General features: G+C 53.0%; 330 protein-coding genes, 8 tRNA genes, 1 other RNA gene, 1 pseudogene and 1 riboswitch. Of the genes and pseudogenes, 125 read left to right on the top strand and 215 right to left on the bottom strand.

Annotated features, from left to right (window positions below):
- Positions 1 to 103: 103 nt before the first annotated feature.
- From AOY24_RS01695 to AOY24_RS01550, 30 genes are all read right to left on the bottom strand, one after another.
- Positions 104 to 1249 (bottom strand): glycosyltransferase family 4 protein, encoded by a 1146-nt coding sequence (locus AOY24_RS01695; protein ID WP_054176037.1) that lies wholly within the window; start codon positions 1247 to 1249, stop codon positions 104 to 106.
- The gene (locus AOY24_RS01690; RefSeq protein WP_054176036.1) at positions 1242 to 2360 is read right to left on the bottom strand and encodes a polysaccharide pyruvyl transferase family protein; all 1119 of its coding nucleotides are present in this window, start codon (positions 2358 to 2360) and stop codon (positions 1242 to 1244) included. The genes AOY24_RS01695 and AOY24_RS01690 overlap by 8 nt, the downstream gene beginning before the upstream one ends.
- Entirely contained in the window at positions 2357 to 3886 is a 1530-nt protein-coding gene (locus AOY24_RS01685; RefSeq protein WP_054176035.1) for a hypothetical protein, read from the bottom strand. Before AOY24_RS01685 ends, AOY24_RS01690 begins: the two co-directional genes overlap by 4 nt.
- A gap of 2 nt (positions 3887 to 3888) precedes the next feature.
- Positions 3889 to 4911: a nitroreductase family protein gene (locus AOY24_RS01680; RefSeq protein WP_235507512.1), complete on the bottom strand. Its 1023-nt coding sequence runs from the start codon at positions 4909 to 4911 to the stop codon at positions 3889 to 3891.
- Positions 4912 to 5445 (bottom strand): dTDP-4-dehydrorhamnose 3,5-epimerase, encoded by a 534-nt coding sequence (gene rfbC / locus AOY24_RS01675; protein ID WP_054176033.1) that lies wholly within the window; start codon positions 5443 to 5445, stop codon positions 4912 to 4914.
- Positions 5446 to 5448: 3 nt separating this feature from the next.
- On the bottom strand, positions 5449 to 6327 hold the full coding sequence (gene rfbA, locus AOY24_RS01670) for a glucose-1-phosphate thymidylyltransferase RfbA (RefSeq protein ID WP_054176032.1): 879 nt from the start codon (positions 6325 to 6327) through the stop codon (positions 5449 to 5451).
- 51 nt (positions 6328 to 6378) lie between these two features.
- Complete coding sequence (rfbD, locus tag AOY24_RS01665; RefSeq protein WP_054176031.1) at positions 6379 to 7278, bottom strand: dTDP-4-dehydrorhamnose reductase; 900 nt, start codon at positions 7276 to 7278, stop codon at positions 6379 to 6381.
- A complete protein-coding gene (gene rfbB, locus AOY24_RS01660) occupies positions 7278 to 8363 on the bottom strand; it encodes a dTDP-glucose 4,6-dehydratase (RefSeq protein WP_054176030.1) in 1086 nt (361 codons plus the stop codon). Before rfbB ends, rfbD begins: the two co-directional genes overlap by 1 nt.
- A 381-nt stretch (positions 8364 to 8744) precedes the next feature.
- The gene (galF, locus tag AOY24_RS01655) at positions 8745 to 9638 is read right to left on the bottom strand and encodes a UTP--glucose-1-phosphate uridylyltransferase GalF (protein WP_054176029.1); all 894 of its coding nucleotides are present in this window, start codon (positions 9636 to 9638) and stop codon (positions 8745 to 8747) included.
- Positions 9639 to 9880: 242 nt separating this feature from the next.
- Positions 9881 to 10876: an NAD-dependent epimerase/dehydratase family protein gene (locus AOY24_RS01650; RefSeq protein ID WP_043000198.1), complete on the bottom strand. Its 996-nt coding sequence runs from the start codon at positions 10874 to 10876 to the stop codon at positions 9881 to 9883.
- Positions 10877 to 11028: 152 nt separating this feature from the next.
- Positions 11029 to 12432: a colanic acid biosynthesis protein WcaM gene (wcaM, locus tag AOY24_RS01645; RefSeq protein ID WP_054176028.1), complete on the bottom strand. Its 1404-nt coding sequence runs from the start codon at positions 12430 to 12432 to the stop codon at positions 11029 to 11031.
- 11 nt (positions 12433 to 12443) lie between these two features.
- A complete protein-coding gene (gene wcaL, locus AOY24_RS01640; protein ID WP_043000196.1) occupies positions 12444 to 13664 on the bottom strand; it encodes a colanic acid biosynthesis glycosyltransferase WcaL in 1221 nt (406 codons plus the stop codon).
- The gene (gene wcaK, locus AOY24_RS01635; RefSeq protein WP_054176027.1) at positions 13661 to 14941 is read right to left on the bottom strand and encodes a colanic acid biosynthesis pyruvyl transferase WcaK; all 1281 of its coding nucleotides are present in this window, start codon (positions 14939 to 14941) and stop codon (positions 13661 to 13663) included. Before wcaK ends, wcaL begins: the two co-directional genes overlap by 4 nt.
- Positions 14942 to 14976: 35 nt before the next feature.
- Entirely contained in the window at positions 14977 to 16455 is a 1479-nt protein-coding gene (wzxC, locus tag AOY24_RS01630) for a colanic acid undecaprenyl disphosphate flippase WzxC (RefSeq protein ID WP_043000194.1), read from the bottom strand.
- 9 nt (positions 16456 to 16464) lie between these two features.
- The gene (gene wcaJ, locus AOY24_RS01625) at positions 16465 to 17859 is read right to left on the bottom strand and encodes an undecaprenyl-phosphate glucose phosphotransferase (protein ID WP_043000193.1); all 1395 of its coding nucleotides are present in this window, start codon (positions 17857 to 17859) and stop codon (positions 16465 to 16467) included.
- A gap of 54 nt (positions 17860 to 17913) precedes the next feature.
- Positions 17914 to 19284, bottom strand: coding sequence for a colanic acid biosynthesis phosphomannomutase CpsG (cpsG, locus tag AOY24_RS01620; protein ID WP_043000192.1), 1371 nt, complete (start codon positions 19282 to 19284; stop codon positions 17914 to 17916).
- Between the two features lie 193 nt (positions 19285 to 19477).
- Positions 19478 to 20914, bottom strand: coding sequence for a mannose-1-phosphate guanyltransferase (cpsB, locus tag AOY24_RS01615; protein ID WP_043000191.1), 1437 nt, complete (start codon positions 20912 to 20914; stop codon positions 19478 to 19480).
- A 3-nt stretch (positions 20915 to 20917) separates the two neighbouring features.
- Entirely contained in the window at positions 20918 to 22141 is a 1224-nt protein-coding gene (gene wcaI, locus AOY24_RS01610) for a colanic acid biosynthesis fucosyltransferase WcaI (RefSeq protein ID WP_054176026.1), read from the bottom strand.
- Positions 22138 to 22617, bottom strand: a complete 480-nt coding sequence (locus AOY24_RS01605; RefSeq protein ID WP_043000189.1) for a GDP-mannose mannosyl hydrolase — start codon at positions 22615 to 22617, stop codon at positions 22138 to 22140. The genes wcaI and AOY24_RS01605 overlap by 4 nt, the downstream gene beginning before the upstream one ends.
- A gap of 2 nt (positions 22618 to 22619) precedes the next feature.
- Positions 22620 to 23585, bottom strand: coding sequence for a GDP-L-fucose synthase (locus tag AOY24_RS01600; RefSeq protein WP_054176025.1), 966 nt, complete (start codon positions 23583 to 23585; stop codon positions 22620 to 22622).
- A 2-nt stretch (positions 23586 to 23587) separates the two neighbouring features.
- Entirely contained in the window at positions 23588 to 24709 is a 1122-nt protein-coding gene (gene gmd / locus AOY24_RS01595) for a GDP-mannose 4,6-dehydratase (protein ID WP_043000187.1), read from the bottom strand.
- A gap of 144 nt (positions 24710 to 24853) precedes the next feature.
- The gene (wcaF, locus tag AOY24_RS01590; RefSeq protein ID WP_043000186.1) at positions 24854 to 25399 is read right to left on the bottom strand and encodes a colanic acid biosynthesis acetyltransferase WcaF; all 546 of its coding nucleotides are present in this window, start codon (positions 25397 to 25399) and stop codon (positions 24854 to 24856) included.
- A 16-nt stretch (positions 25400 to 25415) separates the two neighbouring features.
- A complete protein-coding gene (gene wcaE / locus AOY24_RS01585) occupies positions 25416 to 26162 on the bottom strand; it encodes a colanic acid biosynthesis glycosyltransferase WcaE (RefSeq protein ID WP_043000185.1) in 747 nt (248 codons plus the stop codon).
- Positions 26163 to 26175: 13 nt separating this feature from the next.
- Positions 26176 to 27396 carry a colanic acid polymerase WcaD gene (gene wcaD / locus AOY24_RS01580; protein WP_043000184.1) on the bottom strand — a complete coding sequence of 407 codons (1221 nt, stop codon included), beginning with the start codon at positions 27394 to 27396 and terminating at the stop codon, positions 26176 to 26178.
- Complete coding sequence (gene wcaC / locus AOY24_RS01575; protein ID WP_054176024.1) at positions 27371 to 28588, bottom strand: colanic acid biosynthesis glycosyltransferase WcaC; 1218 nt, start codon at positions 28586 to 28588, stop codon at positions 27371 to 27373. Before wcaC ends, wcaD begins: the two co-directional genes overlap by 26 nt.
- Positions 28585 to 29073 carry a colanic acid biosynthesis acetyltransferase WcaB gene (wcaB, locus tag AOY24_RS01570; protein ID WP_043000182.1) on the bottom strand — a complete coding sequence of 163 codons (489 nt, stop codon included), beginning with the start codon at positions 29071 to 29073 and terminating at the stop codon, positions 28585 to 28587. The genes wcaC and wcaB overlap by 4 nt, the downstream gene beginning before the upstream one ends.
- Before the next feature lie 2 nt (positions 29074 to 29075).
- Positions 29076 to 29918: a colanic acid biosynthesis glycosyltransferase WcaA gene (gene wcaA, locus AOY24_RS01565; RefSeq protein ID WP_044258698.1), complete on the bottom strand. Its 843-nt coding sequence runs from the start codon at positions 29916 to 29918 to the stop codon at positions 29076 to 29078.
- 57 nt (positions 29919 to 29975) lie between these two features.
- Positions 29976 to 32138 (bottom strand): tyrosine-protein kinase Wzc, encoded by a 2163-nt coding sequence (gene wzc, locus AOY24_RS01560; RefSeq protein ID WP_054176023.1) that lies wholly within the window; start codon positions 32136 to 32138, stop codon positions 29976 to 29978.
- A complete protein-coding gene (wzb, locus tag AOY24_RS01555) occupies positions 32138 to 32584 on the bottom strand; it encodes a low molecular weight protein-tyrosine-phosphatase Wzb (protein WP_043000179.1) in 447 nt (148 codons plus the stop codon). The genes wzc and wzb overlap by 1 nt, the downstream gene beginning before the upstream one ends.
- 5 nt (positions 32585 to 32589) lie before the next feature.
- The gene (locus AOY24_RS01550) at positions 32590 to 33726 is read right to left on the bottom strand and encodes a polysaccharide export protein (RefSeq protein ID WP_043000178.1); all 1137 of its coding nucleotides are present in this window, start codon (positions 33724 to 33726) and stop codon (positions 32590 to 32592) included.
- Between the two features lie 676 nt (positions 33727 to 34402).
- Between AOY24_RS01550 and AOY24_RS01540 the strand changes: the two genes are divergently transcribed.
- On the top strand, positions 34403 to 35986 hold the full coding sequence (locus AOY24_RS01540; protein ID WP_043000176.1) for a TerC family protein: 1584 nt from the start codon (positions 34403 to 34405) through the stop codon (positions 35984 to 35986).
- A 110-nt stretch (positions 35987 to 36096) separates the two neighbouring features.
- Here the strand turns inward: AOY24_RS01540 and asmA are convergent, their stop codons facing one another.
- From asmA to udk, 3 genes are all read right to left on the bottom strand, one after another.
- Complete coding sequence (asmA, locus tag AOY24_RS01535; protein WP_054176022.1) at positions 36097 to 37950, bottom strand: outer membrane assembly protein AsmA; 1854 nt, start codon at positions 37948 to 37950, stop codon at positions 36097 to 36099.
- A gap of 21 nt (positions 37951 to 37971) precedes the next feature.
- A complete protein-coding gene (dcd, locus tag AOY24_RS01530; protein WP_043000174.1) occupies positions 37972 to 38553 on the bottom strand; it encodes a dCTP deaminase in 582 nt (193 codons plus the stop codon).
- 91 nt (positions 38554 to 38644) lie between these two features.
- Positions 38645 to 39286: a uridine kinase gene (gene udk / locus AOY24_RS01525; protein WP_042318055.1), complete on the bottom strand. Its 642-nt coding sequence runs from the start codon at positions 39284 to 39286 to the stop codon at positions 38645 to 38647.
- A 326-nt stretch (positions 39287 to 39612) separates the two neighbouring features.
- Here udk and AOY24_RS01520 point away from each other — a divergent pair, with 326 nt between their 5' ends.
- On the top strand, positions 39613 to 42942 hold the full coding sequence (locus tag AOY24_RS01520; RefSeq protein WP_054176021.1) for a diguanylate cyclase: 3330 nt from the start codon (positions 39613 to 39615) through the stop codon (positions 42940 to 42942).
- Here AOY24_RS01520 and alkA read toward each other — a convergent pair.
- The gene (gene alkA / locus AOY24_RS01515; protein ID WP_054176020.1) at positions 42910 to 43779 is read right to left on the bottom strand and encodes a DNA-3-methyladenine glycosylase 2; all 870 of its coding nucleotides are present in this window, start codon (positions 43777 to 43779) and stop codon (positions 42910 to 42912) included. The two genes, AOY24_RS01520 and alkA, sit on opposite strands and share 33 nt — an antisense overlap.
- Before the next feature lie 136 nt (positions 43780 to 43915).
- On the opposite strand from alkA, the gene yegD reads away from it, so the two are divergent.
- Positions 43916 to 45268: a molecular chaperone gene (yegD, locus tag AOY24_RS01510; RefSeq protein ID WP_054176046.1), complete on the top strand. Its 1353-nt coding sequence runs from the start codon at positions 43916 to 43918 to the stop codon at positions 45266 to 45268.
- A 98-nt stretch (positions 45269 to 45366) separates the two neighbouring features.
- On the opposite strand, the gene AOY24_RS24725 is transcribed toward yegD, so the two are convergent.
- Complete coding sequence (locus AOY24_RS24725) at positions 45367 to 45426, bottom strand: type I toxin-antitoxin system Ibs family toxin (protein WP_105887528.1); 60 nt, start codon at positions 45424 to 45426, stop codon at positions 45367 to 45369.
- Between the two features lie 278 nt (positions 45427 to 45704).
- Between AOY24_RS24725 and AOY24_RS01505 the strand changes: the two genes are divergently transcribed.
- The 8 genes from AOY24_RS01505 (at position 45705) to yegS (ending at position 59397) form a co-directional block, all read left to right on the top strand.
- Positions 45705 to 46952, top strand: coding sequence for an MdtA/MuxA family multidrug efflux RND transporter periplasmic adaptor subunit (locus AOY24_RS01505; protein ID WP_054176019.1), 1248 nt, complete (start codon positions 45705 to 45707; stop codon positions 46950 to 46952).
- The gene (mdtB, locus tag AOY24_RS01500; protein ID WP_054176018.1) at positions 46952 to 50074 is read left to right on the top strand and encodes a multidrug efflux RND transporter permease subunit MdtB; all 3123 of its coding nucleotides are present in this window, start codon (positions 46952 to 46954) and stop codon (positions 50072 to 50074) included. Before AOY24_RS01505 ends, mdtB begins: the two co-directional genes overlap by 1 nt.
- The gene (mdtC, locus tag AOY24_RS01495; protein WP_054176017.1) at positions 50075 to 53155 is read left to right on the top strand and encodes a multidrug efflux RND transporter permease subunit MdtC; all 3081 of its coding nucleotides are present in this window, start codon (positions 50075 to 50077) and stop codon (positions 53153 to 53155) included.
- Positions 53152 to 54564: an MFS transporter gene (locus AOY24_RS01490; RefSeq protein WP_054176016.1), complete on the top strand. Its 1413-nt coding sequence runs from the start codon at positions 53152 to 53154 to the stop codon at positions 54562 to 54564. The genes mdtC and AOY24_RS01490 overlap by 4 nt, the downstream gene beginning before the upstream one ends.
- Positions 54564 to 55967, top strand: coding sequence for a two-component system sensor histidine kinase BaeS (gene baeS / locus AOY24_RS01485; RefSeq protein ID WP_054176015.1), 1404 nt, complete (start codon positions 54564 to 54566; stop codon positions 55965 to 55967). The genes AOY24_RS01490 and baeS overlap by 1 nt, the downstream gene beginning before the upstream one ends.
- Positions 55964 to 56686: a two-component system response regulator BaeR gene (gene baeR / locus AOY24_RS01480; RefSeq protein ID WP_043000167.1), complete on the top strand. Its 723-nt coding sequence runs from the start codon at positions 55964 to 55966 to the stop codon at positions 56684 to 56686. Before baeS ends, baeR begins: the two co-directional genes overlap by 4 nt.
- Positions 56687 to 56852: 166 nt before the next feature.
- Positions 56853 to 58214, top strand: coding sequence for a tRNA 5-hydroxyuridine modification protein YegQ (gene yegQ, locus AOY24_RS01475; protein ID WP_043000166.1), 1362 nt, complete (start codon positions 56853 to 56855; stop codon positions 58212 to 58214).
- 283 nt (positions 58215 to 58497) lie between these two features.
- The gene (gene yegS, locus AOY24_RS01470; RefSeq protein ID WP_043000165.1) at positions 58498 to 59397 is read left to right on the top strand and encodes a lipid kinase YegS; all 900 of its coding nucleotides are present in this window, start codon (positions 58498 to 58500) and stop codon (positions 59395 to 59397) included.
- Here the strand turns inward: yegS and fbaB are convergent.
- Complete coding sequence (fbaB, locus tag AOY24_RS01465; protein WP_043000164.1) at positions 59394 to 60446, bottom strand: class I fructose-bisphosphate aldolase; 1053 nt, start codon at positions 60444 to 60446, stop codon at positions 59394 to 59396. The genes yegS and fbaB overlap by 4 nt on opposite strands.
- A 250-nt stretch (positions 60447 to 60696) precedes the next feature.
- Here fbaB and AOY24_RS01460 point away from each other — a divergent pair, with 250 nt between their 5' ends.
- The 3 genes from AOY24_RS01460 to AOY24_RS01450 are packed head-to-tail and all read left to right on the top strand — an operon-like array spanning position 60697 to position 63931.
- The gene (locus AOY24_RS01460) at positions 60697 to 61968 is read left to right on the top strand and encodes a nucleoside permease (protein ID WP_054176014.1); all 1272 of its coding nucleotides are present in this window, start codon (positions 60697 to 60699) and stop codon (positions 61966 to 61968) included.
- Positions 61965 to 62969, top strand: a complete 1005-nt coding sequence (locus tag AOY24_RS01455; RefSeq protein WP_043000162.1) for an ADP-ribosylglycohydrolase family protein — start codon at positions 61965 to 61967, stop codon at positions 62967 to 62969. Before AOY24_RS01460 ends, AOY24_RS01455 begins: the two co-directional genes overlap by 4 nt.
- Positions 62966 to 63931, top strand: coding sequence for a PfkB family carbohydrate kinase (locus AOY24_RS01450; RefSeq protein ID WP_043000161.1), 966 nt, complete (start codon positions 62966 to 62968; stop codon positions 63929 to 63931). Before AOY24_RS01455 ends, AOY24_RS01450 begins: the two co-directional genes overlap by 4 nt.
- On the opposite strand, the gene AOY24_RS01445 is transcribed toward AOY24_RS01450, so the two are convergent.
- From AOY24_RS01445 to AOY24_RS01430, 4 genes are all read right to left on the bottom strand, one after another.
- The gene (locus AOY24_RS01445) at positions 63905 to 64651 is read right to left on the bottom strand and encodes a GntR family transcriptional regulator (RefSeq protein ID WP_043000160.1); all 747 of its coding nucleotides are present in this window, start codon (positions 64649 to 64651) and stop codon (positions 63905 to 63907) included. The genes AOY24_RS01450 and AOY24_RS01445 overlap by 27 nt on opposite strands.
- Positions 64652 to 64692: 41 nt before the next feature.
- Positions 64693 to 65493: a bifunctional hydroxymethylpyrimidine kinase/phosphomethylpyrimidine kinase gene (thiD, locus tag AOY24_RS01440; protein ID WP_054176013.1), complete on the bottom strand. Its 801-nt coding sequence runs from the start codon at positions 65491 to 65493 to the stop codon at positions 64693 to 64695.
- Entirely contained in the window at positions 65490 to 66278 is a 789-nt protein-coding gene (gene thiM / locus AOY24_RS01435; protein WP_054176012.1) for a hydroxyethylthiazole kinase, read from the bottom strand. The genes thiD and thiM overlap by 4 nt, the downstream gene beginning before the upstream one ends.
- Before the next feature lie 31 nt (positions 66279 to 66309).
- Positions 66310 to 66407: riboswitch (TPP riboswitch) on the bottom strand.
- Between the two features lie 257 nt (positions 66408 to 66664).
- Positions 66665 to 67099 (bottom strand): hypothetical protein, encoded by a 435-nt coding sequence (locus tag AOY24_RS01430; RefSeq protein WP_054176045.1) that lies wholly within the window; start codon positions 67097 to 67099, stop codon positions 66665 to 66667.
- 738 nt (positions 67100 to 67837) lie between these two features.
- Here AOY24_RS01430 and rcnB point away from each other — a divergent pair.
- Complete coding sequence (gene rcnB / locus AOY24_RS01425) at positions 67838 to 68164, top strand: Ni(II)/Co(II) efflux transporter accessory subunit RcnB (RefSeq protein ID WP_054176011.1); 327 nt, start codon at positions 67838 to 67840, stop codon at positions 68162 to 68164.
- A 212-nt stretch (positions 68165 to 68376) separates the two neighbouring features.
- Here rcnB and apbC read toward each other — a convergent pair whose 3' ends face one another.
- Positions 68377 to 69486, bottom strand: a complete 1110-nt coding sequence (gene apbC / locus AOY24_RS01420) for an iron-sulfur cluster carrier protein ApbC (protein ID WP_054176010.1) — start codon at positions 69484 to 69486, stop codon at positions 68377 to 68379.
- Positions 69487 to 69651: 165 nt separating this feature from the next.
- Here apbC and metG point away from each other — a divergent pair, with 165 nt between their 5' ends.
- Entirely contained in the window at positions 69652 to 71685 is a 2034-nt protein-coding gene (gene metG, locus AOY24_RS01415; protein WP_054176009.1) for a methionine--tRNA ligase, read from the top strand.
- 203 nt (positions 71686 to 71888) lie between these two features.
- A complete protein-coding gene (locus tag AOY24_RS01410; protein WP_043000154.1) occupies positions 71889 to 72347 on the top strand; it encodes a YehR family lipoprotein in 459 nt (152 codons plus the stop codon).
- Between the two features lie 44 nt (positions 72348 to 72391).
- Here the strand turns inward: AOY24_RS01410 and AOY24_RS01405 are convergent, their stop codons facing one another.
- The 3 genes from AOY24_RS01405 to AOY24_RS01395 are packed head-to-tail and all read right to left on the bottom strand — an operon-like array spanning position 72392 to position 75309.
- Positions 72392 to 72862, bottom strand: coding sequence for a DUF1456 family protein (locus AOY24_RS01405; RefSeq protein WP_043001885.1), 471 nt, complete (start codon positions 72860 to 72862; stop codon positions 72392 to 72394).
- 46 nt (positions 72863 to 72908) lie between these two features.
- The gene (gene btsR / locus AOY24_RS01400; protein WP_043000153.1) at positions 72909 to 73628 is read right to left on the bottom strand and encodes a two-component system response regulator BtsR; all 720 of its coding nucleotides are present in this window, start codon (positions 73626 to 73628) and stop codon (positions 72909 to 72911) included.
- On the bottom strand, positions 73621 to 75309 hold the full coding sequence (locus tag AOY24_RS01395; RefSeq protein WP_043000152.1) for a sensor histidine kinase: 1689 nt from the start codon (positions 75307 to 75309) through the stop codon (positions 73621 to 73623). The genes btsR and AOY24_RS01395 overlap by 8 nt, the downstream gene beginning before the upstream one ends.
- A gap of 223 nt (positions 75310 to 75532) precedes the next feature.
- Between AOY24_RS01395 and mlrA the strand changes: the two genes are divergently transcribed.
- Both mlrA and AOY24_RS23345 read left to right on the top strand, forming a co-directional pair.
- Positions 75533 to 76264 (top strand): HTH-type transcriptional regulator MlrA, encoded by a 732-nt coding sequence (mlrA, locus tag AOY24_RS01390; RefSeq protein ID WP_043000151.1) that lies wholly within the window; start codon positions 75533 to 75535, stop codon positions 76262 to 76264.
- Positions 76265 to 76323: 59 nt separating this feature from the next.
- Entirely contained in the window at positions 76324 to 76431 is a 108-nt protein-coding gene (locus tag AOY24_RS23345; protein WP_042318015.1) for a protein YohO, read from the top strand.
- On the opposite strand, the gene AOY24_RS01385 is transcribed toward AOY24_RS23345, so the two are convergent.
- From AOY24_RS01385 to bglX, 5 genes are all read right to left on the bottom strand, one after another.
- Positions 76412 to 77143 (bottom strand): ABC transporter permease, encoded by a 732-nt coding sequence (locus AOY24_RS01385; RefSeq protein ID WP_043000150.1) that lies wholly within the window; start codon positions 77141 to 77143, stop codon positions 76412 to 76414. The genes AOY24_RS23345 and AOY24_RS01385 overlap by 20 nt on opposite strands.
- Positions 77127 to 78074, bottom strand: a complete 948-nt coding sequence (locus tag AOY24_RS01380) for an ABC transporter ATP-binding protein (RefSeq protein ID WP_054176008.1) — start codon at positions 78072 to 78074, stop codon at positions 77127 to 77129. The genes AOY24_RS01385 and AOY24_RS01380 overlap by 17 nt, the downstream gene beginning before the upstream one ends.
- Complete coding sequence (locus tag AOY24_RS01375) at positions 78067 to 79224, bottom strand: ABC transporter permease (protein WP_054176007.1); 1158 nt, start codon at positions 79222 to 79224, stop codon at positions 78067 to 78069. Before AOY24_RS01375 ends, AOY24_RS01380 begins: the two co-directional genes overlap by 8 nt.
- A 24-nt stretch (positions 79225 to 79248) precedes the next feature.
- On the bottom strand, positions 79249 to 80166 hold the full coding sequence (locus tag AOY24_RS01370) for an ABC transporter substrate-binding protein (RefSeq protein ID WP_044266125.1): 918 nt from the start codon (positions 80164 to 80166) through the stop codon (positions 79249 to 79251).
- A 141-nt stretch (positions 80167 to 80307) separates the two neighbouring features.
- A complete protein-coding gene (gene bglX, locus AOY24_RS01365; RefSeq protein WP_043000146.1) occupies positions 80308 to 82605 on the bottom strand; it encodes a beta-glucosidase BglX in 2298 nt (765 codons plus the stop codon).
- Positions 82606 to 82821: 216 nt separating this feature from the next.
- Between bglX and dld the strand changes: the two genes are divergently transcribed.
- Positions 82822 to 84543: a D-lactate dehydrogenase gene (gene dld, locus AOY24_RS01360; RefSeq protein ID WP_044258660.1), complete on the top strand. Its 1722-nt coding sequence runs from the start codon at positions 82822 to 82824 to the stop codon at positions 84541 to 84543.
- A gap of 112 nt (positions 84544 to 84655) precedes the next feature.
- Positions 84656 to 85210 (top strand): GNAT family N-acetyltransferase, encoded by a 555-nt coding sequence (locus AOY24_RS01355; RefSeq protein ID WP_043000144.1) that lies wholly within the window; start codon positions 84656 to 84658, stop codon positions 85208 to 85210.
- On the opposite strand, the gene pbpG is transcribed toward AOY24_RS01355, so the two are convergent.
- Entirely contained in the window at positions 85211 to 86158 is a 948-nt protein-coding gene (pbpG, locus tag AOY24_RS01350) for a D-alanyl-D-alanine endopeptidase (RefSeq protein ID WP_054176006.1), read from the bottom strand.
- A gap of 165 nt (positions 86159 to 86323) precedes the next feature.
- Complete coding sequence (locus tag AOY24_RS01345; protein ID WP_043000142.1) at positions 86324 to 86911, bottom strand: Yip1 family protein; 588 nt, start codon at positions 86909 to 86911, stop codon at positions 86324 to 86326.
- 163 nt (positions 86912 to 87074) lie between these two features.
- Between AOY24_RS01345 and AOY24_RS01340 the strand changes: the two genes are divergently transcribed.
- Positions 87075 to 87644, top strand: coding sequence for a DedA family protein (locus AOY24_RS01340; protein ID WP_043000141.1), 570 nt, complete (start codon positions 87075 to 87077; stop codon positions 87642 to 87644).
- 5 nt (positions 87645 to 87649) lie between these two features.
- On the opposite strand, the gene AOY24_RS01335 is transcribed toward AOY24_RS01340, so the two are convergent.
- The 8 genes from AOY24_RS01335 to AOY24_RS01300 form a co-directional block, all read right to left on the bottom strand.
- Positions 87650 to 88411, bottom strand: coding sequence for an SDR family oxidoreductase (locus AOY24_RS01335; RefSeq protein WP_044326528.1), 762 nt, complete (start codon positions 88409 to 88411; stop codon positions 87650 to 87652).
- A gap of 67 nt (positions 88412 to 88478) precedes the next feature.
- A complete protein-coding gene (gene mdtQ / locus AOY24_RS01330) occupies positions 88479 to 89918 on the bottom strand; it encodes a multidrug resistance outer membrane protein MdtQ (protein ID WP_043000139.1) in 1440 nt (479 codons plus the stop codon).
- 144 nt (positions 89919 to 90062) lie between these two features.
- Positions 90063 to 91001 (bottom strand): tRNA dihydrouridine(16) synthase DusC, encoded by a 939-nt coding sequence (gene dusC, locus AOY24_RS01325; RefSeq protein WP_044266169.1) that lies wholly within the window; start codon positions 90999 to 91001, stop codon positions 90063 to 90065.
- A 93-nt stretch (positions 91002 to 91094) separates the two neighbouring features.
- Positions 91095 to 92288, bottom strand: coding sequence for a 3-hydroxybenzoate 6-monooxygenase (locus AOY24_RS01320; protein WP_043000137.1), 1194 nt, complete (start codon positions 92286 to 92288; stop codon positions 91095 to 91097).
- 14 nt (positions 92289 to 92302) lie between these two features.
- Positions 92303 to 92947, bottom strand: a complete 645-nt coding sequence (maiA, locus tag AOY24_RS01315; RefSeq protein WP_043000136.1) for a maleylacetoacetate isomerase — start codon at positions 92945 to 92947, stop codon at positions 92303 to 92305.
- An 8-nt stretch (positions 92948 to 92955) separates the two neighbouring features.
- Positions 92956 to 93657 carry a fumarylacetoacetate hydrolase family protein gene (locus AOY24_RS01310; protein ID WP_044258653.1) on the bottom strand — a complete coding sequence of 234 codons (702 nt, stop codon included), beginning with the start codon at positions 93655 to 93657 and terminating at the stop codon, positions 92956 to 92958.
- 14 nt (positions 93658 to 93671) lie between these two features.
- Positions 93672 to 94709 carry a gentisate 1,2-dioxygenase gene (gene gtdA / locus AOY24_RS01305; RefSeq protein ID WP_043000134.1) on the bottom strand — a complete coding sequence of 346 codons (1038 nt, stop codon included), beginning with the start codon at positions 94707 to 94709 and terminating at the stop codon, positions 93672 to 93674.
- An 11-nt stretch (positions 94710 to 94720) separates the two neighbouring features.
- A complete protein-coding gene (locus AOY24_RS01300) occupies positions 94721 to 96079 on the bottom strand; it encodes an aromatic acid/H+ symport family MFS transporter (RefSeq protein WP_054176005.1) in 1359 nt (452 codons plus the stop codon).
- Between the two features lie 126 nt (positions 96080 to 96205).
- Between AOY24_RS01300 and AOY24_RS01295 the strand changes: the two genes are divergently transcribed.
- The 6 genes from AOY24_RS01295 to AOY24_RS01270 all read left to right on the top strand — a co-directional run bounded on the left by AOY24_RS01295 (position 96206) and on the right by AOY24_RS01270 (position 100514).
- Positions 96206 to 97114 (top strand): LysR substrate-binding domain-containing protein, encoded by a 909-nt coding sequence (locus AOY24_RS01295; RefSeq protein WP_042317990.1) that lies wholly within the window; start codon positions 96206 to 96208, stop codon positions 97112 to 97114.
- A gap of 131 nt (positions 97115 to 97245) precedes the next feature.
- Positions 97246 to 97644, top strand: a complete 399-nt coding sequence (locus tag AOY24_RS01290; RefSeq protein ID WP_043000132.1) for a CidA/LrgA family protein — start codon at positions 97246 to 97248, stop codon at positions 97642 to 97644.
- Positions 97641 to 98336, top strand: a complete 696-nt coding sequence (locus tag AOY24_RS01285; RefSeq protein WP_043000131.1) for a CidB/LrgB family autolysis modulator — start codon at positions 97641 to 97643, stop codon at positions 98334 to 98336. The genes AOY24_RS01290 and AOY24_RS01285 overlap by 4 nt, the downstream gene beginning before the upstream one ends.
- Before the next feature lie 129 nt (positions 98337 to 98465).
- Positions 98466 to 99350, top strand: a complete 885-nt coding sequence (gene cdd, locus AOY24_RS01280; protein WP_054176004.1) for a cytidine deaminase — start codon at positions 98466 to 98468, stop codon at positions 99348 to 99350.
- Positions 99351 to 99552: 202 nt separating this feature from the next.
- Entirely contained in the window at positions 99553 to 100272 is a 720-nt protein-coding gene (gene sanA, locus AOY24_RS01275; RefSeq protein ID WP_043000129.1) for an outer membrane permeability protein SanA, read from the top strand.
- A gap of 2 nt (positions 100273 to 100274) precedes the next feature.
- Positions 100275 to 100514, top strand: a complete 240-nt coding sequence (locus AOY24_RS01270; RefSeq protein ID WP_043000128.1) for a DUF2542 family protein — start codon at positions 100275 to 100277, stop codon at positions 100512 to 100514.
- A gap of 51 nt (positions 100515 to 100565) precedes the next feature.
- Here the strand turns inward: AOY24_RS01270 and mglC are convergent, their stop codons facing one another.
- From mglC to folE, 6 genes are all read right to left on the bottom strand, one after another.
- On the bottom strand, positions 100566 to 101576 hold the full coding sequence (gene mglC / locus AOY24_RS01265; protein WP_043000126.1) for a galactose/methyl galactoside ABC transporter permease MglC: 1011 nt from the start codon (positions 101574 to 101576) through the stop codon (positions 100566 to 100568).
- A 15-nt stretch (positions 101577 to 101591) separates the two neighbouring features.
- A complete protein-coding gene (mglA, locus tag AOY24_RS01260; RefSeq protein WP_043000125.1) occupies positions 101592 to 103112 on the bottom strand; it encodes a galactose/methyl galactoside ABC transporter ATP-binding protein MglA in 1521 nt (506 codons plus the stop codon).
- A gap of 66 nt (positions 103113 to 103178) precedes the next feature.
- Positions 103179 to 104177 (bottom strand): galactose/glucose ABC transporter substrate-binding protein MglB, encoded by a 999-nt coding sequence (gene mglB / locus AOY24_RS01255; RefSeq protein ID WP_043000124.1) that lies wholly within the window; start codon positions 104175 to 104177, stop codon positions 103179 to 103181.
- Positions 104178 to 104471: 294 nt separating this feature from the next.
- Positions 104472 to 105497, bottom strand: a complete 1026-nt coding sequence (gene galS, locus AOY24_RS01250; RefSeq protein WP_044258641.1) for an HTH-type transcriptional regulator GalS — start codon at positions 105495 to 105497, stop codon at positions 104472 to 104474.
- Positions 105498 to 105639: 142 nt separating this feature from the next.
- Positions 105640 to 106797, bottom strand: a complete 1158-nt coding sequence (gene yeiB, locus AOY24_RS01245) for a DUF418 domain-containing protein YeiB (protein ID WP_043000122.1) — start codon at positions 106795 to 106797, stop codon at positions 105640 to 105642.
- Between the two features lie 14 nt (positions 106798 to 106811).
- Positions 106812 to 107480: a GTP cyclohydrolase I FolE gene (gene folE, locus AOY24_RS01240; RefSeq protein WP_043000121.1), complete on the bottom strand. Its 669-nt coding sequence runs from the start codon at positions 107478 to 107480 to the stop codon at positions 106812 to 106814.
- A gap of 308 nt (positions 107481 to 107788) precedes the next feature.
- Between folE and fghA the strand changes: the two genes are divergently transcribed.
- The gene (gene fghA, locus AOY24_RS01235) at positions 107789 to 108625 is read left to right on the top strand and encodes an S-formylglutathione hydrolase (RefSeq protein ID WP_054176003.1); all 837 of its coding nucleotides are present in this window, start codon (positions 107789 to 107791) and stop codon (positions 108623 to 108625) included.
- A gap of 284 nt (positions 108626 to 108909) precedes the next feature.
- Entirely contained in the window at positions 108910 to 110895 is a 1986-nt protein-coding gene (locus AOY24_RS01230) for a ligand-gated channel protein (RefSeq protein WP_044258635.1), read from the top strand.
- A gap of 64 nt (positions 110896 to 110959) precedes the next feature.
- Here the strand turns inward: AOY24_RS01230 and lysP are convergent, their stop codons facing one another.
- Positions 110960 to 112429 (bottom strand): lysine-specific permease, encoded by a 1470-nt coding sequence (lysP, locus tag AOY24_RS01225; protein WP_044258633.1) that lies wholly within the window; start codon positions 112427 to 112429, stop codon positions 110960 to 110962.
- 185 nt (positions 112430 to 112614) lie between these two features.
- Positions 112615 to 113478: a DNA-binding transcriptional regulator YeiE gene (gene yieE, locus AOY24_RS01220; protein WP_054176002.1), complete on the bottom strand. Its 864-nt coding sequence runs from the start codon at positions 113476 to 113478 to the stop codon at positions 112615 to 112617.
- 99 nt (positions 113479 to 113577) lie between these two features.
- Here yieE and AOY24_RS01215 point away from each other — a divergent pair, with 99 nt between their 5' ends.
- The 3 genes from AOY24_RS01215 (at position 113578) to AOY24_RS01205 (ending at position 116682) form a co-directional block, all read left to right on the top strand.
- Positions 113578 to 114627 carry a YeiH family protein gene (locus AOY24_RS01215; protein WP_043000116.1) on the top strand — a complete coding sequence of 350 codons (1050 nt, stop codon included), beginning with the start codon at positions 113578 to 113580 and terminating at the stop codon, positions 114625 to 114627.
- Positions 114628 to 114730: 103 nt separating this feature from the next.
- Positions 114731 to 115588, top strand: a complete 858-nt coding sequence (nfo, locus tag AOY24_RS01210) for a deoxyribonuclease IV (protein ID WP_043000115.1) — start codon at positions 114731 to 114733, stop codon at positions 115586 to 115588.
- Positions 115589 to 115590: 2 nt separating this feature from the next.
- Positions 115591 to 116682 (top strand): sugar kinase, encoded by a 1092-nt coding sequence (locus AOY24_RS01205; protein WP_054176001.1) that lies wholly within the window; start codon positions 115591 to 115593, stop codon positions 116680 to 116682.
- A gap of 55 nt (positions 116683 to 116737) precedes the next feature.
- On the opposite strand, the gene AOY24_RS01200 is transcribed toward AOY24_RS01205, so the two are convergent.
- The 6 genes from AOY24_RS01200 to fruB form a co-directional block, all read right to left on the bottom strand.
- Positions 116738 to 117988: a NupC/NupG family nucleoside CNT transporter gene (locus tag AOY24_RS01200; RefSeq protein ID WP_054176000.1), complete on the bottom strand. Its 1251-nt coding sequence runs from the start codon at positions 117986 to 117988 to the stop codon at positions 116738 to 116740.
- A gap of 85 nt (positions 117989 to 118073) precedes the next feature.
- Entirely contained in the window at positions 118074 to 119009 is a 936-nt protein-coding gene (locus AOY24_RS01195; RefSeq protein ID WP_044258629.1) for a pseudouridine-5'-phosphate glycosidase, read from the bottom strand.
- Positions 118997 to 119938: a pseudouridine kinase gene (locus AOY24_RS01190; protein ID WP_054176044.1), complete on the bottom strand. Its 942-nt coding sequence runs from the start codon at positions 119936 to 119938 to the stop codon at positions 118997 to 118999. Before AOY24_RS01190 ends, AOY24_RS01195 begins: the two co-directional genes overlap by 13 nt.
- A 283-nt stretch (positions 119939 to 120221) precedes the next feature.
- A complete protein-coding gene (gene fruA / locus AOY24_RS01185; protein ID WP_043000111.1) occupies positions 120222 to 121913 on the bottom strand; it encodes a PTS fructose transporter subunit IIBC in 1692 nt (563 codons plus the stop codon).
- Positions 121914 to 121929: 16 nt separating this feature from the next.
- Positions 121930 to 122868 (bottom strand): 1-phosphofructokinase, encoded by a 939-nt coding sequence (fruK, locus tag AOY24_RS01180; RefSeq protein WP_043000110.1) that lies wholly within the window; start codon positions 122866 to 122868, stop codon positions 121930 to 121932.
- On the bottom strand, positions 122868 to 123998 hold the full coding sequence (fruB, locus tag AOY24_RS01175; RefSeq protein ID WP_044258623.1) for a fused PTS fructose transporter subunit IIA/HPr protein: 1131 nt from the start codon (positions 123996 to 123998) through the stop codon (positions 122868 to 122870). The genes fruK and fruB overlap by 1 nt, the downstream gene beginning before the upstream one ends.
- 369 nt (positions 123999 to 124367) lie before the next feature.
- On the opposite strand from fruB, the gene setB reads away from it, so the two are divergent.
- Positions 124368 to 125549 carry a sugar efflux transporter SetB gene (setB, locus tag AOY24_RS01170; protein WP_044258621.1) on the top strand — a complete coding sequence of 394 codons (1182 nt, stop codon included), beginning with the start codon at positions 124368 to 124370 and terminating at the stop codon, positions 125547 to 125549.
- On the opposite strand, the gene AOY24_RS01165 is transcribed toward setB, so the two are convergent.
- Complete coding sequence (locus AOY24_RS01165) at positions 125546 to 125800, bottom strand: YkgJ family cysteine cluster protein (protein ID WP_043000107.1); 255 nt, start codon at positions 125798 to 125800, stop codon at positions 125546 to 125548. The two genes, setB and AOY24_RS01165, sit on opposite strands and share 4 nt — an antisense overlap.
- 150 nt (positions 125801 to 125950) lie before the next feature.
- Between AOY24_RS01165 and yeiP the strand changes: the two genes are divergently transcribed.
- A complete protein-coding gene (gene yeiP, locus AOY24_RS01160; protein WP_012131588.1) occupies positions 125951 to 126523 on the top strand; it encodes an elongation factor P-like protein YeiP in 573 nt (190 codons plus the stop codon).
- A 59-nt stretch (positions 126524 to 126582) separates the two neighbouring features.
- Here yeiP and uxuA read toward each other — a convergent pair whose 3' ends face one another.
- Positions 126583 to 127773, bottom strand: a complete 1191-nt coding sequence (gene uxuA, locus AOY24_RS01155) for a mannonate dehydratase (protein ID WP_044258619.1) — start codon at positions 127771 to 127773, stop codon at positions 126583 to 126585.
- Between the two features lie 205 nt (positions 127774 to 127978).
- Between uxuA and AOY24_RS01150 the strand changes: the two genes are divergently transcribed.
- The 9 genes from AOY24_RS01150 (at position 127979) to yejF (ending at position 139653) form a co-directional block, all read left to right on the top strand.
- Entirely contained in the window at positions 127979 to 129445 is a 1467-nt protein-coding gene (locus tag AOY24_RS01150; protein ID WP_054175999.1) for a mannitol dehydrogenase family protein, read from the top strand.
- A gap of 116 nt (positions 129446 to 129561) precedes the next feature.
- The gene (locus tag AOY24_RS01145; RefSeq protein WP_054176043.1) at positions 129562 to 130548 is read left to right on the top strand and encodes a GTP-binding protein; all 987 of its coding nucleotides are present in this window, start codon (positions 129562 to 129564) and stop codon (positions 130546 to 130548) included.
- A 38-nt stretch (positions 130549 to 130586) separates the two neighbouring features.
- Entirely contained in the window at positions 130587 to 131300 is a 714-nt protein-coding gene (locus AOY24_RS01140) for a phosphatase PAP2 family protein (RefSeq protein WP_043001882.1), read from the top strand.
- Positions 131301 to 131713: 413 nt separating this feature from the next.
- Complete coding sequence (mepS, locus tag AOY24_RS01135; RefSeq protein ID WP_043000104.1) at positions 131714 to 132283, top strand: bifunctional murein DD-endopeptidase/murein LD-carboxypeptidase; 570 nt, start codon at positions 131714 to 131716, stop codon at positions 132281 to 132283.
- Between the two features lie 185 nt (positions 132284 to 132468).
- Positions 132469 to 134025: a cyclic di-GMP phosphodiesterase gene (locus AOY24_RS01130; protein WP_054175998.1), complete on the top strand. Its 1557-nt coding sequence runs from the start codon at positions 132469 to 132471 to the stop codon at positions 134023 to 134025.
- 102 nt (positions 134026 to 134127) lie between these two features.
- On the top strand, positions 134128 to 135942 hold the full coding sequence (locus AOY24_RS01125) for an extracellular solute-binding protein (RefSeq protein WP_044268668.1): 1815 nt from the start codon (positions 134128 to 134130) through the stop codon (positions 135940 to 135942).
- Positions 135943 to 137037 carry a microcin C ABC transporter permease YejB gene (locus tag AOY24_RS01120; protein ID WP_044258612.1) on the top strand — a complete coding sequence of 365 codons (1095 nt, stop codon included), beginning with the start codon at positions 135943 to 135945 and terminating at the stop codon, positions 137035 to 137037.
- Positions 137037 to 138062, top strand: a complete 1026-nt coding sequence (locus tag AOY24_RS01115; RefSeq protein ID WP_054175997.1) for an ABC transporter permease — start codon at positions 137037 to 137039, stop codon at positions 138060 to 138062. The genes AOY24_RS01120 and AOY24_RS01115 overlap by 1 nt, the downstream gene beginning before the upstream one ends.
- 1 nt (position 138063) lies before the next feature.
- Entirely contained in the window at positions 138064 to 139653 is a 1590-nt protein-coding gene (gene yejF / locus AOY24_RS01110) for a microcin C ABC transporter ATP-binding protein YejF (RefSeq protein ID WP_044258610.1), read from the top strand.
- A 3-nt stretch (positions 139654 to 139656) separates the two neighbouring features.
- On the opposite strand, the gene AOY24_RS01105 is transcribed toward yejF, so the two are convergent.
- The 3 genes from AOY24_RS01105 to rsuA form a co-directional block, all read right to left on the bottom strand.
- Positions 139657 to 140001: a YejG family protein gene (locus AOY24_RS01105; RefSeq protein ID WP_043000099.1), complete on the bottom strand. Its 345-nt coding sequence runs from the start codon at positions 139999 to 140001 to the stop codon at positions 139657 to 139659.
- Between the two features lie 342 nt (positions 140002 to 140343).
- A complete protein-coding gene (locus AOY24_RS01100) occupies positions 140344 to 141534 on the bottom strand; it encodes a Bcr/CflA family multidrug efflux MFS transporter (protein WP_043000098.1) in 1191 nt (396 codons plus the stop codon).
- Positions 141535 to 141549: 15 nt separating this feature from the next.
- Positions 141550 to 142257, bottom strand: a complete 708-nt coding sequence (rsuA, locus tag AOY24_RS01095; RefSeq protein WP_043000097.1) for a 16S rRNA pseudouridine(516) synthase RsuA — start codon at positions 142255 to 142257, stop codon at positions 141550 to 141552.
- A 151-nt stretch (positions 142258 to 142408) separates the two neighbouring features.
- Here rsuA and AOY24_RS01090 point away from each other — a divergent pair, with 151 nt between their 5' ends.
- Both AOY24_RS01090 and rplY read left to right on the top strand, forming a co-directional pair.
- On the top strand, positions 142409 to 144169 hold the full coding sequence (locus AOY24_RS01090; RefSeq protein ID WP_054175996.1) for a DEAD/DEAH box helicase: 1761 nt from the start codon (positions 142409 to 142411) through the stop codon (positions 144167 to 144169).
- A 124-nt stretch (positions 144170 to 144293) separates the two neighbouring features.
- Complete coding sequence (rplY, locus tag AOY24_RS01085; RefSeq protein WP_043000095.1) at positions 144294 to 144578, top strand: 50S ribosomal protein L25; 285 nt, start codon at positions 144294 to 144296, stop codon at positions 144576 to 144578.
- A gap of 51 nt (positions 144579 to 144629) precedes the next feature.
- Here the strand turns inward: rplY and yejK are convergent, their stop codons facing one another.
- Positions 144630 to 145637, bottom strand: coding sequence for a nucleoid-associated protein YejK (gene yejK / locus AOY24_RS01080; RefSeq protein ID WP_044258606.1), 1008 nt, complete (start codon positions 145635 to 145637; stop codon positions 144630 to 144632).
- A 180-nt stretch (positions 145638 to 145817) separates the two neighbouring features.
- Between yejK and AOY24_RS01075 the strand changes: the two genes are divergently transcribed.
- From AOY24_RS01075 to narP, 4 genes are all read left to right on the top strand, one after another.
- A complete protein-coding gene (locus tag AOY24_RS01075; protein ID WP_042317936.1) occupies positions 145818 to 146045 on the top strand; it encodes a YejL family protein in 228 nt (75 codons plus the stop codon).
- Positions 146046 to 146076: 31 nt separating this feature from the next.
- A complete protein-coding gene (yejM, locus tag AOY24_RS01070) occupies positions 146077 to 147837 on the top strand; it encodes an LPS biosynthesis-modulating metalloenzyme YejM (RefSeq protein ID WP_054175995.1) in 1761 nt (586 codons plus the stop codon).
- A gap of 73 nt (positions 147838 to 147910) precedes the next feature.
- Positions 147911 to 147987 (top strand) — tRNA-Pro (locus AOY24_RS01065).
- A 191-nt stretch (positions 147988 to 148178) separates the two neighbouring features.
- A complete protein-coding gene (gene narP, locus AOY24_RS01060; RefSeq protein ID WP_043000091.1) occupies positions 148179 to 148826 on the top strand; it encodes a nitrate/nitrite response regulator protein NarP in 648 nt (215 codons plus the stop codon).
- Positions 148827 to 148888: 62 nt separating this feature from the next.
- Here the strand turns inward: narP and AOY24_RS01055 are convergent, their stop codons facing one another.
- The 15 genes from AOY24_RS01055 to napF form a co-directional block, all read right to left on the bottom strand.
- Positions 148889 to 149941, bottom strand: coding sequence for a cytochrome c-type biogenesis protein CcmH (locus tag AOY24_RS01055; protein WP_054175994.1), 1053 nt, complete (start codon positions 149939 to 149941; stop codon positions 148889 to 148891).
- On the bottom strand, positions 149938 to 150495 hold the full coding sequence (gene dsbE, locus AOY24_RS01050) for a thiol:disulfide interchange protein DsbE (protein WP_043000089.1): 558 nt from the start codon (positions 150493 to 150495) through the stop codon (positions 149938 to 149940). Before dsbE ends, AOY24_RS01055 begins: the two co-directional genes overlap by 4 nt.
- Positions 150492 to 152435 (bottom strand): heme lyase CcmF/NrfE family subunit, encoded by a 1944-nt coding sequence (locus tag AOY24_RS01045; protein ID WP_044258599.1) that lies wholly within the window; start codon positions 152433 to 152435, stop codon positions 150492 to 150494. The genes dsbE and AOY24_RS01045 overlap by 4 nt, the downstream gene beginning before the upstream one ends.
- The gene (ccmE, locus tag AOY24_RS01040) at positions 152432 to 152911 is read right to left on the bottom strand and encodes a cytochrome c maturation protein CcmE (protein WP_043000087.1); all 480 of its coding nucleotides are present in this window, start codon (positions 152909 to 152911) and stop codon (positions 152432 to 152434) included. Before ccmE ends, AOY24_RS01045 begins: the two co-directional genes overlap by 4 nt.
- Positions 152908 to 153120 carry a heme exporter protein CcmD gene (ccmD, locus tag AOY24_RS01035; RefSeq protein WP_043000086.1) on the bottom strand — a complete coding sequence of 71 codons (213 nt, stop codon included), beginning with the start codon at positions 153118 to 153120 and terminating at the stop codon, positions 152908 to 152910. The genes ccmE and ccmD overlap by 4 nt, the downstream gene beginning before the upstream one ends.
- Positions 153117 to 153854 (bottom strand): heme ABC transporter permease, encoded by a 738-nt coding sequence (locus AOY24_RS01030; protein WP_044268653.1) that lies wholly within the window; start codon positions 153852 to 153854, stop codon positions 153117 to 153119. Before AOY24_RS01030 ends, ccmD begins: the two co-directional genes overlap by 4 nt.
- 122 nt (positions 153855 to 153976) lie before the next feature.
- Entirely contained in the window at positions 153977 to 154636 is a 660-nt protein-coding gene (gene ccmB / locus AOY24_RS01025) for a heme exporter protein CcmB (RefSeq protein WP_043000084.1), read from the bottom strand.
- Positions 154633 to 155253, bottom strand: a complete 621-nt coding sequence (gene ccmA / locus AOY24_RS01020) for a cytochrome c biogenesis heme-transporting ATPase CcmA (RefSeq protein ID WP_043000083.1) — start codon at positions 155251 to 155253, stop codon at positions 154633 to 154635. Before ccmA ends, ccmB begins: the two co-directional genes overlap by 4 nt.
- A gap of 23 nt (positions 155254 to 155276) precedes the next feature.
- A complete protein-coding gene (gene napC / locus AOY24_RS01015; RefSeq protein WP_043000082.1) occupies positions 155277 to 155879 on the bottom strand; it encodes a cytochrome c-type protein NapC in 603 nt (200 codons plus the stop codon).
- 9 nt (positions 155880 to 155888) lie between these two features.
- Positions 155889 to 156338 (bottom strand): nitrate reductase cytochrome c-type subunit, encoded by a 450-nt coding sequence (gene napB, locus AOY24_RS01010; protein WP_042317908.1) that lies wholly within the window; start codon positions 156336 to 156338, stop codon positions 155889 to 155891.
- Positions 156335 to 157198, bottom strand: coding sequence for a quinol dehydrogenase ferredoxin subunit NapH (napH, locus tag AOY24_RS01005; protein ID WP_044268651.1), 864 nt, complete (start codon positions 157196 to 157198; stop codon positions 156335 to 156337). Before napH ends, napB begins: the two co-directional genes overlap by 4 nt.
- Positions 157185 to 157880: a ferredoxin-type protein NapG gene (napG, locus tag AOY24_RS01000; RefSeq protein ID WP_043000080.1), complete on the bottom strand. Its 696-nt coding sequence runs from the start codon at positions 157878 to 157880 to the stop codon at positions 157185 to 157187. Before napG ends, napH begins: the two co-directional genes overlap by 14 nt.
- A gap of 6 nt (positions 157881 to 157886) precedes the next feature.
- Entirely contained in the window at positions 157887 to 160373 is a 2487-nt protein-coding gene (gene napA / locus AOY24_RS00995; RefSeq protein WP_044258593.1) for a nitrate reductase catalytic subunit NapA, read from the bottom strand.
- The gene (gene napD, locus AOY24_RS00990) at positions 160370 to 160633 is read right to left on the bottom strand and encodes a chaperone NapD (protein WP_043000078.1); all 264 of its coding nucleotides are present in this window, start codon (positions 160631 to 160633) and stop codon (positions 160370 to 160372) included. Before napD ends, napA begins: the two co-directional genes overlap by 4 nt.
- Positions 160623 to 161114 (bottom strand): ferredoxin-type protein NapF, encoded by a 492-nt coding sequence (gene napF, locus AOY24_RS00985; protein WP_043000077.1) that lies wholly within the window; start codon positions 161112 to 161114, stop codon positions 160623 to 160625. Before napF ends, napD begins: the two co-directional genes overlap by 11 nt.
- 410 nt (positions 161115 to 161524) lie before the next feature.
- On the opposite strand from napF, the gene eco reads away from it, so the two are divergent.
- Positions 161525 to 162022 (top strand): serine protease inhibitor ecotin, encoded by a 498-nt coding sequence (gene eco / locus AOY24_RS00980; RefSeq protein ID WP_043001880.1) that lies wholly within the window; start codon positions 161525 to 161527, stop codon positions 162020 to 162022.
- A gap of 47 nt (positions 162023 to 162069) precedes the next feature.
- On the opposite strand, the gene mqo is transcribed toward eco, so the two are convergent.
- On the bottom strand, positions 162070 to 163725 hold the full coding sequence (gene mqo / locus AOY24_RS00975) for a malate dehydrogenase (quinone) (RefSeq protein ID WP_043000076.1): 1656 nt from the start codon (positions 163723 to 163725) through the stop codon (positions 162070 to 162072).
- Positions 163726 to 164003: 278 nt separating this feature from the next.
- Here mqo and AOY24_RS00970 point away from each other — a divergent pair, with 278 nt between their 5' ends.
- Positions 164004 to 165251, top strand: coding sequence for a SulP family inorganic anion transporter (locus tag AOY24_RS00970; protein ID WP_054175993.1), 1248 nt, complete (start codon positions 164004 to 164006; stop codon positions 165249 to 165251).
- Here AOY24_RS00970 and mgtE read toward each other — a convergent pair.
- The 6 genes from mgtE to AOY24_RS00940 form a co-directional block, all read right to left on the bottom strand.
- Positions 165214 to 166650, bottom strand: coding sequence for a magnesium transporter (gene mgtE, locus AOY24_RS00965; protein WP_043000074.1), 1437 nt, complete (start codon positions 166648 to 166650; stop codon positions 165214 to 165216). The genes AOY24_RS00970 and mgtE overlap by 38 nt on opposite strands.
- 140 nt (positions 166651 to 166790) lie before the next feature.
- Positions 166791 to 168434, bottom strand: coding sequence for a multidrug ABC transporter permease/ATP-binding protein (locus tag AOY24_RS00960; RefSeq protein ID WP_043000073.1), 1644 nt, complete (start codon positions 168432 to 168434; stop codon positions 166791 to 166793).
- A 75-nt stretch (positions 168435 to 168509) separates the two neighbouring features.
- A complete protein-coding gene (alkB, locus tag AOY24_RS00955; protein ID WP_054175992.1) occupies positions 168510 to 169160 on the bottom strand; it encodes a DNA oxidative demethylase AlkB in 651 nt (216 codons plus the stop codon).
- The gene (ada, locus tag AOY24_RS00950; RefSeq protein ID WP_054175991.1) at positions 169160 to 170224 is read right to left on the bottom strand and encodes a bifunctional DNA-binding transcriptional regulator/O6-methylguanine-DNA methyltransferase Ada; all 1065 of its coding nucleotides are present in this window, start codon (positions 170222 to 170224) and stop codon (positions 169160 to 169162) included. The genes alkB and ada overlap by 1 nt, the downstream gene beginning before the upstream one ends.
- Positions 170225 to 170307: 83 nt before the next feature.
- Positions 170308 to 171363, bottom strand: coding sequence for an FAD:protein FMN transferase ApbE (apbE, locus tag AOY24_RS00945; protein ID WP_044328460.1), 1056 nt, complete (start codon positions 171361 to 171363; stop codon positions 170308 to 170310).
- Between the two features lie 115 nt (positions 171364 to 171478).
- The gene (locus AOY24_RS00940; protein WP_054175990.1) at positions 171479 to 172609 is read right to left on the bottom strand and encodes a porin OmpC; all 1131 of its coding nucleotides are present in this window, start codon (positions 172607 to 172609) and stop codon (positions 171479 to 171481) included.
- 740 nt (positions 172610 to 173349) lie between these two features.
- Here AOY24_RS00940 and rcsD point away from each other — a divergent pair.
- Positions 173350 to 176019, top strand: a complete 2670-nt coding sequence (rcsD, locus tag AOY24_RS00935) for a phosphotransferase RcsD (RefSeq protein WP_044258583.1) — start codon at positions 173350 to 173352, stop codon at positions 176017 to 176019.
- A gap of 15 nt (positions 176020 to 176034) precedes the next feature.
- Complete coding sequence (rcsB, locus tag AOY24_RS00930; protein ID WP_001061917.1) at positions 176035 to 176685, top strand: response regulator transcription factor RcsB; 651 nt, start codon at positions 176035 to 176037, stop codon at positions 176683 to 176685.
- A gap of 51 nt (positions 176686 to 176736) precedes the next feature.
- Here the strand turns inward: rcsB and rcsC are convergent, their stop codons facing one another.
- The gene (gene rcsC, locus AOY24_RS00925) at positions 176737 to 179583 is read right to left on the bottom strand and encodes a two-component system sensor histidine kinase RcsC (protein ID WP_044258582.1); all 2847 of its coding nucleotides are present in this window, start codon (positions 179581 to 179583) and stop codon (positions 176737 to 176739) included.
- 174 nt (positions 179584 to 179757) lie between these two features.
- On the opposite strand from rcsC, the gene atoS reads away from it, so the two are divergent.
- From atoS to AOY24_RS00890, 7 genes are all read left to right on the top strand, one after another.
- The gene (atoS, locus tag AOY24_RS00920) at positions 179758 to 181584 is read left to right on the top strand and encodes a two-component system sensor histidine kinase AtoS (protein ID WP_054175989.1); all 1827 of its coding nucleotides are present in this window, start codon (positions 179758 to 179760) and stop codon (positions 181582 to 181584) included.
- Positions 181581 to 182966, top strand: coding sequence for an acetoacetate metabolism transcriptional regulator AtoC (atoC, locus tag AOY24_RS00915; RefSeq protein ID WP_044258579.1), 1386 nt, complete (start codon positions 181581 to 181583; stop codon positions 182964 to 182966). Before atoS ends, atoC begins: the two co-directional genes overlap by 4 nt.
- Positions 182967 to 183163: 197 nt before the next feature.
- Positions 183164 to 183826 carry an acetate CoA-transferase subunit alpha gene (gene atoD / locus AOY24_RS00910; protein ID WP_043000064.1) on the top strand — a complete coding sequence of 221 codons (663 nt, stop codon included), beginning with the start codon at positions 183164 to 183166 and terminating at the stop codon, positions 183824 to 183826.
- On the top strand, positions 183826 to 184476 hold the full coding sequence (locus AOY24_RS00905; RefSeq protein WP_043000063.1) for a 3-oxoacid CoA-transferase subunit B: 651 nt from the start codon (positions 183826 to 183828) through the stop codon (positions 184474 to 184476). The genes atoD and AOY24_RS00905 overlap by 1 nt, the downstream gene beginning before the upstream one ends.
- The gene (locus AOY24_RS00900; RefSeq protein ID WP_043000062.1) at positions 184473 to 185795 is read left to right on the top strand and encodes a TIGR00366 family protein; all 1323 of its coding nucleotides are present in this window, start codon (positions 184473 to 184475) and stop codon (positions 185793 to 185795) included. The genes AOY24_RS00905 and AOY24_RS00900 overlap by 4 nt, the downstream gene beginning before the upstream one ends.
- Positions 185796 to 185825: 30 nt before the next feature.
- Positions 185826 to 187010 (top strand): acetyl-CoA C-acetyltransferase, encoded by a 1185-nt coding sequence (locus AOY24_RS00895; RefSeq protein WP_054175988.1) that lies wholly within the window; start codon positions 185826 to 185828, stop codon positions 187008 to 187010.
- Positions 187011 to 187202: 192 nt separating this feature from the next.
- A complete protein-coding gene (locus AOY24_RS00890) occupies positions 187203 to 187958 on the top strand; it encodes a MurR/RpiR family transcriptional regulator (protein WP_054175987.1) in 756 nt (251 codons plus the stop codon).
- Between the two features lie 94 nt (positions 187959 to 188052).
- Here the strand turns inward: AOY24_RS00890 and AOY24_RS00885 are convergent, their stop codons facing one another.
- From AOY24_RS00885 to gyrA, 5 genes are all read right to left on the bottom strand, one after another.
- Positions 188053 to 189069 carry a Gfo/Idh/MocA family protein gene (locus AOY24_RS00885; RefSeq protein WP_044258571.1) on the bottom strand — a complete coding sequence of 339 codons (1017 nt, stop codon included), beginning with the start codon at positions 189067 to 189069 and terminating at the stop codon, positions 188053 to 188055.
- A gap of 11 nt (positions 189070 to 189080) precedes the next feature.
- A complete protein-coding gene (locus tag AOY24_RS00880) occupies positions 189081 to 190097 on the bottom strand; it encodes a PTS glucitol/sorbitol transporter subunit IIB (RefSeq protein WP_054175986.1) in 1017 nt (338 codons plus the stop codon).
- On the bottom strand, positions 190078 to 190476 hold the full coding sequence (locus tag AOY24_RS00875; RefSeq protein ID WP_054175985.1) for a PTS glucitol/sorbitol transporter subunit IIA: 399 nt from the start codon (positions 190474 to 190476) through the stop codon (positions 190078 to 190080). The genes AOY24_RS00880 and AOY24_RS00875 overlap by 20 nt, the downstream gene beginning before the upstream one ends.
- Positions 190477 to 190485: 9 nt before the next feature.
- Entirely contained in the window at positions 190486 to 191007 is a 522-nt protein-coding gene (locus tag AOY24_RS00870) for a PTS glucitol/sorbitol transporter subunit IIC (RefSeq protein WP_042317872.1), read from the bottom strand.
- 356 nt (positions 191008 to 191363) lie between these two features.
- Entirely contained in the window at positions 191364 to 194000 is a 2637-nt protein-coding gene (gene gyrA / locus AOY24_RS00865) for a DNA topoisomerase (ATP-hydrolyzing) subunit A (protein WP_044266198.1), read from the bottom strand.
- 146 nt (positions 194001 to 194146) lie between these two features.
- On the opposite strand from gyrA, the gene ubiG reads away from it, so the two are divergent.
- From ubiG to yfaE, 4 genes are all read left to right on the top strand, one after another.
- Positions 194147 to 194875, top strand: coding sequence for a bifunctional 2-polyprenyl-6-hydroxyphenol methylase/3-demethylubiquinol 3-O-methyltransferase UbiG (gene ubiG, locus AOY24_RS00860; protein WP_044258562.1), 729 nt, complete (start codon positions 194147 to 194149; stop codon positions 194873 to 194875).
- A 416-nt stretch (positions 194876 to 195291) separates the two neighbouring features.
- A complete protein-coding gene (nrdA, locus tag AOY24_RS00855; protein ID WP_054175984.1) occupies positions 195292 to 197577 on the top strand; it encodes a class 1a ribonucleoside-diphosphate reductase subunit alpha in 2286 nt (761 codons plus the stop codon).
- 114 nt (positions 197578 to 197691) lie between these two features.
- Positions 197692 to 198822, top strand: coding sequence for a class Ia ribonucleoside-diphosphate reductase subunit beta (gene nrdB / locus AOY24_RS00850; protein WP_042317865.1), 1131 nt, complete (start codon positions 197692 to 197694; stop codon positions 198820 to 198822).
- Entirely contained in the window at positions 198822 to 199076 is a 255-nt protein-coding gene (gene yfaE / locus AOY24_RS00845; protein WP_043000054.1) for a ferredoxin-like diferric-tyrosyl radical cofactor maintenance protein YfaE, read from the top strand. The genes nrdB and yfaE overlap by 1 nt, the downstream gene beginning before the upstream one ends.
- Positions 199077 to 199082: 6 nt before the next feature.
- On the opposite strand, the gene inaA is transcribed toward yfaE, so the two are convergent.
- From inaA to glpT, 3 genes are all read right to left on the bottom strand, one after another.
- The gene (gene inaA, locus AOY24_RS00840; RefSeq protein WP_054175983.1) at positions 199083 to 199733 is read right to left on the bottom strand and encodes a lipopolysaccharide kinase InaA; all 651 of its coding nucleotides are present in this window, start codon (positions 199731 to 199733) and stop codon (positions 199083 to 199085) included.
- 215 nt (positions 199734 to 199948) lie between these two features.
- Positions 199949 to 201025 carry a glycerophosphodiester phosphodiesterase gene (glpQ, locus tag AOY24_RS00835; protein ID WP_043000052.1) on the bottom strand — a complete coding sequence of 359 codons (1077 nt, stop codon included), beginning with the start codon at positions 201023 to 201025 and terminating at the stop codon, positions 199949 to 199951.
- 4 nt (positions 201026 to 201029) lie between these two features.
- Positions 201030 to 202388 (bottom strand): glycerol-3-phosphate transporter, encoded by a 1359-nt coding sequence (gene glpT, locus AOY24_RS00830; RefSeq protein WP_044258558.1) that lies wholly within the window; start codon positions 202386 to 202388, stop codon positions 201030 to 201032.
- 273 nt (positions 202389 to 202661) lie between these two features.
- Here glpT and glpA point away from each other — a divergent pair, with 273 nt between their 5' ends.
- The 4 genes from glpA (at position 202662) to AOY24_RS00810 (ending at position 207823) form a co-directional block, all read left to right on the top strand.
- Entirely contained in the window at positions 202662 to 204290 is a 1629-nt protein-coding gene (gene glpA, locus AOY24_RS00825) for an anaerobic glycerol-3-phosphate dehydrogenase subunit A (protein ID WP_043000051.1), read from the top strand.
- On the top strand, positions 204280 to 205539 hold the full coding sequence (gene glpB, locus AOY24_RS00820) for a glycerol-3-phosphate dehydrogenase subunit GlpB (protein WP_044266206.1): 1260 nt from the start codon (positions 204280 to 204282) through the stop codon (positions 205537 to 205539). The genes glpA and glpB overlap by 11 nt, the downstream gene beginning before the upstream one ends.
- Positions 205536 to 206726: an anaerobic glycerol-3-phosphate dehydrogenase subunit GlpC gene (glpC, locus tag AOY24_RS00815; protein WP_043000049.1), complete on the top strand. Its 1191-nt coding sequence runs from the start codon at positions 205536 to 205538 to the stop codon at positions 206724 to 206726. The genes glpB and glpC overlap by 4 nt, the downstream gene beginning before the upstream one ends.
- Positions 206727 to 206908: 182 nt before the next feature.
- Positions 206909 to 207823 (top strand): Rpn family recombination-promoting nuclease/putative transposase, encoded by a 915-nt coding sequence (locus tag AOY24_RS00810; protein WP_054175982.1) that lies wholly within the window; start codon positions 206909 to 206911, stop codon positions 207821 to 207823.
- A gap of 45 nt (positions 207824 to 207868) precedes the next feature.
- Here AOY24_RS00810 and yfaU read toward each other — a convergent pair whose 3' ends face one another.
- From yfaU to AOY24_RS00780, 6 genes are all read right to left on the bottom strand, one after another.
- Positions 207869 to 208672 (bottom strand): 2-keto-3-deoxy-L-rhamnonate aldolase, encoded by an 804-nt coding sequence (gene yfaU / locus AOY24_RS00805; RefSeq protein ID WP_044258552.1) that lies wholly within the window; start codon positions 208670 to 208672, stop codon positions 207869 to 207871.
- A 25-nt stretch (positions 208673 to 208697) separates the two neighbouring features.
- The gene (locus AOY24_RS00800) at positions 208698 to 209987 is read right to left on the bottom strand and encodes an MFS transporter (RefSeq protein WP_043000046.1); all 1290 of its coding nucleotides are present in this window, start codon (positions 209985 to 209987) and stop codon (positions 208698 to 208700) included.
- Positions 209988 to 210043: 56 nt separating this feature from the next.
- Positions 210044 to 211249 (bottom strand): L-rhamnonate dehydratase, encoded by a 1206-nt coding sequence (gene rhmD / locus AOY24_RS00795; RefSeq protein ID WP_043001877.1) that lies wholly within the window; start codon positions 211247 to 211249, stop codon positions 210044 to 210046.
- 14 nt (positions 211250 to 211263) lie between these two features.
- Complete coding sequence (locus AOY24_RS00790) at positions 211264 to 212046, bottom strand: IclR family transcriptional regulator (protein WP_043000045.1); 783 nt, start codon at positions 212044 to 212046, stop codon at positions 211264 to 211266.
- A gap of 212 nt (positions 212047 to 212258) precedes the next feature.
- Entirely contained in the window at positions 212259 to 213455 is a 1197-nt protein-coding gene (locus AOY24_RS00785) for a nicotinamide mononucleotide deamidase-related protein YfaY (RefSeq protein WP_054175981.1), read from the bottom strand.
- A 114-nt stretch (positions 213456 to 213569) separates the two neighbouring features.
- Positions 213570 to 214112 carry a YfaZ family outer membrane protein gene (locus AOY24_RS00780; protein WP_043000043.1) on the bottom strand — a complete coding sequence of 181 codons (543 nt, stop codon included), beginning with the start codon at positions 214110 to 214112 and terminating at the stop codon, positions 213570 to 213572.
- Positions 214113 to 214423: 311 nt separating this feature from the next.
- On the opposite strand from AOY24_RS00780, the gene nudI reads away from it, so the two are divergent.
- Positions 214424 to 214849 carry a nucleoside triphosphatase NudI gene (nudI, locus tag AOY24_RS00775; RefSeq protein WP_043000042.1) on the top strand — a complete coding sequence of 142 codons (426 nt, stop codon included), beginning with the start codon at positions 214424 to 214426 and terminating at the stop codon, positions 214847 to 214849.
- Between the two features lie 48 nt (positions 214850 to 214897).
- Here the strand turns inward: nudI and AOY24_RS00770 are convergent, their stop codons facing one another.
- On the bottom strand, positions 214898 to 215503 hold the full coding sequence (locus tag AOY24_RS00770) for a histidine phosphatase family protein (protein ID WP_043000041.1): 606 nt from the start codon (positions 215501 to 215503) through the stop codon (positions 214898 to 214900).
- Between the two features lie 280 nt (positions 215504 to 215783).
- Here AOY24_RS00770 and arnB point away from each other — a divergent pair, with 280 nt between their 5' ends.
- Genes arnB through arnF form a run of 7 tightly spaced genes read left to right on the top strand, consistent with a single transcriptional unit; the run spans position 215784 to position 223157 of the window.
- Complete coding sequence (gene arnB, locus AOY24_RS00765) at positions 215784 to 216923, top strand: UDP-4-amino-4-deoxy-L-arabinose aminotransferase (protein WP_054175980.1); 1140 nt, start codon at positions 215784 to 215786, stop codon at positions 216921 to 216923.
- 2 nt (positions 216924 to 216925) lie between these two features.
- Entirely contained in the window at positions 216926 to 217906 is a 981-nt protein-coding gene (arnC, locus tag AOY24_RS00760) for an undecaprenyl-phosphate 4-deoxy-4-formamido-L-arabinose transferase (protein WP_044266219.1), read from the top strand.
- On the top strand, positions 217906 to 219888 hold the full coding sequence (gene arnA / locus AOY24_RS00755) for a bifunctional UDP-4-amino-4-deoxy-L-arabinose formyltransferase/UDP-glucuronic acid oxidase ArnA (RefSeq protein ID WP_054175979.1): 1983 nt from the start codon (positions 217906 to 217908) through the stop codon (positions 219886 to 219888). Before arnC ends, arnA begins: the two co-directional genes overlap by 1 nt.
- Positions 219885 to 220787, top strand: coding sequence for a 4-deoxy-4-formamido-L-arabinose-phosphoundecaprenol deformylase (gene arnD, locus AOY24_RS00750; protein ID WP_054175978.1), 903 nt, complete (start codon positions 219885 to 219887; stop codon positions 220785 to 220787). The genes arnA and arnD overlap by 4 nt, the downstream gene beginning before the upstream one ends.
- Positions 220784 to 222439: a lipid IV(A) 4-amino-4-deoxy-L-arabinosyltransferase gene (gene arnT, locus AOY24_RS00745; RefSeq protein WP_054175977.1), complete on the top strand. Its 1656-nt coding sequence runs from the start codon at positions 220784 to 220786 to the stop codon at positions 222437 to 222439. Before arnD ends, arnT begins: the two co-directional genes overlap by 4 nt.
- Positions 222436 to 222771: a 4-amino-4-deoxy-L-arabinose-phosphoundecaprenol flippase subunit ArnE gene (gene arnE, locus AOY24_RS00740; RefSeq protein ID WP_044258530.1), complete on the top strand. Its 336-nt coding sequence runs from the start codon at positions 222436 to 222438 to the stop codon at positions 222769 to 222771. The genes arnT and arnE overlap by 4 nt, the downstream gene beginning before the upstream one ends.
- Positions 222771 to 223157 carry a 4-amino-4-deoxy-L-arabinose-phosphoundecaprenol flippase subunit ArnF gene (gene arnF, locus AOY24_RS00735; protein ID WP_043000034.1) on the top strand — a complete coding sequence of 129 codons (387 nt, stop codon included), beginning with the start codon at positions 222771 to 222773 and terminating at the stop codon, positions 223155 to 223157. The genes arnE and arnF overlap by 1 nt, the downstream gene beginning before the upstream one ends.
- Positions 223158 to 223160: 3 nt before the next feature.
- Here arnF and pmrD read toward each other — a convergent pair whose 3' ends face one another.
- From pmrD to AOY24_RS00690, 9 genes are all read right to left on the bottom strand, one after another.
- Complete coding sequence (pmrD, locus tag AOY24_RS00730; RefSeq protein WP_044258528.1) at positions 223161 to 223424, bottom strand: signal transduction protein PmrD; 264 nt, start codon at positions 223422 to 223424, stop codon at positions 223161 to 223163.
- A gap of 98 nt (positions 223425 to 223522) precedes the next feature.
- On the bottom strand, positions 223523 to 224893 hold the full coding sequence (menE, locus tag AOY24_RS00725; protein ID WP_054175976.1) for an o-succinylbenzoate--CoA ligase: 1371 nt from the start codon (positions 224891 to 224893) through the stop codon (positions 223523 to 223525).
- On the bottom strand, positions 224890 to 225852 hold the full coding sequence (gene menC / locus AOY24_RS00720) for an o-succinylbenzoate synthase (protein ID WP_054175975.1): 963 nt from the start codon (positions 225850 to 225852) through the stop codon (positions 224890 to 224892). Before menC ends, menE begins: the two co-directional genes overlap by 4 nt.
- Positions 225852 to 226709, bottom strand: coding sequence for a 1,4-dihydroxy-2-naphthoyl-CoA synthase (menB, locus tag AOY24_RS00715; RefSeq protein ID WP_054175974.1), 858 nt, complete (start codon positions 226707 to 226709; stop codon positions 225852 to 225854). The genes menC and menB overlap by 1 nt, the downstream gene beginning before the upstream one ends.
- Before the next feature lie 14 nt (positions 226710 to 226723).
- Entirely contained in the window at positions 226724 to 227482 is a 759-nt protein-coding gene (gene menH / locus AOY24_RS00710; RefSeq protein WP_054175973.1) for a 2-succinyl-6-hydroxy-2,4-cyclohexadiene-1-carboxylate synthase, read from the bottom strand.
- A complete protein-coding gene (gene menD, locus AOY24_RS00705) occupies positions 227479 to 229149 on the bottom strand; it encodes a 2-succinyl-5-enolpyruvyl-6-hydroxy-3-cyclohexene-1-carboxylic-acid synthase (RefSeq protein WP_054175972.1) in 1671 nt (556 codons plus the stop codon). The genes menH and menD overlap by 4 nt, the downstream gene beginning before the upstream one ends.
- Positions 229150 to 229233: 84 nt before the next feature.
- Positions 229234 to 230532, bottom strand: a complete 1299-nt coding sequence (gene menF, locus AOY24_RS00700) for an isochorismate synthase MenF (protein WP_044258518.1) — start codon at positions 230530 to 230532, stop codon at positions 229234 to 229236.
- A gap of 97 nt (positions 230533 to 230629) precedes the next feature.
- Positions 230630 to 230935 (bottom strand): stress response protein ElaB, encoded by a 306-nt coding sequence (gene elaB, locus AOY24_RS00695; RefSeq protein ID WP_043000026.1) that lies wholly within the window; start codon positions 230933 to 230935, stop codon positions 230630 to 230632.
- Between the two features lie 47 nt (positions 230936 to 230982).
- On the bottom strand, positions 230983 to 231450 hold the full coding sequence (locus tag AOY24_RS00690; RefSeq protein WP_044266239.1) for a GNAT family N-acetyltransferase: 468 nt from the start codon (positions 231448 to 231450) through the stop codon (positions 230983 to 230985).
- 65 nt (positions 231451 to 231515) lie between these two features.
- Between AOY24_RS00690 and rbn the strand changes: the two genes are divergently transcribed.
- On the top strand, positions 231516 to 232433 hold the full coding sequence (gene rbn / locus AOY24_RS00685; RefSeq protein ID WP_043000024.1) for a ribonuclease BN: 918 nt from the start codon (positions 231516 to 231518) through the stop codon (positions 232431 to 232433).
- 63 nt (positions 232434 to 232496) lie between these two features.
- Positions 232497 to 233501, top strand: a complete 1005-nt coding sequence (locus AOY24_RS00680) for a chemotaxis protein (RefSeq protein ID WP_054175971.1) — start codon at positions 232497 to 232499, stop codon at positions 233499 to 233501.
- Between the two features lie 57 nt (positions 233502 to 233558).
- On the opposite strand, the gene nuoN is transcribed toward AOY24_RS00680, so the two are convergent.
- The 14 genes from nuoN to lrhA form a co-directional block, all read right to left on the bottom strand.
- Entirely contained in the window at positions 233559 to 235016 is a 1458-nt protein-coding gene (gene nuoN, locus AOY24_RS00675) for an NADH-quinone oxidoreductase subunit NuoN (RefSeq protein WP_043000022.1), read from the bottom strand.
- Between the two features lie 6 nt (positions 235017 to 235022).
- Positions 235023 to 236552, bottom strand: coding sequence for an NADH-quinone oxidoreductase subunit M (gene nuoM, locus AOY24_RS00670; RefSeq protein ID WP_043000021.1), 1530 nt, complete (start codon positions 236550 to 236552; stop codon positions 235023 to 235025).
- A gap of 252 nt (positions 236553 to 236804) precedes the next feature.
- Positions 236805 to 238646 carry an NADH-quinone oxidoreductase subunit L gene (gene nuoL / locus AOY24_RS00665; protein ID WP_054175970.1) on the bottom strand — a complete coding sequence of 614 codons (1842 nt, stop codon included), beginning with the start codon at positions 238644 to 238646 and terminating at the stop codon, positions 236805 to 236807.
- Positions 238643 to 238945, bottom strand: coding sequence for an NADH-quinone oxidoreductase subunit NuoK (gene nuoK, locus AOY24_RS00660; RefSeq protein WP_000612644.1), 303 nt, complete (start codon positions 238943 to 238945; stop codon positions 238643 to 238645). Before nuoK ends, nuoL begins: the two co-directional genes overlap by 4 nt.
- The gene (gene nuoJ, locus AOY24_RS00655) at positions 238942 to 239496 is read right to left on the bottom strand and encodes an NADH-quinone oxidoreductase subunit J (RefSeq protein WP_043000019.1); all 555 of its coding nucleotides are present in this window, start codon (positions 239494 to 239496) and stop codon (positions 238942 to 238944) included. The genes nuoK and nuoJ overlap by 4 nt, the downstream gene beginning before the upstream one ends.
- Positions 239497 to 239507: 11 nt before the next feature.
- On the bottom strand, positions 239508 to 240050 hold the full coding sequence (gene nuoI, locus AOY24_RS00650) for an NADH-quinone oxidoreductase subunit NuoI (RefSeq protein WP_054175969.1): 543 nt from the start codon (positions 240048 to 240050) through the stop codon (positions 239508 to 239510).
- Between the two features lie 14 nt (positions 240051 to 240064).
- Positions 240065 to 241042, bottom strand: a complete 978-nt coding sequence (nuoH, locus tag AOY24_RS00645) for an NADH-quinone oxidoreductase subunit NuoH (protein WP_054175968.1) — start codon at positions 241040 to 241042, stop codon at positions 240065 to 240067.
- Positions 241039 to 243765 (bottom strand): NADH-quinone oxidoreductase subunit NuoG, encoded by a 2727-nt coding sequence (nuoG, locus tag AOY24_RS00640; protein WP_054176042.1) that lies wholly within the window; start codon positions 243763 to 243765, stop codon positions 241039 to 241041. The genes nuoH and nuoG overlap by 4 nt, the downstream gene beginning before the upstream one ends.
- Positions 243766 to 243848: 83 nt before the next feature.
- Positions 243849 to 245186 carry an NADH-quinone oxidoreductase subunit NuoF gene (gene nuoF / locus AOY24_RS00635; RefSeq protein WP_042317808.1) on the bottom strand — a complete coding sequence of 446 codons (1338 nt, stop codon included), beginning with the start codon at positions 245184 to 245186 and terminating at the stop codon, positions 243849 to 243851.
- Positions 245183 to 245683: an NADH-quinone oxidoreductase subunit NuoE gene (gene nuoE, locus AOY24_RS00630; protein ID WP_042317807.1), complete on the bottom strand. Its 501-nt coding sequence runs from the start codon at positions 245681 to 245683 to the stop codon at positions 245183 to 245185. The genes nuoF and nuoE overlap by 4 nt, the downstream gene beginning before the upstream one ends.
- A 2-nt stretch (positions 245684 to 245685) precedes the next feature.
- Positions 245686 to 247488 carry an NADH-quinone oxidoreductase subunit C/D gene (gene nuoC / locus AOY24_RS00625; RefSeq protein ID WP_080343264.1) on the bottom strand — a complete coding sequence of 601 codons (1803 nt, stop codon included), beginning with the start codon at positions 247486 to 247488 and terminating at the stop codon, positions 245686 to 245688.
- Positions 247489 to 247577: 89 nt separating this feature from the next.
- Positions 247578 to 248240 carry an NADH-quinone oxidoreductase subunit NuoB gene (gene nuoB / locus AOY24_RS00620; RefSeq protein ID WP_003028075.1) on the bottom strand — a complete coding sequence of 221 codons (663 nt, stop codon included), beginning with the start codon at positions 248238 to 248240 and terminating at the stop codon, positions 247578 to 247580.
- A gap of 15 nt (positions 248241 to 248255) precedes the next feature.
- Positions 248256 to 248699 carry an NADH-quinone oxidoreductase subunit NuoA gene (gene nuoA / locus AOY24_RS00615; protein WP_054175967.1) on the bottom strand — a complete coding sequence of 148 codons (444 nt, stop codon included), beginning with the start codon at positions 248697 to 248699 and terminating at the stop codon, positions 248256 to 248258.
- 629 nt (positions 248700 to 249328) lie between these two features.
- Positions 249329 to 250267, bottom strand: coding sequence for a transcriptional regulator LrhA (lrhA, locus tag AOY24_RS00610; protein ID WP_043000017.1), 939 nt, complete (start codon positions 250265 to 250267; stop codon positions 249329 to 249331).
- 929 nt (positions 250268 to 251196) lie between these two features.
- Here lrhA and alaA point away from each other — a divergent pair.
- Together alaA and yfbR are read left to right on the top strand one after the other, a co-directional pair.
- A complete protein-coding gene (alaA, locus tag AOY24_RS00605; protein WP_043000016.1) occupies positions 251197 to 252414 on the top strand; it encodes an alanine transaminase AlaA in 1218 nt (405 codons plus the stop codon).
- Between the two features lie 129 nt (positions 252415 to 252543).
- Positions 252544 to 253143, top strand: coding sequence for a 5'-deoxynucleotidase (gene yfbR, locus AOY24_RS00600; RefSeq protein WP_042317802.1), 600 nt, complete (start codon positions 252544 to 252546; stop codon positions 253141 to 253143).
- Between the two features lie 47 nt (positions 253144 to 253190).
- Here the strand turns inward: yfbR and AOY24_RS00595 are convergent, their stop codons facing one another.
- The 4 genes from AOY24_RS00595 to yfbV form a co-directional block, all read right to left on the bottom strand.
- A complete protein-coding gene (locus AOY24_RS00595; protein ID WP_043000014.1) occupies positions 253191 to 255023 on the bottom strand; it encodes an SLC13 family permease in 1833 nt (610 codons plus the stop codon).
- A 76-nt stretch (positions 255024 to 255099) separates the two neighbouring features.
- Positions 255100 to 255777 (bottom strand): sugar phosphatase, encoded by a 678-nt coding sequence (locus tag AOY24_RS00590; protein WP_044326791.1) that lies wholly within the window; start codon positions 255775 to 255777, stop codon positions 255100 to 255102.
- Entirely contained in the window at positions 255770 to 256264 is a 495-nt protein-coding gene (locus AOY24_RS00585) for a YfbU family protein (protein WP_042290698.1), read from the bottom strand. The genes AOY24_RS00590 and AOY24_RS00585 overlap by 8 nt, the downstream gene beginning before the upstream one ends.
- 83 nt (positions 256265 to 256347) lie before the next feature.
- Positions 256348 to 256803 (bottom strand): terminus macrodomain insulation protein YfbV, encoded by a 456-nt coding sequence (yfbV, locus tag AOY24_RS00580; RefSeq protein WP_042317796.1) that lies wholly within the window; start codon positions 256801 to 256803, stop codon positions 256348 to 256350.
- 338 nt (positions 256804 to 257141) lie between these two features.
- Here yfbV and ackA point away from each other — a divergent pair, with 338 nt between their 5' ends.
- The 3 genes from ackA to yfcC all read left to right on the top strand — a co-directional run bounded on the left by ackA (position 257142) and on the right by yfcC (position 262265).
- A complete protein-coding gene (gene ackA, locus AOY24_RS00575; protein ID WP_042317795.1) occupies positions 257142 to 258344 on the top strand; it encodes an acetate kinase in 1203 nt (400 codons plus the stop codon).
- A gap of 74 nt (positions 258345 to 258418) precedes the next feature.
- A complete protein-coding gene (gene pta, locus AOY24_RS00570) occupies positions 258419 to 260560 on the top strand; it encodes a phosphate acetyltransferase (RefSeq protein ID WP_043000012.1) in 2142 nt (713 codons plus the stop codon).
- Between the two features lie 184 nt (positions 260561 to 260744).
- The gene (gene yfcC / locus AOY24_RS00565; RefSeq protein ID WP_054175966.1) at positions 260745 to 262265 is read left to right on the top strand and encodes a putative basic amino acid antiporter YfcC; all 1521 of its coding nucleotides are present in this window, start codon (positions 260745 to 260747) and stop codon (positions 262263 to 262265) included.
- Between the two features lie 53 nt (positions 262266 to 262318).
- On the opposite strand, the gene yfcD is transcribed toward yfcC, so the two are convergent.
- From yfcD to yfcF, 3 genes are read right to left on the bottom strand one after another with little or no spacing between them, the layout of a single operon-like run.
- Complete coding sequence (yfcD, locus tag AOY24_RS00560; protein WP_042317782.1) at positions 262319 to 262885, bottom strand: NUDIX hydrolase YfcD; 567 nt, start codon at positions 262883 to 262885, stop codon at positions 262319 to 262321.
- Positions 262886 to 262941: 56 nt separating this feature from the next.
- Positions 262942 to 263493, bottom strand: coding sequence for a phosphodiesterase (gene yfcE / locus AOY24_RS00555; RefSeq protein WP_054175965.1), 552 nt, complete (start codon positions 263491 to 263493; stop codon positions 262942 to 262944).
- A gap of 55 nt (positions 263494 to 263548) precedes the next feature.
- On the bottom strand, positions 263549 to 264193 hold the full coding sequence (yfcF, locus tag AOY24_RS00550) for a glutathione transferase (RefSeq protein ID WP_054176041.1): 645 nt from the start codon (positions 264191 to 264193) through the stop codon (positions 263549 to 263551).
- A 138-nt stretch (positions 264194 to 264331) separates the two neighbouring features.
- Between yfcF and yfcG the strand changes: the two genes are divergently transcribed.
- The 4 genes from yfcG to AOY24_RS00530 all read left to right on the top strand — a co-directional run bounded on the left by yfcG (position 264332) and on the right by AOY24_RS00530 (position 266883).
- A complete protein-coding gene (yfcG, locus tag AOY24_RS00545; protein ID WP_043000008.1) occupies positions 264332 to 264967 on the top strand; it encodes a GSH-dependent disulfide bond oxidoreductase in 636 nt (211 codons plus the stop codon).
- Positions 264968 to 265033: 66 nt separating this feature from the next.
- Complete coding sequence (gene folX, locus AOY24_RS00540; RefSeq protein WP_054175964.1) at positions 265034 to 265396, top strand: dihydroneopterin triphosphate 2'-epimerase; 363 nt, start codon at positions 265034 to 265036, stop codon at positions 265394 to 265396.
- A gap of 20 nt (positions 265397 to 265416) precedes the next feature.
- A complete protein-coding gene (locus tag AOY24_RS00535) occupies positions 265417 to 266310 on the top strand; it encodes a TIGR01777 family oxidoreductase (RefSeq protein ID WP_054175963.1) in 894 nt (297 codons plus the stop codon).
- A 69-nt stretch (positions 266311 to 266379) separates the two neighbouring features.
- A complete protein-coding gene (locus AOY24_RS00530) occupies positions 266380 to 266883 on the top strand; it encodes a GNAT family N-acetyltransferase (protein WP_043000005.1) in 504 nt (167 codons plus the stop codon).
- Positions 266884 to 266912: 29 nt separating this feature from the next.
- On the opposite strand, the gene AOY24_RS00525 is transcribed toward AOY24_RS00530, so the two are convergent.
- From AOY24_RS00525 to pdxB, 16 genes are all read right to left on the bottom strand, one after another.
- On the bottom strand, positions 266913 to 267812 hold the full coding sequence (locus AOY24_RS00525; RefSeq protein WP_369815256.1) for an Rpn family recombination-promoting nuclease/putative transposase: 900 nt from the start codon (positions 267810 to 267812) through the stop codon (positions 266913 to 266915).
- 205 nt (positions 267813 to 268017) lie between these two features.
- Complete coding sequence (gene hisP / locus AOY24_RS00520; RefSeq protein WP_043001873.1) at positions 268018 to 268791, bottom strand: histidine ABC transporter ATP-binding protein HisP; 774 nt, start codon at positions 268789 to 268791, stop codon at positions 268018 to 268020.
- Between the two features lie 13 nt (positions 268792 to 268804).
- The gene (hisM, locus tag AOY24_RS00515; protein WP_043000004.1) at positions 268805 to 269512 is read right to left on the bottom strand and encodes a histidine ABC transporter permease HisM; all 708 of its coding nucleotides are present in this window, start codon (positions 269510 to 269512) and stop codon (positions 268805 to 268807) included.
- The gene (locus AOY24_RS00510) at positions 269509 to 270195 is read right to left on the bottom strand and encodes a histidine ABC transporter permease HisQ (protein ID WP_043000003.1); all 687 of its coding nucleotides are present in this window, start codon (positions 270193 to 270195) and stop codon (positions 269509 to 269511) included. The genes hisM and AOY24_RS00510 overlap by 4 nt, the downstream gene beginning before the upstream one ends.
- A gap of 188 nt (positions 270196 to 270383) precedes the next feature.
- A complete protein-coding gene (gene hisJ / locus AOY24_RS00505; protein WP_044258497.1) occupies positions 270384 to 271166 on the bottom strand; it encodes a histidine ABC transporter substrate-binding protein HisJ in 783 nt (260 codons plus the stop codon).
- Between the two features lie 247 nt (positions 271167 to 271413).
- Positions 271414 to 272196 carry a lysine/arginine/ornithine ABC transporter substrate-binding protein ArgT gene (gene argT, locus AOY24_RS00500; protein ID WP_043000001.1) on the bottom strand — a complete coding sequence of 261 codons (783 nt, stop codon included), beginning with the start codon at positions 272194 to 272196 and terminating at the stop codon, positions 271414 to 271416.
- A gap of 288 nt (positions 272197 to 272484) precedes the next feature.
- On the bottom strand, positions 272485 to 273054 hold the full coding sequence (locus AOY24_RS00495; protein WP_044258495.1) for a UbiX family flavin prenyltransferase: 570 nt from the start codon (positions 273052 to 273054) through the stop codon (positions 272485 to 272487).
- 96 nt (positions 273055 to 273150) lie between these two features.
- Positions 273151 to 274668 (bottom strand): amidophosphoribosyltransferase, encoded by a 1518-nt coding sequence (gene purF, locus AOY24_RS00490; protein ID WP_042999999.1) that lies wholly within the window; start codon positions 274666 to 274668, stop codon positions 273151 to 273153.
- 34 nt (positions 274669 to 274702) lie between these two features.
- A complete protein-coding gene (gene cvpA, locus AOY24_RS00485) occupies positions 274703 to 275191 on the bottom strand; it encodes a colicin V production protein (RefSeq protein ID WP_046483084.1) in 489 nt (162 codons plus the stop codon).
- Positions 275192 to 275438: 247 nt separating this feature from the next.
- Positions 275439 to 276122, bottom strand: coding sequence for a cell division protein DedD (gene dedD, locus AOY24_RS00480; RefSeq protein ID WP_042999997.1), 684 nt, complete (start codon positions 276120 to 276122; stop codon positions 275439 to 275441).
- A complete protein-coding gene (gene folC / locus AOY24_RS00475) occupies positions 276112 to 277380 on the bottom strand; it encodes a bifunctional tetrahydrofolate synthase/dihydrofolate synthase (RefSeq protein ID WP_054175961.1) in 1269 nt (422 codons plus the stop codon). The genes dedD and folC overlap by 11 nt, the downstream gene beginning before the upstream one ends.
- Positions 277381 to 277449: 69 nt before the next feature.
- On the bottom strand, positions 277450 to 278364 hold the full coding sequence (accD, locus tag AOY24_RS00470) for an acetyl-CoA carboxylase, carboxyltransferase subunit beta (RefSeq protein ID WP_042999995.1): 915 nt from the start codon (positions 278362 to 278364) through the stop codon (positions 277450 to 277452).
- A gap of 153 nt (positions 278365 to 278517) precedes the next feature.
- Positions 278518 to 279177, bottom strand: a complete 660-nt coding sequence (locus AOY24_RS00465) for a DedA family protein (RefSeq protein ID WP_042999994.1) — start codon at positions 279175 to 279177, stop codon at positions 278518 to 278520.
- A gap of 24 nt (positions 279178 to 279201) precedes the next feature.
- Positions 279202 to 280014 (bottom strand): tRNA pseudouridine(38-40) synthase TruA, encoded by an 813-nt coding sequence (gene truA / locus AOY24_RS00460; protein ID WP_044258491.1) that lies wholly within the window; start codon positions 280012 to 280014, stop codon positions 279202 to 279204.
- Positions 280014 to 281027, bottom strand: coding sequence for an aspartate-semialdehyde dehydrogenase (locus AOY24_RS00455; protein ID WP_042999992.1), 1014 nt, complete (start codon positions 281025 to 281027; stop codon positions 280014 to 280016). The genes truA and AOY24_RS00455 overlap by 1 nt, the downstream gene beginning before the upstream one ends.
- Positions 281028 to 281093: 66 nt before the next feature.
- Entirely contained in the window at positions 281094 to 282230 is a 1137-nt protein-coding gene (gene pdxB, locus AOY24_RS00450) for a 4-phosphoerythronate dehydrogenase PdxB (RefSeq protein ID WP_044258488.1), read from the bottom strand.
- A gap of 103 nt (positions 282231 to 282333) precedes the next feature.
- On the opposite strand from pdxB, the gene flk reads away from it, so the two are divergent.
- Positions 282334 to 283335, top strand: a complete 1002-nt coding sequence (flk, locus tag AOY24_RS00445; protein ID WP_054176040.1) for a flagella biosynthesis regulator Flk — start codon at positions 282334 to 282336, stop codon at positions 283333 to 283335.
- Here flk and AOY24_RS00440 read toward each other — a convergent pair.
- Positions 283332 to 284510, bottom strand: coding sequence for an MFS transporter (locus AOY24_RS00440; RefSeq protein WP_054175960.1), 1179 nt, complete (start codon positions 284508 to 284510; stop codon positions 283332 to 283334). The genes flk and AOY24_RS00440 overlap by 4 nt on opposite strands.
- Before the next feature lie 652 nt (positions 284511 to 285162).
- Here AOY24_RS00440 and AOY24_RS25300 point away from each other — a divergent pair.
- Together AOY24_RS25300 and AOY24_RS00435 are read left to right on the top strand one after the other, a co-directional pair.
- A pseudogene (locus AOY24_RS25300) lies at positions 285163 to 285255 on the top strand (hypothetical protein); the annotation flags it as partial.
- A 2-nt stretch (positions 285256 to 285257) separates the two neighbouring features.
- Positions 285258 to 285788 (top strand): YbjP/YqhG family protein, encoded by a 531-nt coding sequence (locus AOY24_RS00435; RefSeq protein WP_054175959.1) that lies wholly within the window; start codon positions 285258 to 285260, stop codon positions 285786 to 285788.
- A 40-nt stretch (positions 285789 to 285828) separates the two neighbouring features.
- Here AOY24_RS00435 and fabB read toward each other — a convergent pair whose 3' ends face one another.
- Positions 285829 to 287046, bottom strand: a complete 1218-nt coding sequence (gene fabB / locus AOY24_RS00430) for a beta-ketoacyl-ACP synthase I (RefSeq protein WP_044258478.1) — start codon at positions 287044 to 287046, stop codon at positions 285829 to 285831.
- A gap of 158 nt (positions 287047 to 287204) precedes the next feature.
- Here fabB and mnmC point away from each other — a divergent pair, with 158 nt between their 5' ends.
- On the top strand, positions 287205 to 289205 hold the full coding sequence (mnmC, locus tag AOY24_RS00425) for a bifunctional tRNA (5-methylaminomethyl-2-thiouridine)(34)-methyltransferase MnmD/FAD-dependent 5-carboxymethylaminomethyl-2-thiouridine(34) oxidoreductase MnmC (protein WP_054175958.1): 2001 nt from the start codon (positions 287205 to 287207) through the stop codon (positions 289203 to 289205).
- Between the two features lie 156 nt (positions 289206 to 289361).
- Here mnmC and AOY24_RS00420 read toward each other — a convergent pair whose 3' ends face one another.
- The 25 genes from AOY24_RS00420 to prmB form a co-directional block, all read right to left on the bottom strand.
- Positions 289362 to 291800: a sulfatase-like hydrolase/transferase gene (locus tag AOY24_RS00420; RefSeq protein ID WP_054175957.1), complete on the bottom strand. Its 2439-nt coding sequence runs from the start codon at positions 291798 to 291800 to the stop codon at positions 289362 to 289364.
- Between the two features lie 225 nt (positions 291801 to 292025).
- Complete coding sequence (locus tag AOY24_RS00415) at positions 292026 to 292385, bottom strand: hypothetical protein (protein ID WP_042999985.1); 360 nt, start codon at positions 292383 to 292385, stop codon at positions 292026 to 292028.
- Between the two features lie 40 nt (positions 292386 to 292425).
- Positions 292426 to 292953, bottom strand: coding sequence for an ATP/GTP-binding protein (locus AOY24_RS00410; RefSeq protein WP_042999984.1), 528 nt, complete (start codon positions 292951 to 292953; stop codon positions 292426 to 292428).
- Between the two features lie 341 nt (positions 292954 to 293294).
- Positions 293295 to 293951 carry a lytic transglycosylase domain-containing protein gene (locus tag AOY24_RS00405; RefSeq protein WP_042999983.1) on the bottom strand — a complete coding sequence of 219 codons (657 nt, stop codon included), beginning with the start codon at positions 293949 to 293951 and terminating at the stop codon, positions 293295 to 293297.
- 65 nt (positions 293952 to 294016) lie between these two features.
- Complete coding sequence (locus AOY24_RS00400; RefSeq protein ID WP_054175956.1) at positions 294017 to 295738, bottom strand: VWA domain-containing protein; 1722 nt, start codon at positions 295736 to 295738, stop codon at positions 294017 to 294019.
- A gap of 41 nt (positions 295739 to 295779) precedes the next feature.
- Complete coding sequence (gene tadF / locus AOY24_RS00395; RefSeq protein ID WP_054175955.1) at positions 295780 to 296466, bottom strand: tight adherence pilus pseudopilin TadF; 687 nt, start codon at positions 296464 to 296466, stop codon at positions 295780 to 295782.
- 208 nt (positions 296467 to 296674) lie between these two features.
- The gene (locus AOY24_RS00390) at positions 296675 to 297187 is read right to left on the bottom strand and encodes a TadE/TadG family type IV pilus assembly protein (RefSeq protein WP_054175954.1); all 513 of its coding nucleotides are present in this window, start codon (positions 297185 to 297187) and stop codon (positions 296675 to 296677) included.
- Between the two features lies 1 nt (position 297188).
- Complete coding sequence (locus tag AOY24_RS25585; protein ID WP_054175953.1) at positions 297189 to 297623, bottom strand: prepilin peptidase; 435 nt, start codon at positions 297621 to 297623, stop codon at positions 297189 to 297191.
- Positions 297624 to 297671: 48 nt separating this feature from the next.
- Positions 297672 to 298166: a hypothetical protein gene (locus AOY24_RS00380; protein WP_054175952.1), complete on the bottom strand. Its 495-nt coding sequence runs from the start codon at positions 298164 to 298166 to the stop codon at positions 297672 to 297674.
- An 18-nt stretch (positions 298167 to 298184) separates the two neighbouring features.
- Positions 298185 to 298706: a hypothetical protein gene (locus AOY24_RS00375; RefSeq protein ID WP_150546940.1), complete on the bottom strand. Its 522-nt coding sequence runs from the start codon at positions 298704 to 298706 to the stop codon at positions 298185 to 298187.
- A gap of 89 nt (positions 298707 to 298795) precedes the next feature.
- Positions 298796 to 299158: a hypothetical protein gene (locus AOY24_RS00370; protein WP_042999976.1), complete on the bottom strand. Its 363-nt coding sequence runs from the start codon at positions 299156 to 299158 to the stop codon at positions 298796 to 298798.
- A gap of 134 nt (positions 299159 to 299292) precedes the next feature.
- Positions 299293 to 300573, bottom strand: a complete 1281-nt coding sequence (locus tag AOY24_RS00365) for a M48 family metallopeptidase (protein ID WP_054175950.1) — start codon at positions 300571 to 300573, stop codon at positions 299293 to 299295.
- Positions 300567 to 301424 carry a type II secretion system F family protein gene (locus tag AOY24_RS00360; protein ID WP_054175949.1) on the bottom strand — a complete coding sequence of 286 codons (858 nt, stop codon included), beginning with the start codon at positions 301422 to 301424 and terminating at the stop codon, positions 300567 to 300569. The genes AOY24_RS00365 and AOY24_RS00360 overlap by 7 nt, the downstream gene beginning before the upstream one ends.
- 1 nt (position 301425) lies before the next feature.
- On the bottom strand, positions 301426 to 302328 hold the full coding sequence (locus tag AOY24_RS00355) for a type II secretion system F family protein (protein ID WP_172740605.1): 903 nt from the start codon (positions 302326 to 302328) through the stop codon (positions 301426 to 301428).
- Between the two features lie 8 nt (positions 302329 to 302336).
- Positions 302337 to 303626 carry a CpaF family protein gene (locus AOY24_RS00350; RefSeq protein WP_054175948.1) on the bottom strand — a complete coding sequence of 430 codons (1290 nt, stop codon included), beginning with the start codon at positions 303624 to 303626 and terminating at the stop codon, positions 302337 to 302339.
- A 60-nt stretch (positions 303627 to 303686) separates the two neighbouring features.
- The gene (locus AOY24_RS00345; protein WP_054175947.1) at positions 303687 to 304832 is read right to left on the bottom strand and encodes a hypothetical protein; all 1146 of its coding nucleotides are present in this window, start codon (positions 304830 to 304832) and stop codon (positions 303687 to 303689) included.
- A gap of 15 nt (positions 304833 to 304847) precedes the next feature.
- Positions 304848 to 306263 (bottom strand): type II and III secretion system protein family protein, encoded by a 1416-nt coding sequence (locus tag AOY24_RS00340; RefSeq protein ID WP_044269102.1) that lies wholly within the window; start codon positions 306261 to 306263, stop codon positions 304848 to 304850.
- 47 nt (positions 306264 to 306310) lie between these two features.
- Complete coding sequence (locus tag AOY24_RS00335) at positions 306311 to 307255, bottom strand: hypothetical protein (protein ID WP_054175946.1); 945 nt, start codon at positions 307253 to 307255, stop codon at positions 306311 to 306313.
- Positions 307256 to 307592: 337 nt separating this feature from the next.
- Positions 307593 to 307835 (bottom strand): Flp family type IVb pilin, encoded by a 243-nt coding sequence (locus AOY24_RS00330; protein ID WP_082366160.1) that lies wholly within the window; start codon positions 307833 to 307835, stop codon positions 307593 to 307595.
- Between the two features lie 436 nt (positions 307836 to 308271).
- Positions 308272 to 308556, bottom strand: a complete 285-nt coding sequence (locus tag AOY24_RS00325; protein WP_054175945.1) for a YfcL family protein — start codon at positions 308554 to 308556, stop codon at positions 308272 to 308274.
- 31 nt (positions 308557 to 308587) lie between these two features.
- Positions 308588 to 309136: an elongation factor P hydroxylase gene (locus tag AOY24_RS00320; RefSeq protein WP_054175944.1), complete on the bottom strand. Its 549-nt coding sequence runs from the start codon at positions 309134 to 309136 to the stop codon at positions 308588 to 308590.
- On the bottom strand, positions 309136 to 309945 hold the full coding sequence (locus tag AOY24_RS00315) for a sulfite exporter TauE/SafE family protein (RefSeq protein ID WP_042999967.1): 810 nt from the start codon (positions 309943 to 309945) through the stop codon (positions 309136 to 309138). Before AOY24_RS00315 ends, AOY24_RS00320 begins: the two co-directional genes overlap by 1 nt.
- Positions 309945 to 310769 (bottom strand): penicillin-insensitive murein endopeptidase, encoded by an 825-nt coding sequence (gene mepA, locus AOY24_RS00310; protein ID WP_044258456.1) that lies wholly within the window; start codon positions 310767 to 310769, stop codon positions 309945 to 309947. The genes AOY24_RS00315 and mepA overlap by 1 nt, the downstream gene beginning before the upstream one ends.
- Positions 310770 to 310772: 3 nt before the next feature.
- Positions 310773 to 311858 (bottom strand): chorismate synthase, encoded by a 1086-nt coding sequence (gene aroC / locus AOY24_RS00305; protein WP_054175943.1) that lies wholly within the window; start codon positions 311856 to 311858, stop codon positions 310773 to 310775.
- 26 nt (positions 311859 to 311884) lie between these two features.
- Positions 311885 to 312817 carry a 50S ribosomal protein L3 N(5)-glutamine methyltransferase gene (prmB, locus tag AOY24_RS00300; RefSeq protein ID WP_042999964.1) on the bottom strand — a complete coding sequence of 311 codons (933 nt, stop codon included), beginning with the start codon at positions 312815 to 312817 and terminating at the stop codon, positions 311885 to 311887.
- A 168-nt stretch (positions 312818 to 312985) separates the two neighbouring features.
- On the opposite strand from prmB, the gene smrB reads away from it, so the two are divergent.
- Positions 312986 to 313537, top strand: coding sequence for an endonuclease SmrB (smrB, locus tag AOY24_RS00295; protein ID WP_042999963.1), 552 nt, complete (start codon positions 312986 to 312988; stop codon positions 313535 to 313537).
- 216 nt (positions 313538 to 313753) lie between these two features.
- On the opposite strand, the gene sixA is transcribed toward smrB, so the two are convergent.
- From sixA to AOY24_RS00275, 4 genes are all read right to left on the bottom strand, one after another.
- Positions 313754 to 314239, bottom strand: coding sequence for a phosphohistidine phosphatase SixA (gene sixA / locus AOY24_RS00290; RefSeq protein WP_042999962.1), 486 nt, complete (start codon positions 314237 to 314239; stop codon positions 313754 to 313756).
- 192 nt (positions 314240 to 314431) lie between these two features.
- Positions 314432 to 316591, bottom strand: coding sequence for a fatty acid oxidation complex subunit alpha FadJ (gene fadJ / locus AOY24_RS00285; protein ID WP_054175942.1), 2160 nt, complete (start codon positions 316589 to 316591; stop codon positions 314432 to 314434).
- Positions 316591 to 317901, bottom strand: a complete 1311-nt coding sequence (fadI, locus tag AOY24_RS00280) for an acetyl-CoA C-acyltransferase FadI (RefSeq protein WP_054175941.1) — start codon at positions 317899 to 317901, stop codon at positions 316591 to 316593. The genes fadJ and fadI overlap by 1 nt, the downstream gene beginning before the upstream one ends.
- A gap of 180 nt (positions 317902 to 318081) precedes the next feature.
- Positions 318082 to 318366: a YfcZ/YiiS family protein gene (locus AOY24_RS00275; protein ID WP_042317736.1), complete on the bottom strand. Its 285-nt coding sequence runs from the start codon at positions 318364 to 318366 to the stop codon at positions 318082 to 318084.
- Between the two features lie 373 nt (positions 318367 to 318739).
- Here AOY24_RS00275 and fadL point away from each other — a divergent pair, with 373 nt between their 5' ends.
- Positions 318740 to 320080 carry a long-chain fatty acid transporter FadL gene (fadL, locus tag AOY24_RS00270; protein WP_042999959.1) on the top strand — a complete coding sequence of 447 codons (1341 nt, stop codon included), beginning with the start codon at positions 318740 to 318742 and terminating at the stop codon, positions 320078 to 320080.
- A gap of 61 nt (positions 320081 to 320141) precedes the next feature.
- On the opposite strand, the gene mlaA is transcribed toward fadL, so the two are convergent.
- Positions 320142 to 320897: a phospholipid-binding lipoprotein MlaA gene (gene mlaA / locus AOY24_RS00265; protein WP_054175940.1), complete on the bottom strand. Its 756-nt coding sequence runs from the start codon at positions 320895 to 320897 to the stop codon at positions 320142 to 320144.
- 290 nt (positions 320898 to 321187) lie between these two features.
- On the opposite strand from mlaA, the gene AOY24_RS00260 reads away from it, so the two are divergent.
- Entirely contained in the window at positions 321188 to 322129 is a 942-nt protein-coding gene (locus AOY24_RS00260; RefSeq protein WP_054176038.1) for a formate/nitrite transporter family protein, read from the top strand.
- Between the two features lie 75 nt (positions 322130 to 322204).
- Positions 322205 to 322279: transfer RNA gene (locus AOY24_RS00255), tRNA-Arg, on the top strand.
- Positions 322280 to 322316: 37 nt separating this feature from the next.
- On the opposite strand, the gene preA is transcribed toward AOY24_RS00255, so the two are convergent.
- Together preA and AOY24_RS00245 are read right to left on the bottom strand one after the other, a co-directional pair.
- Positions 322317 to 323552, bottom strand: coding sequence for an NAD-dependent dihydropyrimidine dehydrogenase subunit PreA (gene preA / locus AOY24_RS00250; protein ID WP_042999957.1), 1236 nt, complete (start codon positions 323550 to 323552; stop codon positions 322317 to 322319).
- Positions 323546 to 324787, bottom strand: coding sequence for an NAD(P)-dependent oxidoreductase (locus AOY24_RS00245; protein WP_044258446.1), 1242 nt, complete (start codon positions 324785 to 324787; stop codon positions 323546 to 323548). The genes preA and AOY24_RS00245 overlap by 7 nt, the downstream gene beginning before the upstream one ends.
- A gap of 462 nt (positions 324788 to 325249) precedes the next feature.
- On the opposite strand from AOY24_RS00245, the gene AOY24_RS00240 reads away from it, so the two are divergent.
- Positions 325250 to 326128 (top strand): nucleoside deaminase, encoded by an 879-nt coding sequence (locus tag AOY24_RS00240; protein WP_044258443.1) that lies wholly within the window; start codon positions 325250 to 325252, stop codon positions 326126 to 326128.
- A 116-nt stretch (positions 326129 to 326244) separates the two neighbouring features.
- On the opposite strand, the gene AOY24_RS00235 is transcribed toward AOY24_RS00240, so the two are convergent.
- Positions 326245 to 326856: a DUF1062 domain-containing protein gene (locus tag AOY24_RS00235; protein ID WP_054175939.1), complete on the bottom strand. Its 612-nt coding sequence runs from the start codon at positions 326854 to 326856 to the stop codon at positions 326245 to 326247.
- A gap of 292 nt (positions 326857 to 327148) precedes the next feature.
- Here AOY24_RS00235 and AOY24_RS00230 point away from each other — a divergent pair, with 292 nt between their 5' ends.
- Positions 327149 to 327400 (top strand): zinc ribbon domain-containing protein, encoded by a 252-nt coding sequence (locus AOY24_RS00230; protein WP_042999953.1) that lies wholly within the window; start codon positions 327149 to 327151, stop codon positions 327398 to 327400.
- A 7-nt stretch (positions 327401 to 327407) separates the two neighbouring features.
- Positions 327408 to 327995, top strand: a complete 588-nt coding sequence (locus AOY24_RS00225) for a dienelactone hydrolase family protein (RefSeq protein WP_044258427.1) — start codon at positions 327408 to 327410, stop codon at positions 327993 to 327995.
- Between the two features lie 14 nt (positions 327996 to 328009).
- Here AOY24_RS00225 and AOY24_RS00220 read toward each other — a convergent pair whose 3' ends face one another.
- A complete protein-coding gene (locus tag AOY24_RS00220; RefSeq protein WP_042999951.1) occupies positions 328010 to 328483 on the bottom strand; it encodes an isoprenylcysteine carboxylmethyltransferase family protein in 474 nt (157 codons plus the stop codon).
- A gap of 127 nt (positions 328484 to 328610) precedes the next feature.
- On the opposite strand from AOY24_RS00220, the gene AOY24_RS00215 reads away from it, so the two are divergent.
- Complete coding sequence (locus AOY24_RS00215; RefSeq protein ID WP_052443928.1) at positions 328611 to 328796, top strand: YegP family protein; 186 nt, start codon at positions 328611 to 328613, stop codon at positions 328794 to 328796.
- Between the two features lie 42 nt (positions 328797 to 328838).
- On the opposite strand, the gene AOY24_RS00210 is transcribed toward AOY24_RS00215, so the two are convergent.
- From AOY24_RS00210 to cynR, 4 genes are all read right to left on the bottom strand, one after another.
- A complete protein-coding gene (locus AOY24_RS00210; RefSeq protein ID WP_043001868.1) occupies positions 328839 to 329561 on the bottom strand; it encodes an amino acid ABC transporter ATP-binding protein in 723 nt (240 codons plus the stop codon).
- Positions 329548 to 330312 carry an amino acid ABC transporter permease gene (locus tag AOY24_RS00205; protein ID WP_042999949.1) on the bottom strand — a complete coding sequence of 255 codons (765 nt, stop codon included), beginning with the start codon at positions 330310 to 330312 and terminating at the stop codon, positions 329548 to 329550. Before AOY24_RS00205 ends, AOY24_RS00210 begins: the two co-directional genes overlap by 14 nt.
- Positions 330313 to 330379: 67 nt before the next feature.
- Positions 330380 to 331147, bottom strand: coding sequence for a basic amino acid ABC transporter substrate-binding protein (locus AOY24_RS00200; RefSeq protein WP_042317722.1), 768 nt, complete (start codon positions 331145 to 331147; stop codon positions 330380 to 330382).
- 106 nt (positions 331148 to 331253) lie between these two features.
- Positions 331254 to 332147: a transcriptional regulator CynR gene (gene cynR, locus AOY24_RS00195; protein WP_054175938.1), complete on the bottom strand. Its 894-nt coding sequence runs from the start codon at positions 332145 to 332147 to the stop codon at positions 331254 to 331256.
- Between the two features lie 110 nt (positions 332148 to 332257).
- Here cynR and AOY24_RS00190 point away from each other — a divergent pair, with 110 nt between their 5' ends.
- From AOY24_RS00190 to AOY24_RS00175, 4 genes are all read left to right on the top strand, one after another.
- A complete protein-coding gene (locus tag AOY24_RS00190; protein ID WP_042999948.1) occupies positions 332258 to 332917 on the top strand; it encodes a carbonic anhydrase in 660 nt (219 codons plus the stop codon).
- 32 nt (positions 332918 to 332949) lie between these two features.
- Positions 332950 to 333420: a cyanase gene (gene cynS / locus AOY24_RS00185; RefSeq protein WP_044258425.1), complete on the top strand. Its 471-nt coding sequence runs from the start codon at positions 332950 to 332952 to the stop codon at positions 333418 to 333420.
- 61 nt (positions 333421 to 333481) lie between these two features.
- Complete coding sequence (locus AOY24_RS00180; RefSeq protein ID WP_042999946.1) at positions 333482 to 333940, top strand: nucleoside deaminase; 459 nt, start codon at positions 333482 to 333484, stop codon at positions 333938 to 333940.
- Complete coding sequence (locus AOY24_RS00175; RefSeq protein WP_054175937.1) at positions 333937 to 335118, top strand: cyanate transporter; 1182 nt, start codon at positions 333937 to 333939, stop codon at positions 335116 to 335118. Before AOY24_RS00180 ends, AOY24_RS00175 begins: the two co-directional genes overlap by 4 nt.
- 147 nt (positions 335119 to 335265) lie before the next feature.
- Here the strand turns inward: AOY24_RS00175 and AOY24_RS00170 are convergent, their stop codons facing one another.
- Positions 335266 to 335508: a DUF2545 family protein gene (locus AOY24_RS00170; RefSeq protein ID WP_042999944.1), complete on the bottom strand. Its 243-nt coding sequence runs from the start codon at positions 335506 to 335508 to the stop codon at positions 335266 to 335268.
- A gap of 422 nt (positions 335509 to 335930) precedes the next feature.
- Here AOY24_RS00170 and lpxP point away from each other — a divergent pair, with 422 nt between their 5' ends.
- Together lpxP and ypdK are read left to right on the top strand one after the other, a co-directional pair.
- Positions 335931 to 336851 carry a kdo(2)-lipid IV(A) palmitoleoyltransferase gene (gene lpxP, locus AOY24_RS00165; RefSeq protein WP_044258423.1) on the top strand — a complete coding sequence of 307 codons (921 nt, stop codon included), beginning with the start codon at positions 335931 to 335933 and terminating at the stop codon, positions 336849 to 336851.
- Positions 336852 to 337221: 370 nt separating this feature from the next.
- Complete coding sequence (gene ypdK / locus AOY24_RS24715) at positions 337222 to 337293, top strand: membrane protein YpdK (protein ID WP_010723117.1); 72 nt, start codon at positions 337222 to 337224, stop codon at positions 337291 to 337293.
- Between the two features lie 63 nt (positions 337294 to 337356).
- On the opposite strand, the gene alaC is transcribed toward ypdK, so the two are convergent.
- Positions 337357 to 338595: an alanine transaminase gene (gene alaC, locus AOY24_RS00160; RefSeq protein WP_054175936.1), complete on the bottom strand. Its 1239-nt coding sequence runs from the start codon at positions 338593 to 338595 to the stop codon at positions 337357 to 337359.
- Positions 338596 to 338983: 388 nt separating this feature from the next.
- On the opposite strand from alaC, the gene AOY24_RS00150 reads away from it, so the two are divergent.
- On the top strand, positions 338984 to 340681 hold the full coding sequence (locus AOY24_RS00150) for a sensor histidine kinase (protein WP_152967191.1): 1698 nt from the start codon (positions 338984 to 338986) through the stop codon (positions 340679 to 340681).
- A 14-nt stretch (positions 340682 to 340695) separates the two neighbouring features.
- Positions 340696 to 341430 carry a LytTR family DNA-binding domain-containing protein gene (locus tag AOY24_RS00145; RefSeq protein ID WP_042999940.1) on the top strand — a complete coding sequence of 245 codons (735 nt, stop codon included), beginning with the start codon at positions 340696 to 340698 and terminating at the stop codon, positions 341428 to 341430.
- A gap of 38 nt (positions 341431 to 341468) precedes the next feature.
- Here AOY24_RS00145 and AOY24_RS00140 read toward each other — a convergent pair whose 3' ends face one another.
- Positions 341469 to 341951, bottom strand: a complete 483-nt coding sequence (locus AOY24_RS00140; protein WP_042999939.1) for a cold-shock protein — start codon at positions 341949 to 341951, stop codon at positions 341469 to 341471.
- A 189-nt stretch (positions 341952 to 342140) separates the two neighbouring features.
- On the opposite strand from AOY24_RS00140, the gene AOY24_RS00135 reads away from it, so the two are divergent.
- The gene (locus AOY24_RS00135) at positions 342141 to 342839 is read left to right on the top strand and encodes an RluA family pseudouridine synthase (protein ID WP_054175933.1); all 699 of its coding nucleotides are present in this window, start codon (positions 342141 to 342143) and stop codon (positions 342837 to 342839) included.
- 7 nt (positions 342840 to 342846) lie between these two features.
- On the opposite strand, the gene AOY24_RS00130 is transcribed toward AOY24_RS00135, so the two are convergent.
- Together AOY24_RS00130 and glk are read right to left on the bottom strand one after the other, a co-directional pair.
- Complete coding sequence (locus AOY24_RS00130) at positions 342847 to 343386, bottom strand: DUF2058 domain-containing protein (RefSeq protein WP_042999937.1); 540 nt, start codon at positions 343384 to 343386, stop codon at positions 342847 to 342849.
- Positions 343387 to 343591: 205 nt separating this feature from the next.
- Entirely contained in the window at positions 343592 to 344557 is a 966-nt protein-coding gene (glk, locus tag AOY24_RS00120) for a glucokinase (protein WP_042999936.1), read from the bottom strand.
- A 204-nt stretch (positions 344558 to 344761) separates the two neighbouring features.
- On the opposite strand from glk, the gene AOY24_RS00110 reads away from it, so the two are divergent.
- On the top strand, positions 344762 to 345997 hold the full coding sequence (locus AOY24_RS00110) for an ion channel protein (protein WP_054175931.1): 1236 nt from the start codon (positions 344762 to 344764) through the stop codon (positions 345995 to 345997).
- On the opposite strand, the gene AOY24_RS00105 is transcribed toward AOY24_RS00110, so the two are convergent.
- Positions 345998 to 347653, bottom strand: coding sequence for an alpha-keto acid decarboxylase family protein (locus tag AOY24_RS00105; RefSeq protein WP_044258410.1), 1656 nt, complete (start codon positions 347651 to 347653; stop codon positions 345998 to 346000). It lies immediately after the preceding gene.
- A gap of 181 nt (positions 347654 to 347834) precedes the next feature.
- On the opposite strand from AOY24_RS00105, the gene mgrA reads away from it, so the two are divergent.
- The 5 genes from mgrA (at position 347835) to AOY24_RS00080 (ending at position 353548) form a co-directional block, all read left to right on the top strand.
- The gene (gene mgrA / locus AOY24_RS00100; RefSeq protein WP_042999932.1) at positions 347835 to 348845 is read left to right on the top strand and encodes an L-glyceraldehyde 3-phosphate reductase; all 1011 of its coding nucleotides are present in this window, start codon (positions 347835 to 347837) and stop codon (positions 348843 to 348845) included.
- 114 nt (positions 348846 to 348959) lie between these two features.
- A complete protein-coding gene (gene ypeC / locus AOY24_RS00095) occupies positions 348960 to 349289 on the top strand; it encodes a DUF2502 domain-containing protein YpeC (protein WP_042999931.1) in 330 nt (109 codons plus the stop codon).
- 126 nt (positions 349290 to 349415) lie between these two features.
- On the top strand, positions 349416 to 350975 hold the full coding sequence (locus AOY24_RS00090; RefSeq protein ID WP_044258408.1) for a PTS transporter subunit EIIC: 1560 nt from the start codon (positions 349416 to 349418) through the stop codon (positions 350973 to 350975).
- 16 nt (positions 350976 to 350991) lie between these two features.
- Positions 350992 to 352344, top strand: a complete 1353-nt coding sequence (locus AOY24_RS00085; RefSeq protein ID WP_044258406.1) for an adenylosuccinate lyase family protein — start codon at positions 350992 to 350994, stop codon at positions 352342 to 352344.
- On the top strand, positions 352337 to 353548 hold the full coding sequence (locus tag AOY24_RS00080) for an N-acetylglucosamine-6-phosphate deacetylase (protein WP_054175930.1): 1212 nt from the start codon (positions 352337 to 352339) through the stop codon (positions 353546 to 353548). The genes AOY24_RS00085 and AOY24_RS00080 overlap by 8 nt, the downstream gene beginning before the upstream one ends.
- Here AOY24_RS00080 and AOY24_RS00075 read toward each other — a convergent pair.
- Positions 353541 to 355088 (bottom strand): hypothetical protein, encoded by a 1548-nt coding sequence (locus tag AOY24_RS00075; RefSeq protein ID WP_054175929.1) that lies wholly within the window; start codon positions 355086 to 355088, stop codon positions 353541 to 353543. The two genes, AOY24_RS00080 and AOY24_RS00075, sit on opposite strands and share 8 nt — an antisense overlap.
- Before the next feature lie 88 nt (positions 355089 to 355176).
- On the bottom strand, positions 355177 to 356415 hold the full coding sequence (locus AOY24_RS00070; RefSeq protein ID WP_054175928.1) for an Nramp family divalent metal transporter: 1239 nt from the start codon (positions 356413 to 356415) through the stop codon (positions 355177 to 355179).
- A 341-nt stretch (positions 356416 to 356756) separates the two neighbouring features.
- On the opposite strand from AOY24_RS00070, the gene nupC reads away from it, so the two are divergent.
- The gene (nupC, locus tag AOY24_RS00065) at positions 356757 to 357959 is read left to right on the top strand and encodes a nucleoside permease NupC (RefSeq protein ID WP_042999925.1); all 1203 of its coding nucleotides are present in this window, start codon (positions 356757 to 356759) and stop codon (positions 357957 to 357959) included.
- Between the two features lie 42 nt (positions 357960 to 358001).
- Here nupC and AOY24_RS00060 read toward each other — a convergent pair whose 3' ends face one another.
- The 3 genes from AOY24_RS00060 to AOY24_RS00050 all read right to left on the bottom strand — a co-directional run bounded on the left by AOY24_RS00060 (position 358002) and on the right by AOY24_RS00050 (position 360589).
- The gene (locus AOY24_RS00060) at positions 358002 to 360200 is read right to left on the bottom strand and encodes a sensor domain-containing phosphodiesterase (protein ID WP_054175927.1); all 2199 of its coding nucleotides are present in this window, start codon (positions 360198 to 360200) and stop codon (positions 358002 to 358004) included.
- Positions 360201 to 360397: 197 nt separating this feature from the next.
- Positions 360398 to 360473 (bottom strand) — tRNA-Ala (locus AOY24_RS00055).
- Between the two features lie 40 nt (positions 360474 to 360513).
- A tRNA-Ala gene (locus AOY24_RS00050) sits at positions 360514 to 360589 on the bottom strand.
- 221 nt (positions 360590 to 360810) lie between these two features.
- Here AOY24_RS00050 and AOY24_RS00045 point away from each other — a divergent pair.
- Positions 360811 to 361173 (top strand): YfeC-like transcriptional regulator, encoded by a 363-nt coding sequence (locus AOY24_RS00045; protein WP_042999923.1) that lies wholly within the window; start codon positions 360811 to 360813, stop codon positions 361171 to 361173.
- A 1-nt stretch (position 361174) separates the two neighbouring features.
- Positions 361175 to 361567 carry a YfeC-like transcriptional regulator gene (locus tag AOY24_RS00040; protein WP_042999922.1) on the top strand — a complete coding sequence of 131 codons (393 nt, stop codon included), beginning with the start codon at positions 361175 to 361177 and terminating at the stop codon, positions 361565 to 361567.
- Positions 361568 to 361620: 53 nt separating this feature from the next.
- On the opposite strand, the gene gltX is transcribed toward AOY24_RS00040, so the two are convergent.
- On the bottom strand, positions 361621 to 363036 hold the full coding sequence (gene gltX, locus AOY24_RS00035; RefSeq protein WP_042999921.1) for a glutamate--tRNA ligase: 1416 nt from the start codon (positions 363034 to 363036) through the stop codon (positions 361621 to 361623).
- A gap of 258 nt (positions 363037 to 363294) precedes the next feature.
- Between gltX and AOY24_RS00030 the strand changes: the two genes are divergently transcribed.
- The 7 genes from AOY24_RS00030 to AOY24_RS00005 all read left to right on the top strand — a co-directional run.
- Positions 363295 to 363370, top strand: a tRNA-Val gene (locus tag AOY24_RS00030).
- A gap of 45 nt (positions 363371 to 363415) precedes the next feature.
- A tRNA-Val gene (locus AOY24_RS00025) sits at positions 363416 to 363491 on the top strand.
- 41 nt (positions 363492 to 363532) lie between these two features.
- Positions 363533 to 363608: transfer RNA gene (locus tag AOY24_RS00020), tRNA-Val, on the top strand.
- A 4-nt stretch (positions 363609 to 363612) separates the two neighbouring features.
- Positions 363613 to 363688 (top strand) — tRNA-Lys (locus AOY24_RS00015).
- Positions 363689 to 363710: 22 nt separating this feature from the next.
- Positions 363711 to 363844, top strand: a non-coding RNA gene (locus AOY24_RS23320) — RtT sRNA.
- A gap of 355 nt (positions 363845 to 364199) precedes the next feature.
- The gene (locus tag AOY24_RS00010) at positions 364200 to 366314 is read left to right on the top strand and encodes a type VI secretion system Vgr family protein (protein ID WP_054175926.1); all 2115 of its coding nucleotides are present in this window, start codon (positions 364200 to 364202) and stop codon (positions 366312 to 366314) included.
- A 70-nt stretch (positions 366315 to 366384) separates the two neighbouring features.
- Positions 366385 to 366971, top strand: a 587-nt coding sequence (locus AOY24_RS00005; protein ID WP_235507511.1) for a DUF6531 domain-containing protein, incomplete at its 3' end; no start/stop codon positions are given.

Raw genomic sequence — 366971 nt, 5'->3', positions numbered from 1 at the left:
CCCCTTAAACTATTTTGCACTAAATAAACCTCACCTTAATATAATATATGTTTTTCACAAGAGAATGCTAACAAATTAATATTCACAGCATTAAACAATGAAGTTATATAACATCTTCAATTATATTGAATATTTTTTCAGCAGCATGCCCAGAAGTATATTTCTTTGATTCAAATTCCGCATTGAGTGCTATTCTATTTAAATCTGAAAGGTCAGTTTCAATAACTTTTTTAAGAACTTCCGTCAAAGATTCAACTGAGCCAGATGTAAATAAGAAACCATTAACACCTTCCTTAATTAGCTCTTTACTTGCTCCAGAATCACTTGCAATAACAACCATTCCAGATGCCATTGACTCTATTGTAACTCTCCCAAATGCTTCTGAAAGAGATGGAACTAAACATATATCCTGCTGGAATTTTACTGTATTTGGATCATCAATAAATCCCGTGAACTCAACTCTATCATCTAAACCACAGTCGGTAACTACTCTTTTAAGATAATCTGCATACAGATTATCATCGTCTCCAATTATTCTCAAATGAGCATCATATCCATCATTTATAAGAGTGTGAAATGCTTTTATTGCCAAATGTTGGCCTTTGCCTTCGCATAATGTACCTACAATAACAAATGTGCGTGTATTTTTATTCATTTCTGTAGCTAATTTCGTACTTGAAACATTCACATCATCATAAACCAAACATAACTTATTATTATCTATCCGCTGTTCTATTTTTTCTTTCAGAGCATCAGAAATAACTATAACCTTTGCAGAGAATTTATTAACAAGCCAGTAGTAAAAAAAATCAGTTATAACATGTTTTTGATCTTGATCCTCAACACCAAACTCTCTTATATGAAATATTGTTTTTTTTCTAAGAAAAATCGACATTAACAGTCCCATATAGTTATCGGAAGTATTCACATAGACAAGATCCACATCATCAAATTGATCCTTCACACTAATAAATGAACATAACGTAAGTATTAGTTTTAATGCTGCTTTGGGAAAACTTAAGATGGTTTCTTTAATACTTCTTATACTATATCGACCACTATAAAATTTACGATTAATATAATTAATTTCTCTTTTTCGGAGTTCCCTAGCTAAATTCCCAGATTCAGGAATTAACGCTTTTATTTCTAATTCGTTGTACTGAATTAGCTTAGCTAACAAATCAAGCATCGATGCAGTAGCACCACTTTTTACATTAGAGTCATGAAATACAATAAGGACTTTATTCATGTTGGAAGCCTAGTGCCTTAGTAATGAAATTAATAGAGTTTCGACGATGCACATGTAATATTTTTGATGCCTCTTCGAAATTGCAATGTAAATTTTCATTATTAGAATCTATTGATTCGATGCCTGGTATCATTCTATTTTTTAAGTTTACTAACTCCAAAAGAGAACTACTTCTTAGATCAACTTCGTTGCCAAAGCATAAAGTATAAAAAGGTATTTCATTTATAATTGAAAAAACAGTCCCATGAAAAGATGTCGTTAATATAAATGATGCATTAGCAAAATACATTAGAAAATCCCTAGGATCCGCATCAGTAATTGCATCTTTACTTATTTTATAATTTGTTCTGGAGGCTAGAACTTTTATTTTTAAGTTTAATGACTCAGCGATTTGGTTGGCTATACGACTCATTTCTGAATGAGGATGCATTTCATATACTAACAAATAACGCTCGTCACTATTAAAATTTTTCGATAGTGATTCCCACTCCTGGCGATCAAGGAGTAACGTTGGATCAAGATTAACTACACATTCCCTTCCTGCTTTATCTTCAATGTAGTCCTTTAAATATTTTTCTCGAACGCCAATCAAATTAATACCTTGTATTAATGAGATAAACTCTTCCTCATCCTTGCCATTTAGTGACAGCTTACCCATACTAGCAGCATAGGATACTAATTTATTAGCATTAAGACCTTCTCCTTGCCCATAATAATTTGAGTCAACACCATTCGTATAGCTAGCGTTCCATATTTGGTCACTACCAAGGAAGAGAACATCAAAAGCGTTATTCTTACTAACTGAGAATGGCTTTATGTAGTTGTTTATAAATCTTGAAAATGCACTATATCTTTTATATTTTCGCTTGAAATCCAGAATAAAATGGATCCATTCTTTAATATAGTTAACGGGACTATATTTATTAAATATAGGGTATAAGGTATATCCTTTAGTTAATATCTCATTTTCGTAATCAACAAAAAAAACATCTTTGTTATATTTTTTTATTGTGTATGACAACGCATAAGCTTGCAATAATGCACCATAATTATGTGCTTTGTGAAAAGTCAAAATTCCATAGAGATTCTTTTTATCTTGCAATTTGTTCATTTGGTAACCTTTAAAAAATACTTTCTGCCTAAATTTAGAAAATATGTGCGTTCTACTTTATCTATACCTATAAGTAAAATGAGCGGCACTAATATAATTAGAGTTGAAATAGAGTTAAACAGAACTGATTCAATACTAGTCGATTCATTTAAAAGTTGACGCTGGGTGATAAGGCAGAGAGATATAACAATAACACTAGGGATAATCACTTTCTTTATATATTGCGAAACACTTATTCTAGTTAATATTTTAATGAAATATAATCTAAGTGCTAAACATATAAAGGCAATCAAAATAGAAACGTAATATACAAGTTCAACATTATTATATACTTTCAACAAAAGAAGACATAAAGGCATATTAACTAACATCATGCCACCAACAACTAGCTGGTAATTTTTTATTTTTCCAGTTGCTTGTATGAGTGTAGAGAGTGATGCTGAAAAGCAATTTACAAATAGCTCTACAAACATTAAGTTAATAAATGTCACTGTTATTAAAGGATATTCATTCAACCAAATTTTGAGTAAAAAGCTAACATTGGTCGACAAAACAGAAATAATTATCACAGTTAAATAGACATTAATTTTACTCGTGTAAATTACCAGAGCATTTAGATAACTCGCATCATCGGCAAAATATGATTTTACTATTTGAGGACTGATCGTAAGTTGAATACTATTTGTAATTTGTAGTACCGCAGAATTAATTTGCGATGTAATAGCTCTCGCCGTGTTGAATACTACCCCAAAAAAAATGTTTATTAATACATTCACACCTTGTGAATTCAGTACTGTTGCAGCTCCTCCCCACATGTTCCACATAGCAAATGCTATAATTTCTTTTATTTTAAGAAATTCAAATATTGGACTACAATTAAATACAGGTAACTTTACAATAAAAAAAGTTATAATTGCTATTCTATTTATTAAAACTGCTGCAAGAATAGCGACTGAATAACCAATTATTGCATCATACGGTAAATAACCTACCATATTAATAAAAAAAACCTTTAGCAATGCGTCACTAATAGTAAATATTGCATATAGGTTTGCTTTTTCTAACGAAATCAATGCAGCATAAAATGGTGAGCCTATTACATTAATTAAAAAGGTAATAACCGATATGGTGAAAATGATGAAAACTTCATATGTGGATATTATTTCTTGTACTAACTTATAATTTATAAACCACCATCCGAAGATTTCTATAATTATAACTGCAATTAGAGAAAGAAAAATATGAGCTGACAAACAAGATTGAAAAATCTCAGATACATTTTTTTTACTTTCACCTAATGCTTTTGACAAAAATCTCTGAGTTGTTGACTCTAAGATATTTGTAAGAACACCAGCCAATAGAACAAAACCAGAAATAACACTATAGAGACCAAATTTTTCAATGCCTAATAAATTGATTGCTAATCTAGAAATATATAATGTTATCACCATCAATAAAATCATGCGTAGATACATTATCATGCTATTGATAAATAATCTGCGTATATTTTTTGATCTGTCTTTCATTACTAATTACTCATTCTAAACTTAATTTTCTCCAGAAAGCTAATAGCGTTTTTCCTTGTTGAGAATGGAACCAATTGCTCTTCTTTGATATAGCCAAACGCTAGCAATGACACTATTTGATAATGATTTGGGATATTGATCAATGACCTAAGCATCTTATCTTGAACTGGATTAACACACCAATTCAACACACAGCTTCCCATATTATGAGCATGAAAGGAACTTGTTAGTGATGAAATCCATATTCCCCCTTCTATTAGTCCTAAGTTTCGTTCCTCAACGCCTTCTTGGTATCTTAAATCTGCCGTTAGGATAATAAGACCTGGAACATTATTCCTAAAAGAACGACTTCCATTTTGTAACTTTAATATTTCGCCATTATTGTTTTTATTAAGAGAATAAAATATTTTTATGGCCTGTCGATTACAAGCAGAAGGACAAAACCTCGCCACATCAATCACACTTTCTAATTCAACCTCAGCAGGCATTTTTTCTGAGAAGTCCCGTATACTAACACGAGAACATACAAACTCTTTGTAATCCTCATGTCTGAACTTGTTTGCATCCGGGATTGCTGGAATAGGCTTAATCCCACCTAATATTGGCGATATACATCCAGCCTTGAAAATAATAGATCGATATTTTTCTCTCAAGTCTTCTAACTCAGGTGAACCTTTCTCCGCATGTTTATCAAAGTACAAGGATATAGTATTTAATGCAGATTGAACATGAACATCGTTATAGTCAATTTTATTGTCTTTCATGAAGATATCAATGAGAAGTGAAACATTCTTGATTGATGACTCTTTTTTAAAGTTTCTGTTAGTTAAACTTTTTTCAAGTGAGTGATATAATCTAATTATGAGTCCCAATGATTCATCAAAATCTAAATTACTCTTATGAGTTCTTAAAGAAGATTGGCTATATTTTCTGTAATCATAATAAAACCCTTTCATTACTCTAAATTCTATAAGGTATTTTCTTACTATTTTTTTTATGTCATGAATCATTTTTTTATTACCCACTTACAAGAAATTTTTCCCTGCCAAATCTTTATCTGAAATTATCATTTCATCTCCGTTGACTGGCCATTTAATAGCCAATTCAGGTGAGTCCCATCTAATGGTGTTCTCTGCTGCAGGATTATAAAAATTCGTACATTTATATGTAAAAATTGCTTCATCACTTACTACACAAAAACCATGAGCAAAACCTTCAGGTATCCAGAGTTGTTTGCAATTTTCTCCGGAAAGATACTCTCCAATCCATTGACCATAAGTTGCAGAATTTTGTCTCAAATCTACTGCGACATCGAAAATTTCACCCGATATACAGCGTACTAATTTCCCTTGAGAATATGGTTCATCCTGATAATGCAACCCTCTAATGACATTTTTTCTCGAAAAGGATTGGTTGTCTTGAACGAAATCTATTTTTTTTCCTGTTGCTTTTTCAAATACTTTCATGTTATAGCTTTCAAAGAAATATCCTCTTGAGTCACCATATTTTTGGGGTTCAAATATTAATACACCAGGGATATGTGTTTCATGGACTTTCATAATTCAATAGCCTTTAATCATTTTTAATAAATACTGACCATAAGCATTCTTTTGTAATGGTTCAGATAATTTTTTCACCTGTTCAGCATCGATAAACCCTTTGCGGTAGGCAATTTCCTCCGGGCAAGAGACCTTCAACCCCTGTCGCTCTTCAATCGTAGCAATAAAGTTACTGGCCTCAATCAAACTTTGATGCGTCCCCGTATCCAACCATGCATACCCGCGCCCCATCATGGCGACAGACAGACGCCCTTGTTCCATATAGATACGGTTAATATCCGTGATTTCCAGTTCACCACGCGCCGAAGGCTTGAGATTCTTTGCCATATCAACGACGCTATTGTCGTAAAAATAAAGACCTGTCACGGCATAGTTACTTTTGGGTTCCTGGGGTTTCTCTTCCAGACTAACCGCGGTCCCATTCTTATCAAACTCAACTACACCGTAGCGTTCAGGATCGTTCACATGGTATGCGAATACCGTAGCCCCATTTTCTTTATTAACGGCAGTATCCATTAGTTTTGGTAAATCATGTCCATAAAAGATGTTATCGCCGAGCACTAATGCACAATCATCATTACCGATGAACTCTTCACCAATAATAAAGGCCTGGGCTAACCCATCCGGACTTGGCTGAACTTTATATTGAAGGTTGAGCCCCCACTGGCTTCCGTCACCGAGTAACTGCTCAAAGCGCGGTGTATCCTGCGGGGTGCTGATAATAAGAATATCCCGAATTCCCGCCAGCATAAGTGTCGACAGCGGGTAGTAAATCATCGGCTTATCATAAATGGGCAGTAACTGTTTACTCACTGCCATCGTCACAGGGTACAAACGAGTGCCGGAACCGCCGGCAAGAATAATCCCTTTACGCGTTTTCATATCATTATCTCTTAAATACAAAATGCCCTGTTGCGGGCATTAAAACCAGAATCAGATAGCTGTAGTTGTAAACAACTCATTTAACATACGTTTGACACCATTTTCCCACTGCGGCAAGACAAGGCCAAAATTATGCTGAAATTTTTCAGTATTTAATCGTGAGTTGCCTGGGCGGCGCGCGGGTGTAGGGTAAGCGCTGGTAGGAACAGCCTTAAGATCAGTCAGCGCTAAGTCAATACCTGCATTGCGAGCTTCAGCAAAAACCAGAGAGGCGAAGTCATACCAAGTCGTCGTGCCACCAGCCACTAAGTGATAGAGGCCAGCGACATCAGGTTTGTTCAGCGCGACACGAATAGCATGTGCTGTACAATCAGCAAGCAACTCAGCCCCTGTCGGCGCGCCATACTGATCGTTGATAACGGACATCTCTGTACGATCTTTTGCCAGACGCAGCATGGTCTTCGCAAAATTATTCCCTTTACCCGCATAAACCCAGCTGGTCCTGAATATCAGATGCTTTAGACAATGTTGCTGCAGAGCCTTTTCACCAGCAAGTTTAGTCTCGCCATAGACATTCAATGGTGATGTTTCATCCGTTTCTCTCCAGGCCGTCGTCCCTGTCCCGGGGAAAACGTAATCTGTCGAATAATGAACGACCCATGCCCCTACTTCAGCGGCTGCTTTAGCAATAGCTTCAACGCTGATTGCATTGAGCAATTGAGCAAATTCAATTTCAGATTCAGCTTTGTCCACTGCCGTATGGGCTGCTGCGTTTACGATAACGTCTGGTCGAATGCGACGGACCGTTTCAGCAACCCCCTGAGGATTGCTGAAATCTCCACAGTAATCCGTTGAATGGACATCCAGCGCAATCACATTACCAAGCGGAGCAAGCGAGCGTTGTAATTCCCAACCGACCTGCCCTGTTTTGCCAAACAAAAGAATGTTCATTACTGGCGTTCCCCATAGTTCTGCTCAATCCAGGTTTGGTACGCCCCACTTTTGATATTTTCAACCCATGAGGTGTTTGCCAGATACCATTCAACCGTTTTTCGAATCCCACTTTCGAACGTCTCTTGCGGTTTCCAACCGAGTTCACGGCTGATTTTATCCGCATCGATCGCGTACCGACGGTCATGGCCTGGACGATCGGCAACATAGGCAATTTGTTCTCGGTATGACGCCGTTTTAGGTACGATCTCATCCAACAAGTCACAGATGGTATGCACAACATCGATATTTTTCTTCTCGTTATGGCCACCGATGTTGTAGGTCTCACCAGGGATTCCTTTCGTCACCACGGTATATAACGCACGGGCATGATCTTCAACATAGAGCCAGTCACGAATCTGATCGCCTTTACCATAAATAGGCAACGATTTTCCTTCGAGAGCATTGAGAATAACCAAGGGAATCAACTTTTCAGGGAAGTGGTATGGGCCATAGTTATTCGAACAATTTGTCACCATTGTCGGTAGACCGTATGTACGCAACCAGGCGCGAACAAGATGGTCGCTGGAGGCTTTTGAAGCCGAATAAGGACTACTCGGTGCATAGGCAGTTTGTTCGGTGAAGAGAGGAAGAACACTCCCCTGCATTATTTCATCCGGATGAGGTAAGTCGCCATAGACTTCGTCAGTAGAAATGTGATGAAAACGGAATTTAGCTTTTTTTACATCGTCCAACCCGGACCAATACTGGCGAGCCGCTTCGAGAAGAATATAGGTGCCAACGATATTGGTTTCAATAAATGCAGCAGGGCCGGTAATAGAACGATCCACATGGCTCTCAGCAGCAAGGTGCATGACGGCATCCGGTTGATGAGTTTCAAAAATACGCGCCATTACATTTGAATCACAAATATCAGCATGTTCGAATGAATAACGCTCGCTATACTCTATTTCAGTCAGTGACTCGAGGTTACCTGCGTACGTTAATTTATCGACATTAATTACGCTGTCTTGAGTATTATTTATTATATGACGAACGACAGCAGATCCAATAAAACCAGCGCCACCAGTAACAAGTATTTTCACTTTAATTAATCCGAATATTAGATAACACCAGCATTCAATATGCTGATTTAGGGTTCAACTAATAACAAGGTTTTAGACACGCTACCGCCCCTGGCTTTACAGCTACCAGTGCACTGCGTGCTCTCACAGACGCATTGAGCTCTGCTTTCTCTCGTGCAAAGCCGCTAAACTCAAACCCTAATTGTCTTACCAATTGATGTCAGAAACAAGAAGAAATATTATATAAAACAGTGCTAAATTTTGCAGTTAACTCAATGAAATTATGAGGTATTTATGAAAATAAAAACGGTAGCAACATTTCGGGCATATCTGCATCACCCCGTCCAATGTTGACTACCGTTATTCGTTTTTACGATCTGCTGGACCGTTTAATTTTTAAGCTTACTCGCTAAGCAACTTCTCGATCCCTTTACGGAACTTCGGCCCTTCTTTCAGGTTACGCAGTCCGTACTTCACAAACGCCTGCATGTAGCCCAATTTCTTACCGCAGTCGTAGCTGTCGCCGGTCATTAGCATGGCGTCAACAGATTGTTTTTTCGCCAGTTCTGCAATCGCATCGGTCAACTGGATACGGCCCCAGGCGCCCGGTTCGGTTCTTTCCAGTTCGGCCCAGATATCCGCTGAGAGGACATAACGCCCTACCGCCATGAGATCAGAATCCAGCGTCTGCGGCTGATCGGGTTTCTCAATAAACTCGACGATGCGGCTCACCTTGCCTTCAATATCCAGCGGATCTTTTGTCTGTATGACGGAGTACTCGGAAAGATCACCCGGCATACGTTTCGCCAGAACCTGACTACGGCCAGTTTCTTCAAAACGCGCAACCATTGCAGCCAAATTATAACGCAGCGGATCGGCACTGGCGGTATCAATAACGATATCAGGCAATACCACCACAAAAGGGTTATCACCAATCGCCGGACGCGCGCAAAGAATGGAGTGACCCAGCCCCAGCGGCTGCGCCTGGCGCACGTTCATAATGGTCACGCCCGGAGGACAAATAGACTGCACTTCCGCCAGCAACTGACGCTTCACGCGCTGCTCAAGGAGTGACTCAAGTTCATAGGATGTATCGAAATGGTTCTCAACGGCGTTTTTAGACGCGTGAGTCACCAGGAGGATTTCTTTGATCCCTGCAGCTACGATTTCGTCAACGATATATTGAATCATGGGTTTGTCGACGATCGGCAGCATCTCTTTAGGAATTGCCTTGGTGGCAGGCAACATGTGCATACCGAGTCCTGCTACCGGGATAACTGCTTTTAAATTCGTCATTATCTATCCTACCTTTGAATGGCTGATGAAGTCTGGGTCTTTGCCATGAGCTAGTCAGTTCCAGGCTTCCTTCTCCCTTGGCGTGATTGAATTCACACCGTTGAGATAAAATGTCTTCTCACACTACACTTCATCAACGTGAGGTTTAACTCAGATAACTCGGAAAACCTTCTCTGCTTACAATAGCTTAGTCGCTTTCCGAATTATCGTAGGTAGCAGTGCAATCACTTTAACGTCATGTCTTACTCGGAAACAAACGTAATATCGTCTTTCTTATCATGGACAAACTCGAACTTTAACGTTCTGTCCAGCCCCTGAGAAAGGGTATAAGGCGCTACAAACCCTGAAGAGTGAACTTTAGTCGCATCGAACTGCGTGGTAGCGCAGAATTTTTTGACACGAACAGAACTTACCGCAAATTTCTTCCCAGTGAGTTTACTGAGAACATCAAAACAATACCCCCCAAGCATGCCTAATGGATACGGCAGATGAACTGAAGGGATCTTTTTGCCCAGACTCTGTTCAACTTCCGTAACAAGCTGATTCATGTTCAGATCAGGCTTATCTACATAATTGTAGACTTCATAGCCTGGCTGTACATTCTTAAGTTTATACTTAATGAATTCAACAATGTTGCCAACATAGGCCATAGACTTATAGTTAGTGCCAGACCCCACCATCATGAATTTACCGCCCGCAATCTGCTTAAGCAGATTATAAACATTGCCGCGGTTACGCTCACCGAATATCACCGTTGGTCGAATAATAGTCAGCGAACGCTCATCAGGTGCTTTTGCATGCCATTCACGTAGCACTTCTTCGGCCTGCCACTTACTTTTACCATAGTGGTTGAAGGGGTCGTGTGGATGTGTCTCATCAGGGTTATTTTTGTTCAGACCATATACAGCAACAGAGCTCGTAAAAATGATGTTGTTGACACCATTTTTTTCCATGGCGGCAAGAACATTGCGAGTACCCTGAACATTGACATCATAGTAAAGAGAAGTTGGGCTCACATCATCGCGATGCTCGGCCGCCAGCAGGACTACGGTATCAAAACCAGAAAGCGCCTGATCCAGTGCGTGTTGATCGCGGACATCGCCAATTTGCGTGATTTCCGGATAGAAATGGCTTTGCTGTTTATCCAGATTTTTAATGTTAAAGTCATCAACGGCGGTTTCAAGGAGGCGCGTTCCAACAAACCCGGAGGCTCCGATGAGCAAAACGTTATCGTTCATAAATCACTTAGTCTGGTTATTAAGACAAAAACACAAGATAAAGATGAGAATCTTCCCTGAGTAGTCAGTGCTGCCCAGCCCCAGCTTTAACAGTAATTCCGCAATTATAATCTTTTAGCACATGATATCCAGTAAGATTATGGCGGGTTGCATCACCCCCTCCCCTCCGGTAAGCGGAAGTTGATCGCATCAACGTTCACCACATGATGGTTTATGCGGTCTATATCCACTGAGCTTTGCCCCTTCTCATTCACCGCATGTACGTTTGCCAACGACAGCAGCGTGTCGTCTTTCGCCATAAACTTACCGCGCACGTCTTTGCGCAGATCAAAGTGCATCTTCAGCGCCGGTCCCGTTGCTGACTCTTGCATCACCTTGATATTGCGCAGAAAAAGATGCTGCGGCTGATTATGCAACTCCAGCGTCGCGCGTTTCATCTCGATATTGGTCAGTGCAACGAAGGAGGTGGCATTACCCGACGATATTTGAATGCCGCGCAATTTATATTCAAGCTGCGTGTTATCAAGGGAGATATGGTTGAGTTTGAAATTTTGCGGGATGGAGAGATATTTCCCTTTGACCACGCCATAGCCAATGAGCATCCCGGCACTGTTAACCATATCGACATTATCAATCACAAAATTATCGCAACCGTAAATGGCAACCGTCGCATTGTCGATGCCGGCCTTCTTGCTGAAATCCGGGGTGATGTTCTTCGCCTTCACATTGCGAATCACAAAATGTTTGCCGTTCTCGACATGCACCAGTTGCCGACAATCTGATCCGGTAATGTTGGCGACCACAAAATTTTTAACCGTCTGCTGCTCCGGATAGGTGTTGTCGTAGGTGCTCCCCGCAAGCCCAATGCCAATCCCCCAGTTAATCTTGCCGTTGGTACAGTTGATCCGTTCAATGACGTGGTCAGAAATCAGGATATTGCGATCGTTAATAGCGACATTCCATTCAATGGCGTCGCCCTGTAAGTCGCTGAAACGACAGTGGGTAATACGCGCGCCATCGACCTGATTGTGGAATCCCTGACGCAGAATCGCATAGTTGGCCTGGGTCACGTTGAGATTATCGATGACCAGATTGCGCATCACGCGCGGCTTTTTCCCACCAATATAAATCTGCGTCACCGGCCCGAAACCGCTCATCGCAAGGCCGTTAATCACACAATCGGAACCGCGTACATCCAGCGTAATATTGTGCAGGCTCCCCCCCTTCTCGCCAGTGACCTGACATCCCTCCTGCAACACAAAGCGACCACGCCCATTACCGCTCAGGCGGCCCAGCACATGCAGCGTTTTTCCCGGTGGGATAAAAATGCCGGTATTGATGTTCTCGCACACCAGTCCCGCTGGCACCACCACGGTCTCTGCGTCGCTGAAGGCCTGTCGAAAGGAGGCAATCCAGTCTTTCGCATTGTAATCCTGAATATTGACGGTTTTGCGGGACGCAACAGCGCGGGCAAAAGGTGAATGGAGGACAGGAAGTACGGCAAGCGCGGAGCTTGCCGTCAGGAAGGTACGTCGGGAGAGTGTTTTCTCTGGCATACAACCTCGGTTTACATCGTTTGCAGCAGGCTGGCCAACTGACGATTGATCACCTGCTGATTAAAATCATGTTCAACTTTTTCACGCGCGCGCTGGATGATGGGTTCCAGCGTCTGGTGGTCAAGTTGGCTGAACAACGCGAGCTGTTGCGCCAGCGCATGGGCGTCGTTTTCCGGTACCAGCCAGCCGGATTCCCCGGCATCCACCAGCTCCGGGATCCCACTGTGAACGGTAGAGACCACCGGGATCCCCACCGCCATCGCTTCCATCAACGCAACGGGAATGCCTTCCATGTCGCCATCCGTGCCGGTAATCGACGGCAACAGAAAGACATCCGCGTTATCCAGCATCGTTTTCACTTCATGGCTGGGCTTAAATCCCGGCATCTCAATCACGTCATCAAGCTGATACTGCTCAATCAACGTGCGCAATCGCCGCTCCCAGGGACCCATACCCAGAATGCGATAACGAAACGCCACACCCTGCTCCTTCAACTGGCGGCAGGCCTCTATCGCCACATGCAGTCCTTTTTTCTCAGTCAGTCGCGCAACAGAGATAATCTCCAGCGGCGTACCGGGGGCTTTCACTGGCCGGTGCGTAAAGCGCGTCATATCCACGCCCATCCGTGAAACGGCAATCTTCTCCGGCGGACAGCCCATGCTTTTCAGCCTTCCAGCCCAGAGATCGCTAATCGGCAACATCAGATCGCCACGACGGAACAGTTGCTGGTACTCCGGCGTGTAATGGTTAAGAACTTCCCGACTGGAAATATCAATACCGTGAAAAATCGTCGCAATCTTGCCCTGAATAACGCCCAGCTCACGCAGCTTCGCCGCCGTTACGCCCGCCGGACCAAAGTGGGCGATAAAGACATCCGCACGCAGGGGTTGACTTATCTGCGCACAGATTGAAGAGAGGATCAGGTTACGTGATTCATCGCCGTAGCGAGAGAAGTTGAGGGATTTCCACGTCGTCGCCCGGTGCAGTCCTGACAGCGTTTTCACTGCCCGAGTGCGCAGCTTTGCCAGACGTCCCGGCGGCTCGTCCTGTAGCCAGCGCGTTCTGGCCGCCAGGCCATATTTTTCCCAGGCGGCATGCGTATTTTGCGTGTCACCTTTTTGCAGGGCGACAATCTCAACGTCAAAACCCATGTCGATAAACGCGGTAATCTGGTTGAGGACGAAGGTTTCCGACGACAGCGGAAATTTCAGTAAAAAAAAGCTGACCTTCATTTCCCCTCCCCGATGCGCGTTAACACCGACTCCACCATACGGTATCCCTGTTCACGCTCGCGACGCACCGCCTGGGCAAGACGCTCATTGATCTGCGGCAACTGTCCGAGCGTATCCGCCACCATCGCTTGCAGACTGCCATCCAGCAGATGACGGATATCTATCGCCATCTCCGGCATCCCCAGTTGCTGCATGATGCCCGCCGATTTGTGCTCGTAATTAATCGCAATAGCAGGCGTCGCGAAGTTCATCGAGATAATGGCGGAATGCAGGCGTGTGCCAACCGTCAGATCGCATGCGCCGAGGATCTTGCCCATTTCCAGATCATTGAGTTCATCCATCACCACGTGGTAACGCGTCGGGTCGCTGACGTACTGGCGCAGATTCAGCGCCACCATGCGGTCATCTTTGTTATAGCTGTCAATGCCGGTACAGGTAGACAGTGCGATAACCTGATAGCCCTCATCCAGAATACGGTTGACCACACCAGCGAAGGCCTTCTCATAAGCCTCCTGCGTGGTGCCCAGGCGTTTATCAAACGGCGCCAGTTCTCGCAGAGTAATTGCCACCGTTTTCTGCTGCACCGCTACGCTCAGCCAGTGTTGAACGGCATAGCCCGGCGTAAAATCTTCATCATGATGATCCACCAGCCAGGCGGTATCCACGCCGTGCTCCACTTTTTCGGTGGTGATTTCACTGCGTTTCATCAGCTCCAGGCTGACCGACTCCCGCAGGATCAGTGCATCACAGTGGCCGAAAACATAGTTGGCCAGTTGATTAAATTGCGGGTCCTGGAACGGACCGACGCTGTGACCGACCATGTATAGTGGTTTTTTCGCCATAAAGGTACACAGCGCGTGTTCAAACTGCGGAACACCGTACAAGTCGACGAAGAATGAACCGCCCACCTGAACGATAGCGTCATAACCCGAAAGCAAACGCACGAAATCGGTAAAACCCTGAGCAATCGCGATATTGCGCAGTTTGCCGGTATCGGTAACGCGGGAAAGCAGCACCTGATGCTGATAGCGACGACGGAGGATTTTTTTCACCCGCCCCACTACGCCAGCCGCGCTGTTGTGCTGTTTCATCTGTAAAAAGAGCGGATCGCCCATCACCGGACGGTTCAAAAGCCAGGACGAACTCACCGGGTAGCGGCTCATCACATCCACTTCCGCGTCAGGCTCGAGGCGGTGAATGGCGTCCAGCAGACCACGTAAAATCGCACTGTCGCCACGGTTGCCGCAGGTATGGTTGCCCAGAATCAATAATTTCATTTCACCCTCTTAAAATCGTTGCCATCCGGCAAAACTTATCCTGCACGAAGCAAGGTTTTCATTTTTTCGCTGCGACAAAACTGGCGCTTCATCTCCACCACCAGCGGATGGCGTGAGAGCACGATCATCACCGCGAACGCCAGCGCACCGGCGGCAATCTGCGTCGCCAGCAGCACACCGAGCGACAGATGTCCCTGTAACGCGATACCCAGACCGTAGCTCACCGCCAGCGTCGGCAATGAGAGATAGAACGGCAGCCACAGGCTCAGAATGTACTGGCGGTAGCTGGAACCCAGCACCGGTTTGATCATCACGAAATAGCTCAGAATGGTGTTGATAATTTGCACCAGCAGGAAGCCCAGCGTCACGCCAATTGCGCCCGCCATCTGCCCGCCGACAATAATCGCCGGGATGAACAGGAACGTTTTAAACACATTGAATTTAAAGCTGATGTCTACCCGCGCTTTCGCCATCAACAGCGAACCAATCGGATTACCAACCGAGCGCAGCAACCCCACCACGCACAGCAGTTGCAGCACAGGAATGATGCTGTTCCACTTCTCGCCAAAGACCAGCGGCACAAAATTATTAGCAACCACCATCAGGCCCAGCAAAGCCGGGAAGTTGATAATGCCCACCACGGAAAGCAGTTTGTAGAAGTTCACGCGCAGCTTCTGGGTGTCGTCCTGAATTTTGGCAAATGCCGGAAACAGCACGCGGGTGATGATAGGGTTGAGCTTCATCGGCGGCACCACTGCCACGTTATACGCCAGGTTATAGCCCCCTGCGACGCCGGCCCCGAGAATACGCGCCAGCACCAGCGTGGAAAGGTTGGTGTTGACGTAGTTGATGATGCTGTCCGCCGTCAGCCACGCACCAAAGCGCAAATTCGACGAAACGGACGCCAGCGAAAAGTGCAGACCCGGACGGTAGATCTTGCGGCCAAAATAGCCAAACAACAGCGTGCGCACCGCGCTATTTACCAGGTAACCGAGTATGGCCGTCATCGCCAGCGGCCAGAAATGCGCGCTGACAACGGTAAACGTAAAGCCTGCCAGTACAGCGCTGGTTTCAATCATCCCAATCTTGTTGAACTCCAGCTCTTTCTGCATCAGCGCGCGGAACTGCTGCCCGTGCGGGATCACCACAAACGCCAGCGACAGCGTTTTAATCAGCGGCGCCAGATCCGGGTTATGCAGCACATTGCTAATCACATCGCTAAGCAGGAAGACCGCCACACAGACGATGATTCCCAACCCGACGTTCAGCCAGTACAGCGTGGTCAGCTCAAGATGGCTTATCGCCTTGCGCTGAATAATGGAGTTGGCAATACCGAAGTCAGACAGCGTATCGGCCAGCGCAATGATCACCAGCGACACGGTCAGCAGGCCGAACTGGTGGTTATCGACGATCCGCGCCAGTACCGTCATCTGGATAAGCCCAAGGCTGATAATGATCACCGTGGCAATCGCCGACCACTTCGCGCCGCTGATGGTTTTTTCACGTAAGCTCATGACCGTTCCTCAGTACGCCGCTTTGTTAACAAAGCCCTTAAACACCGTCAGAAAAACGATCTTGATGTCGAACCACACGCTCCACTCGCGGATGTACTCCAGATCGTACTCCACGCGTTTTTCCATTTTCTCCAGCGTGTCAGTTTCACCGCGCCAGCCGTTGATTTGCGCCCAACCGGTGATCCCCGGCTTCACCTTGTGGCGTAGCATGTAGCCTTCAATCAGTTGACGATACTGTTCGTTATGCGCCACCGCATGCGGACGCGGCCCGACGATAGACATGCCACCGGTCAGCACATTAATAAACTGCGGTAGTTCATCCAGCGAGGTACGACGCAGGAAATTCCCCACTCGGGTGACGCGCGGATCGTTCTGCGTCGCCTGTGTGACGACCTTGTCGTTTTCCATCACCTTCATTGAGCGGAATTTCCACACGTTGATCGGTTTACCGTCCATGCCATAACGGGTCTGACGGAAGATGATCGGCCCCGGCGAACTCAGCTTCACCGCCAGCGCAATGCAGCACAACACCGGTGAGATCAGCAGCAGGATCAGCGACGCCAGCACGATATCTTCCGCACGCTTAAGCAGACGGTTGATACCCGACAGCGGCGTGTCATACAGCGGCACCACCGGCACGCCACTCACCTCTTCGATGCGGGAATGCAGAATGTTGAAGGTAAACACGTCCGGAATGAGAATCACCGAACAGGTGGTATCCGCCAGTTCGCGCACCAGTTTTTTCACCCGCGCGCCGTCGCACATCGCCATCGCAATGTAGACGTTATGGATGCGTGACGCTTTCGCGTCTTCAACCAGTTGTTCGAGGTTACCTGCCCAGTCAGAGGTAACGCCGCCCGGTTTCGGATCGTGATAAACGCCAACTACCTCAAAACCTAACCACGGTTCGTTGCGGAAGCTATCGAGCAGCGCCCGTCCGGCAGGCAGATCGCCCGCGACGGCCACCCGACGCGTGTTGTAGCCACGGTTGCGTAGCCATCCTGCACCGATGCGAATAAACGATCGGCAGAAGACCAGTCCGACGCTGGTCAGCAGATACCACGCCAGCCAGACCGCGAGGCGGTTATCGAAATCCTGATTGAATGCCACCAGACCGGCGCTAAAGACGAGGCTCAGCGTCCAGTTTTGCAGCAGGAGAGTCAGTTCAGTGGAAATTTTGACGCCGCGCCATGAGCGATAGAAATCGGTTATGCCACCCAGCATCTGGAAAACAACCAACGTGATCAGCGCCACCAACAGGTGCATATACAGGAAAGGCAGTCCACTGACTTCGCAGACGACCCACAGCCCGCCAAACATGATGGTGATATCTGAAAAGCGTTGCACCATAGAGATTAACGATGCATTGGTTTTGGCCCGTTCGCGCTTTTTTAGATTTGTCATCGTTGTTCCTGTTATTAGCCCCTTACCCGCCAGCGGGTAAGGGAAGATCTGACCTTACTGATTCAGTAACGCCAGCAGAGTGCGCGTTCGCGCTTCCATCAGCGGAATATCGCCGCGTGACTCCACGTTCAGGCGTACCACCGGTTCGGTGTTGGAGGAGCGCAGGTTGAAACGCCAGTCGACGAACGACATGCTGATCCCGTCGGTTCTGTCCACCGCCAGCGCCTCGCTGGCAAAGTGTTGTTCCACCCGAGAAATCGCTGCCGCCGGTTCCTCCAGCTTGCTGTTGATTTCGCCGCTCGCCGGGAATGCCGCCATCCGGTCTCGTACCAGTTCACCCAGTGACTGTCCCTTCAGACACACCAGTTCCGCCACCAGCAACCACGGGATCATTCCGCTGTCGCAGTAAGCAAAATCACGGAAATAGTGGTGGGCGCTCATCTCGCCGCCGTAGATGGCGTCTTCGTGGCGCATCCGCTCTTTAATGAAAGCGTGACCGGTTTTCGACATCACCGGCGTGCCGCCCGCCGCTTTCACCACATCCACCGTGTTCCAGGACAGACGCGGGTCGTGAATGATTTTGGCGCCCGGCTGTTTTTCGAGGAACGCTTCCGCCAGCAGGCCGACAATGTAGTAACCCTCGATGAACTGGCCTTTCTCGTCGAACAGGAAGCAGCGGTCGAAATCACCGTCAAAGGCAATCCCCATATCCGCGCCATGTTCAATCACCGCATTGCGGGTATCGGCGCGACACTCCGGCAACAGCGGATTAGGAATGCCGTTCGGGAAGTTGCCGTCCGGGGTGTTATGCACTTTGATCAATTCTACCGGCACGCCCAGCGCCTGAAAGCGCGCGTCGATGGCGTCCACCACCGGGCCTGCCGCGCCGTTACCGGAGTTGATCACCAGCTTCAGCGGGGTGAGGTTTTTAACATTGATGTAGCCGAACAGATGGTCGATATAGGCATCACGCAGGGAGATTTGCTTATAGCTTCCGCGCTGCGCGGGGTTCACCGGCGGGAAGTCGTTGGCCTCGGCCAGACGCTGCACGTCACGCAGACCGGTATCGCCACTGATGGGACGCGCGCCTTCGCGCACCAGCTTCATGCCGTTGTAGTCCATCGGGTTGTGGCTGGCGGTGACTTCAATCCCGCCGTCCACGCCAAGGTGGAAAGTCGCGAAGTAGATCTCTTCGGTGCCCGACAGGCCGATATCCAGCACGTCAACGCCGGCATCCTGCAACCCTTTTGCCAGCGCCAGCTTCAGCGCCTCACTGGTCAGACGCACGTCGCCGCCCAGCACAATGGTTTTCGGCTTCAAAAATTCGCCGTAAGCGCGACCAATCCGCCACGCAATCTCTTCATTCAGCTCTTCGCCCAGCCTGCCGCGAATATCGTAGGCTTTGAAACAGGTTAATTTTGTCATGTTTTTACCCTTATTCAGGCAACAGTTGTCCCTCTCCGGACTGGAGATATTTTTTGTAAAGTACATAACCATTAGATTTCGCGTTGCAGGAAGGCGGCGACTGCGCGTATCCCCGGGAGCTTAGTCAACGAAGTGACCGGGGTGCGTAAAGGAAGCCAACGCATCTGCGGCGCGAAAGATGATGGTTAGGGCGTCACACCCGGCCGTAGCGATCCTCAAACCGCACCACATCATCCTCTTCGAGGTAAGAACCTGAGCGCACTTCAATCAGATCGAGTGGAATTTTCCCTGGGTTTTCCAGACAGTGGGTGGCTCCCAGCGGAATGTAGACAGACTCGTTTTCACCGAGCAGTTTGATCTCACCGTCAATGGTGACTTTGGCGGTACCCGCCACCACCACCCAGTGTTCGGCGCGGTGGTGGTGCATCTGTACCGACAGCCCTTCCCCTGGTTTCACGGTGATGCGTTTGACCTGATAGCGGTCACCGGCGTCGATGGAGTCATATTTCCCCCACGGACGGTACACTTCGCGGTGAATATGGTGTTCGTGGCGGCCATCGGCTTTGATTTGTTCAACCACTTTTTTGACGTCCTGCACCGCGTTACGGTCGGCAATCAGCACAGCGTCTTTGGTCTGCACCACCACCAGGTCTTTCACGCCGACGGTGGTCACCAGTCCCGATTCGGCATAGACGTAGCTGTTTTCCGTTTTATGGCTGATGACGTCGCCGTGATGGACGTTTCCCTCGGCGGTATGGGCGCTGATTTCCCACAGCGAGGACCAGGAGCCGACATCGCTCCAGCCCGCATCCATCGGCATCACCACCGCATCCGCCGTGCGTTCCATTACTGCGTAATCGACAGATTCTTCCGGACACGCCAGGAACGATGCTTCATCCACGCGGATGAAATCGAGATCCGGATCGACCACGCTCATCGCGTTTTCGCAGGCTTCCAGGATATCGGGACGGTATTTTTTCAGCTCTTCCAGATAGCGTCCGGCACGGAACAGGAACATCCCGCTGTTCCAGTAATAATCACCGCTGGCGACATAGGCCTGCGCTGTTTCCAGACTCGGTTTTTCCACAAACTGCGCAACGTCAAACGCCACGGCATCGTTAACGCCGGGGGTGACATCGCCACGACGGATATAGCCGTAGCCCGTTTCCGGCAGATCCGGAACGATACCAAACGTGACCAGCTTTCCGGCTTCGGCGTACGGCATTGCGTTGCGCACCGCGTCGCGAAAGGCCTCTTCGTTGGCAATCACGTGGTCTGCCGCCAACACCAGCATCAGCGGGTCGCAGTCCGGACTGTGACGTTTTGCCGCCAGTGCCGCTAATGCAATGGCCGGCGCGGTATTACGTCCCGCCGGTTCAAGAATAATGTTCTCCGTCAGTTTATTAAGCTGACGCAATTGCTCCGCGACGATAAAACGATGCTGCTCGTTGCAGATCACCACCGGACTTTCGCACTCCACGCCGTTAAGACGACAAATGGTCGTTTGCAGCATGGTGAGATCGCCTTTCAGGCACAAGAACTGCTTAGGATAAAGTACACGGGAAAGCGGCCATAAGCGGCTACCGGAGCCACCGGCCATCACAACCGGATAGAGTGTTGTCTGACTCATAATTTAATCCCGAATATCATTCATAAATTGACGTAGCACATTCTCTTTATCGAGCGTGCGTTCGGCATATTCACGTGCCACCGTGTTGTTTTTTGGCATGGTGAGCGCCATCGTTATCCCTGCCACCAGCGCATCGACCGATTCCGGCTCAACGCACACCGCAATGCCTGCATAGCGGTCGCAAAGCTGGCCGAGTTCCGTCTCCGGTTCTGCGGTAATCACCGCATTGCCGCCCACCGCCAGAATATTGGTCAGCTTGGAGGGCAGAACGGCATCCGCCGCCCCGCGTTTTTGCACCACCAGGTGGCAATCGCCCATCTTCAATAGCGCAGGTAGCGCCTCGTAAGGCTGCAACGGGAAAAACAGAACGTTGCGCAGACCGCGCTCGCGGGCCATTTTCTCCAGACGCGCTTTGCCGCCGCCCTGCCCGACGATAGCGAAAACCAGCGGCTGCTCACGCAGTTGTTCCGCCGCCGCAATCACGTTTTCCAGCCCTTGCTTCTCGCCGATATTGCCGGAGTAAAGAATGATTTTTTTGTCATCCGGCAAACCAAGCTGTTGGCGGAGTCTGATAACCTCGTCATCGTTAACATTCTGAAAACGGGCGACTTCTGACCAGTTAGGGAAGAAGATCACTTTCTCTGCCGCCACCCCTTTCGCCTGGGCTTTATTCATCATTGAGCGGGAGATGGTGGAGACATTGTCGACGTTATGCAGACCGCTACGCTCGAAAGCGGTCGCCAGCTGTGCCACTTTGCCGGTTTTACCGTTGCCTGCCAGACCGAGCCCCAGCATCGCATCGACTTCATAATCCTGAATGTGCAGCAGCGTGCGGGCGCCTGAGAGTTTCGCCAGCAGCCGCATTCCCGGCGTACAAAACAGCGTGGGCACCACGCCAATAATGCGATCCGGCTTCCAGCGACGCTGCGCCATCAGCGGGAAAAAGCTGCTGAGGGCGAAGCTGCCCAGATGCAGTAATCGTTTCAGTGTTGACGGCTGCTTTGGCACATACAGTGGGCAGCGCCAGACAGTGGCATCCCCCTCTTCCCGGCGATAGCGCCAGGCTGAATAGCGCTCGCCCACTTTCCACTGCGGGTAATACGGCGGCGCGGTGATAACCCGCACGTCATGGCCTTCGCGCGCCATCCACTCCACCATTTCACCGGTGTATTTACCGATGCCGGTTAATTCCGGTGAGTAGTTGATGCCATACACAAGGATCCTCATAATCCCAGCGCCTTAGCCTGACATTCCGGCAAAAAATACGCCCGACTGTTGTCATGGACGTTGTCGCTAGCCAGCAACGCCGCGGGCGTCAGCCAGCAGTAAGCGCCGTGCTGCGCGTCAGGCAGAGGCAAATCATGCGCCTGCACCCGCAGACGGAAACCGAGCACGATGTAATGCGTTGAGAAGTCTTCACCGGAAAAGTTGTCGTCATAGAAATGCTGCCAGACGCCATAAAACTCCCCGGCAGACAGCGGCAAACGTAGCCCCAGTTCGGCTTCGGTCAGGCGTTCGAAGGCCGCACTCAGCGGCTCATCTTTTTGCACCCGGCCACCGGGCACGAACCAGAAGCCCTGCGCCGGTCGGTTCAGTCGTTTACCCAGCAGAAATTCCCCCTGCGCGTTTTCCACGATCAAATCGAGGGAGACAAGCGGCGTGGAACGCACGACGGTGGCAAAATCTTCCTGACGTAAAAACATGTTTACCCCCGGAACCGATGCTGATTCTCAAGGAACCACTGATATGTGCTGGCAAGGCCCGCTTCCAGTGAGATCTCGTGATACCAGCCCAGCTGATGCAAACGGGTCACATCCAGCAGTTTTCGTGGCGTACCGTCCGGCTTCGTCGCGTCAAACACCACGCGGCCCTTGTAGCCCACAACCTGAGCGATGGTCTGCGCCAGTTCGCGAATGGTGCAATCCACGCCCGTACCGACGTTAATGTGCGACAGCATCGGCTGGGTGTTCTCCTGCCAGACTTCGCTGTCCAGTTCCATCACATGGATGCTGGCGGCGGCCATATCATCGACGTGCAGAAACTCACGCATCGGCGTCCCGCTGCCCCACACCACCACGTCCGCCGCATTCTGCATGGTCGCTTCGTGGAAACGACGCAGCAACGCCGGGATCACGTGCGAATTGCTCGGATGGAAGTTGTCATGTGGACCATACAGGTTGGTCGGCATCACGGAACGATAGTCGCGCCCGTACTGGCGGTTGTATGACTCGCACAGTTTGATACCGGCAATCTTGGCAATGGCATACGGCTCGTTGGTTGGTTCCAGCGTGCCCTGCAACAGTTCACTCTCCGCCATCGGCTGTTTTGCCAGTTTGGGATAGATACAGGACGAACCGAGGAACAGCAGCTTATTCACGTTATGCAGATGCGCGGCGTGAATGATGTTGCTTTCCATCATCATATTTTCAAAGATGAAATCGGCCGGATACGTGTTATTGGCAACAATACCACCCACCTTCGCCGCCGCCAGATAAACCTGATCGATACACTCAGTGGCAAAGAAATCCAGCACTGCCTTGCTGTCCAGCAGGTTCAGCTCATCGCGGGTGCGCAGCACCAGCTCCACATCACCACGCTGCGCAAGCTGGCGGGCAATCGCGGAACCCACCATTCCGCGATGACCAGCAATAAAAATACGTTGTTTGCTCATTCTCAGGACTCCAGCGCGATGGCAACCTCGTAGCCATGAGATTTCAGCAGGGAGTGTTTCTTCGCCGCTTCCAGATCTTTAGCGACCATCTCGGAGACCATTTCCTGCAACGTAATTTCCGGTTTCCAGCCCAGCTTCTCATGCGCTTTGCTCGGGTCACCCAGCAGGGTTTCCACTTCTGCCGGACGGAAGTAGCGCGGATCAACGGCCACAATCACATCACCCGGTTTCACGCCTGGCGCGTCATGACCGGTGACAGAAACCACAATCCCTTTCTCTTCCACGCCTTCGCCTTCAAAGCGCAGTTTGATCCCCAGCTGGGCCGCCGCCATTTCGACGAACTGACGCACGGAGTACTGCACGCCGGTCGCGATCACGAAGTCTTCCGGCTGTTCCTGTTGCAGCATCATCCACTGCATTTTGACGTAGTCTTTCGCATGGCCCCAGTCACGCAGGGAATCCATGTTGCCGAGATACAGGCAGGACTCCAGCCCCTGAGCGATGTTAGCAATCGCGCGGGTGATTTTACGGGTGACGAAGGTTTCGCCACGACGCGGCGATTCATGGTTAAACAGGATGCCGTTACAGGCGTAGATACCATAGGATTCACGGTAGTTGACGGTGATCCAGTAGGCGTAAAGTTTGGCGACCGCATACGGCGAGCGCGGGTAGAATGGCGTGGTCTCTTTTTGCGGGATTTCCTGCACCAGACCGTACAGCTCAGAGGTCGATGCCTGATAGAAACGGGTTTTCTTTTCCAGACCGAGGAAGCGGATGGCTTCCAGCAGACGCAGCGTTCCCATCGCATCCACATCGGCGGTGTATTCCGGCGATTCGAAGGAAACCGCAACGTGGCTCATCGCACCCAGGTTGTAGACTTCATCCGGCTGCACTTCCTGCAGAATACGCGTCAGGTTGGAGGAGTCCGTCAGGTCACCGTAGTGCAGATGGAATTTCGGGTTGCTCGCATGCGGATCCTGATAGATGTGATCCACGCGCTCGGTGTTAAATGAAGACGCACGACGCTTAATACCGTGAACTTCATAACCTTTTTCCAGCAGAAGTTCTGCCAGGTAAGAACCATCCTGCCCGGTAACGCCGGTAATGAGAGCGACTTTAGACATTTTATTACCTCTTAATTATTCCCTAAATCGTTCGGGTTATAGCAAGGCGGTGACGCCGCTTATCCAGGAGCTTACAGAAGTAAGTGACCGGATAATCAAGGAAAGCCAACACTGCTACAGCCCGAAACATGACGGGGAAACTGATTACTTTTCAACGCGTTCGCGTATCACAACTGCGGGATTGCCACGGCAAATCATATTTGCCGGTAGCGATTTAAAAACACTGCTGCGCGCACCAACGACAGTGCCATCGCCTATCGTTACGCCTGGCGCCACAAACACATCCGTTGCCAGCCAGCATTTATCGCCAATCACAATCGGGGTGGCGTTAATATCAAAATGCGCGCTGGTATGATCGTGACTGCCGGTACACAAATAGCTTTTCTGCGAAACCACCGCATGGGCGCCAATCGTAATATCGCCGAGCGTATATAAATTGACGTCATCCCCTACCCAGGCATAATCACCAATGGTTAATTTCCACGGATAGGTAATTTTCACCGACGGTCGAATGACTACGTTTTTTCCTATTTTCGCGCCAAACAGACGGAGCAAAAAAGCGCGCCAGCGATATAACACCTGCGGTGACCAGGAAAATAATGTTGCCTGTACGGCCCACCACAATTGCACTTTAATTACATTTCCGCCGCGAAATCCTTTCGGTACGGAGAAACCACGTAAATCCTGCATCATTAATCCTTATATTTCAGGCTTTGTTATATAAGGCTTTCGTTTTACCTGTCGTACGTAAGCGTAATAGCTTCGATAATTCAGCCCAAAAACCCGGCACGCGTAATATCTGACGCTGCACTTTTTTGGCGTCTTCGCATAATTCCAGATTATTCGTCGTTGACACACCGCCCATTGAAAATTCAGAGACCAGACCGTCCAGTTTTTTAAAGTCATAACCTTCTTTATACAATCTGGCGGCCAGCGCATAATCCGATGACACTTTATATTGCAGGTCGTAGTGCCAGACTTTTAGTCCCGCCAGCGGGAAAAAGATCGCCTGATGGCTGGCCGGCAGACTGTGATAGATATACCAACCGGGTTTCGCGCTACGCTTCGTTTTATGACCATCGCCAAAATCGAGCAGCGCATCACCGGTAATCATCACGTCATCTTTTTGTGTCTGTAACTGACGTACAACGTGGGCGACATCCGGATGAAAGATATCGCCGGAGTTAAGGAACAGCGCGAACTTGCCACGCGCCATTTCAATGCCCTTGTTCATCGCATCATAGATGCCGTTATCCGGTTCGCTGACAAAACGTAAGTGGTAGTTACCGCAGAGGTTTTCCAGAAATTCTTGCGTACCGTCATTTGAACCGCCGTCCACCACGATCCACTCAAAGCGGATGTCGGTCGCCTTCGCCAGATGCGCCAGTGACGCATGGGTTTTGACGATGCCGTCCAGATTGCGAAACGCGACGGTGATAATACTGAGCAGCATAGAATTAACCTCATCATACTTTTGTCATATTCAGCGCCTTGCGCAAAATAAACGGACAAACGATTAAAAATGCATATTCCGGGCTAAATATCGAACCGGTAAAAAACAGTGACACCGGTGTAAAAAGATAAAGTTGCACCCGAAAATTCCGATTATCGCCAAATGCATTTAACGTCATTTTTAAGATTTTCCACATGTACCACAGCGTCATTAACACCGCGAACCAGGAAAAATAAATAATCAGCAGATACAAACCATTGTCTATTGTTTTCCCGACATCTGCACCGTTAAAGATTCCGAATGATGCGACATATTCGTAAAGTGAGCCAAATCTGACGACGCCATCAATATGGGTTAAAGAATAACCGACCATCACTAACGGACCGACAATACGATAATAAGAAGACGACCCTTCCGTTCCTAAATCTCCAAGACGTGTGGAGATATAAGGAAATGCAAATATCACCCCTACTAAAAACACGGCTAATGAGATTATCGCCAGCGGCAGTTTTTTCTTTATCGCATCCTTATTCAGATACTGGAACGCCCATTCCAGCAGGTAAAACAGGATAAATGTCATTACCCCTGAAAACGATCCTGATAATATTATCCCTGCCAGAATCATAGCATCGGTTTTAGGCGTTTTGATACCAAACTGTTTGATGCTGAGCCAAATTGAGATTAAGGCCAGAGCAAAAAATGCCGGTTCGAAATAGAGCGCGGTGGTTCGCTTGCCGCCAAATTTAATAAAATTCAACACATAGCTATTGCTGTAAATAAGGTACTTCGAAATGCTTTCCATCAGGCTACTGCCGCCGGTCAGGATAATTTGCGCCATTTCCGCCGCCGCCAGCACCACCACCAACGCCACTACCAGATAGAAAAAGCGCAGGATCTTACGGTAGTTATGCGGCGAGATGGTTTTGAAGCGAATGCTCCAGACCATACCGATAATGATCACGATATAGACAAACAGCATCGTTGAGGTGACGTATTTGCTGGCGTCCAGCGACTGACCGAACAGATAGTTAAACGCCGTCAGCCCTGCACCAATCCCTAATGCAATCATCAGTTTCTTAATGCTGATTCGTTCAACGTACAGCAGCAGTAAAACGGGTAAAAAAGTGACAATAGTGATGGGGAAACTTTCGCCCAGTTGGGCAATTTTGACGTTGACCAGCAGGTAGATCAGCGGCAGCAGCAGATAGCTACAGATTCTGATAGAACGAGACATATTCCTCCAGCATCTGTTGACCACTGTACGCCGCACGACTGCGCTCGCGGAAGGCGCTGAGCGAGGTACCAAAAACCGTCTGCGCGATGTCAGTTTTGTTCATCTGCACCAGTGACAGCACCTCTTCAGCGGAAAACGTTTTTCCGCCCGCCTTGCGCAGCACTTCCTGCGCCGCGTCGCTGTGGGTGGCGATCACCGGCACGCCGATTGATAACGCTTCACATAAAATCAGTGGATAGTTGTCCACGCGGGAGCTGAACACCAGCGCGTCCATCTGGTTGAGCGCGCTCATCAGTTTGCGTTTGTCGGTTTCGAAGCCGTGATTCACCACGTTTGCCCCGTCAAACGGCGAGAATTTGCCAAAGGTATGCAGTTCAACCTTATCGCCCAGCGCTATCATGTCGCGCACCAGACGCTGATTGGTTTTTCCGTCATAGCGCAGGTCATGAGCCACAATCGCAATTTTCGGTTTCCCCGGGGTCTCATTGACCGGAGACAATTCTGCCAGAATCGCTTCGGTCGCCACATCGATCCCATTATTGATAATGCGGCAGCGCCCCGCGCCGTACAGGCTGTTAAACGCATCGGCAACGTGTTGGCTTGGAGAGATAAACTGGCAACCCAGCGCCAGCATCTGGCGGAACAGTTGGCGTTTTCCATCGACCAGGTTATGCGCGCGGTCAACTTTCACCGGCGGATAATTACTCAGCGTCGGGCATTTCTGGCAGCCGGTTTTCCACCCCTCGCAGCCGTCGGTAAAGGCGCAGCGCCCGGTCACACTCCAGTGATCGTGCAGTGTCCAGACCAGCGTGACGTCCGGCTTGTGGTTTTTCACCTTTTCGCAGAACGCTACCACGTCAGCCAGATTCAACCAGTAGCTGTGCAGAACGTGAAAATGCAGCACCAGCGGGCCTGACGTGCGGGTCACGGTACGATAGAGATTGTTCAGATTGCCAAACAGATCGCGATTGAACAGGCGAAACAGGGCGATATTAGCCACTGATGTCAGACGCGGCGTCTGTTTGATGACATGAGGATAGTGGCTATGGCTGACGCTCTTTTTCCCGCCCTTGCCGTAGCCGTAAATAAATTGCGAAGTCAGCCCTTTTTGCAGTGCGCGCTGATGCAGATCTAATGCCACTCCAGCCGCACCACCTTCCGCCAGTCGCACATTAAATTGCACAATATTCATTTAATTACCTTCACCCGGGCCTTCTCGCCCACCACCAGCGCATTGTCCGGGATGCTGTCGAGCACCACGCTGCCTGCGCCAATCGTCACGTTATTTCCGATGCGGATGTCACCCAGCACGATCACGTTGGCACCCAGTTCGACGCCGTTGCCTATCACCGGACAGGCCAGGCTGTCAGCACCACGATTGCCGATAGTGACGCCATGACGAACCGTGAAATCGTCACCGGCCACCACGTTTTTGTTAATCACCACGGCGTAACCATGATGAATGGTGAAGCGCCGTCCGATGGTGGCCGCCGCCTGGATTTCATAGCCGAACAGGCATTCGGTTATCAGCCGATACAGCACCAGCACCGGCGCGGCCCACAGATTGTTCAGCACGTTTTTTTTGCGCCAGACGGAGCAGAAATGAGCAACCCGGTAGGCCAGCACCATGCAGCACGGGCGCAGGCTCCAGCTGTTCGCGCGGATATCTTCCAGCATGCTTAACGTCCTCGCAGCCCGTCAGCCAGACGCTTGCCGTTGCGCAGTGAAAACAGCGTCAGCAACGTGCGCCAGGTCATGCGCTTATTGCGGATCTGGTAGAGCGTAAACAGCTGATATTTCTTACTGGCGCGGTCAAATTTATCTTTATGCTTGCGGTAAAAATGGAAGTAGCCAGAGAATTTCTTCGGTGACGAGGTGATCTGCATTTCGCCATGATTAACGTGCAGGATCTGCGTCGCCTCCTCCACCTTCCACGGTTCGCCATACTCCACCACCATCCGCAGAAAGATGTCGTAATCCTGCGCGGCTTTCAGTTCGGTATCGAACAGGCACTCTTTAAACCGCCACGCCCAGGTAAAGACCTGATTGCCAATGATGTTGCGTTTATAGAACAGGTGGCGCGAGTAAGGGGATTTCGGATACAGCGGCAGGCTCGCCGGCTGCGAGTAAACTTCGCCTTCGCAGACATAATCGTTGGCGTACAAAAAAGCGTGAGTCACCAGTTGATGTTTATGGGCAAGGAACACGCTCAAACGGTTTGGCGTCCACTCATCATCATCATCAATACCGGTGATGTAATGCCCTTGCGCCTGGACGATGGCCTGATTACGCACCGCGCAGGCGCCAGAGTTGATCTCATTATGGGTGTAACGTACGCGCGGGTCGTTTAATCCCTCAACAAACTGCTGTAGCTGTTCATAAGAGGAAGAGCAATCATCAACAATGATCATCTCCCAGTGGGGATAGTCCTGACGCAGCACCGATTTAATTGCCCGAATGGCGAGCTGCTGCCGGTTCCAGGTTGGCATATAAATGGAGATCAGCGGATTTTCTGTATTCATGCTCTTTTCCCAGGAAGTGATGCCGGAGGGCCCAACGTGTAGGCCACTCACGATTTTTTATTTTGTGTCGGACTTGTATTCGTACTCGTAGTACCCGTAATCCTGATACCCGGTGGCGCGCCGGAAGATGGAGTTGAGGATCACCCCTTTCACCTGAATGCCGTTTTGCTCAAAACGGCTCAGGCTGGTTTCCACCTCTTTCAGGGTATTGACGGCATAGCGAGCGACCATCAACGTCGTGCCTGCGTGACGTCCGACAATCGCGGCGTCGGTGACGGCCAGGATTGGCGGCGTATCGATCAGCACCAGGTCATAGTGACTACTCGCCCAACGCAGCAGTTCAGCAAAGCGTTCGCTCATCAGCAGCTCAGACGGGTTTGGCGGTACCTGACCGCGCGGTACAAGGTCAAAATTAGGAATGGACGTCGGTTTCGCGCAGGAGGCGATATCCCCTTTACCGACCAGAATCTCGGACAGACCGTTGACGTTATTGGTGCCGAGCAGTTCGTGGGTATAGCCTTTACGCATATCGCAGTCGATCAGCAGTACACGCTTGTTGGTCTGGCTGATCACCGCCGCAAGGTTGGCGCAGACAAAGGTCTTCCCGATAGACGGGCTAACCCCGGTGAGCATCAGGACATTGTTTTGTGCCTGCATCATGGCGAAGTGGAGGCTGGTGCGCAGGCTGCGCACGGCTTCAATCGCCAGATCGGTCGGATTACCGACTGCCAGCAGTTGACTCTGCTTGTAACGCTTAACACCCTTAATGGTCTTGACGCTATCCCGCGCTTTCTGCCATTCCGACAGCGGAATGCTGGCGTATACGCTGATGCCATTCTCTTCCAGCACCTGCGGGCTTTCGATACCGCGGTTGAGCAGTGAACGCAGCAGCACGCCAACGATAGAGAGCATCAGGCCCAGAATGATGCTGCCGAGAATGATCAGCGCTTTCTTCGGCTTCAGCACGCCAGGCTGGGCAATGGCCGGGTCAACGATCCGCACGTCACCCACGGTGCTGGCCTCGGTGATCTTCAGCTCCTGCTGTTTGTTCAGCAATTGCATATAAACCTGCTGACCCGACTCAACGTCACGCGTCAGGCGCACAATCTCCTGCTGCGTTTTCGGCATCGCCGTCACGCGCCCGTTCAGTTTGGCTTTTTCATCTTCCAGCGCCTGACGTTTTTCCAGCAGCGTGCGGTACGCCGGGTGCGCTTTGGTGAAGAGTTTCGAGATTTCCGCTTCTTTAAAGGTCAGTTCGTTAAGCTGCGCATCAATGTTAACCATTGAGTCCAGCACGGCTTTCGCTTCCAGCGGCAAATCGACGGAGTCTTTATCCTGACGAAACGCATTGAGTTTATTCTCTGCCACGTCCAGATGCTGGCGCACTTCCGGCAGCTGTTTCGCCAGGAAGGCCAGGCTTTTCGCCGCCTCGGCAGATTTGCGCTCAACGTTCTGTTCCAGATAATTTCGGGTAATGCTGTTGAGAATGTCGCGGATCTGATCGCGGTCTTCGCCAGTAAAGCTCAGGCTGAGCACGCCGGTATCTTTGCCGTTTTCGACTACCGTCAGGTTGTTTTGCAGGTTATTGATCATCCCCAGCGTGGAGAATTTGGTGACAGTAAATTCCGTGTCCGGTCGAGCATGAATTTCACTGACTACTATCGTGACGCCGTCTTTGCTCAGCGTCTGCCCGACCTGTCCGCGCGCGCTGAAGCCGCCGTCGCTGGTCAGTTGGTAGTCTTTGTCACTCAGCATCGTCAGGGTGAAGGTCTGCTCGTTCATCCCTTTCGGCAGGGTAAAGGTGGTGACTTTTGCCGATTCATTCTGTCGCCCCATCAGCCGTTCCCAGCCCGCGCCGAACAGCGGGAAGGTGTTTTTGGTGACCGAAATATCCAGATCCAGATCGTCCACCGTTTTGCCTAATACCAGACGCGACTGGATGAGCTGAATTTCCGCTTCCGAAGCCGGCGGCTTGTTGGATAACGCAGAGCCGATATCCTGCACCAGCGAGTTGCCGGTGTTTTGTTCAATCTGTACCAGCGCATCCGCACTGTAGATAGGCGTGGCGAAGAGTGTGTAAATCACCGCGCATAGCGCAAAGACCGCCGTAATGCCCAGCACCCACCAGCGCGCTTCAATAACGGTTCCCACCAGACGACCGATATCGATCTCATCATTGCCCGTTACCGGTGCGGCAGACTGTTTTACTTTTTCTGTCATTATTTTACCTGCTCTGCGTTCAATGCCTGCGCCCACTGACGAGCAGACCGTTCAAGTAAGGCGTACACCGCTTCAAACGCCTCACGGCTTTTACGATACGGGTCGGGAATTTCGCGTTCATCGTCCCAGTGCCCGAAAAGCATGACCTTGCCACGCATCTCGGGCGCCAGTTCGTGCAGAGAGGCGATATGTCTTTTTTCCATCGCCAGGATCAGGTCATAGTCCCGGCACAACCGCCCGGTGACCTGACGCGCGCAGTGTCCTTCCAGAGAAAGATCATGACTTGCCGCCACGCTCACCGCTGAAGCGTCAGCGCCTTTTCCCACCAGCGCGCCCAGACCGGCGGATTCCACCGTTATCTGCGGGTGATATTGTTTAAGCAAACGCTCTGCCGTCGGGGAACGGCAAATGTTCCCCACGCAAACCACTAATATTTTGTTAAACATGACGATTACCAGTTATGAAGGTCGCTGGCCGTATCCGTCATGTAACGGACACCGCTGATGGTCGGCAGCAACTGATTGATCAGACGGTTCCAGCGCGCGACCGGTGCGGTGGTGACATACACCACGTCATACGGCTGCAGACGGAATTCCGTCGCCATGACCAGAGAGGTCGCATCAGACATATCGAGCTGATAGATGTTGGCAATCTTGCCGCCAGGGCCTTTGCCTTTCAGCGGACGGATCACGAAGATGCCGCTGGCGTTGGAGGTGGTCAGATCGATGCCTTCGGCGTTACCCAGCGCTTCGGTCAGCGTCATGCCGCTGAAGTCCATTTTGAGGGTGCTCTGTTTTTTCACTTCACCCATCACGAACACTTTCAGGTCGTCATTGCGCGGCACATAGAGAATATCGCCGGGATAAAGCAGACGGTTCTGGCTGAGATCGCCGTTTTGCATCAGCGCCTGCAGTGAAATGCGTTGTTCTTTGCCTTTGTGCGTCAGCACCACATTGCGCCAGTCAGCCACTTCCGTCAGGCCGCCGGCGGCGTTAATGGCGTCCAGCACGGTCAACGGCACGTTGGTGATCGCCTGCTGCCCGGATTTATTCACCTGCCCGGAGATGTAGGCTTTTTGCGAACGGAAAGCGGCGATATTAACGTCCACCTGCGGGTCAGCAATGTACTTCGCTAAGCGCCCGGTAATATCACTACGGATTTCTGCCAGGGTTTTTCCGACCACGCTGACCTTGCCGATGTACGGGTAAAACATGGTGCCATCGGGCTGAACCCAGTTACCGGTATCGCTGGAGCTACGGTATTGGCCCGCAGGCGTAGTGAGTTCCGGGTGATCCCAGACGGTCACGCTCAGCACATCCCCTGCCCCGACACGGTACTCATAGCTGGCGAGCTCCTGGTCCAGCGACATATTCGGCTGGGCGACATTCGGGCGCGGGCGTAATTGTTCTACCAGTCGTGGCGTGAGTGGATACACGTTCACCATCCGGTCGAGATCAAAGTCAGCGTCTTGCTGTTTAATCACGTCTTTGCCCATCGTAGACATATTGCTGCCCGGAAGTACTGTGCAACCGCTTATCAAGGTTACCGACACCAATAATGGCATCAATTTCATTTTGGATTTCATCATTGATTATTTATCACTTTGGCAGAGTAATTATCCTGTGCAATTTAAATAGCGACTTCGCCGTACACATTTACATTGCAGTTAATTGAAAAGAAATTTAACTGGCATCAGTCCTAAAAAAATTGAATTCATCCGTAAGCTATTGACAGAATAATGCAGACTCGTCATCAGGCGTTCAGGCACGCTACCGCCCCTGGCTTTTTAGCTACCAATACACTGATTAGGTTATTTTTTTATAAGCCTTGTTATTTCACTGTTTGTCGTAACAGAGAAAATGTTAAGGCATTCTGAATGTCAGCCATTAATGAACCGGAACCCCACGTAATATATTTACTCGTCCATCATTAACGCTGGAAGAATTGTTACAGCTAACGTAATTGCAGGCAAGGTAACACGCCTGCTATTCTCTGTTTTTAAGATTAATATTAAGCGATATATTGGCCAGATTTTAGGAATTACTTGATGTTGACAGAATCTATTTCCTCTATTCACCCTGCGATATTTCCTAAATAGCTTTTTGCCATATTTAATTATTCCCGACAGAAACTTTATGGTTATTTTCAGCGCAATCAGCAAGGTGAATACATGAGAAATCCCCTCTCGCCATTGCATTTTCCGTCCGCTTTATCCATGATCGAATTGTGACAATTGTCATATAACGAAAGGTATTACATTTACTATGGAATGGATCGCCGATCCGTCAATCTGGGCCGGACTGGTCACGCTGGTCGTGATCGAATTAGTCCTCGGCATTGATAACTTAGTCTTTATTGCCATCCTCGCAGAGAAACTGCCGCCTGCGCAGCGCGACCGTGCGCGCGTGACCGGGCTTATCCTGGCAATGCTGATGCGTCTGCTGCTGCTGGCATCAATCTCGTGGCTGGTCACGCTGACCAAACCGCTGTTTAGCGTGCACGGTCTGAGCTTTAGCGCCCGCGATTTGATCATGTTGTTTGGGGGCTTCTTCCTGCTGTTTAAAGCCACAATGGAGCTGAACGAACGGCTCGAAGGGAAAGACAGCAACAACCCCACTCAGCGTAAAGGGGCGAAATTCTGGGGTGTGGTGGCGCAAATTGTGGTGCTGGATGCCATCTTCTCGCTCGACTCCGTGATCACCGCCGTCGGTATGGTGGATCACCTGGCGGTGATGATGGCGGCGGTGATTATTGCCATCAGCCTGATGCTACTGGCGAGTAAGTCGCTCACCCGCTTTGTGAACAGCCACCCGACCATTGTCATCCTCTGTCTCAGCTTCCTGCTGATGATCGGCTTCAGTCTGGTGGCGGAAGGCTTCGGCTTCCGGATCCCGAAAGGGTATCTGTACGCCGCCATTGGCTTCTCGGTAATGATCGAAGCGTTGAACCAGTTGGCTATCTTTAACCGTCGTCGTTTCCTGTCGGCCAATCACACCCTGCGCCAACGGACGACCGAGGCGGTAATGCGTCTGTTGAGCGGCCAGAAAGAAGAAGCCGAACTGGATGCGGAAACCGCCTCGCTGCTGGTTGACCATGACGACAGCCAGATTTTCAACCCGCAAGAGCGTCGAATGATTGAGCGCGTACTCAACCTCAATCAGCGCACGGTCAGCAGTATTATGACCTCGCGCCATGACATCGAGCATATCGACCTCACCGCGCCGGAAGAAGAGATTCGCTCGCTGCTGGAAAAAAACCAGCATACGCGCCTGGTGGTGACCGGTGGTCACGATGAGGAAGATCTGCTGGGCGTGGTGCACGTGATTGACCTGCTACAACAGTCGCTGCGCGGTGAACCGTTGAACCTGCGGGTATTGATTCGTCAGCCGCTGGTGTTCCCGGAAACGCTACCTCTGCTTCCGGCGCTGGAACAGTTCCGCAATGCGCGAACGCACTTTGCATTTGTCGTCGATGAATTCGGCTCAGTGGAAGGGATCGTGACGCTCAGTGACGTCACGGAAACTATCGCCGGTAATCTGCCGAACGAGGCGGAAGAGATAGATGCCCGCCATGACATCCAGAAAAACCCGGACGGCTCATGGACCGTCAACGGCCACATGCCGCTGGAAGATCTGGTGCAATATGTCCCGCTGCCGCTTGATGAAAAACGGGAATATCACACTATTGCGGGTCTGCTGATGGAAGAATTGCAGCGCGTGCCGAAGCCGGGAGAAGAAGTCCAGGTGGGCGATTTCCTGCTCAAAACGTTGCAGGTGGAAAGCCATCGCGTACAGAAGGTTCAAATTATGCCTTTACGCAATGAGGATGAGATGGATTACGAGGTTTAATATGAAACAATGCCGGGTGACGAATGTGCCGCCCGGCATATGGCCATTATCCGTTTCCAGGCCGGATTAAGACGCGAAGCGTCGCCATCCGGTACACACGCCCTACCGAATCAGAGTTTATCCAGCAGCTTCTTCACATCTTTGCCGTTGCGGGAATCTTTATTTCGCTCCGCCCAGTCGTTCAGACGACGCTTCGCTTCATCCTGCATATGCTTACGCAGTAACTGATCCACCTGCAGATTGTAATTCAGCGCCTGCCAGTTACCGTAAACTCGCAGCGGAACCGGAGTCGCCTTCAGGAAATCGATCAGCTTGCTTTCGCCCTTCCAGCCATCCAGCACCCGCACGTTAAACTGCGTATCACAGGTTTGCCCGACCAGGTCGAGCGTCCCCTGCCCCGTCAGGGACAACATTGCGGACTCGCCTGCCATGTTATCCAGCGTCAGTTTACCGTGATCCAGCGTCAGGTCCGTGACAAAGCGGGCCAGACGCGTCGCGTTATCAACGCTTTGCATCGACTGTACATCGCCGCCGCTGCGTTCCACGGCCTGCTGAATCAACTGCTGGAAGTTCATGCCCTCCATCCGCGTGTCGCGCATGTCAACATGGGCTTTCCCCTGCCAGCTGTGACGGAATGACTGGGCATCGATATCCGCACCGGAAAAATCTCCCGCCAGTGACATCTTGCCGGTCAGGGCAATCGGATAGTTGAATGCCTTGAGGATCGTACCGATTTCGACGTCGTCCAGACGCGGCTGGAATACCACTTGTGGCGTTTGCGCACGCGTATCCAGCGTCCCCGGCAGCGATATCATCCCGCCATCGAGTTTGCCTTGCAGTTCGGCGATCGTCAGCACATCGGACTGATTCGTCATACGGCTACTGACGTCGGTAAAATTCATCCCACGCCATGTCACGTTATCCGCTTTCAGCGCGATATCGGCACTAAAGCCTTTCAGCCCCTGATAGGCGGGTTCATCCACACGACTTGAAATCACCGGACGCGCCAGCGGCGGCTGACTTCCCCCCTGCGCCACCGCGCCGTTGGCGCTGCTGGCATTTTCGGGCGGCGCTAACAGGTTATCCAGATTCAGGCGGGCAAATTGCAGGTTGACGAGCCATGCCGGTTGTTCCTTCAGCGTCACCTGCACGTTTCCGGTCAGGGCGCTATCGTTCGCCGTCACATTGAGTTGGCTGAAGGTGAGCGTTTTCTTCTCTTCCTGCCACTGCGCCTGCAGTTGTCCCTGCCCCTGGATGCCCTGTTTCGGCAAATCGGCGCCCTGCAACTGCCAGCTTAACTGTTGAATACCCGCGGTGAAGTTATGCGGATAGTCGGAAGCGTCAACGGTACCGTTGAAAGCAAGGGTAAGGTCGCGCTGGTCGCGATTCACCCGGCCTGAAAATTCGAAGGTGCCGCGATGCTGTGCATCCTGCTCCATTTGCAAACGAATATCGCGAACGGTTACCTGTTCATCATCTTCATGCTGAAAGACCAGTACGCTGTCCGCTACACGCAGGCTGGCGACATCAAACGACCAACCGCGATCTTCAGCAACATCTGGCAAGGTGTTGTCTTTCGGGGCCACCGGGGCGTTTTCACGGCGCACCGCTTCCGTTTGCGGCGTTAGCTGAATCACTGCGCCTTTGAGCATCACCTGTTTGACACTGAGCTGATGGCTCAGCAGCGGCCACAGTGCGACATCCAGACGCATATTATCCGCACGAACCAGGGGTTCAGCGGCCCCTTCTGCCGTTAACACCATACGCCCGGAGAGGATGCTGAGTTGCGGCCAGACGTGCCAGCGCAGTGGGCCGTCCAGTTGCAGTTGATAACCGCTTCGCGCAGCCACCTGTTGCACCATATAGGCGCGGAAATCATTCGGATTGACTAACAATACTAACGCGGAGAAGCCGGCCACCAACACGACCAGCAAAATCATCAGCGTCGTCAGAAATCGTCTCATGCTATCCTCAATGGAGTAGACTCAGTCTTTATCAATCCGGCTGGCGACAGCGCCCTGCTGATCGCGATACTTCGCATCTTCACGACGGTTGTAAGGTCGAAGCGCAGGCCCCGATAGCGGCTCGAAACTCAACGCGCCGATCAGCATCCCTGGGCGCAGAGCCAGCGGTAATTTACCGGAATTATAGAATTCCAGCACAATACAGCCAGACCAGCCCGGATCGATACGGTGCGCTGTCACATGAACCATCAGACCCAGGCGCGCCAGTGAAGAGCGACCGTCCAGCCACCCCACCAGGTCCGCTGGCAGGGTCACCGACTCATAGGTCACTGCCAGCGCAAGTTCGCCAGGATGCAGGTAAAATGCATCCCCTTCCGCCAGGACGATCTCATCGCTCATAACGCGATCCAGCGCAGCGCTCACTTCTGCCTTCGGTCCACTTAAATCGATAAAGGCAGCGGTATGTCCACTAAATGTACGAAATTTATTGCCCAGGCGCACATCCACAGTTGCGCCATTAATGCGCTCAACGGGCGGACGCGGGTTGATCGACAAACGGCCTTCATCAAGCCAGGCTTCAATATCTCGGTCACACAGACGCATGGCACTTTCTCCTTTCGTGCATCGGGCGCTTAACGCATTGTGCATTAAGGGCAAACCAGGTTATCACTGAACGGTACACAATTCGCCGGGCTTATTCAAAGAACTGACTGATTTTCGCTTTCAGAATATCAATGGCGATGCGATTTTTCCCACCGCGCGGCACGATAATATCGGCGTATTGTTTAGACGGTTCAATAAATTGCAGGAACATCGGACGCACGGTCTTCTGATACTGCGCCATGACGGAATCCATTGAACGACCGCGTTCGTTAACATCACGCTTGATACGGCGCATCAGGCAGATATCCAGCGGGGTATCGACAAAAATAGAGAAGTTCATCTCTTCGCGTAAACGCGCGTCGGTCAGCAGCAAAATCCCTTCAAGAATGATGACTTTCTTTGGCTCAACACGAACCGTCTCTTTCATGCGGGTGTGTTCGACGTAGCTGTATACCGGTAGTTCGATCGCCGAACCCCGTTTGAGGGCCTGCAGGTGCTGAAACAGGAGGCTGTGATCCATCGCATTCGGATGGTCGTAGTTAGTTTTAACGCGTTCTTCCATCGACAGATGGCTTTGATCTTTGTAATAGCTGTCTTCGGGAATAACGCCGATATGTTCGTCACCGACTTGTTCACGCAACTCGCGATAAAGGGTACTGGCAATAAGACTCTTGCCGGAAGCCGATGCGCCAGCAATACCGATAATGACGCACTGATGGGACTGATCAGTCATAAATTTAGCGACCTGAATAACCTGGTTAGGAAGGACGACGCCGCATGGGCGTCAAACGCGGCAATTATAGGGATTTCGGGCGTGCGATACCAGTCGAGATAGCAGGGAGTGTATTTCGCGCCCAACGTTTCCCTGTCGCAAATTTATTTGTTCAGATTTAGAGCACCCCGCGGAATTAACCCGGTTTCGCAGTAATTAATCGCCATATAATGTCAAATAATGAGCAACCGGGATATAAATTGTAAATTGTTTGTACTAGCATAAACAGAGAATATCACGATGCGTCCGGGCGTTCCGCGACGTTCCGGCCACTCGGATACAGGGTAATGAGTAAACCATCCCAACATGTTTTAGTTACCTTGCCGCATCCTCTGCTGCGCTTCGTCAGTTTAGGGCTGACGGCTTTTATTTTTACCCTTTTCTCACTGGAATTATCCCAGTTTGGCACCCAACTCGCCCCGCTCTGGTTCCCGACGTCGATCATGATGGTGGCCTTTTACCGTCACGCCGGACGGATGTGGCCCGGAATTGCGCTCGCCTGTTCGTTAGGGAGCATCGGCGCATCGCTGGTCTTGTTCCCGCCCAGCGCGCTGAATTTTACCTACACCGCGATCAACATCATTGAAGCCGTCGTCGGCGCCATGCTGTTACGTAAGCTGTTACCCTGGTACAACCCGTTACAGAATCTCAATGACTGGCTACGTCTTGCCTTCGGCAGTGCGGTTATCCCGCCGCTGTTGGGCGGTATTCTGGTGTGGATTATGTCGCCGAATGAAACGCCGTTGAAAGCGTTTCTGATTTGGGTGCTGTCGGAATCCATCGGCGCGCTGGCGCTGGTACCGTTGGGATTATTGTTCAAACCACACTACCTGTTGCGCCACCGCAACCCGCGTCTGCTCCTGGAAACATTGCTGACGCTAGTCGTCACCCTGGTTCTTAGCTGGTTCGCCATGAAGTATGTTCCATGGCCCTTTACGTTAGTGATCGTACTGCTGATGTGGAGCGCCGTGCGGTTGCCACGGATGGAAGCCTTTCTCATCTTCCTCGCTACCGTCATGATGGTATCGCTGATGATGGCGGCCGACCCGTCACTGTTGGTCACCCCCAAAGTGCATGTCATGAACAACCTGCCGTGGCTGCCGTTCTTAATGATTCTCTTACCCGCGAACATCATGACCATGGTGATGTACGCCTTTCGCGCCGAACGTAAGCACATTACGGAAAGCGAAGAACGTTTTCGCAACGCGATGGAGTATTCAGCGATCGGTATGGCGCTGGTCGGTACAGAAGGGCAATGGCTGCAGGCCAACAAAGCGTTATGCCAGTTTCTCGGCTATAACCAGGATGAGTTACGCGCGCTGACCTTTCAGCAGCTCACCTGGCCGGAAGACCTGCATAAAGATCTGGAGCAACTCACCATGCTGGTGAGCGGCGACATTAATAGCTATTCGATGGAGAAACGCTATTACACCCGTACGGGCGAGATTGTCTGGGCGCTGCTGACCGTCTCGCTGGTCCGCCATTCTGACGGCACGCCGCTTTACTTTATTGCCCAAATTGAAGACATCAACGATCTCAAACATACCGAATGGGTTAACAAACGGCTGATGGAACGCATCACGCTGGCAAACGAAGCTGGCGGCATTGGGATCTGGGAATGGGAACTGCAACCCGACGTCATCAGTTGGGATAAGCGTATGTTCGAACTGTATGAGGTTCCCGCTCATGTTAAGCCTACCTGGTCGCTCTGGTACGACTGCGTTATCCCGGAAGACCGCGAGTATGCAGAAAAGGTGGTTCGTGACTCCTTAGCCGCGCGCCTGCCTTTTAAGATGGAATTCCGCATTGCGGTGAAAGACGGCGTCCGCCATATCCGTTCGCTGGCGAATCGGGTGTTAAATAAAGATGGCGAAGTCGAACGACTGCTCGGTATCAATATGGACATGACCGAAGTGAAGCAGTTGAATGAAGCGCTGTTTCAGGAAAAAGAGCGTTTGCACATTACCCTCGACTCCATCGGGGAAGCGGTGGTGTGTATTGACGTTGATCTGAAAGTTACCTTTATGAACCCGGTCGCCGAGAAGATGAGCGGTTGGCAGCAGGAGAATGCCATTGGCGTACCGCTGTTGACGGTACTGCGCATCACCTTTGGCGATAACGGCCCGCTGATGGAGAACATCTACAGTGCTGATATGTCCCGCTCCGCCATCGAACAGGATGTGGTTCTCCATTGTCGCAACGGCGGCAGTTACGACATTCACTACAGCATAACCCCGCTTAGCACCCTGGACGGTGGAAATATCGGTTCAGTGCTGGTGATTCAGGATGTCACCGAGTCACGTAAGATGTTGCGCCAGCTAAGCTACAGCGCCACCCACGACGCCCTCACCCACCTGACCAATCGGGCTAGTTTTGAAAACAAGCTGAAACTGCTGCTGCAAACCGTCCGCAGTGCGCATCAGCGCCACGCGCTGGTCTTTATCGATCTTGATCGTTTTAAAGCGGTAAATGACAGCGCCGGTCACGCGGCGGGCGATGCGCTGCTGCGCGAACTGGCGCAACTGATGCTCAGCATGTTGCGTTCCAGCGACGTGCTGGCGCGTCTGGGCGGTGATGAGTTCGGCCTGCTGTTGCCGGAGTGTAATATTGAAAGCGCGCGCTTTATCGCCACGCGGATCGTTAACGCCGTCAATGATTACCACTTTATGTGGGAAGGCCGCCTGCATCGCATTGGTGCCAGCGCCGGGATCACGCTCATCGACGAGAACAATTGCCAGGCGGTTGAGGTGATGTCGCAGGCAGATATCGCCTGCTATGCCTCTAAAAATGGCGGGCGCGGCCAGGTGACCGTGTATGAACCACAACAAGAGCAGGCGCATCACGAGCGCGCGATGATGTCGCTGGATGAGCAGTGGCGGATGATTAAAGATAACCACTTGCTGATGGTCGCCCGCGGCGTTGCGTCACCACGCATTCCCGAAGCACGTAATTTCTGGCTGATCTCGCTGCGACTGTGGACCAGTGAAGGAGAAGTCATGGAAGAGCAGGCCTTTCGGGCAAGCTTAGCCGATCCGGCGCTCAGCCATGCGCTGGATCGCCGCGTGCTCCATGAATTTTTCCATCATGCAGCGCCGGCGGTTGCCAGCAAAGGACTCAGCGTCGCCCTGCCGCTTTCGGTGGCGGGATTAATCAGCACAACGCTGATTGACGAACTTCTGGCTCAACTGGAGCAGAGCACTCTGCCGGGACGCCTGCTACATCTGATTGTGCCTGCGGAAGCGCTGTTACTGAACCCACAGGAGAGCACCAAAGCAATTCAGACATTACGCCAGGCAGGGTGTCACATCATAGTGAGCCAGATTGGCCGCGATCTGCAGATCTTCAATCTGATGACCAAAAGTTTGGCGGATTACCTGCTGCTCGACAGTGAGTTGAGCGCCAGCATTCACGGCAACATGATGGATGAAATGCTGGTGTCGATCATCCAGGGCCACGCCCAGCGCCTGGGGATGAAAACCATTGCCGGGCCGGTGCAAACGCCGATCGTCATGGATACGCTGTCAGGTATTGGTATCGACCAGATTTATGGCGATATCATCGCCGAAGCGCAACCGCTGGATCTGCTACTCAACACCAGTTATTTCGCGATCAACTGACGGCTGCCATCCCTCGGTATACCAGATGTGCAATAACGCGTAGGAGCGCCAGGGTTTCCAGCGCTCCGCATAGCGACGGATCTGCGCGGGAGTCATCCCCGGGAAACGTTGTTTGATCAGATAGTCGTCAGGCAAAAACACGTCCTTCGCCTGCCAGCCGCGCAGGGCAAAATAGTTTGCCGTCCAGCGACCAATCCCCGGAAATCCCTGTAGCATTTTGATTCCCTGTTCAATATCTTCCGGCGGCTGGGTTACCAGTATTCCATCCCGGGCGGCCTGCGCCAGATGGATAAGCGCGTTGGCGCGCATCAGCGGCATGCCCAACGCTTTCAGTTCCAGCGGATCGGCTGCGGCTAGCTGTTCAGGCGTAGGGAAACAGACGTACTCCGGGCTGTCCGCTAACACGTCGCCATACCATCGCACAACCTTCGACGTCAGCTTTGCCGCCATCGCCACGCTCACCAGTTGGCCCAGAATCGCCCGGACGCCCTGCTCAAAGGCGTCCACCGAACCGGGCAGGCGCAGTCCCGGACGCGCCGCGCCCAGTTCACCTAACGCATGGCTGATCTGCTGTGGTTTACAGCGCAAATCAAACAGTCGCTCCATTTTTTCAAGGCAGATATCCGCGACCGGCAATAGCCCTTCACTCAGCGTTACCTGAAGCGTGTTCGTCGCGGTGTCGGGAACGGCGGTGATGATTCCCTTATGTTGTCCTATCGCCAGGCTTCGCGTGTAGCGTAACGCCTCAACGGTTTCCACCCCGTCGACCGCACGGGCGGCAAGGAAACCCAGAATCCATGACCAGTCATAAGGCGGTTGCCAGTTCAGGGTAAACATCATCCTCTCCTTTTTCTGCAAACCTTCAGCATAATCGCTATTCAGGCGTTGTGCTTTGCTTTCATATTCCAGTTGTCGCGACGACGACATTTCGCTAAAGTCACGCCCCTTCTTCACTGGCATGGGGATTTTCAAGGTGTTTATTGGATTTGATTACGGTACCGCTAACTGTTCTGTCGCCGTCATGCGCGACGGCAAGCCGCAACTGCTGAAAATGGAAAATGGCAGTACGCTGCTGCCTTCCATGCTTTGCGCGCCGACGCGTGAATCGGTGAGCGAATGGCTCTACCGCCATCATGATGTTCCGACACCAGACGATGAAACGCAGGCGCTGTTGCGTCGGGCCATTCGCTTCAATCGCGACGAGGACATTGACGTTCACGCCAGCAGCGTACAGTTTGGCCTGTCATCGCTTGGACACTATATTGATGACCCGGAAGAGGTGTACTTCGTTAAGTCGCCGAAATCCTTCCTCGGCGCCAGCGGATTAAAACCGCAACAGGTCGCGCTGTTCGAAGATTTAGTCTGCGCAATGATGCTGCACATTCGTCAACAGGCACAAAACCAGCTCCCCGAAGCCATCACCCAGGCCGTGATCGGACGTCCCATTAACTTCCAGGGATTAGGCGGCGATGAGGCGAACAGCCAGGCGCAGGGTATTCTGGAACGAGCGGCAAAACGAGCTGGCTTTCAGGATGTCGTTTTCCAGTATGAGCCGGTGGCGGCGGGACTGGATTACGAAGCGACATTACAGGAAGAGAAACGCGTCCTGGTGGTGGATATCGGCGGGGGGACCACCGACTGTTCGTTACTGCTGATGGGGCCACAATGGCATCACCGCGCTGACCGCGAATCCAGCCTGCTGGGTCACAGCGGCTGTCGCGTTGGCGGGAACGATCTGGATATCGCGCTGGCGTTTAAACACCTGATGCCGCTGCTGGGGATGGGGGGCGAAACCGAGAAAGGGATCGCCCTACCGGTGCTGCCGTGGTGGAACGCGGTGGCGATCAACGACGTTCCGGCACAAAGCGATTTCTACAGCAGCGCCACGGGGCGTCTGCTGAACGACCTGGTACGCGATGCCCGCGAACCGGAACAGGTGGCGCTGCTGCTGAAAGTCTGGCGTCAGCGTCTCGGTTATCGGCTGGTCCGCAGCGCCGAAGAGAGCAAAATTACGCTGTCTGCACAAGCCGAAGTTAATGCAGCGCTCCCGTTTATCCGCGACGATCTGGCCGCCGTCATCAGCCAACAGGGGCTGGAGAACGCGCTGGATCAGCCGCTTTCCCGGATACTGGAACAGGTGCAACTGGCGCTGGATAACGCCCAGGAAAAGCCAGACGTCATCTATCTGACCGGTGGCAGCGCACGCTCGCCGCTGATCAAAAAAGCGCTGACCGCCAAACTGCCGGGTATTCCCATTGCCGGTGGCGATGACTTCGGCTCCGTCACCGCCGGTCTGGCGCGTTGGGCTGAGGTGGTATTCCGCTAAACGCCTCGCAAGCTGAACGCAGATGGATTGACATTAAGGTTCATGTGGCTTAGTTTCAGGAGTGAGGGTAAGGGAGGGTTTCCCCTCCCCCTGGTGTCTTAGTAAGCCGGTAAGCTAATGACTAAGAGTATCACCAGTATGATGACTACCTTCATCATAACCCTTTCCTTATTTTGGCCCCTTCCTCGGGAGGGGCTTTCCCGTTTCAGCGTCCTGCTGAAATCCGTGGCTTACCTCCTTTTTGCCGTGCCGCCACTGTAGCGCACAATTTTTCATGCGCCTTTTTCAGCGATGATTGTTGCGTAACGCCTCGCAAAGCGCGCCGCCATTCGGATGAATCCGTACAGGGTTTCATAATTCCTCCATTTTTCTCCCTTGATGGCTGGCTAAACTAGTATCATTCCGCGAAACGTTTCAGGATGAGAAACTCATAACGATGAAAGGCAGTCACAAATCCCGCTGGGTAATCACCATCGTGGTGGTCATCGCCGCCATCGCCGCATACGGATTCTGGCAGAACCGGAGCGAACCGCAGAGCAGCGCGCCCGGCGCAACCGGACAAACGAAACCCACGGCTGGCGCAGGTCGTCGTGGTATGCGCTCAGGTCCACTCGCGCCGGTACAGGCCGCGACCGCCACAGAGCAGGCCGTTCCGCGTTATCTCACCGGTCTGGGCACGATGACCGCCGCTAACACCGTCACCGTACGTAGCCGCGTGGATGGACAACTGCTGGCGCTTCATTTCCAGGAGGGTCAACAGGTTAAAGCCGGTGACCTGCTGGCGGAGATCGATCCCAGCCAGTTTAAAGTGGCACTGGCACAGGCGCAGGGCGTCCTTGCGAAAGACAAAGCCACCCTCGCTAACGCGCGTCGCGATCTGGCTCGTTACCAGCAACTGGTCAAAAGCAACTTAGTCTCCCGCCAGGAGCTGGACGCCCAGCAGGCGCTGGTGAGCGAATCCGAAGGTACGATTAAGGCCGATGAGGCCAGCGTCGCCAGCGCGCAGCTACAACTTGACTGGAGCCGCATCACCGCACCGGTTGATGGTCGGGTTGGTCTGAAACAGGTAGATGTCGGCAATCAGATTTCCAGTGGTGATACCAACGGTATTGTGGTGATCACCCAGACACATCCCATCGACCTGATTTTCACCCTACCGGAAAGCGATATCGCCACCGTCGTGCAGGCGCAAAAAAGCGGACAACCGCTGGTTGTTGAAGCCTGGGATCGCACCAATTCGAAAAAGCTCAGCGCGGGCGTATTGCTGAGTCTGGACAACCAGATCGACGTCACGACCGGGACGATCAAAGTAAAAGCTCGCTTTGATAACCAGGATGACGCGCTGTTCCCGAATCAGTTTGTGAATGCCCGGATGCTGGTCGACACGGAACAAAACGCCGTGGTGATCCCGACAGCCGCTCTACAAATGGGCAACGAAGGACACTTCGTCTGGGTGCTGAACGATGAAAACAAAGTCAGTAAGCATCTGGTCAAAACGGGCATTCAGGGCAGTCAGAAGGTGGTGATCAGCGCCGGGATTTCGGCCGGTGACCGCGTCGTCACCGACGGGATTGACCGCCTGACGGAAGGGGCGAAAGTGGAAGTGGTGGAAGCGCAAGCCGCCGTCACCACCGATACAAAAGCCACCAGCCGTGAATACGGTCAGAAAGGAGCGCGCTCCTGATGCAGGTGTTACCTCCGAGCAGCACAGGCGGCCCGTCGCGTCTGTTTATTATGCGTCCTGTCGCCACCACGCTGCTGATGGTGGCGATTCTCCTCGCCGGGATCATCGGCTATCGTTTTCTGCCCGTCTCCGCGCTGCCGGAGGTGGACTATCCCACCATTCAGGTGGTGACGTTGTATCCTGGCGCCAGCCCGGATGTGATGACCTCTGCGGTCACCGCGCCGCTGGAACGGCAGTTCGGCCAGATGTCCGGGCTGAAACAGATGTCGTCGCAAAGCTCCGGCGGCGCGTCGGTGGTGACGCTCCAGTTCCAGTTGACCCTGCCGCTGGATGTGGCCGAACAGGAAGTTCAGGCGGCCATTAACGCCGCCACCAACCTGCTGCCGAGCGACCTGCCGAACCCGCCGGTCTACAGCAAGGTCAACCCTGCCGATCCGCCGATCATGACGCTGGCGGTGACCTCTACCGCCATGCCGATGACCCAGGTCGAAGACATGGTCGAAACCCGCGTGGCGCAGAAAATCTCCCAGGTCTCCGGCGTCGGGTTAGTGACGCTCTCCGGCGGTCAACGTCCGGCGGTCCGCGTGAAGCTCAATGCACAGGCCATTGCCGCGCTGGGCCTGACCAGTGAAACCGTCCGCACGGCGATTACCGGCGCAAACGTCAACTCCGCCAAAGGTAGCCTTGATGGCCCCACCCGCGCGGTGACGCTCTCGGCGAACGATCAGATGCAGTCTGCCGACGAATACCGTCAGCTCATTATTGCTTACCAGAACGGCGCGCCGGTTCGTCTGGGCGATGTCGCGACCGTAGAACAAGGGGCGGAAAACAGCTGGCTCGGCGCATGGGCAAATAAAGAACAGGCTATTGTGATGAACGTCCAGCGCCAGCCTGGCGCGAACATCATCTCAACGGCGGACAGCATTCATCAGATGTTGCCACAGCTTAAAGAGAGCCTGCCAAAATCGGTAAACGTGACGGTACTGTCTGACCGCACGACTAACATCCGCGCCTCGGTCAGCGACACGCAGTTTGAGCTCATGCTGGCCATCGCGCTGGTCGTGATGATCATCTATCTGTTCCTGCGCAATATTCCCGCCACCATTATTCCGGGCGTCGCCGTCCCGCTGTCGCTGATCGGCACGTTTGCGGTAATGGTGTTTCTCGATTTCTCCATCAACAACCTGACGCTTATGGCGCTGACCATTGCCACCGGCTTTGTGGTGGATGATGCGATTGTGGTGATCGAAAACATTTCGCGCTATATCGAAAAAGGGGAAAAGCCGCTGACAGCCGCGCTGAAAGGAGCCGGAGAAATCGGTTTTACCATCATCTCCTTGACCTTCTCGCTGATTGCGGTCCTGATCCCGCTGCTGTTCATGGGCGATATCGTCGGACGTCTGTTCCGCGAATTTGCCGTGACGCTGGCGGTGGCGATATTAATCTCTGCCGTGGTGTCGTTAACCCTGACGCCGATGATGTGCGCCAGAATGCTGAGCCAGGAGTCACTGCGTAAGCAAAACCGCTTCTCCCGCGCGTCGGAGAAAATGTTTGACCGGGTGATTGCCGGTTACGGACACTGGCTGGCGAAGGTGCTGAACCATCCGTGGCTGACGCTGAGCGTGGCGCTCGGTACTCTGCTGTTAAGCATTATGCTATGGGTGTTTATTCCGAAGGGCTTCTTCCCGATCCAGGATAACGGCATCATTCAGGGCACGTTGCAGGCACCGCAGTCCAGTTCCTTTACCAGTATGGCCCAGCGCCAGCGGCAGGTATCGGACGTGATACTGAAAGATCCGGCGGTTGAGAGCCTGACCGCCTTCGTGGGCGTCGATGGCACCAACCCGTCGCTGAACAGCGCGCGTCTGCAAATCAACCTGAAGCCGCTCGACGAACGTGATGACCGCGTCCAGAAAGTGATCGCCCGTTTGCAGGACGCCGTGGCGAGAGTGCCGGGCGTCGACTTGTATCTGCAACCGACGCAGGATCTGACGATCGATACACAGGTCAGCCGCACGCAGTATCAGTTCACGCTGCAGGCCACCTCGCTGGATGCCCTCAGCACCTGGGTGCCGCAACTGATGGAAAAACTACAGGCGTTGCCGCAGCTTTCTGACGTCAGCAGCGACTGGCAGGATCAGGGGCTGGTGGCGTATGTGAATGTCGATCGCGACAGCGCCAGTCGGCTGGGGATCAGCATGGCGGATGTCGATAACGCACTGTATAACGCTTTCGGTCAGCGCCTGATTTCCACGATCTACACTCAGGCGAATCAGTATCGCGTGGTACTGGAACACAATACGGAAATGACGCCTGGACTGGCGGCGCTGGATTCAATCCGTCTGACCAGCAGCGACGGCGGCATGGTGCCGCTCAGCGCGATCGCTAAGGTTGAACAACGCTTTGCGCCGCTCTCGATTAACCATCTGGATCAATTCCCGGTCACCACTATCTCGTTCAACGTTCCGGACGGTTATTCGCTGGGCGATGCGGTCCAGTCGATTCTGGACAGCGAAAAAACGCTGAATCTGCCAGTGGATATCACCACTCAGTTCCAGGGTAGCACCCTCGCCTTCCAGGCGGCGCTGAGCAGTACCATCTGGCTGATTGTCGCGGCGGTAGTGGCGATGTATATCGTGCTCGGCGTGCTGTACGAAAGCTTTATTCACCCGATCACCATTCTCTCTACGCTGCCCACGGCTGGAGTCGGCGCGCTGCTGGCGCTGATGATTGCCGGTAGTGAACTCGGCGTGATCGCCATTATCGGCATTATTTTGCTGATCGGCATTGTGAAGAAGAATGCCATCATGATGATCGACTTTGCCCTTGCCGCGGAGCGCGAACAGGGGATGGCGCCGCGCGAGGCGATTTTCCAGGCCTGTCTGCTGCGTTTTCGTCCGATCCTGATGACCACACTGGCGGCGCTGCTGGGCGCACTACCGCTGATGCTGAGCACCGGCGTGGGGGCAGAACTGCGCCGTCCGCTGGGGATCGGTATGGTGGGCGGCTTACTGGTCAGCCAGGTGCTGACGCTGTTCACCACCCCGGTTATCTATCTGCTGTTTGACCGCCTGTCACTGTATATGAAAAACCGCTTCTCTCACCGGGAAGAGGAGGCGTAAATGAAGTTTTTCGCTCTCTTCATTTACCGCCCGGTGGCGACGATTTTAATTTCTCTCGCCATCACGCTCTGCGGCGTGCTGGGATTTCGACTGTTGCCTGTCGCCCCGCTGCCGCAGGTTGATTTTCCGGTGATTATGGTCAGCGCCTCGCTGCCCGGAGCCTCGCCGGAGACCATGGCGTCATCCGTCGCAACGCCGCTGGAGCGCTCACTGGGGCGCATTGCCGGCGTCAGTGAGATGACTTCAAGCAGTTCCCTCGGCAGCACGCGCATCATTTTACAATTTAACTTCGATCGCGATATCAACGGCGCGGCGCGAGATGTGCAGGCCGCGATAAATGCGGCGCAAAGTCTGCTGCCAAGTGGTATGCCGAGCCGCCCAACTTACCGCAAAGCCAATCCGTCCGACGCGCCGATCATGATTCTGACGCTAACCTCGGAGACATACTCACAAGGTGAGCTCTACGACTTCGCCTCAACCCAACTGGCGCAGACCATCGCGCAAATCGACGGTGTCGGCGACGTCGACGTAGGCGGCAGCTCGCTGCCCGCCGTGCGCGTCGGGTTGAATCCGCAGGCGCTGTTTAATCAGGGCGTCTCGCTGGATGAGGTACGCACCGCTATCAGCAACGCCAACGTGCGCAAACCGCAAGGGGCGCTGGAAGATTCCACGCACCGCTGGCAGATCCAGACCAATGACGAACTCAAAACGGCGGCGGAATATCAGCCACTGGTGATTCACTACAACAATGGCGGCGCCGTACGGTTGGGTGATGTCGCCACGGTGACGGACTCGGTACAGGATGTCCGCAACGCCGGGATGACCAACGCCAAGCCGGCGATTTTGCTGATGATCCGCAAACTGCCGGAAGCCAACATTATCCAGACGGTCGACAGCATTCGGGCCAGACTCCCGGAGTTGCAATCCACCATCCCGGCATCGATTGATATGCAAATCGCGCAGGATCGCTCGCCAACCATCCGCGCCTCGCTGGAGGAAGTTGAGCAGACGCTGATCATTTCCGTGGCGCTGGTCATTCTGGTGGTCTTTCTGTTCCTGCGATCCGGACGCGCCACGCTGATCCCCGCCGTGGCGGTTCCGGTTTCGTTAATTGGCACCTTTGCCGCGATGTATCTGTGCGGATTCAGTCTCAATAACCTGTCGCTGATGGCGCTGACCATCGCCACCGGCTTTGTGGTCGATGACGCCATCGTGGTGCTGGAAAATATCTCGCGCCACCTGGAAGCCGGAATGAAACCTTTGCAGGCCGCGCTTCAGGGCACGCGTGAAGTGGGCTTTACCGTGCTGTCCATGAGCCTGTCACTGGTCGCCGTGTTCCTGCCGCTGCTGCTGATGGGCGGGCTGCCGGGACGATTACTGCGTGAATTTGCCGTCACGCTGTCGGTGGCGATTGGTATCTCGCTGCTGGTGTCGCTCACGCTCACCCCGATGATGTGCGGCTGGATGCTAAAATCCAGCCAGCCACGGGAGCAGAAGCGGCTGCGCGGATTTGGCCGCATGCTGGTCGCGCTGCAACAGGGCTACGGTAAGTCGCTGAAATGGGTGCTCAACCATACGCGACTGGTCGGCGTGGTGCTGCTCGGCACTATTGCGCTGAATATCTGGCTCTACATTTCGATTCCGAAAACCTTCTTCCCGGAACAGGACACCGGCGTACTGATGGGCGGGATTCAGGCTGACCAGAGCATCTCGTTTCAGGCGATGCGCGGTAAGCTTCAGGACTTTATGAAGATTATTCGCGATGATCCGGCAGTGGATAATGTCACCGGATTTACCGGCGGCTCGCGAGTCAACAGCGGGATGATGTTTATCACCCTTAAGTCCCGCGATGAACGCCGGGAGACCGCGCAGCAGGTGATCGACCGTCTGCGGGTGAAACTGGCAAAAGAGCCCGGTGCCAATCTGTTCCTGATGGCGGTGCAGGATATTCGTGTCGGCGGACGTCAGTCCAATGCCAGCTATCAGTACACCTTGCTGTCAGACGATCTGGCGGCGCTGCGCGAATGGGAACCGAAGATTCGTAAAGCCTTAGCCGCCCTACCCCAACTGGCGGACGTCAACTCTGATCAACAGGATAACGGCGCGGAGATGAATCTTACCTACGATCGTGAAACCATGGCGCGGCTGGGTATTGACGTGCAGGCGGCAAACAGCCTGTTAAACAACGCTTTTGGTCAGCGGCAGATCTCCACCATCTATCAGCCGATGAACCAATATAAAGTGGTGATGGAAGTCGACCCGCGTTACACCCAGGACATCAGCGCGCTGGAGAAAATGTACGTCATTAACAGTGACGGTAAGGCGATTCCGCTCTCCTGGTTTGCCAAATGGCAACCGGCGAACGCGCCATTGTCGGTGAATCATCAGGGGCTGTCGGCAGCGTCCACCGTCTCTTTCAACCTGCCTACGGGCTCCTCGTTGTCAGAAGCCAGTGACGCCATTAATCGGGCGATGACCCAACTGGGCGTGCCGTCTACCGTGCGCGGCAGCTTTGCCGGGACCGCGCAGGTCTTCCAGGAAACCATGAATTCCCAGGTGATCCTGATTATTGCCGCGATCGCCACGGTCTATATTGTGCTTGGCATGCTGTATGAAAGTTATGTCCACCCGCTAACCATCCTCTCCACGCTTCCCTCCGCGGGGGTGGGCGCGCTCTTAGCGCTGGAGATTTTCGATGCCCCGTTCAGCCTCATTGCCCTGATAGGGATCATGCTCTTAATTGGCATCGTGAAGAAAAACGCCATCATGATGGTCGATTTTGCGCTGGAGGCGCAAAGGCATGGCAACCTCACGCCAGAACAGGCGATTTTCCAGGCTTGTCTGCTGCGTTTTCGCCCGATTATGATGACCACGTTGGCCGCGCTGTTTGGCGCACTGCCGCTGGTGCTTTCCGGCGGTGACGGTTCTGAACTGCGTCAGCCGCTGGGGATTACCATTGTCGGCGGTCTGGTGATGAGCCAGTTGTTAACACTCTATACCACTCCGGTGGTGTACCTCTTCTTCGACCGTCTGCGGCTGCGTTTTTCGCGTAAACACCGTAAACCGATAACAGAGACATGACAGAACTTCCCAACAGCACCCGATGGCAACTGTGGATTGTGGCATTCGGCTTCTTTATGCAGTCGCTGGATACCACCATCGTCAATACCGCGCTTCCCTCGATGGCAAAAAGCCTCGGGGAAAGCCCGCTGCATATGCACATGGTCGTGGTTTCGTATGTGCTGACCGTGGCGGTCATGCTGCCTGCCAGCGGGTGGCTGGCAGACAAAATCGGTGTGCGGAATATTTTCTTTACCGCCATTGTGCTGTTTACCCTGGGCTCGCTGTTTTGTGCCGGTTCCGGCACGCTCAATGAACTGGTCATGGCGCGGGTGTTACAGGGCGTTGGCGGTGCCATGATGGTACCGGTCGGCCGGCTGACGGTGATGAAGATTGTCCCGCGCGAACAGTACATGGCGGCGATGACGTTTGTCACGCTGCCAGGTCAGATAGGCCCGTTGCTGGGCCCGGCGCTGGGCGGGATCCTCGTGGAATATGCCTCCTGGCACTGGATTTTCCTGATTAATCTGCCGGTCGGTATTGTCGGCGCGATCGCCACGCTGCTGCTGATGCCCAACTACACCATGCAAACCCGACGCTTTGATCTCTCGGGTTTTCTGCTACTGGCGACGGGGATGGCGGTTCTGACCATCGCGCTGGACGGCAGCAAAGGGATGGGGATGTCGTCGTTCGCGCTCGGTGCACTGGTAGTGTGCGGCGTGGCGGCCATTTTGCTCTACCTGAAACACGCCAAAGCTAACCCGCGAGCGCTGTTCAGTCTCCACCTGTTCCGCACGCCAACCTTCTCGCTGGGGCTGTTCGGCAGCTTTGCCGGACGCATCGGCAGCGGCATGTTGCCTTTCATGACGCCGGTCTTTTTGCAGATTGGTCTCGGCTTTTCCCCGTTTCACGCCGGGCTGATGATGATCCCGATGGTGCTGGGTAGCATGGGCATGAAACGCATTGTTGTACAGGTGGTTAACCGCTTTGGTTACCGTCGGGTGCTGGTCGCCACGACGCTTGGGTTGTCGGTGGTAACCCTGCTGTTTATGTCCACTGCGCTGCTGGGCTGGTATTACGTGCTGCCGCTGGTGCTGTTTGTTCAGGGCATGGTCAACTCGACGCGTTTCTCCTCCATGAACACCCTGACCCTGAAAGATCTGCCGGATGAGTTGGCCAGCAGCGGGAACAGCCTGCTGTCGATGATTATGCAACTCTCAATGAGTATCGGCGTCACCGTTGCCGGTCTGCTGCTAGGGATGTTCGGACAACAACAGTTTACGGTGGATAGCGGAACGTCGCATACCGTCTTTATGTACACCTGGCTGTGCATGGCTTTTATCATCGCGTTGCCCGCCGTGATCTTTGCCCGCGTCCCAAACGATACCCATAAAAATGTCGTCATTGCGCGACGCAAAAGGAGAACCTGATGAAGCTCTGGCGACCCGGCATTACCGGCAAACTGTTTCTGGCGATTTTCGCCACCTGCATCGTGTTGTTGATCAGTATGCATTGGGCGGTACGCATCAGCTTCGAGCGAGGGTTCATTGACTACATCAAAAACGGCAACGAGCAGCGTCTGACCATGCTCAGCGATGCGTTAGGTGAACAGTACCAACAGCACGGCAGCTGGCGCTTTTTGCGCAATAATGACCGCTTTGTGTTTCAGATCCTCCGCTCCTTTGAACATGACAAAGACGATGATAAACAAGGCCCAGGTATGCCGCCGCACGGCTGGCGCACGCAGTTCTGGGTGGTGGACCAGGATGCGCATGTCATGGTTGGCCCGCGCGGTCCGGTTCCCGCAGACGGCACGCGGCGGCCCATTCTGGTTAACGGTCAGGAGGTCGGCGCCGTCATAGCCTCCCCTGTTGAACGTCTGACGCGTAACACCGACATTAATTTCGATAAACAGCAGCGGCGCACCAGTTGGCTGATTGTGGCGCTCTCAACCCTGCTGGCGGCGCTGGCGACCTTTCCACTCGCGCGCGGACTGCTGGCCCCGGTCAAACGGCTGGTCGAAGGCACGCACAAACTGGCTGCGGGGGATTTCACCACCCGTGTTGCCGCCACCAGCGCCGATGAGCTGGGCAAACTGGCGCAGGACTTTAACCAGCTCGCCAGTACCCTGGAAAAGAACCAGCAGATGCGTCGCGATTTTATGGCCGATATCTCGCATGAGCTGCGCACACCGCTGGCAGTCCTGCGCGGTGAACTGGAAGCGATTCAGGACGGCGTGCGAAAATTCACGCCGGAATCGGTGGCCTCGTTACAGGCGGAAGTGGGGACACTGACCAAACTGGTCGACGATCTGCACCAGCTTTCGATGTCTGACGAAGGCGCGCTGGCCTACCAAAAAACTACCGTCGACGTGATCCCACTGCTGGAAGTGGCGGGCGGCGCATTCCGCGAACGTTTTGCCAGCCGGGGTCTGACGCTACAGTTTTCCCTGCCCGATAGCGTTACCGTGTTCGGCGATCGCGATCGCCTGATGCAGTTATTCAACAACCTGTTAGAAAACAGCCTTCGTTACACCGATAGCGGCGGCAGCTTACGTATCAGCGCAGAGCTGCGCGACAAACGCGTGCTGATCACCTTCGCCGACTCCGCGCCGGGCGTCAGTGACGATCAGCTACAAAAACTGTTCGAGCGATTCTACCGCGCCGAAGGATCGCGCAACCGCGCCAGCGGAGGGTCCGGACTGGGACTGGCGATCTGCGTCAACATCGTTGAGGCCCATAATGGCCGCATCCACGCTGCCCATTCGCCTTTTGGCGGGGTAAGCATTACAGTAGAATTACCGCTGGAACGCGATTTACAGAGAGACGTATGACTGAGTTACCCATTGATGAAAACACGCCACGCATTCTGATTGTGGAAGATGAACCCAAGCTGGGACAGTTACTTATCGACTATCTGCGCGCCGCGAGCTATGCCCCGACGCTGATTAGCCATGGCGATCAGGTACTGTCTTATGTGCGCCAGACGCCGCCGGATTTAATCCTGCTGGATCTGATGCTACCGGGTACCGATGGCCTGACCCTGTGTCGCGAAATCCGTCGTTTCTCCGAGGTGCCAATCGTGATGGTCACCGCCAAAATTGAGGAGATCGACCGCTTGCTGGGGCTGGAAATTGGTGCGGATGATTACATCTGCAAACCCTACAGTCCGCGCGAAGTGGTCGCCCGCGTGAAGACCATTCTGCGCCGCTGTAAGCCGCAGCGTGAATTACAGCAACTGGACGCCGAAAGCCCGCTGATCGTCGATGAAAGCCGTTTCCAGGCCTCCTGGCGTAATAAAATGCTCGACCTGACGCCTGCGGAGTTCCGCCTGCTGAAAACGCTGTCTCACGAACCGGGGAAAGTGTTTTCCCGTGAGCAGTTGCTGAATCATCTCTATGATGATTATCGCGTGGTGACCGACCGCACCATCGACAGTCATATCAAAAACCTGCGTCGCAAGCTGGAAGCGCTTGACGAAGAGCAGTCGTTTATCCGTGCAGTGTATGGCGTCGGCTATCGCTGGGAAGCGGATGCCTGCCGGATTGTCTGACACGGTAGCGCAAATAGTGGCCCGATAACGCCGCGTTATCGGGCCCGGCGTTTTCCTTTACCTCATTTGCCCGCAGCGCTACAATGCCCGCCCTTAACGTGAGGACTCTCCTCTAGCCGCTTCATCAGGTGAAGCGGATCTGACCTGTCATCAGAACGAGAACATTATGTTTAAACCGGAACTCCTTTCCCCGGCGGGAACGCTGAAAAATATGCGTTACGCTTTCGCCTATGGCGCAGATGCCGTCTATGCGGGCCAGCCGCGCTACTCGCTGCGCGTGCGCAATAACGAATTCAACCACGAGAATCTGCAGCGCGGCATTAATGAAGCCCATGAGTTGGGGAAAAAATTCTATGTGGTGGTCAACATCGCCCCGCACAATGCGAAGCTGAAAACCTTTATCCGCGATTTGAAGCCGGTGGTGGAAATGGGTCCGGATGCCCTGATCATGTCCGATCCGGGTCTTATCATGCTGGTACGTGAGAATTTCCCGGAAATGCCGATTCACCTCTCGGTCCAGGCCAACGCTGTGAACTGGGCGACGGTAAAATTCTGGCAATCGATGGGGCTGACCCGTGTGATTCTGTCGCGCGAACTGTCGCTGGAAGAGATTGAAGAGATCCGCAACCAGGTACCGGAGATGGAGATTGAGATCTTCGTTCACGGCGCACTGTGCATGGCCTATTCTGGTCGCTGCCTGCTTTCCGGTTACATCAATAAGCGCGACCCGAACCAGGGCACCTGTACCAACGCCTGCCGCTGGGAATATAACGTACAGGAAGGCAAAGAAGATGTGGTCGGTAATATCGTCCACAAATACGAGCCGATTCCGGTACAAAACGTGGAGCCGACGCTGGGTATCGGCGCGCCAACCGATAAAGTGTTTATGATTGAAGAGGCCCAGCGCCCGGGCGAATACATGACCGCGTTCGAAGACGAGCACGGCACTTACATCATGAACTCGAAAGATCTGCGTGCCATCGCCCACGTTGAGCGCCTGACGCAGATGGGCGTGCACTCGCTGAAAATTGAAGGCCGTACCAAATCTTTCTACTACTGCGCGCGTACCGCACAGGTTTATCGTAAAGCGATTGACGACGCCGCTGCCGGTAAGCCGTTTGATCCGCAGTTGTTGGAAACGCTGGAAGGTCTGGCGCACCGTGGTTACACCGAAGGTTTTCTGCGTCGCCACACCCATGACGATTATCAGAACTACGAATACGGTTACTCGGTATCCGAGCGTCAGCAGTTCGTGGGGGAGTTTACCGGTGAGCGCAATGGCGACCTCGCGGCCGTGGCAGTGAAAAATAAATTCTCCGTCGGCGACAGCCTGGAACTGATGACCCCACAGGGCAACGTGAACTTCACGTTAGCGCAGATGGAAAACGCCAAAGGCGAGCCAATGCCAGTGGCGCCGGGGGACGGTTATACCGTATGGATCCCTGTTCCACAGGATCTGATGCTGGATTATGCACTGTTAATGCGCAATTTTTCCGGCGAATCGACGCGAAATCCGCACGCTAAATAGTTAATCAGGGTTATTTTTTCACGCCAGGAGGAATCTTAGAAACCGATCACATACCGCTTCGTTCATTAAGGGTATTATCCGTTTCGCTGAAAAACATAACCCATAAATGCTAGCTGTACCAGGAACCACCTCCTTAGCCTGCGTAATCTCCCTTACGCAGGCTTATTTTTTTGCGGCCTGAATCGTATATTGTGTGCGTATTTTAAGCCTGTTCTGACCTCCCCTTTTCGTTTCTGCTATACACTTTCTTCATAGATTCCAAAAACAAACAGGCAAAAAAGGAATGGATCATTTTCCCTCCAGCGTATTGATTCTGAATGGTAAAAGTGCTGATAACCCCGTACTGCGGGACGCCATTGGGCTGCTCCGTGACGAAGGAGTAGAGATTCACGTTCGCGTTACCTGGGAAAAAGGCGATGCGCAGCGCTATGTCGAAGAGGCTCGTCGTCTGGGCGTTGAAACGGTGATCGCCGGCGGCGGTGACGGCACGATTAACGAAGTATCGACGGCGCTGATCCAGTGTGAGGGGGCCGATATTCCCGCACTGGGCATTCTGCCACTGGGCACCGCCAATGACTTTGCCACCAGCGTCGGGATCCCTGAGGAGTTAGATAAGGCGCTGAAGCTGGCGATTGTCGGTAACGCCATTGAGATTGATATGGCGCAAGTCAACGATAAAACCTGTTTTATCAATATGGCAACCGGTGGTTTTGGTACGCGTATCACCACCGAGACGCCGGAAAAACTGAAAGCGGCGCTGGGCGGCGTCTCATACATCATTCACGGCCTGATGCGCATGGATACGCTAAAACCGGACCGTTGCGAAATCCGTGGTGAGAACTTCCACTGGCAGGGTGATGCGCTGGTGATTGGGATTGGTAATGGGCGTCAGGCTGGCGGCGGTCAGCAGTTGTGTCCGAATGCGTTGATCAACGACGGTTTGCTGCAACTGCGGATTTTCACCGGGGAAGAGATCCTGCCCGCGCTATTTTCCACCCTGAAACCACAGGAGGAAAACCCCAATATCATCGACGGCGCTTCAGCCTGGTTTGATATCCGGGCACCGCATGACATTACCTTTAATCTTGATGGCGAACCGCTGAGCGGACAGGAATTTCATATCGAAATCCTGCCCGCTGCATTGCGGTGTCGACTGCCGCCAGATTGCCCGCTACTGCGTTAAGCAATCGTCACTTTGTTATCGAGATAGACATCCTGCACGGCGTTGATCAATTTCACGCCGTCAGCCATCGATTTTTTGAAAGCTTTACGACCCAGAATCAACCCCATCCCGCCTGCACGTTTGTTGATTACCGCCGTACGTACCGCGTCGCTCAGGTCAGTTTCGCCGCCTGCCGCGCCGCCGGAGTTAATCAACCCGGCACGCCCCATGTAGCAGTTTGCCAGTTGATAGCGCACCAGATCGATCGGGTTCTCTGTGGTCAGTTTGCTATAGACGCGATCGTCGGTGTAGCCATAATTCACGGCTTTGTATCCGCCGTTATTTTCCGCCATTTTCTGTTTGACGATATCCGCACCAATCGTTGCCGCCAGATGGTTCGCCTGCCCGGTTAAGTCGGCGGAGACGTGGTAATCGACGCCCTCTTTTTTGAACGCGGCATTTCGCAGATAGGCCCACAGTACGGTGACCATACCCAGCTCATGCGCCCGTTCAAAGGCGGCGGAAATCTCTTCAATCTGCCGACGTGACTCTTCTGAACCAAAGTAGATGGTTGCGCCTACGGCCACCGCCCCCAGATTGAACGCTTGCTCTACGCTGGCATACAGCGTCTGGTCGTAGGTATTCGGATAGCTGAGGGTTTCGTTATGGTTGAGTTTCACCAGAAACGGAATGCGATGCGCGTAACGACGCGAGACGGAAGCCAGTACGCCATAGGTTGAGGCCACACAGTTACATCCGGCTTCGATCGCCAGTTCAACGATGTTTTTCGGGTCGAAATAGAGCGGGTTGGCGGCAAACGACGCCCCTGCCGAGTGTTCCACTCCCTGATCGACCGGTAAAATGGACAGGTAACCCGTTCCCCCCAGACGCCCGGTGTTATACAACGTCTGCATGTTACGCAGTACCGCAGGCGGACGGTTGTTGTCCACCATCACGCGGTCGACGTAATCATGTCCGGGCAGATAGAGTTGGTCTGAGGGTATGGTCATGCAACGATGCTGTAAGAGGCTGTCGGCGTCTTTGCCAAGCAACTGCGCAATATCAGTCATAGTTATGCTCCCGTAAGTTCCGAATGCGTCGGAATGTGGATTGTCCTGACCCGCGTTTTGCGGGCAGCCATAAGTCTGGTACCGACCGACCATTTTTTCCATCTTTCGGGGATTTTTCAGCGCTATCTGCTGGCACGATTCACTGACGATAAAGTGTTAAGACGGTCAAGGTTTCACCTCAAAGGTATTTAAAAGGTATTATTAAATGGTACTGTCATGGCGTACCTTACCTGTCATGAAGGATTTAAAGATGAAAACTACAGTGAAACTGTCGTTCATGATGTTCGTTGAATGGTTTATCTGGGGAGCCTGGTTTGTTCCGCTCTGGCTCTGGTTGAGTAAAAGTGGTTTTACCGCCGGTGAGATTGGCTGGTCTTATGCCTGTACGGCGATCGCCGCAATTCTGTCGCCGATCCTCGTGGGCTCGCTGACCGACCGTTTCTTCTCGGCGCAAAAAGTGCTGGCAGTACTGATGTTCGCCGGTGCGGTACTGATGTATTTTGCCGCTCAGCAGACGACGTTCGGTGGATTCTTCCCGCTGCTGCTGGCCTATTCGCTCACCTATATGCCAACCATTGCGCTGACCAACAGCATCGCGTTTGCTAACGTGCCGGACGTGGAGCGTGACTTCCCGCGCATCCGCGTAATGGGCACCATCGGCTGGATTGCCTCTGGTCTCGCTTGTGGATTCCTGCCACAGATGCTGGGCTATAATGACATCTCGCCAACCAACATCCCGCTGCTGGTGACGGCGGCCAGCTCCGCGCTGCTGGGTGTGTTTGCCTTCTTTCTGCCGGATACTCCGCCGAAAAGCACCGGCAAGATGGACGTCAAAGTCATGCTGGGCCTGGATGCGCTGATCCTGTTGCGTGATAAAAACTTCCTCGTCTTTTTCTTCTGCTCGTTCCTGTTCGCGATGCCACTGGCGTTCTATTACATCTTCGCCAATGGGTATCTGACCGAAGTGGGGATGAAAAACGCCACCGGCTGGATGACCCTCGGTCAGTTCTCCGAAATCTTCTTTATGCTGGCGCTGCCTTTCTTTACGAAACGCTTTGGTATTAAGAAGGTATTGCTACTTGGTCTTATCACGGCGGCGATCCGCTACGGCTTTTTCATCTACGGCAGCTCAGACGAATATTTCACCTATGCCCTGCTGTTCCTCGGTATTTTGCTGCACGGCGTGAGCTATGACTTCTATTACGTGACGGCATACATCTACGTCGATAAAAAAGCGCCAGTGCATATGCGTACCGCCGCACAGGGGTTGATTACGCTCTGCTGTCAGGGCTTCGGCAGCCTGCTGGGCTACCGTCTCGGCGGCGTGATGATGGAAAAAATGTTTGCTTATCCGGAGCCGGTCAATGGCCTGACCTTCAACTGGGCGGGCATGTGGACATTCGGGGCGGTGATGATCGCCGTGATAGCCCTACTATTCATGATTTTCTTTCGCGAATCGGACAAAGAAATTACCGCTATTGAGGTTCGCGAGACTGCGTTGACACAAGGGGAAGTAAAATGAAAGCAGAACGTATTCTCGGTGCTCTTTACGGGCAGGCGTTAGGGGATGCGATGGGTATGCCGTCAGAACTGTGGCCAAGAACCCGCGTCAAAGCACACTTTGGCTGGATTGACCGCTTTCTGCCGGGCCCAAAAGAAAATAATGCGGCCTGTTATTTTGGCCGCGCAGAATTTACCGACGATACCTCAATGGCGCTCTGTCTGGCGGATGCTCTGCTGGAACGCGACGGCGAGATCGACCCGGACCTGATTGGACGGAACATTCTCGACTGGGCGTTGCGCTTTGACGCCTTCAATAAAAACGTTCTCGGGCCGACGTCGAAAATCGCCCTGAACGCGATTCGCGACGGGAAACCGGTAGCAGAACTGGAGAATAACGGCGTCACCAACGGCGCGGCCATGCGCGTATCGCCATTGGGATGCCTGCTGCCCGCCCGCGATCTGGATGCGTTTATTGAGGATATCGCGCTGGCCTCCAGCCCGACGCACAAATCCGATCTGGCTATCGCCGGTGCGGTGGTGGTGGCATGGGCGATTTCACGGGCGATTGAGGGTGATTCCTGGGCCGCAATTGTTGACTCGCTTCCCGCCATCGCCCTGCACGCCCAGCAAAAGCGCATTACTACGTTCAGCGCATCGCTTTGTGCGCGTCTGGAGATGGCGCTGAAAATTGTGCGTAATGCTGACGGAGCCGAAGCGGCCAGCGAACAGTTGTATCAGGTGATTGGCGCCGGAACCAGCACGATCGAATCGGTGGCCTGCGCCATCGCGATGGTCGAACTGGCGCAAACGGATCCCAATCGCTGCGCCATTTTGTGTGCCAACCTCGGCGGCGATACCGATACCATTGGAGCAATGGCAACGGCCATTTGCGGCGCGTTGCAGGGTATAGGTGCCATCAACCCGGTATGGAAACAAGAGCTGGATACGGTCAATCAGCTCGATTTCAACCGCTATGCGACGGCGCTTGCTCGTCTGCGCCAACGTCGGGAGGCGTCATGAACACTTCACGTTTAGCCGAACTGTTGCCGGGGTTAACGACCCGCCATCCGGTCACGGTTATCGGCGCGGCGGTCATCGATGTCATCGCTGATGCCTATGCCCTGCCCTGGCGCGGGTGTGACATTGAACTGAAACAGCAAGGCGTTAACGTCGGCGGCTGCGCGCTGAACATCGCCGTGGCGCTGAAACGGCTGGGTATTGATGCCGGTAACGCCCTGCCGCTGGGCCAGGGCGTATGGGCCGAGATCATTCGTAACCGGATGGCGAAAGAAGGGTTACACAGCCTCATCGAGACCACACAAGGTGACAACGGCTGGTGCCTTGCGCTGGTCGAACCGGATGGCGAGCGCACGTTTATGTCATTCAGCGGCGTGGAGAACCAGTGGAATACCGACTGGCTGGCCCAGCTCACCATCCCACCTGACAGCCTGATTTATCTTTCGGGCTATCAACTCTCCTCACCCTGCGGCGAGCTGTTGGTGCAGTGGCTGGAAGGGCTGGATCGCGTTATGCCGTTTATCGATTTTGGCCCGCGCATTGGCGATATTCCTGATGCACTGATGTCACGCATTCTGGCTTGTCGCCCTCTGGTGTCGCTCAATCGTCAGGAAGCCGAAATCGCGGCGGAGCGGTTTGGTCTCAGCCAGGATGTGGAAGACTTAGGTGCGCAATGGGTGAAGCAATTTTCTGCGCCGTTAATCGTGCGCCATGACAAAGAAGGCGCCTGGTACTTCAGCGCGCAATCTTCCGGATGCGTACCCGCCTTCCCGACAACGGTCGTTGACACGATTGGCGCCGGTGACAGCCACGCGGGCGGCATGCTGGCCGGGCTGGCGTCGGGCTGGTCGCTGGCGGATGCCGTGCTGCTCGGCAACGCCGTGGCATCGTGGGTGGTTGGACATCGCGGCGGTGACTGTGCGCCGTTTCGCGAGGCGTTACTCCTCGCACACAAAGACGTATAAATCGCTTCGGCAGTAGCTGATGCTGTACTCGATGGGCCGCTGCTGTTGGTCAAGCGCTACCTGTTTGATCACCAGCACCGGCACTTTGCTGTCCATCTGGATATGCGACTGGAATTCAGCATCCGGCATCTTTGCACTCACCCGTGAGCGCGTGCGCTGGGGATGGATATGCTGGCTGCGGAAATAGTCGTACAGCGATATACCAATTTCATCGGCATCATGAATAAGATGCGCGGGCACCCACGACTCCTCGATAGAAACCGCGTCCTCATCAACGTAGCGGATGCGCTTAAGCAGAAACACATCGCTGCCGGCGGCAATCGCCAGCTGTTGCGCCACCTCTTCCGGACACTTAACTACCCGTTTGTTGACCCATAAGGTGTCCGGTTTTTTCCCGCGCAGCACCACCTGTTGAGAAAACCCACGCGCCTCTTTCAGCGAATATTCAAAGATGTTGTTGATCTGCGTGCCGTAGCCGCGAGCACGCGTCACCACGCCTTCTTCTTCCAGCGCCTGCATCGCTTTGCGCACCGTGATGCGAGAAACGCCCGTTAACTGACTGAGATCGCGTTCGCCAGGCAAAATGTTGCCATGCGCAATCACACCACTGCGCACGGCATTTTTCACCGTTTCGGCAAACTTGATATACAGCGGGGTATTATCCACCGCTGAAATACGTTCGTTCAGTTGCGCGATAAGTTGAGTATGCGCTTGTTCCATGAGTCTTTTTCCTGACAGCCAGTCTGCTGCCAGTATATACGCTACCAATACGCGTGGAAATGATGAACCGGCCCGATGCCGTGTCCAACCTCCAGTGTGTCAGCCTGCGCGAGCGCCGCCGACAGCCAGACTTTCGCCTCCTGCACTGTCCCGGCCCAGTCAGCATGCCTTGGACGCAGCGCGGCCAGCGCCGCAGAGAGCGTACATCCGGTGCCGTGCGTATTTTTGGTCATCACCCGCGGTGCGGTAAAGCGCTGCTCACCGGTCGCTGTAAAGAGCCAGTCAGGACTTTGTTCATCGTCCAGATGACCGCCTTTCATCAACACTGCGTCACAGCCCATCGCCAGCAACGCCCGCCCCTGTTCCAGCATCTCTTGTTCTGTTCGTGCGTGCGGGCAATCCAGCAGCGCTGCCGCTTCGGGCAGATTGGGCGTAATGAGTGAAACCTGTGGCAACAGTCGCCTGCGCAATGTCTCAACGGCGGAAGTCGACAATAACGGATCGCCACTTTTCGCCAGCATGACTGTGTCGAGTACGACATTCTGCACCTGATGGCGTTCCAGTCGCTCCGCCACCGCCTCAACGATATCGGTTTCCGCCAGCATACCGATTTTGGTGGTATCGATGCGCACATCGCTGAACACCGAATCGAGCTGCGCGGCGACAAAATCCGGTTCAATGCGATACACCGACTGCACGCCGCGTGTATTCTGCGCCACCAGCGCGGTAATTACCGCACAGCCGTAAGCGCCGAGCGCCGAGAAGGTTTTCAGATCGGCCTGAATACCGGCGCCGCCGCTGGGATCGGTACCGGCAATGGTCAGTGCGTTAATCCGCTTCATGCTGCGACCTCCGCATCCAGGGTGTAGAGCGCATCAAGAAACGCCGGAACAAAACTGCCGGGTCCGTGACAGATTTTGCTGGCGTGCTGTCCTGCCAGTTTCATCCATCCACAGGCGGACGCGATGTTTTCGATCCGGTTTCCGGGTAGCGCGCAGCTGGCGGCGACCACGGCGGAAAGCGCACAGCCAGTGCCCACGACTTTCGTCATCAGCGGATCGCCGCCGGTGACGCTCAGAGTGCACTCGCCGTCGGTGATGTAATCCACTTCGCCGGTGACTACCACAACAGCGCCGGTGTGGCGTGCCAGAATCTGCGCCGCCGGCAGAGCCGTTGCAACCGGGTCGGTAGCATCCACTCCACGCCCGCCAGCGCTTTCACCGGCTAACGCCAGGATCTCAGAGGCGTTACCGCGAATGGCAGCCGGTGTTAAGGCAAGGAGTTCAAGGCAGAAACGGCGACGGTATTCAAGCGCGCCTACGGCAACCGGGTCTAGTGTCCATGGAGTTTTGGCGCTGTTTGCCTGCTCAACCGCCGCCCGCATTGCATGTGCACGCGGTTGTGTCAACGTGCCGACGTTGATGAGCAACGCGCTGGCAAGGGCTGCAAACTGGCGAGCTTCTTCGGGCTCAATCACCATCGCCGGAGAAGCCCCCAGCGCCAGTAGCGTATTGGCGGTAAAACTCTGCACGACGTCATTGGTCATACAATGTGTTAACGGAGAAAGGGTACGAAAATCTTGTAAGGTACGAACCGCATGTTCGCGGCTGTGCAGGTCAGGCTGCATGGTTACGCTCCTGCCCGCGCGAAGAAGGGACACGAGCAGTGTCTGACTTCCCTACGCTGGCATTATCCAGATCAGGTGGTACGGGTATTTCTCAGCCCTTCGTGAAAAGGGGCACCCCGAGTCATTAACGAAATTTTTCTGCGTGACGGTCAGGTCACTCGCGTGATGATACCCTCACTGCCCCGATTTGTAACCCTTTCGCTACTCTGCATTTACCTGTTCAGCCTGAACATCAATAGTGAAAGCCGCCACCCGCACGGCGGCGACATCCTCTTATACCGCGTCAACCATTGGTTGGGCATGAGCAACGGCTTGTTGTGCCTGCGCAATATCAGAAGCATCTGCGGAAAAGGACGTTAGCGGAATAAGCGCTAACAGATAATTTCTCATTTCGCCCACCCCAAAAACTGTCTCTGTTCGTTCAGCACGGCTAACCGTCCGTTGGTGTACACGACAAAATAGTGCAACCCTTGTTGATAGACTGTCGCTTTTTCCTCTTTCTCGATAACTGCAGCATGAGCTCCATCAATATCAAGCCCGGTGCTCACCTTTTTAATTTCCATGCCTTCAAAGTGATATATGGTTTTTTTCTTTGCCGCCTGAGCGTGTTGCTTTACCGCTTCACGTGCATTCACATACGCGTTTTGCTCCGCGTTATTGATAATCATCTGTTGATTAGACTGTTCTACCTGATAGCAGACATCACGACTGACGCCTTTGGCTTCACAGCGCACCAGGCGCTGCTCTTCCGACACACAGCCGGACAGAATACTGACAACCAAAAGCGAAAATACCGCCTTTTTTATAGTTAACTGTTTCATCACTGCCATCACCATCATTAATTAACAAAATAATATCACCCTGCAAAAGCAGCGTGTTTTTATATCACTATTTAGTGCGCAGAATATTTAGGCCGCTTTCATCTGTCAATATAATTTAGGGAAATTAAGATCAAATAACTTAGAGGATGCATGACACCAGGATAAATCCGAAGAAAATAGTTATTCGCCGTCTTCAAATTTGCAATTAATTAACGTAACAAATACAAAAGACTAATGTCATCAAAACGATGATTCTTAATAACTATTCAGCGTGTTTTCCATGATCTTTATCAATATTGACAATTCAGGAATAATCCATAGTTTTATTTCAATCTGTTTATATGTTGACATTAATTAATTGTTATAGCTAGACAATTCTCAACAACATCGTCTTTAATACGTATTTAAAAATGAGCCTCCGGATAGTGAAGTTAATTATTTTTCATTTTTTCCTACACACCCTTATCATCAGTGCGGGTTTTATTGCAGGCGTGATGTACGCTGAACGTCTGCATTTTTGCATATGGGGCTAATCCACTGTTAGCCTGTGTTCCGAAATGCATCGCCCCTCTCCCCGTATTTGGCGATTTTCTTCTATAGTGCATGTCAGACTAATAAATTTTACATTTTTTACGAATTTTTCGGGAATCTAACAAACCCGCGCTTGTCAGTTATCATGAAGGCCGGGAAAGATACACGACTGATTTTGAGGGTCCTAACAGTGGAGAGCGTAGAAGTATGAAGAATAAATTGGTGGTAGGCGCGCTGCTGCTCGCATCCAGCGCGGTCTGGGCCGCACCAGCTACAGCCGTCCCCGCGAAGGGGATTGATCAATATGAACTCAGTGGTTTCATCGCCGACTTTACCCACTTCAAGCCTGGCGATACGGTGCCAGAGATGTATCGCTCTGACGAGTACACCATCAAACAGTGGAATCTGCGTAATTTACCTGCGCCAGATGCCGGGACACACTGGACCTACATGGGCGGTGCCTATGTGCTGATCAATGACGCTGACGGTAAAATTATTAAAGCTTACGACGGCGAGATTTTCTATCATCGTTGAGGTTCGCCCCCCTCGGGCTGAGGGGGAATCCAACGCTTATTTTATCGTTAAGGTCATCAGGATAACCCCGCACAGACGGTCAGATTTAAGAAGAACGCCCACGTTATTCAGTGGCTCTGCATAACTCAGATAGCGTTATTCAAATTAAATATTCACCACACCGATATAAAATCAATGCGGTGAATAGAAAGAATAAAACCGATTAGCCGAAATCAGACGGCGCGAAAGGCAATTTCGCCGGGGATGACTTCACCCTGCCAGAAAAGCTGTGCGGCAACACGTCCCGCCAGTTCGCGATACATTACGGTGAAATCACTGTCCGGACGGCTGACAACGGTTGGCGTCCCGCGATCGAGATCTTCACGCAGACTAATATGCAACGGCATTTGTCCCAACAGTTGCGTGTGATACTGCTCAGCCAGTTTTTGCGCGCCACCGGTACCAAAGATCGGCTCATGATGACCGCAGTTGCTGCAGATATGCATGCTCATGTTTTCGACAATGCCCAGCACCGGCACCTCGACTTTTTCGAACATGACAATGCCTTTTTTAGCGTCAATCAACGCAATATCCTGCGGCGTGGTCACCACAACGGCCCCCGTGACCGGGATGTTTTGTGCCAGCGTCAGCTGGATATCACCAGTACCTGGCGGCATGTCCAGCACGAGGTAATCCAGATCCGGCCACAGCGTCTCTTGTAGCATCTGCATCAGCGCTTTACTGGCCATCGGCCCACGCCACACCATCGCGTTATCATCAGTGACCAGATAACCGATGGAGTTCGTCGCCAGCCCGTGAGACATGATCGGTGCCATATGGGTACCATCCGGCGAGGTTGGGCGCTGGTTTTCCGCCCCCAGCATAGTTGGGATCGACGGACCATAAATGTCGGCGTCCAGAATCCCTACTTTCGCCCCTTCTGCCGCTAATGCCAGCGCCAGGTTTACCGCAGTCGACGATTTACCGACGCCGCCTTTGCCGGAGCTGACGGCGATAATGTTCTTCACGCCGTTCACGCCCGGCTGATTTTTCACGCGCTTCAGGGTGGCGATGTTGTGAGAAAGCTTCCAGTCGATCGCCTTCGCCCCGGTAATTCGCAGCAGATCAGCGCTACATTGCTCTTTTAACACCTCAAAGGCACTGTGCCAGACGAACGGCATGACCAGTTCAACGTGCAGCGTGTCATCCATCCAGGCGACGTGGTGTAACGCTTTAAGTGTCGTCAGGTTATGCTTCAGGGTGGGGTGCTGAAAATTCGCCAGCGTCCCGGCGACCATGGCGCGCAGGGTTTCTGGTGATTTGGCCTGGGATTGTGCGTTCATCCCGACTCCTTTTTGTTGTTCTGAAAAGGTCAATTGTAGTGAGGTAGTGTACTCCAGCGGTAACAATTATTCATTTGTGGTTTGATGCCCTTAATTCTTGGCGTAGTTATTCCCTTTCAGGTAACATCAGAACCCCCTTTCAACAGAGAAGAAGTAACATCTACTATGACTCAAGTCGCGAAGAAAATTCTGGTAACGTGCGCGCTGCCGTACGCCAACGGCTCAATCCACCTCGGCCATATGCTGGAGCACATCCAGGCTGATGTCTGGGTCCGTTACCAACGAATGCGCGGCCACGAGGTCAACTTCATCTGCGCCGACGACGCCCACGGCACGCCGATCATGCTGAAAGCACAGCAGCTTGGCATCACTCCGGAGCAGATGATTGGTGAAATGAGTCAGGAGCACCAGACGGATTTCGCCGGGTTCAACATCAGCTATGACAACTACCACTCCACGCACAGCGACGAGAACCGGGAGTTGTCTGAGCTCATCTATACCCGTCTGAAAGAGAACGGTTTTATTAAGAACCGCACCATTTCTCAGCTCTACGATCCGGAAAAAGGCATGTTCCTGCCGGATCGTTTTGTGAAAGGTACCTGCCCGAAATGTAAATCACCGGATCAATACGGCGACAACTGCGAAGTGTGCGGCGCGACCTATAGCCCGACGGAGCTGATCGAGCCGAAGTCTGTGGTCTCTGGCGCGACGCCGGTGATGCGTGACTCCGAACACTTCTTCTTTGACCTGCCCTCTTTCAGCGAAATGCTACAGGCGTGGACCCGTAGCGGCGCGCTGCAGGAGCAGGTGGCGAACAAAATGCAGGAATGGTTTGAATCCGGCCTGCAGCAGTGGGATATCTCCCGCGATGCCCCTTACTTTGGTTTTGAAATCCCGAATGCGCCGGGCAAATATTTCTATGTCTGGCTGGATGCGCCAATCGGCTACATGGGCTCTTTCAAAAATCTGTGCGATAAGCGCGGCGATACCGTCAGCTTCGACGAATACTGGAAGAAAGATTCTACTGCCGAACTGTATCACTTCATCGGCAAAGATATCGTCTATTTCCATAGCCTGTTCTGGCCTGCCATGCTGGAAGGCAGCAACTTCCGTAAACCGACGAACCTGTTCGTGCATGGTTATGTCACGGTCAACGGCGCGAAGATGTCCAAATCCCGCGGTACGTTTATTAAGGCCAGCACCTGGCTGAACCATTTTGATGCAGACAGCCTGCGTTACTACTACACTGCGAAGCTCTCTTCGCGCATTGATGATATCGACCTGAATCTGGAAGACTTCGTCCAGCGCGTAAACGCCGATATCGTCAACAAGGTGGTTAACCTCGCCTCCCGTAACGCTGGCTTTATCAACAAACGTTTCGATGGTGTACTGGCGGCTGAACTGGCTGACCCTGCGCTGTATAAAACCTTTACCGATGCAGCGGCTGTGATTGGCGAGGCGTGGGAAAGCCGTGAATTCGGCAAAGCGATCCGTGAAATCATGGCGCTGGCGGATGTCGCGAACCGCTATGTTGACGAACAGGCGCCGTGGGTGGTGGCGAAACAGGAAGGTCGCGACGTCGATCTGCAGGCGATCTGCTCGATGGGCATCAACCTGTTCCGCGTGCTGATGACGTACCTGAAGCCGGTGCTGCCGACGCTGAGCGAGCGCGTTGAAGCATTCCTGAACAGCGAACTGCGTTGGGATGCTATTGCGCAACCGCTTCTGGGCCATAAGGTCAATACTTTCAAAGCTCTGTATAACCGTATCGATATGAAGCAGGTGGAAGCGCTGGTGGAAGCCTCTAAAGAAGAGGTGAAAGCTATGGCAGCTCCGGTAACCGGCCCACTGGCGGACTTCCCGATTCAGGAAACCATTACCTTTGACGATTTCGCGAAAGTCGATCTGCGCGTAGCGTTGATTGAAAACGCTGAATTCGTTGATGGCTCCGATAAACTGCTGCGCCTGACGCTGGATTTGGGCGGCGAGAAGCGTAACGTCTTCTCCGGCATTCGCTCTGCTTATCCGGACCCGCAGGTGCTGATTGGTCGTCATACGGTCATGGTGGCAAACCTGGCGCCGCGTAAAATGCGCTTTGGCATCTCAGAAGGGATGGTGATGGCCGCAGGTCCTGGCGGGACAGACATCTTCCTGCTGACCCCGGATGAAGGCGCAAAGCCTGGACACCAGGTTAAATAAGCCTCTCTAAAGCGCCGCTCTCACGGCGCTTTTTCTTTTGCGTCATATTAATCCAGGCAATAACTCGCATGATTTCAGATTTTTCAATGATCATTATCAGACATATTCAGTAGCCATTTTCCCCTCTCCTGCCTCATTTCTGGTATACATACCCTGCAAGGTTTATTTTTGAGCAGCAGACGTTTAATAAAATGGAGTTTTACATGAAAGCATTAAATACGTTTTTTTCGGTCGTTTTTGCGTCAGTTCTCGTTTTCTCTCTGGCAGGATGTGGCGACAAGGAAGAAAGCAAAACATTCAAAGCGGACGTCAATGGCACTGAGATCGTAATGACCTATACCTACAAGGGTGACAAAGTCATTAAGCAGACCTCAGAGAACAAGATCAACTACGCCTCTATCGGGGTAAAAACCAAAGAAGATGCGGCGAAAATCCTCGATCCGATCAGCGAAAAATATCAAAACATTCCTGGCGTGGAAGAAAAGCTGACCTATAAGGATGGCTACGCGGAAGAAACCGTTTCTGTTGACATGGAAAAAGTTGACTTTAAAAAGCTGCAGGGCGTGATGGGTACGCAATTCTCGGGTGACCCAAGCAACGGCATTAGCATGAAACAGAGCCAGAAAATGCTGGAAACCGCTGGCTTTAAGGAAGTGAAATAATCAAACGACGACGACCTGGCATCCAGCCGGGTCGTCGCTTTCTATCAGCCTTTATTGCCGTGCAGACGCGCCGTCAATCCGCGCAGGAAATAACGCATAAACTGATCACCACACTCGCGGTAGTTTTTATGATCCGGAGAACGCATCATGGCGGTGATTTCCGGCATTGAAACGCGAACGTTCTGCTGGGTCATAATCGCCTGAATATCATCCGTTTTCAGTGAAAAAGCGATACGCAGCTTTTTTAGCACCGTATTGTTGTTCACCCGACGCTCAAGCGCCAGTTCAGGCGCTGACTCATCTTTGCCGCGCTTCTCGTAAATCAGGCCGTTCAGGAATCCGGAGAGGATAATATCCGGGCAGCGGACAAACCCCTCTTCATCTTCCCTGGTCATCCAGGTGTCGAAACCCGCAGAGGTGGATTCCATGTCGGCCAGCGCAAGAATGCGCACCATGTCGTTATTATTGGCTTTCAGGGCGTAGCGCAGGCTACGAAGAATATCGTTACTTAGCATAGAGCCTTCAACTGTCGATAATGCAATGGCGCGCAGTGTATCAGTTTTACAAGCCAATCGCCTCTTTCAAACTTTTCAGATAGCGGCGACTGACCGGAACAGTTAACCCATTACGCAGTATCAGTTCCGCCTGACCGTTATCTTCCAGACGAATTTCCTGTAACTGAGCCATGTTAACCAGATATTGTCGATGACAGCGCAGCAATGGCGTGCGGCTTTCCAGCGTTCTGAGCGTCAGTTCAGTAAAGCCTTCTTTGCCGTCGCTGCTGGTGACATAAACACCGCTCATGCGACTGCTGACGAAAGCGACATCATCCATTTGCAGCAGATAGATCCGGCTATGGCCGCTACAGGGGATAAACTTCAGCGACTGTTGGTTTTCCGGCAATACCGATACGTCCTGTTTGCTCCGCTCCTGGCGCAGGCGGCTAAGGGTTTTCTCCAGCCGCGCCTCTTCTATCGGTTTAAGCAGATAATCAAAAGCGTGTTCTTCAAAGGCTTTAATTGCGTATTCGTCAAAAGCGGTCAGAAAAACAATATACGGCCGATGCTCCGGGTCGAGCATACCCACCATTTCCAGCCCGCTGATACGCGGCATTTGAATATCCAGAAACAGCACGTCCGGATGCAGTCGATGCACCGCGCCAATCGCTTCCACGGCGTTGGCGCACTCGCCGACGATCTCGATATCACTTTGTTCCTGTAACAGGATCCGCAGATTTTCCCGCGCTAACGGTTCATCATCCACAATCAGCACTTTAATCATGCGTCTCCTCCAGGGGCAGTCGTAGGGTTATTCGGGTAAAGCAATCCGGTTCGCAGACGACGCTAATACCATAATCATCGCCAAACCGTTCACGCAGGCGTTTATCCACCAGATTCATGCCCAGACCGCTGACGTTCGCGGAGGGCTGATACAACCCGGCGTTATCTTCAATATCCAGCATCAAATACTGCCCTTCCTGACGGGCGGTGATGGACACCTCCCCCGTGCCCAGTAGTTGCGATGTCCCATGCTTAATGGCGTTTTCGACTATGGGTTGCAGGGTGAAGGCTGGCAACTGTTGATGCGCCAGCGCATCCGGCACGTTTAAACTCACCTGCAACCGCGACTGGAATCGCGCTTTCTCAATTTGCAGATAGGCATTCACGTGCTCAATTTCGTCGGCCAGTGTGACGATCTCCGACGGGCGCTTTAAGTTCTTACGGAAAAAGGTAGAGAGATCCTGTACCAGTTGGCTCGCCTGTTCACTGTCGCGGCGCACCACCGCTTTGATGGTGTTGAGCGCATTAAACAGAAAATGCGGATTGACCTGCGCATGCAGCAGCTTAATTTCTGACTGCGTCAACATCGCTTTCTGACGTTCATATTGTCCAGCAAGGATCTGCGCGGAAAGTAACTGCGCAATCCCCTCACCCAGCGTTCGGTTAATGGAACTGAACAACCGGTTTTTCGCTTCATAGAGTTTGATGGTGCCCATCACCCGTTGGTTTTCTCCGCGTAAGGGAATGACCAGCGTAGAACCGAGCTTGCACTGTGGATGCAGTGAGCAGCGATACGGCACTTCGTTGCCGTCAGCGTAAACCACCTCGCCCGTCTCGATGGCCCGCAGCGTGTAACCGGAGGAGATCGGCCTGCCCGGCAGGTGATGGTCGTCGCCAATCCCGGTAAAGGCTAACAGCCGCTCGCGGTCAGTGATTGCCACCGCGCCGATATCGAGTTCTTTGTACAGCACCTGCGCCACCTTCATGCTGTTCACTTCGTTGAATCCCTGGCGCAAGATCCCCTCGGTGGAGGCCGCCACTTTCAGCGCAGTAGCGGAAAACGCAGAGGTATATTTTTCAAACATCGCCCGCTTGTCGAGCAAAATACGCATAAACAGCGCCGCGCCGACGGTGTTGGTGACCATCATGGGAGCAGCGATATTGCTGACCAGTCGGTAAGCATCGTCAAACGGCCGGGCTATCAGCAAAATGATCAGCATCTGTACCATTTCGGCGACAAATGTGATCGCCCCGGCCGTCAGCGGATTAAAGACTTTATCCGTGCGTCCTCGCCGCGTCAGCACGCTGTGCACCAGGCCACCCAGCAACCCTTCCACGATGGTGGAGATCATACAACTGAGCGCCGTCATGCCGCCCATTGAGTAGCGGTGCAGACCCCCGGTCAGCCCCACCAGTCCACCCACGACCGGCCCGCCAAGCAGACCGCCCATCACCGCGCCAATTGCCCGTGTGTTGGCGATAGAGTCGTCAATATGCAGACCGAAATAGGTGCCGAGGATACAGAAAATGGAGAAGGTTACGTAGCACAGCAGTTTGTGCGGCAAACGAACGGTTACCTGCATCAATGGTATGAATAAACGAGTTTTACTCATCAGCCATGCGATAACCAAGAACACGCACATCTGCTGAAGCAGCAGCAACACCAGATTAAACTCGTACATACCTGCAGACCACACATCAACTAAAACCGCGTAACATACATCGACTCGCGGGATCTGTCTTTGAACTGTTGCATAAAATGAGAAATTAGTAAGGGATATCACACAAAAAGTACCGGTGTACTGATAAAACCACCCCTCATCTGAACAAAAAACAGACAAAACTACCTGGTTCGAAAAAGAGCGACTAAAGTTAGACTGGGACCTCGCGAGCAAGGATAAAATAATGGCGCTTTACACCATAGGTGAAGTGGCTTTGCTTTGTGATATTAACCCCGTTACGCTTCGCGCGTGGCAACGGCGTTATGGATTATTGAAACCCCAGCGTACCGACGGGGGGCATCGCCTGTTCAATGATTCGGATATCGACAGGATCCGCGAAATCAAGCACTGGATAGATAACGGGGTGCAGGTCAGCAAAGTCAAAATGCTGTTGAGCAATGAGAACGTAGACCTGCAAAACGGCTGGCGTGAACAACAGGAAATCCTGTTGCACTATCTGCAAAACAACAATCTGCACAACCTGCGGGTCTGGCTGAAAGAGCGTGGTCAGGATTTCCCCGCGCAAACGCTGACCACCCATCTTTTTCTTCCGCTACGTCGACGATTGCAGTGCCAACAGCCGACGCTACTGGCGCTACTGGGGATCCTTGATGGCGTACTGATCAATTACGTCGCCATTTGCCTCGCCTCAGCCAGAAAAAAACAGGGGAAAGATGCGCTGGTGGTGGGCTGGAATATTCACGATACCACGCGTTTGTGGCTGGAAGGCTGGGTCGCCAGTCAGCAGGGATGGCGGGTTGACGTTCTGGCCCATTCGCTGAGCCAGTTTCGCCCGGACCTGTTCGAAGGGCGCACCTTACTGGTGTGGTGCGGTGAAAATCAAACATCGGCGCAGCAACAGCAACTGAATGCCTGGCGTGCGGAAGGGCACGATATTTACCCGCTTGGCATTTAATGATTCATTAACAGCTACGCTTCTCTGTATAATCTCTGGGTTAACATAAGGAGAACATCATGAGCGTAGCGAAAATCGGTGTCATCACCCTCTTTTTACTCATGGCCATTGGCGGTATTGGCGGCGTGATGCTTGCAGGCTATACCTTCATTTTGCGTGCCGGCTAAGGTGCTGCACTAACCGTTCGAACAGGCGGTCTACGATGATCGCCGCCAGCGCAACCAGCAACGCCCCCTGAATGACATACGCCGTATTGAACCCGCTCAGACCAATGATAATCGGTGTACCGAGCGTGCTGGCCCCTACCGTCGACGCGATAGTCGCAGTGCCAATATTGATAATCACCGACGTTCGCACACCTGCCAGAATCACCGGTGCCGCCAGCGGCAGCTCAACCTTGCGTAACTGTTGTCCCGGACTCATCCCCATGCCACTGGCAATGCTGCGCACACTTTCCGGGATCGATCCTATCCCCGCCAGCGTCGCCTGGAGGATGGGTAACACGCCGTACAGAATCAACGCAATAATGGCCGGTTGCTGACCAAACCCCATCACCGGCACAGCAATCGCCAATACCGCGACGGGCGGGAAGGTTTGTCCAACGGCGGCAATGGTCTCCACCAGCGGACGAAACTCTCTTCCCCATGGTCGGGTCACCACAATCCCGGCGCCGACACCAATCACCACCGCAAACAGGCTCGACACGGCCACCAGCCAGAAATGGGCCAGCGCCAGCGCGAGAAAGCTCTCCTGCTGATAGACCGGACGTGGAAGTTCGGGAAACAGGCTGGCGAAAATCGCCTGACTGTGCGGTAAACCTGCCAGCATCAGCAGGAAAAGTGCGATCAGCCAGAGCAGCGGGTCACGCAGTCGTTTCATGCGTCAGCGTCTCCGATAGCAGATCGCGAAAATGCAGCGTCCCGCAAACCATGCCCTGCCGGTTGACCACCGGTAACACATCGCGGCCGTCCGCGACAAACGCTGAAAGCGCATCGCGCAGCGTCATCGCTTCCGTCAGCGCCTCTCCGTCAATGCGCTCATCCCGGCGAACATAGTCCGCCACGGTGCGCAGTGACAGCAGTCGCACCCCCAGTTCACTGCGACCGAAAAACTGTTGCACAAAATCATTCGTCGGGGCCGTCAGCATCGCCAACGGTGTCCCTTGCTGGACTATCTCGCCGCCGTCCATCAGCACCAGATGCTCCGCCAGTCGCAGCGCTTCATCAATGTCGTGCGTCACCAGCACAATGGTTCGCCCCAGCAAACGGTGGATACGGGTCATCTCTTGCTGCAACGCCCCACGCGTGACCGGATCCAGCGCGCCAAACGGTTCATCCATCAGCAGTACCTGCGGATCGGCGGCCAGCGCCCGCGCCACGCCCACGCGCTGCTGCTGCCCACCGGAAAGCTGGTGCGGATAGCGCTCGCGCAATCCCTCTTCCAGCCCGAGCAACGCCATTAATTCTGCCACCCGCTCATCAATTTTTTTGCGCGGCCACTTCAGCAGTTGTGGCACGGTGGCGATGTTCTGCGCCACCGTCCAGTGCGGAAACAGGCCAATCGACTGAATCGCGTAGCCCATCCGTCGGCGCAGTTCCAGCACCGGCAGACTGCGGATTTCTTCACCTGCAAAGCGGATCCTGCCGCTGTCATGCTCCACCAGTCGGTTAATCATTTTCAGGGTCGTGGATTTCCCCGAGCCCGAGGTACCAATCAGTACTGAGAAACTGCCTTCCTGAATGTGCAGGTTCAGGTTGCTAACCGCGTTGTGCTCACCAAAGGCTTTATTTACGTGGCTAAATTCAATCATGGTGGGTTACCTTCAGCAGAGCGATCCCTAAATCAAACAGCGCATCAATCAGTACCGCCAGCGCGATAACCGGGATCACCCCCAGCAGCACCAGATCGACGGCACTGCTGAGCAGTCCCTGAAACACCAGCGCGCCAAAACCGCCAGCGCCAATCAGCGCCGCGATGACGGCCATCCCGACGGTCTGTACCATCACCACCCGCAGGCTACGTAAAAAGACCGGCAACGCCAGCGGCAACTGCACGTGAAGGAAACGCTGAGCGGTGCTCATACCCATCGCGCGTGCGCTTTCCAGAACATCACGGGGAACCTGATTCAGCCCGGCCACCACGCCACGAACCAGTGGCAGAAGCGCATACAGCACCAGCGCGATCAACGCCGGGGTCAAACCGGTTCCCGCCACGCCCACCGTGGCAAGCCAGGGGAACGCTTTTACCAGTCCGGCAAGCGGCGCAATCAACAAGCCAAACAGGGCAACGGAAGGAACGGTCTGGATCACATTAAGGACGGTAAACACCGGTCCCTGGCGGGACGGGAAAAAATAACATCCGATACCGAGGGGAATGCCAATCACCAGCGCGGGCAATACGGTACCTGACAACAGCGTCAAATGTTGAGCCAGTGCATCATCAAAGACATCCTGGCGGTTAGCGTACTCTTTGAGTAACGAGAGATCGTCGAACGTTCCCGTCAACAGGAGTAGGACGGGAACAATCGCTATCTGCGTATGTAACGCCCAGCGCCAGAGAGGTTGCACGGTGATCCGCCGGATGGCATCGCTGCAGGCGAGCAATCCGAGCGCAAGCCCCAGCCACAGACCGCTTCCCACACTGGTTCGCGCCAGCGGCGTCCCGGTTTCAGCCAGATACGTCGCCGCCTTGCCGACGCTCCACAACATCAGGATCACCAGCAGTTGCGCCACCACCAGCGTGCACACGGCCCCCTTTCTTCCCGGCACAAAGCACAAGGTCAACATGGCGCAACCCGCGCCGGTGAGCATCGACACCGAACCTGGCCAGAGCATCCAGAGCTGGCGTCCCTCGCCCGATACCAGGCGATTCGGCGCATAATTCACAAACGGCAGCGCGACAGCAGCGGCTGAAAGAATAACCAGCAGCAACAGTACGCGCTGAATACTGACTTTTGACACGTCACCTAACCTTTTTCAGTCCGTTTACTTCACCCATCCCTTTTGTTTCAGATAGTCCGCCGCCACTTTTTTGGCGTCCAACCCTTCAACGGCAATGCTGGCATTAAGTTGTTGCAACGTTTTTTCATCGAGGCTGGCAAACACCGGTTGCAGCCATTCCGCCATCTGCGGGTATTCCTTCAGTACCGCCTCACGCACCACAGGCGCTGGCGCATAAATGGGCTGAACGCCTTTAGGATCGCTTAAGGTCTGTAGCCCCAGCGCGGCGACCGGACCATCCGTACCGTAGGCCATCGCGGCATTGACGCCGGACGTTTGCTGCGCGGCCGCTTTGATGGTCACGGCGGTGTCACCCCCTGCCAGCGACAGCAACTGATCCTGACTGAGTTTGAAATCGTAGGCTTTTTCGAAAGCGGGCAGCGCGTCTGCACGCTCGATAAATTCAGCGGAGGCGGCCAGTTTGAAAGTACCGCCCTCTTTCAGATAACGCCCGAGATCGGCCAGTGAGGTGAGTTTATTTTTTTCGGCGACATCGCTGCGCACCGCGATAGTCCAGGTATTATTGGCTGGCGCCGGCGTTAACCAGACCAGCTTGTTTTGCTCCGCATCGAGTTTTTTGACTTTCTCAAAGCCAGCTTGTGCGTTTTTCCACGCCGGATCGCTTTCATCTTTGAAAAAGAATGCGCCGTTACCGGTATATTCAGGGTAGATATCCAGTTCGCCTGAGGTGATCGCGCCGCGCACGACCGGCGTGGTGCCCAACTGGACTTTATTGACCGTTTTGACGCCGTGGCTTTCCAGCACCTGCAAAATGATGTTGCCGAGCAGCGCGCCTTCGGTGTCAATTTTCGAACCGACCTTCACCGGCGACGCCGCCTGCAAGGGTAAGCTCACTGCCGCTAACAGCGCCAGCGAACCGGCCCAAATCTTTGAGATTGTCATGAAGCTTTCCTCATCTTTTTGCCGACTTTTTCAGCGACTTGAGGGGAAAGCATAGTCGAAAAGTATTCGGTTAACCCGACATTTCCGTATTTTCACGGGACCAACAAGGGGGAACCCATTGGTCAGTTCCCCCTGTAACCGTTACAGCAATTCAAACGATCCCTGCTTCACGCGGGCAGAATCGACGCCGATAAAGACGTTGAACTTGCCGGGTTCGGCATCGAACTTCATCTGCTGATTCCAGAACTTCAACGCATTGATATCAATCGGGAAACTAACAGTTTGCGTTTCACCAGGTTTCAGGTTCACTTTCTTAAAGCCTTTCAGCTCTTTCACCGGGCGGCTCAGGGAAGCCGTGACGTCCTGCACATACAGCTGGATCACCGTCTCACCTTCACGCTTACCGGTGTTGGTCACCTTCACACTTGCCGTCACGCTGCCGTCGCGTTTCAGGGTTGGCGCAGAGAGCGTCACGTCAGAAACGTCAAACGTGGTGTAACTCAGACCATAACCAAATGGATAGAGCGGACCGTTCGCTTCGTCAAAGTAGCGAGAGGTGTATTTGTTCGGCTTGTCGGCGTTATACGGACGACCGGTGTTGAGGTGGCTGTAATAGGTCGGGATCTGCCCTACCGAACGCGGGAAAGACATGGGCAGTTTGCCCGACGGGTTGTAGTCGCCAAACAGGACGTCGGCGATCGCGTTGCCGCCTTCTGTACCGGCAAACCAGGTTTCCAGAATCGCATCGGCCTGTTGATCTTCTTTCACCAACGCCAGCGGACGACCGTTCATTAGCACCAGCACCAGCGGTTTGCCGGTCGCTTTCAGGGCCGCAATCAGATCGCGCTGGCTCTGTGGCAGCGTGATATCCGTACGGCTTGACGCTTCATGTGCCATGCCCTGCGCCTCACCCACTACGGCGACAACTACGTCAGACTGCTTCGCCGCCTTGACGGCTTCATCAATCATCTCCTGAGGTGAACGTGGATCCACCTTCACCGCCTCTTCGTACTGATTAAGGAAGGTGACAATGTCTTTATCGTTAGTGACGTTGGCCCCATGGGCGTACACCACTTTACCCTTTGTACCGAGAGCATTTTTAATGCCGGTCAGCACCGTGATGGACTGATCGGCAACGCCTGCGGCGGACCAACTGCCCATCACGTCGCGTTTGCTGTCCGCCAGCGGGCCGACAACCGCAATCGTCCCCGATTTTTTCAGCGGCAGCGTGTCGAGGCGGTTTTTCAACAGCACCAGACTTTCACGCGCCACTTCACGCGCCTCTTTCCGGTGCAGACGGCTTTCGGCGTTGGTATCCACCGGATCAGACTCTTTTGCTCCCAGATGGCTGTACGGATCGTTAAACAGCCCCATGTCATATTTCACGTTGAGTACATGCCGCGTCGCGTCATCCAGCTCCGCCATCGTCACTTTGCCGGATTTGATCAGCCCAGGCAGATATTTGCTGTAATACTCGTCGCTCATACTCATGTTAATGCCGGACTTGAGCGCCACGCGGACGGCATCTTCCGGGTCGGAGGCGGTGCCGTGTTTAATCAGCTCTTTGATAGCACCATGGTCAGAAACGGTAATGCCTTTGAAGCCCCACTTGTCGCGCAGAATGTCTTTCAGCAGCCAGGCATCAGAGGTCGCTGGCGTGCCGTTCAATGAGTTCAGCGCCACCATCACCGCGCCGCTGCCTGCATCCAGCCCGGCTTTGTACGGCGGCATGTAGTCGTTAAACAGGCGCTGCGGGCTCATGTCGACGGTGTTGTACTCTTTACCGCCCTCCACGGCGCCGTAGGCGGCGAAGTGCTTAACGCTGGTCATCACCGAATAGCGATCCGCTGGGCTTTTGCCCTGCATCGCTTCCACCATCGTTTTTCCCATGATGGAGGTCAGATACGTATCTTCGCCAAAGCCTTCCGAGGCGCGTCCCCAGCGCGGATCGCGGGAGACATCGACCATCGGCGCCCAGGTCATGTTCAGGCCGTCGTCGGCGGCTTCATACGCCGAGATGCGTCCGACGGTTTTCACCGCGTCGAGGTTAAAAGAGGACGCCAGTCCGAGGCTAATCGGGAAGACGGTACGCTGGCCGTGCAATACGTCGTAGGCAAAAAAGAGAGGGATTTTCAGGCGGCTCAGTTCCATCACCTGATCCTGCATTTTGCGGATATCCTGACGGGTAACGGTGTTAAAAATTGCCCCCACCTGGCCGTCTTTGATCATCTCGCGGATCGCTTCTTTCGGGTTATCCGGACCGACGCTGATTAAACGCAACTGACCAATCTTTTCATCGACAGTCATTTTCGTCAGCAACTGGGTGACAAACGCGTCCCGCGCTTCCGGCGTCAGCGGATGGTTTCCGAACAGCTCCTCCGCCAGCGCGGGTTGCAATGCCAGACTAACTGCGACACCTACAGAACATAGCCATTTCATGTTGATTCTCTCTTCCTCTAAAGCCCGACGTGGCAGCGAAAATATAGCAAAAACCACATTTTGCCATAAGCCTAAACGGCAGCGCGGCAGAAAGCTAAGGTTATTCTCTTAATTTTCAACGCCGCCAATTCAAAGACAGCGTGAATGAGAAAGCGTATTGTCATACAAAGCGCTATGCTTGAACCTGATATTTTGTCCCACCACAAGGAGTGGAAAATGTCTTCCATTACAACAACTGATAATAAAACCTTCCTGAATGAGCTCGCCCGTCTGGTGGGACATTCACACCTGCTTACCGAACCGGCTAAAACCGCCCGCTATCGCAAGGGCTTCCGTTCCGGTCAGGGCGACGCCCTGGCGGTGGTCTTTCCCGGATCGCTGCTGGAACTCTGGCGCGTGCTGAACGCCTGCGTCAACGCCGATAAAATTATCCTGATGCAGGCCGCCAATACCGGCCTGACCGAAGGTTCCACGCCGAACGGCAATGACTATGACCGCGAGATTGTGATTATCAGCACCCTGCGCCTCGACAAACTGCACGTGTTGGGCAAAGGCGAGCAGGTATTGGCGTATCCAGGTACCACGCTGTACTCACTGGAAAAAGCGCTGAAACCCCTGGGGCGTGAACCGCACTCGGTGATTGGCTCATCATGTATCGGCGCGTCGGTCATTGGTGGGATCTGTAATAACTCCGGTGGCTCGCTGGTGCAAAGAGGCCCAGCGTATACCGAAATGTCCCTGTTTGCCCGCATTGATGAAAACGGCAAGCTGCAACTGGTTAACCATTTGGGGATCGATCTGGGACAAACGCCGGAGCAGATCCTGAGTCAATTGGACGATGAGCGGATCAAAGAGGAAAATGTCCGCCACGACGGGCGTCATGCGCATGACCACGACTACGTCACCCGCGTCAGAGACATTGATGCCGACACCCCCGCGCGCTATAACGCTGACCCGGAGCGCCTGTTCGAGTCCTCCGGCTGCGCCGGGAAACTGGCGGTCTTCGCCGTGCGTCTCGACACCTTTGAAGCGGAAAAAAACCAGCAGGTATTTTACATTGGCACCAACCAACCCGAGGTGCTGACAGCGCTCCGTCGCCATATTCTGTCGACGTTCGACAATCTGCCGGTCGCGGGTGAATACATGCACCGCGATATCTACGACATTGCTGAACAATACGGCAAAGACACCTTCCTGATGATTGACAAGCTCGGCACCGACAAAATGCCGTTCTTCTTCACGCTGAAGGGCCGCACCGATGCGATGCTGGAAAAGGTGAAATTCTTCCGTCCGCACTTTACCGACCGCGCGATGCAAAAGTTTGGTCACCTGTTCCCGAGTCATCTGCCGCCGCGCATGAAAAGCTGGCGCGATAAATATGAACATCATCTGCTGTTAAAAATGGCGGGCGATGGCGTCGCTGAAGCGCAAAACTGGCTCACGGAATTTTTTAAAACCGCAGAAGGCGACTTCTTTGCCTGCACGCCGGAAGAAGGCAGCAAGGCCTTCCTGCACCGCTTTGCAGCCGCTGGCGCAGCGATTCGCTACCAGGCGGTTCATGCCGATGAGGTGGAGGATATTCTGGCGCTGGATATCGCCCTGCGCCGCAATGACACCGAATGGTATGAACATTTGCCGGCGGAAATCGACAGCCAACTGGTACATAAACTCTATTACGGTCACTTTATGTGCTATGTCTTCCACCAGGATTACATCGTGAAGAAAGGCGTGGATGCTCACGCGTTGAAAGAGCAAATGCTGGAACTGCTGCAACAGCGCGGTGCGCAATATCCGGCAGAGCATAACGTCGGGCATCTGTATGAAGCACCGCCCGCGCTGACCCGTTTTTATCGCGAAAATGACCCGACCAACAGTATGAATCCCGGAATAGGCAAGACCAGTAAGCAGAAATTCTGGAAAGTCCCCTCTTCTGATTAACTCCAGTAAACTGCTTAATGGCGCAGGCTGGATTTGCACGAAATATCGTGCAAAAGTAAGCAGATGTACCGGAGTCGTGAGGACTCCGGTTTTCTTCGCAAAGGTGAGAACCATGTCTGTTGCCGATACGCTTTCTGATAACGATATTGCGGTGCGCGACGCGCTGCCCGACGACGTAGAGGCGATCTCCTCGTTATATGCGTGGCATGTGTTGAATGGCCGCGCCTCTTTTGAAGAAACGCCTCCGACGATCGATGAGATGCGCCGACGTATGCGTACGGTCGCGCAGTATGGTCTGCCGTGGCTGGTGGCGCTCTATCGCGGCGTGGTTGTCGGTTATTGCTACGCCACACAATATCGCCCGCGCCCGGCCTATCGCTATACCCTGGAAGAGTCGATTTATGTCGATGCCAGCATGACCGGACGCGGCATTGGCAGCCTGCTGATGCAGACGTTAATCACCCGCTGCGAGGAAGGGCCATGGCGGCAGATGGTGGCGGTGATTGGCGACGGGCATAACAATCCCGGGTCGCTGCGGTTGCATAAAAAACACGGTTTCGAGATTGCCGGACAATTGCGTAGCGTCGGGTATAAGAAAGGAGACTGGCGGGATACGTTGATTATGCAGCGCCCACTCAACGAAGGTGACTGGACGCTGCCGGAGTAATTAATCGTTTTGCGCGGTCTGCTCACCCGCATTGCCGCCCGTTGCAGCCATCTGTGCGGCTTTTTGCTTTTTATAGCTCAATGCCGCCGCCGGAACCGGCATCACTTTCCCGGTTTCGATCCACGTGCGTAAACGACTGGCATCGGCAAAATGGGTGTACTTGCCGAATGCATCCATCACCACCAGCGCCACCGGTTTATTGTTGATTACCGTGCGCATCACCAGGCAATGCCCTGCGGCGTTGGTGAAACCAGTTTTAGTGAGCTGAATATTCCAGTTGTCGCGATACACCAGATGGTTGGTATTGCGAAACGGCAGTGTATACGCCGGGTTGGCGAAGGTCGCCATATCTTCACGCGTGGTGCTCAGTTGTCCAATCAGCGGATACTGCTTGCTGGCGATCAGCAGTTTGGTGAGATCGCGCGCGGTCGACACGTTGTGAATCGACAAACCGGTTGGTTCCACAAAACGCGTCTGGGTCATGCCCAGCGCTTTTGCCTTCGCGTTCATCGCCTTAATAAAGGCGTTATAGCCGCCCGGATAATGGTGCGCCAGGCTTGCTGCGGCCCGGTTTTCCGAGGACATCAGCGCCAGCAGTAACATATCTTTACGGCTGATTTCACTGTTTAGCCGCACGCGAGAGTAGATCCCTTTCATCTCTGGCGTCTGGCTGATATCCACTTTCAGTTTTTCGTTCAGCGGCAGCCGTGCATCAAGCACCACCATCGCCGTCATTAATTTGGTTATCGACGCAATCGGACGCACCAGGTCCGGATGGTTCGAATAGATCACCTTATTGGTGTTCAGATCCACGATCATCGCGCTACCGGAGGCAATCTCAGGTTGAGACGCCGCGGCAGCCGCCGCCGTTTTTGCCAGCGCTTGCGGCGCATAAGGCACAGCCAGCATCAGCGCCAGGCTCAGTATGGAAACTCGGAATTTCAGCATGATGAGATTTCAGAAAATGATTCACGCGTGATGACACGCACCGCCGAAGTCAGGATGGCTCAGGCTAGCAGTGGAATCATAGCGAGCTAATGACCTTGCCGCCAGAAGAGAATCGTCAGGAAATGCTGCGTTGCTGGCTTTTACACCAGCAACGCAGCACGATAATCAGAACAAGCGATAGCCGTATCCCCAGAGGATGACGGTCAGCGCCAGCAGCACTTCCAGTACCAGTACGCCGATAGCCAGGGTTGAACTGGAGAAGCTCAGCCCTTCGTCCTTATTGATATTCAGGAATGTCGGAATGCCTACATAGAGCAGATAGCCGGTATAGAACAACGCTACCGTCCCGACAAATGCGCAAAGCCACACCAGCGGATACAGCGCCACCAGACCGCTAAGAAACAGCGGCGTCGCCACATAACCGGCAAACACCATACAGTGCGTCAAAGACGGACGCTGCGGATAACTCCGCGCCATCCACCAGATCACGCGTCCCATGATCGCCACGCCCGCCAGCATCACGGCATAGAACAGAACAGCCAGCACCAGGCCCGTAAACAGAGAAAGCTTCAGGACAGTGCCGTCGCCAAAATTCCAGCCGATTTGCGTCGTACCAATGAAGGCACAAATGACCGGGATGGCCGCCATCAAAAGCACATGGTGGGTGTAGTGATGCGAAACCGTTTCGTTCTCGCTGTTGATCACCTGCATTTCACGATTGGGATGAGAAAACAGCCCCCAGACATGGTTCATACCGCCCCCTTGTTGTCAGCTGTGAACCTAACACTTCAAGTATAATTCAGCTTTGCGATTATTTATTGTACAGATAAAGAAATGCCGCCGCGCCTGATGGCCCTTTTTGAGCATCACGAATTCAGAGGGTGTATGCTTACCATTGTGGAGGTCATACATACGTATGGATATAAACAGTCTTATTGCGCAATACGGTTATGCCGCGCTGGTGGTTGGAAGTCTGGCGGAAGGCGAAACCATTACTCTGCTGGGGGGCGTGGCGGCGCATCAGGGATTACTCAAGTTCCCCCTCGTGGTCGTGGCCGTGGCCTTAGGCGGCATGATAGGCGATCAGTTACTTTATCTGCTGGGACGCCGCTTTGGTGGCAGGATCCTGCGCCGCTTTGCTCGTCATCGTGACAAAATTCGTCAGGCGCAGAAGATGATCCAGCGTCGCCCGTATCTGTTCGTGATCGGCACCCGCTTTATGTACGGGTTTCGCGTGATTGGCCCGCTGTTGATTGGCGCCAGCCATCTGCCGCCAAAGATTTTTTTACCGCTGAATATCCTTGGCGCGCTGGTCTGGGCGCTGATCTTCACCACCCTGGGTTATGCAGGAGGTGAAGTGGTCGCGCCATGGTTGCATCATCTCGATCAGCATCTCAAACATTGGATCTGGCTGATTCTGGCGGTGGTACTGGTGATCGGCGTTCGCTGGTGGTTGAAGCGCCGCAGCCGTAAACAGGTGGGGTAAGCGGGTTATTCCGGCCTGAACTGGGGATTGGCCAGCATAAATCCCCCATCCACAATAAACGATTGCCCGGTGGTATAACCCGCCTCTTCCGAGCACAGCCAGGCGACCAGACTGGCGATTTCTAGCGTCGACCCAGGTCTTCCCAGCGGGATTGACGGCTCGGTTCCCGGCTTAACGTCACTGTCATCCATATCATTCATCGGCGTGGCTATCGCCCCAGGCGCCACAGCGTTAACCAGAATGTTATGGCGGACCAGCTCAAGCGCCATGGCTTTGGTGAGTCCGCCGAGAGCATGTTTCGCCGCCGTGTAGGCGCTGGCCTCAGGTAACGGGGTATGTTCGTGCACCGAGGTAATATTGATAATGCGCCCCCCCTGTCCCTGCTTCACCATCTGGCGGGCCGCCAGCTGTGAGCAGAGAAACGCCCCATCGACATCGACCGTAAATATCTGCCGCCAGTCGTCAAAGGAGGTCTCCAGGAATGCGGATTTGCTCATCGTTCCCGCATTATTGACCAGCACATCGATCCGGCCAAAGCGCGCAATCAGATGTTCCAGCGCCTGTGCACCCTGCGGCAGCTGGCTCAGGTCAAGTTGAAGGGTCTCCGCCCGGACGCCATGACTTTCCACCTCACGGGCGGTATCACGCGCTCCCTGCTCGTCTGAATGCCAGGTGATGCCGATATCAAATCCCGCTTTCGCTAACTGAAGGGCGCACGCCTTGCCAATACCTGAATCGGAAGCCGTCACGATTGCTGCTTTTGCCATATCATCCTCCGGTTGCAACAGAACTGAGCCTTAAGTATAGAAACTCTCTTCGAAGCAACCGAAATAATCAGGAATGATGGTAACCGCCGCCGAGCGCGCTGGTAAGCTGGATGGAGGCATCCAGCCACTGCCCCTGCAAAATCAGTCCGTTACTCTGCTCGCGCAGCGCGGGAATTCTGGCCTTGCTAACGAGAGAGCCTGCGATAATCCCGGCGTTATAGCGCGCCTGCGCCAGGCTGACCACTCGATCGGCGTCATGTTCAATCTGCTGCTGATGCTGATTTTTCTGCATCAGCGTCGCCACCTGACTGGCCGTGCGCGCCACGTCATTTACCGCATCAACGACGGCTTTGTTATAACTGGCGATCGACAAATTGTTCTGCGCCTGAGCGATATCAAGGTTGGCATTCAGTCTGCCACTGTCGAAGATCGGCAGCGTCAGGCCCGCGGTCACGCCCATCTGCTGGGCGGAACGGCGGAACAGATCGCTCAGATGCAGCGCATCCTGTTGCAAAAAGGCCATCAGATTGACGTCGGGGTAGAACGCCGCCTTCGCCGCCTCCACGCTGCTCATTGAGGATTCGATCACCCAGTGCGCCGCCTGTAAATCCGCTCTGCGCGCCAGTAAGGAGTAGCCCAGTTGCGTCGGTAACTGGCTTTCCACTTTTGGCAGGCTCACCGGATGCAGCTTCAGCGCCGCCGACTGCGTGTTGGTCAGCGCGCTCAGACGCGCCTCAATCACCTTCATCTTCCCGGCAACCTCATTCAACTGCTGCTGGGTTTTACTGTCATCGATATCTGTTTCCACGCCTTCTACCGAAGAGGTGATGCCGTTATTGTACAACTGGCGATCGCTAGCAATGATGTTACGCTGTTCCCGTTCAATTTGAGTCAGCAGTTTGCTCAGCGCCGCCTCGGTCTGCCATTCCCAGTAAAGCCGCGTCACGCCGCTGGCTAACAGTTGACGGGTTTGCTCTCGCTCGGCTTCCCGCGCTTTCACCGCCCCGATGCGCGCGGTCACTTCCGCGCGGTTCTTGCCCCATAAATCGAGATCCCAACCGGCCGTCAGGCCAAACGTACCGTTGGTGTACCACGGCCCCGTCGTGCCTGCGGCCGGATCGTTCAGGGCAAACGGCCCCATGATGCCTTCCGCGGACATTTTCTGCCGTTCGGCATTGGCGGAGAAATCGACCTGCGGCCCGTCCTGGGCTTCAACGGCTTTAGCCTGCGCTTCGGCCAGTCTGATTCGCTGTTCCGCCACCTGCATATCCGGAGAACGGGAAAGTGCGTTCTTCACTAACTCGTTCAACTGTGCGTCATGATAATCCTGCCACCACTGGCTTCCGGGCCACCCGTTCTTCAACGCTGGCGGCAGCGCCGAATCTACGTGAGAAGCGGGAAGTTGCTGAGTCAGCGTCTGTTGAGTGTCATGCATGGGAGCACATCCCGCGAGCAGAATAACCAGCGGAAAGCCCGCTTTCAGCGCGTGAAAAGAGTAACGAGTCATTAAAATATTCTGATAAGAAAAGGTGCGCGGAGCTTACCCGTTGTTGTGCGCGCTTTTTTAGTTACGCGTGGCATAACATCTTCAGCAATGAAAAGTCACACCTGGCAAAATATATCCAAGCAGAATATATGCAGCTCAATAATATTAAATTTCTATCGACTGGATCGCGCGGGCAATATCCGGTGAATTATTTAACGCGCGGATAGACTGGAAGACGTCCGTGGCTTCTTCATATTCTTTTCGCAAATAGCCCAGCCATTGTTTAATACGCGCGACATGATATAAACCGGTGTCGCCCTGTTTTTCCAGACGGGTATACTTTTTCAGCAGTTCGACAACCTGCGGCCATGGCATTCGCGGCTCGTTATACTTCACCACCCGGCTGAGGTTGGGAATGTTCAGTGCCCCGCGGCCAATCATCACAGCGTCACAGCCACTGACGGCCAGGCATTCCTGGGCGCTTTGCCAGTCCCAGATTTCACCATTGGCAACCACCGGAATAGACAGTCGCTCGCGAATTTCGCCAATCGCCTGCCAGTTGATATGTTCCGCCTTATAGCCCTGCTCTTTGGTGCGCCCGTGTACTACCAGTTCACTCGCCCCGGCCTGCTGGACGGCATCTGCAATCTCAAACTTTTTGTCGCCGCTGTCCCAGCCCAGACGCACTTTCACCGTCACCGGCAGATGCGCCGGCACCGCTTCACGCATCGCTTTCGCGCCTTGATAGATGAGTTCCGGGTCCTTCAGCAGCGTCGCACCGCCGCCGCTGCCGTTGACCATTTTTGACGGGCACCCGCAGTTAAGATCAACACCGTAAGAACCGAGTTCCACGGCGCGGGCGGCATTTTCCGCCAGCCACTGGGGATACTGCCCTAACAGTTGCACGCGCACTAAGGTGCCGGATGGGGTCCGGCTACCGTTGAGCAGTTCGGGACAGAGTCGATGAAAGACTTTTACTGGCAAGAGTTGATCCACCACGCGCACAAATTCGGTGATGCAAAGATCGTAGTCATTCACTTCCGTCAGAAGTTCGCGCACCAGTGAATCAAGTACGCCTTCCATCGGCGCCAGTAAAACACGCATATCGTTATCCGCAAAAAAAAGAGGCGCTATCATAGCGCCTCTGTGCGATGAGCAAAACCTTTTGCCGGATGACGGCGCAAAGCGCCTGTTTTCTCAGCGTGGCAGAAGACAGTTATCTTCTTTCCAGCCGTACAGCCATTCCATGCCGCGATAAAACTCCGCCTGCGATTTACCTTTCCACAACAGGTTTCGCACCTGACGCTCCACGCCTGCAGCGTGATACACGCGCCCCATTTCGCGCGTCGACCAGACGATGCGCGCCGTGCGTGGAATGCGTACCGACTCATACAGCGCAAAGGCTTTCGCCGCATCGCCATCGCACTGCTCTAGCGCTTTACCCAGCGTCACAGCATCTTCCAGCGCCATACAGGCACCCTGCGCCATGTACTGCGCCACCGGGTGCGCGGCATCGCCCACCAGCGTGATGCGCTCAGTGCCCCATTTCTCTACCGGTTCGCGATCGGCGGTTGACCAGCGACGCCAGGTCGTGGGTTTATCCAGCATCTGCCGCGGGCGCGGATGGATCCCGGCGAAATACGACAGCACCTCTTCCTTACTGCCGTCTTTCACGCCCCACTCCTCCTGCTGGCGGCTGTGGAAGGTGACGACCAGGTTGTACTGCTTGCCACCGCGCAGCGGGTAGTGCACGAGGTGGCAATGCGGCCCGGCCCAGAGCACTGGCGCGTTAATGCGCAGGTCTTCCGGCATGTCCGCACAGTCAATCACCGCACGGTAAACGACGTGTCCGGTCACGCGCGGCGAATCGCCCAGCAAACTCTGACGCACCACCGACTTCACGCCATCACAACCGACCAGAATATCAGCGGTCCAGCTATTCCCCTGCTCGTCGAACACCGTTACGTCGTCCGCCGTCTGGCGAATGTCGACCACATTGGTCGAGGTCCGGTACTCAACGTTTGGATGAGTCAGTACGGATTCCCAGACGGAAGCGTGAATATCGACCCGGTGGATGACCGCATACGGACCGCCGAAGTGGTCGCGAAAGGCCTGCCCGGTCTCGATGTGCACCACTTCTTCCGCGTTCACGGCATCCATCATGGTAATGTGGTCGGTAAACACCGCACGCTGACGCGCGACGTCGCCGACGCCGAGGCTGTCCAGCGCAGAGAAGGCGTTGGGACCGAGCTGAATGCCCGCGCCGATCTCACCAATTTCATGGGCTTTTTCCAGCAGCATCACTTTGATACCCTGACGCGCCAGCGAAAGCGCGGTGGCTGCCCCGCCAATTCCGCCGCCGACGATAATTGCGCTCGTCACTTTAGCCATTGTCATTCTCCTTCTCAGGCTGAGATTTTATCTTGTTGATTTTCCGGGGCAGCGGCGATGAACGCCGGGAGCTGTGTGCAGGCGTCATACACGGCTTTGCAGCGCGGATAGCCGCTCAGATCGCACCCCATTCTTAACGCATTCGCCCATTGCGGGACCAGACAGCAGTCGGCAAGCGTCGGTGCATTACCCACGCAGAAGTTCTGCGACTGACTCTGACGCAGTAGCTGCTCAACGGCGCTTAACCCCTGCTGGATCCAGTGCGCGTACCAGCGTTTTTTCTCTTCTTCACTGACCTTCAGTTCCTCGCTCAGATAGCGCAGCACCCGCAGGTTATTAACCGGATGAATATCGCAAGCGATGGCATAGACAATCTCCAGCACCTGCGTGCGCGCCGGATCGCTGACGGGCAGCAAGCGTGATTGCGGAAAATGCCGGTCCAGCCAGTCGATAATCGCCAGCGACTGGCCCAGCGCTTCGCCATCATCGGTTACCAGCGTTGGTACCAGCCCCACCGGATTCATCCGCCGGTAGGCCAGTTCATTTTGCTGCCCAATACGGATATTGACGCCCACCGTGTGGTAGTCGATGCCCTTTAATGCCAGCGCGATACGCACGCGGTACGACGCCGAACTGTTAAAAAAACTGTACAGCTTCATACATCACCTCAGACAATCTTCACAGCGATAGGCGTCAGTCCGTCCACGCCTCCGGTGATCACATCCCCTTTCACTACGGCACCCACGCCTTCCGGCGTGCCGGTGAAGATCAGGTCGCCCGGTTGCAGTTCGAAGAAGCCGGACAGATAGCTGATCGTTTCATTTACCGACCAGATCAGATGGCGAATGTCGCTGCGCTGATGATCGTCGCCATTCACCTGTAACCAGATGGGCGCAGAGGTGATATCCGCAATTTCATCCGCTTTATGCAGCGGCGCGATGGGCGCAGAGAGATCGAACGCTTTGCCGATTTCCCACGGACGTCCCATCTGACGCATCTCCATCTGGCGATCGCGGCGGGTCATGTCCAGTCCGGTGGCATAGCCCCAGATATACTCGTGGGCGTTTTCTAACGGGATATCGCTGCCCTTTTTGCCGATGGCGACCACCAGCTCAATTTCATAATGATAGTTATCCGTTTGCGCCGGGTATGGCAGCGCTAACGTTTCGCCTGCGGCAACCGGCACGATCGCATCGGCAGGCTTACAGAAAAAGAACGGCGGCTCACGGTCCGGATCAAACCCCATTTCGCGGGCATGGGCGGCGTAGTTACGCCCCACGCAGTACACGCGACGGACGGGGAACTGCGCATCGCTGCCGACAACCGGGACAGTAACGGGGGCCTGTGGTGCAAATACATACTGAGTCATGGTTCTCTCCCAAATTAATAGCGGGCTTCGCGGAACAACCCGAGGGCTTCCTGTACCGGTCGGTCCGAAAAACTGAATAAAACGGTCTCATCGGTGGTTTTGAATGACACGCCGTGCCACGTCGGAACCACAAAAATATCTTTGGCTGAGAAATGGAACGTCTCGTTGCCGACGGTGACATCACCCGCCCCTTCAACCACGTGATAAATGGTGCTGTCAGTGGTACGCGCCACCCGCGAGGTAAAGCCTTTTGGCAACAATTGCAGGAACGTCCCCATCGATGGCATCGGGTAGCCGCCGGTTACCGGGTTGACATAGCGCATTTTGTAGCCATCCCACTCGTCGGCATCGCCCAGACGGGTCAGGTCGTGCAGCGCGTCGCGGCTGCGGTCATAGCGATAGTTGAAAATTGGCGATGAATTGCCTTTCTGATGGCGCAGCGGCAGCATATTGGCGGCATAGCGCGGCAGATAGTCGCCCTCTTTGCGTGAAACCGGCTGCTGATCTTCCGGGTAATCCTCGGCAAAACCACAGCCCAGAATGTTAACCAGCGGCAGATCCAGACCGTCCAGCCAGACGACAGGCTCATCGCCAGGGTTACCGTGATCGTGCCATTGCCACTGCGGGGTCAGAATAAAATCGCCGGTGTGCATCTGGGTGCGTTCACCGTCCACGGCGGTAAATGCCCCTTTCCCTTCGACAATAAAGCGTAACGCCGACTGGTTATGACGATGGCTGGGAGCGACTTCGCCCGGCATGATGAGCTGCAGTCCCGCATAGAGCGTTGACGTAATAGAGGACTGACCGCGCAGCATCGGGTTTTCCAGTACCAGCACGCGACGAATCGCCTCTTTCGCGCCAATCAGGTTGCCGCTTTCCAGCAGCAGCGGACGAATTTCCTGGTAGTTCCAGTATGCTGGCGCACAGGTCGGATTCGGCGTTTGTGGAACCAGATGATGCAGCGATTCCCACAGCGGGGTCAGGTTCTGCCCCGAAATATGCTGGTAAAACTGCTGACGGCTGTTTTTAACATCCTGATTATGGTCTGACATAGGGATTCTCCTTATTCGTTCACGACGCTTGCGTGCGGCATAGCATCAGGGACAGAGGCTGACTGGCGGACAACTACCGTAAGTACGGCTAACATCACCGCGCTAATGGCCGCCGGAACAGCGATAATGAAAAACAAGGTGTCGAAAGAGAAATTCATCGCCATCATCACGCCGCCGGAAAGCGAACCGACAATCGCTCCGCAGCGCCCCACCGCGTTGGACCAGCTCACGCCCGTCGCCCGACTCTGAGTGGGATAGAGCGTGGCGGTTAAGGCATTGAGGCCCACCTGCGATCCGCTGATACCTACCCCGGTACCGAAAATCGCCAGCGCCATCAGCCATAAACCGTTTTCGCTCAGGCCAATCATGACAATGCATACCGCTCCCAGCGCGTAGCTCGTAGCCAGCATCCGGAAGGGATTGTATTTATCCATCAGCGCGCCCAATGCCAGCGCGCCGAGCGTACCGCCAATCTGGAACGCCGCCGTCACCCAGGAAGCCTGCTGCAGGTCAATCCCACGATGGTTCAACAGCGTCGGCATCCAGCTCGACAGCAGATAGATGATTAACAGACTCATGAAGAACACCACCCATAACATCAGGGTAATGGGCAACTGGCGGCCAACAAACAGCTGACGAATGCTGCCTTTGGCTATCGCCGCCGCCTCCTGGAGGTAAAACTGGGTATTGTCGTAACGTTCGCCGGTGATCGCGCTGACCGTTCTGGCGATGGTTGCCTGCGGCAACTGGCGACGGACCTGCCAGCGTGGAGATTCCGGCAGGACCGCGAGCAGGACGAAGAACAGCATCAGCGGTAACACGCCGCCGAGGACCAGGATCCCGTGCCAGCCAATAACCGGCACCAGCTGCGCGCTGACAATTCCGCCCATCGCTGAACCGAGCGTAAAGCCACAGAACATCAGGGTGACCAGCGCACCGCGGCGGCGGGCGGGCAAGTATTCAGAGGTCATGGTGATGGTGTTGGGCATGGCACCGCCGAGGCCCAGACCGGTCAGAAAGCGCAGGATAACCAGCGTTTGCAAATCCGGCGAAAAGGCGGAGATCAGGCTCAGCGCACCAAACAATGCCACGCAGAGCTCAATCACCCGTTTGCGACCGAAACGGTCAGACAGCGGTCCGCAAAGTAAGGCGCCGGCGGTAAGTCCTAACAGACCTGCGCCAAACAGCGGAGCGAGGTCTCCGGCAGTTAACTGCCAGTGGGTACGAATATCGGGTGCAATAAAGCCAATGGCTGCGGTATCAAAACCATCAAGCATGACCACCAGAAAGCAGCAGATGATCACCCGCCACTGTGTCTTGCTGACAGGAGCAGCATCGATCAGGGCTTGTAGTTCACGTCGTTGAGTCATAGTGAATGCCTCGGTGCAGGTAGGGACAGATGTTGTTTTGTTTTTGGTATGTTACGAGTTTGTAGACTGGGCGATAAAATGTACAATGGCATTTCATGCAGAGACATAACCTGGAGGTTATCGCTGATGGCAAACTGGGCGCAAAAACTGAAGCTGCACCATCTGCAAATGCTGGTGGCGCTGGGCGAACAAGGGAATCTCACGCACGTTGCACGAATGATGAATATCACCCAGCCCGCGCTGTCGAAATGGCTGTCACAGCTCGAAGATGAGATGGGGATCACGCTCTTTGAACGTCACAGTAAAGGCCTGCGCCCATCGGAAGGCGGCAAGTTGCTGCTGCAACACGCCCAGCGCTTAATCAATGACATGGAGCGTTCACAGTATGAAATGGCACGCTTTAAAGAAGGCGGGCTGGTAGGGAGCCTGAAGATTGGCTGCTCGCCAGTGGCGACCGACTGTGTGTCGCAGGCGATCCTTAATCTGCTCGTGGAGATGCCGACGCTGCACCTTAACATTGAAGAAAAGGTCATGACGCCGCTGCTGCACGACCTGCTTGCCGGTTCCGTGGATGTCGTGGTCGGCCGCGTCGGTGGGCGAGCGCTGCAGCTTCCGCTCAATTATCAGGTGCTGTATACCGAACCCGTTTGCTTTGTCGCCCGTCCCCACCATCCATTAGCGAAGTTTGACACCCTGAGCTGGGCCGATCTAGCGCACTGGCGCTGGATCGTCTGGCCGACGGGAACGCCTATCCGCCTGAGCATTGATAACGCGCTGGTCGATAACGGAGTGATGTTGCCGGAGAACACCATCGAGTCGGCATCAATGAACGTCAGTACTAACCTGCTGCAAAGCAGCGATATGATCTCTATCCTTTCTTTACGGCTGGCACAGCGCTATGCCAGCCAGGGACAGCTGGTGATCCTCAACCTGCCGAAGATTGAACAAAAAGGCAGCGTGGGCGTGTTCTGGCGCAATAATGAGACGCCGTCCAGCGCGCTGAGTCGTTTTCTGCAACTGCTGGCACAAGTTTAGCATCACGTATTGGGGATATTGCCCAATGTTCCCGCTGTCTATGTTCAGTATGCTAAGAATTCATGATGTGATCGATAGCACGTTTTAAAGTTTAATTGTATGATGAATCCGTCGCTTCGAGGAATTTCAACATGAGCAAGACACTGAATATCATCTGGCAATACTTACGCGCTTTCGTGCTGATTTATGCCTGTCTGTATGCAGGCATTTTTATTGCGTCCCTGCTGCCTGTCGCCATTTCTGGCAGCATCATCGGGATGCTGATCCTGTTTGTGCTGCTGGCGCTGCAAATTATCCCGGCGAAATGGGTGAATCCTGGCTGCTATGTGCTGATTCGCTATATGGCGCTGTTATTTGTGCCGATTGGCGTCGGCGTGATGCAGTACTTCGATCTGCTGCGCGCGCAGTTTGGCCCGGTGGTGGTGTCGTGTGCGATCAGTACGCTGGTGGTGTTTCTGGTCGTGAGCTGGAGTTCACATCTGGTTCACGGTGAACGGAAAGTGGTGGGTCAGGAAGGATCTAAAGAATGATGTCGTCAATCTGGTGGTCTTTACCGCTGACGCTGTCGGTTTTTTTCGGTGCGCGCAAACTGGCGACACGGTTTAAATTTCCCTTACTGAATCCGCTGCTGGTGGCGATGGTGGTGATTATCCCGTTCCTCCTGCTGACCGGCATCTCCTACGACAGCTATTTTAAAGGTAGCGAAGTGCTGAATGACCTGCTGCAACCGGCGGTCGTGGCGCTGGCCTATCCACTGTATGAACAGCTGCATCAGATTCGCGCCCGCTGGAAGTCAATCATTACTATCTGTTTTGTTGGCAGCGTTGTGGCGATGGTGACCGGCACCACAGTGGCGCTGTTGATGGGCGCCACGCCTGAAATCGCCGCCTCCGTCTTACCGAAATCCGTCACTACGCCGATTGCGATGGCCGTGGGCGGCAGCATCGGCGGCATTCCGGCGGTCAGCGCCGTGTGCGTGATTTTCGTCGGTATACTCGGCGCCGTCTTTGGTCATACCCTGTTAAACGCCATGCGCATTAAAACCAAAGCCGCACGCGGACTGGCGATGGGCACCGCGTCCCACGCCCTCGGCACCGCCCGCTGTGCGGAGCTGGATTATCAGGAAGGCGCATTCAGTTCGCTGGCGCTGGTGATTTGCGGGATTATTACCTCGCTGATCGCCCCGTTCCTGTTTCCGGTTATTCTCGCGGTTGTGGGCTAAAATTTGCGATACGTCGCGCATTTTTAATTTATGTTTCATAAGTTGCATACACAATGAGAATTAGATCACACATATAGCCATAACAGGCCCGTACACTACGATCCCAATACATTGTTATGAGGCAACGCCATGCACCCACGTTTTCACACTGCGTTTAGCCAACTTGCGGACAACCTGCAATCCGCGCTGGCGCCCATTCTGGCAGATACGCATTTCCCCGCGTCGCTGACGGCTGAGCAGGTATCAATGCTTAAAAGCGCAACGGGACTGGACGAAGACGCACTGGCATTCGCGCTGCTGCCGCTGGCGGCGGCCTGCGCCTGTACGCCGTTGTCGAACTTTAACGTTGGCGCAATTGCGCGCGGCGTGAGCGGAACGTGGTATTTCGGCGCCAATATGGAATTCCTCGGCGCGACGATGCAACAAACGGTTCACGCTGAACAAAGCGCCATCAGCCACGCCTGGTTGCGCGGCGAGAAAGGTCTCGCCGCAATCACCGTTAACTACACCCCGTGCGGCCACTGCCGCCAGTTTATGAACGAACTGAACAGCGGGCTGGATCTGCGCATTCATCTGCCCGGTCGGGAACCGCATATGCTGCGCGACTATTTGCCGGATGCGTTTGGGCCGAAAGATCTCGACATCAAAACGCTACTGATGGACGAACAGGATCACGGTTTCGCCCCTCAGGGAGATGCGCTGACGCAAGCGGCCATTGCCGCCGCGAGCCGCAGTCATATGCCGTACAGCCAGTCACCGAGCGGTGTAGCGCTGGAGTGCAAAGATGGACGTATCTTTAGCGGAAGCTATGGCGAAAACGCCGCATTTAACCCGACCATCCCACCGCTACAGGGCGCGCTGATTATGTTGAATCTGAACGGCTATGGTTATGCCGATATTCAGCGTGCGGTGCTGGCGGAAAAAGCTGACGCGCCGCTGATCCAGTGGGATGCCACCGCCGCCACGCTGAAATCGCTGGGCTGCAGCAACATCGATCGCGTACTTTTGGGCTAATTGTCTGATGGCGTCCGCGCACAGGCCAGATAAGGCGTTTTTATCGCTATCCGGTCTAACCACCTGATGGCGCAACGTTTATCAGGCCTACGCTTGTTTCACGTATTGCTGAAAATCCCCCCAATCAGACTGCTGTTTCTTGCGCTTCGCCAGCGGGTACAGTAGCCTGATTGAAATTTCATCCAGTGACAGAGTTTTCTTCATGCTAAAGCGCGCCCTCTACAGCCTGTTGGTCCTGATCGGCTTGCTGCTGTTGATCGTGCTGGGCCTTGATCGCTGGATGAGCTGGAAAACTGCCCCCTATATTTACGACGAGCTTCAGGACCTGCCCTACCGCCAGGTTGGCGTGGTGCTCGGCACGGCCAAATATTATCGTACCGGGGTGATCAACCAGTATTATCGCTACCGTATTCAGGGTGCGCTGAACGCCTATAACAGCGGCAAAGTTAACTATCTGCTGCTCAGCGGCGACAACGCCCTGCAAAGCTATAACGAACCGATGACGATGCGCAAAGACCTGATTGCCGCTGGCGTCGATCCTGCCGATATTGTGTTAGATTACGCCGGATTCCGCACGCTCGATTCGATTGTCCGCACCCGTAAAGTCTTTGACACCAATGACTTCATCATCATTACCCAGCGTTTCCACTGCGAACGCGCGCTGTTTATCGCGTTGCATATGGGGATTCAGGCACAGTGCTACGCCGTGCCGTCGCCAAAAGATATGCTGACGGTTCGGGTACGCGAGTTTGGCGCACGTTTTGGCGCGCTGGCCGATCTGTATCTGTTTAAACGTGAACCCCGTTTCCTCGGCCCGTTAGTGCCAATTCCCTCCCTGCATCAGGTTCCCGACGATGCCCAGGGCTATCCGGCCGTAACACCGGAACAATTGCTTGAACTGCAAAAGAGACAAGGAAAATAAGCATGGAAGACAAAACGCTTTTTATCGTGATTGGCGTACTGATGATCGTCGCCTGGACCCTGCGGGAAGGTATTAAAGGGTTACGCTCTGGCGTCGTTGAGAAAACGGTCAAAGGTTCGCAAACGCCGCGCTTAATTCAGCGCGCAGAGGAACCTGGCGCTTACTGGAGCTATATTGGCGTCTACTTTGGCCTTTCGGTCGGCGCGCTGCTTGTCGGCATCTGGTTAGTTTTTATCAAATAAAAAAACCGGCGCAGAGCACGTTTGCACCGGTTTGATTCTGCCCTGAAGGGATTACTTCTTACGCGCGTATTTCAGTGAATCCAGTGCGACCGCAAAGATAATGATGCCGCCCTTGATGATGTACTGCCAGTACGGGTTAACGCCGATGTAGGTCAGACCGTAGTTGATGACGGTAAAGATGATCACACCGGTCACCACGCCGAACACCGTTCCCACCCCACCGCTAAACGACACGCCGCCGACCACGCACGCCGCGATCGCATCCAGTTCGTACATAAAGCCCAGGTTGTTGGTTGCCGAGCCGATACGCCCCGCTTCCAGCAGACCGCCGAAGGCATAGAACACACCGGACAGCGCATAGATCATCAGCAGGTTCAGCGCCACGTTCACGCCTGATACCTTAGCCGCTTCCGGGTTACCGCCGATGGCGAAAATGTTTTTACCGAAGCGGGTTTTATTCCACAGCACCCAGACAAACGCCACGGCGATTAGCGCATAGAACGTGATATACGACAGCCGGAAGCTGCCCAGTGCGATAAAGCCCTGCGCAAAGGTCGAGAAGCCGCTATCAAAGCCCGAAATCGGTGAAGCCCCCACGAAGTCGTAATACAGGGAGTTGATCCCGTAGACGATAATCATCGTGCCGAGCGTCGTAATAAACGGTGTTACGTTCAGGTAAGCAATGATAATCCCGTTCACCAGACCGATGACCGCGCCAATAGCACAGACGATCAGGATAACCAGCGCAATCGGCATGGTCGCCATTTCGGGGAACACTTTATTGGCGTTCTCCATCGACTGTAGCAACGTTGCCGCCACCACCGCCGCCAGACCCACCTGACGACCCGCTGACAGGTCTGTCCCCTGGGTAACAATCAGACCGGCGACGCCCAGTGCAATGATAATACGCACGGAAGACTGGGTCAGAATATTACTTAAGTTAAGCAGACTTAAGAACGTGGGATCCTGGAAAATAATAATGGCCAGCAAGACTAAAAGAACGACGTAAATACCGCCCTCTTTCAGATAAGTAAGAAAACTTTTCTTATTTAACGCACTCATGAGGAGCCCCTGATCTTAAAGGTGCAAAGACGCAAGACGCAGAATTTCGTTTTGCGTTGTCGTTTTTGTATCAACAATTCCAGAAACGAGGCCGTTGCTCATGACCAGAATACGATCCGTTATCCCTAACAATTCCGGCATTTCGGAGGAGATAATAATGATCCCCTTACCTTTTTTCGCCAGTTCCGCAATTAACTGATAAATTTCAAACTTCGCACCGACGTCGATCCCACGGGTGGGTTCGTCGAGCATTAAAATTTCCGGTTGCGTCAGCAGCCAGCGACCAATAACCACTTTCTGCTGGTTACCGCCCGAAAGCGAACCAATTTGCGTCTTGTGACCTGGCGTTTTTACCCGCATAGAGTCAATAACCCATTGGGTATCACTTTTCATTCGTGAGTTATCTAACAGACCCACTTTATTTTTGTAATTCTGAATATTGGAAATTAAGGAGTTAAAACCAATGTCCAGATAAGCATAAATCCCGGTAGAACGACGCTCTTCGGTGACCAGCGCGAAACCGTGGTTAATGGCTTCATTCGCACTGTGGTTATTAATCTTTTTGCCGTGCAGCGTAATGGTGCCCGATGATTTCTCACGGATACCAAACAGCGTTTCAACGATGTCAGTACGCTTAGCGCCGACCAGTCCTGCGATACCGAGGATCTCGCCTTTATGCAAATCAAAGGAAACATCCCGAATAGACGGCTGACGCAGCGAGGTCAGGTTGCGCACTTCAAGAATCACTTCCCCCGGATTGTTGGATTTATCCGGGAATCGCTGGTTCAAGGAACGGCCGACCATCATGGCGATGATCTTGTCCATATCCAGCCCTTCCAGCGGTTGCGTCGCAATCCACTGTCCGTCGCGCAACACGGTAATTTCATCACACAACTGGAAAATTTCTTCCATTTTGTGGGAGATGTAGACAATACCGCAACCGCGTTCTTTCAGCTTGCGAATAATGGTGAACAGATGGTTGACCTCTTTTTCGGTTAACGAAGAGGTCGGTTCATCCATAATCACAATTTTGGCGTTATACGAAAACGCTTTGGCAATTTCAATCATCTGCATTTGCGAGACGGACAATGTTCCGACGCGCGCACGCGGATCGATATCAATATCCAGCTCGTCAAAAATCGCTTTGGTATCGCGGTACATTTTATCCTGATCGACAAACATGCCTTTGGTGGGATAACGCCCCAGCCACATGTTGTCCATAACAGAACGTTGTAATACCAGGTTTAATTCCTGGTGTACCATTGAAATACCATTCTCCAGCGCTTCTTTGGCTGAATGAAAATCGATTTCTTTACCCTGAAATAATATGCTGCCAGAATCTTTTTGATAGATCCCAAAAAGACATTTTAATAGTGTCGACTTTCCTGCGCCATTCTCTCCCATTAATGCATGAATCGAATGTGGGCGGACTTTTAAATTAACATTATCAAGTGCCTTAACGCCGGGAAAAGACTTGTTGATGCCGCTCATTTCCAACAAGAATTCGCCTGACGGCTGAGTAGTTGTGCTGACCATAATTATACCTTGTTGGCCTCGCAGAGTGCGGGATGAAAGGGCGCGATAACATCGCGCCCCACAAACTTACTTCTTAGTGAACTCGGCCAGGTTATCTTTATCAACGCCTACGTAAGGAACGCGGACGATTTTATTTTCGATTTTCCACTCAGTGCCGTCAGCCGCCCCCTTGCCATCGGCAAGGTTTTTCGCCAGGTCAAAGGTCGCTTTTGCCTGGTTGTTCGCATCGTTCAGCACAGTACCGGCCAGTGCGCCGGATTTCACCAGTGCCAGCGCTTCTGGCAGCGCATCGACGCCAAATACCGGTACGCTGGTTTTGTTGTGTGCTTTCAGCGCTTCAACGGCACCCATTGCCATCGCATCGTTGTTGGCGATAACCACTTCAATTTTGTTGGCGTTCGGACCGGAAAGCCACGCATCCATTTTGTCCTTCGCCATTGCGGTGTCCCACATGGCGGTATCTAACTGCAGCTGTTCGGTTTTGATGCCTTTGTCGTTCAGCTCTTTGATAACGTAAGTGGTACGCGCTTCAGCATCCGGATGACCCGGCTCGCCTTTCAGCAGCACGAACTGAATCTGACCGTCTTTGTTCAGATCCCAGCCCTGGTTTGCCGCCCAGTGTTTGGCAATCAGATCGCCCTGGATAATACCGGATTCTTTGGAGTCAGTACCGACGTAGTAAGCCTTGTCATAGCTGTCCAGCGCTTTACGGGAAGGTTCTTTGTTGAAGAAGACCACAGGCACATTCTGACCGCGCGCTTTTTCGATAACGGTGCCCGCAGCCGCCGGGTCAACCAGGTTGATGGCCAGCGCTTTCACGCCTTTTGCCAGCAGCACGTCGATCTGATCGTTTTGTTTGGACTGGTCGTTCTGCGAGTCGTTCATCAGCAGTTGCACATCTGGCGCCGTTTTCGCATCTGCTTCGATAGCCTTACGCACCACGGACATAAAGTTATCGTCATATTTGTAGATTGTCACACCGATGCGAGTATCCGCAGCATGTGCAGCCGCGCCGAATAACATGCTTGCCATAACGGCAGAAAGGGTCAACACCTTCTTATTCATGGTAACTCCGGTTTTATTATGCAGGGTAGTACGTAAGATAAATGCCCGGCGGGACAAAACGTTAATGAAGTGTTATGTAAACGCCGAAGCTCATTTTAAAAAAATCTCTCTTCCTTGCCCGGTAACGCTCCAGAAATAGGCTTTAATTTCGCTTAAAGCGCTTTTACCTCGATAAAAGTGATTACTCACAGTTACATCGTAGTTACAGTGCGACAAGCGGTGCCATCATAGCTATCACAATGTTAAGATACTGTGAATTTACTCACATATTGAAAGCGGTTACATCTGGCGAAATCATAAGTTAGTGATCGCCGCCGCATTCTGTCGTACAGCAACCGAATGACGCCGCACGAGGGTCGGCATAAAGCAGTGGGTCGCGGATAAATCCAGCGTTCCCGCAGCGCCCTGTAATGCGAGTTCTGTCGCCAGTTTTGCCATAGAAGCAATGGGATAGCGCACCGTTGTCAACTGGGGATCGGTGTAACGGGCGATGGGAATATCGTCGAAACCAATGATTGAAAGGTGTAAGGGAATGGAAATGCCGTTGTCCTTTAGCGCCGTCAGCGCGCCCGCGGCCATATTGTCGTTATAGGCAAACACGGCGCTTAGCTGCAGGTTGCGCCCCAGCAGCTCAACCATTGCCGCCTCACCGCCCTGCATATCCGGCGATCCGATGCCAATCCAGCTTTCAGGCGCCACAATGCCCTGCTCCTTAAGCGCACTGCTCCACCCTTCCCGGCGCATGACGTCATCTTCAATGCGGTGGCTGGAAGCCAGATAGCCAATCCGCTGATGACCATTATTCAATAACATACGGGTCGCCATTTTCGCGCCGCTGATATTGTCCAGGCACACGCAGCGGTGGGCGTAGCCAGGGACAATGCGGTTGATCAGCACCATACCGGGGATCTGATCCATAAACTCGCCCAGTTCCCGATCGCTTAACGCTTTTGAGTGAACGATCAGCGCGTTACAGCGCTGGCGGATCAACACCTCAATGGCATGACGCTCTTTTTCGGCTTCATGATAGCTGTTGCCGATCAGCACATATTTTTGATGCTGTTGAGCGACCAAATCCACCGCTTTCACCAGCGCGCCAAAAAACGCATCGGACACGTCCATCACCACCACGCCGATGGTTTCACTGACCTGCGTGGCCAGCGCCTGGGCATTGGCGTTTGGCCGATAGCCCAGCAGCGTCACCGCCTTCATTACCGCCTCGCGCGTATCAGGACTGACCAGCGCGCTGTTATTTAACACGCGGGAAACCGTCGCTACCGATACGCCTGCCTGACGCGCCACATCACGAATGGTGATCATATTCACTACCCTGTCTGGAATTGCAGCCACTCGCTGCATAACTGGCGGCTATTTTGTCAGCGGAGGGAAAAGGACTACGTGAGTGCGGTCACAGCGATGAAAGCGCTTACATCCATTTTGTTAATGATTGTGATCCAGATCGTTATCTGGATGTATGGGACAATGACGTCCCTGACGCTCGCAGGGTTAATTGCCGCCAGAGCCACTCCATCGGGCCCTGAGGCAGGAACCGTAACCAGATCACGGAGAAAAGCAGGTTTGCCAGCCACACCGGGATGACAAACAGCAGCAGTTCCAGTCGGTCAAATTTCATAAATAAGCCGAATTGATAAAACAGCGTGGTGCAAATCACGGTTTGCAGCAGATAATTTGTCAGCGCCATTCGCCCGACACATGCAATCGCATGAGCGATTTTGCTGCGGCTTAACTGCGGCCAGTAACCAAACATCAGCGCGGTATAGCCGAGCGTCTGAAATGGTGCGCTAAGCTCACGCGGAGCCTGTAACAAGAACGCGCACCAGCGATAGCTCCACTCCAGTTGCCACTGTACGACCACGGCAGGCAGGTTAATAAGTAGACCCACGGCGATCAGTAAAAAACCGCTGCGTCGGTAATGCGAAAGACGAAACTGCCCTTTCAGCCAGCCACTGCGCATCAGTGCCGCCCCGAGCAACATCATACCCGCCAGTTGCCAGCCGTACTGCGCGCCCAACGCCAGCAGGCTATTCGATAAGGCATCGACCCGATTACTGATGGCTTCCACGCCGCCATTCACCTTCCAGTATTGTTCATACAGCAACGCAGACGCATCCGGCGTCCAGGCGCGGTTTGTTTCACTGCCGGAGATCGCGCCAAGCAGCAGCAGAACGGCAATGCCGACCAGATAGAGCATCACGCCGGTGTTAAACAGGCTTTTCACCGATGGTGCATCGCGCACCAGTCGCCAGCAGATCAGCCCCACCAGCCCATAGGCCAGCAGAATATCGCCGTCCCAAAACAGCAAGGCATGAATAAAACCAAGGAGCACCAGTAGAGTCAGACGGGACTGGATCCAGCGCTTACCGCGCGGCAGCAGCATTTGCAGGCCCGCGCCAAACAGCAGTGCAAACAAAGTGAGAAATTTTACCTGCGCGAACAGATCCAGAATGGCCCATGTCCAGGCATCTGAAGCCGTGATATTTCCGTACCAGGCGGGATTGAGGTAAGCCGCCTTTGGCAAACCAAAGGCGCTGATATTTAACAGCAGGATGCCAAGGATGGCGACGCCACGGACAAAATCCAGCGTGACATTACGCTCCATAGCTCCTGCCTTTATCAGTTGTGATGACGGACCGCGCGCAAAAATTCCTGACGCGTATTCTGGCTCGATTTAAACAGACCGCCAAGCGAGGTGGTGGTGGTTGCACTGGTGGCATCACGAATACCGCGTGCTTTCACGCAGTAATGCACCGCATCAATCGATACGGCCACGTTATTGGTTCCCAGCAGAGTTTGCAGCGCGGTCAGGATCTGTTGCGTCAGACGCTCCTGTACCTGCGGACGTTGGGCAAAGAACTGGACGATGCGGTTGATCTTCGACAAACCAATCACCGACTCTTTCGGGATATAGGCCACGGTGGCTTTACCATCAATGGTCACAAAATGGTGTTCACACGTGCTGGTGAGAGTGATGTCGCGTACGGTGACCATCTCATCGACTTTCATTTTGTTTTCAATGACGGTGATTTTCGGGAAATTGGCGTAATCCAGGCCTGAGAAAATCTCATCGACATACATTTTGGCGATGCGATGCGGGGTTTCCATCAGGCTGTCATCGCTCAGGTCGAGGTTCAGCAACTGCATGATCTCGGTCATATGGCCTGAGATAAGACGTTTGCGCGTTTCGTTATCCATCTCATGCACGGGCGGGCGCAGCGGCGTTTCCAGCCCTCGCGCTACCAGCGCTTCATGAACCAGGGCCGCTTCTTTACTGAGTGATGACATTTATTCTTCTCCTGCAGGTGTGGCGCCTCTGCCCTGCGTGGGGCAAAGTTTGTAGGCTGTTGACAGCCTGATTATTGTGCGTGAGGCCGCGCACATAATCCAGTATTCACAACGATAATTATTGAAATCGCCGTTGCCTTTCAAACCACGTTTCGTAAAAGAGGACGGGAAGGGTTACATCGACGTGTGCTCGATGATGAAGCAAGTCTGCGCGATGCGGAAGTGAAAGTTACTCACAGTGCCATGAATTATCTGTATTATGGGGAGTTTGCGAACACATTCAGGTTCAACATAACAAGGAGCCACGCATGGAAATGCTCGAAGAGCACCGCTGTTTTGAAGGCTGGCAGCAACGCTGGCGTCACGACTCCACCACGCTGAACTGTGCAATGACGTTCAGCATTTTTCTCCCTCCCCCTCGCGATACGCCCCCTCCGCCGGTTCTGTACTGGCTGTCCGGGTTAACCTGTAATGATGAAAACTTTACCACTAAGGCCGGTGCGCAGCGTATCGCGGCTGAATTAGGCATCGTTTTAGTCATGCCGGATACCAGTCCGCGCGGTGAACAGGTCGCCAACGATGAGGGGTATGATCTTGGTCAGGGGGCCGGTTTTTATCTCAATGCGACGCAGCAACCCTGGGCTGCTCATTTCCGCATGTATGATTACGTGCGGGACGAACTCCCGTCGCTGATTCAGGCGCATTTTAACGTCAGCGATCGCTGCGCGATCAGTGGACACTCCATGGGCGGTCACGGTGCGCTGATCATGGCGTTGAAAAATCCAGGCAAATACACCAGCGTTTCTGCATTCGCCCCCATCGTTAACCCGTGCCGCGTCCCGTGGGGCGAAAAAGCGTTTCTCGCCTATCTCGGCGAGGATCGCGCCGCATGGGCGCAATGGGATAGCTGTGCGTTGATGTACGCCAGCCAGCCGGAAGACGCCATCCCGACGCTGATTGACCAGGGCGACAGCGATCAGTTTCTGGCCGATCAGCTCCAACCCGCGGTTCTGGCTGAAGCCGCACGCCAGACCGCATGGCCGATGACGCTGCGTATTCAGCCTGGTTACGATCATAGCTATTACTTTATTGCCTCATTCATTGAGGATCATCTGCGCTTCCATGCCGCACATTTGATGAAATAACCGCAGGAGGGCAATGCGCCCTCCTTCTTCTTCTCCCTTTCTCCATGATTTCTTCATTTTTTCCTCACATTTACGTTCCGCTATCTTATTGACTTAAAAGGTTTTCCCTTACAAACCAAACAAACGCAAATGATTTCAATTATCATTTGTGTTTACAAATATTCATTCTTTTGTACAATTTCCCCCGCTTCTTTACCGCTAAGAGTTCTTAAAAGACAAACACATACAGTTGTCATGGCCTTTTACATGGCACGCGGTTTTTATTCGTTTAATGGAATGACAAAATGACTATACCTCACGTTAAGGCTATTGCCATCGTCGTCAGCGCGGCATGCCTCCCATCGCTCGTTCATGCTGCCGATCAGGATACCGTTGTGGTTACCGCGACGGGATTTGAGCAGAAGATCCAGAACGCCCCAGCTTCAATTTCGGTTATTTCAAAACAGCAAATTGAAGACAAAGCTTATCGTGACGTTACCGATGCACTGAAAGATGTCCCTGGCGTAGTCGTCACAGGCGGGGGCAGCAGCAGTGATATCAGCATCCGAGGGATGGCGTCGCAATACACGCTGTTCCTGGTGAACGGTAAACGCATCAGCACTCGCGGTACGCGTCCGAACAGCGATAATTCTGGGATCGAGCAGGGCTGGCTGCCGCCGCTGGAGTCCATCGAGCGTATCGAAGTCATCCGTGGCCCGATGTCCTCGCTGTACGGATCCGATGCGATGGGCGGCGTGATTAACGTGATCACCAAAAAAGTCTCTAACACCAAAGGCTGGACCGGTTCTCTGCACGGTGACGCTACTTTCCAGGAAAACAGCGACTCCGGCGATCTGTTCCAGACCAATGCCTATGCTTCTGGTCCGCTGATCGACGGCTTGCTGGGTGCGAAAGTCACCGGACTGCTGTCCCGCCGCGCGGAAGATCAGATCGTCAACGGTTACAATGAGCAGCGCCTGCGTAACGGCGGTCTGACCCTTAACTTTACACCGGATGATAAGAACGACATCGATTTTGATATCGCTCGTGAATTGCAGGATCGCAACAGTACGCCAGGTAAATCGATGGCCGAGGAAACCTGCCGGAAAGGCACCTGTAAGCCAAACACGAAAAGTGAAAACCGCTATGAGCACACCACGTATTCACTGACGCACAGCGGCTATTACGATGATTTCAACAGCACCAGCTATATCCAGCAGGAAGAGACCCACAACCCGGGTCGTGAGATGAAGTCATACAACACGATCTTCAATAACCAGAACCAGATTTTCCTCGGCGCCCATACGATGACGCTGGGCGGTCAGTACCGTTATGAAAAACTGCGCGATAACGGTAACCAACTGGAAGCGGCTGACGGTCTGAATAAACTGACCCGCTGGAGCTGGGCGCTGTTTGCAGAAGACGAATGGGCGATGACCGATAGTTTTACCCTGACCGGTGGGATCCGTATGGATAAGGACGAAAACTACGGCGACAACTGGACACCGCGCGGTTATGGCGTCTGGCATCTGAGCGATCAATGGACCTTAAAAGGTGGCGTCTCCGCAGGCTACCGCGCACCCGATCTGCGTCAATCCTCCGCAAACTGGGGTCAGGTCACCGGTGGCGGTCGTTTGAATGGCATTATTGTCGGCAACCCGGATCTGAAACCGGAAAAGAGCCTGAGCGAAGAGCTGGGACTGCTGTGGGATAACGGCGATAACCTTAATGCCGGCATCACCCTGTTCAATACTGATTTCAAAGACAAGATCACCGAAGTTCGTCGCTGCAACAGCAGCGCCGATCCGGCCTGTACGATTGGCAGCGAAAGCTATGATTTCGTCAGCGATCGCGTGAACGTCGATAAAGCCAACATGCGCGGCGTGGAATCCACATTCGGCTGGAAGATGACCCGCGACCTCAACTGGACGGCTAACTACACCTATACCGAGTCAGAACAGAAGAGCGGCCAGTTTGAAGGCAAGCCATTAAACAAAATGCCAAAGCATATGTTTAACACCACGCTGGACTGGCAGGCAACGGAGACCGTCGGCTTCTGGAGCCGTCTGAACTTCCGCGGTAAAACGTCTGAATACCTGAGCCGCACCTCAATGTCGCAGGGCACACCGTCCTATACGCAGGTTGATGTCGGTCTGCGTTACAACGCGAACAAAAACCTGCTGGTGACAGCCGGGGTGTATAACGCGCTGGATAAACAGATTGATTACGATACCTATGACACCATTCTCGATGGTCGTCGTTATACGGTAGGTCTGACGTACAACTTCTGAGTCCCTCCCAAAAAAAAGCCTCCGCAACGGAGGCTTTTTTATCGCTTTATTCATGCGGTGACGACTATTTCTTCACGCGTTCCGGGAAATGCATTTCATTGTAACGTACGAAGTGAGTCCCGCGGGTCAGCTTATAGCCGAACCAGATAATCAGGAACAGCGGGATACCAATATAGGTTGCCGCCACGCCGCCCCAGTCAATGGTGTCTTTCAGGAACGCTTCATAGTTCTGGCCTAGCGTGATGATAAGACACAGAACAAACGCGAAGATCGGCCCCAGCGGGAAGAAGCCGGAACGATACGGCAGATCCTTCACGTCATGCCCTTGCAGAACATACCCACGACGGAAACGATAGTGGCTGATGGCAATCCCCAGCCAGGCGATAAAGCCCGTCATCCCGGAAGTATTCAGCAGCCACAGGTACACCGTCTGGTTACCGAACATTGAGGTCAGGAAGCACAGACCGGCAATCACCGTCGTGGCATACAGCGCATTACGCGGAACACCGCCGCGAGACAGTTTCGCAAAAATACGCGGCGCTTTACCATCGCAGGCCAGGGTGTAAAGCATACGGGTTGAGGCGTACATCCCGGAGTTACCCGCCGACAGCACCGCCGTCAGGATCACCGCATTCATCACCGCCGCCGCAGAGAGCAGACCGGCATGCTGGAAGACCAGCGTGAACGGGCTGACGCTGATGTCTTTCACATCGTTACGCAGCAGGCTCGGATCGGTGTACGGGATGATCAGGCTGATAATCAGAATCGCGAAGACATAGAACAGCAGGATTCGCCAGAACACCTGACGCACCGCACGCGGAATGTTCTTCTCCGGATCTTCAGATTCACCGGCGGCAATACCGATCAGTTCCGTCCCCTGGAAGGAGAAACCGACAATCATCGCCACGCCAATCATCGCCGCAAAGCCACCGGCAAACGGCGCATCGCCCGTCGTCCAGTTGCTCCAGCCCACCGGCTGAGTGCCTTTGAAGATACCGACGATCATCATAACGCCAACAATGATGAAGATAATCACAGTGGCCACTTTGATCAGTGAGAACCAGTATTCCGCTTCACCAAAACCTCTGACCGAGATGTAGTTCAGCAGGAAGATGACGCCGAGGAACAGCGCACTCCAGATCCAGCCTGGGGTATCAGGGAACCACCAGCTCATCACCAGCTGTGCCGCCACAAGGTCAACAGCGATGGTCACCGCCCAGTTGTACCAGTAGTTCCAGCCCAGCGCGAAGCCGAAGCCTTCTTCAACATAGTTCTGACCGTAGGTCGCAAACGAACCGGACACCGGCATATACGCCGCCAGTTCGCCCAGACTGGTCATCAGGAAGTACACCATCAGGCCAATCAGAATATAGGAAAACAGCGCACCGCCTGGACCCGCTGCGGAAATGGTGGCACCAGATGCCACGAAAAGACCTGTACCGATAGAACCGCCAATCGCGATCATCGTCAGGTGACGCGCCTTCAGTTCGCGACGTAACGCGGGCGCTTCTGTGGTTTTAGTTTCGGAAACCATGTGAAAATGCTATCCATCCAAAAAATGAGGCGCGATTGTAGCAGACGAAACGCTCGTCTTCCGGCACAAATGCGCTGTTATAAGAGACCTTCATGACTGGCCGCGGATTATAAGTAATAGCAGAGAATGGGGAACTTACTGCCCCCAGGACTTATCACCGTCAGGCGATCGGTCCCCGGCAGGCATTATTCGCAATAACTGAGGAAGCGCTGGAGCGCATTAGAGAGGTGTTTCTGGCGATGATGGATCCGCCAGAGCGTACGCACCAGACGCGGAAGCGGCACTGCCACTTCGCTCAGCGTTCCCGCCTGGAGTTGTTCATCAATCACGCGTCGTGACAGACAGCTAATGCCCAGCCCATGACGAACGGCATGCTTGATGGCTTCGGAGTTTCCCAGCTCCATCGCCATTTCAAATTTGGGCAGGTGCGACAGCAGCAGATAATCGACAATTTCGCGCGTCCCGGAACCGCGTTCGCGCAGGATCCAGGGGGCGGCTGCGAGCTGTTCAAGCGTCACCGGTCCCTGCGCCAGCGGTGAAGATGGCGCGGCGAAGACCACCAGTTCATCTTCCAGCCACGGCTCCGAGATGATCTCCGTATTGTGACACGGCCCTTCGATAAGCCCAATGTCGACCCGAAAATCGAGCACCGCTGTAATCACATCCTGACTGTTGCCGACGCTAAGTTCCAGCGGCAGCGCGGGGAAATCTCGCCGATAACGGGCAATCACCCCCGGAAGGATATAGTTGCCGATGGTGCTGCTGGCATACACGCGTATCGCGCCGTTGTCTTCGCGGAACAACTGCTCGATCTCCACCGCCTGCTCCAGCAACGCCAGCGCCCGCGGGTAAAGCAAGCGCCCGTGCTCATTCACCACCAGCCGTTTGCCTACGCGGTCGAAAAGCTGAACGCCCAGTTGACCTTCCAGATCGGTCAGCGCCGCGCTGACTGCCGATTGCGACAGCGCCAGCATCACCGATGCCTGCGTTGTTGAGCCGCTTTTCAAAACTTCGGTGAAGACTTCGAGTTGCCGCAGGGTGATGTGCATGGTCGCTTACCACTTATAAAGATTAATTATAAATATATAATCAATTTTATTTTTAAGCCAGTTCGCCGTAACCTTTTGACCATAAAAGAGGAGAAGGCAATGACAGAACTCACCTTAACGAATCATCGTCGAACAATGTGGCATTTTATTCCGGGGCTTGCCCTGAGTGCAGTGATTACCGGAGTCGCCTTATGGGGCGGGTCCATTCCCGCCGTGGCGGGTGCCGGATTCAGCGCCCTCACCTTAGCGATTTTATTGGGGATGGTGATCGGTAACACCGTCTATCCCCAGATCTGGAAAAGCTGTGACGGCGGCGTCCTGTTTGCCAAGCAACATTTATTGCGCCTGGGGATCATCCTCTACGGCTTTCGCCTCACCTTCGCGCAAATTGCTGACGTAGGTGTCAGCGGCATTCTGATCGACATCCTGACGCTGTCCAGCACCTTTATGCTGGCGTGCTTTCTGGGGCAAAAAGTCTTTGGGCTGGATCGCCAGACCAGTTGGCTGATCGGCGCGGGTAGCAGCATTTGCGGCGCGGCGGCGGTACTGGCGACGGAACCAGTTGTGAAAGCCGAAGCCAGCAAAGTCACGGTTGCCGTCGCAACGGTCGTGATCTTCGGGACGATGGCGATTTTCCTCTACCCGGCGATGTATCCGCTGCTGGCGCACTGGTTTAGTCCGGAAACCTACGGCATCTTCATTGGCTCCACCATGCATGAAGTTGCTCAGGTTGTGGCGGCAGGACACGCAATTAGCCCGGACGCCGAAAACGCAGCGGTGATTGCCAAAATGCTTCGCGTCATGATGCTGGCTCCGTTCCTCATCTTTATGGCCGCTCGCGTTAAGCAACTGTCACCGGCCAACGGTGGGGAAAAAAGCAAAATCACCATTCCGTGGTTTGCGATTCTGTTCATTGTGGTCGCCATTTTCAACTCATTCCACCTGCTACCGCAGGCGGTGGTGAACATGCTGGTCACACTGGATACGGTCCTGCTGGCTATGGCAATGGCGGCACTGGGGCTGACGACGCATGTCAGCGCGCTGAAGAAAGCTGGAGCGAAACCGCTGTTGATGGCACTGGTGCTGTTCATCTGGCTGATTGTCGGCGGTGGCGTGATTAACGTCCTGGTCCAGCACGTTATTGCATAATTCACTACATCCTGACCCTGTTAACCCGCTATGATTGGCAAGATTCAATTTCCGGATACACAAATCCGCCAGGCCACATCTGGTGGGTTAACAGGAGTCTTTAATGAAATACATCGGAGCACACGTCAGCGCAGCTGGCGGGCTGGCAAATGCCGCAATTCGCGCCGCTGAAATCGAGGCAACCGCGTTTGCACTCTTTACTAAAAATCAGCGTCAATGGCGCGCCGCCCCTCTTACCGCGCAAATCATCGATGACTTTAAAGCCGCCTGTGAGCAATACCACTTCACATCCGCTCAAATCCTGCCGCACGATAGCTATCTGATCAACCTGGGCCACCCGGTCGGCGAGGCGCTGGAAAAATCCCGCGCGGCTTTTCTTGATGAAATGCAGCGTTGTGAACAACTCGGCTTATCTCTGCTTAACTTCCATCCAGGCAGCCACCTGATGCAAATTTCGGAAGACGAGTGTCTGGCAAAGATTGCTGAGTCGATCAACATCACACTCGCCCAGACCGAAGGGGTGACTGCGGTGATTGAAAATACTGCCGGTCAGGGCAGCAACCTCGGATTCAAATTCGAGCACCTTGCCGCCATCATCGATGGCGTAGAAGACAAATCACGCGTCGGCGTTTGCATTGACACCTGCCACGCTTTCGCCGCGGGTTACGACTTGCGTTCCGCCGCCGAATGCGAAAAAACCTTTGCCGAATTCGAGCGCATCGTCGGTTTCCAGTATCTGCGCGGTATGCACCTGAACGATGCCAAGAGTGCCTTTGGCAGCCGGGTCGACCGTCACCACAGTCTGGGCGAAGGCAACATTGGTCATGACGCGTTCCGCTGGATCATGCAGGACGCCCGTTTCGACGGCATTCCGCTGGTGCTGGAAACCATCAATCCCGACATCTGGGCAGAAGAGATCGCGTGGCTGAAAGCGCAACAAACTGAAAAGGCGGTTGCGTAATCATGAACGACAGGGAAAAACAGATACTCAAAATTCTGCGCCGCAACCCGCTGATTCAGCAAAACGAAATCGCTGATATTTTGCAGATCAGCCGTTCACGCGTCGCCGCGCACATCATGGACCTGATGCGTAAAGGGGCAATCAAAGGAAAAGGTTACATCCTTACCGAACAGGCCTATTGCGTGGTGGTAGGGGCGATTAACATGGATATTCGTGGGATGGCGGATATCCACTACCCGCAGGCCGCGTCTAACCCAGGCAGTATCCACTGTTCTGCAGGTGGCGTCGGGCGCAACATTGCCCATAACCTCGCCCTGCTGGGTCGCGATGTGCATCTGATTTCCGCTGTCGGCAGTGATTTTTACGGCGAGACGTTGCTGGAACAAACACGCCAGGCAGGCGTCAATATCTCCAGTTGTATTCGCCTGCACGGGCATAACACCTCAACTTATCTCTCCATCGCCAATCAGCAAGAAGAGACGGTGCTGGCAATTAATGATACCCATATCCTGCAACAGCTGACGCCGCAGTTGCTGAACAGCTCGCGGGATTTAATCCGTCACGCCGGAGTGGTGCTGGCGGACTGCAACCTGACGCCGGAAGCCATCGAATGGGTCTTTACGGTTGCTGATGATATTCCGGTATTTATTGATACCGTTTCCGAGTTCAAAGCGACGAAGGTGAAAACCTGGTTTACGCGCATCCATACGCTGAAACCGACACAAAAAGAGCTGGAGATCTTATGGGGTCACCCCATCAACAGCGATGCCGATCGACTCAGCGCGGTGAATGCCCTTCATCAACAGGGCATTCAACAGATTTTTGTCTGTCTGGAAGATGAGTCAGTCTTTTGTAGCGAGAAAGATGGTGAGCGATTCTTGCTCACGCCGCCCGCGCATACGGTGGTCGACAGCTTCGGTGCCGATGACGGTTTTATGGCCGGACTGATCTATTGCTTTCTGGAAGGGAGCGATTTTCGCGAAAGCGCGAATTTCGCAATGGCTTGTGCGGCCCTGTCACGCGCCAGCGTCAGTATCAACAACCCCACCCTTTCCGCTGATAACGCGCTGTATCTGTTAAAAACAAGCCAGTGAAAACGGCTTATCCGGCCCAGGGTCGGTCCCCTGACCGGATAAGCTATCAGCCACGCTACGCCAGTCCAATAAAGAACCCGGCAATGGTCGCACTCATCAGGTTAGAGAGCGTGGCTGCCGCCAGCGCCCGCATACCCAACTGGGCGATTTCCGGCGCGCGCTGAGGCGAAATAGCCGAGAACGCCCCGACCACTACGCCAATGGAACCAAAGTTGGCAAACCCACACAGCGCAAAAGAGATGATGGCGATGGTTTTCACATCCAGGGTGCCGCCATCCTGCAAATAAGGCGACAGGTTGAGGTAAGCGACAAATTCGTTGATTGCCAGCTTCTGCCCAATCAGGCTCCCTGCCAGGGTGGCATCGCTCCAGTCAACGCCCATGATCCACGCCAGCGGGGCTAACACCCAGCCGAAGATCCCTTCAAGCGTCGCATGACCATAGCCGAACCAGCCGCCAATTCCGCCGATAATGCCGTTAAGCAGTGCGATAATCGCGACAAACGCCATGACCACCGTTGCCACGCCTGCGGCAATTTTCAGCCCGGTCATCGCACCGCTTGCCGCGGCTTCGATAATGCTTTTCGGTGGCGTCTCGGTGAAAGAGAGGTTTTCGAAAGTGACTTTTGACTCTTCCGTTGCCGGACTCAGAATACGCGCAAACAGGATCCCGCCAGGAATCGCCATCAGCGAGGCCGCCAGCAGATAATCAATCGGCACGCCCATACCGGCGTAGCCAATCATCATCGAGCCCGCAATCGAGGCCATCCCGCTACAGATCGCGGTAAACAGTTCATTGCGATTCAGGCGGTCAATAAACGGCTTCACAATCGCCGGGATCTCGTTTTGCCCGAGGAAAATCGTCGTGACCGCAACGAACGATTCAATCTTACTGATATTCAGGGCCTTCTGGAAAATCCCGCCCAGGATGCGAATCAGCAGTCCCATCACGCCAATGTAGTACAACAGGCTGATAAGCGCGGTGACAAAAATGATCGCCGGGAGCACGCGGAAGGCGAAGATAAAACCGGTGCCATCAAACAGCACATCCATTTTTGGCCCAACCAGAGAGCCAAAAATAAAGGCACTGCCCGCGTCACTGTAAGACATAACTTTATGCACGCCCAGCGCCGCCTGTTCAACCAGCCATTTGCCCGGCGGGAAATAGAGCATGATCCCGCCAATCGCAATTTGCAGCACCAGCGCTGCGCCCACGGTACGTAAGCTGATGTGTTTTTTATTCACTGACAGTAAGTATGCGATCACCAGCAGTACCGCCATACCCACAACACTTCTCATTATATCCATAATGATTTCCCTTCATGCCAGGAAACCCGGCGCGAGGCCAGGTTTTGGTGGTTTCGGGCGACCGCACGCTGCCCGTTCGTTTCGATCAGGCGAGGCGTTGATATTCCTTCGCTATCTCGCAGGCCAGTACGGCGTTGTTAAACACCAGTTGGATGTTGGACTTCAGGCTGTCGCCTCCGGTTAATTCAGCAACGCGCGCCAGCAGGAACGGCGTGCTCTCTTTACCGATAACGCCCTGCTCTTCCGCTTCCCGGACGGCCTGGTCAATCGCCGCATTGATTTTCTCTTCCGCCATGGCGTAGGTTTCCGGGATTGGATTGGCGACCACCAGACCTCCGTTCAGGCCGGTTTGCCATTTCACTGCCATCGCCCGGGCAATTTCCTTCGCGCTGTCGAGACGAATGCTGACCTCAAACGGACTGGTACGGCAGAAAAATGCCGGTAACGCAGTGGTCTGATATCCAATTAACGGCACACCGAACGTTTCTAAATATTCCGTGGTTAAACCTAAATCGAGAATAGATTTCGCGCCGGCACAAACCACGGTTACATTGGTATGAGCCAGTTCCTGAAGATCGGCGGAAATATCAAACGTATGTTCCGCACCGCGATGAACGCCGCCAATACCCCCGGTAGCAAAAACGTGAATACCCGCAAGGGCGGCAATAATCATGGTTGAAGCAACCGTGGTCGCGCCATTTTTTCCAGCGGCTACCACAAACGGTAAATCACGACGACTGACTTTAGTTACGCTATGTCCTTCGCGACCTAATAATTCAATTTCTTCTTTACTCAGGCCGACTTTCATTACTCCGCCAATAATGGCAATCGTTGCCGGCACAGCACCGTGCTTACGAATAGTTTCTTCGACTTCAATTGCCGTCTGCGCATTTTGTGGAAAAGGCATACCGTGAGAAATAATTGTCGATTCAAGCGCAACAATCGGTTTTTTACTGTTAATAGCGTCCTGGACTTCTGGCGAAATATGCAGTAATTCAGAGGAAATCGTTAATTCAGACATTCTGTGTTCTCCACAAGGGTTTTAACGTTCGCAACAGATAATTCAGGGTTATTGGTATATTCACTGGCCAGCGCCATTGAGGAACAACCCTGTGCAAATCGAATAGAATCAATGAAGGGCATGCCTTCAACCCAGCAGGAAGCGAGTCCCGCCATCATGGCATCTCCCGCTCCGGTAACGTTAACGACATGGGTTTTTATCGGTAGCGACCAGCCTCTCTCACCGTCTTTTTCACTGTAATAGACCCCATCGCCCCCCATGCTGAGTACCAGACGGTGCAGGCCACGCGCATGGAACCAGGCAGCGACTTTCGCAACATCTTCGCGCCCTGAAAGCGCAATGCCGCTGAGAGTTTCCGCCTCAAGACGATTAGGTTTGAGGGTATGAATTTGGGCCAGACGCTCGCGGATCTTGACGCATTTCCACGCCGATACCGGGTCAACAAACACCGGTACATCCCCCACGTTATCCAGTAACCAGGCCAGCGTCTGTTCACTAATATTACAATCCGCCACAATGACACGGGCACCCCGGATAAAATCGAGATGCTGCGCCAGAAACGCCGCCGAAATATGTTCGGTAATGCTCATGTCATTGATTGCCACCAGCATTTCACCGGTATTATCGAGAAGCGATAAATAACTTGAGGTGTTCTCACCGGCAACAATCAGGCAATTATCCACATGCACGCCTGACTGATTCGTCTGCGCCAATAACGATTGGCCATAGAAATCATTGCCAACCGCCGTCATTAACCAGGAATTTTTCCCGAGCAATGCAAGATTGTGAGCGATATTGCGACCAACTCCGCCAGGTGTAAATTTAATTTTCCCCGGATTTGAGTCCGCATAATTCAAGGAAGCATGCGAATATCCTGCAACGTCCATATTGGCGGAACCAATCGTGATGATGTATTCCTTTTCGCGCATAGCACATCTCCTGGTACGAAAATACCATGACTTTGAGATTGTTAAGACTATTCACGGCTCAAACGACTTATTAGAGCACATGTTTATATTCAAACATGTGTTTATAGTAAGCTTGTTTTTATGAAAGTAAACGCACTGGCAAGAGCAAAAACCGCCAGATATGAACAGAATCACAATTTTTTATAGATACAGTTTGCAAGCGAGGAAATATTTGAGAGGAAGGACACAAAACGAAGATAAAAAAAGGGCAGAGAACTCTCTGCCCTGGTGTGAAATGATGACTTTATGCCGCTTTGGCGACGGTATCTTCTTCCGGACGTTTCAGGAAGGCATAGGCCAGACCCGCAACCAGCGTACCGGCGACAATGGCAATCAGGTATCCCAACACCGGGGTAATCGCCCCTGGGATCAGCAGAACAAACAGACCACCATGCGGTGCCATCAGTTTCGCCCCAACCGCCATTGAGATCGCCCCCGTCAGCGCGCCGCCAACGATACAGCACGGCAGAACACGCATCGGGTCGCGCGCGGCGAAAGGAATGGCTCCTTCGGTGATAAAGCACAGACCCAGTACCAGCGCCGCTTTACCCCCTTCCTGCTGCGCCTTGTCGAACTTACGACGCGCAACAATGGTTGCCAGCCCCAGCGCCAGCGGTGGCACCATGCCTGCCGCCATAATGGCCGCCATTGGCGCGTAGGTTTGTGTACTCAGCAAACCGACGCCAAACGCGTATGCCGCCTTGTTAACCGGCCCCCCCATGTCGGTACACATCATCCCACCGAGGATCGCACCCAGCAGCACCGCATTCGCCGTCCCCATGGTTTGCAGCCAGTGCGTTAACCCTTCGAGGATCCCGGCGACCGGTTTACCGATGAGGTAGATCATAGCCAGACCCACCACGAGGCTGGAAATCAGCGGAATAATCAGGATCGGTTTCAGCGCTTCCATACTCTGCGGCAGCTTCAACTTCGTGCTGATGGCCTTCGCCACATAGCCTGCAAGGAAGCCCGCAATGATCCCGCCAATAAAGCCAGAACCCGTGCTGACGGCGAGCATACCGCCGATAAGACCTGGCGTCAGACCCGGACGGTCAGCAATCGAGAAAGCAATGTAGCCCGCCAGAACCGGCACCATCAGCGCAAAGGCTGAACCGCCGCCAATTTGCATCAGCGCGGCCGCCAGTGTCCCTTCGACTTTAAACGCTTCGATACCAAAGGCGAAGGAAAGCGCGATACACAGACCGCCGGCAACCACCATCGGCAGCATGTAGGACACGCCCGTCAGCAGGTGACGATACGCGCCAGCACTCTCTTTTTTCCCTTCATTCGCCGCAGCCTGCGCTTTGCCGGCGGGCTCATATACCACGGCTTGCGCCACAGCGTTATCCAGTTCCTGCGCGGTTTTCTTCAGCGCCAGACCGGTAGAGGTACGGTACATGGGTTTACCAGCAAATTTCGCCAGATCCACTTCAATATCTGCTGCCACAATCACCAGATCCGCCTGGGCCACTTCTTCCGGTGTAATGGCATTGCCAGCGCCCACAGAACCGCGGGTTTCGACTTTCACCCACCAGCCGCGTTTTTTCGCTTCGGTTTCGATCGCTTCCGCCGCCATAAAGGTATGTGCTACGCCGGTTGGGCATGCCGTCACGGCCACGACGCGTTTCGGACCGCTGGTTGTGGCAACAGGCGCTACAGCAACCGGTGCACTATAAGGCTTCGCGTGACCTTTGGCTTCGCTAAGAAATAGCTCAGGATGCGCCACCGCCCGGGCAATATCACCCAGCCAGACTTTTTTGCCGTTCAACGCGTTGTCATTAGGGATGGCATCGGCCAGTACGATCGCCAGTTCAGCGTCATTTGGATTGTCGATGATATCCAGATTTGCTTTATGCGCCGCCGCACCGAGCAGAGTTTTCGCCATGTAAGCGCGAGCCTGCCCGAGGTTAGCGTCAATAATCAGCAGCGTTTTCATTATGCCTCTCCTGCTGTCAGTTAAACGGTTGTAAGTCGACACGCGACATCATTGCGGCCAACTGAGGACGATCGGTAATACCAACATTGCTCTGACTGACTGCCAGCGCAGCAACGGCTGTCGCCAGACGCAGCGTATGTTCGCTGGATTCACGCATCAGCAGACCGTAAATCAGGCCGCCAACCATCGAATCCCCGGCGCCTACGGTGCTGACCACGTCAACCGAAGGCGGTTTGGCGAGCCATTCTCCCGAGGCGTTCACCCACAGCGCGCCTTCTGCTCCCAGGGAGATCACCACATGTGCGATACCCTGTTCACGTAACGCATGCGCCGCCTCAATCACATCTTTCATTTCTGGCAGCTTGCGGCCGGCCCAGATTTCCAGTTCACGGCGGTTCGGTTTCACCAGCCACGGCGCGGCTTTTAGTCCTGCAACCAGGGCTTCACGACTACTATCAAAGATAATGCATGGACACTGACTGCGCAGACGCGTCATCCAGTCGGTGAAGGCTTCCGGACTCACGCCGGATGGCAGACTGCCGCTGACGCACACCATGTCGAACTGACCCAACCAGCTCAGGGAATCATTAACAAAACGCTCCCAGTCGGCAGGCGTGACCTCAAAACCGGAGAAGTTGAAGTCGGTGACTTCACCGTCTTTTTCCGTCAGCTTGACGTTGATGCGGGTACGCCCCTGCACCACCTGAAAACGGTTAGCAATTCCCAGTTCGCTGAACAACTGCTGAAAACCGTCCTGGTTATCTTTGCCGAGGAAACCGCCGACCGTCACGTCGATCCCGAGATCCTTCAGCACTTTGGCGACGTTGATCCCTTTCCCCGCCGCGTGCAGACCGGTCGTTTTTACCAGGTTAACTTCACCGCGCTCAATTTCAGGACAGAACCCCACCAGATCGTAGGCCGGGTTTAGCGTGATGGTCGCAACACGTCTGCTCATTACGCGCCCTCCCCAAGACCGGCAGCGATGGCATCGCCAATCGCTTTCAGCGCCTGTTCAGCATCAGCCCCCTGCGCCGTAAAGCGCAGGCGATGTCCTTTCTTCACGCCCAGCGCCACCACTTTCATCAGACTACGTCCATTTGCCGGTTTGCCGGTTCCATCAAGGTTTGCCACGGTAATTTCACTGTTGAATTGTTTAATCGTATTGACCAGCATGGTCCCTGGACGGGCATGCAGGCCGTGCTCATTGCGGACCACAAACTCGGCGTTCAGCACATCATCAGTCAGAGCGTCATCGCTGGTCAGCAGTGCCAGGACAGTCGCCGCGTCGGCGTTCAGCAGACGGTCAGCTTTCGTCTCCAGCAGCAGATCGCCCAGACGCTTCAGCACGGCGACGGGCTGGTCGTCAGCCATGGCAACGGTCACTAGCAGCGCCGCTTTTTCGCCCTGTACGTCAAAAGCATTTACCGCACGACTTACCGCCACGGCGCTGCGCAGGTTGCCTTCAGCACTGTCGCTGAGCCAGATCCCCTGACCCAGGTTCATCGGCTGTTCGTTAATCACTTTCGCGACAAACGCCGCATCTACGACGCCAGCCTCTTTCAAACGTGCCGCATTCAGCGCCTGCAACGTCACTAAATCGGTCGCGACGACATCCAGCATCAGCGTGTCGTTGTCGAGCTTCAGCTGCTCACTCTGCTTTTCGCCCATCAACAACGCACGCAGTTCTTCAGCCGTGGTCGCTGACTTAAGCTGTTCAGCTACGGAGTCATCGCTCAGCACGTGCGTCAGCTGACGCAGCAGACCAAGGTGCTCATCGGAGCTGGCGGCAATGCCAATCGCCACATATGCCACCTGACCGTCACCCCAGGTTACGCCCTGTGGGAACTGAAAAACCTGAACGCCGGTTTTCAGCACCTGATCGCGGGTGTCGGTTGTGCCATGCGGAATCGCAATCCCGTTGCCGAGAAAAGTGGACGTCTGCTGCTCGCGAGCAAGCATGCCGTCTACGTAGCCGTCCGCAACGTTGCCAGCCTGCACTAACGCAGCGGCAACCTGACGGATGGCTTCCTGTTTATCTCCGGCCTGCTCGCCCGGATGAATGTCCTGAACGGATAACTGAAACATGGTTCTCCTCTCCTGCTGAATTGAAACGATTCAGCTTGCATGAGAAAAAAGACGCTATACGGTTCCCTCAACTGAAACTCGACAGCGCTGAAACGTTTCAAGAAGTCTTGCGCTTTCTGCTTCAGCACGCAAGTAAAGTTGCATTTTTGATCGCAAAATTTAGAAGCAATGCACATTTTTGCCTCACTGGCGGTAGGTTGCTGAAGTCAATACAGCGTCATTTCACTTAAGGTTCAGCAGCGTCAGCTAACAGCATTGTCAGAGTGAAATGCCATTTTGATTTTTCGTGGCGATTTTGATTTAGTCATCTGTTTATTTCTCACTAAGCGGCGTAAACTCCGCGTCTCGTCACACTACTGATATCCAAACATGCACAATACCCCCGCTGCCGCCTCGCCAAAAACGTTTGACCTGACGTCTACGGCTTTCCTTATTGTCGCCTTTCTCACCGGTATCGCCGGTGCGCTACAGACCCCCACGCTAAGCCTTTTTCTGACTGATGAAGTCCATGCGCGCCCAGCAATGGTCGGCTTCTTTTTTACCGGCAGTGCGGTGATCGGCATCCTGGTGAGCCAGTTTCTGGCGGGACGTTCAGATAAAAAAGGCGATCGCAAAAAGCTGATCGTCTTCTGCTGTGCGCTGGGCATGCTGGCGTGCGTGTTATTTGCCTGGAATCGTAACTACTTTATTTTGCTGTTTGTCGGGGTGTTTCTCAGCAGTTTTGGTTCGACCGCCAACCCGCAAATGTTTGCCCTGGCCCGCGAACATGCTGACCGCACAGGCCGTGAAGCGGTGATGTTCAGTTCCATACTGCGCGCCCAGGTTTCCCTCGCGTGGGTGATCGGCCCGCCGCTGGCTTACGCGCTGGCAATGGGCTTCAGCTTTACGGTGATGTACCTCAGTGCCGCGGTGGCGTTTGTGGTTTGCGGTGCAATGGTATGGTTTTTCTTACCGTCCATGCGCAAAGAGACCGCACTGGCGATCGGTACGCTGGAAGCGCCGCGTCGTAACCGTCGCGATACCCTGCTGCTGTTTGCCATTTGTACCTTAATGTGGGGTACCAACAGCCTGTATATCATTAATATGCCGCTGTTTATTATTAATGAGCTGCATCTGCCGGAGAAACTGGCGGGTGTGATGATGGGGACAGCGGCTGGGCTGGAAATCCCGACCATGTTGATTGCTGGCTACTTCGCAAAACGTCTGGGTAAACGTCTGCTAATGTGCATTGCGGTCGCTGCCGGTTTTTGCTTTTACGCAGGAATGCTGGTCGCGCACTCCCCTGTTGTGCTGCTGGGTTTACAATTGCTGAACGCCATCTATATCGGTATTCTCGGCGGCATCGGTATGCTCTATTTTCAGGATCTGATGCCTGGTCAGGCAGGGTCCGCCACCACGCTCTACACCAATACCATCCGCGTCGGCTGGATTATCGCCGGATCGCTGGCGGGCATTGCCGCTGAAATCTGGAACTACCATGCCGTTTTCTGGTTTGCGCTGGTGATGATTGTCGCCACCATGGCCTGCCTGTCGCGCATTAAGGATGTTTAAGGCGCGGTCAGCGCTTCAAGATCAATAAGCCAGGTCATCGCCTCGTCGCGGTTCGTTAAGCACATTTCCTGGGACGGTTTGAGGCTGCGACAGACGTTGGGGCGGAGGCTGGAGCCAAAGATACGGCACAGGTTGTCATCTGAGAGCTGGACGCACCTGACGTTTGCGGGCTTTCCCTGCGGCATGCCGGGGATGGGGCTGGAAATAGAAGGGGCAATACAACACGCCCCACAATCCGGACGGCATTCCATAATCAGACTCTCTTTATTGTGACCACCGGACAGGCGCGCACAGTACCACCTTTTTTGCACCAGCTAAAGGTGAATTCCACTTGCCTGAATGACCCGGCGCGAGTAGTTTGACGCGATAATTTAGCTAATCTCTATAACAGGATCTTTTCGATGCCAAGAGCGAACGAAATCAAAAAAGGTATGGTACTGAATTACAACGGCAAACTGCTGATTGTGAAAGATATCGATATTCAGTCCCCGACAGCCCGTGGCGCGGCAACGCTGTACAAAATGCGGTTCTCCGATGTCCGCACAGGTCTGAAAGTGGAAGAGCGTTTCAAGGGCGATGACATTGTCGATACCGTGACCCTGAGCCGCCGTGGCGTCGACTTCTCCTATATCGATGGCAACGAATACGTGTTCATGGATAAAGAAGACTACACGCCTTATACCTTCACCAAAGATCAGATCGAAGAAGAGCTGCTGTTTATCCCGGAAGGTGGAATGCCGGATATGCAGGTGCTGACCTGGGACGGTCAACTGCTGGCGCTCGAACTGCCGCAGACGGTGGATCTGGAAATCGTGGAAACCGCTCCAGGCATCAAAGGCGCTTCCGCCAGTGCGCGTAACAAACCCGCGACGCTGAGCACCGGTCTGGTTATTCAGGTGCCAGAATACCTGAGCGCCGGTGAGAAAATCCGCATTCATATCGAAGAGCGCCGCTATATGGGCCGTGCGGATTAATTTTTGAATGGATGTAAAAAAGGACAGCCTGAGCTGTCCTTTTTTTGTCGTTTGCTGTTTTACAGCAGGTCGCGGAACTGGGTCATTTTCAGCGCCAGTTCAACACCGCGTACTTCCGCCAGCCCTTTCAGACGGCCAATCGCGGAATAACCCGGGTTGGTTTTCTTATGCAGATCGTCCAGCATTTGATGACCGTGATCGGGGCGCATCGGAATGGGACGCAAATCCCCCGCCTTCTTGCGGCGCTGCTCTTCGGTCAGAATCGCCGTCACCACCGCGACCATATTCACATCACCCTGCAAATGTGCGCCTTCATGGAAGGTTTTCGGGTTCGCTTCGCGGCACGTCGAGCGCAGATGGGTAAAGTGGATACGATCGCCAAAGGTTTCAATCATTTTCACCAGATCGTTATCCGCACGAACGCCGTAAGAGCCTGTGCACATGGTGAAACCGTTGTAGATGCTGTCGACGGTCTCTTTCAGCCACTGCATATCTTCAATGGTGGAGACAATGCGTGGTAACCCGAGAATCGGACGCGGCGGATCGTCAGGATGCACTGCCAGACGCACGCCCACTTCTTCAGCCACCGGGACAATCGCACGCAGGAACACGGCCATATTGTCACGCAGATCGTCTTTGCTGATGCCGTCATACTCGGCCAGACGCGCGCGGAACTGATCGAGCGTATAACCCTCTTCCGCACCAGGCAGACCGGCAATGATATTACGGGTCAGTTTTTCGATATCCGCGTCGCTCATGGCATTGAAATAGGCCAACGCCTGACGCTGTTCTTCTTCGCTATAGTCCGCTTCCGCACCCGCACGCTTGAGGATATGCAACTCAAAAGCGGCGAAGGCTATTTGATCGAAACGCAGCGCTTTCGAACCGTCTGGCAATTCGTACTCAAGGTCGGTACGCGTCCAGTCCAGAATCGGCATAAAGTTATAGCAGACGGTGTCGATGCCGCAGGCTGCCAGATTACGGATGCTCTGCTGATAATTTGCGATCCATGTCTGATACTGACCGGAGCGGGTCTTGATCTCTTCATGAACCGGAATACTTTCGACCACCGACCAGGTTAACCCTTTTTCCGCCAGAATCGCCTGACGTTTTTTAATCTCATCGACCGGCCACACTTCGCCGTTCGGAATGTGGTGCAATGCTGTCACAACACCCGTTGCACCAGCCTGACGCACATCATCAAGCGATACCGGATCGTTAGGCCCGTACCAACGCCAGGTTTGTTCCATTGCTTTACCTCACAAAGTTGTTATACCAAATTAGCTTACCTGAATGACGACTACCATACAGGCTTCTGCGAGGTGATCAATAAAAGGGGCGTGATTGATTGATCCAGCTCACATTACCCGGATAAATCAGGCTTACCAATTTCATTTGTTGTCATATAACTTTACACTGGCGTTGTTAATTTATGGTTAATCAGGTGTGTAATAAATGACTACAATTGCCTCAGCAATATTGCCGGATAGCGTACAAACGCCACGCTATGACCGCCAGCAACTGAAAACCCGCATGGTGCATTTCGGTTTTGGTGCCTTTCATCGTGCGCATCAGGCATTACTGACCGATCGGGTGCTGAACGCCCAGGGCGGAGATTGGGGAATTTGTGAAATCAGCCTGTTCAGCGGCGACACGCTGATGCGTCAACTCCGCGAGCAGGATCATTTATACACCGTGCTGGAAAAAGGCGCAGACGGCAATCAGGCGATTATTGTCGGTGCCGTCAACGAATGTCTGAATGCGAAACTCGATTCGCTCGCCGCTATAATCGAAAAATTCTGCGAACCTCAGGTGGCGATTGTCTCACTGACCATCACCGAAAAAGGGTATTGCATCGATCCGGCTACTGGCGCGCTGGACCTGACAAATCCGCGCATTGTTCACGACCTGCAATCGCCTGATGAACCCCATTCAGCACCGGGTATTCTGGTGGAAGCACTGTCACGTCGGCAGGCACGCGGCCTGGCAGCTTTTTCTGTACTCTCCTGCGATAACATTCCTGATAACGGGCGCGTCGTGAAGAACGCCGTGCTGGGGATGGCGGAAAAACGATCTCCCGCGCTGGCAGACTGGATCCGCGAGCACGTCAGCTTCCCTGCCACGATGGTTGACCGCATTGTTCCGGCCGCGACGGAAGAGTCGCTGGCGGAGATCACTCGCGAACTGGGCGTGACCGATCCTTGCGCCATCAGCTGTGAACCGTTCATTCAATGGGTGGTTGAAGACCACTTTGTCACCGGTCGTCCCGCATGGGAAGCGGCTGGCGTGCAGATGGTCAGCGATGTGCGTCCCTGGGAAGAGATGAAATTACGGATGCTTAATGGCAGCCACTCGTTTCTCGCGTATCTCGGTTATCTTTCCGGATTTCAGCATATTAATGATTGCATGCAGGACAGCGCATTCCGCGAAGCCGCGTACCGACTGATGATGGACGAACAGGCGCCGACGCTCACTATTACTGACGTGGATTTGACCGGTTACGCGCAAAGCCTGATTGAACGCTTTGCGAATCCGGCGCTGAAGCATAAAACCTGGCAAATCGCGATGGACGGCAGTCAGAAACTGCCGCAGCGGATGCTGGCGGGCATTCGTCTCCATCTGGCACGCGAAAGCGCATGGCTACTCTTAGCGCTGGGCGTGGCGGGGTGGATGCGCTATGTCAGCGGCGTCGATGATGCCGGCGCGACCATCGACGTTCGCGATCCGCTGAGCGATAAAATCCGCGCAAGGGTCGCGGCCAGTACTGAGGATCAGCGCGTGTCGGCACTGCTCTCTTTATCGGAAATTTTTGGCAACGACCTCCCGCACAATCCGGTTTTTGTCCAGGCGATTGAAACGGCCTGGCAGCGTATCGCGCAACACGGTGCACATCAGGCGGTGATTGATACGTTAAAAAATTAACAATTTCTGCCATTAAGGCGAACGGAGGGCGTCTTCGTTCGCCCCGCCCTTCTCTTTTTCACTTTTTTTCGCCAGGATTAATGGAAACCGTTACGGTACATTATTCTGGAGCAGGCGTGACCAAAACTAACCTCATCACCGGTTTCCTCGGCAGCGGAAAAACCACTTCTATCCTCCATCTGTTAGCGCACAAAGACCCCGCCGAAAAATGGGCGGTACTGGTCAATGAGTTCGGTGAGGTCGGCATTGACGGCGCTCTGCTTGCTGATAGCGGCGCGTTGCTCAAAGAGATCCCCGGCGGCTGTATGTGCTGCGTGAACGGCCTGCCCATGCAGGTTGGACTGAATACCCTGCTGCGTCAGGGAAAACCCGACCGTCTGCTGATCGAACCAACTGGACTGGGGCATCCGAAACAGATCCTCTCCCTCCTCACAGCACCGGTGTATGAACCCTGGCTCGACCTGCGCGCCACGTTGTGCATTCTTGATCCTCGCGGATTGCTGGATGAAAAAAGCGTTACCAATGAGAACTTCCGCGATCAGTTAGCGGCAGCAGATATCATTGTGGCGAATAAAACCGATCGTGCGACTGCGGAAAGTGAACGTGCGCTGCAAACCTGGTGGCAACAGTTTGGCGGCAACCGTCAGTTAGTGCAGGTCACGCATGGTCAGATTGACAGACAGTTGCTCGATTTACCGCGTCTGAATCTGGCTGAATTGCCCACCAGCGCCGCGCATTCGCACAGCCATCCAGAACCGCGAGGATTGGCGGCGCTGAGCCTGCCAACTCAACAACGCTGGCGTCGCAGCCTGAACAGCGGTCAGGGGCATCAGGCCTGCGGCTGGATTTTTGATGCCGATACGGTCTTTGACACCATCGGACTGCTGGAATGGGCACGACTGGCGCCGGTTGGCCGGGTGAAGGGAGTCATGCGTATTCCGGAAGGCCTCGTGCGCATTAATCGCCAGGGCGAAGATCTGCACATTGAAACGCAGAATGTCGCGCCGCCGGACAGTCGTATTGAACTGATTTCCAGCACCGAGGCAGACTGGAATACGTTGCAGAGCGCATTGTTGAAGCTTCGTTTAGCTGAACACGCGTAAGGTTGCCTGCGATTTATTGAACAGCGAACACGTTAAATATGAAAATCCGGTTACCACTGATACTTCTGCTGAATGTTGCCGGTCTGGCGTTATTCATGAGCTGGTATATGCCCGTGAATCATGGATTCTGGTTCCCGGTTGACGCCGGCATTTTCCACTTCTTTAACCAGAAACTGGTAGAGAGCCAGGCCTTCCTGTGGCTGGTCGCCATCACCAATAATCGGGCGTTTGACGCCTGTTCCCTGCTGGCGATGGGTTGTCTGATGCTGAATTTCTGGCTGAAAGAGACGCCTGCAGGCCGCCGCCGTATTGTCATCATCGGTCTGGTGATGCTGCTTACCGCCGTGGTTCTGAACCAGGCAGGTCAGGCGCTGCTGCCTGTAAAACGCGCCAGTCCTACGCTCAGTTTTGCTAATATTTATCGCGTCAGCGAATTGCTGCATATTTCGACGAAGGATGCCTCCAAAGACAGTTTCCCTGGCGATCACGGGATGATGCTGCTTATTTTCGCCGCATTTATGTTGCGCTATTTCGGAAAAGCCGCAGGGTTTATCGGCCTTATTATCGTTGTGGTTTTTGCGTTCCCGCGCGTCATGATAGGCGCCCACTGGTTCACTGATATCGCCGTCGGCTCATTAACCGTGGTTCTAATTGGCCTGCCATGGTGTCTTTTGACGCCGTTAAGCGATCGCCTTATCGCGCTTTTCGACAATTATCTTCCCGGCAAAAACACACAAATCTTAAACAAATAACCCACAATTATTAACATCATCAGGGTTTATTCTTACGCCCTGATGATGTGTTAAGATAAATTATTCATCTCATCGTCATTATTTTGTCATGACATTACCTTTGAGAATGAATGAGTTGTCTGTTTTTCCGTCATTTTGCGTTTAAATTGACCAATCCCGTTTATTCACTTTCTGTATCACATTTTCTTATTAAAATTCAGATAAAATCACTCGCCAAGCCTGAAACGATCGGGTAACCTCGAACTCGTTTTGCCTCGCTGGGTTATTATTCTCTTCGCGAATAAATTTGTGCGTTCTGCCACAGTTTTGCGCTTAAAGAATTGTCTCATTGTGCGCAGGTAATTAGTCTCGTCACGTTTGGCATTTTTTATAACGATATTTATCGTTAAGGACTTCAAGGGAAAACAAACAAAATGGTCAAATCTCAACCGATCTTGAGATATATCTTGCGCGGGATCCCCGCGATAGCAGTCGCGGTACTGCTTTCTGCATGTAGCACTACCACAAACACCGCAAAGAACACGCATTCTGAGACGCTTGGTGTGAATCAAGAAGCTTCCTCACTGCAAGCTTCTCAGGATGAATTTGAGAGTATGGTACGTAACCTCGATGTTAAATCGCGGATTATGGATCAGTACGCTGACTGGAAAGGCGTGCGCTATCGTCTCGGCGGCAACTCCAAAAAAGGTATTGATTGTTCCAGCTTTGTACAGCGTACATTCCGTGAACAGTTTGGTTTAGAACTCCCACGCTCCACCTACGAGCAACAGGAAACCGGTAAATCCGTTTCGCGCACTAATCTGCGTACTGGCGATCTGGTTCTGTTCCGCGCAGGTTCGACGGGCCGTCATGTTGGTATTTACATTGGCAACAACCAGTTTGTTCATGCCTCTACCAGCAGCGGTGTCATCATCTCCAGCATGAACGAGCCATACTGGAAGAAGCGCTATAACGAAGCGCGTCGGGTTCTGAGCCGCAGTTAATCGTTTGGTTGCTATCCCTTGGCGCCCCTGACGAGACAGACGAAAAGCATCGCTTCGGCGGTGCTTTTTTTTGATTCCCTTTTTCTCCCTGTGGAAAAGCATGACTCGCCGAAGCAATCCAGGCTATAGTCTTGTTATTCCATCACATTTATCATCATCGCAATCTCAGGATAAAGCCAGGCATCATGTTCACTCACGCCTTAACGACTGGTCGAAAAATCGTGCTTACCTGCCTGATTACCGGGGTTGTTGTTGCTATTGTTATCAGTAGCTTACAATTCGTGATGGCGTGGCATAAGCGGGAAGTTAAATACGACACGCTGGTTTCTGACATTCAGCATTACCTGGTTAGCTATTTTGCCGATCTCAAAAGTACTACCGACATTCTTCAACCGTTGACTTTAAAGACCTGTAAACAAGTCAGCGCAGAACTCACTTCCCGTGCCGCCTTTAGCCTGAACGTTCGTGCCTTTTTGCTGGTCAAGGATAAGAAAGCATTTTGCTCATCGGCAACCGGAGGCATGGATACGCTGCTGACTGAACTGGTCCCCAGCCTCGATATTGGTAAAGATATCGATATGGCGATTATCCCGGGAACGCCGATGATGCCCAATAAACCCGCGATGGTGATTTGGTATCGTAATCCCCTGATGATGAATAGCGGCGTTTTCACCTCCCTGAATATCAACCTTACGCCGTATTTGCTCTATACCGCCCGCCAGGAAGACTTTGACGGGATTGCCATCATCATCGGCAACACCGTGTTGTCGACCTTTTCAGACCATCTGCTCACCGTTGATGAACTCGACGGTTCACCGGAGCGCGAAGCAAAAATTGCTGGTGTTCCGGTGACGATCAGGCTATACGCAACCAACTGGACCTGGCCCGACTTATGGTACGCCCTGCTTCTCGGCGGAATGGGTGGGATCATTGCGGGTTTACTCTGCTACTACGTCATGAGCATCCGCTTGCGGCCTGGAAAAGAGATCCTCACCGGGATCAAACGCGATCAGTTCTACGTTGTCTATCAGCCCGTCGTGGATACGCAGTCGCTGAAGGTCACCGGGCTGGAAGTGTTGCTGCGCTGGAGACACCCAACGGCAGGAGAAATCCCACCTGATGCGTTTATTCATTACGCTGAGGCCCAGCACATGATAGTGCCGCTGACCCAGCATCTGTTTAAGCTGGTGGCGCGGGACGCCCCTACGCTGCAAAAAGTCCTCCCGGTCGGCGCGAAGTACGGTATCAATATTGCGCCTGATCACCTGCACAGCAGCAGTTTTAAAGATGACGTTCGGCAGTTAGTCGCCGCGATGCCGCCCAACCACTTCCAGATCGTGCTGGAAATTACTGAACGCGACATGCTCAAGCAACATGAAGCGTCACAGTTATTTGAGTGGCTGCACGCCGCGGGCTTCGAAATTGCGATAGACGACTTCGGTACCGGCCACAGTGCGCTGATTTATCTGGAACGCTACACCCTGGATTATCTGAAAATCGATCGCGGTTTTATTAACGCCATTGGAACAGAAACCGTCACTTCGCCGGTGCTGGATGCAGTGCTGACGCTCGCTAAACGCCTCGATATGATGACGGTAGCTGAAGGGGTGGAAACGCCTGAGCAGGCAAAATGGCTGCATGAACGCGGGGTTCGCTTCCTGCAGGGCTACTGGATTAGCCGCCCGCTGCCGCTCGACGAATTTGTTGATTGGGTTTCACAGCCACACGCGCTGAAATGGTAAAGTCCCAACGCGTGGATTCACAACAGACGCCACCTGCCCTATTATTCAGGCATCAGAGTGACCTGCGCGGGCAGGTAAGCAAGACAAGGAATCCCTTTGCAGATAATCGTTCGCATATTGCTGCTGTTTGTCATGTTGATAAGCGCGAGTGTCCAGGCGCAGGCGATCAAAGAGAGTTATGCCTTCGCGGTACTGGGAGAGCCTAAATACGCGTTCAACTTTGATCATTTTGATTACGCCAATCCCGCCGCCCCCAAAGGCGGTCAGATTACCCTTTCCGCGCTCGGCACCTTCGACAACTTCAACCGCTACGCCCTGCGAGGTAACCCCGGCGCCCGGACCGAACAGCTTTACGACACCCTGTTTACCACCTCTGATGACGAGCCCGGCAGCTATTATCCGCTGATCGCCGAGAGCGCACGCTATGCAGAGGATTATTCGTGGGTGGAAATCACGATCAACCCCCGCGCTCGTTTTCATGATGGCTCGCCCGTCATGGCCAAAGATGTCGCCTTCACCTTCAACAAATTTATGACTGAAGGCGTGCCACAGTTTCGTCTGGTCTACAAAGGCACAACGGTTAAAGCCATTGCCCCTCTCACCGTACGCATGGAGCTCGCGAAGCCGGGTAAAGAGGATATGCTCAGTCTGTTCTCATTACCCGTAATGCCACAAGCGTACTGGAAAGATCATAAGCTCAGCGACCCGTTGTCCAGACCGCCGCTGGGTGGTGGTCCTTATCGCATTAGTCAGTGGAAGATGGGGCAATATATTGTCTATACGCGCGTGAAGGATTACTGGGCGGCCAATCTGCCGGTCAATCGTGGCCGTTGGAACTTCGATGTCATTCGTTATGACTATTATCTCGACGACAACGTAGCCTTTGAGGCCTTTAAGGCCGGCGCGTTTGATTTGCGCCTGGAGAGCGATGCCAAAAACTGGGCGACGCGCTATGTTGGCAAAAACTTTGATAATCAGTACATCATCAAAGATGAGCAGAAAAATGAATCAGCGCAGGATACGCGCTGGCTGGCGTTCAACATTCAGCGCCCCGTTTTCAATGATCGACGCGTCCGTGAAGCCGTTACGCTGGCGTTTGATTTTGAATGGATGAATAAAGCGCTGTTCTACAACGCCTGGAGCCGGGCAAACAGCTATTTCCAGAACACCGAGTATGCGGCCAGAAACTACCCCGATGCGGCTGAACTGGTCCTGCTTGCGCCAATGAAAAAGGATCTGCCGCCGGAAGTCTTCAGCCAGATTTATCAGCCTCCCGTGTCCAAAGGCGACGGTTACGATCGGGAAAACCTGTTAAAAGCGGATAAATTACTGAAAGACGCGGGCTGGGAACTGAAAGGTCAGCAACGGATTAACACGGTCACTGGCAAACCGCTGAATTTTGAACTGCTCATTTCCGCCGCCAGTAACAGCCAGTGGGTCCTGCCCTTCCAGCATAATCTCCAGCGTCTGGGGATTACGATGACTATTCGTCAGGTGGATAACTCACAGCTCACCAATCGCCTGCGCAGCCGGGACTACGACATGATGCCGACCCTGTGGCGGGCGATGCCGTGGCCCAGTTCCGATCTGCAAATCTCATGGGCGTCCGAGTATATCGACTCAAGTTATAATTCTCCTGGTGTGAAAAGTCCGGTGGTCGATAAACTGATCGCTCAAATCATCGCCGCACAGGGTGATAAAAACAAACTGCTGCCGCTTGGACGTGCGCTGGACCGCGTGCTGACCTGGAATTACTACATGTTGCCGATGTGGTACATGGCGGAAGATCGACTGGCCTGGTGGGATAAATTTTCCCGTCCAGGCATTCGTCCAATGTATACCATTGGCCTGGATAACTGGTGGTATGACGTAAACCGGGCAGCGAAGTTACCTGCCGCCAGACGGCAGGGTGAATAAATGGGCGCGTACCTGATTCGTCGTTTGTTGCTGGTTATCCCGACGCTCTGGGCAATCATCACCATCAACTTTTTTATCGTGCAAATTGCCCCCGGCGGCCCGGTCGATCAGGCGATTGCCGCCATCGAATTTGGTCAAACGAGCGCGCTGCCCGGTGCCGGGAGCGAAGGTGTTCGCGCCAGCCATGCCCGAACCGGGGTGGGAAATATCAGCGACAGCAACTATCGCGGGGGACGCGGCCTTGATCCGGAAGTGATTGCCGAAATCACCCAACGCTACGGTTTCGATAAGCCACTGCACGAGCGCTATTTCACCATGCTGTGGAACTATATCCGCTTCGATTTCGGCGACAGCCTGTTTCGTAGCGCCTCGGTACTGACGCTCATCAAAGAGAGTCTGCCGGTGTCGATCACCCTGGGGTTGTGGAGTACGCTCATCATCTATCTGGTGTCGATTCCGTTGGGGATCCGCAAGGCCGTGCATAACGGCAGCCGGTTTGACGTCTGGAGTAGCGCGTTTATTATCATCGGCTACGCTATCCCGGCGTTTCTGTTCGCAATACTGTTGATTGTCTTCTTTGCCGGCGGCAGCTATTACGACCTCTTCCCGCTGCGTGGTCTGGTCTCGGCGAATTTTGACACGCTGCCGTGGTATCAAAAGGTAACCGACTATCTGTGGCACATCACCTTACCCGTCCTGGCGACAGTCATTGGCGGGTTTGCTGCATTAACGATGCTGACCAAAAATTCCTTTCTTGATGAAGTGCGCAAGCAGTATGTCGTCACTGCCCGCGCCAAAGGGGTCAGTGAAGGGAATATCCTGCGGAAGCACGTTTTTCGTAACGCCATGCTGCTGGTGATCGCCGGTTTTCCGGCCACCTTCATCAGCATGTTTTTTACCGGTTCGCTGCTGATCGAAGTGATGTTTTCCCTCAACGGTCTGGGCCTGTTGGGTTATGAGGCAACGGTGTCACGCGACTACCCGGTGATGTTTGGCACGCTGTACATCTTCACCTTGATCGGCCTGCTGCTGAATATTCTCAGTGATATCAGCTATACGCTGGTCGATCCGCGCATTGATTTTGAGGGACGTTAATGGCCCATTTAAGCCCCGTCAATCAGGCCCGCTGGGCGCGTTTTCGCCATCATCGTCGTGGCTTCTGGTCGCTGTGGATTTTTCTCGTCCTGTTTGGTCTGAGTCTGTGTTCTGAATTGATTGCTAACGATAAACCGCTGTTAGTGCGCTACGACGGAAGCTGGTATTTCCCGCTGGTCAAGAACTACAGTGAGAGCGATTTTGGCGGGCCGCTGGCAACAAGGGCGGATTACCAGGACCCGTGGCTGAAGCAACAACTGGAAAGCCGCGGGTGGGTCCTCTGGGCTCCGGTGCGCTTTGGGGCGAACAGCATCAACTTTGCGACTGACAAACCCTTCCCCTCGCCCCCTTCGGCGCAGAACTGGCTGGGTACCGATGCCAACGGCGGCGACGTACTGGGGCGAGTGCTTTACGGCACGCGGATCTCCATTTTTTTCGGCCTGATGCTGACCTTGTGTTCAAGCGTCATGGGTGTACTGGCCGGGGCGCTACAGGGCTACTACGGTGGCAAAGTGGATTTATGGGGCCAACGGTTTATCGAGGTCTGGTCGGGTATGCCGACGCTGTTCCTGATTATTTTGCTCTCCAGCGTCGTGCAGCCTAACTTCTGGTGGCTGCTGGCGATTACGGTGCTGTTTGGCTGGATGAGTCTGGTCGGCGTGGTGCGTGCGGAGTTCTTACGCACGCGAAACTTCGACTATATCCGGGCCGCCCAGGCGCTCGGCGTCAGCGACCGCAGTATTATCTTTCGCCATATGCTGCCCAACGCGATGGTTGCCACCCTGACCTTCTTACCGTTCATTTTATGCAGTTCCATCACCACTCTGACGTCGCTCGATTTTCTTGGCTTTGGTTTACCGTTAGGTTCTCCTTCGCTCGGTGAGTTACTCCTGCAAGGCAAAAATAACCTCCAGGCGCCGTGGCTGGGCATTACCGCCTTCCTGTCCGTGGCCATTTTACTCTCGCTTCTGATCTTTATTGGCGAGGCCGTCCGTGACGCATTCGATCCCAACAAGGCGGTGTAACATGACGCAACCTTTGCTCGATATAGACAATCTGACGCTGGGATTTCGTAAGCAGGAAACGGTTCGTACGGTAGTTAACGCGGTGTCGTTGCGCGTGGAGGCCGGCGAAACGCTGGCGCTGGTCGGTGAATCCGGTTCCGGCAAGAGTGTTACCGCACTGTCGATTCTGCGCCTGTTGCCCACGCCGCCCGCCGTATATCTTAGCGGCGATATCCGTTTTCACGGCGAGTCATTACTCCACGCCAGCGAGCAGACGCTACGCGGCGTGCGCGGCAACAAGATCGCCATGATTTTTCAGGAGCCGATGGTGTCGCTGAACCCGCTCCATAACCTCGAAAAACAGCTCTATGAAGTCCTTTCCCTGCACCGCGGTATGCGCCGGGAGGCGGCACGCGCAGAGATAATAAGCTGCCTCGATCGGGTCGGTATTCGGCAGGCTGCAACCCGGCTGGGTGATTATCCGCACCAGCTTTCCGGCGGCGAGCGTCAGAGGGTGATGATTGCGATGGCGCTGTTAACGCGACCCGAATTACTCATCGCCGACGAGCCGACTACCGCGCTGGATGTCTCGGTACAGGCGCAGATCCTGCAACTGTTGCGCGAACTCCAGCGCGAGCTGAACATGGGGATGCTGTTTATCACCCATAATCTCAGTATTGTCAGGAAGCTCGCCGACAGCATAGCGGTGATGCAAAACGGGCAATGCGTTGAGCAAAACCGGGCCGCTCCCCTTCTCCACGCGCCCACGCATCCCTATACGCAGAAATTGCTCAACAGCGAGCCGACAGGCGACCCCGTACCGCTACCAGCCGGACATTCACCTCTGCTAAAGGTCGAGGATTTGCGCGTCGCCTTCCCCATTCGCAAAGGGATTCTCAAGCGCGTGGTGGCAAACAATGAGGTGGTGAAAGGCATCAGTTTCAGTCTGCAACCGGGTGAAACGCTGGGGCTGGTTGGTGAGTCAGGGTCAGGGAAAAGTACCACCGGGCTGGCGCTCCTGCGGCTTATCACCTCTCAGGGCAGCATAGAATTTGACGGCCAACAGTTACAACATCTTAACCGCCGACAGTTGTTGTCCGTACGTCATCGTATTCAGGTGGTCTTCCAGGATCCCAACTCCTCGCTGAATCCGCGTCTGAGCGTGTTACAAATCATTGAAGAGGGACTGCGCGTTCATCAACCATCGCTCTCAGCCGAACAGCGCGAGCAGCAGGTCATGGCGGTGATGGCGGAAGTGGGACTGGATGCCGACACGCGCCACCGCTATCCGGCGGAGTTTTCCGGCGGTCAGCGCCAGCGGATTGCGATAGCCAGAGCGCTGATCCTGAAGCCGTCATTGATTGTTCTTGATGAACCGACATCATCTCTCGACCGGACCGTGCAGGCGCAAATTCTCGCGCTGTTGAAATCGCTACAGCAAAAGCATCGCCTGGCCTATATCTTCATAAGCCACGATCTGCACGTGGTACGTGCGCTATGCCATCAGGTGATTGTGCTGAAACAGGGAGAGGTTATTGAGCAGGGGCAATGCGAGCGCGTCTTTAGCGCACCGCAACAGGCGTATACGCGTCAACTTCTCACGCTAAGCTGACGCTCAAAATGGATTGTTGTTAGAAAACGGTTCGGCAATGGCCACGCCAAAGTTTTTCAGACGACAGGTCGCGGCAAATTCGTCCTGGCGATTCACAAACAGGCACGGTTCGCCTTCACATTCCAGTACGGAACATGGCACTTCGATATCACTGAGCGCCTGACTGAGTTTATGCATCACCGGCCAGGCGCTATCGCCATCCGGACTCAGCAGTTTAAGCGCCACCAGACTGTTTTCGACGCTTTGGCCATTTTGCGGAATCGGTTCAACTTTCGAACCTGCGAAACCCGCAGACCAACGATAGTTCTGTGGTAAGCGATGAACGATTGAGAGCTGTAATGTTGTCACTTTCTTTCCCCGGAAGCACAATCACTTCACAATTTATTTACATCTATATTAACACATCATTGACAATCCGTCCTTAAACGGATGCATAACGTGGCAATCCTTCTCCCGCGTGGCCAGTATGTTGGGTATGGCCTTTATTAAAATAGAGATTTCCAGTCGGGACAGGAGCGCGGGCTATATGTACCCGTTTCTGCGATCTAACTCAACCTTTTTAACTACAATGATGTGACTTTTTACATAAATTGATTTTACATAAAATAAACATATATCGGGGGAATGATAGGATTGTCGTTGACATACATCAACAAAGGAAGCCGAACGGCTTCCATATTGTGTATTTGATCACCGTTTTTTCGGGCGGCTCGCATAGAGATAGAACAAAATTGAACAGCTTGCACAGAAGGCAATAGACCAAATCATCGGCCAGGCTGAGTTAAACGTTGCCAGAGAGAGTAACGCGCCAACAAGCGCGCCAATGCCAAAGCGGAAAGTGCCCGCCAGCGATGAGGCCGTTCCCGCCATGTGTGGGAACTCATCGAGGATCACCGCCATCGCATTGGAAGAGATCATCGACACGCAACCGACAAAGACTGCCACCCCCAGCACCAGCGCCCAGAAACCGATGCCAAACAGCGCACTCAGCACCATCCACACCGCCATCGCCAGTTGGATCCACAATCCGGTACGGAACATGTTCAGCGCACCGATCCGGCGTACGAAGCGACTGTTAAAAATCGTCATAATGAATAAAAAGACGATGTTTAGCGCGAAGTAGTAGCCAAAATCCTGCGGCGATACGTGGTTGATTTCGATATACACGAACGGCCCGGCGCTGAGAAAAGAGAACATCCCGGCAAAGCTAAAGCCGCTTGCCAGCATATAGCTCAGCACCCGCTTATGGCGAAACAGCGAGGCAAAGTTACCTATTGTCGTGCGTATATGGAACGGCTGGCGCTTTTCAACCGGTAACGTCTCTTTAATGAGCGTTGCGATCATGACAGAGGCCAGAACCGCGGCGATCGCCAGGATCCAGAAGATAGAGTGCCAGCTCAACCACACCAGCACCCAGCCGCCGATGATTGGTGCCATCAGCGGTGCAATCGTGGTCACCAGCATGACGAACGACATCATGCGGGAGAACTCTTCTTTAGGATACATATCGCGCATCAGCGCATTGATCACCACGCTGGCAGCGGCTGCAGCCAGACCGTGGAAGAATCGCATCACAATCAGCTGATCGATGGTCTGCGCCAGCGCACAGGCTACGGCGGCGGCAGCGAACACCAGCGTGCCACCGAGGATCACCGGTTTTCGCCCAAGGCTATCCGCCATCGGCCCATACAGTAGCTGCCCGACTGCGAAGCCCAGAATATAGGTGCTAAGCGTCATCTGCGCGCTGCCCGCCGGCACGCCAAACTGCTCGGAGATCACCGGTAGCGCCGGAAGGTACATATCGATCGACAGCGGCATTAACATCGCCAGCAGACCGAGAATAAAAACAATGGCAAAGGACGAGTGCTGCCGGGTGGTCACAAAAAACTCCTGAATTTAGCTGGATGACATGCCGACGCTGGCAATTTCGGCTTCGGTCAAAGGGCGATACTCACCGGGTTCAAGGTCAGCATCAAGGGTAATGGCGCCTATCCGCTCACGGTGCAGTTCGACCACGTGGTTACCCACGGCGGCAAACATCCGTTTCACCTGATGATAGCGTCCTTCGCTGATGGTCAGACGCACCTGCGTCGGGGTAATAACCTCAAGCACAGCCGGTTTGGTGAGATCTTTTTCATTATGTAACTGCACGCCTTTTGCAAACTGCGCGGCGGTATCTTCGGCGACGGGCGACTCCAGCGTGACCAGATACGTTTTCTCGCAGTGGTGACGCGGAGAGGTGATGCGGTGCGACCACTGCCCGTCGTCGGTCATCAGCACCAGACCGGTGGTGTCGATATCCAGGCGACCCGCAGCGTGTAATTTATGCGCGACCGGCTCATCCAGGAAATACAGGATTGTCGGATGATCCGGGTCATCCGTCGAACACACATAGCCCTGGGGTTTATTAAGCATAAAGTAACGTGGGCCGTTTTGCTGAACCAGCGTGTTGCCGTCATATGCTACGTCGTGTTCTGGCAGCAGTTTGAACGCAGTATTCCGGATGATTTCACCATCCACGGTAACACGGCTACCGCGGATTTCACGCCCGGCAATAGCGCGGCTGACGCCGAGTTGCTGAGCGATAAATTTATCAAGTCGCATGAGTGTGATTTTGCCTGTAAAAATACGGGAGTCGGGCGCGTCGCCCGAAAAGTGGAGCCGTTATCTGCCCAGTATAGCGGGCTAACAACATCCCTCAAGGGAAAACGATTCGTGGCATACTATACCCGAGTTCGTTACGTATTGTGAGACCATGATTTTTACACTTCGCCCCTACCAGCAAGAAGCCGTGGATGCCACGCTCAACCATTTCCGTCGCCATCGCACGCCTGCGGTGATTGTTCTGCCCACTGGCGCCGGTAAAAGCCTGGTGATTGCTGAACTGGCGCGCGTCGCCAGAGGCCGCGTGCTGGTTCTGGCGCATGTGAAAGAGCTGGTGGCGCAAAACCATGCCAAATACTGCGCACTGGGGCTGGAAGCCGATATTTTTGCCGCCGGACTTAAACGTAAAGAGAGCCACGGTAAAGTGGTGTTCGGCAGCGTTCAGTCCGTGGCTCGCAATCTGGACGCCTTCCAGAGCGAGTTTTCGCTGCTGATTGTTGATGAATGCCATCGTATCGGCGATGACGAAGAGAGCCAGTATCAACAGATACTCACCCATCTGAGCAACGCCAATCCCCACATTCGCCTGCTGGGGCTGACCGCCACCCCTTTTCGTCTGGGCAAAGGCTGGATCTATCATTTTCACTACCACGGTATGGTGCGCGGCGACGACAAGGCGCTGTTTCGCGACTGCATTTACGAACTGCCGCTGCGCTACATGATTAAGCACGGCTATCTTACGCCGCCGGAACGCCTCGACATGCCGGTGGTGCAGTACGATTTCAGCCGCCTGCAGGCGCAAAGCAACGGTCTGTTTAGCGAAGCCGATCTGAATCGTGAGCTGAAAAAGCAGCAGCGTATCACACCGCATATCATCAGCCAGATTATTGAATTCGCCCAGACCCGCAAAGGGGTGATGATTTTTGCCGCCACCGTCGAGCATGCCAAAGAGATTGCCGGACTGCTGCCGAAAGCGGATTCCGCGCTGATTACCGGCGACACGCCGGGTCCTGAACGTGATGAGCTGATAGACGCGTTTAAGGCTCAGCGTTTTCGTTATCTGGTCAACGTCTCCGTCTTAACCACGGGCTTCGATGCCCCGCACGTCGATCTCATTGCCATTCTGCGCCCCACCGAGTCAGTCAGTCTGTACCAACAAATTGTGGGTCGCGGCCTGCGTCTCGCACCGGGAAAAACGGACTGTTTGATTCTGGATTACGCCGGTAATCCGCACGATCTCTATTCTCCGGAGGTGGGGAGCCCGAAAGGCAAAAGTGATAACGTGCCGGTCCAGGTCTTCTGCCCGGCCTGCGGTTTCGCAAATACCTTCTGGGGCAAAACCACCGCTGACGGTACGCTGCTCGAACATTTTGGCCGCCGCTGTCAGGGTTGGTTTGAAGATGATGAAGGACATCGCGAGCAGTGCGATTTTCGCTTCCGCTTTAAAAATTGCCCGCAGTGCAACGCCGAAAACGACATTGCCGCTCGCCGCTGTCGGGAATGCGATACGATCCTTGTCGATCCCGACGACATGCTGAAAGCAGCGTTGAAACTGAAAGACGCGCTGGTGCTCCGCTGTAGCGGCATGACGTTGCAGCACGGCCATGACGAGAAAGGCGAATGGCTGAAAATCACCTACTATGACGAAGATGGCGCGGACGTTAGCGAGCGCTTTCGCCTGCAAACCCCTGCCCAACGTACGGCATTTGAACAACTGTTTATCCGCCCGCATACCCGCACGCCAGGTGTGCCGCTACGCTGGATCACCGCGGCGGATATCCTCGCGCAACAACCCTTGTTACGCCATCCCGACTTTGTGGTGGCGCGGATGAAAGGCCTGTACTGGCAGGTGCGGGAAAAGGTATTCGATTACGAGGGGCGTTTCCGTCGGGCACATGAATTACGCGGTTAATCGTACTTTTGATTGATGTAACGGGCGTTTGAGGATAGAATCTCGCCCGCTTTTGCATACGCAAAGCAGATCACTTACCTGTTGCTGGGTCGCCTGTAGCAGGAATTATTAAAGAGAGATTTAAATGTTTACTATCAACGCTGAAGTACGTAAAGAGCAGGGTAAGGGTGCGAGCCGCCGCCTGCGTGCCGCTAACAAGTTCCCGGCAATCATCTACGGTGGCAAAGAAGCCCCGATTGCTATCGAACTGGACCACGATTCCATCATGAACATGCAAGCTAAAGAAGGTTTCTATAGCGACGTTCTGACCATCGTTGTTGACGGTAAAGAAGTAAAAGTTAAAGCTCAGGCTGTACAGCGTCACGCGTTCAAGCCGAAGCTGACTCACATCGACTTCGTTCGCGCGTAATCGCCAACAAGTTGAAGAAAACCCCGCTCCGGCGGGGTTTTTTTATGGCTTTTAATTACCGCCAGACGTACGGCGCTGAAGCTGATCGCGCAGGTTCGGCGGCGTGCCTTTAATGGTCAACGTATCCGTTGCCGGATCCCAGAAAATACGCTCGCCCAGTAGCATCGCGTCAAAGTTAATGGTTAACCCACCGCCGCTGCCGGCATATTTGGTCAGTTGGCGCAGCGTGCTGCGATCGGCCGGGAAGCTCTCTTCCAGCTCATAGCCCTTCTCTGCCGTAAACTCGCTAAAACTCACTTCACTGACGCCAGAAAGTTCTTTTGACAGCGACTCCAGCTCAATTTCTTCACCGGCCTGAAGCTGCTCGTTGCAGTAGCTGTACACCTGCTGGCGCACGTTCTGGCGCTCGGCCTTACCCAGTTGTGCTTCAGCGGTGAAGTCATCGACCGCCTGCAGCAGTCCACGGTTTTGCGCCTTGGCGTTGAGACCTTCGCTGGCCCCGAGGAAATCCATAAAGAAGTCAGCCACTTTTCGCCCTACCCGCCCCTTCAGGAAGGTCAGATAGCGGGTGGATTCCGGATTGGTTTCCCACTCGGTCAGATCGATACGCGCGACGATATCCGCATGGTTGATATCCAGATAGTGCGTCGGGTTGATATCCAGATTCTCATTGACGCGCATGCTGCTTAAGTTGTTCAGCACCGCCACCAGTAAATACTCTACCGCCAGATAGCGATAATGACAGAACAGCACAATGCCGCCGTCAGCAAACGGGTATTTGGCGAGCTCGTCACGTAAACGTCCGGTCGCCGCACGGCTAAAGGCGAGAAAATCTTCCTCACCCTGGCGCTGTAAGCGCAGCGCTTGCGCCAGTTCGCTCTCTTCGCTGAACAGACCATACGCTTTGTTTTTCGCGCTATAGACCCGATGCAGTTCAGCCATCATATCGACAACGGTGTTTGTCGGTTCCAGTAATGAATCGCGCAGGACCAGCTCAAGGTTTTGCTCATCACGCTTGATAAGCTGGTGCAGGGCAATCTGGTTGATATCCAGACTCATGATAAACTCTCCTTAAAGACCGGGCGGTATTCAACCACCACCGGCGAGGCGACGCAACAGAAGATGCAGCGCCGTTTTGCCTGTCGCACGGTAACGCGAATTATTGAGGATAAAAAAGCGGAAAAAAAACTGTTGCTACGGTAATATGTTGCCCTTTCATGAATAAACTGATGTCGATTTATGCCACAAATCTCCCGCTATAGTGACGAACACGTTGAACAACTGCTCACCGAGATGCTCAACGTACTGGAAAAACATAAGGCACCGACTGATCTTTCCCTGATGGTGCTGGGAAACATGGTCACCAACCTTATTAATACCAGCATTGCCCCGGCTCAGCGCCAGGCGATTGCGAACTCTTTTGCCCGCGCATTGCAGTCCTCGGTTAACGACGACAAAGCGCACTAAAAGCCGATTTCGGGGAAACGAACGACACGTTATGGTAACTCATCGTCAGCGCTACCGTGAAAAAGTCTCCCAGATGGTTAGTTGGGGGCACTGGTTTGCACTGTTCAACATTCTGCTGGCTATCGTGCTCGGCAGCCGTTACCTGTTTGTCGCCGACTGGCCGACAACGCTGGCCGGTCGCGTTTACTCTTATCTGAGTATCATCGGCCATTTCAGCTTTCTGGTGTTTGCCACCTATCTGCTGATTCTGTTCCCGCTGACGTTCATTGTGATGTCCCAGAGGCTGATGCGTTTCCTGTCAGCCATTCTGGCGACGGCCGGAATGACGCTTCTGCTGATCGACAGCGAAGTGTTTACCCGTTTCCACCTGCATCTTAATCCCATCGTCTGGGAACTGGTGATTAACCCCGACCAGAATGAAATGGCGCGCGACTGGCAGCTGATGTTTATCAGCGTACCGGTTATCTTGTTGATTGAAATGCTGTTTGCGACCTGGAGCTGGCAAAAACTGCGCAGCCTGACGCGTCGTCGTCACTTCGCCAAGCCGCTGGCCGCCTTCTTCTTTGTGTCATTTATTGCTTCACATGTGGTCTATATCTGGGCGGATGCCAATTTCTATCGTCCGATCACCATGCAGCGCGCCAATCTGCCGCTCTCCTATCCGATGACCGCGCGCCGGTTTCTGGAAAAACATGGCCTGCTGGATGCGCAGGAGTATCAGCGCCGTCTGGTCGAACAGGGGAATCCGGAAGCGGTGTCCGTGCAGTATCCACTGAGCGAATTACGCTATCGCGATATGGGAACCGGGCAAAATGTCCTGCTGATCACGGTCGATGGCCTGAACTATTCGCGCTATGAAAAGCAGATGCCGGCACTTGCCGAATTTGCCGGGCAAAACATTGCCTTCACGCGCCACATGAGTTCCGGCAACACCACCGATAACGGTATTTTTGGCCTGTTTTACGGCGTGTCACCGAGCTATATGGACGGTATTCTGTCCACCCGAACGCCGGCTGCGCTGATTTCGGCTCTGAATCAGCAAGGCTATCAGCTGGGACTGTTCTCTTCCGACGGCTTTACCAGCCCACTCTACCGCCAGGCGTTACTGTCTGATTTCTCGATGCCAAGCGTACAGACGCAGTCTGACGAACAGACCGCCAGCCAGTGGATCAACTGGCTGGGGCGTTACGCGCAGGAAGACAACCGCTGGTTCTCATGGGTTTCGTTTAACGGCACCAACGTTGACGACAGCAACCAGTCTAACTTCGTTCGCCGCTACGCTCGCGCGGCGGGAGATGTTGATAAGCAGATCAACCGTGTGCTCGGCGCACTGCGTGAGTCCGGTAAACTGGATAACACGGTGGTGATAATCACCGCCGGTCGCGGCGTCGCGTTGAGCGATGAAGAGAAGAACTTCGCCTGGTCGCGCGGTCACCTGCAGGTTCCGCTCATTATTCACTGGCCGGGGACTCCCGCGCAGCGGATCAACAGCCTGACCGATCACACAGACGTCATGACCACGTTGATGCAGCGTCTGCTCCACGTCAGCACGCCTGCTAATGAATATTCGCAGGGGCAGGATCTGTTCAATGCCAATCGTCGTCACTACTGGGTAACGGCGGCCGATCTCAGTACGCTGGCAATCACCACGCCGGAAATGACGCTGGTGCTGAACAACAACGGCAAGTACCAGACATACGATTTACGCGGCGAGAAGATTAAAGATCAGAAGCCACAGTTGAGTCTGTTATTACAGGTGCTGACAGACGAGAAGCGTTTTATCGCTAACTGATTTATTATTAATCAGTTAGCTGGATGTCCCCTTGCATTCGGTACGGAAAGCGGTAGTATTAGCTCCCACGAGTCGGCACGTAGCGCAGCCTGGTAGCGCACCGTCATGGGGTGTCGGGGGTCGGAGGTTCAAATCCTCTCGTGCCGACCAAAATACTCCTTAAGAACCAGCCCTGATGGGCTGGTTTTTTTATGCTCCTGAATATCCTTTCATCTTTCAGGTTTTACTTCTTACCCATGCGTAATCTGGGGTAATATTTCTCCCTCTTATCGATGCGGTGAATCTGGACGATTCGCGATCGAATAACAATAATGATTCTAATAAAATCTCGGGAGATAACTATGCCTGAAGCAACGCCTTTTCAGGTGCTGGTGGTAGATGACCACCCTCTTATGCGTCGTGGTATCCGTCAATTACTGGAACTGGATCCGACATTTGAGGTGGTTGCCGAAGCGGGCGATGGTGCAACGGCGATTGATCTGGCAAACCGTCTCGATCTGGATTTAATCCTGCTTGATCTGAATATGAAAGGGCTGAGCGGTCTGGATACGTTGAACGCCCTGCGCCGCGATGGGATCACGGCGCAGATCATCATTCTCACCGTTTCGGATTCGGCCAACGACATCTACGCCCTGATTGACGCCGGCGCAGATGGCTACCTGCTGAAAGACAGCGATCCGGAAGTTCTGCTGGATGCCATTCGCACAGGCGCCAATGGCGGCAAAGTTTTCAGTGAACGCGTCAGTGATTATCTGCGCGAGCGCGAAATGTTTGGTGAAGAGGACGATCCGTTCAGCATGCTGACCGAGCGAGAGCTGGATGTGTTGCACGAGCTGGCACAGGGGCTGTCTAACAAGCAGATTGCCTCGGTCCTCAATATTTCCGAACAAACTGTAAAAGTGCATATTCGCAACCTGCTGCGCAAGCTCAACGTACGCTCACGCGTTGCCGCGACCATCTTGTTTTTACAAACCCGCGGTATGCAATAGCCCAGCAAATGCCCGATGGCGCTACGCTTATCGGGCCTGTGCCTCGCCATCTGGCCGGGTGGTTACTCGCTCTTTGGCGATAAGTGCTGCATCGCCTGCGCGATACTGCGCTCAATCACCGCACGACGCGTATCATTCGCTGGCAGCATCTTCAACATCATCTCCCAGGCGGCAACCGCCTCGCCAAAACGCTCCTGCTCAAAGGCGTTGAAGGCATACATGCTCAGAACCCGCACATTGGCGTGATCGCTACGAACCAGTTCTCGCAGCAGCTCCCCTCCACGACGGTTATCATCAGGATCGGAAGAACGGGTCAGCGCCTCGGCATAGCCCAGCGCAGCATCGCTGTTCTTCGGATCGAGTCGATAGGCGTTGGCATACGCTTCGGTAGCGGTACTGGCATTGCCAAGCACCATTCCGATCCGCCCCAGCATGATCCAGCCTTCTACGTTCGTCGCATCACTTTGCAGACGAGTACGTAGCCCCAGCGCCAGACGCGTCATCTCTTCCTCATCCAGCGGCTGCGCTTTTGGATCCAGCGCGCGTTCCAGCAGTGCCGGACTTTGTGCCGTCGCCAGTTGCCAGATTTCCACCTGCTTATAGCTCCCGGTATGGTAATAACTGACGGCACCCACAATGACGGCAATCACTATCCCCGGCAGATAAACCGCCAGCCCGGCTCGTTTACCCTCCGGTAACGATATCTCATCCGGGAACACCTCCTGTTTCAGGCGTACCCGCCGACGCGAACGGGCAACGATAATCCAGCCACCTGCGCCAATTGCCGCCACGGGAAGCACCCACAGCAGGACAGTCAGTGGTGTCAGCGGCGGATCATAGGTGACGAAGTTACCGTAGCGCGCCACCATATAGTCGACGATCTCTTTCTGACTTTTCCCTTCCTGCATCAGCTCATAGACTTTCTGCCGCAGGTCGGTCGCAATCATCGAATTGGAATCCGCGATGCTGTTGTTCTGGCATTTTGGACAGCGCAGTTGTTCAGTCAACTGGCGGAATTGTTGCTCCTGGGTCTCATCCTTAAACTGCATCACATCAATGGTGGCCAGCGCGTTAGCAGAAAACAGCAGCATCAGCACACTCAGCAAAATTCTCATTGCCCGGCCTCCTTACTGTATTTCTCCCACAGCGGCTTGATTTCACTCTCCCAGACGCGGGCGTTCAAATCCCCGGCATGGCGATAGCGAATAATGCCTTTACCGTCGATCAGGAAGGTTTCCGGCGCGCCATAGACTCCAAGATCCAGGCCCAGCATACCGTCGCCGTCAAACAGGCTCAGCGCGTAAGGATTACCCAACTCTTTCAGCCAGACGATGGCCTTCTGGCGATCGTCTTTATAATTCAGCCCCACTACGCGAATCCCCTGTGCCGACAACTGGTTCAGGTACTGATGCTCAGCGCGGCAGGTCGGACACCACGTTGCCCAGACGTTGAGTAAGACCGGTTTACCCTGAGTCAGCACGTCTGCCTCATAATGCTTACCGGGGTTCTCCAGCGACTCAAGCCGGAAAGTCGGTACCGGTTTACCAATCAGCGCCGACTCCAGATTCGTCGGCGTGTCGCCTTCTGCGTTACGCGCCAGTTGCCACAGCAGCGCTGCGGCAATCACGAGAAAAATCACAAAGGGAATCAAAAGTACGTTGCGCTTCATACCGCCTCCGACGCCGATTTTTGCGGTTGTACGCGTTTGCGATAACGCGGGTCAAACAGGCATAACAGCCCTCCCAGCGCCATCAATATCCCACCCGCCCAGATCCAGCGAATAAACGGTTTGTAATACAGACGAACAGCCCACGCGCCGTTATCCAGCTCTTCACCGAGCGCGGCGTACAGATCGCGGGTGATGCCACCATCAATCGCCGCTTCCGTCATCATCGAACTGGTGCTGTTGTAGAACCGTTTTTCAGCGTGCAACGTTGCTTCTGCCTTGCCATCACGGGTCACGCTGATAATCGCCACACCACCGCGATAGTTTGGTCCGGTGATATCCTTCACTTCACGGAAGGTGAAGCGATATTCATGAATATCGACGCTGTCACCGGCTTTCATGCGAACATCGCGCTCGACGCTGTAGTTCTGGCTGAAGGCGATGCCGACAATTGTCACCGCCAGGCCGACGTGCCCGGCCACCATTCCCCAGTAGCTCAGCGTCATTTTCGCGCCACGTGAAATTCGCTGCGCAAGCTCCGCCATCGCCAGCACAAACACCCAGCAGGCCATTGCCAGCCCGACTACGGTCATGGCGACAATCTTGTTCTCAAACAGCCACGGCAGCAACAGAGAGAGTACCAGGGTGCTGACCAGCGCGATAACCAGCAGTCGTTGCAGTTTACGCGGTCGATCGCGTCCCCAGCGGACCAGCGGGCCAACACCCAACAGCAGGGCAAACGGCGCCATCAGCCAGGTAAACATGGTATTAAAAAACGGTTCGCCAATAGAGATACTGCCCAGACCGAGTTGCTTATGCACCAGCGGCAGCAGCGTGCCGAGCAGCACGACCAGCATGGCGGCAATCAGCAGCACGTTATTACCGAGCAGCAGCGATTCACGCGACCAGAGGGCGTTATTGACCCGGGAGCGAACCTTATGTCCTCGCGTGGCAAACAGCAGCAGCGAGCCGCCGATGACCAGCACCATGAAGGCCAGAATGAACATCCCGCGAGACGGGTCGGAAGCAAACGCATGCACCGACACCAGCACGCCCGAACGCACGAGGAACGTCCCCAACAGACAGAGCGAAAACGCGCAGATGGAGAGCAGTAGCGTCCACGCCTTGAAACTGCCGCGCTGTTCAGTGACCGCCAGCGAGTGCATCAGTGCGGTTCCCACTAACCATGGCATAAACGAGGCATTTTCCACCGGATCCCAGAACCACCAGCCTCCCCAGCCCAGTTCGTAATACGCCCATGCTGAACCCAGCACAATCCCCAGCGTCAGGAAAACCCACGCGGCCAGCGTCCATGGACGGGAAAAACGGGCGAAAGTGCTGTCCAGGCGACCGCTCATCAACGCCGCGATAGCGAACGCGAAGGCGACCGAGAAACCAACATAGCCCATATACAGCAGCGGCGGATGGAAGATAAGCCCAGGATCCTGCAACAACGGGTTGAGATCGCGCCCTTCTATCGGGAAATTCGGCAGCGTGCGGGTGAACGGGTTGGAGGTAAACAGGATGAACAACAGAAAACCGACGCTAACCATCCCCATCACCGCAAGTACGCGGGCGACGATATCCAACGGCATCCGCTGGGAAAACAGCGCGACGGCAAAGGTCCAGCCGCTCATCAGCAACACCCACAACAGCAGCGAGCCTTCATGCGCCCCCCAGGTGGCGGCGACGCGGTACCAGACCGGCAGCTGCGTGTTGGAGTTACTGGCGACGTAAACGACGGTGAAATCATTCACTACAAAGGCGTTGACCAGCACCAGAAAGGCGCCCATCACGAGGATAAACAACAGCCAGGAAAACGGTCTTGCCGACGCCATCATCCGCGCATCGCCTCGCGCCACGCCCCACAGCGGATAGACTGAGAGTAACAACGCAACGCCCAGTGCCAGGCATAACAGCGCATTGCCAATTTCAGGCATCATGATGTTTTATCCTTATAGACGCTCTCCGGACGGCGGTGGTTATCCTGCATCGCTTTTTCAACTTCCGGCGGCGTGTAGTTTTCATCGTGCTTGGCGAGGACTTCTTTCGCCTGAATATGGTTTTTCTCGCCGAGTTCCCCCTGCACCACCACGCCTTGTCCTTCACGGAACAGGTCCGGCAGAATGCCTTCGTAGGTCACATCCACCACGCCTTCGGCATCATAGATGCTGAAATTCACCTTCAGCGAGTTGGGGTCGCGCTTGACGCTGCCGGGCATAACCATACCACCTACTCGCAGCCGCTGGCCCACTTCCGGCATTTGCTGTGTTTCGCGCTTGCCGTAGAGAATCTCGCCTGGCGTGTAGAACAGGTCGATGTTGGCGCGCAGCGCATACAGCACCAGCGTAATCGTCAGCGCTAACCCGACAAGCACGCCGCAGGCAATCCATAAACGGTTCTTACGTCGAATATTCACGCCGCCTCCCGTTGTGTCTGCGCTGCACGCAGGCGGGCTTCACGCGCCCGCTGACGGGAGACATCACGCAAAATTGCGCGATGCTGCGTCACGGTATGAATGACCAGCACTGCCAGCGGGATGACGCTCAGCGCCACAGCCAGCCAGACGTAAAAGGCGTAGCCGCCCATCGCAAAAAAATCACTCCAGGATGCAAATGCAGTGGTCATTGGCGGCCTCTTTTTAAGATCAGTTCACTCACCCACGGGCGACGTTTTTCCATTATCAGAATCAGGTTACGCATCCGCATCAGCGACAGCGTGATAAACAGCAGCAGATAGCCGACAATCGCCAGCCGCAGCGGCGTGCGCATGGCCGGGTCGATGCTTTGTTGCATACGGGTCGAGCCCTGATGCAGCGTGTTCCACCACTCCACCGAATAGTGAATGATCGGCAGGTTCACCACGCCAATCAGCACCAGGATCCCCGCCGCGCGCCCCGCCATCTTACGGTCATCAAAGGCGTGCCACAGAGCAATTGCGCCGACGTAGAGAAACAGCAGCACCAGTTCTGACGTCAGCCGCGCATCCCACACCCACCAGGTACCCCACATCGGTTTACCCCAGGCCGAGCCGGTGACCAGCGCAATAAACGTAAACACCGCGCCAATCGGCGCCATTGCAGCCAGCGCCAGGTTCGCCATCTTCATCTGCCAGACCAGACCGATAAACGCGGCTACCGCCATCGAGGCATAAATCCCCATTGACCAGATCGCCGCCGGAACGTGCAGATAAATAATGCGGTAGCTCTGCCCCTGCTGGTAATCCGCCGGCGCAAAACCGAATCCCCAGATCCAGCCCGTCGCCAGAACCAGGACGCAGGCGACGGCCAGCCACGGCACAAAATAGCCACAAAGCTGATACAGCCGTGGGGGCATAGCCAGTTGATGAAGTGTTTTCCACATAGTTCAGTCACCAGACTCAAACGAATAAAGTTACCGTCATGCCGGATAGCGGCTGATGCCTTATCCGACCTAAAAACCCGGCTCTTGTCGACCTGAAAAGCGCAGCGCCATCAGGCAACTCATTACTGCAAACTAATGCGTAACGCCGCCGCCGTTGCAAAAGGACTTAACGTCGCGCTACCTGCCAGTAACGCGCCCAAAATCGCCATGTATCCATCCACTGGAAGATGCATGGATGCCGCATCCATCGCGGCAGTCGCAAAAATCAACAAGGGAATGGTCAACGGCAGTACCAGTACGCTCAGCAATACACCGCCGCGCTTTAACCCGACCGTTAACCCCACCCCCGGTGCGCCGAGAAAGCTCAGCGTCGGCGTCCCCAGCAGTAGAGTCAGCGCCATAATTTTCCAGCCGTAGAGGTCCATCCCCAGCAGCAATGCCACCAGCGGAGAGAGGATCAACAGCGGCAGACCGGTGACCATCCAGTGGGCCATCACTTTTGCCAGCACCACCATCGGTAATGGGATTGGCAGCAGCATCAGTTGCTCAAGGCTGCCGTCCTGCAGGTCATCGCGAAACAGTCGCTCCAGCGCCAGCAGCGAGGCCAGCAGTGCAGCAACCCAAATAATCCCCGGCGCAATGCGCGCCAGCAGCTGCGGTTCCGGCCCAATGCTCAGCGGGAACAACGTAATAACAATCAGGAAGAACCACAGCGGGTTGGCAATTTCCGCGCTATGGCGAAAGGCAACGCGCAGTTCGAGACGGAAGATACGCCACATCATTGCCCTGCCCTCTCGTGAGTCAGCGCAATCCGGCGAATGCGGTCTGTAGCAACGTTCATTGGCTGGTGGGTGGTGAGGATAACGATCCCACCTTCATCGGTATGCTGCGCCATCCGCTGCGTCAGGCGTTCAACGCCGTTCACATCAATGGCGGTAAAGGGTTCGTCGAGGATCCAGAGCGTGGCGCGGGTCAGCCAGAGACGCGCTAACGCCACACGGCGCTGCTGTCCGGCAGAAAGCTGGTTAACAGGTATATCTTCGTAACCGGCAAGACCGGCCTGCGCCAGCGCCGCGAGACATTTCGCGATATCGCCGTCCTGATGGAAAAAACGCAGGTTCTCCAACGCCGTCAGCCGGGTTTTGATCCCCGGCTGATGGCCAATCCACAACAAATTTTGATGGTAGCTGTCCCGCACACGATGTAGCGGTTGCTCCTGCCAGCACACCTCACCGGCATCAGGACGAGAAAGTCCTGTCAGCAACCGCAACAGGGTGGTTTTCCCTGCGCCGTTGCCGCCGGTAACCTGTATCCACTCCCCGGCGTTGACCTGGAATGACAAATCGCTAAACAGGACTCGTTCATCCCGCTCACAGAGGAGCTTTCTGGCTTCAAGCATACTACCCACTCATTACCATCCCGTCAGAAGCCCGGTTTGACGTCGCGCATATCGGGGAGCTTATGCGCAATCCCCTTATGGCAGTCAATACAGGTTTGCCCGTCTTTCACCGCCTGATCGTGCATTTTTGCGGCGACACTCTTCTGGGCCGTTAAGTCCATGAAGTCAAAGTTGTGACAGTTACGACACTCCTGAGAATTGTTATCTTTCATTCTTCGCCATTCATTCTGTGCCATCGTCAGACGATGCGCTTCGAACTTCTGCGGGGTATCAATCAGTCCCAATGCTTTTGCGTACAGTTCTTTACTGGCCTTGATCTTACGGATCATTTTCGGCACAAACTCGTGTGGTACGTGGCAGTCAGGACAGGTCGCACGCACACCGCTACGGTTGTTGTAGTGTACGGTTTCCATGTATTCCTGATACACGGTATTGCGCATTTCGTGGCAGCTAATGCAGAACTCTTCGGTGTTGGCCTTTTCCATCCCGGTGTTAAATCCACCCCAGAAAATAATCCCGCCGACGAACCCGATTAACAGCAGCGTCCCCAGCGCCAGGCGACTGGGGCGACGCCACCACTGCCAGAGGCGCTTAATCCGGCCTGGTTTACGGTTAGCATTTTCCATAATAACCTCTTATTTCCCGTAACCTTTCGATGGGGTAAAGGTGTTACCCACAATCGGCGGGGCGTCAGTCTGCGGCACGTGACACTGCAGACAGAAGTAACGACGCGGCGCCACTTCGGCCAGCACTTTGCCGTCGCTGTCCATAAAGTGCGTCGGACTAATACGCGGCGCGCCGGTGGTACGATAGCTTTCAACGCCGTGGCATTGCAGGCAGCGGTTGGTGTTAGTGGTCACCTGGTAACCATCGACGCTATGGGGAATCATCGGCGGCTGATTCACGTAATTCAGCGGCATACGCTCTTGCTCTTTGTGCATGCGAATCGCCCCTTCCTGTGTCCCCGACACTTCCGGAGACTGGCTAAGATCCACTCCGTTTGCCGCCCAAACCGCACCGCTCACCACCAGGGCCAGCAGGGCTGTCCATTGACACAGCGCTTTCTTCAGGTCATGGCTTTTCATGATTTCGCTCCCGAACTCCATCGTGTAGTTATTGTAAATACGTCCTCAGAACAGACATCCACGCAGCGACCGCAGGCCATGCAATCGCGGCTGGTGACCTGCACCGGGCTTTGCTCATCCAGCACCGGGGCACGTAATACATGCGGTTCCGGGCAAACATGAAAACAGTCCATACAGCGGTTACATTTCTGTCGGTCTTTCGCCGCAACGGTTAATACGCCCTGGCTACCCAGCACGCCATACAGTGCGCCTAAAGGACAAAGATGCCCGCACCAGCCGTGTTCAACGACCAGCAAATCAAATAAAAACAGAGCGATAATCAGCAGTGCGCCGCTACCGAATCCCATCACCAGGCTACGCCCCAGCAGTGAAACAGGGTTAATCCATTCCCACAGTAGCGTCCCGGTCAGTGCTGAACCCACCAGCACGACAACCAGAAGTACGTACCGTATATGACGTGGAATGGTTGCGGACTGATTCAGGTCAAACCTTCTGCGTAGCCAGGCCGCAAAATCGGTAATCGGGTTCAACGGGCAAACCCAACCGCAAAACAATCGCTTTCCTGCCAGGGCGTAAAGCACGGTAATAATCGCCGCACCTGTTAGCGCCACCGCCACAGGCAGATGACCGCTCGCCAGGCTTTGCAGGGTGATGAGCGGATCGGTCAACGGGATCGACTCCAACAACAGGCTGCTGGAGTAATTCCCGTGCAGGATCCACACGCCAAACCACGGGCCGCTCAGAAACATCCCCAGCACCATAAACTGACAGAGCCGACGGAAAATCAGCCAGCGATGACTCCGCCAGACGCCTTTTTTCGCCTGCGCTTCACGCCCGGCATCACGTTTACGATTTGCCATCGTTCCCCTCCAGCCAGCCGAAGCGGTAATGGTGACCTAACTCCCCTTTCGCCAGCGACAGCGGCAACACTTTTATCGCGGGTTGCTCCAGCACGCAGACTTTTTCACATTTCCCGCACCCCGTGCAGGCGTCGCTGTGAACGGTCGGGATAAATCGCGCATGTTTGCCGGTTCGCATGTTGCGATCCAGTTCCAGCGTGATAGCCTCATCGATTTTTGGGCATTCTCGATAACAGACGTCGCAGCGTAATCCCTGGAAGTTCAGGCAATTTTCCTGATCCAGCAGCACCGCCAGCCCCATCCGCGAATCGTCAATGGAGGCAATCTCCCGGTCCAGCGCCCCGCTGGGGCAGACTTTGGCGCACGGAATGTCTTCACACATCTCGCACGGGATCTCGCGGGCAACAAAATACGGCGTCCCCGCCGACAACCCTGATGCGAGCGTCGCCAGTTTTAAGGTGTCATACGGACATGCCTGAACGCACTGCCCGCAGCGCACGCAGGCGCTGGCAAAGGCGTTCTCGTTCACGGCCCCAGGCGGGCGCAACCGCACGCCTGTAGCCCGTGCGGTTTGCTGCTGTAACCCCAGCGCCACGCCAACGGCAGCCAGTCCGCCCGCTGTGCGAACAACATCGCGCAGAAAGCGGCGGCGGCCATTTTGGGGTTTCGCTGACCTGGACATGGCGTGTTACACCTTCGCCAGTTTCACGGCGCACTTCTTGAAATCCGTCTCTTTAGAGAGCGGATCCGTCGCATCCAGCGTCAGGTTATTCACCAGCTGTGCGGCGTCGAAGAACGCCATGTAGACCAGCCCCTGCGGCGGACGGTTACGTCCACGGGTTTCAACAATGGAAATCACCTCACCACGACGTGAGATCACTTTGACCTTGTCGCCACGGCGCATATCCCGTTTTTTCGCATCCAGCGGATGGATAAACAGAACCCCTTCCGGGAACGCACGGTGCAGTTCCGGCACGCGGCGCGTCATACTGCCGGTATGCCAGTGCTCCAGTACACGCCCCGTGGAAAGCCACAGGTCGTACTCGGCATCCGGCGCTTCTGCGGCCGGTTCAAACGGCAGCGCGAAGATCACCGCTTTACCGTCTGGCTTACCGTAGAACTTGTAGCCTTCACCTGCTTTGACGTATGGATCGTTACCTTCGCTGTAGCGCCACTGCGTCTCTTTTCCGTCAACCACCGGCCAGCGAAGGCCGCGCGCCTTGTGATAGTCATCGAACGGGGCGAGATCGTGACCGTGTCCACGACCAAACCAGGCGTACTCTTCAAACAGCCCTTTTTGCAGATAGAAGCCCAGCTCACGTGATTCGTCGTTAAGCTGATCCTCTTTCAACTCCGTCAACGGGAACTTGCTCACCGCAGGGGTGGCAAACAGCACGTCGTACAGGGTTTTGCCGCGCAGTTCCGGTTTCTGTGCCAGCAGCTCTTCCGGCCAGACCTCTTCCGTTTTAAAACGTCGCGAGAACTGAACCAGTTGCCACAGATCGGATTTCGATTCGCCCGGCGCTTTAATCTGTTGACGCCAGAACTGGGTACGACGCTCGGCGTTACCGTAAGCCCCTTCTTTCTCCACCCACATTGCGGTTGGCAGGATCAGGTCCGCGGCCAGCGCGCTGACGGTCGGGTACGGATCGGAGACAATGATAAAGTTGCGTGGATCGCGCCAGCCCGGCAGACGATCTTCGTTGATGTTCGGACCGGCCTGCATATTGTTGGTACACATCGTCCAGTAGACGTTCAGCTTGCCGTCTTTCAATGCCCGGTCCTGGGCAACTGCGTGGAGACCGATTTTCGCCGGAATGGTTCCAGCCGGGATATTCCAGTGCTTTTCACAGATCTCACGGTGTTTTTCGTTAGTGACCACCATGTCCGCCGGCAGACGGTGGGCAAAGGTTCCCACTTCACGCGCGGTACCACAGGCAGAAGGCTGACCGGTCAGTGAGAACGGTCCACAGCCCGGCTGCGCGATTTTGCCAGTCAGCAGGTGAATGTTGTAGATCAGGTTGTTGGCCCACACGCCGCGCGTATGCTGGTTGAAGCCCATCGTCCAGTAAGAGATGACTTTCTTGTTCGGGTCGGCATACAGCTTCGCCAGTTGCTCCAGCTGATCTTTCGGCACACCGGTCATTTCAGCGGTTTTATCCAGCGTGTACTCAGCCACAAACGCTTTGTAGTCTTCAAAGCTCATCGGCTCAGAAGCATCAGAGCCTGGGTTTTTCGCGGCTTTTTCCAGCGGATGCGTCGGACGCAGGCCGTAACCGATATCCGTTGCCCCTTTGCGGACGTTGACGTGCTTGCTGAAGAAGTCCTGGTTAATCGCGTTGTTTTGAATGATGTAGTTAGCGATGTAGTTGAGGATCACCAGGTCAGACTGCGGCGTAAACACCATCCCGTTGTCCGCCAGCTCGAAGCTACGGTGCTGGAAGGTAGACAGCACGGAGACGTTAACATTCGGATCGGAGAGACGACGGTTGGTAATGCGCGACCAGAGGATCGGGTGCATTTCCGCCATGTTTGAGCCCCACAGGACAAACGCATCGGCATGCTCGATATCGTCGTAGCAGCCCATCGGTTCGTCCATGCCAAAGGTACGCATAAAGCCTACCACCGCTGACGCCATACAGTGACGCGCGTTGGGATCGAGGTTGTTCGAGCGCAAGCCCGCTTTAAACAGTTTGGAGGCGGCGTAACCTTCCCAGATGGTCCACTGGCCGGAACCAAACATGCCGACAGACTCCGGGCCTTTCTCTTTCAGCGCGGTTTTAAACTTCTCTTCCATCACATCGAAAGCCTGATCCCAGCTGATCGGCGTAAATTCACCGTCTTTGCTGTACTTACCGTCTTTCATACGCAGCAATGGCTGCGTTAAACGGTCCTCTCCGTACATAATTTTGGGCAGGAAATAGCCCTTGATGCAGTTCAGACCACGGTTAACCGGGGCTTCCGGATCACCCTGACAGGCGACAATACGCCCCTGCTGAGTGCCGACCAGCACGCCACAGCCTGTACCACAAAAACGGCACGGGGCTTTATCCCACTTAATGGCTTCCTGTTGACCGACAACTGCGCGGGCAACGCCCGGTACGCTTAGCCCGGCAGCCGCCGCAGCGGCCGCAACGGCGTTAGCTTTCATAAAGCTACGACGACTGAGTTTCATGGTGTTTCCTCACCTTGTTCTTCCTGCTGGTGATAAACCAGCGACACCGCCAGCACGCCCGCAACGTTGCGTACCGACTCAATTGTTTGCATCAGCGTTTCGCTGTGTTCTGCTTCAACCACCGCAATCATCTGGCCGCTTTGCTCGTCGCTTACGGCCACTTCGCAGCCCGGCAAAGCATTTAGCTGCGTGCTAATATCCTGTACCTGTTCGCCTTTGGCCTGAACAATCAGGCTGCAGACCTGCCAGTTAATGTGCATGGTTATACTCCGCGGTAATGGCTGACACCGGGCAACTGGCGACACACGCGCCGCATCCGTTACAGTTCTGGTTATCGAGTTGTGGCTGATAAATGCCGGACAACGTTGGGCGAAACAGGATCGCCTGCGGTTCACAGCTATCCTGACAGCGGCGGCACTCTACGGACTGATACGCCAGACACGCTTGCCCAATGGTGAAAATCAGATCCCATGCCCTGGTGTGGCGCGGAGAAAAGAGAGATTCAGGGCAAGCCTGCGCACAGGCGTAGCAGAAGGTGCATTCGCTTTGTTGGAAATTAACGCTCGGATAGCCACCCGGGCCACGCTGCAAAACATCGTGTTCACAAGCCTGAATACAGGCGTCGCAACGGGTGCACTGGGACAGAAACTGAGATGCTTCCATGATCCACGGCGGACGAATCCCACGATTGGCACTACGCCAACTGCCAGTCAGTATGCCTCGACGGGATAGATCAACCATGGCATCGCCCTTCCATAAACGACGCTCCCCCGGCTGGGTGAACGACAATAAAAACCGCGTTACTACTAAGTCATTATTATGATCGGTAAGATAGTAAAGGATGTGTTCCAGGTGCATACCCCAATCGGGGTAAAACCAGTGGTTGGATCAAAAGAGTGTTAATGAAGCTTGTCAGAATGTGCTTCTCCGCACAGATCAAATGGTTATGTAATATTTTATATATCGCAATGATTGCCGGGATAATTAACCAAAACAAACGGCAAAAACAAGAATAAATAACCAACCAATTTACATAACCACAGTAAATAGACTTTAAAAATACGTAAAGGCAGATCAATGATTCTGGTCTATATGTTAATCTGCCGTGAAATCGTTCATAAGATAAAAAAGGAAAACCTGTGAACTCAAAAATAAAGACAATGGTTCCTGCCGTTTTGTTCGCTGCTTTCGCCAGCACCTCTGTGTGGGCGGCCTCCACGGAAGCTAATCCGCAACCGCTGGAAAAAATCGCCCCCTGGCCGCAGGCGGAAAAAGGCATGAAGCGCCAGGTTATTCAGCTACCCCATCAGGAAGATGAATCTACTCTTAAAGTGGAACTGATGATCGGACAGACGCTGGAAGTCGACTGCAATCAGCATCGCCTGGGCGGCGAGCTGGAAAGCAAAACGCTGGAAGGTTGGGGTTATGACTACTACGTCTTTAATAAAGTCACCTCCCCGGTATCGACCATGATGGCCTGTCCGGATGGCAAAAAAGAGCAGAAATTTGTGACCGCCTATCTGGGTAATGACGGTATGCTGCGTTACAACAGCAAGTTGCCGATCGTGGTGTATACCCCGGCAAATGTTGATGTGAAATTCCGCATCTGGAAAGCGGAAGATAATGTGCAGAACGCGGTAACGCGTTAAGTCTCTGATGATGCCGGATGGCGGCACAGCGCCATCCGGCAATACCGTTACAGTGCGATATCTGCCACTTCTTTACGCGCAGGCTGAGCCTGTGGTTTAAGCTGCGCTTTTGGTGCCGCGTCCGTCGTCTGCGGCTGGACATATTGCAGCCCCAGCACTTCACTGGTGTATTGCAGTTCCTGCTGCGTCGCCTCAACGTTGCCGTTCAGTTTTGTACCGTAAGACGGAATAATCGTTTTCAGCTTCGCCTGCCATTGCGGCGTACTCACCTTCTCTTTAAAGACGGTTTCCATCAGATGGAGCATGATCGGTGCCGCAGTGGATGCGCCCGGTGACGCGCCCAGCAGTGCGGCAACGGTCCCCTCTTTGTCGCTCACCACTTCCGTCCCCAGACGCAGCACGCCCCCTTTGTCTTCATCACGTTTGATGATCTGGACACGCTGACCCGCCTGCCACAAACGCCAGTCCGCTTTCTTCGCCTGCGGATAGTACTCTTTCAGCGCGTCGAAGCGGTCATCATCGCTCAGCATCACCTGGCTAATCAGGTATTTCACCAGATCGAAGTTATCCATCCCGACGTTGACCATCGGCATGAAGTTGGAAGGCGTGGTTGAACTCAGCAGATCCCACAGCGAACCGTTTTTCAGGAATTTAGTGGAGAAGGTGGCGAACGGCCCGAACAGCACGACACGTTTACCATCCAGAATACGGGTATCGATATGCGGGACCGACATCGGCGGCGCGCCGACGGAAGCCTGACCGTACACTTTCGCCAGATGCCGGTTCACCACGTCCGGGTTTTCTGCGACCAGGAATTGCCCACCAACCGGGAAGCCTGCGTACTCTTTTGCTTCCGGAATACCGGTTTCCTGCAACAGTTTCAGCGCTGCGCCGCCCGCACCGATAAAGACGAATTTGGCTTTGATGTTATGTTCCGCTTCGCCGTTTTTCAGATCGGCGACGGTCACCGTCCAGGTATTATCGTCGTTACGTTTAAATCCACGGACTTCGGTGCTCAACTCCAGTGCAAAGTTAGGCTTTTTCTGCAACGAAGCAATCAATTGGCGCGTAATTTCGCCGTAGTTCACGTCCGTTCCCATTTCGGTACGCGTAGCGGCGACTTTCTGTTTCGGATCGCGCCCTTCCATCACCAGCGGTGCCCACTCTTTGATTTGCGCGTGGTCTTCGGAGTAGCGCATACCACGGAACAGCGTGCTTTGTTGCAGGGCCGCATAGCGGGCGCGCAGGAAGTTGACGTTCTCTTCACCCCAGACGAAGCTCATGTGCGGAACGGTGGTGATGAAGGTGCGCGGGTCGTGCATCACGCCACTCTTGACCTGATGCGCCCAGAACTGGCGGGAAATCTGGAAAGCTTCGTTAATTTCGACTGCCTTTTCGGTACTGATACTCCCGTCGGCTTTCTTTGGTGTGTAGTTCAACTCCATCAGCGCAGAGTGCCCGGTACCGGCATTGTTCCAGCCGTTTGAACTCTCTTGCGCGACACCGTCCAGGCGCTCCACCATGGTCATCGACCAGTCGGGTTCCAGTTCCTGTAGATAAGTTCCCAGTGTGGCGCTCATGATGCCGCCGCCGATCAACAGTACGTCCGTCTCCTGCTCTTCCGTCGCTTTCGCTTTTGCCGCCATCGAGACAGCATTCAGCCCTACGGCCATCGAGAAGAGCATGGCAGTCACTTTTTTCATATGGTTAATGCCTTACTTTTAGTATCGTTTTTTTGCTTTTTTGCAGGTGAAAATCGAGCGGCACCAACGTTAACACTTCAGTAATAATATTTAAATATTGTTTATAAATTATATTAAGATTTTAAAAACGTTAAAAATACGTTGAATCTTTATAGGGTTATTCACAATATTTTCTGGAAACAGACGCTCCAGAAAGGTACTATGCGGCGCGTTGTTATTCACCGCACGGACGCCTGTCGGTCTGCTGTTATCAGGCCCTTTCCGACCTGAGAGTAAATATGTCTGTAACCCCTTCGTCTCCTGCTCTGGCAGCGGAACACACGGTCAGTGGCGTTCTTCGCGCCCCACGTCTGCTGGTACGCGAAACGCTGGCTGGGGTGATCACCGCGCTGGCGCTGATCCCGGAAGTGATCTCCTTTTCGGTGATTGCCGCCGTTGACCCGAAAGTCAGCCTGATTGCCTCAGTGGTGCTTTGTCTGGCAATGTCTTTCATGGGCGGTCGCCCGGCGATGGTCACGGCAGCAGCCGGTTCCGTTGCGCTGGTGATAGGCCCGATGGTGCACCAGCATGGCGTACAGTACATTCTGCCAGCGGTCGTATTAGCCGGGTTTATCCAGATTCTGTTTGGCGTTACCGGGATGGCGCGCCTGATGCGTTTTATTCCCGCCGCCGTCATGACCGGGTTTGTGAACGCCCTCGGTATTCTGATTTTTTTCGCCCAGGTCCCCCATTTCTGGAGCAAAAGCCCGCTCATCTGGGGGCTGTTTGCCTTAACGCTACTCATTGTGTTGTGGGTGCCGCGCGTTATTAAAAGCATTCCTGCGCCGCTGATTGCCATTGTTTTATTGACGCTGTTTACCGCAACCACCGGTCAATTGCTGCCGACCGTCGGTGATGAAGGCGCAATGAGCGGCGGGCTACCGGGACTGACGCAGCTGTTAGTGCCGCTGAATCTGCAAACGCTGACAATTATCTGGCCCTGCGCGCTGAGTATCGCCTTTGTGGGCCTGATGGAGTCGCTACTGACGGCGAAACTGGTTGATGACCTGACGGTCACGCCGTCGAACAAAAATCGTGAAAGCGCGGGTCTGGGGTTCGCCAACATTCTGGCGGGCTTTTACGGCGGCATTGCTGGCTGCGCGATGATCGGACAGACCATCGTGAATGTGGAGATGGGGAAAGGCCGTAGCCGCGTGTCGACGATCGCCGCCGGGTTGATTTTACTGCTGCTGGTCACCGCGCTGAGCGACGTGATGGCGAAAATCCCGATGTCGGTTCTGGCCGGGATCATGGTGATTGTGGCGGTGAAAACGTTCAGTTGGCACAGTATCCAGCCCGCCACCCTGACGACACTGCCCGTGGTGGAAACGCTGGTGATGGTCATTACCGTTGGCGCAACGGTCTCCACCGGCAACCTGGCGATTGGCGTGGTTGCCGGGGTGGTGGCGATGGGATTACTGCCTCGCGTCGTGAAACGTAAACGACACACTACATCAGAAACAGCGTCGCCAGCCCAAGAAAAATAAAGAATCCGCCGGTATCGGTAATCGCGGTGATCATCACGCTCGAGCCGACCGCCGGGTCGCGCCCGAGCTTCACCATCGTCATCGGGATAATCACCCCCATCAGCGCCGCCATTAACAGGTTCAGCATCATTGCCAGGGTCATCACCCCGCCGAGCGCCATGTCGTCGTACAGCCACCAGGTGATCCCGCCCATAATCCCCCCCCAGACGAGGCCATTGACCAGTGCCACCCCCATCTCGCGCAGAATAAGAAACGTCAGGTTGCCCGGCTGGATGTTTTGTAACGCCAGCGCCCGAACAATCATGGTGATGGTCTGATTACCGGTATTCCCGCCGATCCCGGCGACAATGGGCATCAGCGACGCTAATGCCACCAGTTGTGAAATGGTGTGTTCAAAGCCATCAATCACGCGCGAGGCAATGAACGCAGTACACAGGTTGATAGCCAGCCACGCCCAGCGCGTTTTCACCGCTTTGGGAACGGGCGCAAAAACATCCTCTTCGGCGCTCAATCCGCCCATTCGACGCAGATCGGTGTCCGTCTCTTCGTAGACCACGTCGACGATCTCGTCGATCGTCAAGCGTCCCATCAGTTTACCGGCAGAATCGACTACCGCCGCACTGACCAGGTTGTCACGCTCGAAGGTACGCGCCGCATTTTCCGTTTTATCTTCCGGGGCGAAGGTCAGCGGATCGTCATCCATCACCTCGCTGACTTTACACTGCACGTCATTGAGCAAAATACAGGTCAGGGTTAGCTCACCAACCAGCGTTTTGTCGCGACGGGTGACAAACAGTTTGTCAGTGTTTTCCGGCATCTTGCCCAGACGACGCAGATAACGCTGCACTACTTGCAGCGTCACATCCGGGCGCACGGTGATGACCTCGAATTCCATGATCGCGCCGACGCGATTCTTTTCGTAATGCATGACCTGGCGCACGCGGGCCCGCTCTTCGGGCGGCAGCGTCGCCAGCAACCGGCCTGTGAGGTTACGCGGCAGGTGCTGAACCAGGTAAATCTGTTCGTCGATGTCGAGATATTGCAGCGCCTCAAGCAGTTCCCGGTCGGTCATTTCATCGATCAGGTCATCCCAGACGTTTTCGGACGCCTCAAGCAGGACGTATCCACGCTTATCACTCTGAATCAGCCGCCAAAGGGCGTGACGTTCTTCCGACGGGAGCGCTTCAAGGGTATCCGCCAGGTCAGGTGGTGGAAGATGGTCGACCAGCGCGCCTACCTCAGCAATATCGTCGGCTAACGTTCCGACATCATATTGCTCAGCCAGGGTGAGCTTGCCTAACAGGGTGGAAACAATGGCTTTATCGGTGGTAAGCAGCCAGATCAGCCGCGCACGCTCTTCATCGCGCAGCCTTGCGCTGTTTTGGTGTTTTGCGAACATTAATCATAAATCCATGATACGAGATGCCATTAAGCATGGCGCGAGGTTATGTAAATAACAATAAACGGGGGCGTCAGATGAATAAAAAAACAACCGTTGTCCCGAAACGCCTTGCGCCATCGGGACCACGGTCAGATGAATCAGGCCGTGCGCGCGACGGCATCGCGTGACGCAGCATCACGCTCATCGCCCACCAGCTCAATCAGTTGTCCGTTACGCATTTCCAGCAAACGATCGGCGTGAATAAAATAGTGGTCGTCGTGACTGATGGCGAAAATGGTTTTCCCCATCTCCTGCATCAGCGGCAACAACACCTGGTAAAACTCGCGGCGGAAGTGCGGATCCTGATCGGCCGCCCACTCATCGAGCAGGATAATGTCGCGATCTTCCGCCAGAGCCAGCAGCAGCGCCACGCGCTTTTTCTGCCCCTTCGACAGTTTCAGATTCAGGATCCGGCCATCGCTCAGTTCCAGTTTGTGCGCCATTTTCAGGTGCCCCAGCCACTTCTCAACCAGAGCAGGATCGGCCGGATTGCCTTCTGGTCCCAGTAGCTGGTCAAACAGCCAGACGTCGGTAAACACCGCGGAAAAGAGCTTGCGATAATCTTCCGGCTTTTCGGCGCTGACAGGCTTACCGTCCAGCAGGATCTCCCCGGACTGCGGCTGGTACAGCCCCGTCAGCAGCATCGCCAGCGTCGATTTGCCGCTGCCGTTACCGCCGATTAAGAACAGCAACTCACCGCGATTGATCGTCAGATTCACCGGCCCCACGGAGAACGCGTTGTCCTGATAGTGGAACATGACGTTACGCAGTTCGAGGGTTTTCCATCCCGGGAACGCCTGCGGGCGCGGAAATTCTGCTTTAAACGGTGCCAGCGCGAATGTGTTCAGCTTGTTGAAAGCAACCTGCGCCGTAAGCAGCGTAGGGAGTGCCCCCACCGCCGACAGCAGCGGCGTGCGCAGGAATAAAAGCGTTAACGAGTAGGTCGCCGCAACGTTGGTATCCGCCCAGCCGAGACTGTTTGCCATCCAGAACACCAGGCCAATCGCGCCGAGCATCATAATGTTCGACCAGTTTACGGCGCTGAGGTGGAAGGTATCGGCGCGAATAATGTGGTGGCGATACGCTTTGGCATCCGGAATATAGAGGTTGTTGAAGATATGTTCCGCCCGCTCGCGGTTGAGCGTCAGCTCTTTGCGTCCTTCCAGCACCGTCTGATAATCGTTATACAGCTTATCTTCGGTTTCGCGCAGCGTCGCCATGTGCCGGTAAACCCGCGATACCAGCATAAACCCGCCCCAGATGGTAATGACCATCCAGATAGCGGTCACCAACAGCATTTTGGTCGACAGCATCGCCAGATACGCCGCCGAACCGACGGTCAGAATAATCCCCTGCACCAGTTCAGGCAGACGAACAAAAGCGATGGTGATATTGCGCACGTCGCTGGTCAACCCGGCCAGCAGAGAGGCACTGCCCAGTTGTTCAATACGTTCCACGTGCGTATCGAGAATACGCTTGATGAATTCACTGCGCAGACGGAAGACAAAGTGGTGTCCCAGCGTGGTGAGCGCCAGTTGTGAACCCAGCGTCACCGCCATCAGCAGTAGCAGTAGTCCGAGAAATTCCGGTAAAACCAGCAGAGAGGGATCCGCAGTCTCAATAAGACGCTGATTGATAAAAGCGATAAGGCCAATCCCCAGCGCCGCGCTGACGAGGCTGAGCGCCATCACGCAAATAAATGGCCAGCGATACTGCCGCCAGACAAGAAGAAGTAGTTCCATTCATACAACCCGGACAAGGAATAACAGCCCGCAGTTTAAACATCTCAACGCGTTCAGCAATAATAATTCTTATTTTTATTCTTTTTTACCCGCCTGGCGAAAAGTCAGATTGTAACGACAGTCGGCGGTCGCCGGATGGAACCCAGCCTTCAGCGGCTGAATTCCGTGGTAAAACAAGCGCGATTCGCCGCCCCAGACCACTACATCGCCATGTTCCAGTAGAACGCGCGTCAGGGGATCGCTACGTTTCAGGCCGCCAAACTGAAAGACAGCCGGTAATCCCAGCGAGACAGAAACAATGGGCGCCCGCAGATCCGGCTCGTCTTTATCCTGGTGCAGCGAAAGCTTTGCGCCAGGCGCATAGCGGTTGATCAGGCAGGCGTCCGGCTGATAATCCGCATAGCCTGCCGCCGTTGCCGCCTGCTGACACAACCGCAGGAAGGACGGCGGAAAATCCGGCCAGGCGTGCCCCGTCAGCGGATCGATTGGCGAATAAAGGTAGCCGTGACGGTCGGTCGTCCAGCCCAGCCGTCCACAGTTAGTCATCGCCACCGACATGGTGTAACCGCCGGGGGTGATCATCTGGCGAAACGGCGACCGACGGGCGACCGCCTCAATCTCCTGCACCAGTTGCAACGCTGTGTTGAAGGCAAAGCGGCGAAAAATGACGGCACCAGGCGCCAGCGGTTCCTGCCAGGGCTGCGAATCGGCAAACAAATCAAGCATTATGCCCCCTCATCAGGAGACTCACGTCGCAGGATTTGTGCCTTACGCGACACGCCCCAGCGATAGCCGGAAAGCGAACCGTCGCCTCGCACAACGCGATGACAGGGGATCACGATCGCCAGTTTATTCGCGCCACAGGCGCTGGCGACGGCACGAACCGCGTTCGGCTTACCGATGGCTTTTGCCAGTTGCTGGTAGCTGACGGTCTCACCGTAAGGGATCGCCCGCAGCGCCTGCCAGACCTGTTGTTGAAACGCGGTACCCTGAATATCCAGCGGCAACGACAGCGCGGCATCACGCCCGTCAATACTGGCGATAACGCGGTGAATACGCTGCTGGAAAGCGGGATCGGCGGGTTGAGCCTGAGCGGCCGGGAACAATGTCTGCAGTTCAGCCTTCAGCGCCGCATCGTCATCCCCTAACAAAATGGCGCAAATCCCCCGCTCGCTTTCCGCCACCAGACAGCGTCCGAGTGAGCAATCCGCCAGCGCATAGCGCACCGCCAGCTTGTCACCGCCGCGACGGAACTGCTTCGCCGTCATCCCAAGCGTTGCATCAGCATTACGATAGTAGCTGCTGCTGTCCGGGAATCCGGCATTCAGAATCGCCTGCGTCACGCTTTCGCCGTGGCTCAGGGCGTCGCGCAGTCGGCGGGCGCGATACGCCTGCTGCCACGCTTTTGGCGTCATCCCGGTCGTGGCTTTGAACACGCGATGCAGATGGTACGGACTCATCGCCACCTGTTCAGCCAGCGCATCGAGCGTGATGGGGCTCTCCTGCTCCAGAAGCTGACAGGCAAGCGTAATTTTATCCAGTCGATGCTGCCGGGCGTTGGCTTTATCCGGCTGACAGCGTTTACACGGGCGAAACCCGGCCAGCAACGCGGCCTGCGCGTCAGGAAAGAAGCGGACATTTTTACGCAGCGCATGTTTTGCCGTGCAGGAAGGTCGGCAAAAGATGCCGGTCGTCTGCACCGCAAAGACAAACTGTCCGTCAGCCTCAGAATCACGTTCCAGCACCGATTGCCAGCGCTGGTCGTCATTTACGCGTAGAGAATTTTTCATACTGGACTCCTTCGTTAAGCATAGTGCCTGCTTAGCGGCAGTGTGTCCGAAACCCATCGCACGAAAACCCGCAATCTTGCTTTTTAATTTTGTTCACGAATGAGAAAACTTTCAAACTGCGGAGACATCCAGGTTTTGAATCCCTCCCCCTCTTTGATAATCATGTACACCGCCAGCCCTTCCCGGCGTACGACCTCTTTGGCTTTCTCCGTGCCGAGCACCATCAGTCCGGTATCCCAGCCATCCGCTTCCAGCGCCGTTGGCGCTATCACCGTCACTGACACCAGATTATGCTCAATGGGGCGTCCCGTCTGCGGATCGATAACATGAGTGAGGCGTTTTCCGTTCAGCTCATAATAGTTGCGATAGCTGCCGGAGGTACTAATACCGTGCCCGTTAATATCCACCATCGCCTGAACCGCGTTTTCACGGTCGGTAGGCTTCTGGATCGCCACCCGCCACGGATGCCCTTCAGCGTTCATCCCACGACTGTTCAACGCCCCCCCGACAGAGACCAGATAGCGTGCGATACCTTCGCGCTCCATCAACTGTGCCAGGTGATCGGCGGCATAGCCTTCACCGACAGTGGAGAGATCGACAAACAAATCTGGCAGATCTTTTTGCAGGTACTGCTGTTTAGCCTGGTTGATCACCGACAGGTGCTGCAACCCGCTGTTGGCTTTTGCCGCATCAATTTGCGCCTGCGTCGGGATCTGGACCGGTTGCTTGTCGGGACCAAACCCCCACAAGTTCACCAACGGCCCAACGGTGATGTCCATCGCCCCCTGGGTTTTTTGCCCAATACGTAGCGCTGAGGTAACAATGTCCGCCATTGCCTCGTTGACAGGCCAGGGCGAAAGACTTTTCGACTGGTTGAAGCGCATCAGCGCCGAATCATTTTTATAAGTGGAGAGCAGTTGGTCGTCGGCATCCAGTTGCGTCTGAATTTTCGTTTGTAGCGCCGCTGCTGATTTGGCATCGACTCCGACCACGCTCACGCGCCAGAAGGTGCCCATTGTTTTCCCTTCCAGCACGACCGGAGCCGCGGCAGGCGTTTGCGCCGCGTCCGGTGCGTTATCGCACCCGGTAAAAAAGAGAGTCACAGCCAGTAAGGCCGCACGAGCAACGTTCATTTCCATACGTGATTGTCCTCCTGCAAAAGAGGCGCAAGAGTACACCAAAAACCGGCGGTTGTACGCCGAAAAACCGCACAAAAAAAGGCCCCGCAGGGCCTTTTATCGACATTAAGCAAACTTAGAACTGGTAAACCAGGCCCAGTGCAACAACGTCGTCGGTGCTGATACCGGCATCACGAGTGAAGTTGTTGTCATCCAGCAGGTTGATTTTGTAATCAACGTAGGTGGACATGTTTTTGTTGAAGTAGTAGGTTGCGCCCACATCAACATATTTCAGCAGATCTTCATCGTCGTAGTTACGACCGTTGAGAGTCCCCAGGTTTTTACCTTTGGACTGCAGGTAAGCAACGGACGGACGCAGACCGAAGTCGAACTGGTACTGAGCAACCACTTCGAAGTTCTGCGCTTTGTTTGCCCAACCTTCGCCGCCTACACGCGTTGCGTTATAGGTCTGAGTGTACTGCGCCGCCAGGTACAGGTTGTTAGCGTCGTATTTCAGGCCACCGGTGTAGGTTTCAGCGCGATCGCCGTTACCCAGGTAGATCGCTCTGTTCTGCTCATCAGTACGTTTGGAGCTGCTCACTGCCGCACCCAGACCGAAGCCTTCGCCGATGTCATAGGTTACAGAACCGCCAACGCCGTCACCGTTCTGACGCAGCGCTTCACGACCGTTGTTAGTCACGCCGGTGTAAGCGATGCCATCAGCACCTTCACCAGATGGGCTACCGTTTTTACCCTGATACTGCAGGGCAAAGTTCAGGCCATCAACCAGACCGAAGAAATCAGCGTTACGGTAAGTCGCGAAGCCGTTACCACGCTGCTGCATGAAGTTATCAGAACCGTAGGTATCCCCACCGAATTCTGGCAGGACGTCGGTCCAGGACGTGACGTCATACACAACGCCGTAGTTACGACCGTAGTCGAAAGAACCCGCATCGCCGAATTTCAGACCGGCGAAGGCAACACGAGTCCAGGAGTTGTTTTCGGATTCAGGCGCGTTACCCTGGATCTGATACTCCCACTGGCCGTAACCGGTGATCTGATCGTTAACCTGGGTTTCGCCTTTGAAGCCGATACGCATGTAGGTCTGATCGCCATCAGCGTTTTTATCATCGGAGAAATAATGCAGACCGTCGATTTTACCGAACAGGTCTAATTTGTTGCCGTCTTTGTTGTAAATTTCAGCCGCATTTGCTGCGCCTGCTACCAGCAGTGCTGGTACCAGGAGGGACAGTACTTTAACTTTCATGTTATTAACCCTCTGTTATATGCCTTTATTTGCTTTTTTATGCCACTGCATACTGATTAACCCTCATTAACCAGTCGGCAAGTTCATTCTCCTCAAAATTGCAGAATAATCCAACACGAATATGATACTAAAACTTTTAAGATGTTTCATTTATCCACATAGATGTTTCAAAATGTAAATTCCAAGGAACTTTTTTTTTGCTTCAAAAAGACAAAAAATAAGCACGATCACTCAAGAAATATATAAAATACATATAAAACAATTAATTACACAAATAAGTTTGATAGCACTGAATGACAAAACAAAATCGTCATGCATCTCTAAAATATCTCTCGCTATCATCATTAACTTTATTTATTACCGTCATTCATTTCTGAATGTCTGTTTACCCCTATTTCAACCGGATGCGATGCGTCCGGTTTTTTTTTACCCTTCTTTACACTTATTTTCTCTTTATGTGCTACCGCATAAAAATAATAACAACTATTAACTATTTACCTTCACTCAGTCACTGACTGATATCAGAAACCGATTTCTTGTTATTTCGTGCTATTTCTTCACACTTGACGGGGAATATGTGTACGCCTCTGGTGGGCCTGTACACTTTTACGCCATTTAACTGATGAATTCTTTTTGGCAAAAAATGCAGAACATCAATGAGTAGAGAGTGTGGAAATTCACACCGTACCCTTTATACTGCCCTTTCACCTTCTGCGTTGTTTTACAGGTCATAACCACGAATGAGTCAGTCTGATACAACGGCTACGTCCCGATTTTCCCTCCTGCCGGGAAGCATTACCCGTTTCTTTTTATTGCTGATCATTGTGTTGCTGGTGACGATGGGCGTGATGGTGCAAAGCGCGGTTAACGCCTGGTTGAAAGATAAAAGCTATCAAATCGTCGATATCACCCATGCAATTCATAAGCGTATCGATACCTGGCGTTACGCGACCTGGCAAATCTATGACAACATCGCCGCGACGACGAATCCGTCGAGCAGCGAAGGATTGCAGGAAACTCGCCTGAAACAGGACGTTTACTATCTTGAAAAACCACGGCGAAAAACCGAAGCGCTGATCTTTGGCTCGCATGACAGCTCAACGCTGGAAATGACGCAGCGCATCTCGTCCTACCTCGACACGCTGTGGGGCGCTGAGACGGTGCCGTGGTCCATGTATTATCTCAACGGGCAGGATAACAGCCTGACGCTCATCTCGACGCTGCCGTTAAAAGATCTCTCTTCGGGATTTAAAGAGTCGACCATCGGCAGCATTGTCGATTCCCGTCGGGCAGAAATGCTCCAGCAGGCCAATGCGCTGGACGAACGGGAAAGTTTCTCATCGCTGCGTCGGCTGGCATGGCAAAACGGCCACTATTTTACGCTGCGAACCACGTTTAATCAGCCGGGACACCTGGCGACCGTTGTCGCGTTTGACCTGCCCATCAACGACTTAATTCCTCCCGGCATGCCACTGGACAGCTTCCGCCTTGAGCCTGACACGACTCCAGCCAGCGCACGCAATGCAGATAAAGAATCGCCCGACAGCGTAAGCATCAGCTTTAACAGTTCGAAAATTGAAATCTCGTCGGCGCTGAACTCGACGGGAATGCGCCTGGTCTGGCAGGTGCCGTTTGGCACCCTACTGCTCGATACGCTGCAAAACATCCTGTTACCGCTATTGCTGAATATCGGGCTGCTGGCGCTCGCCCTGTTCGGCTATACCACCTTCCGCAACCAGCCGGGACGCACAACGGAAGTCGCGCCGAATACCGCAGCTAATAATGAGCTACGGATTCTGCGCGCGATTAACGAAGAGATTGTCTCCCTACTGCCGCTGGGTCTGCTGGTGCATGATCAAGAAGCGAACCGCACAGTGATGAGTAACAAAATTGCCGACCATCTGTTGCCGCATCTGAATCTGCAAAACATCACCAGCATGGCGGAACAGCATCAGGGCGTGATCCAGGCGACCGTCAATAACGAGCTGTATGAGATACGCCTGTTCCGCAGCCAGGTTGCTCCACGCACCCAGATCTTTATTATCCGCGACCAGGATCGTGAAGTGCTGGTGAACAAAAAGCTCAAACAGGCTCAGCGGTTATATGAAAAAAATCAGCAGGGCCGCGTCGCCTTTATGCAAAACATCAGCGAGACGTTGAAAGAGCCGGTCAAAACGCTGGCAGCGGAAGTTGCTCAATTGCAAACGTCTGATGCACAGCAACTGGCGAATCATGCCGATGTACTGGTCCGCATGATCGATGAAATTCAACTGGCGAACATGCTGGAAAACGACGCCTGGAAGAGTGAGCCTACCCTCTTCTCGGTTCAGGCGTTAATTGACGAAGTCGTCCCGCAAGTGCTGCCCGCGATGAAGCGTAAAGGCCTGCAACTGCTCATCAACAACCATCTGAAGGCAAACGACGAACGACATGGCGATCGCGATGCACTGCGACGGATTTTACTGCTGTTGATGCAGTACGCGGTAACAACTACCCAGATTGGCAAAATCACGCTCGAGGTTGATCAGGACGAATCGGTGGCCGAGCGCCTGACGTTCCGCATTCTGGATACCGGCGAAGGCGTGACGTTAAGCGAAATTGACAACCTGCATTTCCCGTTCATCAGTGAGACGCAGAAAGACCGTTACGGTAAAGCCAATCCGCTGGCCTTTTGGTTATGCGATCAGCTGGCACGTAAACTTGGCGGACATTTGAGCATAAAAGCGCGAGATGCGCTGGGTACACGCTATACAGTCCATGTTAAAATGACGCCGCTCGACCAGCATAAAGAAGACGAAGAGCGTCTGCTGGATGATGTCAGCGTGATGATCGACGTGACCTCTAACGAGGTGCGCAATATCGTGCTTCGCCAGTTGGAAAACTGGGGAGCGACCTGCATCACCCCGGATGAGAGACTCATAAGTCAAGAATATGATCTCTTTTTAACTGATAATCCGTCTAATCTTACTGCCTCCGGCTTGCTTTTAAGCGATGATGAGTCAGGCGTGCGGAAAATTGGCCCAGGCCAGCTTCGCGTCAACTTTAATATGAGCAACGCTATGCAGGAAGCTGTACTACAACTAATTGAAGAGCAACTGGCACAAGAAGCGATCCCGGAATCCCCTCTGGGAGGTGATGAAAACGCCGAACTTCATGCCAGCGGTTATTACGCACTATTTGTAGACACAGTACCGGATGATGTTAAGAGGTTGTATACTGAGGCTGCAATCAGCGATTTTGCTGCGCTAGCCCAAACGGCTCACCGCCTGAAAGGCGTGTTTGCCATGCTAAATCTGGTACCCGGCAAGCAGTTATGTGAAACGCTGGAACATCTGATTCGTGAGAAAGATGCTCCAGGAATAGAAAAATACATCAGCGACATTGACACCTACGTCAAGAGCTTGCTGTAGCAAGGTAGCCTTTACATGAACAATATGAACGTAATTATTGCCGATGACCATCCGATTGTACTGTTCGGTATTCGCAAATCACTTGAGCAAATCGAGTGGGTGAATGTTGTTGGCGAATTTGAAGACTCCACAGCACTGATCAACAACCTGCCAAAATTAGATGCACACGTGTTGATTACCGATCTCTCTATGCCGGGCGACAAGTACGGCGATGGGATCACCCTGATCAAATACATCAAGCGTCATTTCCCAAGCCTGTCGATCATTGTTCTGACCATGAACAATAACCCGGCAATCCTGAGCGCGGTGCTTGATCTCGATATCGAAGGGATTGTCCTGAAACAGGGCGCGCCAACAGACCTGCCGAAAGCGCTGGCTGCGCTGCAGAAAGGCAAAAAGTTCACCCCGGAAAGCGTCTCTCGCCTGCTGGAAAAAATCAGCGCGGGCGGCTACGGTGACAAACGTCTCTCTCCGAAAGAGAGTGAAGTTCTGCGTCTGTTTGCCGAAGGTTTCCTGGTGACTGAAATCGCCAAGAAGCTGAACCGCAGTATCAAAACCATCAGCAGCCAGAAGAAATCAGCGATGATGAAACTGGGCGTTGAAAACGATATCGCACTGCTGAACTATCTCTCTTCCGTGACCCTGAGTCCGGCAGACAAAGACTGATTCTTGCAGACGTAAAAAAGCCCGGTAAGTTTCAGCGCTTACCGGGCTTTTTTATGCTCGCGTTTTCCTGACCCGCTCCGCATACACCGCCAGCGTCTGCCTGATAACGTCCAGCGTGACCGGCTTCGACAGGCAACTGTCCATCCCCGACTCCAGACAGCGTTGCTTCTCTTCGGCTAAAGCGTTGGCCGTCACCCCAACTACCGGTAAAGTCAGCCCTAACTGACGTATGCGCTGTGTCAGTCGATAGCCATCCATATTCGGCATGTTTACGTCGCTCAGCACGATATCGATATGGTTTTTGCTCAGCACGTTCAGGGCATCCACGCCGTCATTGGCGGTTTTGCACTGATACCCGAGCGATCCCAGCTGATCGGCCAGCAGGCGGCGGTTAATCGGATGATCGTCAACCACCAGGATCATCATGTCATCATTGGTGGCCGCCGCTTTTTCCGGAGCCGGTAACGCGGAGGAGAGCTCCTCATCGTCCAGCTCAATACGGTAGATCCGGGCCAGCAGCGCCGGCAGTTCATGTGGCGACGCCACGCTGTGCACCCATTCCCCCGGCACCCTTTCCAGTGGAATACCAATGTGGCGCCGACAGAAAATCACCGCTGCCCGCCCCTGCCACGGCTGTTCCAGGGCATCGTCGGTGATCAACATGTCATCACTCGCCGGTGTCTGCCCTTCATAACGCATCACCTCAACACCGTTACGCGTCAGGCTGTTTTCGACAAACTGGCACAAAGACGCATTACGCACCGCCAACCAGCAGCGTGTTCTGGTAAGTCCATCAAGCCCTTTTTTCGCCGGATACTGCGCGCCATACAGCGGAATACGCACTGTAAACTGGCTCCCCATCCCTGGTTCAGAATCAACCGAAATGTCACCATCCATCATGCTGATCAGCTTTTCGCAAATCGCCAGTCCCAGCCCCGTTCCCTGGAAATTGCGCTGCACGCCCGTACCGACCTGGAAGAACGGATCGAACAAGCGCACCACTTCTTTCGCCGGGATCCCGACGCCGGTATCCCGCACCCGAATGCTGAGATAATCATCGTCGCGGCTGACATGCAGCACAATGCAGCCGATGTCGGTGAATTTAATCGCGTTGCTCAACAGATTAGAAATCACCTGTTGCAGGCGCATCGGATCGCCATTAAGCGCAACCGGCACATTCGGTTCGATAAAGCAGTACAGCCCGAGCTGCTTGCGCACCACCAGCGGCAGATAGTTCGCGGTAATGTGGCTCATCACCTCACGTGGCGAGAATTCACGCGGCTCAATTTTCAACTGCTCCGATTCGATTTTCGAGAAGTCGAGAATGTCACTGATGATTTTCAGCAGCAGACTGGAAGAGTTATTCATCGCCGTCACCAGGCGATCGACCCCTTTTGGCAATTCTTTGGTTTGCAGCAGATCAAGGTTACCGATAATGCCATACAGCGGCGTGCGCAGCTCGTGGCTGACGGTCGCCAGGAACATCGATTTCGACTGACTCGCCTGTTCAGCCGCCTGCGCCATCTCCTGTAACGACTCCTCCATTTTGACGCGGGCGGAAACATCCACCAGCACGCAAATCGCCACGTTTTCATTGCGATAGCGGGAATGGACGAAGCTAATCTGCAAATTGGTGTTATTGCTGGTCAGCACATCGACAAAGTTCACCTGCTGTCCACAGATGATTTGCGTCAGCCGCTGTCGATCCTCATGGGTGAGCATGTTCAGGTAGGTATGCGCCAGCTCGTTACTTAGGATGTTAATACCGTCAACGGTGCGCAGAATACAGATCCCGACCGGCGCGGACGCGACAATCTTACGGTTAAACTGCTCATGCTCTTCCAGCCGTTGGGCGTCGCTTTCCGCCGGAATAAAGATCCGTCGTTCGTACATCCGCGCGAGGGTAAACAGTGCCGCACCTACCAGCACATTCAGCAGAATGGCATTCAGAATCAGCATCCGGATCCGTTCCAGCACCAGATCGACCGGAACGGAATAGACGATGCTTAACGAAGACGGCGGCAGATTTTTCTTCAGCACCAGCTCACGAAAGCCCGGCGTATAGCCAAACCAGGAGCGTTCCTGCATCCAGCGAGGTTCCGCCTTGATGGTACTTTCCGGCCCGGTCAGCGAAATCAACGCATGCCCATTTTCATCCAGAATGGTCACGCCCATCGGCAGACTGCCCGGCGTAAAGAAGTTTTCCATTCGAATGGATTGTTCAATGCCCAACAGCGCCTGCAGGCGGTTTGCCAGATAAACCGGCGTCAGCGCGTAGAAATAGCCGATCCCTGGACGTGGTCCCTGCGCCACCCAGTAGAGATTGTTTCCGGATTCATCCTGCGGCGCGTTGCGGTACTTCATAATCCGCTCGTGCAGCGTTTTCAGCGCGTTATCGCGCTCGACGGGCATATCGCGCAGGCCGAAATTCGCCATGCAGAGATTATCGCTGCCAATGAGAAATACACGATTCAGATCGTACGCAGCGGAAAAGTTGTCACGCCAGTAGCGCATGAACCACGCCAGCGACTCCAGCGATCCGCGCCAGGCGTTGCCCATTGCCGCGCAGTCGGAATCGGCAAACAGCGGCTGAAAGGTCGGCACCTCGGTTTTATCGTCACGCGACCGCGAAGACAACACGCCGTTCTCCGCAGTCAGGCGATTCTCCGCGATGTACTTGAGCTCTTTCATCACATCCGACGTGCGCTGAATGTAGCGCTGGGCCTGATCGGAACTGAGATTAAACTCCTGGCGGATCTCTGACTCCCGCTGATGCAAGGCGTTCACAATGTAGAACACCGAAGCAAAGGCAATCAGCAGCCAAATCAACAGCGCCAACGCTCTGAACAGATAGCGCGAGATTTTCAGGGTCGTGCGAAAGGATGCAAGGTATTTCAAAAGGGCGAAGCTCCGCCTCAGGCGATAAATGGAGTGTGGTTAAGGTAGCGGTAAATGCGCGTCGTCGCAATGCCCGCGCCTGCGTTTGCGGGAATATGATACACCGCTGAGAAACAGTTGCCGCAACCCCCGATAATTAGCGTTTGTCAGAAAATGGGTCACAGGGATGCCAGCATGCGCTTTTTGAGAGGGTTATACCCGCGACGCTTACGCAATCAGATGATCCTGATGGCGCTTCTGATGGTCATCGTGCCGACGCTGTCGATTGGTTATATCGTAGAAACCGAAGGACGGTCAGCAGTCTTATCTGAAAAAGAGAAAAAATTATCTGCCGTTGTACACCTGCTCGATCAGGCGCTGGGCGATCGCTTTACCCATTTTACGGCGCTGCCGCGGGACGAACGTATTCAGGCGCTGAATACCGAACTCGGCCCCATCACTGAGCGGATCACTCAGGCATTTCCGGGCGTCGGCGCGGGCTACTATAACAAAGCGCTGGATGCGATTGTGACCTACGCCCCTTCCGCGCTGTACCAAAATAACGTTGGCGTGACGATTGCCGCCGATCACCCCGGACGCGAAGTGATGCGCAGCAATGCCCCGGTCGTCTTTTCCGGTCGCCAGGTGCGCGGCGATATTCTTAACTCCATGATCCCCATCACCCGGGATGGCGACGTGCTGGGCTACATCTGGGCGAATGAGTTGACGGAAGATATCCAGCGTCAGGCGTGGAGGATGGACGTGCGCATCATTGCGGTGCTGGCGGCAGGTCTGCTCTGTAGCCTGCTCTTGATCGTGCTGTTTTCCCGACGCCTTGGCGCCAATATCGACATCATCACGGACGGTCTGTCGACGCTGGCGCAAAAAACGCCAGCACAACTTCCCAATCTGCCTGGCGAACTGGGGCAAATTAGCCGCAGCGTTAACGCGTTGGCGCAAACGTTGCGTGAAACGAAAACCCTTAACGATCTGATCATTGAAAACGCCGCCGATGGGGTGATCGCAATCGATAGACAGGGCGATGTCACCACCATGAACCCTGCGGCGGAAATGATTACCGGCTATACGCTCAATGAACTGGTCGGTCGCCCCTATGCCACCCTCTTCTCCGACCCGCATTTTGCCAGCCCGGTTCTCGATACCCTGGCGCACGGGACGGAGCATCTGGCACAGGAAGTTAGCTTTCCGGCGCGCGACCGCACCATTGAACTCAGTGTCACCACCAGCCGTATTCATAACCCCAATGGTGAATTGATCGGTGCGCTGGTGATTTTTTCCGACCTGACTGCCCGCAAAGAAACGCAGCGTCGCCTGGCACAAACCGAGAGACTTGCCACTTTGGGTGAACTGATGGCCGGGGTGGCGCATGAGGTACGTAATCCGCTCACCGCCATCCGGGGTTATGTGCAGATCATCCGTCAACAAACCAGCCTGCCTGTGCATCAGGAATATCTGTCCGTGGTACTAAAAGAAATTGATTCCATCAACAAAGTCATTCAGCAGTTGCTGGATTTCTCCCGGCCGCGACAAAGCCAGTGGCAGCAAGTGCTGCTCAATTCGCTGATCGAAGAGACGCTGATTCTGGTGCAAACCTCCGGCGTTCAGGCACGGATCACGTTCAACTTTGAACAGGATACGGGACTGCCTGCCATCGTTGCCGATCGTGAACTGTTAAAACAGGTGATCCTCAATCTTTTGATTAATGCCGTGCAGGCCATCAACGCACGCGGTGAAATCCGCATTCGCACCTGGCAATATTCAGCCACGCAACAAGCCGTGGCGATTGAAGATAACGGCGGTGGGATTGATATCGCGCTACAGAAAAAGATTTTTGACCCCTTTTTCACCACCAAAGCCTCAGGAACAGGGCTTGGACTCGCGCTCAGCCAGCGCATTATCAATGCTCATCAGGGTGATATTCACGTCGCCAGCATGCCCGGATGTGGCGCGACGTTTACCCTTATTTTACCGATTAACCCGCAGGGAAACTTGTCAGTATGAAAACCCGCTACCGTATCCTCATTGTGGATGACGAAGATAACGTTCGTCGCATGCTCACCACCGCCTTTTCGCTACAGGGGCATGAAACGCACTGTGCCAGCAACGGGGAGGAAGCGTTGCAGCGCTTTGCCGACGCTCCACCGGATGTGGTGCTGATGGATATCCGCATGCCGGAAATGAACGGGATCGACGCCCTGAAAGTCATGCGCACTCAGCAGCCGCGCATCCCCGTGATCCTGATGACCGCTTATGCCGAAGTCGAAACCGCCGTCGAAGCATTACGCAGCGGGGCGTTTGATTACGTGATCAAACCTTTCGATCTCGATGAACTGAATTTACTGATCCAACGCGCCCTGCAACTGCAGGCGATGAAACAGGAGATCCGCAGCCTGCATCAGGCGCTGAGCACCAGCTGGCAGTGGGGACATATCCTGACCAACAGTCCGCGGATGATGGATATCTGCAAAGACACGGCGAAAATTGCCCTGTCGCAGGCCAACGTTCTGATCAGTGGTGAAAGCGGTACCGGCAAGGAGTTGATTGCGCGCGCTATTCACTACAATTCGCGCCGGGCAAACGGTCCGTTTATCAAAATCAACTGCGCCGCGTTACCGGAGTCGCTGCTGGAAAGCGAGTTGTTCGGTCATGAAAAAGGGGCCTTCACCGGCGCACAAACTCAGCGTCAGGGACTGTTCGAACGCGCTCATCAGGGAACGCTGCTACTCGATGAAATTGGTGAAATGCCGCTGGTGCTCCAGGCTAAATTACTGCGCATTCTGCAGGAACGGGAATTCGAACGCGTGGGCGGGCATCAGACGATTCAGGTGGATATCCGCATCGTCGCTGCCACCAACCGCGATCTCCATGCGATGGTGAAAGAAGGCGCTTTCCGTGAAGACCTGTTCTATCGTCTGAATGTGATTCATCTGCAACTTCCCCCGCTGCGCGAACGACGGGAAGACATTGCGCTGCTGGCTAACCACTTCCTGCAGAAATTCAGTTCGGAAAATCAGCGCGACATTATTGAGATCGATCCGGCAGCCATGTCAATGCTTACCACCTGGCCCTGGCCCGGAAACATCCGCGAACTTTCAAACGTCATTGAGCGGGCGGTGGTGATGAATACCGGTGCCGTCATTTTTGCAGAAGATCTGCCTGCCCCGCTCCGCCAGCCGGTGGGTGGTGGCAGCGAGATAAAGGCCACACAGCCCGGTGAACGCAATCTGAAAGAAGAGATTAAACGCGAAGAGAAGCGGATCATTATCGAGGTACTTGAACAGCATGAAGGAAACCGCACCCGCGCCGCCCTGATGTTAGGCATCAGTCGACGTGCCCTGATGTATAAATTGCAGGAATACGGTATCGATACGGCAGGCTTGTAGAACCAGAATCTGCTATGCAGAATTTTGCACAGTGCGCAAAATTCTGCATAGCATCCGCACTAAGATCACACAACACTCCCATGAATATTTAATTATATTCAACAGGTTAACTAATATCCCTGTCCGTTAGCCATTCTGGCATCCCGCTTGCTATTCCCTTTGTGTACCCAAAATGGAGTATGCAAAAGGGAAACATAATGAAAACAAAACTGATTACCTTACAGAACGCTGCCGGATTCTTTCGTGACGGCATGACCATCATGGTTGGTGGTTTTATGGGGGTCGGGACCCCGCCCCGCCTTGTCGAAGCCTTACTTGAATCCGGCGTCAGAGACCTGACACTGATCGCCAACGATACCGCCTTTGTCGATACCGGCATCGGCCCGCTGATCGTCAATGGCCGGGTGAACAAAGTCATTGCGTCCCATATCGGCACTAACCCGGAAACCGGGCGTCGGATGATCGCCAAAGAGATGGACGTTCAGCTGGTGCCGCAGGGTACGCTGATTGAACAGATCCGCTGCGGCGGTGCTGGACTCGGCGGCTTCCTGACCCCAACCGGCGTCGGCACGATTGTGGAAGATGGCAAACAAACCCTGACGCTTGACGGCAAAACCTGGCTACTGGAGCGACCGTTGCGTGCCGACCTGGCACTCATCCGCGCGCACCGTGCCGACCCACTCGGCAACCTGACCTACCAACTCAGCGCCCGCAACTTCAACCCGCTTATTGCCCTCGCCGCCGATATCACTCTGGTGGAACCTGACGAACTCGTTGAGACAGGCGATCTGTTGCCTGATCAGATAGTCACCCCCGGCGCCGTTATCGACCATATCGTCATGCCACAGGAGAGCAAATAATGGATGCTAAACAACGTATTGCGCGCCGTGTGGCGCAAGAACTTCGCGATGGTGATGTTGTGAATTTAGGCATTGGCCTGCCGACGATGGTCGCCAACTATCTGCCGGATGACATTCATATCACCCTGCAATCAGAGAACGGATTTCTCGGACTGGGACCGGTCACGACCGCGCATCCCGATCTGGTGAACGCCGGTGGTCAACCCTGCGGAATATTACCGGGTGCGGCGATGTTCGACAGCGCGATGTCATTCGCGCTGATTCGTGGCGGCCACGTCGATGCCTGCGTACTGGGCGGGTTGCAGGTTGATGAACAGGCTAACCTCGCGAACTGGGTCGTGCCCGGCAAAATGGTCCCTGGGATGGGCGGCGCGATGGATCTGGTAACCGGAGCGCGCAAAGTGATTATCGCGATGGAACACTGCGCGAAAGACGGCTCGGCGAAAATCCTTCGCCACTGCACCATGCCACTGACGGCCCAACATGCGGTGCATATGCTGGTTACCGAACTCGCCGTGTTCCGCTTTATCGACGGCAAAATGTGGCTGACGGAAATCGTCGACGGGTGCGACCTCGATACTCTGCGAGCAAAAACAGAAGCGCAGTTTGACATTGCCGCCGATCTGGTCGTTCAGCGAGGTGAAGCATGATCGGCCGTATCTCGCGTTTCATGACGCGCTTCGTCAGTCGCTGGCTGCCCGATCCCCTGATTTTCGCCATGCTGCTGACGCTGTTGACGTTCGGCATCGCGCTGTGGCTGACGCCGCAAACGCCGATCAGTATGGTGCGTTTCTGGGGGGATGGCTTCTGGAATCTGCTGGCCTTCGGGATGCAGATGGCGTTGATCATCGTGACAGGTCACGCGCTGGCCAGTTCCGGTCCGGTGAAAAACCTGCTGCGTACTGCCGCGTCTGCCGCAAAAACGCCCGCGCAGGGCGTAATGCTGGTGACCTTCTTTGGCTCCGTCGCCTGCGTCATCAACTGGGGCTTCGGTCTGGTAGTGGGAGCGATGTTTGCCCGTGAAGTTGCCCGTCGCGTGCCGGGATCCGATTATCCGCTGCTGATTGCCTGCGCTTATATCGGTTTTCTGACCTGGGGCGGCGGCTTCTCCGGCTCGATGCCCCTGCTGGCGGCAACGCCGGGTAACCCGGTGGAACACATTGCGGGCCTGATTCCGGTCAGCGACACCCTGTTTACCGGTTTCAACATCTTCATCACTCTCGGTCTGATTGTGGTCATGCCGTTTATCACCCGCATGATGACGCCAAAACCGTCGGATGTTGTCAGCGTCGATCCGAAACTGTTGATGGAAGAGCCTGATTTCCAGAAGACCTTGCCAGCAGATGCGCCTCCGTCCGAAAAACTGGAAGAGAGCCGAATCCTGGCGCTGATCATTGGGGCATTAGGCATCGCTTATCTCGGGATCTACTTCGCCGAGAAAGGGTTCAACATCACCATCAACACCGTCAACCTGATGTTTATGATTGCCGGTCTGCTGCTGCACAAAACGCCGATGGCCTATATGCGCGCCATTAGTGCCGCTGCGCGCAGCACCGCCGGTATCCTGGTGCAGTTCCCGTTCTATGCCGGTATCCAGTTGATGATGGAGCACTCCGGTCTCGGAGGACTCATCACCGAGTTCTTCATCAACGTCGCCAATAAAGACACCTTCCCGGTCATGACCTTCTTCAGCTCTGCGCTGATCAATTTTGCCGTGCCGTCAGGCGGTGGCCACTGGGTTATTCAGGGACCGTTCGTCATGCCAGCCGCGCAAGCGCTAGGGGCCGATCTGGGTAAATCCGTGATGGCGATTGCCTACGGCGAGCAGTGGATGAACATGGCGCAACCCTTCTGGGCGCTTCCCGCACTGGCCATCGCCGGGTTGGGGGTTCGCGACATCATGGGGTACTGCATCACCGCCCTGCTTTTCTCCGGTGTCATTTTTGTTGTCGGTCTGACCTTTTTCTGACGGCAGCGACTCACTTTTAAGGAACAGAAGATGAAAAATTGTGTCATCGTCAGCGCAGTACGTACCGCCATCGGCGGCTTCAACGGCGCGCTGGCCACCACCAGCGCCATCGAACTTGGCGCGACTGTGATTAGCGCCGCGCTGGAACGCGCGCAACTCGACCCGCAACGTGTGGATGAAGTGATCATGGGCAACGTGTTGCAGGCCGGTCTGGGACAAAACCCGGCGCGCCAGGCACTGTTAAAAAGCGGCCTTAGCGAAACCGTCTGCGGGTTTACCGTCAACAAAGTCTGCGGTTCAGGGCTCAAAAGCGTCGCACTGGCCGCCCAGGCAATTCAGGCCGGTCAGGCACAGGCGCTGGTTGCTGGCGGCATGGAAAACATGAGTCTAGCCCCCTATCTGCTGGATGCGAAAGCCCGCTGGGGTTATCGCCTCGGCGACGGCCAGTTGTCGGATGTGATTCTGCGTGACGGTCTGCTCTGTGCCACCCATGGTTATCACATGGGGATCACCGCCGAAAACGTCGCCCGTGAATACGGTATCAGCCGCGACATGCAGGATGAGCTCGCACTGCTCTCTCAGAAAAAAGCGGTCGCCGCCATCCATTCTGGCGCCTTTGAGGCCGAAATTGTGCCGGTCAGCGTCACGTCGCGTAAAAAAACCATTGTCTTTGACCGCGACGAATTCCCCAAGGCTGACTCAACAGCAGAAGGTCTTGCGGCACTGCGTCCGGCGTTTGATAAGGCCGGCACCGTCACCGCTGGCAACGCCTCTGGGATCAACGACGGCGCGGCCGCGCTGGTGGTCATGGAAGAATCTGCCGCACTGGCGGCAGGACTGAAACCGCTGGCACGCATTAAGGCATATGCCAGCGGCGGCGTCGCGCCAGCGCTGATGGGGATGGGGCCGGTACCCGCCACGCAGAAAGCCCTGAAACAATGCGGATTGCAGCTTTCCGATATCGATCTGATTGAAGCCAATGAGGCGTTTGCCGCGCAGTTCCTTGCCGTCGGCAAGACGCTGGGCTTCGACCCACAAAAGGTGAACGTGAACGGTGGCGCGATTGCGCTTGGGCATCCGATCGGCGCCAGCGGCGCGCGGATCCTGGTGACATTGCTGCATGCGCTTTCCGCCAGGGATAAAACGCTGGGTCTGGCAACGCTGTGCATCGGCGGCGGTCAGGGTATTGCAATGATTGTGGAAAGGATGAATTAACCCCTGGGGTCCCCTGGTTAGACACTAAATCCTTCGAGTCGCAGGACAACAGGCAGCAGGCATTTTGAACAACGCTTGCGCTGGCTTAAAGGGACGAGGCTCATGGACGAGCCGGGTCGCTTCGTCGCCAACACAGAGGCTGCTTGAAGGATAAAGTGTATCTGTCATAATAAACAAAACCGAGGGACCTCAATGAACATTATCGAACAACTTCAGTTACTGGTAAAAACAGGTACGCACGCGGAGCAAACAATTAGCCGTTACATTCTGGCTACATTATCGGGCGCGGAAAAACTGACGTCGACGGCAATTTCAAAAAAGACGCAAACCAGCCAACCCTCCATTGTTCGCTTTGCGCAATCTCTCGGTTATACCGGCTTTACTTCATTTAAATATGATTTAATTAAGTGTCTGCGCAGCGCACCTGAGGCACTGCTTCCGGCCCAGGCAACGAAAAACAATGTTATTCTTGGCGAGTTTATTAATAATAATAACCCTGCGGCCCTTAATACTTTCTTTGAAATTATTAATTCCAGCCGTAACCTCTATTTCTGTCATCCGCGAGAACTGAGTTCATTACTCAGCAATATCATTCAGGATTATAGTGATATTGGTAAAGTCTGCATTCCCGTAGAGTACCAGAATGCCCATTCATTGCTGACAAACACCCTGACGGATTGTGATTCCGTGATCCTGCTTCCTGGACTCAAAGATGAGCCGGATAATCAACTCATTACCTTGATTCGCGAGCATGAGGCCGCCTCACTGGCAGTCGCCTGCCATCAGAGCGGCGCGACGCTTGCCGATGTAACCTTATATACGCCTCAGTCCAGCGTCAGCCCCCTCAGTTTCGCCGCACTGAAAATGTCTTTACACACGCTTTTTTTCCACGCGCTGCAATATTGCTATCTGAATATGAATAATGAAAAGGCGCCTCATAAACAATGATCATCGACCGGGTTGAGGGGGAATAACGAACCCTGCCTTAATCAAAGAAATTAAAGCCAGCAAAACGGTTTATGAGGCGTAAACCACCGATGAGTTATAACTGCACAATACGTCCTGTCGATAACGAATGATGCACGGCTTCACATATTAACGTCGCCTGCAACCCATCATCAGCGGTTGCCAGATAAGGGGTATCAAATAATATGTGCTCAACAAAATCATGTATTGGCTGAATCCCATAGCCACTGGCTTTATTATTAACGTAATTAATAAAATTATAATTTGGCGTTGCACTGCGCTGAGGGGTGAACATTTCATATCCCCGCAACTGCGCATCGGCGCGATAATAGTTATTCTCGGTAATAACAAAACTACGCCCATCGTTTGCTTTGGGAAATGAAGGTGGTAAGCACCACCCCACTTCAACGGTCCATTGCGCGCCATTATCAAAGGTGACAAACGACTGAATGGTATCCCAGGAATCAACGCCTTCCGCCACCAGCTTCTTCTTCTGCCCTATCGCATAGACGCTCACCGCATTGGCGCCGTTCATATAATATCTAATCAAATCAAAACAATGCGTTCCGAGAAAATGAACGGGAGAACTCTCATTCGCCCATGACAGCCAGTTTTTCGGCACGTCGATAATATCGTCCATGCTCATATAGCCACGCAGGACCTGACCGGTTTCGGGTTTCAGCAACTCATGGTGAATATGCTGTGCCATCCCGTCCCAACGCTTGTGGTAATCAACGCCAATCTTCACTCCTTGTTGCTGCGCACAGCGGATGATTTCCCGACATTCCGCTGACGTTGTCGCCATCGGTTTCTCAATCAGCACGTGTTTGCCCGCCCTGATGGCTTCAATCGTGGCATCAAAGTGGAACGGATCCGGCGTCGCGATTGATATCAGATCAACGTCCGTCGCGGCAAACAACTCTGCCAGCGAGGCATAACCAGGCACCTGAAACTCCGCCGCAACGTTGGCGCGGATGTCCGGATTGATCTCGCAAAACCCCACCAGGTTCACCCACGGATTATAGTGATACGCATTGATATGATGTTTGCCATAAATACCGGCCCCCACCACCGCGGCATTGATTTTGTTCATTACACATTTCCTCAGTTAAACAAGCCAAACGAAAACAGATAACCGATGGCCACCGCCAGGGGCGCGGTAATCATCCGTGACAGCAAGAAAGAGGGCACGCCAAGACGAATGGTTTTCTCTTTCGCCTCCTGCATGGAAAGCCCAACGGGAATGAAATCGGCACCGACCTGGACGTTAATCGCGAACAGCGCCGGCAACGCCATCAGCGGTGAAACCACCCCGCTACCGATTAGCGTTCCTACCAGCACACCAACGACCTGCGCAATCGCCGCGCCAGGAGCCAGAATGGGAGAGATGAAGGGCAGACCACAAATAATCGCAATCACAAACAGACCGGTTAACGATCCGGCAAGCGGCGACAGCGCATTCCCGGTCCACTGACCAATCGCGGTCTCCTGAACCAGAGCGATCAGAACCGAGATAAAGGCCATAAAGGGGATCACGTTTTTAATACACAGCTCGACCGATTCACGCGCCGAGGAGTAGAGCAGGCTGACAAAGTTACCGATTCCCGTCGCAAAACGCGTCATCAACTCCAGCGCGGTGTTGGTCGCGGAACCGCGTGGTTTTGCCTCCACGCGTTCGTGAGCCACAGCACAGGCATGGTCTGTCGGGAGAGGATCACTGAGCTCAACGTTTTCCTCCCCGGTTACCGGTTGATTAATGGTTTCAATCAGCGAAAGCGATTCAAGACTGACATCAGAGATGTAAATATCTTCGGTGATATATTTCGCCAGCGGCCCCATCGCACCGGTAGGGAGTACGTTGATTGTCTTGATTCTTTTCTGCGGATAAATGCCGCAGCGCAGTGAACCGCCACAGTTGATGACCACACAAAGGATTTTCTTATCATCCGGCATGGCGTCAAAGCCGTTAACCACGGTCATTTCCAGCATTTCACCCAGTTTTTTCGCGACCGGATCAATGGTTTTGCCGGTAAGCGACAGGATGACCATGCGGGTATCGCGAGATAAATACATGTCATCGCCAATCCCTGAATGACCTTTTTTAATCAGTACGGTTTTCATTGGTTTTCCTCATTATTGTCAATGGGCCAATCAATTCATTTACGGATGGAGAACAATGACTGTTAACGTGTAATGAACCATAGGCTATTGGCTTTTCAGCCCCGTCAAATACCACTGTCACATGACCTAACTCGCATAAATTTTGCCATGCGGCCTCTCCCCAGCAGGTTATATTCCAGGTCTGATTATTAATCTGCAGAACATAATCCATTATTTTTTGTAATGGGGTAACATCACAAACAATATTCTTAATGACCAGGACATAATCGAGATAATCTTCCGGAGCATGGTCATTAAAGGTAATCAACATGCCATTAAGCAGTCCCTCTTCCACTTTTCTTCCAGCCTTTACGACGTCAGCCGAAAATAGTACTTTCATTGTTTTCCCTTATTCCTGATTAAGTTCGCGTTTCTCCAGCCGGGTGAAGATATATTCCGTCAGAAAACCACGGATAAAACCGAGTAGAATACCCGCAGCGATATAGCGTAATGCCAGGTCGGCAACCGGTAGATCGAGTCGCGTCAGGCCAGCGGCGACGCCCAGCCAGATAAAGAGTTCAGATGGCACAATGTGTGGGAACAGAGAGGTCAGCGGGTGTACGGTGCTGCCCAGCGCATCCTGATAAGCGGGTTTACAACGTTCGGGCAGAAATTTACCCATCGTCAGCGCACCCGGACTGCTAAGAAAGAACCAGGCAAAACTCGGCAAAATTCCATAGGTTAATATTTTTGACTTCCCCATCAGGGTGGCGACTTTTTCCATTCGCTGTTGGCCAATTAATTTCATAATAAAATTAACGGTCAAAATTAAGGTTATCAGCATCGGAATGGTACTGACGATCATCCCGGAGAATATCTTACCTGCGCTCTGGAAAAGATGGATAAAGCCTTCTGCTATTTCAACTATCATAGTTAACTCCCAACGTGTAGATATAAGTATATTCATCCGTCAGAAGTGTATTGACAGATGAAGGCAGCCAACGCTTTTGTCTTTAAGAATTCAGATGATGTTATTTAATAATTTTTCAGTTCTCCTGGCAGTAAGGGCTCGTAAATATCGCGGTTTGGTAACAGGAAAGTTAACGGGAAATGGCTGCACAAACAGTGAGCACCTTCACAGAGTTATAATTATTCATTTTATTTTGTATTTTTATACATGAAGGGAAAAGTCACCGGACAGGACCTTTTGGCAAGGGGAAATGGTGAATTCAGGACGAAAAAAAGGGAGGCAGCGCCTCCCTTTTGTGCAGTCGTTAAACTCGCCGATTACTCGTCAGCGTCATCGGCGACATCGTCGTCGGTTTCCGCTTCCGGGGCGATATCATCATCCCCTTCCGCCGCGCTACCGTCGATGGAGTCGAGTTCTTCGTCATCCACCGGCTCAGCTACACGCTGCAGACCCACCACGTTTTCATCTTCCGCCGTACGGATGAGGATTACGCCCTGAGTATTACGTCCTACCACGCTGATTTCCGACACGCGAGTACGCACCAGCGTACCGGCATCGGTGATCATCATGATCTGGTCGCAATCATCAACCTGCACCGCGCCAACAACAGAACCGTTGCGCTCGGTCACTTTGATAGAGATAACGCCCTGCGTCGCACGGGACTTGGTCGGATACTCTTCCGCCGCCGTACGCTTACCGTAACCATTTTGCGTCACGGTCAGGATCGCGCCTTCACCACGTGGAATAATCAGGGAGACGACTTTGTCTTCGCCCGCCAGCTTGATGCCTCGTACGCCAGTCGCAGTACGGCCCATCGCACGGACGGCGTCCTCTTTAAAGCGCACCACTTTGCCCGCCGCCGAGAACAGCATGACTTCGTCAGAACCGGAGGTCAGATCCACGCCAATCAGTTCGTCGCCATCGTTCAGGTTCACCGCAATGATACCGGCAGAACGCGGGCGGCTGAATTCGGTCAGCGCGGTTTTCTTCACCGTACCGCTGGCGGTCGCCATAAAGACGTTCACGCCCTCTTCGTACTCACGAACCGGCAGGATAGCGGTAATACGTTCGTCGGCTTCCAGCGGCAGCAGGTTGACGATCGGACGGCCACGCGCACCACGGCTCGCTTCTGGCAGTTGATAAACCTTCATCCAGTACAGACGGCCCCGGCTGGAGAAGCAGAGGATCGTGTCATGGGTGTTGGCCACCAGCAGACGGTCAATAAAGTCTTCTTCTTTAATACGTGCAGCCGATTTGCCTTTCCCACCACGACGTTGTGCTTCGTAGTCGGTCAGCGGCTGATACTTCACGTAGCCCTGATGAGACAGGGTCACAACCACATCTTCCTGGTTGATAAGATCTTCGATATTGATATCAGCGCTATTCGCGGTGATTTCGGTACGACGCTCATCGCCAAACTGATCGCGGATCAGCTCCAGCTCTTCGCGAATCACTTCCATCAGGCGATCGGCGCTGCCCAGAATGTGCAGCAGTTCCGCGATCTGTTCCAGCAGCTCTTTGTATTCATCGAGCAGTTTTTCATGCTCAAGGCCGGTCAGTTTCTGCAGACGCAGATCCAGAATCGCCTGGGCCTGCTGTTCTGTCAGGTAGTACTGACCGTCACGCACGCCGAATTCTGGCTCCAGCCATTCCGGACGCGCAGCGTCGTCACCAGCACGTTCCAGCATCGCAGCCACGTTGCCCAGATCCCACGGACGTGCGATCAATGCGGCTTTCGCTTCCGACGGGGTCGGCGCACGACGAATCAGCTCAATGATCGGGTCGATGTTCGCCAGCGCAATCGCCAGTGCTTCAAGGATATGCGCACGATCGCGGGCTTTACGCAGTTCGAAAATGGTACGGCGGGTCACCACTTCACGGCGGTGGCGCACAAACGCTGAAATGATGTCTTTCAGGTTCATGATCTTCGGCTGACCATGGTGCAGTGCCACCATGTTGATACCGAAAGAGACCTGCAGTTGAGTCTGGGAGTAGAGGTTGTTCAGTACCACTTCCCCGACCGCGTCGCGCTTAACTTCAATCACGATGCGCATACCGTCTTTGTCAGACTCGTCACGCAGCGCGCTGATGCCTTCAACACGTTTGTCTTTTACCAGTTCCGCGATTTTCTCGATCAGGCGCGCTTTGTTCACCTGATACGGAATTTCATGCACGATAATGGTTTCACGACCGGTTTTCGCGTCTACTTCCACTTCCGCGCGGGCACGGATGTACACTTTACCGCGACCGGTACGATAGGCTTCTTCAATACCGCGACGACCGTTGATGATCGCCGCCGTCGGGAAGTCCGGACCCGGGATGTATTCCATCAGCCCTTCAATGCTGATGTCTTCATTGTCGATATACGCCAGGCAGCCGTTAACCACTTCCGTCAGGTTGTGTGGCGGGATGTTGGTCGCCATCCCTACTGCGATACCGGACGAACCGTTTACCAACAGGTTCGGGATTTTGGTCGGCATAACGTCAGGGATTTTTTCCGTGCCGTCATAGTTGTCGACAAAATCAACCGTCTCTTTTTCCAGATCGGCCATTAACTCATGGGCAATCTTCGCCAGACGGATTTCCGTATAACGCATCGCCGCCGCGGAATCGCCATCGATGGAACCGAAGTTCCCCTGGCCATCCACCAGCATATATCGCAGCGAGAACGGCTGAGCCATACGGACAATGGTGTCGTATACCGCAGAGTCGCCATGCGGGTGGTATTTACCGATTACGTCACCAACGACACGGGCTGATTTCTTATAGGCTTTGTTCCAGTCATTGCCCAATACGTTCATGGCGTAAAGTACGCGACGGTGTACCGGCTTCAGGCCATCTCGGACATCCGGCAGCGCACGGCCAACAATGACCGACATCGCATAATCCAGATAAGAGTTCTTCAGCTCTTCCTCAATGTTGACCGGTGTAATTTCTCTCGCAAGGTCGCTCATCTAACCGCTATCCCTCTACTGTATCCCGGATTCAAAGGTCGCAAATTATAACACAACCGCAGAGATTGAGGTAAACCAATAAGCTTTATTCACCCGCGTGGACTGATATACTCCTGTCACTAGCCCTATAAGGAGTAAAAGCCCCGATGAATGCCGTAAAACCACCGGTAAACCACAACGTTGACCATGAAGAAATTGCCAAGTTTGAAGCAGTCGCGTCGCGCTGGTGGGATCTGGAAGGCGAATTTAAGCCGTTGCATCGCATTAACCCGCTGCGGCTGGGCTATATTGCTGAACGCTCAGGCGGCCTGTTTGGTAAAAAGGTGCTCGACGTCGGCTGCGGCGGCGGCATTCTGGCAGAGAGCATGGCGCGTGAAGGCGCCACAGTGACCGGTCTGGACATGGGGTTTGAGCCCTTGCAGGTAGCAAAACTGCATGCGCTGGAAAGTGGTATTCAGGTGGATTACGTGCAGGAAACCGTGGAAGAGCACGCGGCAAAACATGCCCATCAGTATGACGTGGTAACCTGTATGGAGATGCTGGAACATGTGCCCGATCCGCAATCGGTGGTTCGCGCCTGCGCACAACTGGTGAAACCCGGCGGCGAGGTGTTCTTCTCAACGCTCAACCGTAATGGCAAATCCTGGCTGATGGCGGTTGTCGGTGCGGAATATATTTTACGCATGGTGCCGAAAGGGACCCATGATGTGAAGAAATTTATTAAACCTGCGGAGCTGCTAGGTTGGGTGGATCAGACGGTCTTGCAGGAGCGCCATATGACCGGGTTGCACTACAACCCTATCACCAACACCTTCAAGCTTGGCCCTGGCGTTGATGTGAACTATATGGTGCATACCACCGCAAAAGCGGAATAAGCCCCCTGCCTGATGGCGCTTCGCTTATCAGGCCTACAAAGATGTGCCTGTAGGCCGGATACAACATTACTGTCGCCATCCGGCTTACAAAAATTGCGCCAGATCATGAGAACTTTCTACACCTTCGTTGAAGAAATCAGCACTCGATCAAATTATCTATTTTTTTTATGAATTATTGACATCCCCGCCAGGCCTTATGCGACGTGCACTTAGCCATTCTTACCCTTTTGCAACCTCAATTTAACCTCAAAATCAACTCTTGTGCTGAAAAGAATCCCTACTAGAATACTCACCATATAGCGTTTACTTTAACACTCAACCCCTACATGTAGTATTTATCCACAGAGTTAGTCACAAGGTGGCATTGTGGATAATGCAGGGGATATTTTTTCTTTCACGGACAGGTAAAAAACCACATGAATCAGAGTCTGCTGGTGACAAAGCGTGATGGTAGTACAGAGCGCATCAATCTCGACAAAATCCATCGGGTTCTGGATTGGGCGGCAGAAGGACTGAATAACGTATCGATCTCTCAGGTCGAACTGCGCTCCCACATCCAGTTTTATGACGGTATCAAGACCTCCGATATCCATGAAACGATCATTAAAGCGGCGGCGGACCTGATCTCCCGCGATGCGCCGGATTATCAGTATCTGGCTGCGCGTCTGGCGATTTTCCATCTGCGTAAAAAAGCCTACGGCGAATTTGAACCGCCGAAACTGTTTGACCATGTGGTGAAAATGGTTGAAATGGGCAAATACGACAATCATCTGCTGGAAGACTACACGGAAGAAGAGTTCAAGCAGATGGACTCGTTCATCGTACACGACCGTGATATGACCTTCTCCTACGCCGCCGTTAAGCAGCTGGAAGGGAAATATCTGGTACAGAACCGTGTCACCGGTGAGATCTACGAAAGCGCCCAGTTCCTCTATATTCTGGTAGCAGCCTGCCTGTTCTCGAATTACCCGCGCGAAACCCGTCTGGAATACGTCAAACGTTTTTATGACGCGGTGTCGACGTTCAAAATTTCTCTGCCGACGCCGATCATGTCCGGCGTTCGTACCCCGACGCGTCAGTTCAGCTCTTGCGTGCTGATCGAGTGCGGCGACAGCCTGGACTCGATCAACGCCACCTCCAGCGCGATTGTGAAATACGTTTCCCAGCGTGCTGGTATCGGTATCAACGCCGGTCATATCCGTGCGCTGGGCAGCCCGATTCGCGGCGGCGAAGCGTTCCACACCGGCTGTATCCCGTTCTACAAGCACTTCCAGACCGCCGTGAAATCCTGCTCTCAGGGCGGTGTACGCGGTGGTGCGGCCACGCTGTTCTACCCGATGTGGCATCTGGAAGTGGAAAGCCTGCTGGTATTGAAAAACAACCGTGGCGTGGAAGGCAACCGCGTGCGTCACATGGACTACGGCGTACAAATCAACAAACTGATGTACACCCGTCTGCTGAAAGGGGAAGACATTACCCTGTTCAGCCCGTCCGACGTCCCTGGCCTGTATGATGCGTTCTTCGCCGATCAGGACGAGTTCGAGCGTCTGTACACGAAATATGAGAAAGACGACAGCATCCGCAAACAGCGTGTCAAAGCCGTTGAACTGTTCTCGCTGATGATGCAGGAACGCGCCTCTACGGGTCGTATCTATATTCAGAACGTTGACCACTGCAACACCCACAGCCCGTTCGATCCGCAGGTCGCGCCGGTGCGCCAGTCCAACTTATGTCTGGAAATCGCGCTGCCAACCAAACCACTGATGGATGTGAACGACGAAAACGGTGAAATCGCCCTGTGTACGCTCTCCGCGTTCAACCTGGGAGCAATCAACAGCCTCGAGGAACTGGAAGAGCTGGCGGTACTGGCCGTTCGCGCCCTTGATGCGCTGTTAGATTATCAGGACTACCCGATCCCGGCTGCCAAACGTGGTGCGATGGGGCGTCGTACGCTGGGTATTGGCGTGATTAACTACGCTTACTATCTGGCGAAGCACGGCGTACGTTACTCCGACGGCAGCGCCAACAACCTGACGCACAAAACGTTTGAAGCCATTCAGTACTATCTGCTGAAGGCCTCTAACGAACTGGCGATTGAACAAGGCGCCTGCCCATGGTTTAACGAAACCACCTACGCACAGGGCATTCTGCCGATCGATACTTACAAGAAAGATTTGGATGCCATCACCAGTGAACCGCTGCATCATGACTGGGAAGCGCTTCGTGAGTCCATCAAGACCCACGGTCTGCGTAACTCAACGCTCTCTGCCCTGATGCCGTCCGAGACCTCTTCGCAGATCTCGAACGCCACTAACGGTATTGAGCCGCCGCGCGGTTACGTCAGCATTAAAGCGTCGAAAGACGGTATCCTGCGTCAGGTGGTGCCGGACTACGAGCACCTGGGCAACGCCTATGAGCTGCTGTGGGAAATGCCGGGGAATGACGGTTATCTGCAACTGGTCGGGATTATGCAGAAGTTTATCGATCAGTCGATTTCAGCCAACACCAATTACGATCCGTCGCGCTTCCCGTCCGGAAAAGTGCCGATGCAGCAGTTGCTCAAAGACCTGCTCACCGCCTATAAGTTCGGGGTCAAAACGCTGTATTATCAGAACACCCGCGACGGCGCGGAAGATGCCCAGGACGATCTGGTGCCATCCATTCAGGACGATGGCTGCGAAAGCGGCGCATGTAAGATTTAATCTGTTGCCGGATGGCGGCGAAAAGCCTCATCCGGCCTACAAAATCAATCGGATGTTGTAGGCCGGATAAGCGAAGCGCCATCCGGCATTACACAGCTGACAGGACTCACTTCAATGGCATACACCACATTTTCACAGACGAAAAACGATCAACTGCTGGAGCCGATGTTTTTTGGTCAGCCGGTTAACGTGGCCCGCTACGATCAGCAAAAATATGACATCTTCGAAAAGCTGATCGAAAAACAACTCTCCTTCTTCTGGCGTCCTGAAGAGGTTGACGTTTCACGCGACCGCATCGACTACCAGGCGCTGCCAGAGCATGAAAAACACATTTTTATCAGCAATCTGAAGTACCAGACGCTGCTGGATTCTATTCAGGGGCGTAGCCCGAACGTGGCACTGCTGCCGCTGATCTCCATTCCGGAACTGGAAACCTGGGTCGAAACCTGGGCCTTCTCCGAGACCATTCACTCGCGCTCTTACACCCATATCATTCGTAATATCGTTAACGATCCGGCTATTGTGTTTGATGACATCGTCACCAACGAGCAGATCCAGAAACGTGCGGAAGGCATTTCCAGCTATTACGATGAGCTGATTGAGATGACCAGCTACTGGCACCTGCTGGGCGAAGGGACGCACACCGTGAACGGCAAAACCGTCACCGTGAACCTGCGTGCGCTGAAGAAAAAACTGTATCTGTGCCTGATGAGCGTCAACGCGCTGGAAGCAATCCGCTTCTACGTCAGCTTCGCCTGCTCATTCGCTTTCGCCGAGCGTGAACTGATGGAAGGCAACGCTAAAATCATTCGCCTGATTGCCCGTGACGAAGCGCTGCACTTGACTGGCACTCAGCACATGCTGAACCTGTTGCGCAGCGGCGTTGACGATCCGGAAATGGCGGAAATTGCCGAAGAGTGTAAGCAGGAGTGCTATGACCTGTTTGTGCAGGCCGCCCTGCAGGAAAAAGAGTGGGCAGACTATCTGTTCCGCGACGGTTCAATGATCGGCCTGAACAAAGACATTCTGTGCCAGTACGTCGAATACATCACCAACATTCGTATGCAGGCGGTCGGTCTGGATCTGCCGTTCCAGACCCGTTCCAATCCGATCCCGTGGATCAACACCTGGCTGGTGTCCGATAACGTTCAGGTGGCCCCGCAGGAAGTGGAAGTGAGTTCTTATCTGGTCGGGCAGATCGACTCTGAAGTCGATACCGACGATCTGAGTAACTTCCAGCTCTGATGGGACGCGTCACACTGCGCATCACTGGCACACAGTTGCTGTGCCAGGATGAACACCCTTCCCTGCTCGCCGCGCTTGAATCGCACAACGTTGAAGTGGAATATCAGTGCCGCGAAGGCTATTGCGGCTCTTGCCGCTGCCGTCTGGTTGCAGGTCAAGTGGACTGGATCGCCGAGCCGTTAGCATTCATTCAGCCCGGCGAAATTTTGCCCTGCTGTTGCAGGGCAAAAGGCGACATCGAAATTGAGATGTAGCGCGCGTTACAGCGCGTAGTAATACGCTTTCACCTGTTCCCAGTCCGCTTTCGGGATGGGACTCAGGTACTTCTCAAGCTGAGAGAAGTCATGGTGCGCCGCTTTATGGCGGCGCAAACGACGACGGCTTTTTTCCAGATCTAAAAACCCGGCTTCTACCGTCCCTTCCGTTTTCACATAGATATGTCTTACGTAGCAGCAGCCGTGCTGACGATTGACGCTGTGCATCTTTTTAAAGGCCAGCGCGACCGCGTTTAGCATTGCATCTCGCACCTCATCAGGATACGGCGTCACTGTATGCTGTTTATACCACTCCTCGATGCTCACAAAGCCTTTCATATCTTCGGTGATCAGCAGCGCACGCCATTCACCGTTAACTTTTGTCGCGTTGCCATAGACAATTTTCGGCACGATAACGCCCGCGCGGGCCAGTTCGTTGATCACCTCGATTTCGCGCACAATCGTCGGACGTCCGAAAGGATAGCGTACCGAGTGAAACAGGTGTTGTGTCATCCGCTTCACATACAATTTCTTCCCGTCACGTTCGATGCATTGCACACCGCTCATCCCTTTGCGTCGATAATTCGGTTCTTCGACCCAATCGCCTTCCGTTGCCCACCAGCTCTCAAACTCATCCTGCACTGCTGCCTGCGCCATTGTGACCATCCGTTACAGTAACGACATAAATTATTTATCGAACAAATATAAATCTTCTTCTTAAGGAAATCTTAAGAAATTAATGATCGGCTACGGACTTCTTGATCTGACGTGTGCTTTTTTGCATTAAACCGGCAGGAAAAGAGATAAAAAAACTGCACCTTACTCAGCGGTTGCCCGCCTTTGGGGTGCAGTGGAGAGGGATAACGCGGTTGTTACTCTTTACGTAAGAACATCACCGCTTTGTCGGGGAAGTCGGTGAACAGCCCGTCCACGCCCGCTTTGTTGTAGAGGATGTCGTACAGCTGATTCACATCCGTCGTGTACTCCGGCAACTGATCGGCGCGCACCGTATAAGGATGAACCGCCATCTTATTCTGGTGGGCCTCTTTCACCATATCTGTCAGGACGATATTGCCTTTCGTCGACTTCTCGTCAATCAGCATGTGGTAATCCGGACCGATGCCGTCCGCATATTCCGCCACCTGCTTCATCGCCCCGGGTTTAAACATCCAGTCGTAGTTGTAATTGACCCAACTGCCGTCCGGCTGCTTCTCCTGGGTTTCATTCCAGTCGGTATAGGCAATCAACTGCACCAGGTTCAGATCCATCCCCATTTTAGGTTCCAGCTCATTTTTGATGCGCTTGAGTTCTGCTACATCAAAACTTTGCAGATAGACTTTGTCCTGCTTGTCGCTGTAACCGTACTGTTTCAGCACTTCCAGGGTCTTCGTCGCAATGTCCTTCCCTTCCTGATGATGGAACCACGGCGCTTTGATCTCCGGATAGATACCGATGTTCTTGCCGGTAGAATGGTTCAGTCCCTGAACAAACTCGATCTCTTCAGCAAAGGTATGCACGCGGAAATCCGATTTACCCATCGGGAAACGGCCAGGATAGGTTTGCACCTTCTTGCCATTTTCCAGATCAAACCCTTCGGTAAATTTCAGAGATTTGATTTCGTCCAGCGTAAAGTCGATGGCGTAATAACGACCGTCTTTGCGCGCACGATCCGGAAAACGCTCGGCGACATCCGTCACGCGATCAAGATAGTGGTCATGCAGGACGACCAGTTGGTCGTCTTTGGTCATCACCAGATCCTGTTCCAGATAATCCGCCCCCTGCGCGTAGGCCATCGCTTTCGCGGGCAGCGTATGCTCCGGTAGGTAGCCGCTCGCGCCACGGTGGGCAATCACAACTTTATCCGTGTTGCTGGCGGCCAGGGCATGACTTCCCATTACCGCGCCCGCCATCATCAGCGTCAGGCTCAGGTTTTTCAGTGTTTTTTTCATTCACTTAGCCCCCGTTGCGTTTCAGTTGCATCTCAGCATGGTGGCGTTTTTCGCCGATCATCACCACAATCAACAGAATCACCGCCAGAATGCTGCCGCCGATCATCACCATGAAACCGCCGTCCCAGCCGAAGAAGTCCACGGTGTAGCCGACGATGGCGCTAGCCGCCACGGAACCGCCGAGGTAACCAAACAGGCCGGTAAAGCCCGCTGCCGTCCCTGCGGCTTTTTTCGGTGCCAGTTCCAGCGCATGCAGGCCAATCAGCATCACCGGACCGTAAATCAGGAAGCCGATCACAATCATACAAACCATATCGACGGTCGGGTTACCTGCCGGGTTCATCCAGTAAACGATGGTAGCGATCGTCACCAGGGTCATAAAGAACACACCGGTCGCGCCACGGTTACCACGGAACACTTTGTCCGACATCCAGCCGCACAGCAGCGTGCCAGGGATCCCTGCATATTCATAGAAGAAGTAGGCCCAGGAGGATTTATCCAGCGCAAAGTGCTTCACTTCTTTCAGATAGGTTGGAGACCAGTCGAGAATGCCGTAACGCAGCAGGTAAACGAACACGTTCGCAATCGCGATGTACCACAACAGTTTATTCGGCAGAACGTACTGCATGAAGATCTGCTTCGCGGTCAGCTCTTCTTCCGCTTTCTCGTTGTAGTCGTCCGGATAGTCGTTTTTGTACTCTTCGATGGGCGGCAGGCCACAGGATTGCGGCGTATCACGCATCAGCGCGAAAGCGAAAATAGCCACCAGAATGGCGCCGAACGCTGGCATATACAGGGCAGCTTTCCAGTCGTTAAACCAGGCCATCCCGAGCAGGAACAGCAGCGGAGGGATCCCGCCACCGACGTTATGCGCACAGTTCCAGACGGAGACAATCCCGCCACGTTCCTTCTGCGACCACCAGTGCACCATGGTACGTCCGCACGGCGGCCAGCCCATTCCCTGGAACCATCCGCAGAGGAACAACAGCACGAACATAATGGCAATGCTCGATGTCGCCCACGGTACAAAGCCCATGAACAGCATCACTGCCGCGGCCAGAATCAGACCGGCTGGCAGGAAAACGCGCGGATTCGAGCGATCCGAAACCGACCCCATGATGAATTTCGAAAATCCGTAGGCAATAGAGATCCCCGACAAGGCAAAACCTAAATCACCGCGTGAAAACCCCTGCTCGACCAGGTAAGGCATTGCAAGGGCAAAGTTCTTGCGCACCAGATAGTACGCGGCATAGCCAAAGAATATCCCCAGGAATATTTGCCAGCGAAGCCGGCGGTATGTCGGATCGATCTCCGCTGCAGGCAAGCGAGCTTTATGCGCCGCTGGTTTAAAAATACTCAACATAATGTAGCCTCCGTGGCCCGTCTTTTATAAGTAGTAAACACCGCAGGTGGTACACGCAACCCCCGCTGCTTCCAGTGTTGGTCGCGATGTTATGCAAAGATACATGCCGTGAATGTGAATTACAGCACATATTGTTACAGATTTATGATGAATGTTCAGAAAGGCGCACGAAATCACGTTTCATTTTCGAATTATGAGCGAATATGCGCGAAATCAAACAAACCATGCTTTTTATGTGGCTAAATGATAAAAAACGAACTGTGAGGGAAAACAATGAAAACTCGCGACTCGCAAACCAGTGACGTGATTATCATTGGGGGTGGTGCCACTGGCGCAGGGATTGCCCGCGACTGCGCGCTGCGTGGACTCCGTGTTATTTTAGTCGAGCGTCATGATATTGCGACCGGAGCGACCGGTCGTAACCACGGACTGCTGCACAGCGGCGCACGTTATGCGGTGACTGACGCCGAATCTGCCCGCGAATGCATCAGCGAAAACCAAATTCTGAAACGTATCGCCCGCCACTGCGTTGAGCCGACAGACGGTCTGTTTATTACCCTGCCCGAAGATGAGCTTTCCTTTCAGGCCACCTTTATCCGTGCCTGTGAAGAAGCGGGCATTCGGGCAGAAGCGATCGATCCGCAACAGGCGCGGATTATCGAACCGTCGGTGAATCCACAGCTGATCGGCGCGGTCAAAGTGCCGGACGGAACGGTCGATCCGTTCCGCCTGACTGCAGCCAACATGCTTGATGCGAAAGAGCACGGTGCTATTATCCTGACCGCCCACGAAGTGACGGGGTTGATCCGTGAAGGCGCGACCGTTAGCGGTGTCCATGTGCGCAACCATCTCAATGGCGAAACGCAAACGCTGCATGCGCCGGTGGTGGTGAACGCCGCCGGGATCTGGGGACAGCGGATCGCGGAATATGCCGATTTGAGTATCCGCATGTTCCCGGCGAAAGGGTCGCTGCTCATTATGGACCACCGCATCAACCAACACGTCATTAACCGCTGCCGCAAGCCTTCCGACGCCGATATTCTGGTACCCGGCGATACCATTTCGCTGATTGGCACCACCTCAACCCACATTGATTACAATGATATCGACAGCAACCGCGTCACCGCCGATGAGGTCGATATTCTGCTGCGCGAAGGTGAAAAGCTGGCGCCGATCATGGCGAAAACGCGCATTCTGCGCGCCTACTCCGGGGTGCGTCCACTGGTGGCAAGCGATGACGATCCCAGCGGTCGTAACGTCAGTCGCGGCATTGTGCTGTTCGATCACGCGAAACGCGACGGCCTGGACGGGTTTATCACGATTACCGGCGGCAAACTGATGACTTATCGTCTAATGGCGGAATGGGCCACCGACGCGGTCTGCCGGAAACTGGGTAACACGCGTCCTTGCATCACTGCAGACACGCCGCTACCGGGCTCGCAGGAACCCACGGAAAGCACGCTGAAGCGCGTGATCTCTCTGCCAGCCCCACTGCGAGGCTCCGCGGTGTATCGCCACGGCGACCGTACGCCAGCATGGCTGAGTCATGGTCGTCAGCACCGCAGTCTGGTCTGTGAATGTGAAGCCGTCACTGCGGGTGAAGTGCAGTACGCCGTCGAAAATTTAAACGTCAACAGCCTGCTTGATCTCCGTCGTCGCACCCGCGTGGGGATGGGCACCTGTCAGGGCGAGCTCTGCGCCTGCCGTGCCGCCGGGTTGCTGCAACGCTTTAACATCACCACCGCTGCGCAGTCCATTACCCAGTTGTCAGACTTCCTCAACGAACGCTGGAAAGGCGTACAACCGATCGCCTGGGGTGATGCCCTGCGCGAAAGCGAATTTACCCGCTGGGTATACCAGGGATTATGTGGTCTGGAAAAGGAGCCTCGCGATGAGATTTGATACGGTCATTATGGGCGGCGGTCTCGCCGGACTGCTGTGCGGACTGCAGTTGCAAAAGAGCGGATTACGCTGTGCGGTGGTCACTCGCGGTCAGAGCGCGCTGCACTTCTCTTCCGGCTCGCTGGATCTGCTCAGCGCGCTACCGGACGGGCAACCAGTGAATGACATCACTGCCGGTCTGGACGCCCTGCGCGAACAGGCCCCAACACATCCCTACGCCACGCTGGGTACGCAACGCGTTCTGACACTCGCTGAACAGACACAGGCGCTGCTGGAAGCCTCCGGCGCGCATTTGCAAGGCGAGGTTCGGCAGTCACATCAGCGGGTCACCCCGCTCGGCACACTGCGTTCGACCTGGCTCAGTTCACCGGAAGTCCCTGTCTGGCCGCTGGCGGCAAAACGCCTCTGTGTGGTGGGCATTAGCGGCTTACTCGATTTTCAGGCGCACCTGGCGGCGGCCTCTTTACGTCAGCAGGATCTGACGGTTGAAACCGCCGAAATCGACCTGCCGGAACTGGACGTGTTGCGTGACAACGCCACCGAATTTCGGGCGGTGAATATTGCACGTTTTCTGGATAACGAAGATAAATGGCCCTTGTTGTATGACGCGCTGTTGCCGATCGCAAAAACCTGCGAAATGATCATCATGCCCGCCTGCTTTGGTCTGGCGGATGACCGCCTCTGGCGCTGGCTCAACGAGCGTCTGCCATGCTCGCTGATGCTACTGCCTACGCTACCGCCATCGGTGCTGGGGATCCGTCTGCATAACCAGTTGCAGCGTCAGTTCGTCCGTCAGGGCGGGATCTGGATGCCAGGCGATGAGGTGAAGAAAGTCACCTGCAAAAATGGCGTGGTGAGCGAAATCTGGACGCGCAACCACGCGGACATTCCGCTACGCCCGTGTTTCGCGGTGCTTGCCAGCGGGAGTTTCTTTAGCAGCGGCCTGCTTGCCGAACGTGAAGGGATCCGCGAACCGATTCTGGGACTGGATGTTCAGCAAACGGCGACCCGCGCCGAATGGTATCAACGCGATTTCTTTGACGCGCAACCCTGGCAACAGTTTGGCGTCAGCACTGATGAGGCGCTGCGCCCGTCGTTGGCCGGACAAACCGTAGACAACCTCTATGCGATTGGCTCGGTTCTCGGCGGATTCGACCCCATTGCCCAGGGATGCGGAGGCGGTGTCTGCGCAGTCACCGCGTTACATGCCGCCCATCACATTGCAGCACGTGCAGGAGGTGAGCAATGAGCGATACGAGTTTTGAAAGTTGCATCAAATGCACGGTGTGTACTACCGCCTGTCCGGTCAGCCGTGTGAATCCAGGTTACCCGGGCCCCAAACAGGCCGGTCCCGACGGCGAGCGCCTGCGTCTGAAAGATGGCGCGCTGTACGACGACGCGCTGAAATATTGCATTAACTGCAAACGCTGCGAAGTGGCCTGCCCGTCTGACGTCAAAATCGGCGATATCATTCAGCGCGCGCGGGCAAAATATGACACCTCCACCCCGTCGCTGCGTAACTTTATCTTAAGCCACACCGACCTGATGGGCAGTGTTTCCACCCCGTTCGCGCCGGTGGTCAACACGGCAACATCACTGAAACCGGTGCGCCAGTTGCTCGATTACGCGCTGAAAATCGACCATCGCCGGACGTTGCCAAAATACTCTTTCGGCACCTTCCGCCGCTGGTATCGCAGCGTGGCGGCCCAGCAGGCGCAGTACAACGATCAGGTTGCCTTCTTCCACGGTTGTTTTGTGAATTACAACCATCCGCAGCTCGGCAAAGATTTGATCAAAGTGCTGAACGCGATGGGCACCGGCGTTCAGTTATTGAGTAAAGAGAAGTGTTGCGGCGTGCCGCTGATTGCCAACGGGTTCACCGACAAGGCGCGTAAACAGGCGGTGACTAACGTCGAATCACTGCGTGAAGCGATTGGCGTGAAGGGGATTCCGGTCATTGCCACTTCCTCGACCTGTACTTTTGCACTGCGTGACGAGTATCCGGAAGTGCTGGACGTCGACAACAGCGGTCTGCGGGAACATATCGAACTGGCAACCCGCTGGCTGTGGCGAAAACTGGACGAAGGAAAAACCCTGCCGCTGAAGCCGTTACCGTTAAAAGTGGTGTATCACACGCCGTGCCATATGGAAAAAATGGGCTGGACGCTGTACACCCTTGAACTGTTACGCCGCATTCCGGGGCTGGAACTCACGGTGCTGGATTCTCAGTGCTGCGGAATAGCTGGTACCTACGGCTTTAAAAAAGAGAACTATCCTACCTCGCAAGCCATCGGCGCACCGCTGTTTAAACAGATTGAAGACAGCGGCGCGGATATTGTGGTGACCGACTGCGAGACCTGCAAATGGCAAATCGAGATGTCCACCAGCAAACGCTGCGAACATCCGATCACCCTGTTGGCGAAAGCATTAGGCTAAATGACTCGCCCGGCGGCACGGTGCCCCGGGCGTTTTTGCGTTTAGCCTTCCACAAAATTGAATACGTTACCGTCGTACGTATTTATCTCCCGTCCCTCTTCGCAAAGACTGAATTTCGGGCATGCAGCCCTTAATGTAACCTCGTATCGTCACGTCACTGGATTCTTTGGTGATGGACAACCATGGTGAAATCAACGACGTCAACACCGCACGATGCCGTGTTTAAAAAGATGATGACCCATCCTGAAATTGCGCAGGATTTTCTTAAGATTCATCTTCCTGAGTCATTATGCAAACTTTGCGAGTTAACCACGCTCAAACTGGAATCCACCACCTTCATTGAAGACGACCTGAGAACCTACTATTCCGATGTTTTGTGGTCGCTGAAAACACGCGAGGGTGAGGGTTACATTTACTGCGTTATCGAACATCAGAGTACCGCCGTGCCGCACATGGCCTTTCGTTTGATGCGCTATGCCACTGCCGCGATGCAACACCACCTTGATAGCGGAAATAAAACCTTGCCGCTGGTGATCCCGATGCTGTTTTATCATGGCGAACAAAGCCCATACCCTTTCTCACTGAACTGGCTGGACGAATTTAACGACCCACAGCTGGCGCGGCAACTCTACACGGAAGCCTTTCCGTTGATCGATATCACGGTCATCTCTGACGACGAAATCATGCAGCATAAGCGCATAGCCCTGCTGGAACTGATGCAAAAACATATCCGCGATCGTGATCTGATGGGGCTGGTTGACCGACTGGTCACGCTGTTAATTACTGGTACTGCTAATGACAGCCAGTTGCATGCGCTGTTTAATTATCTGGTGCAGTACGGCGATGTGTCCCGCTTCAGTGACTTTATCCGTAACGTCGCTGAGCGAGTTCCCCATCACAAGGAGAAATTGATGACGATTGCAGAAAGGCTTCGGCAGGAAGGCCACCATACGGGATTGCAGGAAGGCAGGCAAAAAGGCACCAGGGAGGAGGCATTACGTATCGCGCGGATGATGCTGAAAAGCGGGATCGAACGCGACAAGGTGTTGATGATAACCGGACTGTCACTCGACGATATCATGGCAAACAGTCCGTAAAGTCTGACAGATGGCCCGGCGGTGCAGCGCCGCCGGGCTATGGATTTAGTAACTGCTTTTCAGTTTCGGCATCGTCTGACCGGGCTTAAACATTGCCAGCCGCTGATCCAGCGCGTCAGTATACAACATAGTATCAACGCCCACGGCGACAAAGTTTGCCCCCCATTCCAGACATTTCTGCGCCATGAGCGGATCGACGGCGAGAAAACCCGCCGCTTTTCCGGCCGCACGAATGCGCTGGATGCTCTCTTTGATAATCCTCTGCACCTCCGGGTGCCCGCTGTTGTCCGGATACCCCAACGAAGCCGAAAGATCGGCGGGACCAATAAACACGCCGTCAATCCCGTCTACATCGAGGATCGCATCCAGATTATCCAGCGCGGCTTTACTTTCAACCTGCACCAGCAGACAGAGTGACTCATTGGCCTGCGCCATATAGTTTTCAATGCGTCCCCAGCGCGCTGCCCGCGCCACGCTGGCGCCGACGCCGCGCTCCCCCACCGGCGGGTAACGGGTTGCAGCAACCACCTGCCGCGCCTGTTCTGCGCTATCGACCATCGGTATCAACAGCGTCTGCGCGCCGATATCCAGTACCTGCTTGATCAATGCCTTAGCGCCTTCTACCGGACGAATCACCGGCTGGCTGGCGTAAGGGGCTATCGCCTGCAACTGATGATAGAGATCCTGCATCGTGTTCGGCGCGTGTTCGCCGTCGATCAGCAGCCAGTCATAACCCGACGTCGCGGCAATTTCCGCCATATAAGAGGTGGTCGAACTCAGCCACAGTCCGATTTGTACTTCCCCTTTGCGGAGTGCGTCCTTAAAAGGGTTTGCTAACAATGCGTTCATAATGATCCTTACAACATGGATAAACTTATTGATGCGCAGCACCCGGTTGCGACGCAGGACGATTTACGCTCAGGGTGAAAATAATCAATGAGCCGATGATGGCGACGCCCGCCAGCGTCAACAGTCCTGCGGCATCGCTGGCAAACATCGTTTCTGCTTTAACACGCAGGATTGGCGCAATAAACCCGCCCACCGCGCCAAACAGGTTCACGAAGCCGATCCCCGCCGCCAGCGCGGTGCCGGAAAGTAATTGCGTCGGCATGGTCCAGAACACCGGTTGTACGGCGATAAAACCGACAGCCGCTACGCAAAGCGCCAGAATCGCCACCATCGGAGACGCCAGCCCGGATACGCCGATGCCAATCCCCGCCGCCAGCAGCGTCAGCGCAGCGACATTACGACGTTCACCCGTACGGTCTGAGTAGCGAGGGATCAGCCAGGTCCCGAACAGTGCGGCAACCCATGGAATGGCAGTCACCACCGACGCCGTGAAGCCGACTTTGGTGCCCAGCAGTGCAGCAACCTGAGTCGGCAGGAAGAAAATCAGTCCGTACACCGCCACCTGAATCGTCAGATAGATAATCGCCAGTTGCCAGACGCGTCCGTTACGCAGGGCATCCGTCAGTTTTGACGTGGTCTTCTTCTCTTCTTCACTCGCCAGTTGGCTTATGAGCGCCGCTTTCTCTTCTGCGCTGAGGAAACGGGCCTGCTGCGGGGTATCATCCAGCCAGAAGAAGGTGAAGACCCCGGCACCAACTGCCAGCAAACCTTCGATAACGAACATCCAGAACCAGCCAGGATGCCCCATGAAACCGTGCATCTCCAGCAGCGCGCCGGACAGCGGCGATCCCAGCGTCAACGCCAGCGGCGCCCCCATGTAAAACAGCCCCATAATGCTGGCGCGGTTACGCTGCGGGAACCATTGCGAGGTGAGATAGATCATGCCGGGGAAGAAACCGGCTTCCGCCGCTCCCAGCAGGGTACGGATAATCAGGAATTTCGCCTCGGTATCCGCCCACGCCATCGCGGCGGAGAGGAATCCCCACAACAGCGTGGTGGTGCCAATCCATGTTCTGGCCCCCAGCTTGCGCATCAGCAGGTTAGCGGGCACGCCAAGAAAGGCGTAGACCACAAAGAAAATCCCCGCGCCAAGCGCATAGGCTTCGTTGCTCAGCCCGGTATCAATCTGATAGGTCTCTTTGGCAAAGCCAATGTTCGAACGGTCCAGAAACGCCAGTACATACAGTGCCAGCATAAACGGGATTAAACGTGCGCGGTTTTTCTTCACCACGCCGTCAAGAAGAGTGGTACTCATAGCAAGATCCTCAAAGAGATGAGGGCGTTGCCGACGCTGCGGCAACGCACAGGTCATTAGTGGCTATAAGGCCGTTTCAGATTGCAGTCGCGGTTAAGCTCCACGCCGAATCCTGGTTTATCCAGCACGGACTTATGAATGCGGCCCTGTACCGGTACCGGTTCATCAAGCAGAATCGGGTCAAACTGCGGACGCATGGTTGAGCAGTCCGGGCTGGTCATCAGGAACTCACTGAACGGCGTGTTGGTGAAGGTAATCACCGCATGATGTGAGTAGACCGACGAGCCGTGCGGTACCACCAGTTGTCCGCGCGATTTCGCAATCGCAGCAATCTCGACCAGCGTGGTCAGGCCGCCGCACCAGCCGACATCCGGCTGCATGATATCGATACCGGTTTCCGCCAGCGTACGGAAGGACTGCAGTGTGCCGTGGTGTTCACCGCTGGTGACCATCATGCCTGCCGGCGCATTGCGTTTCAGTTCGCGATAGCCTTCATACTGCTGTGGCGGTAAACACTCTTCGATCCACTTCAGGTTAGATGGCGCGCAGGCGTGAGCCAGCTTCGTGGCGTAATTCACGTCCTGACTCATCCAGCAGTCCAGCATCAGCCAGAAATCCGGGCCGCACTTCTCACGCATCTCCGCCACCATCGCGGCATCTTTGCGGATCCCCACATCGCCGTCGTGTGGTCCCCAGTGCGTCGGCATTTTGCCGCCAATGAAGCCCATCTCTTTTGCCAGATCCGGACGAGCACCCGTGGCGTAAAACTGAATTTCATCGCGCACCGCGCCGCCCAGCAGTTTGTAGACCGGCAGACCGACCACCTTGCCAAAAAGATCCCACAGCGCCAAATCAACGCAGGAGATGGTGTTCATCACCAGACCGCCAGAGCCTGAGTAATACATGGTCGCACCGAGCATCTGATCGTGAATGAGTTTGATATCGCTGACGCATTTTCCTTCGATAAAGCGATTGAGGTGTTTTTCAACAATAAAGCACCCCATCTCCCCTGCCGTAGAGACCGCAAATCCCGTCTGTCCGTTTTCGGCTTCAACTTCGACAATCAACGTACCCAGCACGTTAATCCCAAAGGACTGGCGTGACTGTTCGTATTCACGATATTTGCTCATCGGCGTGGCGATATGATCGTCAATCCAGTGATTCGCCCCCTGGTCATGATAATCACCGCCGCCAGCGCCTTTTTCTGCGGTAGCGCCACCGGTAAACCAGGCGCGGACATGTTTAATTTTGGGTAGGGTCATGATGTTCTCCATTATTATGATGCGAGTGAATCGAAGGGACTTTTCCATCCCAACAGACGTGAAATATCCTTCGCGCAGGCAATGGCTTTGCCGGCAAGATAATCACGATTCTCTTCGTTAATTTCTAAGCGAGTGCCAACCACCGAAATGGCGGCGGCGGGTTCGTTATTGGCATTAAATACAGGGGCAGCAACACAGCGTACATCCGGATAATCCTCTCCGTTGTCGAAGCTCCAGCCGCGCTGACGGATGCGTTCCAGTTCATCGCTAAGTTGCTGAGGTTGGGTGATCGTGGTGGGGGTCGCCTGCTCCCACACCAGCTGTTCAATAATGGCGTTACGCACGGCGGCGGGCTGCCAGGCCAACAGGCACTTACCAATACCAGAGCGATACAACGAAAGGCTTTTCCCTTCATGGGAGCGCACGCTGATGGTCGAAGACGATTCCACCTTCAGGATGTAATACGCGCTTTCATGGTCAATGATCCCCAAATGGCAGAGCAGCCCCGTTTCATCCATCAGTTGCGTCAGGCGTGGTCGCGCCAGTTCACGCAGATCCATTTTGCTGAGCGCATGGCCGGAGAGTTCCACCAGTTTGGTCCACAGACAAAAGTTCTCCTGGTGATCGACACTGATAAACCGCTGACGCTTCAGTTCACTCAACAGCAGGTACGCCGTGCTTTTGGGAATACCCAGCGTTTCGATAATCGTGGCGGCGCTACAGGGGCCAATCCGCGCAATCAGATTGAGAATATCAATGGCGCGGGTGAGCGCCGGGACTTTGCTTGATTCCAACATACTGGACTCCAGTCTGAGATACTGGAATCAGTGTGATCGGTCGCGTCAGGTAAATTTGTGAAGCGCGTCATGTCGCGCCTTTCTTCCAGCAGAATGGAGAAATTACGTGCAGGAATGTGAGGTGACGCACGGATTTTTTCGTGGGGAGTACAATGGGTTGGACAAAAAAAGAATCAGCCCGAAAAACGCAATGCCTTCGGGCGAGGTAAAGACTACAGCGTCAGGGATTCAACCACCTCAATCCAGCCGTGTTCGCTGGCAATATCCTGCTTGTTGAACCAGCGACGTAACATGTTTAGCGCCATCATCGCACAGACCTCCTGACGGACCAGCAGACTGTGACGGGTCACGCTGAAATGCACGCGCAGGGCAAACGTCCCGTCGGGGGTCGCCAGCGCAAAATTCAGGTGATCGTTTTCCAGCCCGGAGATCGCCAGCGCCAGTCCGGCGTAGTGGTTATCGCGCCGTTCTGTCGTCCAGTGCGCAGTCTGCGCCAGCGTCTCTTCCTGCGAAGGCACCACTTCACTGGCCAGCAGCGGCGCGCCCACGCGGGAGAGCTGCAGTGCCACCAACCCGCCGGTGAACTGCTCGCTCAGCGTCAGGCTGAGCTGCCTTTTCTGCAACTCGCGGGCGATTTGCAACGGAAGTCCCTCGGTACCTTCAAAAATCAGGCTTTGGCCGGCAACACGTTTGACCTCCTGCCACAGACCGCGCATCGCTTCACGCTGGGCATACGGTCCGGTTAATTTCAGTTCGATAATTGGCATCGAAGAACGGTAACCCAGCGTCACCCCTTCCGGTAATGAAAGCGAGTCGAGGCTTTGCGCCAGATCGCTTTCCGAACGACCAAAGGTGGTCAGACGCAGACACAGCGGCGGTTCGGTGAGAGAGAAGCGCTCGCGCAGACGCGGCAGGATCTCATGTTCTACCATCACCTTAAATTCTGACGGTACACCCGGCGTAAAGAACATCAGACAGCGATTAAGCTGTACCGCGAAACCACAGGCGGTGCCGACAGGATTATTGATGAATTCAGCGCTGGCGGGCAGTTCCGCCTGTTTGCGGTTGCTGGGCGCCATCACTCTGCCGCGCTCGCGGAAGAATCGTTCCATCTCGGCAAGCCAGGCTTCGTGCAGAACCAGCCCTTCCCCTTTCGCCGTCGCCGCAGCAAGCGCGCTGAGATCGTCACTGGTCGGCCCCAGTCCACCGTTGACGATCAGTACGTCAGCATGCTGACTCCGCTCGCGCAGAATGGCGACCAGGCAATCGAGGTTATCGCCCACCGTATTACGACGGGTTAAGGGCAATCCCTGATTAAAGAAAAAATCGGCCAGCCAGGCTGCATTCGTGTCGACGATTTGCCCGTGCAACACTTCATCCCCGGTGGATAACATCTCCACGTTTAACATCGTGTTCTCCTGCTTTTATGATGAAAACACTATAACGCAAAGGGGGAAGTGGCGTGGTAGAGAAATATCAGGAAGGTAACAAAAGTGGCGCGGCAGAAGACCGCGCCACCAAAATTAGAAGCTGGCATTGACCCCAACATACGGGCCGTCCGCAATGGCGTTATCACGATTGCCGTCTTTACCCGCCAGGTTGAGGTAGCGATAACCCGCTTCGATGCTGAGCGGACGCATGATCGTCAGACGCGCGCCGGCATTCGCCTCTTCATAGCTCTGGATCCCGCTGGATAACGAGTCCGGTGAGTAGTAGTACTCGCCGAACAGGCGGAAACTGTCGCCTATTGGCCACTGTAATCCACCGCCAACCGCAGCAGCATAGCCTTCATCACTGTCGTTCGGGTTGGTATAGACCCCTTTGCCGCCCACCGTCGCCATCAGCGGACCGAGCGGTAGATTTAGCCCCAGCCCCAGACCCGCGACGTCACCGTCGTCATCGCTATGCATCCAGTTACCGCTCAGCGCCAGTCCCGTGGACTCGGTGCCAAAGCCGACGCCAACGTTGGTATATTCTTTACCCGCCTGTCCGCTGATGCTCATTGCACTCGCAGAGGCGGAAACGAACAGCATTCCCGCTATGCCAAATAATACGCTTTTTTTCATTTTTACCCTTTCCAGCAAGCAAATACGTAAAGTTCCCCAAAGCCGCAGGATTGTACTGCCAGCGCTAAAGGAATCAATGAGCTAAAAAAGCGATCGTGCGGCATTTTGTAACTAAATAATACCGTTCAGAGACAAGAAGAGTCCCGTTAACCCTCTTTACCGTCCGGAAAAGCGCCAGGATACTATTTTTTATTCATAGCAATCCATCAAAGTACATTTCTCATATGAATAGAAAATAAACATTTTCTCCCCTGTTGCCAGGGGATAAACTTTTCCCTGCTAACACTCCCTCTGCTTCAAGGAACATTACCGTGCGTCAAAGGACTATTGTTTGCCCCTTAATACAGAATGCTGGAAGTTATCTCCTGTGCCAGATGGCCGACGACCGGGGCGTTTTCCCGGGCCAATGGGCACTGTCTGGTGGTGGCGTTGAACCAGGCGAACGCATTGAAGAGGCCCTGCGCCGTGAGATTCGCGAAGAACTGGGTACTGAGTTGGTTCTGACTGATATCAAACCCTGGACCTTCAGCGATGATATCCGTACCAAAACCTACCCCGATGGCCGTCAGGAAGAGATTTATATGATTTACCTGATTTTCGACTGCATCGCTGCCAATCGTGAGGTGCATATCAATGACGAGTTTCAGGCGTTTGCCTGGGTCAAGCCGGAAGATTTAGCGAAATACGATCTGAACGTTGCGACGGTGAAAACCTTAACACTGAAAGGGTTATTGTAATATTTGATGACAGCCATTACGGCTGTCATTCTTTATTCATAATAGGGGTTAGAGTGATACCAGTTTACCATCAAGGAATAATTTTCCCTTATCGACATGCATCACCAGGCCGTCCAGATAATCCGGGGTCAATTTTACACCCCGCATATTTTTTGCAAGATATGTCAAACAATGATTATGGGTAAAAATTACCACATCTTTATTTTCCGACTTATTGGCTAAACGCTCAATGGCCTGATAAGTCCCCCGCCCACAGGCATGCATGCCTTTATCTACCGTCAGTTTTTTATCCGCAGAAAACCAGGTCGCTGACTGAATGGTGCGTACCGTATCGCTGGCATACAAATCGTAGTCTTTTATCTCTTTACCAAACGCGGCGCCCAACGCACGGGCTTGCTTCGCGCCATGCTCGGTAATGCCGGTTTTATCCGACAGGCAGAGATTGTCTGACCTGTCGCAGCGCTCGGCATGACGAAACAACACCACCACCGGATGCTGTTTTGCCAGTACCGCCAGAGTACGGGAATCGATTCGCGGCAATCCGTTACTACTCCAGGCGAAATGGCTGCCCAGCCCTACCATTATCACCAGCGCTGATAACAGGATAACCGTATATTTTTTGGATTTAATGAAATACTGGGACACGATAAACACAATAAACTCCACCCGTTACCGGCGAACAGAAATATCACTTTACGGCATACCGCTTAATCAAAGGCATGATCATTTAAGTGGGCAAAATGCCCGAAAACCCTGGCCAATGCAAATGCAATATAGAGAAAAAAGGATATATTTTCTTAACGTTAAGTTCTTAAGGTTAAATTAATATTCAGCCACTATTATTTGGCTTTAACTGGATAATCCTCATTTAGCCTCCTGTTTATGACTTAATAAATAAGAGGATCGCAGTATCCAAATGGCTAAAGGAAATATAATGTCTGATTTTCTGCCTTTCTCTCGCCCGGCGATAGGTACGGAAGAACTTGCCGCAATCAAAGCGGTTCTTGATTCCGGATGGATTACGACCGGCCCGAAAAATCAGCAACTGGAAGAGGCCTTCTGCCAGCTGACGGGAAACCACCACGCTATTGCCGTTAGCTCCGCCACGGCAGGTATGCATATCGCTCTCATGGCGCTGGGAATCGGTGCCGGTGATGAAGTCATCACCCCGTCAATGACCTGGGTTTCCACCCTGAACATGATTGTGCTATTGGGCGCCACCCCAGTGTTGGTGGATGTCGACCGCGACACGCTGATGGTCACCGCTGAGCACATTGAAGCCGCCATAACGCCGCGCACGAAAGCCATTATTCCCGTCCATTACGCCGGCGCACCGGCCGATCTGGATGCCATTTACGCCCTTGCAGAACGTCACGGCATTGCGGTTATCGAGGATGCCGCCCACGCGGTCGGGACTTATTATCAGGGTCGTCACGTCGGCGCACGAGGTACCGCGATTTTCTCCTTTCACGCCATCAAGAATGTCACCTGCGCAGAGGGAGGACTGATCGTCACCGATGATGAGCCACTCGCCCGGGAGTTACGTAAGCTGAAATTCCACGGACTCGGCGTGGATGCCTACGATCGCCAGACCTGGGGTCGCGCGCCTCAGGCCGAGGTACTGACACCGGGTTACAAATATAATCTGACCGATATTAACGCGGCGATAGCGCTGGTTCAGTTAGACAAACTAGAGACACTAAACCGTCGCCGGACAACCATCGCCCACGCGTACCAACAAGCGCTGGCCGATCTGCCGTTTCAACCGCTGAGCCTGCCGTCATGGCCCCACGTCCATGCATGGCATCTGTTTATTATTCGTACCGACGAAGAGTGCTGTGGCATCAGTCGTGACGCGCTGATGGAGGCGCTCAAAGCCCAGGGAATCGGGACCGGTTTGCATTTTCGCGCGGCACACACGCAGAAATATTACCGCGAGCGCTTTAACACTCTGTCGCTCCCCCATACCGAATGGAACAGCGCACGTATTTGCTCGCTACCGCTGTTTCCTGATATGACCCCGGCGGATACCGATCGTGTCATCACCGCACTTCGCCAGATTGCAGGTAAATAACCATGTTTGAAGCTCTTCCGATTACGAAAGTGTCGGTGGTGATCCCTGTCTATAACGAACAGGAAAGCCTGCCGGAACTGTTCAGGCGAACCACTGCGGCCTGCGAGAGTCTGGGAAAAGACTATGAAATCCTGTTGATTGATGACGGTAGCAGCGACCACTCTGCCCGGTTGTTGATCGACGCATCAGAAGCCGAAGGCAGCCACATCGTTTCGATTTTACTCAATCGCAACTACGGGCAGCATTCCGCCATCATGGCGGGATTTAGTCACGTTACTGGCGACCTGATCATTACGCTCGATGCCGATCTGCAAAACCCGCCGGAAGAGATCCCGCGTCTGGTGGCAAAAGCCGATGAAGGGTATGACGTCGTTGGCACCGTACGCCAGAATCGTCAGGACAGTCTGTTCCGTAAAACCGCCTCGAAGATGATCAACCATCTGATTCAGCGCACCACGGGCAAAGCCATGGGCGACTACGGCTGCATGCTTCGCGCCTATCGCCGGCACATTATCGATGCCATGTTGCATTGTCATGAGCGCAGCACATTTATCCCGATTCTGGCGAATATTTTTGCCCGGCGCGCCACGGAGATCCCCGTTCATCACGCGGAACGTGAATTTGGTGATTCCAAATACAGCTTTATGCGGCTGATTAACCTGATGTACGACCTGGTGACCTGCCTGACGACGACGCCTTTGCGCATGTTGAGCCTGCTCGGCAGCGTCATCGCCGTTACCGGATTTACTCTGTCGATACTCCTCGTCATTCTCCGCCTGACGCTGGGGCCACAATGGGCGGCTGAAGGGGTATTCATGCTGTTTGCCGTTCTGTTTACCTTTATCGGCGCGCAGTTCATCGGCATGGGATTACTCGGCGAATATATCGGTCGAATTTACAACGATGTCCGCGCCCGCCCCCGCTATTTCGTCCAGCAAGTTATTCGTCCGGAAAGCCCGCACTCTACAAAGGAAAATCAATAATGAAAGCCGTTGTCTTCGCGTATCACGATATGGGCTGTCTGGGCGTTCAGGCCGTGCTCGACGCCGGCTATGACATTGCCGCCATTTTTACACATGCGGATAATCCAGGAGAAAACACGTTTTTTGGCTCCGTTTCTCGCCTGGCCGCTGATGCGGGGATCCCGGTCTACGCCCCGGATGACGTGAACCATCCAATCTGGGCTGAGCGTATCAGCCAACTCGCTCCTGACGTTATTTTCTCTTTCTATTACCGTCATCTACTCAGCGATGCAATTCTGGAACAGGCTCCGGCTGGTGCATTCAACCTGCACGGTTCACTCCTGCCAAAGTATCGCGGTCGCGCCCCGTTGAACTGGGTGTTGGTGAATGGCGAAAGTGAAACCGGCGTGACGCTGCACCGCATGGTCAACCGCGCCGATGCAGGCGCCATTATCGGGCAACAGCGTGTCGCTATTTCGCCTGACGATACGGCCCTTACGCTACATCATAAGCTTTGCCAGACCGCCCGACAGGTGCTGGAACAGGCACTACCCGCTATCAAACGCAGAGAGACGCGTGACGTTTTGCAAAACGAGAGCGACGCAACGTACTTTGGTCGTCGCACGCCTGAAGACAGTTTCCTGACGTGGAACCGACCGGCAACGACGCTGCATAACATGGTGCGGGCGGTCGCGGCCCCCTGGCCGGGCGCGTTCAGCTATTCCGGCACGCAAAAATTCACCATCTGGTCATCCCGCGTCCACTCACAGCCCCAGACCGCGCAACCGGGTACCGTGATTTCCGTCGCGCCCCTGCTGATCGCCTGTTCCGAAGGCGCGCTGGAGGTAGTGACCGGACAGGCGGGTAACGGCATCACCATGCAGGGTGCACAGTTAGCGCAGGTACTCGGCCTGGTTGCAGGCTCCCGTTTAAACAGCCCATCGCTGGCTGCCAGCAAGCGCCGTACCCGCGTGCTGATCCTCGGCGTGAATGGTTTTATTGGCAACCATCTTACCGAACGCCTGCTGCGCGAAGACCACTACGAAATCTATGGTCTGGATATCGGCAGCGATGCGATTGGCCGCTTCCTCAACCACCCGCGTTTTCATTTTGTGGAAGGCGACATCAGCATTCACTCTGAATGGATCGAATATCACGTTAAGAAATGCGACGTGGTGCTGCCGCTGGTGGCCATTGCCACGCCAATTGAATATACCCGCAACCCACTGCGCGTCTTTGAACTGGATTTTGAAGAAAACCTGAAAATCATTCGCTACTGCGTGAAATACTGTAAGCGGATCATTTTCCCCTCGACTTCTGAAGTGTACGGGATGTGTACCGACAAAGTGTTTGATGAAGACAGCTCGAATCTGATTGTCGGGCCGGTCAATAAACCCCGCTGGATTTACTCGGTGTCCAAACAGCTTCTCGACCGTGTCATTTGGGCCTATGGCGAAAAAGACGGGCTCCGCTTTACCCTCTTTCGCCCCTTCAACTGGATGGGGCCGCGACTCGACAGCCTGAATTCTGCGCGAATTGGCAGCTCACGCGCCATCACACAGTTGATCCTTAACCTGGTGGAAGGCTCGCCGATTAAGCTTATCGAAGGCGGAAAACAGAAACGCTGCTTTACGGATATCCGCGACGGCATCGAAGCGCTGTACCGGATCATTGAAAATGCGGGGGGTCGCTGCGACGGTGAAATCATCAACATCGGCAACCCAGAAAACGAAGCCAGCATCAAGGAACTGGCGGAAATGCTGCTGGAGAGTTTCGACAAACATCCACTGCGCCATCATTTTCCACCGTTTGCCGGGTTACGGGTGGTTGAAAGCAGCAGCTATTATGGCAAAGGCTATCAGGATGTGGAGCACCGTAAGCCCAACATCCGTAATGCAAAACGTTGCCTGGACTGGGAGCCTACCATCGATATGCGCGAAACGGTTGACGAGACGCTGGATTTCTTCCTGCGCAGTGTAGAACTCACGGAACATTCATCATGACAAAAGTCGGCTTGCGTATTGATGTCGATACCTTCCGCGGCACCCGCGAAGGTGTGCCGCGCCTGTTAGCGTCATTGAGCCGATACCACATTCGGGCAAGTTTTTTCTTTAGCGTTGGGCCTGACAACATGGGGCGCCATCTCTGGCGCCTGATTAAACCGCAGTTTCTGTGGAAAATGCTGCGCTCAAACGCCGCGTCTCTTTACGGCTGGGATATTTTGCTGGCCGGTACCGCCTGGCCGGGAAAAGAAATCGGTCGCGCAAACGCCGAGATTATCCGTGAAGCGGCACGCCAGCATGAAACGGGTCTGCACGCCTGGGATCACCACGCCTGGCAGTCCCGGAGTCCTCAGTGGAGCGAACAGCAACTGATCGCCGATATTTCACACGGGATCACCGCCCTGGAGGCGATCACCGGCCAGCCCGTGACCTGTTCAGCCGTCGCGGGCTGGCGCGCTGACCAGCGTGTGGTGCTCGCCAAAGAGGCATTTCCTCTGCGATACAACAGCGACTGCCGCGGCTGGGCGCCGTTCCGTCCGGTTCTCGGGGCTGATGCGTTCGCTACGCCACAAATTCCGGTCACGTTGCCCACGTGGGATGAAGCGGTGGGTCGTGAGGTTCAGGCAGAGGATTTCAACGACTGGATCCTCTCCCGAATACAGCGGGATACCGGTACGCCGGTGTATACCATTCATGCCGAAGTCGAAGGCGGTGCCTGGCACCGCCAGTTTGAGGAACTGCTCCAGCGTGCGGCCGATGCGGGCATCACCTTCTGCCCACTTGGCGATCTCCTGCCTGAGGATCGCAACACCTTGCCGCCGGGAGAGATTATTCGCGGTCACATCGCGGGAAGAGAAGGATGGTTAGGCTGCCAGCAAGCAATGAGTGTCATACGATGAAAAACACCCGTTATTATCAGATACTGGCCGCGCTAATCGCGTTCTGGTACATCATCCCCATCAACCTGCGTCTGTTGTGGCAACCTGATGAAACGCGCTATGCCGAGATCAGTCGTGAAATGCTGGCCTCCGGCGACTGGCTTGTTCCTCATTTTCTTGGCGTCCGTTACTTTGAAAAACCCATTGCCGGGTACTGGATCAACAGCATCGGGCAGGGGTTGTTTGGTGCGAACAATTTCGGCGTTCGCGCGGGCGCCATTTTTGCGACGCTGGTCACCACCGTGCTGGTGGCATGGCTTGCCATGCGCCTATGGCGCGATACGCGTACCGCCCTGCTGTCGGCCATCATCTTCCTGTCGTTGTTTATTGTCTACGGGATTGGCACCTATGCGGTGCTCGATCCGCTGATTGCGCTCTGGCTAATGGCGGGACTGTGCTGCTTCTGGCAGGCGATGCAGGCCACCACCTGGCAAGGGAAAAGTGCAGGATTCCTGCTGCTGGGCGTCACCTGCGGGATGGGCGTGATGACCAAGGGTTTTCTGGCGCTTGCGGTACCGGTGCTCAGCGTTCTGCCGTGGGTCGCCGCGCAGAAACGTTGGAAAGATCTGTTCCTCTTTGGCGGATTAGCGGTCATCAGTTGTGTCGTCGTCATTCTGCCGTGGGGACTGGCAATCGCCCAACGTGAACCCGATTTCTGGCACTACTTTTTCTGGGTCGAACACATCCAGCGTTTCGCGATGGATGACGCCCAGCACAAAGCGCCGTTTTGGTACTATCTGCCGGTGCTGATCGCCGGAAGCCTGCCGTGGCTTGCGCTGCTTCCCGGAGCCTTAAAGACCGGCTGGCAGACGCGAGATGAATCGCGCAGCGCATTCTATCTGCTCGGTTGGATCGTAATGCCGCTGGTGTTTTTCAGCATCGCGAAAGGCAAATTACCGACCTATATTCTGTCCTGTTTCGCCCCGCTCGCCATACTGATGGCGAGATACGGATTGAACGCAGCGGAAAAGGGCTTTGCCGCGCTGCGCATCAACGGCTGGATCAATATTCTGTTCGGCGTCATCGGGATTATCGCTACGCTGGTTGTCTCGCCGTGGGGACCGCTGAAATCGCCGGTCTGGATGCACATTGAGGTGTATAAGGTTTTCTGCACGCTGGGGATGTTTGCTCTGTGGACTTTTTTCGGCTGGTATACGCTGACTAACACCGAAAAGAGCTGGATTTATGCCGCGCTGTGTCCCGTGGCGCTGGCGCTGTTGTTTGGTTTTTCCGTGCCCGATCGGGTCATGGAATCCAAACAGCCACAGTTTTTTGTCGAGATGACCCGGGAAAACCTGGCGCCAAGCCGCTACATTCTTACCGACAGCGTAGGCGTCGCCGCCGGGCTGGCCTGGAGCCTGAAACGCGACGACATTTTAATGTACGGGCAAACCGGCGAGTTGAAATATGGCCTTAACTATCCCGATGCTAAAGGCCGGTTCATTCGCTACGGCGATTTTGCGGACTGGCTCAGCCAGCACCGTCAGGAGGGTATTATTACGCTCGTGCTCACCATCGCGAAGGATGAAGACATCAACCGCCTTGCCATTCCCCCTGCTGACAGTATCGATAATCAGGGGCGTCTGGTGCTGATTCAGTATCGTCCCAAATGATCTGGCTGGTATTAGTACTCGCCAGCCTGCTCAGCGTTGCAGGGCAATTATGCCAGAAACAGGCAACGCTCCCCGTGCCGACCCGCGCGCGAAGACGCCATGTTGCCCTGTGGCTGGGGCTGGCGATCGCCTGCCTTGGCCTGGCGATGATCCTATGGTTGTTGGTATTGCAGAACATTCCCGTGGGTATCGCTTACCCGATGCTCAGTCTCAACTTTGTCTGGGTCACATTGCTGGCATGGAAAATCTGGCGTGAACCGGTGGCGCTTCGTCACTGGCTGGGCATCGTCTTGATCATCAGCGGTATTTTTATTCTGGGGAGTGCGGCGTAATGGGATTACTCTGGGGACTGTGCAGCGTGATCATCACGTCCGTCGCGCAACTGGGCCTGAGCTTTGCGATGGCAAACCTGCCGCCGATGACACAGTGGCAGACGTTTATCCCGGTGCTGTTCTCCCTCCATACCGGTACGCTCGTGCTATTCACCAGTTTAGTGGGCTATCTGCTGTCGGTTTTCTGCTGGCATAACGCGCTGCATCACCTCGCGCTGAGCAAGGCTTATGCGCTGCTCAGCCTGAGTTATGTGCTGGTGTGGGTGGCGTCGATAATCTTACCCGGCTGGCAGGGCACGTTTTCTCTGAAAGCACTGCTGGGCGTACTGTGTATCATGGCCGGACTGATGTTCATTTTTCTGCCCGCACCGCGGAAAACGCGCTGACGTTTATTTGTTCCCCAACAACGTCTTCAGGCGCTCCCACTCGTCACAGGTATAATTTCTGGCATCCAGAATCTTCACCGTCCGCCCGCTGTCACGGTTGACGGAATACAGCGCATCCTTCTGCGGAGAAAGGATATCACCGGCATTCACCACAATGTCAGACTGGACTTCAGCGATCATTTTCAGTGAACCGCCGGCATCACTTAACACTAATGCATGCTTCCCTGACCTTTTGTCATAGCACGACTTCTTCACCTGCCACTCCATTGCATACCTTTACGTATCGGGAACTTTTACATTACGTTACACAGTAGCAGATAAACAAAGTGGCAATGGGCATCAATTGGTAAAACTGCGAAGTGAAATTAATGTTTTCCTAATGTTTCATTCACCCAATCAACGACGGCACGCCGGGATATCTTGATCCCCCCATTTTTCAGTTCGGCAGGCAGAGAAAGCCAATGTACCGGCTGCTGGAAACGTGCCAGTTTGTCTTTCACCCATTCGTTAAGTTCTGTCTCTGCGACGTCTGCGTCACATTCCACCACCGCCACCGGTCGATGACCAAATTCGGCGTCCTCGATCGGCACGATAAACGCCTGCAGCACGTGAGGATGCGTAACAATGACCCGTTCCACCTCTTCGGGTTGTATCCCCTCTCCGCCGCTAAAAAAGAGATTATCCAGACGTCCGGCGATGGTCAGTTTTCCGTCATTCAGCACGCCGCGATCGCGTGTGGCAAACCAGCCTTCATCGTTAGCCAGCGAAACCAGTTTACCGTCTCGCCAGTAGCCTTCCGCCATACTGGCCGCCCGCAGCCAGACTTCATCATTTACGATTCTGACTTCTCGTCCCGGTAAAGGCATACCGACATCAGCCAGACCGTCCGCCTCTTTTGCACATACCGTTGAAGCAAATTCCGTCAGGCCGTATCCGCACCAGCAGCGAATGCCCTGCGCGTGCGCCTGCTCGGTTAACGCCACCGGAATCGCCGCGCCACCCAGCAAAACGGCTTTCAGCGCCACCGGCGTCTGGTTCACCAGCAGTCGCCAGAGTTGCGTTGGCACCAGCGAAGCATGGGTGCATCCGGCCAGCATCTGTTCCAGCGGCTGTTTTTCCCGTACCGTCATCCGCGCCCCGGCCACTAACCAGCGCCAAAGAATCCCCTGTCCGGAGACATGAAACAACGGCAGAGAGAGCAGCCAGTCGTCCTCTGTTGCCAGCGGCATCAGCGACAGCACACCGTCAGCACTGGCAATATGCGCCTGACAGGTATGAACTGCCGCTTTCGGTAGACCGGTCGAACCGGAGGTCAGCGTCATGGAACACAGACGCTGCGGCTGCCAGTCGACGGCATGCTGCCCGTTCACGTTCAGGCAGTTCAGCGGGATCAGAAAGGGAAAGCGGTTTTCTCCCTCCAGGTCCAGCGCAAACTGCAGCGTGAGATCGGGCAGCAATGTTGCCAGTAAGGCGTGAGGAAGCTGCGGGTTGACCGGCAGGATCCGTGCACCGCACTGCAACAGCGCCAGCCATGCCAGCAGTGTCTGCGGATGATTCCAGGCGCACAGCATCACGCCGCAGCCTTCGGTAACCCCCTGCGCGGCAAAACCGCTCGCCAGGGCATCAATACGCGTACAGAGCGTGCGCCAGCTTAGCACCTCATCATTCAGGCGTATGGCTGGCGCGTCTCCCTGAACCTGCCGCCAGTATCGCCACGGCCAGTCAGGAAAGGTCATCGCAGGCGTTCCAGTGCAGATTCTTCAATACAGGGCAACATGCTGCCCGGCCAGCGACGAATCTGCTGCGCCTGCATCAGGCTCAGCGTATCCAGTCCCGGAATGGTGTCTGGCGTCAGCCACGCGGCAATGCGCGCCAGTTGGGTCAGACCCAGGCTCGACTCGATGGATGAACTGATCACCGCCGTCAGCCCCAGCGCATGCGCGGCCTGTACCTGCTCACGCACTTTTTCCAGCGACCCGGTCAGCGTCGGTTTGATCACCACTGCACGTACGCCCTCTTCTGCTTCAAAGACAAAATCCGCCTCACGCAGGCTTTCGTCCCAGGCGATAGCAATCCCGGTTTCACGGGCAAAGGCTCGCGAGTCGTCGCGCGTTTTGCACGGTTCTTCGAGGAAAGCGATGCGGTTACGGTAGTCCGGGTTCACGTACTTCGCGAACTGCTGCGCCTTCAACGGCGTCCAGGCGCGGTTGGCATCCAGCCGCAGCCGCAATTCCGGGATCGCCTCCAGCAGCAGGTTGACCACCATGCCGTCGCGAACCGCTTCGTACAGTCCGACCTTCACCTTCGCGACTTTTTCGCCGGGCATGTCCGCCAGTTGCAGCACCAGATCGTCCGGGTCCCCGGTACACAGCGGCGCCGCCCGATAGTCTGCGGCTTCAGGCAGCGTTCCGGCTATTTCCGCCAGTGCACAACTGACGCCAAAGGCCACAGAAGGCATGTCAGGCAATGCATCTTCTCCCTGCAGCCAGCCGTCAACCCAGGCCAGCAGCGCAACCTGCGCCTCTTCCTGGGTTTCCTGACTGAATCCCGGCAGTGGGGAGATCTCTCCCCATCCCTGACGCTCGCCGTCGTGCAGGCGAACATACAGCCCGTCACGCGTTTTTAACCGCCTGTCGCGCAGAACCACCCCCGCGTCCATGGGGATCTGCCAGCGGTATACCTGCGCGCTACGCATTACGGATTCCGTTTGAATTTGCTGAAATCAGGCTGACGTTTCTGGTTGAAGGCGTTACGGCCTTCCTGACCTTCTTCCGTCATGTAGAACAGCATGGTGGCGTTACCCGCCAGCTCCTGCAAACCGGCCTGACCATCACAGTCGGCGTTCAGCGCCGCTTTCAGGCAACGCAGCGCCATCGGGCTGTTTTGCAGCATTTCACGACACCAGCGCACGGTCTCTTTTTCGAGTTCGGCCAATGGGACAACGGTGTTCACCAGCCCCATATCCAGCGCCTGTTTGGCATCGTACTGACGGCACAGGAACCAGATTTCACGCGCTTTCTTCTGCCCCACGATCCGCGCCATGTAAGACGCCCCCCAGCCGCCGTCAAAGGAGCCGACTTTCGGGCCGGTCTGCCCGAAGATGGCATTTTCCGCCGCAATCGTCAGGTCGCACATCATATGCAGCACGTGACCACCGCCAATGGAATAACCCGCCACCATCGCCACGACCGGCTTCGGACAGGTACGGATCTGGCGCTGGAAATCCAGCACGTTCAGGTGATGCACACCAGAGTCATCCTGATAGCCGCCGTAGTCGCCGCGAACCTTCTGGTCGCCGCCGGCACAAAAGGCTTTATCGCCTGCGCCAGTCAGAATAATCACGCCCACGTTATCGTCGTAACGGGCATCCGCCATCGCCTGAATCATCTCTTTGACGGTCAGAGGACGGAATGCGTTGCGCACCTGCGGACGATTAATGGTGATTTTTGCGATACCGTCGGTCGATTTCTCATAGCGAATGTCGGTGTAGCCTTCCGAGCAATCGTTCCATTCTACCGGTGCGTAAAGCATTGTTTCATCAGGATAGATCATAGTGTGTCCTTTAGTCAGAGACGCAGAATCTGAGCCAGACAGTCCACCACGCCTGCGGGATTTTCCCGGTGCGCATTGTGTCCGGCGTTACGAATCACATGGCGGGTCGCCGCTAATTCCGTCGCCAGGGCGCAGAATTTGCTGTCACGTTCACCACATAAATAATAAAACGGAAAGGCGCGCGCGGTGAGCGCAGCGCGTAAATCAGGCTGGACCGCCAGCGAAGTGGCTTCCAGCATTGCCGCCAGCGTTTCGCCGTTATTCTGGCTACGCAGCGCGACCAGCGCTTCTCGTTGCCGCGCGTTCAGCGAAGCAAAAACCGGCTGCTGATACCAGTCAGTAAACACCTCTGTCAGCGCGTCATGGCGAAAACGTTCCGCCCAGTGATGGTCAGAATCCCGGCGCGCGTCGCGTTCGGCGTCGCTTTGCAGTCCCGGATGCCCGCCTTCAACCACCAGGCCGCAAAGCCCCGGCATTTCCTGACAGGCCGCCATCATCGCCACTCTGCCGCCGAGGGAATATCCCACCAGCCAGTATTTCAGTATGTTGTAACTAAGAAGGGTATCACGCAGCAAGCTGATCACATCGGTAAATCCGCTGACGCGGATCTCCGCCGATCCACCGTGACCAGGCAGATCGATGTACAAGCGTGAAAAGCCGGAAAGCCGCTCGCCGATCGGTTGCCATTCCTGGCTATCGCCGGAAAAACCGTGCAGGAAAACCAGCCAGGGTGAGTCTGACTGCGCGGCTTTTGCCTGCGCGTGCAGGATCATAATTGGCTCACCTGCGCCAGCAGCTGTTGTAGCGTCTGCGCGCCGTCGGTGTCGTTGACCACCAGTTCAATCACCGTGGTCGCAGGCGTACGCCACGCGCCAGCCAGCGCCGCCTCCAGTTCATCCCAGCTTTCCGGGCGATGATACTTGAGGTTAAACATTGCAGCCGCGTGTTCAAAATGGACATTTTGCGGCATCAGGTAAAAGCGTTCACGTTCGCTCTGCGGCGTGGGCAGCAGCGAGAAAATCTGCCCGCCGTTATTGTTCACCACAATCAGTACGAACGGCGCGGAGACCTGCCGTAACAGGGCTAACGCATTGAGATCGTACAACGCCGATAAATCGCCCACGATCGCCAGCGTCGATTTCGCGCTGGCGCGCTGCACGCCCGCAGCGGTCGATAACAGACCATCAATACCACTTGCGCCGCGATTGCTGTAAACCGGGTAACCTGCCGGAAGCTGCGACAGCGCGTCAATCAGGCGCACCACCAGGCTGTTGCCGACAAAAAGCTGCCCCTGCTCGGGCAGATAGTCGCGAATGCGATGCGCCAGTTGCGCCTCGCCAAAAGTATCACGCCGCGCCGCCACGGCCTGCCAGGCCTGCTCCGCCAGACGCGGAATGTCTACACACCACGGTTGCCGTTTTTCCGCAGGATGCAGTTCCAGCCAGTCGCCGATTTTTGCCACCAGACGACGACCGCGATGATGCGCCGGATCCAGCCGCCCTTCGATATTATCGACAATCCAGTACTCCTCCGGCTCACAGTTTGCCTGCCATTGCAGTAAGCGTTTTCCGGTCAGACTGCTGCCCAGCTGCACCACAATCTGTGCCTGCTGCAGTTCCGTCACCGCCTTCGGATTGCCGAGCCAGAGGTCGGCACAGGGAAGCGGCTGTCCGGTTTGCGACAGCACATCGCCAATCAGCGGCCAGCCCAACGTCTGCGCCCATTGCGCAACTTTCTTGCCCTCTTCTGCACCCATTCGCCCGGCAACAACAACGCCGCGTTTTTGCCGCCAGAAGAACCAGTCGCGCTGTTTGTCGCTCTCCAGCCGACGCGCTTCGCGCAGCCAGGGTTTGTCATCCTGCCACCAGTCACCGAGACGCTGTTGCCAGGCCAGACCGGTTTCGTCCATCTCGCCATATAACGGCTCGGCAAACGGACAGTTGATATGGACCGCGCCGGCATGCAGCGAGGCCAGCGCATTATCGATAGTCGACACCAGCCAACGGGCCGGAATGTCCTGCGTCGGGCGCGGAAGCGAAAGCGTTTGTGACGGGTGTGACGCAAACATGCCAGCCTGACGAATCGCCTGATTCGCGCCGCAGTCAATCAGTTCAGGAGGACGATCGGCCGTCAGAAGGATCAGTTTTTCACCGGTCAGCCCCGCTTCAATCAGCGCCGGATAGAGGTTAGCGACCGCCGTACCGGAGGTCACGATCACGGCAACAGGCTGTTTACTCACCTTCGCCAGTCCCAGCGCCAGATGACCAAGACCACGCTCATCAAAATGCGTGTGGTGAATAAAAGCCGAATTTTCCGCCGCCGCCAGAGTGAGCGGCGTGGAACGAGAGCCAGGGGCAATGCAAACATGCCTGACGCCATGGCGAGTTAATGCTTCCAGAATGACCGCCGCCCAGCGTCGGTTAAATGCGCTTACTGACATGAGATTGTCCGGTATCAATATTGCGACTCAGTATAAAGAACGGAAAAAAGGGATTATTGATATGAGTCGGGAATATGTAACTCATTATCCATCCATCTGTAACAAAGATCGCAGACCAGCGGCTTTATTATCGATTTCCTGCCACTCCTGCTCAGGGTCTGACCCACGAACAATACCCGCACCGGCATACAGCCGAACCACGTTACCGCTGATTTTCGCCGACCGCAGCGAAACACAAAATTCGCTTTGCTGTAATGACAGATAGCCCGCCGACCCGGCGTACCATTCCCGCGCAAAAGGTTCACGCTGCTGAATAAATGCCCGTGCCCGTTCGCGTGGGATCCCGGCCACGGCTGCCGTGGGCTGCAACTGCAGTAAACAGAGCGTGTCATCCGCCTGATTCAGCGCCGTCCAGATGCAGCGTCGCAAATGCTGCACTTTTCGCAACCGCAGCACCTGCGGCGGCAAAACGTCCAGTGTATGCGTGTAGTCCTGCAGGCGCTGACAGATATCCTCGACCACCAGCATATTTTCGCGCTGATTTTTGTCGTCCTTCATCAGCCATTCGCCCAGTTGCCAGGCCTTATAATCATCCGGGTGATTCGCTACCGTCCCGGCGAGCGCCTCGGTACGGAGCGCGGTATCGCGACGTCGCCAGAGACGTTCCGGAGACGAACCCAGGAACGCACTCTGCGCAGAAAAAGCCATATAAAAATGGTAGCAGTTCAGGTTCAAACGGCGACTTGAAGCCATCACAGCAGCGGCATTCACCGGGCGAGAAAAGTGCAGATCGCTGGCGCGCGCCAGCACCACTTTATCCAGTTCACCTTCGGCAATCGTCTGCGTGGCCTGCTCAATCAGGGTGATCCAGCCTGCTTTTTCGGGCCAGTGCTGTTCAGCGGTTTTGCTCAGACGTAATGTCGGCAGCGGTTTTACACTCGCCAGCGAGGCGAGAAAGGTCAGCGCCCGGTCAGCATCCTCGCGCAGAGAAACATCACTCCACAAATGCAGACGCAGCACAGCCACGCCCGCACAGCGCCGCCACTCAAGACGCGGTAACACCAGGTTACCCTGCTCTGGATCAAACGCATTCAGTCCCCAGATACGCAGGTCGGTTTGCTGCGGATGTTGGCGAAGAAAGCATTGCGCCTCATCGAGAGAAGAAAATGGCGCAACGACGCCCAGCACGGCGGCCTCTTCATCACCGTTGCGCTGCTGCCAGTAAAATTGCGGATAAATGGACTGACTTGCCAGCCAGCTTAACGCATCGAAAGCGTCATTAAGGGGAAAAGGAACATCGAGAACCCGAATGCCTGGTGCCGCCGGGATTGCCTGCGACAAAAGACGCGTCAGACCTTCCAGCGCAGTAGTGAGTGAATGCACGCGGACCTCTCCCTGTTAAAAACCTCACATTATACGGGGTACTGCACAAAAAAAGCAGTACCCCAGTTTAGGGAGTCAATGCGATCTCGCTTGCAGATTAGCGTCGTGCCAACAGTAAGCCGAGCACCAGTCCGACCGCCGCGCCAACGCCAATCCCCTGCCAGGGTTTTTCGTGCACATAATCATCTGCACGATAAACGGCCTGTCTGGCACGATAATAATAGCTATCTGAAGCCTGACTTACGCGATTTTTGACCTCATCCAGCGCCTTTTCAGCCCGCGCTTTCAGCTCAATGTATTTCTGATCGGCGGGATCCCCTGAGGAACGCAGCACCTCTTCCAGCGTTTCACTCAGCAACGTCAGGTCGTCATCAATACGCGAATCACCAAATTGATAAGACATTCTCGTTCTCCATGTTAGTAAACCTGCCCCTAACTATAGACAACGACTCAGGATCCCGCCCGAATCGCTTCGCGCGCCATCCCCACATGTGGGATGCCATCTTCCTCATAGACTTCGGTGACCGGAGCAAAACCAAATCGTGCATAGAATGCCTGCAAATGCGCCTGTGCGCCCAGATACAGCGCCTTCTCCGGCCAGTGTCGCTGACAAGACGCCAGCGTCTGCGCCATCAAATTTTGGCCCAGCTTTTCACCGCGTAACGCTTCACTGACGATCACCCGTCCAATCACGACGGGCTCCAGATCTTCAGTGCTTTTCAGAATCCTCGCATACGCCACCAGCTCGCCGTCATGCCAGCCCAGGATATGGCGGTTCTCACCCACCAGATCGTCACCGTCTACGTCGAGATAGGGACAGTTCTGCTCCACAACAAACACCGCACAGCGCAGTTTTAACAGCGCATAGAGCTGTGGGACGGTTAATTCCGAATGATGCAGGTCTTGCCAGGTAATCATCGTGCGCTCCTTTTCCGTAAACGATTTATACTAGCCAGATTATTTTTCAAAAGTGTAATGAAATAATGGAATTTCTCTTTCTGGGTACCTCAGCTGGCGTGCCCACGCGTACGCGCAACGTGACAGCCATTTTGCTACATCATCAACACCCGACGCAGCCCGCGCTATGGCTGTTTGACTGTGGTGAAGGTACGCAACATCAGATGTTGAGCACGGCATATCATCCCGGCAAAATTGAACGGATTTTCATCAGCCATCTGCACGGCGATCATCTGTTCGGTTTGCCGGGTTTACTGTGCAGTCGTTCGATGGCGGGCAATGCTCAGCCGCTAACGCTTTACGGGCCGAAGGGGCTGCGTGAGTTTACTGAAACCGCGCTGCGTCTGAGCGGCTCATGGACTGACTATCCGCTGGAAATCGTCGAAATCACCGCCGGGGAAATTCTTGATGACGGGCTGCGAAAAGTAACGGCTTACCCGCTTGAACACCCGCTGGAATGTTACGGTTACCGCGTTGAGGAGCATGATAAACCCGGCGCGCTCAACGCCAAAGCGCTGAAAGCCGCTGGGGTGAAGGCCGGTCCCTGGTTTCAGGATCTGAAAGCAGGCAAAACGGTCACCCTGGAAGACGGCAGCGTGATACGCGGGGCCGATTTTCTTGCCCCAGCGACGCCCGGTAAAACGGTCGCGATTTTTGGCGATACCGCGCCCTGCGCATCCGCGCTTGATCTGGCGAAAGGGGTCGACGTGATGATTCACGAAACCACGCTGGATACGTCAATGGAAGAAAAGGCCAACAGCCGTGGACACAGTTCCACCCGCCAGGCGGCACTGCTGGCACGGGAGGCTGCAGTCGGAAAGCTCATCATAACGCACGTCAGTTCGCGCTATGACGCCGCAGGTTGCCAGCGACTGCTGGCAGAGTGTCAGGCTATCTTCCCTTCCACTGAACTTGCCGACGATTTCGCCATTTTCACGGTTTAGGGCTCCATTTTTTGCTCTCAGTGCCGATAACAGTAAAAACGCAGTATTCACACTGAGGACAGCATGGACAATTTCCAGAAAGATATCGATGACAGGGCGAATCTGACCCTGTCCAACCGCTTTGAACTGCTGCTGTTTCGTCTGGGAAACTCCCTGCACGAACAGAAATCTGAGCTGTTTGGCATTAACGTGTTCAAGTTGCGCGAAATTGTACCTATGCCTGCCTTTACTCGTCCGGCAGGGATGAAGGCGCCATTGCTGGGAATGGTCAATATTCGCGATCAGGTGATTCCGGTTATTGACCTCCCCGCCGTAGCCGGCTGCAAGCCGGAGAATGGACTCAACATTCTGTTAATCACCGAATATGCCCGTAGCGTGCAGGCCTTCGCCGTCGAGTCGGTCGAAAACATCATGCGCCTGGACTGGAAGCAGGTACACACCTCAGAGAAAGCGGTGAACGGCCGCTACATCACCAGTATCGCCTGTCTGGATGAAGACAAAGAGACCAACAACCTGGCGCTGGTGCTCGACGTAGAACAGATTCTGTATGACATCGTGCCATCGAATCACGACCTGCGCGCAACGGAACTGAAAACCAATAAGTTCAACATCACTCCCGGTGCCGTGGCTATTGTCGCGGAAGACTCCCGCGTGGCCCGTGCGATGCTGGAGAAAGGTCTGACGGCCATGGACATTCCCCATCAAATGCACGTCACCGGTAAAGATGCCTGGGACAAAATTCAGCAACTGGCGCAGGAAGCGGAAGCGGAAGGCAAAGCGATTAGCGAGAAGATCGCACTGGTGTTAACCGATCTGGAAATGCCGGAGATGGATGGTTTCACCCTGACCCGAAAAATCAAAACCGACGAGCGGCTGAAGAAAATTCCGGTGGTGATCCACTCTTCTCTTTCCGGTAGTGCCAATGAAGATCACGTCCGCAAAGTGAAAGCCGATGGCTACGTGGCGAAGTTTGAAGTGAATGAACTGTCATCCGTTATTCAGGAAGTGATGGACCGCGCGGCGCAAAACATCAGCGGCCCGCTGGTCAGTCGTCAGTTGATTGCCTGAAGATTCTTCATCCATAAAAAAACCCGCCTCGGCGGGTTTTTCGTTTTTGCTTGTCGCTTACATCAGCGGTGCGGCTAACTGCACAATACTGATCAGCGGCTGCGGGTAGATACCCAGCACCAGCACCAGCAGTGCGGAGATCAGTACCACAATACCGCCTGCGCTGTACTGCCAGTTAGACGGCGCATCGCGGTTAAGCTGCTGCGGTGCGCTCAGGTACAGACTCACGGCAACACGCAGGTAGTAATACAAACCAATCGCGGAACCAACCACCACAGCAGCAACCAGCCACCATAGGTTCGCCTGCACACCGACTGCCAGCACGTAGAATTTACCGATAAAGCCCAGCGTCATCGGGATACCTGCCAGAGACAGCATCATTACCGTCATCACTGCCGCGAGGATCGGACGATGCCAGAACAGCCCACGGTAGGAGAACAGAGAATCGGCATCCGGACCACGGTACGGACTGGACATCAGGCTGACCACGCCGAACGCGCCGAGGCTGCTGAACAGGTAACCGGCAAGGTAAACGCCGACCGCTTCCATGGACATCTCGCCGCTCTGCAGAGCAATCAGCGCCACTAACAGGTAGCCGAGGTGAGAGATAGACGAATAACCCAGCAGACGCTTGATGTTAGTCTGGCTCAGCGCCATCAGGTTACCGAAGATGATGGAAGCAAAGGCGATCACGCCAAGCACCACGCGAACCGCTTCACTGTCGCCAACCGGCGCGTACAGGAACAGACGCATCACCACGCCGAAGATAGCGATTTTGCTCGCCGTCGCCAGGAAGGTGGAAACCGGAGCCGGTGCGCCCTGGTATACGTCTGGCGTCCACAGGTGGAACGGAACCAGAGAGAGTTTAAAGCCCAGACCAACAATCATCATCCCGAAGCCCGCCAGCAGCAGCGGCTCGTTCAACATACCGTCGCCGAGGCTCTTACCGAGCGCGACAAACGACAGGTTGCCAGACTGCGCGTACACCAGCGCCATACCAAACAACAGGAATGACGAGGCGGCAGCAGACAGGATGGTGTATTTGATACTGGCTTCCAGCGAACGTTTCTGACGGAAGGCATAGCCCACCAGACCAAACAACGGCAGGGAGATCAGTTCGATACCAAGGAACAGCGCCGCCAGATGATTGGCGTTCGCCAGCAGAATGCCACCCAGCGCGGCAATCAACACCAGCAGGTAGAACTCTTCCCGGTTATCGTCATAGCCTTCCAGCCACGGGTAGGCAAAAGTACAGGTCGCCAGACTCGCCAGCAGAACCAGTCCGGTGTAGAGCATTGCGAAACCGTCAACCCGCATCAGCGGGGTCACGTCCATCGCGCCAGCCTGGCCAACAAACCAGAGCGAAACCAGCGCGGCGTTAAGCCCAATGACCGACAGCGTGGCATTGAGGAAGTGATTGCGTCGCCACGCAATGGAGAGCATCACAACCACCACCGTCAAGCCGACGATCAGCAGCGGTAGCAGCGCAATCAGGTGTTGTGGAGTTATTGTCATGGCGATTTACGGCCTTGTAGTAGTAACGGAATTAACAAACCACTGCTGGATGTTGCTCATCGCAGAATGCGAGGTATCCAGAATCGGCTGCGGATAGAAGCCAAGCAGTACCAGAAGCACGACCAGCAACAGGATGATAAACAGCTCACGCAGCGACATCCCTGGCAGCTCTTGTTGCGCAATCTGGCTCTTCGCTTTACCGAAGTAAGCGCGATGTAGCATCGCCAGCGAGTAAACAGAGGCAAACACCAGACCAAAGGTCGAAATCACGGTGATGACCGGAACCACCTGGTAGCTGCCAAACAGGATCATGAATTCGCCAACGAAGTTACCGGTGCCAGGCATACCCAGCGTCGCCACGGCGAAGAACATCGACAGCGCCGGTAACCATTTCATTTTGCCCCACAGGCCGCCCATCATACGCATGTCGCGGGTGTGCAAACGTTCGTACAGTTGACCACACAGAATGAACAGACCCGCAGCGGACAGGCCGTGCGCAATCATCTGAATCACCGCCCCCTGGTACGCCAGCTGGCTGCCGGTGTAGATGGCAATGAGTACGAAACCCATGTGTGAAACCGAGGTGTAGGCGATCAGACGTTTAATGTCGTACTGCGTGAACGCCATCCATGCACCGTAGAAGATACCGATAACGCCCAGCCACATCGCGATAGGCGCGAACTCCGCTGACGCGTTCGGGAACAGCGGCAGAGAGAAACGCAGCAGACCGTAAGCGGCGGTTTTCAGCAAAATACCGGCGAGGTCAACAGAACCCGCGGTCGGTGCCTGGGAGTGCGCATCTGGCAGCCAGCCGTGCAGTGGAACCACCGGCATTTTCACCGCAAACGCGATGAAGAAGCCCAGCATCAGCAGATATTCGACGCCGTGCGACATCGGCGTTTTCAGCAGGTCTTCATAGTTAAAGGTCCACACGCCGGTCGCATTATGGTGAACGAACACCAGCGCCAGGATGGCAATCAGCATCACCAGACCGCTCGCCTGGGTGTAAATGAAGAACTTGGTTGCCGCCGTGATACGCGTTTTACCGTCGGACGCCTTGTGGCCCCACAGCGCGATCAGGAAGTACATCGGCACCAGCATCATTTCCCAGAAGAAGAAGAACAGGAACATGTCGATGGCAAGGAACACACCGATCACGCCGCCCAGGATCCACATCAGGTTCAGGTGGAAGAAGCCCTGGTATTTTTCGATTTCTCGCCAGGAACACAACACCGCCAGAACGCCAAGCAGACCGGTCAGCACCACCATCAGCAGCGACAAACCGTCGATTGCCAGGTGAATCGAGATGCCAAAGCGCGGGATCCACGGCAGGACAAATTCAGACTGCCACTGCGGAATGCCAGCAGACTGCGTCAGCGAATAACCGCCCTGTAGCCACAGTTGCAGGCCAAGCGCGAGCGTCAGTCCCATGGTGATCAGCGCGATCCAGCGCGGCACCTTCACGCCAAAGCGTTCGGTCTGCCAGCACAGGAAGCCACCGATAAAGGGGATTAATATCAACCAAGGTAATAACATGGTGATCTTTGTTCCTTGTTTAAGTCCGGTTCAGGCTATCTCACTCGTCATAGCGAACCCCGACAGTGCTCGCAATCCTCACATACCTCAGTACGCTCCGGTTGCGGTGCACAGGCGGTGCTCACTCTGACTTCGCCGATAACGCCTGTCCAGTTGGACCTGATTTTCAACGAATTTTCTAAAAATTCTCTTTGAGCGTGTAGGCCGGATAAGCGTAGCGCCATCCGGCAGTCGTTCATCCAGCCCGCAAACTCAACGCAGTACCATCAGCAGTGCCAGCACCACCACGGCGCCAATGCTCATTGATGCGACATACCAGCGCAGATAACCGTTCTCGCTGAACAGCAGGCCTTTACCTGCAAAGCGGGAAAGGATGGCTGGCACGTTCATCAGGGCATTGAGCGGATCGCGTTTAAGCAGCCAGGCGACGCCAAGGAACGGCTTAACGAACACTTTGTCGTACAGCCAGTCGAAGCCCCAGGCGTTATACCACCAGGTGCCCAGCAGACGACCCGGCGCACTGTTGGCAATCGAGGTCACCAGAGTACGTTTACCCAACCACAACCATGCGGCAATCAGGATGCCCGCAATCGCTACCACGCCAGAAGTCATTTCCAGGGTCATCACGCGGCCATGCTCAAGTTCAGTTGTCTGTGGCAGTACACCCTGCAGCGGCGGCACAATCAGCGCGCCTACGAAGGTGGACAGGATCATCAGGACAATCAACGGCAGGTGGTGAGTAATCCCCTTCCCTGCATGAGCATGAATTTGTTCTTTACCGTGGAACACGATGAAAATCATACGGAAGGTATACAGGGAGGTCATGAACGCACCGACCAGTCCTGCCACCATCAGATTGATATGACCATTCGCCATCGCGCCTGCCAGAATCTCATCCTTACTGAAGAAGCCTGCGGTAATCAGCGGCAGCGCCGACAGCGCCGCACCGCCCACCAGGAAGCAGAGATAAACCAGCGGAATGGACTTACGCAGGCCACCCATCTTGAAGATGTTCTGTTCGTGATGGCAGGCCAGAATGACGGAACCGGACGCCAGGAACAGCAGCGCTTTAAAGAAGGCGTGCGTCATCAGGTGGAAAATCGCCGCATCCCATGCCTGAACGCCCAGCGCCAGGAACATGTAACCGATCTGGCTCATGGTGGAATAGGCGAGTACGCGCTTGATGTCGGTTTGCACCAGTGCGGCAAAACCTGCCATCACCAGCGTCACCGCACCCACGATACCGACCAGATGCAGAATTTCCGGGGTCATCAGGAACAGGCCATGCGTACGGGCAATCAGGTAAACACCAGCGGTCACCATCGTTGCGGCGTGGATCAGCGCGGAGACAGGCGTCGGGCCCGCCATCGCGTCAGCCAGCCATGTCTGCAACGGCAGCTGTGCCGATTTACCCACAGCACCACCCAGCAGCATTAGCGTCGCCCACGTCAGCATATTGTTGCCTGCGGCGAAGTGTGCTGGCGCCAGTTCAACCATTTCACGGAAGTTCAGGGTACCCAGCTCGTTGTACAGAATGAACAGTGCGAACGCGAGGAACACGTCACCCACACGGGTCACGACGAACGCTTTCATCGCCGCAGCGCCATTCTTTGGATCGGTGTAATAGAAACCGATCAGCAGGTAAGAGCACAGGCCCACGCCTTCCCAGCCGAGGTACATCAACAGCAGGTTATCGGACAGCACCAGAACAACCATGCTGGCGATAAACAGGTTCGTGTAAGCGAAGAAGCGGGAGTAGCCCTCTTCACCGCGCATGTACCAGGAGGCGAACATGTGGATCAGGAAACCGACACCAGTGACAACCGACAGCATGGTCAGCGACAGGCCGTCCAGTACCAGGTTGAAACCAATGTTGAAGTTACCGACAGACATCCACGTCCACAGCGGCTGGCTGAACGCCTGCTTGCCGTTGGCGAAGAAGTCCACGCCGACAAAGGCAGTGACCAGCGCCGCCAGACCAATGGAGCCTACGCCCACGGTTGCGGAGAGATTTTCTGACCAGCGTCCGCGAGAGAACGCCAGCAGGACAAAGCCAATCAATGGCAGAATGATGGTTAAGGCAAGCATGTTCATCCACGCATCTCACTTACTGAATCGATGTTCAGGTTCTGGCGACGGCGATGAAGTTGCAGCAACAGCGCAAGCCCTATACTCGCTTCGGCAGCCGCAAGGCTGATGGCGAGAATATACATCACCTGACCATCGGTCTGGCCCCAGTAGCTACCGGCAACCACAAAGGCCAGCGCGGAAGCGTTGATCATGATTTCCAGGCCAATCAGCATAAACAGCAGATTGCGGCGGATAACCAGACCGGTTAAACCCAGAACGAATAAAATCGCAGCGAGGATCAGTCCATGTTGTAAGGGGATCATGCGTGCTCCTCCGTTTTTCTTTTCGCGCTGTCGTCTTTACGGTTGCTCAGCACTTCACCTGAACGCTCTTCGCGTCCAACGTGGAAGGCAACAACCAGACCTGCCAGCAGCAGCATGGATGCCAGTTCAACCGCCAGTACGTAAGGCCCGAACAGGGTAATACCTACCGCTTTCGCGCTGATTGGCGTACCGTCGATACCCTGATCGTTAACCCCCAGAATGGCGTAAACAATCACCACCAGCATGATGGCCGACAGAATTGCCGGGCCAATCCACACCTGCGGCTTCAGCCACTGACGTTCCTGTTCGATTTCAGAACCGCCCAGGTTGAGCATCATCACCACAAACACGAACAGCACCATAATGGCGCCCGCGTAAACGATAATTTCCAGCGCACCCGCGAAGTAAGCGCCCAGCGAGAAGAACACCCCGGAAATCGCCAGCAGCGAAATAATCAGGTACAGCAGTGCGTGCACCGGATTGGTATGGGTGATCACCCGCAAGGTTGCGAGAATGGCGACCAGGCCACAGATATAAAAAGCGAACTCCATTGCCCCTCTCCTTACGGTAACAGGCTCTTGACGTCGATAGGCTTGGCTTCGTTCTCTGCTTCGCCCTTATCTTTGCCGTCGATTGCCATACCTGCCATCCGGTAGAAGTTATATTCCGGGTATTTGCCCGGACCGGAGATCAGCAGATCCTCTTTCTCGTAAACCAGATCCTGGCGCTTGTACTCACCCAGTTCGAAATCTGGCGTAAGCTGAATCGCGGTTGTTGGACAGGCTTCTTCGCACAGACCGCAGAAAATGCAGCGTGAGAAGTTAATGCGGAAAAACTCCGGATACCAGCGACCATCTTTGGTCTCTGCTTTTTGCAGAGAGATACAGCCTACCGGACACGCTACCGCACACAGGTTACAGGCAACGCAGCGCTCCTCATCGTCCGGGTCGCGCGTCAGCACAATGCGACCACGAAAACGGGGCGGGAGATAGACCGGCTCTTCCGGGTACATCTGCGTTTCGCGTTTGGCGAACGCATGCAGGCCGATCATCCAGATACTGCGTACCTGGGTGCCGAAGCCTACTAACAATTCTTTTAAGGTCATGGTCTTTGTGCCCCTTATTGCGCCTGCCAGAGAATGACAGCCGCCGTTACCAGCAAGTTGATGAGCGTCAGCGGCAGGCAGATTTTCCAGCCGAAGGACATTACCTGGTCATAACGAGGACGCGGTAACGACGCACGAATCAAAATGAACATCATCATGAAGAACGCGGTTTTAATCGCGAACCAGAAGAATGGCGGTAAGAACGGGCCCTGCCAGCCACCGAAGAACAGGGTAACCATCAGCGCAGAAATGGTGACGATACCGATGTACTCGCCCACAAAGAACAGACCGAATTTCATCCCGGAGTATTCAATGTGGTAACCATCGGCCAGTTCCTGCTCGGCTTCCGGCTGGTCAAACGGATGACGGTGACACACCGCCACGCCCGCGATAGCGAAGGTGACAAAACCAAAGAACTGCGGAATAACGTTCCAGATATCAGCCTGGCTGTTGACGATGTCGGTCATGTTAAAGGAACCGGCCTGCGCCACCACGCCCATCAGGGAAAGGCCGAGGAACACTTCGTAGCTGAGCGTCTGCGCAGACGCACGCATCGCACCCAACAGCGAGTATTTGTTGTTGCTCGACCAACCGGCGAACAGCACCGCATACACCGCCAAACCCGCCATCATCAGGAAGAACAAGATCCCGATGTTCAGATCCGCGACCACCCAACCCGGACTCACCGGCACGATGGCAAACGCCAGCAGCAGCGAGGTAAAGGCGATCATTGGCGCAAGGGTAAAGATGACGCGATCCGAGAATTTCGGGATCCAGTCTTCTTTAAAGAACATCTTGATCATGTCCGCAACCAGCTGGAGCGAACCGCCCCAGCCTACACGGTTCGGTCCGTAACGGTTCTGGAACAGACCCAGCAGACGACGTTCGCCAAAGCTCATGAATGCCCCGCAGGTGACCACCACCAGCAGAATCACCACCGCTTTGAGGATGGTCAGCAGGATTTCGATCAGATCCGGTGTAATCCAACTCATTGTTGTGCCTCCTGCAGATCCTCAAGACGCGCACCCGCCAGAACAGGGGCAATGCCCGGCATGCCCATCGGCAAGCCAACCTGCCCTGCCGTCAGCCCTTCGGCGATTTCAACCGGCAGCGTGACCGTATTGCCATCGTAGCTAAAGGAGACGCGGGTACCGGCATTCACGCCCAACTTCGCGGCATCGGCCGGGTTGAGTTTGATGTACGGTTGCGGCATGCGGCTCTGGAAGACCGGCGCACGCTGAGACAGTTCATCGCTACCAAACAAATGGTAGTACGGCGCGATACGCCACTGACCGTCCTGGGCCTGGAAGCTTGCAGGAACCGTCGCGAAGTAATCCAGACTGCCCTCTGAGGCTTCAATCAGACGCACACCCGGATCGCCATGGCGCAGTTTCCCGCCCACTTCATCCTGGAACTTGTTCCACGCCTGTGGAGAGTTCCAGCCCGGCGCCCAGGCAAATGGAATCTGTGAACGCGGCGCAGACGGCTGGTTGTTCCCTTCCATTGAGAAGGCAAACATCGTGTCTTTGTCCTGCGGCTGACGCGGTTCATGAACGCTGATGTTCGCGCGCATCGCCGTACGACCACTGTAACGGTGCGGCTCACGCGCCAGTTTCTGTCCACGAATGCGGAAGGTGGCATCCGGCGCAGCATCTTTAATACCGGCCAGTTCAGGCATCGCGGCGACAACCGCGTCGATCACGTGGTCAAGCTGCGTCCAGTCCACTTCGCGGTTCTGTACGGTGCTGTGCAGTGAATGCAACCAGCGCCAGCTTTCCAGCATGATGGTATTGCTGTCGTAGTACGCCGGATCGTAAACCTGGAAGAAACGCTGGGCACGGCCTTCGTTGTTGATGACCGTGCCGTCGCTTTCGGCAAAGCTGGCGGCGGAAAGCACCAGATGGGCGTTTTCCATGATCGCCGTACGCTGATGGTCAACCACCATCACCAGCGGCGCTTTTGCCAGCGCAGCATTCACGCGCGTTGCCGACGCATGACGATGCAGATCGTTTTCCAGCACGACCACCGCGTCAGCACGGCCGGTTTCCAGTTCGGTCAGCGCATCGTCGAGCGAACCACCGCCCATAATGCCCAGACCCATACTGTTAACCGAACGGGTAATCATCGTGATGCCGACGTCCGCACCGCGACCTTTCAGCGCTTTCGCCACGTTGGCAGCCGCCTGAATCACTTCTGCGCTACCGGCGTTGGTACCGGAAATGATCAGCGGTTTTTTCGCCCCCGCCAGCGCCTGGACGATCACGTCGATTTTGTTTTGCAGGTCACTGCTGATGCCGTCAACGGCTGGCGCATTGTTGTCCAGCGCATGGGCAATCGCGAAGCCTAAACGCGCCTGATCTTCAACCGGCGCACGGTAGGTCCAGGCCGCGATATCATCCAGACGGGTGTTATCCACATTGGTCACGAACAGCGGGTGCTTCGCGCGTTGGCCGATGTTGAGGATCGCCGCAATCTGCCAGTCAGCCACTTTCTGGGCTGCCGCCATTTCGCGTGCCTTGCCTTTCACCGCCTGACGCACGGCCAGTGCAACGCGAGCGCCGGTCTGAGTGATGTCTTCGCCCAGCACCAGTACCGCATCGTAAGATTCAATATCACGCAGCGCAGGGGTATGCACACCGCCTTCACGCAGCACCTTCAGTGCCAGTTGCAGACGTTCCTGCTCGGATTGTGCAATCCCGGTATAGAAGTTTTCCGCCCCGACCAGTTCACGCAACGCGAAGTTGCTCTCAACGCTGGCGCGCGGTGAGCCGATGCCAATCACTTTCTTCGACTGACGCAGAATATCTGCCGCGCCCTGCATTGCCTGTTCGGCGTTGAGGGTGATCAGGTCATCGCCACGACGCTGTACTGGCTGACGCGGACGGTCTTTCAGGTTCACGTAACCATAGCCAAAACGACCGCGGTCGCAGAGGAAGTAGTGGTTAACGGTCCCGTTATAACGGTTTTCGATACGACGCAGTTCGCCGTAACGCTCACCTGGGCTGATGTTACAGCCGATGGAACATTGTTGGCAGATGCTCGGCGCAAACTGCATGTCCCATTTACGGTTATAGCGTTCGGAATGCGTTTTATCGGTGAATACGCCGGTCGGGCAGATTTCCACCAGGTTACCGGAGAATTCACTCTCCAGGGTACCGTCTTCCGGACGTCCGAAGTAGACGTTATCGTGCGCGCCATACACGCCCAGATCCTGACCGTCTGCATAATCTTTGTAGTAACGCACACAGCGATAACAGGCGATGCAGCGGTTCATTTCATGAGAAATGAACGGCCCCAGGTCCTGGTTGCGGTGAGTACGTTTGGTGAAACGATAGCGACGGAAACTGTGGCCGGTCATCACGGTCATATCCTGGAGGTGGCAGTTACCGCCCTCTTCACAGACCGGACAGTCGTGCGGGTGGTTGGTCATCAACCACTCCACCACGCTTTCGCGGAACTGTTTCGCTTCTTCGTCGTCAATCGAAATAAACGTGCCTTCGGTTGCCGGTGTCATACAAGACATCACCAGGCGACCACGCGTGTCTTCCGCGTTTTGGTATTGCTTCACCGCACACTGGCGGCAAGCACCAACGCTTCCCAGCGCCGGATGCCAGCAAAAGTACGGAATATCAAGGCCGAGAGACAGACAAGCTTCCAGCAGGTTGTCCGCTCCGTTGACCTCATATTCTTTGCCGTCTACATGAATCGTAGCCATAGTCAGCATGCTTCCAGTTGGCTTAGTCAGAGACTAAGCGTTAATCGAAATTCATATCGCGATACAGGCTCAGAGGCCTGTAATCACCAGCGCTCTTTCAGCAGGTTCGGCTGAATACCACCAATCGCGTGGGTATTGCTGAACGACTGCTTAATGCCAGCTTCGAATTCTTCGCGGAAATATTTAATGGCGCTCTGTAGCGGCTCAACCGCGCCCGGTGCGTGCGCACAGAAGGTTTTACCCGGGCCGAGGAAACGACACAGTTGCTCAAGTGTCTCGATATCCCCAGGCTGGCCTTCGCCACGCTCCAGCGCACGCAGAATTTTGACGCTCCACGGCAGGCCGTCACGACATGGCGTACACCATCCGCAGGATTCACGAGCAAAGAACTCTTCCAGGTTACGTACCAGAGGCACCATGCCTATCTCGTGGTCAACCGCCATTGCCAGCGCGGTACCCAGACGGCTTCCGGCTTTACCAATGCTCTCAAATTCCATTGGCAGATCGAGGTGCGCTTCGGTCAGGAAATCAGTTCCCGCGCCGCCAGGCTGCCAGGCTTTGAACTTCAGTCCATCGCGCATGCCGCCCGCGTAATCTTCGAGGATCTCACGTGCGGTGGTACCGAACGGCAGTTCCCACAGTCCCGGATTCTTCACGCGACCCGAGAAGCCCATCAGCTTGGTGCCAGCATCTTTGCTCTTCGAAATGTTCTGGTACCACTCCACGCCGTTGGCGAGGATCGCCGGAACGTTACACAGCGTTTCCACGTTGTTGACGCAGGTCGGTTTACCCCATGCGCCGGAGGTCGCCGGGAACGGCGGCTTCGAACGCGGGTTAGCGCGACGGCCTTCAAGGGAGTTGATCAGCGCCGTTTCTTCACCGCAGATGTAGCGCCCTGCCCCGGTGTGAACAAACAGTTCGAAATCAAAACCGGTGCCCATGATATTTTTGCCGAGCAGACCGGCTTCGGTCGCTTCCGCAATCGCACGGCGCAGATGCACGGCGGCTTCAATGTATTCACCGCGCAGGAAGATGTAGCCCCGGTACGCTTTCAGCGCAAACGCGGAGATCAGCATGCCTTCCACCAGCAGATGCGGCAGCTGTTCCATCAGCAAACGGTCTTTATAGGTGCCCGGCTCCATTTCATCCGCGTTACACAGCAGGTAGCGGATGTTCATGGATTCGTCTTTTGGCATCAGGCTCCACTTCAGACCGGTGGAAAAGCCTGCGCCGCCGCGCCCTTTCAGGCCAGCGTCTTTGACCTGGTTGACGATTTCGTCCGGGGACAGACCAGTCAGCGCCTTACGCGCACCTTCGTAGCCGTTCTTGCTACGGTATTCGTCCAGCCACACGGGCTGTTTATCATCACGCAGACGCCAGGTCAGCGGATGCGTTTCGGGAGTACGGATAATGTCTTTCATTTATACCGCTCCAGCAGTTCAGGAATGCCTTCCGGGGTCAGGTGAGCGTGAGTATCCTCATCGATCATCATGTTCGGCCCTTTGTCGCAGTTCCCAAGGCAACAGGTCGGCAGCAGCGTAAAGCGACCGTCGAAGGTCGTCTGCCCCGGCTTGATGTTGAGCTTTTTCTCCAGCGCAGCCTGAATCCCCTGGTAACCGTTGATATGGCACACCACGCTGTCGCAATAGCGGATCACGTGGCGACCCACCGGCTGGCGGAAGATCTGACTGTAAAACGTCGCAACACCTTCGACATCGCTTGCCGGGATCCCCAGCACATCAGCGATCGCGTGGATCGCACCGTCCGGCACCCAGCCACGCTGCTTCTGAACGATTTTCAGCGCTTCAATGGACGCCGCACGCGGGTCTTCGTAGTGGTGCTTCTCGTGCTCAATGGCTTCACGCTCTGCCGCACTCAGCTCAAAAGCCTCGGTTTGTGGTTGTTGATTCTCGTGCATAATTAGCGGTCCACATCTGACATAACAAAATCGATACTACCCAGATGGACGATCAGGTCGGACACCAGGCTGCCACGTACTGCCACCGGGATCTGCTGCAAATGCGCGTAGCTCGGGGTACGAATACGGGTACGATAACTCATGGTGCTGCCATCGCTGGTCAGGTAGTAACTGTTGATACCCTTGGTCGCTTCCACCATCTGGAAGGACTCATTCGCCGGCATAACCGGGCCCCACGACACTTGCAGGAAGTGGGTGATCAGGGTTTCGATATGTTGCAGCGTGCGCTCTTTCGGCGGCGGCGTCGTCAACGGGTGATCCGCTTTGAACGGGCCTTCCGGCATGTTGTTGAGGCACTGCTCAAGGATGCGCAGACTCTGGCGCAGCTCTTCCACTTTCAGCATCACGCGGGTGTAGCAGTCGGAAACCCCGCCGCCAACCGGCACTTCAAAGTCAAAGTTTTCGTAGCCAGAGTAAGGGCGTGCTTTACGCACGTCGAAATCAATACCGGTCGCACGCAGCGCCGCACCGGTGCAGCCCCAGTCCAGCGCTTCTTTCTTACCGTAAGCGGCAACGCCCTGCGAACGCCCTTTCAGAATGGTGTTTTGCAGTGCGGCTTTCTCGTAAGAAGCCAGACGCTTCGGCATCCAGTCGAGGAATTCACGCAGCAGTTTGTCCCAGCCGCGCGGCAGGTCATGCGCCACGCCGCCAATACGGAACCAGGCCGGGTGCATACGGTAGCCGGTGACCGCTTCTACGATGTCGTAGATTTTCTGACGGTCGGTAAAGGCAAAGAAGACCGGCGTCATGGCGCCGACGTCCTGGATAAACGTCGAGATATACAGCAGATGGCTGTTAATGCGGAACAGCTCGGAGAGCATCACGCGGATAACGTTAACGCGATCCGGTACGGTAATGCCCGCCAGTTTTTCCACTGCCAGCACGTACGGCATCTCGTTGACGCAGCCGCCGAGGTATTCGATACGGTCGGTATACGGAATGTAGCTATGCCAGGACTGACGTTCGCCCATCTTTTCAGCACCACGGTGGTGGTAACCGATGTCAGGCACACAGTCGACAATCTCTTCGCCATCAAGCTGAAGAACAATACGGAATGCACCGTGTGAAGACGGGTGGTTCGGGCCGAGGTTGAGGAACATAAAGTCCTCGTTTTCGGTACCACGCTGCATGCCCCAGTCTTCCGGTTTGAAGGTCAGCGCTTCCATTTCCAGATCCTGCTTCGCTTTGGTCAGCTCAAACGGATCGAATTCGGTAGCACGCGCCGGGTAGTCTTTACGCAGCGGATGGCCTTTCCAGGTTGGCGGCATCAACAGACGCGTCAGGTGCGGGTGTCCGTCAAATTCAATACCAAACATGTCCCAGGTTTCACGCTCATACCAGTTAGCGTTCGGGAACAGTTTGGTGAAGGTCGGTACACGCAGGTCGTTTTCAGACAAGGCCACCTTGAGCATGATATCGCGATTGCGTTCAATGGAAATCAGGTGGTAGAAAACGGAAAAATCCGCGGCGGGTAACCCTTCGCGGTGTGTGCGCAGACGTTCGTCCATGCCGTGTAAGTCAAACAGCATGACGTAAGGTTTCGGCAACCTCTTTAAGAAATCGCCCACTTCCAGTAATTGTTCACGCTTGACCCAAACAACGGGTACCCCGGTGCGAGTCGCCTGAACGGTAAAGGCATCCGGCCCAAAACGGTTGCGCAGTTCGCCGATGACCGGGTCATCAAGGTGATCCCTGGTCTGCCATGCGGCTTCTTGCGCGGTTAAGTCGGTCATATTGTTCACCATTGCAAATGGTCCGTGGTGACTGTCGACAGAGCTTCGCGCGATTTATGTAGTGATAGGCGAAGTAAAATGCTGCTGCCGACAGGCGCAAATTAAATCTCGTCTGGTGTACGCAGATTCGTTACTGCAATGCGTTCGCCGCGTTTACGCTCGCGCTCTGACTGCATGTTGGCGCGATAAACGCCCTGATCGCCAACCACCCAAGAGAGCGGACGACGTTCTTTGCCAATGGAATCCTGCAACAGCATTAACGCCTGCATGTACGCTTCCGGACGCGGCGGGCAACCCGGGATGTAAACATCCACAGGGATAAACTTATCAACGCCCTGCACTACCGAATAAATATCGTACATACCGCCGGAGTTGGCACATGCGCCCATGGAAATGACCCATTTCGGCTCCAGCATCTGATCGTAAAGACGCTGAATGACCGGCGCCATTTTGGTAAAGCAGGTCCCCGCTACCACCATCAAGTCAGCCTGACGTGGTGAAGCACGCAGGACTTCCGCGCCAAAGCGCGCCACGTCATGTACGGCGGTGAACGAGGTCACCATCTCTACGTAGCAGCAGGAAAGGCCGAAGTTATAAGGCCAGATTGAGTTTTTGCGACCCCAGTTAACCATGTCATGCAGTTTGCCCATGAACACGTTCTTGTTAACTTCCTGTTCCAGGGGGTCGGTTACGATCTCCTGTTTTTGCAGGGGGTAACGGTCGTTCTCACCGTTAGGATCTATGCGGGTGAGCGTATAATCCATCTTAATGCCTCGCGGTTAGCGTTGACGATTAGCGATACTGTTCGTTTCCGGGTTCATACGCTCGCGGCGTGAACGCGCGGGCGTCCAGTCCAGCGCGCCAATACGCACCAGATAAACCAGACCTGCCAGTAACACAAAAATAAAAATTGCAGCTTCCACAAAGCCTACCCAACCGCTTTCGCGGATAGAGGTCGACCATGCGAACAGATACAGCGCTTCAACGTCGAAGATAACGAAGAACATGGCTACCAGATAAAACTTGGCAGACAGGCGTAAGCGGGCGGTGCCGACCGAGTCGATACCTGATTCAAACGGGGTGTTTTTTGACCTCGCGCGTGCGCGACCGCCTAAAAACCAACCGCCGATAAGCATCAGGCAGCACAGGCCAATGGCAACAATAAGAAAGATAGCGAATGCCCAGTGATGAGCGATGACTTCAGTGGATATTGACATACTCATTGCTTACTCATCAAAAGTAGCGCCAAATTCTCTGCTCTTTTCGGCAGATGAACGCCACATCGATTCATGGGGAGGAATAAAAAAAACCTTACAATCGCTGCAGAAAATGTTTTAGACAGCCAATTGATGGGGTTTTTTACTCCTTTCTATAACCTTTTGTCAACTTTAACAAAAGTTTCCTCACATTAATTTACATGATAACAACACCCTTAACATTTAATGCGCTTTAGCACCGTGTCGATCGATTCACAGGCTAAATGGGGATGTTGTTGAATCGTGTCCGTTGTGAAGTAAGTAGAAAAAAACGCGCCTATTTTGACAGGAATTGATCCAAAAGCCTTCCCCTAAAAGGGAGTATTTTCTTGATCTGTGACACGCTTTTGTTAATCCACCTCAAAAAACAGCAACAATTTCTCTCGTTTTTTAACATGAGAGGGTTGACCTGCGAATTTCGCTTCTTTTTTACGCATTTTTTAATCGCAACGTCTACTCGCTGATTTATGAGGATTTTTACCTTTTTCCTCCTGCCCGTTAAGGATATTAGTACAAAAAAAGAACCACTGGATGTTTTTTAATCTCCAGTGGCTCTTTTTTACACTTGCCCTTTTTAATGCTTTTTTTGTGACCCGTTACTCATAGTCTCCCTGGACCAGCACGGAATCATCTCCCCCTTCTGGGGTAATTGGGCTGTACTGCCACGGATTCTGCCAGGTATCCATCGCCTGATAGATAACCTGCGCCAGATCGTTCTTCGAGGCCGGGTCACGGCACAGCAGGTATTCGGTGTCCGGCAACGGCGGTAATCCGTCAACTGCCCCCAGCACGCGTAGATCCGGGCTCATCATTTCTACCGGACGCGCCGTCACGCCAAGACCAGCTTTCACCGCCGCGCGCACGGCCGGCAATGTCGACGCCACATAGGCCAGTCGCCAGGGGATGTTCGCCGCATTCAGGGTGGCAAGAACCACATCACGGAACGGACTGGGATCATCCAACAACACCAGCGGAACCGGTTCGCCCTTTTGCAGCACATACTCTGCGGCACAGTACCAGTGTGTCGGCGAGGTACGCAGCGTCAGGCTCTCAAACGGTCCGGGACGGTTAGTGGTGACGATCAGATCCACCTCTTGCGATTTCAGCATATCGAGCATGAAGGCATTTCGCTTCACTCTGACATCCAGCGCAAGCTTCGGATAAACCGAGCTAATGCGATTCAGGAGGAAAGGCAGTATCGTATCGGCGGATTCATCCGAAGCCCCGATAGTTAATACTCCCTGAAGATTGCTGAACATCAATGATGAGCAGGCCTCATCATTGAAACGTAGGATTTTTCTGGCGTAACCCAAAAGCTGAATGCCGTGTTCAGTCAACAGTTTGTTACGACCGTGACGAGCGAAGAGTTCTTTTCCCACGAGCTGTTCGAGGCGCTGCATCTGTTGGCTCACCGCAGACTGAGTACGACACACCGCTGCAGCTGCTGCTGCAAATGTGTTCAGATCGGCAACAGCAACAAATGTTCTCAGCAGATCGAGGTCGAGGTTAATTATCGGACGATTTGCATTTATCATAATTTTTCACTTACTGGCGGCTCATACTGAGCTTGTTAATGCTGTGCATACAAAATCAAGCAATTCCGTTTGTAATGCGCTTCCTTAGCAGAGTCACCCGCTGACAGCAGGTGAAAGTAAATAGGTATATCATGTGACTGGCGAAATGCTACCCTCTTTCTTACGTAATAATACCTTACGCGAACTCTCAGGTTATTTCGTTAAGAACGGGCTGACCTATTAAAGCCTATGTAGATTTCTGCCATTTTCTGGATGTAAAAAGTGTAAATGTAAAGAATGGAACCGGGCATACATCAACGAGAAATAAGCATACATGGCAGTAAGTTAGCCACAAAAACCCATTCGGGATATTAACAAATCATGCGGCCACATGTCATTTCATCATGCGTATCTTAACCTAAAACCTTTTTATTTATAAGCATTAATGCGAATAATCTGATGCAAAGTTTTGTTATGTTTCTCAAATCAACTCGCTATTATTCGCGCCTTGCGTAAAGCCTTTTTAATTATTAAATAATAATTAATGAGATTCCAGGTCATTCATAAATCCTGCTTAACATTAGATTTACACCGCCAGGGTTCCCGTACATCCCGATAACACGGGCAGTGATTAATCTTTCAGTATTTACGAATTATTAAATGACGTCAGAATTCTCCCCGAAATTTCACGGGCGCTGAACCTTTTTGTAAGCAAGAGAATCGGCCACCCGTGAACGTAAAAATCGCAATATAATGCTATAAAAATCGGCATAACCTATTTTTATCTCTATGTATTACGCAAAAATCAGTCAATGACAGCACAATAGCACGTCACCATTCAGCAAAATCTTCTTCTGCAAAGCCTTCAAAACGCCCCGCTGGGGGAGTACATTGTTCCAAACTGACTTCCACGGCAGGAAGTGGTGATAACAGCATAAAGGTCAAGGTTCATGTCCCCCATTGAGAAATCCAGCAAATTAGATAACGTCTGTTATGACATCCGCGGTCCTGTTCTGAAGGAAGCGAAACGCCTTGAAGAAGAAGGCAATAAGGTTCTGAAACTGAACATTGGTAACCCCGCCCCTTTTGGCTTTGACGCCCCCGATGAAATTCTGGTGGATGTCATCCGTAATCTGCCTACTGCACAAGGTTATTCCGATTCCAAAGGCCTCTATTCCGCGCGCAAAGCCATCATGCAGCACTATCAGGCGCGTGGCATGCGTGACGTCACCGTCGAAGATATCTACATCGGTAATGGCGTTTCAGAGCTGATCGTGCAGGCGATGCAGGCATTACTGAACAGTGGGGACGAAATGCTGGTGCCCGCGCCGGATTATCCGCTGTGGACGGCGGCGGTCGCGCTTTCCGGCGGCAATGCGGTGCATTACCTGTGCGATGAATCATCCGACTGGTTCCCGGACCTGGATGACATCCGCGCCAAAATCACGCCGCGTACCCGTGGGATCGTCATCATTAACCCGAACAACCCGACCGGCGCGGTTTATTCCAAAGAGCTGTTGATGGAGATCGTCGAGATCGCGCGGCAGAATGATCTCATTATTTTTGCCGATGAGATCTACGATAAGATCCTGTATGACGACGCCGAGCACCATTCCATCGCCGCGATGGCACCGGATCTACTGACCGTGACCTTTAACGGCCTGTCCAAAACCTATCGCGTGGCCGGTTTCCGTCAGGGCTGGATGGTTCTCAACGGGCCGAAGAAGCATGCGAAAGGTTATATCGAAGGGCTGGAAATGCTGGCATCGATGCGTCTTTGCGCCAACGTGCCGGCACAGCATGCCATTCAGACGGCGCTGGGCGGTTACCAGAGTATCAGTGAATTCATCATGCCCGGCGGTCGTCTGTATGAGCAGCGCAATCGCGCCTGGGAATTGATCAACGATATTCCGGGCGTCTCCTGCGTGAAGCCGCGCGGTGCGCTGTATATGTTCCCGAAAATTGACGCGAAGCGCTTCAATATTCATGACGACCAGAAAATGGTGCTCGATTTTCTGTTACAGGAAAAAGTCCTGCTGGTTCAGGGGACGGCATTTAACTGGCCGTGGCCGGATCACGTGCGCATCGTCACCCTGCCCCGCATCGACGACATAGAGATGTCGCTGAGCAAATTTGCACGTTTCTTGTCGGGATATCACCAGCTTTAATCCAAAATGCGTTGCAGGACAAAACACCCTGGGTGTTTTGTCCTGCAACGTGAAGTATGACGAGCATTTGCATCCGGCGGCCTTCTCTGCGCACAATGACCTCCAGGTTGTCATCATGAAAAGGTCACTATGAAGCAGAGCCATTTTTTTGCCCACCTCTCCCGCCTCAAACTCATTAACCGTTGGCCTTTAATGCGCAATGTGCGCACAGAAAACGTCTCTGAGCACAGTCTCCAGGTCGCGATGGTGGCCCACGCGCTGGCGGCGATCAAAAACCGTAAGTTTGCCGGTCAGGTTAATGCCGAACGCATTGCGCTGTTGGCGATGTATCACGATGCGTCAGAAGTGCTGACCGGGGATCTGCCCACGCCGGTAAAATATTTCAATTCGCAAATCGCCCAGGAATATAAGGCTATTGAGAAAATCGCTCAGCAGAAACTGGTCGATATGGTGCCCGATGAGCTGAGGGATATTTTTGCCCCGCTGATTGATGAGCATGCATATAGCGAAGAAGAAAAGTCGATTGTGAAACAGGCCGATGCGCTGTGTGCGTATCTGAAGTGTCTGGAAGAGTTGTCGGCAGGGAATAATGAATTCCTGCTGGCAAAGACGCGACTGGAAAAAACGCTGGAGTCACGCCGCAGCCCAGAGATGGATTACTTTATGGAAGTCTTCGTCCCCAGTTTTCACCTGTCTCTCGATGAAATTAGCCAGGACTCTCCGCTGTAACGGTTTGCCGGATGCGTGTCAGCACCATCCGGCAATGCGATACAACATTAAAACGGAAACAACATCGGGATCATCACCACGCATACCGCCATAACGATAATGGTGAACGGTACGCCCAACTTAATAAAATCGCTAAAGCTGTAATTCCCTGGTCCTAACACCAGCGTGTTGACCGGTGATGAAACCGGCGTCATAAAGGCCGCCGAGGCCGCCATCGCGATCACCATCGCAAAGGGATAGGGAGAAACGCCCATCGACTTCGCCGCCGCCAACGCAATCGGCGCCATTAATACCGCCGTCGCGGTATTCGAGATAAACAGACCAATGGTCGCGCACAGCGCAAACAGACAGCCCAGCATCATGTACGGGCCATAACCGCCGCCCACGTCCATCAATCCTTTCACGACCAGATCCACACCACCGGTTTTTTGCAGCGCCAGCGCAAAAGGCATCATGCCAACGATCAAAATGATACTGGGCCAGTGAATGGCTTTGTAGGCGCTTTCGGCATCAATACAGCGAAATTTTCCCATCAACAGACAGGCAATAATCGCCGCGATGGGATTAGGAATTTCGTCAGTCAGCATCAGCGCGACCATCAGCACCAGACAGAAAATCGCGTGCGGGGCCTGGCTGTGCGCCGGGGAAGCCTCGCTTACCTCTTCTGGCAGGTTCAGCGCGACAAAATCTCGCCCCTGCTTTGCCAGCATCCCGATCAGTTTCCAGTTACCGACGACCAGGATAATATCGCCCATCAGCAGCGGCTCATCGGCAAGCGAACCTTCGATCGCCACGCCGTCACGTTTCAGGCCAACCACATTCAGCCCATAGCGGGTACGAAAACCGATTTCCCGCACCGACTTGCCAATCAACTCCGATTCCGGGATCAGCGAGATTTCCGCCATTCCCACATCCAGCGCCTGGTCAGAGAAATACTCCCCACGCAGCACCATTGGCTCCAGCAATTGCTCGCTACAAAATTCACGGAGATCGACATCGGCGGCGGACATATCAATCAGTAACACGTCACGGGCGCGAAACTCCGATACCCCATTCACGTTTACGATCACCCGCCGAAAACGCCGCCAGCGTTCGACGCCGATCACGTTGGCGCCATAGCGCTCACGCAGTTTAAGATCGTCGAGGCGCTGACCGATCATCGGTGACCCCGGACGAATCGCCAGTCGACGCGCGCGCCCTGTCAGGCGATATTCTTTGATCAGATCGCGAAAGGTGCGACGTTTCCAGCTATCTCGCTGCTGTTGTGGATTGTCGCCTTTGAGCATAAAGCGCATCAGCAGCATATAGATAATGCCCAGCACCAGCACGACGAGGCCGATAGGCGTGACGCTGAAGAAGCTGAAACCGGCATAGCCTTCGCGCAACAATTCACTGTTAACGACCAGGTTGGGCGGGGTGGCCACCAGCGTCATCATGCCGCTGATAAGCCCGGCGAAACTGAGCGGCATCATCAGGCGCGACGGCGACGTTTGCATACGCATCGAGACGCTGAGTACCACGGGAATAAAGATAGCAACGACGCCGGTTGAACTCATAAACGCGCCCAGTCCGGCAACGGTCAGCATCAGCAGGACCAGCATTTTGATTTCGCTACTGCCTGCCATTTTCACCAGCCAGGTGCCCATGACGGTCGCCACGCCGGTGCGTACCAGCCCGTCACCGATGATAAACAGCGCGGCAATCAACACCACATTAGGGTCGCTGAATCCCGAAAAGGCCTCAGTAAGGGTCAGTGTGCCACTGAGAACAAAGGCTACGATGACAAACAGAGCTACCGCGTCCATACGCACTCTGCCCGTCGCAAACAAAATCACAGCAATCGCCAACAGCGAGAGAACCCAGATCAATTCACCGTTCACAACCTATCCTTGTCAGATGAGAAGATGGAATGATTCTGCCATAAAAAAGCCCCGACAAGCCGGGGCTAAATCATGATCAGGTATTTCTTAATACAACCACATCACCATTCGGTTGTTTGGTCACCGAAAGCTGCTCCAGGCTGGTCAGGGTGAAATCGACCTCATCCAGACGCGGCGTATCCGCCGGGGCATTTACTGCGATAACATGGCAGCCTGCGGCGAGTCCCGAGAGCACGCCCGCAGGGGCATCCTCCACCACCGCACATTCGTGCGGCGCTAAACCAAGCAGTTGCGCGCCGAGCAGATAAGCATCCGGCTCCGGCTTACCACGTTTGACCCGCTCAGCGGTCACGAAAACCTCCGGGGCTGGCAGGTTGGCCACCTGATGACGTGCGCGCGCAACCGGCATCGACCCTGATGTTACAATCGCCCACGGGATCCCGGCCTTGTTCAGATGGTTAAGCAGCGCAACCGCACCTGGCAGCGCGGTGATGCCCGCCGTTTCTGTCGCTTCTATTTGCTCCAGACGCGTAAACTCCGCAGCGATTTCCGCCTCAGGTTTGCCCACCATGAAATGGCGCAAAGAGGTAATCGCCTGCTTGCCATGAACAAAACTTAACACTTCGTCATGAGTCAGCCCAAAACGATCGGCCCAGTTACACCATGCACGTTCCACAGCAGGTAACGAGTCAACCAGCGTTCCATCCAGGTCAAACAGAAAGCCCTTGCATTGCACGTTCACCTCCTCAGGCATTGATGATTTGGTTGATTTCGTTGGCGCTCAAATGATACTGACGCGGGCAGGCATGCCACGCGCTTAACATCCGCTGGTATTTTTCCCACATTGGGGTCTGCGCGTTGAAACCGTGCGTGCCGGCATCAAAATGGGTGTAACGTCCTTCCACATTCACCATAAAGCGAACATAACCGAGATAGCGCGCTTCCGTTGCAGCATCAAAGCCCAGGAAGGTTACCCGACGTTCATCAATACTTTGCGCATCTTTCAGGTTGGCCCAGGAGACATGCAGAGCGTGATACATTTCCATGATGTCGATAACCGTACGACAGGTTTCCTCTTTCAGCTCGCCAAATTCCCGATCTAGTTCGCGCATTTGCAGACCGTAACCGCGTTCAATGATCGTCTGCAGACGACGATAACGCTCGGCGTTAGTCGGATCGAGCATAGTCATCATTTTGTATTGATTAGACAAAATAAGACGTTGAGCGTTGGTCATTTCCATTTGGGACTCCTGTATCACTCTACAACGGTGAAAAAAAAGAAGGCATTAATATGCCTTCTTTTATATGCGTAATCAGGGGGCAATTACAAATCATCAAGGAAAGTTTTATCCAGTTGTTTGAAGGCACGCTTAAGCGTGTCAGCTAACGCCTGGTAATCCGGCTTCCCTTCAACCGGGGAGAGCGCTTGCCCCGCCTCCTGTAATTTGCCTCTGACTTCATAGAACCAGTTCAGGATCGAGGGCGGCAGCGGCGTGACGGAACGCTTCCCTAACCACCATAGCCCCTGCATCGGCAGGCTGAGCGCGAACAACGCGGTGGCGACGGCAGGCCCTAACTGGCCGCCCAGTGCTATCTGCCAGCACAGGGTAAAGATAGCGATCGGCGGCATAAAGCGAATAGCGTAACGTGTCATCCGAATCACGCGGTTCTCAACAAAGACGGGGGCAAGGCGCTTTTCCATTGGCCACGTCTTTGAGTAATGTTGCCCCCGACGAAAAAGGCTAAAAAAATTTACGGAGCGATGATCCGGCGTCGACATGGCTTACCTCAACTTCACATATAAAATTTCAAATATTTGTGCAAAACAACAACTATACGGGACAACGTTCAAAACATTTTGTCATTGATACCCACTATCGGGTATCCTGTAGCGGCCTGTAAAAGGCCTGTAGTCCAAAATCATTGAGTCGTCAAATTTACATATAGTATGCCATTGGCTGAAAAATACGCAAAATGGCATAGACTCAAAGGTATTTCTTCCATCATGCCAAAAAAGACAACTGGCATGATGTTAATCATAAATGTCAGCGTCACACTGCGCTACGCTCTATGGCTCCCTGACGTTTTTTTAGCCACGTATCAATAATAGGTACTTCCATGTCGAGTAAGTTAGTACTGGTTCTGAACTGCGGTAGCTCCTCACTGAAATTTGCAATCATCGATGCAGTTAACGGTGAAGAGTACCTTTCTGGTTTAGCCGAATGTTTCCATCTCCCTGAAGCACGTATCAAATGGAAAATGGACGGCGGTAAACAAGAAGCGGCTTTAGGTGCAGGCGCCGCTCACAGTGAAGCGCTGAACTTTATCGTTAATACTATTCTGGCACAAAAACCAGAACTGTCTGCGCAGTTGACTGCAATCGGTCACCGTATCGTACACGGCGGCGAGAAGTATACCAGCTCCGTGGTTATCGATGACTCTGTTATTCAGGGCATCAAAGATTCTGCCTCTTTCGCACCGCTGCATAACCCGGCTCACCTGATCGGGATTGCAGAAGCACTGAAATCCTTCCCGCAGTTGAAAGACAAAAACGTGGCTGTGTTTGACACCGCGTTCCATCAGACCATGCCGGAAGAGTCTTACCTCTATGCCCTGCCGTACAGCCTGTACAAAGAACACGGCGTTCGTCGTTATGGCGCGCACGGTACCAGCCACTTCTTCGTTACCCAGGAAGCGGCAAAAATGCTGAACAAACCGGTAGAAGAGCTGAACATCATCACGTGCCACCTGGGCAACGGGGGTTCTGTTTCTGCTATCCGCAATGGTAAATGTGTTGATACCTCTATGGGCCTGACTCCGCTGGAAGGTCTGGTGATGGGTACCCGCTCTGGTGACATCGACCCGGCAATCATTTTCCACCTGCACGACACACTGGGCATGAGCGTTGATCAGATCAACAAGATGCTGACCAAAGAATCCGGCCTGCTGGGTCTGACCGAAGTGACCAGCGACTGCCGTTATGTTGAAGACAACTACACCACCAAAGAAGACGCGAAACGTGCAATGGACGTTTACTGCCACCGTCTGGCGAAGTACATCGGTTCCTACACGGCGCTGATGGACGGTCGTCTGGACGCCGTTGTCTTCACCGGCGGTATCGGTGAGAACGCGGCCATGGTTCGCGAGCTGTCCTTGGGTAAACTGGGCGTGCTGGGCTTTGAAGTTGATCATGAACGTAACCTGGCTGCCCGTTTCGGCAAATCTGGTTTCATCAACAAAGAAGGTACCCGTCCTGCGGTGGTGATCCCAACCAACGAAGAACTGGTTATCGCGCAAGACGCGAGCCGTCTGACTGCCTGATATCACACCGCCAGCTAAGCTGGCGGTGCTGTTTTGTAACCCGCCCAACGGGCGGTAACGAAAGAGGATAAACCGTGTCCCGTATTATTATGCTGATCCCTACCGGAACCAGCGTCGGCCTGACCAGCGTCAGCCTCGGCGTCATCCGTGCTATGGAACGCAAAGGCGTTCGTCTGAGTGTCTTTAAGCCCATCGCCCAGCCACGCGCCGGTGGCGATGCGCCAGACCAGACCACCGCTATCGTTCGTGCAAACTCTTCTGTCACCGCGGCTGAACCGCTGAAGATGAGCCACGTAGAGTCTCTGCTGTCCAGCAATCAGAAAGATGTGCTGATGGAAGAGATCATCGCAAACTACCATGCGAACACCAAAGACGCAGAAGTGGTACTGGTTGAAGGGCTGGTCCCAACCCGTAAACACCAGTTCGCGCAGTCTCTGAACTACGAAATCGCTAAAACGCTGAACGCGGAAATCGTCTTCGTCATGTCTCAGGGCACCGATACGCCGGAACAGTTGAACGAGCGTATTGAACTGACTCGCAGCAGCTTCGGCGGCGCAAAAAACACCAACATCACCGGCGTTATCGTGAACAAACTGAACGCTCCGGTTGATGAACAAGGTCGTACCCGTCCGGATCTGTCTGAGATTTTCGACGACTCTTCCAAAGCGCAGGTCGTAAAAGTCGATCCGGCACAGCTCACCGCAAGCAGCCCACTGCCGGTTCTCGGCGCAGTGCCGTGGAGCTTTGAGCTGATCGCGACCCGTGCGATCGATATGGCGCGCCACCTGAATGCCACCATCGTCAACGAAGGCGACATCAATACGCGTCGCGTGAAGTCTGTCACCTTCTGTGCGCGTAGCATTCCGCACATGCTGGAACACTTCCGCGCCGGTTCCCTGCTGGTCACCTCCGCTGACCGTCCGGACGTGCTGGTTGCCGCGTGTCTGGCCGCGATGAATGGCGTTGAAATCGGTGCCCTGCTGCTGACCGGTGGCTACGAAATGGATGCGCGCATCTCTAAACTGTGTGAGCGCGCTTTCGCTACCGGCCTGCCGGTATTCATGGTGAACACCAACACCTGGCAAACTTCTCTGAGCCTGCAGAGCTTCAACCTGGAAGTGCCGGTTGACGATCACGCACGCATCGAGAAAGTTCAGGAATACGTGGCGAACTACATCAACGCTGACTGGATCGAGTCCCTGACCGCGACCTCTGAGCGTAGCCGTCGTCTGTCTCCTCCAGCCTTCCGCTATCAGCTGACCGAACTGGCGCGTAAAGCCGGTAAACGCGTTGTGCTGCCAGAAGGCGACGAACCGCGTACCGTGAAAGCGGCAGCCATCTGTGCTGAACGTGGTATCGCAACCTGCGTACTGCTGGGTAACCCGGAAGAGATCAACCGCGTTGCGGCCTCTCAGGGCGTTGAGCTAGGCGCTGGCATCGAAATCGTGGACCCGGAAGTGGTTCGCGAAAGCTATGTCGCGCGTCTGGTTGAACTGCGTAAGAGCAAAGGCATGACCGAAACCGTTGCCCGCGAACAGCTGGAAGACAACGTGGTGCTCGGTACGCTGATGCTGGAACAAGACGAAGTTGACGGTCTGGTATCAGGCGCTGTTCACACCACGGCTAACACCATTCGTCCGCCGCTGCAGCTTATCAAAACTGCGCCAGGCAGTTCACTGGTTTCCTCCGTCTTCTTCATGCTGCTGCCAGAACAGGTTTACGTTTACGGCGACTGCGCGATCAACCCGGATCCGACCGCAGAACAGCTGGCTGAAATCGCTATCCAGTCTGCTGACTCTGCCATTGCCTTTGGTATCGAACCGCGCGTCGCAATGCTCTCCTACTCCACCGGCACCTCTGGTGCGGGTAGCGACGTTGAGAAAGTGCGTGAAGCAACTCGTCTTGCACAGGAAAAACGTCCTGACCTGATGATCGACGGTCCGCTGCAGTACGATGCCGCCGTGATGGCTGACGTGGCAAAATCCAAAGCGCCGAACTCTCCGGTTGCGGGTCGCGCTACCGTGTTCATCTTCCCGGATCTGAACACCGGTAACACCACTTACAAAGCGGTACAGCGTTCTGCCGACCTGATCTCCATCGGGCCGATGCTGCAGGGTATGCGCAAGCCGGTGAACGACCTGTCCCGTGGCGCGCTGGTTGACGATATCGTCTACACCATCGCTCTGACCGCGATTCAGTCTTCACAACAGCAGTAAGTTGTCTCCGCTGGGTCCAGACGGGCCGGTCAAAAGCCGGAAATCACCCTGATTTCCGGCTTTTTTATTGCCGTTTCTGGCAATGCAAAAACGGATTTATTTGCTTAACTGCGCTGCATCAATGAATAACCATTCGCCTGTTTGCATACTTAGTCTCTTTGCTTTGCAACAGGGATAGTCTTTCATGTCTGCAGTAACCGAAACACAGCCAGCCAGAAAATGGGCCATGCCCGATACGCTGGTCATTATTTTCTTTGTCGCCATTTTAACCAGCCTTGCGACCTGGGTTGTCCCCGTCGGGATGTTCGACAGCCAGGAGGTGCAATACCAGGTGGATGGTCAGACAAAAACCCGTAAAGTGGTTGACCCCCACTCTTTCCGTATTCTGACCAACGAGGCCGGTGAAGCGCAGTATCATCCGGTTAAATTCTTCACTACCGGCGATGAAAGCCCGGGACTGATGAACTTCCCGTTCGAAGGGCTGACCTCCGGCTCTAAATTCGGTACCGCCGTCGGTATCATCATGTTTATGCTGGTAATTGGCGGTGCGTTTGGCATCGTTATGCGCACGGGAACTATTGATAACGGCATCCTTGCGCTCATCCGTCATACCAAAGGCAACGAGGTTCTGTTTATCCCGGTACTGTTTATTCTCTTCTCGCTGGGCGGTGCGGTGTTCGGCATGGGAGAAGAGGCGGTTGCCTTCGCGATCATCATCGCGCCGCTGATGGTGCGACTGGGGTATGACAGTATCACCACGGTGTTAGTGACCTATATTGCGACACAAATTGGCTTTGCCAGTTCGTGGATGAACCCTTTCTGCGTGGTGGTCGCGCAGGGCATTGCCGGCGTACCGGTCCTCTCCGGTTCCGGTCTGCGTATCGTGGTATGGGTTATTTCGACACTGATCGGTCTGACGTTTACCCTGGTCTATGCCTCGCGGGTGAAAAAGAACCCGCTTCTGTCACGCGTGCATGAATCTGACCGTTTCTTTCGCGAACAGCAGGATGATGTTGTCGAGCGCCGCTTCACAATCGGCGACTGGCTGGTGCTGCTGGTGCTGACCGGGGTGATGGTTTGGGTGGTCTGGGGCGTTATCGTCAACGCATGGTTTATTCCGGAGATAGCCAGCCAGTTCTTCACCATGGGCCTGGTCATTGGCATTATCGCCGTTGTCTTCCGTCTTAACGGCATGACGGTCAACATTATGGCGTCCTCATTCACCGAAGGCGCACGCATGATGATTGCCCCCGCCCTGCTGGTAGGTTTTGCCAAAGGCATTTTACTGTTGGTAGGCAACGGCGAAGCGGGTGAAGCCAGCGTGCTCAATACGCTGTTACACAGCATCGCCAACGGCATCAGCGGGCTGGACAACGCCGTTGCCGCGTGGTTTATGCTGCTCTTCCAGGCAGTGTTTAATTTCTTTGTAACGTCGGGATCGGGCCAGGCGGCGCTGACCATGCCGCTGTTAGCGCCGCTCGGCGATCTGGTGGGGGTTAACCGTCAGGTCACCGTACTGGCGTTCCAGTTTGGCGATGGCTTTAGCCACATCATCTATCCGACCTCTGCATCACTGATGGCGACATTAGGCGTCTGTCGGGTGGATTTCCGTAACTGGCTGAAAGTGGGTGCGACGCTGCTGGGGCTGCTGTTCATTATGTCCAGCGTGGTGGTGATTGGCGCTCAAATCATGGGATACCACTAAAAGAGAAAAGGAGCCGCTTATGGCTCCTTTTTACGGTTAGTTCAGAAAGGGCGTTACTCCGCCTCTTCCTGCTTCTCCTGTTGCGACTCTGACCTTGCCGCTTCATTTTTAGCGTTACGGGTCATCCACAGCGCCAGCGCTTTCAGCGAGTCGGGCGTGAATTCATCACAGCGGGCGGTAATTTCTTCCGGCGTCAGCCAGCAAACTTCGCTGACCTCTTCTTCCTGCAAGGCGAACGGGCCGTGCGACACACAGCTGAACAGCGCACCCCAGACGCGACAGTTCTTATCTTCAAAGTAGAACTGACCATGTTCGGCGAATGGCACACCGGCGATGCCTAACTCTTCTTCCGCTTCACGGCGGGCAGAATCCAGCAACTGTTCGTCAGCCTGCACAACGCCACCGGCAGTGGCATCTAACATTCCGGGTAAAAAGTCTTTTGTCTCGGTACGACGTTGCACCAGTATTTTGCCCATTCCGTCGTGTACAACAATATAGGTCGCACGATGACGCAGGCCCTGCGCTCGCATCTGTTCCCGGCTGGATTGTGCAATGACTTCGTTGTCTTCATTCACAATATCCACCCATTCCGTACTTGCCAAACGACGCTGTTCCACCATCAGGAAACCTTCTTTTTCTGGCGCTCTTACGGCGCATTTACATATGTGGGGGTAAATTACGAATTAATCGCCACCTGCGCAATGATACTTTGATCATTGAGTGCGATAACGCTCAAAACATTATCGTCCAGCAGGCCATAACTTGCCTGGTAGCCACCTTTCGGAATGCTTACTGAACCCGGGTTGAAGTGATAAATATCGCCTCTTTTTTCTGCCACCGGCAGATGCGTATGCCCGTATACCAGGACATCACCGGCCCGCAGTGCCGGCAGGTTATCCGGCCCAAAGAGATGACCGTGAGTCAGAAACAGTCGCTGATTTTCCAGTAGCACCTGCTGCCAGGGCGCGGTTATTGGAAACTGCAGCAGCATTTGATCCACTTCACTATCACAATTACCCCGCACCGCGACAATCTGCGACGCCTGTTCATTGAGTCGCTCAGCGACCTGCGCGGGCGCGTAGCCTTCGGGTAACGCATTTCGCGGTCCGTGGTTGAGGACATCGCCCAGTATCACCAGCCACTGCGCGCCGCTCTGTGAAAACAGGGTCAGCACGCGTTCTGTAGCGGGCAGGGACCCATGAATGTCGGATGCAAACATCAGTTTCATCACATGCTCCGTGTCATCAAAAACCGCATTATGATACTGGATTACAAACGTTTTATCAGCCTGAACGCTTCGCGGAAAGCGCAATATAACGCTGGACAGAGGCGCGTTGCCACTGAAATGCTGCATATTCCGCCAGTCGCTCCGGGACGTCGTCGCCGTTGAGAACCAGACGGTTGAGCATCAGTGCTAAATCAGTATCGGCCAGACACCATTCACCGAAAAGATTTGGCATGTCATGTGCCAGCAGATTCCCCGCTATGGAGAACAGTTTGTCTGCGCTGATTTTCCCCGCCTCGCTCAGCGGTCCTTTTTTTACCCCACCGAAAACGACATCCGTCGGACGCTCTTCTCGAATGGGCATTAAATCACTGCGCAACCATGCCTGTATCTGCCGCGCACGCGCGCGTTTTTGCAGGTCGTGAGGATAGATTCGCTCCCAGGTGGGTGGCGAAAAGCGGTCTTCCAGGTATTCAGCAATCGCGGAGGACTCGCTCAACTCAAAACCATCGATGTTCAGCAACGGTACCCGACGCGTCAGTGCATACCCCTGCCAGCCCGGTTGTAGATGCTCACCGTTGTTAAGATCGACGGTTTTCAGACTAAACGGCAGTCCCTTTTCCTGCAAAGCGACATACACGGAGAGCACATAGGGGGAGAAATAGTTTGCATCGGACCACAGCGTGATAGTGGGTTTACTCATGGCATCCTCGTCTTTATTAGGCTTTTCTCCCAACATAGAGGGTCTTTCGCTCGCTGTCACCTGATGAAAACTCACACAGCACGACAGGCTTTCTATACTTGTGGTTGGCTTATCCGATAAACACGTTGTGGAGCAGAAATGATCGACCTCTATTACGCCCCGACACCCAATGGGCACAAGATTACCCTCTTCCTTGAGGAAGCCGCGCTGGACTACCGATTAATTAAAGTGGATATCAGTAAGGGTAATCAGTTTCGCCCCGATTTCCTCGCCATTTCACCCAACAATAAAATTCCCGCCATCGTCGATCATAACCCGCTCGATGGCGGCCCATCGCTGAGCCTGTTTGAGTCCGGTGCCATTTTGCTTTATCTGGCGGAAAAGAGCGGCCTGTTGCTTAGCGGTGAATTACGCGAGCGCCATAGCACGCTGCAATGGCTGTTCTGGCAGGTGGGCGGGCTGGGCCCAATGCTTGGTCAAAACCACCATTTCAACCATTTTGCTCCACAGTCCATCCCCTACGCTATTGAGCGCTATCAGGTTGAAACACAACGGCTGTATAACGTTCTCAATAAACGGCTGGAGATGTCGCCGTGGCTGGGCGGCGAGCATTACAGCATTGCCGATATCGCCTGCTGGCCGTGGGTGAACGCCTGGCAGCGTCAGCGCGTCGACCTGGACATGTTTCCCGCCGTGAAGAATTGGTTTGAGCGCATTCGAAGTCGGCCCGCCACAGAACGCGCAATGATGCTGGCGCACCAGGATCCTGCGTGAGCAAAAGGATAACGCGACCGGGTTCTCGTGTATCATGCGAGAGTTCATACATGGAGGAGACCTGCAATGTCACATCATGACGCTATAATTCGTGTAAAAAACCTTCGCTTACGCACTTTCATTGGCATCAAAGAGGAAGAGATCAATAACCGACAGGATATTGTCATCAACGTTGCGATTCACTATCCGGCGGACAAGGCTCGCGTCAGCGAAGATATCAATGATGCGTTGAATTACCGCACGATCACCAAAAATATCATCCTGCACGTTGAGAACAATCGCTTCTCATTGTTAGAAAAATTAACCCAGGATGTGCTCGATATCGCACGCGAACACCACTGGGTCACTTATGCTGAAGTGGAAGTCGACAAACTACACGCGTTGCGTTATGCCGATTCCGTCTCCATGACGTTGAGCTGGCAGCGCTAACCGCCATCACGGGAGGCTGCATGAAGATACTGGTAACTGGAGGGACTGGCCTTATTGGAGGACACCTGGTCCCGCGCCTGCAGGAACTGGGTCATCAGGTGACCGTACTGACCCGCCACCGCGATACTGCCCGGGAAAAGCTCAATGACCGGGTGACACTGTGGGACACGCTGGGAGATAAGCAAAATCTCGACGGTTTTGACGCGGTGATTAACCTGGCCGGTGAGCCCATTGCTGACAAGCGCTGGACGACGGAGCAAAAAGATCGCTTGTGTCAGAGCCGCTGGCGCATCACCCAGAAACTGGCGGACCTCATTAATGCCAGTGAAACCCCGCCGTCAGTCCTGATTTCAGGTTCTGCCACAGGTTATTATGGCGATCTGGGCGAAGTGGTCGTCACTGAGGAAGAACCGCCGCATAACGAATTCACCCATAAACTTTGCACACGCTGGGAGCAAATTGCCTGCGAAGCGCAAAGCGACAAAACGCGTGTTTGCCTGCTGCGTACCGGCGTGGTGCTGGCACCAAAGGGCGGGATCCTCGGTAAAATGGTTCCACCGTTTCGTCTGGGCCTCGGTGGCCCCATTGGCAACGGCCGCCAGTATCTGGCCTGGATCCACATTGATGATATGGTCAATGCGATTCTCTGGCTGCTGGATAACGACCTGCGTGGGCCGTTCAACATGGTCTCGCCCTATCCGGTACGCAATGAGCAGTTTGCTCATGCGCTGGGACATGCCCTGCAACGGCCAGCCATTCTTCGCATACCAGCCACCGTGATGCGCCTGCTGATGGGCGAATCATCGGTGCTGGTGCTGGGCGGGCAACGCGCCCTGCCCAAACGACTGGAAGCCGCCGGATTTCCCTTCCGTTGGTATGACCTTGAAGAAGCGCTGTCGGATGTCGTTCGCTAACGTCTTCCCTGTTCACTCTCGCCGTTCCGGTGGTAAGGTAGTCTCACTGGCTCCCGGAATGGCGATTTTATGGCACGACTCACAACCGAACGACTGACGCTTTCCCCGTTTCAACCCACAGACTGGCCCTTTTTCCTCGCGCTTCGTGAAAATCCGGACATCATGCGTTTTATGGGCAACCTCTGCCCGGAACGCGAAACGCGTTTGCTGTTTGCGCGTCGTCTTACCTCAAAACACACCTTCGTGATCCGCCAGCATCACGATGCCACACCGCTGGGCGACATTGGCTTACAAATCAGCCATCATTTTCCGCAGGAAGCTGACATCGGTTATTGCGTTATCCCCGCCGTCCAGGGACGCGGTATCGCCAGTGAGGCCGTTCGTGCCGTCTGCGACTATGCCTTCCGCGAAGCTGGCGTGAAAGCCATCAACGCCTGGGTGCTTGCCGAGAACCGGGGTTCAGTCCGCCTGCTGGAAAAACTGGGATTTGTGCGTACGCAGGTGCTGGAGAAAGCGTTTGAGATCAACGGTATCCACTATGACGACTGGGGATACCGTCTGGAGATGGCGTGAGGTTAACCGTTCATCGACGCAAGAAAGTCTCAGGCGCGCGTAGCGGTAAGCTCGTCAACGGGAAGACCGGTTATCCTGGCGACGGTGTGGGCATCAATCCCATCTGCCAGCATCATACGTGCAATCCGCTGGGCTTCATCGCGTTTGCCCTGTTGAATCCCCTGATCTAACCCCTGCTGACGCAATCTGTCGGCGATAGTCATTAGTCTCTCCTTGTGGTGGGGTGAACGCTGGGCAACCTCGGCAAGAAACTCACTAAAATGCGCGGCGTCACCGGTTTGCATCATATAATTAAACAGCGTTTTCAACTGGCTGTCATTAGCGTAACCCTTAATCAACAGGGCAACTAATTGCTCCATCAAGCCCATTAAATCACGCTTGCGGATATGCTTTTGCATTAACTCCAGGAGCGCTATCCGTCGATGCTGCATAATGTCATCATCCGCCACAACCGTGATATCAACCAGAGGAAAGGCAGCGGTATAGAGCTGTCTTGCCGTAGAGGGATCGGCAAATTCATCCAGCCAACACAAGGAGAAGGGATAGGGCGTCACCGCGCCGTGATAAAATAACATCGGGATCACCAATGGCAGTTTTTTATGTCCGGCATCGAGATGACGTTGCATTGCCCCCATGGCATAGCGCATCAGTCGGAATGCCATATGAGCATCGGGTGAACTTTGATGTTCAATCACCACATAGATAAAGCCCTCTCCTTCCGCCGTCTTTAACGACCAAAGAACATCGGAATAATACGCACGGAGATTCTCTTCAATAAAGCTACCTGACTCGAGTTTCAGCGAGTCCAGATCGCAAAGTTGCCGCAATGAAGCAGGCAGATGGAATTCCAGGAAATCTCTGGCAGTGTCCGGGTGGCACATGAACGTTTTAAACACCGCATCATGCGCTGTAACCTTAGCTGTTGTCATGGCCATACCATCATCCCTGTGAGTCGATGACATGACGTTACGCGCATTAATCGTCTGCGACACCAACAGACGTTGCGCTTTGCGGTGATGAATCCAGGGTAAATGCACTGGTCTGCAATATTTTCAGGGCTTACGGAAAGTCACTCGCAAAAAGCCGGGAGGCTGTTGCCTTTCCCGGCTTACCTTAACGATACGCCTGAACCCGTTACTTCAGCGATCCTTTCAGGAACTGTTGCAGGCGTGGACTTTGGGGGTTACCGAAGAGTTGCTCTGGATTGCCCTCTTCTTCGATTTTCCCCTGATGCAAGAAAATCACGTGGCTGGAGACATGGCGGGCAAAGCCCATTTCGTGCGTCACCACCACCATCGTTTTCCCCTCTTCGGCCAGTTGCTGCATGATACGCAGCACCTCGCCGACCAGTTCAGGATCCAGCGCCGAGGTTGGTTCATCAAAGAGCAACACTTCCGGCTCCATCGCCAGGGCGCGCGCAATCGACACTCGCTGCTGCTGACCACCGGAAAGATGCACCGGGTATTTCCCCTGTGCACGCTCATCAATGCCGACTTTCGCCAGGTATTTGGTCGCCCGTTCACGGGCTTCCTGTTTGCTCAGACCCAACACCTGAATTGGCGCTTCCATGACGTTTTCCAGCACCGTCATGTGGCTCCACAGGTTAAAGTGCTGAAACACCATCGTCAGGCGGGTACGCAGTAAACGAAGCTGATTTTTATCCGCTACCTTAAGCTGACCGTCTTTGTCACGCACCAGGTTGATGTTCTGGCCGTTGACCACAATCGACCCTTCGCTCGGTTTTTCGAGGAAGTTTATGCAGCGCAAAAATGTACTTTTCCCGGAGCCGGATGAGCCAATAATACTGATCACATCTCCGGCGTTGGCCTGCAGTGAAACCCCTTTCAGCACTTCGTGTTCGCCGTAGCGTTTGTGCAAATCGATAACGTTTAATTTATTCTCAGACATCGTGTTACCCGAATTATTTAGAGGAAACATGCTGCAACCAGCGCCTTTCCGCACGGCGGAACAGGCTTATCAGGACATACGATATGATTAAGTACAGCACGGCGGCAATACCGAAAGCGGTAAAGGGCTGGTAGGTCGCCGAGTTAATATCACGGGCGATTTTCAGCAGATCCGGAACCGTTGCCGTGAACGCCAGCGCCGTGGAGTGCAGCATTAAAATAACCTCGTTGCTGTACGCGGGTAACGCGATACGCAACGCCGAAGGCAGAATAATGCAACGATACATTTTGAATGAGGAGAAGCCATACGCGCGCGCGGCTTCAATTTCACCGTGCGGAACCGAGCGAATGGCCCCGGCGAAAATCTCTGTGGTATAGGCGCACGTGTTCAGCGTCAGCGCCAGAACGGTACAGTTCAGACCGCTGCGGAAGAAGGCGTTCAGAAAATCGGTGCCTTTGACTATCTCCAGCGTGTACATCCCTGAATAGAACACCAGTAGCTGAACGTACAATGGCGTCCCGCGAAAAATATAGGTAAACAGCCAGATGGGAAACTGGATGAATTTGTTGCTGGAAACACGACCAATGGCCAGAAAAACGGCCAGAATGCCGCCCATCACCACGGAGGAAATCAGCAGCCACAGCGTAATCGCCACCCCCGTAAACCGGTAGCCATCCGTCCACAACAGGGATTTCCAGTACTCCTGAATTATCTCAATCACAGGTCAGCCCTCTTCACACCGACGGAGTAACGGCGCTCAAGGAACAGCAGCACACCATTGGAAACCGTAGTAAATACCAGATAGATAAGCCCGCAGACGATGGCGAAATAGAATGGCTCCCAGGTGCTCTTTCCGGCCAGTTGCGTGGCTTTGACCACATCTTCCAGACCGAGCAGCGAGACCAGTGCCGTCGCTTTGAGGATCACCTGCCAGTTATTCCCAATCCCCGGCAGCGCATAGCGCATCATTGCCGGAAACATAATACGGCGGAAAATTTGTGAAGAGGTAAAACCGAAAGCGGTAGCGGCTTCAATATGACCTATTGGTACCGCCATAAAAGCGCCACGAAAGGTTTCTGTAAAATACGCGCCATAGATAAAACCGAGCGTAATAATACCAGCGACCATCGGGTCGATATCAATCTGACTGATGCCTATCGCATCGGTTAATGTGTTGAGTGCTATCTGCAGGCCATAAAAAATCAGCAGCATCAGCACCAGATCTGGCACCCCGCGAATGAGGGTGGTATAAGCTTCGAAAATAAGCCCCGTCACCCGGTTTTGCGAGAGTTTAGCCCCCGCACCGACGAGCCCGATCAGAACGGCCAGCACCACGGAACTGAGAGCCAGTTCCAGCGTGACAATTGCGCCCTGTAAAATAACACCTGAAAACCCGTACAACATGCTGCCTGTCCTGTCGTGAGTGGCGAGTTAGAAGCCTCTTTTGACGTGATGGTGCTACCTGTTATGCCGAATGGCGGCGTAGCCTTATCCGGCCTACAGCAATCACCTGTAGGCCGGATAAGCGCAGTGCCATCAGGCATAAAACCGGTTCATCATCACGTCCTGGGCTTTATCTGCACCTGCGGGGATTAACCGCCATAAACATCAAAATCAAAGTATTTCTTCGCCAGCTTCTCGTAAGTTCCGTCAGCGCGCATTTCTGCAAACGCTTTGTTCAGGGCTTCACGCAGTTCGTTATCCTCTTTGCGCAGACCCATGCCGGTCCCTACACCAAACAGTTTCTCGTCTTTCACAGACGGGCCGCCGAATTTGTAATCTTTGCCAACGGGTTGTTTCAGGAAGCCTTCGCTTGCGGCAACTTCGTCCTGGAATGCAGCATCAATACGCCCCGCAGTCAGGTCAGAGTAAATATTGTCCTGCCCCTGATACGACACAATCTCAATGCCTTTTGGCGCCCAGTGTTCGTTACCAAACGTCTCCTGAGTGGTGCCCTGCAGCACACCGACGCGTTTGCCTTTCAGCGACTCAACGGTCGGCTGAATGTCTGATGACTTGGCCACGACCAGACGCGAGTCAGCTGCATAAAGTTTGTCAGTGAAGGCGATTTCCTGCTGACGCTTTTCAGTAATCGAAAGCGAGGACATGATAGCGTCGATTTTCTTCGCTTTTAACGACGGGATCAGCGCATCCAGCGGGTTCTCAACGAAGGTACATTGCGTATTAATACGTTTGCACAGCTCTTTCGCCAGATCGATATCAAAACCCACCAATTCACCCTGCGCATTCTTCGACTCAAACGGGGCGTAGGTTGGATCGGTACCAATACGAACTTTTTGTGGAATGGCGGCAAAGGCTGCGGTAGCACTGGAGAAAGCCAGGACCAGAGAAAGAGATAACACCAGTTTTTTCATAACTATCCTCAACAGACTGTCTTTTATAGGGGATGTTTACAGGACCAGGTGCAGTTATCGTGCCATTAATCGGGTCGACAAGGCAAAACATTCTGCCCTGTCCCCGGTTTATTTTGCATGAAAAGCGCTTAAATATGCACTTCCGCTCTGTTCACCCGCCATAATTGCACCATAATGGTGCATTCAACCCGTCACGCACCGCTATGGCTAACCCAAACGGTGCAGTCAGGTCCCCCGTATTCAGGTATCAGTCGCCGTAGACGTTAAAGTCAAAATACTTTTTCGCCATCTTGTCGTAAGTGCCATCCTGACGCAGATCGGCCAGCGCCTTATCAAAGGCAGCTTTCAGTTCCGTATCGTCTTTACGTAAACCAACGCCTGTACCGTCGCCGAAGTACTTTTTATCCTTCACGGAAGGGCCGGCAAAAGCAAAGTCTTTGCCCGCAGGCTGTTTGAGGAAACCTTCACTGGCGGCAACTTCGTCCTGCAATGCCGCATCAAGACGGCCCGCCGTCAGGTCAGAGTAAATCAAATCCTGGTTTGCGTAGGCCACCACATCCACGCCTTTGCTACGCCAGGTGTCATTGGCATAGGCTTCCTGAGTGGAGCCTTGTAACACGCCAACGTGCTTACCTTTAAGCGCGTCAAGCGTTGGCTGAATCGGGGAGCCTTTCGCCGCGATCAGACGCGAATCCGCCGCGTACAGTTTGTCGGAGAAGGCAATTTCCTGCTGGCGCTTATCGGTTATGGAGAGCGAAGAGATAATGGCATCAATTTTCTTCGCTTTGAGCGACGGGATCAGTGCATCGAAATCACTGGCGACCCAGGTACATTTGACCTGCATACGCTTACACATCTCATTGCCCAAATCGATATCAAAGCCGATGAAGTCGCCTTTGGCATCTTTTGAAGAGAACGGAGCGTAGGTGGTATCCGTGCCAATGCGCACCGTTTGCGGCAGCGCTGCATAGCTGGATGCAGTAGCAGATAGACCAATCAGCAATGACAGAGCGAGAATTGACTTCTTCATACATAACCCTCAAGTGGAATGACTTTATTATGTTTTACGTTGTGTTGTGCGTTTGCAGGCTTTTTCATGCAGGTCTTATGCCATTTTCGCGCCGCTCGGGATATTCGACGTTAAATATGTTAATAAAACGTTGCAATATTGTCCTGATGTTGAAGATAGCAGGTCTGACGGATGAACCGCAGCGTTTCAGATGGATTTAGCGAATTAAATGTTGAGGATATGATCGCGGTTACAAAATTGCCCTGTTTCAGGGCAATTGATGCAAAAAGGCCCGCCGACGGGGCAATATTATGCACCCTGCCAACGGGTAAAAAGGTCCTGCGGAAGGGCGATATCAAACTGATCGAGGACGCGATTAACTGTCTGATTTATCACATCATCTAGCGTCTGAGGACGATGATAAAACGCCGGAACCGGTGGCATAATGACCGCACCAATTTCCGCCGCCTGGGTCATTAAGCGCAAATGCCCCAGATGGAGCGGCGTTTCCCGAACGCACAGCACCAGTGGGCGGCGCTCTTTTAACACCACGTCTGCCGCGCGGGTCAACAGGCCATCGGTATAGCTATGGACAATGCCAGAAAGCGTTTTAATTGAGCACGGCAGAATAACCATTCCGGCGGTCTGAAAAGAGCCGGAGGAGATGCTGGCGGCAATATCGCGCGCATCGTGCGTCACGCTCGCGAGCGCCTGAACATCACGCAGCGATAAGTCAGTCTCGAGAGAAAGCGTCTGGCGGGCGGCCTGGCTCATGATCAGATGCGTTTCAACATCCGGTACATCGCGCAACACCTGGAGCAGCCGCACGCCGTAAATGGCGCCGCTGGCACCCGAAATACCAATAATGAGTCGCTTCATGATTTATCGCCCTGTCTGACTTCTGGGCTGACTTTGCAGGATTTTATGGGGAGTTGCAAGTCAGGGGGCGGGATTCGCCCCCTGGCAGGTCAGGGATTACCCTTCGTTGTGCATCTCGAGGTTTTCAACTTCGTTCTGCAACTGAACTGCTTTGGCATCGTCATTACGCAGGGAATCGAGAAAATCGAGATACTGCTGATCCACATCCTTCGTAACGTATACGCCGTTAAACACGGAACATTCAAACTGCTGGATATCCGGGTTCTCGGTACGGACCGCGTCGATCAGATCGTCCAGGTCCTGGAAGATAAGACCGTCTGCGCCGATGATCTGGCGAATCTCATCCACTTCACGACCATGCGCAATCAGTTCGTTTGCAGTAGGCATATCGATGCCGTACACGTTCGGGAAGCGAATCTCTGGTGCCGCAGAGGCCAGATAGACCTTTTTCGCCCCGGCTTCACGTGCCATTTCAATAATCTGCTCTGAGGTGGTGCCGCGCACAATGGAGTCATCCACCAGCAGGACATTTTTATCACGGAACTCCGCGCGGTTGGCGTTCAGTTTGCGGCGTACGGACTTACGGCGCAGCTGCTGTCCCGGCATGATAAAGGTACGACCAACGTAGCGGTTTTTCACAAACCCCTGACGGTACGGCTTGCCGAGAATACGCGCAATTTCCAGAGCGATATCGCAGGAGGTTTCTGGAATCGGGATGACCACGTCGATATCCAGATCCTCCCACTCACGAGCAATTTTTTCGCCAAGCTTGGTACCCATGTTCACACGGGCGCTGTAGACGGAAATCTTGTCGATGAAGGAATCCGGACGCGCGAAGTAAACATACTCGAACAGGCACGGATTGCTGACCGGGTTTTCGGCACACTGACGGGTGAATAGCTGCCCTTTCTCCGTGATATAAACCGCTTCGCCCGACGCAACGTCACGCAGGAATTCAAAGCCCAGGGTATCCAGCGCGACGCTTTCAGACGCCACCATATATTCGGTGCGACCGTCGCCGACATCACGTTTACCCAACACCAGCGGACGGATACCGTTCGGGTCACGGAAGGCAACCATACCGTGACCAATAATCATCGCCACACAGGCATACGCGCCGCGGATCTGGCGGTTGGTCGCGGCAATCGCGGCAAAAATGTTGTCTGCTTCCAGCGGGTAGTGACGGAAGTTATCCAGTTCACTGGCGAAGATATTGAGCAGGATCTCAGAATCTGAGGTGGTATTGATGTGACGGCGCTTCTCCTCAAACAGCTTTTTACGCAGTTCGTGGGCATTGGTCAGGTTGCCATTGTGGGCAAGCGTGATGCCATACGGGGAGTTGACGTAGAAAGGTTGAGCTTCAGAGGCGCTGGAGCTGCCAGCCGTTGGATAACGCACATGACCGATGCCCATGTTGCCCTGCATACGCTGCATGTGGCGAGCTTCAAAAACATCACTCACCAGACCGTTTGCCTTACGCAAACGGAAGCAGTTATTTGCATCGATGGTGATAATGCCAGCGGCATCCTGACCACGATGCTGAAGCACTGTTAAGGCGTCATAAATCGACTGGTTAACCGGCATAACACCGGCGATACCGACAATACCGCACATACGTCTTTTTCCTCGTTAAGCTACAACCCAACGCTTATGCTCTGGGCAAGAAACTTGACGAGCTTTGCAGATAGTCAAAGAACCATCTGATGATGAAACTGAACTCCGGGATCAGCTGTGACTTACTCCAGTCCTCACCTTTCGACAGGCCGGTAAAGGTGTCGAGAAAGAACAGAATAGCAGCCACAATCAACACACCGCGCAGAGCCCCGAAACAGACCCCCAGAACCCGGTCGGTACCTGACAGACCGGTTTTCTCAACCAGTTGCCCTACCACGTAGTTCACAATGGCGCCGACGATCAGCGTCGCGATAAACAGCACCGCGATGGCAATCCCGTTTCGAACCAGTTCGTCTTCAAAGCCCGAAAACCAGACAGACAGGTAAGTGTAGTAATGGCTGGCGACAAAGAAAGCACAACCCCATGTCACCAACGATAACGCTTCACGAACAAAGCCACGGATCAGGCTAACCAGACAGGAAAAACCAATCACCGCGATAATGGCGTAATCAATCCAGACCATATGTGTCCCACGATTTTACGCCCTGTCGTCCTGTTCGGGGCGCATTCTAACAGAAAAAGAAAACGTTTGCGTAGGGATTTCCTTCCCGCGCGTAAATAAAAATGGCGCTGAAAAAAACTTCAACGCCATACCGTTTTATGCCTCTTCGGGCACTGCCGGATGGCGGTGTAAACGCCTTATCCGGCCGACATACAACAAGGTGGGAAGCCTGATAAGACGCCGAGCGCTGTCATCAGGCAACCCTCACTTAGTTCGGGCTGTACCCCATCACCACTCCGCTTAATCCGGAGATTTGCTGCAGCTCGCCGAGCGAGCCTTTCAGCTTGTCGCGTGATGCATCCGGCCCCACGAGAATACGGGTTATTTTACCCTGTACTGGCGTTGACGGAGAAGTATATACCCGGAAACCTGCGGCACGAAGTTTACCCACGATCTCATTGACCTTATCGGCATTTTTCAGCGCCCCTAACTGCACAACGTAGGCTTTACCCGTGGGCGCCGGTTTCTCTTCTGCCGCCGGTTTTGGCGCAGGAGCGGGAACCGGAGCAGGCGTTGCCTCTACAGGCGGCTTCGGTTGCGGCTTCGGCTTTTCAACCGGTTTTGGTTTGGGCTGCTCTACCGGCGCTGGCGTCGAATCAAGCTCAGGATTATTCGCTGATGCATAGCGTGACGGATCCAACGACGGTGCCGCCGCATCGCCTGCCCGTACCTCTTCCGCCGCCCCTTCTGGCGGCTGAGTCGGCAAAGCCTGCGTTGCCGCTGGCATCATATCCGGCTCATCGCGATCGCCCGGTTTCGGGACCAGCGGGATCGCCGCGAATTCATCCTGATAATGTTTTTTCTGCCCGTCGAGCAGCCCGGGCAACACAATGACGCCCAGCGCGACCAGCACGATCGTGCCGACTAAACGATTCTGAAACTTACTCGCCACCGATTCTCCCCGCGTCCATCACTTCCATGACATGTGCAACCGTGTGAAATGAACCGCACACCAGTACGGTATCTTCTGGTCTCGCGTCTGCCAGCGCCGCATGCCATGCCAGCGCGACACTGTCATAGACACTGCCTTTACCGAGATGTTCCAGCAGTTGTTCTGCCGTTGCGCCCCGGGGGCCTTCCAGCGGAGCACAATACCAGTCGTCGACCACGCTTTTCAACCAGGCCAACGTTCCCGCAATATCCTTATCATGTAGCATACCGATAACGGCAAGAACGCGCCCCTTTTTCGGCAACATTTTCAGCCGTCCGGTGAGATATTCCGCCGCATGAGGATTATGCGCGACATCAAGAATGACGCGCGGCGACTCGCTCACAATCTGGAAACGTCCTGGTAGAATCGCCCGGGCAATCCCGTCGCGAATCGCCTGCTCACTGACGTTCAGGCCGCTGGCGCGCAGTGCCGCCAGCGCAGTCGCCGCATTAGGTTGAGGCACCTGTGGCAGCGGTAAATTCACCAGGCTACCGTGGCGATCGCTAAAAGACCAGCCCGTCTCCGTTACCGTAAACTGCCAGTCCTCGCCACGACGCTGTAACCGCGCGCCTTTCTCCAGTGCGACATCGGCGATGGTATAAGGCATTTCGGGTTCGCCGACAATCGCCGGTTTTCCCGCACGGAAAATACCGGCCTTTTCACGGCCAATGCTTTCACGATCCGGCCCCAGCCAGTCGGTATGATCCAGCGCGATGCTGGTGACTACGCCAACATCGGCATCGACGATATTTGTCGCGTCGAGTCGTCCACCCAGCCCAACTTCCAGGATCACCACATCCAGTTGTGCCTGCTTAAACAGCCACAATGCAGACAAAGTGCCGTATTCGAAATAGGTCAGCGAGATGTCCCCACGCGCCGCTTCGATCTCGGCAAAGGATTCAGTGTGAGCCGATTCGGGCAGTTCATTGCCACGTACACGTACACGTTCAGTGTAACGCACCAGATGCGGCGAACTGTATACCCCGACGTTATATCCCGCCGCCGTCAATACCGACTCCAGCGTCCGGCAGGTCGTGCCTTTGCCATTAGTGCCAGCCACGGTGAAGACAAACGGCGCAGGCTTCAGTACGCCCAGTCGCGCAGCCACCTGGCTTACGCGCTCAAGGCCCAGATCGATCGTTTTCGCGTGGAGGTTTTCCAGATAAGAAAGCCACGAGGCCAGGGGCGACGTGGCTTTAGGAATACGTTTGTTATTCATGATGCCCGTGAAATCGTTACGTTGAGAAAAGCAAAAGGGCAGCGCCTGTGGCCCTGCCCTTTTCAGTTATCAGGCCTCGGGTTCCTGATCCGGCACCGGCGGCACCACTACGCCTTCACGCGGGGTATCCGGATTTGGCGCCGGCAGATTCATCAGCTTCGCCAGAATGCTCGCCAGTTTCAGGCGCATCTCCGGACGGCGGATGATCATATCGATAGCGCCTTTTTCGATCAGAAACTCACTGCGCTGGAATCCCGGCGGCAGTTTCTCACGTACGGTTTGCTCGATAACGCGCGGACCCGCGAAGCCGATCAGCGCTTTCGGTTCAGCAATGTTGAGATCGCCGAGCATCGCGAAGCTTGCAGAGACGCCGCCCATTGTTGGGTCAGTCAGCACGGAGATGTACGGCAGACCGCGCTCCTGCATTTTTGCCAGCGCCGCAGAGGTTTTCGCCATCTGCATCAGCGACATCAGCGCTTCCTGCATACGCGCACCGCCGGAGGCGGAGAAGCATACCAGCGGGCAGTTATCTTCCAGCGCCTGTTCAACGGCACGGACAAAACGTGCGCCGACCACAGAACCCATCGAGCCGCCCATGAAAGCAAACTCAAATGCCGCTGCCACAACCGGCATGCCGTGAAGCGTACCCTTCATCACGACCAGCGCATCTTTCTCGCCGGTTTCCTTTTGCGCGGACGCCAGACGGTCTTTGTATTTCTTGGAGTCACGGAACTTCAGCACGTCTTTCGGCTCGAGTTCGCTACCCAGCTCCACCAGCGTTCCTTCATCTAACAGGCTATGCAGGCGGTTACGCGCCGACATACGCATGTGATGGTCACACTTCGGACAGACCTCAAGATTACGTTCCAGCTCAGCACGGTATAAAACCTGACCGCAGCTATCACACTTAGTCCACACCCCTTCAGGAATGCTTGCCTTGCGGGTGGGAGTAATGTTGCTTTTAATTCGTTCAATCCAGCTCATTTATGACCTTTCTGCCTGAACCTGGTGTGTTCCAGTTTTGCCGTGGGGGCGCATAATGCCATTTTTGCCCCCAACAGACCATGAATGTTGCACATTAAAACATAACAGCCCGAAACTTTGGACAAAAAAGTGGTCGAACCGCTGAGTTAGTTTCTATTTTGTTACACGTGACGCTGCGCGTTTATGGCGAACAATTTCCACCACGCCCGGCAGGATCGATACCACAATAATCCCGACGATCAGCAACTTAAGGTTGTTCTGAATCATCGGAATGGTGCCGAAGAAGTAACCGGCATAGGTAAAGAGCAGAACCCACAACAGCGCACCTATCACGTTATACGCCGCAAAATGACGATACGACATATGTCCCATTCCCGCCACAAACGGTGCAAATGTTCTGACAATCGGCACAAAGCGGGCGAGAATGATGGTTTTTCCACCGTGTTTTTCGTAAAACTGGTGTGTTTTGTCCAGATAGCTACGGCGGAAAATCTTCGAGTCCGGGTTACTGAATAACTTCTCGCCGAACAGGCGACCAATAGTGTAGTTCACCGCATCCCCGACAATCGCGGCAATCAGCATCAACACCACCATCAGGTGCACATTGAGATCGTTGGTGCCCAGCGACGCCAGCGCTCCCGCCACAAACAGCAGGGAGTCCCCTGGCAGGAACGGCGTGACCACCAGTCCGGTTTCACAGAACAAAATCAGGAACAAAATTGCGTAAACCCAGACGCCGTACTCTGCGACCAGTTCCGCCAGGTGCACATCAATGTGCAGGATAAAATCGATGAGAAAGTAAATCAGGTCCATAGGTGTGCCTTTATACGACTCGAATTAGTCCGCCAGAAAGAGCGGGCCCATAGGCGGTTTAGGAAGGTCAAACCGGTCAGGGTAGTCCACCGCAACCAGATACAGTCCTTCGGCCTTCGCCGTTGCCGCTGCGAGCGTTCTGTCCTTTGCCGCTAACAACTCTGCTATCCAGCTCTCCGGCTGGTTGTGGGCGCCTACTTCCATCAGGCTGCCAACAATGTTCCTGACCATATGATGTACAAAAGCATTCGCTTTGATATCGACCACCACATACGCCCCATGGCGCGACACATTAATATGCATCACGTTGCGCCACGGCGTGCGCGACTGGCACTGGACGGCGCGAAACGACGTAAAGTCATTCTCGCCAATCAGACACTGCGCCGCACGATGCATGCGTTCGGCGTCCAGCGGCTCGTAATAATGCGTCACCCCTTTGCCTAACACCGCCGGACGTAACCGGTGATTGTAGATGATGTAACGATATCGGCGAGCCGTGGCGCTGAATCGCGCGTGAAAATCTTCCGGTACAGCTTTCACCCATCGCACCGCAATGTCACCAGGCAAATTCGCATTTACACCCAATGTCCAGGCCGCATCTTTACGCAGCGCGGTGGTTTCAAAATGCACAACCTGTCCGGTGCCGTGCACACCGGCATCGGTGCGCCCGGCGCAAAAGACGTTAATCGGCTCATTGGCGACCAGTGAAAGCGCCTTTTCCAGCTTTTCCTGCACACTGCGGACTTCATTCTGACGCTGCCAGCCATAATATTTGCTGCCGTCATACTCGATGCCCAGCGCAATTTTATACACCGGCAGTTGTTGCTGGTCAGACATCAGTACAGGTACTCCTGCACCAGTTTTTCCGCAATTTTCACCGCCATCAGCGCGCCGCCAAAGCGGACGTTATCCGCCACGGACCAGAACTGAACCTGTTCCGGCATGCCGTAATCGTTACGCACGCAGCCCACAGACAGATGCGCGCTGCCTGAAGCGTCGCCCACCTGGGTCGGAAATTCACTCTCTTCTGACAGTACAATGTCTTCGCCGCGGGAAAAGGCATCACGAGCCTCTTCGGCAGCCAGTGGACGCAGCGCTTCAAATGCCACCATCTGCGCGTGACCGTAAAACACCGGTGACTGTACGCAGTTTGCCGAGATCAACAACCCATCATCCTGCATGATTTTGCGTACTTCATCGACGATCCGCCGCTCTTCACGCACGCTGCCTTCGCGATCCGGCAACAACGGCAACATGTTGAACGCCAGTTGGCGACCAAAGAAATCATCTTCATCGATGGGGATCCCGTTCAGCAGTTTCGCGCTTTGTCCGGCCAGTGCATCGACCGCTTTTTTACCCTGCGCAGATGCCGAAAGCAGACTGGTTACGGTGATGCGAGAAAGCCCACCCTGATCGATAAGCGGTTTCAGCGCGGCCAGCAGTTGGCTGGTCAGGCTGTTCGGCACGGCGATCACATTGCGATTGCGATAGTCCGCCAGCACGAACGGGTTCACTTCCGGCACCACCAGCGGAACGTCGGGTTCAAGCGCGAACAGACCGCTGGAATCAATGACCAGACAGCCCGCGTTTGTCGCCTCTTCAACCCAGGCCGCCGTGGCCTCAACGCCAGCAACGAAAAAGGCCAGTTGCGCCTGCGTCCAGTCAAATTCGGCCGCATCCTGCACAATCACTGACTTACCACCAAAGCGCAGATGTTCGCCTGCGCTTTCATTACGTGCCAGCGCAAAAATTTCCCCTACCGGGAACTGACGTTCAGCCAGGGTTTCAAGCAACGCTTCGCCAACGGCGCCCGTCGCGCCGAGGACGGCAATATTCCAGCCTTCAGACATGGTGGTTTACTCCAGAAAAGCATAAGCCTCCCTGCCGATTATTCGTCAGGGGGCATTAAGAAGACATTAACGTGTCGGGTGATGAACTGCGTTAAAACCCAGTTTACACAGTAACGCCGCCGCATCTGCGTCGTCGCACATCACATACAGTGAGGACCATTCACGACGCTCGAGGTAATTTTTGCGCAGTTTATCAAATTCACCCGGTATTCCGGCAACGTTGCGCAGCGGCGCATCGTCGCGGCGCACATCATACACCAAATGCACCAGTCTTTTCAGCGTCGGCTGATCCAACGGACCATGCAGCGTAATACGGCCAAATTCCGGGGCCGGCAGCAAGGTATCCAGTGCGACACGCTGCTCATGACCGATAAATGCGCTATATGCTTCAAAGACCTGCGTGGTGCCGCGCGCTTTGCCTTCCAGCGTGTAGCCCGCAATGTGCGCGGTGCCGATATCGATCGTGTTCAGCAGGTCGACATTCAGATCCGGCTCGCCTTCCCAGACATCCAGAACCACACTCAGATCCTGTCCGGCGTTAAGACGCGCCAGCAACGCGGCGTTATCCACCACGGCGCCACGACAGGCATTAATCAGAATAGAGCCCGGTTTCAGACGAGAAATCAGCGCATCATCGGCCAGATGCAGCGTTTTGTAAGGCCCTTCTTTAAACAGCGGCGTGTGGAATGTCAGGACATCCGCTTCCTGAACCAGTTCATCAAGCGAGCGGAAGTCGCCCTCGTCCCCGCGATCCGCACGGGGTGGATCGCATAACAGCGTGCGGATCCCCAGTGCTTCCAGTCGCGCCTGCAGGCGTCCACCGACGTTACCTACACCGACAATCCCGACTGTACGATCGCGCAGCGCGAATCCGTCACGTTCTGCCAGCATCAGTAGCGCGGAGAACACATATTCCACCACCGCAATGGCGTTACAGCCTGGTGCCGCTGAAAATCCGATGCCCGCCAGCCTGAGCCAGTCCTCATCCACATGGTCGGTACCCGCAGTTGCGGTACCCACAAACTTGATGGCTTTCCCTTCCAGCAGCGACGCGTTCACTTTGGTGACCGAACGCACCATTAACGCATCGGCATCATCCAGCTCAGCGACAGGGATGGGACGTCCGGGAACCGCTTTGACCTCACCCAGACGACTAAACAATTCGCGGGCATAAGGCATATTTTCATCAACGAGAATTTTCACGTCTGTCGTACCTGTTTGAGAACGAGAGTTAACCGGGCAAGTGTGCCATAATCTGGCCGCCAGGCATACTTTGCTAAGATTGATGGTTTAAGGATAAGTGATGATGCAACCCATTTCCGGTACTCCCGCACGCCCTCCCGGTGAAGGGCAACCTGCGGTTTCCACGGCGGGCGAACAACCGCTCTCCACGCAACAGCGGACCGTACTGGAACGCCTGATAACGCGCCTGATTTCACTGACGCAACAGCAAAGTGCGGAAGTGTGGGCAGGTATGAAGCACGATCTCGGCGTAAAAAGCGATACTCCACTGCTGTCGCGCCATTTCCCTGCGGCGGAACAAAATCTCAACCAGCGCCTCGGTGTGGCCCAACAAAATCATGCCAACCGCCAGGTGCTTTCACAGTTGACAGAATTACTGACTCAGGGAAATAACCGCCAGGCGGTCAGCGATTTTATTCGTCAGCAGTACGGACAAACGGCGCTCAGTCAACTCAAACCGGAACAGCTTAAGAATGTGCTGACGCTTTTACAGCAGGGACAGTTGTCGATCCCGCAGCCGCAGCAGCGCCCGGCGACCGATCGCCCGCTACTGCCAGCCGAACACAATACGTTAAATCAACTGGTTACCAAACTGGCCGCCGCAACGGGGGAATCCAGCAAGCTGATCTGGCAATCAATGCTGGAACTTTCTGGCGTGAAAAGCGGTGAGCTTATCCCGGCAAAACAGTTCACCCATCTGGCGACCTGGCTGCAGGCGCGTCAAACCCTGAGTCTGCAACACGCCCCTACCCTGCAATCGCTACAGGCGGCGCTCAAGCAACCGCTGGAAGCCGATGAACTGCTCAACCTGAAAGATTACGCCCAGCAGACCTGGCAAATTCAACCGCAGACGGTGCTGACCACCGCGCAGGTGCAGGATCTCCTGAATCAGATCTTCCTGCGCCGCGTCGAGCGCGATCGGGAATTAAACGATCCGCGCCACATTCAGCCGATTTATAGTCCGTTTACACCGGTTATCGATACGCTGCGCTCGTTCACCGCGAGTCCCGGACTGCTGTTCATCGCCCTGCTGGTCGCGTTACTGATTTTCTGGCTGGTCATCTAACGCCAGCGAAACGACAGTAGCGTCACCACAATCCCCAGCACCGCTGAAATCGCACCGGCAAGAAACACGGATGGATAGCCACAGGACGTGGCAAGCAACCCCGCCAGCGGGCCAGTGACCGCGTAAGAGATATCCTGAAATGCGGCATACCCCCCCAGCGCGGTCCCGCGGACCTGTGACGGTACGCGTTTCACCACTTCAACGCCGAGCGCCGGGAAGATCAGCGAACAGCCGGCTCCGGTTAATGCTGCACCGAGCAGCGCAAACCAGGCCGTCGGCGCCAGCCAGAGCAAGACCAGCCCAACGGTCTCGATCAGCAGAGAAGCGATAGCCACCCTGACCCCGCCATAGCGATCCGGCATCCAGCCAAACAGCACGCGCATGAACACAAAAGCCCCGCCAAAGGCGGTCAGTGTAAAGCCGGCCATCGCCCAGCCGTGGCTGGCGAAATAGAGAGAGATAAAGGTGCCGATCACGGCAAATCCCACGCCTTGCAGCGCGAGGCCCAGACCCGGTTTCCAGATAAGCCCCACGACGCTCCGCAGTGAGGGACGCTCGCCCGCATGTGCCGGTACTTTACGCACCGTTCCGTTAAACGCCCATGCCAGCAGCGGTAACACCATTGTCGTGCCCGCAAGACCCGCAAACCCCAAATGGCTGTGGATCAGCAGACCCAGCGGCGCCCCTGCCGCCAGCGCGCCGTAAATCGCCATCCCGTTCCACGACATCACTTTACCGGAACGTGACGGCCCCACCAGGCCCAGTCCCCAGGTCAGGGTGCCGGTCAGTAACTGGCTTTCCCCAAAGCCGAGGATCAACCGTCCGACGATTAATAACGCGAATTTGATCGGTACAGAAACGGGTAAGAGTGCCGCCAGTAGCCACGCGCCACCTGCCAGCGCGCAGGCGAACATGCCCTGCAGCGCAGAGCGCTTGGCGCCGTACTGATCGGCGAGTCGCCCGGCATAGCCGCGCGATAAGACGGTTGCGAGAAACTGAATCCCCACGGCGATACCGACCATCGTATTGCCATAGCCCAGTTCATGGTGAACAAAAAGTGGAATGACGGGTAGCGGCAGGCCGACCGTCATGTAGGTCAAAAAGACCGCAAACGCGATACGAAAAAGCGATGTGTTCGCTGCAGATGTTTTTTCTTTATGGGTTACTGCTGTCATGCGTTACTCCAGAATGCAGAGTAAGGCGAGGAAACGCCACGCCCCCTCCACCTGACCGTCAGGATTAAGGTGCGTTGGATAACGTCAAACGCTTACGCATTATCCGGAAGATAATGATGGGCCTGAAGTCTGCCTGCGAGTGACTAATGTTGTCAACAGTAACCCTGCGTTACGTAATGATGGTTTGTTGCTAAAGCATGAAGGTATACGGCACTTGCCCTGTTTGTACTTGATACTCTTTTTATATGGACTCGGTATCTTGAGTCGAAGGTAAACAGCGTGGACGCTGCCGAAAATCCAGGTACGCTAATACATTCCTGTATCGTAAACCATGGCGAAAAAATCATTTCCTTCCTTTCGCCAATGACATAAAAAAGCTTTTCCCATGTCATCCAGGCGTTATTGGTGGCATATTTAGTTGACAAGAGAAAATGATATTTATTCTGCATTGTAGAATGCATATTAAAAAAGCAAATGAATGATTAAAAGTTGTTTTATTATTCCCTGCAATTAATAAATAGACAAAAATAGCATGAACAGTCTTAACGGTTACACATCCACACATAATTTTGTTAATGCTGCATTTATTTTTCTATGCACATCACTTACAGGGGTTATGATGAGTTGGGCTAAAACAGCCGCAATGAGTCGTTCAGAGTGGTACTCAGATTTCAGACAACGCGACATGTGGGCAGGCCCTGGTTACCGGGCGGCAAAACCGGCCTATATCATCTACAGGAAATAGCGATGAGAGCCTTCTCTTTTTTAGCACTTGTCCTGCTGCTTTGCAGTTGCTCCACGCCCCGGCACGACAGCACAGAAGACGTTAAACAATTCTATCTCGCGTGGATGGCGGCATTTATCGATGCACCAGCTAAGCCTCACGATACCCGCGGGGTAATGCAACGTTATGTTACTAAAGAGGTTATCGATCGCCTGACGTTGATCGATAGCTATTATGAGCAAGACATCGTCGACTCAGACTACTTTATGTATGTGCAGGATTATGCCCCTGAGTGGATCCCACTGTTACAGGTTGGACAAGCACGTCCCTTCCTCGGCGGCGAAAAAGTGGATGTCAAACTGGGTGGACCCGCCAACATAGCGCCCGTTCAACTGGAGGTCTATACGCGTTGGGAAGAAAAACACTGGAAAATCTATCGTGTCAGGGATGTCGGAAACCAGTTTGAACATCCCATTTACAGCGCCGGTGCCATTGCCCGTGCCAGGGCGTGGTCAGCAGAAATTGCGCCGGAATACGAACCGCTTAAAAAGTAAAAAGGGAGCCTTATGGCTCCCTTTTCCGTCAATAATTGTCTTACGCTTTCAGCTTACGCATCACCAGCGTGGCGTTAGTACCGCCGAAACCGAAGCTGTTAGACATAACGGTGTTCAGTTCGCAATCGACAGTTTCGGTCACGATGTTCAGGCCTGCAGCCTGCTCGTCCATCTCTTCGATATTGATGCTCGGTGCAATAAAGCCATGCTCCAGCATCAACAGAGAGTAAATTGCTTCCTGTACGCCCGCGGCGCCAAGAGAGTGACCTGTCATCGCTTTGGTCGCAGAGATCGCAGGACTCTTATCGCCAAACACTTCGCGAATCGCGCCCAGCTCTTTCACGTCGCCCACCGGCGTTGAAGTACCGTGGGAGTTCAGATAGTCGATCGGCGTATCTACACCGTGCATCGCCATCTGCATGCAGCGCACTGCGCCTTCGCCGGACGGAGCCACCATATCCGCGCCATCAGAGGTCGCGCCGTAGCCCACGATTTCCGCGTAGATATGCGCGCCACGCGCCAGGGCGTGTTCCAGTTCTTCAACCACCACCATACCGCCGCCACCCGCGATAACAAAACCATCACGGTGCGCGTCATAGGTACGGGAAGCTTTAGCAGGCTGATCGTTATATTTGGTGGACAGTGCGCCCATCGCGTCGAACTCACAGGCCATTTCCCAGCCCAGCTCTTCGCCGCCGCCCGCAAATACGATGTCCTGTTTACCCAGTTGAATTTGTTCAACCGCATTGCCGATGCAGTGAGAAGACGTCGCGCAGGCCGAGCTAATCGAATAGTTTACGCCATGGATTTTAAACGGTGTAGCGAGGCAGGCCGAAACGGCAGAGCCCATCGCTTTGGTGACCACATACGGGCCAACTGCTTTCAGACCACGCGGGCTGCGCATGGCGTCAGCACCGAAAACCTGCGCTTTAGACGATCCACCGGAACCTGCAATCAGGCCAACGCGCGGGTTATTCTGATAAACCTCTTCGCTCAGACCAGCGTCTGCGATAGCTTCACGCATGGAGAGATAGGCATAAATAGAGGCATCGTTCATGAAACGCACCACTTTACGGTCGATCAAACCAGTGGTGTCCAGTTTGACGTTACCCCATACGTGGCTGCGCATTCCCGCATCTTTAAACTCTTCAGAAAAAGTGATCCCTGAACGTCCTTCACGCAGAGATGCCAGGACTTCCTGCTGGTTATTACCGATGCTGGAAACAATGCCCAAGCCAGTAATCACTGCACGTTTCATTCAATACCTCTGTCAGTCGCACTATAGTAAGTTTCGATTGGCACAATAGCGTACACTTGTACGCCGAACAAGTCCGATCAGCCAATTTATACTGAAATTTGCGCCGCCTGGCACACATCGCTAAGATCGTGACACTGCCTGTCAGACGAGTAACTTACGTGAAACAATACGCTATACAACCCGCCAACCTCGAATTCAACGCTGAGGGTACACCTGTTTCCCGAGATTTTGACGACGTCTACTTTTCCAACGACAACGGTCTGGAAGAGACGCGCTATGTCTTCCTCGGAGGCAACCGGATCGCTGAACGCTTTGTGGAACATCCTCGCCCGTTGTTTGTGGTGGCTGAGAGCGGCTTCGGCACGGGTCTGAACTTTCTCACGCTCTGGCAGGCGTTCGCCGCATTTCGCGCCACTCAGCCCGATGCTACGCTACAAAGATTACATTTCATCAGTTTTGAAAAATTTCCGTTGAGTCGTGACGATCTCACAGCGGCGCATCAGCACTGGCCGGAGTTGGCCGAATTTGCCGGGCCACTTCAGGCCCAGTGGCCGTTGCCGCTGGCGGGTTGCCACCGCCTGCTGCTGGAAGAAGGACGCGTCACGCTCGACCTCTGGTTTGGCGATATTAATGAACTCACCGATCAACTCGACGACAGCCTGAATCAAAAAGTTGACGCCTGGTTTCTCGACGGCTTCGCCCCGGCCAAAAATCCGGACATGTGGACGCAAAATCTGTTTAACGCCATGGCGCGTCTGGCTCGTCCTGGCGGTACGCTGGCAACCTTTACATCTGCGGGATTTGTTCGTCGTGGTTTGCAGGATGCCGGCTTTACTATGCAGAAATGCAAAGGTTTTGGCCGCAAGCGCGAAATGCTGCGCGGAACCATGGAACAAACGCTGAAAATCCCGTCCTCAACGCCGTGGTTTGCTCGTCAGGGAAGCGAAAAACGTGACGTCGCAATCATTGGCGGCGGGATCGCCAGTGCACTGCTTTCGCTTTCGTTGTTACGCCGGGGCTGGCAAGTGACACTCTATTGTGCCGATGACGCCCCCGCCCTGGGCGCATCCGGCAACCGTCAGGGAGCACTTTATCCCCTGCTCAGCAAGCACGACACGGCGCTCACCCTTTTCTTCCCGGCGGCATTTACCTTTGCCCGTCGCTTGTATGACGCCCTGCCCGTAGAATTTGATCATGACTGGTGTGGCGTCACGCAGTTTGGCTATGACGACAAGAGCCAGCACAAGATCCAACAAATGCTGTCGCTGGCATTGCCGTCTGCACTGGCAAGCGCGGTGGATGTCGCCCAGGCACAAAAACTTACCGGGGTAGACACTGGGTGCGGTGGCATAACCTATCCGCAAGGCGGTTGGCTGTGCCCGGCGCAACTGACCGCTGCCGTGCTGAAACTCGCGGAAAAACAAGGGCTACGCTGCCATTACCAACACTCTCTGGCAGCTCTTCACCGTTCAGCTTCCGGCTGGGATCTGCACTTTATGCACGGCAGTCACGCAGAACATGCCGCGGTTGTGCTGGCCAATGGTCATCAGATTAACCATTTTGCCCAAACGCAGACGTTACCCGTCTACGCTGTCGCCGGCCAGGTCAGTCATATTCCGACGACGCCAGCGCTTTCCGGGATCCGTCAGGTGCTGTGCTATGACGGTTATCTGACGCCGCAAAATCCGACGAATCAACAACACTGTATCGGCGCCAGCTACCATCGCGGCAGCGAAGAGACGCAGTATCGGGAAGACGATCAGCAGCAAAATAGGCAGCGCCTGATTGACTGCTTCCCGGCGGTAGACTGGGCCAAAGAAGTCGATGTGAACGACAAAGATGCTCGCTGCGGCGTGCGTTGTGCCACCCGCGATCATTTACCGATGGTAGGAAGCGTTCCGGACTACGCGTCGACGCTTTCATGCTATGCAACACTCAATGAACAGACTAAAGATGCCGTTTTAGCCCCATATTATCCGGACCTGTATATGATTGGTGCCCTGGGTGCTCGCGGACTTTGTTCTGGGCCACTTGCAGCTGAAATTCTGGCTTCCCAAATGAGCAGTGAACCTCTTCCCCTCGACAAATTGACACTGGCTGCACTGAACCCGAATCGACTGTGGATCCGTAAACTCCTGAAAGGTCGGCCTGTTGAGTAGCCCATCAAATCAGTTCCGGCATGATGAGCTAAACCCAACGAGAACAGACCATATCGCGTAGAAGGTATCAATACGCCTCGTCTTAAAGCAGTCAACGCAGGCGTATCATGTAGCTTTACGCGGTAAACGGCTCAAGCATTACGCTGACTCGTGCGGTTATTCATCATCATTAAACTTGACCTGTATGGCTATAGACTGATCAGGACGACCAGCGTTCTCAGTAAGAGGCCTCAGATTATCATCAAGAATAGCGATATAAGGCTTCTCCGCAGTCAATGCAGCGAACTGAGGCAAATCGAGATCAATGCGGTTAGCAACCCCTTTTGTACACTCCGGATCAACATTACCCATAATGGCATAAAACAGATTCGTTTTTCCTTTTGCAGGCGAGGCATCTTTAATCATCCGGGAAAGGGAGATTCCCCCCTGTTTTTTATCGCAAACCGCCAGTTTTCCAATGACTTCCGGGTAGATGGTAACCCCCACCGAAGGGAGATTTGTATAGGTAAAACGGGTCAAAAACAAACCATCGCCTTCCAGAAAGCGGTTAGCAAGTATTGAAGGCTGAATAAGTGAATGATGTCCGGCAGACATGATATTAACAGGCGGAAAACTATGTGTTTTTTCAGATTTTAACAGCGTCTCTGTCCAGACCATTAGATTTTTATCCTTCAACGCATTACGTAAATCATTCGCTCGTGAGGAAGAATAAGCATTATCTTCATTCAGATTGACCTTAACTGCCATGGGTGTTTTAGAAATAAGACCTGATGTCGAATGAACGGAAGCCAGAGAACCATTGTAATAGCAATACTGATTGCCAAAACTACGCAACTCAGGATTCAGTGTTGATAACTCACGACAAGTATCTATCCACAAAAACATTTGATTGTTGCTAATAAGGTTCACAAGGAAAAATGCGGGAAGATAGCTGTTATTCCCGACAGAGATGATATTATCGCTGCTAAAGACAACATCTTCTATTTTACCGGTTTTCGTGTAACGGATAAGAGAAGGGATCTTAAATGACTTATCGCCTACCTTAACTTGCTTTTTGTGGGAATCAATTTCAACGCTGCCATTAATATCAGGGTAACCCCAGAATGCCATATCAATAGTCGTTCGCCAGGAAAGTAGTTTTCTGTCCAGGAACATTTGCCCCGAGAAATTTTCCGCGAGCGTCGCCATATTGCCATTTAAATCACGGCCAAGCCCTACAGGGTGAGAACCATAGTTCAGATAATTGAGAATGGTCGGAGAAACATCAAGAGTTGTACCATGACGAGGATTTTGAGTTGGTTTGATACCCGCGCCAGTGATCATCAATAAATTATGGCGTTCCTTCTTCTTCAACGTCTCTAGTGTCTTTACCATTACTGGAGCGAGATGATCTGAACCAAAAACCAGTAACGTATCATCCAGAAGACCTTTCTTCTTCAAGGACTGATACACTTTACCAATAAGGAAATCGGTACAATGCGCCGCATTCAGCAGATGATCATTACCATCACCATACTTCATAGTCGCGCATTCATGTGCCAGATACCCTTCCGGCTGATGGGTTCCGATATTGATTGAAAAGAGTCCCCAGGGCGCCTGGGTCTGTCGCAAAGAAGCAACGCGCGTCAGTAATTGTTCGTAAAGGGTATCATCATACAGCCCCCAGTTGTTTATGTAATCTTTGGCCACATGTTGATCAATAAACTCTTTCCTACCTTTCACATCAGAAAAACCATGATCCTTATAAAACTGCCCTTTTCCTGCGAATTCAGTTTCGGCTCCGCCCATAAACTCCAGGTGATAGCCTTTCGATTTTAAAATATCCCCTAAACATACAGCATTGGGCATAAAATTATTCATCTGGAAATTATCATTGGTGAACACAGATAATAACGGCAAACCGCATTGACTGGAAACCATTCCGGCCATTGTCCAACTGCTACCAATAGTTTGACCAATGTTAGTGAATGTAACGCTATCCTTTTCAATTTTATGCAACTCAGGAAGTAATCCAGGGAAAAGACTTTCATCCATATAATTCCCTTCCAGACTCTCCAGATAAAAATAAATGATATTCTTAGGCTTTTGAGTCGATGATATGACTTGCGGCTTTATAAAATAATCAGAAAAATCACCTGAGGATTGCGATGTCAACGAATACGAAATTAAATTTGAGGTTGCAGGAGTACAAAAGAATGCGCATAACACCATTATCACGCCTTCAACCACCGGCACAATTTTGAATTTGGTATTTTTGCTTTTTAAAAAAGACCTCAAATAGATAATAATAAGAACTGCAAAAATAGCTTGCGACAATAAGAAGTAAAATATTAAAAAGTAAAAATCACTAAAATCTCCCCCTTCGACTCCGAATCGAAGATGGTAGAAAACAGAATCATCAAAACCTATACCCGTAAACCAATTAGCGACTAAATAGCACCCTGTCAATAAACTAAAAATTATTGTAATAAGGATAAAACAGGTAGCAATGATCGAGCCGGCGATACCTCGACTGTGGCTTTTAAAGAAAAAAAAGAAAGCAGACAAATAAAGCAATGCTGCTAAAAAAGACCAACTCTCATTCCCCATTTCCATAATAAACCGCATCCTTTTAAATCTCAGGCATTAGAAATGCTGACGTCATAGAAAATTATTTATCAACTGTTTCCCATAAGTATATTATTCATAATGAATGTTTTTATAAACATAAAACAATAAAATACCCTACAAGCAAAATGCCGGTAGGGTATTAATGAATTTGTTGAGCCTACAGTCATTGACATAGTATGACAATGACAAAACTCTTTACTCAATCAATAATCATACAACTAACTGGGACTCAACTTCTTTTACATGGTGACGAGCCAGGGCTAAGTTAGCTTTCGCCTTATCAAGAACAAAATAGATAAAAAGCCCTGGATTCTTATCAATAGGGCAAATAATATGATACTGTTTACCTAATGTAATCAGAATATCATCAATTTTATCGTTGAGCTTAAGGGTTTCCATCGTTTTCATTTTTGCACGCACTACTTCGGTGTTACCTGCAGAAGCCAGTTCCAGGTTAATGCCTGAGCCAGCCTGACCTAGCATCATACCGCTATTAGAGTCAACAACAGAAGCGACGATCGCACCAGAAACCTGCATCAGCGAATTTAATGATTCAGAAATATTACTCATGATAAGTCCTTTATAAAAAAATAGATTAATTCCAATAAAACTACTCGATCAACAACGCCAATAACTTCAGTACATCCTCCTTATTCCTGATATCAACAGCAATAACAGGAACATTTGAATCATTAATTAAATCTAATATTTCAATGACTCTATCGGAATAAGACTCACTATACTTACTAATTCCTACAATACATTTACTGGTCAACAACACATCACGAAACCTATTGATGAAAAAATTAATTTCATCTGTAAATGTCTTGCTGGTAATATCAAAAAGTATTACAGTGCCTCTTGATCCTTTACTCATAAACTCCCAGAGAAACTCGAACCTCATCTGACCAGGGACACCATAGAGTCTCACACGGGTATCATTGTTAAAGCTAAACTCACCATAATCAATGCCAACAGTGACTGTCTTCTTTGGAACCAGCTGACTATTCAAAGACTCTGTATCTAATGAGGAACGCATAACCTCCGTGCTCACAACAGATATTTCACTAACTGCATTTATGGCTGTCGTTTTACCAGCCCCTGTTGGACCCACGAACACTATTTTTAATTCATTCATATATAAAAACACCAGATAGCAAATTAGTGTGTTTTTGCAACATTCAGAGGCTCACCGTATGAAATACATTATAAGCATAAAAAAGGAAATAACCAGAAAAAATTGCCAGCATTATAATGCACCATCGACACATGAATATAAACCGCCCTTCCAAAAGGTCATACACATAATATTCATCAGACTAAAAAAAAATGGCAAACAATAGAACTAAAACATGCTTGTAATAATATACTTCCATTTAAATGATGAGTAGATTGAATAGGTAAGATACAATCCAGGCAAGAGTTACTGATTTTCTTAAAAAAGAATTAAAAATTGTTCTGAAATCCACGCATTACCCATTAATCACCTCTAAGCTGTTTAATTCCCTGAGCTGCATCATGATGAGAATTAAGGCTTCGCATACGTCGTGAATCAACAGTATTCTTATTCGACTTACCTCGTGTTCCTTTGTGTTGGCTCGAAGCAGTATGGCTATCCTTACCTCCGTTCCCTAACACAGGTATAGGCAGCACGTTATTGATTGCCTGATTATCCATCTTCACATTTGCAATCCGTTGCACATAGCTGGAACTTCCTCCAGCATCTGCAATGAAACCCCGACTAAAGTTACCACTGTAGTAACAGGAGAACGCTTTCAGCCGGGCGGTTTCCGCATCAGATACTTTTAACGCGCGATCGTAACATTCCTGATAAATAGAAGCCGCAGCGCGGAGGTTTGAACATGGTTCAAATACAGTTTCATAATCAAGGGCATATCTGGACAAATTATACCGGTTTATCTGCGCCAGCCCCATTGAAAAATTCCAACCAGCGTTAGCAAGATAGCGAGCAGTAACAATAGCCTCTTCCTTATTTACAGGCTGACGAGCCAGTCTTCCCCCCACCACGCCTATGGCATAAGGGTTAAAAGAAGACTCAACGCTGATAATTCGATGTATAGCCTCAGTGTACACTTCCGCACCGCATTGTGCCGTAATAGCGGGCAAGTCAAACATTCTCAAACCCTTTCAGAAAATAGAGAAAAATGTAGCGACGTTTATTTGCACTACGGGAATTTTGACTATTCATCCGGGTTTACATAGCGGGTCGTTTCTCTTGCCATCGCTCCGGCAATGACATCATAAAGCGCATCGTAATTAGTTGCTATAAAAGCGTGTCCAGGACCGACACAAGAGTTTTGCCAGTCTAAATCAGAACCATTACTTATTAAAGAGATATAATATATTTCCACATCTGTCGTCGTCGTTCCAGCAGGATATTTTTTAAGACCGTTTCTGATTACATCACAGAGATGATATGTATCCATTAGTGTCTTTCTATTTTTCTTTGAATAGGTATCATCCTCACCATCAGAGATGACAAATATCATTTTAACGTCATTTTTGCCTTTGGTGATGAGTGGTACAGCTCTTAATAATCCACTAATACTATCCGTCCCCCCACCTGGAGGTCCCATGTTGTTAAAATTGTCTATTATGGAACGGTTATCTGTAAGCTCCACCAGATAGTAATTGGGCTTTTCGATAGTTCTGATAAATTTAGCGACATTTGCATGATCATGGGTCCCCGAAGTAGCGTAGGCGCAAAGAGACTCAAAAGGAATAACATGATCGGAAGAATACTGAGAGGGACCATTAAGATAATTAATAAAAGTCACAACATTATCATCAGTAAATAGATAATCGTCTGCAACAGTACCTTCGTAATCCATTGTTTCAATATTAGCGATAGAATTATATTTACTTACTGATGCTGTTAGCAAATTAAACTTATTAAAGTTATTGGTAAATTCCTCATAATTATCTGGGTTATGAATATCAGAACTAGGGTCTGCATCACAGGTTAACTTGCCACTATCTTTTCTACAATACCCCTCATCAATTAACCATGTCTCCGCAGAGGTTGTCGTATAACCATTGGCTTTCGCGATTACATCCTTATAATAACTATTAAGATAGGCGTCTGTATTGTTTATAAAGGTATTACCTGTCGTGCGTTCCGGTGGTTGTTTGTTATACCAAAAACTCCAGTCTAACCCTGAATACTTATCCTGAAGCTTTCCAATATAAGTACACCCAACCTCTTTACTTGTCGTACTTGCGTAATTCGTCTTGTCTAATACGGCAGGAATTCCCGTAGAGAACGGTACAATACCAATCGTACTACCATTGTCATTATCGAATATTCGGTTACCAAGATCGGTAAACACTTTTTTTAATAATTCAATACGAGTGTAGCCTCTCTCTGCTGAACTACTATTCATAGAACCTGAAAAGTCGAGTACAAACGTATAATCTGCAGGGACGGAAAGATCTTCAAGTGATTTGCGGATATGACCCGACGACCGCTCGCCATGCAAAGTTATGTTCGAATGAAAACCACTATAACCCTCTTTGTATAAAGAAAGTAACGGATGGGTGATGATATCAGAATCTAAGGAAAAATCTGTCGACACCACCTTACCATTTTTATCCTTTTCTTTATCAACATTTATATAGACTTTGTTTTTGTCTATTTCCTCACCAGGGAGATAATAAGATAAATACATTACTGTTTTTTCAGTATCTGCATTTTTATCGTCACTGTCATATGACATCGCAATTGAATAGACGCCCTGATTAATAGCATCTGATAAACGAGACCGCTCAGTGATAAATCGAGCCCCATCAATTGCTAATGAAAAGAAACCGATAAGCGTAGGCAACATAAGCGCATAACTTATTGTTACAGCGCCTTCCCTGCAAATAATGAATAACAAAAATCGTTTGATTAAATATTTCATTTTATATCTACCTGAGTTACCAGCAGAAATGATAGCTTTGTTTACCGCGGCAGCGCGACATTTCGAATATAAAGACTACCGAGGTCCTTATTAAAGATGCCCAAAGCTCGATTAAAATAACTTTCTGCTCCGGGAACACACAAAATCACTTCATAAACCGGAAACCAATCTTGATCAGCGTCAGGAGATCTATCCGGGCGATGACCCCAGACCGAAAGCTTCGCAAGATCCTCACGACGGGAATACTTACGTGTAACATCACAACCCTCAATGAACATGGTATTAAAAGAGGTTGATGTATATCTTGAAAGTGGCCCGTCTGGTTTAACGGGATGCGAGCTTGGGCAATTATTTAGGCGACTACTTTGAATACTACTTTGAATACTACATTGTTGGGCTATAGGCTGTAGAATTTGTATACCGAGCTGATAGGGCTCGACGGAACCATCTTTTTGGCGCAACATCTCGTCCAGCGTTGCTTTTAAGGTATCCAGATCGCTTTTGCTAATATCGGAAGCGTTACCGCCACCAAACAGACCTTTTCGCTCACGAAAAATCATTGTTAATGAATAATTAACGCGCTCCATATGGCTTTTTTTAATGAGTGAAAAACTCATATCAATCAGGAATCCGCACATCAAAGCGAAAATCAGTAAATAAAAAGCAAACTCGATGCTTGAGGTTCCTTTCTCAGAATATAATCTTTTCCATAAACCGTAACGTTTCATCGCAACATCCTGTATATAGAGGATTCACTTAACAAGAGTGACTATGTCTAATTTATAGGTAAAACTGTTTTTATTTATTGTTATCATGATACGTATGAAAACTTGCTCTAAGTATTTTCGCACCTTCTGCACCAGAAGAATTATTAATGCAAGCGTTTATTATTTGCTAAATAGTTCACTGATTCACAAAGCGCAAACATCGCTCCCGTTAATAACCATCCTTAAAGCTTCTGTCAATATTGGCCTCTTGTATATAGACAATTCGGCGAGTCATTTTTTCCTGCATAATATCAACAGGGAACACAAAAAATAGCGGTTCATAGGGAACTTCAATTTTATATATGGAAATTGGATTTTTCGTGTTACTCAGTTCACTACAATTAACAAATGGTTCCTTTTCATTGTGGTCATAACCACATGAAGCTATTTCAGTCTTTATTTCAACCTCTTTACCTAAAGTCAATAAAGCCCACCCGTTGGCACTTTCATTGATTGCATTTTGAAAATACTCATGTACCACATCCGGATTTGAGGGATCCTGTATATTTGCTGACGCATTCCCACTATCTGCCAGGAGAGCGTCCAGAGAAGCCATGATAAAAATTACACGGCACAACTCCATTATAAAAAGAATAGAAACAATGAATGGTACGATAACAAATGCAAATTCGATTGCTGCAGCACCATCTTCCTCTGCAAATAATCTTCTGAGTCTTGACATTTTAATAAACAAACCTCCACATGGTCATGATATAACCAATAGTAATCGCAACACCAAATGGGACAGAGGTTTCATTATGATGTAGTACACATCGAGTGAACAATAAGATTGAAAGCGCACAAAATACGCCGTGTAAACTGACAAAAACTGCAAAGTCAATAAATTGGCTGGCTGGAATGCTAAAAGATAAAGATGCGATTAGTTTTATATCCCCGGCACCTATTACCCCTAAAAGATTTATGAAAAAACCAACAATCATAATAGAGAGAGGAATTTTTATATTAATATCTTGTACGACGAATGAGAGAAGAAGCGAGAGAAGCAAAATAGTAAAAACCACTTTATTTCTAATTCTCCTCTCAAAAATGTCCGTATAACAGCAATATATCAATTGAATGGCAATTAATACTATCAAACCTCTCTGCAATAAGATCATTAGTTCATACCATGACAATTTGTTTTCAGACAAGATAAAAAAGAGAAATCACCTTTTACCCTTTTTCTTCTTAGCACTCTTCATTTTGTGATACACAGGAATAACCACATCCTGATGTTTAACAGCTACTTCTGCTGAAGAAATTTGCTGGTGACAAACTGTAATGCTTTCATTCTTAATGAGTCGAATGTCGTGTTTTTCGAAAAGAGACCATATCATACTGAAATAGTTACTAATTGTGTCACGGATCAGCGTGTCACGATCGCAAAGAATCGGTTCAATTGCAATAACACCACAGGTAATATCAGCACGAGTAAGATGAATAGCCTTCTTTAGGCAATAATCTATTCTCTCGACAGGTTCATCAGACATTTTATCTAAAAGGTCTTTTCTGATCTGTGATACCATCTCATGAAGCTGTGAAATTCGATTTACCGTAATATTCTCACGCGATTCAATGACAGGCTTCGCTGAAATAAAACCGCTGATAAAATCAGAAGCGCACAAGCCTACTGCGGCTTCAAAGCTAAACGAACTATTCATTACATTACCTCACCGTGTTTATAAATGTTTATTACAAATCTCAATTATATTTTCCGAAAGCTGCCTTACACGCCAGAAAATTTGACCTATTGACTCATCTTTTGATGTTATTGCCATCAAACATAACATCTTCTGTGCGGCCGGGATGCGATTAAAAAGAATCATGTTTTGGTCGCTCTCCATAAAAACGGCATTTTGCTCACCGCCCCCCACTTCAGTTAACATCGCAGAGCTGATCCCCAGCAGGGAACTGGTTAATGCTGATACTTTTCGAATATGGAGTTCATAGCCTGGCGTGAGAAGAGAGGCAATTTCAAAGCCATCTGCTGTAGATATGAGCAAATTTTTTAATACTGCATTCCCCTCAGAGAAGCGTTCAAGCTCGGCTTTTAATTCATTGATCAACAAATCAGATATAGTATTAACATCTGTATCACTATGCTGTTCCATTGAATCGGATTGATCATGCGCTTCTAATTCTGGCTCGGAGGGGTCAGACTCAACGTCATTCATACCAAACGGTAACATAATTTTATCCATCGTCATTAACCATCGTAAATTTTTCAACACCAATTTGCTTTCCGATAAAGCAAATTACCTGGACTGTATGCAACAATAACTTTTAAAGATTATTGCACAGACAAATTAGAAAATTTTTCATTTAATCGCAGGCGAGTTAATGCAATATTTGCATCACGTGCAATACGAATAAAAATAAAATATTTTGCTGCTTCAGGAACTTGTTTTAAAAGAAATATATCATCACTATAGGTAATTAATATATCTTCCATAGTCTTTTGTTGCGCAGAGAGTTTACTGAATTTTATATTCGCCCTGATAATATCACTCATACCTGTACTCAAAAAACCAAACCTATCATTGATATTTTTGCTGTGTACGATTTCTTTAATTGTGTTATCTATTAAAGCAACGCCCAGAACTCCATCAATCCCAGATAAGGTATCAAGCAAATTATTAATTTTATGTTCCATACTCGCTCCATTCACTCTTTACCCCAATAATATTGACAGTAAAAGAGTGCACTATGACTATTAACTCTTAAATATCCAGGACAGACAATCTACAGCCTCGCAAGCATAAGCGAGAAGATTAAGTAAGCAATATACTAATAGTTAATATCAACTATTACTTTCTCTTTATATTGACCGTTAACTGATAAACGTGAAACACTTTTAGTTGTAATACATTTGTTAGTTACTATTTGCAGTTTCGAGTTCCCATTGCCATTATTCATGATTTCTATTTTTTTAATATTTTGCCGTTTTTGTATATTTGCGAGGAGCGAATCATAAATACGTTTCATAGGCTGAGCGTTAAATATCTCTATTTCGACTATATTGTCATAACGTTTGGGCATCACACTATAATTAAGTGGGTAGGCAGAATAAAGAGCAATTCTATCGCCACCCGGAATACTGGCAGATGTCACATTGGCTATTAATTTAGCATGTGGTATTTCTCCAGCAAAAGGAAGGACAGCATCAGATATACTTTTATCAAATGTACAATTCTGGGATATTCCACTGTTCACCAGTTGAGAGGAATCATCAGATTTTATATTATTCAGCATATCCGATACAGGTATTGTCAGGGGCTTATTTTGATTAAGGCCAACGCTTGTGCTTGCAGTCACTGCAACATCGTTTTTTTGTCCTTCTATTTTAAAATGTTCTCGCGGTGATAATTTTGCCAAAGATGCAATTAGCGCATCAGGTTGTGATGTTGAGAGTTTATCATCAATAATAATTTTTTTCGCACTCTCGTAATCATCGGATTTTACCAGAGCATAGGCTAGGTTATACGCAGTTTGTGGTTTATATTCTTTCCTGGAATACAGAGGGAGAAGATAATTTCTTGCCGTAATATAATCTCCTTGCAGAATAGCCATCATGGCCAGATTATTGACGACGACCTCTTCATCATAAAAAAGCCCTCTTGCTTTTTCAAAAGATAACGTTGCCTTAAGATAGTCTCCTGTTTGAGCCAGTAAAATACCCTGTAAATTCCATAATTCCCCGTTTGAGTCATCATGTGCAAGCATTTCATTTAGAATGGCCTGGGCTTCATTTTCCTTTCCTAACTCAAGCAGATTCTGTGTCTTAAGCAGTAAATATTCTTTACTTCCTTTTTTTTCTACCAATGGTGCCAGATAAATATTTGATGAGTTATAGTCGCCAATTTTATTATATAGCTGTGATAGATAGTATCGTTCATAATCATTATCTTTAACACTGAGTTTATTTCTGTATATCTCAATAAGCCCTTGATAATCATTCAGTTGAGTTAGGATATATTCCTTTTGTTCTTCATCAGATGCATTCGTAGGTCCACCTGTACAGCCAGATAGCACAGCAAGCATTAATAGGGGTAATAATCTTTTTACCATGTCGAAGTCATCTTAATCAGGCCCGGACCGGCAACAATTGCGATCAGGGGAAAGAGAATAAAAGCAATCATTGGGAATGTCATCTTTGCAGAAAGTGCTGCAACTTTTTCTTCCATTGCAAGTAATTGCATCTGTCTAATTTCTTTAGATAAATCTATAAGTACAGCATATATCGACGAGCCAAATTTTGTGCTCTGCAATAATGCTGAACACATCATTCTTACTTCTTCATTAACCACTTCACCTGAAAGTTGTTCAAGTGCAGCGTTAATGCCACTAACATCAGCTCTCAAAACAGTGCGGATAAGCAACGAAGACAGATCTTTATTGATCACTTCCATCTTATGAGAAATATAAGCAAGCGAAGCTTCGACTGTCATACCTGACTGGATGCATACGGCTAAAAGATCTATACAGTAAGGAATGTCATTAGATATTCTTCTAAATCGCCGCTGAGAAATAGCTGTTTGCACTCTCGAAGGTACGATAACAATCACTCCGAGTATAGCTAACAGTACAATCATTAGCATCTGATTATCAAGCTTCATCCATCCCATATAATTCGCTATGAGCACTGGTGAAGCTATCACAACAAATAAAAATGCCTTAACTTTAACATTCTTATCTAACTCAGATGAAATTGAAACAAGTTTACTATTTTTCTTGAATGTTTTATCCAGTTGCGTCTCTATCAAATTTGTTCCATATGTTAATATATTCTTTTTATTACTATCTACTTTAGAAAAATTGATTAACTTCTTAACTTTATTAGCTCGCTGCTTGCGATAAATAAGGAGTAATATACTTCTCATTCCAGTCAGAAAAACAATAAAAGAAATAATATATATCATTTCACCCAACCTTATTCATCATAGACCAAACGATAAATAGCCCTATTAATATACTTGTTAATGCGTAATAAAGAATATATTTCCCTGCATCTGTTCCAATAAGAATTTCAAAGTTATCTGGTGCCACAAATTTCAAGAAAAAGAAAAAAAAGACAGGAATAATGACAAGTACTTTAACCGACATTCTTGCCTCAGCAGTCATTGCGATTTTTTTTCTGTCCAACGTCTTACTTGCTGAGATTAACATTGTCAGGCGAGACATCACTTCGCTAACTTGCCCTCCGCCTTTCATATTTATAAGTACCGTAATAACGAATGAAAAATATTCACTATAGGGAAATTTTTCGTAAGAATCCATAAATATGCGCTCAGGATCATCTCCGATATCCAGTCGCATGAGAATACGTTTGAACTCTCTTCCGAAATCGCTGTCTATCACCCGCGAGCATTCTTCAAAGCCCTGCAATACCGGGCGCCCTACTCGTACCGCGCTATTAATTATATTGAGTGCCTCGGAGAAATCCCTCTCAAACTCTCGCCGGTACTTTTTTACTTGTCGCATATACAAAATATAGATGGTAGCAAGTAACGTTATATTTGTTATTACAACATTGCTGAAATTCAGATATTCCATGTTTACATATAATGCTGCGGCACATGCCACCAGTATTATCGCTACATGCTTAAAAATGTGCTCGTTTTTTTTTCCAATTAGATTAGCATGAAGCTTTTCAATAAAAATAAAAACTCCTGCCATTGAATCTTTGAATGGTTGTTTTTTATTTGCTACTTCCTGGCTGGCAATGATGTTCGTTGAGAGTATTTTTCCTTTTATTTCTTTCGTTTTTTTTAACGATAAATATATTTGAAGAACGCCACAAATAGAGATAACAATAAAAATCATTGCCATTATCATGAGACTTTATTCCCAAATAGTTGCCGTAACGGATCAAGATAACCATGAATTAAAGCTTGCCGATAAACTGCTGACCGCTGCAAAAGACCGTTACATGTAAATGTACCCGTGATCATACCATTATTATCTCTTTCAGGATTAGCAGCATAAGAAAAGATATCCTGTAGAATAATATTCTCACCTTCCATCCCCATGACTTCGGATATATTTATTACTTTTCTGGACCCATCGGGAAGACGTGAAGCTTGAACAATGATATTCACAGCAGTTGAAATATTTCTCCGTATTGCTACTAGGGGTAATGCTGAATTGGCCATCATTACCATGCTCTCAAGACGAGCTAATGCATCACGCGGGTTATTTGCATGCAGCGTTGACATAGAACCATCATGTCCGGTGTTCATTGCCTGCAGCATTTCGAAGGCTTCTGGTCCGCGGCATTCCCCAATAATAATACGATCCGGGCGCATACGAAGTGAGTTGATAACCAAATTTCGCATCGTGATTTGCCCTTGGTTTTCTGAACCTGCCAATCGCGTTTCTAGTCTTAATACATGTGCTTGTTGTAAACGAAGTTCCGCTGCATCTTCAAGTGTCAAGACACGTTCAGTTTCGTCAACATATTGGGACATCGCATTTAGTAGAGTTGTTTTACCCGAGCCTGTCCCCCCGGAGACAATGATATTGACTCTACAGCGACTTGCAATTACCAGGAAATTAGCCATCATTTCATTCATACTGCCATATTTGATTAGATCTCCCAGAGTTATATTTCCCTTACCAAATTTACGAATGGACATTGAAGTGCCATCAATAGATATTGGAGAAATAACTACGTTGAGTCGGCTACCATCAGGCATACGCGCATCCACAAGCGGTTGCGCGTCATCAATTCGCCTTCCTACTTTACCCACCAAACGTCGGGCAATATCTGTTAACTGCTCATTATTGATGAACTGCTTATCAGAGAGTTCCAGGCGACCTTTACGTTCTACAAAGATACGATCCGGGCCGTTGACCAATATATCGCTAATCGACTCATCTTCCATTAACTCGCGCAATGGACCATAGCCAGTAATTTCATCAACAACTAACTCACACAGCTCCTGTCGCTCCGGTGCAGAGAGATAATTCTCTGTGCGATTGTTATTAATAACATTACGAATAACCGTATTAACTTCGTTAATGAGTTCCGCACGGTTTTCTTTGATACTTTCAATTTGTTCCAGATCTATGTTTTTAAGTACTTCTTGTCTGAAATAGATAAAGGAAATTGATTTATTCATATAAGGCCCATGATTAATATAGTGCCTTGACGAGGGATAGCCACGATGATAACCTGGTCATTAATTATTTTTCTTCTTATTAAATATTGAAAATAGTGATAGACCTTTCTTATTGCCATCAGATTTCTCACCTTTCATATTTTTACCCAACATTTTGGCCGTAAAGAAATAAAGTTCTGATTTGTTATCAGTCTTTTTTACATCTTTAATGTAAGGGTGTACAATGTCAATTTTCTTACCCAGGTAATTTTCTATATCTTCCTTATTCAACTCATTCGGCCTTGAATGATGATTTTCATTCAGAATGATAATGTTTTTTGAATTTTTCTTCTGATTGTCTGACGTGGTGGTTGTTCTTTCTAATTCATCAATGATAAGACGGGCATTGCGTACTGATGAGAGTTCTCTGGTTACAACAATAAAGATAAAATCGGAACCAGGGACAATGTAGGCAAGTTTATCTCTCACCTGTGTTGTAACGTTGTGGTCAAAAACAACAATATTATAATTTTTGTATTCGTCCGAATCAAACTGCCATTGCTCTTCATCAGTAGCAATCTTCATTCCGCGATTTGCGTCAATATAGGATATTACACCGTCATGTTGTAGAGCGGTATCTGATATGAGATCAAGATCGGGTGTGCCTGTATGCCCCTGAACAAGCAATACAGGTAAATGACTTAATCCACAAATTGATCTAAAAAACTGGTATGCGACAAAAGAAGTTCCACTTCCCCCTTTGCAGCCCAGGATACTGATGCGTTGTGTATAGCTCACACTTGTAACATCAGTTTCAAAATTCTTCAATGTTACACCGAGCAATGTAATTTGTGAATCAAGATGCAAATATACAGCCCCAATTCGCTTCATTTCATTGCTGAAGGTAATTGAATCAACATCACCTATAAATATTTTTTTCGTTGCAGCTGGAAAGAGATATTTTATCTTTTGCTGTATAGCGTCTACATCATTAAAATCTTCAATATCAACGATGAGATACTCTGACGATGTTAATTCTTTATCATCGATAATATCATTGAAAAATTTATTTACCTGGATAATGTCATGGCAGCCGTTCACGCGTATTTGGGTCATTACCCCAGCAGAAACATGACTACGTGATGAGATGACAGTAACAGTTCCAATAGTGGAATTGTTATTTTTATTTTCAATATTTCTTTTGTTAATTTTAGTAAGATCCAGCATTTCCCCTCCCGTTCCTTATCGGATAAATCCACCGCGTGAAATGAAACTTCTTGCGTCTTCTTCTAGTCTATTAGTATGTTCATCAGCAACGCCGACATTGAAAAAAAGTTTGTCTACTGAAGTTTTATGGTATTGGGGAGTGGGGATTTTATAGCTATTTTCTGCTGAAAATGGTTTTACTAATTTTACAGTTGCGAATACGACCAGCTCACTCTTCTCTCTTTCAGTCTGTGAGCTGCGGGCAAAAGCCCCAAGGATTGGGATATCGCCAGCATACGGCACTTTAGATAAAGACTCTCGGTCAGTTTCAGTCAGTAATCCACCGATGACAAAACTATCTCCATCAGCTAATTCTATTGTGGATTGTGTTCTTCTGGTGTTAATGGTCGGGATAGCATAGGAGTTGTAAGTGTAGCTCCCTGTAACATTACTTAATTCGTTAGATATGAAAAGACGGATTTTATCAGTGCGATTCACCTTTGCGCCAATATTAAGACGTATGCCGTATTCCTTATACTCCACAGATGCCGTACTGTTGCCACCACTGTCGACAACAATTGGAATCTCCCCTCCTACCAAAAAGCTGGCATACTCTCCTGAGAGAACGGTTAAATTCGGTTGTGCTAACACTTTCGCAATGCTGTCGTTTTTGACGGCGTTGATAACAGTACTAATGTTTCCTGCATCAAATCCGCCTTTAAAGCCTATTAAGCTGAAGACTCCCGCGCTGTTTGCTGTACTCCCACCGTTGATGATACTGTCAAGTGTTAAGCTGCTCCATTCAATGCCCAACGCATCGGTGAATTGCTTAGTCACTTCAACAACGGTTAACTTCACATTAACCTGTTGCGGCGATGATAGTACAGTCATGCGATCGATGATATTGTCCCATCTTTTTTTACTTAAATGGTCGATCTTGGTACCGCCCGTGCCGCCGCCTTGCGAGTTTTCATTCCAGGTGACGTCTTCTTCTTTTTTATCACTGCCAACAAGACTACCAACAGTGTTATAGATCTCATCTCTTAATTCTTCTGTCGCCACTTCACCCTGAATAATATAAGTTGCCTTATCTTTACTCATGTAGCGCTCAATGCTAATTTTGGTGCCAGGGTATTTTTTATTCACCTTTTGGGCCAGGGAGCTTCCAATTTCATCAACGGCAACGCTAATTTTTTTTAATACTTTACCTTTCACTCCGTAAATCGTTAGATCAGCCACACCTGGTTGCTTGGCGAACAGGACAATTTTTTTATTATCAATGACTTTGTAATCTGCAACATCTGGGTTTGAGATGAAAACAGTCTCTATTTTCTGCTGCGATGAAATATTTTTTGCTTGCCCTTCCTTCAGTGTTAAATCTTCTCCAAAGGCAGACGATAGTAATAATGGACATAAACAAAATAAAACGAGCACTTTTGCTGTTTTCGACATAAATCTATCCTTATTTTTAAGCATCCGTATTATTAATACTTTTAGCGCTATTTGCTATTTATCGAACTGTTAGCACTATTCTCACCGCGAAACTCTCTTATAAACTCACTGTCATTTTGAATCGTTGTCGCACTTTGAACCGCTGTCGATAAAATATTTCTATTATCAATCGGCCACTGACCTTCATCCCCCACTAAGACAGAATGAGCAGGATCAAATTCAGCAATATTTTCACTCGTAGGGAAAATATACAGTTTTGCATCCTCTAAACCTTTTAGCATTATCACTTCTGCAGGCGTAAGCTCCACTAAAACATATCCTTCATTTATCATGGGGTTTTGTTCATTTACTACTGCTTTAACTTTCGATGTAACAGTTTGAATGGACAGTATCTTCTTATTTTTCATTAACATTTTAAAATGCCGACCATTAATATGATCCGTTGCATCTGTTACTGGCGCGGTCTTTATCTCTCCGGATTCGTCTTTTGTTACTCTCAAATTATAGGCCAGATAAATATCTACTCCGCCGCCAGCTTGCGCATTGTTGAAGAGATAGCTATCATTTTTTTTAATAGAGAATCCGTAGACTATACTTCCAGGTTTTGCTGACATTTTTATATATTCTTCGCTACCTGGCTTAACTAAAATTGCCTGGGGAATTTTTGCGCCTTCTGAAATATCACTTTTCAGCATCCAGTTATCAATATCGCCCACAGAAAGTGTACTTTTTTCATTCCCCCCCTCTTTTATCTTGAGGGTTTCGAGTTGAAAATCCCCAGAGGTTAATCGCGTCCCTTTTTGCAGATTTTTCTTCGCAACGGCGACGGTAATACTTTCCGTAGGCGCTTCGATAACTTTTGTTTGAACAACTTTCTGCACCTGACTGGGCTTGTACTGGGGTTTCTTGCTCGACATATAATAAAAAAGCATACCAATGATACCAATAACGATCATGGCAATATTAATTATTAATGAGTATTTTTTGCTCATTGATATCCTCAACGTTATCAGGCTAATATGTGTGACGTCATAATTTATATGACGAAAACTATGATTTATGATGCCATCATCGTCCGCATATTATGGAAAAATTGAATATAAGAGTTAAGTTCTATAATAGAAGTAAATGTATATTGAGGAATGCATGAATGATATACATTTATTTAGGACATAGCTACCGCACGGACTTTGCTGATTGCGAAGTCTACAAAGGGATTACCATATTTTACTTACACATAAAAAATGATGTTTTCACACCATTTATTTATACTTATTTTATTAAACTGTACGGGCAGAATATTCCCTGCCCGCATTATCTCAACGCTGTTTATGGATTGGCATTGGAAGAGATAGAATCCAAGACCTGTTGCGATACCGTTTTGAAAATACTTTCTAACAACGTCTGTACTGTACCATCTTTACCGAAGATCACTGCGACTACGGCTGCAACGCCAGCAAGTACAATTGCATATTCTACAGCTGTCACGCCTCGCTCATCTTTAAAGTAGTTATGGACACGTCCGGCTCCATTTAACCCCTTAACATAAGCTTTGATGAGTAGCTCATTCATTTTCTTAGTCCCTATTATGATACATTTAGTAGCTAACAACCCTGATAGCTAGTCGCGCGTATACACAGTCTGCAGCCTGAATTCGTATATGGCTCAAGCTGGAAACATTATGAACTTTGGATTTCTAAAATATAACCCTATGATTTTTTTTAAGATTATATTTATATAGCGAAGGGGATTGAATTGTCAGATTACAATTCATCAAAACGATTGATTTGAATTTGTGGGAATTATATCGTGCGTTTTTTCTTCTTTTTTTGAGGCGTTTCTGATTAATTTAAATTAAATTACACATGAGATAATATAATGCAATATATTTAAATAGATTTGTTTTTTTGCGACCTGCCAGAATTTGGGTCCAATAAAGAATTCACTATCGGACCCACAATGAGACACTTTCGCTTAGATGTCTAATTGACCCTCTGTTGAGTCATTATTAAACGCCTTGATGCGCCACCTTCTGATACAGCGCGTCCCACATCTCTTTGACTAACGCCTGATCGCGCGGCGACAACTCACCGGCACCGATAGCGTTTTCCAGGCTGCGGGTGACGTTGGCATAGAGGGCCTGAGCAGAATGGTCATCAGTACCTTCCAGTTCTGCGACGGCTAACGTCAGGTGGCCACGCAAATATCCACTGGCAAACAGCTCATCATCGCTTGCATGCTCTACCATGTCGTCGATTAATGCCAGAATGCGTGATTCAAACTCCGCGATCATCTTCTTTCCTCATTGTAACGTGGCACTGGCTTCAGTTGAGCGCTTCTGGCCACGGGAATTGTTCCGCCGTAAGTTCAGGCGTGTGATAATAATTCTGTAATGCTTTGATGAAGCGCGCCGGACGTTCGGGAATGCCCTCCTCCAGATACGTCATCACCTGTGCATGAACCCGACGCTGAAACACCACGCGGTCCGGTTCAAAATCGCCTTCCAGGTTGTCGCAACTGACGTTAAACGGATATCCCGCCGCCACGCAAAACAACCAGTCGAATGCCTGCGGTTTCACTTCCACATCTTCAAACTGCCCCTGTGTCACCGCATCGCGACCGTCCGGACAATACCAGTAGCCGAAATCCACCAGCTCGCGGCGCGCTTTTCCGGCAATGCACCAGTGCGAAATCTCATGCAATGCGCTGGCGTAAAATCCATGCGCAAAAACAATCCGGTGATACGGGACCTCCGTATCAGCAGGAAGATAGATCGGTTCGTCGTCGCCTTTAATCAGACGGGTATTAAAATCATCGGCAAAGCAGCCGTTAAAAATCTCAATCAATTGTTCGTAGCGGTGCGTACTGTTCATTAATTCATCCCCAGCCAGTGGAGAATCTCCTGTCCATGGTTATCATAAAGAAGTTTCATGCTCATCACCGCCGAGACAATGACGATCATGGGCCGAATCAGCTTTTGTCCTTTGCTCAGTACCAGTCGGGAGCCCATCCGCGCCCCGAGAAATTGCCCGATCAGCATGACAAAACCGGTGGCCCAAATCACTTTCCCGCCGATGACAAACAGCAGCAGGCCGCCAATATTGGAGGTGGCATTCAGCACCTTGGCGTGAGCCGTCGATTTAGCAAGGTTATAGCCGCACAGCATGACAAACGACAGCGCGTAAAATGAACCTGCCGCCGGGCCAAAAAAACCATCGTAGAAGCCTACGCAGCCACCGGCCACCAGGGCAAACGGCAGACCGTACAGGCGACGCTGTCTGTCTTCCTCGCCCACTTTCGGCATCAGCAAAAAGTAGAGACCAATGCAGATCACCAGAACAGGCAGGATCTGTCGCAACACGCCTGACTGCACATGCTGCACCAGCAGTGCGCCGCTCATCGAACCAATAAACGTCATCGCGATATTGAGTTTTTGCTCGGCGAGGTTCACCACTTTACGGCGAATAAAATAAATTGAAGATGAAATCGAACCGCCGCAGGCCTGCAGTTTATTGGTTGCCAGCGCCTGCGCGGGAGACATCCCTGCCGCCATCAGCGCGGGGATGGTCAACAGGCCGCCGCCGCCCGCCAGTGAGTCGATAAATCCAGCCAACATTGCCACAAAAAACAGCACCAGCAACAGCAGCGGAGAGACCATAAACAGGTCCGCAAAATTATCCATTAGAGTACATGCTCATCCAGAAGCGCCTGGCAGGAAGGCGGCAACGGAGGCGGTGTCTTCTTCTCAGGCTTTGTTGTTCCAGGTTTTGGCGGTTCAAACCAACTTTGTAGCTCAGCGCCGCAACCGTCGCCCGGAGGAGGCAAAGGTTGATCTTCGCACTCAAGGCTGTCGGCAGGGCAACGTAATCGGACATGCATATGCGCACGATGCTGGAACCAGGGTCGCACTTTACGTAACCAGTCGCGATCGGTACCGGCATCCAGGCAGAGCTGTTGTTTTATGGCAGGATTCACAAAAATACGCGTGACGTCGTTATCTTTCGCCGCCAGCTTAATCAGGCTGGAGATTTCCGGTTTCCAGAGCGAAGGCACAACATGTTTACCGTCACGGGCGACCAAATCCAGCGCCTGGGGACGCAACAGTTGCGCCTGAGTCCAGCGTGTTTTTGGCAACTGCAGGAAAATGTCTACATCCAGACCGGTCTGATGGCTGGCATGTCCGCCGTTAAATCGACCACCGGCGGGCATTCCCATATCGCCAATCAGCACCGTTCCCAACCCCAGATTGCTCACCTGCGTACTCAGTCGCTGGATAAACATCACCAGATCGGGATGGCCAAAATAGCGGCGCTGATCGGTGCGCATCACCTGATAGTGATCCGACTGCACGGGAAGCGTGTCCGCCCCCACAATGCAGCCGTTCGAGAAACCACCAATTGACTGTGCGCTGCCCGGCACGGGCTGGGTAATTTTCTGCCACGGCGTCGCCGCCAGACTGGCCGCGCTGGCAAACAGAGCCAGCAGTGCTATCGCGGTTTTTTTCATCTCTTACCAGCGTGGAATATCCGTTTTGACATCCGCATTTTGCGCCCGTTGACGTAACAGGTGATCCATCAGCACGATCGCCAGCATCGCTTCCGCGATGGGTACCGCACGGATCCCCACGCACGGATCGTGACGACCTTTCGTGATCATCTCCACCTCTTCGCCAAAACGGTTAATTGTGCGACCCGGAACGGTAATACTGGACGTCGGTTTCAGCGCCATGTGGGCCACGATTTGCTGGCCGCTACTGATCCCGCCCAGAATACCGCCGGCGTGATTGCTCTGGAAGCCGTCTTTGGTGATTTCATCACGATTCTGACTGCCGCGTAGCGCCACGACCTCAAAGCCGTCACCAATTTCGACGCCTTTCACCGCATTGATGCTCATCAGCGCGTGGGCGATATCGGCATCAAGTCGGTCAAATACGGGTTCACCCAGGCCTGCCGGCACACCGCTGGCGACCACGGTCACTTTCGCGCCAATGGAATCGCCTTCTTTTTTCAGCGCGCGCATCAGCTCGTCCAACGCTTCAATTTTATCAGGGTCAGGACAGAAGAACGGGTTTTGCTCGACCAACGACCAGTCTTTGATTGCCAGCGGAATGTCGCCCATCTGGGTCAAACAGCCCTGAATGGTTACGCCAAATTTTTCAGCGAGATATTTTTTAGCAATGGCACCTGCCGCCACGCGCATCGCGGTTTCTCGCGCGGAAGAACGCCCGCCGCCACGATAATCGCGCAGGCCATATTTTTGTTCGTAAGTGTAGTCTGCGTGTCCCGGACGAAACACGTCCTTAATAGCGCTGTAGTCCTGCGAGCGCTGATCGGTGTTTTCAATCAGCAGACCTATGCTGGTCCCCGTCGTTACGCCTTCAAACACGCCGGAGAGGATTTTCACCTGATCCGGTTCGCGACGCTGCGTCGTGTAACGCGACGTGCCAGGGCGACGTCTGTCGAGATCGTGCTGCAGGTCAGCTTCTGTCAGCGGAATGCCTGGCGGCACACCGTCGACGATACAACCGAGCGCCAGCCCGTGCGATTCGCCGAAGGTGGTTACACGAAAGAGTTGTCCAATTGTATTTCCTGCCATTGCGGTCTCGTTGTTGTCGTTGTGGTTTAATCTTTATAGAGGCTGAAGTGCTCACGGGCAGCAATCAACTCGGCTTTGGTCAGCATAAAGACGCCATCGCCGCCATTGTCAAATTCCAGCCAGGTGAACGGCACATCCGGATATTGTTCCATCAGATGTACCATGCTGTTACCGACTTCACAAATCAGAATGCCGTTATCAGACAGGTAATCCGGCGCGTTGCCCAGAATGCGACGGGTGAGTTTCAGTCCGTCAGTGCCGGACGCCAGACCCAGTTCCGGCTCATGACGATATTCATTAGGCAGATCGGACATATCTTCCGCATCAACGTACGGCGGGTTGGTTACGATCAGATCGTACTGAACCTTCGGCAGGTCACGGAACAGATCGGAACGAATCGGCGTGACATGATGGATCAGACCGTGCTCTTCAATGTTGTGTTCGGTCACGGCCAGCGCGTCCGCCGAGATATCTACCGCATCCACTTCCGCTTCCGGGAAGGCATAGGCGCAGGCAATCGCAATACAGCCGCTACCGGTACACATATCAAGGATTAGCTGAGGCGGCTCACTGACCAGCCCCGCAAAGCGGTTGTTGATCAACTCACCAATTGGAGAACGCGGCACCAGCACGCGCTCATCAACATAAAACTCATGGCCGCAGAACCAAGCTTTGTTGGTCAGATAGGCCACCGGAATACGTTCGTTCACACGGCGGATTACGCGCTCAACAATACGATGGCGTTCGCTGGAGGTCAGGCGCGCGGTACGCATATCTTCTGGAATATCCAGCGGCAAATACAGCGATGGCAACACCAGTTGCACGGCTTCATCCCACGGGTTATCGGTACCGTGACCGTACCAGATATTCGCCGCGCTAAAACGGCTGACCGCCCAGCGCAACATGTCCTGAATGGTATGCAGATCACTCACTGCTTCATCAACGAAAATTTTATCCACCTGTTCCTCCAGGGCATGCTCGCATTAATTTCGGCGGCTAGTTTGCCATGAAGACGGCGATAAATCAGCAATCACGCAGGGGTTGCGGGTGAAAATTGCGTTTTGAGCATTCGCATCCGCATCGAGTCGGGTAAACTAACGGACAATAAAAAAAGATGAGATCGCAGAATGAAAAAGAAAACATCGCTGAGCGAGGAGGACCAGGCGCTGTTCCGGCAGCTGATGACCGGCACCCGTCAGATTAAACAGGACACCATTGTTCATCGCCCGCTGCGTAAAAAGATCACCGAGGTGCCGGTTAAGCGGCTGCTTTCGGAGCAGGCCGATGCCAGCCATTATTTCTCTGATGAGTTTCAGCCGCTGCTGAATACGGAAGGCCCGGTCAAATATGTCCGTCCTGACGTGAGCCATTTCGAGCTGAAGAAAATGCGCCGTGGCGATTACTCTCCGGAGCTGTTTCTCGATTTACACGGTCTGACGCAGCTTCAGGCAAAGCAGGAACTGGGCGCGCTGATTGCCGCCTGCCGCCGGGAACATGTGTTTTGCGCCTGCGTGATGCACGGTCACGGCAAACATGTGCTGAAACAACAGACGCCGCTGTGGCTGGCGCAGCATCCGCACGTCATGGCCTTCCATCAGGCACCGAAAGAGTACGGCGGCGATGCCGCGCTGCTGGTGTTAATCGAAGTGGAAGAGTGGGCGCCGCCGGAACTGCCCTGAGCACAGAAACAACAAGAGCCGCATCAGCGGCTCTTTAGCGTAGTGATAAACCTGATTCCGGCCCCCCGACAAGCAGAGAGCACCTCATTAAAAAACCAGGAAAATCAATTTATTGATTTTCGGCTGATAACCACAAAGAAGGAAAAACCACGTTTTTTCTTCTTTGTCAGCAGTCTGAAGAGCCGCATCAGCGGTTCTTTACAGAGAATACAGCGGTTAAATCGCTTTCGCCATTTTGAGGTTGCACGGGCTCATCTGCCAGTTGAACACCCCTTTTCCGCTTTCATCCAGCGTCACACTGGCAATCGCGGAGGTGGTAAACATCGGCGGCGTTTCGCCTGGACACAGCTCGGACACCAGATAACCCACTAACGGAAGGTGGGAGATTACCAGCGCGGTGGCTACGCCTTCATTGGCCAGAGCCTGCAAATAGGCGCTGACCAGACCGACATCGCCGCAGGGAGTCAACTCCGGCAAAACATCCACGTCGCGTGGCAGGTTCATGCATCCCCCTACCACATCCAACGTTTGTTCGGCTCGCAGGAACGGGCTCACCAGAACACGTTCGATATCCACTTTTTGACCTTTCAGCCAGTTCGCCATAAGGCGTGATTCGTCACAACCGCAGGGGGTTAAGGGACGAACCGAATCACTGGCGGCATCGAGGGCCGCGTCGCCGTGACGCATGATAAAAACTTGCATATTGCACCGCTTTTGTTAACCAGAATCACACGCACCCCAGCCAAAACCCCTCAGGGTTGCTGTAATGCAGTGGCCGGCATTGTGCCTTATCCGTTCACTGAATGAAACGCTGTGTTTTACCTCAATGGCGTAAGTATAGTCAATCTGTGTTTACAATTTAACCAACCCACAGCCATTCAGTGCGGATATACCTTACATTTGACCTTGTTCTTTCAGGTCAGTTTCATCTGCTTTCCAGAAACTTTCACCCCGCTCCGCCATCTGTAACAACGTATCGCACGGCGTGAACCGCGGACCATACAGCGAAGCCAGACGTTGCAATACCGCAACCACTTCACCCGCCCCGAGAGAATCCATATAACGGAACGGGCCACCGAGAAACGGAGGAAAACCAATACCAAACACTGCGCCAATGTCACCATCGCGCGCGCTACGGATCACCTGCTCATCGAAGCAGCGCGCCGCCTCATTGAGCATTAACATGACGCAGCGTTCCGCAATCTGCGAAGCGGAGAGCCGGCTCTGCCCCTGAGCGCCTATAAGCGTATAAATTGTAGGGTCGACCTGTTTTTTGCTTTTACGCCCTTTCGCCCCATAAAGATAGAAACCCCGACCATTTTTTCTACCTTTGCGATCGTCATTCAAAATTGATGAAACAACATTTGCAGGGGCGCTAAAACGCTCGCCATAAGCGGCTTCCAGTATCGGTATAATTTTAGTGCCTGTGTCGATTCCGACCTCATCCAAAAGTTGGATTGGCCCAACCGGAAAACCAAACTTTACCAGTGCGCTGTCGATCTGCTCGACCCGCTCACCTTCGGTCAGCAGGCGAATCGCTTCATTGATATACGGCGCAAGAATGCGGTTTACATAGAACCCAGCCTTATCACGCACCACAATTGGCGTTTTGCCCTGTTTTTTCGCCAGCTTAACCGTAGTGGCGATGGTTTGCCCCGACGTCGTAGCATGCGGAATCACCTCCACCAGCGGCATTTTTTCTACCGGGCTAAAGAAGTGCAGACCAATCACCTGCTCAGGCCTGGCCGCTTTGGCCGCAATATCGCTAATCGGTAAAGATGACGTGTTGGAGGCAAAAATGGTGTGGGATGCGCAATTCTGCTCAACTTCCGCCACCATCTGTTGTTTTAACGACAGATCTTCAAATACCGCTTCAATCACCAGGTCGCGATGGGAAAAGCCGCGATAGTCGGTCGAACCCGATATTAGCGCCAGCTGTTTGTCACGTTCACTGGCTTTGATATGCCGACGACGTACCTTCGTTTCAAGCTGATCCCAGCTGTATTTCAGCGCGTGATTGATTCCTTTGGTATTTATGTCTTTGATACGAACTGGCAAGCCACCTTTACAGGCTGTGACGTACGCAATACCGCCTCCCATCAGTCCACCACCTAATACGCCGACGCTGTTAAGCGGCCCTGGCGGCACCTCGCTGCCCGGATCCTTTTTCACGTCCGTACTGGCAAAAAAGATATTGCGTAACGCCTGCGATTGCGGCGTCATCGCCAGCTCGCCAAACGCGCGCGCCTCCGCGTCATAGCCGCTGCTACTCCCCTGTGCCAGTCCGGTTTCAATCACCTGTAAAATACGTTCTGTCGCCGGGTAATTTCCCTGGGTTTTCTGTTCTGTTTTCTTGCTAACCATGCGGAACAGCAACGCCCGTCCGAGCGGGCCCGCCAGAATACGTTCACGAACCGGTAAAGCGCGGTGAACGGGACGATCTTTTTTCGCCCATTCCACGGCAGCATCCAGCAGGATCGTCTGCGGGACTACCTCATCCACCAGCCCCGCTTTCAGCGCCTGCTTCGCGCGAAGTTGCTTACCAGTGAGGATCATATCCAGCGCCGTACTAACACCCACCCGTCGGGGTAGCCGTTGGGTACCGCCCGACCCCGGCAGCAGCCCGAGTTGCACTTCCGGTAAACCGAGTACGGTTTTTGCATCGTCCGTGCAAACGCGAGTATGACAGGCCAGCGCCAGTTCAAGTCCGCCACCCAGGCAAGCGCCGTGAATGGCGGCCACCACCGGAATCGGCAGCGCGTTAATCTCGGCCATCAGTTGCTGCCCCTGTCGCGCCAGCGTTTCTGCTTCCTGGGCGCTTTTGCAGCGGCCAATCATATTGATATCCGCCCCGGCAATAAAATTGTCCGCTTTTGCAGAAATAATGACGACGCCGCGAATCGCCTTGTTCTCGCGAATCTGTTTAAGAATGATGCGTACCTGCGAGGCAAACTCCGCCTTAAGGGTATTCATCTTTTCTCCGGGGACATCAACAGAGATGACCGCGACGTTGTCCAGACGCACGTTAAGCGTAAAAGCCGATGTCATTTCCATTATTCCGCCTCCAGAACCATTGCCGCACCCAGCCCACCCGCTGCGCAGGCGGTGACCAGGCCAAAGCCGCCACCACGACGACGTAATTCGTGCAGCGTTTGCGTGATCATCCTCGCGCCCGTCGCGGCAAATGGATGTCCAAAGGCAATTGAACCGCCAAGTACGTTAAATTTGCTGTCATCCACTTCGCCAGTGGCATGGCTTCGACCGAGCACCTCGCGGGCAAAACGCTCACTGCCAAGTAACTGGAGATTGGCAAGCGTCTGCGCGGCAAAGGCTTCGTGCATATCGAAAAGCGTCAGATCGGCCATTGTGATGCCCGCACGTTCCAGCGCCAGCGGCGTAGACCAGGCCGGACCCAGCAGCATATCCTGCCAGACATCGATCGCGGTAAACGCGTAGCTGCGCAGATAGCCGAGCGGAACCAGCCCCAATTCTTTCGCTCGAGATTCCGTCATCAGGATGACTGCCGCCGCGCCATCGGTCAGCGGAGTGCTGTTTGCCGCCGTAACGCTGCCATGTTTGCGGTCAAATGCCGGACGCAGTCTGGCGTAATCTGCCAGCGTGGAGTTGCCGCGAATATTGTTATCTTCAGACAGGGGCTCTTTAAAAGGCGGTGAGTAAGTGGTCATTACTTCATCGGCGAGCTTGCCTTCTGCCCACGCCAGGGCGGCCCGCTGATGAGAACGATGCGCCAGGGCATCCTGTTGTTCACGGGTAATCCCGTAGGTTTTCGCCATCTGCTCAGCGGTATCGCCCATTCGCAGACCGGTTGAGTATTCCGCCACAGCAGGCGGGACGGGCATCAGATCGCGCAAGCGCAGACGGGAAAAGAGTTTCAGACGCTGCCCCATCGTGCGGGCTTTGTTGACATCGACCAGCACCCGCGCCAGTTTTTTGCTGACGCCAATGGGCAGCACCGAAGATGAATCAGCCCCACCGGCGATACCCGCACGAATGGTGCCGGCCATCAGGCTTTCTGCGACGTTAGCCACTGCCTGAAAACTGGTTGCACAGGCACGACTGACGCTGTAGGCATCGGTATGCACATTCATCCCGGTCCCGAGCACAATTTCACGCGCGATGTTCGGCGCTTCCGGCATCTGTACCACCTGGCCAAAAACCAGTTGTTCAATCACATCAGCAGGGATTTCACTGCGTGCAAGCAGTTCGCCAACCACCATTTTGCCGAGATCGACGGCGGGAATGCCATGATATGCGGTCGCCTGACGGGCAAAAGGCGTACGTAATCCGCTCACGATGGCGATGCGATCGCCCTGACGGGTGACCAGCGGTAATGCCTGACTCATAACACTCCCCTGTAAAAAATAAATAAGTGGTCTGACCTGATCATAGTCTTAACCAATTTTTTACATTTAGCCAAGCGGAGCGCAAAGAAAGTGAGAGCTACGACACAGTGAATAATCACTGCCTGAAACGAAAATGCCCCGGGGAAAACTCACCGGGGCATCAGAAACAACGAGGCGGGATTAACGCAGACCCAGCTGGAAAATCAGGGTTTCGGCTTCGCAGGCGAAGACAAAATCGATATCCAGACGCACGCCGTCAGACTCTTCGGTGAAGGTCGAGGTGATTTTGCACGGTTCAGATTCCACGCTACGCGCTTTTTCGGTCAGCGCCGCCAGCGTCTCTTCAGCCTCTGCGCGGTTAGCGAACACGCGGCTGTATGATGCGGTGCAATCGGAGTTGTCCATGATGGTACCAACATCCATACAGCAGCAAACCGGGGTTTCATCAGCACTGCATTTACTCATTGTAGATTTCCTCTGTATTTCGCACCCAGGGTGCCAGATAAACGATGGGGATATTTTACGCCCCCCACATTCACCTCTCCAGTTGTTAATTGTGCGAAATGCGATAAGTGACCGAAATCACAATTAAAAATGATCTAAAACAAATTTCACCTAAAAGAGTGAGTGCGCAAACCGTCAATTTTGCCAGCTGGATCGCGTTTTTAAGATCACAATTGAAAAAAGTTATAAACATACTTGCAACATTTCAGCTGGTCAGACCTATACTCACGCCACTGGTCTGATTTCTATGTTGTACCACAGACCCTACACTTCGCGCTCCTGTTACACCATGTAACATAGTTTGTATAAAAATAAATCAATTGAGGTTATGGTCATGAGCCAGAAAACCCTGTTAACAAAGTCTGCTCTCGCAGTCGCAGTGGCAATTATCTCCACCCAGGCCTGGTCTGCAGGCTTTCAGTTAAACGAATTTTCTTCCTCTGGCCTCGGCCGGGCCTATTCGGGTGAAGGCGCTATCGCAGACGATGCAGGTAACGTCAGCCGTAACCCAGCGCTGATCACAATGTTCGATCGCCCGACGTTCTCTGCGGGTGCGGTCTATATCGATCCGGACGTCAACATCAGCGGACGCTCTCCGTCTGGCCGTAGCCTTGATGCCGATAACATCGCGCCAACGGCATGGGTGCCAAACGCACACTTTGTTGCGCCAATTAACGATCAGTTCGGTTGGGGGGCATCAATTACCTCTAACTACGGTCTGGCAACAGAGTTCAACGATACCTACGCAGGCGGTTCTGTTGGCGGTACCACCGACCTCGAAACCATGAACCTCAACTTAAGCGGCGCCTATCGCTTAGACGACGCCTGGAGCTTCGGGCTTGGTCTGAACGCCGTTTATGCGCGTGCGAAAATCGAACGCTTCGCCGGTGACCTGGGTCAACTGGTCGCCGGTCAGGTGATGAACTCTCCTGCCGGACAAACGCCGCAGGGTCAGCAACTGGCTGCCACCGCAAATGGCATCCCAAGCGATACCAAAATTGCTCATCTGAATGGTAACCAATGGGGCTTCGGCTGGAACGCCGGGATCCTGTATGAACTGGATAAAAACAACCGCTACGCGTTGACCTACCGTTCTGAAGTCAAAATTGACTTTAAAGGTAATTACAGCAGCGATCTGCCTCCGGCGATCAACAACTACAACCTGGGTATCCCGACCGCTACCGGCGGCGCCACTCAGTCAGGTTACCTGACGCTTAACCTGCCAGAAATGTGGGAAGTGTCCGGTTATAACCGCGTAGCGCCGCAGTGGGCTATCCACTACAGCCTGGCCTATACCAGCTGGAGTCAGTTCCAGGAGCTGAAAGCGAAATCCACCAGTGGTGATACGCTGTTCCAGAAACATGAAGGCTTTAAAGACGCTTACCGCATCGCACTGGGTACCACCTACTACTACGATGATAACTGGACGTTCCGTACCGGTATCGCCTTCGATGATAGCCCGGTTCCATCACAAAACCGCTCTATCTCGATTCCGGATCAGGACCGCTTCTGGCTGAGCGCCGGTACCACCTACGCCTTCAATAAAGATGCGTCTGTGGACGTTGGTGTCTCTTATATGCACGGTCAGAGCGTTAAGATTAACGAAGGTCCGTACCAGTTCGAGTCTGAAGGTAAAGCCTGGCTGTTCGGTACCAACTTCAACTACGCATTCTGATTTCTTGCAGATGTAAAAAAGGTGAGCTTTTTAGCTCACCTTTTTATTTGCTCAATCTGGCTTACTCGGAATCGATCTCTTTGAGTTCATCCTGAATCGCCTGCGCGTTCGGGTTTTCCTGCGGCTTGAGCTTGCCGCCATTAGCGATAAAATCATGACGCTGGAAGTAAGCTTCACGAACCATAATATAGGGATCGGAAGACTGACGCAGCAGACCATCGGAATCCAGCAACTGGGCACGGGTTTCAATCCCTTCAACCGTCCATTTACCGATAGACATCGGCCAGGTCAGCCAGGAGAGCACCGGATATAACGTATCCGCCATATCGCCGCCATCATCACGGATCGTCCAGCTACCATAGAACGGTAAGTGCACGTAAGGACCGTAACCTACGCCATAGTGACCTAAAGTGCTGCCGAAGCGATGCGGTTCAACACGCTGCAGTTTCGGGTTCGCCATACCGGCGACGTCAATAAAGCCCCCCATCCCCAGGATCGTGTTGAGGAAGAAGCGGGTGAAATGCACCATCCCCTGATACGGATCGCCCTGCAGGAAATAGTTCACCATCACCGCCGGCTCTTCCAGGTTGCCAGTGAAGTTGCTCAGACCATTACGGGCAGGCTGCGGAACATAATCACGCCATGCGACGGCCACCGGTCGAACGATATACGGATCCAACACATTAAAGTTGAAGTTGTACATGGTGCGGTTGAACCCTTCAAGCGGGTCTGAACGCCCCTGCTGTTCTGTGCCGGAACTCGCACACCCCACCAGCAGTGTGGTTCCCAGCGCAAGCGCCGACAGGCGAAGCTTCATAAATGTCTCCCTGTTAATTATGGCTATCGCTGATTGCCATCCATGACGGAACGCTATCGTATCCGCCTGTAAAGGTGTGAGCGATTGTAACAGTACGTCAAACGATGTCTATATCACCGAACTTGTTGATTTGATCATAGCCTGGTCACACCAGAATCGTCGCGCTTCTATTTTAGCGGGATGAAGAAAAACAAACGTTACCATTTTTGCGTTTTCAGAACATGTCCTGACGGGGGCAGGCTAAAAACCGCTACGCTTTAACGTGTCAGTGCTCATACCGGAGACGAATGATGGTCGATCATGAAAACGACAAATTAGATAAACATAGCGACGAACTTGCCGTCGAAAGTGAAGAAAAACAGAATGGGAAGAAGATAGAACTGGATGAGGATCGCCTCCCCTCGCGGGCGATGGCGATTCATGAGCATATTCGTCAGGACGGGGAGAAAGAGCTGGAACGGGACGCGATGGCATTGCTGTGGTCTGCCATCGCCGCCGGGCTTTCGATGGGGGCTTCGCTGCTGGCAAAAGGGATCTTCCACGTTGAACTGGAGGGGGTACCCGGCAGTTTCTTGCTGGAGAATCTCGGCTATACCTTTGGCTTTATCATCGTCATCATGGCTCGCCAGCAGTTGTTCACTGAAAACACCGTCACCGCCGTGCTGCCCGTCATGCAGAATCCGACGCTCAGTAACGCGGGCCTGTTGATGCGACTGTGGGGTATCGTACTGCTGGGGAACGTGCTGGGCACCGGCGTCGCGGCGTGGGCCTTTGAATACATGCCCATTTTCAACGAAGAGACCCGCGATGCGTTCGTGAAGATCGGCATGGACGTGATGAAAAATTCACCTACGGAGATGTTTGCCAATGCCATTATTTCCGGCTGGCTGATTGCCACCATGGTCTGGATGTTCCCGGCGGCGGGTGCAGCGAAAATTGTGGTGATCATCCTGATGACGTGGCTGATTGCGTTGGGCGATACCACCCACATCGTCGTCGGGTCGGTCGAAATTCTCTATCTTGTATTTAACGGCACGCTGCACTGGAGCGATTTCCTCTGGCCGTTTGCCTTACCCACGCTTGCCGGAAACATTTGCGGCGGTACTTTTATCTTTGCCCTGATGAGCCACGCGCAGATCCGCAACGATATGAGCAACGCCCGCAAAGAAGAAGCCAGAATCGCGGCACAAAAAAGAGACAATGCGCAGAAAAAGGAGGAAAAACAGTCCTGAATGGCGACGGTTTGAACAGTCAGGCGGTCACTCTCTTACCGGGGCAAACAAAAACCGGTATACTCGTGCCGCCTCGTCCCCTTAGTTAAATGGATATAACGAGCCCCTCCTAAGGGCTAGTTGCAGGTTCGATTCCTGCAGGGGACACCATCCGGCCCACCGTGGCGAGCCGGAAAACGTCCGGGCGTTAAAGGGTGACCGAATGCGCTTTTTCGCCGGGTTTGAATACTACCTCTCCGAGGCTGATACACGCGACCGGGCAAACATGGCCGCACAGCAGGCAGCCGACGCATTTTTCGGTATTGCAGTGCGGGGTCCGCGTCTGTTCGTTCCACTCCATCGCCTGATGACCACCGTCGAAGCAAGAAATGTAGCAACGACCGCAGCCGACGCATTTTTCCTGATTAATATGCGGGTAAACGATATAACTGCGGTCGAGATCTTCTGCCGGAACGATATTGGCATTTGCCAGCCCCACCATCTCATCCAGCGAGTCGAAACCCTGATCGTTAAGATAGTGCGACAAGCCACTAATCATATCTTCAACAATGCGATAACCGTACTGCATGATGCCGGTTGTCACCTGAAGTGTTGCGGCGCCCAGCAGCAAGAACTCGGCAGCATCTTCCCAGGTTTCAATTCCACCGATACCGCTAATCGGAAAATCTTTCAGTTCAGGATGGGTGCGTAACTGCTGAATGAAGCGCAAGGCAATCGGTTTCACCGCTTTACCTGAATAGCCCGAAATACTGGATTTGCCATTGACGACTGGCAGACCCAATTTACGCTTGAGGTCAATATTGGTAATTGACTTGACGGTGTTGATGGCGGCAATACCATCGGCACCACCGCGTTTCGCCGCCAGCGCAACCTCGCACATATCGCCGATATTGGGCGTCATTTTAGCGAGCATCGGCAGAGAAGAGCCGCGTTTCACCGCCTGGCAATATTTCTCCACCAGTTCAGGACTTTGCCCCACATCGCTCCCCATGGCGTGAGAGGTCATCTGCGGACAGGAGAAGTTGCATTCAATCATATCCGCGCCAGCCTCTTCGACCAGACGCGCCAGATCCTGCCACTGCTGCTCATTTTCCCCCATGATCGAGGCGATCAGCACCTTATCCGGGTAATCTTGTTTGAGCCGACGAATCGCCGCAAGATTTTCCGCCAGCGGGTGCTCAGCAATCTGCTCCATGTTTTTAAAGCCAATAAACCCGGTGTCTTCTTTAATCAGATGGTCGAAGCGGGGAGAAACTTCGTTGGCGATAAAGAAACCGATGGTTTTAAAAACGATGCCGCCCCAGCCGCTATCGTAGGCTTTAGCGCACATCTCATAGCAATTGCCGACCGGGGAAGAAGAGAGGCAGAACGGATTGGGAAACTTCACGCCGCAGAAGGTAATAGAGAGATCTTTGGTTAGCATGATGACGCCTCCTCTAAATAGTGATGAATGGCTTGAGCGGCTTCTTTCCCGGTTTTAACGGCATACACCACGGTTTTATCTCCCTGGACGATATCGCCAGCGGCGAACAGTCCCGGAACTGCAGTCTGGTAATGTTGAGTGTCGACGGTATTGCGTTGTACCCGAATGCCGGAGAAGGCTTCCAGCCCGGCATGCTGACCGACGGCGAGGATAATTTTTTCTGCGGTCAGAGATAGCTCGCCAGGCAGGCGCACGTGCCTGAAGGTGACCTTATTTCCGTCAACTGCCGTTGGCGTAAAGCCATCAATGATAGAGACGCCCAGCGCCTGGGTGGTGGTGAACTCTTTTTCACTGGCCGGGAACTCCGCAAGCTCTTCACGCGCCACGCAGGTAACCGATTCACAGCCGAGAATTTTGAGCGTACTGGCCACGTCCATGGCGACATCGCCGCCGCCAATCACCAGCGCGCTTTGCGGCACGGATATGCCACCCGCCTTGCCACGCGCGCGTTTTAAAAAGTCGACGGCGATTTCTGCCGTCCCCGCGTCATTAAACAACGGCAGCGACATGCCTTTTGACAGGCCGACCGTCAGCAGGACAGCGCGATATTCAGCTTTGAGCGCCTCCAGCGTGACGGTGTTGCCAATCTCGCAGCCACAGCGGATTGTCACCCCCATTTCCGTAATACGCGCAATTTCAGCGTCCAGCACCGATTGCGGCAGACGGAATTCAGGAATGCCGTGGCGCAACCAACCGCCGGGTTGAGCCGTTTTTTCGAACACAGTGACGTCATAGCCCAGATTGCACAACGTGACACTGGCCTGCAACCCGGCTGGGCCCGCCCCCACGATGGCGACGTTGCCCTTATCTTTACGGCCTGGCTGATAAATCTGCATCTGCGTTTGTCGTTCAAAGTCGGTGACAAACCGTTGCAAACGGGCAATATCGATAGGTTTATCAATTCCGGAACGGGAACAGCCGTGCTGGCAGAGTTTTTCCGTGGGACATACCCGGGCGCAGACGGCGCCAAGCGCGTTATTTTCTCTAATGGTTTCGGCCGCGCCCTTAAAGTTACGGAAATAAACAGAGCGGATAAATTTCCCCGGGTCTGTTTCCGCCGGACAGGATCGGCTGCACGGTGCGTCGTGACACAGCAAACAGCGGGAAGCTTCTTTGATAGCCAACAAGGGCGTGAAGCCAGGAATCAGTTCATCAAGGTAGTCTCGTTGCGACATATGCCATTCCTTAATAATAAGTTTACGTAAGGCAAACTGAGTACAAATAGCTACTTATGAGGCTAGGCTTATGACTGAATGGATGTTGTGAAAGCATTCACAGATAACCAGATAAAAAGTATGGAATTACAGCGACCGCAGGAATAGATAAGATGCGAATAGAAACTATTTTTGTAATAAGAACGCATTAATTGTGTTATGCAAAAAAAGACGGTTGCGAAAAAACGCGCAGCCGTTTGGCACGGCGTCAGTCGTTCCGGGAATACTGATGTTTTTATTCGGCGGCATCGCACAGGGGATCGGCGCGTTTATGCAGAAATCTCTTTTCAAATAAATAATGAGTCACCAATCCTTACGTAAATAACGCTTTTTTGTGCAGCAGTAAATTCTGTTATTGTTCCTTGCCAGCGGAATAACGGCGGTGTAATAATTCATAAAAATATGCCACGGAATAAATAACTTATGGATGATATTATTCAACTTGAATCCTATATGCGCCACGCCATTCGTGAAGCGGAAGAAAGTCTGCGTGAAGGAAATAAAGGTTTTGGCGCAGTCATCATCAAGGATGGGGAAATCATTGCCTCTGCGCATGATGGTGAGGAAACAGAATCAGACCCGACATCGCACGCGGAAATTAATGCCATTAAACTCGCCGGGAAAAAGATCGGCAAAGATTTATCCGGTTGTCTTCTTCTCTCAACCAGTGAACCTTGTCCGATGTGTGCCTTCGCCATTGCGTGGTCAGGTATCAAAGAGATAGCCTTTGGATACTCTATTCAGGATGCGCTGGCCCAGGGGCGGCGGCGGATTTTATTCCTCTGTACTGAAGCGTTTGATAAAGCAGGAATGGATATTACCGTACATAAAGGTATTCTTCAGCGAGAATGCGCAACTCTTTATCGCGCGGATGTTCGAAATGAAATCAATAGACTACGTTCGGCGACCGATGACGATCTTAGGGCGCTGAATGCCGATTCCATTGCGCGTCGAACGGCCTGGTTCTGTGAGAATAGCGCGATACTGCGTGCTGAACACAGCAATCTGTTAGAAGCGGCCCATCGCTTGCTGGTAAGTCGATTTCACACCACAGTTGATGAAATGCCTGTGGTGGCGAGAAGTGAAAAACAGATCACGTTCCATTCCATGAATTTCTGTCCAACGCTGGAGGCGTGCAAAATATTACGTCTGGATACACGGCACGTGTGTAAACTCCTGAATGAAGATTCCACAAACAGGCTGGTCAAAAATATTGACCGCAGACTTCGCTTCTCGCGGAATTACGCGAATCTGCGTCCCTATACGCCTTTTTGCGAAGAATTTATCTCACTTGAAGATTGATATTTCAGGAGAAATTGTCCGTAAAATAAAAAGACCTCATCACGGAAACGCGATATCCCTCGCAGGATTGACTCGTTGGACGGTGACGCCCGCCATACTGGCGGGCGTCGTCTGGTTTAGCGTTTTACTCCGATGTGTATTTTTCGGGTTGCGTAGAACGCGTCGGAACTCATCCAAAACTCATGCGTCGTCTCATGAATTTTGCGATTTTTTAGCTCACGCAGCGTAATGCCGCGAATCTTCCCTTCTGCAATCCGTCGCGCGACCTCCCCCGTACTGAGTCGTAACTGCCTTTTCATCACCGACAACAGACTGACCTGAAAGGCGGTCGTTAAGCGGATAGTGACCTTCACCTGTTGATGCCGGGCAAGCGTCATCCGCCACTGTTCGCGAACAGCAAACTCCGGGCTACCGGAAAGCTCAGCATTATTTCGCTTCAAAACCTGGCGATCGAGAGCAAAAAGCAGGATCGCGCTTGCGTCATTGCCAACGATCCGCGCAAAAAGATCGCGGTCAATACGGCTGACAGGGAGTCGAGAGAACAGATTGATATTCCAGGTATAATCGCAATGAAGGCACTTATAGATGCTCCAGACATCAAGCAGCTTCTTTTGCGAATTCATTCTGAAAGCCCCGGAAGGGATGAAATCGCGTTTGATATTGCAGGCAGGACAGCGCTTCGCAATGCGCTGATATCCCACGGGACTGACAGTCCATGTGACGTGCATGTTGACCCTTTTTTAACCCATACAAAAACGGATTCGTCCTGGACGAACCATGAATTTTGCTATGCGAAAAATATTTGAAGATATTTTTCAGTGGGTTAAGAAAAGATTTCCAGCACAACAATCCCTTGAGTTACCGATAGGCCAGCAAGACTAACAGACCCCTGGCCTCTCAATACATAAATCAAATCAATATTTGTGACACTACTATCAGGGTTATTTGATCTGGCATCGGATTCTTCTCGAAAAATAACCGTATATTCATTCATCAACCACAGGATACAAGGAGCGTGAAATGTCACAGCAAGAACAGTTTTGCCATGCCTGCGGAATGCCACTTTCCGCACCCGATGCCAAAGGGGCGAGCGATAAATACTGTGCCTATTGCAGCGATGCCGAAGGCAATCTGAAGCCCTGGGATGACGCCGTTTCCGGTCTGGCAGGATTTCTGGATTCCTGGCAAAAAGTGGGCCCTGAGGAGTCACGTAAGCGCGCAATCCGTTACCTGACATCCATGCCTGCCTGGGCACACAAAGCAGACGACTAAACCGCCGATGCCAACCCAACGGTCAGATGCCGTCGTGATCCTGCATGAAATCTACGGCATCAATGCGCATATACATCGCACCAGGGAAATGTGGCGGGCGCGTGGTTTCGACGTCTACGTTCCCGCACTTTTTCCGCATGACGCGCCGTACAGCTATGCTCAGCAGGATGAGGCGTATCGCTATTTTTCAATCCACGTTGGTTTTGATCCACAACCCATCTTAACGTTGCTTACCACACTGCGTGCGCAACATCGCAAATTGATTGTCATCGGCTACAGCACCGGGGCAACGCTCGCATGGCGGGTCGCAGGAAGCGGCTTGTGTGACGGGGTTATTTGTCATTATGGCTCTCGCATTCGCCAGTACAGCGATGAGTTACCGCACTGCCCTGCGCTGATGATCATGGCTCGCCATGAGCCGTCATTCGACCCTACGGCGCTACAACAGAAGCTGGAAACATTGCCCCTGGTGCAATGTCATATGTACGATGCACAGCACGGCTTTTGTGACGCAGACAGCCCCGGATACCTTGCGTGGCAGGCGCGCCATGCTGTCGCTGATGCCATCGCATTTGTTGACGCGGTCTGCGGATAGTCGACATCCTGCCTTTATAGCCAGCGGCGAACCTGTTTAGTGTAGTGCTCCCACTGTGCACCAAAACGCTTATGTAACTCGAACTCTTCAAAATCGATATGCAACCGGGCCACCGCCAGCATAAAGAGCGGCACGGCAATCATGCCAGGCAGACTGCCCATCCAGAGCGCAACGGCAAATTGCACACCGATCAGTCCAAGATAAATAGGATTTCGACTCCAGGCATAACATCCGTGCGTAACCAGCGTCGTTGTTTTATCCGCCTGTAGTGGATTGAGGGTGGTGCGACTCACATGCATGTGCCACGCGGTCGTCAGAATGATGCCAAGACTGACTGCAGCAATCGCCAGACTCAGCACCTGGGTGACCAGGCCAAAGGTAAAACGCGGATTTGCGGTCAAACAATCCCCGACCACAAAGATTAACAAAATGACCGGCGGCGGAAACCGACTTCTGAGTTTTGCGAGACGCACATTGATCTGTTTCATTTCTCTCCTTCTGCATCGCGACTAGTTTGAGACTTTACAGTTCCCTTCGAATAGTGCCTGATAAATTATCACTAAACGATGCTCAATACGGTCCGGTAATTCCTCTCTTTTCAAAAAGGCGATAATGATGGCCGGTTGGTTTGAATTGAGTAAGAGTACAAACGATCAATTCCGTTTTGTATTGAAAGCAGGTAATCATCAGATTATTGGCGTCAGCCAGATGTATGCCTCCGTGCAATCGCGTGATGCGGGCATCGCGCCAGTAAAAACAAACGGCAGTAGCAAAACGATAAAAGAGCAGATCGGATTTTGACGTAATTGGCCAGATCGGGAAATACCGATCTGGCCTCTAATATCAAAGAACCTTACTTAAAAATTCAGCCGTTCGCGGATTCGCTGGCGATGTAAAAAGCACGTCAGGCGATCCCTCTTCCTGGATAATACCGTGATCGATGAAGATGACCCGATCAGCCACTTCACGGGCGAACCCCATTTCGTGAGTGACAATCGCCATGGTCATGCCTTCATTGGCCAGATTCTTCATAACCTCCAGCACATCCCCCACTAACTCTGGATCCAGCGCCGAGGTTGGCTCATCGAACAACATGATCGAGGGGTTCATTGCCAGCGCGCGGGCAATCGCCACACGTTGCTGTTGACCGCCCGACAGGCGTGAAGGCCAGGCGTCGCGTTTATCGCTTAATCCGACCTTTTCCAGCAACATTTCTGCCCGGCTGGTCGCATCTCGACGCGAGAGCCCCAACAACATTTGCGGTGCCATCATCAGGTTGTCCAGCACCGTCATGTGCGGAAACAGATTAAAACGCTGGAACACCATCCCCACGCTTTCGCGCATTTTATTGAGATCGGTTTTGCGATCGTGAACGGCAAAACCATTCACCATCACTTCGCCTTCGGTGACTGTCTCAAGCGCATTCATACAGCGTAAAAATGTGCTTTTCCCGGACCCTGACGGGCCAATGATGCACACCACTTCCTGCGGTTTGATATCACAGTCAATCCCGCGCAGAACGTGGTTGTCACCAAAATGTTTATGTAAATTTTTAATGTGGATCACTTTTACCAAACCTTTTTTCCAGACGGTTAACCAGCTGCGCCAGCAGGAAGGTGAGTACCCAGTACACCAGTGAAATGGTCAGGTAGGGTTCCCAGTAGGTGGCGTAAGCGCCTGAAACCGTACGCGCCGCGTAGGCCAAATCGGCAAGACCGATCGCCGAGGCGAGTGAGGAATCTTTGACAATCGCAATGGCGTTATTGCCCAGCGGTGGAAGAATACGGCGAAAAGCCTGAGGCAGAATGACTTTGCGCATGGTTTTCCACCACGGCATCCCCAGCGCTCGCGAGGCCTCCATCTGACCGGGGTCAATCGACTGGATCCCCGCGCGGAAGATCTCAGAAACATAAGCCCCGGCATTCAGCGTGATCGCCACAATACAGGATAAGAAAGCCCCGTAGCCCGAGCGCAATTCGCGGGCAAAATCGGCGCTCATCAGCCCGCTGGTGACCAGAATTCCGTCACGGGGATTGATGAACAGCGGTACCAGCGCAAAATGGACGACCATGATCTGAACAAACAGTGGCGTTCCGCGAAAGGCGCTGACGTAGAAACGAACGGGATATTGAACAAAATAGCGGAGTGCGTATTTCCAGAAACCGTGCTCGGCTTTCGCCATGCGGCCCAGCCCCAGCGTCAGCCCCCAGAGTGTGCCAAGACAGACACAGATGATGGTGCATTTTATGGTCATCCACGCGCCTTCCATAAATAATGGCGCATACTCCTGGATGATTTCCCAACGAAATCCCGTCATGGTTTTCCCCTGCAAAAAAGCTGACACAGACCGCGTGTCAGCCTAAAAAATAAATTAATAATGCAAATTACTCTGACGGAAGCGTCGGGACTTCACTGTCAAACCAGGTTTTATAAATTTTATCGTAGGTACCGTCAGCGATGATTTTCTTCAATCCCGCGTTAATCTTTTGCTGTAATTCGGTATTCCCTTTGGCGACCGCAATACCAAAATACTGGCGCTCAAACTTGGCATCCGGCACAAGCTTGAACTGTTTTTCCGGATGCTGCTTGATGTAGTATTTCACCACGCCAACATCGCCAACCGCCGCGCTGACGCCATCTTCAAACAATTCCTGCAGCATTAACGGCGTGTTGTCGAAACGCTTAATTGCGGTGCTGTTTTTCCCGAGAACGCCAGAAACCACAATGTCGCCGGTGCTGGAGTTAACGACGCCAACCTTTTCCGTTTTCAGCGAGTCCAGAGAACTCACTTTTGAATCAGCCGGAACGACAATGGACTGCTCCGCCGGGAAATAAGGAAGAGAAAAATCCACCATCTGCTTACGTTTATCCGTGATGGTGATCCCCGAGATAATGATGTCGCGATCCCCGGAACCCAGCGTCGCAAAGATACCTTCCCACGGCGTGTTGACCAGTTTGACATCAAAATTTTCTGCTTTAGCAATGGCTTTAATAATATCGATATCAAAGCCTTCCAGTTGTTTCTGGCTGTTTTCAAATTCAAATGGGCGATAGGTGCCACCCGCGCCGACCACGTAGGTTTCTTGTGCTGCAAAAGCGGCCCCGGTCAACGCCATCATCAAACATCCTGCTTTTATCCACTGACTGAACATTCCCTTCTCCTGTTATTTTTATGCACATTTACTGCATAAAAATACCCAAACTACTTTCCTTATGCAATCACAATCTGCTCCGCGGCTTACCTCGCCGAAACGCCGCTTAGCGTGTCGCTTTCACCGTCTTAACGCCTTCTTGCGCCATCGCGACAAACGCCCTGGCGGCGGCGCTTCGCCAGGCACCTTTGCGCTGCAATAATACGGCCGTGCGTTCGAGCAGTTGTGGCGTCAGTGAAATGGCCCGCAGATCGTTGCTTTGCAACGCGATAGGCGCAGGCAATAGCGTGGATAATCCCGTGCGCCGCACCAGTTCCAGCACCGCGCTGATGGAATTAACCTCCATGTGGATCTGCGGTTGCAGTCCAGCCTGACGACAGTAACGATCAATCTGTTCCCGGGTAGCAAACTCCGCGCTCAATAAAATCAACTTTTCATTATTGAGCACGCTTAAATCCACCAACGCCTGTGCCGCCAGCGGATGATGATTCGCCACAACCAGGGCCAGGTTTTCAGTCAGCAACGGCTGTGCATCGATATCCGCAGAGTGAATCTCATCAAAAGCAATGCCAACATCCAGTTTATCGTTGACCAGCCTCTCTTCGATGTTGTCCTGCGAGAGCTCCTGCAACTGTAAAGTCACATTAGGATAGCGGGTATAGAATTTGGCCAGTAACGGGCCGATAAACCAGGCGGTAAAGGTAGGCGTCACCGCGACGCGCAGGGTCCCCCGGCTCAGATCCTCCACATCATGAATGGCACGTTTGCCCTCTTCCAGCGCCTGTAGCGCGCTACGCGCATAGCACAGATAAACCTCTCCCGCATCGGTCAACCGGGTCAAACGCCCGCTACGATCGAACAACTGAACGCCCAGCGCCTCCTCCAGTTGCCGGATTTGCTGTGAAAGCGCCGGTTGCGAAACGTGCAGCGCCGCCGCTGCGCGAGTGAATCCGTGATGTTCCGCGACGGCAAGAAAATAGTGAGTGTGTCGATCCAGCATCGCCTTTACCCATAAGATTTTCCAATAACCTCAATTATAAATGAGTCTTTTATCTTATGATATGAAGTGCGTAGCCTGTGTCCATCGCATAGCGAGACAGAGGATTATTCGTGAAAGAGATTATTGATGGCTTCCTGAAGTTTCAGCGCAAGGTCTTTCCTGAACGCGCGGAATTGTTCAGACGCCTTGCCACCCAGCAAAACCCCCGGGCGTTATTCATCTCCTGTTCGGACAGCCGCCTGGTTCCCGAACTGGTCACGCAGCGCGAGCCTGGCGATCTGTTCGTGATCCGCAACGCCGGAAATATTGTGCCGTCATACGGGCCGGAGCCCGGCGGGGTAACCGCCTCGGTGGAATACGCCGTCTCTGCGCTTCGCGTCAGCGACATTGTGATCTGCGGACACTCAGACTGCGGTGCGATGACCGCCATTGCCGGCTGTCACTGCCTGGATCATATGCCTGCCGTCAACCACTGGTTGCGTTATGCGGACTCCGCTCGCGTCGTTAACGAGTCACGAATGCACACCTCTTTGGCTGAGAAAACGGCCTCAATGGTGCGTGAAAACGTCATCGCGCAACTCGCCAACATCCAGACCCATCCCTCCGTGCGCCTCGCGCTCGAAGAGGGGCGCATCGCGCTACACGGCTGGGTTTACGACATCGAAAGTGCAGAGATTGCCGCTTATGACGGTGCCAGCAGACAGTTCGTCTCTTTGGCGAAAAACCCAGACACCTGCGCGATGCCTTACCGCCAGCCATCCGCAGCCTGAGCTATTTTTTAACGTATCAATGAGGATTCATCATGATTCAGTCGCAAATTAACCGTGATATTCGCCTGGTCCTGGCTGACCAGATCCTGCTGAGCAAAGCCAAAAAGGATCTCACATTTGCCCAGCTTGCGGACGGTACCGGCTTATCCGAAGCCTTTGTCACCGCCGCACTGCTCGGTCAACATGCCCTCCCGGCCGATGCTGCGCGCCTCATCGGCGAGAAGCTGGCCCTCGACAGCGATGCAGTCCTGTTGTTACAGACCATTCCCCTGCGCGGCAGTATTGACGATCGCGTACCGACAGACCCGACGATGTACCGCTTCTATGAGATGTTGCAGGTTTACGGCACCACGCTAAAAGCGCTGGTCCACGAAAAATTTGGCGACGGCATTATCAGCGCCATAAATTTCAGGCTGGATGTAAAAAAAGTGGCGGATCCAGAAGGTGGCGAGCGCGCCGTGATTACTCTGGATGGTAAGTACTTGCCAACGAAGCCTTTTTAATCCATCAGAACGGTACGCGCAGGCGTATCGTTCTTCTTTTATTTGCTCACAGGAGTAAAGCATGTCTGCACATGATAACTATCTGCAACAGGCGTTGGCCCTGGCGGCCCGTAACGTTGAACAGGGTGGACGCCCGTTTGGCGCGGTCATTGTCCGCAACGGCGTCGCGATCGCCGAAGCCGTCAATACGCTGCACCTGGATGATGATCCCACCGGACATGCGGAACTCAATGCCATTCGGGCGATTGCTGCCCATTCAGGCAGTGCAGCGCTCCGCGAATGCGTGGTTTACGCCAGCGGACAACCGTGCCCAATGTGCCTTAGCGCGATGTATCTCACCGGGGTGAAAGAGGTCTGGTTCGCCAACAGCAATGGCGACGGCGAAACGTTCCGTCTTTCTACGGCTGCCATTTATCAGCAACTACAGCAGCCTCTCGAGCAGCAAACCCTGCCCGTTCATCATCTTCCGCAGCCTAACGGTCTGGCGGTGTATCAACGCTGGGCTGAAAAACAGTCATGAACAAAACTCCCCGCGTTGGCCTGATGCTGCTGGTTCTGGTGCTGATAGGCCTGAACATGCGTCCGCTGCTGACTTCTGTCGGCCCGCTTCTGCCACAGCTGCGCGCCGCCAGCGGCATGAGCTTTGCCGTGGCGTCGCTGCTCACGGCGCTACCGATGATCGCCATGGGCGCGTTGGCGCTGGCAGGCGGGTGGATCAATCGCCATATCAGCGAGCATATCAGTGTCGCCTTGAGTTTGTTGATGGTGATGACCGGCGCGTTGCTTCGTGAACTGGCGCCGCACAGCGTTGTGCTGCTCAGCAGCGCTCTGCTGGGCGGCATTGGTATCGGGATCATTCAGGTGGTGATGCCCACGGTGATTAAGCGTCTTTTTCATCGCCGCATGCCGCAGGTGATGGGACTCTGGTCGGCCGCATTGATGGGGGGCGGGGGACTCGGGGCGGCGCTGACGCCGTGGATCGCGCAACACAGCGAACTCTGGCATCGCTCGCTGGCATGGTGGGCCTTGCCCGCGCTGATTGCTCTGGTTGGCTGGCTAGCACAACGCCGCTCCGCAGAGATGCCGATCACTCACCCGAAAGGTGCCGCCGTGCGCGTCGTCCTCAACCCGCGTGCCTGGACGCTGGGGCTTTATTTTGGCGTGATCAATGGCGGTTACGGCAGTCTGATTGCCTGGCTGCCGCCGTACTATATTCAACTGGGCAAAAGTGCGCAGTTCAGCGGCACGCTGCTGGCGCTGATGACCGTCGGTCAAACGGCGGGAGCGCTCATACTGCCTATGCTCGCGCATCATCAGGATCGCCGTAAATTGCTGCTTTTCACGCTGGCACTACAGATGCTCGGCTTTTGTGGTTTTATCCTCTGGCCTGCGCAATTGCCGATTCTCTGGGCGGTGGTGTGCGGTATCGGCCTGGGCGGCGCGTTTCCTTTATGTCTGGTGCTGGCGCTCGACCATGCCCGACATCCGGTAATCTCCGGTAAAATAGTCGCTTTCATGCAGGGGATTGGTTTTATTATTGCTGGCCTCTCTCCCTGGCTCTCTGGTCTCTTGCGCAGTCTGAGCGGCAATTACTGGCTTGACTGGACGTTCCATGCCCTCTGTATCGCCGGACTGATGGCGCTCACAGTGCGTTTCGTTCCCGCACGCTATCCACAGGAGTGGTCAGTCGCCGAATAAGGCACGAACGGAAGAACAGAGGATTAACCGGGTCGTTTCGGGGGGGCTGACAACGAAAGTGCCAGTTGGCTGGCACTTTCCCACAGGACGCGACAACCCAATATAAAAATGGCAATCATCAATAATAATGATTTATTGCCGTGCAAATTAACGCTTACCGTAACCCACCATAAAACGAATGATCAGGCCGCAGGCAGGTGAAAGAAAAAGAAACAATCCTGTGACCATTTCATCACCCGCAGTCAACCACATCGTGGTGTAGTATATCAGCACTGCCAGAACGACCATGCCAAGAAGCGCGCTAATGGCTGATATCCAACCTAAAACCTGCGCGATATACCCGCTGACACCCAGCATACTCGCGAGCAGAAAGGCTAAAAAAAAGATCATCGCTGTACCTCCTTTTTGCGTGAACTCCAAACCTAAATCCTTACTCTCCTTATACTTTTCATCATAAACTAAAGCGCCACCACCAGCAAATTTCACAACTTTTTTATAACAAGTCTAATTATACGAATATTCCGCATTGTGCTTTTCTAACCTTATTAAAAACAAATAATTAAAAAACACGCCATTATCCTTTATACGCCATGCAAATATTTACGCTTCTTGATTAATTATTTGTGGCTGACATTAATCCCCTGATGGTACATTATACGTCCAGCATTCATGCCCCTCGTGGTTTTATCCTGACGCAGTTTTACACTCTTAGCAGGAACCATTGTCGTACATGATGGCCTAAGACATTGAGTGTACCGCGTTGGAGAATTCATCTTCTGCGATACAAAAATGGGTATCTATAGAAGGTGTTTATGTTCCCAACATGCAAATTTTCCCGCGCGTTTCTGCATCCGCGTTACTGGCTCACCTGGTTTGGCCTCGGTGTGCTCTGGTTATTGGTGCAACTGCCCTACCCTGTTCTGTGCTTTCTCGGCACCCGGACGGGCACACTGGCGCGCCCCTTACTGAAACGTCGCGAGTCTATTGCCCGCAAAAATCTTGAGCTCTGCTTCCCGTCTTATTCTCCGGAACAGAGAGAAAAGATGATTGAAGAGAATTTCCGTTCTCTCGGGATGGCGCTGCTGGAAACCGGTATGGCCTGGTTCTGGCCTGACCGTCGCGTGCGTAAATGGTTTGATGTTGAGGGACTGGAAAACCTACAGCGCGCGCAGGCGCAAAACCGCGGCGTGATGGTCGTTGGCGTTCACTTTATGTCACTGGAACTGGGTGGCCGGGTAATGGGGCTTTGCCAGCCGATGATGGCAACCTATCGTCCACACAACAATCCGCTGATGGAATGGGTACAGACCCGCGGACGGATGCGTTCGAATAAAGCGATGATCGGCAGAAACAATCTGCGCGGTATCGTCGGTGCCCTGAAAAAAGGGGAAGCCGTCTGGTTTGCCCCCGACCAGGATTACGGCCCGAAAGGCAGTTCTTTCGCGCCGTTCTTCGCCGTTAAAAACGTAGCGACCACTAATGGTACCTATGTGTTGTCGCGCCTGTCAGGTTCCGCGATGCTCACAGTAACGATGGTCAGAAAAGCCGGTAATTGCGGCTACCGTCTGTATATCTCACCAGAGATGCAAGGCTACCCGGCGGATGAAAATCAGGCTGCTGCCTATATGAACAAGATTATCGAGAAAGAGATCATGCGCGCACCCGAACAGTATCTCTGGATCCATCGCCGCTTTAAAACCCGTCCAATGGGTGAAACCTCACTCTACATTTAAAAAAGGCCGCAAGGCCTTTTTTATTGCCTGTTACCCGCTAATAACCTTGATTATGTTATGGTTTTTATCCTCGTTTTTCGGGTCGTCACTCGCGTCGCTCAAAAGTGATTTATTACCCTCTGCAATTATACTGTCGCCGAATCACGACAGTTGTAAGTTACTAAAAGTAAATAAAAAAATCCCTCTTGTCTCGCCTCATTTTTAGGCGTACATTAGCGCCGTCTGGAGCAATCAACGCACAGAATTCTGAGGTGGTGCCGTAAACGAAATGAGGAATATTCTGGGTTTCGTTTTTACCGGTATCAGCTCTCTATAATCAGATGAGATGAAATTCATTCAGGCGTATCAGTTATTGCGCGGAGAGATGAAAGTGAAATATTTCTTTATGGGCATTTCTTTTATGGTCATCGTTTGGGCCGGTACGTTTGCTCTGATGATCTAAAGACAACAATGCAGCAAAAAACAGGAGCCGATGGCTCCTGTTTGCGTTTGGAAGGACTGGGTTTTACTCAAGTGTCTCAGAGGGTGATTTCGTCCCGGCTGGCAGCAAGCCATCGGCGCGGAACATTGATTTAATCCCTCTGATCGCCTGACGAATGCGATCGCGGTTCTCAATCAGCGCGAAGCGGACATGGGTATCGCCGTAATCACCAAAACCAATGCCTGGCGATACACATACTTTGGCGTCGTTCAGTAGTTTCTTCGCGAAGTCCAGCGACCCCATGCCGGCATACTGTTCCGGGATCTTCGCCCATACGTACATCGAAGCCTTCGGCATTTCGACCATCCATCCGGCCTCATGCAGGCCTTTCACCAGCACGTCACGGCGACGCTTATACTGCTCGGCGATATCCAGTACGCACTGCTGATCGCCTTCCAGCGCCGCAATCGCCGCAACCTGCAACGGGGTAAACGTCCCGTAATCGTGATAGCTCTTAATCCGCGCCAGCGCGTTGACCAGCGTTTTGTTACCGACCATAAAGCCAATACGCCAGCCGGCCATGTTGTAGCTTTTCGACAGGGTGAAAAATTCCACCGCCACGTCGCGAGCGCCAGGCACCTGCATGATGGACGGCGCTTTCCAGCCGTCGTAAACGATGTCGGCATAAGCCAGATCGTGCACCACCAGCACATCGTAACGCTTCGCCAGCGCGACCACTTTCTCAAAAAATTCTAACTCAACGCATTGTGCCGTCGGGTTAGACGGGAAGCCCAGGATCATCATCTTCGGCTTTGGATAACTTTCGCGAATCGCACGTTCCAGCTCGTTGAAGAAATCGATACCTTCCACCAGCGGAACAGAACGGACCTGCGCGCCGGCGATCACCGCACCGTAAATATGAATGGGATAACTGGGGTTCGGCACCAGCACCGTATCACCGTGATCGAGCGTGGCCAGCATCAGATGCGCCAGCCCCTCTTTTGAGCCGATGGTGACAATCGCTTCGGATTCCGGGTCGATATCGACATCATAACGTTCCTGATACCACCGGGAGATGGCCCGACGCAGACGCGGAATACCGCGAGAAGTTGAATAACCGTGCGTATCCGGGCGCTGCGCCACGGTACACAGTTTTTCGACGATATGAGGCGGCGTCGCGCCGTCCGGGTTCCCCATGCTGAAGTCGATAATATCTTCGCCGCGCCGACGCGCAGCCATCTTCAGTTCAGCGGTGATGTTAAAAACGTAAGGGGGAAGACGATCAATACGCGTAAAGCGACGTTCAGGGCGAGAGTCAGCCATAATTTCCTCAGATTCACGTTAGCGCCCGGACCGTCCGAGCGACGCTGCCACGATGGTGGCACGTTTAGAAAATAGCCTGATTAAAATCCTTCTGTCGAGAGGGAAAGGAAAATATTTTTTCGTTCACCAAAAGAGGAATAACAATTTTAAAAGGGGAAATAACAGGTTTTCGACACCGCTCAATATTACCTTCCAATAACATTTTGTTGCCATGATGATAACTATGAAAGCGGGCATTTTATGAGATGTATTGTAAATACACCAATCAACCATCAATCCCCTTTTAAAATTATGGTTTTTCCTCATTAGCCGCAAGATCTCAGCAGGCTGGTCATCCACCCTGAGGTTACCTATCATAGGGCTTTAATCCTTTGGCAAGAGTCCCCCCGTGCACGAAATATTTACCATGCTGCTGGCCGTGTTTGACCGCGCAGCGCTGATGCTATTTTGCCTGTTCTTTCTCATCCGCATCCGCCTGTTTCGCGAGCTGCTGCATAAGTCTGCCCATACGCCAAAGGAATTGCTTGCTGTCACCGCGATTTTTTCGATGTTCGCGTTGTTCAGTACCTGGTCTGGTGTACCGGTAGAAGGATCGCTGGTGAACGTGCGGATCATTGCCGTAATGTCCGGCGGCATCCTGTTTGGTCCGTGGGTCGGCATTATTACGGGGGTGATCGCAGGAACGCACCGTTACCTGATCGACATTGGCGGCGTGACGGCAATCCCCTGCTTTATTACCAGCATTCTGGCGGGCTGCCTCGCGGGCTGGATTAACCGCAGGATCCCCAAAGCCCAACACTGGCGCGCCGGGATTTTAGGCGGCATGCTTTGCGAAACGCTGACGATGATCCTGGTGGTCCTCTGGGCGCCAACCACTGAACTGGGGCTGGATATTGTCTCGAAAATCGGTATTCCGATGATCCTCGGTAGCGTCTGTATCGGGTTTATCGTGCTGCTGGTTCAGAGCGTTGAGGGGGAAAAAGAAGCGAGCGCCGCGCGGCAAGCCAAGCTGGCGCTGGATATCGCCAATAAAACCCTGCCCCTGTTTCGCAAGGTCAACAGCGAATCGCTGCGCCAGATCTGCGACATCATTCGTCACGATATCCACGCCGATGCGGTCGCCATTACCAATACCCAGCATGTGCTGGCCTACGTCGGCGTCGGGGAAGCAAATTACCGCAACCACGATGACTTCGTCAGTCCGACCACTCAGCAGGCGATCAATCACGGTGAAATCATTATTAAAAACAATGATGAAGCGCACCGCACGCCGGAGATCCACTCCATGCTGGTCATTCCATTATGGGAAAAAGGCGTGGTGACCGGTACGCTAAAAATTTACTACTGTCACGCCCATCAAATCACCTCATCATTGCAGGAGATGGCGGTGGGTCTGTCGCAAATTATCTCAACCCAGCTCGAAGTCTCCCGCACCGAGCAATTGCGGGAAATGGCAAATAAGGCAGAGCTACGTGCGCTGCAAAGCAAAATTAATCCTCATTTCCTGTTTAACGCCCTGAACGCGATTTCGTCATCGATTCGACTTAATCCGGACACTGCCCGTCAGCTCATTTTTAATTTGTCGCGTTATCTGCGCTATAACATTGAGTTAAAGGACGACGAACAGATCGACATCAAAAAAGAGCTGTATCAAATCAAGGATTACATTGCCATTGAACAGGCCCGTTTTGGCGACAAGCTGACCGTGATTTATGATATTGATGAAGAGGTCAACTGCTCCATTCCCAGCCTGTTGATACAACCGTTAGTGGAGAACGCCATCGTCCACGGCATTCAGCCCTGCAAAGGGAAAGGCGTGGTAACGATTAGCGTCGCCGAGTGCGGCAACCGGGTGCGCATTGCGGTAAGGGACACCGGCCACGGTATCGATCCGAAAGTGATCGAGCGCGTGGAGTCCAACGAAATGCCGGGCAATAAAATTGGCCTGCTTAATGTCCATCATCGCGTTAAGCTGTTATTTGGTGAAGGCCTGCATATACGCCGCCAGGAACCAGGCACCGAAATTGCCTTTTATGTCCCCAACCAGCGTTCGGCAACGGCTACGCCCGCCACGTTATTGCTTTAAGCCGGAGTAACACTGTGAAAGTCATCATCGTTGAAGATGAATTCCTCGCCCAACAGGAACTCAGTTGGCTGATTAAAGAACATAGCCAGATGGAGATTGTCGGGACGTTTGACGACGGTCTGGATGTGCTGAAGTTTTTGCAGCATCAGCGCGTTGACGCCATTTTTCTTGATATCAATATTCCGTCTCTGGACGGCGTTCTGCTGGCGCAAAATATCAGCCAGTTCGCCCATAAGCCGTTTATTGTGTTTATTACCGCGTGGAAAGAACATGCGGTTGAAGCGTTCGAACTGGAAGCGTTTGACTATATTCTCAAGCCGTATCAGGAATCGCGAATTGTCGGAATGCTGCAAAAACTGGAGGCGGCCTGGCAGCAGCAACAGTCTGGCGCTGCTGGGGTTGGGCCCGTGGCGCGTGAAAATGACACCATCAATCTAATTAAAGATGAGCGGATCATCGTTACCCCGATCAACGATATCTATTATGCCGAAGCGCATGAGAAAATGACGTTTGTTTATACGCGGCGGGAATCGTACGTGATGCCCATCAACATCACCGAGTTCTGCAACAAACTGCCGCCTTCGCATTTTTTCCGCTGTCACCGCTCGTTCTGCGTCAACCTGAACAAGATTCGCGAGATCGAGCCGTGGTTCAACAATACCTATATTCTGCGGCTCAAGGATCTGGAATTTGAAATTCCCGTAAGCCGCAGTAAGGTGAAAGAATTCCGCCAGTTAATGCATCTGTAGTCGGCTGAACTGTGCTGTTGCGCGGAAGCACAAAAAAATCAAACTTTGAGCATTTTAACCGTGGACTCGATATCAATCTCATCTTCCGAGAAGATTAATGTCGTGCCCTGGAAAGTGGTGATCGCCAGTTTTTTTACCGTGCGCATTTCACCCGGTGTCGCCGTAGTTTTCGGTCGGATGTTGCTCATCAGTAGCCCGACAGAGAGCACTGCATTTTCTTTATCAATCGGCGTGTCGGCCGGGATCTCTTCACTGAATACCACGAAGGACTTAATCGAGGTGAGCTTAAGACGCTCGCCCGCGATATAGATATATTTGCTGTCCGGCACGACCTTCACCGCATACGCAGAAAGACCTTTGTTGTTGGTGGTGGGCTCAAAGGTTACCGCCGCATCTTTCTTGAGAAGCTCAGGGTTGGCAACCTTAATCACATGAAAATAGCGATTATCGCCGTTCTCATCTTTGATAAATCCAAAACCTTTATCTTTAAACCACGTTGTGATTGTTCCGTTCATCGCCATTACCGTCTGGTTAATCCACTCAATTTTTTGCAGCGCGCAGTGTAAAGCACATTGCCTGCGCAGGCCACGTCTTTGGCTTAAGTCTGGATGATAAATTTTAGCGACATGAGAGAAAGTAAAGCCGCCGTCATTCGCCGGTCGGCTGAAAATGGGTTATCATCCGCACCCACTTTCCCGTCGGGCAGCCTGATGTCTACGATTATTGATACCTTTATTGCCCCACCGTGCAACGACGAGATAGAGACGCTCTATCAGGACGATCACCTGCTGTTGATCAATAAACCCAGCGGGCTGCTCAGTCTTTCAGGGAAAAATCCACAAAATCTCGATTCGGTACACTATCGGCTGGTTCAGCAATATCCTGGCTGCACGCTGGTCCACCGTCTGGATTTCGGCACGTCCGGACTGATGGTCGTGGCGCGTAATAAGGCCGTCAATGCCGCCCTCTGCCACCAGTTCAGCCAGCGCACCGTCAGTAAAGTCTACTGCGCATTGCTCTGCGGCCATCTGAACGCTGACGAAGGAGTGATTGATGCGCCGATAGCCAACGATCCGGCACGGTTCCCGCTGATGTCAATAAGCCCGGTCAATGGCAAACCCGCGCGGTCACGTTATCAGGTCGTCGCACGAATTAACCAACCGCAGGACGACGGAACTATACTGCCGTTGACGCGGGTCCAGCTCACGCCGGAGACCGGACGTACGCATCAGCTACGTATTCACTGCCAGCTGTTGGGGCACCCTATTCTGGGTTGCGACCTGTATGGCGGTCGCCTGCTGCCCGGTACAGAACAAACCGCACGGCTGATGCTACACGCCAGCGAATTACGCTTTACTCACCCCATTAGCGGGGAGCGCATCAACGTGCATCACGCCGCGCCGTTCTGAATACGACTTACCACATCAGATCATCAGGCACTTTAAAATCAGCATACGGATCGTCTTCATCCTGCTCTTCCTGACTCAACGCGCTGTGCAATACGATGCTGGTTGCGTCACGCTGCGCAATTTTATCGGCGACGCTGGCCGGGATAATCGCGTATTCGCTCTCGGCGCTGTTATCGGTAGACAAACGCGCAATCGCCAGACGTCCGTTAATCAACTGCGTCTGGGTCAGTTTATCGACGTAGATTTTCTTGATGAGATTGTTATCGGTGAAGTTAAAGCCAATGTCGCCTTTTGCGACAGTGATACGATTCATTTCAATCAGTTGCTTTACCTGGGCTTTAAATTCTTTCGCCAGCGTCGCCTGCTTTTGCTGCTCACTGAGCAGCTTGTCACGCTCAAGCTGCGCCTTTTTATTTTCTTCAACTGCCTCTCTTGCCTCACGAGCCTGCACGCGTGATTTTTTAGCCGTTCTCTGGACTTTCGCCATTTTTTTGCTGGTTACTAAACCCGCTTTTAGCATCTGCTCTTGTAAGGTAAGTTTCGTCATCTTTACTTATAAACCTGTGGAATGATGTCTGAGATTATACCTGCAATTTTTGCGGCGATACCAGTTGGCGGACGTGGTTTACGGGTCTCGTTATGCTCGGACAGGGTTACGGATGCCGCCTGGTCATAAACTGTAGACCCGTGCGACGCAGAGAACAGAGACCAAAAAACCGCGTGAGACACGCGGTTTTCCTGTGGAACGTGACTTACAGAATCTGGCCTAACGTCTGGCGTAAATGCGCGCCGGAACCGAGCAGACCGGGGTTATCGTGAACAATCAGATACACCGGAATATCCTGAACGTAGGCCTTAAAGCGACCTTTATCTTCAAAACCGCCACGGAAACCCGAGGCTTTGAAGAACTCCAGGAAGCGCGGCACGATGCCACCCGCAATGTAGACGCCGCCAAAGGTACCCAGCGTTAACGCCAGATCGCCGCCAAAGCGCCCCATGATCACACAGAACAGCGACAGCGCGCGACGACAGTCCGTGCAGCTGTCGGCCAGCGCACGTTCGGTAATATCTTTTGGCTGCAGATTTTCCGGCAGACGTCCGTCAGATTTGACGATCGCCCGGTACAAATTCACCAGACCCGGACCAGAAAGCACGCGTTCTGCAGAGACGTGACCAATCTCAGCGCGCAGGACCTCCAGGATGATCGCCTCTTCTTCGCTGTTCGGCGCGAAGTCGACATGACCGCCCTCGCCCGGCAGACTAACCCAGCGTTTGTCGACGTGAACCAGATGCGATACCCCCAGACCGGTGCCCGCGCCATACACTGCGATAGGTTTACCTTCAACCGGTTCCGCGCCGCCAAACTGGATCAAATGCTCTTTTTTCAGCATCGGGATCGCCATCGACACCGCAGTGAAATCATTAATGATTTCCAGATGACTGAAACCGAGATTTTTTTTCATCTCCGCAATAGAAAATGCCCAGGTATGGTTGGTCATAGCCACCCAGTCACCCGTAATCGGACAGGCGATCGCGATACAGCCCGCGTCCACTTTCACCTTGTGCTCATCGAGGTAAACACGCACGACAGCTTCCAGACTGGGATAGTCCAGACCGGAATAGGTTTTAGCCTGCGAGATGTCACCACTGTCGATATCACACAGAGCAAGACGAGCGTTGGTGCCGCCGACATCACCTACTAAAGCATACTTTGTCATTCTTCTACTGCTCCGCTAAAGTCAAAATAAGTCTTTGCCACACTGTAAATATACGGGGGCATAACAACAATCTCAGAAAAGCGAGTCCCCTGAAAATATCGATCCAGGTCACACAATAACTTTATCGTTTCAGCACCATTTGCAGCGATGCCATCTGGCTGACGCGGCAAACTGAACGTAAGACACGGTATTAAGGAAAAAAACATGCTCCATCCGCGAGCCAGAACCATGTTGTTATTGTCGATCCCCGCGCTGATTCTGGGGGTTGCATCCAGTTTAGTCCTGATTGTGGTCATGAAGTTTGCTTCCATCTTACAAAGCATACTCTGGCAACGTCTGCCGGGAAGTGTGGGGATTGCCGCCGACTCCCCGCTCTGGATCATGCTCACCCTGACGTTAACCGGGGTTCTGGTGGGGCTGGTGATTCGTTACAGCACCGGGCACGCTGGCCCTGATCCGGCCACCGAACCGCTGATCGGTGCGCCAATTTCTCCTGTTGCATTGCCAGGCCTAATCATCGCACTGGTGCTGGGTCTGGCGGGTGGCGTCAGCCTTGGTCCCGAACATCCGATTATGGCCGTTAACATCGCGCTAGCCGTTGCGCTGGGACGTCGGTTTTTCCCACGGATTGGCGCCCTCGACTGGACCATTCTGGCCTCGGCCGGCACCATCGGCGCCCTGTTTGGCACGCCGGTCGCCGCCGCGCTGATTTTCTCGCAAACCCTGAGTGGCTCTAACGATACCCCTTTGTGGGATCGCCTCTTTGCGCCGTTAATGGCGGCGACGGCAGGTTCATTGACCACCAGCCTGTTTTTTCACCCGCATTTCTCGCTCCCGATCGCCCATTACACCCAGATGCACATCGTGGACATTTTCTCCGGAGCCGTGGTGGCGGCGATTGCTATTGCCGCGGGGATGGTGGCGGTCTGGTGCTTACCCCGGCTGCACGCTTTACTGCATCGCCTGAAGAATCCGGTGCTGATCCTCGGCGTTGGAGGTTTCCTGTTAGGGTTACTCGGCGTGATGGGTGGACCACTGACGCTGTTTAAAGGTCTGGATGAAATGCAGCAAATGGCGTTCAGTCAGACGCTCGGTACCACGGATTTCTTCATGCTCGCGGTGATAAAGCTCGCTGCGCTGGTCATTGCTGCGGCCAGTGGTTTTCGCGGCGGGCGGATCTTCCCGGCCGTGTTTATCGGCGTGGCATTAGGTTTGATGCTGCACGCCCACGTTGAAGCCGTTCCGGCCGCGATTACCGTCTCCTGCGCTATTCTTGGCCTGGTGCTGGTCGTCACCCGTGACGGCTGGCTTAGCCTGTTTATGGCTGCTGTGGTGGTACCGGATACCACCCTGCTGCCGCTTCTGTGTATTGTGATGCTTCCGGCCTGGCTGTTGCTGGCGGGCAAACCCATGATGGTCGCCAACCGGGAGGACAAATAGTCACCCGCTGTTACGCGACTCCAGCGCCTGAGTGACCTTACGTAACAGCACGGGTAAATCGGCTTTTGGCAGCACGACCTCAATCAGCGAGAGCCGTTGTGGACGTGCCAGCCGGGCCAGAACTTCCTCGAGCTGGATGGCCTGAGTCACCCGCCAGCATTCAGCCTGATCCGCAAGGCTGAATGCCCGAGGGATCTGCGTCCAGTTCCAGGAAGCAATATCGTTGTACCGTTGTTTCTCCCCGTGGATAGCTCGCTCGACGGTGTAGCCGTCGTTGTTGAGTACCAGAATTACCGGCGTTTGCCCGTCGCGCAACATGGAGCCGATTTCCTGGATGGTCAGTTGCGCCGCGCCGTCGCCGGTTATCAGGATAACCCGACGCTCAGGCGCCGCCGTTTGCGCGCCAAACGCGGCGGGCAGCGAATAGCCTATCGATCCCCAGAGCGGTTGGACAATCAGTTCCGCCCCCGTAGGCAACAACAGGGACGCGGCCCCAAATGCCGCCGTTCCCTGATCGGCCAGGATCAGATCGCCGGGTGCCAGCGCCTGCTGCACGGTATGCCAGAAGTTCTCCTGGGTCAGTGGACCTCGTTCGATATGCAGCTGTACGGTCGCAGGTTTAACGGGCGGCGGCGCAATGGAGAGTTCCAGGCATAACTCACGTAACGTGGTAACCGCCTGCTCCATAGACAGTCCACTGAACCAGATGCCTCCCACCCGCGATGCCTGCGGCTGCACCTCAATTGTGCGTTCCAGCGCCAGTTGCTGGGTGAAGCCAGCCGTTAGCGTATCGACGAATCGGGTACCCACACAAATCGTCGTATCCGCCTCTTCTATCGCCTGACGGACGTCGTCACTGCTGGCCCCCGCGCTATAGGTGCCGACAAATCCCGGCTGTTGTTCATCGAAAAGTCCTTTTCCCATCAACAGCGTGGCGTGGGCGATAGGCGTCTCGGCCATCCAGCGTTGCAGGACCGGTTGTAGACCAAAACGGTGGGCGAGAAAATCGGCCAGCAGCGCCACGCGGGGACTGTTGATCAGCTTTTGTCGGGCATGGTAGCGAAATGCCGTCACCACGCTCCCCTGCGATTCCGGTGCAGAGAGGATCAGTTCCGCTGAAGGGGGCAACGCGGGACGTTTCGCCACATCAGCAGGCAGCATCAGGTAACCCGGGCGATGGGCAGTCAACATCGTACTCAGTACACGGTCAATCTCATGACAGGCGTTTTGCGCATCCAACACAGCGCTGGCCGCACACAGGGACTGGCTCATCCGGTAGAAGTGTTGGAAATCGCCGTCGCCCAGCGTGTGGTGCATCAGTTCTCCCCGACGCTGCGCGCCGCTACATGGGGCGCCAACAATATGCAGAACGGGGACATATTCCGCATAGCTGCCCGCCAGGCCATTCATCGCACTCAGCTCCCCGACCCCAAAGGTAGTCAGCAGCGCTCCGGATCCGGCGACCCTGGCATAACCGTCCGCCGCATAGGCAGCGTTAAGCTCGTTGGCACACCCAACCCAGCGCACGTGCGGATGGTCGATCACATGGTCAAGAAACTGCAAATTGTAATCACCCGGCACGCCAAACAGATGCCCGATGCCGCACCCGGCAATTCTGTCGAGCAGGTAATCCGCAACGGTGTAAGGGGTTTGCATGACAGCTTTCCTTCTGACGGTAACCTCATGTTGAGTATTGAAGAAGCGTCGGGGCTGTCCAGAAAGAGGCGGCGATGAGGGTGGAAAGCAGGATTTACAGTCTCCCGAGTGAAAATGTCATTGAAAAATCACCAGTGTAAACGTATACACTGGGGAGCTGAATTCACTGCGAGGGAAGACAATGGTTTACCAGCCTGATGAAAATCGCTATCAGAGAATGGCATTTCGCCGCTGCGGTCAGAGCGGCCTGAAGCTACCCGCCATCTCGCTTGGCCTGTGGCATAACTTCGGCGATACCACCCTGATGGAAAACAGCCGGGCACTGCTTCAGCGCGCATTTGATCTGGGGATTACCCACTTCGACCTCGCCAATAACTACGGTCCCCCGCCGGGTTCAGCGGAACGCAACTTTGGCCGCATCCTGCAGGAAGATTTTTTACCGTGGCGCGATGAGCTCATTATCTCCACCAAAGCGGGATATACCATGTGGGACGGCCCTTACGGCGACTGGGGATCCCGCAAGTATCTGATTGCCAGTCTTGATCAAAGCCTGAAGCGAATGGGGCTGGAGTACGTAGATATTTTCTACCACCACCGTCCCGATCCTGAAACGCCCCTGCGGGAGACAATGCAAGCGCTCGATCACCTCGTACGCCAGGGGAAAGCGCTGTATGTCGGGATTTCCAATTACCCGGCCGATCGCGCTCGTGAAGCTATCGATATCCTCAATGATTTGGGCACGCCATGCCTGATCCATCAGCCTAAATATTCGATGTTTGAACGCTGGGTGGAGGAGGAACTGCTGACGATGTTGCAGGAAAAAGGGGTGGGCAGCATTGCCTTTTCCCCGCTGGCGGGTGGACAGCTCACCGATCGCTATCTGAACGGGATCCCGGCTGATTCCAGAGCGGCAAGCGGAAGCCGTTTTCTGAATGCTGATCAGCTTACCGCCGGAAAGCTGGAAACCGTTCGCCAGCTCAATGCACTGGCTGAAAAGCGCGGACAAAAATTATCGCAGATGGCGCTTGCATGGGTACTGCGCGACGATAACATCACCTCGGTCCTGATTGGTGCCAGTAAAACCTCGCAGATTGAGGATGCGGTCGGCATGCTGGCCAATCGTCATTTCACTGACCAGGAATGCGCCGATATCGACAACATTCTGAACAGTAAGCGTGAGCAGCGTTTTTAGCAATTCGTGCTCTCATTCATGATTTAAGAGTTAAGGCGATGAAATGGGGCTTTACGGCCCCGTAATATTACGTTAACAGGCCGACTACGGCTTCGATCGTGAAGGAGATAAAGAATGTTCAGGTCACTGATTCTGGCGGCAGCCCTACTGGCTTTTACACCGCTTGCCGCAAACGCGGGCGAAATCACCCTGTTGCCATCGATAAAATTACAAATTGGCGATCGCGATAATTACGGTAACTACTGGGACGGCGGACACTGGCGTGACCGTGACTACTGGCATCGCAATTATGAATGGCGTAAAAATCGCTGGTGGCGACATGACAATGGCTATCACCGTGGCTGGGATAAGCGTAATGCTTACGAGCGCGGATACCGGGAAGGCTGGCGCGATCGCGACGACCATCGCGGGCGCGGGAAAAAAGGCCACGGTCACCATCATTAAAAAAAAGAGCCTTCGGGCTCTTTTTTATGGTCAAATCCTGCGCTTTTTATCCTGCACCATTTGCCCTTGAGCAAAAATATCCTGAACGTATCTTATCCTCATGAGAATTCACGTCAGGATTAACTTATGAATGCTAATTTTAAGAATGAAATTCAGACATTCGGTCGATCGCTGTTATTGCCGATTGCCGTACTGGCGCCCGTGGGGATGGTCATGGGAATTAGCTCTGCGTTAGGCCAGAGCTATATGATAGAAAAACTCCCGTTTCTCGGGAACGATATATTTAAAGCCATTCTTTCTTCACTGGGATTAATCAGTAGCGTCGTATTCAACAATATCCCGTTATTATTCGCGATGGGTGTGGCGTACGGCATGTCCAAAAAAGAGAAAGGGATTGCGGTTTTTGCCTCCGTGGTGGCCTATCTGACGCTACTTATCGCCATGCATGTTCACCTCAAACTGGCGGGTACACTGGCAAAAGATGAGCTGGCGCTCGTTGGGCAAGGAATGGTACTCGGTATTCAGACGCTGAAAATCGAAGCGCTTGGCGGCATTATTGCCGGGCTACTGGCGGCCAAAGTCACCGACCGGTTTTACCGATTGCAACTTCCTCTCGCCTTTGCTTTTTTCAGCGGTAAGAAATCCGTAGCGATTCTGGCTATCGCCTTTTCGATTCCCGTGGGGTTAATTATCCCTTTTATCTGGGATCTGTTTACTGCCGGTATGCGCGCCATTTCAACCATTATGATGGCTCCTAATATCGGTGCCGGGATTTACATGACGCTCAACCGTCTGTTAATTCCATTTGGTTTACACCATGTCCTGAGTTCTACCGTCCGCTTTACCGCGGCTGGGGGTACCTATCTCATTGACGGACAAACGTACGTCGGCATTTTGCCTGCGATTAATAAGATCCTGTTTGAGCTTGGCCCTTCCCATCCTGCCTGGAAGGAATATATGCCGACGCTCACCAGTTATCTGGCGTCGTCGCAAATGCTCACCACGCTGTTCCGCGTGCCAGCGATTGGGCTGGCGATGTATCACATGGCCTATTTTAAGAATAAGAAATTTGCCAAAGGGATGATTCTGACCGTGGTGCTCACCGCCATGCTGGGGAATATCACCGAACCGCTGGAGTTTTCCTTCCTGTTTATTGCTCCACAGCTCTTTATTGTTTACGCCATACTTTGCGGTTTGCTGACTATTCCACTGCAAATGCTGGACGTGTCCATCGGCTATATTCGCGGCACGATCTTCGACTTCGGTATTTTTGGTCTGATGTATGAACAGACGCACTGGGTAAATTTACTGCTTCTTGGCGCCATTAACTTTGTCGTTTTCTACGTCGTTTTCCGCTTCGCGATCGCTCGCTTTGATATAAAAACGCCGGGACGCGAAAGTGAAACGTCAGACAGTACCTTGCTGAATAATAAAGAGTACGACAAGGTCGCTGAACTGGTTATTCAGGGGCTAGGCGGATCCGACAACATTAAACATGTTGAAAACTGTGTGTCGCGTTTGCGTGTCGATGTGAAGGATCAGAAAAAAATGGACATGACCGTGCTGAAAGAATCGGGATCGCTGGGTACCTTTATCCCCTCCAGCAACCATGTCCACGTGGTCTTTGGCCCACACGTCGAATTTGTCCGCAATGCGGTAGATGACCGCCTTGTCGGCGCGAAATAAGCTTAAGGAGACAGGAATGCGCGCATTGTATGATTCAAAAAGTAAAACCATCGACGATCGGGGAATGAAAACGCTGCTCGCTCAACCTGCGCGGGTCCAGTCCTGGCTGGATGTCGAAGCTGCCCTGGCGCTGTCACAGGCTGAATACGGGATGATTCCCACCCGTGCGGCAGAAAATATTGCCGCCAACTGTCGCGTCGATAAAATCGACCTGACAGAAATGGAACGCCTGCTCCGCGAGATAGGCCACGGCTTTGTCCCGGTGATCAAAGTACTGGTCAAAGCCTGCGACAGCGAAAGCGGGAAGTATGTGCACTATGGCGTCACCACCCAGAATATCCAGCAAACCGCACAGCTTTACCTGGCAAAGCAGTTCGATGACATCATGCAGGGCTTTGTGAACGATATTCTGCGCAACCTGGCGAAAATGGCATCCGATCATCAGGCCACCCTGATGCCAGGTCGCACCCACGGTAAGCATGCCTTACCGGTGACCTGGGGCTATAAAGCTGCCGTATGGATTGACGAACTGTTGAGCGCCCAACAGCGCATGCAGGAAGCAGAAAAACGCGTTTTCACGGTGATGATGGGGGGGGCTGTGGGGGCGTTTCACGCCACTGGCGAAACTGGACGTCGGGTGCAGGATCGCGTCGCACAACGGTTGGGAATGCACTCCATGGCGATCCCTTCGCGTAACTCCCGCGTTTATCGCACGGAATACATCAGCAATTTGTGCCTGCTCGCCACCACGCTGCATAAAATCGCCGAAGAGGTGTATCAGACTTCCAGCGAAGAGTTCGCTGAAGTCTCTGAAGCGTTTACCAAAGGAACGGTTGGCAGCAGCACTATGCCGCAAAAAGTGAACCCCAAACTGGCTAAAGGGATTATCGCCAACGCGCAAAAATTGTATTCCGTGCTCACTTCCTGCCTGTATGTCAGCCCTCGCCCATTTGAAGCAGACAGTTCAGCCTACTTTATCTTCGACGGAAATATTCAGGAAAGCATGGAGTTGATGGCGGAGATCGTGATGCGCGCGGAAGAGTTGACCCGTACGCTGGTGATTAATCCTGAACGTATGCGCCAGAACGTCCACTTAACCCATGGCTTGATCAATAGCGAAAAAATCATGATGCAACTGGTAGAGCGGTTAGGCAAAGACGCGGCGCACGAGCGCGTGTACCAGTTGGCGATGCGCAGCACCCACGAGGGATTGCCCTATGCCGACGTGCTGCGCGCCGACCCCCTGATTCGCCAGCATTTTAGCGATACAGAAATCGATGCCCTGCTCGATCCCGCCCACTACCTCGGTTTGTGTGCGGAGATCGCCGCCGAAACGGCATCGCGCGTATGGGAGAAAGAGGATGTCTGACCCCCTGCTCTCTCTGGCAAGCGACCGAATCATCACACCCGACGGGATACAACGCGGTTATCTGCATATCAAACAGGGACAGATTGTTGGCCTGGATAATTCTCCTCGCGGCCAGGTGGTTGATTACCAACATGCGATGCTGATGCCGGGTTTTGTCGATATCCACGTCCACGGTTGGGGAAGAGGTTCGTTTGCCTGGAAGGGGGAGCGTCACTCTTTACAGGCGATGAGCCGGGATCTGGTCAATGCCGGGGTCACCGCGTGGCTTGCTACGTCCGCCACTCAGCCGGACGCGTTCTTACTGGAGAGTCTGACCACGGCCGCCGACTGGATTGCGCACGCGAAAGCAGAAGACGGGGCTGAAGCCGTCGGCATTCACATGGAAGGACCGTTTATCAATGCCAAGTACAGCGGGATGCAGCGCAAGGAGTCTATTCAGCTCCCCAGCATTAAGGGCTTTGAATGCTATCAGCAGGCTGCACGGAGGCATATTCGCTTAATGACGCTGGCGCCAGAGTTGCCGGATGCGCTGCCGCTGATCCGTCATTTGCGCCGGACTGGCGTCACGGTATCCGCAGGGCATACCGACGCGACGTTTGACGAAACCACCCGGGCGATTGAAGCAGGGCTATGCCACTTTACCCACGCCTTCAGCGCCATGCGCGGATTACATCATCGTGAGCCAGGCGTTGTCGGCGCGCTAATGTACCACCAGGACACCTTCGCCGAAGTGGCAAAACAAAGCGGCATCACCCTACGCCCGGAAGTGTTCGATATTCTCTATCGTCTGAAAAAAGATCGTCGTCTGGTCATGGTCAGCGACTGTCTGGGATATGTGGATTTCCCGGAAGGGTTTGAATTTCACCATTACCTGCGTCAGGAGACGTTTCGTATTCGCCATCATCTTCTGGAAATTACCGATCGCCACGGCAATATCCGCACGGTCTCGCCTGATGACTGGGCGGACGTCTGCACACTGGAGATGAGCTTTCTGGATTCAGTGAAAAATGTGGTTGGTCGTCTGGAGAATAGTTGGGTTTCCGTAGCGCAGATTGCCTGCCTGAATCCGGCGATTCTCGCCGGTGTTGAACAGCGTAAGGGCAGCCTGACGCCCGGAAAAGATGCCGATATTCTTGTCCTTGATGAGGCGTTAGATCTTGAAGCCGTCTGGTGTCGCGGCGTCTTACAACCGCTGGCTAAATAAACACATCACCATAATGGCGTTCGAGGAAATCCCTGAGCGCCTCGGGACTCATACCCTGTACCTGCTGAACAAACTGCTCAGCCGGTATTTTTTTGCGCGCGGAGGCAAGTCCCCGCTCACGAAGCAACTGGAAGTCATCCTGCGTTAGCCAGAAGTTAACTTTGACGTAATCCAGTCCGGCATACCGCAAATGGCTTGAGATCTTATTGGTAAAGGTGATCAGCAGATCAAACTCACGTGACTGGAGCTGTTCAATCTCATTGATATTAATACATACCGGGATATCGATATGAAAACGTGAGGACAGGACCTCTTTGAAATACCCGACCTTACTTTCCGAAGAGTTCGTCACAATAATGACCCGCTTTTTCGGCTCACTCACTACCCGGTTTTTAAGCTCATATTTTTTCGTGATCAACACCAGTGTCGCCAGATGAATGGCGGAAAACGTCGTTTGCCAGCCTTTTTCAATCTCGCTCACCGCAGACTGAACGTCGTCCCAGAGTTCAGGGTAACGATTCTGGACGTTATGCAGTTTTTTATCATCAAACCAGAGATGAAATTTATTCTGGATGATGGCGGCATAGATAAAGTGATAAACCTCGGCAAACCAGGCATGCTGATTGTGAATGGTGTTGTTCAGGCTAGCGGCTAAACGTTCACAGGTCCGTTTCACATGCGCCACCAGGCTGGCGTCATATAAGGTGAAAGGGCGATACGTAAACGTCAGCGAAGCAATCAGGAGATCCAGACAGCGGTTTTCCTGCGGATTGGTCATGGCCTCAAAAGGGAACGTCGTCAAAAACGGCGTCGTCGTACTCTCTTTGATTACATGCCCTCGGCGGATACGATGTAACGCGAGGCTCAAATACACCAGCAGGTATTTCCGACCGTTGTAACCCAGCGTGTTAATCGGCCGGATAACGTCTTCATAGCAACGTGCAGCCTGGGTAATCTCCGAAGCACATTCACTCAGAAACTGATCGGCAATCGAACGACTGACGGGCTCATTCGCCTGATGGGCTATCAACTGGTGGTGTTTACCAATCTCAACGGTTTTGAGTATTAACATGCACACCGCCAGGCGCAACGAGAACTCATCGCCGACAAGCCGCGACCCGGTACGTGGGATGCTTTGTACCGTCAGGGCGTGTTCTTGCGCCAGACGCAACATCACGGGATTATCATTTTTGACCGTCCCCGCACTGACATAAAACTTTTTGTAGTACTCGTTTTTATTCACCACATCATGCAAACAGAGCGCCACGAGGAGATCCCTCACACGCTCTTCCGACGTAGTGATATAGCGATTAAAACGTATACGCGCTAAAAATTGCCGGTATTCGCTATAGCCAATCCGGGTCGTAATAAACTGATTATCCTGATGGAGCTGGACGTCTTCCGGCAAGAGTTCATTGAGCTCTTTCATGGTGCGTTTTAGCGTGGAGAGAGTCTTACCGAAACGCTGAACCGCCTCGTCAATCGACAGCGGGCTGTTATCCTGTAAATACTTCAGGAAAGAGAGATCAAAGTGATTCATGAACGCTCGCCAGTGGATAATGCAAGATGCAGGATAACGGAAATCCAGGACTAAAACCGTGACCTGTTGCGTGTCACGGCGGGTTAGATCACAACCCCAGCACCGTGCCGACCAGCAACCACAGGTTCAACGCCACCACCAGCACCACAATCATCCAGCCAGTCTGTTTAACCCAGCGGGTATTCACCAGATCGCCCATCAGTTTGCTGTCGCTGGTAAATATCAGCAGCGGCACCAGCGCCAGTGCAATACCAAAGCTTAACAGCACCTGGCTCATCACCAGAATCCGCGTCGGATCAAGGCCAATCAGAATCACGATAAAGGACGGCATCATGGTGATGGTACGCCGCACCCATAAGGGGATATGAAAGCGGACAAACCCCTGCATCACGACCTGCCCCGCCAGCGTACCAACCACCGTTGACGACAACCCCGCCGCCACCAGGCTCAGTCCGAAGACCGTTGCCGCCGCGTGACTTAATAACGGCTCCAGCGTCAGATAAGCCTGATCCAGATCGGCAACACCGGTGTGACCACTGAAGTGAAACGCGGCGGCGGCAGTCGCCATCATCGCCAGATTGACGAACCCCGCAATGGTCATGGCGATAGTTACATCCCATTTTGTCGCCGCATAGCGCTGCTGACGCGTGCCGCCATGCAGGTGCTGTGTTAACGAAGAGTGCAGGTAGATTACATGTGGCATGATGGTAGCGCCCAGCACCCCGGCGGCCAGAAATACCGCTTCAGAGTTGGGCAAGTCAGGGATTATCATGCCTTTACTCAACTGTGCAAAGTTGGGTTGGGAAAAGATCAGTTCAACGATATAAGCCATGGCGACAAACAGCAGCAGGCCGCCGATCACTTTTTCCAGCGGTTTTTGTCCACGCCGCTGGAGCATCAGGATCAGAAAGGTGGCGATCCCGGTCAGCACCGCCCCCTGCAATAACGAAACGCCGAGGATCAGTTTGAATCCTATCGCCGCCCCGATGAATTCCGCGAGATCGGTCGCCATCGCGATAATCTCCGCCTGCACCCAATAGAACCAGACTACCGGCCGCGGATAGTGATCGCGAATTTGTTCAGCCAGATTTTTACCCGTCGCAATACCCAGTTTCGCAGACAAGACCTGAATCAGCATCGCCATCAGGTTTGCCCAGACCACCACCCACAGCAGTTTATAACCAAAGCTGGCACCGGCCTGAATGTTGGTCGCAAAATTGCCCGGGTCGATATAGCCGATAGCCGCGACAAACGCAGGTCCCATTAATGTGAGCCTTAACTTGCGCGCTGCTCTTCCACTGCTACTCTCAACGCGATCGTTTGTCATCTTCTGCCTCGGAAACATAGCCTTTGCTATGTTTTATAGTATGCCTGATGAGAATGGTTATCAAGTGCATGTAAAAAAGGTAACCTTGATTTCTCTAATAGGCGGGAACGATAAAAGTGTGGGTACAGGAATGCGCGTGGCATGTTTAATAATTGTTATTATATTAGCACAATAACTTAACTATTTACTTTCGCATTAGACATAACAGAAGTGTATGCCGGATCACTATTTTTGAATCTCGTCACAGGTCCTGATTATAGTGTGTGTTAGATCTCGTTTTCTTTGTACACGTTGCATAGAATGTGCACGAAAACTTAACCTGCCTCATATTTGGAGCAAATATGGACCGCGTCCTTCATTTTGTCCTGGCACTTGCCGTTGTTGCGATCCTCGCATTGCTGGTAAGCAGTGACCGTAAAAAAATTCGCATTCGTTATGTCGTTCAACTGCTTGTTATCGAAGTGTTACTGGCGTGGTTCTTCCTGAACTCTGACGTCGGCCTCGGCTTCGTGAGAGGCTTCTCCGAAATGTTTGAAAAACTGCTCGGATTCGCTAATGAAGGGACGAACTTCGTCTTTGGCAGCATGAACGATAAAGGGTTGGCCTTCTTCTTCCTGAAAGTTCTCTGCCCTATCGTCTTCATTTCAGCGTTGATCGGTATTCTGCAACATATTCGCGTGTTGCCGATTATCATCCGTGCCATTGGTTTCCTGTTATCCAAAGTCAACGGCATGGGCAAACTGGAATCCTTCAACGCCGTCAGCTCGCTGATCCTCGGTCAGTCTGAGAACTTTATCGCGTATAAAGATATTCTCGGCAAAATGTCCCGCAACCGTATGTACACCATGGCCGCGACAGCAATGTCCACCGTTTCCATGTCTATCGTCGGTGCGTACATGACCATGCTGGAACCTAAATACGTGGTTGCGGCGCTGGTTCTGAACATGTTCAGCACCTTTATCGTGCTGTCGCTGATCAACCCGTACCGCGTTGATGCCAGCGAAGAAAATATCCAGATGTCCAACCTGCACGAAGGCCAGAGCTTCTTCGAAATGCTGGGTGAATACATTCTGGCGGGCTTTAAAGTTGCGATTATCGTTGCCGCCATGCTGATCGGCTTTATCGCCCTGATCGCCGCGCTGAACGCCCTGTTCGCCACCGTCACCGGTTGGTTCGGCTACAGCATCTCCTTCCAGGGCATCCTGGGCTACATTTTCTACCCGATTGCCTGGGTGATGGGTGTGCCGTCCAGCGAAGCGTTGCAGGTAGGCAGTATCATGGCGACCAAACTGGTTTCCAACGAATTCGTTGCAATGATGGATCTGCAGAAAATCGCCGCCACGCTCTCTCCGCGCGCGGAAGGTATCCTTTCTGTATTCCTGGTCTCCTTCGCCAACTTCTCTTCTATCGGTATCATCGCAGGCGCGATTAAAGGCCTGAATGAAGAGCAAGGTAACGTCGTATCCCGTTTCGGTCTGAAACTGGTTTACGGCTCTACGCTGGTGAGCGTCTTGTCTGCCTCTATCGCCGCACTGGTTCTGTAAGACAGCACTGACACAAAAAACGGGGAGCGCATCCCCGTTTTTTTATACCTGTGATTCCCCTAACGGCCTCGGTCGTCCAATCAGATATCCTTGCAGGTAGTTCACGCCCAGGCTTAACAGCAGCTCCCGCTGCGCAGGTGTTTCCACGTATTCCGCCACTACGCTTAACGACTTCGCCTTTGCCAGATCGGTTATCGACTTCACAATCATCGCGTCCAGTGAATCTGTCAGAATATCTTTTACAAACACGCCGTCGATTTTGATGATGTCAGCCTGCAAACGCTTCAGGCGCTCGTAATTGGCATACCCGGTACCAAAATCGTCAATCGCAATCCGGAAGCCGAATTTATGCAACTGTTCAAGGTTCTGCATGCTGGTTTCCGAATTGGAAAATGCCTGCTCTTCGGTGATCTCAATGATCACCGTTTCCGGGGCGATACCATAGCGGGTGAACAGGCGAATAATGCGCGGCGCCGTCTCTTTTTGCAGCAGGGTCAGCGGCATGAGATTCACCGAGAAAAGCGGTCCCGCCTCGCCAGAAGGATGCGCAGATAGCCAGTTCAGCAAGGCTTCCACCACCTGCAAATCAAAACGGGCGCTGAGGTTAAATTGCGCGATCAGCGGGATGAACTGATCCGGCGTCATGATACCTTCATCGCTTTTCAGCCGCGCAAGAATCTCGTCGTACCCTTTGCCGTGAGCGTCGCGGATAGGCTGCGCATAAAGCAGGAGATCGCCGTTATCGAGCGCTTTACGAATTTTATTGAGCAGCAGCACCCGTTCGGTCGTCTGGCCCGTCGCGACTTCCTGGCTATGCGTCAGCGCCAGTACCCGGTGATTGGCGCAGGATTGTTCCGCCAGCCAGCTTAACTGACCCAACAGCGGTTGCAGCGTCTCCTGTTTCCCATCCCATTGCCCCCAGGATGCGCCGTAGCCCATGTCCAGCCCGGTGTTGTTCCAGTAAATTTTACGACTGTTCAACAGGTCGAGCATATGTTGCAGACGGGCGTCCATTTCCGGCCCGTTAAGCACCAGTAATAATTCACTCCCCGGCAACTGAAAGATTTTTTCATTCTCAAGCATCAACGGTTGCAGCATACGGTGCACCGTGCGTTTGCTGTGCACGCGCATTAACATGCCGTAGTGACGGCTCAGAAACTCCAGATTCTCCAGTCGCAGACAGCAGACGCTCTGCCCTGACTCTTTTTTCAGGAACTGCTCCAGCGCACGCAGATTCGGTAAACGAGTTAAGGGGTCGGTAAGCGCTTGCATATGCCAGCGGCGATTAAGCCATTCACTGCGCTGAAAGATGCGCATCATATACATCAGGCAGATACTGAACGAAACAAGAACCGACAGGATAAACGCCAGCGAATACTCCGACCCCACGCCTTGTAAGAAATTGCGGTTATAGGTCAACAAGAACAGCGTGCTAATCGCCCAGCTTAGATTAATAAACGGATAGGTGAGTTTACCCACGCCGGTGGTAAAAATAATGAAGAAGACCGGCACCAGATACCCTGCAATGTATCCGCTCTCCAGGGGAGAACACATAATGACAAGAAGGGCCGAAATACAGGCCAGCCAACTGACGGTAAATAAGCGCTTTTCTTTATCGAAACACGGGGCAATGTCTCTGCGCCAGAACGTTCGGGCATACCGTGGATTCACAATCATCCGTAGCGGATAATAAAACAGCAAGGTGAAGATCAGCGCCGCCGAGATCAGACTCAGAATATCGACAATCGTGAAGATGGCTGCCGCAGCACCAAAGAATGTCGACACCGCGACCGGGAAGTCGAGATAATGCCCGGCGAGATACATGCTGATCTTCATCCCGACAGGAGCCACAAAGCCAAACCAAATCACCCTGCGCCAGATATTGCGATCGGGCAAGCCGTAACGCCAGCGCGGTCCAATATGCCAGCGAACAAGCGCGCTCGTTCCTAGTACGGCAAACATCTGACAAAAGAGCAACACGATACCTTGCGCAAACGGCAGATGAAGATTCCAGTGATTGGTCAGGTATAACGCCAGCACAATGGGCAGAACAGCGCGTCGACCAAACAGCAGCAGCATCGACAGCAGAACGCACAGCGGTAGCCACGAAAGATAGATATCGCTGGAGTCCACTATGGTCCGCGGGGAAATCAAACGTGAAAACTGGATGGCTGCGATGGAGAGTACGATCGCAAGAGCGAATATTCTTATATTATTTATCAGGTTACGCTTGGGTGGCATGAATTAACTGCTCTCACGGAACGAACTATTTGTCACATAAATGATAAGTTTATTCGCACCGCGAAGCAAACCTATACCCGCCAGATAAATCCACCGAATTTGTGAGCACAGATTCTGGCTTAATAGAAACTGTATTACAAAAATGAAAGGCGCGCAGAGATAAAAAAACCCCCGCTTCACAGCGAGGGTTCTGAATTTGGTGGAGCTAAGCGGGATCGAACCGCTGACCTCTTGCATGCCATGCAAGCGCTCTCCCAGCTGAGCTATAGCCCCACGATGCGTTTACGTACCAAAAATTGTTGGGTTCAATTTTTGGTGGAGCTAAGCGGGATCGAACCGCTGACCTCTTGCATGCCATGCAAGCGCTCTCCCAGCTGAGCTATAGCCCCATTACGTAAAGCTTGTCGAGTTGACGGGCGGCATCATATGAATTCCCTTCGCATGTGTCAACGGCAAATTGAAAGCGCCGATTCTAATCGCTGAAAAAGCAGACAAATGAAGAACAATGCGCAACAACTCGCATTCAGTAGTTAAACACGTCACGGTTTCCACTAAAATGGTGCTATAAAATGAACCACTAATTAACCACACGACTATTCAGGGAATCGTTATGTTCAAGGAACGGATGACGCCAGAAGAACTCGCGAATCTGACGGGTTACAGCCGACAGACTATTAATAAATGGGTGCGAAAAGAAGGTTGGGCGACATCACCAAAACCAGGCGTTCAGGGCGGTAAAGCGCGACTGGTGCATGTTAACGAACAGGTTCGTGAATATATCCGCAGCGCAGAACGCTCAGCGGAAGGATTGTCTGACACCTTCTCACCCCCTGGCGATGCCTCGTTGGAAGCACTCCTGATCAAGCTGGTGAAAGAGATGACGCCTGCCGAACAAAAACACTTTACCTCTTTGCTACTGCGGGAAGGGATTACCGGTTTATTACAACGCTTAGGGATCCGCGACAGCAAATAATATGAAAAGATTACGCAGCAAAATGACCACCGAAGAACTGGCAGATTGCCTCGGTGTCGCTAAGCAAACCGTGAATCGTTGGATACGTGAACAAAAATGGGAAACGGAAAAATTTCCAGGTGTTAAAGGTGGTCGGGCAAGACTCGTTCATATCGATACACGCGTGCGGGAGTTTATTTTGAACATCCCGGCGTTTCGTAACCATTCTGCATTTTATCAGGCTGAAGAGCCGCTGGCCGAGTACAATCCCGTCGTACGCAGTCATGCCTATAGGCAAATTATTGATGCCGTGGAAAATATGTCCGCTGCGGAACAGGAAAAGTTAGCGCTATTCCTTTCACGTGAAGGTATCCGTGGTTTCCTTACACGCCTGGGTCTGAACGATTCTGAGTAATGCAAAGAAAAACGGCAGAGTCTCCCCTGCCGTTTCATTAATGCGGCGATCGCTTACTGTTGCGCTTCACGCTCCGCAATAAAAGCCAGAGCTTTATTGATGCGCTCAATGCTGCGAGTTTTTCCAATCGCGTGCACCGTTACGTCTAAGCCAGGAGACTGACCCGCACCGGTTACCGCCACACGTAACGGCATACCGACTTTACCCATCCCCACTTCCAGCTCATCAGCAGTAGCCTGAATCGCGTGATGCACGTTTTCAGCCGTCCACTCGGTAATGGCTGCCAGTTTGTCACGCACCACTTCCAGCGGCTGACGCGCCACCGGACGCAGGTGTTTCTTCGCGGCATCGGCATCAAACTCGGCAAAATCTTCGTAGAAGTAACGGCAGCTCTGCGCCATCTCTTTCAGTGTTTTGCAACGCTCGCCCAGCAGTTTCACCAGTTCAACCAACTCCGGGCCGTTACGGGTATCGATGTTTTCCTGCTCGATGTGCCACTGCAGATGCGTTGCCACATACTCCGGCGCCAGCGAGTTAATGTAGTGATGGTTCAGCCACTGCAGTTTTTCCGTATTGAACGCACTGGCGGATTTGCTGACCGCTCCAAGGGAGAACAGCTTGATCATCTCTTCACGGGTGAAGATCTCCTGATCGCCGCTGGACCAGCCCAAACGCACCAGGTAGTTCAGCAGCGCTTCCGGCAGATAGCCGTCATCACGATACTGCATCACACTCACCGCGCCGTGACGTTTGGACAGTTTTTTACCGTCGTCGCCGTTGATCATAGAGACGTGGGCGTACACCGGCACCGGCGCGTTCAGCGCTTTCAGAATGTTGATCTGGCGCGGGGTATTGTTGATATGGTCTTCACCACGAATGACGTGGGTGATCTCCATATCCCAGTCGTCCACCACTACACAAAAGTTATAGGTTGGGGAACCGTCGGTGCGGCGGATGATCAGATCGTCCAGCTCCTGATTGCTGAATTCGATCGGGCCACGGATCTGGTCGTCAAAAATGACAGAGCCGTCCTGCGGGTTGGCAAAACGGACAACGCAAGGCTCATCATCAGCGTGATGTTCATGACCATGACGGCAACGACCGTCGTAGCGCGGCTTTTCACCCTTCGCCATCTGCTCTTCACGCAGTGCGTCCAGGCGTTCTTTGGAGCAGTAACATTTATAGGCCGTGCCCGCTTCCAGCATCTCATCAATCACTGCGTTATAACGATCGAAACGTTTAGTCTGGAAGTACGGACCTTCGTCCCATTCCAGGCTCAGCCAGTTCATACCGTCCATAATGGCTTCGATAGCTTCCGGCGTGGAACGTTCGAGATCGGTGTCTTCAATACGCAGCACAAACTCACCGCCGTGATTACGTGCAAAAAGCCAGGAATAGAGAGCAGTACGCGCACCACCGACGTGCAGATAGCCTGTCGGGCTTGGCGCGAAGCGAGTTTTGATTTTCATGAAATGGCCTTACGTTTATAAAGATGCCGACAACCGGCAAATCCGGGAAAAATGGAATGGCCGATATTCTATCACTGTGAAGTAAATCCTCAATGTTGTTACCGGGTAAACGCCGTACAGAACCCTTTTTGTTTAGAAATCATGCGCCAGAGACCGTTTCACGATCGTTTTGCTTAAAATTACGACGAACAAACAATTTCTTTAGAAAATGCGTTGACTCATTTTCAACTCTCCCTATAATGCGACTCCACACAGCGGGGGTGATTAGCTCAGCTGGGAGAGCACCTCCCTTACAAGGAGGGGGTCGGCGGTTCGATCCCGTCATCACCCACCAACTACTTTATGTAGTCTCCGCCGTGTAGATAAGAAATTGAGAAGTGGGTGATTAGCTCAGCTGGGAGAGCACCTCCCTTACAAGGAGGGGGTCGGCGGTTCGATCCCGTCATCACCCACCACTTTCTCGCCAGCTAAATTTCTTATTGTGAAGTACCGAAGTGGGTGATTAGCTCAGCTGGGAGAGCACCTCCCTTACAAGGAGGGGGTCGGCGGTTCGATCCCGTCATCACCCACCACTTCGGGTCGTTAGCTCAGTTGGTAGAGCAGTTGACTTTTAATCAATTGGTCGCAGGTTCGAATCCTGCACGACCCACCAATGTAGAAAGGCGCCCTAAAGGCGCCTTTTTGCTATGCGCAGAATGTAACGATTCGAACCTGCTGCAGGTTCGGGTCTCACGCAGTGAGACAACGGAGCCGCTGGCGGCGACGGCCCGAAGGGCGAGCAAAGCGAGTCATCCTGCACGACCCACCAATGTAGAAAGGCGCCCTAAAGGCGCCTTTTTGCTATGTACTGTTTGTCAGATTCGAGCCTGTACCGAGTCTGGGGAATTTCATGCCAAATCAAGCACGCTGTAAATATTAAAAATAATATAAATTCAGAATAAAAATAAATAGCGCAAAATATAGCCCGTTTCGGGAAAATACTTTCCCCGCCTGTCCATTCCATTGATATCCATCAAAAAAAACAGCCCTGAAAGAGAGTATTCCGTTTCATACAATAACAGTAGTTATTATTCCGTTCGGTATTGTGTCGTCAGGTTCGCTTTATCCTCCGCCGCACTATCGGTTCCCGCAGGATACTTTTATCTGCATCAGGGGAGGTCGTTGTGTCTTTGAAAGGACTGCGTTTTACGCTGGACGTGGACGGGCTGGGGCAAAAAACCTTCGCCGTGGTGAATTTTGTGTTAAGGCAGCGCCACTCATTTCCGTTTGTGCTGGATATTGATGTTGCCAGCGATTCTTTCGGAGAGACCGCAGAAAAGCTACTGGAGAAAAATGCCACTCTGACCATCTGGGAAGGCAATACCCCTCAACGCTATGTCAGCGGTATCGTTACCCGTTTTGGGATGAAAGAGTACAACGGCTGGCAGATGTGCTACTGCCTGACTATCACTCCGCCCCTCTGGCGCAGCGGGCTGCGACAGAATTTTCGCATCTTCCAGCAACAGGACATTCAGACCATTTCCGCCACCTTGTTGGAGGAGAACGGCATTACTGACTGGAAGCCCTGGTTTTATGAAGACCACCCGGCGCGAGAATTCTGCGTTCAGTATGGTGAGACGGACCTTACGTTTCTTACCAGGCTGTGGTCAGAGGAAGGTATTTTCTTTTTTGATCGTTTTGCTGCTGACAGCCCGGCGCAGACACTGACGCTATGCGATAACGTTGCCGGATTATCCGATGCCGGTGAACTGCCATTCAATCCAAACTGTTCATTAGAAATTACCATTCCGAGTGTCAGTACCTTCAGTTACCAGGCTCAAATCCGCCCCTATTCCGTAGAAACTCAGGACTACACCTTTAAAATGCCGCAGTGGCCCGGGTATTACGGACATTCTGGTGAAAATCTGAACGGACAGAGGAAGCAGTATGAAGTCTTTGACTGGCCGGGGCGTTTTAAGGATGAACAACACGGGCAGGATTTCGCCCGCTACCAGATAGAGGGCTGGCGTAACAATGCGGAAACCGCCGCCTGTATCAGCAACTCTCCCCTACTGTGGCCGGGCACAACCTTCTCACTTACCGGGCATCCGGTAAACACGCTTAACCAAAAGTGGCAGGTTGTCAGCAGCGTTCTGACGGGAAAACAGCCACAGGCGATGAAAGGCGGACAGGGTATGGGCACCACGCTGAATAATCAGTTTGAAGTGATCCCCGCCGACAGAACCTGGCGACCGCAGCCGTTGATAAAGCCAAAAGTGGATGGTCCACAAAGTGCCATTGTCACTGGGCCGTCGGGCGAAGAAATCTTCTGCGATGAGCATGGTCGTGTGCGGGTGCGCTTTCACTGGGACCGTTATCATAAAAGCAATGAGGACAGTTCCTGCTGGATACGGGTGTCGCAGGCGTGGGCGGGTGCCGGGTTCGGCAATCTGGCCATTCCGCGCGTGGGTCAGGAGGTCATCGTGGACTTTCTCAATGGCGACCCCGACCAGCCCATCATTATGGGCCGTACCTATCACGACGATAACCGCTCCCCGGGCAGCCTACCCGGCACGAAAACACAGATGATCATTCGCTCAAAAACCTATAAGGGCGGCGGGTTTAATGAACTGCGTTTTGAGGATGCGACCGGGCAGGAGCAGGTGTATATCCATGCGCAGAAAGACATGGACACCGATGTACTGAATAACCGCACCACTGACGTGACGGCAAACCACCGGGAAACGATCGGCGGTAATCAGCTTATCACCGTGAAGCAAAACCAGATACAGACAGTGGTGCAGAACCAGAAAGAGACCGTGGGCCAGAATCAGAGTGTCACCGTGGGCATGAATCAGGCGGAAACGGTGGGGATTGTCCGCGCCCTGAGCGTGGGGGTGGCATACCAGACTACGGTGGGTGGGGTGATGAACACCTCGGTGGCGCTGATGCAGTCCTCACAGGTCGGTATTCAGAAATCCCTGCTAGTTGGCAAAGGGTATGACGTCAGCGTGGGGGAAAACGTCAACTTCACGGTAGGCAAAACCCAGACAGAAAGCGCCGGAAAGGTGGCGGTGTACTCTGCCGGAGAACATCTGGAGTTGCGTTGTGGACAGGCGCGGCTGGTGCTGACGCAGGACGGCAAAATCTTCCTTAACGGCACGGATATTAATCTTCAGGGCGTGCAAACACTCAGTGGCGACGCGCTGATGATTAACTGGAACTGCGGCGCAGCGGAAGCCCCGCCGAAGGTGCCGGAAGAAAGCAGCAGTCAGCCGCCGGATATGCGTAAGTACTGAGTCAACGGCTGCGCATTTGCGTTTATGTAAAACGATAACAGTACATTCAGCATTTCAGAAGGATTTGTCTATGAGCGGAAAACCAGCGGCGCGTCAGGGCGACGGCACCATGAAGGGTGGCCTGATAATCCAGGGCTCAGCGGGTGTGATGATTGGCGCACCCACCGGTGTGGCCTGTTCGGTCTGCCCGGGAGGGATGACTTCCGGTAACCCGGTCAATCCGTTGCTGGGTGCAAAGGTGCTGCCCGGCGAAACCGATTTCGCCCTGCCCGGCCCGTTGCCGTTTGTGCTCTCGAGGACTTACAACAGCTACCGGACGAAAACGCCTGCACCGGTGGGTATTTTTGGCCCCGGGTGGAAAGCGCCCTTCGATATCCGCTTACAAATCCACGATAACGAACTGATCATTAACGATAACGGCGGCAGAAGCATCCACTTTGAGCCGCTGTTTCCCGGTGAAACGGCCTTCAGCCGCAGCGAATCGCTCTGGCTGGCGCGGGGCGGCGTGCCGGCGCTGCATGAAAGCAATCCGCTGCACACACTGTGGCAGTCGTTGCCGGAAGACATTCGCACCAGTCCACACGTGTATCTGGCAACCAACAGCGTTCAGGGACCGTGGTGGATCCTGGGCTGGTCTGCGCGCGTACCGGGAGCGGA

Source organism: Citrobacter sp. CtB7.12 (assembly GCF_001297795.1).
Taxonomy (GTDB): Bacteria; Pseudomonadota; Gammaproteobacteria; order Enterobacterales; family Enterobacteriaceae; genus Citrobacter_A; species Citrobacter_A amalonaticus.
Note: the sequence above shows the minus strand (reverse complement) of the source record. Positions and strands in the feature narration are given on the sequence as shown.

What these genes read in the sequence shown, in the direction of transcription:
- yeiP (WP_012131588.1), top strand. Translation starts at nt 125,951, where the DNA reads ATGCCAAGAGCGAACGAAATCAAAAAAGGTATGGTACTGAATTACAAC.
- AOY24_RS01685 (WP_054176035.1), bottom strand. Translation starts at nt 3,886, where the DNA reads ATGAAAGACAGATCAAAAAATATACGCAGATTATTTATCAATAGCATG.
- AOY24_RS00525 (WP_369815256.1), bottom strand. Translation starts at nt 267,812, where the DNA reads ATGACAACAGCTAAGGTTACAGCGCATGATGCGGTGTTTAAAACGTTC.
- truA (WP_044258491.1), bottom strand. Translation starts at nt 280,014, where the DNA reads ATGTCTGACCAGCAACAACTGCCGGTGTATAAAATTGCGCTGGGCATC.
- apbE (WP_044328460.1), bottom strand. Translation starts at nt 171,363, where the DNA reads ATGGAAATGAACGTTGCTCGTGCGGCCTTACTGGCTGTGACTCTCTTT.
- rcsB (WP_001061917.1), top strand. Translation starts at nt 176,035, where the DNA reads ATGAACAATATGAACGTAATTATTGCCGATGACCATCCGATTGTACTG.
- maiA (WP_043000136.1), bottom strand. Translation starts at nt 92,947, where the DNA reads ATGAAGCTGTACAGTTTTTTTAACAGTTCGGCGTCGTACCGCGTGCGT.
- glpA (WP_043000051.1), top strand. Translation starts at nt 202,662, where the DNA reads ATGAAAACTCGCGACTCGCAAACCAGTGACGTGATTATCATTGGGGGT.
- AOY24_RS00235 (WP_054175939.1), bottom strand. Translation starts at nt 326,856, where the DNA reads ATGCACGTCACATGGACTGTCAGTCCCGTGGGATATCAGCGCATTGCG.
- galF (WP_054176029.1), bottom strand. Translation starts at nt 9,638, where the DNA reads ATGACGAATTTAAAAGCAGTTATCCCGGTAGCAGGACTCGGTATGCAC.
- cynR (WP_054175938.1), bottom strand. Translation starts at nt 332,147, where the DNA reads ATGCTGGATCGACACACTCACTATTTTCTTGCCGTCGCGGAACATCAC.
- AOY24_RS00810 (WP_054175982.1), top strand. Translation starts at nt 206,909, where the DNA reads ATGGTGAAATCAACGACGTCAACACCGCACGATGCCGTGTTTAAAAAG.
- yieE (WP_054176002.1), bottom strand. Translation starts at nt 113,478, where the DNA reads ATGCACATCACCCTGCGGCAACTCGAAGTCTTCACCGAAGTTTTGAAA.
- AOY24_RS00220 (WP_042999951.1), bottom strand. Translation starts at nt 328,483, where the DNA reads ATGAAACAGATCAATGTGCGTCTCGCAAAACTCAGAAGTCGGTTTCCG.
- glpQ (WP_043000052.1), bottom strand. Translation starts at nt 201,025, where the DNA reads ATGAAAAAAACACTGAAAAACCTGAGCCTGACGCTGATGATGGCGGGC.
- cvpA (WP_046483084.1), bottom strand. Translation starts at nt 275,191, where the DNA reads ATGGTCTGGATTGATTACGCCATTATCGCGGTGATTGGTTTTTCCTGT.
- arnE (WP_044258530.1), top strand. Translation starts at nt 222,436, where the DNA reads ATGATCTGGCTGGTATTAGTACTCGCCAGCCTGCTCAGCGTTGCAGGG.
- AOY24_RS01385 (WP_043000150.1), bottom strand. Translation starts at nt 77,143, where the DNA reads ATGAAACGACTGCGTGACCCGCTGCTCTGGCTGATCGCACTTTTCCTG.
- napA (WP_044258593.1), bottom strand. Translation starts at nt 160,373, where the DNA reads ATGAAACTCAGTCGTCGTAGCTTTATGAAAGCTAACGCCGTTGCGGCC.
- nfo (WP_043000115.1), top strand. Translation starts at nt 114,731, where the DNA reads ATGAAATACATCGGAGCACACGTCAGCGCAGCTGGCGGGCTGGCAAAT.
- arnA (WP_054175979.1), top strand. Translation starts at nt 217,906, where the DNA reads ATGAAAGCCGTTGTCTTCGCGTATCACGATATGGGCTGTCTGGGCGTT.
- AOY24_RS00105 (WP_044258410.1), bottom strand. Translation starts at nt 347,653, where the DNA reads ATGCAAACCCCTTACACCGTTGCGGATTACCTGCTCGACAGAATTGCC.
- nuoA (WP_054175967.1), bottom strand. Translation starts at nt 248,699, where the DNA reads ATGAGTATGTCAATATCCACTGAAGTCATCGCTCATCACTGGGCATTC.
- nuoJ (WP_043000019.1), bottom strand. Translation starts at nt 239,496, where the DNA reads ATGGAGTTCGCTTTTTATATCTGTGGCCTGGTCGCCATTCTCGCAACC.
- narP (WP_043000091.1), top strand. Translation starts at nt 148,179, where the DNA reads ATGCCTGAAGCAACGCCTTTTCAGGTGCTGGTGGTAGATGACCACCCT.
- gmd (WP_043000187.1), bottom strand. Translation starts at nt 24,709, where the DNA reads ATGTCTAAAGTCGCTCTCATTACCGGCGTTACCGGGCAGGATGGTTCT.
- AOY24_RS00330 (WP_082366160.1), bottom strand. Translation starts at nt 307,835, where the DNA reads ATGAATGAGCTACTCATCAAAGCTTATGTTAAGGGGTTAAATGGAGCC.
- AOY24_RS00040 (WP_042999922.1), top strand. Translation starts at nt 361,175, where the DNA reads ATGAAAAGATTACGCAGCAAAATGACCACCGAAGAACTGGCAGATTGC.
- napD (WP_043000078.1), bottom strand. Translation starts at nt 160,633, where the DNA reads ATGCACATTAACTGGCAGGTCTGCAGCCTGATTGTTCAGGCCAAAGGC.
- AOY24_RS01445 (WP_043000160.1), bottom strand. Translation starts at nt 64,651, where the DNA reads ATGGAACAAGCGCATACTCAACTTATCGCGCAACTGAACGAACGTATT.
- AOY24_RS00880 (WP_054175986.1), bottom strand. Translation starts at nt 190,097, where the DNA reads ATGAAAACCGTACTGATTAAAAAAGGTCATTCAGGGATTGGCGATGAC.
- nuoF (WP_042317808.1), bottom strand. Translation starts at nt 245,186, where the DNA reads ATGAAAGACATTATCCGTACTCCCGAAACGCATCCGCTGACCTGGCGT.
- lpxP (WP_044258423.1), top strand. Translation starts at nt 335,931, where the DNA reads ATGTTCCCAACATGCAAATTTTCCCGCGCGTTTCTGCATCCGCGTTAC.
- AOY24_RS00090 (WP_044258408.1), top strand. Translation starts at nt 349,416, where the DNA reads ATGAATGCTAATTTTAAGAATGAAATTCAGACATTCGGTCGATCGCTG.
- glpC (WP_043000049.1), top strand. Translation starts at nt 205,536, where the DNA reads ATGAGCGATACGAGTTTTGAAAGTTGCATCAAATGCACGGTGTGTACT.
- AOY24_RS01165 (WP_043000107.1), bottom strand. Translation starts at nt 125,800, where the DNA reads ATGGAATGCCGTCCGGATTGTGGGGCGTGTTGTATTGCCCCTTCTATT.
- AOY24_RS01290 (WP_043000132.1), top strand. Translation starts at nt 97,246, where the DNA reads ATGAGCAAGACACTGAATATCATCTGGCAATACTTACGCGCTTTCGTG.
- AOY24_RS00325 (WP_054175945.1), bottom strand. Translation starts at nt 308,556, where the DNA reads ATGATCGCGGAGTTTGAATCACGCATTCTGGCATTAATCGACGACATG.
- wcaM (WP_054176028.1), bottom strand. Translation starts at nt 12,432, where the DNA reads ATGCCAGAGAAAACACTCTCCCGACGTACCTTCCTGACGGCAAGCTCC.
- AOY24_RS00970 (WP_054175993.1), top strand. Translation starts at nt 164,004, where the DNA reads ATGTCTGTAACCCCTTCGTCTCCTGCTCTGGCAGCGGAACACACGGTC.
- AOY24_RS00405 (WP_042999983.1), bottom strand. Translation starts at nt 293,951, where the DNA reads ATGTTTGACTTGCCCGCTATTACGGCACAATGCGGTGCGGAAGTGTAC.
- AOY24_RS01505 (WP_054176019.1), top strand. Translation starts at nt 45,705, where the DNA reads ATGAAAGGCAGTCACAAATCCCGCTGGGTAATCACCATCGTGGTGGTC.
- metG (WP_054176009.1), top strand. Translation starts at nt 69,652, where the DNA reads ATGACTCAAGTCGCGAAGAAAATTCTGGTAACGTGCGCGCTGCCGTAC.
- tadF (WP_054175955.1), bottom strand. Translation starts at nt 296,466, where the DNA reads ATGAAACGTTACGGTTTATGGAAAAGATTATATTCTGAGAAAGGAACC.
- AOY24_RS00315 (WP_042999967.1), bottom strand. Translation starts at nt 309,945, where the DNA reads ATGGATAATTTTGCGGACCTGTTTATGGTCTCTCCGCTGCTGTTGCTG.
- AOY24_RS00275 (WP_042317736.1), bottom strand. Translation starts at nt 318,366, where the DNA reads ATGAGTAAATGCAGTGCTGATGAAACCCCGGTTTGCTGCTGTATGGAT.
- rbn (WP_043000024.1), top strand. Translation starts at nt 231,516, where the DNA reads ATGGAATTTCTCTTTCTGGGTACCTCAGCTGGCGTGCCCACGCGTACG.
- AOY24_RS00420 (WP_054175957.1), bottom strand. Translation starts at nt 291,800, where the DNA reads ATGGAAATGGGGAATGAGAGTTGGTCTTTTTTAGCAGCATTGCTTTAT.
- AOY24_RS01405 (WP_043001885.1), bottom strand. Translation starts at nt 72,862, where the DNA reads ATGCTAAGTAACGATATTCTTCGTAGCCTGCGCTACGCCCTGAAAGCC.
- wcaL (WP_043000196.1), bottom strand. Translation starts at nt 13,664, where the DNA reads ATGAAGGTCAGCTTTTTTTTACTGAAATTTCCGCTGTCGTCGGAAACC.
- AOY24_RS00530 (WP_043000005.1), top strand. Translation starts at nt 266,380, where the DNA reads ATGGCACGACTCACAACCGAACGACTGACGCTTTCCCCGTTTCAACCC.
- AOY24_RS00390 (WP_054175954.1), bottom strand. Translation starts at nt 297,187, where the DNA reads ATGTCAAGACTCAGAAGATTATTTGCAGAGGAAGATGGTGCTGCAGCA.
- yfbR (WP_042317802.1), top strand. Translation starts at nt 252,544, where the DNA reads ATGAAGCAGAGCCATTTTTTTGCCCACCTCTCCCGCCTCAAACTCATT.
- lysP (WP_044258633.1), bottom strand. Translation starts at nt 112,429, where the DNA reads ATGGTTTCCGAAACTAAAACCACAGAAGCGCCCGCGTTACGTCGCGAA.
- mgtE (WP_043000074.1), bottom strand. Translation starts at nt 166,650, where the DNA reads ATGTTCGCAAAACACCAAAACAGCGCAAGGCTGCGCGATGAAGAGCGT.
- AOY24_RS01055 (WP_054175994.1), bottom strand. Translation starts at nt 149,941, where the DNA reads ATGAGAATTTTGCTGAGTGTGCTGATGCTGCTGTTTTCTGCTAACGCG.
- fadJ (WP_054175942.1), bottom strand. Translation starts at nt 316,591, where the DNA reads ATGGAAATGACATCGGCTTTTACGCTTAACGTGCGTCTGGACAACGTC.
- udk (WP_042318055.1), bottom strand. Translation starts at nt 39,286, where the DNA reads ATGACTGATCAGTCCCATCAGTGCGTCATTATCGGTATTGCTGGCGCA.
- AOY24_RS00890 (WP_054175987.1), top strand. Translation starts at nt 187,203, where the DNA reads ATGAACATTATCGAACAACTTCAGTTACTGGTAAAAACAGGTACGCAC.
- fadL (WP_042999959.1), top strand. Translation starts at nt 318,740, where the DNA reads ATGAGCCAGAAAACCCTGTTAACAAAGTCTGCTCTCGCAGTCGCAGTG.
- alkA (WP_054176020.1), bottom strand. Translation starts at nt 43,779, where the DNA reads ATGTTTACCCTGAACTGGCAACCGCCTTATGACTGGTCATGGATTCTG.
- AOY24_RS00885 (WP_044258571.1), bottom strand. Translation starts at nt 189,069, where the DNA reads ATGAACAAAATCAATGCCGCGGTGGTGGGGGCCGGTATTTATGGCAAA.
- folE (WP_043000121.1), bottom strand. Translation starts at nt 107,480, where the DNA reads ATGTCATCACTCAGTAAAGAAGCGGCCCTGGTTCATGAAGCGCTGGTA.
- AOY24_RS00900 (WP_043000062.1), top strand. Translation starts at nt 184,473, where the DNA reads ATGATCGGCCGTATCTCGCGTTTCATGACGCGCTTCGTCAGTCGCTGG.
- yegQ (WP_043000166.1), top strand. Translation starts at nt 56,853, where the DNA reads ATGTTTAAACCGGAACTCCTTTCCCCGGCGGGAACGCTGAAAAATATG.
- uxuA (WP_044258619.1), bottom strand. Translation starts at nt 127,773, where the DNA reads ATGGAACAAACCTGGCGTTGGTACGGGCCTAACGATCCGGTATCGCTT.
- AOY24_RS00875 (WP_054175985.1), bottom strand. Translation starts at nt 190,476, where the DNA reads ATGAAAGTACTATTTTCGGCTGACGTCGTAAAGGCTGGAAGAAAAGTG.
- AOY24_RS01340 (WP_043000141.1), top strand. Translation starts at nt 87,075, where the DNA reads ATGGATATAAACAGTCTTATTGCGCAATACGGTTATGCCGCGCTGGTG.
- AOY24_RS00380 (WP_054175952.1), bottom strand. Translation starts at nt 298,166, where the DNA reads ATGAATAGTTCGTTTAGCTTTGAAGCCGCAGTAGGCTTGTGCGCTTCT.
- AOY24_RS00205 (WP_042999949.1), bottom strand. Translation starts at nt 330,312, where the DNA reads ATGACGGGATTTCGTTGGGAAATCATCCAGGAGTATGCGCCATTATTT.
- AOY24_RS00345 (WP_054175947.1), bottom strand. Translation starts at nt 304,832, where the DNA reads ATGCTGGATCTTACTAAAATTAACAAAAGAAATATTGAAAATAAAAAT.
- nuoG (WP_054176042.1), bottom strand. Translation starts at nt 243,765, where the DNA reads ATGGCTACGATTCATGTAGACGGCAAAGAATATGAGGTCAACGGAGCG.
- dusC (WP_044266169.1), bottom strand. Translation starts at nt 91,001, where the DNA reads ATGCGTGTTTTACTGGCGCCGATGGAAGGCGTACTTGATTCACTGGTG.
- napC (WP_043000082.1), bottom strand. Translation starts at nt 155,879, where the DNA reads ATGGAAAATGCTAACCGTAAACCAGGCCGGATTAAGCGCCTCTGGCAG.
- AOY24_RS00080 (WP_054175930.1), top strand. Translation starts at nt 352,337, where the DNA reads ATGTCTGACCCCCTGCTCTCTCTGGCAAGCGACCGAATCATCACACCC.
- AOY24_RS00940 (WP_054175990.1), bottom strand. Translation starts at nt 172,609, where the DNA reads ATGAAAGTTAAAGTACTGTCCCTCCTGGTACCAGCACTGCTGGTAGCA.
- menD (WP_054175972.1), bottom strand. Translation starts at nt 229,149, where the DNA reads ATGTCAGTAAGCGCATTTAACCGACGCTGGGCGGCGGTCATTCTGGAA.
- mepA (WP_044258456.1), bottom strand. Translation starts at nt 310,769, where the DNA reads ATGAAAAAAACCGCGATAGCACTGCTGGCTCTGTTTGCCAGCGCGGCC.
- AOY24_RS00410 (WP_042999984.1), bottom strand. Translation starts at nt 292,953, where the DNA reads ATGAATGAATTAAAAATAGTGTTCGTGGGTCCAACAGGGGCTGGTAAA.
- wzxC (WP_043000194.1), bottom strand. Translation starts at nt 16,455, where the DNA reads ATGAGCTTACGTGAAAAAACCATCAGCGGCGCGAAGTGGTCGGCGATT.
- thiM (WP_054176012.1), bottom strand. Translation starts at nt 66,278, where the DNA reads ATGCAGCCTGACCTGCACAGCCGCGAACATGCGGTTCGTACCTTACAA.
- purF (WP_042999999.1), bottom strand. Translation starts at nt 274,668, where the DNA reads ATGTGCGGTATTGTCGGTATCGCCGGTGTTATGCCGGTTAACCAGTCG.
- AOY24_RS00370 (WP_042999976.1), bottom strand. Translation starts at nt 299,158, where the DNA reads ATGGAACATAAAATTAATAATTTGCTTGATACCTTATCTGGGATTGAT.
- gtdA (WP_043000134.1), bottom strand. Translation starts at nt 94,709, where the DNA reads ATGTCAGACCATAATCAGGATGTTAAAAACAGCCGTCAGCAGTTTTAC.
- nuoE (WP_042317807.1), bottom strand. Translation starts at nt 245,683, where the DNA reads ATGCACGAGAATCAACAACCACAAACCGAGGCTTTTGAGCTGAGTGCG.
- nuoM (WP_043000021.1), bottom strand. Translation starts at nt 236,552, where the DNA reads ATGTTATTACCTTGGTTGATATTAATCCCCTTTATCGGTGGCTTCCTG.
- AOY24_RS00070 (WP_054175928.1), bottom strand. Translation starts at nt 356,415, where the DNA reads ATGACAAACGATCGCGTTGAGAGTAGCAGTGGAAGAGCAGCGCGCAAG.
- AOY24_RS01310 (WP_044258653.1), bottom strand. Translation starts at nt 93,657, where the DNA reads ATGACTCAGTATGTATTTGCACCACAGGCCCCCGTTACTGTCCCGGTT.
- AOY24_RS01430 (WP_054176045.1), bottom strand. Translation starts at nt 67,099, where the DNA reads ATGAAACAGTTAACTATAAAAAAGGCGGTATTTTCGCTTTTGGTTGTC.
- wcaD (WP_043000184.1), bottom strand. Translation starts at nt 27,396, where the DNA reads ATGTCTCGTTCTATCAGAATCTGTAGCTATCTGCTGCTGCCGCTGATC.
- atoC (WP_044258579.1), top strand. Translation starts at nt 181,581, where the DNA reads ATGAAAACCCGCTACCGTATCCTCATTGTGGATGACGAAGATAACGTT.
- AOY24_RS00225 (WP_044258427.1), top strand. Translation starts at nt 327,408, where the DNA reads ATGCCAACCCAACGGTCAGATGCCGTCGTGATCCTGCATGAAATCTAC.
- pmrD (WP_044258528.1), bottom strand. Translation starts at nt 223,424, where the DNA reads ATGGAGTGGCAGGTGAAGAAGTCGTGCTATGACAAAAGGTCAGGGAAG.
- AOY24_RS01550 (WP_043000178.1), bottom strand. Translation starts at nt 33,726, where the DNA reads ATGATGAAATCCAAAATGAAATTGATGCCATTATTGGTGTCGGTAACC.
- AOY24_RS01355 (WP_043000144.1), top strand. Translation starts at nt 84,656, where the DNA reads ATGTCTGTTGCCGATACGCTTTCTGATAACGATATTGCGGTGCGCGAC.
- fruK (WP_043000110.1), bottom strand. Translation starts at nt 122,868, where the DNA reads ATGAGCAGACGTGTTGCGACCATCACGCTAAACCCGGCCTACGATCTG.
- yfcG (WP_043000008.1), top strand. Translation starts at nt 264,332, where the DNA reads ATGATCGACCTCTATTACGCCCCGACACCCAATGGGCACAAGATTACC.
- AOY24_RS01075 (WP_042317936.1), top strand. Translation starts at nt 145,818, where the DNA reads ATGCCACAAATCTCCCGCTATAGTGACGAACACGTTGAACAACTGCTC.
- arnB (WP_054175980.1), top strand. Translation starts at nt 215,784, where the DNA reads ATGTCTGATTTTCTGCCTTTCTCTCGCCCGGCGATAGGTACGGAAGAA.
- wcaI (WP_054176026.1), bottom strand. Translation starts at nt 22,141, where the DNA reads ATGAGGATCCTTGTGTATGGCATCAACTACTCACCGGAATTAACCGGC.
- AOY24_RS00180 (WP_042999946.1), top strand. Translation starts at nt 333,482, where the DNA reads ATGTCTGCACATGATAACTATCTGCAACAGGCGTTGGCCCTGGCGGCC.
- nrdB (WP_042317865.1), top strand. Translation starts at nt 197,692, where the DNA reads ATGGCATACACCACATTTTCACAGACGAAAAACGATCAACTGCTGGAG.
- mepS (WP_043000104.1), top strand. Translation starts at nt 131,714, where the DNA reads ATGGTCAAATCTCAACCGATCTTGAGATATATCTTGCGCGGGATCCCC.
- AOY24_RS00130 (WP_042999937.1), bottom strand. Translation starts at nt 343,386, where the DNA reads ATGACGAAACTTACCTTACAAGAGCAGATGCTAAAAGCGGGTTTAGTA.
- AOY24_RS00350 (WP_054175948.1), bottom strand. Translation starts at nt 303,626, where the DNA reads ATGAATAAATCAATTTCCTTTATCTATTTCAGACAAGAAGTACTTAAA.
- nuoI (WP_054175969.1), bottom strand. Translation starts at nt 240,050, where the DNA reads ATGACCTTAAAAGAATTGTTAGTAGGCTTCGGCACCCAGGTACGCAGT.
- AOY24_RS00230 (WP_042999953.1), top strand. Translation starts at nt 327,149, where the DNA reads ATGTCACAGCAAGAACAGTTTTGCCATGCCTGCGGAATGCCACTTTCC.
- cpsB (WP_043000191.1), bottom strand. Translation starts at nt 20,914, where the DNA reads ATGAGTCAGACAACACTCTATCCGGTTGTGATGGCCGGTGGCTCCGGT.
- AOY24_RS01450 (WP_043000161.1), top strand. Translation starts at nt 62,966, where the DNA reads ATGAACACTTCACGTTTAGCCGAACTGTTGCCGGGGTTAACGACCCGC.
- AOY24_RS00780 (WP_043000043.1), bottom strand. Translation starts at nt 214,112, where the DNA reads ATGAAAAAAAGCGTATTATTTGGCATAGCGGGAATGCTGTTCGTTTCC.
- AOY24_RS01335 (WP_044326528.1), bottom strand. Translation starts at nt 88,411, where the DNA reads ATGGCAAAAGCAGCAATCGTGACGGCTTCCGATTCAGGTATTGGCAAG.
- AOY24_RS00135 (WP_054175933.1), top strand. Translation starts at nt 342,141, where the DNA reads ATGTCTACGATTATTGATACCTTTATTGCCCCACCGTGCAACGACGAG.
- yfcE (WP_054175965.1), bottom strand. Translation starts at nt 263,493, where the DNA reads ATGAAACTGATGTTTGCATCCGACATTCATGGGTCCCTGCCCGCTACA.
- yfcD (WP_042317782.1), bottom strand. Translation starts at nt 262,885, where the DNA reads ATGGTGGAACAGCGTCGTTTGGCAAGTACGGAATGGGTGGATATTGTG.
- AOY24_RS01320 (WP_043000137.1), bottom strand. Translation starts at nt 92,288, where the DNA reads ATGGCTAAAGTGACGAGCGCAATTATCGTCGGCGGCGGAATTGGCGGG.
- AOY24_RS00415 (WP_042999985.1), bottom strand. Translation starts at nt 292,385, where the DNA reads ATGAGTAATATTTCTGAATCATTAAATTCGCTGATGCAGGTTTCTGGT.
- lrhA (WP_043000017.1), bottom strand. Translation starts at nt 250,267, where the DNA reads ATGATAAATGCAAATCGTCCGATAATTAACCTCGACCTCGATCTGCTG.
- folC (WP_054175961.1), bottom strand. Translation starts at nt 277,380, where the DNA reads ATGAATAACAAACGTATTCCTAAAGCCACGTCGCCCCTGGCCTCGTGG.
- AOY24_RS01120 (WP_044258612.1), top strand. Translation starts at nt 135,943, where the DNA reads ATGGGCGCGTACCTGATTCGTCGTTTGTTGCTGGTTATCCCGACGCTC.
- wcaJ (WP_043000193.1), bottom strand. Translation starts at nt 17,859, where the DNA reads ATGACAAATCTAAAAAAGCGCGAACGGGCCAAAACCAATGCATCGTTA.
- arnC (WP_044266219.1), top strand. Translation starts at nt 216,926, where the DNA reads ATGTTTGAAGCTCTTCCGATTACGAAAGTGTCGGTGGTGATCCCTGTC.
- AOY24_RS00045 (WP_042999923.1), top strand. Translation starts at nt 360,811, where the DNA reads ATGTTCAAGGAACGGATGACGCCAGAAGAACTCGCGAATCTGACGGGT.
- AOY24_RS00360 (WP_054175949.1), bottom strand. Translation starts at nt 301,424, where the DNA reads ATGATATATATTATTTCTTTTATTGTTTTTCTGACTGGAATGAGAAGT.
- glpB (WP_044266206.1), top strand. Translation starts at nt 204,280, where the DNA reads ATGAGATTTGATACGGTCATTATGGGCGGCGGTCTCGCCGGACTGCTG.
- fghA (WP_054176003.1), top strand. Translation starts at nt 107,789, where the DNA reads ATGGAAATGCTCGAAGAGCACCGCTGTTTTGAAGGCTGGCAGCAACGC.
- menH (WP_054175973.1), bottom strand. Translation starts at nt 227,482, where the DNA reads ATGATCCTGCACGCGCAGGCAAAAGCCGCGCAGTCAGACTCACCCTGG.
- fadI (WP_054175941.1), bottom strand. Translation starts at nt 317,901, where the DNA reads ATGAGTCAGGCATTACCGCTGGTCACCCGTCAGGGCGATCGCATCGCC.
- AOY24_RS00400 (WP_054175956.1), bottom strand. Translation starts at nt 295,738, where the DNA reads ATGAAATATTTAATCAAACGATTTTTGTTATTCATTATTTGCAGGGAA.
- alkB (WP_054175992.1), bottom strand. Translation starts at nt 169,160, where the DNA reads ATGCTTGATTTGTTTGCCGATTCGCAGCCCTGGCAGGAACCGCTGGCG.
- nuoN (WP_043000022.1), bottom strand. Translation starts at nt 235,016, where the DNA reads ATGACAATAACTCCACAACACCTGATTGCGCTGCTACCGCTGCTGATC.
- AOY24_RS00870 (WP_042317872.1), bottom strand. Translation starts at nt 191,007, where the DNA reads ATGATAGTTGAAATAGCAGAAGGCTTTATCCATCTTTTCCAGAGCGCA.
- AOY24_RS00510 (WP_043000003.1), bottom strand. Translation starts at nt 270,195, where the DNA reads ATGTTGTACGGGTTTTCAGGTGTTATTTTACAGGGCGCAATTGTCACG.
- AOY24_RS01520 (WP_054176021.1), top strand. Translation starts at nt 39,613, where the DNA reads ATGAGTAAACCATCCCAACATGTTTTAGTTACCTTGCCGCATCCTCTG.
- AOY24_RS00200 (WP_042317722.1), bottom strand. Translation starts at nt 331,147, where the DNA reads ATGTTCAGTCAGTGGATAAAAGCAGGATGTTTGATGATGGCGTTGACC.
- AOY24_RS00590 (WP_044326791.1), bottom strand. Translation starts at nt 255,777, where the DNA reads ATGCCTGAGGAGGTGAACGTGCAATGCAAGGGCTTTCTGTTTGACCTG.
- nupC (WP_042999925.1), top strand. Translation starts at nt 356,757, where the DNA reads ATGGACCGCGTCCTTCATTTTGTCCTGGCACTTGCCGTTGTTGCGATC.
- baeR (WP_043000167.1), top strand. Translation starts at nt 55,964, where the DNA reads ATGACTGAGTTACCCATTGATGAAAACACGCCACGCATTCTGATTGTG.
- galS (WP_044258641.1), bottom strand. Translation starts at nt 105,497, where the DNA reads ATGATCACCATTCGTGATGTGGCGCGTCAGGCAGGCGTATCGGTAGCG.
- baeS (WP_054176015.1), top strand. Translation starts at nt 54,564, where the DNA reads ATGAAGCTCTGGCGACCCGGCATTACCGGCAAACTGTTTCTGGCGATT.
- AOY24_RS00110 (WP_054175931.1), top strand. Translation starts at nt 344,762, where the DNA reads ATGCTCCATCCGCGAGCCAGAACCATGTTGTTATTGTCGATCCCCGCG.
- AOY24_RS00365 (WP_054175950.1), bottom strand. Translation starts at nt 300,573, where the DNA reads ATGGTAAAAAGATTATTACCCCTATTAATGCTTGCTGTGCTATCTGGC.
- hisP (WP_043001873.1), bottom strand. Translation starts at nt 268,791, where the DNA reads ATGTCTGAGAATAAATTAAACGTTATCGATTTGCACAAACGCTACGGC.
- folX (WP_054175964.1), top strand. Translation starts at nt 265,034, where the DNA reads ATGTCACATCATGACGCTATAATTCGTGTAAAAAACCTTCGCTTACGC.
- ubiG (WP_044258562.1), top strand. Translation starts at nt 194,147, where the DNA reads ATGAATGCCGTAAAACCACCGGTAAACCACAACGTTGACCATGAAGAA.
- dsbE (WP_043000089.1), bottom strand. Translation starts at nt 150,495, where the DNA reads ATGAAGCGCAACGTACTTTTGATTCCCTTTGTGATTTTTCTCGTGATT.
- rcsD (WP_044258583.1), top strand. Translation starts at nt 173,350, where the DNA reads ATGAGTCAGTCTGATACAACGGCTACGTCCCGATTTTCCCTCCTGCCG.
- gyrA (WP_044266198.1), bottom strand. Translation starts at nt 194,000, where the DNA reads ATGAGCGACCTTGCGAGAGAAATTACACCGGTCAACATTGAGGAAGAG.
- AOY24_RS00320 (WP_054175944.1), bottom strand. Translation starts at nt 309,136, where the DNA reads ATGAACAGTACGCACCGCTACGAACAATTGATTGAGATTTTTAACGGC.
- wcaE (WP_043000185.1), bottom strand. Translation starts at nt 26,162, where the DNA reads ATGCTGCTCAGTATTATCACCGTCGCGTTTCGCAATCTGGACGGCATC.
- AOY24_RS01205 (WP_054176001.1), top strand. Translation starts at nt 115,591, where the DNA reads ATGAACGACAGGGAAAAACAGATACTCAAAATTCTGCGCCGCAACCCG.
- fruA (WP_043000111.1), bottom strand. Translation starts at nt 121,913, where the DNA reads ATGAAAACGCTGCTGATTATTGACGCTAACCTCGGGCAGGCTCGCGCT.
- napG (WP_043000080.1), bottom strand. Translation starts at nt 157,880, where the DNA reads ATGTCCAGGTCAGCGAAACCCCAAAATGGCCGCCGCCGCTTTCTGCGC.
- rfbC (WP_054176033.1), bottom strand. Translation starts at nt 5,445, where the DNA reads ATGAAAGTCCATGAAACACATATCCCTGGTGTATTAATATTTGAACCC.
- glpT (WP_044258558.1), bottom strand. Translation starts at nt 202,388, where the DNA reads ATGTTGAGTATTTTTAAACCAGCGGCGCATAAAGCTCGCTTGCCTGCA.
- ypeC (WP_042999931.1), top strand. Translation starts at nt 348,960, where the DNA reads ATGTTCAGGTCACTGATTCTGGCGGCAGCCCTACTGGCTTTTACACCG.
- inaA (WP_054175983.1), bottom strand. Translation starts at nt 199,733, where the DNA reads ATGGCGCAGGCAGCAGTGCAGGATGAGTTTGAGAGCTGGTGGGCAACG.
- menC (WP_054175975.1), bottom strand. Translation starts at nt 225,852, where the DNA reads ATGCGTAGCGCGCAGGTATACCGCTGGCAGATCCCCATGGACGCGGGG.
- AOY24_RS00905 (WP_043000063.1), top strand. Translation starts at nt 183,826, where the DNA reads ATGGATGCTAAACAACGTATTGCGCGCCGTGTGGCGCAAGAACTTCGC.
- arnF (WP_043000034.1), top strand. Translation starts at nt 222,771, where the DNA reads ATGGGATTACTCTGGGGACTGTGCAGCGTGATCATCACGTCCGTCGCG.
- AOY24_RS00260 (WP_054176038.1), top strand. Translation starts at nt 321,188, where the DNA reads ATGGTCGATCATGAAAACGACAAATTAGATAAACATAGCGACGAACTT.
- nuoK (WP_000612644.1), bottom strand. Translation starts at nt 238,945, where the DNA reads ATGATCCCCTTACAACATGGACTGATCCTCGCTGCGATTTTATTCGTT.
- AOY24_RS01200 (WP_054176000.1), bottom strand. Translation starts at nt 117,988, where the DNA reads ATGGATATAATGAGAAGTGTTGTGGGTATGGCGGTACTGCTGGTGATC.
- ccmA (WP_043000083.1), bottom strand. Translation starts at nt 155,253, where the DNA reads ATGCTTGAAGCCAGAAAGCTCCTCTGTGAGCGGGATGAACGAGTCCTG.
- AOY24_RS01130 (WP_054175998.1), top strand. Translation starts at nt 132,469, where the DNA reads ATGTTCACTCACGCCTTAACGACTGGTCGAAAAATCGTGCTTACCTGC.
- AOY24_RS01380 (WP_054176008.1), bottom strand. Translation starts at nt 78,074, where the DNA reads ATGATTGAATTTAGCCACGTAAATAAAGCCTTTGGTGAGCACAACGCG.
- AOY24_RS00585 (WP_042290698.1), bottom strand. Translation starts at nt 256,264, where the DNA reads ATGGAAATGACCAACGCTCAACGTCTTATTTTGTCTAATCAATACAAA.
- AOY24_RS00335 (WP_054175946.1), bottom strand. Translation starts at nt 307,255, where the DNA reads ATGAGCAAAAAATACTCATTAATAATTAATATTGCCATGATCGTTATT.
- nrdA (WP_054175984.1), top strand. Translation starts at nt 195,292, where the DNA reads ATGAATCAGAGTCTGCTGGTGACAAAGCGTGATGGTAGTACAGAGCGC.
- yegS (WP_043000165.1), top strand. Translation starts at nt 58,498, where the DNA reads ATGGATCATTTTCCCTCCAGCGTATTGATTCTGAATGGTAAAAGTGCT.
- AOY24_RS00895 (WP_054175988.1), top strand. Translation starts at nt 185,826, where the DNA reads ATGAAAAATTGTGTCATCGTCAGCGCAGTACGTACCGCCATCGGCGGC.
- wcaF (WP_043000186.1), bottom strand. Translation starts at nt 25,399, where the DNA reads ATGCAGGATTTACGTGGTTTCTCCGTACCGAAAGGATTTCGCGGCGGA.
- AOY24_RS01115 (WP_054175997.1), top strand. Translation starts at nt 137,037, where the DNA reads ATGGCCCATTTAAGCCCCGTCAATCAGGCCCGCTGGGCGCGTTTTCGC.
- AOY24_RS00680 (WP_054175971.1), top strand. Translation starts at nt 232,497, where the DNA reads ATGGACAATTTCCAGAAAGATATCGATGACAGGGCGAATCTGACCCTG.
- AOY24_RS00240 (WP_044258443.1), top strand. Translation starts at nt 325,250, where the DNA reads ATGGATGATATTATTCAACTTGAATCCTATATGCGCCACGCCATTCGT.
- cynS (WP_044258425.1), top strand. Translation starts at nt 332,950, where the DNA reads ATGATTCAGTCGCAAATTAACCGTGATATTCGCCTGGTCCTGGCTGAC.
- AOY24_RS01345 (WP_043000142.1), bottom strand. Translation starts at nt 86,911, where the DNA reads ATGAACCATGTCTGGGGGCTGTTTTCTCATCCCAATCGTGAAATGCAG.
- AOY24_RS00140 (WP_042999939.1), bottom strand. Translation starts at nt 341,951, where the DNA reads ATGGCGATGAACGGAACAATCACAACGTGGTTTAAAGATAAAGGTTTT.
- AOY24_RS01140 (WP_043001882.1), top strand. Translation starts at nt 130,587, where the DNA reads ATGAAAATCCGGTTACCACTGATACTTCTGCTGAATGTTGCCGGTCTG.
- AOY24_RS00495 (WP_044258495.1), bottom strand. Translation starts at nt 273,054, where the DNA reads ATGAAGCGACTCATTATTGGTATTTCGGGTGCCAGCGGCGCCATTTAC.
- nuoL (WP_054175970.1), bottom strand. Translation starts at nt 238,646, where the DNA reads ATGAACATGCTTGCCTTAACCATCATTCTGCCATTGATTGGCTTTGTC.
- AOY24_RS01600 (WP_054176025.1), bottom strand. Translation starts at nt 23,585, where the DNA reads ATGAGCAAACAACGTATTTTTATTGCTGGTCATCGCGGAATGGTGGGT.
- AOY24_RS00435 (WP_054175959.1), top strand. Translation starts at nt 285,258, where the DNA reads ATGAGAGCCTTCTCTTTTTTAGCACTTGTCCTGCTGCTTTGCAGTTGC.
- cdd (WP_054176004.1), top strand. Translation starts at nt 98,466, where the DNA reads ATGCACCCACGTTTTCACACTGCGTTTAGCCAACTTGCGGACAACCTG.
- yfbV (WP_042317796.1), bottom strand. Translation starts at nt 256,803, where the DNA reads ATGTCGACGCCGGATCATCGCTCCGTAAATTTTTTTAGCCTTTTTCGT.
- menB (WP_054175974.1), bottom strand. Translation starts at nt 226,709, where the DNA reads ATGATCTATCCTGATGAAACAATGCTTTACGCACCGGTAGAATGGAAC.
- AOY24_RS00790 (WP_043000045.1), bottom strand. Translation starts at nt 212,046, where the DNA reads ATGTTGGAATCAAGCAAAGTCCCGGCGCTCACCCGCGCCATTGATATT.
- AOY24_RS01650 (WP_043000198.1), bottom strand. Translation starts at nt 10,876, where the DNA reads ATGAACGATAACGTTTTGCTCATCGGAGCCTCCGGGTTTGTTGGAACG.
- apbC (WP_054176010.1), bottom strand. Translation starts at nt 69,486, where the DNA reads ATGAACGCACAATCCCAGGCCAAATCACCAGAAACCCTGCGCGCCATG.
- sixA (WP_042999962.1), bottom strand. Translation starts at nt 314,239, where the DNA reads ATGCAAGTTTTTATCATGCGTCACGGCGACGCGGCCCTCGATGCCGCC.
- mglB (WP_043000124.1), bottom strand. Translation starts at nt 104,177, where the DNA reads ATGAATAAGAAGGTGTTGACCCTTTCTGCCGTTATGGCAAGCATGTTA.
- rplY (WP_043000095.1), top strand. Translation starts at nt 144,294, where the DNA reads ATGTTTACTATCAACGCTGAAGTACGTAAAGAGCAGGGTAAGGGTGCG.
- rcnB (WP_054176011.1), top strand. Translation starts at nt 67,838, where the DNA reads ATGAAGAATAAATTGGTGGTAGGCGCGCTGCTGCTCGCATCCAGCGCG.
- wzb (WP_043000179.1), bottom strand. Translation starts at nt 32,584, where the DNA reads ATGTTTAACAAAATATTAGTGGTTTGCGTGGGGAACATTTGCCGTTCC.
- AOY24_RS00175 (WP_054175937.1), top strand. Translation starts at nt 333,937, where the DNA reads ATGAACAAAACTCCCCGCGTTGGCCTGATGCTGCTGGTTCTGGTGCTG.
- AOY24_RS01540 (WP_043000176.1), top strand. Translation starts at nt 34,403, where the DNA reads ATGGAATGGATCGCCGATCCGTCAATCTGGGCCGGACTGGTCACGCTG.
- rfbD (WP_054176031.1), bottom strand. Translation starts at nt 7,278, where the DNA reads ATGAACATTCTTTTGTTTGGCAAAACAGGGCAGGTCGGTTGGGAATTA.
- fruB (WP_044258623.1), bottom strand. Translation starts at nt 123,998, where the DNA reads ATGTTTCAGTTATCCGTTCAGGACATTCATCCGGGCGAGCAGGCCGGA.
- asmA (WP_054176022.1), bottom strand. Translation starts at nt 37,950, where the DNA reads ATGAGACGATTTCTGACGACGCTGATGATTTTGCTGGTCGTGTTGGTG.
- rhmD (WP_043001877.1), bottom strand. Translation starts at nt 211,249, where the DNA reads ATGACCCTACCCAAAATTAAACATGTCCGCGCCTGGTTTACCGGTGGC.
- mlaA (WP_054175940.1), bottom strand. Translation starts at nt 320,897, where the DNA reads ATGAAGCTTCGCCTGTCGGCGCTTGCGCTGGGAACCACACTGCTGGTG.
- yejF (WP_044258610.1), top strand. Translation starts at nt 138,064, where the DNA reads ATGACGCAACCTTTGCTCGATATAGACAATCTGACGCTGGGATTTCGT.
- mqo (WP_043000076.1), bottom strand. Translation starts at nt 163,725, where the DNA reads ATGAAAAAAGTGACTGCCATGCTCTTCTCGATGGCCGTAGGGCTGAAT.
- yejK (WP_044258606.1), bottom strand. Translation starts at nt 145,637, where the DNA reads ATGAGTCTGGATATCAACCAGATTGCCCTGCACCAGCTTATCAAGCGT.
- arnT (WP_054175977.1), top strand. Translation starts at nt 220,784, where the DNA reads ATGAAAAACACCCGTTATTATCAGATACTGGCCGCGCTAATCGCGTTC.
- accD (WP_042999995.1), bottom strand. Translation starts at nt 278,364, where the DNA reads ATGAGCTGGATTGAACGAATTAAAAGCAACATTACTCCCACCCGCAAG.
- preA (WP_042999957.1), bottom strand. Translation starts at nt 323,552, where the DNA reads ATGCTAACCAAAGATCTCTCTATTACCTTCTGCGGCGTGAAGTTTCCC.
- AOY24_RS00960 (WP_043000073.1), bottom strand. Translation starts at nt 168,434, where the DNA reads ATGGAACTACTTCTTCTTGTCTGGCGGCAGTATCGCTGGCCATTTATT.
- AOY24_RS01490 (WP_054176016.1), top strand. Translation starts at nt 53,152, where the DNA reads ATGACAGAACTTCCCAACAGCACCCGATGGCAACTGTGGATTGTGGCA.
- AOY24_RS01215 (WP_043000116.1), top strand. Translation starts at nt 113,578, where the DNA reads ATGACAGAACTCACCTTAACGAATCATCGTCGAACAATGTGGCATTTT.
- nuoH (WP_054175968.1), bottom strand. Translation starts at nt 241,042, where the DNA reads ATGAGTTGGATTACACCGGATCTGATCGAAATCCTGCTGACCATCCTC.
- glk (WP_042999936.1), bottom strand. Translation starts at nt 344,557, where the DNA reads ATGACAAAGTATGCTTTAGTAGGTGATGTCGGCGGCACCAACGCTCGT.
- setB (WP_044258621.1), top strand. Translation starts at nt 124,368, where the DNA reads ATGCACAATACCCCCGCTGCCGCCTCGCCAAAAACGTTTGACCTGACG.
- AOY24_RS00785 (WP_054175981.1), bottom strand. Translation starts at nt 213,455, where the DNA reads ATGTTAAACGTGGAGATGTTATCCACCGGGGATGAAGTGTTGCACGGG.
- AOY24_RS00170 (WP_042999944.1), bottom strand. Translation starts at nt 335,508, where the DNA reads ATGATCTTTTTTTTAGCCTTTCTGCTCGCGAGTATGCTGGGTGTCAGC.
- AOY24_RS01150 (WP_054175999.1), top strand. Translation starts at nt 127,979, where the DNA reads ATGACTACAATTGCCTCAGCAATATTGCCGGATAGCGTACAAACGCCA.
- mdtC (WP_054176017.1), top strand. Translation starts at nt 50,075, where the DNA reads ATGAAGTTTTTCGCTCTCTTCATTTACCGCCCGGTGGCGACGATTTTA.
- AOY24_RS00455 (WP_042999992.1), bottom strand. Translation starts at nt 281,027, where the DNA reads ATGTCTGAAGGCTGGAATATTGCCGTCCTCGGCGCGACGGGCGCCGTT.
- yfaU (WP_044258552.1), bottom strand. Translation starts at nt 208,672, where the DNA reads ATGAACGCATTGTTAGCAAACCCTTTTAAGGACGCACTCCGCAAAGGG.
- flk (WP_054176040.1), top strand. Translation starts at nt 282,334, where the DNA reads ATGCAACCCATTTCCGGTACTCCCGCACGCCCTCCCGGTGAAGGGCAA.
- AOY24_RS00535 (WP_054175963.1), top strand. Translation starts at nt 265,417, where the DNA reads ATGAAGATACTGGTAACTGGAGGGACTGGCCTTATTGGAGGACACCTG.
- mdtQ (WP_043000139.1), bottom strand. Translation starts at nt 89,918, where the DNA reads ATGACTCGTTACTCTTTTCACGCGCTGAAAGCGGGCTTTCCGCTGGTT.
- AOY24_RS00355 (WP_172740605.1), bottom strand. Translation starts at nt 302,328, where the DNA reads ATGATTTTTATTGTTATCTCTATTTGTGGCGTTCTTCAAATATATTTA.
- sanA (WP_043000129.1), top strand. Translation starts at nt 99,553, where the DNA reads ATGCTAAAGCGCGCCCTCTACAGCCTGTTGGTCCTGATCGGCTTGCTG.
- mlrA (WP_043000151.1), top strand. Translation starts at nt 75,533, where the DNA reads ATGGCGCTTTACACCATAGGTGAAGTGGCTTTGCTTTGTGATATTAAC.
- pbpG (WP_054176006.1), bottom strand. Translation starts at nt 86,158, where the DNA reads ATGCTGAAATTCCGAGTTTCCATACTGAGCCTGGCGCTGATGCTGGCT.
- mglC (WP_043000126.1), bottom strand. Translation starts at nt 101,576, where the DNA reads ATGAGTGCGTTAAATAAGAAAAGTTTTCTTACTTATCTGAAAGAGGGC.
- dcd (WP_043000174.1), bottom strand. Translation starts at nt 38,553, where the DNA reads ATGCGTCTGTGTGACCGAGATATTGAAGCCTGGCTTGATGAAGGCCGT.
- AOY24_RS01190 (WP_054176044.1), bottom strand. Translation starts at nt 119,938, where the DNA reads ATGCGCGAAAAGGAATACATCATCACGATTGGTTCCGCCAATATGGAC.
- AOY24_RS01090 (WP_054175996.1), top strand. Translation starts at nt 142,409, where the DNA reads ATGATTTTTACACTTCGCCCCTACCAGCAAGAAGCCGTGGATGCCACG.
- AOY24_RS01045 (WP_044258599.1), bottom strand. Translation starts at nt 152,435, where the DNA reads ATGATGCCTGAAATTGGCAATGCGCTGTTATGCCTGGCACTGGGCGTT.
- argT (WP_043000001.1), bottom strand. Translation starts at nt 272,196, where the DNA reads ATGAAGAAGTCAATTCTCGCTCTGTCATTGCTGATTGGTCTATCTGCT.
- dld (WP_044258660.1), top strand. Translation starts at nt 82,822, where the DNA reads ATGTCTTCCATTACAACAACTGATAATAAAACCTTCCTGAATGAGCTC.
- wcaA (WP_044258698.1), bottom strand. Translation starts at nt 29,918, where the DNA reads ATGAATACAGAAAATCCGCTGATCTCCATTTATATGCCAACCTGGAAC.
- AOY24_RS01300 (WP_054176005.1), bottom strand. Translation starts at nt 96,079, where the DNA reads ATGACTCAACGACGTGAACTACAAGCCCTGATCGATGCTGCTCCTGTC.
- AOY24_RS00060 (WP_054175927.1), bottom strand. Translation starts at nt 360,200, where the DNA reads ATGCCACCCAAGCGTAACCTGATAAATAATATAAGAATATTCGCTCTT.
- mgrA (WP_042999932.1), top strand. Translation starts at nt 347,835, where the DNA reads ATGGTTTACCAGCCTGATGAAAATCGCTATCAGAGAATGGCATTTCGC.
- fabB (WP_044258478.1), bottom strand. Translation starts at nt 287,046, where the DNA reads ATGAAACGTGCAGTGATTACTGGCTTGGGCATTGTTTCCAGCATCGGT.
- atoD (WP_043000064.1), top strand. Translation starts at nt 183,164, where the DNA reads ATGAAAACAAAACTGATTACCTTACAGAACGCTGCCGGATTCTTTCGT.
- wcaB (WP_043000182.1), bottom strand. Translation starts at nt 29,073, where the DNA reads ATGCTGGAAGATATCCGCGCGAACAGCTGGAGCCTGCGCCCGTGCTGC.
- nuoB (WP_003028075.1), bottom strand. Translation starts at nt 248,240, where the DNA reads ATGGATTATACGCTCACCCGCATAGATCCTAACGGTGAGAACGACCGT.
- napH (WP_044268651.1), bottom strand. Translation starts at nt 157,198, where the DNA reads ATGGCAAATCGTAAACGTGATGCCGGGCGTGAAGCGCAGGCGAAAAAA.
- mglA (WP_043000125.1), bottom strand. Translation starts at nt 103,112, where the DNA reads ATGGTCAGCACAACTACTCAGCCGTCAGGCGAATTCTTGTTGGAAATG.
- cpsG (WP_043000192.1), bottom strand. Translation starts at nt 19,284, where the DNA reads ATGACAAAATTAACCTGTTTCAAAGCCTACGATATTCGCGGCAGGCTG.
- ccmB (WP_043000084.1), bottom strand. Translation starts at nt 154,636, where the DNA reads ATGATGTGGCGTATCTTCCGTCTCGAACTGCGCGTTGCCTTTCGCCAT.
- fbaB (WP_043000164.1), bottom strand. Translation starts at nt 60,446, where the DNA reads ATGACTGATATTGCGCAGTTGCTTGGCAAAGACGCCGACAGCCTCTTA.
- AOY24_RS00800 (WP_043000046.1), bottom strand. Translation starts at nt 209,987, where the DNA reads ATGAGTACCACTCTTCTTGACGGCGTGGTGAAGAAAAACCGCGCACGT.
- btsR (WP_043000153.1), bottom strand. Translation starts at nt 73,628, where the DNA reads ATGATTAAAGTGCTGATTGTGGATGATGAACCGTTAGCGCGGGAAAAT.
- wcaK (WP_054176027.1), bottom strand. Translation starts at nt 14,941, where the DNA reads ATGAAATTATTGATTCTGGGCAACCATACCTGCGGCAACCGTGGCGAC.
- menE (WP_054175976.1), bottom strand. Translation starts at nt 224,893, where the DNA reads ATGACCTTTCCTGACTGGCCGTGGCGATACTGGCGGCAGGTTCAGGGA.
- AOY24_RS01395 (WP_043000152.1), bottom strand. Translation starts at nt 75,309, where the DNA reads ATGTACGAGTTTAATCTGGTGTTGCTGCTGCTTCAGCAGATGTGCGTG.
- AOY24_RS01230 (WP_044258635.1), top strand. Translation starts at nt 108,910, where the DNA reads ATGACTATACCTCACGTTAAGGCTATTGCCATCGTCGTCAGCGCGGCA.
- napF (WP_043000077.1), bottom strand. Translation starts at nt 161,114, where the DNA reads ATGGTTGATCTATCCCGTCGAGGCATACTGACTGGCAGTTGGCGTAGT.
- aroC (WP_054175943.1), bottom strand. Translation starts at nt 311,858, where the DNA reads ATGGCAGGAAATACAATTGGACAACTCTTTCGTGTAACCACCTTCGGC.
- wcaC (WP_054176024.1), bottom strand. Translation starts at nt 28,588, where the DNA reads ATGAATATTGTGCAATTTAATGTGCGACTGGCGGAAGGTGGTGCGGCT.
- AOY24_RS00340 (WP_044269102.1), bottom strand. Translation starts at nt 306,263, where the DNA reads ATGTCGAAAACAGCAAAAGTGCTCGTTTTATTTTGTTTATGTCCATTA.
- ada (WP_054175991.1), bottom strand. Translation starts at nt 170,224, where the DNA reads ATGAAAAATTCTCTACGCGTAAATGACGACCAGCGCTGGCAATCGGTG.
- elaB (WP_043000026.1), bottom strand. Translation starts at nt 230,935, where the DNA reads ATGTCTTATCAATTTGGTGATTCGCGTATTGATGACGACCTGACGTTG.
- AOY24_RS01195 (WP_044258629.1), bottom strand. Translation starts at nt 119,009, where the DNA reads ATGTCTGAATTAACGATTTCCTCTGAATTACTGCATATTTCGCCAGAA.
- alaC (WP_054175936.1), bottom strand. Translation starts at nt 338,595, where the DNA reads ATGGCTGACTCTCGCCCTGAACGTCGCTTTACGCGTATTGATCGTCTT.
- wzc (WP_054176023.1), bottom strand. Translation starts at nt 32,138, where the DNA reads ATGACAGAAAAAGTAAAACAGTCTGCCGCACCGGTAACGGGCAATGAT.
- smrB (WP_042999963.1), top strand. Translation starts at nt 312,986, where the DNA reads ATGAAAAAGAAAACATCGCTGAGCGAGGAGGACCAGGCGCTGTTCCGG.
- yfcC (WP_054175966.1), top strand. Translation starts at nt 260,745, where the DNA reads ATGTCTGCAGTAACCGAAACACAGCCAGCCAGAAAATGGGCCATGCCC.
- AOY24_RS01030 (WP_044268653.1), bottom strand. Translation starts at nt 153,854, where the DNA reads ATGTGGAAAACACTTCATCAACTGGCTATGCCCCCACGGCTGTATCAG.
- AOY24_RS01455 (WP_043000162.1), top strand. Translation starts at nt 61,965, where the DNA reads ATGAAAGCAGAACGTATTCTCGGTGCTCTTTACGGGCAGGCGTTAGGG.
- yfcF (WP_054176041.1), bottom strand. Translation starts at nt 264,193, where the DNA reads ATGAGTAAACCCACTATCACGCTGTGGTCCGATGCAAACTATTTCTCC.
- AOY24_RS01285 (WP_043000131.1), top strand. Translation starts at nt 97,641, where the DNA reads ATGATGTCGTCAATCTGGTGGTCTTTACCGCTGACGCTGTCGGTTTTT.
- yejM (WP_054175995.1), top strand. Translation starts at nt 146,077, where the DNA reads ATGGTAACTCATCGTCAGCGCTACCGTGAAAAAGTCTCCCAGATGGTT.
- AOY24_RS01695 (WP_054176037.1), bottom strand. Translation starts at nt 1,249, where the DNA reads ATGAATAAAGTCCTTATTGTATTTCATGACTCTAATGTAAAAAGTGGT.
- AOY24_RS23345 (WP_042318015.1), top strand. Translation starts at nt 76,324, where the DNA reads ATGAGCGTAGCGAAAATCGGTGTCATCACCCTCTTTTTACTCATGGCC.
- AOY24_RS00690 (WP_044266239.1), bottom strand. Translation starts at nt 231,450, where the DNA reads ATGATTACCTGGCAAGACCTGCATCATTCGGAATTAACCGTCCCACAG.
- ccmD (WP_043000086.1), bottom strand. Translation starts at nt 153,120, where the DNA reads ATGACCACTGCATTTGCATCCTGGAGTGATTTTTTTGCGATGGGCGGC.
- yfaE (WP_043000054.1), top strand. Translation starts at nt 198,822, where the DNA reads ATGGGACGCGTCACACTGCGCATCACTGGCACACAGTTGCTGTGCCAG.
- AOY24_RS00375 (WP_150546940.1), bottom strand. Translation starts at nt 298,706, where the DNA reads ATGGATAAAATTATGTTACCGTTTGGTATGAATGACGTTGAGTCTGAC.
- AOY24_RS00085 (WP_044258406.1), top strand. Translation starts at nt 350,992, where the DNA reads ATGCGCGCATTGTATGATTCAAAAAGTAAAACCATCGACGATCGGGGA.
- bglX (WP_043000146.1), bottom strand. Translation starts at nt 82,605, where the DNA reads ATGAAATGGCTATGTTCTGTAGGTGTCGCAGTTAGTCTGGCATTGCAA.
- AOY24_RS01270 (WP_043000128.1), top strand. Translation starts at nt 100,275, where the DNA reads ATGGAAGACAAAACGCTTTTTATCGTGATTGGCGTACTGATGATCGTC.
- gltX (WP_042999921.1), bottom strand. Translation starts at nt 363,036, where the DNA reads ATGAAAATCAAAACTCGCTTCGCGCCAAGCCCGACAGGCTATCTGCAC.
- hisJ (WP_044258497.1), bottom strand. Translation starts at nt 271,166, where the DNA reads ATGAAAAAACTGGTGTTATCTCTTTCTCTGGTCCTGGCTTTCTCCAGT.
- AOY24_RS00075 (WP_054175929.1), bottom strand. Translation starts at nt 355,088, where the DNA reads ATGAATCACTTTGATCTCTCTTTCCTGAAGTATTTACAGGATAACAGC.
- arnD (WP_054175978.1), top strand. Translation starts at nt 219,885, where the DNA reads ATGACAAAAGTCGGCTTGCGTATTGATGTCGATACCTTCCGCGGCACC.
- ackA (WP_042317795.1), top strand. Translation starts at nt 257,142, where the DNA reads ATGTCGAGTAAGTTAGTACTGGTTCTGAACTGCGGTAGCTCCTCACTG.
- AOY24_RS01370 (WP_044266125.1), bottom strand. Translation starts at nt 80,166, where the DNA reads ATGACAATCTCAAAGATTTGGGCCGGTTCGCTGGCGCTGTTAGCGGCA.
- rsuA (WP_043000097.1), bottom strand. Translation starts at nt 142,257, where the DNA reads ATGCGACTTGATAAATTTATCGCTCAGCAACTCGGCGTCAGCCGCGCT.
- AOY24_RS00465 (WP_042999994.1), bottom strand. Translation starts at nt 279,177, where the DNA reads ATGGACCTGATTTACTTTCTCATCGATTTTATCCTGCACATTGATGTG.
- alaA (WP_043000016.1), top strand. Translation starts at nt 251,197, where the DNA reads ATGTCCCCCATTGAGAAATCCAGCAAATTAGATAACGTCTGTTATGAC.
- AOY24_RS01410 (WP_043000154.1), top strand. Translation starts at nt 71,889, where the DNA reads ATGAAAGCATTAAATACGTTTTTTTCGGTCGTTTTTGCGTCAGTTCTC.
- napB (WP_042317908.1), bottom strand. Translation starts at nt 156,338, where the DNA reads ATGAAAAGCCATGACCTGAAGAAAGCGCTGTGTCAATGGACAGCCCTG.
- AOY24_RS01605 (WP_043000189.1), bottom strand. Translation starts at nt 22,617, where the DNA reads ATGTTTTTACGTCAGGAAGATTTTGCCACCGTCGTGCGTTCCACGCCG.
- yeiB (WP_043000122.1), bottom strand. Translation starts at nt 106,797, where the DNA reads ATGGAGCGTAATGTCACGCTGGATTTTGTCCGTGGCGTCGCCATCCTT.
- mdtB (WP_054176018.1), top strand. Translation starts at nt 46,952, where the DNA reads ATGCAGGTGTTACCTCCGAGCAGCACAGGCGGCCCGTCGCGTCTGTTT.
- atoS (WP_054175989.1), top strand. Translation starts at nt 179,758, where the DNA reads ATGCGCTTTTTGAGAGGGTTATACCCGCGACGCTTACGCAATCAGATG.
- AOY24_RS00215 (WP_052443928.1), top strand. Translation starts at nt 328,611, where the DNA reads ATGGCCGGTTGGTTTGAATTGAGTAAGAGTACAAACGATCAATTCCGT.
- AOY24_RS25585 (WP_054175953.1), bottom strand. Translation starts at nt 297,623, where the DNA reads ATGATCTTATTGCAGAGAGGTTTGATAGTATTAATTGCCATTCAATTG.
- AOY24_RS00245 (WP_044258446.1), bottom strand. Translation starts at nt 324,787, where the DNA reads ATGTCGCAACGAGACTACCTTGATGAACTGATTCCTGGCTTCACGCCC.
- nuoC (WP_080343264.1), bottom strand. Translation starts at nt 247,488, where the DNA reads ATGGTGAACAATATGACCGACTTAACCGCGCAAGAAGCCGCATGGCAG.
- AOY24_RS00440 (WP_054175960.1), bottom strand. Translation starts at nt 284,510, where the DNA reads ATGACAGCAGTAACCCATAAAGAAAAAACATCTGCAGCGAACACATCG.
- AOY24_RS01460 (WP_054176014.1), top strand. Translation starts at nt 60,697, where the DNA reads ATGAAAACTACAGTGAAACTGTCGTTCATGATGTTCGTTGAATGGTTT.
- AOY24_RS01295 (WP_042317990.1), top strand. Translation starts at nt 96,206, where the DNA reads ATGGCAAACTGGGCGCAAAAACTGAAGCTGCACCATCTGCAAATGCTG.
- AOY24_RS01690 (WP_054176036.1), bottom strand. Translation starts at nt 2,360, where the DNA reads ATGAACAAATTGCAAGATAAAAAGAATCTCTATGGAATTTTGACTTTT.
- rfbA (WP_054176032.1), bottom strand. Translation starts at nt 6,327, where the DNA reads ATGAAAACGCGTAAAGGGATTATTCTTGCCGGCGGTTCCGGCACTCGT.
- thiD (WP_054176013.1), bottom strand. Translation starts at nt 65,493, where the DNA reads ATGAAGCGGATTAACGCACTGACCATTGCCGGTACCGATCCCAGCGGC.